Raw genomic sequence first — 461,373 nt, 5'->3', positions numbered from 1 at the left:
TTGGATGATTTCGAAAAAAAAACGCGTTCAGGCAACTTACATAGCATCGAGACACTGTCTAAAAATAAAGGCTCTGATGCAAAGCTTGGTCATAACTTTCGTTTTATGTACTCAGGTGACGCTAGTCGCGAATTAGACGCCTATGTTCCGTTTGCAAAATCCTTACAACGCTGGGTTGAGTCATTTGGTCGACTTAATATTGATTACTCAGGTGCTGAACTAACACTCGATTTATTGGATAGAGAGGGTAAATATCAGAACGGTTTTTGCCATGGCCCCATCCCTTCATTTATCAATAAAGGCGACTGGCAAGCCGCTAAAGTTAACTTTACAAGTAACGCTAAACCGGATCAGGTTGGAAGTGGTTATAATGGTATTAATACACTTTTTCATGAAGGTGGGCATGCAGCTCACTTCGCCAACGTAAAACAAAATGCGCCTTGCTTCTCTCAAGAGTTTGCTCCTACTTCAATGGCCTATGCCGAAACTCAGTCTATGTTTTGCGATAGTTTATTAAACGATGCTGATTGGTTGAAACTTTACGCTAAAAACAACGATGGCCAACCAATACCAGATCAGCTAATTAAATCACTTGTTGAATCTAAACAACCTTTTCAATCTTATGAAGAGAGAAGCATCTTAGTTGTGCCCTATTTTGAACAAGCTGTTTACAGTGCAGACGAAACTTTATTAACATCTACATATTTAACACAACTAGCAAGAGCAACTGAGAAGTCAATTTTAGGTCTAGAGACTAGCCCAAGACCATTGCTTGCTATCCCTCACCTCTTATCTCAAGAAGCAGCCTGTTCTTATCAAGGGTATTTACTGGCTCATATGGCTGTGTATCAAACACGTGCTTTCTTCTTAAAAGCTTTTGGCTATTTAACTGATAACCCTAAAATTGGACCGCTACTATCTGAACATTATTGGAAACCTGGCAATAGCATTAATCATAACGCGACACTGCAAAGTCTTACGAAAGAAGGTTTCTCTGCAAAATATTTAGCTGATCAATGTAACAAGACAAGTGAGCAAGCTTGGCAAAGTGAAAAAGCAAAAATCGAGGCGCTCAAAACACGAAGTCAAAGCAAGGCTACAAGTTTAAATGCGACTATTACCTTGGTAGATGGCGATCATGTGATCTCAACCAATCAAGTAAGTGATGATGAAATGTATCATCAGTTTGAGCATTATATTAATAATCGTTACTTTACTTCTTAGTAGAAAAAATCGTTTTCTTTGAGCGTTTGATTGAGCACGGCCTAAATAAGGCCGTGCTCAAAATTTAAATGCTTGGTTTGTGAAAGCCTGTATAACTCGATACAGCATCTAAATTTAATGTCTCTTCTCTTTCCTGTAGCTCTACGAGAGCATATTCCACTTCGTACCATTCCCCCTCATAAAGATAATTAAAACTTGCGGAGCCTGTCTGCCAATCCTCAGAGATTGCAATTTTTAAGGTAAGGTTTTTACTCTCCATAGGCTGTCCACCAAATTGAATGGTGGAAAGATCAAAACCATCCAACACAATCAGAACATGATTTGCACTGTCATTAGATAAATATGACCATTCGCCATTAAGATGTGAAATTACATTCACGGGAGGGTTAGTAGCTTGGTAGACATTGCCAACACCATTAACAGTCTTATCTGGGCCATTAACGACCAAATTCAACCTGAGAGTAGCACTGCCTAAATGAGTTTGACCTGAGATTTTTTGTGTAATGCAATATGATACATGAAACATTCCCTGTTGATTTTCAGCTTGTATACTCATGTGTTCATCCTTATACGTCAAATTGACTTAATTGATTACAAACATGACTACGCATCCTTGTTAAGGCTGTAATCTATTTTGAGCATAGTAAGCTTTTGTGAAAAAGCTAATTACATTGAATTACATCTGTTATTCAGGGTGAATTTAGTTCAGTTTAATCTCGAACTTATGATATTCAATATCAAACTTATAAAAAGACTGTCCTATTACTTTAAAGCCAAGATTTAAATAAAAGTTTTGATTATCTTTTCTTGCATCACACCAAAAATAATCTACACCTGAAGAGGCTAAATCTTGAATAATATGAGAAAGTAACTTCCTGCCAATCCCTTTTCTTTGATAAGAGGTAATCGTAGCGAATTTTCTCAACCTAACACGACAAATGCCGTTTATTGTCTTGAAATATAGGGAAGCAACACTCACTAATTGATTATCTATAAATACGCCATAATGCTTTGCGTCTTTATCTTCTTCTATTTGGCAAAATATTTCAGGCCGATGTGGCCATAGTACTTGTTGCCTAATGGGTAAGCACTCTTGCCATGTGATAGCTTGTATGATCATGAATTCTAGATTTAATACCTGTTATTAAATATGCCTATTTTTGCCTTTTATAACAGATATAAAGGGTCAAACGAACATGAATTTAATTTAGGTACAATTTTCTACATTGAATGAATTATCAAACATTTTTTTTAGATTAAATTACAAATAAATGCTTTTGTAACGCTAAGGTAATCAAACAGTTAATTGGTTACTTTATGATTATGACACTGTTCAGATGCTTTATTAAAAGTAGTCAGAAATCTGGGATATTTAGCTAAAAACGTATGGCTAAAATAGACACCTACAGGCATCGATCTGGCAATAGTTTTCTCCAATTTTGCAAAATTATTACTTCCTTTTAATGCAGCTTCCGCGACAAATTGATTTTCCATGAAAGCGTCCACCCTGCCTGTTAAAATCATATTAACCATATTATCCAATGCCATAGTTTCTGCTGTGACCTTATATTGATTTTTTTGAGCCAATGGACAATATTTGAGCCTCTGGTTCCGACAATTTTTGCATTCTGTCTGAAATATTTAGAGTTTGTGTTCGTTCCAGATCCTTTCAGTGTGTACCAAACCCAGTTTTGAGGTGCAATATCAACAGATCTAGTGGCATATTGATCTCTTGATGCGTTCCATGAAGCAGAGAAAAAGCCATCACTAATACCCATCTGAGTATGCTGTTGCGCTCTACTCCAAGGGACAACTTCTATAGTTAAATCAATATTTAACCATTCAAAGCTACACTTTAAGTGATTAACACTAATACCGGTTAATTCACCATGTACGTCATAGTAATGATATGGCGGCCATAGTTTGGTTGAGAGTTTTACACTATTAGGAAGTGCATAAACGGATTGACTGGAAATAAAAATAACACAGCATAGAATTAACCTATACATAGCTGTTTACCTTTTGAACTGAAGCTAAGGAGGTTGCAAATAAAGCGACTCCTTTCGGATCTTTGAATAAAACCTTGACGGCATTTCAGAAAAAGAACCTCCCTATATTATCCCTTTTCAAAAGATACCGACACTGACTTACTATTAATCAAGCGCAAAGTGACGCTTTGTTTGGCACTTTTTCAAGATACCTTAAAGAGAGAAGTGAGAAGAGGCGACATAATCGTAACCTCCCTTAGTATAGGTCAGAAGAATTGTAGATTAACAACTTATTTAGTTATTAATATCAAATTAAAAAATTTCTCTATAAGCAAATAAGCCTTGGCTACCGCCTGTATGAATAAAAAGAACATTTTCACCTTTCTTTATTCTTCCGTTTTGGCAGTAATCAATTAATCCTGCCATTCCTTTACCGGTATATACAGGGTCTAAAAGAATGCCTTCTAATTGAGCACATAAATTAATAGCATCCACAACTTCTTGAGTATGTATGCCATAACCTTTGCCTACATAGCTGCCATCTGTGATAACGTCATCTGCAATGTCAGCCCCGCCTTTACCAACTAACTTAAGTGACTCAGTTAATAAAGAGATAACAAGCTCTTTCTTAGTTTGAGTATCTTGGCTAACACAAATACCATAGACAGGTAAGTTAAACTCAGTGGCCTTAAAGCCAGCAAGTAATCCTGCTTGAGTGCCTGCACTTCCAGTCGCTAAGACCAGTTTATCGAAGTGAATATCGCTTGATTTTGATTGCGCCATAATTTCATTAGCACATTGCACATAACCCATACTACCTACCGCACTAGAACCGCCAAGAGGGATAACAAACGCTTTACGACCTTCATTAGCTAATTTAGCTTTAAGTTTATAGGCATAGTCTAAACAGTCCACTCCCTCATCGACTCTATGAATATTTGCGCCGAATAATTTATCTAACAAGACATTACCATTACCGTAATAATCTTGCTTTACAGTTCCCTCAACATCTTCAAGTACTAGTTCACAATTAAAGCCATATTTTGCCGCTGCTGCCGCTGTTTGGCGTGCATGGTTCGATTGAATACCGCCTAATGTAATTAGCGTATCAACGTCCTTTCCCCTTGCTTCACCTAATAAATACTCAAGTTTACGTGTTTTATTTCCACCACCAGCAAGGCCTGTACAATCATCACGTTTAATGTATAAGTTGATACCAAGATGCTCAGAAAGCCTTTGCATATGCTCTATAGGCGTTGGCTGGTGGCACAATGACACACGTGGTAATTGATCAAATGAACTCATTAGTCACTCCATATTGAAAGATATAAATCACGCTTTAATAGTTGAAATTCTGATCATTAATCAACCGTTATATTGGGTAGGCACGTTGAGGCTTCCAGTCTCAATAAACACTTACTAATTCGGATTTTGAGATTAAATCGAAGCTGTCTTCAGCTTTACTTTCAGATTGAATTTGAATGTAGAAACTCTCAAGTAATAATAAGCATATACACGTTAAGAATATGCTTATCTTTATTTGGAATATAGACTAAATCAATTGTTCTGCTTGCGCAATAAAGTAATTATCGATTACTTGGTACTTTCACCAATTTGGTATGCTTTGGGTTAAAGCGCTTATAACCAACGTCTTCAAACTCAACAAAAATCATTTCGTGTCCATCACTTTCCTGTCGAATGACGACACCTTGACCAAATTGATCATGACGGACTTTCTCTCCAGGCTTTAACTTCCCACTAAAATGATTTTCTGCCTGATCAACCGTTTGGTTTAGTGTAAGACCAGCCATATTGAAATACTTGATAACCTGAGCGGCATCTTTTACTTCTAAAGGGGCAGACTGTTCTTCAAACTGTCTTGATAATACTTTCTGGGTAAGTATTGGCTGTGACTCAAATATGAAGCGTGAAAGATCAGACACCTTTTTTGTATTCACTGCTCGCTCTGCTAAATCAAGGCGTTTACTTTCTTTTTTATCCGGCTTGTTAAGTAGCACAAGTCTCTGCTTTGCTCGGGTAATACCTACATAAAAAAGTCTTCTTTCAGCTTCTATAAGACGTGTATCAACTTTATTCGCCTCATAGTAAGGAAACTGCCCCTCTTTAAGGCCTGCCATGATAACTAAATCAAACTCTAAACCTTTCGCTTTATGTAAGCTCATTAGGTGCAGTCCATCTGAGCTATTAATTTGATCTTTCTGTTGATCTTGAACTGCGAGATTTTTTAATTCATCGAGTAAAGATTTTGCATCAAGCTGAACTCCAGCTATATAAGCAATAAATGATTCGCAAGTAGCAACTTTTTCATTGTATTGAATATCTTTACTACTGGTATTCTCAAAATAACGATATATCCCTAATTTATCTAATGTATTGATAATGCCTTTATCTGGTTGTTTCTGATAAAGAGTCAGACTTCTTAACCAATCAGCACGCTCAAGTAATTTTTTTGCCCGCCAGCCACCCGCTTCATCCGCCATACTTTCAAGCATTTGAGGAATAAGGTGAGGAGATGCTATTGCCCTTTGATTGACAACTTTTCTCTGATTAGGTGGGATACCTAAACTAGGCACTGTCATCAAATAGCTAATATCGTCCCTATTATAGAAAATACTCGCGTCATCAAAACCACCAGCCATAACGGCAATGTAAGCCATTAACATTCGAATTTGACGGTTTTCGAATAAAGGGGAATCACCATGCAATTGATAAGGAACTTTTCTATGCATTAATGCCAATTGAATGGGTACCATATCGCTGTATAAACGAACTAATACGGCAGCGTTAGATAGTGTTCCAACGCTATTACCCCATTGTTTTAACTCGGATAATAATGCTTTACCCGTTTTATCATATTGAGCGAATGCAAACTCAGTGTCTTGCCCTTTACCTATGACACAATGCTCTTGTTTAGCGGCTGATTCGTTCGTGTCTTTCTTACTGTTATAGGCAAGTAAGTTTGTTGCCATAAGTCCAATTTGATGCCCAAAACGGAAGCTTGTACTTAATTCGAATCGACTAATAGGTTTGAAGTCTTCATCTATTTGGTTCTGCATTATGTCTGGTTTCGCACCACGCCATTCATAAATACATTGCTCAACATCTCCTACCATCATCCAGTAACTCGATTCTTGATAGAGTTTTTTTAACAGAGCATATTGGCTGTCATTTATGTCTTGAAACTCATCAATCAATAAATGGCTATATTTAGGCACTAACCCTTGGTACAAGGCTGTCTGCTCTTCGTTCGCATCCTGAATGAAACTTAAAGGGTCGCTGATGAGGTCAGAGAAGAAACGTATTTTTTTACGCTGACGTAAGACTTCAAATTGTTTATACAAAGCAGGAAAGAAAGCCCTCTCCTTAGACCATTTAGCGTCATGGAATACGGCGTTAGCTGATTGAGTTGATGACTTCACTTGATCAAGAAATAAGATAGCGTCTTCAAGCCAGTCTTTTTCATCATGTAATTCAATACTGACATTCATGCGAACGAGTTGCTGCATAGCTTCACGCAGCAATTTGACTAAAGAGAAATCATCCGCAACAAGTTGAGCGCGCTCAATTAGCTGCCTTTGTTCCATTCTACGCGCTAACTTCATTCCAAAGCTATGGAACGTCATCACATCAGGACTTAACGCACTTTGCCTCTCAGCGCTTAGGGAGAGTCTTTGACTGAACTCTTCTTGAGCGCTTTTGTTAAACATGAAGACTGCAATTTTATCTGGCTGCACGCCCTGTTCAATAAGGTAGTTAATTCTGGAAATTAGTGTCGTTGTTTTACCTGCGCCAGCAACGGCAATAATTTTTGAATGGGTGTCTATATTAGATTCAACAACAGCTTGCTGCTCTATCGTTAGCGGGTTTAGCATCATCAATATAATCTATTTACATGATCTAAGTACTTACTTATAAGTACCTAGATCTATTAAACCAAAAGTGTTTTGTTTAACTATTTTTATTTATCTTCAAACAGATTACCAATCTCTCGATAAGCGAGATGTTCTTTACCGGCAATTTTACCTATCGCTTCACCGCAAATCACAAGACGCCTTTGCAATCTCGCAAAAAAAACGCCGTTAGTCCGAGCTATAAGCGGTAGACTTGATTGATTAACATCATCAGCCATTAAATCCACTACCTCTCCAATTTTCTCACCTATTTCAACTTGATCACCAATATTCTTGTCATAACAAACTATGCCTGCACAAGGGGCTTTGATTAAGTCCATCGCATCTAGTGGGTAGTAGTTAAGTTCACTGGTATCGACCCTTGCGACAGCTTGATCAATAACGTCTCGTTGGCAAAGGTAATCAAAAATAGCTTCGGCATCACCTAGTGCTTGTTCTTGGCTAATGTCATTTTCGCCTCTTAGTTCCAATGTTAGAGACCTCGCTCCCCATGGAACTAGATGGGCATAATGATTTTTTAGATGTCGCCAAACAGAGACATTGGTCTCATCAAATGAGTGTGCACCCGTCTCTAACTCTGACAAAGCAACCTTAGCCCCCATTCTTGCGAGCAATGGCGCAAAATGGACTTCAAACTCTTGAGCGACATAAGCATGCATTGAGGCTTCACCAGAACAATGTAGATCAAGAACCTCATCAGCATCCATGGACATGGCCAACAAGGTTTTCTTTAAGCCCTGCAATTCAGTGGTTTCAGGCAGAAGCTTAAGCTCTTCGGCCATAACTTGACGAATAAGTTTAGCATTGTCCTCTTGGTTAGATGTTACCTGACCTTTGATCTTTTTTTCGACCTTATCACCAAGCTGAGGCCAGTTACGGTTAAAGTTGCCACCGCCATCTGAGAATGCAAATCGTCCTGGTATATAACCATGAAAATTCTGAGCTAAGCCAATTGGGTTAGCCACAGGAACGATCGTAATCTCCCCTTGAATTAAGCCAGCTTCATCCGCTTTTGTTAACAACTGAATCAATTTATTAAGTACAAGAAAGCCTGGCCATTCATCGGCATGTAAACCAGCCTGAAGATAAATTTTTGGTCTTGCCCCAACTTCACCAAAATGATGCGCTTTAATCATACGCGCTGTGCCAGGCGTTGCAGAGGGCAATATATGGGAAAGGATTTGATGAGACATAAAATAACCTTAATTCAACAAGATAAATCGAGCCCAATATAATACGATAAAATAATGCTAAAGGATTGAACTAAAATAGAATTTTTATATCGAACATTAGGTAATTCTAATTCACGTCATTGACCCATTATAGATAGGATCATTTATGTTAAAAAAATCATTATTAGTCTCTGGTGTCCTAGCATCATTGATTAGTACCGCAGGCGCTCAAAACTGGCAAGACACCTTAGAGGAAGCAAAGGGTCAAACTGTTTATTGGAACGCATGGGGAGGCTCAGATAACATTAATGCTTATATTGATTGGATTAAATCAAGTGTTAAAGATGAATACCAAGTTAACTTGAAACACGTAAAACTGGCTGATACCGCCGATGCTGTATCTCGAGTACTTGCCGAAAAAGCGGCTGGCAATAATGCAAATGGGTCCATTGACCTTATTTGGATTAATGGTGAAAACTTCAGAACCCTAAAGAACAATAATTTACTTTTTGGTCCTTTTAGCCAGGGGCTGCCTAATTATCAATATATAGATGAATCCAGCAAAAAAAGTTTAACTCAAGATTTTGGTACGAATGTTGATGGTATGGAATCTCCTTGGGGAGCAGCGCAAGTCATCTTTATGTATGACACCGCCACAGTATCACAGCCACCAAAATCAATGGCTCAACTATTAAATTATGCCGAAAATAATCCTGGCCGTATTTCTTATCCTGAGCCGCCTCAGTTTTTAGGTACTACTTTCTTAAAACAAGCTCTGATTGAGACAACTCACTACCCTTCAGCGCTTTCTAAGCCAGTTTCACAAGTGGACTTTGATCAAGTGACTCAGCCTTTATGGTCATTCTTAGATAAGCTACACCCTAATACTTGGCGCTCTGGTACATCATTCCCTTCAAGTTCTGAGCAAATGATGCGCTTACTAGACGACCAAGAAATAGACCTTGCCCTCAGTTTTGATGTTTCAGCGGCATCAGTTCAAATCGATCAAGGTAATCTGAGTGATACGGTTCGGTCCTATGTGTTTGATAGAGGTACGATAGGTAATACACACTTTGTTGCTATTCCCTATAACTCAGCATCAACAGCTGGAGCTCAAGTCGTTGCTAACTTCTTATTATCGCCTAAAGCTCAAATTAAAAAGCAGGACCCAACAACTTGGGGCGATTTAAGTGTGTTAAGTTATAGCAAACTGGCCCAAGCAGATCAGACTGCATTTAATAACTTACCTAGAGGTATTGCGACGTTAACTTTGGCCGAACTCGGTGAAAGCTTACCTGAACCGCACGTATCTTGGGTTGAAGCACTCGAAAAAGAATGGCGTAAGCGTTACGCAAAATAGATCACGGATCTTCTATTGCTTCAGCACTCTCAATTAGGTGCTGAAGCTCATCAAACACCTCATTTAGATATCATCAAGATTGGCATTTAACCTAAACAGGTTTATGCTTTTCGCTTTTAGACTCAGAAGGCTAAGTCATTGATAACGCTATCCATCTCGAAATTTGCAGTCAAACTGAATGGCTTAGCGACCGCATCACGCCTGATAACCCTTTTATTTGTTCTACCCATCATTCTTGGTTTAATTGGCACATTATTACCCGCTTTTGATTATCTACCAGCCTTATCTCATTACCAATTCAGCCTCAAACCTTGGTTTAATTTATTTGAATCTCCCGAGCTTTGGGGAAGCATCAAACTCACCTTGTTAAGCGGTCTACTTGCTAGCCTTATATCATTTATTATTGCCTTCTCAACTATCTCCGTATTTTATGAAAGCCGTTGGTTGATCAGCATTCGAAACACCTTGGCACCTATTTTGGCTATCCCACATGCTGCAATAGCAATTGGCTTAGTGTTTATCTTAAGTCCTAGCGGTTGGATTGTTCGACTTTTTAGCCCTTGGTTAACGGATTATGAAAGGCCTCCTATCTGGGTCAGTGTACAAGACCCTTATGGGCTATCACTTGTATTAGCACTCGTTGTTAAAGAAACCCCCTATTTGCTGTTTGTTATCTTAGCGAGCTTAGAACAAATTAAGACCTGTGAACTGATCAAAGTTGGCACAAGCATGGGTTATTCCCGCTTAACCGTTTGGCGAAAAGTCATTTTACCTATTTTGTACCCACTTATCAGGCTACCGCTTTTAGTCATACTGGCCTTTAGTTTAACAGTGGTTGATCTATCATTAGTCATTGGACCGAACACGCCTTCCACTTTTGCCGTTACCTTATTTCACTGGTTTAACGATACTGATTTAGATATGCGCTTTACTGCATCGGCGGGTGCAGTTTTGTTAATGCTGATCATTTTATTTTCTGCTGTTTGCTGGGAAGGCTTGTATCAAATGATTGTATTATTTGATCGTAAGCGTTGGAGTAATGGAAAACGAACAACTTTATTAGCCGCTATTTTTCACGGTGCGGCTTTGACCTATTTGGTCTGTATGTTGTTAGCTGTACTGTCTCTTGTTGTTTTACCTGTTTGGGCATTTACTCACAGATGGCGATTCCCTGATATTTTGCCAACTAGCTGGTCTTTCAAAAAAATTGAGCAGCTTAGCCCCTTACTATTTGAGTTAGCCTGTGTCAGTTTGATAATCGCATTTGCAAGCACCTTGATTGCACTATTTATTAGTATTTTAATGCTTGAACAAAAACGTAATCGTCCTAAAAGCACTAAATGGTTCGACCGCTTTATCTATCTACCAATCATTTTGCCTCAAGTTGGTTTTTTATTTGGCATTCAAGTATTTCTAATTTGGAGTAATAACAGCGGCTCTTTAGTTGCAGTGATTGGTTTACACCTACTCTATGTATTGCCCTATGTTTACCTCACTTTATCTGGCCCATATTTAGCCTTCAATCAATCGTTTTATAGCCAAGCTGTTTGTTTAACCAAAAAGCCTTGGCACTCATTTGTCCAAGTTAAACTTGCCATGCTTAAACCCGCTTTATTTAGTGCTTTTGCATTAGGTATAGCTGTGAGCTTTGCTCAGTACTTACCAACGTTAACTGCAGGTGAAGGTCGCATTAATACACTCACAACAGAAGCTGTCGCATTGGCTGCATCTGGTGAAAGAAAAAAGGTTGGTAATATGGCGATGCTACAAGCATTATTTCCCTTGTTAATTTTTATGTTAGCTCAATGGTTGCCCCGAGTATGGACACAATATCGCCTGAGATTAGCCAATTTCTTTCATGTTTAAACCTATTAATAATTTATTGAGACGCATGTGTTAAGAGTAAAAGATTGTCATTTAAGTATTGCCGGAACCCCTCTAATCTCTAAACTTTCCTTTGAGATAGATAATGGCCAAGTATTAACTTTGATGGGACCAAGTGGCTGTGGTAAGTCTAGCCTGCTTAATTACTTATCTGGTACGTTAGAAGCTGGCTTTGAAGCAAAAGGCTGTATCGAACTTAATCAAAAAAGAATTGATACACTTTGCACTCAGAATCGAAATGTCGGTATTCTTTATCAAACACCTTTACTGTTCCCACATATGACTAATCTTGAAAATCTTTTATTTGCGATAGATGCAAAGCAACAAGGATTGACTGCGACAGAAAAAAAGAAACTTGCTATGTCTAAACTAGCTGAGCTTGGACTTGAAACTAAAGCGAATAATTTACCAAAGTCCTTATCTGGCGGTCAGCAAGCTCGTATTGCGCTATTGAGGACATTACTATCAAGTCCTGACTACCTGTTGCTAGATGAACCTTTCAGTAAACTTGACCCAGAGTTAAGGCAAAGTGTTAGGCGTTTTACGTTAGAACAAATTAAAAAAGCTAACATTCCTACTTTACTAGTGACCCATGATGAAGATGATTTTGACGCTATGGGTGGTGAGTTAATACAAATGCGAAATATTAGTAATCTTTCTTAAATTATGGAACAGTTAAAGTATATCAGTGCTTACCCAAGCCATTTACAAGCTCAAATCCAAACATTGATAGAGCAAGACAAACTTAAGCATTACTTACTATCCCGTTTCCCTGAGCCTCATAAAATTACCAATGATAAAGCCCTAAGAGATTATGTTGGTAATATTAAGAACCAGTATATGAAAAAGTCTGCCAATTTAAGCAAAATACAATATGACAATAAAATACACCTAGTTAATAATGCTTTAGGTATGCACTCTTACGTTTCACGCATCCAAGGAAGTAAATTAAAAAGTAAAAACGAATTACGCATAAGCACCTTGTTTAAATCAGCCCCTATTAAATTATTAAACATGATTTGTGTGCATGAGTTAGCCCACCTCAAAGAGAAGGATCACAACAAAGCCTTTTATCAATTATGTCAATACATGCTGAGTGATTACCATCAACTTGAATTTGATGCACGGGTATACCTTACTCAAGTTGAATTTTTTGGAGAAATATACTGATATGCAGCCCTAAAGCTGCATATTCTAGTGTGTGATATAGTCTTACTATTAAGACAAGAACAATCAATGATTTGTGAAAAATGATCTATTTGGAGTGCCAGTCCAACAGCGTGACAGAAATGGATGATCCTTAGTCAGAAAATAACCATAGCTTCCTTTTGGAAACTCATCCGAGTAAGTAATCGCACCATTACATTCATCTAGATCACCTGCGCCTTTTACATACTGCCAATCTTGATTAAATGTGCCATCATAGCTCCCATCAGGATTGTTACTGCCGCCAGGTCTTTGGCCTTCTTTTAATCGATATGAGGACGTTAGCATTTTTACCCCATCACCTAAATTTCCTGTGAGTGCATAAACAGGGTAACCATCTGCTGCCCAACCAATCTGTGGCGAGTGTTCCGTTGCTTTCCAGCCAAGGTTTTGCAATAAACCTACAGGTAGACCGTGGTAATGATAAGCACCTGTAGGTTGTACGTGAGCATTATTTTCATCCAGTCCTAGCGGCAAAGCGCCACCTAGAGCATCATAATTCCATCCCCCACGTTTACCTTGCCAATATTCTGCTGTCTGAGCTTCAAAAGGTACCCCATTCATCGCAACCCCCCAATACCACTTTGCTGAAGAGGTGATTTTTCCAGTCTTACGTGGTTTTGTTGTCATCGTAAATCGATAATCCCTTGCTTGAATTCGGTTTGGATTATTTTTATTTGGAAAAGCACCTACCTTATGTTCAGGAATACCATTTGAAACAATCACTCTTGTGTTCTGATCTATCGTTACTTGCATCAGGTTTGATTGGCTTAATGATGAGTTAGCTTGAATGAGTACTATTTCGCTCACACTTGTTTCTGTGTGGCTTCTTGAAGGTGGCCCACCAGATACCATACGCCCGCCTTTTTTACCTTTACCATGGCGATCTTTAAGGTTATGTGTGCTTCCGCCAGTACTATTACATGCTGTAATAAGAAAACTCATACCGGTAATTGATGCGATCAAAATAGTTTTGTTTATCATTTGCTATTCCTTAAATGACGTTGGAACAATAGTGACAGGACCACTACCCGCCTCACCAAAATCTAACACGAGCGTAAAAATTTGAACCAGGCCTTGTTTATTGAATACCTGAATACCTTGGTTATGACTAAAAGACACTTTAGATTGAGCTTTAATAACCAATGGAAAATCTATCAGGGTCTGAGTCTTGCCAACATTTGTCTTTATACTATCTAGAACCAATGACTTATGACCACGATTTCTCAAGGTCAAACTAATATTAGCTTTGTTATGGGTGAATTCTGCCTCATCCAACTCGATTACAAGATCCGATGTATGTGATCCTGTATGAGCGAGACAAAAGCTGCTAAAAACGAACAAGGTTAGGGCTAAAGTTTTGCGCATTAGACATCTCTTTATTAATTGTTACAGATAATAAGCTTTTGCTTAGAATTTGATTCGTTTTAACATGTAAATTTATTGTCATCGATTCTTAAAATTTGTTCTGGAAATTAATATCAAAATACAGAGATATGCACTTTTACCCAGATTAAAACGGTTAATACAGACGTTAACTTGTGATTACTCACCCCTACTTAACCGTTAAGCCTATCTAATTGGTGTTGTCTTTATTCAAAGCCTTTATACTCCTTCCTTACACTCTGACATTAGCAAACTAAGATAATTTATGATTACTCAAACACAAACAATTGATTTAAATACAGCAACAGGTGTGATGCGCTGCACTCAATATAAGCCTGCTGAAGAAGGTCAGTATTCAAGTATTATTTTTTATTCTGAAATTTTCCAAATTACAGCCCCTATAGAAAGAACCGCTCGTATTATGGCAGGCCATGGTTTTGTTGTTCTTGTGCCAGAAGTTTTCCATGAGTTAAATCCTATAGGTACTGTTCTTGCTTATGACGACGCAGGCAAAGATAAAGGAAACGAAGATAAGTTTACAAAGCCACTTGAAGCTCACGACTCTGATACTCAAGCCATGGTTGAATATCTAACAGAACAAAGTTACTCAAATGGCCGAGTTGGCAGTATGGGCGTATGTATTGGAGGGCATTTAGCCTACCGTGCAGCACTAAATGAATCTATTTCAGCTAGTTTTTGCTTATATGCCACTGACATACATTCAAACACTCTTCCTTGTGAAGAAGGAAATGATTCTCTAGCAAGAACCAAGGATATGGATGCAAGTTTTTGTATGGTATGGGGAAGACAAGATCCACACGTTAGTCCAGAAGGTAGGCAGAAAATTTATCAAAACCTAATGACAACAGAACGTGATTTTACTTGGCATGAATTTAATGCTCAACATGCATTTATGCGTGATGAAGGCGATAGATATGATGCTCAAGTTGCACTGGAATGCTATAAGTTATCCACGAGCTTTTTTCATAACTCGCTCTAATTACTTGTAGAGGAGCAGTGTTAATACTGCTCCTATATTTAAGATTTAATGCCTTTAGCGGTAACTCGGTATTAAAGTGCAAGAACCAATATCAGAAGAAACCCAAACCTCACCATCTTGTATAGTGACATTTAATTGCATAGATCGTTGGCATAGTTTTTCAAGTTCCACCACTTCAGCCTCAGCAAACCTTAGTACTTTAAGGTTTGTAAAACGTGACAGTTTTCCTTGATTCTGTTGCCACCAAATATCAGACTTATCATTATAATTAACTATGATAACGTCTTTACCACGACCACATGCTTTTCTTAGGCGCTTTTCATCCGGCTGACCTAAATCTATCCAGAGAGTAATATCGTCTGACAATGTTTTTTGCCATAAATCAGGCTCTTCATCTGTACTAATGCCCTTGCAAAAAGACAGTTGTTCATCCCCTGTCTTTTCATCAGCCAGCAAAGCAAAGGTGATCAATCTAACCATCATTCTTTCTTCAGTTTCAGATGGATGCAGGGCAAGTGTAAGGTCATAACCCTGATAGTGAGATCTATCCATATCTGAGACTTGAATACTTGCTTTGAAAACCGTCGATTTGATCGCCATTTTTACTACTTTTATAAAATAATGTTAATTAAATTAAGCATTTGAACATGATTAATCACTTGTGCGTGGCATTGTACCTTAACCGATTAAATTTAATAGCCTAATCCGCTTGTAAAAGAGCTAAGCTGAGGCTGATTTAATGAGGTTAAGTTCATGCATTCCTTAAGTATTGGGCCTATTTATTCAGCTAATAAAGATAATTTAGTTATTTCGATATAGCTTGTTGACATAGATTAATTATTCAAGCCTAATACTCATGCTTAGTTAATTATTAAGCGACAACATTTCATTCACTTAACACGCACAGTTTGGAGGTAAATATGAATTATCAAAAATTTAATACAGTTTGCTCCAATCTTGTTAATCAACAGTCAACTAAAGCTGCGTACTAAGTAATCAATATTTAGCCGCAGATCCTATGCGGTGATTAAATACTATTAAAGCATATGGTCTCGGTTTTTATTTAAATCTGGAGATAGTTATGACTTTTATTGCCCTATTAAACGCGATTAAAAACTACTTTGAACGTATTCACGCCCAAAGAGCACTCAAGCATCTTGATTCTCACTCTTTAAGAGATATTGGTTTTTATAACGATGAAGGCCACATTCGCCCTTTATCTGGTGACCTAAATAGTCTTTCCAATAAAGTAAAGATTAGCCATAGAGTCATTGCTGAAGACGAGCGAATACCGCAGAGAAGTGATGGTTAAGCTGTAACTGCTTAGATATATTGAGTTTGTTTCAAGTATTTAAGCAGTTAAAACATTCTCAGCCTTGCTGAGCCTGAATGTAAAAACTTTCTTTACATTCTTATAAGCCGAATAAAGTTTCCCTTTATTCGGCTTTAATCATTATATTAAATGGAAAATTACTGATCAGATAAGATTAAGCTAATTTCTTCAAGATGAGCTTTGATCTTTTCCAGACACAATTTAGTTTCTGTGTCTTTCATATCATTTCCTTCTAATAGTACGTAACGATCTTGATCTAAGTTCTCAAAGCGAGAAAAGTAAAAAGAGTCGCGCCAGTATTTACAAGGAACAGCTTTGATATTCAGGTATTTTTCACACGCTAGCTCATCTTTCAAATAAGCAAATACACCTAACGCCTTATGCTTATAAGCTTTAATTGAGACACCTTCAGGCCAACTGCCAAGTCGAATATCTAAATCACACTTAATGTCTGAATTTTCTTTCTTAACATACACTTTTTTGACTTCAAAAGACCCACGCCATTTTGAGAACATTTCACCGTTGAATATTTCATTTTCGATATATTCAAAGTTTGATTCAACTCTATCAGCAGTTGCTTTGATCTTGTCTGTCATGATTTATGCACCTTTATGTGAAACCTATTAAAACGCATTAGGCTTATTACCTGAATTCTGTTTTAAGGAATTTACCTAAAAAATTAGGCGCTTACTTTACAATATTGCAGAGAGTAAGTTTGATGAGTTGTTTTTATATATTGATAAGTTTTACTGACGATTTAGCAGTTTCAAATAAGGTAATATGCGCCCTCTAAAAGCGAGAAGGTATAAAATGCAAAGCGCAATCTGGTCAGAAAAAAATTATTTAACTTACCTGTCTGGTAGTATTTTTTCGACTCAAGGAATTTGGATACAACGAATGACGCTTGGCTGGATGCTGTGGCAACAAACCCACTCTGAAAGCTTACTAGGCATTCTCGCATTTTTATTGTTTGTTCCATCTATTATCTTTGGCCCATTATTTGGCGTGCTGGTAGACCGTGTGGATAGGCGCAAAGCCGCACTGACAACAAGTCTAATATTGGCATTTATTTCTTTATGCTTAGCTTTATTGACACAAAAAAATCTTATCAATGACGTTAATTTGCTCTTTTTTGCACTCATTATTGGCATTAGTAATAGCGCATATCAAGCGATTAGACTTTCTTTTGTACCTGAGCTTGTTAGCAAAGAGAACATGCCAAAAGCAGTCGCAATCAATGCAATCATTTATAATACATCTCGATTTATTGGTCCTATGATTGCAGGCTATCTCATCAAATATCAAGGTGAAGCAGTGTCCTTATTTCTAGTTGCTGCTTTCTATCTTCCGTTAATTTTTGTTTTGAACAAATTACGACTTAAAGAGTATCAAGCTAAAAACAAAACTTTTACTTTTATTTCAGATATAAAAGCAGGTTTTAGCTACACATTAAAGTCAGCCATTATCTCAAAATTATTACTGCTTATTTGTATCTCTGCAATTCTCGGTCGTGGGCTATTAGAAATTTTACCTGCTGCCGCTGAAATGCTATATCAAGGCGGTGTGGAGGCGCTTGCTTGGTTAAATTCTGCAGCTGGTATTGGAGCTATTGTGGCAGGATTCGTTCTATCAAAATTTTCGTCAAAACAACTTTTGACAGCACTAAAAATTGCAATCGTTTCATCAGGATTTTTGATTTGTGGTTTTAACTTTATGACAGGGCTTGAGCTAGGATTAGTTTTAATTGCGTTATTGAGCTTTAGTGCCACAGTATGTGGTGTAAGTACCCAGTCACTGATTCAAATTTCAGTTGATAGTCAGTTTAGGGGAAGAGTAATGAGCTTATGGGGAGCCATAAATTTGGGCGGCGCTGCGATTGGTGGCTTAATTTTTGGTATCGCAACTGAATTCATAGGCTATGAAATAGCCTTTATTCTATTGGGGCTTATCTGTGTTTTTATCTCGTATTTCACCAGTCGAAAAATTTCACTTTAAACATATGAGCAAACAAGGGATACCCTACAATTAATAAATGTAATAATATTATAGAAATTCATACATTTAGGTTATATGCATGAGTATTTATGATATTGAAATAACCCAAAGCAATGGCAATACTTACCCATTATCAAACCTCAAAGGTAAAGTTCTGCTTATTGTTAATACTGCGAGTCAATGTCGTTTTACCCCCCAGTATCGAGCCCTAGAAGAATTACATAAAGAATATAGCCGTCAGGGCCTTATGATTTTAGCCTTCCCTTGCAATCAATTTGCCAAACAAGAACCTGAAAGAGCGGATAAAATTGAAAGCTTTTGCCAGCTCAATTACGGCGTAACTTTTGAACTACATAAGAAAATCAAAGTAAATGGCCCTGATTCTACCCCTCTTTATCAATACTTAAAGCAACAGGCGAAAGGGTTATTTGGCTCTCAATCTATCAAATGGAATTTCACTAAATTTCTTGTGAATCAAGATGGTACTAAGATACATCGTTTTGCACCAAGCGTTGATCCTATCGATCTCGAAGATATGATAAAAAGCTACTTATCTCAGAGTAAGACGTGAAAAACGTTAACAAAGATAACTATCTGATATAAAAAAACTCGCCGTAGCGAGTTTTTTTTATTTGTAATGACCTTACTTTGTGATGATAGGTGTATTACACACGACATCAGCATTTTGACCACGATGACGAAGCAGGTGATCAAGTAATGTAATGGCTAACATAGCTTCGGCAATTGGCGTTGCACGTATGCCGACACAAGGGTCATGACGACCTTTAGTGATGACATCGGCTACATTACCCTCTCTATCAATTGTTTTACCAGGTACAGTAATACTAGAGGTTGGTTTTAAAGCCATATGAACAACAATATCTTGGCCAGATGAGATACCACCTAGTACGCCACCAGCATGATTAGTGCTGAAGCCTGTCGGCGTCAATTCATCTCTATGCTGACTCCCTTTTTGCTCAATAACCTCAAAACCATCACCGATTTCAACACCTTTAACGGCATTAATACCCATCATAGCTTTGGCAATGTCAGCATCAAGACGATCAAAAACGGGTTCGCCTAATCCTGGCATCACATTGCGAGCAACAACAGTAATTTTTGCACCAATTGAATCGCCTTCACGCCTTAATTCTGTCATATACTTTTCAAGCTGAGGGATAGCGTCTGGATCAGGGCTGAAGAATGGGTTCTGATAAACTTGGCTTAGATCTTTTACTTCCAGTTTGATTGGACCTAATTGAGATAAAAAACCATTTACTTCAATATTGAATCGAGTTTTAAGGTATTTTTTAGCAATCGCACCAGCTGCAACTCGCATTGCAGTTTCACGAGCGGATGAACGGCCACCGCCGCGATAATCTCTAAAACCATATTTCTGATCATAAGTATAATCAGCATGCGCAGGTCTAAACGTATTTTGAATATTGCCGTAATCTTTTGATCTTTGATCGGTATTTTCAATCAAGAGACCAATAGATGTGCCCGTTGTTTTACCTTCAAATACACCTGAAAGAATTTTAACCTGATCTGGCTCTCGTCTTTGAGTTGTATACTTTGAGGTACCTGGCTTACGAAGGTCTAAATCCTTCTGTAGGTCAGCTTCAGATATTTCTATTCCTGGCGGGCAACCGTCAACAATTGCGCCTAACGCAATGCCATGGCTTTCACCAAAGGTAGTGACTTTAAACAGAGTTCCAAATGTATTACCGGACATAGACTCGCTTAGCTCTTTTTATATAATTAAAGTGAATGTGTGATGAGATCATTTTTTGAGATAACAAAAACACCATTACCTCCCTGCTCCAACTCTACCCACATAAAGGGGAATTCAGGGAATGCTTCTTGTAACGCTATTTCGCTATTACCAACTTCATAGACAACAATGCCGCCATCATGCAGATGATCTACCACTTGTGTTAAAAACTTACGTGTAAAATCTAAACCATCAAAACCTGATGTAAGCGCTAATTCAGGCTCTTGATGAAATTCTTGAGGAGCCGTTTGATAATCGTCCGCATCCACATAGGGTGGATTACAAATAATCAAATCATATTTGCGATCAACTAAACCATCAAACATATCAGAATGAACAGCTTCGACTGACTCTTCAACTTGATGTTTAAAAATATTTTCTTTAGCTACAGTCAATGCAGGCAAACTAATATCACTGATATCAACTTTAGCATCTTCAAAAATTAATGCTGCCGTAATACCTAAACAACCACTTCCAGTACACATATCTAAGATGTTTACTGGGTATTGCTCTAACCAAGGCTGAAATTCATCTTTTAGCAATGCCATGATTGGAGACCTAGGTATTAAGGTATCTTTAGTAACTTTAAAGGGTAGGCCCATAAACCAAGCTTCACCTAATAAATACGGTAAAGGCGTACGCTTAGTAATGCGTTCATTTAGTAGCTTTAATATGCGTTTTTTCTCATCAGTTGTCAGCTTACAATCCATCAAATCTTTATCAAAATCTAACGGTAACTTTAAAGCACCTAATACTAAATTTACCGCTTCGTCCCATGAGTTATCAGTACCGTGCCCATAAAACAGCTCGGCTTGATTAAAACGGCTAAAACTCCATCGAATAAAGTCTTTAATACTTGATAAGTCACGTAGAGCGGATTGTCTGTTACTCATTAATTCTGGCTTCACAATGTCAAAAAGAAAACATTATACCTTGTTATTATCTGACCTTTATCACTTTTCTTCATTAAATCTAACTTTGCTTTCATCTAGAAGAAAAAATGTATTAAAAGCTACAAATGATTGAGAACAAAGAGGTTATTTAGCCTGATTCTTGACCGTTTTTAGCTGAAGCTGAATGAGATCTTTAAGCTGAACAGTCAGTTGTTGCACTTCACTATCCTGATTTGACGAAGTTAATTGTTCAATTCTAATGGCCTGTTTTTCGAGTTGCTCGGTTTGTAGGTCTAACTGCATTTTTAACCTTGTTCTATCTTCTTCAATCAAATTCAGTTTTAACTCTACTTTAGCTTGATCCAACTCTTTTTGAGACAAATTAAGAGACATTTCTTTTATCAGAGATTTGTCATGTTCAGACTTAGTTTGCACAACTTTAAGTGTTGTTAGTGTTTCTTGATACCTTAACTCAAGTCGCTCAATCCTCTGACTAGCATGATCATCTTTCTGTGAAAGCATGCTAATCTCTTCCTCTTGTTGCTCAATTACATTTGCTTGGGTTTGAGTAAGCTCAGAAAGAGACAAGTATTGCCCATGTGTTGCATCTCTTTTTAGAGTTTGCTCATTTTCTTCTTGATGTAGTTTTTCTTCTAATAAAGACTCTAAATCTCTACTGATATCCCTTTCAAATTTCTTAAAACTAGGCATAAAGACAGAGGATAAATCTTTAAAACTGGCTTCTTGACGCTCTTTATAAAGCTCTTCCCAATCGGTAATGGCTTTTAGAAATGTCGTATTGGAGCATTTACGACCATCTTTTTGCAGAAAATAATCTGTTAATCTTGGGATATTTGGAAAGTAGTTTTGTTCTAGTAATGACCAACAGGCCAAAATAATTTCTTCACGCGAAATGTTTGCTTTACGAGCCATGAGAATTGGGTCCGTTTTAAATAAATAGTGTAATTATTATAAACTATTTACTTTATAGGGCACAAAGAGGTTAAGTCCTCAACTCAATTGTCTCAAGTACCTTGATGGCTTCTTGGTAGCCATATTCAATCATCTCTTGGCCTCGCCAGAACTCATAAAATGAACACGCATCTTTAGAAAGGCTGATAACAGCATCAGGCGGATAACCTGCTACCTTATATTGTGTTAATGAGGCTTGCATGGTTTCAAACATGGTATTAATAATTTGTAATCGCCCCCAATTTTCTGGTAAATCAGACTCTAGACTATCTTTCGAGTTTGTATTAGGCGCCTTATCCGCTAAAAGGTCTTCAAAACTCTCCAGAATATTTGCTTTGAACATATCTTTTAAACTTGCCACCCAATCATCTGAATGATCCTCTGTTAATCTGACTTCTCTCTCGCTTGGCATAGACTGGGAGCCATTAAGATCTACTGCAATGATATAGTCTGCATTAGCTGCTATGGTTGGAATAATTGGCAGCGGATTTAATAAGCCACCGTCAACATAAACCTTATCACCTAAGCGTACAGGTAATATGAGTGAGGGAATGGCAGAGGATGCCCTAAGCGCATTGATTAATGAGCCAGTTTGAAACCATGACTCTTTTTGGTTAATTAAATCAGTGGCAATTGAGGTAAAGCTGACACTAAGGTCTTCAATTTTAGGGTCACCAATAATGTCAGCTATTTTAGAAAAAAGCTTATCCCCCTTAACGGCACCAGCATTAGCGATACTAATGTCGACAAGTCTTATCGTATCTAATCTAGAAAGCTCAGACACCCATTGTCGAAACGCATGAAATTTACCTGAGGCATAAGCACCACCAACGATAGCACCAATGGAACAGCCAGCTATTGATACTATTTTAAACCCTTGCTCTTCTAGAGCATCAATAACACCTATGTGAGCTAGACCTCTAGCAGCACCAGAACCCAGTACCAAAGAAACTGTTTTATTATTTGTTATTCGAGGCATGATTCAAAATTACTGTTACTTGATTTTCACCATAAATAGGTTTGGCTTGATTCCCTAAATTTACAAAGCGTATCTGCCCCATTAAATCTGAACTCAAGCTAGCTTTTAGTTCAATTAGTTTCTCTTCGCCTTGAGTAAATGAATCTACAGGCGAAAGCGAAGCATCAGTCGTTATTACAACGACAAAGTCTTGAGAATTGCCTTGACCATTAAGAAACTGATTTATCTTGTCTGTATCATCGAAGCTAACTTGAAGTGCCACATTGGCTTTTGAAATATCCAGCTTAGTTGTAATGTCATCAAGACGCAACATAACATCACCAGCACCACGTCGATTCAAATACAATACTTGGTAGTCATTATCTTTTTCTGACTCATCAGCGACAACAAGTAAATATTGGTTCGCATCAGCGCCATATAGTCGATAATCATTAAAGAAATTATTTGCCCAGGCATTACTACTGCCACAAGTACGACTGTTGCACTCGTACAAAATTTCGCTATCTTCTGTCAGTTGTTTCTTATAAAAATTATAGATGGGTAACAAGCTTTCATTACGGCCGAATTTAAATAAAGAAGACGTTAGCTCTCCCTGGACTTGTTTCGCTTTAATTGGGATCCAGGTACGGGCTGATTTTTTAAGGTTTGCTAATGGCAGGGCATAATCAACTTGAGTAGCCTGATCATATTTAATCAAGTTAGCACCTTTAAACTGATCAAGCTCTTGAATTGAATAAGCGTAGGACGAAAGCAGACTCAATCCCAGAAGACACAAGGCTTTAATGCCTTTATTATGTATAGCTTGGCTAGAATTAGAATTCATTAAAATATTATTAATAACTCTCTCCTTATTACCTAAGTGACGACATGCAGTTATAACAAGCATTTAATGACTTGTTATAAAAGCATAAACCCTTTTCGCAACATTTTGATAACTTTCATCTTCTAAATGGAAGTGATGGCCACCATCACACCAATCTAATTCAGCAGATTTGAAATTTTCAGATAGTTCAACCGCTTGATCATGACAGGTGTTAAATATTCCTTGATTTGCCAATAGCATGAGTGTTGGACAAGAAACCCCTCTGATAAAAGCAGCAACGCCTTCTTTATCCATTCGATATGGTGAAGGAAAAGTAAGTTTAGGATCATGGCGCCAACGGTAACGTCCATCCTCATCCTGAAAGCTACCACGCATTACTAAGAATTTCGCGGCATTATGACCAAGCTTAGTAAACCCATTCATCCTTGCTTGAATCATGGACTCCTGATTGTCATATCCTCTTGAAGTCAATTTTTCCATGCCCATTTTATTAATAGCATGTTGTAATTGAGATACTCGCTGTGAAGCATCAGACGTTAAAGGCCCTAAATTATCTAGCATCACCAAACCATGCACTTTGTCAGGGGCAACTGCTGCTACTAACATAGCGATAGACGCTCCCATACTGTGCCCCACTAGCCAAACCTTTGCGTTTAAGCTTTTGATAAACTGCACAGTATCAAGCACATAATCCCATAAATGGTAGAAAGCACCATCAGCTCTATGGTCCGATTTACCATGACCAGCACAATCTAGGCTGTACCAATGGCAATCAGGTATCATTTGAGCACAACGTTCAAAACTAGCTGCATTATCTAGCCAGCCATGTAGTGCGACAATTTTATGATGGCTGCTTGCTAATGCTTCTTTTGGTCTAGTCTCTATGTATGATAATTTAGTATGTTTTAATTCAATTTGTGTTTCACGATCCATCATATACAACTTAAATACTATTTTTATCTTTACAAAGGTTAATTGTGAGCATTCTCTACCCAACGTAATTGGCAGCAAGCAGTAGCAAGAACTTCTCCTTCAACTGCTGCAAGCGTCGCTGTTTGCATCATAAAATCCTGAGGTAGAGGCATATCCGCTAATAAATCGACCATTTGGCTTGCAAATGGTTCATGAGTAATCAAAAGGACCGAATCTACTTGCAGGTTAGATAACCAAAGAGCAACATCAATAGGTTTACCGCTTGGGGTAATCTTGTCATCTGTCGTGCTAATACCATTATAATTAATAGCATCTAAAAAATGATGAGCTGTTTGTTGAGCCCGGATATAGGGACTCACAAATACTTGATCTATATTTTCATTTTTTTGTTTAAATTTTAATGCCGTAGAGAGTACTTCCTGAACGCCCATAGACGTTAAGTTCCTTGCTGCATCATTACCCAAAGTAGGTGCTTCAGCATTACCATGACGTAATATATATAAGCGTTTAATCCCCATATCCAATATCCTTATTTAGTGTTTGGCCATGGTTGAAATGGATATGGCTTTTCTTCAGTTTGAAAACAAACAAAAGACAACGTTTGACTGATAAAGTTTGATAACGAAGCAACAAATCCGGACAAACTTGTCGGCTCAAACTGTGACCCAAAACGAATAATAGTTAGAATAATGAGCGCTATGCCGAAAACAGACAAAGAAATATTTAATACAGCCCAATAAATCGCCATAAATACCAAACGAACCCAAAATCCTTGATCTGCATAACCTGGTTTAGCCATTATTTTTTCTCCTCATATGTTGCAAACTCTACATCCCACTTAAGCTCACCTGTCATCATGGTTTGAACCAGAGTGTCTAACTGACACCCATCAAACACAAGCTTAGACAATCCTAATGCTAATGGCATATAGAGTTGATTTTTTTCTGCTTCTAAAATTACCATACGCAAGGTATTAACCCCTTCGGCAACTTGTCCTAATTCTGCTACAGCTTGCTCTAATGTTTTTCCTGAACCTAAAGCATAACCAACTTGATAGTTTCGACTCAAAGGTGAAGAACAAGTTGCAATTAAATCACCCATACCCGCTAAACCTAAAAAGGTCATCGGGTTTGCACCAAAGTGAACAGCAAAGCGGCTCATTTCAGCAAGGCTACGAGTCATTATCATAGCCATTGTGTTTTCACCCACATTAAGGGCTTTTGCTAGACCACAAACAATGGCGTAAATATTCTTTAATGCCCCAGCAAGCTCAACACCTTTAATATCAGAGTTTTCGTAAACTCGAAATGTAGGCGACTTGAGCAATTCTACAGCATGACTTCTTACCGCATCATCTGGGCTTGCGATAACAGAACCTGTTAATTGGCCTGCCGCAATTTCTTTAGCTAAATTAGGCCCACTCAAAACACCGATTTTATCAGTCACGCTTTGACGAAATAAAATATCGCTCATTAATTCAAAGCGGTTTGGATTAAACCCTTTAGTAGTGCTAATTAGCATTTTATCTGGTGTTAATAAGGGAGTAATTCGCTCTACAACCTGCTCAAAAGATTTAGAAGGAATCGAGACAAAAATAGCATCACTTTCAGCAATTGCAGCTTCCAAGTCTGTTGTAGCAAGTAATTCTTCGCTAAGTTGTGCTTTTGGTAAATAACGGCTATTGAACCCCGTTAAATTTATTTCCTCGACTTGCTCTTCATTGCGCATCCATTGACTAACAATATGTCCGTTATTAGCCATGATATTTGCCAAGGCGGTACCAAAACTACCACCACCTAGTACACAGACGGTTTCTTTAGCCATCTTGTTTTAAACCTCCGATTTACCTCAAGGTCGAGATAAATTAAATTGTATTAGTTTTAAGACGAACAACTCACGCAAATATTTTTTTGTTCTGCATTTGCCGGTATAGCAAGATGAGTTAATAACTCATGCTCATCAAAGGGTTGTACTAACACCTGAATAAGGTCATCAAAAAGTTTCAAATCACCAGATTCTGCGGCTGTTATTGCATTGTGAGCTAAATAGTTTCGTAAAATATATTTAGGATTGATTTCTAACATTTCAACCCGTGCAACCTGCCATGATTTATCATCTCTAACACGACGTGCACAATATTCATTTAGCCAAAGACTGATCCCGTCTTTATCATTAAACCCTGCTGTCACTAACAGCCTATCATTTTGATCCGTCATTTGGCTTAAATTACGCCAAAAACAAGTATAGTCTACTTGATCCTTTTCTAATAATAACAATAAATTAGCAAATAATGCTTGATCATTTTCTTGTGCTGAACTTAACCCCAACTTTAATCTAATGTTAGCTTGAAAGTGCTCCATCAATTTGGATTCAAACTGGCTAAGCACCTTGATTAATTGTGCTTTGGTTAAATGATTTGAAAAGTAATAAAATAAACAATTCAGGTTCCATAGTGCCACACTAGGTTGACGCTCAAAAGCATAACGGGCTTCATAATCTGAGTGATTAGCAACCCAATTTGGTTGATAGGATTTCATAAAACCATAGGGGCCATAATCAATGGTTTCACCCAATATAGACATATTATCAGTATTCATAACGCCATGCTGAAAGCCTATAGCTTGCCATTGAGCAATCATCTTAGCAGTGGCATCCACGATAGATTCAAGCATAAAGATGATATTCTTCCTTCTATCAAGAGACTGCTTGTAATAGTGCTCAATAACATAATCTATCAAGCAATCTAGTTCGCTAACTTTTTTTTGATAAAAGAAATATTCAAAATGCCCAAATCGAATATGAGTTCGAGCACTTCTTAACAACATAGCGGCCGGTTCAGCATGTTCACGATATACCTGCTGATCACTTGTGAATAATGCTAGCGCTCGAATGCTTGGGATACCTAAATGATGTAACGCTTCACTGGCTAAGTACTCATGGATACTTGAACCTAATACAGCCCTACCATCACCACGCCTTGAATAAGGCGTTTGATCTACACCTTTCATGTGCAAGTCGATCATCATACCATCTTGGTTAGTCACTTCTCCTAGCAACAAGCCCCTACCATCACCTAACTGCGGAGTGAAGCCACCAAACTGGTGCCCTGCGTATATCATACTTAAAGCATGTGGAATTGCCTTAACACCAAGGAGTGAGTTTAATGTGTTTTCATCCTTGAAGTTGATAGCTAGCCGAGCAGCTAAGGTGTCATTTGTATAAGATAGTGTTTGCTGGGTTAAAGGTTGAATTTAACCTTGAGAGGAAAATGTAGAGTCAAACTTAGAGAAATGATGAGAAAGTTTCATAAATCACCCAAACTGGAAAGAGAATGGTTTGAAGTGAAAACAGGCAATCTAGATAGCTAAATTGCCTGTATATAATACTTAGTTGTTACTTACATATTCGCAGCGAATTTTTTCACCCACTACTTTTTCAATTTCAGGCACCATGAAAGCATCATCTTCACTGGCAAAACTGACAGATTTACCAGATTCTCCACCACGACCCGTTCTACCAATACGGTGAACATAATCTTCAGGGTCTTCTGGTAAAGAGTAGTTTACAACCAGTTCAATACCATCAACATGAATACCACGCCCTGCCACATCGGTTGCAACCAAGACTTGAATACGGCCATTTTTAAAATTAGCTAACGTCTTAACTCGCTTATCTTGAGAGACTTCTCCAGACAGCATAGCGCAATTAACACCCGCGTCTTTTAAACGCTCATATAAATCACGTGTTTCATCGCGTCGATTAGCAAAGATTATCGTTCTTTGGTTGTCTTTTTCTTTAATCAAGCTCTCTAATACAGGCCATTTTTGATCAGCTTCGACACTATAAATAACTTGCTCGATGTTTTTATTCGTCGTTTCTTCAGGTACAACAGAAACTTCTTTCGGGAAATAAGTCCATTGACGCGCTAAGTTTTGAATATCTTTTGGGAAGGTCGCACTAAACAACATAGTTTGACGTTTTTCTTTATGCGGAGTCATTCGAATGATGCTTTTAACATCAGGAATAAAGCCCATAGACAACATGCGATCTGCTTCGTCAAGCACTAAGGCTTCTACTTTGTTAAGTAGCACTTTTTTGTTACGTGCAAAATCCATTAAACGTCCTGGTGTTGCAACAACGATATCAACACGCTCGGTTTCTAATGTTTGCTTTTGTTTCTCATAGCTCAAACCACCGACCAAAGAAACGACATTAATATCAGAGTTTGCCGTTAATTTAACCGCATCATCAGCAATTTGAAGCGCTAACTCACGAGTGGGTGCAATAATTAAGCCTCTTGCCAAACGACTGTCACGCTCTTCTTCTATTGGGTAGTCAATAAAATCACTGATCATGGCAATCAAAAAGGCAGCTGTTTTACCTGTACCAGTTTGAGCTTGACCAATTAAGTCATAACCTTGCAGTGTTTCAGGCAAGGTTGCAGCTTGTATTTCACTACAATATTCAAATGACATTTCTGAAATAGACTTAAGCACTCGATCTGGAAGATTTAAATCATGAAAACGAACTTTACCTTCAACCTCTGCCACTTGAAAATCATCTATGGACCAAACAGCACCTGATTCAGGTTTATTTTGAGAAGCATCTTCTTGGCGCTTTGGTTTGCGATATGATTTTCTTGGTTTTTTGGATCTAGGTTTTTGTGGTGCGCTCTGATTATCCATATTGGGATCTTTGATCTTCTGTTGAATGTCTTATGGAGTCAAAGACATTAAGCCTTTGAATAAATTGTTATCACTAATTTGATGTGGGTGGAGTTTACAGAAATGCCACCCATTTTTACAGTCATTTAATTAGTTACTCACCTAGCAGTTAACTAGATTCTAGCTTTAAGCTATAGGGCGGCAAGCTGTCAATTAGGTTCCTTCCATAGCGTTTTGTAATAAGACGCTTATCAAGAATACATATTTTACCTGTATCGCTTTCGCTTCTTAATAAACGCCCCGTCGCCTGTACTAATTTAAGTGAAGCATCTGGAATAGATATCTCCATAAAAGGGTTGCCGCCTCGCTTTTGTATCCATTCAGCTAAAGTTGCATCAACCGGATCATCCGGAACTGAAAAAGGTATTTTAGCGATGACAACATGGGTTAAGTATTTACCTGGTAGGTCAACACCTTCTGCAAAACTTGCTAAACCTAATAACAAGCTTCCTTTGTCTTTATCTATTCGCTCTTTATGGGCTTCAAGAATAATACGTTTGGACTGCTCTCCTTGCACCAACATAATATCCTTCAACTCTTGTTTGAGTGCATCAGCAACGGCTTCCATTTGTTTTCTTGAAGAAAATAGAACCAAGCTTGCTGAAGTTTCATCAACCTCATTATCAAGGTATTTAATGATCTCTTTGGTATGTTCATCTGCTTTATTAGGCTCATGCTCTAATTTTGGCACCTGTAAAATAGCTTTATTCTGAAAATCAAAAGGACTTAACACCCTTAAATATTCAGATTCTTTTGGCACACCACTACGCATATTAAATCGATGAAACTGATTTAACGCGGTCAAAGTAGCAGAGGTAACAACAGCCGCAAAACATTTATCCCACAACTGCATTCTTAAGGTGTGCGCAGCAAGAATAGGCGAACCACCTAACTCTATGTCCTGTTCCATACCTTGACCTGTCAAAGTAAGCCACCTTGCATTTGGTGGAAAATTTTGATCATCTGCTGTTGAAAATAAAAGCCATAACGCTTTAGCTTGCTCTAACCTACCAAGAATTACACCTAATATAGGCAGCCAAACCTCAGCCGTTTCCGGTTTCATGCCCATGCCTTCATTTTGCTTAACCTTCTTACATTCATCATGAATCGACTCAATCGCTGAAAATAGTTTTTGATATGAAGTTTGAAGACTGTAGGCGAGCTGCCTTAATTCATCCGGAATAATACCAAATTCAAATCTATGCTGATCATTATCATCAACATTTTGAAGGTTATTAATGAATGGTGCTAAGCCTTGTTGGGCATACTGAATAAAGTTGACAATAGTCTGTACCATTTGAGGAATTTTAAACAGTAATTGTCCTGTAACACTAACGTCATCAGAAAGCTCTTGTTTAAGATTTATCAGGTTTTTCTCTAATTGTCTCAACCAAAGAATACTTTGCTGTAACCTGAGCTCATGCCTAAAGTGGTTAATTGCCTTTTCCGGAAGGTGGTGCCCTTCATCGAAGACATAAATACTATCAGCAGGGGCTGTTAATATTGCTCCACCACCTAAAGATAAATCTGCTAACACTAGATCGTGGTTTGCAACAATGATATCTGCAACTTCTATTTCAGCTCTAGCTTTATAAAATGGGCACGCAGTAAAGTTAGCACAATTACGATTGGTACATTGTTGATGGTCCGTTTTTAGCCGCCCCCAGTCATGCTCTCTAACAATACCTGTCCAGTTGTCTTTATCACCATCCCAGGTGCCAGCCTTAAGCGCATCATCCATTTCTTTGTATAGCGCTGTGTTAATGTCACCTGGCTGTAAATGTTGCTCAAACAAGCCTGCAAACATATCATCAGTTGCTTGGGAGTCATCATCTAAATGGCTCTCCAAATGATTTAAACACAAGTAGCGACCTCTGCCCTTGGCCAAGGTGTATTTAAACTGATAATCAGTATGTTTTATCAGTTCAGGCAACTCTTTATGAAGTATTTGTTCTTGTAATGCGACTGTCGCAGTAGAAATAACCAGTGTTTTTTCTCTTGCTCTAGCAATGGGGATGGCGGCCAAACAATATGACAATGTTTTACCCGTACCTGTACCTGCCTCTATTACAGCAACATGTTTTTCACCGAGACGATTGCCCTCACTATCTGGCTTAACATTGCCAAGTGTTCGCGCTATTGATGCAATCATCTGCCTTTGGCCAGCACGAGGGTTATGCCCTTTTGCCTTAAGGTTTGCTCGGTAAGCGGTTTGAATTTTTAACTTTAAATCATCAGAAAGCATTTATTTAATTGAGTATCCCTTTAAAAGCTGTATATAATAACAGTTACTGTACAAACAACCAGATGCCTTATGATTAAACTTACAAAAAGACAATCCGATGTTATGGATACAATCCGCGACTTTATAGCAGAAACTGGCTTTCCACCAACACGAGCCGAAATTGCTAAACAGCTAGGTTTTAAATCACCGAATGCTGCTGAAGAACATTTAAAAGCACTTTGTAAAAAAGGCGCTATTGAGATTTTACCCGGCGCTTCTCGTGGCCTACGTATCATTGAAGAAGCCAGTAACGATGCTAACCCAGAACTGGGCTTACCTATTATCGGTAAAGTCGCTGCTGGTTTTCCGATACTGGCTCAAGAAAACGTTGATTCACACGTACAAGTACCGCCAAGCATGTTCTCTCCACAAGCAGACTACCTTTTGTCTGTAAATGGAATGAGTATGAAAAATGTTGGCATTATGGAAGGCGACTTATTAGCTGTCCATAAAACATCCACCGTACGTAACGGCCAAATTGTTGTAGCTCGTATCGGCGACGAAGTGACTGTAAAGCGCTTTGAAAAGAAAGGAAATACAATTCGCCTTATCGCAGAAAATGAAGATTTCAACGACATCCTCGTCGACCTAGAAAGTGAAGAATTTGCGATAGAGGGACTCTCTGTTGGTGTAATTCGACAAACAATCTAAGTAACACGCATAAAAAAAGCTAAGCCTAGGCTTAGCTTTTTTTATGCGTTCATCATTAGTGAATCACTTTAGCCTGAGATGCTATGTCGTCATCATCATGAGATTCATGCACTTCTGATTCAGGGAAATCCTCTGAATACACAAAATCAATACCAGCATGAAACATTCTTTTAGCTAGCTCAAAATACCTATCTTGAAGATACGCTTTTGTGGTATCTGAAATTTTTAAAACCGCTAACGGTTCTGATTCAACACCCTCATCACTTGCTGGACGTAAAACAATTTCGCCATTTTCTAGTTCTACTATCTCTAGATACGACTCATTCATATTATTAGTACTCTGAGGATTCTTCTCTAAACCTTAAAATCAATTCAGTTAGAGAGTTTAAATATGTCAAGTAAGTTGATCTATCATCAACTGAAGCGACAATTAAATTATCATGTTTAGCGTTATAGAAGTTAGGCTGACACTTCAAACTCACTTCATATGTATTTTGCATATGAGAAAACCAGGAGTTTGTATTTGCATTCAATTCCATAAGCTCATTAATAACTGGAATGCTGATGTTTTGTGATTTTGCATTTTGATGCATTTCAAGCAAGCCAATTTCCGAGCTAAGATGATACGCTTGTTTTACTTCTTGCAAAAGCCCTAAAACAGCACTTTGCAAATGAAACAGGGCAGCATTTTCAAATGCTGGCCCCATCCATTTTTGCTCATTGTTTGGCATAACCAAAAAACGACGTGCTATATCCAGCCTCTGATTTGTCATGCTAGCGGCCGAACTCATTTATTTCTTTACCTTTTTCTTAGCTTCTTCAATTACCCACTTAGAGTCGACATAAAAAGCTTTCCAGCCTGTTGGCTTGCCATCATCTTCTGACATGACATATTGCTCTTTTGTCTTACGACTATAGCGAATTATCGCAGGACGCCCTTCGGTATCAGCAATTGGCGCATCTTTGAAGAAATGATACTTAGGATCAATTTGATCCATGTATGGTATCAACTCAGCAACTAGCGGTGCACGCGTTTCACGCTTTCTAGGGAATTGGCTTGCTGCTAAAAATAGTCCAGTTGCACCATCACGTAAAACATAATGATCCTCAACTTTCAGGCACGCCAAATCAGGCATAGGAACTGGATCCATTTTAGGTGGCGCAGCTTCACCACTTTTCAGTAGTTTACGCGTATTTTTACACTCTTCATTTGTGCAACCAAAATACTTACCAAAACGTCCCGTTTTTAGCTGCATTTCTGAGGTACATTTATCACACTCAAGAACAGGACCATCGTATCCTTTAATCTTGAACGAGCCAGCTTCAACTTCAAAACCGGAACACGTTGGATTATTACCGCAAACATGCAATTTACGTTGTTCATCAACAAGGTAACTATCCATTGCAGAACCACAAATTTTACAGCGTCGCTTGTTAATTAGCGCTTTAGATTCTGCTTCATCATCATAAATAGCGACAACTTCTTCGCCACTAACCAAGTTAATAGTTGCCTTACAACGCTCTTTTGGCGGCAAAGCATAACCTGAACAAGACAAGAAGACACCGGTACTTGCTGTGCGTATTTGCATCGGTCTTGAACAAGTAGGACATTCAATATCTGTTGGCGTTGGCGCATTTTGAGCCATACCAGTTTCAGGGTGTTCCGCAATATTGAGTGTCTTACTAAAGTCACGATAAAAGGCATTCAGTGTTTCTATCCAATCATCACGACCTTCGGCAATATCATCAAGCCTTTCTTCCATTTGAGCGGTAAAGTCATACCCCATCAAAGTTTGAAAACTGTTGACCAATCGATCCGTCACTATGTCGCCCATTTTCTCAGCATAGAAACGTCGCCCTTCTGTGCGCACATAGCCACGATCTTGAATCGTTGAGATAATAGATGCATAAGTTGAAGGTCGACCAATACCCCGCTTCTCAAGCTCTTTAACTAAACTTGCTTCACTATATCTAGCAGGCGGCTTAGTAAAGTGTTGTTCAGGAACAAGTTGATCTAGTTGAAGCACTTCACCCTGATCAATATCAGGCAATATGTTGTCATCACCTTTTTTACCGAGTGGCGTCATGACACGAGTATAACCATCAAAACGAAGGATTCTGCCTTTCGCTTTTAATTCATACTCATCAACAACCAGTATAACTGTAGTTGAGGTATAACGAGCAGCTGTCATTTGGCACGCCATAAACTGGTTACGAATTAATTCATAAAGCCTATGAGCGTCTTTTTCCATGCCTTTAAGGAATTCTGGTAACAAAGTTACATCAGACGGACGAATGGCCTCATGGGCTTCTTGAGCGCCTTCTTTGCTAGAATAACGAATTGCATTTTCAGGCAAATATTCGTTACCATAATTCTTTTCAACATATTCTCTTAAATTTGCAACCGCTTCTTGGCTCAAATTAGTCGAGTCAGTTCGCATATACGTAATGTAACCAGCCTCATAAAGACGCTGCGCTAACATCATGGTCTTTTTAACACCGAAGCTTAAGCGAGTACTTGCAGCTTGTTGCAAGGTTGATGTTATAAATGGCGCACTTGGCTTACTACTTGTCGGTTTGTCTTCACGTTTTGCCACTTTATAGGTAGCATTTTGAAGACGACTTAAATGTTGATTTGACTCTTCTTCGTTAGTTGGGCGGTATTCTTTATCTTGATACTTAGCAACTTCGAATTTAATTTTCTCTTGCTTAGGTGTCGCAAGCAAAGCGTCCATTTCCCAGAACTCATCTGGATTAAACGCTCTTATCCCTTGTTCACGCTCAACGATTAGCCTTACAGCAACCGATTGAACACGACCTGCAGATAAACCTCGAGCTACTTTAGCCCACAATAAAGGTGATACCATGAAACCAACAACACGGTCTAAGAATCGTCTTGCTTGCTGGGCATTAACTCTATCGATATCTAATTCAGCTGGAACATCAAACGCTTCAGTAATTGCTTTTTCAGTAATCTCGTTAAAGACAACACGCTTATAACGAGTATCATCACCACCGATAGCTTCACGTAAGTGCCACGCAATAGCCTCCCCCTCTCTATCCAAATCGGTCGCGAGATAGATGGTGTCAGCATTTTTTGCCAAGCGCTTGAGTTCATCAACAACTTTTTCTTTGCCTGGCAATACTTCGTACTGGGCCTGCCAATTGTTTTCTGGATCAACGCCCATGCGATTTATAAGTTGCTGACGAGCTTTACGGCTCTTATATACAACTTTTTCTTCAGGAGACATTTTTCGCGTCAAGGCTGCCTGCTTAGCACGCTCTTGAGGCGTTGATGTTGATGTTGTGCCAGTAGGCAGGTCACGTATATGTCCAACACTGGACTTTACAACATAGCCACTACCTAAATATTTATTAATTGTCTTCGCCTTGGCTGGCGATTCCACTATTACCAGTGATTTTCCCATTTTCTAATATAGGCCTTATGTAAAGTACATCTCCGATTCTGCAAATCTGTGCAGTTAACATCGTCGGGGTCGTGATATTAAGCAAACCCCTTTTATATAACAAGCTATCACTGTATTGTTTGCGAGATAATTTTCTAAATCATTTGAAAATATCTATATTTAAGATACTGAATTCATCGTCAGAGGACAATACGTAGTGACATTGCAAATTGTTACCATTTTATTTTTATTCATCATAGTCGTTCTTTCTGTAATCGTCGGAAGTAGAGCGCACCAAAAAGAAAAAGAAGAAACCGAGCGCAGATTCACCCAATTAAAACTTATGAATCGAGCCGATAGAACTTATAGCCATATTAGCAGCATTGCTCAAATTAACACCGATCCAATTGTTACTGATGTTTTATATGATTTTTATATCGACACTTTACGCGATCTTATTAATTACACTGACGACATTGACTCTATTGAACAAAGAATAGCCAAAGCAGAAGAAGAGCGTGAAAATGATTTAATCGTATACAACACCAATCCGACTCTTTTAAGTTTCCAAGAAAAAGCCAACCATAAAGAGCGATTAACAAAGCTCGCTAAATTACTTTTATTTATGCGACGTAAAGGCCGTATTAGCCATTCACATTACCAAGCTTGTTATGATTATCTACGCTGGCTAAACCTTGATATCCAGGTGAATAGACAGCTAGTACAAGCAAATACCAACTTCGATACTGGTGATACACGTGTAGCAAGAACCCTTTATGGCGTAATTCTTTCTCATGTTAGAGCAGATCCTTTGCAAAGACCTGAGAAAAAGATTCTTGAAAATTATGTAGATGAAAAAATCAAAGAAATATATGAACCTGAATTAAAAGCAATTGAAGATGCCGAAACTCCCGAAGAAGCAGCAGCTTTAGTAGAAGAGCTTTCAAAACCTGTTGATATTTCAGGCTTCAGCGAAGAATAACTTATGCAAATTCAATTGCTTCAAGCTCGCTTAGAAGTGATTGAATTTTTTCAACGTCATCCTCATCCCCATTTTCATCCCAATGCAGCGAAACACAATCCATAGTGATAATAATTGCTTTAAAACTTTCAAAGTGAGTTTTTAATGTTTCTTGACTCGATTCAGATAAATTAAATGCCTTATTTGCATACCAACCATCAAGTATATTTTCATACTTCCACACTTCATAAGGATAAATACAAACCTCATCAGTCATGCTTTTAAGCTTATTAATCCTAAATTTGTGATAAGCAGCGGATTTCACTTTAGTCGTTGACTTATCCCATTTATCAGGTAACTCTATATGTGTAAGTTGTACACCTAATTGACTTTTTCGTGCTAAAAGACGAATTTTCATTCTATCTTGATCACGCTTACTTGGCATCACCCATAAAATGGAGCCCAGCATTGAGGCAATAATGGCAACCACTATTAAAATAGTCATAAATTTTACTCATGTTTGAACTAATATAAGAATACACAAACCGTTTCGGAGGTTTATATGCCATACCAAAGAATATTACTAGCGGCCGACCTTACTGAAGAAAATCTTCCCGTCGTTGAAAAAGCTGTACGTTTGTGCACAACCTATAACGCAAAACTGGTTATTCTTCACGTTATTGAATCTCTCAACTATGCCTATGGCGGCGATGTACCCATTGATATCACAGACATACAACATCAACTTCAAACCAGCGCACAAGAAAAGCTCGATGCACTTTGCGAACAGATCACCTGCTCTATCGATCAAGCAATCATTTCGCAAGGCGGAATAGAAAGTGAGATTCACCGAGTAGCCGAAGAACATGAAACCAACTTAATCGTTGTAGGTAGCCATGGCCGACATGGCTTAGCTCTTCTTCTAGGGTCAACTGCCAACGGTGTATTACATGGCGCTCCCTGTGACGTACTTGCTGTCAGGGTTAAAAGCTAGTCAAAATAAAGGCCAGCTAATGCTGGCCTTTATTTCTGAAACATCTTAACGACGAGTCCAGCTAGTACCTTCACGTGTATCTAACAAGGTAATCCCCTGCTCAGCCAGTGAATCTCTTATTTCATCACTTCTAGCAAAGTTTTTATCTTTTCTTGCTTGAATACGTTCTGCAATAAAAGCTTCAATCTCTTCCTCTGAAATACCGTCATTAACAACACTGTTTTTCAAAAAGTATTCTGGATCTTGCCCAAGCAAACCAAGCAATTCAGCTAAAACACTTAACTCTTTAGCAAGGCTTGGTGCATTATCAGCTCCAGAAGCTTTCGCCTTATTAAGCTCTCTCACCAAATCAAACAATACAGAGATTGCAACTGGTGTATTGAAATCATCATTCATAGCATCTTGATAACGCTCAGTATAACCAGAAGAAACATACTCAGTTGCGAAGTCTTGCCCCTGCAAACTGGTATACATTCTTTCAAGGCCGACTTTAGCTTCAAGTAGACTTTGTTCTGAATAATCAATAGGACTACGATACTGACTAGAAACCATTAAGAAACGTATCACTTCAGGGTTGTACTTTTCTAATACGTCACGCACAGTAAAGAAGTTACCTAAAGACTTAGACATTTTTTCATTATTGACGCGAACTGCGCCACAATGCATCCAATAGTTCACATAGTCAGTTCCATTGGCACATTCTGATTGCGCAATCTCATTTTCATGATGTGGAAACTTAAGGTCAGGCCCGCCGCCATGAATATCAAAATGTGGCCCAAGGCAACTCGTGGACATCGCAGAACACTCAATGTGCCAACCAGGCCGACCAATCCCCCAAGGAGATTGCCAATGCACTTCACCTTCTTTAGCTGATTTCCACAACACAAAATCCGCTGGATTTTCTTTAGCACTTTCTACATCAATTCGTGCACCAGCAAGCATCTCATCTAGTTTACGGTTGTTCAACTTACCGTAATCAGCATGCTTCTCTGTACGAAAATAAACATCACCCGTACTGCCTTGGTATGCAAAACCTTTCTCAACCAAAACAGCAATCATATCGATAATTTCTTGCATAAACTCTGTAGCTTTAGGCTCTCTATCAGGTAACTTATTACCTAATTTAAGCTCATCTTGAGTTTGTGCCTCAATCATTCTGAGGGTTAATGACTCTGGTGTTTCATTATTTTCAGCGGCACGCTTAATTATTTTATCGTCTACATCAGTAATATTTCTAACATAGTTAAGCTCAAAGCCACTAAATCTTAAGTGACGGGAAATAATGTCGAAAGAAATCATTGCTCTAGCATGGCCAATATGACAGAAATCATAAACGGTATTACCACACACATACATGCCAACTTTCCCTGGCACCAATGGAACAAACTCTTCTTTCTTTCCGGTTAAAGTATTATGTATCTTTAACATTAGTTATTTTCCCTTAGCTTCTATTTTTGCCCATGAATCACGCAATGTTACAGTGCGGTTAAATACCAGTGTATCTCGCTCTGAATCACGACAGAAATAACCCTCACGCTCAAACTGATACCCTTGACTCTTCTCAGATTTTTCAAGAGAAGGCTCGACTTTAGCGTTTGTTAACACAGTCAAAGAGTCAGGATTAATAAAGTCTAAGAAGGTTTTTTCTTCGTGGTTTGCATCTGGCGCAGCCTCATTAAATAGCCTGTCATAAAGGCGAACTTCAGCGGTTACAGCATGCTTAGCACTTACCCAATGAATCACCCCTTTTGGCTTATAACCTTCAGGGTTTACACCAAGTGTGTTTTCATCATAGCGGCACAATAATTCAACAACTTCTCCGGCTTCATTTTTAATCGCTTCATCACAGGTAATTACATAACCACCACGAAGGCGAACAGCTGATTCTAGAGTTAAGCGCTTCCACTTTTTAGGGGGTATTTCAGCAAAATCAGCAGCATCTATATAAAGTGTTTTAGAAAAAGGTACTTCACGCTTACCCGCATCTTCATTTTTAGGGTGGTTAGCCACACTAAAAATTTCTTCTTTATCTTCTGGGTAGTTTGTTAAGGTAACTTTAATCGGATTCAGAACGGCCATTGCACGATTGGCATTCGCATCCAAGTCTTCTCGAATAGCATGCTCCAACATACTGACATCAACAACTGAATCTGACTTAGTGACACCGATTCTTTCACAGAAATTACGAATTGAAATGGGTGTGTAGCCACGACGACGCAATCCAGAAATGGTTGACATACGCGGATCATCCCAACCCTCTACATGTCCATCATCCACAAGCTGCTTAAGCTTGCGCTTACTTGTGACTGTATAATTAACATTAAGACGTGCAAATTCAATTTGCTGTGGGTGCGCAGTCTTCAGCGTATCTAAAACCCAATCATACAAAGGCCTGTGATCTTGAAATTCAAGTGTACAAACAGAATGAGTAATATCTTCAAGCGCATCAGATAAACAGTGAGTAAAGTCATACATTGGATAAACACACCATTTATTACCTGTTTGGTGGTGTTCTACATGTCTCACACGATAAATGATAGGGTCGCGCATATTGATGTTTGGACTAGCCATATCAATTTTTGCACGCAATACCATTTCGCCATCTTTATATTTACCCTCTTTCATTTCCATGAAAAGGGCTAAATTTTCTTCCACACTTCTATCTCTGTATGGACTATTTTTACCTGGCTCTTTTAATGTGCCACGGTAAAGACGCATATCTTCAGCATTTAACTGACAAACATAGGCCTTATCTAACTTAATTAGCTCAACTGCAAAATCGAATAACGCATCAAAATAGTCAGATGAAAACTTAACTTCGTCTTGCCAGTTAAAACCCAACCATGTGACATCATTTTTGATTGCGTTAATATACTCAACACTTTCTTTCTCAGGATTAGTGTCATCAAACCTTAAATTACATTGCCCCTGATAACGCTGTGCCAAGCCAAAGTTTAAACATATAGATTTGGCGTGACCTATGTGAAGGTAGCCGTTTGGCTCTGGTGGAAAACGGGTAACAACCTTACCGCCATGCTTTCCAGTTTCGTTATCTTTATCAATGATTTGGGTAATGAAATTACCAGGTTTAGACGTATCAGACATGTTAACCTTGGGTCCTGATTTATAGTTTCTAAAAAGTGAAATAAATTTGTGCGGTCAGTATATCCGATTTAACTCTTAGGTGAATTAAAAAAGTCACCTAAGAGTAAGATATCGAGTTTAATGAGCAATTAAACAAACAACTTGCTCAAATAAAACACAACAACCCCCACAACAATGGTGAGTAATTGATTTTGTTTTATCAATCCAACGACAAATGCTGCTAACGCTCCAAGTAACCAAGGGTTATCTAATCCTAGATTCAACCTTCCATCTGGCATAAATATCATAGGCACAATAATAGCCGACAACACTGAGATTGGAACAAAACCTAAAGCACCTTCAATCCAACTTGGCATTACTACTTTATTTGCTTTGGCAAACAAACAAAACCTGATACCAAAGGTAACAACAAACATACCTAGGATGATTAATACTAAATAGCTCGTAGTCATTTAACGCCCTCCTCTATACCGGTTCTTGGAATTTGTTTAGAACTGACAAAACCCATCCCCACACCGACAAGTGCCGCAAACAACAACCCTAGGTTGTTAGGTAACCCGCTTAGCAACAAAGAGGTAATAGAAGCGCTAACTAATGCCACCCAATAAGGTGCAATAGATTTAAATTGGTTCGTTTTTAAATAGGGGGTAATTATGCCAATAAAGGTAGCCACCATTGCAAACTCAAGCCCCCATTCACTCATGCCTGGAATAAGTTCTCCAGCGACACCCCCAACGATTGTTGCAATTTGCCACATAAGATAAAAAGATAAAAAAGACCCTAAAAATGCATAATGGCCATTTTCAGTTGTCACTGTGCCATTCCCATACATAGGCCTTATAGCTGCATAACTCTCATCCACCAACCCAAAGCCAATCAACAAACGCCATTTTAAAGGCAAATGTTTTATAAACTTAACTAAGTCTGCAGCATATAAAATGTGACGTAAATTAACGATAAAAGTGGTTGAAATTATCACCCATAATGGCGCGTCCATAAGAATTAACCCTAGGGCAACAAACTGAGCTGAACCTGCAAACACAATACTAGACATAGCGATTGCAAACCATGGACTCAAGCCATTACTCATTGCTAATGAACCAAACAATATACCAAAGGGAATGCCGCCAACTATCATTGGAATACTAGCAAGCATGCCTTTTCTCATTACATTTTGAACTTCCACTTTACCCTCTCTCTGGAAACTTAAGTTCCATATAAACATCACTTCTTTTTACTGTATAACCATTGGCTGGTGTTACAATTTCAAACCCCAACCTTTCATAAAGCGTCATTGCTGGCACTAATTTACTTGCAGTTTCTAAGGAGACATAACGTGCTCCTTTTAATCTACTTTGCTCAATACATTTGAGCATTAGCTTCAAACCTATTCCTTGACCTTGAAATGCATCATCAACAGCCAGCTTTATGACCTTGTACGAGCAAGGGGTATCAGGTAATAACGCACAGACACCTACACACTGGTCACCCAACAAAGCAATCCAGATATAGCCCCCTTTTGCCAGCACTTCGGACTGAGGGTTATTTAAAATAAGTCGGTCCTCTTCTTCAATTTGATCTGCAAAATAGGTTTCAAGCCAGCGCATGTTTAATTGTCTAAACTCATTTTTATAACTTGCATCCCAAACTTGTATTTCTATTGCTTGTTGTTTACTTTTCACATACTTGTTTACGCTAGACTGCAAGCCATTATTTAGTAATGTATTTTCATATACCCCAAAAGAATGCAGTAATTTAGCGTCGATCTGATGAGCTTCACTCTCCATCACATACTTAATTGCCTCTAGTATTGGCTCGACTTTAAGCATTTCATTCACACCTTTTGCAGATAAAGAGATAAACAGGCGCCTGTTATCATCTTCATCAAGGGATTTAATAACCCACTCTTCTTTCACTAATTTATTTATTTGCTTGCTAATCGCAGGGTGACTTAAACCAAGGCGACTAGCTAACTCAACAACCGTCAATGACGGTTCCTGACTGAGCTGCCTTAAAATAGGAAAGTGCGTTGGTGAAAAGCCAATTTCATGGGTTTTATAAATAGCCTCTACCTCAGCAAATAAATAATCGCTTAATCGCTTTAATCGACTACCAAACGCCATAACACCAAAATGATCCATAAAACCTCGTAAGTAGATACGTAACTGGTTACATAATATATTTTTATAACTTTGAATTGCAACACTTCATGACGATTAACTCACAATTCAATAGGTTTTTTATGTATGAGTCGTTATAATCGCGCGCTAAATTTCATTAATGACACAGAGGTTTACATGGCCAACAAAGCAGTTGTTGTCTATTCAGGCGGCATGGACTCGTTTACCGTACTACATAATGCAATTGCTAGTGGTGATGAGGTGTACGCTCTATCTTTCAATTATGGTCAAAAGCATAGTAAAGAGCTGACAATAGCAGCTAAGGTTTGCCAAGATTTAGGAATTGAACACAAAATCGTCGATATCACAGCGATTAATAGTTTGATGGCAGGGTCGTCATTAACCACTGACAGTGATGAAGCCATCCCTGAAGGTGATTATGAAACAGACAATATGAAGTCAACTGTGGTACCGAATAGAAATATGGTACTTATTTCAATGGCGATTGCCTATGCAGTATCTCTTGAAGCTGACAAAGTTTATTATGGCGCTCACTCTGGTGACCACGACATATACCCAGATTGTCGCCCTGAGTTTGTAGAGGCAATGAACGCGGTATCACTCATTGCTAACTACCAAGCTGTTGAAATTGTTGCTCCTTTTTTGAAAAGTTCTAAAGGCGATATATTAGCAGCAGGCATTGAAATGGGACTAAACTACGCAGACACTTGGACTTGCTATAATGGCAGAGAAAAGGCCTGTGGTAAGTGTGGTTCCTGCATTGAAAGGCTTGAGTCCTTTGCTCTTCACGGACTAACTGACCCTATTAGTTACGAATAAATTATAATTTAGTTTCGAATATACGTTTAACCCGATTTTAGTTCGTCAGCTTCTGTTCCACAGATACCCTGACACAGCACTAAAGTTACTAACCAAAGCCTCGACTGTTTTCGAGACGCTATTAGGTGTAACCATGTATACAATTAAAGAAGCCTTTTACTCTTTGCAAGGAGAAGGTGCTCACGCAGGACGTCCATCCATTTTTTGTCGCTTTAGTGGCTGTAATTTATGGAATGGAAAAGAAACCCACAGACTAGATTCACTTTGCCGATTTTGCGATACAGATTTTATTGGTACAGATGGGCAAAACGGCGGTAAGTTCAGACAAGCTGAATCACTAGCCAAACATCTTGATGCGCTATGGCCTGCAGAGCAAAACGATAAGTACCTTGTATTTACTGGCGGTGAACCTGCTCTTCAGCTGGATGAAGTTCTCATCAGCGAAATGAAAACGTTAGGTTATACGATTGCTATAGAAACAAATGGCACAAAAAAACTGCCAGCAGGTATTGATTGGATATGCGTAAGCCCAAAAACAGTTGACCCACTTGTTATTAACCAAGGGCATGAGTTAAAGCTCGTTTACCCTCAATCACACCTTGACCCTAGAGATTATATTCACTTGGCGTTTGAAACCTTTTATCTTCAGCCAATGGATCAAAGCCACCTAGCAAACAATCATATTGCGCCAGAAAGTAACCTAAAACAAACCTTGAAATATTGTTTAGCGAACCCTAAATGGCGACTAAGCTTACAAACACACAAAATTTTAGAGATTGATTAGCTAAATTTAATCATTATTGCTTGAAATTAATGTTAAAAGACCTATAAAGGTTTTAGCGATATTAATATGCCTACTATTAAATGAATAAGGAAAGACCATGATCGTACTTCATACTAACTTTGGTGATATCACACTAGAACTTAATCACGAAAAAGCACCTATTACAGCAAAGAACTTCGAACAATACGTAACTGATGGCTTTTACGATGGCGTTATTTTTCACCGTGTAATCAATAACTTCATGGTTCAAGGTGGTGGTTTTGAGCCAGGCATGAAGTCTAAAGAAACGAACGCATCAATTGATAACGAAGCTGACAACGGCCTAACTAACGAAATTGGCTCAGTTGCTATGGCTCGCACAATGGACCCTCACTCTGCTTCAGCACAGTTCTTCATCAATGTTGCTGACAATGCTTTCTTGAATCACACAGGCAAAAACGCACAAGGCTGGGGCTATGCTGTTTTCGGTAAAGTCAGTGCAGGCATGGACGTTGTTAATAAAATTAAAGAAGTTCAAACAACAAGCAAAGCAGGCCACCAAGATGTACCTGCTGAAGATGTTATCATTGAATCTGCTGAAATCGTTTAACACCTTAGCTTGATGATTCATTATTTCATATCTGATTTACATCTCAGTGATAAACGTCCGGATTTAATCCAGGCGTTTATCAAGCTTTCCAATATTCTTAAAAACGAATCTAATCAAGGCGTAAAAAACCAATTACATATCGTTGGTGATTTTTATGAAGCTTGGATTGGGGACGATTATCAACCCTCTTGGAACACCTCAATCGAACAAAATTTATTAGCGCTTTCAAATTCAGGCTGTAATATTCTTGTTTATCACGGCAATAGAGATTTCTTGCTTGGTCAAGCTTGGGCTGACAGAGTTGGAGCTACATTGATTAAAGAAGATCACCACCTTGAATATAATGGACGAAATATTTTTGTCTCACATGGCGATCAAGCTTGTTTAGATGATGTTGAATATCAAAATTTTAGAAATATGGTTAGGCAAGAACAATGGCAACAACATGTACTAAGTATGCCATTGGAGCAAAGAATAGCCCTAGCATCTCAACTTCGTGAAGATAGTAAACTATCAAATAGCGAAAAAATGTTAGACATCATGGATGTTAATTTTGAAGAGATTGAAAGGCTAATGACAGCTAACCAATCAAACCTAATGATTCATGGTCACACTCATAGACCTGATTTACACGCTCAAAATACAGGCAGTCGCTTAGTATTGGGTGATTGGGATAAAACGGCGTGGCTCGCTGTGCTTAGCAATTCAAACTTAACTCAGCATGAAATAAATCTTGATGTATTCAACTCTGATCCAGAAAACATAACTCAGTTACTAGACCAAGCTATAGAAGCTCATAGATTGAAGCTTTAATGGCTATAACCATGCTAAACCCATCTACAATAGGGTTTAGCGTGTCATAAATTGCATTATAAATGTAATAGTCCTTTTACCCAGTCAGTTTCTTTACAGTTACGTGACCTAGAAAACTCTAAATTCCTTTCATAAAGTGAAGCAACAGCTCTAAAAAAGGCATTATTTACCAGCATGGGGGACAACTCAACACCGTACTCAGTCCACCAATGATGTTGCGCCTTATTTGTTAAAGTTTGATACAAATAATCTAGCTCAATTGATCCTTGATAGATCTCATCGAGATTTACCGCAGGATCACTTTGAGAAATTTGAAGAGCCAGCCAGTAAGTCACATCCGCTAATTGGTCTTTCATAAAACTCTCTCCAACTATGGTCTCTAAACTCAGTGTAGCAGCCATTTAATCCCATATAGAAGTTTTTTATGAATTGATTTTTAAGACTTAATTAACTTGGTGGACCACTATGCATTCTAAACTCGGTATCAGGCTCAGTAATTAAAGTATGCTCTAATTCTCTAAAAAACTGCACTCGCGAACTGATATCTTCACCTGAATATTCTTCTGCAAGAGCAAGGTAGTCTTCAAAGTGTCTAGCCTCTGACTTTAGTAGGGACAGATAAAACTTACTTAGCTCTTCATCAAGATGAGGCGCTAATACAGCGAAGCGTTCACAAGATCTCGCTTCAACAAATGCACCAATAATTAGAATATCTACTAACCTTGCAGGTTCATGAGTTCTAATATGTTTCCTTAGCCCTTCAGCATAACGTGACGCACTTAAATGAACATAATCAACGCCTCTCCCCTTCATTAGTTTATGCACTTGCTCAAAATGCAACAACTCTTCACGGGCTAGACGAGACATTTTATGCAGCAAATTATCACGATCAACATAGCGATACATAAGGTTCATTGCCGTTGATGCAGCCTTTTTTTCACAGTGCGCATGATCAACCAGCATTAAGGTTTGGTTTTCAATTGCCCATTCTACCCACGCTTGAGGCGACTCACAGGGTAAAAATTGCGATAATTCTGGATATGCGGATAACATTTCCCTACCTTTTCTTACTAAAAAACGAGATTATACTCTATTACACTAACTAAACGCAGCAACGTCTTGATTTGGATGCAGTTTTAAGATGAACAACATTATTGAACCGGCACAGTTAAAAGTAGGCCTTCGTGTCGGTATCGAACTTGATCCCTACGTATTAAACCATCCTATTGGAAATGGGCAAGCGACGTGGATTGCAGACCAAGGCGGTCGTCCGTTCGTGCTAAGGTTCTTTCAACCCAATCGCGGACAACTTGAGCACTTTTTATTAAATTCTCGTAAATATGCAGGTATCAAGCACCCTTCAATTACACCGAATTACCCACCTTTTAATTCTTCATTATGGGTTTATTCTATTTCATCTGTTTGTGGTGGTGAAAAACTTTTTAGTTACCTTGGAAAATACCCAGATGGAGCCCCATTAAACGTTGTTGTCAGTTTGTTTGATCTGATAGCAAAAGGCCTAGACAAAGTTCACGAAAACGACCTCTGTCACGGTCATTTAGACCTAAGTTCAGTCCAGGTGGTTAATGGACTTGGTGTCATGATTGGTTTTGGCAGTTACAACTGGATGACCAATATTAGCGAAACTGAAATGGATTTAAGATTTGCGCCACCAGAGTATTTAAAAGCAAAACATGACTTTACGCCTAATGCCGATAAGTATGCTTTTATGCGGTTAATTTTATGCGCCTTGCTGGGTGAATCTAAAATCAACAGTCAACTAAAAGCGAACAGTTTACCTGATGAAATTGATCAACTTTCTTATGACACTTGGAAAAAAATAAAAAAATGGTCTAGACCTGCTCAACGGCACAGACCTAAATCACTCGTTGAAGTTGTCCGTATATTACGGGCCGACATGTACACAAACACTAAGACCAAAGCAGTTAAGCCTAAAAACTTAGCGACTAACCCAAAACGTAAAGCGATAATGACGACAGCAGTCGTTGGTGTCATAGCTGGTGTTTCACTAAGTGGTTGGAACCCATTCAAAGAGACAGAGATTCCAATCAAGAAAGTTGAACCAACACAAGTTGTAGATACACCTGCTCAACCAAGCTTTGAAGATTTACCTGCAATATTAGAAGAGCCATTAATAGTAGAAGGTAAAGCACCACAGGTCATTAAATTGTCACCGGCAATTTTTACCATGGGAGATAGCCAAGGCATTGGGGATGATAATGAAAAACCTACTCACCAAGTTGATATTCCAACTGGTTTTTATCTAAGTCGATATGAAGTAACTTTCGATCAGTTTGATAAGTTTGCCAATGAAACCAATAGAGAACTGCCACCAGACAACGGGTGGGGCCGCGGAAATAGACCCGTGATTAACGTTAGCTGGTATGACGCCAAAGCTTATGCGGCATGGCTGACTGAGCAAACAGGCCAAGAATATCGACTACCTACGGAAGTTGAGTGGGAATATTCAGTGAGAGCAAGCTCAGACACTTCATATTGGTATGGTAACGAAATGCAGACTGGTTATAGCGTATGTGATGATTGTGGCAGCCAATGGGACGGTCGATCGACCGCACCTGTAGGAAGTCAGATCAGTAACCCATTTGGTTTGTTCGATATGCATGGCAATGTAGCTGAATGGATAGAAGACTGCTACCACGACTCTTATGATGGTGCTCCAAATAATAATAGAGCCTGGTTGAGCAGTGATTGCCCTAGTAAAGTTATTCGTGGCGGATCATGGTATGACATACCAAGAGTGGGTAGAAGTTCCACACGATATCGTGCAGATCCAAACCTGAAAGCGAGTAATTGGGGCTTCAGAGTAGTGAGAATCATTCGCAATGATATATAGGAATGTCGTTTTAAATAAGCATTGGAAATACCACTCATTCTGAATTGTTATGGCTATTCAGCAGTTTTCTATGTCGTATTGCTATACTATAACGCCAGAAAATAGGTAAATCGAAGTTGTTGATTTTATATATCCATACGTCAGACGCTTAATCTGAGTAGCAACTTATTTAACATCAACTTTATTCATTTGTGTCCGTAATATCACAAATGTCGAAAACTAAGGGGATTTATTTTGTTAGAAGCATATCGTAAACATGTTGAAGAACGTGCATTAGAAGGTATTCCACCACTTGCACTAGATGTAGAGCAAACTGCTGCATTAGTTGAATTATTGAAAAATCCACCTAAGGGTGAAGAAGATTTTATTGTAGATCTTCTCACGAATCGTATTCCTGCTGGTGTTGACCAAGCAGCTTATGTAAAAGCTGGCTTTTTATCTGCAATCACAACGGGCGAAGTAAGCTCTCCTCTTGTATCAGCTGAACTTGCAACTGAATTACTTGGCACCATGCTTGGTGGTTACAACATTCAACCACTTATTGCTTGCCTAGAAAATGATGCGTTAGCACCAATTGCGGTTAAAGCACTATCTCATACTTTGCTAATGTTTGATGCGTTCCATGATGTAGAAGAAAAGTCTAAAGCGGGTAATGCTTTTGCGACTCAAATTCTTGAGTCATGGGCTGCTGGCGAATGGTTTACATCAAAACCAGCACCTGCTGAAAAAGTAACCGTTAAAGTATTTAAAGTTACTGGCGAAACAAATACCGATGATCTTTCACCAGCGCCAGATGCTTGGTCTCGCCCTGACATCCCATTACATGCAAACGCAATGTTGAAAATGGAACGTGAAGGTATCAACCCAGATGATGATGGCACTTTAGGTCCTATTAAACAAATCAACGAGCTAAAAGAAGACAACATTCCATTAGCTTATGTTGGTGATGTTGTAGGTACGGGTTCAAGCCGTAAATCTGCAACAAACTCTGTTCTATGGCACATGGGTGATGATATTCCTTTCATCCCTAACAAACGTGCTGGCGGTTTGTGTATTGGTAGTAAAATTGCCCCTATCTTTTTCAACACTATGGAAGATGCAGGCGCATTACCAATCGAAGCAAATGTTGAAGATCTAAACATGGGTGACGTTATTGACGTATATCCTTATGAAGGTGTTATTAAACAAGCTGGAACAGATGTTGTAATCACAGAGTTTGAATTAAAAACAAATGTGATTCTTGACGAAGTTCGTGCTGGTGGCCGTATCCCTCTAATCATTGGTCGTGGTTTAACAGCAAAAGCTCGTACCTCTTTAGGCCTAGGTGAAACTGATTTATTCAAAACACCTGTCGCTAAAGAAGATTCAGGTAAAGGCTTCACACTTGCACAAAAAATGGTTGGTAAAGCATGTGGTGTTGAAGGTATTCGCGCTGGTGTTTACTGTGAACCAAAAATGACAACTGTTGGCTCCCAAGATACAACAGGCCCAATGACACGTGACGAACTGAAAGATCTTGCTTGCCTAGGTTTCTCTTCTGATCTTGTTATGCAGTCTTTCTGTCACACAGCGGCCTATCCAAAACCTGTTGATGTTAAAACTCACCACACTCTTCCTGATTTCATCATGACACGTGGTGGTGTTTCTCTTCGTCCAGGCGACGGTATTATCCACTCTTGGTTAAACCGTATGTTGCTACCTGATACAGTGGGGACGGGTGGTGACTCTCATACTCGTTTCCCTCTTGGTATTTCTTTCCCTGCTGGTTCTGGTCTAGTGGCTTTCGCAGCAGCGACAGGTGTTATGCCGTTGGATATGCCTGAATCTGTATTGGTTCGCTTTAAAGGTGAAATGCAACCAGGTATCACACTACGTGACCTAGTTCATGCCATCCCTTATCAAGCGATCCAAGAAGGTCATCTGACTGTTGAGAAGAAAGGTAAGAAAAACGTTTTCTCTGGTCGTATCCTTGAAATTGAAGGCCTTGAAGATTTAACTGCTGAACAAGCATTTGAATTATCTGATGCTTCTGCTGAACGTTCAGCGGCAGGCTGTAGCATTAACCTTTCTGAAGAGTCTGTTGCCAACTACCTTAAATCAAACATTGTTATGTTACGTTGGATGATTTCTGAAGGTTACGGTGATCCACGAACTCTTGAACGCCGTGCTAATGCGATGGAAGAATGGCTAGCGAACCCTCAATTGATGCGTGCTGATGCTGATGCTGAATACCACACTATCATTGAAATTGATCTAAATGATATTAAAGAGCCAATTGTTTGTGCTCCTAACGATCCTGATGACGCACGTTTACTTTCATCTTGTGTTGGTCAGAAAATTGATGAAGTTTTCATTGGTTCTTGTATGACAAACATCGGCCATTTCCGCGCTGCTGGTAAATTACTTGAAGCTGCCGGAACAGTCGTACCGACACGCTTATGGGTTTCGCCACCAACTAAAATGGATGCCGAGCAACTAACCGCAGAAGGTTATTACAGTATCTTTGGTAAAGCGGGTGCACGCATGGAGATGCCAGGCTGTTCTCTATGTATGGGTAATCAAGCACGTGTTGCAGATAAAGCAACGGTTGTATCTACATCAACACGTAACTTCCCTAACCGCTTAGGTACAGGTGCAGATGTATTCTTAGCATCAGCTGAACTTGCCTCTGTTGCATCTTTACTTGGCAAGCTACCTACTCCTGAAGAATATTTAACTTATGCTGAGAAAATTAACAGCATGTCTTCAGAGATCTATACTTACCTGAACTTTGATCAAATGGGTGAATACGTTAAGAAAGCCTCTTCTGTTATCGCAACAGATGCAGCGCAATAATTAACAAAGATCTGTAAAAAAGGCCTCAATAGAGGCCTTTTTTTGTCTTTAACTTTCTTATGTTTAAAAAATTCATTTGCATAAAAAAAGCCCCTAATAAGGGGCTTTCGTTTTCTTTATTGAATCTTATTGAAGTACTTCCCTCTCAACAAGTTCGTTAAATTCTGCTTGGTATTCACGTTCAAATGATGACTCGTGATCTTTGGCATTACTTTTATGCACTTTGCCGACACTATGTCTGGCTTTATATTTAATAAGTTGTTTTTCTAACTTGGCAACCAACATATCTAATGCTGGGCTAATTTGTTTATCAGTTTTAACGGTAGCAAATAGGTCATGGCCAGGAATATGAACACTGGCTTCAACAATTAACTTGTTGGTTTCATGTTTTTCGGAATTTAGTATGACTTTAATTGTCGTAATTTGATGATTAATCTTACTTAAACTATCCATTTTATCTTTGACTAGAGATTGGACTTCTTGGCCTGATGTTACATGGTGACCACTGATATTAAGTGTATACATATAATCTATTTCCTTTTTCTATTTAACTAAAACTTGGTTTGCTTACCATTTGCTCCTAATCAATGCTGTTACTAATAACGTATGGTTTATAGGAGAGAAATTCAACCCATTTTTTAAATTCTTTGTGTTCTTTTTGTTTCACTTTGATGAAAAAGTTATTTTATTTTGCTTTAACAAACATATTTTGAACTTGTTTACTTCGTCATAGTCATATTGTTTATGTAAAAAAAATGTAAAATTGCATCCAGCATTTACGCTATATCTCATTGATTACTTTCAGGAACCTACATGAAAAAAAGCAAACTCCTTATCCTCCTTCTCTTTGTCATCATGGTGTCTGTTTTTGTCATTTTTGATGTACAGCAGTATTTAAATCTTGATGCTTTAAAATCTCAACAGGATTATTTTTCATCACTTAAACAAGAACATGCCATTCTCATTTCAGGTGGTTTCTTCTTATCTTATGTACTGATAACAGCATTGTCTTTACCAGGTGCAGCCATATTAACCCTTGCAGCAGGTGCCATCTTTGGCCTATATCAAGGTTTGCTTATTGCTTCTTTTGCCAGCTCAATCGGCGCAACATTGGCGTTTCTTGCTTCTAGGTACCTATTTAAAGATGCTGTGCAATCTAAATTCGCAAATCAGCTAAGAGCGTTTAATAAAGGAATTGAAAAAGATGGTGCTTTTTATCTGTTTACACTGAGGCTGGTTCCGGCATTCCCATTTTTTGTTATTAACCTATTAATGGGTTTGACTACGATAAAAACGAAGACTTTCTATCTTGTCAGTCAGATTGGCATGCTTGCTGGTACTGCCGTTTTTGTAAATGCAGGTACTCAACTTGCTAAAATTGACAGTTTATCTGGCATTTTATCCTTTGACTTATTCTTGTCATTTGCGCTATTAGGTATTTTACCCATCGCAGCTAAGAAAATAGTTGAAGCAATTAAAGCTCGTAAAGCTTTCTCTCACTTCAAAAAACCTAAAAAGTACGACTATAACCTTGTCGCTATAGGCGCTGGCGCAGGTGGTCTTGTTAGTACTTATATTGGTGCTGCAGTTAAAGCCAAAGTCGCATTGATTGAAAAGCATAAAATGGGTGGTGATTGCTTAAACACAGGCTGTGTACCTAGCAAAGCTTTAATACGCTCTGCCCACGCCGCGCAAGAAGTTAAAGATGCCAATCTCCTCGGTGTAAATAGTGAGAATATCAGCGTTGATTTTAAACAGGTATTTGAAGGAATAGATCAGGTTATTAAACAAGTTGAACCACATGACTCCGTAGAACGTTACGAAGGACTTGGTGTTGAATGCATTGCCGCTACTGCAAAAATCATATCGCCCTATGAGGTTGAAATTGATGGCAAGGTAATCACAACTAAAAATATCGTTATTGCAACAGGAGCAAGACCTTTCATTCCTAATATAAAAGGATTAGAGCTTGTAAATTACCACACTAGTGACACCATATGGTCCATACGTGAGAACCCAGGTCGCTTAGTGATTTTAGGTGGCGGTCCGATTGGTAGTGAGCTGACACAATCATTTAATCGATTAGGAGCTGAGGTAACTCAAATTGAACGAGGCCCTAGAATCTTACCAAGAGAAGATGACGACGCGGCACTATGGGTTACCAATAAGTTTAAAGCTGAAGGCGTTAATTTATTGACATCACATGATGCAAGTGAAGTCATTCTTGAAGGCGAAGAAAAAGTTCTACTTTGTAAACATAACGATGAAATAGTCAGAGTTCCCTTTGATAACTTATTAATTGCAGTTGGTAGATCACCAAATACAAAAGGGTTAGGGCTTAAAGAATTAGGCATAGAAACAACTGCCAACGGTGCACTTGTTGTTGATGACTTTTTAAGAACTAATATTCCAAATGTTTATGGCGTAGGGGATGTGATCGGTTCATATCAATTTACTCATACAGCGGCCCACCAAGCTTGGTTTGCTGCTGTAAATGCTTTGTTTGGCAGCTTCAAAAAGTTTGTTGTTGATTATCGTGTTATTCCTTGGGCTACTTTTACAGATCCAGAGGTCGCAAGAGTAGGTTTAAGTGAAGATGAAGCCAAAGCTCAAGATATCCCTTATGAAGTGGTTAAGTTCGATCTAGAAGAGTTAGATAGAGCAATTGCAGACCGTCATACCGATGGTTTTGTTAAAGTGCTCACTGTACCTGGTAAAGATAAGATCCTTGGGGTAACTATTGTTGGTAAGCAAGCAGGTGACCTGATAGCAGAATATGTACAAGCAATGAAATACGGCTTAGGACTCAATAAAGTACTTGGAACAATACATATTTACCCAACTATGGCTGAAGCTAACAAATATGCCGCCGGCGAATGGAAACGTGCGCACATTCCGGCAAAAACAATGCAAATTTTAAAACGATACCACACTTGGCGTCGAGGCTAACAAATACAGATATAAAAAAACCAGCCGAGGCTGGTTTTTTTATATCTAACAACTAGAAATTACATCTCAACATTGTGATAAATATTTTGTACGTCATCTAAGTCATTTAGCATATCAACAAAACGCTCAAAGTTTTCCATTGCATCTTCTGCTATTGGAGAAACTGTTTGAGGTAAAAATTGAATTTCATCAACATCAAATTCGATTTCACCAAAAGTCTCAAGTAATGCTGTTTTAGCTTTAAAGTAATCTGTATTTGGAGCAAAAACTGTCACTTTCCCGTCTTCGTTTTCAATATCAGCAACATCAACATCTGCCATCATAAGCGCATCAAGTACAGCTTCTTCATCATCACATGCAAATGATAAAATAGCGCTATGGTCAAACATATGACTCGCACTACCCTGAGTACCAATTTTGCATTTAACCTTATTAAAACAGGTTCTAACATCACCAAAAGTACGATTTGGGTTGTCTGTTAGGCAGTCAATTATAACCATGCAACCACCAGGGCCAAAACCTTCATAGCGTGCGGTATCAAAATCTTCTCCGCCACCGCCTTTTGCTTTATCTATGGCTTTATCAATAACATGTGTTGGTACTTGATCTTTTTTAGCGCGCTCGATTAGACCACGTAGGGACAGGTTGCCATTTGGGTCAATGCCGCCAGATTTCGCACATACATAAATTTCACGTCCGTATTTACTATAAACTTTTGCCTTGGCATCAGATGTTTTTGCCATGGACTCTTTACGGTTTTGGTAGGCTCTACCCATTATTCTGCCCTATTCATATATATAGAAAGGCGTTTATTTTACAGATAAGCCCTTGTCTATGAAACCTATTTAAGATTTCATTCACAATTTTCGTTAATGGTCGTCAAGATTAGTGGCTTTTATTTCATGCTCTTGCTTGGTATTTGATATATCTCTCATTGAATTAACAATGCATTGAGACTTTAAATTTGTTTCTTTTGCTATATCACTCAATTCATTCAATTTAAGTTTTACATCTTGTGCTATTTCAGCCTGATCCAACGCCAGTTCATTCGTTAATTTACTGGCCAAATCAAAATCAGTTAGATAATCATTAATTTCGGGGATCTGCCCTTCTTTTGGTACCAGAAGAACATGACTAATTATATCGTTTACTTTATCGGTCCTGATGTCTGTTTCAATCAATAATTTATCGATAGATGCTGCAATTGCCTTGGTTAAGGTATCTGCTTTAATGGATAATAAGTCTAACTCTTTTAACAGGGTTTGAGCGGCAGGAACATTGACGTGGAAGTTATCTATATTCTTTTGTGTATCCACAATAATAGTATTGATTCTAACCATCAAACTATCAATAACTTGGTTAGTTTGAGCTATAGACGTTGCATTCACCTTTAGCCTTGAAACTTCATCCTCTAGTCGGCTCAGTTCACATTTAATAACCGCATCAAAAATCGAGAGACTAGAGTTTAAAGGCAAATTTTGTTCAACTTGGCTCGAAGCTAGCCCATTATTAATGTGACTTTGTGACTTTGTACATAACTCTTCTCTAGTATCAATTTCTCTAAAGCCAAAAACAGGGATAATTTGTTTTTCAAATAAGCTAAAAATTAAGTTTGATACAATGAAGAAGCCTAATATTGCCATTAAGATACTACTAAGCAGCGGAGAACCAGTCAGTCCTAGATATATATTATCAAGAATTTGACTTTCACTTCCTAGATATGAGGATCCAAGCTTTGACTCTCTTATCTGTAGAAAAATCAAAGCACAAAACAGGGATATGCTTATCACAAGAGTATAGCGATAAAGCGTTTTATTGAAAGTTTTACGCATGGCTAAGTCCATTTTTCCAAAGATAACAATCCTTTTAATCATTTGATTAAAAGCCGAATGACTCTCTAGAAATATAGAACATAATGGAACGATATCTAGCTCGAATAATGAAAGAAATCTTCAAATAATGTAATTTTATTTTTTCTCAGCATTTACTAGATTTGCGTATATACCATCCATTTGCACCAAAGCCTTATGATCACCTATCTCAACCACCCTGCCTTTTTCCAAAACCAATATCTGATCTGAGTTTTGAATAGTGCTCAACCTATGAGCAATTGCGATAAGTGTTTTCTCTTTGAAGACCTGTTCAATTGCCTTTTGTATCATTTGCTCTGTGACTAAATCGATAGAGCTTGTCGCCTCGTCTAATAGCACAAGATAACTTTGGGTTGCCATTGCCCTTGCAAACGCAATCAATTGCCCCTGACCAGCTGAAAGATTGCCACCGTTATCAGTAATTTGAAATTGATAATCGCCGGGTAAAGATTGAATAAAGCTATCAGCAAATACATATTCTGCCGCTTGCTTAACTTTTGTTTGATCAATATGTTGTCGCGCTAATGAAATGTTAAATTCAATACTTTCATTAAATAAATATACTTCTTGCTGCATCAAGGAGTAAAAGTTCATCAGTTGATTTTTATCTATATCTTTAAGCTCTACACCATTTAGCTTAATACTGCCTTCATAGCCAACATAGACTTTGGTTAACAAACGTATAATCGTAGACTTACCAGAACCAGTGCTCCCAACTAGCGCAATTTTTTCGCCTTGGTTTAACTCAAAAGAAACGCCATTAAGTACATAGGGCATATCTTGCTTATATCTGAAGTACACTTGATTAAAAATTAAACTTTCAAACTGATTAGCATTGAACTTGTGCTTGTCATAAGTCTTGCTATTGCCAGCAATCTCCGTTTCTTGCAGATATAAGCCTTCAATATTATTTAAAGCGGCAATAGCCCTTTGGATTGAAGCAATTTGAGAGGTAAAGTCACGAATAGGAACAAATATTTTATCTAAGGTTTGGATAAAGCCAATCAACACTCCAACAGACAAAGTGGTTAACAAGATTTCATTCGCACCATACCAAATAATTAGCCCCATACTTATGGTTGTAATACCTTCAATAATCGAAAAAAGACTTGCATCAATCAGATTAGATTTTGACTGGTGTTTAAAAAACACCTTAGTGAAGTCTTGATATTTATTCTGGCTCTCATGTTCAGCATTATAAAGCTGAACGGTTTTAATGCCCTGTAAACTCTCTTGTAAATAACCCGTACTTTTAGACAAGATACGTCTGGAACCAAGTTGCGACTTCTGCAGACTGCGCCTTAATCGACTCGTAATCCAATACATTGGTGGCGCAATAACTAACGTCAGTAATGTTAGCTTCCAACTGATAGTGGCCAAGAAAATAAAAAGCGCGATAGTAACCAAAACATCTTTCACCATTGCCAACACCCCAGAGGCTAATGATTCTGTAATGGCCTCTAAATCACTGGTAATGCGGGTCAACACACTGCCCATTGGCGTTTTATCGTAAAAAGATTTAGGAAAGTGTAATACACGATTAAAGAGGTCTTTCCGTATATCAGTAATCGTTTGTAAAGCCGCTTTCTGAACAAAGTAGTTATAGAAAGAACTCGATAAATAATTACAGATAAGAACAAGCACAATAAGACGAATCCAATAACTCATTCCTTCCCAATGCTTCACGACTAATTGCTGATCAATGATTTGAATAATCAACCAAGGGAATGCAATATTGCAAAACACCGATATTGGAACAGGTAAAAGCCCTAATATATAATCTTTACGATAAGCTTTAATAAAAGGTAGAAAGTGTGTAAAAGCTCCTAACCAGCTAAATTTAGACAAGTGCAGCTCCAACATTCTCTTGAGTTTGTAGTGATTGCCATGTATTTCGATAAAAGTCAGATTCTTGCATCAGACTAGCATGACTACCAATCGCGACGATCTCGCCCTCATCCATGACTAAAATTTTATCTACTCTTTCTAAAACCGCTTGCCTGTGAGATACAATCAAGCAACTTAAATTATTTTCTTTGCTTAATAATTGGTTTAGTAAGAATCTCTCTGTCTCGTTATCAACCGCAGACAGTACATTATCTAAAATTAACAACTCACTTTGAGTATAAATCCCTCGCGCTAAACTGATGCGCTGCTTTTGCCCGCCAGAAAGTAAAATCCCCTTTTCACCAACCATGGTATTCAAACCATCACTGAAATTTTGCACTTCTTGCTCCATGGCACTTTGCTTAAGCACCTGTGCTATGGGATGTTTAACTTTCTGATCTTCAGCACCAAATTCAATATTATGTTTCAAGGTATCTGAAAATAGAAAAGGGTCTTGAGTCACAGTTCTTACAATGCGCCTCAGCGCCTTTTTAGTGAGTCGAGTAATATCGGTATCATCAATATAAATGGCACCTTTATCGACTTCATTAAAGTGATTAAGGCAGTTTACCAAGGTCGTTTTTCCACTTCCTACTCTTCCAAGCAATGCAACCTTCTCACCTTTTAAAATTTCAAAATTAATATTCTTAAGCACTTGTTTGGACAAACTTTGATCTTGCTGTTTAGACGGTATGGATAAATCTGGATAGGTGAAGTTTAAATTTTCAACTATAACAGCACGATTAAACTCAGTAGAACCTCGTAATCCTTCATCTTCTTTTGTTTCTTCTGACAAAATTCTAGACATGCTCTTAAGACTTACTAAACCCATTTGTATTGTTGCAATCAATCTACCAAGCGACATCATTGGCATTGCAAATAATGCAGCATAAGTTAAAAAAGCAGTTATCTGTCCCAAGGTTAACTCAGATCGAATAAGCATTAACCCACCTAGAGACAAAATTAATATTTTTACACCCGCATCTGTGTATTCAAGCAAAGGAATAAAAAAGCTTCTAATACGTAGCTGCCTAATAGAAAGATCCAATACTGCCTTATTATCTTTATCAAAATTATCCACAACCCAAGGCTGGATTTGATGGGACTTAATCACTTCAACACCATTCAGATAGTTCACGGTCTGAGTAGAGAGTGACTGTAAATGGTGCATTCTTTCTTTCAATAAACGGCGCATCTTGTTAATGGCATGATTAACTATAAAAAATGACAAAATGATTGGAGCTAAACAATATAGCGTAAGACTAGGTGAGATCTGCCACATTTTTAGAGGCGTCATAGATAAGGTAAACATGATGTTAAAAATATTCATCATGCCGACACCTGCCATGGCACGAATACCATTAATGTCGTTATTTACGATTGAAATAAGACCACCAACAGGGTTTTTCTGATAAAAGCCCTGCTGTAGTTGCGTTAGTTTAGTAAAAGCATCATTTTTAATCTCTTTTTCGACTAGTCGTCCCGGATTAAAAAATAGCATTCTGGAAACAGTTCTACTTAGCATCATAAGCAAAGCGAAGCCGATAACATAATAAACATTTGAGACTAACAAGTCGTACTTATCGATAGTCATTTTTGTCAGAATATCGATACTGTTACCAATATAAATCGGAATGTTAACTGCAAGCCAATTCGTCGTAAATAAGAAGGCAATGCCCAATAAATATGAGTATTTATGTACTAATAAATAACGCGTAAAAAGCTTAATCTCGTTCAAAGGGTTTTCCTAATGAGTTTTAGACAAAACTGAAAAGTAGCTATAACAATGAATAATAACCAATCATGCGTATTTTTGTTCTTGGAAAGTAAAACTAAACTTTATACTAATGATTAATTTTATTATGGTTCACAACCTATAAGTCAACTCCAGCCCTAAAGAAGAAAACGCCGTAATCAGAAATACCGCTAATTGCTGGTAAAAAAACAAAATCTAAATGCAGATTTGTTTCGGTATAAATACTTAGCGAAGGAAAAGGAAGCAATGCTTTAATTCTTTTTTCATTAATTAGTTGAGAATCACTGCTTATGTCAGCATAACTTCGGCTGACGGCAGCCAAGTTCAACCCAAAATCAATATTTTTAACGCCTAATTTAGTGATTTTTTCACGATAAAATAGCCCACAACTCACTTGAACATTATCATGATCAAAAGAATCTTTCATATACCAAGCTTCGCAGTTATAGCCATTAAAAGAGTTTAATAAATATTCAGAATCATAATGACTAGAATATGCAAAGCCGACCCCCTCGTGATTTTCGTTAAAATCATATTCAGCAGCTCCTCTCACACTAAAGTGCTTAGACCAGCCACCAAATTTTAATTGATAATTACCTTTATTTTCTTTAATAGCATCTACATTTTTTTCTGATGCGAAAGTGTGAATACTTAATAAGCTAAATCCTACAAAAATTAAAATGTTTTTTTTATAGATTGCTCTATCAATTTGATGAAGCAAGTTGCAAAAAATTGTCATAATTAAATACCTCCTTTTATAAAATACAACAAAAAAGCCAACTAGAATCAACTAATTGGCTTTAGTTTTAGAACGAATTAATTAACGCTCTAGAATAATGCGAAGCATTCTTCTTAAAGGCTCTGCAGCTCCCCAAAGTAGCTGGTCACCAACAGAGAAAGCACTGATATACTCAGGCCCCATATTTAGTTTGCGAATTCGACCCACTGGAATATCAAGAGTGCCTGTCGCCGCTGTTGGTGTTAACTGTGCCATTGTTAGCTCTTTATCATTAGGTACTACTTTCACCCAATCATTGTGCTCAGCTAGCATACCTTCGATATCAGAAACCGGAATATCTTGGTTTAGCTTGATAGTAAATGCTTGACTATGAGAGCGCATCGCACCAATTCGTACACACAAACCGTCGACTGGAATTGGTGCACCGAAGTTACCTAAGATTTTGTTTGTCTCAGCTTGTGCTTTCCACTCTTCACGGCTTTGACCATTTTCAAGCTGACTATCAATCCAAGGGATCAAACTGCCCGCCAGAGGAACACCAAACTGATCTGTCGGCATTTCTTTAGAACGCATTGTTTGAGTAACTTGGCGGTCAATTTCCAAAATAGCGCTGGCAGGATCTTGCAACTGATCCGCTACGCTGTGTTTAAGTTGACCCATTTGATTGATCAATTCACGCATATGACGCGCACCACCACCAGAAGCAGCTTGATAAGTCATGGATGTCATCCATTCAATATGACCTTTTTCAAACAAACCACCAAGGGCAAGCATCATTAAACTTACAGTACAGTTACCACCAACAAAGGTATTAACACCATCTTTTAGACCGTTTTGAATAACGTCTTTATTGACAGGATCAAGTACGATAATGGCATCGTCCTTCATTCGCAAAGAAGAAGCTGCATCAATCCAGTAACCTTTCCAACCAGCTTCGCGCAAAGGCCCGAAAACAGCTTTAGTGTAATCACCACCTTGGCATGAAATAATAACATCCATTTTTTTAAGGTCTTCAATGCTCATAGCATCCTGTAATAATGGAATATCTTTTCCAATATCAGGGCCAGCTTGACCTTTTTGAGATGTGGTGAAGAAAACGGGATCAATCAGATCAAAATCTCTTTCTTCTTGCATTCTTTGCATCAACACAGAACCAACCATTCCGCGCCAACCAACTAAACCTACTGTAAGTTTTGACATTTTCATTACCTTTTTGTGATGGGCCCACTCATACCAAGAGCAGTATTAACCCGTTTATGCCTATAGTGGGTATTGCTTAACAATACCCAAATGGTCTTTTTACCATTATTAAAAACAACTGTTTTTAAATCCCTAGGCGGATAGTGCCGCAAGTACTGCGTCACCCATTGCTTGTGTACCAACTGTGGTGCAACCTTCAGAGGCGATATCACCCGTACGAAGACCTTGGTCTAGTACATTGCTTACTGCTGCTTCAATCGCATCTGCAGCTGGTTTTTCATTTAGTGAATAACGTAACATCATAGCAACTGATAAAATTGTCGCCAATGGATTCGCAACACCTTGGCCTGCAATATCTGGTGCAGAGCCATGACAAGGCTCATACATGCCTTGACCTTTAGAATTTAATGACGCTGATGGAAGCATACCAATAGAGCCAGTTAGCATTGCAGCGGCATCAGATAGGATATCACCAAACATGTTGCCAGTGACCATTACATCAAACTGTTTTGGTGCCTTAACAAGCTGCATTGCAGCATTATCTACTAGCATATGGCTTAATTCGACATCCGGGTACTCTTTGGCCACGTCTTCCATGATTTCTTTCCAAAGCACAGTTACTTCCAGTACGTTGGACTTATCAATAGAACATACACGCTTACCACGTTGACGCGCTGCTTCAAAAGCAGAATGTGCAATACGGCGAATCTCAGATTCTGAGTATACGTAAGTGTTGTAACCTTCACGCTCACCATTTTCTAAAGTGCGAATACCACGAGGTTGACCGAAGTAAATACCACCCGTTAATTCACGTACAATTAAAATATCTAAACCTGCAACAATTTCAGGCTTCAAGCTAGATGCTTCAGCTAATTGTGGATATAAGATAGCAGGACGATAGTTAGCAAATAATTCAAGGTTAGAGCGTAGTCCTAACAGTCCTTTTTCTGGACGAACAGCCATATCTAGACCATCCCACTTAGGCCCACCCACAGCACCAAGCAAGATAGCATCAGCAGCTTTTGCCTTATCCAAAGTGACTTCAGGCAGTGGCGATCCTGTTTCATCATAAGCAGACCCACCCACCAAAGCAGATTCGTGAGTCAGGTTTAATGAAAACGCATCATTTACGTAATCAAGGACACGTACAGCTTGTGCAACAATTTCTGGACCTATGCCATCACCTGGCAAAATTAGAACATTTTTAGACATAATCATTCCCTAAAAGCGCTCATTGAGCGCTTGAATAAATTAAATTAACCTTTGCTTCCAAACAACCAAGGAGCTGATTGCTGACGCTCTGCTTCGTAAGATTTAATCGCATCTTGGTCTTGTAGTGTTAAACCAATATCATCTAAACCATTTAACAAACAGTGCTTTCTAAAATCATCAACATCGAAGCTAAAGCTAACACCTGAAGGTGTCGTAACAGTTTGAGCATCTAGGTCTACAGACAATGAATAACCTTCTTGTGATGCTACTTCTTGAAATAATTGCTCTACATTTTCTTCGCTTAGCTGAATGGGCAACAGACCATTTTTAAAGCAGTTATTGAAGAAAATATCTGCAAAACTTGGTGCAATAACAACTCTAAAACCGTAATCATCTAAGGCCCAAGGTGCATGTTCACGAGAGGAACCACAACCAAAGTTACGGCGGGCTAATAAAACACTTGAGCCTGTATATTTGGCTTGATTTAGCACAAAGTCTTCACGCAATGGACGCCCTGTACATTCTTGATCAGGCTGCCCTTCATCTTCATAACGTAATTCATCAAACAAGTTTTTACCAAAACCCGTTCTTTTGATAGATTTTAGGAACTGTTTTGGAATAATCATATCCGTATCAACGTTCGCTAAATCTAATGGGGCAACTATGCCTTGGTGTTGTGTAAAAGCGCGCATAATTGTCTCCTAGTGTTTTACTAATTCATTAACGTCAACAAAGTGGCCTGCAATTGCTGCGGCAGCGGCCATAGCAGGACTCACCAAGTGCGTACGTCCACCAAAGCCTTGACGACCTTCAAAGTTACGGTTTGATGTTGAAGCACAATGCTCACCGTTACCTAATTTATCAGCATTCATAGCAAGACACATTGAGCAACCTGGCTCACGCCATTCAAGACCCGCTTGCGTAAAGATTTCATCCAAACCTTCAGCTTCTGCTTGCGCTTTAACCAAACCAGAACCAGGTACAACAATTGCCTGTTTCAAGCTTTCTGCTACTTGGCGACCTTTAACAACTTTTGCTGCAATACGAAGGTCTTCGATACGAGAGTTAGTACAAGAACCGATGAAAACACGGTCCAAGGTAATATCAGCCAATACAGACTTACCTTCTAGACCCATGTATTTCCATGCTCGTGCATAACCTTCTTTTAACACTGGATCTGTTTGATCTTCAGAGCGAGGAATGGCTTGATCAATTGCGATAACCATTTCTGGTGATGTACCCCAAGTAACTTGAGGTTTGATATCTTCAGCCTTAAGAACAACAACATTATCAAAATGTGCACCTTCATCAGATACAAGATCTTTCCATGCTTCAACGGCTTGATCCCACTGCTCGCCTTTTGGCGCATATGGACGACCTTCAACATAATCGATTGTTGTTTGGTCTACTGCAATTAAACCAACTCGTGCACCGGCTTCAATTGCCATATTACAGACGGTCATACGGCCTTCCATAGAAAGACTTTGGATACCCGTACCACCAAATTCGATCGCATAACCTGTACCACCAGCCGTACCAATCTCACCAATAATAGCAAGTACAACATCTTTAGCAGATACATAAGGTGATAGTTCGCCATCCACTCGAACTAACATGTTTTTATTCTTTTTCTGAACTAAGCATTGAGTTGCTAAAACATGTTCAACTTCAGAAGTACCAATACCATGGGCTAATGCACCAAAGGCACCATGGGTCGAAGTATGTGAATCACCACATACCACAGTCATTCCAGGTAGTGTCGCACCTTGTTCTGGCCCAACAACGTGCACAATACCTTGACGTTCATCCATCATGTTAAATTCGGTAATACCAAATTCGTCACAGTTTTCATCTAATGTTACTACCTGAATTTTTGATACAGGGTCAGCAATACCATTAACCCCTTCACGACGCTCATTCTTAGTAGTTGGAACATTATGATCAGGAGTAGCTAAGTTACCACTGATACGCCAAGGCTGGCGGTTTGCCATACGTAAACCTTCGAAAGCCTGTGGTGATGTCACTTCGTGTAGAAGCTGTAAGTCGATATAAATTAACGCACTACCATCATCTCTTTGCTTAACAAGATGTTGGTCCCATAACTTGTCATATAAGGTTTTCGCTGACATTGAATTCTCTCCTGCATAACTGATTGCGTAATCCTACTGCTTATGTCTAAATTACTCAAATTCATATTTTTCATGTTTTGGATTATTTTTTGGAATAGATGAACAAATGATTAATTTATGTACAAATCAGACCTGAATTGACCTATTCACTTAGCACTTTGACTCTCTAAACTGGGGAAAACAGATAAATGGAAATCTCAGAATTACTGACTTTTATCAAGGTTGCAGAAACCGCTTCGTTTTCAGATGCAGCAGAACAACTTTTTGTCACTCAACCAGCAGTCAGTAAACGTATTGCTGCACTAGAAGCTAGTTTAGAGTTGAAACTTTTTGATCGTATTGGTCGTCAGATCCAATTGACTGAGGCTGGCCATCAACTGTTACCAAAAGCAAAAAAAATAATGGCTGATATTCGTGATATTAAACGCAGCTTAACGACTCAAGACGAAGTGATAACCGGCGAATTAAAAATGGCGACAAGTCATCATATTGGCTTACATAGATTACCTAAAACACTTAAGCAATATCAGAATGATTATCCAAATGTATTGATAGAAATTGATTTTACTCAATCTGAAGATGCCTACCAACAAGTATTAAAAGGTGATACAGAAATTGCGGTAATTACCTTATCTAATGATGAAAACCCCATGATAGAGTCCATCCCAATTTGGTCAGACCCTCTTATGTTAGTTGTCGGGCAAGACCATGAACTAGCTAATGCAAACACTAATCAGAACCAAGAAGTTAATATAGAGGCCTTAGCAAGCCTGCCTTGTGTACTACCAGATCAAAATACCTTTACTAGGCAAATGGTTGATAAGGTATTGGGGAGCCAGGGTTTAAAACCTAACGTTCGAATGAGTACTAACAACTTTGACACGCTGACTATGTTGGTTTCCATTGGCTGGGGGTGGTCATTACTTCCCTCTACACTGGTAAACAAACACCATAAGGTACTCGCAGCTAACGACCTTATTTTAGAAAGGCGCCTTGGGGTCATATATCACAAACAAAGAACCTTAAGTCGAAGTGCCGCTGCCATGATGACGCTACTGGAAAAAGAGATTCCTCATAGCCTTGGGAGCTAACGGACTCTTTGGCTAATAATCAAGACAATCAGGGCAACGAGACTCACAATTGATGCAGCGGCAAAAGTCCACTCTCCGCCAAACCAATCCCATAAATAACCAGAACTTACCATACCAACCCCACCACCTAAACCAATAGCAAAGCCGCTGTACATTGCTTGCCCTTGAGCCGCATATTGCTCTGGGAATAAGCGATTAATCTGAGCGATAGATACCATATGAAAAGTCGCAAACGTGATGCAATGTAGTAACTGAGTAAAGAGAGCGATAAGCACGTTATCTGCATACCAAGCAATCAAATACCAACGCACTATGCCTGAAATAAAACAAAATCCAATTAGGTAAACAACATTCAGTTTTGCAAAAAAATTGCCAAGAAAAATAAAAACGAAGATTTCAACCAAAACACCAAACGCAATTAATAAACCAACCTGATCCCCACTAAATCCTGCATTCGTCAAATGGACTGCAAAAAATACATTAAATGGTGCGTGTGCCATAAAAGATAGAAAAGCGAGAATTAAAAAGAAAATAACTTCTTTGTTTTTAATCAAATTAACAAAGTCACCCTTGTTCTTCTTGATATTAGTATTAATAGGCTGTTCATAAATATAGAAGCTAGTCAGAACAGCAATCAGAAGAAATACCGTTAAACTAGGCAAAATAACAACCGGTCCAAATGATTCGATTAGATAACCCGCAAAGGTAACTGCGACGATAAAACCGATTGAGCCACCAACACGTATCCTTGTATATGGCACGTTTAAATTTCGAATACTACGTAAAGTTAAAGTATCACTAAGGGGCGTTAGCGCTGAAAAGAATACGGCATATAACAGCATTATCCACCAGAAAGCCTGATAAGTTGCCGCAAAATTCATGCAGATCGCCATTACACAAGCACCAATAACCGCAATTTGAAGCGCCCTTTTTGGTAAACCTAACTTGTTTGTTAACCAGCCCCAGAAATGTGGCGCAACAATTGTAGAAAGTGTCACAAGAGAAAGTAACTGACCTGTCTGGGTGCCATTAAAACCAATCGACTTAAAGTACACAGACATATAAGGCATGAACACACCTATCATGGCACAAAAGAAGAAGTAGAAATTAAATAAGGGCCATGCGATATGACGTGAACGGGCTGAGAACATAATGTTATCCAAACAAGGCAATCATCTTATACTTTAAGTTAGGTGCAATTGATGACTGTGACAGGCGATTAATTACGTATTTTAACCCAACAATGACAACACAACTAATTTAATCTTAGTAATAATTTAATTTTATGTTGTTTTTATAAGCTAACGGAGAATTTGCGTTAAAGTTTATAATGCGTCTTAATCTGTTAACAAACACCGTTTTAACTATCAATATATTGCTTACATCATGATTTAGGGATTAAAGAAATGAATGAATTGAATACGCAATGGTGGCGTGGTTGTGTCATATACCAAGTTTATCCAAGAAGCTTTTTTGACTCTAACAATGATGGCATTGGTGACCTACCTGGCGTCACTGAAAAACTGGATTATATTGCAAGCTTAGGTGTGGATGCGATTTGGTTATCGCCCTTTTTCACCTCGCCCATGAAAGATTTTGGCTATGATGTTAGTGATTATTGTGATGTAGACCCAATGTTTGGCACATTAACTGATTTTGATAATTTGATATCTAAAGCCCACTCTCTCGGACTTAAAATCATCATAGATCAGGTATTAAATCACAGTTCTGATGCCCACCCTTGGTTTACAGCGTCTCGTAAAGATAAAACCAACGACAAACATGATTGGTATGTATGGCAAGACCCTAAGCCTGATGGCAGTGTACCCAATAATTGGCTTTCAGTCTTTGGTGGACCCGCCTGGCATTGGGATAGCCGTCGAAGCCAATACTATTTACACAATTTTCTAGATAGTCAGCCTGACTTAAACTTTCATAACCCTGATGTGGTTGATGCGCTTCTTAATACCGTTGAATTTTGGCTAAAGCGCGGTGTCGATGGATTTAGATTAGATACAGCCAATTTTTATTATCACGACATCGAATTAAAAGATAACCCTGCTCGAGAAATCATAGAAGAAGGTGGCATTGGGGTACGACCAGATAACCCTTATGCGTATCAGCTTCACCTATATGATAAATCCCAACCGATAAACATTAACTTCTTAAAAAGGTTACGCCGATTATTAGACCAATATCCAGGCACAACCACTGTGGGTGAAGTTGGCTGTGATTTCTCATTAAAAACTATGGCCGAATATACCCAAGGTCAAGACAAGCTGCACATGTGTTATTCATTTGATTTACTTACAAAAGATAATTCGATGAATCATATACGCCATACCATAGAAACTATTGAGCAAGCTCTAGGAGATGGCTGGCCTTGCTGGTCAATCGGTAATCATGATGTAGAGCGTGTTGCTAGTCGTTGGGGGACAGGTAAACAGGACCCAAATCAAGCCAAGGTGTTTATGCTAATGCTCTTATGTTTACGTGGTAGCATTTGTTTGTATCAGGGTGAAGAGCTCGGTTTAACAGAGGCCTCTCTCGAATTTGAGCAATTAGTTGATCCATTTGGAATCGCTTTTTGGCCTGAGTTTAAAGGCAGAGATGGCTGTCGTACACCTATCCCTTGGAGCAACCAACACAATGGTGGCTTTTCCTCAAGCACACCTTGGTTACCTGTTTCAGAAAAACATTTAAAGCAGAGTGTTGCGGCTCAAAATGATGACGCAAACTCAACACTTAAGGCCTATCAAGACTTTATACACTTTAGAAAAAAAAGGCCTGAACTAATTTCAGGCAGCATTAAATTTATTCATAGTGATGATGAATGTTTGATCTTTATAAGAATCCTAGAAAACCGAGAAACCTTAATCGCATTAAATACATCTGATAGCACTTTTCAATTCGCACTTAATTTTGATATTGAGCTATGCACCCTTCCTGCAAGCCTTCCCGGTGGTCTGTACAAACGCTCAGTTAATGCTCATGGGGGTATTATCAGTTTATTTGCAAACACATGTATTATTGCTGACGTAATCAATGATCACGCTCAATCAAATAGACATAATAGACAAAGAGAGAGTATTAAAATTCACTGCAAGAGTGAGCAAAAGGTTGAGGAAGAAGTGATTGAGGAAGCGGCATTAGCCAAGGTAGGAGGATAGATACGAAGCTAAACAACTTCGTATCTATCTAATAAATTGCCTTTAATGAAGTTTCATTTTCGGCTTAACAACCTTACCAATTTTTTGTGCAGCCATGATTATCATGGCTTTCGTCCACCCATGAATAGCAATCAGGTGTAAACGGTATAAAGACACATATACCAAACGTGCAATACGACCTTCTACAAACATAGATCCGGCAGTCAAATTCCCCATTAGGCTACCAACCGTACTATAACGACTTAAATTCACTAATGAGCCATGGTCTTTATAAAGGTAATCTTGCAACGGCTCCCCTCTAAAACTGGCTTGAATATTTTTAAATACCAAACTAGCCATTTGGTGAGCAGACTGAGCTCTTGGTGGAACAAAGCTTCCATCTGGTTGTACACACGCACAGCAATCGCCAATCACATAAACATTATCAAATGACTGGGATTGTAAACTCGGTCTCACCAAAACCTGATTGTTCCGGTTAGTTTCAAACCCTTCAAGTTGTGCAACAAAATCGGGCGCTTTCACACCTGCTGCCCAAATCATCATATCTGCATTAATAAGTGTTTCATCTGCGGTGATAAAGCCTTCTTTTTCAGCACGAATAATACGTTTTGATTCAGACACTCTTACACCAAGTCGTGAAAGCTCTGATCTAGCACTATTAGCAATACGATCAGGTAACGCTGGCAAAATACGTTGGCCAGCTTCAATTAACTCAACCTCTAATCGCTTAGCCGACACATCAGGCATTCCATAAGCTTTTAGTAGGTCTGCAACGTGATAAAGCTCTGCTGATAACTCAACCCCTGTCGCGCCACCACCAACAATGGATAGTTTTAAATTTTCTTCATCCGTTCCTTGTTGAATACGCAAAAATTGATTCAACAGTGCTTGCTGAAAGCGTTCAGCTTGCTTATGAGAATCTAGAAAATAACAGTTTTCGGCAACACCTAGGGTCCCAAAATCATTACTAACGCTACCTATTGCTAGCACAACGATGTCATAACTCAGCTCTCTTTCTGGTAATAACTCGTGTCCTTCATCATCATTTAAAGCATCAAGTTTGATGACTTTCCTAGATGCATCCATACCATTCATACAACCCAGTTGAAATTGATAATGATGTTTCGCAGAATGGGCACGATAGCTAATTCCGTCAGTGTTAATATCTAAAGACCCTGTTGCAACTTCATGCAATAAGGGTTTCCAAATATGGGTACGACTTCTATCTATCAGAATGATTTCAGCTTGCCGCGTTTTCCCAAACTTGTGACCAAGTCGGGTAACAAGCTCTAGTCCACCAGCGCCCCCACCTACTACAATTATGCGTTTCATAACTAATCCTCAATAAAATTCAGCAAATAACTTTTAATTAAAATAAATCTAGGGTTAAAAGCTATTTGCTGAAAATTCTTGTTTTGGGTGATATTAGTTCTTCGACTAACTCACCCTCTTTTATTTATTTAACCTTATTGGCCAATAACTTATCAAGTGAATTAGCGAATGCCATTCTATCTTGCTGGTTAAATGCAGCGGGTCCACCAGATTGTATACCTGAACTTCTCATTGATTCCATAAAGTCACGCATTGCTAGTCTTTGTTTGATATTTTCCTTGGTGTAGATCTCACCTCTTGGATTAATTGCCGTTGCATTTTTATCGATAATTTCTGCTGCTAAAGGAATATCAGCCGTTATTGCTAAGTCACCAGCTTCAATGTTTTGAACAATATAATCGTCGGCAACATCAAACCCTTGGCTTACTTGACGGCTAGATATAAACGCAGAAGGCGGTGTATTGATTTTTTGATTAGCTACCAGGATGCAGGCTATTTTGGTGCGTTCTGATGCTTTAAATAGAATGTTTTTTATCACATTGGGACAGGCGTCCGCATCTACCCATATTTTCATAATTAAACCTTATAAATGATTGGGACATTATTAAGGATATAGGCCCGCTAAACAATGTAACAATCAGTAAATTTTCTTTTTTCTCACAATTTATTTACCGCCTTTCCAGCACCTAAAATAAAAAAGGCCCTTTAACCTAAGTTAAAGGGCCTTCAGTAACACTAAAAGCAGTTTTTATAAGAACATTAATTTAGCAACAAATACCAAAGTTAAAATGTACATACAAACCGACACTTCTTTTGACTTACCCGTTGCAAGCTTTAAAACCGTATACGTTATGAAACCAAGGGCAATACCATTTGCAATAGAGAAGGTAAAAGGCATCATGAAAGCCGTAATAGCAGCTGGCGCTGAATCCGTAAAGTCACGCCAATTAACATGCTGTAAACTGCTAATCATGACAAAGGCAACATATATAAGTGCACCCGCTGTTGCGTAAGCAGGAATCATAGCAGCAAGTGGTGATAAGAAGATTGCCAGGACAAACAGCGCGCCAATAACAATCGCAGAAAGACCAGTACGGCCACCCGCAGCGACACCAGCAGCACTTTCAAGATAACTCGTCACAGGAGGACAACCAACACAAGCACCAGCAACACTTGCAACACTGTCTGCTTTTAGCGCTTTACTTAACCCTTCTATTTTATTTGTTTCTGGATTAATCAAATTAGCTCTATCTGCAACCCCCATTAAAGTACCTGCAGTATCGAACATATTGACGAAAAGAAAGGCTAATATCACACTCACCATGGAGATATTTAAAGCCCCCATAATATCCATCGCCATAAAGGTTGGCGCGATGCTAGGCGGTGTTGCGAAAATACCTTTGTACTCAACAATACCTAAACCAAGGCCAACTAATGTCACACTAATAATACCAATTAGTACGGCACCAAACACTTTGCGCTCACTTAATACAGCAATAATCAGGAAGCATACACCCGCTAATAAAGCACTTGGTTGAGTAAAGTCACCCATCGAAATCAGGGTAGCAGGATTATCAACAACAATTCCAGCACCTTTAAGCCCAATCAGCCCAAGAAAAAGCCCAACACCTGCAGTCATAGCATAACGTAAACTTTGAGGAATACTTTCTATGATCCACTCCCTGACTCGATAAAAGCTCATCGCGACAAAGATAACACCTGAAAGAAATACTGCTCCTAAAGCAACTTCCCAGCTATAGCCCATTTCACCAACAACAGTGAAAGCAAAAAAGGCATTAAGCCCCATACCGGGTGCTAAACCAACAGGCCAATTTGCAAACAACCCCATTAATAAACAACCAATAGCAGCCCCAATACAAGTTGCAACAAACACGGCACCGTGATCCATGCCAGATGCGGCCATAATGCTAGGATTGACAAATATAATGTAAGCCATGGTTGCAAAAGTGGTGATACCACCAATCATTTCATTTTTAACATTAGAGCCATGTTGTTTAAGTTTAAAGAAACGCTCCAAAAAATTTGAAGGTATTGAATTAGGTTCGGAATTGCTGCTGATCATAACGAACAGTCCTCTTTAATGAACATATTTGGAATTGGATTCTGCCTCTGTCGTGCTTGATATCCAATTAAGCCAATCTGGTAGCTAGGTTAATCATTTTATTTTTATTAAGGTGCGTAGCAGCCTCATATATGCTTCAAACTCAAGGTACAAAAGGATTCAGACAAGGAGTTTGGTTCTTCACTTCTCAATTACTATTAGAAATAGTTCGTTATCAAGTTAGGCTTTTAATATTCATAAGAAGCACAATTAATAACTAAATTTCATTATTCATAATATTGAAACAATGAGATCAGGATACATTGTCAAACTTATACATCATAGCCCCATCAGCAAAATAAATTTCACAATAAGGTTTTATGCGATTAATTTTCATCAAGTGATATGTATTTACTCGTTTTTTGCACATTCAATTGGCTCAATTAATATTTATAAACGTTGCTTTAACATCCGTTCAATGATGTCTCTTGTATTAAGATCAGCATTTGAAATTTTTAATTTAAGCTAATTAAATCAGCATGTTAAAATCAATTTCATAGAAAGTAATTTATTCTGAATCACCAGTTTTCAAATTTATTAGCATAAAAAATTAGTACTTAAAAATGGACTAACTTCATTGAACATATGTTCACAACAAGCCGTTTTTGTAATATGAATCAAATTTCAGAATGAGCAAAATCTGAGCTATTTGAATGTAATGGTCTAACAAGAAGTGAAAGGAAAGCCTAGGCAGACTCTCCTTTAATTTGGTCGTTTTTACGATGTAAAATATTGCTTTATATGATCAATCAAGTAGGTTATGTCTTGGTGGCTAATTCCATTATGAGTAACGAAACGCATTGGTTGCCCTTTACTCACAATGATTCCATTTTGTTTTAAATACGAAACAAGCTCATCCTGATCAACATCATCCCTTACTTTAGCGAACACTATGTTAGTTTCAACAAAATCAGGATTAAGTTTGAAAACCTCTAAATGATTAAGGGATTCTGCTAAATAACGTGCATTAGCATGGTCTTCCTTAAGCCTAGGGATATTATTTTGTAAAGCGTACAAGCCTGCAGATGCAAGGAACCCAGCCTGACGCATCCCTCCTCCAAGAACTTTACGCCAGCGTCTTGCTTTATTAATCAGCTGTTGATTACCTAATAATAGAGAGCCAACAGGTGCACCTAGGCCTTTAGATAAACAAATAGAAACTGAATCAAAGCATTGGGTTATCTCTTTAATATCTATGTCTAACGCTATGCTTGCGTTATAAACTCTTGCTCCATCTAGATGTAGATTTAACGTGTTTTCATCAGCAAAGCGACGTGCTTCTTGTAAGTAACTAAGTGGAATGACCTTGCCATTAATTGTATTTTCTAAGCTCAACAAACGAGTTTTAGCAAAGTGTGAATCATCTGGCTTAATAGCGGCTTTCAATTTCTTAAAGCAAAGCGTTCCATCCGATTCGTTCTCAATGGGTTGAGGTTGAATTGAACCTAAAACAGCAGCACCACCACCTTCAAACATATAATTATGGGCCTGTTGTCCGCAAAGGTACTCATCGCCTCTTTCACAGTGAGCCATTAGCGCCAACAAGTTAGCTTGTGTACCAGAACTACAGAAAAGAGCGGTTTCAAAACCATGTCGATCTGCAGCCCATGATTCTAATGCATTAACACTAGGATCATCCCCATAAACATCATCACCAACTTGGGCGCTAACCATAGCATCAAGCATAGCTTGGGTCGGTTTGGTTACTGTATCTGAGCGTAAATCAATCATTTAAAGTCCCTGTATTTTACATTGTGAGCTAGATTCACATACCTTTAAGATATTGTCTTCAATATAAAAGATCCCTTTAATGAATACTAGGGAACATACGAACAAGTCCTCCCGCCTCAGCGTGTGGATAAAAGCCCCTAGATTTATGACGAGGGACGCAGCTTATATAGTTGTTCTATTGATAAGGACCTCAACTTAAAGATAGGGCTTTTAGGCCACGCCCTTCGGATCTTTCAGAAAAAATGCCACTCTGTGTTGTTTCTTCTTGAAAGGTACCTACATTACTTCAAAGCGACGCCTTGATTGACATTATTTCTGATTAGACTGAGAAGAGGTGACTTATTCGCATGTTCCCTAGATGATAAATCTGGCGCAAAAAAAATGCTTATAGCGACTCACTATAAGCATTTTGATTTATTTCAATTTATTATCGAGCACAAAGCAAATTTTCAATTTCAGTTAAACTTGCAGGGTCATCAATTGTTGAAGGTATACTAAATTCTTCACCATCCGCAATCTGGCGGATCAGCTTTCTTAATATTTTACCGCTGCGTGTTTTCGGTAGCCTTTGCACAACTTTCGCTTCTTTAAAACTTGCCACGGCACCAATTTCACTTCTAACATTCGAAACTAATTCAGCTTCAAGTTGATTCTCGTTTTTCTCAACACCATCTTTAAGCAAAACCAACCCAAGTGGCTTTTGCCCTTTAATGTCACACTTAATGCCAATTACCGCACATTCAGCAACATCAGGGTGTGAGGCTATCACTTCTTCCATTTCACCCGTGCTTAACCTGTGTCCAGCCACATTAATAATGTCATCAGTACGCCCCATGATAAACACGTAACCGTCTTCATCGATATAACCACCATCACCGCTGGTATAAAAACCATCAAAGGTTTTTAGATAGCCATCCACAAACCTGTCATGATTCCCCCAAATAGTTGCTAAGCAACTCGGTGGTAATGGCAGTTTTAGGGCCACATTGCCCTGCACATTTGGCCCAACTTCATTACCCTCATCATCAAGAATCTTCACATTAAAGCCCGGCACGGGCAGTGTTGCAGAGCCCGCTTTTGCTGACTTTAATTCCACTCCCATGAGGTTGCCACAAATTGCCCAGCCCGTTTCTGTTTGCCACCAATGATCAATAACAGGCATATTTAATAAGTCTTTAACCCAATGATAAGTCGCCGGATCTAACCTTTCGCCTGCCATAAAAATAGCTTTTAGGCTCGAAAGGTCATACGGTTTCAGGCATAACGAGTTCGGGTCTGCTTTTTTAATGGCTCTAAAGGCTGTTGGAGCGGTAAATAACGCCTTAACACCATACTCTTCGCAGACGCGCCAAAATGCACCCGCATCAGGTGTACCAATTGGCTTGCCTTCATATAAAACACTGGTTAACCCCTGAATTAATGGGGCATACACAATATATGAATGACCAACCACCCAGCCAACATCAGAGGCAGCCCAAAACACATCGCCAGGGTTCATATCGTAAATGGCTTTCATTGAGTATTTCATTGCAACAGCGTGAGAGCCATTGTCTCGAACAACGCCTTTTGGACGCCCTGTTGTACCTGAGGTATATAAAATATATAGAGGATCAGTTGATAACACAGGAATACAGTCTGCTTCTTGTGCTGTTTCCAATGCTAGTCGCCAGTCAATGTCCCTGCCTTCTACAAGGCTTGCTACTGATTCAGGGCGTTGCCAAATAATCGCATGTTTAATTTTATGGCTAGACAACTCAACCGCTTTATCAAGTAATGTCTTATAGTCTATAACACGGCTCACTTCGATACCGCAACTCGCTGAGACAATGACATCAGGTGTGGCATCTTCAATACGAATAGCCAATTCATGTGGAGCAAAGCCCCCAAATACGACAGAATGAACCGCACCCAATCTAGCGCAAGCCAACATAGCAATACTGGCTTGCGGAATCATTGGCATATAGATAAGCACTCTGTCTCCTTTTTTAACACCTTGCTTTCTTAATACACCAGCAAATAATGCAACTTGATCTCGAAGTTCCTGATAGCTGATGGATTCCTTAGTGTCAGTTACAGGAGAGTCATAATGAATAGCGATTTGCTCACCACGACCTTGTTCAACATGATAATCAAGTGCCATATGACAGGTATTCATCACACCATCTACAAACCACCTGTCAATGCCATTTTCATCTTTAGCTAAGATAGTGTTTGGTTGCTTGAACCAATCTAATTGCTCTGCTTTTTCTTTCCAAAAAGTGTCAGGCGTTTGAATTGATGCTTGATATTCGCTGTCATAACTCATAATACTTGTTCCCTTATTATCTTTTTTGAACATGTCATGAATTGATTGCCCGACTGGGTAATCTCTATAGCTTCATCATGGTTGTGAAGCCTGAGTTCGACAACTCGACCATAGTCTAACGGCCTATTTAAAGTACAGTTTTTATGTTTTTGACATTTGTTTTTTATTTATATTTTTCAAGTAGATAGCAATAAAACAACAGCATTCCTATTGAAATTTAGGATAAGATAAAGATGAGGCGTAAAATGATAGTTTTCATAAAAAGTAGAACAAATATCAATAAAAACGTTTTATTAATAGGTTTTTTGAACAGTAGTTTTATATCTCTTTATATTGCATAAAGAGCATTAAGTGATACTAAATTAAAAGAGCTTAACCTTTAATATAACTGTAAAATGATCGAATCAAAATCAAATTGATACCCATCTAACTCAGAGTTAATGGCCTTGGAATATTGCCTGAAATTAATTTTCCTCAAGTTAGTTTTTGTCCATTTTTCAGCTGTTAAATTATCTATATAGAGCTGCACATTCTCATGAGTCACAACTCCCATAGGCGTTAATAGTTCAACCCCGTGATTAATAAAGTCTTTACCAGACAAATAATCATAAATAAGCACAAGTGACCAAGCCCCTTCTATATAATGCCCCCCTGCTGTTGCACTTACTTGACCATTGCGAATAGCCTCTAACATAGACTTCTTAAATCCGATGCCTCCAGTGAAATAATCATTACCAGCGGTTAAACCTAATGGTTTTTCACCCATGAGAATACCATCAACTAATCTAGCACTGCCTGCCCAAACAACGTTCGTATCTTGATACCGTTTCATCAATGCTTGAAACTTAATACTTGCTTCAGCCTCATCCCAGCTTTCTATATGCACTACTTGATGTAGTTTGACATTTTTTTGCTGTTCCAGTGTTTCTTTAAAAGCGTCAAGTCGCATGATGGCAGCCCCAGAAGAAATAGGCCCATTGATACCAACAATATTAATTTCTTGCTCTGGGTATTTGTCTCTGGCGTCATTAATTAAGACGTTGGTGATTCTTTGGTTGGTTCCCTTTTCGTCAGGGTACATTTGCCCTAACCAATAAGGATACTTTTCTCTTGGTAGCCCCATTTCGAGGCTTTTATCTGCTGTCATTGCACTATTGACTAAAAATGAATATATTTTGGCATCGTTTGCCAGTTTGATAAATTGAGAAGCAGAATTCTTATAGTTGTTGAAGATCACTACATCAACTTTATTCTCCCCTTTTAAAACAGACAAAAACTGCTGCTTCATTAAAATTCTATTTCCCTTGGCAGAAAAGGTTTGCAGCTCAATGCCTAAATCAAGCGCAGCTTCATTCATTAAGTTAATAAAATTCGTCCAAAATGGCGCATCTCTTGGGTAGAACATAGCGATTTTGTATGGTGGTATTACCACCTTGGCTTGAACAAGATGGTCTGATGCTTTTAATGAGTTTTGGTTAATTAAAATAAAGAAGGTTAGAAGTGAGTAAATCAGATACTTAAACTTAAGGCGCATAAATTAACCCGATTAATATTTATTAGAATAAACAATAACCCTTTGTTAATTCACGGACAAACAATTCAGACCAAAGTGTTTATCCTTCACCCAATGCTTTGGTCGACTCTTATAAAACAACCTATTTAGCTTAGAGCTTTCTATGTGAAACTTCAAAGTTGCGTATTTGTCTTAACAAACACGCAACTTGATAGGTAACTGTAATAGCAGCAAGTTGTATTAAAAAACAACTCACTTACACAGTTATAATGTCACCGCTTGACCTGTTTCTAATGATTGCTGAGCTGCGTCAGCCAGCATTTGAGCTCTTTTACCGTCTTCAAAGCTCGGTGATACAGCTTGTTTTGCTAATACATTTTCAATAAAGGAAGTTAGCTGAAGGTTATAAGCCGCTTCATATCTATCGATAAAGAAATTATACAATGGGTCTTTCTCATTGGTTTTATCAGCAGAATAGCGTGTTACGGAAGTCGGCGTTTGATTGTTGGAAATCACCATACCATCAGAACCAAAAGCTTCTACCCTTTGATCATAACCATAGCTTGCTCTACGGGAACCATTAATATGAATCAGCTTGCCAGATTCACTTTTCATCACCAACATAACACTGTCAACATCACCAATTTCCGTGATTTTTTCGTCAACTAACGCACTACCAAAAGCTTGTAGTTCGACAATTTCCTCACCGAGTACAAAACGCGCCATATCAAAGTCATGAATAATCATATCCCTAAAAATGCCACCCGAAGATTTTAAATACTCAACTGGCGCCATACCAGGATCACGGCTGGTAATGATTAACTGCTCTAGTTTACCTATACTGCCATCTTTAGCCGCTTTAGCCACAGCACTGTGACTCGGGTCATAACGTCTATTAAAACCAATTTGAATGGGTACATGACAATCTTTAATCGCCTCAAGACACTGATTTACTTTATTCGTATCAAGATCAATAGGCTTTTCACATAAAATTGCTTTACCCGCTTTAGCCGATTTAATGATGAGATCCACATGAGTGTCCGTACTGGTGGCGATTAATACGGCATCTACCTCAGGATCAGCCAAAGCAATATCCACATTATCAGCAACAATAGCACCCGTTTGATCTGCGACTTCTTGTGCTGCTGGTGTATAAACGTCAAAAACATATTTTATGTTTGATTGAGCAAATGCATGAATATTTTCAGCATGCATTTTGCCGATTCTACCGGCACCGAATAAGGCAAAAGTAAGCATTCTAGTCTTCCTTAAAGTATTATTTTTATTTTCACTGCTGAATCGTTACAGCTTTAATTTTAAATATCTTGAGCAATAATCCACTCATGATCTGGGTCGTTATTAAAAATCCAGTTTCGGCTAGGCCCTGCCATCACATTCAGGTAATAAGACTGATAGCCATGGGGAACCCCTACAGGATGATAACCTTCAGGCACCATAACAACATCGCCATCTTCAACCGACATAGTTTCGTCTAGACTTCTGTCATCGTTATAAACTCGCTGAAATACAAACCCTTGTGGTGGATCAATTTTATGATAATAGGTTTCCTCTAATTGAGTCTCAGCTGGCGCGGCATCAGTGTCATGTTTATGAGGTGGATAACTAGACCAATTGCCACTTGGCGTAATCACTTCACATACTAATAAACTGTCTGCTGCCTCGTTTGAAAATAAGATATTACAAACGTGGCGAGTATTTGTATTAATCCCTCGCGTTTCATATTGGCATTGCTCTGGCGTTATAAGCTTTGCTTGATAACCACCTTTACCTGGTGCTCGACATATGGCAATTTCAACATCAGTCAATGCAGTGACTGTCACAAAATCATTTGCAGGTGAATAAATTGAATAAGGTGCTTTTTTCTCAAAAACACTCATTCGATCACCAATATTTTGCCAGTTTTCAGTACGTGTACTAGCGTCTACTTTGCCAGATAATATAACGACACAGATCTCATCGCTTAATGATTCTATGTTAATCGACTCACTTTTTGCAAGCGCTTGCACCTCAAAACCCACATACTGCCAGTTCGCACTTTGTGGTGTCACTTTTTGAATCAAGCCGTTGTTATCGTTTTTTTTGTTTTTACTCAATAAATAAGACATACATACCTTTAAAAAGGAAAGGCGAATGTTTTAAAGCCTTCCCTTTTTCCTTAATCAGACATTATTTCATTGTTGGCATAGAAAATTCTGGCCCTGCTCTTAAGCCTGTTGGCCAGCGTGCCGTGATGGTTTTCATGCGAGTATAAAAACGTACGCCATCAGGCCCATGCATATGTAAAGGGCCGAACAATGAACGTTTCCAGCCACCAAAACTATGAAATGCCATTGGTACTGGAATTGGCACATTAACACCAACCATGCCGACCTGAACTTTCTCAGTAAATTGTCTCGCTGTATCACCGTCACGAGTAAAAATAGCGGTACCATTACCATATTCATGTTGATTGATCAGAGCCAATGCCTCTTCATAACTTTCAACTCGAACGACGCATAGCACAGGGCCAAAAATTTCTTCTTGGTAAATACGCATATTTGACGTTACCTGATCAAACAGACTTGGACCTACGAAATAGCCTTTTTCATGCTTATCACAAATAAAGTCTCTTCCATCAACCACTAATTTAGCGCCCTGCTCTACACCAGAATCGATATAAGCACGAACTTTTTGAGCATGCTCATTAGAGATCAAAGGCCCCATATGAGGTTCTTGCTCTAGTCCGTATTGCTTAAACAGACCAGGGCCGACTGTCATAGTTGCAATGCTGTCTTTCAAAGTGCTAATTAGATTGTCCGCTACCTCATCACCGACACATACAGCAACCGAGATTGCCATGCAACGCTCACCAGCAGAACCATATGCTGCACCCATTAATGAGTTAACAACCTGTGACGGGTCAGCATCTGGCATCACTAACATATGATTTTTAGCACCTCCTAATGCTTGCACTCTTTTGCCATGAGCACTTGCTGTCGCATAAATGTATTCTGCAATAGGTGTCGATCCAACAAAACTAACGGCTTCAATACGCTCGTCAGTCAGTAACACATCAACTGACTCTTTATCACCATTTACCACATTGAAAACCCCATCAGGTAAACCTGCTTCTTTAAGTAGCTCTGCTAAACGCATGATGGTACTTGGGTCTTTTTCTGATGGTTTCATGACAAAGGTATTGCCACAAGCAATCGCTACAGGGAACATCCACATAGGCACCATAGCAGGGAAGTTAAATGGACTAATACCTGCACATACACCTAATGGCTGCATTAAACTGTAACTATCAACGCCACGACCAACATTAAGGCTATGCTCACCTTTTTGTAGATGAGGAATACCGCACGCAAATTCGACTACTTCTAAACCCCGGGTTAATTCACCAAGTGCATCTGAATAAACCTTGCCATGTTCAGAGGAAATTAGCTCAGCCAATTCATGGCTATGCGCTTCAACTAACGCTTTAAATTTGAAGAGAATACGGGCACGATTTAACGGCGTAACTTGAGACCAAGTCTCGAATGCTTTTTCAGCAGACGCTATTGCGTCTTGCGTTTCTTTCACACTGCTTAGAGATACCTGACTGCTAATCTCACCCGTTGCAGGATTAAATACATTTGCTTTCCTATCAGACTCAATCGCTATCATTTGGTTATCAATAAAATTACCAATAATGGTATTTAACTTAGACGACATTCATTTCTCCATGGCGAGACGTTCTCGCGATACAGGTTCACAATTAGGTTATTAGGCAATTAAACCAGACGTTTTAAGCGTTGCTTCGAGGTACTCATACCCTTTTTTGGCATAAGTTAACGGGTGCGCTATAGCAGGGTCTTGTTCTGCTTCTAGTACTATCCAGCCCTCATAATCAACCGCTTTTAAGGTTTCAAAGATGGGTAAGTAATCAATTGAACCATCACCAGGGACGGTATACACGCCTTCGAGTACCGCATTTAAAAATGCACTATCACGGTTTAAATTATCTTTAAGTACATTGGGTCTAATATCTTTGCAGTGCACATGCACTATGCGTTTTGCGTGTTTTTGAGCCATCTCAAGCGCATCACCACCAGCAAATGTGATATGTCCAGTATCAAGCAATAAACCAACATTTTCACCGGTATTCTGCATCAGGTAATCCACCTCTTGAGCCGTTTCAATGACGGTTCCCATATGATGGTGATAAGCAAGCTTTACGCCTTGTTCTGCTAGGTAATCAGCAACTTGTGTAATTTTGCCAACATAGCTTTCCCATTGCGCCATGGTCATCTTTGGCCTTTGGGACAAAGGCGCTGTTTGATCTCCATGTATACAATGTGTCACTTCAGCAAAAACCATGACATTAGAACCAAGCGCTTTTAATAGATTTAGATGGTCCTGAAGTGCTTCAATTTCATCGTCAACAGACCTTTCCATCAGTTTTGCACTATACCAACCTGACACTAATTCAATCTTATGTTCTTCCAATATTGGGCCAAGCACATCCGCCTGACGCGGAAACTTATTTCCAAGTTCAATCCCCGCAAAACCCGCTAATTTAGCCTCGCTTAAACAGACAGATAACGGCGTATCAGCACCTAAGGAAGGAAGGTCATCATTGGTCCAAGTTAATGGATTTATGCCTATTTTTATTTTATTCATTATTAAATCACTCATAAAATTGCCAGAATTAGTAAGGCTGTTTGCTTTTAGCTTCTTGATACTGCGCTTGTGCTTGATTCACACTCTCTTTGCTAGAGACTTCTGCAACAGCAACATCCCACCACGCTCCACCTTCTTGAGTTGTCGGCATCGGGTCTGTATCAATCGAAATCACATAGGTTTTATCCGATGCTTTTGCTCTTTCTAAAGCCGCCTCTAATTCAGCTAAACTTTGTACTTGTTCACCATTTGCACCTAACGCTTTAGCATGTTCAGCAAAGGCTGTTTTTGGCGCTCCAGCTTCAACAGTGTGGCAATCTTGTAAAAGGTTATTAAATGAATCGCTACCACAAGCATTTTGCAAACGGTTAATACAGGCATAACCCCTGTTATCGAGTACCACTATCGTGAGTTTTAAACCCAACATGACTGAAGTCGCAATTTCTGAGTTCAACATCAGATAACTGCCATCTCCTACCATCACAATGACATCACGTTCTGGCGTTGCCATCTTTACACCAACACCACCTGCTAGCTCATAACCCATACAGGAAAAGCCATATTCAACGTGATAACCCAGATCAGATTCAGTACGCCAGAGCTTATGTAGTTCACCCGGCAAACCACCTGCGGCTTGTACTATGGTTGAGTTTTTTGTTGCCTGACGATTCACTACACCGATTACATTCGCATCTGTTGGCAAGTAACTTTTATCTTGATAGGTATCAGGTACTTTCACTGCTTGGTTGACAGCATCGAGCCAGTCATTATTGAGAGATTTAGCTCTTTCATCCCAGTGTGTATCAAATTGACATTCACCTAGCTCAGACATTAACTCTGTTAAGACTTCTCTCGCATCACCTGTTAACGCTAATCCACCGTGTTTATTGGCATCAAAACTCGCTGTATTAATATTAATAAGCCTTAAGCCCTCGCGATTAAATAAGGTTCTTGAAGCCGAGGTAAAATCCTGCAAACGAGTACCAATAGCAATGACAAGGTCAGCCTCACTTGCTGCAATATTCGCTGCGCTTGAGCCTGTGACACCAACACCGCCAAGATTCAGTTTATGCTGCCAGTTAAGTACCCCTTTACCCGCTTGTGTTTCACATGCTGGTACCTGATAAGTATCAATAAACTGCTCAACCTCTTTTACAGCTAAGCTGTAATGCACCCCGCCACCCAGTACTAACAAAGGCTTTTTAGCCGCTTTAATTGCTTGTACCGCATTTTTAACTTTCACCTTGTCAGGCCGTGTTCGCGTTAAACCATGCACTTTTTTCTCAAAGAAGCTGATAGGATAATCAAAAGCCATGGTTTGTACGTCTTGCGGTAAAGCTAAAGTTGCAGGCCCGCAATTAGCAGGATCAAGCATGGTTGCAATCGCATTAGGTAAACTTGTAATTAGCTGCTCGGGTCGGTTAATACGATCAAAATAACGAGATACGGGTCTAAAACAATCATTCACGGATACGCTAGGCTCACCAAAATGCTCAACCTGTTGTAATACAGGATCTGGTGTACGAGTAGCAAAAACATCACCCGGTAAAAACAACACAGGTAATCGGTTAGCCATCGCAAGGCCTGCTGCCGTCACCATGTTGGTTGCACCAGGTCCAATGGATGAGGTACAAGCCATAATACGTTGACGTCTATTTTGCTTGGCATAAGCACAAGCAGCTAACGCCATACCTTGCTCGTTATGGGCACGATAAGTGGTAAATTCATCTTTTACATCCGCAAGTGCTTCACCAAGACCCGCCACATTACCGTGTCCAAATATTCCCCAGACACCACCGAATAGAGGCACTTCCTTACCATCAACTAGGTTAAATTGCGCTTGTAAATGCTTTACTAAAGCTTGCGCCATGGTTAGTCGAATTGTTTTCATTAGCTTGGCTCTCCTTGATGTCTCTGCTGCCATAATTGACTCATGGTTAAATAATTAGACTTCACTTCTTGTACATATTGAGTGTCATCTAAATTGCCTGACAACCAAGCTTTTGTTGGCTCAGAGAAAATCGTTCTCCCGATAGCAAAACCCTTGCAAATATCTTGACCAGCAGCAGCATTAAAGCCTGCTTGCAATTCATTTACAGGAGCGTCCAACCCAAGAAGAACAACGCCTCGACAATAAGGTGATCTTTGCTTAATGACTTTGCTGATATTCTTCCAAGCAGATTCACTTGGTGAAGGCAGCTTCCACCAATCTGGGAATATGCCTAAGTTATAAAACCTTTCAATCGATCTTGATAAGGTTTCATCATTCACTAATGAACCTGCTGGCGGAATAATTTCTAATAAGAGTTCATGGCCTGTTTCACAACACGCCAGGTAAAGATCCATCACCTTTTGCTCTTGCTCATTACGCAAGTTAACTTCGTCATCAGGGTGAAAAAACACCAGACATTTGACAATATGATTAGCAGGCCAAGTGGCAATTTCTTGTGCCACATTGTTACCTTGATCAAACCTTAAAGGGCGACTGCTAGGAAGTTCAACAGGCCTTGCGATCCAATAATCCTTCCCAGTAATGTCATTTAATACATCTTGTGCGAAGGTTCCATCAGCAAGAATGCCGGTACCGCCAACGTTACTACCAAGCTCTTTAGCACCTTGATATGCAGCCTCAAGAATGAGTCGTTTAGCGTGAGGGATTTTATCTAAAGAAGCACCTAGCTCACGACACATGTCGACAAATTGACGTCTATGGTCAAAGGCTAAAATACATAAGTTTTGCCATTCTTTTGGGCTTCTTTGGGTTGTCACCCTGTGAAGATAGTTAAGTACTGGATTAAGATCAGGCCTTGGAATATCACTGCGATTCGCTAAATAGTGGTCTAACTCTTCTAAACTCGGCATTGCAGGTGCGCAGCCGTGTCTTGAAACCACAATGGCACCAGAGGCATTTGCATAATCACAGGATTTCTCAGTGGATTCACCTTTTATCCAACCCCTTAGGTAACCACTTAAAAAAGCATCACCTGCACCGAGTACATTTAGTACATCCACTTTTACCCCGTAACAAGTAATACCTTCATCCAAGGTTTGCGGAATTTCACCTTTAAACACCGAACAACCCAGCGCACCACGCTTTACGACAAATTCAGCATCACATACTTTTCGAATACGCTTCAAACACTCAATGGTATCTTCACTACCACCTGCAATATGAAACTCCTCTTCTGTGCCGACAACTAGGTCACATAGAGGCATTATTGATAAAAGGTGTTCAGTGACAGATTCATTAGAAACGAAACGATTCTCTCCTTCACCTCTTCCTGTTAATCCCCAAAGTACAGGTCGATAATCAATATCGACAACCACCTTAGTGTTATTTGCACGGGCATATTCAATCGCTTTTATCGCAGTTTTATTTGTTGATTGAGTTGAAAAGTGTGTCCCTGTAATCAGCAAAGTTTTAGCACTGGCAATATAAGCTTCATCAAAGTCTGTTTCGCTAATCGCCATATCAGCACAGTTTTCACGGTAAAAAATAAGGGGGAAGGTGTCCTTATCTTTAATCCCTAATAACACTAAACCTGTTAGCCTTTCTCCATCAGTGACAACATGAGATACATCCACGCCAGCGCGAGCCAACTCATTTCTAACAAAACGCCCCATATGTTCATCACCAACACGGGTTAGCATGGCGGACTTCAGCCCCATACGGGCAGTACCAAAAGCAATATTTGCGGAAGAACCACCTAAGTATTTCTTAAAACTATTGGCATCTTCTAAGGCTGAACCTATTTGTTCTGAATACAAATCAACGGCTGCTCGTCCTAAACAAATAATATCTAAAGTTTTATCTTTCATTTGTGTTCTCCATCATATTGCTCCACTTCCACCCAAGCATTATTTGCATGAGACTCAACAACCTTGTCGAGTATGATATTGACTTGTGTTGCCGCTCTAAAATCAGGCCATAATGATTTGTTGTTGACTATACCTTCGTATAAATCACGAACTTCAACAGCTTTAATGTCGTTGAAACCTAAACCATGACCAGCAGATACACAGAAAGCCTTATAATCAGGATGCTCTGGTCCAACTAAAATACGCTTAAACCCCTGGATTTGAGGATCATCGCCCGCAATAAAGAGGGATAATTCCGATAAGGTCTCTTGGTCAAAGATTAAACTACCTTTAGTCCCTGTTATCTCAAATGACAGGCCATTTTTACGTCCCCAAGCAATTCGGGATGCTTCTAAGGTACCTTGTGCGCCATTAGCAAAACGTACCATCATATGAGCTTGGTCATCATTCTCTACCTGGCCTGTTTGCTGACTGTCGCCTGCTAATGGTCTTGATTTGTGTACTACTTTTAAATCGGCACATAATGAAGTAATTGGCGCCACAAGATGAATCGCTAAATTCACTAAATGTGACGCTAAGTCATTAAGCGCTCCACTTCCTGCATATTCTTGCTGTAAACGCCAACTAAATGGCAAACTGTCATCGGCTAGATAGTCCTCGTTAAACACACCGCGAAAATGAACAATTTCTCCAATATCCCCCCTTGCTATTAACGCTTTAGCAAACTGCAATGTCGGATTTTTAATGTAATTGAAACCAACTAAGGTTTTAACACCAGCTTGCTCGGCCGCTTGTGTCATTTCTTTTGCATCAGCAGCGTTTAGCGCTAATGGTTTTTCACTGTATACATGTTTCCCTGCTGCAATTGCCGCTAACGCCATTTCTTTATGTAGAAAATTAGGTGCGCAAATATCCACTAGATCAACATTAGGGTCTTGCACTAACGCTTTCCAATCCCCTGTTGAGCGATTGAATCCAAATTCACTTGCTTTACGCTTAGCTAAATCTTCATCAACTTCCGCTAGCATTTCACAGGCTAACTGGTCTTGCGAAATGCCAAACGCCGCCATCGCATTGCGATACGCAATCGCATGGGCTTTCCCCATATACCCTGTGCCAATTAATCCCACTCTTAAACTTTTCATCATTCTATTTTCCACTTAAGCACTGGCATCTAAACGGCTAAATTCTTCTAATTCAGCGGTTAATTCATCTAGTTCCTGGCCACCAGCCATCATTTCAAGCACATCTTCACGGCTAACCTCAGATTTAAGAAAGGAACCTAAACTCTGACCACGGTTTAACAAGGTGAACCTGTCGGCAATCGGATAAGCGTGATGTACATTATGGGTAATTAAAATAACGGCTAAACCACGGGCTTTAGCTTTTGCAACCACCTTAAGAACATTGGCAGATTGTTTAACACCAAGCGCTGCAGTTGGTTCATCAAGAATAAGTACCTTAGCGCCAAAGTGAATTGCCCTAGCTATGGCTAGACATTGACGCTCACCGCCAGACATAGTGCCTATTGCCTGTGACGGGTCACGGACATTTATCCCCATATCAGCCATACCCTGCTGTGCTATTTTGTCTGCTTTTTCAATATCAAATCGTTTGAAAATCCCTTTACCTTTAGTCAGTTCACGACCCATAAAAAAATTACGAGTAACACTCATTAACGGCACTAGCGCCAAATCTTGGTAAACGGTTGCTATTCCTGAATCTAAAGCATCAACAGGTGATTTAAATACAACAGGGTTACCCTCAAAATGATATTCACCTTCACTAGGGGCATGCACACCAGCTAAAGTTTTGATTAGGGTTGATTTACCTGCCCCGTTATCACCAAGAAGACAATGCACTTCACCTAATTTGACCTTCATATCGATATTTTGCAGGGCAATAACAGAGCCGAAATAACGACTCACTTTTTTCAATTCAATAATAAATTCGCTCATATTCACTCACCTTAGAGACACAAATGTTAGATATAGTTAAGGGTTAAAATGACTAATCAAAATCAATGTCGTGCCTCGGTAACACGCTTACGAATGTAGTTATTGAAAAGCACTGCGGCTAACAACATCACACCTAAGAAAACCCTAAACCAATCTGAATCTATCCCTGTAAAGAAGATCCCCATTTGCACAACACCAAATATAAGCGCGCCTAAACAAGCCCCTATCACAGTGCCATAGCCACCGGTTAATAGCGCTCCGCCAATAACAACAGCGATAATGGCTTCAAACTCTTTTAATACGCCTCGATCAGCTGCTGCTGAACCAAACTCAAATACCTGGCAAGCGGCATACACGGTTGCAGTAAAAGCGGTAAACATGAAGAGTGAAATTTTAACTTTGTCGACAGGAACACCTACATTTCGTGCGGCTTTATCATCACCACCTACTGCATAAATCCAGTTACCATAAGATGTACGTAATAATATCCAGCTACTAACAGCGGCTAATAACAAACACCAAATAACCACCATTGGAATACCTTCTACGATCGGCGATCCATCTTTATAGGAATCAATAATCCCCATATTTGCCAACCAGACAAAAAAACCATTGCCAAATGTGCCCCCAAATAACGGCGCTAACCAATCATTTTCAGAAAACTTCTTCACCCCACCCACTATGGTTCTATTGGTAAAGAGAATAGATAAAGCAATAGTCAAGCCACGTAAGATAAAGAGGAAAGCTAAGGTAACGATAAATGAGGGCAAGCCAGTTTTTACCACCACGTAGCCATTAAGGTAACCAATAAACATGGCCCCTATAAAAGCAAAAATAATTGCTGCCCATATTGGCCATCCCCAATAAACCGCTGGTATGGTCATCATCATGCCAGCAAAACCAATCATTGATCCGATAGATAGATCGAACTCTCCGGCAATCATTAATAAACAAGCACCAATTGCAATAACACCAAGCTGAGCTGAAACAGTAACCCAGTTTACGACGCCATCAGCAGCGAACATGCCAGAATCGCCTGCTGTTAAAATGAAGAATACAAACACCAATATGGCACCTGACAAAGAGCCAAATTCAGGTCTATGTAATAGTTTCTTCCATGCAGGAACACTTCTTATACGCTCATCTTTCTTTTGCGCTGCGACATCAACCGCTTGCACTGAATCACTCATACTCTGTCACCTTTCACTTTTATATTTATTTTTGCTACTAAATCACTCTTACCCAGCATCAAAACTTTATTTTTAAATACTGAATAAGAATCCACGATCAATTCCAAGAATGAAACCATATTAGAATATTTATTTCATTTTTGAAACGTTTTTTTAATTTCCAATTCGATATTATTATTATTAAAATCACATAAAATATTAAAAAATTAACATTATTCTTTTTAAAACAACAAGATAATGACATTAAATCATAATGGAATGAAAAAACTACAACTATTGCCAATATGAAATTTATATTCTATTATAATTTTGCTCTTGTATATATATCGTACAAAACGTCTTCCACCCGATTAGGTGGAATAGTCAAAATAAAAATAAATTTGTGTGAACGGAGATTAGTAATGAAAACCTTTTTGAAGAAAAGCACCGCCTTATTAGTAGCTGGTGCTGCAACATTTGGCGCTATGTCTCTTTCCACTTCAGCTTATGCTGAAGGTGAAAGATTTGTATTTGTATCCCATGCACCTGACTCAGACTCTTGGTGGAACGTTATTAAAAACGCCGTCAAACAAGCTAGTGATGACTATGATGTACAAGTAGATTATAGAAACCCGCCAACAGGCGATTTAGCCGACATGGCAAGAATCATAGAACAAGCTATCGCAACAAACCCTGATGGCTTGATAGTTTCTATTGCTGATTTCGATACGTTAGAAGGTCCATTAGCAAAAGCCAAAAAACGTGGTATTCCTGTTATCACAATGAATTCGGGAACTCAGGAGCAATCTGCAGCACTAGGCGCTGAGCTTCACATTGGGCAACCTGAGTTTGCAGCGGGCTTAGGCGCAGGCCAAAGAGCAAAAGCAGCAGGAGTGAAAAATTTCTTATGCGTTAACCACTATATTATGAACCCAGCATCTGTTGAACGTTGCATGGGCTTTGCTAAAGGTCTAGGTGTTGAGTTAGGCAGCCAAATGATCGACTCTCAAACTGATCCGACCAATGTTGAAACCAAGGTATCTGCTTACCTACGTAAAAATCCTAATACACAGGCCATTCTCACATTAGGGCCAACATCAGCTCACCCTACCTTGAGAGCACTTGAAAAAAACAAGATGCATGATCAAGTGTATTTTGCGACTTTTGATTTAAGCGGTGAGATTTCTAGCGCAATAAAAGATGGCCGTATTGATTTCGCCATTGATCAACAGCCTTATTTACAAGGCTATTTACCAATTACATTTTTAACCCTAAATGCACGTTATGGGTTAATGCCAAGTAACGATGTCAATTCTGGTCCGGGGTTTATTACTAAAGCCAATATTGATTTAGTTGAAAAACTTGCTGGTGAATATAGATAAGAAAGTTTCTGCCCTTGTCGTTAAGCTTCAAGGGCACTCTTAATTTTGTTATCAATCTTCACAGGTATTCAATAATAAAATTGTTTATAATGCCCCGTTAACACCTTGTCCAGGAGGCTTTTTTGCAAGCACCAACCTCTTTAGAAGATTTACAGCAAGCCATTAGTAAAGAATACGAGTCATTAAGTAAACGCTTACAGCAAGTGGCACGTTTTTTACTTGAGCACCCCAACACAGTTGCATTGGAAACTGTTGCAAGTTTAGCGGAGCAATGTGATGTACCGCCTTCGACTTTAGTTCGTTTTGCTGCCGCATTTAATTATAACGGCTTCACCGAAATGCAGAACTTGTTCAGACAGTCACTTGTTGAACAAACGTCTAGCTATAGTGAACGAGTCCAATTAAGCCAAAGCACCACATCAAGTAGTACGGTTAATCCCAGTATTATTCTAAGTGAATTCAGTAGTAGCAACGCCTTTTCAATGAAGCATATGAGCCATCATTTTTCTGAAAATATGCTCAATGATGCGATAAGTTTATTAGAATCTGCCAACAATATTTATTTAATAGGATTAAGACGCTCTTTCCCTATTTCAACCTATTTTGCTTACAGCTTGAGACATCTCAATAAACCGACTCACTTAATTGATGGCACAGGTGGTATGCTGATGGAACAAGCGAGCAATATACGTAAAGGCGACGTCATCATTGCTACAACCTTCAGCCCATATGCAAAAGAGACTGTGAATGTCACTGATTTTGCTTATAAAACTGGTGCTAAGGTAATTGCTCTAACTGACAGTAAATTAAGCCCTCTTTCGGCAATCTCTGATTTATGCTTTGATATTAAAGAAGGTGAAGTGATGGGGTTTAGGTCGCTAACCTCATCGATGACATTAGCTCAAACATTATTAGTGGGTCTAGCTTATCGATTAAATAGTGACGGCATGCTATCAGATACAAATACAACACCTTGGAATAAGTAGTTAGTTATCCATATTATGATAATTAACTATGGTGTTACGGCCTAGTTTCTTAGCAAGATACAAAGCCTTATCCGCTTTAATGAAGAAGGGATTAGCTTCGGCTTCATTTTTAGCTAAAGTATGGTAAAAACCGACACTAATACTCACCCTACCTAGGTACGAAGATTCATGCTTTATATCTAGCTGTGATAACTGTTCTTTCAATTCTGCCAAAATAGCCTCAAGCATTTCGATAGGCAAGCTATAAGCAAGTAATACAAGCTCATCACCACCATACCGACAAGCTATTATATTGCCGTGTTTACCTTCAATATCCATTAATAATGAGGATAATTTAACTAATAACTCATCCCCTTTTTTATGCCCATAATGGTCGTTATATTGTTTAAAGTAATCACAATCTATCATGCATACACAAAAATTCTCCCCCGCCTTAACCGTCTTATACCAGAGCCTTTCAGAAAGTTTATCCATGTGCCGTCTATTTGCTAAACCAGTAAGATAATCTTGCCTGGCAACAAACTTTAAACTTTCATTTTTTTCTCTAAGCTGCTCTTGCTGATACTGAACCCTTTCTAATAAGCGATTAAAGGCACTAACAATCAAGTTCACTTCTAAAGTATTAAATTTAGGAAACTTGTACTGATAATTGCTGGTTTCATTAATTCTATTTAATTCAGATGATATGTACTCCATTGGTTTCACGATTTCTCTTGAAATTAGACGAAAATATAATAATGGAATCGCCAAACCCGCTGTGACACCAAGAATTAAAGTGAGCGAAATGAAGTTTTGTTGATTCTGTTGTGAGTCTGCTTTAAATGAAATTGAGATCAGATTATTGCCGTTAATGTCAGGCAAGCTAAAGGATAGGTAACCATTATCATTAATGTATGAATAGTTCTGGTTGATATCATCAAACATATTGTTTGACAGCACACTGTAACGCTCATTTTTCGACCACTCAACACCTATACCAAGTTGAGTTTCAGATCGCCATTGTTCTATCAAGGTCCGATCCATTTTTTTCAGGAAAATTAAATATCCTGACTGCTTATTATTAATAGGATTAGTAATTTTTGAAATTCCATATAAATGTGGCATCTCATTAGAAATGAAAATTCCGCTACTTGAAATTGTATTTTCAACCGCATTATTTAGATGGTTTATAATAGCATTAAGTTGAATAGGCTCAATGGTGGAAGCACTATGCTGATCACAATGCTCTTCTTCAAAAATAAGATCGCATTCGAATTTAGTTTTTCTTTGCTGTGTAATTAACTTTACACCTGACATGCCAGCTGCATGAAAAGTCCCAAACAAATAGTTTTTATTTATATATTGAATTCCGTCTTCAAGTCCTTCCATATAATTGTAAGTATCTTCCCAAGCGCCATAGTCATATGACCAGACCTCTATATTCTTGAGACTTGAATTAATTGCTTGAACAACACGTTTGAAATCCTTTTTATCAGACTCCACTTGCATAGCATGTATTTGAGGAAGTTCTATCCAATACCGTATTGCTGCTTCTCCGCAAACAACCAGTAATAGAATAATTAGAAAAATAAACCTAAGCCTGTATTTTACAGACTTAGTGTGAATTCCTTCCAAAGCATCACTCCTCTAGTGAGACAATGCTTTAGTATAGTTAGTATATCTAACAGGGATGTGTAATTATCTGTATACAAATTGAGTAGATTTTGACAATTACATTTAGGTTTAAACTAAAACTTAAATCTCATTCCCATACTTAATACTGAGTAACTTCCAAAATCAGCATCAATATCCTTATAACTAATATTGAGGTCGGCAGAATCGCTTACATGGCCTTGTAACCCTAACCCAACAACACGACTCTCACCATCCAAATCTTTAACAGCCTCTGTTCCTGGGTTAAATAGTTGCCCTTCTTTAGATGTTAAATCCCAATAAGCCCTACCATAATAAGGAATCAAAGAGATTGATTCCCAAGCAAATCGATAACCAAGAAGTATTGCTTGATGACTTATTGAGTATCTATCTGAAGCACCACCCAAAGAGAAATTTTCAGCAAACATGGCATCAAACTGAACAACAAGGTGGCTTTTAAATTCATAACCAGAGGAAACATCTAGTCCAAATGCATCAGTATCAACCCTTTCATTGGCAAAGTTGCTTGCAACATCCAGGTTCGAGTAAACAAAACCTGGCGCAAGAAAAAAACCGTAAGTATTTTCATTGAGTGATGAGTTAGTTTCACCTAACTCATCAGCATAAATTGAAGTGGAAGCTAAACAAATACTGACGCTAAGTATAGAAACTTTTGATTTAATCATTTTTTCGTAAAATTCCCTTTACCATCTTTAAACTAGCATCTTATCAAGTAAAGGCTTTTTAAACAGTTAATTAATACGACATAAAAAAACCGCCACTTTCATTAAAGTGACGGTTTTTTTAATCATGAATAACGTAGCGAATTAGTTCCAGAAGAAAGAAAAAAGACGCTTGAAAATATTAAACAATATTTCTAACGGGGATTCATGTCTTGGTTTTTCACCATGATCACCACGTTTTTTATATTCAATTTCTATGATCACTGGATCATGATCCGAAGAAGAATAGGCATTGGTTGATTTAGCAAGGTCTGCAGTATATTGGCTTGAATACTCAAACAAATTGGATTCCGCAGAATTGATATGCCAATCGTCCGTTGCAACAACTTTACGAAGAAGCGACTTATTTGCTAAAGCATGATCAAGACTACCAAGTTCACCACTATAGGTATAAGAATGAGCTTTTGGACCTTGGAAATGTTCAACTAGATTTGTAAAACCATATGACTGAGCCACTTCTACTGCAGCGCCACCGTCAATTGCTTCACCATTTAAGCTAGCTTGTTCCGCAGTCAGAATTTTACGCTCTGCAGTGCTTGCATCATAATCAGTTAAAACGCGAATTGGATCTTCTTGACCATAGGCATTCAAGTCACCCATAACCAATACATCACCTTTAACGTTATTAGCTAAGTAGTCACCTAAAGTTACTGCTGCTGAAACTCTAAATGCGTTACAGTTACCTTGAGCATCATTTTCATTCGCCGTATCTTCAATACAAGCTGAACCTTTAGATTTCAGGTGATTTACGACTATGCTTAACTTACGTTTAGTTTCTTTATGTTTGAATTTTTGCAGCAAAGAAACTCGCATGTATTTATCAAATTGCTCACCTTCAGCATCTGTACCATGCTGCTCTGGCATATCAATTTTAACTGCGTCACCCACTAGAGAAACCGCATCCGCACGATAGATCAAACCGACAGCAATAGCATCAGTACCAACATTATCACCTGCAGATACATAAGAATACGGCGATGCACTTGCAGCTTGAGTCGTATTGATTTGATCAACTAATGCAGCAATGGCACTAGTATCACTAAAACCGTTATTTTCAATCTCCATCAAGCCAACAATATCAGCATCAATCATGCTTATTGCATTAGCAATTTTTGCGATTTGGATTTGATATTCACCATCTACTTCAGCACCGCGATTATCTCCAAAAGCATTCGCTGCACCACCAAACGGCGAGTTAAAAAGGTTTAAGACATTAAAACTAGCAACTCGAAGGTTTCCGTCATCAGATAATATTGGGCCATAAGAAGTACGATCAGATTCAAGATCGCGAGAGAAATCAGATTTAGCAAGTACCACATCTTCGCCGGCTATTAAACGGTACTGGCTGTAACTGTATGCAATAACACCTTCTAAATTACTAACACTATCACCTACACGGATATAGCCATCTTCAGGGTTAAAGTCTGGGAAGTAAGGAACTACACCATCAGCGGGTTTAACGTCTGTATCAATATACAAAGTACGTTGGGCATTTTCTTGTGCAAGTGTAACTTCTTCTTCAGTGCCAGCAACATGTAAATGAGTCGACTTATAAATTGGCTCTGCATAACTCATCACCATATTGTTACGGTACGAGCCGTAATCAAAACTAAAATTACGAGAAACAATCAAATCAGAGTTTGTGGTGGTCACCAACATACCTTCATATGGCTCTAATTGATTATGCAGTAGACTATCTGAGTTCAGATCAAGTTGCGTTGCTTGAATTTGATTATTTGAACTTAAAATTTCGTAAGCACCTGAATCCATCGAAATTTGCGTCGAAGAATAGTATTCAGTTACTTCACCTTGCACACAAACTTCATCACCCACCTGAAGACCAGTTGGAGTGGTATTTGTAAATACAAAAAGGCCATCAGATGAGGAAGCATCACCATCGCCAACAGAATCCTGAATAAAGAAGCCAGAATACAAGCTGGTAACGATATCGGTTACAACGCCGGATGTATAAACTGTTCCGCCAGAGAATGTCCCCTCAATGATTAAAGGACTAGCATCACCATTACCTTGAATAGCATAAGTTGGAGTTAATGCTGCCCCTGAACATGAAAATGGCTCAGGCTCAACAACATCACCGTTTGGAGCAACCCCCATGCCATCATAGTTATCTTTAGCTGATATATTCCATGCAGCGGCATTCCACACACCGTCTGCAATCACTGAGTTATCAATACGCTCATAGGTGGAATCTTTAGCAAAATCCGTATCACCATATTGACCAAAAAAATCTACCGTTTGACCATCACTAACTCTAACAATCGCAACTGGATCATCACCATTAAAGTTAACAGATGATGAAGTTTGATCAGCAACCGCTAATAGAGCATCACTTGCAGATGAGCTGGCAATAACGAATACACCACCAGCAACTAAATTAACGTTGCTAAAACTAATATCATTTGGTGAATTGGCATCACCATTAGAGTATTTAACTAATTTATAATCAGAAAGGCTGATTCCCTCTGTTCCAGCATTATAAATTTCAACGGCTTTATTATAACTACTACCTTCAACATATTGGCTAATAATCAGTTCTGCTGATGCAGTAGAGGCAACAACACTTGCAATCGATGTCGCAAGAATCGTTTTAACAGGTAAGCTTTTCACTCTTGATCTCCATTCATTTTGAGCCAGAAATGAATGCTAATTCCTTTAGCAAATGAGATTAAATAAATCCTTTTATATCCCAACTTCAAGCTATTATTTTTTTTATACATAAAGAATGAGCATAAAAAAAGACAGTTTTAAACTGTCAATTCCATACACTTTCTGCAATATGACACAATCTTGACCGTTCGAACAGCCTTGAGCAGAAAATATTCATTATTTATCACAATCTATAAAACTAAAGCGAATATCAGATATAAACACGCACAGATAACAGAATAATTAGATTTTCGTGTATTTAAAAGAAAATCGACACGATATAAATCTAAATATATTTTTTCTTTTTGTTACCATTTAATACTTACAACACAGATAGTTACTTAGTAAGGACATACTAATTTAGCTATATTTCGTTATTATTAAGAGATAATCATTTATCTTAAAATCAATTAGATTCATCATTCATACACTTATATATTAGATAAGTTTTATGAAATCATCGATAAAAAACAATGGTTGAATTTAAAAATTCAAAACTCAAAACTCAAAACTAGAGATTAATTCAAGCTTTAGAGAAAGACCATCGCTGCAATCTAAATTAATGATTAAAGAAGGTTTAAAACAGAAAGATTAAGGAACCTGCGAAGGTGTTACTTTATTGTAAATATAAGGAGTTAACACATCAGCTTAAACGAATTAAGCTGATTCAAGTAATATATTGAAAGGATGGATTGAGTTACTTAACATTTCTTGACTACTTGTCAATAAAAGGGACAAACAAGCCTAATCAAGAAGCTGTTTGGCATAGCACTCAGTATCTAAGTCATTAATCTCAACTGTCACAGACACCTTACTCAAAGGCAATTGCAGAACAGAGTCTAAGATAGATTTTGAAAGCAATTTTCTTTGCAACATATTTCTACCAGCGAGCAACTTCACTTCAATATGTATAAAGTCAGCATTACCTGTTTGCCCTGCTGACTGATAATAATCATATCCGATAGCGCGCGTCTTTATATCCTTTAGCTCAAATAAAGCAGACTTTAAACTCCCCTCTGTCACCTTATCCATAAGACTCTCAACATCTATCTGGCTTTGTAATTTGCTTGCATACTCAATAATACAATGTGGCATGTGGTACCCCTCTACAATGACAATAGGCTATTATTTACAATCGAGTTTAATTTGCTGTACTAGCTCACCCTGAGAAAAGACACATAATTCACCTGTTTGCATTTCGTGCCAAGTTTCATCATTTGTTAGTGGCTGTGTTGCAATAACAGTGACAACATCCTTATCTGTAGTGACCTCTTTAAAATCAATACTTACATCATCATCCGACAAACTTGCCTGCTTAAAAGGAGCTCTGCGAGTTATCCAATGCAACTTAGTCGTACAGTAACAAATTAGCTTATCACCATCAGATAGCATCATGTTAAACACACCCATAGACCTTAGTTCATCAGCCAGTGAGTGCAATTCGTTTGATAAGGCTTCTTCACTCGGTTCTGATTCAGGGAAAGCCTCTTGTAATCGAGCAAGAATCCAACAAAAGGCTTTTTCGGAATCAGTACTGCCCAGCACCTGATGATGTCCAGCACAAAGTGAGTCCGAATTTTCTAATTGGCCATTATGAGCATAACTCCATGTTTTCCCCCACATTTGGCGATAAAAAGGATGAGTATTTGGTAGACAAACTTCACCAACATTGGCTTGGCGTATGTGACTAATGACGACATCACACTTTAACGATGTTTTACTAATCACCTCTGCCATATCTGAATCAGCGCTTGGCCTTGGGTCATGTATACACCAGACCTGACCTTCTCTGTACATGGCAACACCCCAACCATCCTTGTGAGGTCCAGTTTTACCACCACGGGCTCTTAAGCCTGCAAAGCTGAAGCAAATATCGGTTGGTACATTGGCACTCATGCCAAGCAGTTCACACATAATCTTTTATACACTCTCTTCTAAATCTGTTTTATTTGCTTTACTACGTCTTCGCAGCCACCAGATACCTCCGCCAATAAGGAGAAATACGGTAATATTAATTAAGGCATAGACTAAAATTTCACCACTTGAAAAACTAACATCCGCACTATTCTCTTTTTCAACTTTATCGCCAGAAATTAAAGCATCCGCTGAATTCGCTACATCATCAATGCTCGCTTTCATATCTTTCATGAGATCTGTGGCGTCGATTTCGATTTTTAGTTTTTCTTCTAAACTTTCCTCAACTTGACTTTCAATTCCAGAGAACCCTTCTCTACTCTCCGCTATAAAATCGGTAACTGCGGTTCCTGGTGCAACATCAGTCAGTAAATTTGAAGACACAGGTTTGTTATAGGCAAAATTTAATGGGTTAGTTGTGTAATCGAACCTTACACCTGTTTGAGTAACGCCTTTAAGCTTAACTCTTGCAGTGAAATTAACTTTTTTACTTGGTACTAATTTCTGCCAAAAACCCGCTCCTATTAAAGGTAACTCTTCTTCCACACGAGTAGCATTATCATATTCTACTTCTAAGAATGCCTGGCTACGAAACAGATCTAAACGTAAATTTGATGGTTTAACACTGAATGACATTAAACCATAATCTTCCTGTTTAACCGATAGGCTTATTGCTGGAGTCACCGTGAAGTATTGGCTTAATTTCCTTGCGAAGGATTGGCCGTCAAGAAAACTCCTTAACTCATAGTCACCCTCAAGCATTAAAGAATCAAATTTATTTTTGAATTGATAACTTGATTGTGAAAGCTCTTTATTATCAAGTACCTCTAAGATTTCACCTCTATGCCTAATCAGCGATTGTTCAGCTTTTAACACTTCTAGCAAAATCGGATCTTGAATAAGCTCACCATTCTCATATAAGCCAATACTTGAAAATAGTGGCTCATTCACGAACAGCACGCTGGCAATATTACTTGCCTCAACTTTTAAATTAGTGACAATTCGAATACTCGATTTTTCAAGGTCAACGTCTTCAACCTGCCAAGTACCTAACATAGGCTCCTCAACTGTCACTAAGGTATAACGTAATCCATTTGCAACCGTGACCTTCTGATCACTTTTTAATGTTAAAACATCACCTTTTGGTGCAATAACTTTAGGTTTTTTTCCTAGTTTATGAAAAACCAATAAAGTGAACTCATCAATACTGTCATCAATAAAAAACGTATTGCCTTCAAAAGGAAGTTCATCTGCTTTATTTGCACTGGTAAAAATACGGTTAAAAGTACTTAAAAGGTCTTCTGGGACAGCCACTTCAGTGTGACTTGCATCTGTTTTAACCGATAAGGTTTTTAGTAACTCTGAGTCGGTATAACCCGTCATAGAAACGGTATGTAGATGAATTCCTTTTTCAATCAATTCATCCAATATTGGGGTAAGTATATTTTGACGAGATAACGCATTCACACTTTGATCAAGACTAATATCGACCATACCATCTGTGACCAGTATCCAATGCTGTTCACTGTCTGTCGCAACACCTTCTGCAGCAGGTGTATCTAACATCAACCTAAGTACAGACTCGAGATCTGTTTGTAGGTCTTCTGTAACATAACCTCCTAAGTTGTTTTTCAGACTGGTTTTAAGTTCTTCAGTAATAGGTGTTTCAGGTAACAATACTCTTGGCTCTTCACCAAATAACCAAACACCGAGGCTAGACTCTTCTTCCGGTGCTAAATCAGCTATCAGCCTAAGAGATTCGGATGTTAACCTATCTGGGTCACTTATCACCATACTGCCAGATGCATCAACAATGACACGAAATTGAGTGCTTGCATAAGTACTTATGCTTGTACCTAGCAGGCATATCGCCATGATAACGCGTAACAACATAGATCTATCCTTAAAAAATAACCTGTATTTGCTTACTAAATTGTTTTACTAAATCGAGAACAAATTACCAAAGCAAATAGACAAATTATCCTAAGTCTAGATGCTCCGGCATACCATGAACCCAGCGTATAACATGTGTTTCCCAGTCTTCTTCGGCAACCTTGTTTTCACTTACCGCATAATCACGAACAGTTAACCCCTGTCGTAACATTTTTGAGTTATCACCGATCAATAATGGATGCCAATCTGGCAAGCTACCTGTTTCATGGTGAACGCGATAACTACAGGTATCTGGTAACCAAGCAAACTCATCAAGTTGCTTTGGTGTTAGATCAATACAAGATTCAACATGCTTAAATCTTTGTGGATAAACTTTGCATTGGCATGTTTTTATGTGCAGTTGATGGCAAGCTAGATCTGTATAAAAAATCTCATCTGTTTCATCATCTTGCAGTTTTTGTAGGCAGCATTTCCCACAGCCATCACAAATGCTCTCCCACTCTTGCTCGTCCATTTGCTCTAAGGTTTTACTTTCCCAATAAGGCTGGTAACGCTTAGCAATCATTAATAAGCAGCCTGAGTTGGTGTCATATAAAGATCCAATAATGACTCATCTTTTGCAGGAGGTAACTGTAGATAAAAACCTTTATCACGAATCGCGGTTAAAACGGATAGTGCATCAGTTCTAGCCAGTTTTTTGTTTTCATCAAGCAACAGCACCATTGCAGGCGTACCACGACCAAACCTTTCCATAAGCGCTTCAGGCACAACGGATAGCCCATCTTCTTTCGCAACATAGATATACATCTCATCCTGCTTAGTGGAACGATAGACTTGTACGATTTTTCTTTCTAATGTCATAAGAAGCTACATTTCATTTTGATTTATAATTCTTGCCAAAAGCTTAAGCTTTAGCAAAACGCTGTAAAATTGGGTCTATTATCTCGTCTTTACGCCAACCTGTCATAGTAGGAGGCGTTAATATAAGCGCTTCCTTCAAAAACAAATGTCGCACGATTGGATCTAGTTGCTTTTTCTTCAATGCAGCTTCCGGGGCTATTCCTAATCCCTTCGCTTTTTCGAGTACAAAAGCTTTGATTGATTTGGATAACTCTCCTGCTTGTGAAGGCAACGGCATATCTAAAGCATGTTGATATTCATCTTGGCTTAGTTCATTAACCATGGCGACAGATTTTAAAATATGCTCACCATACAGCCTATGCTGACGACCTGTCATTTCCTCTGTTCTTGATAAGGCATTATGAGTGTCAGGAAAAAATTTCGCGATTGCCCATAAAGTTCTATCTTTGATTACTTGCCCTTTAGGCACATCTTCATTACGGGCGGTTTTATCACGCCAAATGAATAAAACACGTAATAAAGTTAAGCTTTTTTGGTTTAAACGCCAAGCAGACTTTACATTAGACCAATTTTGTTCGGGATCGCTATTAAGTCGGTATTGGTGTGTTATTGCTTGTGTATCTTCAAGTACCCAAGCCAACATATTCTTTTCATTTAAAGTGTTTATTTGATTGTTATATACATCTATCAAATATACGACATCTAACGCAGCATACCGCTTTTGAGCCTCTGTTAAAGGTCTCTTCAGCCAGTCTGAACGTGTTTCATCTTTTGCTATCTCAATATTCTTATAAGCAAGAATCAATTTCACATAGCTTAACGACCACTGCCCACTAACATAGGCTTCACCAACTTGAGTATCATAGAATGGTGTTGGTACAACCCCTAATAAGCGATCAAACACTTCTAAATCTTCAGAGCAGGCATGGAACACTTTAACGACATCATTGTTAGTCATTAACGCCTTAAGGTCAGTCCAATTAGTGATCGATAAAGGATCAATCAGAACAGCACTTTCCCCATCACTAATTTGAATTAGCCCTGTAATCGGATAAAAAGTTGTACGACGAATGAATTCAGTATCTACGGCAATAACAGGTAAACTTGCGAAATGTGCACACCAAGTGGCCAACTCATCATCACTTTCTACCCAAACTATCGGTACGTCTTTTTCATTTGAGCTCATGTTATAACTTTTTCCGACCATCAAGCGCCAAGGCAAGTGTGTTGCCATCGACATATTCTAATTCACCACCCATAGGAACTCCGTGGGCAATACGTGTAACTTCAATCTCTTTCGGCTTTAATAGTTCAGCAATATAATGACTTGTTGCTTCACCTTCTAATGTCGAATTGGTTGCAATAATCACTTCTTTAACTTCATTTTGGGTGACTAGGTTTTCCAACCTATCCAAGCCAAGCTCATCAGGCCCAATACCATCAATTGGTGATAAGTGACCTAACAATACAAAGTATCGCCCATTAAAGCGACCCGAAGCCTCCATAGCAGCTACATCGGCAGGGGTTTCGACAATGCAAAGTGTCTGGGCATCCCTATCCGTCGCGCTACAAATTTGACATTCGAGCTCTTCTGTCAAATTACGGCAACTTGTACATCGACCTACTTTATCTAAAGCAGCTCTTAATGTTTCAGCTAATCGATCTGCACCTTGATGATCCCTTTCAAGGAGATACAATGCCATTTTTTGTGCTGATTTAGGGCCAACACCAGGCAAACATCTTAGCGATTCAATTAATTCAGCAATTAATGGGCTAAATACCAATTTTATAACCTTTTATTTAATGATGGATAAACTAGAACGGCATTTTGAAGCCAGGAGGTAAAGGCATACCCTCTGTCGCGGCATCCATTTTTGATTTCTGAGTAGTCTCAATATTGCGCACAGCATCATTTACCGCTGCAGCAATTAAGTCTTCTAGAATTTCTTTGTCATCTTCAAATAAACTATCATCAATTTGCACACGTTTTACATCATGACGCCCTGTCATTGTAATTTTAACTAGACCTGCACCAGATTGACCTTCAACTTCCATATTCGCAATTTCATCTTGTACTTTTTGTACATTTTCTTGCATCTTTTGCGCTTGGCGCATGATATTGCCCATACCACCTTTAAACATTTTCTTCTCCGTTAAGCTTTGATTTTTACACTGTCATAAATTAATTGCCCACCCATGGTGCTTGAAAGCGCCATAACGATAGGATGAGCATTAAGATGGTCTATTGCTTCTTGCATCGCTTGAGCGCGTTTGCTTGCAGCAAATTCTTCCGCTGTCACTCCTGAGACATCTGCCACTGTGTCAATAATAAGCGGCACAGTTTCATTAAAGTAGTGACTAACAGCATCTTGAATCTGTTCATATCTAACTTGATTTAGCATGTGACCATATTCTAATGGCACCTCAAGTTTAACCCCCTGCTCTCCTGCCTCTAACATGCAAGAGTTCATTAAAATATTCTGAACTAAACCTGTTAAGGGTAAACGGGGTGCTATTAACCACCAAACTTGCATAGTCAAATCTGAAAAATGCGCTAAAGTTTCAACTTCCATTCCCAGTGCTGGCTGAACAATAATTTCAGCTTTACTAAACACCACATCTTCTTGGTTGGTCGCTACAGGCCTTTCTTCAATGATGATTTCTGATGCTTCAACAGGACTAGGTAGGGTTACTGCTTCTGATTGCATTACAGCAACTAACTCAGCCGAACGATCAAAAGTGGCCTCGCTAATATCCTCAATAACATCTTCGTCTTCATCATTATCTTCTTCTAAGACACTGTCATTAAAAGAAGATTCAGTTTTAGACTCGATTTGAGCTTGTTGTGCTATTTCATCAACAGAAATTTGACTTTCTTGCGCTTCTGCCTCATTAACTAAGCGACTGATATCAGCCATTTTTGCTGACGCTTCAGCCGTTTTTAATGATTTTGATTTTTCATCAGGCTCAAAAGGTGGCGTTTGTTCAGATTCATTTGAATTAGTCTGTTGAGATGTTTCTTGTTGATCTCTTGCTTGAAGACTCGTCTCTTCAAGGGTAGTAGCATGCTCTTTACTAACTGCATTATTATTAGCAACTGCTTCTGAGTTGCCAATATTGGATGCCAACTCAACGGCATCGGACACTTCATGTTTTACATCATTACTAAGCGAAGCATTTTGTAATTTTGTATCTAGTGTTTGATTATCCTTGCCCGCAATATCATGAGAACTTGGGTCTGACGTTGTTTGAACCGCATTTTTTTCAGATTGAGCCTTTTCTGCTGCTTGAGCTGAAATTGAATCACCAGGTAAGGCTTGCGCGTGCTCTTCTAAGTCTTGAACGACCTGATTTGATTCTGATTGCAAGTCTTGTTTAACGTTTGAAGGCTCTTGCTTTAACGCTGCAGGCGCTTGTTTGGTCTCTGATGACCCTAAATTTAACGCTGAGAGCTCTTGTCTATTTTGTGAAGTTTCCTGAACCACAACAGGTCTAGAAGATAACGCAACACTTGCAGCAGGTCTAAAAGCAATCAACCTTAAAAGCAACATTTCAAAGCCAGCTTTTGGCGAATGAGCTAATGGTAGATCTCGCTTACCTATCAATAAAGTTTGATAAAAAAGTTGAATTGTTTCACTAGAAACTTCTTGAGCAATCGCTTTAACGTTTGCTAGATCACCTAATTGATCTTCTAATGCATTTGGTACTTGTTGTTCTATCGCTATACGGTGCAGCAAATCTAATAATGACGCACATATAGCAATAAAATCAGGTTGATATTCAGCCAATTCATTCACTAGAACCAGTAATTTTGCTGCATCATTTTTAACAATGGTTTCTAGCAGGTTAACCACTTGCGCTTGGTTAACCAAACCTAGCATAGCAGTAACATCTGATTCACTAATATGGCCATTACCAAAAGCGATTGCCTGATCAGTTAAACTTAAAGCATCACGCATACTGCCGTTAGCAGCTTGGCCAATTTGCCATAGTCCAGCCTCATCGTAACCAAGCTGTTCAGTCGTTAAGATCTTCTCTAAATAATTAACGACACGTCCAGGTGACATATTTTTTAAATTAAACTGCAAACACCTAGATAAAATAGTAACCGGTAGTTTTTGTGGATCTGTTGTCGCTAATAAAAACTTAACATGGGCAGGAGGTTCTTCAAGCGTTTTCAATAAAGCATTAAATGAATGAGTAGACAACATGTGTACTTCATCGATTAGGTATACCTTAAAACGTCCCCTAGTCGGTGTATATTGCACGTTTTCTAATAGTTCTCGAGTATCTTCTACTTTTGTACGAGATGCTGCATCGACTTCTATTAAGTCAACAAAACGACCTTCAGCAATTTCAACACAACTTCCACATGTACCACACGGTTCCGGTGAAATCCCGTTGGTTTCACAATTTAGACATTTAGCAAAAATTCGTGCAATTGTTGTTTTACCAACACCACGTGTGCCAGTAAAGAGATAGGCGTGATGAAGCCTCTGTTGCTTAAGTGCATTGACCAGAGCTTGAAGTACATGATCTTGACCAGCAAGTTCAATAAAATTTTGTGGACGCCATTTTCGTGCTAATACTTGATAACTCATGATCCATGCTAGCTATTTTACGCGGATCTTCATTGTACGGCAGACAGACAGATGGGCCAACACTTTAGCCAACTTAATTGTTTAAACTTATTAATATTCAATTATTTGCATAAGAAACGATCAATATCAATAACATCTAAAAGCTGACGGCTTGCTGTCAATTACTCTATTCAATAATTAAATACCTTAGGTGACACGAGATTAATTAAAAATAAACGCTTCAAAAATGCCTTTATCGATAAGACTCATAACTACCTAAGTATTTATCATAAATGATTTTCAACTCACCATTATCCTGCATTTTTTTGAGCTCATTGTCATAACGACGTCGAATGCTTTTTATGTATGGATAGTCAGACACTTTTACGAAGGTATTAAAATATTCTTTCTCTTTAAGTGGTTTCTCTAGAAAGGCAATCTCATCGAGATAACCACCTTGCCTTGCTTGAAAAAGCGTATCAATACGACTATTAGCATATGTATCAAAACGACCGCGCAAAAGCTTATTCATATTCAGCTCATTTTTAACGACTAAATCCAGTATAAATACACCAGAATCAGCGGCCTCCCAAAATTCTTTCGTATAAGAAAACCCCTGTGTTGCGCCGACCCTTAACCCTTCTAAATCATTTAACGTTTCAAAACTAAACTTACCTAAATTTTCCTTAAGTAAGAAAAAATTCCAACTCAAAGTGACATGAGACTGTTTTGGGTAATATAAATACTTTGCCCTCTCCTTTTTATATGAATAAGTTAAAATCATATCGACATCCGGATCATGCCATAAATGTTTTAGCCTCGTAGATGAATTTACAATCTCTATCTCGTAAGTGACTTCCAACCTTTTCATTATCGTTTCTATTACTTCAACATCAATACCCACCAATTCACGGTTTTCATCGTAATACCTAAGCGGGGCACCCTCAATTCCGACAATTTTGAAATTATGGGCCGACCCCATAACCGGCAACCATAACAAAAGAATCAGCCAACGCTTTAACGAGCTCATACTTACCTCATTTATTTTTATTCTTTTAAAAGTTTAGCCGCTCTGAGTTTCTTATAAATATCAGGTGAAATTTTGACGATACTGACTAGGGCTCACACCTGCGTGACGCTTAAATAACGCTCTAAAAAAGCGAACATCTTGATATCCAACGGCACCACTTATCTTTTCAACATTCCAGACAGTCTCTATCAAATACTCCTTCGCTAGCTCAACCCTCATATATTGCACATAAATGAGAGGCGGCATACCTACAGCACTCACAAATTTTCGTTTTATTTGCCTTTCACTTAAGCAGGCCATCTTAGCAAGAAGTTCCAATTTAAAGGGCTCTGATAAGTGTTTTTGCAACCAGTCTTGCAATACATGAACTTTTTCATCTAAATGTCTTCTTACTTTATCAGGAGTACGATACTGCTGTTGGCTCTTTCGAGTAAAATCAAGCATTAGCAGTTTTGCGCACTTAACTTTAATAGCCTTACCAAAGTGGTCTCCGATTAAATGTAAAATCAGATCTTGGTAAGCATTTGCCCCTCCACTGGTTGATAACCTACCTTGCTGGCAAATTACTTCATTACTTTCAAGCAATACACTTGGGTATTTTCTACTAAAAAAATCATCATACTGCCAATGGGTCGTGGCAGACTTACCATCTAAAAGGCCTGTTTCAGCCAATAGAAAAGCTCCAGTACATAAACTAATTAGTCTGCTACCATCTTCATAATGTCGTTTTAACCAAGCTAGCAACGCCTCATCAAAGACTAAAGTTTCTGAGTTAACCCTCCCAATTGGCGCTATGATGAGATAATCACTTTGCCCTACCTCACCATAGGTTTTCGTCACTTTGAAATCGAAACTATCGGTAGCATGAGAGCAATATTCAGTACCCACAAGCTGCAACTCAATCTGACTCTCTTTAGCAACTAAACTATTAGCTAGCTTAAACATTTCATATGGCCCTAAAACACTCGAAATAGGAGACCCTTTACTGACTAAAATGGTGCATTTCATACGTTATGTCCAAACTGTCCTAATCACCAACCAAGGTTAGCATTAATGCCACTTACTCAACACAAGCAGGCAGCATAAAATAATTCAAAACACTATAAGGAATAATTTAGGATGCCAGATAACAAACAAGTACTGACGACATTTTATGAAGCTTTTCAAAAACTAGACTTTCAGACTATGGCGTCTTGCTATCATAAAGATGCTGAATTTAGAGATGAGGTATTTGACCTTAAAGGGGAAGAAATTAATGCCATGTGGCATATGCTTTGTAAAAAGGCGACGAGCTTCAATCTTACCTTTAGTTTTGAAGAGTCTAACTCGCACCTAACCGTTACTTGGCAAGCTAACTACTTATTTAGTCAAACTGGTAGACCTGTAGAAAACAAAATCACAGCAAACTTTGAATTTAAAGATGGCAAAATAATTAAACACAGAGATAGCTTTGATTTTTGGCGTTGGAGTCGTCAAGCACTGGGTTTACCTGGCTACCTCATGGGGTGGTCTCCTTTTCTACGCACTAAGGTACGTAAGATGGCAAATCAAAACTTAACAAAATTCATCAAAGCAAATCAGAACTAACAGCCTAGTAACAAGATAGCCTGATTAAATATAAAGTAATATTTAATCAGGCCATGTTAAATCAATCATTTAGATATAACAGTTCAGTTACATCAACGCCCTATCATTATCTCCTTGCTCATAAATCATAAGGCTTACACGAGATAGAACTTTAATATCTTCCATTGAAATATTTAGTGACATTTCACCGTTTGAAATTCGGCTCACTATCCCTTGCATATATGGAATATCACCTTTTGCTTTAGGCACACGATTTGAGATAAAACCAAACCATTTATCATTCATATTTTTAAGAACTTTTTTTATAACCTCTTGATTTACAATAGTAAAAGGCTTATCTAGATTACCTCCATCACGCAAGATATCATAAATTATGTGGCCTTTTTTCTTTGCCTGCATCATGTTCTCAGTATTTAACTGCAGTTCAGCAATATGACCATTACTCATTTCTAAAAAGAATTTGATATCCTTATAACCAGCTGCGGTTGCACCAATATCATATTTTTTATCATTACTAGTGCCGTATCTGTCCTTCATCGTATTCTGTTTTGATATGATCTTTTGAAATTCGTTTGTATTAAAAATATAATTTTTTGCCTGAATCATATCTTCCATTTCTTTGAAGATAATGGTCATTCGAGCCGCATCCTTAAGGTCACCTATATCATAATGACGCTTACGGTTAGTCACCTTATCTAATGCTCCATGAAAATCTTTTAATCCACCATATGCACCAGGTGGTTGCTTCAATATAGCATTGCCCTCTGGGAAGATACTTTGAATTTCTCGAGAGTATTTAATTAACTCAGTTTGAGCAGTTGCTATATCATGAAACATTAAAAATAACTGCTTACGCTTCAATTGTGCATTTGCAATTTGATGCCTAGCTGCATTATCCAATTTAGCACCACTAGCCATACTCGCTTTTGTTTTTGCATCTAGATAGTTAGATAAAGACCCTTTTTTGGTCATAATATCCAATATCACCTGATCTTGCTTTTTGTTGTCTTCATTAAGGTAGTTAAAGTTTTTTATCTTAAGTTCTAAAGCATCTAATTTAGGCCTTAACTCTTCATTTTTAACAAGCCTAAACCCTTGAGTTAATTTGCCCTGTTGATTTATTTTTGCAAACACAGCAGCTCGACGTTTTTTAATTAATGCTTTTTCAGCAGCTAATGCTTCTTCAGCTTTTATAGCATTCATATCATCTAATTGAACAACGAATTCGCCTAGTATTTTGAGCATTTCATCATCCATTCCCGCACTTGGGTTCATATCACTCATAATCTGATTCCTCTTAACGTCAATTAGCAATAACTAATTTTTAACACCTAAGTTATGCAAAATCATCAAATCCATTAAATAACAAGACAAACTCCACAGGAAAAACACATTAATACGTCTTAAAACAAAAGAAGGCGACCAATAGGTCGCCTTCTTTAATAACACATCAAGATTTACATATTAGGATAGTTAGGGCCACCAGCACCTTCTGGAGTTACCCAAGTTATATTCTGAGCAGGATCCTTAATATCACACGTTTTACAATGCAGGCAGTTTTGTGAATTTATTTGAAAGGTCTTTTCCCCTTCTTGCTCAAGGATTTCATACACGCCTGCTGGGCAATAACGTTGTGCGGGCTCAGCAAACCTAGGTAAATTTTGCTCTAAAGGAACACTTTCATCTTTTAACTTCAAATGGCACGGCTGATCTTCTTCATGGTTCGTACTGGACAAGAACACAGAGGACAACTTATCAAAACTAAGTTTCCCATCTGGCTTAGGATAACTTATCTCAGAATGCTTGCTCGCATCTTCAAGTGTCGCAAAGTCAGGCACTTCATCTTTGAAAGTAAAAGGTAACTTACCAGCAAAAATATTCTGATCAAACCAGTTATAGGTCCCACCTAAGAAAGTACCAAGTGTATGTAAAACTGGCACAAAATTCTTAGTTTGGTTTAATTCCTCATACACCCAAGAAGCATTAAATTTCTCTACGTAAGTATCTAACTTTCTTGGAGCATCAACCATGCCTAATGCATCAAATATAGCCTCAGCCGCTAACATACCTGATTTCATGGCGGTATGAGTCCCTTTAATTTTACCTGGATTCAAAGTACCCGCATCACAACCTATTAGCATACCACCAGGAAACACCATTTCTGGTAACGATTGCAAACCGCCTTTGGCAATAGCACGAGCACCATAGGATACGCGTTTACCATTTTGCAAATGCTTAGCAATCACTGGGTGATGCTTATAGCGCTGAAACTCATCATAAGGACTAATATAAGGGTTACTATAATTTAGATCGACAATAAGACCGACCGCAATTTGATTATTCTCTAAATGATATAAAAAGCCTCCGCCGCCAGCATCGCCATCTAAAGGCCAACCCGCAGTATGGATAACAGTACCAGGCTTACTCTCTTCTGCAGGTACATCCCAAAGTTCTTTAATACCTAGCCCATAATGTTGAGGGGAGACATCTTTATCCAGATTAAAATGAGCAACTAGCTCTTTTCCTAAATGACCACGACAACCTTCTGAGAAAACAGTGTACTTAGCCTTAAGAATCATACCAGGCATGAAACCGTCTTTTTCACCGCCATCTTCAGCAACTCCCATGTCTCCAGTTAAGATACCTTCAACTTGGCCATGCTCATCTAACACTAATTCTGCAGCACTAAATCCTGGGAAGATCTCCACGCCCATTTCTTCAGCTTGCTCAGCTAACCAACGACACAAATTACCTAAGCTAATGGCATAGTTACCATCATTATGTAACGTCTTTGGTATCATCCAATTAGCAAATTTAATGCCTTTTGATTCGTTTTTAAGCCAATGCAATTCATCAACATTAACTTCTGCATGTAAAGGTGCACCTTTATCTTTCCAATCAGGAAACAGTTCATTTAACGCTTTAGGATCAATTACAGCACCCGAAAAGATATGAGCACCAATCTCAGAACCCTTCTCAACTAAACAAACGCTGACTTCTTTGTCGGCTTGCTTCGCCAATTGCATGATGCGACATGCAGTAGACAACCCCGCAGGACCACCACCAACAATAACAACATCAAACTCCATCTCATCACGTTCTACCATTTTCCCTCCAACAACAGGTGAAAACCTTTTTATTATTTTATTGTATTAATACGACTCATTTTTTTTGAACACCCCTAGCTGCTGCCCAACTAGGAGGTTTTATTAGCGCTCGAAGCTTTGTGCAGACAAGGCTGAAACACTTTCCAAACCTGAAATAATTGTTTGGTGCTGAGCATTTGCTCTAGGCAAAATTTGCTGAACATAAAAGGCAACAGATTGCTGCCAAGATGCTTTTTGCTCTTCTGATAGGTTCGAGTCAGGCAATTTAGCTAACGCTTTAATTTGCAGACAGGCACCAACAACATAACCTGTTTGCATCATCAACGCATATGCAGAACCTGTTCCCAGTACCGCATCTTCTTTCATTTGAGCTAAGCAAGTTTGTTTCGAAAGAGTTAATTCAGCCAAAGCAATTAGCACTTTGTCCGTTCCTTTAATACCCAAACTTTTAGCAACTTGTACTTCAGCTGTTAGATCTTCTATCCAGTTACTAAAACCTAAGCCCTTGTCAGAGTACATTTTTCTGCCAATTAAATCGAGAGCTTGGATACCATTAGTCCCTTCATAAATTGGCAAAATACGCGCATCTCTAGCGTGTTGAGCGACTCCAGTCTCTTCAATAAATCCAACTCCACCATGCACTTGAATTGCTAAAGAAGTAATCTCTTGCGCTTGCTCTGTAATCCAACCCTTAACGATTGGAGTGTACATGTTTACTCTTTCTTTATGGCTACGTTGTTCTGGCCCTTCTGTAGAGTTTGCTAAATCAATTTCTACAGCCGCACTTAGCACCAAAGATCTCATCGAATCGATCTGAGATTTCATTGTCATAAGCATACGCAAAACATCAGGATGCTCTATGATAGGTGCACGTTTACTGCGATCTGCACTCATACCCTGAACACGATCTTTAGCATAATCTAATGCTTGTTGATACGCTCTTTCAGCAATAGCTAGACCTTGAAGGCCAACACCTTGCCTAGCATTATTCATCATGGTGAACATAGCCATAATACCTTGGTGTTCTTGTCCTACAAGGTAACCAATAGCACCTTCATTTTCACCAAAACCCATAACACAAGTAGGTGAAGCATGTATGCCTAGTTTTTTCTCAACAGAAACCACAGTGACATCATTACGCTCACCTAGAGAACCATCATCATTAACAAGGAATTTAGGAACTAAAAATAGCGAGATACCTTTTACGCCAGCTGGTGCATCAGGCAAACGGGCAAGCACCAAGTGAATGACATTATCTGTCATTTGATGATCACCCCAAGTAATAAATATTTTTTGGCCGCTAATTAAGAAGTGGTCATCTTTTGGCATTGCACGAGCAGCAATGGCAGCAAGATCAGATCCTGCATTAGGTTCAGTTAAGTTCATGGTTCCAGTCCATTCACCACTGACCATATTAGGTAGGTATTTATCTTTTAACGATTGAGAACCATGAGTTTCAATTGCTTCAATTGAACCTTGACTCAATAATGGACATAGTGAAAAGGCTAGGTTAGCCGACATCACCCCTTCATTTACAGCTGCAGCAAGAGAGAAAGGTAAACCTTGCCCACCAAACTCCTCAGAGCCAGCTAAAGATGACCATCCACCTTCAACATATTCACGAAACGCTTCTTTAAAACCTGCTGCTTCTTGAACATTGCCTTCTACAACAGTCGATCCCACTTGATCACCTTCATGATTTAAAGGCGCAATACACTGCTCTGCAAGTTTGCCTGCTTCAGTTAGGATAGCTTCAACTAAGTCCGTATCGACTTCTTCTTCCCTGTGGGCATTAAGTCGAGCTAAGCCTGCAATATCATTTAGGCTAAATAAAATGTCATTTAAAGGGTAGCGGTACTCGCTCATTATTATTGTCTCCGAGTCTATAAACCGTTAGTTAACTGTTTTTGATGCTTTATAGAATGGTCAAAAAAACACAAGCCCTCAATAACATTACTTCCCTATATTAATGACAAAATAATTCACAATAGAAAACAAACACTCAAATAATTTAAGACAACCTTTTGATATTATTAGCTAATTTTAGCATATTCAGCTTTATCAAGCTTCATAAACTCTTCGCTTTTTCTATACTCACCAGGCGTCATTCCTGTCCACTTTTTAAACGATCTAAAAAATGCAGAGGGCTCATCAAATCCCATAAGACTAGCAATATCATTAATACTTAACTGTGGCGCATTCATATAAGTAATCGCAGCTTCCTTACGACACTCATCTTTAATCTTTTGATAAGAGGTATTTTCTTCAGTAAGACGCCTACGCATGGTTGAAACACTCATATTCAACACACTTGCAACCTCTTCTGCGCTTGGCATTTCACGTGAGAAGTCTTTACCCAGCATTGCCATAACCTGAGACTTTAAGCTGTTATCATTATCAACCATCACCAAGAGTTGATAAGGTGCAGTTTTTAAGAAACTTCTTAAACTATCATCTGTTTGTACTATCGGCATTTCAAGATAACTAGCAGGGAAAATAATTGCATTCGCATGCTGATCAAACTTAACTTCAGATTGAAAAAGTGTTTTATAGTATTCAACATCCTGTGGTCTTGGTGTTGTGAAATAGGCAGCCTTCAATGATAATCTTCTACCAATCAACCAACTAATAAAGTGATGCCACATAGATAGCGTGGTTCGAATAGTCTCACTGGACTGTGTTTGCACTAAACTATCAATTTCAGTTTCTGATGATGCTACCTGACCCAAGGTTACTTTGGCATAACGGCCTTTTTTAACCAGAGTTGGTTTGACAGTTGCTCCCCGGCAAATTTCGTAAAAATCGCCGATGCGGTATAAAGCATGAGCTAAACTTCTTGCATGGATAATGCAGTAACACATCATCCTAAAAGTACCGTTTGGAATCTTGCCACCGGCAAGCATACCAAAAGACTCATCTTGCATTAGCCACATCATACTCTGATATAACATGCCATATTTATAAGCCGGAAAGGTTTCCATTTGTGAAATATCATTCACACTCACCCCTAAGGATTCCAATAAATTATCTGTTTCAACACCTTGATCTTGGGCGGCTTGTAAAAGATAACGTACACTGGCTATTGGAACACTCGCCTTTTCATTCATAAAACACACTCTTTATTATTTCTATCTTCCATTTATTGGGTGCTATTTTACATAAAAAAAGGGCTACCGTGGCAGCCCTTTCAAAAAACTATTGAGCAGTTATTCCAGCTCAGTAAACGCATCCATCAAATCATTAACTGAAAGCTCATTACTTTCTTCATTTGATTTCTCCTGAACAAGAGGCTCTTGCTCAGTTTTCTTAGGAACAAAGGTGAACCTGCGTGGACGAGGAGCTTGCACAGCCTCTTCAGCCTCAGGTGCCAATCCTAAACGAACAAGCTTCTTTTGAGCCTGATCTTTACGTAATTTGTTCTTTTTACTATGAAACTTACTAACACCTTTAGATTTAAGCGCTTTTTTCTGCTCTTTCATCTGTTCTTTGGAGCCAGTTTTTCCCAGTTTTCCGCGCATAGTACGCGATTTTTTTGTACGAGCCATGATGTCCTCACTTATTACCAGCGGGATTGTAACAGCCTTCTAAGATTAGGTCACCAATCGAACATAGAAAGCTCAACGATTAACAGTCTCCATTAAATGCTCTATGCCCTTTTTTACGACTTTTACCAACATCCGATAACAAGCCTTTCACCGTACCTGCATCATTTTGACTAATCGCTATTTCGATTTTTTTCATCTGACCAATGAGCCTATCAATACCTTTTTCATATTGAGATTGACGTAAGGCGAGTTCATCGCCTTCAAGCCCTTTTTCTCTAAACAAAAAAGGCTCTTCTGCACGAGATTTATTTAATAAATCCAACATAACATCAAGTCTAGATGAAGCTGCTGTTAATTTTCCAGTCTTCACTTCAAAAGAGAAAGATTTAAGCTCTGTCTTTAAATCATCCATGTAACCATATAAGTCTGTTTCTTCACAGCTACCTTGAGCGAAAGCAGTAGTAGAAATCAGACAAAGACAAGTGGCGGCAAACTGCTTAATTCTCACGTTAGATATTCCTGTAGATTTAAAGATAATTATTGCTAGAAGATAGCGCAATGAATTCACAAAGTTAATCAGAGCGCCATAAAAATCTAGATTGATTCTAAGTATTTACATAAAATTGAGCACTATGCTCATTAATGGATAACACATGATACTAGCAAGAAGCCTAAAACTCATACCCTTTGTTGGTATCATTATGTTCAGTTTTGGTTACACAACACCGGCATTAGCAGTTTGCGCTGACATTGACGCCATCACTGAAACAGATAAAACCGCCTTAGCCTATTTTAGACGTGCAGAAATATTCGAAAAAGGGAAAGTACTCAAACTCCATCTTCCAAGCAAACGCAAAGAAACAGCCAGCTACATTAAAGACCAAGACAAGTATTATACTTTCTTTGGATTAGTTGAATTAGATTGCACCGTTAGAATAATGAAAAGAACTCACGCCAGAAATTAAAAAGGCAATAAGCCATGGACTTATTGCCTTTAAATCAGCCTCAACTTATGCGGCGTTAGACCTCATAAATTGATCTATTTCTTATTTCTTAGCGTCTTTATCTTGCTTAGCTTCATTTTCGTCGTCGCCCTCTTCATCCTCGTCATCACCGAGTTTAGATAGCACTTCTAATTTATCGATTACCATGGCATTAATTGTTCCCTCAGGGTACACACCATCTTCATCTGGCAACCCTGGTTCAACACTGGTAAGTATATGCAAGGCCTCATCAGCTGTTGCTATGGCATAGACAGAGAATCTCCCTTGCTCTACCGCTTCACGCACCTCATCATTTAACATCAAATTATTAACATTAGACTTAGGCACTAACACTCCTTGCGTACCAGTCAAACCTCGTGCATTACAAACATTAAAGAAACCTTCTATCTTCTCATTGACACCACCAATAGCCTGCACTTCACCGTACTGATTCAAGGAACCTGTAATAGCAAGGTCTTGACGCAATGGCAGCTGCACCATAGCAGATAACAAACAACACAATTCAGCAGTAGAAGCACTGTCTCCATCGACATACCCATAACTCTGTTCCATTGCGATCGAAGCAGAAATATCTAATGGATATTTTTGAGCATATTTACTACCAAGGTAACCCGATAAGATCAGCACACCTTTTGAATGAATATTCTGTCCTAGGTTTGATTCTCTTTCGATATCAACAATACCTTTACCGCCTGGGTATACAGTCGTCGATATTCTAGCTGGAGCACCAAAACTACTATCGCCAATTTGCATCACAGTTAGTGCATTAATTTTACCGATTGCTGTCCCTTCACTATCCAATAAAACAGTGCCTTCTAGGATTTCCTCGATAATTTTCTCACTAACACGCCCTGTTCTATGCATTTTAGCTTTCAGAGCACGTTTAATATGATCTGCGGTTGTGACTTCATCTCTTGCCATTTCACGGACAAAATCTGCTTCACCTAGCAACTCAAACACATCACCTATTTTTGCGACCATTTCCTTTTGATGCTCTGCAAGACGACTAGAGTACTCAATCAAACTAGCCACGCCATCTCGACTTACATCCGCATAACCCTCTTTTGCAATTCTGTCTTTTAATAGACGAGCAAACGCATATTCTGTATCTGCATTACGTTTTAGGCTGTCATCAAAATCAACCAACACTCTGAACATATCTTGAAAATCAGGATCAAGATCTTGCAGTAAGTAATAAATCTCTCGAGAACCAATCAATATTACTTTAACCTGCAACGGTATTTCTTCTGGCACTAAAGTAGTGGTATTCATGAGCCCCATATCAGCATATGGCTGCTCAATTTTTAGTGTCTTAGACTTCAATGCACGCTTTAACGCTTCCCACAAATAATGGTCGGCCATTAACTTATCCGCATCAAGAATTAAATAACCACCATTTGCAGCATGCAGACTACCTGATCGAATCAACCTATAACTGGTAATCAACAAGCCCTGCTCACTACTGTATTCAACCTGGCCAAACAGGTTACGGTAAGTTGGATGAGCTTCATATACGACGGGTGTACCACCATCTAGGGTATGTGTTACAACGATATTTGGTAGATACAACTCTTCATACACTTGTCGGCGACTAACTTCATCACGGTTTTCAGAAGCCTTATCATCTATCATTTGATCAATGAGCGTTTTATCTAAATCTTCACGCATTGCCTTAAGATAACTTGTTACATCTGGATTTTCTGCATAACCTTCAAACAATGGCTGAATAAGCGTTTCAACCGCTTCCTCTACCGTCGCCAAGTTAAGCTGCCTAATGCTTTCGTAAGTTGTTCTTTTCCATTGCGGCAAGCCTAATAGTTCGTCATTTAGTAGCTTTTCAAGTTCAGATACACCGTCTTGGAAAGCATCACGCTCTTCATCACTTAAAGAAGCAAACTCAGTGTCTTCAATCGCCTTGCCATCGCGCATCGGAGCAAAGCTAACTGAACTTGCATCCCTAAACATGGCCACACTCATTCGCATGGCAGCTCTTTCTACCTTAGTTAGTGCAGCCTCATACAGCTCATTAAACTCTCTATCTATGGCACTTTTTTGTTGCTGGTAGTTTGGATGTTCAAATGCGGCTGGGAAAGTTGCCATCAAACCATCAATAAATTCGCGTAATTCTTGCTCGAAAACTTTTGCTTTGCCCGGCTCAAAACTCAAAGCTTTTGCCGATCTGTTATCCGAGAAATTATTTACATAGGTCCATTCATGAGGAGCGGGCTGTCTTTTAGCCTCACTCTTTAGGTAATTCGAAACATAGGACGAACGACCGGTTCCAGACTCACCCATTGCATAAACGTTGTAACCAGGTCTACGCATAGCCACACCGAACTGTATTGCTTCAATGGCTCGCTCTTGACCCAAAATACCACTTAACGCATCCAACTCCTTTAAACTAGAAAAAGATAAATGATCATCTGGCACTTTAGCGCTCAGAGACGAAAGAGGTAGTGGACTGACTATTTTGGACATGAAACACCTTCCTAATAACAACAAACATATCGCTCGCCAGCACATTCATGCGCCGACGTTATACCTAAAGATTATCATTCTTTTTTAAAACAGCGAGCGAAAAGTCCATTTAAATTTGTATTTTTTGTTTTTAAATCAATCAATTCGGAAAAATAAGCTAGAAATAATGAATTGAATGAGGCTAACTTTTTAATCAATCATCACAATTATTTCTGATTAATCATGAGTTGGTTTTCTGGCTTAACTTTGGTGAATTTTTGGTGAAAGTTCTCCGCGGTTTGCTCAAGAACTGCTTCATAACGCAGCCCTTTCACATCAGCAACAAGCTGAGCTACCTGAGCAACATATTTAGGCTCATTTTTCTTACCGCGATGCGGGACAGGCGCTAAATAAGGGGAATCAGTTTCAACCAATAAAGACGTAAGTGGTAACTTCTTAATCACATCTCTCAGCTCATCTGCTGTTTTAAAGGTTGCTATACCTGAAATAGAAATCAAATAGTTCTCATCCAATGCAGCCGCAGCCATTTCATATGACTCAGTAAAACAGTGTAAAACACCACCTACATCAATGTTTCCATGCTCACGTATTAGACGCATTGTTTCAGCTCTGGCATCACGCGTATGGATAACCACAGGCAAACTAGTTTCTTTAGCAGCCTCAAGGTGTAAAGCAAAACTTACTATTTGCTTATCATGCAGGTCTTTTGATTTTTCATAGTAAAAATCTAATCCCGTCTCACCAACGGCAGCAACTTTCTCGTGAGCTAAAAGTTTAATCAAGTCATCCGTTTGTGTAATTAACCCTTCTGCATGGAGGGGATGAACACCAACACTTGCATAAACACCAGTTCGTTCAGTGTAAGACAGTATCTGCTCAACCTCGCTAAGGTCGACACATATGCTCATAATTTGCTTAACGCCAGCTTCACAAGCAGAATCTAACGCAAGATTTAAATCATTACTGTAAGGCGATAAATCGAGTTTATCTAAGTGACAATGGGTATCGATTAACATAATTAAGAAAGCCAATAAATAAGCTCAGATTTAAGCTGAATCTGAAGGTTTAAATTTGTTTTGTGTGTTTTATTATTTAGATCTTGTAAGCGTGCAAAGCAATCCATCAACTTATGGATACCCAGACGACTTAACAATACATCCATACAGACCTGTATATGCGCCTGATTTGGCACTTGTGCACCAGTAGAATAATAAATTGATTGATGAAATATCGCAGAAAAAGCGGTTAAAAAGTCGGCACTATTTTTCGCATCCAATTTACTTAACACAAGGTCCGCACTCATCTCACCCTTAAGGTATTGTGCCAAATTATTAGGAATATCTTTATAAAGTAAACTTTTTCCTGATTTTGCCAATTGAAATAAAGTAAAGGGCTGCTGAGTTACCCATCGAATATCTGTTACATCATCTTCTAGCTCAAGCTGTTCAAGCCAGTGATCACTCTGTTCACTACTTGGCTCAGGAAGATTAATAAGCAGACAACGAGATCTTACTGTTGGAAGTAATTGGCTTGAAGCATCCGCGGTCAAAATAAAGAAAGTGCCGGATGGTGGCTCTTCCAAGGCTTTCAACACTGCATTAGCCGCATTGATATTCATGCTAGATGCCTGAGCTAGAATAACAACTTTGGCATGACTAACCTGCGGACTTGTTGCAACCTTAGCAATAATTTGACGTATCTGATCCACCTTAATCACCCCTTCCCTTCCATCAAGAAAATGGTAATCAGGGTGTGTAGCGGATTGATTCAATCGACAGGAGTGACATTCACCACACGCCTTAGCAAGATGCTTCTGGTCACACAGAAGGTCGTAGGCTAGCTGAGTTGCTAAAAGATGCTGTCCGCCACCATCTTTGCCCATTAACAATAAAGCATGGGACAAAGCTTGCTTAGACTTTAACTCACCAATTTCTTGCTGGCTTGGCTGCAGCCAAGCAGGCAAGCTTGTCGCAGCTAAATCATTCAAAATGAAGCCTTCAGATGCTCTAGCTGATCTTTAACATCTCGATTTACCCGCTCAATAGATTGAGCGGCATTGATTAATGCATAATGATCATTCGTTTTAACTCTTTGTAAAAATGCATCTCTTACCATTTGATGAAATGCCACCGGCTCATCATCCAAACGATCGGATTGAGCCCGCTTAGCGACACGACTAAGCCCAACGTCAACAGGCACATCGAATAATAAGGTTCTGTCTGGCTTACAGCCTTGCAAAACCCATGCTGCCAATTGATCAATTTGAGCTAGATCCCCCCCTCTCGCAGCACCTTGATATACATAAGACGAATCAACAAAGCGGTCAGAAATAACCCATTTACCCGCTTCAATCGCCGGCTTAATCTTTTCATTAATATGCTGACTGCGAGCGGCAAACATGAGTAACAGCTCAGTTTCATCATGCATTTTCTCTTCTCGATGAGAAAGAATTAAACTGCGAATTTCTTCAGCTAAAGGTGTTCCACCAGGCTCACGCGTAACAATATATTCGATATTATTTTCTTCTAACCAGGCTTTAATAAAGGCCATACAAGTAGATTTCCCACTACCCTCCCCGCCTTCAAGGGTTATAAATTTACCTTTTCTCATCTCACCTTCTTGTAATATCTATATGCATTAGCCTGCCTCTAGTTACTCTGATTGGGCTTAGACTGATAATCTTTACGTCGCTGAAAACGTTGATACTTGGCAACTGCAGCATTATGCTTCTTTAACGTATTTGAAAAGGTGTGCGTTCCATCACCTTTGGCCACAAAATATAACGCTTTAGTTGACTCAGGATTAAGCGCGGCTTTAATCGCTTCTTCCCCTACATTGGCAATAGGAGTAGGCGGTAAGCCATATATTCTATAAGTATTGTAAGGAGTATTTTGTTTTAAGTGCTTACGACGAATATTACCGTCATAACTATCTCCTAAACCGTATATGACCGTAGGGTCAGTTTGCAATCGCATCTTTCGATTTAGCCTATTAACAAAAACACCCGCTATAAGCGCCCTTTCTTCTTTCGCCCCGGTCTCTTTCTCAACGATTGAAGCCATTATCAGAGATTCTTGCTCATTTTTATAGGGTAACTTTTTATCATGTTTCACCCAATACTTATCAAGCACTTGCCCTAGCTTTTTGTTGGCCTGCATCAAAATTGAAGCATCCGTATCACCTTCAGAATAGGTATAGGTATTAGCAAAGAACTGCCCTTCTGCATGTTTAACATTTAAGGAAAGCTTACTAGCAATATCAAGATTAGTTTGGCCTATCAGTGTCATCTTAATATTGCCTTTCTTCGCCATTGCCTTGATGTAATCCTGAGTCGTTTTACCTTCAATCAAAGTCACTTGATACTGAATAGCTTTACCTGAATCAAAAAGCGCCAAAGCTGTTAACAATGTCATACCAGGCTCTACTTGATATTTTCCAACTTTCGGCACCCATTGTGGGTTGAGTTTAAATGCAACCCTAACAAGAAGAGGATTCACTACCCAACCTTTATCAGCCAATTGTTGGCCTATTTTTTGACCTGTCGCTCCCGTTGCAACAACAAAACTTTCTGCACTTTCCAGTTTCATTGGTGTAGTAAGATTCGTATAGACAATAGCCGCTAAAATTGCAGTTAAACTAACAACCAATAATGAGGAACGCCAAAACCAGGTAAACATCTAACAAGTTATCCTTTTGGAATTTAATTTTGCTTCAATAGCGATTGAAGCTGTTTTATATTTTTACTTCTTTTAAATGTAACAGTACCTGCCTGTGTCCTGATTGAAATCACAGGAACCACAGTCATCAGACTATTACAGATAAAAACCTCATCTGCCGTTAACAGGTCATTTAAACTATATTGACCAACATTTATTTGATATTTCGACAGTGAAAAAATCCTAGCTCGCATCGTACCCTGCACACCACTTTTATTAAGAAGCGGTGTATATAGCACATCATTTTTAAACCAAAACAAATTACTTTGAATGCACTCAACGAGATGTTTATTATCATCCAACAAAACAGCTTCAAATATTGCATCATCATGTAAATTAAGTTGCGCTAACTCTTGTTTTGCAAGAACATTTTCTAATCGGTTTAAATGCTTAAGACCGGACAATGAAGAGTTCATAGAAGATTTGATATCAGAAATGGCGATTTTCACACCCTGTTTAGCTAAATGTCTATAGTCAGGTGCAGGCAAGATACCAATTGCAAGCGTAATGTTAGGTTGATCTGGCGGCATATAACCGCGCCCACCCGAACCTCGACTTATTATAAATTTAACACAAACTTTATCGTAGGAAGATGCTTGCTTTTCAGCAAAGCAAAAGGCTTTTTGCAGCTCATCATAAGTAAAAGGTAGTGCAAGACGCTGACAACCTCTTAATAGACGCTCTTGATGGAATTGAGGCGTTAGAATTTTTCCATTATCAAGCAATAATGTTTCGAATAATCCATCACCATAGGAGAAGCCCCTATCAGATACAGAGATAGAGTCAGATTCGATATAATTGATAAACCAAGTCATAGCTTCCCACTTAGAGCAAAATCACTTACTGCTTTAGAAGATAAATTTAATGAGCTAGGTATTACATAGAAATGTGCATGAATATGCAAACAAAGAATGGCGTCCCATAGGGGGTTCGAACCCCTGTTACCGCCGTGAAAGGGCGGTGTCCTAGACCTCTAGACGAATGGGACGTACGTTTATTCTTTCGAATAATGGAGCGGGAAACGAGGCTCGAACTCGCGACCCCAACCTTGGCAAGGTTGTGCTCTACCACTGAGCTATTCCCGCAAAACATTGCAATAAGTAACACACTTATAAAGTGGCGTCCCATAGGGGGTTCGAACCCCTGTTACCGCCGTGAAAGGGCGGTGTCCTAGACCTCTAGACGAATGGGACAGCAATCGGCATTAAACATTATGTGTATACCATCAACTTAAATACCGTAAAAGTTAATGGCGTCCCATAGGGGGTTCGAACCCCTGTTACCGCCGTGAAAGGGCGGTGTCCTAGACCTCTAGACGAATGGGACACATAATTTTCTCGGGCATTATACCCTATTTCATTTCTTTGTCACTTAAATGGAGCGGGAAACGAGGCTCGAACTCGCGACCCCAACCTTGGCAAGGTTGTGCTCTACCACTGAGCTATTCCCGCATTTTAAATCATTCAATAAGCAAGCTTATTAAATGGCGTCCCATAGGGGGTTCGAACCCCTGTTACCGCCGTGAAAGGGCGGTGTCCTAGACCTCTAGACGAATGGGACACAACAATTATCTTTATACACCGTTAAATGGAGCGGGAAACGAGGCTCGAACTCGCGACCCCAACCTTGGCAAGGTTGTGCTCTACCACTGAGCTATTCCCGCATTTTAAATCATTCAATAAGCAAGCTTATTAAATGGCGTCCCATAGGGGGTTCGAACCCCTGTTACCGCCGTGAAAGGGCGGTGTCCTAGACCTCTAGACGAATGGGACACATAGTGCACTGGACATCTCTGCCCTACTGAAACTCTCATTCAGTTGCTTATGGAGCGGGAAACGAGGCTCGAACTCGCGACCCCAACCTTGGCAAGGTTGTGCTCTACCACTGAGCTATTCCCGCATTTCATAAACTATTCTTACTAACTCGAAAGCTAAGTAAATTGGCGTCCCATAGGGGGTTCGAACCCCTGTTACCGCCGTGAAAGGGCGGTGTCCTAGACCTCTAGACGAATGGGACAATTCTTTCTGCTCTACCCTATTATCAAATAAGATACGAACTAACTCTTTTTCTGAATGCAAAGCTCGGTTTGCATTCATATATACTTGGCGTCCCATAGGGGGTTCGAACCCCTGTTACCGCCGTGAAAGGGCGGTGTCCTAGACCTCTAGACGAATGGGACAACATTGTTGATTTTACAACAATCAAACTTTGCTAGCTAATGGAGCGGGAAACGAGGCTCGAACTCGCGACCCCAACCTTGGCAAGGTTGTGCTCTACCACTGAGCTATTCCCGCAATCAACTTGCTTTACCGAAAACACTTAAGCTGCCATTAAATGGCGTCCCATAGGGGGTTCGAACCCCTGTTACCGCCGTGAAAGGGCGGTGTCCTAGACCTCTAGACGAATGGGACATGCTGTTTGTGTTGCCGTGTCAGCGGGGGCGTATATTACTGTTACCAGCCTGAAAATCAACAGTTTTTTAAATTTTCTGTTAAAGTATTTTCTGAAAAGGCTAATTTAATCAAATAGATCGATCAAAATGGAGTCCTAGATGACACTCAAACCCCTTATGCTTATTGCGTTCGCAGGATTTCTTACAGCTTGCGCAAATACAACCCATAAAGTTGCAATTGAACCTACTCTCACTTTGCAAACCGCCCTACTTTCTAACTCGCACCAAATTCGAGTTACAACGGATAGCTTAATTGCTGAAAAAATAGGCAGCATAGACACTGCAATTAATGAGCACGCAGACATTCTGATAAGTAACAAGCTAGAAGATGGTGTAAAAATCAAAGTCATTCAAGGTTTAGAATCACTTGGATTCAATTTGAATAAAGGAAAAGAGCCCGCTTCTCATTTAGCCACCTCTATAACGCAACTAACTTACACAACAGAGACCAAAGGGCTTAAAACAGTTGCCACAATCAACTTTACTTTAAAAGCCGACCTTAAAACGGCTAAGAAAAACTATAAAGCTAGCTATAGCTCAGAAGTTGTTGATGAGTTCGCCACCTTACCCAGCCAAATAGAAATTGAAAAAAGGCTAAATGAAGTTGCTGGCAAAACGGTCACCCGTCTTTTAAACGATTCGAACATACGTTTATTATTACAAGAGTAGCTTTACCCCATAACAGATCGCTTTATTATAAAGAAACACCACTAGATTTAGGTCAAACGTATCGATAGAGACCTATATAACAAGGAATCGATGTGCAAATTAGAAAATCAAATAAACTTGCCAATATTTGTTACGAAATTCGTGGCCCAGTTCTTAAAGAAGCCATGCGAATGGAAGATGAAGGGCATAGAATATTAAAGCTAAATATCGGCAATCCAGCCCCCTTTGGCTTTGAAGCACCAGACGAGATACTTGTAGACGTCATTCACAATCTACCCACTGCCCAAGGTTACTGTGAGTCAAAAGGCCTATATTCTGCTCGCAAAGCTGTCATGCAGAAGTATCAAGCCTTGGGCATAAGATCCGTTGATGTCAATGACATTTGGATGGGCAATGGTGTCAGCGAACTTATTGTGATGTGTATGCAGGCACTTTTAAATGATGGTGATGAAATATTAATCCCAGCCCCTGATTACCCTCTCTGGACCGCTGCAGCGACCTTATCAGGCGGCTATGTTAAACATTATCGCTGTGACCCTGACAATGAGTGGCAGCCTGATATAAATGACATTAAATCTAAAATATCGAATAAAACCAAAGCACTAGTGATTATCAATCCAAACAACCCCACAGGGGCGGTATATGACAAAAGCACTTTAGAGTCACTTATTCAGATAGCTAAAGAGCATAATCTAATCATATTTTCTGATGAGATTTACGATGGCATCCTTTATGACGAAGCACAACACATACCCACTGCGACACTCACTAAAGATGATGTACTTTGTATAACCTTTGGAGGCTTATCCAAAGTTTATCGCACTGCTGGGTTTCGATCTGGCTGGATGGTGCTTACTGGGCCTAAGAGCCATGCCAAGGACTATATAGAAGGTTTAGATATGCTGGCGTCAATGCGCCTTTGTGCCAACGTACCAGCCCAACACGCAGTTCAAACTGCACTTGGCGGCTATCAAAGCATTAATGAGCTAACACGACCAGGCGGCCGCCTGTATGAGCAACGTAAAATAGCCTGGGAAGTACTCGACAGCATAAAAGGTGTAACTTGCTTTAAACCCAAAGGAGCGCTCTATCTTTTCCCACGATTGGATCCAAATTATTATGACATTAAAAATGATGTGGATTTAGTTATGGACTTTCTTCAACAAGAAAAAGTACTACTAGTACACGGCACAGGGTTTAACTGGCCCACACCCGATCATGTCAGGATAGTTTTTTTACCTCATATAGAGGAATTGCTCCCTGCTATGGAACGATTCGCTAATTTTTTAGATCGCATACGAAAATAACAGAGCTCTAATAAAAAAGGCCGCACTCAACATCAACATTGAACGCGGCCTTTTGCAATACCAATAAGCTAGATAACTTTCCCTTGTTCATATAATGAACGATATATATAAGCCGTTATCAATAGTATCTGCTCTTTACTGAGATCAACAAACTTCACACCAAAGGTATACATGACAACAGATTTTGACGGTGTATCATCATGCCCAGGTGTCTCCATAACATTCTCTTCTCTGTAACAAAGCTCACAATCTACTTTAAAGATTTCATCATAACCTTCTACATTTAAATGCAGAGCAACTCGACAAGTATCACCAATAACACCTAAATCATGCTTGGAAGTAAATCGTCCACCCCCAACACTTAAATTAATCAGCTTGGCAGCTACTTTTTTATCTAAAACACCGCCTTCCACAATTGGCTCAACGGATGTAATCAAATTAGTATCAAGCCTAGCGGCACTTCTTACTGTTGAAGCCTCAACAATTTCTGGGTAAACAAGGTGCAGATATGCAACTGGTTCACGGCATGCTTTTTCTATTTTACTGGTAAAGGCGCACACCTTTGTTCCCATCATAAAACGCGCTTTGACAATTGAGGTCTCCCTTAACCAAATACTCTTACCATCAATCCTTGGAGCACTCACAATCAAAGTTTTATTCGGCAAGCAGCCAACAACTTTAACATTGTATCGCTCTTTGGTTGCAATTAGCTCAATCTGAAGATTCAAACCAAACGGCACACCAATATCATCCATGCTTACTTTTAAAACTTCAGCCATGAAATCCTCTTAAACAAAACATTCACAAAGTCGTTAATGTAAATGTGTCAAAAACTTAACAAAAATATCAAAAGTTTAATCTGTTCACTCTAAACTTTTTGCATCATGCGTCGTTCCAAAATAAAGGCCGTAAGTAAGATTTTCTTTTCTTTACTTAAACCCGTAAATTTAAAACCATAGACATATAAAAAGTCTGCACCCATTTTACTAATGAAAGCATTATCCTGCATCGAGGACTCAACTTGCTCTCGCATTTGAACTTCTTGGGTACGTATTTCACATTTAATTTTCAGTACCTGATTAAAACCAGCCACATTTAGATTTAAAGCCAGATTAAGCACATTACCTTCATGCCCAAAATCATTTTTAGAAATCAGCTTCCCCCCACCTAAACTTAAGTCTACCAAGAAGCCAGAGTCAATAAAGCCGATTGATTCAGGGTCATTTACTGGCTCAACAGCCGAAATCAAACGAGTTTCAACGCGCACTGATTGACGAACAACCGATGTCTCTACAAATTCAGGGTAACTTAAATGCAGGTGAGGCACTGGCTCAAGATAACTTTTTGCAATTTTTGCTGAAAAAGCACAAACAGCCGTATCAAGCATCAATCTTGCCATCACCAACTGATTATCTCGGACCAAGATATTCTTACCACCAACCATAGGGCAGCTAACAATTAACGAACGGCGTGGTATATAACCAATAATTTTAACAGTATATCTTGCAGCAGACGGTACAAACTCGAGCTGCAAATTTGCACCCAGTGAGATTTCTAACTCATCCAAACTCACCTGTTCAACGTCTGCCATTTCCACCTCTTATTATCATAATTATTTAGATCCACCTGTTATTTATTTGTCGTAAAGTTGACGGCTTTTAGATCATTATATGCAACAGCCACTTTACAAGTAGAAAACTCATCTCTTTCTACATAGTGTTTTCTCAATAAATCAAACTCTTTAGCAGGATCACCACTCAATAACTTACGTCGCGTCTTAGCATCGTCTGCCGCTGGGTTATAAATTGCATGACAGGTTTTAGCTAAAACAAGGTGGCGACCTAAATCAGCATTGGGCTCAATAAAACCAATAGAACCTTTCGTAAGTGCTGACGAATCATATTTAGCATCAACACCAAAGTGCTTGCAAAAAGCCTGATAAACCATCAGTGTTCCTTTCTCACGTCCCTGTAAACTATAGCCAGCAATATGCGGTGTACCAACATCAACCAAGCCTAAGAGCTCAAGATTGATGTTAGGTTCATTTTCCCACACATCTAAAACCAAGTTCAGTTTACCTGACAAGGCATGGTACTTTTCGATCAAAGCGTCTTCGTTTATCACACCACCTCTACCAGCAGATATAATACTAGTATTAGCTTTTAACTTATCCAACAATAACTTAGATAGCATATTTTGAGTTGGATAAGGGCCAGTCTTGGTCAGAGGCGCATGTAAACATATGATATCGCAGGACATAATATCCTCGATATCTACAAAATTAATAGCTTTATCTTGCCAGTCCACTGTTTGGCACTGAAAAGGATCATATACGGCAAGATCACAGCCTAGGTTTGAGAGCCTGCTATACACGCGCTGACCGACATTACCAAACCCTATCACCCCAATCTTTGCATCTAACCATGCAACCCCCTTCTGCAGGTATAAATAGCTCAAGCTACTTATTACATAATCTGCTACCGCATCAGCATTACAACCAGGTGCACTTGCAAAACCTATGTTTGATACATCCAGATAAGCCTGATCAATATGATCAACCCCAATGGTTGCAGTACCAACAAACTTAACAGGTGTTCCTTTGAGTAAGCTTTCATTTACCTGAGTAACAGATCTCACTAAAAGCGCATCAGCTTCGATCAATTGAGATTGTGTCAAATTGCGACCATTGACATAGCTAATATCTGCAATGTCAGCAAATAGATCTGCCACTTTGGGCATATTTTCATCAACAACTATTTTCAATTTCGTTCTCTATCTATTTTTATATTGAAATATATGACCAAAAAACTAAATACAACTAAAAAAACTACGAGGCTGTTTCTAAATATTGAAACAAGTCAGACAAATTTTTAAAGCGCTTCCCTCTGTATTCTAATAAGGATCGAATAAAACTAATGGCTCTTATAGGAAGCTCATCTTTTGAATCCTCATCTAAAAAGCATCTAACTTGTTTTTTTACCGCCAGTTCAAATGGTGTTGCGTCATAATCGGGTAAAGCAAGATTATCAACACTGACACGAAATTTTAATCCAGCTGCAAAATGCAATAACAGCTCGATAGATTGTGGCTTAACCTCAACCTCTTCAAAGCTCTTTTGCTGTAAAAGGTCACGCCCATCTGTTTCATACCAATAGCCGTAATCTTCACATAAACGACGTGCTTCACCAGCGATCACCCAATGACTAATTTCATGCAATGCACTTGAAACATAATCATCACGGAAAAGCACCTTTGCCGGTGAGTTCAGGGTGGCAGGCAAATAAAGAGGCTCATCAAAGCCACCCTCAAGTACAGTATTAAACTCATTACTAAAAGTATCATTAAAGAGACTCTGTACTGAGGCAGAACTTATGGACTTAACCTCTTGGAATTCGGACTGTAACAAAAACATAATCTCTAATTAGTAAGCCTGACAGAAATATATAGATACTATCTAGGCAATAAAAATACACTAGGCATTAAAAGCGTATTTGTAATGATTAATGGGGTACGGAATTTTAGCCTGAATTCAGCTAAAGGTTAAAGTAAACAAATGAATATGCGTTCAATAATAGAGATTTATCAAACACCAAACTAAAACACCCGCATTAAGCGGGTGTTTTAGAGAGAGACTAAATGAGTCAGGTTAGCTCACCTAGCTCTACTTTTAGCTAGCAGACTAGCTAACTTAACAATTAGCCACGGTAGTAGCGAGCTGTTACGAAAGGCATAGCGGTTTTTTCTAGCGCTACTTTCTTGCCACGCACTAAAGCAAAAACATTCTCTAAATCAGCATCAGTCGACACGTATGCCATCAAGATAGGAACAGATAAACTAGGTGCAAAACCACCACTTGTGACCACACCAACTACCTTATCATTCGCATCAACTACTTCAACACCCTCTCGTACAGGCGCTTTACCTTGGGCAATAAAACCAAGACGTTTACGGCTAACTTCTACTTTGTTAGTCGCTTGTGGAAGTTGTGGCAAAATAACACTATCACCAGCAAAACCACCTTCACGCTCACCGGCTTCACGACGTACTTTTTGCACTGCCCATGTTAATGCCGCTTCTGATGGTGTCGTGGTTGTATCTATGTCATGTCCATACAGACACAATCCAGCTTCTAAACGCAAAGAGTCACGAGCACCCAAACCAATCCACTCAACTTCTTCTTGAGCTAATAAAGCATTGGCAAATTCTTCTGCAACATCGTCAGCAACAGAAACTTCATAACCGTCTTCGCCTGTATAACCAGAGCAGCTCACCCACAATTCATTGCCATTCCAATCAAACTTCAAGCTCTGCATGAAAATCATATCTGCAACTTCAGGAACCAAACGCGCCATAGCAGCACGAGCCTTAGGCCCTTGAATTGCTAACAAAGAACGATCGTCAATAATCTGAACTTTATCTTCACCTAGCGCATTTTGCATATGTGCAATGTCTTGCTCTTTACAAGCCGCATTTACTACTACAAAAACTTTCTCGCCCCAGTTAGCAAACATAAGGTCATCTTGAATGCCGCCTTTATCATTAGTGAATAGACCGTATCTTTGAGTACCTTCAGCTAAGCCTTCAACATCTACAGGCATTAAAGCCTCTAGACCTGCTTTAACACCTTCACCGGACAAAATAACCTGCCCCATGTGCGATACATCAAACAAACCGGCATTCTCACGCACCCATAAGTGCTCTTTTTTAACACCTAATGGATACTGAACTGGCATTTCATAGCCTGCAAACTCCACCATACGGGCGTCTGCTGCTAAATGAAGGTTATACAATGCTGTTTTATTCATCTCTACCTCTGGGTTGTTTGTTTCCAATAAGAAACAAGGTAACCCGATAAATACCCTTTTATCAAGTAAAACTTTCTAATCGTAAACACACACCACTTTCAATAAAGCCTCTATATATCAGTAGTTATCTTAGCCTGAAACAAGCATTTCTTGCTGAAATAAACTTTTTTTAAAAAAATGTTTCCTATTAGAAACTTTTTTCGTATGATGATTGGCATAGGACGTTAAGCAGACATTCATTGACGCTCATAGAAACATGATGATTTTTCATCGAATTAGACTGCCTAGATGGTATGATGTGGCCCGCCAAATCATGCAATTTTGAGCACAGTTGATAATTAAGAGGAAATTAAACATGGCCAACACCGAAGCTTTTTTCAGCCAATCATTGGCTGAACGCGATTCAGAACTTCTGGCAACATTGAAAGAAGAATTCGTTCGTCAGGAAACCGGTATCGAGCTTATCGCATCAGAGAACATTGTTTCTAAAGCGGTAATGGAAGCACAAGGTTCTGTTCTTACTAATAAGTATGCAGAAGGCTACCCTAACCGTCGCTACTACGGTGGTTGTGAAGTCGTTGATGTAACAGAGCAATTAGCTATTGACCGTGCAAAACAATTGTTCGGTTGTGAATTTGTAAACGTACAGCCTCACTCAGGCGCTCAAGCAAACGGCGCTGTAATGTTAGCCCTACTACAACCGGGCGACACTATCCTAGGTATGTCTCTATCTGCCGGTGGTCACTTGACACACGGTGCGCCACCAGCGCAATCAGGAAAGTGGTTCAATGCTGTACAGTATGGTGTTTCTGAAGAAACTTTAGACATTGATTACGACGCTGTTGAAGCAATCGCAGTTGAAAGTCAGCCTAAACTTATCATTGCAGGTGGTTCTGCTATTCCACGTGAAATTGATTTCAAACGTTTCCGTGAAATTGCTGATAAAGTTGGTGCTTACCTAATGGTCGATATGGCTCACATTGCGGGTCTTGTTGCAACTGGTGTTCACCCATCTCCTCTACCACATGCACATATCGTTACTACGACGACACACAAAACACTTCGTGGTCCTCGTGGCGGCATGATTCTTACTAACGATCTAGATATCGGTAAGAAAATCAACTCTGCTGTATTCCCAGGTTACCAAGGTGGCCCACTAATGCACGTTATCGCTGCTAAAGCGGTTGCATTTGGTGAAGCTCTACAACCTGAGTTTACCGACTATATTAAACAAGTTGTTGCAAACGCTAAAACACTAGCTGCAGTTATGATCGAACGTGGTTGTGACGTAGTTACTGGCGGTACTGATACTCACCTTATGCTTGTTGACCTTCGCCCTAAAGGCCTAAAAGGTAACGTAGCAGATAAAGCACTAGAACGTGCAGGTATCACTTGTAACAAAAACGGTATTCCTTTCGACACTGAGAAGCCAATGGTGACTTCTGGTGTTCGTCTAGGTACACCAGCTGCAACCACTCGTGGTTTTGGCACTGAAGAATTCACTAAGATTGGTCACCTAATCAGTGATGTATTTGACGGTTTAGTTGAAAAACCTGAAGGAAATCCTGAAGTGGAAGCACGCGTACGTGCTGAAGTAATGGATCTATGCCAGCGCTTCCCACTTTATCGTTAACCAATAATTTTTGGTCATCAGCTTGGGGTACAAAATACCCCAAGCTCTAATATAAAGAGGCAATATTATGAGTAACACTCCAGCTAATTTAAAATACGCTGAATCACACGAATGGGTTCTTGATAATGGTGACGGTACAGTTACTGTTGGTATCACAGAACACGCTCAAGACCTTTTAGGTGATGTCGTTTATGTAGAGCTACCTGAAGTTGGCGCACAAGTTACTGCGACTGAACAGTTTTCTCTAATCGAATCTGTTAAAGCAGCCTCTGACATCTACGCACCAATATCTGGTGAAGTTGTTGAAGTAAACGAAGACCTTGACGACACACCAGAGCTAATCAATGACGAGCCTTTTGGCGGCGCTTGGATTGCAAAAATCAAACTATCTGATGCATCTGAACTAGCTAACTTGCTAGATGCAGCTGGATACGAAGCAGCTATCGCTTAGTCCAAACTGACGTCCTACTAATTTCGTAAGATCTCTCAGTTGTACACTCCCTGCTCTATTGAGCAGGGCGCCCACTCTTTTAATTTACAAAGGTATCAGTGCCATGACATCGTGCATCCGCGATTTATTAGGTAATGACGAGTTTATTGCGCGCCATATTGGCCCAGACAGAGTCGAACAAGAGAACATGCTGAACACCATCGGCATGGACAGCTTGGAACACCTAATCGAAAAAACCATCCCTCAAGCTATTCGTTTATCGAATCTTGATATGAGCCAACAGCCTGTTTCTGAAGCCAATGCCCTCAATGAACTAAAAGCTATCGCATCTAAAAACAAGATCGCGCGTTCTTTTATTGGCATGGGATATCACGATACATTTGTACCTGCTCCAATTCTTAGAAACCTACTAGAAAATCCAGGTTGGTACACAGCTTATACTCCTTATCAGCCTGAGATCTCTCAGGGCCGTTTGGAAGCATTACTTAACTTCCAACAAATGATTATCGATTTAACTGGCATGGAAATCTCTAACGCGTCTTTGTTAGATGAAGCAACTGCAGCTGCAGAAGCCATGACCTTGATGCTTAGATCTAATCGTAAGAAGTCTAACCTTCTGTTTGTAGCTGACAATCTTTTGCCACAAACCATTGACGTAATCAAAACACGTGCTGATTTATTAGAAATCGACTTCGTCGTTGATGCGCCAGAAAATGTATCAAACCACGACATCTTTGGTGCTATTTTCCAATACCCAGGTAAAGATGGTGAAGTATCAGACATCTCTACACTGATTAAAGCTTGTCACGATCAAAAAGCACTAGTAAGTGTTGCTGTTGACCTATTGTCTCTAGTACTACTTAAATCACCTGGTGAACTAGGTGCTGATATCGTAATTGGTTGCGCACAACGTTTCGGTGTGCCTATGGGCTTTGGTGGTCCTCACGCCGCTTACCTTGCAACTAAAGATAAATTTAAACGCTCTATGCCTGGTCGCGTTATCGGTGTCTCTATTGATAGCCACGGCAACAAAGCTTTGCGTATGGCAATGCAAACTCGCGAACAACACATTCGCCGTGAGAAAGCGACATCTAACATCTGTACTGCTCAGGCACTACTAGCCATGATGGCAAGCTTCTACGCTGTTTATCACGGCCCAGTTGGATTACGTCAAATCGCAACACGCGTTGCTAGTTTGACACACTCTTTTGCTCAAACACTAAATCAAAATGGTTTTACAACAAACAACTCACATTTTGATACTTTAGTCGTTGAAACTGGCAGCAAAACTGACGCTATTTTCCTTGCAGCTCAAAACAAGCTTATCAACTTATGGCGTGCAACCGATAGCAGCTTGTCACTATCGATTAACGAAACGACGTCTTTATCTGACCTAGTTGAGCTAGCCGAATGTTTCGGTATCGAATTAAGTGAAGATGCACTAGCAGATTCAAGCACTGAGATTGGTATCGACGAAAGCATGTTACGTACTGATGCTATCTTGTCTCACCCTGTGTTTAACAGCCATCACAGTGAAACTGAGTTGATGCGTTATATGCACCAACTTGAAGTAAAAGACATTGCACTTAACCAAAGCATGATCCCACTGGGTTCTTGTACTATGAAGTTGAATGCAACATCTGAAATGCTGCCTGTCACTTGGGCTGAGTTTGGTCGCATTCACCCATTCGCACCTCAAACTCAAGTAACTGGTTATAACCAACTACTTGACGAATTGATTGCGATGCTTTCAAAAGCGACAGGTTATGACACTGTATCACTTCAACCTAACTCAGGTGCACAAGGTGAGTACGCAGGTCTAATCGCAATTGAGAAGTATCACAAATCTCTAGGCGAAGGTCACAGAAATATCTGTTTGATCCCAAGCTCAGCACACGGAACTAACCCTGCATCAGCTGCACTTGCTGGTATGAAGGTAGTTATCGTGAAATGTGATGAAGAAGGTAACATCGATCTAGTAGATCTTGCTGCAAAAGCAGAACTGCATAAAGATAACTTAAGCTGCATCATGGCAACTTACCCTTCTACTCATGGTGTATTCGAAGAACATATCCGTGAAGTATGTGACACAGTTCACAAGTTCGGCGGTCAAGTTTACATCGATGGTGCTAACTTGAATGCAGTATTGGGTATTGCTCCTCCAGGTCAATTTGGTGGTGATGTTTCTCACTTAAACTTGCATAAAACTTTCTGTATCCCTCACGGTGGTGGTGGTCCAGGTATGGGTCCTATTGGTGTTAAGTCTCACCTTGCACCTTTCCTACCAGGTCACTCTGTTAGCCCTGTTGAAGGCGCTAACTCTAATACTGAGCAACAAAATGGCGCGGTATCTGCAGCACCTTACGGTAGTGCAAGCATCTTGGTTATTACTTGGATGTACATCAAAATGATGGGGGATCGTGGTCTTAAAGATGCGACATTTAATGCAATTTTAAATGCTAACTACATTGCTAAGCGTTTAGAAAATCATTACCCAATTTTGTTTACTGGTGTTAACGATACTGTTGCTCACGAATGTATTATCGACATTCGTCCTCTTAAAGAAGAGTCAGGCATCAGCGAAGAAGATATTGCTAAGCGTTTGATGGACTTTGGTTTCCATGCACCAACAATGTCTTTCCCTGTTGCAGGGACCTTGATGATCGAGCCTACTGAATCAGAGAACCAAGAAGAAATCGACCGCTTCTGTGACTCTATGATCCAGATACGCAATGAAATGAAGAAGGTTCAAGCAGGTGAATGGCCACTTGATGATAACCCTCTAGTTAATGCACCTCATACAGCGGATGCACTACTAGGTGAAGACTGGCAGCATGCTTACACACGTAAAGAAGCTGCTTATCCTCTACCTTGGATCAAAGATCGTAAATACTGGCCTCCTGTAGGTCGTGTAGACAATGTTTACGGCGATCGAAACTTGATCTGTGAGTGCCCGCCACTAGAAAGCTATGAAGACTAACAAGTCTTTTGCTAGACGAGCTTGCTAACCCTTTGCAAGCTCGCACCAAAAAAGCGAGCCACAAGCTCGCTTTTTTTTTATTCAAATTATGAGCAACCCTCCTCCCTCACTCTGCTTATAAAGGCGTACTCAGGCCTTAACTCTAAAAGTATTAACTTCAATTAAGCAAATAACCTCAAAGCTAATTTTTACACACTAAGCTTTTTGTAGAACTTGAATATTTAAACTTTAAAAGCGTTCACTTTATGCTCATTTAGCCCTAATATTTATCGTTAAAGCCAATTAAAATCCACTTTGATGTATTAATTCGCTAAAAATGAACACAGAACATATAAGAAATTAACAGGCGAAATAATGCTAAGAAGCCCTCTCAATCTGCTATTGATACTTTTAATATCATGCGCAACGGTCCATTCTCACTTACACGCTAAAACGTTGAATGTTGTCGGTATGGAAAACTACCCACCCTTTAGCTTTGAACAAGATGGTAAGATGATAGGAATTGATAATGAAGTTATGGCTGAAATAGGCAGAAGAATTGGGCTAGATATTGAGATTGATTATCTGCCTTGGAAAAGGTTATTAGCGCACCTAAAATATGGAAGTACTGACGCGGCATTCGCCCTTTTCTTTACTCAAGAAAGAAACGAATTTGCCCTTTACGCTGATATTGAGCCTATTCATGATGGCGCATTTTATCTTTATGTCAAAAAAGGATCGGAATTTTATTTTAAACAGGTTTCAGATCTATATAACAAAAAGATAGGTTTGCAGCTCGCATTCTCTGTATCAGAAGCCTTTGATAGAGCGGTAGAAGAAAAGAAAGTTGATATATTGAGCGCTTTTAGCAATGTTAATAATATTGAGTTACTCCTTGCTGATCGTATTGAGGCATTCATTGGGCATGAACTCGTTACTGGGTATAACTTACGCAATATGAATGTGTTAAACAAAGTGACTAGACTTTCTCTTCCTGTTAGCGAGAAAAAAGCATTTTTAGTTCTTTCGCGAGAATCAAAAACCTTTGCGGATAAGGCATCACTTTTAAACAAGATCAATCAAGCCTTAATTGAAATGAAGGCTGATGGCACCCATCAGAAAATCGTTGACCAGTATTTAAAATAAACACTCTGGAATGATGTCCTAAATTGCCTGATAACTTATATTTATGTAATGATAAAAATTTAATACCTTACTAATAGATTTTTTCGCTATAAATCAAATTGATAATCAAAAAATTACCTAAGCAATTTTAAAGCAACTAAAAACATACGTTTTAATTACCCAAATCTGACAAAAAAGATAGAACTCTTCATTTTAATTTTAAAAAACGTACCTTTTCCTAATACAGTTATTTCATAAAGTGTACCTAAATTACATAAATATTTGCATCAATCTGAGTCAACCCTCACCTTATGAAATTTAATTACGTTATTTTAGTTAAATTCACCTGTCTGAATCTTGTTCAATCTCTTTCATAGGCGTAGACTGCGCGCCAATTACACACAAATATTTTAAGGAATTAATTTTTCATGGTTGCAGTGATAGGTATATTAGCCATTATCGCGTTCTTGATGGTGGTATTAGAGGAAGTAATTCATATAAATAAGGCAAAATCGACCTTATTTATAGGTACTTTATGCTGGATATTGGCCTATGTATTCCCCATTCATGGTGTACCAGCAAGCGAAATCAGTGAACAACTTAATGAAAATCTATTAGAAATTGCTACCTTATGGCTATTTTTAATGTCCGCCATGACATTTGTCGCCTACTTAAATAGCAAAGGTTTCATATCGAGCGTAGTGCAAAGATTGCTTCCAAGCGAGCTGCATGAAAGAACGTTAATGCTATTGTTAGGTTGTTTTGCTTTTATCTTTTCCTCATTCGCAGACAACGTGACAGCTACTTTAGTTTCATTGGCTGTTATTACCAGCTTAAAGATAGAAGCTCGAAAGCGCCTTAAGTACGCAACACTTATCATTTTTGCAGTAAATAGTGGTGGTGTGTCACTTATCACTGGTGACGTAACGACACTCATGATCTTTTTAGCAGGTAAAGTCAGCATCCCTAACCTACTACTCTTAGTCGGTCCGTCACTATGTGGCGTAATAGTGCTTGCCGCTATGATGTCTGTACGTATGAGAGGTCGTGTAAGCTTTTCAGCCGAAACTAAACCAATTGAAAAGACAGATATCATTATTTCGATTATTTTCTTAGCAACGATTTTCTCTACCTTGTTACTAAATGCCTTCTTCCAGGTACCGCCAGTATTGACCTTTATGTTTGGTTTAAGCTGTATGTTCTTAGTGGCACAGTATCTACTACGTAAAACAGATAGGAGTATTCTTAACTATATACGTGAAATTGAGTTTGATACCTTACTTTTCTTCGTAGGTATTCTGTTGATTGTCGGTATTTTAAAAGAGATTAAGCTACTAGATTATTTAACTAGTCTGTACGACTTTATGCCTGTTGAGTATGCAAACTTCTTACTAGGTATCTCGTCTGCCTTAATCGATAACGTACCTTTAACTGCTGCCGTGTTAAAAGCGAATGTTGATATGAACATGGCATCTTGGTTATCCATGACTTACGCAACGGGTGTGGGTGGCTCTATGCTAGTTATTGGTTCCGCAGCCGGCATCATTGCCATGAGCAAAGTAAAAGAGCTTAACTTTATTAGCTATTTGTCTATGTTTGGGTATTTACTGATAGCTTACTCTGTAGGCTACTGGTTAAGCTACTTTTTAGCAGTAAGAATGCTTTAATAAAACCAAATAAAAGCGGTTTATATTAAGCCGCATTTATTTACCTCATTCGTTAACTTTCTCCTTAATAAACACTGGTACCTACTTAATCGTGTGTATGACAATAATAAACAGGAATACAGAAAAAGACAGTTAAAGCGTATCTCTTAGGGTCAAAAATATCTTTTTACCTTGGTTAGGATTACTATTAATCATGTGTTGCAGAGGATTTTCAGCTTCTAGCCCTCTATCGCTATAAAGATATTTTTTAAGTTTATGCTCATCTAAAATAACACTTTCCATACACCAGTTGCTAAATGCTCTCTCTTTAATATCCCCCGAATAGAACGCTTTAACCAATGTGTGCCGCTCATCTTGGCTTATTCGCTTAAAGAGAGATTCAACTGCTAACTTATCACCTTCTAAAATTTGCATTATTTCACAATCGTAATACACCAACATACCAGTCACACCAATTGCTCTATTATTCTTTTTTGCACTTGTCATAATGTCTAATAAATCATCTTCGGTTAGTTTTTTGTGGGCTACACTCGTATATAAAAGTTCGTACATAAACATTTCCTTTTCCCAACATACAGATAGTTAACACCACTTAGTGGAAAGACGATACTCCCTCTAAAAAGCGAATGCATTGCGTAATACGATTAAAAAATAATATTGGCTAAAAATCATGCTTATTAAATTAGGTTTAGCTAAATTAAATTTATGCTCATTTATTCTTTAAAATTTGGTTAAAAAATAACAAAAAGTGAGCTCCCTTTAACTTTTATCTTTTTATTTTCACAATTGTGTGAAGATTTTTAGATAATTTAGGTAATTAGCCTATAAATGGAAACAATGAATTTTCAAATACCCTGTTAATGAAGAATAAAATTAGCGATATGATAATTTTAGTTTTTTTGAACCATCTTAAGTAAAGCATGTCTTCTGTGATCTGCTTTAATAGTTAAAGAAATACATAAGCAAGAATATATCTTGCGGAGAATGAAATGAAAAACACAGAACATCATTATGGCTGGTTTGCAATTGGCGCACACTGGATAGCAGCTATCATGATTATTGGACTATTTGGGCTAGGTTTCTGGATGGTTGATTTAAGCTACTATGACCCTTGGTATAAAACAGGTCCTGACTTACATAGAAGTATCGGTATTATTTTATTTGGTTTAATGACGATTCGATTAATATGGAAATTAGTACAAGTTCAGCCAAAACCATTAGAGCATTACACCAAAATTGAACGTACGCTAGGTCACCTAGTACATCAACTGTTATACCTTCTTACCTTTGGCATCATGATAAGTGGCTATCTTATTTCCACTGCAGATGGCCGAGGAATTGACGTTTTTGAACTCTTTCAGGTACCTGGCTTAGGAGAGCTTTTTGCCGATCAAGAAGATATATCTGGCCTAATACATGAGTATGCGGGTTACACACTGGTTGGGGCTGTTGCATTGCACGTCCTCGGCGCTTTTAAACATCATTTTATTGATAAAGACATTACCCTCAAACGTATGTTGGGTTATCGCAAACAAAAATAATTCTAGAGGATTACAATGAAAAAATTACTACTTGTTTCTGCACTAGCTGGTGCAATGTTAGCTCCAATTGCTAACGCTGCTGATTATGTGATTGACACTAAAGGTGCTCACGCTTTTATTAACTTTAAAATCAAACACCTTGGTTATAGCTGGTTAACGGGTCGTTTTGATGACTTTAAAGGTGATTTCACTTATGACGAAAGCAACCTAAGTGCATCAAAAGTAAGTGTTGTTGTTGATACGACAAGCTTTAACTCAAACCACGCTGAACGTGATAAGCATATTCGTAGCGACGACTTTTTAGATACAAGTAAGTTTGGTACAGCTACATTTGAAAGTACGTCTTTCAAAGATTTAGGTAACAACGAAATCGAAGTGAAAGGCTCGTTGACTCTTCACGGTGTAACGAAAGAGATCACAATCGACGCTGAAAAAATTGGTGAAGGTAAAGATCCATGGGGTGGTTACCGTGCAGGCTTTAGTGGCACAACGCGTGTTGGCTTAAAAGAGTTCGGTATGCAAGAAATTCTAGGGCCACAATCTACTCATGTAGAACTAGAACTTCACATTGAAGGTATTCGCCAGTAACACCTTGGATTGAATACTCTTTATAGTAAAAAAACGAGCTACGGCTCGTTTTTTTTCGCTTTGGATATACCAATTCAGATGGCAATATTATCGATGAAAACCGTGTTCTTCTTCGATACATTTCAGTAGTACAGAAATTTCTTCAATATTTTCACCCGCCAAAGACCATACCATTTCAACTCTACGTTCTAACGCGACAGACTCATGGAGCACGCTAAGAGCAATCAAAGTGCCTGTTTCAAGCTCGTTACTTACCGTTTGTCTAGGCAGTACAGCAAAACCAGCACCGGATTTAAGTAAAGACAACATCAATTCATAGCTCGAAAGCTGCAAGTAGGTTTGTAAACTGTCAAACTCCTCTTCACCCTCCTCGTCACTATTACTCAAGATAAGCTCTCTTTGCGTTTCTAATTGCTTCAAACTTAAAGTTTCATTGCCTTGTTTAGAGAGCCATTCCTGAGAGGCAACATACACCTCCTCGTAAAATCCGATGCGTTTAAAATTCACTTTCCTATGAAGATCATCAAGTTCACTGATAACCCCCAATTGAATCTCTTGCGATTGAATACCTTCTAGCACATCATCTCTACTCAAGGTTTGCAGCTCTATGTCTAGATCAGGAAAACTAATCATGAAACGAGCCATTGCTGTATTTAACGCTTTAGCTGGCACCCATTGATCCACAGCCATCACAAGTTGGGTTAGCTTACCTTGTTCAATATTTCTTGCAGCGAGACTAAGCTCATTATGAGCACTCAAGACCTTTTGCGCAAAAGGCAGTAAATCATAGGCATTTTGATTGGCGGTAGATTTATTCCCAGTTCGTGTAAAAAGAGAAAAACCTAAGTCAGACTCTAATTCTTGTAACCATTGGCTAACGAGTGGCTGCCCTTTTTTTAATTGCCTAGCTGCGGATGAAATAGAACCAAGTTCAAGGGTAGTAACAAAAGCTTCGAGATGTTTCACATCCATCAATAATTTTCTCAGTCGGTTTAGACACTATCGATTAACTGTTTTTATCCAGTCTTCTTTTAGCAAGGAGAATAACCTTACTGTTTGATACTCACCTTTCCAATATCCATATTCTCTTAAAATTCCTTCTTGTTGAAAGCCGAGTTTCGTTAACAAAGAGATTGAGGCTTGATTAGCCCTGTGAGTCGTTGCCGTAATGCGATTCAATTTAATAGGAAAGTTTTGTTCATAACAGTTTTTTAGCATGAGAGTAACGGCCTCACAAGCATAGCCATTACCCCAATAATCTGGATCTAATTCATAACCAATTTCGAGTGAATCAAACCTTGTGTTAATAGTGTGAACACCACAGGAGCCAATTAACCTACAAGGATCTTCGAGCAGGGTTATCGCCCACCGAAAACCATTCAGTCCTTTATCCTTGTATAAAGACAAATTCCACTCTAACCAGATCACAGCCTGCTCCTTTGATGTAAAAGAATCACAATCATAAAGAGCCGTTACAGTGTCATTGGAAAAAATATCATAAATCTGCTCAATATCAGACTGCCTAATTTTACGTAACAAAAGTCGAGGGCTTGTCATGATACCGTCTTCTGTCATATGAAATTACCTAATTCTGAAATAGAAAGTTATAGCGTCTACTCATAGAATAGCTAAGAAACTCATCGCTATTTTTAGTCTTGTACATAGGACATGGCTTTAGTAAAAACCTCTCTGTTTTCTTAGCACAGACTAAGTATTCTGCTTGCTTCTCAGGATTGATTTAATTAGAAAAGTCTAAAAAAGCATTATTCTTTAGCGCCACAAAGTCAATCGCACAACCTTTGACCTCACTGTCAAATAAGCTTGTACGGCCTCTTGCTTTGGCTTTTCTTGTTTCAACAAACTGCCCATAACAACTCGCACTACAATAAAAAATACTTCCTTTTAATTGCTTAACTCTTTGAACTTTGCCATTAGCCTTTAAAACTTGTTCATCTGATAAAGTACCTGACATGACATAACAGCTCTTACCCTTTGACTCTATTTGCTGATAATCAGTTACCGCTAATTTAACTGGCATCCCTTGTATTTCTTTACCCTTTGAGTTTTTCCTGTGCACCCATTTATCTCTTGCGAATCTTTGCTCTTTACCCTTTAGGCAATCAAGAATGGCATAGTCGCCTTGATTCTCAATATTATAAAAATACTGCCCACTCACATCTGTAGCACCACGACATTCATCTAACTTAGCTTCAATGTCATTCGCCTTATCAAACCAGCCTAGCGCAAGAATAGGAAAGCCGTCCGCAGCATAACCAACAGGTTGTTTTTTAACATCTATTGCCTTTGCACCTAGCTCCTTAATTAAACACTTTGGTGCTATATGGTAGTGGTAATCATCACCTCGACCCGCATGCCCACCACACTCATCCAATTCACCCGCATCCGCGGCACTGACAGGCTTGCCTGAAGATTGTTTAGGCCCCTGTGTGCTTGGATCAAAGATAGGCACACCATTCACAGCAACACCTACCGCACCGGGTTCTGTTTGAGTCACTCTAGATGCTTGTTTTGGATTAAGCGGTAAACGGATTTCCATATTGTGCTTACTGGGGAATTGCTGGTTATTCCCTGTAATGCCAATCATAAGAGTATGACTCTCATCCGGGAGGCTATTTGATTTAAAAGAAAAGTCAGATCCAGAACAAGTTAAATCAGTCACTTCATCTGTATAGCAAGCCTCATCACATTTACAATCCGCAATCTTTTCATCAATTGTATGTGCCACAACTGACATCGACATGCTTATCAGCCAAGCATTGAAAGCGATTATTAAAGCATTGTATTTACTACTCATTGCATTATCCCTTAGTTCATATGACTCACATTATTAGTATAAAGATACTTAACAACCAATCCATCAGACTTAGCTAAATCCACTGCTTCTCCATGATTAACACACCTTAATAAATGCCACGTAATTCCCTTCATTTGAATAGAAAACACCCTCCATATATGAATATATGTTCAATTTAGCTAATAAATGGCATCAAACACAGAAAATCACTGGCATAAAAGCCTAAAGAAAACTAAGTTTTATTTTGCAATGAGTGGAATACCAAGAGGGTTATTTTAAAGAGTTTGTAACTTGATTTACCTCCAACAGTGAGTCAATATTTATTCAAACCTTATGTGCTAACTCGTTAGAACATAAGGTTAAATAATAATCTCAGATACCATTTTTAGCTTTTTCTGTTAAGCTGCAATTACGTCATTTTGTTGAGTAAGTGTCTTTCTTATCTAACGGTTATCTTGTCAAGAAAATAAAGACCACATAGGCATTTTTTATCTAAGATTTTGAGTGAACTCTCTTTAATGAAAAATGTCCTATCAGCAATAAAATTTTCATCAGTTTGGATAGTTTTCTTATGTCTTTAAAGTCTATTAGAGTAAAAAGCTCAATCCCTGTTTTTATCCTCGCCATGACCTTTATACTCGCCTTGTTTATGTTTGACCGATTAATTGTCATGGAAGAAACAGCATTAGAAGAACAGTCAGGTCGTTTTCAAAGTGCGATATCAAGTGTGCTAAAAGCTGATAGTAATCTTTATCAAGCTAAAGTCGCAGAGCTTAATTTACTGAGCCAAATTGGTGATGTACCGACTCAACATAAAATTCATACTAACAAGGTAGAAGAAGCCACCGCTAGAATCGAAGAATACTTGGAACACATGTCGGTAAACCCTCAGATTCAAAAAGATTTTGGTGACTTAAACACACAACTAAAAGCTTGGCACCAAGCGACAAACAAACTAATCGAGTCAGGTAAATACGATCCTAACTACCAAGCACTTGAAACTAAGGCCGAGAAATTATTTGACCATATACGTACTCGCTTAAAAATGGCAGGTGATCAAGCGATTACGACTGCTCAAGCATCGCGTGAGAAGGTACTTTCTGATGTGCTTGAATTTGGTAATTTCACTTTTGCTATTCTTGCCGTAGCAAGCTTAATCGTTATCTTCATCAGCTACACCATGCCAAAACGTTTGACTCAAGATATTAACAGCCTAACTCAGCGTATTCGTGAAATTGCTGAAGGTGATGGTGATTTGACCGCACGCATTGAACCTAACAGTAATGATGAAATTGGCGACCTCGCCCATGAGTTCAATAACTTTGTCGATAAATTGCAAAAATTAATTGCCACGGTGCAAACCCAATCCGTTGCTCTAGGAAGTGTTACAGGTCATCTAATTGAAAGCGCTAAGCAGACTGAATCGATTACTCAAGCATTAGGCCACGCATCAGATTCAACCGTTAATGCGGGTCATGAAATGAACAACTCTAATTTAGAAATGGCAAGCATGGCTGAAGAGACATCTTCTGAAGCTCGACACTCCGATGAAATAACACATCAAGGTATCAATGCTGTGAAAGCGTCTCATACCGCCATAAACGAATTAGTAACAGATATTGATGGCGCTTTAAATCAATCTCAATTATTGGAGCAGAGCTCTGAAAATATTGCTAATGTTCTCGAAGTCATCAGAACCATAGCAGAGCAAACAAATTTACTGGCTTTGAACGCGGCGATAGAAGCAGCACGCGCTGGCGAACAAGGTAGAGGCTTTGCAGTTGTGGCTGACGAAGTGCGAACACTAGCAACGCGTACTCAAGACAGCACTAACGACATTCAAGATATGATTGAGCAGCTTAAATCAAATGTTGGTCACGCTTCTTCTGCCATCATTCGCAGTAAAGAAAGAGCGGACGAAACCGTTAGTCATATAGACCAGGTAAATACAATTTTTACCGAGCTACAAGAATCTTTTGCTAAAGTTCAAAAGATGTCATCACAGACCGCCAAAGCAACTCAAGAGCAATCGAATGTGTCTAATATGATCAGCCAGAGCATGTCCTCTCTTAACGAGCAAACTAATGCCGCCAAGAATGTTGTCGATGCAAGCCGTAAGCAAGCGGATGAAGTGGACCACTTATATCAAGCCCTCGACCAAGTTGTGGGTCGATTTAAAGTTTAACCACCAAATTTGAAGTCAAAAAAAACAGCCCTAGTGGCTGTTTTTTTCGTTTAAAATCTCAAAGTCATTCATACACTTCAGGTTTAACACTACTTTGGCCTTTCTCATCATGGTTAACAGAGCTAGTCGGATAGCCAAAAAGTACTTTTATCTTAGCTTTAGTACCCTTTACCTTAAATGCAGTTCTCATCATATATAACCATTGATGAAAGCTTATAGTAATAGGGTTAAACGTATCAATTTGGCCAACGATACCATAACGACAAGGTTTATCATCTTGCTCCTCTGCATAGGTACCAAACATCCTGTCCCAAATGACCAACACACCTGCAAAGTTTTTGTCTAAATAACCAGGGTTAACGGCATGGTGAACTCTATGAATCGAAGGAGTATTGAATACTTTTTCTAGTACTCCTAATTTACCAATAATCTTGGTATGTACGAAAAACTGAAAAGCTAAATTAAGCGCGACGACTGTGAAGACAATTTTAGGGTCAAAACCAATTAAGATCATTGGCATCCAAAACAGCCACATACCTGTAATTGGATACATAATACTTTGTCTGAATGCGGTAGAAAAGTTCATCTCTGTGGAGCTATGGTGAACCACATGAGCAGACCAAAGCCAATGAATATGGTGAGAAGCACGGTGGAACCAATAATACAGAAAGTCTTGTAATAAAAAGGCTGAAAATAAACTAACTAAACCGATTTCTATATCGAATAATCGATACTCATATAACCAATAAAAAATGGGCATTAAAAATAGTAAAGCAATCGCATCAGCACCTTGATGCATTAATGCCAGTGCCGTATTTGCCAGACTATCTTTAATTACATAATTCTGGCGATGCTTCAAAAACTCATAGGCAATAAAGATTAAAAATATCGGGCTTAAAGCAATTAATATAATTTCAACATCCATGGTTTAGACCTATTCTCGTTATTTTATGAAATGCTAATTAGATTTCATAATACACAACCCGCAAGACATAACCAATAAACATAACAAAAACTAAAACATACCGTTTTTTTATATCAGATATTCATCAATCGAAATCTAATTCTTAATTTACTTCTGACTAAAAATCACTCCGCCACCTAATAGAATAAAAGCACTGCCTATAACCCTGTCTAACCAAGATTTAAGTTTAGTGATCACTTCTTGAGACGCAGTCGATCGTTTCACACTTTTCTGCACACGAAGTGCGATAAAAGCATAGAACAAATGAACACTCAAAACACAGGTAGCAATAGACACAAACATCAGAGTAAATTGAGGAACTATCGCGTCATTATGGTTTAAAAACTGAGGCAAAAAAGCAGATAAAAAAAGAACCGTTTTTGGATTACTGATTGAAACTAAACAACCTTGTCTAAAGAGATTAATTTTTGAAGCTTTCCCCTCTTCTAATATCTTATCTTGATTATCATTACCGACTTGAAGATTTTTCTTTTTAAAATGGCTAAGCCCTAAATAAATCAAATAGCCACCACCAAACACTTTTAGAAATAAAAAGAATAAAGGCAAAGTTTCAAGCAGAGCGCCAACACCTAAGGCCACTAAGACTACTATGACCAATTGACAGAAAAGATTTGCACCAATAGATATGAGTCCAGATTGATAACCTTGCTTAAGTACATTTTTTAGTACAAGCAATACATTTGGCCCTGGTGACAAAGTAATCACCAAATAACTCATAAAAAAGATGACCCAAGTTTGAAAGTCCATTTCCTACCTCTTAAAATTCAATTATCTTGCCTCTAAAAGGCAAATACCTTTGCTATATAAGTTTGTTGATCAACCTTAGATAAAAGCATTTAACCTTGTTTTACAATACTTTTTGACGTAAAAGGTAATCAAATTTTTCAGGATATAAGAGTAATGAAATTTAATTTCCATAAATCATTTTGGGAAGCCGAGTGTAATACCTTAGATGATTTGAACCAATTACTGGTCAAAATCAAAACTGAAGGTTATCAAGGCTCAGAATTGTTTTTACCTTTCTTCCCACTTGATGCCCAAGAAACCTTGGCCTTGCATGAATCTCAAGGTTTAGACATTATCACTGGCATAGGCACTCAAGGCGATAACGCAGAAGATCATATTCGTTCTATGGATGAACAAATTCAACATGCTGTTCAATTCAAACCAAAACTAATCAATAGCCATACAGGCAGAGATATTTTTAGTTTTAATGATAACCTCAAGATTTTTGAGCACGCCCTATCATTAGAACAAAAGTATGGTGTTGCCATTACCCATGAAACACACAGGTTTAGACCCACTTTTAGCACATTGGGAACAGAGCAACTAATCGACGCCCTACCCGAGTTAAAACTCAATTTGGATATCAGCCATTGGATGGTCGTGCACGAATCAGATTTGTCAGATCAAAAAGAGCGCTTAGAAAAACTTTTTGCCCATGTGCATCATATACATGCCAGAGTAGGTTATGAGGAAGGACCTCAAGTCACTGACCCTGCAAACCCACAATGGGCAGACCAAGTTAATAATCACTGTGATTTATGGCTTCACGTTATTGCCAAAGCAGCATTGAGGTCAAAAGATAATTTCACGATTACGCCAGAGTTTGGCCCCTACCCATACGCTCACACAGATACAAGCGGCCAACATTTAACTGATATTTGGCAGGCTAACCTGTTTATGAAAAACAAACTTAACGCGTTATTAAATTAAGCTTATCTCATCAGGGCTATTGTTATAAAAACCTAATAGCCCCTCTTCAAACTACAATTAGTTACCCTAACAAGCTAATTATCACATTTTAAAATAAGCTAAACTGATCTTTAAGACCTCATTAACTAGGTATTTAACCTTTCAATATGTCTTTTAAAACAGGTTACTAAGTACTTTCATCCGTTGCTGTTTAATAATTGCCCTCTTAAGCTGGCATAAAGCGACCTATACATTAATGCTTCGATCTAGTTACACCATTAGAATAATAATTTTAAGAAGGATCTTATGAGTAAATTTAATTGGCTGATTTTTGCCAAACCTGCCAGTTTCGGTATTTTTGTTTTCATTATTTCAACCTCTGTCTGTCTCTTCTTTTCATCCAATATCAAGCAAGCTATTGTTGAAACAAACCGAAGCACGCTATTGGCTAAGAGCGAAAAAATTTCAGTCGATTTACAAGAAATTATCAATAGAAGCGTTTTTGATCTGTATACACTGCAATCATTTTATAACACTCACCAAGATGTGAGCCGCTCTGAGTTCAATCAGTTTACTCAGTTCATGCTACAAGGTGTTGATTACATACGTGCCTTTGAGTGGATCCCAAAAGTCATCTCACCCAATAGAGAAGCTTTTGTTAATAAACAAAAATCAGAGCTTAAAGGGTTTTCTATCACAAGGTTTAGCCAGACGGGTGTATTAGTAAAGAGCCCTAATAAAGTGACTTACTACCCTGTGACGTTTATGCAGCCCTATAAAGGTAATGAAAGTGCCTTAGGCTTTGATCTTAGCTCAAACCCAGCCCGTAAAGCGACTTTAGACTACGCCAGAGATACTGGAGAAATCACTACAACAGATCAAATTAGTTTAGTGCAAGATCAAAGCTCTTCGAAAGATTTTTTAATGGTTGCTCCTATATATCACATGGGTGATCAGCCTTCTTCAACACAATTAAGAAGAGAACAACTCAAAGGTTTTGTACTCGGTGTATTTCAAGTAGAAAACTTACTTCGCTCGGTAAACAAACAAGCTATTGATGAGGGATTAGAACTTAGTTTAAAAGACCTCAATACAAAAAAGAGCTCAATGCTATATGGTAAAAGGGTTAAACCTGAATTTTCATTTAATATTCAAGTGCCCCAAAGAACTTGGCAACTCGGCTTTACCATGAACCCAGTACTCAGTCATAAAGTCCTTAACCCACCTATCTATTCATGGGCAGTGCTGATTAGTTTAATCATCAGTGCATTATTAGGGCTCTCTGCATACGCCCTTTCACGTATTTTATTTGATAGCTTACAGCTGAAAATATTGAATACCGAGATACAGGATTACAACCAAAATCTTGAAGCAAAAGTACATGAAAGGACACGCTCATTAGCCGTTAACAATGCTGAGCTAAATAAAAATGTAAACCAGTTGACCCAAAACCGTGAAGCACTTAGTGAATTAATGACCGCATTAAAACAGCAAAAGGACCAAGCTGAGTCTAAAACGATAGAATTGGAGAAATCTAATGAAGAGCTAGATGAGTTTACCTATGTGGTATCTCATGATTTAAAGGCTCCTTTACGCGGTATTGATCAACTTGCAAGTTGGATCGAAGAAGATATAGACGCCAATAAAATGGAAGATGTTCCAAAGCATTTAACCGCTATAAGACAACGTATTTATCGTTTAGAAAAACTTCTGATAGACTTACTAGAATATTCGAAAGTTGGCCGACATGAAGAGAAGCTCACTCAGGTGAATAGCCAAGAGTTGATTGAAAATGTATTCATGCTTAATGCACCGTCCAATGCTTGCAAACTCAGTTTTAACTCACCTTTTCCTAAAGAGCTTGCTGTTACTGCCCAGTTCGAACTCATTATTCGTAATTTAATAGGAAATGCTATCAAGCACAGCAACAGAGAAAACCTTCATCTTGAGTTTAACTGTGCTGAGCAAACCGATGTATTCACATTCTCAATCAAAGACAATGGCCCTGGAATAGAAACAAAGCATTTTGATCAGATTTTTAAAATGTTTAAAACACTTGAACCCAGAGATAAAGTAGAAGGAAGTGGAATGGGGTTAGCCTTAATAAAAAAAGTGGTGAATACCTATGGTGGCAGAGTCTATGTAACCTCTGAACTTGGACAAGGGTCCACCTTTTATTTCGATTGGCCTAAAAGCCTTAAAGAGACAGAAGAAATCTAATCTTCCTATTTTAATCTCTAGGGAACCTGCGAATAAGTCCTTCCGCCTCAGCGTGTGGATAAAAGTGCCTAGATTTATGGCAAGAGCCGCAACTATTAATAAGGAACTTAACGTAAAGATAGTGCTTTTAGACCACGCCCTTCGGGTCTTTCAGAAAAAGTAACTCTCTGCGTTGCCCCTTCTTGAAAGGTACCTACATTACATCAAAGTGACGCCTTGATTAATACTTTTTCTGAAAAAACTGAGAAGAGGTTAATTAATCGCAGGTTCTCTAGCTTTTCAAGTCACACTTAATATGATGATATAGGTATTTATAAACACTACTTTGAATCAGTAATTAGGCGAATGTATGGATAAAAAAAGGTTAAATACGGAAAGGTTAACCGTGGCAGATCACAGTGCGCTCATTCAATTCTGGCGTGATATTTTTCCAAATGATCCTCCACATAATGAGCCAAGTAAGATGCTCAGTGCAAAACTTAAAGTAGATGATTTAGTTTTTATTACAAAAGAGGAAGACAAAATAGTTGGTGCTTGCATGGCTGGCTATGATGGCCACCGAGGTTGGTTATATGCGGTCGCTGTTTCCCCTTCACACCGTAGACAAGGCATTGGACAACGCATAGTAAATAGCACAATAGATGAGTTAAAAAGCCTAGGCTGTATTAAGTTAAACTTACAAATTAGAGCGGATAATACTGAAGTGGCGAGTTTTTATCAGAGCTTGGGATTTCATATCGAAGACAGAATGAGTATGGGTACTTTCATTTGATAAAAACTCACCTAAGGCGCAATCATATTAGCCCTTAGGTGAGTGACAACACTTAGTTAAATTCTGGTACAACCTTCTCAATGAAAAGTTTTAATGACGCTTTTTTCTCTTCATGGGATAAGCTGTTATCAGACCAAAAGCTATATTCATCTATACCTAGCGCTTCATAGTGTTTCAGCCTGTTAATCACAGTATTAGGCGTCCCGATCATAAGGTTTTCTTTTAGTGTCTCACGATTAAAATCAGGCATAGTATCTAATTCTTCTTCGCTTATAGGTGCGCAGAAGCCATCTACTGGTGCTAGCTGGTTTCTAAATAAGCTTGAGAAGTGTGAGTACCAATTCCTAATGCCATTAACACCAACCAACCAATCGTCTTCACTTTCATGAAGGTAAGTATGTCTTAAACACATGATTTTAGGTCGTGCTATTTCTGGATTATTGGCACATGCCGTATCAAACTTATCAACCAGACTATCGACTTCGTCATCTGATTTGAATAAAGGCGTTACCATAACATTACAGTTATTCTTAACCGCAAAGTTATGAGAGTCTGGATCACGTGCTGCCACCCACATTGGTGGTTGCTTTTGCAAAGGCTTAGGCACAGATGTTGAGGTCGGGAAGCGCCAACATTCGCCTTCATGAGCATAGTCACCTTGCCATAGCTTTTGTACAGCAGGCACTATCTCTCTGAGATATTTACCGCCATCTGATGCGGCTTCACCGTCAAGCATACGATCAAACTCATATTGATAAGCACCGCGAGCGATACCAAACTCCAAGCGTCCATCACACATAATATCGACTAAAGCAGATTCACTCGCTAATTTGATGGGATGCCAAAACGGAGCGACAAAAGTACCAACGCCAAGACGAATAGAAGACGTTAATGGGGCTAAATAAGATAAGAAGCTTAATGGATTAGGTCCAATAGTAAATTCCATTGAGTGGTGCTCACCTACCCAAACGGTTTCAAATCCACCAGCTTCGGCGATTTGAACTAACTCAACCATTTCATCTAATAGTTGTTTGTGTGTTTTGCTGGTATCAAAACGTTCCATTTGCATAAAAAGAGAAAATTTCATTGATTCAATTGAACCTCTTATTTTTATTTTACATAGTAATCTGCAAAACTATTTACTGGCATCAGGCTTTCAGTGAGTAGGCCATATTGACAATCGTTAAGCAGAGATCAAATTATCGAACTGGAAATATTATGGTATACCATAATATTGAATGTCAATTTGATCTAGCGCAATTTTTATTATTTCTTTGCATTTGTGCTTATTCTCTATTGAAAGATAACTTAAGACTAGTTTAAAAATATGAAGGCAAAAGTAAGCAAGCATTAAACCCAGCTTATCTATGCATATCAAACATTTTGAGGAAAGTTCGCCCTAGCACTTAACACTAGCTATCGCCGTGTAAGCCTTAGACAGTAAGGAAAGTATTTCAATTCAGCAGCAACTGAATTCTATTTAAGCAGCATCATACCTAAATCAAAATTAGCAGATCTTAGATCAAGCTCATATCTTAAAATCGCCAACAGATGTCGTTTTTATCGTTCTGACACCAACTTTTAATATCCCTATAAAAAACAATGAACTCGATTCAAATTATTTGCTTTAGCAGCAAACAAGGGTTTGATTTATTAAATAATATCATGGTATACCATAATACCAGCAGCATCATACTTATACTGGTTTGTCACTTACACCTTAATCGTCTCCATTTTGGGGAAGGCTAAATAGTTAAGCTGGCATACATCAATTAATAAAATAATAAAGGGAGCATGCGATATGCAGCCCAATGAATTGTTAGCCAATAAAGGAATGTTCAAAGGTGTTCATCCAGGCATGGGAGTCGCTTCCATAGCCATGGTATTAGCTTTTGTCATTTTCACAATTAGTAATGTAGAGTTTGCCAACGGCATATACTCAGATATCAAATCTTGGATTCAAACCACCCTAGGTTGGTATTATGTCACCGTTGTTAGTCTCGTTTTGTTCTTTGCCGTCTGGGTTGCATTCAGTCGTTTTGGTACGTTGAGATTAGGTAAAGATGATGAAAAGCCTGAGTTTGGTTTTTTCACATGGTTTGCCATGTTATTTAGCTGTGCCATAGGTACAGGTATTCTATTCTGGAGTATTGCTGAACCTATTTTCCATTATCAGGGCAACCCTTTTATGGATATGGGTAATATTGCAGCAGGATCAGCAGAAGCTGCTCAGATGGCAATGCGTGTTACCTTGTTCCATTGGGGTTTACATGGGTGGGCAATCTATATCGTTGTTGGTTTAACATTGGCCTACTTCACTTACCGTCGTGGTCTTCCTCTAACCGTTCGTTCTGCTCTTTACCCATTATTAGGTGATCGAATTTATGGTCCTATTGGTCATGCCGTCGATCTACTTGCTATTTTTAGCACCTTATTCGGCACAGCGACAACACTTGGTCTAGGTGTGTCGCAAATGAATGCCGGACTTAATTACCTATTTGGCCTAGAAATATCCACTAGCGTTCAAGTCGTGCTAATTGTTGTCATTTCAATTATCGGAACCTTGTCTGCCATCTCAGGGGTAGAAAAAGGAATCAAACTTTTAAGCGAATGGAACATCCGCATAAGTTTAATTCTCATCTTATTCTTCCTATTGGCTGGCCCTACCGTGTTTCTACTTGGCATGTTTACCACAAGTGTTGGTGATTATGTTTGGAACATGATTCCAATGGGCTTTTGGACAGACCCAGAGCCTGGCGCTCAATGGCAAGGCTGGTGGACAATCTTCTACTGGGGTTGGTGGTTATCTTGGGGTCCTTTAGTCGGTATGTTTATTGCTCGTATTTCACGCGGTAGAACAATACGTCAATTCCTACTAACCGCTTTGACTATTCCGCCTTTAGGTGGCTTCCTTTGGATCGTTATCTTTGGTGGTACAGCCCTTCATATGGAACTATATGGTGTAGGAGGCATAGTGGATGCTGTTAATTCAGATATGACTCTTGCCCTTTACAGTACGATTGAAGCAATTGGTGTAGAAGCGTTAACTTGGCCAATGGCGGCATTAGCCACCTTGATGATCATTTCTTGGTTTGTGACCTCTGCAGATTCTGGCACACTGGTTATTTGTACCATTTTATCGCTAGGTGATAAAAACCCACCACAGAAATTCAGAATGATTTGGGGTCTAGGTTTAGGCGGTGTCTCTGCCGTTCTCCTGATTGCAGGCGGCCTTCAAGCCTTACAGACTATGGCAATCGCAGCAGCGCTTCCTTTCTCTATTATCCTTTTGCTCATGTGCGCATCATTAGTCAAAGGCTTTAGAGATGAAGCCGAAGGCATTGAATATACATCACACCCAAATACTCAAGAAGGTAATGATAGAGATCAGAAAACCCAATCTGCTCTTAGCTAACCTTAAAGTACAATAAAAAATCCCCTCACTGTTTCAGTGAGGGGATTTTTTTGCTTCTTCACTTGTTGATTCATTTAAATAAAGTCTTGAGTAAGCGTGGCTTAGCCATATATGGCAAGCATAAAAAAGCAGGATATCTGAATCCTGCTTTTTACTTGGAATTGCCTAAATTTAAGTTGATTTTGTTTGCTGTGTAAGACGAATAGAGGCATCTAAAGCATTGGCAAGCTCAGCGCCTTTAATCACAAAGTGACGACTAAAGTAGACCTTGTGCTCAGCATGTTCATGAAAATTATGAGGAGTCAAAACGGCGGTTAATACTGGCACTAAAGTCTCTAACTGAACCTGCATGAGACCAGTACACACTGCTTGAGCAACAAAGTCATGACGATAAATACCACCATCCACAACCAAACCAGAAGCAGCTATCGCATGGTATTCACCAGTTTGAGCTAATAACTTAGCCTGTAAAGGAATTTCATATGCTCCAGGAACAGGGTAAACATCAATTTGTTCCGCCTCATAGCCCCGACTGATTAATTCATCTTTAAAGCCTTGCAAACAATTTAATACAATATCTTCATGCCATGAAGCATAGATAAAAGCGACCTTCTTCTCTTTTACTTTAAAATCTGAATTGTTTATTTTTATCGTCATGTCAAATCTTACCTTTCATTAACCTATAACCAAGACGTTAAGCTGAATCACTCAACACCTTTCATAATAATAATTTTCGCTTTAGCAGCCGTTTTACGATACTGACATGCCTTTTGATATGCATCAGAGTGATAGCAAGCTAACGCTGTTTCATAGCTTTCAAACTCAATCACAACAGCCCGACTTGGGTTAACCTCGAAGCCTTCAAGTGCAGTAAAAGTATCCCCTCTTGCCAAAATATTAGCCTTGTAAGCTGTCAAAGCCGAAGGCGCTAATGCCAAATATTTTTTATATTCCTCAAGGTCTTCAACCTCAACAAATGCAATCCAATATGCTTTCATATTTCACCTATATAATATGGTATACCATATTATATCAAAGCAAATTCATCTTATAACTAGCAAATGTCAAATTTAAGGCAAAAAAAAGCGCCTTTTAAAAAGGCGCTCTTTTGGCTGCTACTCACTCATATGAATCATTGCATGAAATGTACAATACCTTCATCAGAACACCCCATATACATACCAAAAGTGCCCTGCTCTTTTTCAGCGATATAGCGCTGCAAGATGTCTTTGATAGCCGGATAAAAAATATTATCCCAAGGAATTTGCTCCGCTGACAATAATTCCGCGGCAAGAGTTTCAGGTCCTGGCTCGTCAGTAAACGCCTCAAGCTTAGCCCTAAACATAATATAAACCTCATTAATTTGAGGCACACTAAAGATAGAATAAGGGGCAATTATTTCAATTTGAGCACCCGTTTCTTCCCATACTTCTCTCTGTGCAGCTTGTTCGACAGTTTCACCGCATTCCATAAAACCTGCCGGTAAAGTCCAAGTGCCTGTTCTGGGTTTTATAGCACGCTGACACATGAGGTATTTATTCTCATGCTCAACAATACAGCCTGCGATCACCTTAGGATTATGGTAAAAAATCTTTTCACAATCAGCACAGGTATAACGACTATGAGTATCGTGATTTGTTTTTCGCAATACCAAATTGGCACTGCCGCACTCGGAACAAAATTTCATACGTAAGGCCCAATATTCGCTAGCAAAGTTGCACTAACAAGATTGCTAATCAAGCTTATTTAGGAAATTGCACCTGATGTGGCGAATGGATATTAGCTTGGGCGAAAACACCTTCATTGCCCTGTTGTTCAGCCAATACACCTAACGCCACTTCAGCAGCTCGTTTAATATGATTTAAACAAGCTTCATGGGCAATCACAGGGTCACGCGTTTTGATAGCATCAACAATATTAGACATTTCAGTGCTACTGGATTTGTAACGATTATTTTGAGAAACAGAGGTTGCTCGTAAAAAACTAATTCTCGCTTGTAACTGCCTTAGGAAGTTACAAGCAGTATGATTACCACAACCACTAAAAAGAACTTCATAGAAGTCAGTAACGGCTTCTAAAATAGGTACCATATCGCCTTTTTCAAGGCGAGAATGTAGTTTCTTAAGTGCATACTCAAGATCTAACACCTGCTCATCACTTGCGCGTATCGTGAAAAGTTCCACTATCATGCATTCAAGTGAACAACGTAGTTCATAGATTTCTCTTGCATCTTCCATACTAATAACGGCTACTCGCGGGCCTTTACCAGCAACATCTTCAACAAGGCCTTCCGACTCTAAGTGACGTAATGCTTCTCGAACCGAAGTACGACTTACACCTAATAGTTCACAAAGATCTCGTTCAACCAGACGATCCCCAGGTAGGAACTGAAAATTTAATATGGCATTACGCAAAGCTAAAAGAACCTTTTCTCGTAAGGTCATTTCCGTGCGTTCAATTTTTACAGAATCTCCAAGAGGCTGTCTTTGCATAATCACTCTTCCAAATAACGCTTATATTATCACACTATCAAAACGGCAACAGACTGATCAAGAAGGAAAAAGACTTACTTTTCACTCGCTTCTTGATCCATTTCCGCAAAAACAGATTGCGCAACACGAAAGCTATCGATTGCAGCAGGCACACCACAATAAATGGCGGTTTGCATCAAAATTTCACGGATCTCAATTTTACTCAAACCATTATTAATGGCGCCTCTTACATGTATTTTTAACTCATGTGGTCGATTCAAAGCGGTAATCATAGCCAAATTAATCATACTGCGTGACTTTAATGATAAGCCATCACGCTGCCAAACTGTGCCCCAGCAGTATTCAGTCACAAGCTTTTGCAGATCAGCAGTAAACTCATCTGCTTTTGCTAAGCTTTGATTTACATACTCTTCACCTAGCACTTGTTTACGAGTCGCTAAACCTTTCTCAAACAATTCTGTCATTTCAATGTCTTTCATTTTTTATTTCTCCACACCTAAGGCATTATGCGTTAAACCAAAGCAGCTAGATGCCACCCACCATGAGATATTTAATTTCAACATAATCTTCAATACCGTATTTAGATCCTTCACGGCCAATACCTGATTGCTTAATGCCACCAAACGGCGCTACCGTTGTTGAGATTATGCCTTCGTTAATACCTACCATGCCGTATTCCAAGCCTTCACCCATACGCCAAGAACGACCAAGGTCACGGGTATAAATATATGCAGCTAAACCAAATTCGCTATCATTGGCCATTTGCAAGGCTTCGTCTTCGGTACTAAAACGAAAAATGGGTGCAAGAGGCCCAAACGTTTCTTCTTTTGCTACCTTCATCTCTGGCGTCACACCAGAAATAACCGTTGGCTCATAAAAAGTACCACCTAATTTATGACGGTTGCCGCCCGTGTTTAGAATGCCGCCTTTTGAAATAGCATCAGCAACATGGTCTTCAATCTTATTAATGGCAGCGTCATTAATCAGTGGTCCTTGAGAAACACCCGTTTCTAGACCATTACCCACTTGCAGAGATTCAACCGCTTGCGTTAATTTTTCGACAAAAAGGTCATGTACGCCATCTTGTACTAGGAAGCGATTGGTACAAACACAGGTTTGCCCCGCATTTCTAAATTTTGATGCCATGGCACCTTCAATTGCTGAATCAATATCAGCATCATCAAAAATAATAAATGGCGCATTACCACCTAACTCTAATGACACCTTTTTCACTGTATTAGCGCATTGCCCCATAAGCAATTTGCCAATGTGGGTGGAACCCGTGAAGCTCAGCTTTTTGACTTTATCATTACCCGTAAGCTCGCCACCTATAGCAACTGCATCACCCGTAACAACATTAAAAATACCAGCAGGAATACCCGCTTCTTCCGCCAATACAGCAAGCGCTAATGCAGAGAAAGGCGTATCTGGTGCTGGTTTAACAATAAAGGGACAACCTGCCGCCATCGCTGGCGCGCATTTTCGCGTGATCATAGCACTAGGAAAGTTCCAAGGCGTTATCGCCCCCACAACGCCAATGGGTTGTTTCAACACCATGAGCCTTGCACCTGGTTTATGAGATGGAATGATATCCCCATATACACGCTTGCCTTCTTCTGCAAACCATTCAATAAAGCTGGCAGCATAGAGAATTTCACCTTTAGCTTCTACTAGAGGTTTCCCCTGCTCTAAGGTAAGAATATTGGCAAGATCATCTGCATGAGCAATCATCAACTCATACCAGCGACGCAGGATACTGGATCTCTCTTGTGCCGTTTTAGCCGCCCACTCTTTTTGCGCGTGATAAGCAAAATCAATGGCCTTTTGCGTATCCTCAGCACCTAGGTTTGGGACAGTTCCTAATAATTCACCCGTAGCAGGGTTGAAAATAGATTGTATAGCCCCGGTTTCGCTCTCAACCCATTCCCCAGCGATATAGGCTTTCTGCCTGAAAAGTTGACTATTCATTGTTATATTTCTCATTTAGTCTGAATTGGGTTTGTATTAATTAGAGCCTTGCCATGCAGCCATTTTACCTTGGCAGTAAACCATAGGTGTTTGCTCATCATCGATCTTAATTGACTCAACTTCACCAACCAAAATAGCGTGATCACCGCCTTCGTATTCACGCCACAATTGACATTCGATAACTGTAACAGCCCCTTCTATCACAGGGTTTTCTAACGACGAACAATTTATATTTAAGCCACTAATAGCAGCCTCTTTCGCTTCACCTTTTTTAGCAAAAGCAAAAGCAACATCAGTCTGTTCAGCACTTAAAATGTTAATTGCAAAGCGCTTGGCTTTACTCAAGATAGGATAGGTATCTGATGAATAGTTCGGGCATACAAGCACCAAAGCAGGGTCCATCGAAAGCGCACTAAACGCACTTGCAGTTAAACCGGTTACCTTACCTTCACTATCATAAGCGGTAACCACCGTGACACCGGATGCAAATGTTCCAAGGGCCTTTTTATATAAATCTTCATTCAACATGATTAAATTCCTAGCGCATTACAAATGGGTCAGACATAGGGTCGCTGGATAGGTTTATCCAAACGGTTTTACGTTCCGTATAAGCCAATACAGAATCAATGCCACTTTCTCGGCCATAACCACTGTGCTTATAACCACCGATAGAAGCCATAGCAGATACAACGCGATACGTATTTACCCAGATAATGCCTGAATGCACATCTCTAGCAACACGATGAGCTCTAGCAATATCACGAGTCCAAACACCCGCTGCCAAGCCATAATTAGAATCATTAGCCATAGCTAACGCTTCTTCTTCTGTATCAAATGGAATCACAGCTGCAACAGGTCCGAACACCTCTTCTTGCATCAAGTAATCGCTATTCGCTGCACATTCAAAAATAGTCGGTTGGTAATACCAACCTTTCTCTAGGTCAGCTCGCTCGCCTCCTAGCCTTAATTTTGCACCTTGCTTTTTGGCCTGCTCGACAAAAGATTCAACTACCGCCAGTTGTTGAGCGGTTGCCATAGGCCCCATTTCACTTTCATCTAAAGCAGGGTCACCAATCTTAATCTTGCTTGCCTTTTCAACAAGGGCATCTAAGAATTTGTTATAAACACTACGCTGTATCAGTAGGCGAGAACCCGCAACGCAACTTTGACCTGATGCGGCAAAAATGCCTGCAACAATGCCATTTAATGCGCTATCTAAATCTGCATCTTCAAAAACTATTTGAGGAGATTTACCGCCCAACTCCAAAGATAACTTGGCAAAGTTTTCAGCTGAGCTTCTGATCACATGTTTTGCTGTCGCAGCACCACCCGTGAAAGCGACTTTACGCACTAAAGGATGGCTACTTAATGCAGCGCCTGTACTTGGACCAAACCCAGTAACAACACTTACAACACCCTTAGGAATACCCGCTAATTCAGCCAGTTTAACCAATTCGATCAAGGTCGCAGAGGCATGTTCAGACGGCTTTAGTACTATGGTATTACCCGCAGCTAATGCTGGAGCCAACTTAATTGCAGTCAAATATAAAGGGCTATTCCAAGGAATAATTGCAGCCACAACGCCCAAAGGCTCACGAATGGTATAAGCCATCATATCGGTTTTATCTAAAGGTAAAGTTTCGCCTTCTACCTTGTCAGCTAAGCCAGCTGTGTAATAAAAAAACTCAGGAAGGTAGTTAACCTGTGCTCGTGTTTCACGGATTAACTTACCATTATCTCGACTTTCTAATTGCGCTAAAGTCTCGATATTTTGAGCAACAAGATCACCAAGCTTTCTGAGTAATTTCCCACGTGCTGTCGCATTAATGCTGCGCCACTCTGAGCTTTTAAAAACACGATCAGCCGCCTCAACAGCACGATTCACATCACTTTCATCAGCATCAGGGAATTGTGCCCATGGGCTAGCAGTTGCTGGATCTAAACTTTCAAACACCTTCCCTGAATTCGCACCCGTCCATTCACCCGCAATACTCATATTAAATTCTTGCAATGACATTATATGAACTCCTCTGTATTTGGTTGGGCTAAGTAGACAAAGTCAAAAAACTTAAGCAGTTTCTCATTGACTAGCTTAGGAGACTCCATAGGCATCATATGCCTTTGGTCGGCTAACACTACAATTTGAGCACGCTCGATCAAATTACCCATATCATGTGCCATTTGCGGCGTCGAACCTGGATCTAACTCTCCAGTCATCACCAAGGTTGGCACCTTAATATTACTAATCTGATCGGCTAGATAATTGTCTTCACTGGCAAATAAACGATAGGTTGTGAGATAACCTAAATGATCATTATTCAGTACAGTATTTCGCACTTCATTAATTTGAGCAGAACTAGAAGCGGCATATTCTTCACTAAACCAACGCTTAATTGCCGCATCAACATTGGCTGATGGGCCTTTAATTGCAACTTCCTTAGTACGTGCCTGAATCCCTGTTCTTTGCTCTTCCGTGCGATTAAACACGCTATTAAGAATAACCAAACTTTCTAAATATTGTGGGAAGTGTAAAGCGAAAGCACGTGCGACTAACCCACCCATAGAAAACCCCACAATGGAGGTTTTCTCTATGTTAAGTTGATCCAATAGCTCCTTTAACTGCAAAGCATAATCTTTTAGACAAGCGGTATCTGAAGGTTGCTTGCTCTGACCATGCCCTAGCATGTCATAACAAATCACCTGGTAATTGGCAGACAAAGTTACACTTTGTCCACCCCACATATCTTGATTTAACCCTACGCCATGAATCAGAACGATGTTTTCACCACTTCCCTTTATGCTATAAGCCGTTCCCTGGGGAGTTGTTAGGTGAATTTTCTCAACGCTGTTTTCGTCAGTCATACTAACGACTCCATTTACTTAGATTGATTCTGCGCTTCTTCTGCGGCTAAATCCTGTATATCTTGATAGCGGTTACCGATTCTTGGGTGTACACGGCCACCATCAGATGCACCAAGACAAACAACAATCTCATCAGCTGCAGGCGCATCTTCAATAGACATTTCCAACGTAATATAGTGAGATCTAAAGCCTTCATCATCTTTATGCATCATTGGAATCTGGATAGATGTACCCGCACCACCACGCTTATTAGTAAAACCAAGGTAGCTCTTAGCATTCACAGCATTGCGGTAGTGATTACCAAATCTTAGTGTGTGAACAACCGCAGAAGCGTGTTCAATTTCACCATCAACACCCACAACAGCCGCTTTACCGTATGCTTCAATATTGGCAGCGCCGCCCATGTATTTAGAAACGTAATCAACAATTAAAGCACCTAAGTCAGAGCAGCTTTCTTTAACTTCTGGTGTTAGGTCTTCAACAAAACCACGACCATGCCAAGGGTTTTTAATGATGGCAGCAACACCAACCATGGTGACAGGCTTATCAGCAGCTTTCCCGCCTTCAATACGCGTTTCTTCAATTGTGGTCACGATTTTACGAATTTCAAAGCTCATCTCTGTTCCTTTTTGGTATTTTCAAATTGATCAGGGTGAATTTTAGATCTCCAAACCTTGGAGGTTATTCAAAATATCACCTTGATATATTATGGTATACCATAATATAGTACACAAAAATAATGATTGTAAAGAGTCAATACTGGATTGTTTATCTCGCAGAAAAGGCAATAGAAGAAAATGAAGTCAGAATTAGCTTTAGCAAAAACCAAAACTCAGCGCTTTGTTATCTTGCTGCAACCTAGATTTGTTATGAAGGAATTACTTGAAGCGATTGAATGGTTCAAGTGCGCTAATGAAATAGTTAATCATACGCTTTTTGAATGGCACCTATGCTCTGAAGAAGGTTCTGTTTTATTAGCGGATAACGGTATGGTGTTAAGTGCACTGCGCCAACCTAACAATGTTGCCAATGCCGATAATGTTCTCGTGTTTAGCGGTTCACTCTCTGATCAATCAGCACAAATTCTGAACCGCCAATGGTTGGCCAAACAGGCATTCAAGCAAACAAAAATCTATCAGTTCCAACCTGTTTCAACGGATTTAAACGATGAGTTCAAACATGATCATTTAGCTGAACTCATGGCAGAAATAGTTATGCCTTTACTCAATGTCAGTCAGAATAAAACGCTTCTGGCCAATCTCAAACAATCCAATGGATTATCTTTAAGAATCACAGACAGTAGAGTTCATAGGGCATTGAGCCTGATGAGGGACAATATTGAAATGCCACTTGATAGCAAAACCATTGCGAACCAATCTTTTCTCTCACTACGACAACTCGAAAGACTATTTAAGCAATACTTCAATGAAAGCCCTAATCGACATTACACCAAATTGAGATTAAAAAAGGCTAAGCACCTATTGTTGAGAACAGACCTAAAAGTGGGCGATGTTTCCCAAGCCTGCGGTTTCTCAACTGTGCCCTATTTTTGTAAGGCCTACCGAGATTGCTTTGGTTTAACTCCCCTACAAAGCAAAGAAGTTTTACAAAAAAGTATTCAAGCCTCTTAAGAAAGCGAAAATAAAACTTGTTTAAAGTAGAAAATGATATAAAAAAAGGGCCATCAAAGATGACCCTTTTATTCGATATTAACGCTGTATTAAATCCGTAGATTACATTTGGCCAGCGACTTTTAGTGTGTCTTCAACAACTAAAGATTGCCACCAAGCTTGTGTCTGCTTAGGTTCTTTAATCATGACAGCCTCTCCAAAAATGGGCGTGATTAGCTTTACCTTATTTTCTTGTGCAAGGCTCAAAATACTCTCTAATGGCTCGTACCAATCATGTAAAGACAAATCAAAAGTACCATTGTGTACTGGCATCATAGCTTTAGCATTCAAATCAAGGTGAGCTTGCATACTCTCACTCGGATGCATATGTATGTCTTTCCAGAGTTTATTATAAGCACCCGTTTCAACCATGCTTAAATCAAATGGTCCTAAACGCTCGCCAATTTCTTTAAAGCCAGAAAAGTAACCAGTGTCACCCGTATAGAAAACATTGGCTTGTTCGCCTTTAATCGCCCAACCAGCCCATAATGTCTTGTCTCTATCAAACAAGCCGCGACCAGAAAAGTGCTGAGCTGGTGTTGCCGTTAGCGTTAAAGAGCCAATTTTTATATCTTGCCACCAGTCCAATTCAGTAATTTGTTGCGGATCTACCCCCCATTTAACTAAGGTTTTTCCCACCTTTAAAGGCGTGACAAAATGATCAACCTTGTCCGCAAGCGTTAAAATAGCGGCCTTATCTAGGTGGTCATAATGATCATGGCTTAAAATTACAGCCGAAATCTGTGGCAATTCGTCCATACTAATTGGCGGTTGATGAAAACGCTTAGGACCCACAAAGCTAAAAGGGGATGCTCTTTCGCTGAACATAGGATCTGCCAAAACATAACTACCATCTATCTTCATCAATAAGGTGGAATGACCCAATCGATAAATCACGGCTTCTTTAGTCTGTTCCAGTTCTGATGCTTGAATCATCTTTAAGGGTACTGGCATTGCAGGTTCTGGGGCATCTCGTTTAGCAGTAAGATACGCCATTGAAATACCGATTATATCGCCTAAACCAGATTCATACTGAATTTCTGAATTCACAAACTTACCTTCAACCTGAGTTGATGCAACTGAATGAGCCGACATAAAAAACACTCCTAATAAACCAAGGGTAGTACCAAGTTTCAATTTCATAATATTCTACCAAGTAAACTATACTGAGCAGTGTAATTATGCTTATTTCAAAAGTAAACCATCAAGTGTAAAATGCATTCAATTTGAATATTTAATGCATATTCTCCAATCTATCTTGCAATCTAATTAAGTCAGTAGGATGAAATGACAGACACTAAACTCACTCGATCTCAAATTAAGCATCAAGCCATATTGGATGCTGCCAAAAGCGCTTTCCAAGAATTTGGTGTTCAAGCCACCAGCATGGATAAGCTCGCTGAATTAGCACAAGTCTCAAAACGTACTATTTATAATCACTTTGAAAGTAAAGAAGTGCTGGTTATGCAATTAGTAGCAGACTTATGGAATAAAGCCCTAGTACAAAATAATATTGCCTTTAACAAAGACAGCTCAATCGAAGAGCAGTTAACTCAATTGATCACAACGGAAGTCAAACTTATGGCTGATGCGGAATACATCGCATTATCTCGAGTGGCATTCGGGCACTTTTTTTATCACCCAGAAGATTTACAAAAGAAGGTTGCTGAGTTTTCAGCTCAAGAAACCAGTTTGAAACGTTGGTTAAAAGCGGCAAAAGAGGAAGGTTATTTAGCCTTAGATGACATAGATTTTGCTGTTACTCAACTTCATAACCTACTCAAGGGCAGCTGCTTCTGGCCACAAGTCATGGGCATGAAAGGCAGCCTAACTGAAGCTGAGCAAGCGCATATTATTAACGAAACCGTCGCTATCTTCTTAAGTCGATATCATCAGGATCCGCAGTAAGAGAATTACCTTACCGCTAATCCATGCTGAGGCAGTAATTGTCTCAGCACGTACCATCTATGATAAGACGCGGCTTGATAAAAGCGATACAAGGGATACTTAATGGCTTCATGGGCGCCTTGGCATTCCTTAATAGCATCAAAATCACTATTCCAATCTCTGTATTCAGGTATCGTCTCTGACGTATTGAAAAGCCCTGCCTGTGCCGCCTCTTGCCATGCTTTAATACGTTCCTGTTTTTCAGCTCTAACAGCAATAATACCTAAAATCTGGTTTTCAATATCAGACCATTGACTAGTGGCGTCCGCATCAGAGTAATCAGGGTTTGATTCAGCTATTTGCCCAAACAAGGCATGCATCTTCTGGCAGTATTCAAGGAAAGTTTGCTTGTTGTCACGCCAGCCTGATTGTTTAGCGCCCTCCTCTTCGTAGGCTTCATAATCAAAGCGCCATTCAAGGTAAGGAGCATCAGGGTATGTCAGCACGGCGCCATGGCCTAAAGCCCCTGATAAGTCCTCAGCCACACTAGATTTGATATTACGAATGAGTTGATTACCGTATTTTGCAAAGAAGTTTTGCTGCTTTAACTGAGTAACTTTTTTAACCTCGTCACCGCTATTACGAAAGCGAAAACTATGACTTTCTACCCTATTGCGTCTTGAGCTAACACCCGAAAAACCATAGTGAGAGAATGTGTCCGCATAAACATGCGCCATAATGCCAATTAAAGGTAAGTAATAGTCTTTATCGGATTGAGGTAGGTAATGATCCAACATCTGCTTAGCTATCTCACTGTCCTTTTGGCAAATCAGTTTTTCGGTAAAACTTTCGCCTTGATTACCCGGTAAAAAGTGAAAAGGCACCCAAACATCTCTTTGATCCTTAGTGTCAATATTAGCGATATCAGCAACATGATGAGCGGTTGCCTCTACACTCAAACTAGAGCCATCAGGGAACTCGATATCATGAGGACACGCATTATCGTCGACAAATTGGGCAGCAGTCGCCACCCTCTTTGCTACCTCTTGTGTTAAGCCAGCACAGCGCGCCATGGCATAAGTTGCATAATAATGAAAATCAATTTGCATCAGTTACTTCCTTATACTGAGATTTATCTTATCAGCTCATTTATGACTGTTCGTAAATAATTAAAACTGAATAATCTTAGGCTTAACCCCTTGGTAATCAGGCATCACATCACCCAAATTAGCGCCTATATAGGTTGGATCTGCAGGAATAAGCTTATTGTTTTTAAAGATGGCAGTAGAAACATGACCAGGATAGTTTAAAGCAACAACCTGCTGACTGAGTAAATGCTTTGCAAGCCATGCAAATAATATCGATCTATCCTCACAGTCAGACGCTTTATAGTGCAAAGATTCTTCCACTAACAAATAGTTTTCAGCGCCAAACTGCTGCTGATCGATAGCATATGGGAAGGCTTGGTGAATAAGATGTAGTAATTGAGTTAACTGAGTATCTTCACTCCCTTCTAAAAAAATGCCCATTTGCTCAGAAAGCCCTTGTGATGCAACGTCACCGACAGGGGCTTCAAAGTAATAACGTAAATCAATTTGAGGATAGGTTTTAAAGTACTTCACTCTTTCAAGGTCATAAGGTAGTGCTAGTTTTAGAGCTTTACCGTCAAGTGTTGTTTCTAACTCTCTGAAATGAATATCTTTTCCCGTTTTCAGGGTTTTATTAAAGCGCATATCAAACGACTGGCTACCCTCACTGAAGTCTCCATCATAGGTTCTTACTTCTTTAGTGGCGTTACCGGCGATTTGATAGAAGGCTTCACCGTCTATTTTGTAACGAGAAACACCGTAAAGTTTTTGTTCGGTAGGCACCATCAAAACTAAAGAATCAGAACCCAATGCGACCCTTGCACCATAACCTAAATTATTGAGAAGGAACCAACTTAACGCGATTTGCTGGTTATCATTACTTACTTGTTGCGACACATAAGACTCTACCAACAACCAAAATGCCCAGTCCGACAAAGCGAGATCTTGTTTATATTGATTCAGTTCTGCAATGACAGTGTCGTAATTAATTTCAGCACTCTGCTGCCAATAGTTTTTTAGCCCAGATTGAGTTCGGCCTTCTAATTCAACCAATACTAACTTATCTAATGAAATGGCTTGGCCAAAAAAAGTAAATGCGATTTTATTATCTAAGGGTTTATCAGGAGTTTGACTATCTACAACAGGATCATCAATGACGGGCTCCTCAGGCACATCCACTGCAGGAGTATCATCAATGACTGGTGGAACATAGGTAATGACGGGCTCTGTCGGCACAATAGAGCTATCTTCACTTACAGGTGCGCTCGGAAGTTTAGGGGTTTTATCTCTCACTAAAACAGGCATGCTTTTGTAAGCTTGCCATTCTTTTTTAAGTTGCTTAATGAAGACTTTATGTTCATTCGAATAGGTATTAAAAGCCTCTTGTTGTGATTTAACATAAGCTTCGTATTCAGATTGAAAGTCTGTTGCAAAAATGCCAGAAGAGGTGCCCAATGTAAGCGCACACATGGTTAAGGTTCCAGCTATTTTGTTCATAATGATTCCCTATTCTATCCCGAACGATCAAGATTCATTTATAACACCTTGTCACCCAGCTTTCATGTAAAAATTTCGTTAAGAAACTGCGAATTAGCCTTCCCACCTCACAGTGTGGGTTAAAGCCCTAAATTGATGGCTAGGGTTGCAACTTAATAGCCACCCTGAGTTTTTCTGACAATTGGTGACTTAATCGCAGACTCCCTAGATCTAGTCTAAGTTTACTCATTAGAATAAATTTTACTAATAAGTCTATTTAAACTTTAATTAGTTCATTACCACATCAGAAAAAGGACGAATTGGTGTTCACTAAAAATTAAACTAAGATCCAATATGAAAATAGCATTACTTATCACTAGTCTAATTATTAGCGCCTTTATTCAAGCAGCTCCCCAAGAGAATAGTTGGGCAGTAAAAACCTACCAAAAAAACGAATACGCTTTCAAATTATTGCAACTCGCGCTGGACAGCACGATAACGAGCCATGGCCCTTATCAGCTTAAAGGTGACGATTCTCAATTAAGTTTCACCAGATCAAGTCACATGCTAGAACAAGGCGAAGCGTTTCAAATTGCCTACTTTGGTGCCAGCCAAGGTGAAGGTAAAAACCTTATTCCCATTAAAGAACCACTTTATCGAGGCTTATTAGGCTATCGTTTACTGGTTACTAACCAGTCGAATAAGCCTAAGCTGGCAGAAATTAACAGTCTTACAGAGCTACAAAAGTATAAAGCAGGATTTAATAATCAATGGTCAGATTTCCCAATATTTAAAACAAATCGTTTGCCTGTCGAATCCGCAATTAGCATTAAGAACTTATACAAGATGCTCAATTATGGGCGCTTTGATTATTTACCAAGAAGCATACGAGAAGTAGATGCAGAATTAGAGCGCTTCAACACCCAAAATGAGTCATTCGAAGTGGTACCAAGTATTGCTCTTTTTTACCCTCACCCTGTGTACTTTCATGTCAGTCCTCAATACTCTGAACTTGCTGATCGCATTGAAATAGGATTAAAAAATATTAAATTAAATGGTAGTTTTGAAACCTTGTTTCTCAAATACCACAAGCAGTATTTAGATAAATACAACCCGATACAACGTAATGTCATTTATCTAAAGCGTTACCATTACAGTGAACTTCCGGATGTCAGCTGGTGGTTCAAGCCAAGCTAGATAGCAATTAAAAGCTAAATAATAACTAAAGCCAAACAAGCCCTTTATATGGAGAAGTTTCAAGCTCTGCTAATCTTGTCTCTAGGCTCCCTAGGTGAATCTCTAATTTATGCTCATCAGGATCTAAAAAATAAAAAGAGTCCCCTTCACTGGTATTTTCTTGCCATTGGTGTACACCATGCTTTTTCAGCTTTATGACCAAGCTATTGTAATCACTGTCATTTAAACTAAAGGCTAAGTGTGTATAGTCATTTGCATTCTCTCGTTTCCCTATGCTCAAACATAACCATATCCCAGGGATTGAAAGATAAGCCCCTTTCTCCCATTTAACATGACCTTTAAAACCCAAGACCTTTTGATAAAACGCTATTGATTTCTCAAGCTCAGACACAGTAAGGGTTATATGATTTAATCCTGTCAGCATACTCATTCACCACGAAATGTTTGACTTCTCACCTTATATCAAAAAAGAGGCAAAAAAATCCCCATCATATGACAGGGATTTTGCTAAGTGCTTAGCACGAGTACAGCCAGAATAGGGTTAAAGAAAAGGAATCTAACTCACACTTATTCAGTAATTTTAAACACACTGATGTTATTGAGTAAGGTCATAGATAAATCTTTAACATTTTTACCCTGATCAGATGAGAACTCTGAATGATTAAAGGTATCGCTCGATGTCTGTGTTAACGATCTTGCGCTATCACTGATTTTTTGTGCAGCTAACCTTTGCTCTTCAGTGGCACTCGACACTTGCGTCATGCTCTTTTCAACCGCCACAATAGACTCTCTAATCTGAGTTAATAAAATGCCAGCCTTAGTGGCTTTATGAACACTTAACTCAACCTGCTTAGCACCACTTTCCATGCCTTCAACGGCTGATTGGCTATTCGCTTGCAACCTCTCAACAACATCTCGAATTTTCTGCGTAGAATCCTGCGTTTTCTGAGCTAAGTTTCGCACTTCATCTGCCACAACAGCAAAACCACGGCCTTGTTCACCAGCACGGGCAGCCTCTATTGCAGCATTCAAAGCCAATAAATTAGTTTGCTCAGCAATCGCATTAATCACATCGACAACTTCGCCAATGCTGTTACTACTTTCCTCCACATCCTTAATACGGTTGGAAGCCGCACTGAATGACTGTGACAAGGTCGCTACGGTTTCTTCCACTTCATTTACAGCATCATTACCTGAGATACTAATTTCGCTAGCAGCAGAGGTTTCATCGGAGACAGCACGTGTACTATTTGCTACCTCTTCAATCGATACCACAACTTGATCAATCGCAGTGGCTACATGAGTACTTTCTTCCTCACTCTTCTTCGCATGGTGTTGCAGTTCATGACTAACATTATCAATCGACTCAGCTGAATCAACGAGATTCTTACTAGAGTCAGATACCTGCCTTATTACATTCACTAAACCATCACGCATAGCCGCAATGTCTCGTTTTAATAAGTGCATTTCATTTTTAGTCTTAGTATCTTTTTTAAACTTAAATTGATAAGTAAGGTTCCCCTCACCCAAGAGTTTTAACCCATGGGTGATCTCAGTTAACGGCAATAATGAGCGTCTAATCAGTTGCCAGAGCACTAACATTAAAAAGATAGCGCCAGCGGCACACATTAATTCAATTTTTAGAATTTGCGCATCAATCTCGGCTTGGTATTCATCTTCATAAGTTTTTAACAAAGCAACCCAGTTCCAACCCGCTACCGCATGATATAAGACCTTAGATTCTCGTGCGACGGCATCAATCCCCTTAGTGGGCACAGAGTAATTAAACGTCCCTTTGTTACCGACAAAAGCTTGCTTAAAGGTATCGACAAAATCTGGCTGGATGTCATACACATTACCTCCGGTAAGGGTTCTGTGTATCACCATATCACCTTCATTTTTACCCGCTGCCATCACATAAACATAACCCGATTTACCAAAGGTAAGTTGTTTTACGTAATCTGAAAGGCTTGTCATTATATTTTGCAAATTAGTGCTAGTTTCGATCACAGCAACTACTGCACCATCGACAATAATGGGTTTAAAGTTCTGATAGAGATTAAAGCCTGCGACTTGGTTTTTCCCTTGATAACCTATGTTTGAAATAAGGTCACTAAAGGCTGGATGCTCTGAATCAATTACATGCTCTAGAATTGGCTCACCTTTTTCATTAAGCATACTAGAGGCGATTGGCGTAAATTTGTTGCTTTGCTTTACATATAAGCTAATAAAATGATCAGACTTTTGAGTAAAGCCAGTTAGCTGTGAACTATCTTGATTAACGAGCGTATCGCCTAACCACACTTCAGGCACTGAACGCCCATTTGTCATTAAAAATGACTGATCATCTACCCTTAGCCCCTTGAACTCTGCATAAGACATACGAGACATGAGTTGATTATTTGCCACCATGGCTTCAAATCTTGCTTCAAGGTTTTGGGACACCAATTCAACCTGCTTATTTTGATTTTCACTGGCGACACTATTTACCTCTGCAGTAAAAAACCGAGAAATAAAGTAGATTAGCAATGTCATGAAAAACACAACAGCAACTAATGTACCTGCACTGAGTTGTTGAGGAAGGGGTTGTCTACGAATAAAGCCAAGCATATCTCTCTCCTATAACTTCCATGGATGCAATGACTTAACCTAAATTAAAGCCATTCATGCTTATAAAAATCCTGCTCATTAAAAACGTCACACAAACAACATAGTGCAAGTATGCGTATTAATATATGTCAAGAATTTGAATTTTCTTGATAGTGAGAATTTAGGAGAAATATATGACGTATTGATTAATATCGAGTATTAAAGTGAACTTGCTTTGAAATGATTTTAACTATCAGATTTTATTCATGTTATTCAATACAAGACACCTTCTTATACTTGCTAAGTCGGTGTCTTATATGAGTTATTTATTAAAAATGTAAAGTAAGACGCTGTAATCTGCCAAGGTAGCTAACAATAAGAGCTTAGCCTCAACACAAAGATCAAAACATTTGATTAAAGGTCTTCGACCCAATCATCTTCAGCGTCTAGCTCTTCATCACCCCAGTCGTCGTCTTCCCAGCCATCATCACCCCAAGCATCGTCATCGACAGGTGGATTGCCATCATAGACGGCATTCTGGCGATTTTGTAAATACACATCTCTAACAAATTCGTATTCGTCACCAATGATGAGAGATTCTAACGACAGCAATGAGGCTCTTGTCTCAACCAAATCTAAACCCGATACCGCCAAAGCTTCATCCCAATGCAAATTGAAAAAAGCTTTTGCACCTGGCGTATAAAACCCGACTGGCACATCTGTAGAGTCTCTCAAGGTAGACGGGCCAAATAATGGCAAAACCAAATAAGGGCCAGAACTAATACCCCAATAACCCAAGGTTTCACCAAAGTCTTCTTTCTGTTTTTTAAGGCCCATTTCAGAGGCCACATCGAAAATACCAAACCAACCAGCAGTAGAGTTGATAATGAAGCGCCAGCTTGATGAAGCGGTCGCATCTATCTTACCCTGCAATAAGTTGTTGAAAATGTTGCCTACTTCCCCAAGGTTGGAGAAAAAGTTACTTACCCCTTTTTGTACTGGTGTCGGCGTTACATTCTTATAGCCAATTGCCACTGGCTTTAAGATCGCCTTATCTAATCCAGAGTTAAACGCATACATGGAACGGTTAAACCTTTCCCATGGATCAGGATCAACATAAGTCTCCTGCTCTGATTCAATCACAGTCTGCTCTGCCTCAAGTCCAGCCGTATCTTCATTAACGACTTTAGCCGAGCAGCCCACCAATCCAGCAAAGATAAAACCTGCAATCAAAGGTTTTAGTGCGTACTTCCTTTTCATAAAGGGGGTTCCTATACAATCATTTTCAAGACAGTCATTATTTTTGAACATTCAATTTCATTGCCTAGACAATTTTTTTAACTAACTGCCACTGCTTTTGTAAACGCTTTTCAGAAACAGGTTCCAATGTACCCACGTTTTGAGCGAATAAAGACACTCGATACTCTTCCATTAACCAGCGATATTTTAATAGCTCTGGGTCGTACACATTCTTAGCATCATGACCTTGCTTCTGTTTGGCATAACTTTGCCAAAGTAGTTCACAATGAGTCACCAAAGCATTTTCTTTATTTAAGTGATTTTGGAATCTATCTAAGCGCACTTCTATCCCTTTAAAGTATCGAGGTAGTTGTCCAAACCAAAATAACGGGGTATCACCGATAAAACCAGGGTAAATCAAATTTCCTAACTGTTGCTTCAAATCCCCATACACTCGTGTCCAAGGTAATGGGATATTGCCTTTCATTTGTTTAGCGACTTTCTGGTATGAAGACAATACTTGATGCAGCTGTAGTGCCATCTCATTAGCGAGCGTTACCAATTGAGGCTTATTCTTAAGCAAAGTTTGGTCAAACTCTTCACGGGTTCTAGGTAAGGTTTGTCCATCCAAAAACACCTTATCCAAGACCGCATTTAAAAGATCATCTAATAAGAGCTCTTTCTTGCCAATCGGTGCGAATATTAATAGAGACTCCCTTAACTTAGGTAAGTTCTTTTGTAGGTACTTCATATCCTTACTTAGGGAGATTCTTAACAAAGCAATCACCCCTTTACGGTGCGTTTCTAATGCTGTGGCTTTATCATCAAACATCTTAACCGAGACGGTTTCACCATTACTGACCAACGCAGGAAAGGCCGTAACCTTAATCCCAGCTTGGCTTAGGGTTTGTTGTTCAGGAACATCTTGATCAGGCCAGTTGGTGAGGCCTTTCTCTTCATGCGCCTTAGTACCAAACTTGGCAAAGCTTGCATCCACTTGCGCGGCAAACTTAGTTTGCAACTCATCCAGCGCCTTTCCTGTTCCTATCACCTTACCTTGATCCGATATAACTTCGATATTCAGGTTTAGGTAGGCTTCTAGCTTATCCCCTTGCCATTCAGTTAAAGGAATATCTATTAAGGTTTCACGCTTAATCTGTAAGCTTAACTGCTCTAATAGATCGCCTTTACTTGAAGACAAGTTAGGGTAAATGCGATCAACAAATTGAGGGATAGGCACAAAGCGACGTCTTAAGGCTTTAGGTAAAGCACGTAAGTAAGCTTCGCATTTTTCTTTGATATAACCCGGTACCGCCCAGCTTAACTCGTCAGCAGATAGCTGTCGAAGAAGACCAACAGGGACTTTTAACGTCGCCCCATCCACTGCTTTACCCGGTTCAAATTGATATTCAATCGGTAAACTCACCCCGTTTAAACCAAAACTGATCGGGAAAGCCGTGTTATCAATATCAACTTCTTGTTTAATCAAATCTTGGCGCGTCAAGGTTAACGCATCTTGATTGGACTTAAGCCAAAACTCTAAACTTTTCTGATTGCAAATTTCAGTTGGGATTTGTTTTTGATAAAAAGCAAACACAACCTCGTCATCAACTAAAATGTCCCGTGTTCTCAACTTAGCTTCGTCTTCTTCTATGGCTTTGATTAAATCTTGATTCTTCTGGAAGAAAGCATGACGCGTACGCAACTCCCCTTCAACCAAAGCAGAGCGAATAAAGACTTCACGTGCTTCATCTGGGTTAACGCGAGAATAATCGACACGGCGTTTTGCCACGAGAATCAGGCCATACAAAGACACCTGTTCATAAGCCATGACTCGGCCCTGTTTCTTCTCCCAATGGGGATCAAAATATTGGCGTTTCACAAAAGGCTTGGCGTATTCTTCAACCCACAATGGCTCCATCTTGGCACTTACTCGACCATAGAGTTTGGTGGTTTCCACCATTTCCGCAGACATTACCCATTGAGGCGGTTTCTTAAATAATACAGAGCCAGGGAAGATATGCATTTTACGAGAACGGCAGGCAACAAATTCTTTGGTTTCATCCAGTTTGTTAGCAATCTGAGTAAACAAGCCCGCTAATAACGCCCTATGCACTCTTTCATAATCAACACTTGGCTTAGTTGATACTTGTTCTTCAGCATCATCATTCGATCTATTTTTAGCGCTAACATGGTTTGCCTTATGCTTTTGCGCCTGAATAGCTTGTTTTTTATTCTCGTTTTCTTGTGGTTTAGATTGAGACTCTTTAAAGCCTAATTGCTTACAAGCAATTAGGATTTGGCGATGAATGTCACGCCACTCGCGCATACGCATATAATTCAAAAATTGTTTACGACAAAACTGACGTAAATGATTTTGCGATAAAGCTTGGCGCTGTTCCTCAAATCGATGCCATAAATTTAACAGCACAACAAAGTCTGAATCTGCATCCTTATCAACAGCATGAGCTTGATCAGATTGTGTCTTTTTCTCTTGCGGCCTTTCCCTTGGATCTTGAATTGTCAGAGCACTAACAATAATGGCGATTTCATTTAATACACCAAGCTTATCGGCTGCGATAATCATACGACCAAGTTTTGGGTCGATTGGCAGTTTCGCTAATTGACGCCCTATCGGCGTCAGCCTTTCCTTATTGATAGCACCCAGTTCATTCAGGGCTCGATAACCATCATTGATTAGACGTTTATCTGGCATTTCGACAAAGGAGAACTTCTCGACCGCACCTAACCTTAAGTTCGCCATTTGCAAGATAACGGAGGCAAGGTTGGTTCTAAAAATTTCGGGGTCAGTAAATTCTGCACGTGCTTGGTAGTCAGCTTCGTCATAAAGACGAATACAAATACCATCTGCCACACGACCACAACGACCTGCTCTTTGATTCGCACTAGCTTGACTGATCTTTTCAATGGGAAGTTGCTGTACTTTGGAACGCACACTATAGCGACTAATGCGGGCAACACCTGGGTCGATAACATAACGAATGCCAGGTACAGTCAATGAGGTTTCAGCCACATTGGTCGATAACACAATTCGACGACCACTATGGGATTTAAAAATCTTTTGCTGTTCGCTAGATGACAATCGTGCATAAAGTGGCACAACCTCTGTGTGTCTTAGCTCTTCACGTCTTAAAAGTTCTGCTGTTTCACGAATTTCTCTCTCGCCCGGTAAGAACACCAAGATATCTGAGGCGCCACGAAAGCTAGACTGTTTTTCTTCGTGAATAATCGTATGAACCGCATCGACAATCCCCTGCTCCATACTTTGGTCTGCATCAATTTCTTCAGAATCAGACTTAAGCAATAAGGGTTGATAACGAATTTCTACTGGGAAGGTACGGCCAGATACTTCAAAAACGGGTGCGTCGTTAAAATGCTTCGAAAAGCGAGCCACATCTATGGTTGCCGAAGTCACGATAACTTTTAGGTCTGGGCGAGAAGGTAAGATACGTTTTAGATAACCCAATAAGAAATCTATGTTTAAGCTTCTTTCATGGGCTTCATCGATAATAATCGCTTGATACTTTTGCAGAAATTTATCTTGCTGAATTTCTGCCAGCAAAATACCGTCTGTCATCAATTTAACTAAGGTTTTATCACTAGACTCGTCATTAAATCGGACTTGAAAGCCAACCTCTTCACCTAGCTCAACACCGAGTTCATCACTGATTCTGTCTGCTACACTGCGTGCAGCTAGTCGCCTTGGCTGAGTGTGGCCAATCATACCCGCAACACCCAAACCAGCCTGTAAGCACATTTTAGGTAGTTGAGTGGTTTTACCAGACCCGGTTTCACCCGCAACTATCACCACTTGATTCGCTTTAATCGAAGCAATAATGTCTTCCGCTTTTGCCGCAACAGGTAAACTCTGGTCGTATTTAATCTCAGGGACTAATTCGCTACGTTCACGCACCTTTTCCTGGGACGCTAAAATCATAGCTTTCACTTCTTCGACCAAGTTAGCATCCAAGCTATTACTTTTTTGCTGGCGCTCAATCAACTGAACTTTACGTTCGATATGATATCTGTCCTTGCTCATCACATCTTGCATTTCAAAAACGGACAATGTTACTTCCTAATAGGGTCTGACGTGGAATATGTTTGCAAATAAAGGAGTTAGATGTAAAAACTGCTCATTAATTAAGCAATTGTACAAACATAAGCCACAAAAATATTTGGTTCTATCTTTATGGCGTGAAATTCTACCATCATTTAGTTTGAACAGGTTATAGTGTGACCCCAAGCATATATAACAATTCTCATTTATTACCTAAATCAAGGAATTTCCATGTCTAATCAGATATTTGAAGATAACTCATTAACCATTGGTAATACGCCGCTTGTTCGTCTTAACCGCATTGGTAAAGGCAACATTTGGGCGAAATTAGAATCTCGCAACCCAGCGTTTTCTGTTAAGTGTCGTATTGGCGCTAACATGATTTGGGATGCTGAGAAGAAAGGCCTATTAGGGCCAGGTAAATCCTTGGTAGAACCATCAAGTGGTAACACAGGTATTGCACTTTGTTTTGTCGCGGCAGCTCGTGGTTATCCGATCACTATTACTATGCCTGCAAGCATGAGTCTTGAGCGTCGCCAAGTCATGAAAGCAATGGGCGCAACGATTGTACTAACTGAACCAGCTAAAGGCATGAAAGGCGCGATCGAAAAAGCGGCTGAAATTGCTGAAGATGAAAACACCATCTTACTACAACAATTTGATAACCCAGCTAACCCTGAGATTCACGAGAAAACAACAGGGCCTGAAATCTGGAATGACACCAATGGCGAAATCGATTTCTTCGTAGCAGGTGTAGGTACAGGTGGTACAATTTCTGGTGTTAGCCGTTACATTAAAAACACTAAAGGTAAGGCGATTACCAGTGTTGCGGTAGAGCCAACAGCCTCTCCTGTTATTACTCAAGCCATTGCGGGTGAAGACTTAACACCATCACCACATAAGATCCAAGGTATTGGTGCGGGTTTCATCCCTAAAAACTTAGATTTGTCTATGGTTGATCAGGTATCACAAATCAGCAACGAAGAATCTATCGAGATGGCAAAACGCCTAATGCGTGAAGAGGGTATCCTATGTGGTATTTCTTGTGGTGCCGCTGTGGCAGCCGCAGAGAAGATTGCAAACCTTGAAGAAAACGCGGATAAGAAAATCGTTGTGATTCTACCTGACTCAGGCGAGCGTTACTTATCGACCGCTTTGTTTGAAGGTGAATTCAGCGAAAATGAACTTGTTCAGTAACAGCGAACGAATAAGTTAAATTCCTCTTAAGGCATTTTCTTAAGAGTGAAAGATAAAGCCGCTTTTCCATTCGGATAGCGGCTTTATTTTTGAGATTATTTTTTATTATGGCTTAATCATCTAACAGCTTATGCATGATATAGGCATCCACCAGCCCAAGTTCCTTGTGTTTATAAGCTTTAGGAATCGTCCCAATAATATCGAAGCCCAGTGCTTGCCATAGCTTAATGGCAATCTTATTGGTAGAAACGACAGAGTTAAATTGCATCGCAGTAAAGCCAAGCTCTTTCGCAACCATCTGTGAGTGTTCGCACATTTTGCGTGCAATTCCCTTCCCTCTTGCCGTTTCACTCACCATATAACCGCAGTTACTAATATGGCTGCTCGGCCCCATAGCATTAGCTTTGATATAGTATGATCCTAAAATAACGCCATCTTCTTCGAAAACATAGGTTTTAAGGGGAGATTTTAACCAAAGCTGTAAAGCTTCCTCATAACCCATTTGGCTATCAAAAGCATAAGTTTGCTCTGCGAGGATGATGGTTTCAAAGGTAGGCCAAAACAGCTTAAAATCATTTTCCGTCATTTCTCTTATCATCTAAAACCTTCCAGCACTAAGCTTATTAAAGTGTTTCCCTAACATTTTTTTTACATAACAGGTTTTACCCTATCTCACATATTAATGATTCTCATTAAATGACTCGAAGTCATACGCAGAGGTGTTATGAAAAAAATGATTCCCCTAATAATAAGCCTTGCTTTTATTAGTACAAGTACTCAAGTTAGCGCAGCAAGAGACATACAAAATGGTGCTCAAAAATATCAGACAAACTGCCTAGTCTGCCACGGAGTCAAAGGCTTAGGCGATGGCCCTGCCGCTAGCACGTTAGCAAAAAAACCATCAAACCTTGTCAAAAAGTTAAATAGCATTTTTATACCTAAAATGATGCTGTCTAAAATAGTACTAAAAGGCAAGGTCGACCAAGGTATGCCAGCTTGGGAAGGCATACTGAGCAAACAAGATACCTATGATATTTTTGCTTATTTAGAGTCCATTCAATAGGCATTAAGCCGGTTTATTGTTATCGAACCAATCTTCCAAATAGCGAATGCATTTTACTAACTTGGTGGGGACAAAGTGTCTCGCAGGATAAAGCGCATACAGGGTTAGCCTAGGTTTATTTGCCTCGGCTAATACTTCTACCACCTCACCAGAATCTATCATTTTTTGACAAACAAAATCAGGAATGAAACCTAGCCCTAATCCCTTTTTAATGGCGTCCATCATAAACAAGGTGCTATTAACCTTAAGCTTCCCCTTTACCGCGACACCATCTTCAATAGGCCAAACATCCTTCCCCTGAAAGTAACTATAAACAAAACAATTATGCTCACTAAGATCCTTAGGCAAGTTAATGGCTTTATGCCTTGCAAGATACTCCGGAGAGGCGCATACCTTATAAGTAAAACGAGTCAGCGGCTTCCCTACATAGTTAGAATCGATCGCACGACTTGACGCTCTTAAGCCTAAATCAAAGCCTTGTTCGACAAGGTCAACACTCTCATCCCCTAGATGGATATCTAGCTCAATGTCTGGGTTTTCAAGCATAAAGTCAGCAAACAACACGGAGAGATCGGTAATGCCCAAGGCCATAGGCGCGTTAATTTTGAGTTTACCTCTCACGTTATGCTGCAAATCACTGACAAAGTTATCAGCATCATCTAGCTTCTCTAGGATTTCGATTGCTCTTTGTAGGTAACCTTCTCCCACATGGGTAAGCTGAAGGTTTCTGGTAGACCTATGTAGCAAGCGTGCGCCTAGATCATCCTCAAGACGCCCTATTTCCTTACTTATCATGGATTTAGATGTATTTGTTTGCTCAGCTACCTTGGTAAAACTGCCTAAATTAGCCAGCTTTACAAATAACTTTATCGCCCTGAGTTTATCCATATTCAGCTTTATCTCACATGGTTTCTTTAGGGTTTTCTTTTAGAGAGACAGACAACATTTCGAATTAGTTTCGCCAATTTTTTTCATTTTTGTCTCCAATTTGTGAACAGTATATGCATATTATTGATATATATGTAAACAAACTATCGACTTAGACTCTCCCTATCGCATACAGATTGGTTCTCATACCAAGCGAGAAAAGATGACATTAAACATGCAAACGAATTAATCAAATCACCTTTGGAGAAATTTATGTCTAATACGCAAAATACGTTAAATCAAACCGCTAACACAAAAACTGACTACACACTTTATTATTCTCAAGGTGCCTGCTCAGTAGCGACACAAGTCGTGCTAAACGAATTAGGCCAAGACTACCAACTTATCAATGTCAGTAGCCTAGATAATTTCACTGAGATTAACCCTGTGGGTGCTGTGCCAGCCCTAGTAGAAAATGACATTGTTCTAACAGAAGGTGCGGCCATCATACTTCACCTTTTGGATAAACATGCCAACAGCCTATTAGCAGCAGAAGGCCCTGCCAGACAACAAGGTGTACAGGATATTCTCTTTGCTAACGCCACTATGCACCCAGCCTATGGCCGACTCTTTTTCATTAACCAATACATTCAAGATGACAACGCTAAGCAGGATGCCTTGAATAATGCGGCGAGTTTAATCAATAAACTATGGCAAGTGGTTGAAGCCAAGTTAGAAAAAGGATCAGGCGACTTTTTAGGAGGTAAGCAGGTTTCTGCAGCAGACATCATGCTAAGCGTGTATTCAGCTTGGGGGCCTTTCTTCCCTGTCGACATCATCATAGGGCCAAAAACACAAGCTATGTTAGCAAACGTCCAGCAAATGCCGAATTATCAAAAAGTGGTTGAGAAAGAAGCCGCTTTGGCGAATCAAGCCTAATAAGGAGACAGCTATGAGTCATTCTGTCGAAACAGATTTTGACCATGTCGTTAGCATTATCAACCAATATTGCGAAGGCCTGTATCTAGGCGACGCTAAGATGTTGGAAAACATATTCCATCAAGATGCCTGGCTAAAACTGCCAGGCAAGCGTCGCTCCCTTAGTACTTGGTTGGAAGATGTAAGACAAAGGCAAACACCTAAAGATTTGGGCCAAGCTTATGACTTTAAAATACTGTCAGTTGATCTGGTACAAGATCAAGCCATGGTCAAACTTGAATGTCCACTTTTTGATTTTCATTACATAGACTTTCTAGGTTTATTAAAAGAAGAAGGCCAATGGCGAATCGTCAATAAGATGTATACGGACATTGCCTCTAATTTAAAAGTGAATGAGTCCCTGTCAAAATCGAATGAGTCAGTGCATGGGAGCGGCTCATGAAAAACACACTAGAGAATCGCTTAAGAATTGAAATGGTGCACGACATGGTTTGTTCATGGTGCCCGATTGGTTTTCGTCATATCCAAGCGGCCATAAAAGCATTAAATATCGAGGTTGAATTCAGGTTTTCACCTTTCGAGCTTAACCCCAGTATGCCAGATGAAGGTCAATTGATTAGCGACTACTTTAAACAGCAATTTCGTTGGAGTGATAACAAGTTAAAACAGTATCAAACCAGCTTAGTTGCGACCGCTAAAAATGCGGGAGTATGTATCGACTTTAGTAAACGTCGTTACTATTTCAATACCCATAAAGCTCATCAATTAATGCATTGGGTACACGGCTTTAATAAGCAAATCCAGTTTAATGAATACCTTATAAAGGCTTACTTTGAACTGGGTTTAGATATCAGCCAAACAGACGTTCTATTGCAAATAATCATGGATATTGGATTAGATCCAAACTCAGCGCGACTTGCGCTTGAGGATCCACAAATAGAGCAAGCCCTGATGCAAAAAGTCGAGCGTTATATGGCATTTAACATCACAAGCATCCCTACCTTTATTTTGGATGGAAGTTACTTGCTACAAGGCTCTAGCTCTGTCTCAGAGCTTACTCATCAGCTTGGTCTCTATCTTAAGAATAAAGCAGCTTAAAGATAAAGCAGCTTAAGAATAAAACAGCTTAGCTTTAAAACTTAAAGGCTAAAAGCCAGAAGCAGAACCTAAAACAAATTTATACACTATTTTAAGGAGGCAAAATGCCTTATATCAACGTAAAAATTACAGACGAAAACGTCACCAGAGAACAGAAACAAGCCATTATTAAAGGTTGTACTCAGATCATGGTCGATGTGCTGGATAAAGATCCACAAGTCACTTTTGTTGTGATAGATGAAGTCAAACTTGATGACTGGGGCATCGGCTTTGATCAAGTCTCAAAGCTTAGAGAAAACACCTTAAAGTAGCCCTTACTTAAAGTAGCTCTAAAGTAAAGCTTAATGCCTCTAACATTAGCAAGGGATATAAATTTATCTCTTGCTAATGTGTACTAATTTAATAGCTTGCTCATATTAATGCCGGTAATTGTATAACCTGCAGCTTGGTATAAATCAGCTGCTCTTTTGTTTTGATAGGCAACTCTCAATTTAATTTGGCCAATTTCCAATGGTTTTAAAGCATCTTCTAATGCTTTCAAAGCAAGCTTTCCTAATCCTTTTGAGCGCTGCTCCGGCAATATATAAAAGTCCGAAATAAAGCAGCTATTATCCTCAGGGTTAATCATCCGCCATAAATAACCCACTAGCTGATTGCTCTCGCCCAATTCAATACAGAGTAACTCTTCATTTTTTTCTGTAATCCCCTCTGGGAAAGAAGCCTCAATGGCTGCCTTCGCCATCTTGATCGCAACAAGATTAGAGTGACCATAGTTGTCCATAATCTCTTGCGCATAATCCTGCACAAAATAGCCTTGATAAGCACTAAATTCACTCGCTATCATTGGCCTTAATCTAATCTCCACTTTCACTCCTTTTGCTCTCATTCTTTACTCTTTATTTTTTTAATTCGGACTTTTATAACCAGACTGTCTGTATTCGCTCGGCTTAACTCAGTGTCTCAAAGTAACTGATCACATAGTCTTTAAAGGCCTTCAACTTTTTGCTTTGATAAGCATCTTGTAGATAAATCAAATTAAAAGCCACACTCGCAGCTTGCCAATCATCAAACAAGTGAAGCAGTTTACCTTCTTTAATTTCATCCAAACAATACATAGCAGGTACTCGCACTATGCCAAGGCCTGCTTTTGCGTTATTGACCATTGCATGGCCATTTTTACAGCTAAAAGGCCCTTTTACCTGTATATCTTCGGCTAATGCTGATCCGTCAGTCGCTAATTCATAGCTAGAAACAAAACGCCAATTTTTGATGGAGCCAGTAATACAAGCATGCTCTTTAAGGTCTTTAGGGTGTAGCGGCCTCCCATGAGTCTTAAAATATTCTGGGCTTGCTAAGGTCACAATCTCGATATCCATCAGCTTTCTCGCAATCAAGGCGGAATCTTCAAGGCTTCCCATACGAAAAACAAAATCAAACTCACCAGAGATAAGATCAACCCTGCGGCTATCAAAATCTAATTTGATATCAATATTTGGATACAAACGAGAAAAGCCGTTAATCAGGTCCATTATCAGGGTTTCACCAATGTAGCCGCCAACACAGTTAATATTAAGCGGCCCTGATAACTCGCTTGCACTTTCTAGGGCCTGATTAACTGCCACATCGATTTTATTTAAGCTTTGCTGGCATTGCTGATAAAAAGCCTCCCCTTGCTGGGTTAACCTCTGGGCTCGCGTGGTTCTTATTATCAAACTCACGCCAAGCTGGGCCTCTAGCTGATTTAGCTGTCGAGATAAATAAGATCGCGAGCAACTCATGAGCTCAGCCGCTTTTGTGAAACTCCCCTCTCTTGCAATCACCACAAACGCCTGAATATCTGGCAGGCTGATCTCTTTATTCACTTAGCTATTCCTCATCCTGTTTATTAAAGCTATCACCTTAAACGCTAATTATGCCGGTTTTGAGCCTTTAATTGCGCACTATAAGTTCACAATAATTTAACTAGGAGCTTATTTTTAAACAATAACGAGAAGAATACTATAGCCACATCAGCAAATAAGGCACGCCTTAAAGCTTATTCAGTCACAGAAACCTAATTTTAAAAGCGAGATATAAGATGGAAAACACACTAAAAAAACTAGTTGTCATTACAGGGGCAAGTTCTGGTATCGGCGCAGCCATTGCCAAACAGCTAAGTGAACAAGGCCACCCGCTGCTTTTACTCGCCCGTCGTGTCGATAAATTAAGAGATCTAAACCTTGCAAACACCCTATGTGAGCCACTTGATGTAACAGATTACGAAGGTTTTCAAAAAGCCGTTGCCAAAGCTGAAGCGCTTTATGGCCCAACAGACTGCTTAGTGAATAACGCGGGTGTCATGTTATTAGGCCAAGTGGAAGATCAAGCACCAAACGAGTGGCAGCGCATGTTTGATATCAATGTGGTTGGCTTGCTAAACGGTATGCAAACCGTATTAGCGCCAATGAAAGCCCGTAATACAGGCACCATTATCAACATTAGCTCAATCGCTGGCCGTAAAACCTTCCCAAGCCATGCGGCTTATTGTGGTACTAAATTCGCGGTTCATGCTATTTCAGAAAATGTGCGTGAAGAAGTGGCTGACTCAAATGTTAGAGTAATTACCATAGCACCTGGCGCCGTTGAAACTGAGCTTTTATCTCACACAAGTTCGGAAGACATTAAGGCAGGCTATGAAAGTTGGAAAGAGGATATGGGCGGTGTTCTAAGCCCAGAAGATATCGCCAACTCTGTTAGCTTTGCCTACGCTCAACCACAAAATGTGTGTATTCGCGAGATTGTGATTGCGGCTACTAAACAACAGCCATAAAGCGATAAAGCGATAAAGCGATAAATTTAACAGAATGAAAAAACAAAAGCCGTTATAAAAATTTATAACGGCTTTCTTAACGATAAAGCTTTTTAGTAGATCAAGTTAGGCCTGTTTTTTCTCCCAAGCAAACTCTTGAAACGGTGCATCCGTTGGTGTTTCAGCCAGATGATTCACATAATTACTCATCACTTTTTGCGACAAGATCAGAATGATTTCAAGTAGGTTCTTTTGCTCAAACCCAGCAGAATAAAATGCATCTACGCTTTCAGTATTCACAACACCACGGTCTCTCACAACAGATAATGTCATGTTACGAAGCGCTTCTAGTTTTGCACTAGGTAGCGGTGTTTCATCACGTAATGCATCAATAACATCAGCACCTACCTTCATAGAGTGAGCAATCATAGTATGTGCAGGCACACAGTAGTGACACTCATGTTCAACATTAATGGTTTGCCAAACAACGGTTAACTCATCCGCATCAAAACTGGTTTGCTGAGCCAGACCATGCAGAGTTTGATATCCCAAAAGCAACTCTGGAGAACTTGCCATAACAGCGTGCAAGTTAGGCACCATGCCGAAACTTTTTACTGAGTTTTCCAATAGTGGTTTTGAACCTTCTGGTGCACTTTCTAATGTATGTAATTTAAAGTCTGACATCATGTTACCTATCTATTAATTAAGAGAATTTAAAAGGGGTTTAGCGCTTGTCGCTTTATTAAAACCACTTGAACACTTGTTCAATAGATAAACCATAACTAGATTTGAACATTTGTTCAAGCTACAATTGAACAAATGTTCAAATTATTTTTTATATAGATATTAATGCCATGAAATATGACCGTGCCCTCGCTATCGAAAAAGCAACTCAATTATTTTGGAAGTTAGGCTTTCAAGCCACCAAGATGCGCGACTTACAAGAAGAGTTGGATATGAGGCCGGGCAGCATATATGCCGCCTTTGGTAACAAAGAAGCTTTATTCAAAATCTGTTTGTTAAATTATGCAGAGCAAAGTCGGCTAGCGTTAGATAAGTACGCTGGACTTAACTCAAATCCAATTAAAGCTATCTACGATTTCATCAAAAACATGGCGGTAAAAGCAGAGGAAGGGAAAATCAATAACTGCTTTTTGGTTAAAAGCATTTCAGAGCTTGATGGTAATAACGCACATTTAAGGCAATATGCTCAAGATGGCCTTAAAGAAGTTGAATCAGGGTTTGAAGCTTTGTTTTTAGAGGCTCAAGAAAAAGGGTTGATTAAACAAGCATCCAATCCAGCTCGTCTTGCCAAATGGATGCAAATTCAAGTCATGGGACTACGCAGCTATAGCAACAGCCAAGATAATGCTAGCGATGTGGGCATCATGTTAGACGAGATATTTAATAGCTTAAAGCAAGCCCACCAGCCTGCTCTAAGCGAATAAATCATCCAACGTATTTATTGAACTATTTATTGAGTTGTTTACTGAACGTAAGCCTTAGTACCCCACAATGGCACAGTCGACAAGCTGTGCTTAAAGCTACCTTCTGTCTCTTTTGTGGTGTAAGACAAATACAGCAAGGTCTGATTCTCAGCATCATAAATACGGCGTACCTTCATGGTTTTAAAGAAGATGCTTTTAGATTGCTTAAAGACTACCTCACCCGATTTAGATTGATCTAAACTGGCTATCATTTCTGGCGTGATTTCACCGGTTTGACGACAAGAGATAGAAGAATCACTTGGATCAGATAAACTTAAATTCGCTTCGATCGAAGCTACATGGCAGGTAACCCCTGGGATTTTGTCATCCTTCATAGATGACACCTTAATATCTTTTAAGGTAAACAAACCTAAGGAAATATCCCCTACTTCATTATCGGAGCACCCTACCAAGGCTGCGGACATCCCGATCGCTAATAATAACTTTTTCATTGTATGGCCTTTGTATTTAAAGGAATGGTGCGATTTATTCAGCTTTATTTTATAAGAGCGTTTTAAGCTTCTAATGCAAACCCAGTTTCAAGGGCTTTTACCCAATCATCTCGGTTTCTTAATTTTGCCAATTGTACCGCACTGGTAGTGTCATAAGAGACTTTTTCGTGGGATAGCTTATAAATGTTTTTGTTCTTACCTAACTCTAATAAGGTGTAACTCGCTTCAGGAGAGCCAGTTTCCATTGCATGAGGCACAGGTAACTCATCAGAATAAGCCTGCAACCCCACACTGCCAGGGTTAATAATACGCTGGCTCATGGTATTGGTATTTTTTAGATAGGCGCCTTCATGTTCAGACGTATCATTTGCATCTTGGCCTTTTAAAAGAAAATCCCTTGGGGTATGCGTATGGCCACAAAGAATAATTTTACTCTTATTACCTGCTAACAAGGCTGCGACTTCATCATTCTCTCGCAAAACAGGTTTGCCTGAACTGACATCTTCCAGCAAGTAGATAAGGTCATTATCAGGCGTGCCATGGCACAAATAGAGATAATCGGTTAGCTGGCGATCAAAAGGTAAAGCACGCATCCAATCCATCGCCTCTTGCGTTAAATCCTCATGAATAAACGCCATGGTCGGGTTGGACTCAAGTTCGGCCTCATCCGCCTCATAAATTTGTCTGTCTTGATTACCGCGAATGGTCACCACACTGAATTCATCTTCTAACGCACGCAGTCTTTCATAAGTGGCTTGGGGTGCAATCGGGCCATATAAGATGTCACCAAGGTTCACTACCATATCCACCGACTTACGTTTAAAGTGAGCGATAACGGCTTCTAAGGCAAAGATATTAGAATGTATATCCGAAAGTATGGCTATTTTCACAGGAAGGCTCTCAATCAATTAGATCTCAAAAAATGAGTAATAGACATTGATTCTACAAGGAAAAATGACGAACTCAAACTCGGGAGCCTGCGATTAAGTCTCCTCTTCTCAGTCTTATCTTTAAATGTATAGGGAATCAGCGCCAATCAAGGCGTCTCTTTGCGTTTATTAATAGAAGTTCGTTTAGGTACCTTTCGGGACGGGACAGCACAAGATGTCACTTTTTCTGCAAGACCCGAAGGGCGTGGTCTAAAAGCGCTATATTTACGTTGAGAGCCTTATCAATAGAATCACTATTAAGTTGCGTCCCTCGCCATAATTCTAGTCGCTTTTATCCACACGCTGAGGCGGGAGGACCTATTCGCATGTTCCCATAGCATTCTTTAGCTGGCTTTTCATTCTGTGAAAATCAGGCATAAAAAAGCAGCACAATTCAATTATGCTGCTTTTTCATTAAAACTGGCGGGCTTGAGTAAAGCTGATTAAGCCTTTTTCACAAACTTAGCGGTCACCATCATGTCACCCGCGCCATCTACCTTGCAATCTAGCTCATGATCTTTTTTATCTAACACACGCTTAATCACAGCTTTGGTGCCGATTTTCATAATCATAGAGCTACCTTTCACTTTCAAGTCTTTGGCAAGTGTTACCTTGTCGCCGTCTTGCAAAGCCGTACCATTTGCATCTTTAACGGTAAATGCGTCTTCTTCTGCTTCTGCTGTCGGGTTCCACTCATATGCACATTCAGGGCAAATCAATAATTCTTGATCTTGATAAACATATTCAGATTGGCATTTAGGGCAAGGAGGAAGTGACATAGTATAAAATCTTCTTTTCAAAAATGGGTTAACAACAATTCTGGCGAGCATGATAATGGCTCACGCCAATCTAAGCGAGCCTTAATCTTGGTTTTTTCTGAGTAAGATGACAAAAATCGGCTATCACGCATTCACCTTAAAACTATTATTAAACACGGCTTAAACACTGCCTTCGGATTCGATGACCAAAATCCGCGCTTCCCCTACAAGATGCGCCACATGCTCAGTCCCTATCGAGGCAAAAAAGATATCACCAACCTCCAATAACACAGATTGCTCCACACCCTCTTCTTTATAAAACATAGTAACTTGTCCATCTAACACCACAAACACCTCTTCCCCATCATTGATATGCCACTTATAAGGCTGATCCGTCCAATGCAAACGTGTGGTAATACCATTCATGTTAGCTATGTCTTTTGCTCCCCAAGCACGCTCTGCCTTGAAGGATTTAGCACGAGTGATTTCCATATATTCCTCTTATTGATTCAATTTAGTTAGCAAAAAATCACACTGACTCTCAGCAATAGAATCATCACATATTTGTTTTTGGTCGGAGAGTCTTTATTAGGTCAGCAAGCGGGTTAAAAAGGACTTAATGGGACGAGGTTAAATGGCGGTGGGTCTCTTGATAAGACCTTTCTCAGTTTTAACGTGAAGGACTAAGTAGGTGTGATTGCTCATAACAGCATAAGCACAGACATCTATTGCAAAGGTAGCATTAAGAGACAATATCTTATCTTCGATCCAGCCTCTCCTGCGCTCATAACTTTTAACTTTGACCAGTTATCTCATCGCTTCCACAAAGAAAGGCGCGTCGGACACAACGAGTCACGCAATGATAGTAAGAAGTATCTTGAAGACTTATTAGGGATTTACGTGGTTTAGGCATATTAGATTCCACATCCTTGAGTGAATCCAATAAAGCTAGATCTTGGTTAAATGAAGATTTAATTAGAGTGGGTGTCTTATTAGAGTTTTTAAAGACGACGCAGAGGTGATACCTTCTATCGAACTTGCCCGTATGGTGCATGCTATTCGAGTCTATCAAGAAAAGCTCACTCAAATCGCCAAACAAACTAAAAGCCCAGTTTGGGTTGAAGATCAGATTGAAACCATCAAAGCCTTTACTAACCGTACGCTAGTGGATTGAGCTTTAACTAATCAGATAAAAGGTTCATAAACCCCATTTACCGTAATTGGTAAATGTTTTTTGCTTTTAAAAGGCTTACTTAGCTTAATTAGTAAAGATAAGTTGTTGTTATAAATGATAAATAACAATATGTGGTTATTGAATTATCGATAAATTGGAGTAATATCTGATTAATTATGCACATAATGGATTGTGGTATTTCTGAAAGAAAACCATTCTTGCTCAGCCAAGGAAGGAGCTTTTAAATTTCATTTTCTAGAAATATTAATAATCGAAATAAATAATTTTCTATAATTTTATGCTACATAATGAAATCTACTGATGAAATTAAAAAACAATCTTTTGGTTCTAAAAGTTAAAATTACTCTTACCTAATATTTAAATGGAATAAACATGTCAATTGATTTAATGCAACAGAAGCGCCCAATTTTATTTCAAGGTAAATCACTACCTTTGACAGAGTTAAGTGCTGATTCATTTGAAGATTTTATTCATATGGTTTTAATTGAATTAGGTAAAAACCAAGGTTATGAAATAGTAAGTGGACCACTAAATAGTGGTGATCATGGATTTGATTTAGTTGGTAAAAGAACTATTGATAATAAAATTATGTGTATTCAGTGCAAACGTTATAATAGTGTGCCTGTTGGCTTACCTGTACTAAGTGAAGAGTTAGCTAAAGTTGCAATAAACTCTTACTTTGAGAATTCAAATATTAAAGAGCACTATATTTTGACAACAGGCTCACTTACGAAAGAGCTAAATTCACAACTACGAAGCGAGAATAAAACTAAAATAATAGAAAGCTCTTTGAAAACATTAAATAATAAATCGTTAAAAAGTATAGTGAAAAAATGTAAAAAACTTAATTTCAATGCTGATTATATAGTAAGAAGTTATATTGAAGGGCTTGATAAAATCGTGGTGTGGTCTGGGCGCGATATTGATAACAATCTTGGTACTATTTGGTCAAATATTGATGATTCTTTAGAAAAACATTTTAAAATTGAAAGAGTATTAAAAGAATATCCAAGACCAGATTTCAATTTATTTAATTATATAGAAAACATATCAAGTGAAAGTACTTATTTACATGAACTAATTGCAACCTCTACAGCTCTTCCTCCAAATATCAGTAATAAAGAAACGTATGATTATTCTAAAGATCCCCTCCCCCCCTTTAACTCAAATGAGAAAAAATCATTTCTAGTTAATGAATTATTAACACTTGTTTCATTTAAAAAAACAATGATATTGATCGGAAGTGGCGGCGCAGGTAAAACAACAACATTAAAAAACTTTCAAAGCATTATTTTAAATGAATTTAAAAACCATGAAAACAATATAATTCCTATATATATTAAACTTTCAGCTTATAGAAACAACTTAGATGGCTTGATAAATGAAACGTTAGGTTTGAATTTTGGGGATTGGAAGTCTTTACCTTATAAATTTTTTTTATTGCTAGATGGTTTAGATGAAATAAAGACTGATTATATTGATACGTTTACTGATCAATTTAATAGGTTTAATTATTTAAATAATGTTAAGTATATAATATCACTTAGAAAATCTGGACTCCAACTGCCAGCAATTATTAAAAATATTAGCTCTTGCTATTCTTTAAATAATTTAAACATTCGACAAATCATTAACTTCTCAGAAGAAAATTTAAAAAAAGAAGATTCGAGAAATTTTTTAGAAATTTTCCTTGAAAAAATAAATTCATTAGGGGCAGAAACTTTCACCTTACCTTTTGGCCTGATGGTAGCAATAAATTTTTACAAGAATAATGGGGATTTGCCAGATAACTTATATGACATGGTTATAGATATAGTAGATAGAAAAATCCATAGGAATAAAAAAAGAAAATCTTCTATTAATCATGTGCCTATTAGTACGGTAAAAGCTTTATTTGAATCGTTTGCTTTTGAGGTGCGAGTAGTTGAAGGAAAAGCTGCGCTATATAGAGAAGAAGCAGAGTACGTTGTTGTATCAGCTCTTAATAGATTAAAAGAAAATAAGGTTTTTGGCGCTTCTGATTTAACTGAAAATCAAGCATTTTTGATTTCAGAGCATTTTGAAATGCAGAGAGCAGAAAGTAATGGTCTCTACGTTATGGATCATGATTTAGTTGCCGATTGTCTTTCTGCCAAGTTGTTAGCTAAACATTGGAAAGCTCATATTAATAAAGCAGGTAGTAAAGCTGGCTGGGATGCGTGGGCCTTTGCATCTAGCTTTATTCAAGACGAGCAAAAAGATGCGTTTATTCAAAGTTTAATACTGCAAGATATTGTTCTTACAGCTAGATGTTATAACGAAATGAATGATGTGGAAGAGAGCCAAATTGAAAAAGCCTTGGAGTTAGAATCTAAAGGGGCCTCTTTGAGGACTTTCTCAAGAGTTATGGAAGCAGCATCAATTTTAAAAAGTAAAATGAGTATTGAATTACTAAAGAGCTATTTAGGCGATGTAAATCATCATAAAAGTTATATAGCACAGAGATTCTTGGCCAAGTCTGGAGATATAAAATTCCTTAAATCAATTCTCAAAGATAATGAGAAAATGAAAGCAGGAGGACTAAACCCATCTGGTGGTACTTATGATATGTGGTTTGAAGCCCCAGCTAAAATAATAACAAATATTTCTAGAGAAGAAGTCGACCGTTACTTATTAGGTGAAGTGCCTTATATTCCAATTGCATTAGAGACAATAGAGTTTTACGGGAATAAAAATGATTATGATAGAATTAAAGCTGTTTTTGATAAAACAACTAATTCAGCCGAATTTTATATAGCAAGTAGATGTTTATTGCTTTTTTATAGAAATAAAGCTATTGATGCGCTTATTAAAAAAATAGAAAATGGTATTGATGATGAAACTTGGTTGTATGCGATGAATGTTCTCACTGCTCACAACTATTCTTTTAATATAACTCCAGTTCTAGAGGTTTTCCTATCTACAACTAATAAAAATGACAATTATGTAGCATTTGATCATATCACAAAAGCTTTATGTGTAAATTCATTGCCATTATCAGCAGAAAAATCGTTGTTAAATATGTTAAAAAAACTAGATTTAAAAGATCAAAGTCAATTATCATATCCTCAATTTTATAATATTTGGAGAATTGCTACTGCTCATAAATTCATTTCATTCTCTGATTTGGCATTTGAATATTTTAACTCTTGCAACATTGAAAAGTTGATTGTTGGAATAACATATGGAAGTGAAAATTTCATTGAAGGAAAAGAAAGAAAAGTATTTATAGAAAAGTGTATTTTAAAACTCAATGAAAGTATAGAATTAGAAAAATTGAATTTTAATATCATAAGCTTACTTTTTAAAGTGTTAATAGATTTCGATAAAAAAGAAGTCGTTGTTAATTTAGCAGAAAACTTTTTCAAAAAACAAACTCCATTATATTTTGATTGTGTTTTTTATGAAGGTGATGATTTAGACAAAAAATTAAAGTTCGATTATGAACATGCTTTTCCTTCAATAATTAATAGTTTGGTAAAGGTTATAGATAAATTTGAAAATGAAATATTGATTGAATTAGTTGGTATCAGATTATCATTTTGCACAGAAAATCTAATTGAATCGTATTTTGAGATAATAAAATTATTACCTAGAGAACCTTTAGAAGATAAAATTGCTAAAATACCTGATCTATTAGTTAAGATAAATTATTATAATTTTTTATTGAAATTAGAAAAAAAAGAAACGACAAGACTATTAATTAAAAATAATTTCAAACCTCTCATCTCACATCACATATGTTACCCTACTATTATAGAGTTCATTAGACATTATTTTGATGATGAAATTAAAAAAACAATTATTGATAGTATTTTAATATTTGAGTGGAATTTAGAAAACATTCTAATTCAATGCTTTGAATCAGTTATTCAAGAGTTAGCATTTAAATGTAACAAAGACGATATTGATAGCTTTTTAAATCCAGCACTTAGCTCTTCTACCAATACTGCTTCTACATATTTAATAGAATTATGGATAAACCTAATTGATTTGTAGATTTTTTATATCGGAATAACTTATGTCGAAAAATGTCACTTTAATTGTTAGAAGAATGCTTAATTGAACTATTTATTAACTTGAAAGCGCCAATCCATTAGTAAGTGATCCAGTGTTTAACACGCATTAATGGGACTACTTAACGAGACAGCCATTCTAAAAGAGATCAAACACAACATCACCTGAACACCACTCACTTCGTATTTTTTAACATTTTATGATTGAAAAATAGGACAGCTTCTAAAAATTAAAGGTTAACTTTAAAAAGTTCTATAAAGATTTTCATATTTGAGACGACAGAAGCTCTCGCGTTAACGATATTAAAGTTTAATTAAAATAGAGCTGAATTTAGTAAGCTAAACCTAAGGAAGAAGCCGTTTACAAGCCGCTAATCCCGATCGTCGTTGCAACTGCGTATGTTCACAATACTCAGCTAAATAAGCTTCTGAGCCAACTGCCGCTTTAAAGTGTTTCTCAAAGCTGGTTGTGACTTCTATCCATTGCTCAGATGTGAGGTTAATTAGCTGGAGTATAGGAGCAAGCGAGATATCTAAAAACTCTTTTTTATCTGGCCTTATTCAAGCCCTTACCCCAAGGGTTTTATTTATAAAACTGCATTTGACGTTCTTTATGGCGAGCAAGGTATTCCTTTGGGGTTATGCCTATGCTTTTTTTAAACTCATTATTAAAGTGTGCTTGATCGTGAAAGCCCGATATTAATGCGATATCGGCAAAAGATGAGGTATCTAACTGTTTTAATGCCGTTCGAGTGTGATGTAAGCGAATAAGGCGTGAATACTTTTTCGGCGACAGGCCAACTTGATCCCGAAATAAGCGTTCTAACTGCCGCTCACTCATATTTATCTGGCTTGCAATAATAGGGATAGGCGCTTGCCCCCGACTCCTTTCAATTAAAGCGATGGCCCTTGGTAGGATAGGATGCCTGATATCGAGTCCAGGAGCAGAGCCTAGCAACTTGGCTTCTAAATAGCTGACTTTATCATCTATTCTTGGGTAAGAGCCAAGGTGTTCATGTAGCTCATGCATGTTCAGAAGACTGAGTTGAGACGTATTAATCATCTCTATAATGGGTCTATTAAAAATGCGGCTCGCACCACCTGGACGAAACAAAATCCCAAACAAATGAAGCTTTCCGGTTAACACTAACTGGCGTGACACAGGATGAATCTCTTCCATGATAATTGGATTTGAGTCTCCTTGGTTGTCAAATTGCAACGCATCTTCCCAATTAAAAATAGTGCTTAAAGCGCCATAGGAATGCATAAATTCTTGTCGAGTTTGAACCAGTTTATGGTCCGTACGTATTTGCCAGAACCATTTAATATAAGGCTGCAAAGCGGGAGACGGCATTCTGCGTTCAAATCCGACCCAAGCTAAATGTTGAGTATCCGTTTTATCCATCTCTTTTATCCACCGCCTTTAGACATGTCGAAAAAATACAATACCTATCCAAGTTTGATATTTATCTTAAGCAAGTCATGAGGAGCTGTATATTTTAGCCCGTTTAACCAACTAGTTTCGAAAAACACGGCACTTAAATGTATCAGTACTCATTCCAGAAATTCATTTTAATTTTCTTATCTTCTAATCAAAGTTCAGATAATAAGTGAGGCACTTATGGCTATAAATTACAGAACCATCAACAAGCAAGCGATACAAAAAATTATTTCTGTTAGTCAACACACTCGGTCTATTTCTCCTCACCTCAAAGCCTTAGTGGAGTTAAGGGTATCTCAAATTAATGGTTGTGCTTTTTGCGTCAACTTACATACCACTCAAGCAAGAGAGCATGGGGTAGGAAGCCAATTATTAGATTGCCTTACCGTCTGGCATGAATGCCAACTCTTTAGCAAACAAGATATGGCAGCGCTTAGTTGGGCGGAAAGTGTGACCCAGATTGCAAGCGAGAAGCATATTGAAGACAAGCTAGAAACGTTATTAACGCATTTTAATGAAACTGAAGCCGTTGATTTAACTATTATTATTGCTTTAATGAATAGCTTAAACCGGATCGCCATCAGCTTTGGAGATAAGCCATTACCTAGGACTTAATCTTTTAGTTTAACTTGGGAAATGAGCTTCCTCTTAATCACCGCTTATTCAGTTTATACCTAGTTGCCAAGATCAAAAAATAAAGTAGCGGATCTAGGAAGAAGCTCAAAGTAAATGTTATAAAAACCAATTACTCATTAAAGCCCATTAAGAAACATATCTAATTCATAGTTAAACTCATTCGGTCGCTCCCAAAACATCATATGTTTTCCCATATATACCGCGGTTGCTGATGGCGTATTAGCTTTAATCCATTGATCAGCCACCTCTTTCATTTCCTCTCTCACAATATATAAAAGGGGTATTTTTCCCTCTAGAGCGATTAGATCATCACGATAATCTAGGTAAAAACCAGTAGCATTTGTGATGGAAGCAACACTACTTGATGTCTGATTTGCTATACCTTTAAGCCAATTAACATTGGCTGCATCCGGAGATTCAAGCATCCATTCAATAAAAGAATTGATAACTTCTTCACGATTTTCAATGATTCCCTCAGTAAAAAACCGTGAATAGCCATCCGCATCATCGTTTAAATACCAGACCCACTCATCATAGGTTGCACCTGCAATATCAGGCCCTGTATCTATCATAATCATGGCTTTGATTTTGTCTGAACCAAACTGATTTAGATAAGCAAGTTGTTCAGTCACCCCATATGACCAGCCAGCTAAAATCACATTATCTAATTCCAATACTTCAATAAAACGTGCAAGGTCTCGCGCATGCTGTTGGTAGGTATGCCCTTCTAACGTTTTAGTCGATCTGCCTTGCCCTCGAGGATCGTAAGTCAAAACTTGATACTGGGTTGAGCCATCAAAATGCTTAAGCTGATAGCTAAAGACTTCGGTAGACATCATCCAGCCTGGGATAAAAATAATACTAATATCACCTTGCCCAGCTTCTTCATAATATAAACTTACGTTTTCATCTAGCTGGACTTCTTTAGCCCAAAGATTACCAAACCAACTACTAATACATAATAATATTAAAAAGCGTACCCACATCTTATCTCTCCTCTTTTTACACCTGATTCATCTGAACGCAGTTTAAAAATCATGAAAGAGTGAGTCTTGTAAATTTCCGACATAGAAAAGAAAATCAATCTTAGGGTTTAATGGAAAAGCAAAAGATAAATAGACTCTTTTCAAGAGCCTGTTGCTTAGTAACATTGAGCAATAAAGCCTGTTACCTTCCACAACATGCAGGCCAACAACGAGTACAAATAGTCCATACTAGCTATTTAATCAGACACCTAGTTTCAATATAGAAGCGCACCACTCACTTCGTTTTTTGAACCTTTTATGATTAAGAAACAAGCTTCATCGTACAAAAATATATTTCATAAATTGAGAACCAAAACAGGTTAGCTAACGTATTAATAGAACAAGATTAAATCAGATGAAGGCTATTAATATGTTCTCACTCTTTAAACGTGACCCGCTGAAAAAACTAAATAAAGACTATGACAACAAACTAGAAGAAGCCTTTTTAGCTCAAAGGAATGGGGATATAAGGGCTTATGCAGACTTGACGAATGAAGCTGAAATGATAAAAAAAGAAATTGAAGTGATAGAAACTTCAACACCAAAATAATAGATGGTTTTACTAAAACTAGACATACTTTAAACACTTCTAAAACTTTTAACAACAACCAACTGCCAAGGTTAAAAAGCAGCTGGTTATTGTTAGACTCGGTAGTTCAACCAAGCTTAAGCATCAACGTAAAGTACTTCCCCTGTAATAAAGCTATCTACGGATCGCTCAAAAGCTTTGCCTACTAGGCTGCTAGGAACTGGCTCGAAACCAGGCATCATTTCGCCATATACATCCCATGCTTCTGTTAATACGGTTGGGTTAACCACATTGATACGGATATTATTAGCAAGTTCATAAGCAACACATTTAACAAAGGTATCTATCGCGCCACTGGTTGTGGCATCTGCGATGGCATAGGGAATAGGCCTTACATTAAGAATGCCGCTTATTAGGGTAAAGGAGCCCCCTTCTGCAATATAATTTTGCCCTATTCTAACGAGGTTAATTTGCCCCATCATTTTACTCATCACAGTTGTCATCCATTGTGACTCTGTCATTTCAGTAAACTCAGCATATTCACAATGCCCTACTGTATTAACAACCGCATCAAAGTGCCCTACTTTTTGGTAGAGTGCCTTGATTGATTCTTCGCTGGTGATATCCACTTGGTAATCAACATCCACACCAGAGCGACTTGCAGTCACGACATCATGCTTACCAAGACCCATCATGGCAGCTTGACCCATTTTCCCATTTGCACCAATTAAAATAACGCGTTTCATTTGTTGACCTCATTCATTTCTAAAGTTGCGACTCATGTCAGTTCGATGGAGGTCATCTTAAGAAAAGCCTTAAACAATTTGAAACAGAAGTCATTTGTTTCTATTACAAATATTTTTGGTAATGTATATTAAGCCTACTTAATAAAGGGTGGGAATAATGAGTAAACTGGATCGCTTAGACATAAAGCAGCTACGTATCTTTCAGGCTCTTATGCGAGAGAAGAATGCGTCAAAAGTGGCGGATCAAATAGGCCTGACGCAGCAAGCCGTCAGCGAACAGTTAAAGAAGCTTAGAGACGTATTCGAAGATAGACTTTTTATCCGCAAAGCCAACGGTTTTATTGCAACACCCTTTGCAGAGAGTTTGTCGATAAAGGTGGACTCCATCTTAACTGAGTTTCAGGGTTTAGTTAGCCAAACCCATTTTGACCCTAAGACGTGTCACGATACTTTTGTCATCGCCGCGACAGACTATGCTCAACAAATCGTGCTACCAGAGTTAATTTCTCAATTAAGGACTTTGGCCCCTCATTTAAAATTAATTATCCGCGACTTTGAAATAGATAAACTCAATGAATTGATGGAAAAAGGTAAGGTTAACCTTGCCATCGCCTTTCCCGATTTTATACCTGAAACATACCCGCTCATCACCTTATATGAAGAGCAGCATGTGTGCGTTACTTCTCCTAACTCAAGCATTCTTGAGCAAGAAGTAAGTCTGGAAAGCATTGCGGCTTTCCCAAACATTATTGCCTCTCCTTCTCGACCGAATTTTAAAGGCTCTATCGATGATTGGTTTAAAGGCTTTGGATTAACCCGTAACGTGATGATCTCTGCACCGTGTTTTTCAGTCGTTCCCATGTATTTGAAGAGTTGTGATTCAATTGCATTTTTACCGGCTAAAGCGATAGAAGACTTAGACCTAGTGACTATCCCTTTAAATAAGTCACCAGACAGCTTTGATGTAATTGCCGCTTGGCACCCGAGATACAATGATGATGCCTTATTAAACTGGATAACATCCTTGTTAAAACAGCAATATTTAGCAGGCTTATAATCAGAAAACACCTTGGCACACTATCATGATAAGGGTCATAGTGAAGATATAGCCTGCTTCTACCAAGATGGCATATTTGCTTTTTTGACAGAACAAACCACTAGCTGCTTGCAAGCAAATAAAGGCGAACATGATGAGTAAAATAGTCAATAAGGCATTAGATACTGCCGTTATACCAACTAACCATGCCAGCATAAAGGTTCCGCTGGCTTGAAGCACCATACTTAAAGGCGCTGGCTTGGTGTCTTCATTCATTTCGACACCCACTCCAAGCGCCCATTTTTTGCCAAAAAGCTTGGGGCTATACCAGAGCCAGCCCAATAAGAAGGATAGGAAAAAGCCAATAACCACAGCTAACCAGTTTACCCCTTGAGTTAACTCACCCATGATATTCTCCTAAATGTTATGCGACTTAGATTGTGTCATGTAAAAGCACGCGGTTTCATTTTTATGACAAAGCACGAGGTAAATTTGCCAAGCAGCCCAACCAACCTTCATTGTGTTTATCGCAGTACTCTTGCTCTTGAAACTCAGTATGAATCAGTTCTAGTTTAGATTTGTTATCAGTAAGGGCAGTAAACAGCACAGTTACCCTTGTGGTATGAGGGCTTGATTCCCATTGCCAACTGAATACCAGTTTTTCTGGTTTAGCAATTTCCTTATATTCACCTCCTACGATAAATTGCTCCCCTTCTTGGTTTTGCATCACAAACCGATAAGCACCACCGACTTTAAAGTCCACACTCGCTTCTGGTACCGTCATGTTACCCGGCGCAAACCATTGGCTGATTACCTCTGGTGTTGTCCATGCATTAAACAAGGTTTCAACTGAGGCATTAAATTCCTGCGTAATATTTAAGCTATACATCGTTTACTCCTCTGGGGGTTCAATTAAGTTGGCAAGTTTGTCCATGCGGTTATGCCAAAAATTTCGATAAATACTGATCCAATCCAATGCCCCTGTTAGTTGCTCAGGCACTAAAGACAAATAATGCGTTCGCCCTTCTACTCGCCTTTGAACTATCTTGGCCTTCTCTAGCATTTTGATGTGTTTAGAGACAGCTTGAAGAGAAACATCAAACTCTGCGGCTATGTCTGACACTGGCATTTCGCCTGATGTCAGCATATGCACTATCTTGCGTCGACTGACATCGGCAAGTGCCATAAAAACTAAATCTAACGGGTCACTTTTCAAATTTGGCAAAGGGTTAATCTCATTGAATTTTTTTGTTGCTGTGTTTTGCATTTGATTGATTGCTCAAGAATAGAAGCAAGCGTTAGAAGAAGTATAAGCTTAAATATTTTATATTCAACCAAAAGGTTGAATATAAAATCTATCAATTAGAAATGTGTATAAACATCATTAAGTTAGCTTGAAAAATAATGCTTAGATAAGGCTGGATGAAATAAAAAAAGAAAGATAAAGGCGTAGGTTAGCGCTTAAGTTAACCTACGCCTTTAATGAAATGAGTTTAGATAAGCTTCTTTCCTAGATCGCTAACTTGCGCCAGCCATTGCGCTTTCTGAGAATCATCAGACATGATAACAGAACCAAATAAACTCGTTCTCACCGGCGATACGCCACAAAACTCCAGTGTATATTTGCTTAATTGTCCTAAAACAGGCGCGGCTTGATCCTCTACAAACTCCTCTGGCATATCCATGGTTAATAGAATACGGGCCGTTTTACCCTTCATGAGTTGCACAGGATTTGGGTCATCCCCTTCAAATTTAAAGGTCACACCTGGGATAAATGCTCTATCGATAAGGCCTTTCATTTTCGCAGGAAGTCCACCCCACCAAGTGGAAGACACAATGACAATATGGTCAGCCCACATAAGTGACTCTTGAAACTCAACTATACAAGGCTCTAATTGTTGAATTTCATCATACCCTTGCTCTAGACTTGGATTAAACACCATATCCGCTAAGTTGAAACGACGTACCTGAGCAGTTTCCCTTGCTTCAATTTCATAGGTATCGGCAAGCGAGTGACTTAAACTTTTTTGCTTTTGTGAGGATTTTGGATTGCCATTTAAAATCAGAACATTTGACATAGTTAGCGTCTCTTATTGAATGAAAAATAAGAGTGTAAAGTCTTCCCCTAGGGGGAGAGTCAAGGGTTACAAGTGAGTATTTGAAAATCTAAAAAAGAGCTCGATGCCTGAATGCTTTTTTAAATCTTATTCAAATTGCTATTAAGAAGCACTATGTGAGTTTAGCCGCAACTGCCTTGAGGTTAGGTCTTAGTGTTTCATCAAGTTTAAAAGAGCGCGCCTCGCCTGTTAATGGACAAGTGAAATCTAACGTCACTGCACACAGTTGAAGATTTAGATCATCAGCATATTGTTGGCTTTTATCGCCATGAAGCCTATCAGCGACAACAGGCAAGCCAATGCCAGCGGCATGTAATCTTATCTGATGTTTTCTACCTGAATCGATTTTTACATCAATAAGAGAGAGATTTGCATTTCTATCATGTTCTAGACAATTAAAGGTACTTTTAGCACTTTTTCCATCAATTTCTTGCGTAATAACTTCTGGTTGATCATGCTCACCGTGATTGCCATGAACAATAATTTGATAATGCTTTTCTAACGCGTGCTGCTCAAACATGCCTGATAATGCGCGAGCTGCCGCTTTTGTATGGGCGATAATAATTAAACCTGTCGCCGCCCTATCAAGCCTGTGTACGATAAAGACAGGTCTTTCTGGCGTTAAGTGAGTTTGAGCCCAGCGACTAATGGTGGTGTGATCACTCCACTTTGAACCTTGAGATAACATGCCGTAGGGCTTGTACCAAACACTATAGCTTTCTAAATCAGCCACCAGCTTAGCTTCAGGAACAATTTGATCTAACACTTTAGGGTTATAATAAAAGTGTAATTCTTCGCCGGCTTTTAATGGTTTTTTCACTCGCCTTAATCGCTGAACCTGTTTACCACGCCCTATCCATAAAGCCCCTTTAGCAATAGCGCTTTTAATTTCAGCAGCAGATAAATCGCAACTATCACTGAGGAAAGAAAGAATGCTCGATTCTGAATTATCGACTTTAATATGACGTTCGAAAGAGTCCAAGGTTTGAAAGATCCTGATTTATAAAGGTGAGACGTATACGCGGGCGCAATCTTAACATCAAATTATTAACGCTAACTAGCCATGTGTAACTAACAGCGTTAAACAGTTGAAGCCCTATTTAAGCGGCTTCAACCCAGCAATTTAGCTTTTAACGCGTACTAAAACCTTTGCCATTAATGAAGTCTTTCATATAAGGGCGAGACTCTTTAGTCAATGTGGCACTGATTTGTTCAGACCATGACATCTCTTTATTCCCACCTGTGCGATTTCGATAATACTCTCGAATATGCCTATCGTACTCATCCAAAATCGGTTTATCTAATGTTGTCTGATAAGTATCTTGATGAACAACAAGAGATAGCGGCAATCTAGGTTTTTTCTCAGGATCTTGATCTGGGTAACCTAAACACAAACCAAACAAGGGAATGACATTATCTGGCATAGTTAACAACTCAGAAACAGCCGCTGGTTTATTTCGAATACCACCAATATAAACACCACCTAGCCCAAGAGATTCAGCTGCTAAAAGGGCATTTTGAGCCATCAAAGCCGCATCAATAGAGCCAATCAAGGTTTGCTCGGTAAACCCTAATTGCGCCTCTGGTTGAATTTGTTTATGACGATTAAAATCCGCACAAAAAACAAAAAATTCAGCGGCTGATGCTACATAAGATTGCCCCCCAGCGAGCGCAGCCAATGTTTCACGTTTGTCTTGCTGTGTCACCCTTACAATGCTGACACACTGGATAAAACTTGAGGTAGAAGCAGCTATAGCACAATCTAATATGGCTTTAAGCTGATCTTCTTCAATCTTTTGCTCAGTGAATTTTCGTATAGAACGATGCGCAAGTATGGTGTCAATCGTGTGGTTCATAATTGTCCTTAAAAAGTATGCATTAAAAGCATGAGCGAATTCTTATTTAACAAGAGTCAAAATAGATAAGTCTGGTCATTTATCGCTTTATCAAGGCATTAATTTTTTCAATCAGCAAACAAAATTTTATGAAGTAGCCAAACATGCCCTCTCAGCTTAATTGGGATAAATAAATTCGATCCCCGTGTAATGCTGTGTAATTTTCCTAAAAGTATCTTCAATCTACTTTTGTTTAGCACCGTAACAACTAAGAAAACAGTTAGGGCAAACAAAAACTAAAGATAAGGAATTCATCATGTGTACTGACTTTTCAATCAAGGCTAATAACGGGGATATTATCATTGGACGCTCAATGGAATTAGGTATTGAGCTTGATTCAGAGTTATTTTTTCGCTCTCCTCATTATGAATATGATCAATGCTTAAGCAAAAATGAGCTGACGGTATTGAAAGCTCAAGAAGGTTTAAAACTAAAAAGCCTTAATGAAATTCCAGCGCCTGAAAACATGCATACTTGGCAAGGTAAATACGGTTTTATGGCAATGAATGCTTTTCATTGTGACATAGTGGCAGCAAACGGTATGAATACCGAAGGTCTTACTACTGGTACCATGGTACTTGCCCTTAGCCAATACCAAGCGGCACCAAAATTTGATGGTAAACCAGATGGCAGAAATGCCATTTATTACCCTTTTCTTTCCACTTGGATTCTCTCTAACTGCCAAGACTGTCAAGATGTCATTGATGGCTTAACGGTTGATGAGCTCACCCTAGCGCCCGGCTCGACTCTCACTCTGGCTTCTCAAAACGCTGTAAAAGACAAACTAATCGTCATTGACCCTTTTGACGAGATAAACCCCGCTTTTAAGTTCCATTTTCCTGTGCAAGATGCCAAAGGAAATAGCATTGTGCTTGAATTTGTTGATGGGAAATTACACATTTCTGATATGAAACCAATTGGTGTTTTAACGAATGACCCTGTCATCGCATGGCAACAAGCAAATGTGCTTAATAACTACGCCTTTATTAACCCTGTTAATTTAGGCCTTCAAGGCAACAATTTCTCTAATCAGTTAATAGGTCAAGGATCAGGGTTTAATGGATTACCGGGGAGTTCAACACCCATTGACCGCTTTGTACGAGCTTCGATGATGACAAACTATGCTTACTCTGTTGCTGATGGCATTGAAGCGACAAATCTCGCTTTTCATATACTCAACACGGTTGATATTCCAAAAGGTACTAGCCGTGAATCTCTAGAACCTGAAACAGGAAAAGGTGAGCCGATTAGTGATTACCCTCAATGGATTACCGCATGCGATTTGACCAATCGAATTTTTAACATTCGTATGTATCAATCACCCAGTGTCTATAGCATCGATTTAAACGAATTAGCCAAGAACGAAGGACTATACGCCCTTGATAAAACCCATTACCCACTTCCAGTGGATAAAAAAGTAATTCCTATTACTGATTTGGTTAAAGCATCAATACAATAGCCGTTACAAGCAACAAACTAAGACCAAATCGATCCAGATCGATTTGGTCTTTTTATCCCTTTCTAATGCAATTACAGCCCTAAACTAACTCAAAAATCACTATTTTCAGTTAATTTCGTTACTTCAATTTCTGCTAAAAAACCACCCTATTTTCAAATAAATTCATGTTTTATTAGCCGTTTTGCTTATTTAAAAGGGTTAATTGCTACCTAAAACTCAATCAAATTGTAGATTGTCCTACAATTAACACTGTGATATTGTGCGCCAAATCACTTCGACTCAAACAAAAAGACTAGGGGTGACACTGCTTTTTCTTAAACGTTTCTAACAATAAAAAAGGTATTTAAATGAGAGTTCGTACTGATTGGATAACCTTCAGCACAACTTTGGTTGTGTTGCTGGGTATGTGTATCCCCCTAATTTTTATGCAAGAAGAGGCCAGTAGTTTTATTAACGCTGCCTTCTCACTTATGACATCACACTTTGGTGTTCTGTATCTTTGGGGCGGTATTGGCGCGGTTGGCTTGCTACTTTGGTTAGCAATGAGTCGTTTCGGCCAAGTAAAATTAGGCAGATCTGACGAAGCCCAAGAGTTTACTAACTTTAGCTGGGCTGGCATGTTGTTTTGCGCAGGTATTGGTTCTGGCATTCTCTATTGGGGAGCGATCGAATGGGCCTACTATCTTCAATCTCCTCCTCTTGGAATAAAAGCGGGAACCAGTGAAGCGGCTGAATGGGCTGCTACTTATGGCATGTTCCATTGGGGGATCACCGCATGGGCTTTTTATGGTGTTCCTGCCATCCCTCTTGCCTATCTTTATCATGTACGTAAGCAACCTGAGTTAAAACTAAGTGCCGCTTGTGAAGGCGTTATTGGTAAACATGCCCATGGTCCTTTAGGTAAAGTCATAGACATTCTCTTTATGTTTGGCCTACTTGGTGGTGTTGGTACGAGTTTAGGCTTAGGTACACCTATGGTTGCTGCTGGCTTGAGTGAAATTTTCGGGATTGAAAATAGTTTTAGTTTAAGTGTTTTTGTCATGTTGCTTTGTACTGCTATTTTCGCAGTCAGTGCTTATTCAGGCCTTAAAAAGGGCATCAAGGTACTTAGTGATATTAATGTTTGGTTAGCTATTGCCCTACTGGCTTTCATTTTAATCGTTGGTCCAACTCTTTTCATTATTAAAACCACAACTAACGGCTTGGGTTTGATGTTTCAGAACTTCATACAGATGAATTTCTGGACAGATCCTATCTCAAATTCTGGTTTCCCTGAAAGTTGGACAATCTTTTACTGGGCTTGGTGGATAGCTTATGGTCCATTTATGGGCTTATTTGTCGCTAAAATCTCTCGTGGACGCACCATCAGACAAGTCATTGTCGGCATGCTCGTTTTTGGAAGTTTAGGATGCTGGGCTTATTTTGGCGTACTTGGTAACTATGCCATGTTCCTTGAATTGAATGACTTACTTTCTGTTACCAGCCTGCTTAACAATGAAGGGGCTCCGACAGCTATCATAGCAATTATAAAGTCATTACCTCTTTCAACCTTAGTTCTACCTCTATTCTGTGTATTAGCCTTGATCTTTTTGGCGACTCAATTTGATTCAGCGGCATACATAATGGCAGCGGTTGCCAGTGTTGAGCTTAAAGAAGAGCAACACCCTGCTCGCTGGCACCGTATGTTTTGGGCATTTGCACTTGCGGCTTTACCTTTAAGCCTCATGTTTGCTGGTGGATTAAAAGCATTGCAGACCGCAGCAATTACCCTTGCATTACCTCAATTGTTTATCACGGCGATCATGGCAGTGTCATTGTTACGCTGGCTTCATCAAGATGAGAAAGCAAGCTTAAAGCTCGCGGCCAAGACTCAAGAGAATGAAAGTAATTTTAATCACCTTGGAGATATAGACCCTGTAATCTCAAAATAAAGCCGCTATTTTCATTTACCTTAACTCAACAAGTAGCACTCACATTCACTTGTTGAGTTATCGCTTTTACATAGTAGAAAACATTCATGAAAGATATTGTCATTGAACGCGCAGAAGTATTTACGCTAGGCCCAGATGTTACTCGTTTCAGATTGACTGGAGATATGGGTGAAGTTTATGAAACCCTCACTCTAGTCAGATTACACTCCTCATGTGGATTAGAAGGCATAGCGGGTGTAACGACTTATTCAGAGCATTGTTTTGATGAAGCCTTAGGTTTGGCGATTAAGCCCCTTTTACCTGAAGTTCTCGGTAAGAATGTCAATCAACCTGAGATAATATTCAAACATTTAATGAGCCGCTATAACAGCATGGCGCCCAAGCCACAGTCTGCAATTGATATCGCCTTGTGGGATCTCAAGGCTAAGGCTGAAGGCAAACCACTTTATCAAGTACTTGGCGGTAACCGTGATTCAATTCGCTCTTATGCGAGCACGCCTTTCTTTGATACTAATGCTGAATATATAAACTTTGTAAATGAGTTAATAACGTTAGGCTTTAATACGGTTAAATTTCATACTTGGTGTGAACTTGATAAAGACCTTTCACTTCTTGATGAGATTGAAAAGGCCTTTGGAAACCAGATCGATTTTATGATCGACCTTGAAGAAAGATACGACTTAGAAGATGCTAAAATCATTGCCAAAAGATTAGAGAGTATGAACTGTATTTGGCTAGAAGCACCGCTTTTAGACACAGATATAAAAGGCTATTCAAGATTACGCGAAAATACGAGTGTCCCCATTTTACCTGCAGGTAATACCTTACTAACCCCTGGTTTAATGCAACAAGCAATAGAACAAAACGCGTGGGATGCGCTAAGGACAGACGTCACTTATGCCGGTGGCTTTAGTGGCTGTCGCCCTATTGCTGAACTCGCTAACGTTAATCAGCTTCCCCTTGAATTACAATCTTGGGGTTATACACTCACTCAAGCTGCAAATTTGCACATGATGCTTTCAATTCAAAATTCAGTCTATTTTGAGCAAGCCATGCCCTATGCCAGTCACGAAGCCCTATGCAATACACCAATACGAACAGAAGCTGGCATAGTTAAAGCATCAGAAAAACCAGGTTTAGGCGTAGAAATGAATTGGGACAAAATGAAAACACAAACACTTTGGCATTATGAGATTGGAGCTTAATCCATGCAAATAACAGATATCGAAGTGATAGAGTTACGAGTTCCACACCATAGGGAGCTTGACCTAGATCCAACTAACAATGGCTGCCTTATCAAAGTACATACTGATATTGGGATATCTGGCATTTCAGAGGTCGACAGCTTGCCCTCTGTTATTAAAGCGATTATTGATGCGCCACCGAGAATAAAAACACTGATGGGCCTTAAGTCGATTCTTATTGGCGAAGATCCAAGAAACATTCAGCATTTATGGCAAAAAATGTATCACCACACTAGCTATTGTGGCCGTCGTGGTATCGTCATGCACGCAATTAGCGGCGTAGATATCGCCCTTTGGGATTTACTTGGCAAGATAGAGAATAAGTCAGTGGCAGAGCTATTGGGCCAGCCTAAGCGATCAAAACTAGCGGCTTATACTACTGTTTACCCCCTTGGTAGAAACTTAGATGAATTACATAAAGGGCTGGATCTTGCGCTTAAATACCCTGTAAAAGCGCTCAAATTAGCTATCGACCCTTTTTGGCGTGATGAGCCTGAGTTAGCGATAAAGCTACTCAAAGGCGCTAGATCCTATGTGGGTGATGAAATTGAACTCATGCTGGATGCAACCGCATCCTTTAGCCATCATTCTCAATTTGATCCACTCGTTAACGCACTTAAAACAACAGGCATTACTTGGTTAGAAGCACCTTTCCCCTTAGACCAAATTAATCAATACAAAGCCGTTCAAAGGCTTGGCATTCCTGTTGGTGCGGGAGATACAGGCCTAACAGCACCAGAAGAGTGGCGACCTTATTTTTCAAAGGGGAAAATTGATATAGCCCAGCCCGATATTAGTTGGGTCGGAGGTTTTACAGGGTTATTAGAGGTGGCTAAGCTGGCAAAACAATATGATTGTCGTCTTATTCCTCACGGTTGGAATACTGACCTCACCCTCGCTGCTAATCTGCATTTTCTGTCAGTGCAGGATGCGAGTGAATATGCAGAGTTTTCGACTTCAAGCTCACCCTTGCGTTGGTTACTTGCTAAGAATGGCCCCAAAATTGATCAAGATGGCATGATCAAAGTACCTAATGGTGTCGGTCTAGGGATAGATCTCGATAACGACATTATTGAGACTTACCGAATCAATTAAACATTAGACGCCGATATTGAAAAAAGTCAGCATAGAAGATGAGTTAACATCAAAAGTCTAACTCTTCTTCAAACCCTGTAATGTTTTTTACGGCTTCTTCTTCCGCTCTATTTCCGTCTCCATTGCAAATGGCGTCGACTAAATCCTGATGGCTAACACCCACTTTTTTTGGATCAAAAACCCGGTTTGCAGCGGTAATATAAACAAGAAATTGATTTTCAATGAGACGGTATTGATGGGCGAGGCGCTTATGATTGGAAAGCTCTACGATTGTCTTATGTAGCTTCAAATCAGCATAGGTAATGGCTTTGAGATCATCCCCTTCACACAGTTTAAGAAGGTTTTGATAAACTGACGTTAGTTTTTCTATCCCATCTTTATCAATGCTTTCAGCGGCTAACTTTGCAGCCATTCCTTCAAAGGTGGATCTTAGGGTATAGAGTTCCCAAATATCTTGTGACTCTAACTTAGTCACAGACCAGCCTGCATAGGGAACTTGAGTGACAAGCCCTTCATTCCCCAAGCTATGTAAAGCCGTACGTATTGTCCCCCGAGAAAGATCGTATTCTTTCGCCAGAGTCGTTTCTACTAAGCGAGTACCAGGTGTTAAGTCACCATTAATAATATCTTGTCGCAATAGATCAGCAGCCTGATCATCTAAACTACGCTTATTGATTACTAACGATTTTTTCATGTAAAAGCGTATCCATTTGTACAATTGACCGACAATTATACATAAGATTTGCGCCAATCAAAGCAACTAAAGTAGGGTCACTCTATTTTTAAAATGAGTTTGATCGTTATTCTTTATAATAAAGAAGTCACCTAACTCAACATCATACTCATTGGAAATAAATGAAATACCAGCCTTAATTTTCTACTCTTTTTAATCGTCTATAAGCTGCTGGAGCAATCGAAAAGTGTTTTTTAAATACCCTTCCAAATGCCGCTTCAGATTGATATCCCACGCTTTCAGCAACATCAATCATGCTAGTATTGGCTTCCAATAAACGCTGTTGAGCTAGCTGCATACGCCACTGTGTAATATAGGCATTTGGGCTAACACCAAGGTAGTTAATAAAACGGTTTAGTAACGCTGTTCTAGACAGCCCTGCAATACTCGATAGTTCGACTAATGCCCATGAATGTTGTGGTGTTTGATGAATGGCTTGCAGCACTTTTCTAATAGCTGGATCTGAAAAGCCTGCAAGCGCAGTCCCTGCATGACTGTTCGATTCGAGGTAATTCCGTATCAATTGGGTATATATGATCTCAGACATTTTCAAAGCAATCAGATCACTTCCCATATTATCCTGCCCTGCTTCAGCACCAATCACCTTAAGGGTACTTTCCATCCAGTTACCGGCTGCTTCACCATAGTTTTTAACATGGATATATGATGGTAAAGCATCGATCAAAGGATGTTTGGCATCTTTGTCGAAAGCAAAGTGACCACATATTAATTGTGTTTCGTGATTTGTACCTTGCTCACCGTAAACGAGTGCCCCTTTTCCAGTAAATCCAGAATCAGCAATTACTTTATCTAACTGTACTGCTTGGTTTTCAGTTGATGGATCACAAAACAAGGTATGAGAAGCCCCTCTTGTGATCAAAATTAAATCACCTTGATCGAGTAACACAGGGTCCTCATCGTGATTAATTCTTACCAGACAGCGCCCTCTGTGAGCAAAATGGAAACGCGACACATCATCGAATGAAGGGACTTTTACACTCCACGGCGAAGTAAAAGAGGTGCGAAAATATAACGTTCCACTTAGTTTCAACTGAGATAAGATATCGCTCAAAATGTCCATGCAAGTCTCCTTAGTAACTAGCTTTACGATAACAGCATAGAACCTAAAAAACTTATTAATGTACTAATGATCAATTTTTAAGCTTTTTTGATCATTAATAATTTTCATAATTCCACTTAAATTAAGTTATTGGTTTTTCTCTATAAACCATAAATTAAATAATATTTGAGGAATTGAAGATGAAAATTAAATATATACCTTTCTTTTTTGCGATGATTTTTGCTTTAAATACGAGTCAAGCAATGGCTAACGACCCTGCAGATTTAAATGATTTAGAAATTGCTCACGTTGCATACATCGCTGACAATATTGATATTCGTTATGCACATCTTGCACTGGCGATATCAACGAACCCAGAGATTCATGCTTTTGCAAAAACCATGATTCGAGACCATACCGCAGTCAATGAACAAGCATTAGCCTTGCTCAAAAAACTAAAAGCACAGCCTCAAGACAATTTTTTAAGTAGAGCATTAAACAAAAATGCCGAAAAACTCATTAATGAGATGAGCCAACTTCGTGGCATTGAATTTGATAAACGCTATGCAGCAAATGAGCTGGCCTACCATAAAGCAGTTAATGACTTAGTCGAGAATGCTTTTATACCTAATATTGAAAATGCAGAGGTGAAAGCATTATTTGAAGCAGGTTTACAAATTTTTAAAGCACATGAGGGGCATGCAGAACATATGGTTGGAGCACTTTGATGTTAAGTCGTTTAGCAAGACAAGTCACCATGCTATCAATATATGTATGGATTATGTTCGCTTCACTTACCACTTCTATCTCACATGCAGGAACAGTCCATCAGGTTGAAATTTATCAGTTCAAGTTTGTACCTGATGTAGTTGATATAGAAGTTGGTGATTCAATTGTTTGGACAAATAAAGATATCGTTCCTCACACTGCAACAGCGTTAGATAAGAGCTGGGATACAGGAGAAATTTTAACAGGAGAAAGTAAATCAGTTTCTTTTCATACTGAAGCAGACCTAGCCTACTATTGCTTCTATCATCCAACAATGAAAGCCAGCATTCGACTCCTTACCAATTAAGTTTGGTAAGGAGTTTCAATTAAAAGCTTAAGTTATCTATCTCTCATTACGTTTATAATTTTGTATACGACCACGTTTTTTCTTAGCCTCATAATTAGCCGCTGCGGTCTCTCGCATTTCTTCGACTAATTCGACTGTAAGAGGTATAGGCTCTTTTGGCAGTACACCATCAGCAAAGCCACGTTCTCTGGGCTTTAGCTCATATTGATAAGCACTTGCTTTTGGCATTCGCTTAAATTTATAGAGGTAAAAGTTTTCTACTTTTTCGCTGGCCCATTCTGTCTTTTTTAAGAATTTATGACAGGATTCAATGCTCGGGTTGTGGTAAAAACAATCTAAACGCAAAGCCGCATCTAAAACATCCCAGCCATAAAAGTCCACCAGCTCGGTTATCATGGTTTTCAATTTGAGGCCATGTAATGGGTTGTTTTGTTGTTCTTCAATCATGTGTGTTCCAGTTACCAAAAAAGTTATTAAGACAATTGAGCCTTTCTTAAGTAAAACCTGACTTAAATAGAGGCATTCATCTTATGTATTTGGCTATTGTAACAAGTATCTTTTCCTTAATCTGACATTAACTCAATTATTTATAAATATCTGAAAAACAGCTATTTTATAAGGCTTTTATGCTTATCAGTCACCATCTTAATTTTGTCAGTATTCACCCAACTTTTTGTCAATTATCAACTTTCTAATTCACCCCTAATTCACCCTTGAGCCATCAAACTCTGGTTTAAAACTAACCTAAAGGTGAAAAATGAAAAACTATCTTATCCCCCTAGTCTGTCTTCCCCTTACTAGCTTCGCTTATGCAGGCCCAGGTGATGACCCGTTTGAACAGCAAGGCTTCAGTGGCTCTGTTAGCCTTTTTGCCGGATTTAGCAGTGGCAAAAGCAATCTTGATACCGAAACTAAAACCAAGACAGGCAGCTTAAATACCGAAGGCAGCTCTGAGTCTGATGCGTTAATTTTGCCATTAGGCGAAGTGAGCTACACCTTTGGAACACAAAAAGTATTCTTAGGTATGGGCGAGTCTGATGCGGTTGATGCAGCATTAGAGCTTGGTTACGGCTTTCAACTGGCTGACCAGTCTGCATTGATGTTTTCTTATTTATTACCCGTTCTTGATGGTGAAGCTTGGGCAGACCCTTACCTAGTAAATACAGCAAGAACTGAAACGGATGTCACAACCAATGGTTATCGTCTGCAATACCTAAACATGCTTAACATTGGCATAGATGCAGACCTTGTCTACTACGAGACAGATGTTGATAACGAACTCTCTGGCTCTACTTACTCAACAAGCGCTCAATCACTATTAAAGCGTGATGGTGATGGTATTTATGCCAGCCTTTCAACTGGCCTACCTATTAGCCAAACCACTTTTCTTATGCCATCTATCCATCTTGATCAGTTTTCGGCAGATGGTGATGCCATGTCTTACACAGCATATGGATTTGGCTTAATGTTATTAAACAAGTTTGGCGAACATGCTGTGTCTTTAGGGTATGACTACTCTAGTGCTGAGTATGACAAAACTAACCCTATTTTTAATCAAACCCAAGAAGATACCAGTTCTAGCATTAGCCTTGGCTATAGCAAAGAAAACCTAATGGGTAACCAGAATTTAGAACTAAAAGTGATGGTTAGCTATGATGAAGTCGATTCGAATATCGATTTCTATAATGAAAGTGGTTATATGATTGGCGTTGGCACAAGCTACGCATTTTAATCCGGTTACTTATCAAACAGGTTACTGAGATTGAAATTAGTAGAGGGTGACCTTCCCCACACCCTCTTACTATTTTTATATTGATAAAGAGTCTAAGGAAGATAAAGTGTTGCTAAAACGCCCTTCTCTTGAAAGTGAATACCAAGTTTCCAATCAAGTTTTTTACAAATTCGCTGGGTAAGCTCTAAACCCAAGCCAAAACCATCTACCGATGGCTCATCAACTTTATCCGTATCATAGTTTTCAATGAGGATACGATTATCTTTAAAGCTAATTTTTATCCAGCCATTGTGAGTATATTGGAAGGCATTTCTAATCAAGTTATTGAGCACTATCATCAAGGGAGATAAAGGCACAAGCTGGCTATCTACTTCGTCAAACTCGGTAATTACCTGTACATCTTCGCCTTGAATCAAATATTTCTGCTCATCAATAAGCTGAGTAAGCAAGTGAGGGAAATCGACCCATGATTCTGTTGGCTTACACTCACTTTGCCTTGCTAACCAAAGCAAGGTTTCTGTAATTAGCTGCATGTTCGCACTCGCCCTTTCTAAACGCATTAAGGGTCTTTTAGCAGGGTCACTGACTTCAATTTTTTCAAAAATTTCTAAGTTGGCTTTAATGATAGCAATTGGCGTTCTTAACTCATGGCTAGCGTGAGCCAAAAAACGTTTCTCTTGATCTATCAATCTAGCGTTATTTTTAAGTGAGCTCACCAAGCAATCTGCCACACGATTGAATTCATTAAACTTAAAATTAGGTATGTCTTTTTCGACAAAGTTATTGGATGTCTCTTCCGCCCATGACACAAGATGAGAGGTTTTTTTACCAATAATATTGCTGTAGTACCAAAGGGCTAAAATCGTCAGAATTAAATAGGAGAAAACAACGCTTAATACAAAGCTTATCTGACTCACTTGCAGTGCATCAAAATCATCCCCAACTAATGCGAAATCATAAATAGCCACCACATAAAGCTGCCGCCCATCATGCAGCTTGTTCGTGTAAACCACATAAATTGGTTCGTAGTCTTCACTTTCTAATAAAAGCTCGTTAACGAATACCGCCTCAAATTCGCCGTCGTCAAGCTTAAAACCGTCAAAAACCTCAATACCTTCCACCCATATATCAGGTAACTCATCAAAGTAAAAACTAATAACATAACTATTTTTGAAAGGTGTACTTGTGTCTTTCTCATACTCTCTGGCGTATCCGTTATATTCTGAGATAAGCCTCAACTTGGCTGATTTCTCAAGGCCGGAACCGAACGATTCATCCATAAACCAAGCGAAAGCGATAACACTGATAAAAATAATACTGAGGAAAAAATAGCTAATTCTATTTTTTAAAGGAGAGCTTTTGCTGAATTTCATTTACCACCTTTAATACGAAAGCCATGGCCAGCCACAGTTTCTATAATTTTTACCGCATGGCCCTTATCAATTTTTTGTCTTAGTTGATAAAACTGCACTTTAAGGTTGTTACTCTCTGGTGTTTCATCTGGCCATAGGGTCTCTTCAATTTCTTTACGGCTGACTATCTCTGGCCTCTTCCTTAATAAAAGCTCAAGCAGCTTTAAATTGATTCGCGTAAGGTTAATCACCTCACCTGCACGCGTAACCTGACTTGCTTCTAAGTCATATTCTAAATCTTCAACAAAGAGTTTTCGTGACTGGCTACTTTTACGTTTCGCTAAGGCTTTAATCCGCATGGCAAGTTCTTTCATTGCAAAAGGCTTAACCAAATAATCATCTGTACCCGCTTCAAACCCCGCTTCTTTATCATCTAGGGTATCTTTGGCAGTTAACATGAGAATAGGTGTATCTTTACCTTCACTACGTAAATTATGACAAACGGTTAAGCCATTAATTCGAGGCAAATTAATATCTAAAAGGATCACATCATAATTTTTTTGTTTGGCAAGGTTTAAACCCGTTTCGCCATTATAGGCATGGTCACAATGGATTTTTTCAAAACTAAGATAATCGGCGACGGATAAAGCAAGGTCTTTGTCATCTTCTACCAAAAGAACATCTATCATAAAGTTTAAACTAGCCTCCTAGACTGGCCTTTGATGGTGCACTCTTCCTTTAATTTAAGGCAAAGAATGCAATGTTTTCTATTTAACCTAGCCTTGGATACCATGCCATCCATCCTAGATCTCACTCAGGACTGCTCCAAACATTAGCATCTTATAATATTAAAAGCAGAGCAAAAACCATAATACTGGGCTATCTAGGTAATAAAACTGGGAGCTACACGCAAACCAAAAAAATTCTGAAAATGCCATAAAACCGACTGAAACCAGCATAAACAGGCAAAATATCACCGTCTCTTTTGCGCTTATCAAACGTTTTAACATACACACCTCAATGCAATTTCCTTATTTATAACTGGCACCAAGTGAATTGACGGTGAATTGAACGCAAAAAAACAGATGAAACTTTCAATATAAAGAGCAAGATATTTACTTTAAAGCCTGTATAATTCGCGGCTGATTTTCTTATTAGTAAGCCTGTTTCTGTATTTCAACAAATCCATGGCTTTAACCGCTTATGCAGCTGGAACATTCCCTTGATATCTACCGCTAACATCACTATGCAATTTGGCCCTGAGCCTCTCTTTGAAAACATTTCTGCCAAATTTGGCAATGGCAATCGCTATGGATTAATTGGCGCCAATGGCTGCGGTAAATCTACCTTTATGAAGATATTAAGCGGTGAATTAACACCAACGTCTGGCAACGTGTCTATTACACCTGGCCAAAAGCTTGGTACCTTAAGCCAAGATCAGTTTGCATTTGAGCAATACAGCGTAATTGATACCGTTATTATGGGTGATGCCAAACTTTGGCAAATTAAGCAAGAAAGAGATCGAATTTATTCACTACCTGAAATGAGTGAAGAAGACGGCATGAAGGTCGGTGAATTAGAAAGCGAATTTGCTGAACTAGATGGTTACACGGCAGAAAGCCGCGCGGGTGAAATCTTAATTGAAGCAGGTATCGAAGAAGAGTTTCACTTCGGTTTAATGCAACAAGTTGCCCCAGGTAGAAAACTAAGGGTTTTGCTTGCGCAAGCCCTCTTCTCTAATCCAGATATTTTATTATTAGATGAGCCGACCAACAACTTAGACATCCACACTATTAACTGGTTAGGCAAAGAACTTAATAAACGTAAGTGCACCATGATTATCATTTCTCATGATAGACACTTCTTGAATACTGTCTGTACCCATATGGCAGATATAGATTATGGTGAGCTGCGCATCTATCCTGGTAATTACGAATACTACCTTGAAGCCTCCGCATTAATACAAGAACAACTGTTAGCAGGTAATGCGAAGAAAAGTGCTGAAATAGAAGAATTACAAGGCTTTGTGAATCGTTTTGGTGCCAATGCATCTAAAGCAAAGCAAGCAAGCTCCCGAGCTAAAAAATTAGATAAAATAAAGCTTGATGATGTTAAGTCTTCTAGCCGTATGACACCTTCACTGAGTTTTGAAGAAGGTAAGAAAATGCATCGACAAGCCTTAATTCTTGAAGAGTTAGGCCATGGTTTTGATGGAGAAGCCTTGTTTAAAGGTGGAGAACTTATTCTTGAAGCAGGCGCAAAGCTTGCTGTCATAGGTGAAAATGGTGTTGGTAAATCAACCCTACTTCGCTGCTTAGTCAATGAGCTTGAGCACAATGAAGGTGTTATCAAGTGGTCTGAAAACGCGTCAATTGGATATTGCCCGCAAGATAGCACGGTGGATTTTGATAACGACTTAAATTTGTTCGACTGGATGTCACAATGGCGCACCATCAAGCACAACGACCTTATGGTTCGTGGTTTGTTAGGCCGCCTATTGTTTACTGATGACGATATAAACAAGAAAGCACGTAACTGCTCAGGTGGTGAAAAGAACCGCCTTTTGTTTGGTAAGTTAATGATGATGGATATCAATGTCATGATCATGGATGAACCAACAAACCACATGGATATTGAAGCAATTGATGCTTTGAACAATGCTCTTAAAGAGTACCAAGGTACACTTATTTTCGTTAGCCATGATAGAGAGTTTGTCTCTTCTCTTGCGACACGTATTATCGATGTACAAGATCAGAAACTCATTAATTTCCATGGTACCTTTGATGAGTACATGGCTAATAAAGAGTTAGAACAAAGCAATAAAAAAGTGGCATAAAGCTCAGCATTTAAAGCTTTCATAATAAAATACCGCTAAAACATCTGTGTTTAGCGGTATTTTTTATACGTTGCGAGCTTAATGCTTATTTATGAAAATATCTTTTCTAGACTTTCATCATTCATAACAACAAGCTTAGATGCCACCTTATCAGAGAAAAAACCGACTGGACGGCTAAAATATGCATCATTACTGATACTCCAAGTCATAAGACCACCAAATGCACTGTTATCAATACCATAAGCGTTTTGCTTAATTTCTTGTACATTTTGAACTAGAGTCTTAGCGGTTTCATTCGCAGGATAGCCTGGATTCCAACAGTTCGAGTCCACATTGGCTGAGGCTTCATCACATGGTACTCCAATCACTATCCGACTTTGTGGGTGAATATTCCCTCGCTTATCAAGAGCATCATAGGCAGCCCTAACAATATTAGCAGATGCTTCTGAAACTAAGTCCCCTGTCGCTGGGTCGGTATAAACATAATCCATACCTGAGTTATAAGCTTGCACATTTATCGCATCAAAAATAACCCCTTGATGCCCCAACACTGGCTCCCATGAAGGACCACCGTTAGCAGTATTCAAACTCGGCTGCTCATTTGTTCCAGCTAAAATAGGCGCACAAGTTAAATAGCCAGACACGTTATCCAGTGATTCACGCAATAACCTTGATAAGGTTAGAATATCATTGATGGGTAAACTTGCTTGTTCAATATCAAGATCGATACCGTCTAATCCAAGCTCAGAAATACTTGCCATTAAATTACTGACTGTCTTTTTGACGATATGAGGTGCAATATCTAGCTGGCCAATTTCTCCGCCAATCGATAAGAGGTTAATTGTTCCTGTATTTTGCATTTGCTTAAGCCTTACCACTTCATTCATAAAGTCTTGATAAGGTGGTGTTGCGGGTATGGTTCCGTCTGCATTAGCAAAGCAAAAAATAACGACATTGTAGGCTTTCATCTGCTCTGTCGTAATATCACTTACTGCCCCTATTGCAGCACAATCGATATAACCTACCATGGCTGTTTTTGGCCATACTTTACTTGGCATTTTTGTCTCCTTGATTAAGCTCGTCCATCAGATGATGCAAGTAAACTATAGTGCTAAATTAGAAATAGCTATCGAAGAATTCCTTACTGGTGATTACATTCTCAACATAAGGAAGAGCGTAGGCCTTCCTTATGTTGCTAGTTAAACCTTTAGTAAACTGGTGTTGTTTAAAAGCGTTTTATTTATCAATATTGGATTAGAAAAATGGGGAATAGGGATAATAGAGCAAGTTGATTTATTCGTTATCTAAAAACCATTCAACACGATATTTGAGCTAAATTTCATTAATACAGATTTCAACCAGCTGTATACGCTCATCAATTTGCTTTCGTTCTGCAATAAGTGCCGCTTTAACCTCAACCAAAAAGTGTTTAATACGCTGCCAGTCGACACCCTTTTCACTATAAACGATCACATCTTTCAAACTCGCTAAAGTCACGCCTAAACGCTTAGACTCCGCAATCAGCTTTAAAATTTCAATGTCGGTTTTATTGTAAGTACGATATCGACCTGAACGAAGAGGTGTTCTAATCAAACCTTTTTCTTCGTATAAACGAATCGCTTTGACACTTAATCCGGTTAGCTTTGATGCTTCACCTATATACATTGAGTTCTGACCTTTATGCATTAAGCTTGATCATAAGCCGCTAAAATATGAACACCTGCAACAGATTTTTCAAAGTAGTCATTTTTAACGAGTAAATACGCTGGGTCGCTAAAAAAGCCATCTTTATTTTCAGCTGAGGGGAAGTTTAACGTGAAAACTCGGTTAATCTCCTCATTTTGTTCTGCCCTCAAAACATCTGACACTTTAAAATCATAACAAAAGCGACCGCCATACTGGCTTAATATTGGCGCCATTGCATCTCGGTAGGACTGATATACTTTGTCATTAGTAACATTTAGAGCAACTAATATTTCGTGTGACATCTAACTTCTCCAATTCCATTTTTTAATAAAAGCTAATTTTCGACTTCAAGTTCAATATGCGTACAAGCCTTCTTACACTGAATATAGGCCTGTCCTTCTTTATTTTTAGGAACTAAAAAAAGAGGTTGTTTACACACTTCACAAGCAACACTCTTGCCGGCTAATACTTTTTTAATAAGATTTTTTTGTTTATGAAAAGAGTCACTGGTTTCTTTGCTCACTAAGGAAAAATCTAATTTACTCATAAGACTATTTTCTTCAAATCGATTAAAAATGACTAGCGTGTATCTTGTCTATCAAATGAAAAGCCACACAAACTAGTTTGACTAATGTAATGGGGACGATAATAGAAGTATCAATGTCTTAGGAAAGATTCAACTTATATAAAATCTACGATTTGAAGGAAAGTGCTATGACTAGACGTCCTAGCCACAAATAACAACGCTGTGTTTTTCAGTTGTCATGATATTTTCATAAGGAGTAGGTATGGATAAAAATTAATGCGTCAAGCTAATAGGTTGATCTTTATTGCCAGCATAAAAGACAATAATCTCAGCAGCTTCTTTACCTTCGTTCTTGCCATAATGCCACTTATTCACTAACTCAACGATTGAGTCCCCTGCTTTCATATAGAACTTATCCTTGCCCTCAGTGATGACAGTAAGCTCTCCTTTAAGTAAAACACCCGCATTAATAACGGGATGTTTGTGCAAAGGTAATTGCATGCCTGCTGGAATAATAATACGTAAAATTGTCACTTCTGGTTGTCCTTCTCCGTAGGCTGGAAGAGTATCTTGGTTCCAGCTTTTTGTTGTTTTAGCTAGCACTTCAACTTTTAATTCGCCAATATCTTGAGCAACCAAGGTATTGAAAGTCAGCAGCGCGAGCACCATGCCAAACCCTATTTTTTGCAGATGGCTATAACCCATTTTTACTTGATTCCGTATAAAACATTCTGTCAGCACTAAATACGCTTTGCCTGTATCGCATATCCCTTATAACTTAAAAGGATAGTATTATTATCTAAAAAAGTAATCCAAGTCCCAAACTTATCCCATCTTTCATTTCGCACTCCGCAATGCAGGGTCACAGTTGGAATATGTTTTTCAGCGAGTTTGATGATTTCGCCACTGGTTATGTCTTCAATTTTCCAAGCGTCTCTGTCTATATAGCGAACCAAATAGCTTACATCTGTACAGTTATCTTCGCCGTTGTCTGCATAACTTGAGTTAAAGCTTAAAATGCGACCAATACCGGGGTCATAGTCAGATTGAGAGATGCCACAATCATAAACACAATATTTTGTACCTGATACTTGCCATAAACCATGAACCTTTTCACTCGGATCAAATGTGAGCTGATTAGCATAAACAGACCCAAATGACATACTCAAAATCAACAGCAGGAATTTTACACAAGTCGTTGTTATATAAATTATCTTCCTGATAAGTGTCATTCGAATATTCATACACCCTCACATTTTGAACTTTCATCAACTTAAGTAACTATATGTAACAAAAAACAAGTTTAATGTAATTTTTTGATTTTCGCCATAATCTCTTAAAAATTCACAAGATCTGTCATTTTTGATGCTGGAAGGTGCAAATGGTATGGAATTTAAATTCAATATTTGGAAGTGAATAAGTCGAGTTTGCTATCAAACTCGGCTTAAAAATGGAATATAAGACCGCAACTGATAATTAGGCGTCTAAGAATGAAGAGTAAGTTCTTATTGCAGTTAAACTATGGAAAATAACTGTCTCAAAGCTATCTCCTCCGCCTTTTCATTATAATGAGCTGATAATGGATTCATAAAGCCATGTCCGTACTGACTCATCTCTATCTCAAGATTGGTTCTACCCTGTAAATACTCTCCCATTGCGGCCACATCAAAGCTTCCTTCATAGTTAGGCAGGATAAGCTGACAAGGGTATTTAGGGCTTAGATCATGGTAATAACGAATTTGTGACGGGTAAAAGCAATGGATGCTCTTAAGGTTTAATCCCTTGTTGCTGGCAATACGCCAAGCGGCACTTGCACCGGCACTAAAGCCAATTAAAGTATCAGGTAAATGTGTTTTGGCTAGGGTTAAAGCGCTTTGATAATAGCCATCATGGCTTGAGGTTTCACAAAATGCAGCATAAGCAGCGGTTTCATCTGCAAGATTGAGGTACTCACCTTGGTATGGGTCTAACACTTGAACTTGATGCCCTAGCTCTTCAAGTTTGGTTTTTAGTGAATCTGTCCAAGGCGTTAATCCAAAAATATCCGTTAAAATTAAGTATTTCATCTTGCCTCCTGCTATCGCTTATTACTAACAAAAAAGCTAGATAACCAAGGGTTACCGAGCTTAAGAAAGTTCTACTCAATAAACCTAATCTGACTCTTCTTCATTCACCTTAACAGGTCGTTTAAAGAAAGCCATCACATCGCCAAGTTGGTTATTGTTTTTATCCAAGTTGTGGGAGCTATGATCCATCGCATGCGCGTTATCAGAAATTTCTTTAGACGCGCCTTTTATCCCTGTGAACGAGTTAAACAAGTTTTCTATGGCTAAGTTTTGCTGCTGAGTTGCCCCTAATATTGTACCGTTCATATCAGAAATTTCGGCACATGCTTGCATAATGTCATTAATGGAGGTTGCAACCGTATTAATCTTATCAACTCCGCGACTCACTTGATCACGGCTGAGGGTCATGGTATTTACCGCCTCCAAAGAACGGCCCTGTAAGGAAGAAATCGTTGTGTTGATTTCATCAATTGAAGACTGGGTCTTTTGCGCTAATTGTCTTACTTCATCAGCGACTACCGCAAAACCACGCCCTGCTTCACCCGCTCTAGCGGCTTCGATTGCAGCATTTAAAGCTAATAGGTTTGTTTGGTCTGCAATAGACATAATCACTTCTGAAATTTTCGTGATGTTTTCTGTATCAAGCCTCAAGGCCTCAATAACATCGGCAGCTTTAGCAATCGAAGTGGCCATACTATTGGACTCTTCAACACTTTCTAACACTATGCTCTGGCTATGAGTAGCAACTTCATAGGACTCTTTTGCCCTATTAGCAGCATGAGAGATGTTATCCTCCACTTCAACCACACTATTACGAATCTGTTCTACGGAAACGACTACAGTAGAGATTTCATTATCCTGCTGTTTTACACCAGATAATGTTGTCTGTACTTGGCCTGTTAGTTCGATAGACGTTTGCTTAGATTGATCAACACTAATACAAAGACTTTCAACCAAATTGATCAAGCCATTTTGCATGGCAACAAAGGCTTGAGCCGCGTGCCCTAATTCATCCGCTTTAAAGATAGAAAGATCAAGTTGCTGGCTTAAATCCCCTTTTTCGACTTGTTCCATTTGCTTGTTTAACACATTCAATGGTTGAGTCACTTTACGGATGATGCTTCTCGCTAGCACCAAGACCAAAATAAGCACCACGCCAGAAATAATTAAAATCACATTAGTGGCATCATCTAAGTTCTGCGTTTCTTGTTGCTGAATCTCAAAGGCATCGTCAGCAATATAAAGCTGCATATCACTTAATAAATCTACTATTTCATTAAATGGTGCAAGCATAGGCCCTAACATGGACTCTCTCGCTTCCATAACCATTCCGTCATCCATTAGACGGATATAGTTTTCTTGCTGCTTTTTATAATTGGTTAATAACTCTCTATATTCTTCTACATATTCATGCACATAAGGGTCCTTAGCTAACCCCATCATATCCTTTAGAGCATTATCAACTGCAGTTTCATTTTCAGCGATAGTTTGCAGGATTTTCATATGCTCGGCCTTCTCTTCAGTCAAGCCATAATCCAGTGCAAAGCGTCTGTAAGTTACTGTGTAATAACGCAAATCAGAAACCGTTGAAAGCAAGGTAATGTTTCTTTCAACGACATTGGTAAATTGATTTTTCACCTGATTAATTGCTCCTGAGGTATAAGCACCTAAGGCAACAATAGACAAAAATAAAACCAAAAAGGTAATTTGCAATGAGCGTGAAATAGAAATTGAATTAAACATAATCGACCTTAGTTATCCATAGACTATTGATCTTATATAAACTAATAATTTTAGCTAATAAATATTAGCTATTCTGTCAGTTAAGAGTATTAAAAAGCCATTTAGTTGCCAGTAACATGTCAATTTACTAATTTTTTGTCATTTTCCTTTATCACTAAAGCCTCAATTAAGAGCCCTCACAACATCAGTAAAACGCATAACTTAAAAAAGATAACATTACAAAATCGTAATAACAGGTAATACCTAAGCCTATTCATGTCCCGTATTTTCCAAAAGCCAGCATTTATTTGATCGGTTAATTTTTAGCTAAAAATAATATCGAGAAAATGGCGTCAACACTGGAATTGCTATCACGCTCTCTCCAAATTCTAATAACAATAAATGGCGAATGCCTTTGGAAATTTTATGAATCGAATACCTTCCCTCATTAAACCTATCGCAATGAGCAGTTTACTGCTAACTACCGGACTTATACCGAACCTCGCCTACGCAGGTGACTGGGTGGTAGGAAGTGGTATATATGACATTACGGGGCCAGCAGCTGATCGTGGCATGGTAGGTTATGGTGATACGGGGCAAACCACTCAAGGAATTTTTACTCGACTTTGGTCACGTGCATTTACGATTGGTAATGCTTCAGGTGATGATTTTGTTATCTTTGTAAGTGCCGATCTACAAAGCATTACTCAAAGTATTCATCAAGGGGTCATGGCAAAAATTGCGGCTGACGATAGTCTCTCGCCCTATCTAAACGAGCAAAATATCATGCTGACAGCCACTCATACCCATGTAGGGCCTGGGGGCTATGATCATAACATCATGCTTAACCTGAGCGCCTTAGGATACGACGAAGACAATTACGCAGCGACTGTTGAGGGAATTTATCAGTCCATAGTCAAAGCCTTTAATACTAGAACACAAGGTAATATCGAGTTTGCGCAAGGCAAGCTGACAGATGCTAGCATTAACCGTAACCCTAGCATTTATGATGCTAACCCAGATGCAAAAAATTATGACTCTAATGTAAATGACACCATGACTGTCCTCAAGCTAGTACAGGATGACGGCACAGAAATAGGCATGATAGATTGGTTTGCTGTCCATAATGTATCAGCTCCTCAAACATACCGTTATATCAGTGGCGATAACAAAGGTATGGCAAGCCAGTTATTTGAGAGCCTGAAGGGCTCCCAACCTCCTTTTCATACTGGCCTTGTTGCGGCATTTGCGAATAGTGAAGAAGGCGATGTGTCTCCTAATGTCTGTGGGGCACAAGATGGTTGTATGCAAACCACTAAAGAAAACGTCTTATTATCCGCGACTAAGCAATTCGATAAGGCTTTAAGTCTTTATGAAAATACGACTGACTCTCTTTCTGGCACCCTAGATTACCGCTTTCAATATGTAAAAATGCCGGGTTATCAAGTGTCATCACAATATACAGGTGAAGGCGATAAAACAGTATGTGAAGGAACTGTTGGCTGGTCATTTGTCGCAGGTGCAGCTTGGGATGGCCCAACCAATATGGATGGTGTGTTAGAAGGTATGACACAAGATAACGAAGGTAGCTATTGGAACGAAAATGACACCTTGTTTGGTAATATCATGGCTGGTTATCCTTTATTAGGCTTATTGGATGCTTTTTCAAATATAAGTGCTGGGCGTGATGTAAATCATGAATGCCAGTACCCTAAACCAACTTTTGTGAATGCAGACTTAAATGAGTCCTTCCATTTATATTCCGACACACTCCCTTTCCAGATATTTCAATTGGGTAAGCTGGCTTTAGTTGGCATTCCAGGTGAAATGACAACCATGTCTGCCCGCAGACTAAGAGCAGACCTTGAAGAAATACTTGCCGCGAAAGGTGTTGAACATGTTGTTATGGCAGGTTTGGCAAATGCTTATACTGGCTATATCACCACAAATGAAGAATTTGATAAACAATACTATGAAGGTGGTCACACCATTTATGGCCCCGACACCTTAGCTGCCTACCGACAGATTTATTCTGGTTTAGCCACAGCTATGGTTAACGATAGCCCAGTGACTGCTGGCCCAACACCCGTGAATCGAGAAAACGAACAAGTCATTTATGCGCTTGGAGTCGTATATGACGATAAACGACTGTGGGAGTCCTTTGGGGAAACGGAAAAAGACGCTAACTCAAGTTATAAACAAGGTGATACCGTCACTGTAAAATTTAGATCGGGACACCCACAAAATAACTTCAAAACGATGGATGCTTTTTTCAAAGTTCAAAAAGAAGTCAATGGTAGCTGGGAAACAGTACTTACCGAGAATGACAAAGATACCCTATTCGTTTGGATAAGAGATACAGATGCTGATTGTCTTGCTTGCTCTTATGCTCAATTAGACTGGAATATAGCGAGTAATATGGAAAAAGGTAAATACCGTATTCGCCATGAAGGCCACTGGAAAAGCGGTTGGACAGGCTCAATTAACAGCTATTCAGGCAAAAGCCGTACTTTTGAAATTCAATAGAGGTTAATAAATCATCGGATAAATACAGCTTGGACAAGGTGTCCAGGCTGTATCTGATTCTACTCTTGTTTTGAATGCGCCCTTTTCAAGTAGCATTTAAAGAATATGAAAGTTGACTAAGGCAATAAGTGAGCTAATAAATGGCGCTTTATCTCATTGCTTGTAAAGCTTTTATTGACACTTATCTGATAAATACTCTGGTAATCTTTTGCAGTTAAATTAAATGCCTCCATTACCTTCTGCACCTCTTTGGTCATTGTGGTATTAGACACTGTACGATTATCCGTATTGATAGTCACCGCAAGCTTATCTAGATAGAAATCGCGAACCGGATGATCTTCTAGACTCTTTACGGCTTTAGTTTGAATATTACTACTAGGGCAAGTTTCTAAGGCAATATCACCCTGTTTAACACTTTTATAAGCAACTTCATGATCTTTTATATCTATGCCATGGCCAATACGTTCTGCGCCTAATAAATGTATGGCATCTTCAACGTTTTGGCCAACACCCTGCTCACCCGCATGAATTGTAATATGATAACCAAGCGATTTAGCATAATCGGCATGCTCAACAAATTCATGACAAAAACCTTCTAGTTCAGCACCGGCTAAATCAAAGGCCTCTATGCCATTATTTAAATAAGTTGCCCCTGCATCTAAAACCGCTTTGATATTATCTTTAGGGAAGGTTCTGAGTATGGATAGAATATAATTACCTTTGATATTGTAATCTGACTCAGCACGCTTCATACCAGCAACAACACTGCCCATTATGTCATCAAAGCTCAAACCCGCTTCTTGGTGTAGCTGAGGGCCAAATCGCACTTCCATATAAGTAACATTTTCTTTCGCAGCATCTTCAAATAGCTCATACGAGATACGCTCTAACGCATCACTTGTTTGCATAACAGAAAGTGGCAACTCAAAACGTTTAAGATATTCAGGCAAATTAGGGCAAGTTTCTGGCGCTATCATGAGCTGATTGATTTGCTCGATATCTTGGCTAGGTAAGCTAATGCCTTGCTTGCTAGCAAGATCAATTATAGTGCTGGGACGAACGCTTCCGTCTAGATGACAGTGAAGATCAATTTTTGGCAGGTCTAAATAATTCATATGAGTCTCTATCTTTAATACAAACGCACAAGCCCTTGAGTAATAAGCAAGGTATTGGCCATAAAGTTACAGACTTCATAATCAAGAATTTAAGGCTCTTGGTAGAAACTCCCAAACCATATCATTGGGATTATACGAAGCAATTTCGCGGCTAAATTAACATGTTGAACCAAAGCTGGCAATCATAAATAAAACTTATGGTTGGCTCTCTTGTTCTTCTACTTCTACTTCTATTTCTACTTCTTCTTCGGCTTCTGTTAATTCTGAAGATGTGTCTGCAGTACCTTTTGCTTCATCTACTAAAGGTGGGTCGAAAGAAGTGTCATCTAACAGTATCAAAGGTTTTTCTTCGGCTTGAGTTTGAGCATCTGTTTTAATTTCATCTTCTGGAATAAATTTATTTATCCCCGACTGTACTAATCCTTCATCACAACTGCCTTGGTATTCAAGCCAATGAACTGTATTGCCTACCAATACGATACTGCCAGAAACTAAAAATGTCGTAACAGGGATGAGGCCTATAACGGCAACACAACTCGTATTTCCACCACAATCCAATCCACCTAAAGAAATAGCATCTAAGGTCAACTCTTTTGTATACATCTCGCAGTTCTTTGCATAAGTTTGGCTATGCTCAACTTTAGGTACAAAAGCACATGCAACTAAGTTTAATGCCACTACAGCAACAAGAGTGACCTTAATAACAGACCTCAAACTTTCCCCTTCACTTTTAATAAATGAGTAATCAAGGTTAAATTAAGCGTTTTTCTTTTTCAAAACAATCGGTTAAATGCTTAATTAGTAATTTTATCCGCGTCTGATTCCTTAAGTCTGGATGCGTTAATAACCAAAGTTTGCTTGAAACTTGAGGTTGAAGCTCAAACAACTTAATTAGACCCTGTCGCTCCTGATCATTAGGTAAAATCGCTAATCCATGCCCTGCTTCTGCCAAATAAGACATGCTATTTAAGTCATTTGCACGCACAAAAATTTGCTCTGCAAAGCTTTTATCCAACAATGGAAATGGCGCTACTTTTTTTAAAAACTCACTCGCACCTATAACCGAATGATTTTTCATTTCTTGCATTGTTCTAGGAGAAACTTTATTTCCCCCTTTACTATCAAGATAGTTAACGCCACAAAAAACACTCCAGGGAATATTCGCAACCACCTTACCAACTAGATTTTCTGGCGGGTACGCATTGGCTCTAATCGCAACATCGGCTTCTCGCCTATTCAAGTCAAAGTCATGGTTCCCAACTAATACCTCGACTTCAATATCAGGGTAAGCCTGCTTAAAACTCGCTAAGTAACCGGGTAAATAATGATACGCAATATTATTTGGTGCGGTAATACTTACCTTCCCTTTAGGTTGAAAGTCCTTACCCGCTATATGGCGCTCTATATCATCAAATGCGCTTTCAATTGTTTTCGCTAATACAAGGACTTCTTGCCCTAAATCCGTTAATTGGTAGCTTTGTTGAAAGCGATCAAACAAACGGCCGCCCATTTCTTTCTCTAATGCATTTAAGCGTCTAAACACAGTCGAGTGATTCACAGATAAGCGTCTTGCTGCTGCGGATAAAGATCCAGTATTGGCAATCGCTAAAAATACCTTAAATGCATTCCAATCCATTAATACTGCTCCATCTTTTTTTTGACTTGAGTAAAAGACTTACTAGCATCTTTAAGCTAAGACACATGCCTTAAATCTGCCTAGAGTTAGCCCATTTAAGAGTATTCGTTTTCGCTACTCAAAGTCTCTGTGCAAATACGCAAATTGGTTTTGCATATTTTGCTAGTTTTCATGCAATGGTGCATTAAACATAATATCACTCAAGAATAATACCCAAGAATAAAACTCATTACTTAGAGAGAAGAATATGACTCAACATGCAACCGAAGCGACCATGCAAAGCTCAGACGTAGGTGATACTGAAATCACCTTGATAAGCCATGTCTTATGCCCTTTCGTACAACGCTCAGTCATTTTATTAAAAGAGCAAGGTACCTCTTACCAAAGATTGGATATCGATCTTGCCAACAAACCTGACTGGTTTACCAAAGCATCACCTTTAGGTAAGGTGCCAGTACTAATGATTGAAGGTAAAGAAAGTCTTTTCGAATCTCAGGTGATTTGTGAATATCTAGATGAAATTAACATATCCAGCATGCACCCAGACAATGCTTATGAAAAAGCACATCACAGATCTTGGATAGAGTTTGGTTCAGGTATTTTAGGCGATATTGTTGGTGTGTATAACGCTACAAACAAGGCAGGGCTTGAGCAAAGCTTACGGAGTATTCAAACCAAGTTGTCCCAGATTGAAAAGCAATTAAGCCAAGGCCAATTCTTTTCAGGTGAGAAATTTCAGGTAATAGATGCGGTTTACAGCCCTATCTTTAGGTACTTCAATACCTTAGAGAAGTATGTTGATTGCAGCTTTTTTGAAGCGCTTCCAAAAATAAATGCATGGCGACATGCCTTATCACAAAGAACGTCCGTGCAAACCGCTGTAGCTATTGATTATCCAGAAAGATTAGAAACCTTCTTTAAAGCTAGACAAGGCTACCTTGCCAGCTTGATTCCTTAAACGAGTGATTGAACTCTGCCTACTTCACCAGTCTCCAAACGCACCTTGATACCATGAGGGTGACTAGGAGATTTGGTAAGTAAGTTTTGCACCTTTCCTTGCGTTAGTTGTCCACTTCCCTGATCTTGCTTTTGAACGATATTTACTTGTGCGCCAATTTGGATATCTCGTCTTGCTGGGGTTGCCATAATTTGCTCCGTTAAATAAGCAAGAAGCCTATATAAATGCACTTTGTAATACAAGAATTCATATTTAAACCTAATTCTCAGGTATTTACTGGCGTTAGAATAACGTCTATTAAATGACTATAAAAAAATTTGGAGCAAGAAGAATGACTCAATTGAAAATTGAAATCGTGTCAGATGTGATGTGCCCATGGTGTGTTGTGGGTTATAAAAACTTAGAGAAAGCACTTTCAGAATTATCACCAAACTTAAGCGCTGACATTAGCTGGCAAGCTTTTGAACTTAATCCTGATATGCCAATTGAAGGTCAAAACCTATCAGAGCACCTGATGCAAAAGTACGGTCAAGCTAAGGAACAAAGTGAAGAAAATAGAGCACACCTTACTAAACTGGGTAAAGACGCTGGTTTTGATTTTAACTTTGATGAAAACAGCATAATGATTAATAGCTTCGACTGCCACAGACTCTTAACTTGGGCAAAAGGGTTTAATAAGCAAACAGAGCTTAAATTATCACTCTTTAAAGCGCATTTTAGTGACAAAGTTTATCTCAATGATGAAGCTGAATTACTTCGTATTGTCGAGTCTGTAGGTTTACCTCTAAACGAAGCCAAGCAAATTATTGCTAATAACGACTTCTCTGAGAATGTTAGAAGTGAGCAACAAAGATATAGAGAATTAGGCGTTTCTTCTGTTCCTACTTTTATCATTAATGACAAATATGCCATTAGCGGCGGTCAAGCGGCTGCAACCTTTAAACAAGCACTAGAGCAGATTAGTGCTGAAGCTGAAAATGCTTAGCGACTTATTTACCTATGGATGTAGAGATGTTAGAAATTTTTTTCTGCATCCATAAACCTGTATTATTTAAGGCAATACCTTCTCTATAAAGTCAAAGATCAACAGAAATAAAGGAAAAAACTCTTTGCACTTGCTCTAATTGAACTTCACCACTTGATAATGTTTTAAAGCGAAACGTCATAGTTTTAGACTTCTCTTGTAAAAATGAGCGCTGTGCTGTATTCCGCTTTCTAAACTCAACACTGTTTTTTGAGAATGTAATCAACCCCTCCTCTAATAGAAAGTCGTTAGTTTCCTCTCCATAACATTCATTTTTTATCTGATAAGTATTGCCTTGAATATGGATTTGATCAGGACAACTAAGCTCAGTGTTACCAAGACCGATTTGAAACCATATTTGTGCAGGCAAAGAAGCGCTAAATAAAAGTCCAAAGTATAGGAGTTTTTTATATGAACTATTTATCACTGTAAGCCTCTGGTTTGACCAAAGTAAGACCGGTAAATGGCTTGATAACGCCCATCCTTTTTCATCGTTTTCAACTCCCGATTATAGCCTCGTATTACGCCTTCTAAATTTTTATAGTCTGATGCTTTCACAAACGTATTATAATAAGGCTTTTGCTTTAATGGCTTTTCAAGGTAAACAATATCATCAGCATAACCCTCTAACTTTGCCTTATATAAAGTCTCTACTGTATTACTAGCATACGTATCAAAGCGGCCATGTATAAGTTTTTTAAGATTAAGGTTATTATTCACCACGGTATCCAAGGTAAACACGCCGTCTTCAGCGGCCTGCCAAAATCCTGGTGTATAAGCAAAACCACTTGTTGCTCCCACTCTTAGACCCGCTAAATCAGTGTATGAGTTGTAATGTATCTTTCCGATACTCTCTTTACGGATAAAAAAGTTCCAGTTCAAATTGATATGAGGCTCTTCAGCATAAGTTAATAAACTAAAACGTTGGGGCTTTTTGGAGAGGGTAAATACCATATCAACATCAGAGTCCTGCCACATCTGAGTTAACCTTGTTGAAGAACTAATGAGTTCTACTTGATACTCAAGTTTCAATTCTTTCATTATTTCATCAAGGATTTCGATATCAAAGCCCGTTAGCTTATTGTCCTCATCATAAAAACGATAAGGTGCTCCAGGGATACCAATAATTTTAAGCGTATCTGCCAACAAAGCTTCTGTTGACAGAGCAAACATGAGAAACAGCAATATTCCCTTTCTATGCATCTTGCTTACCTTTCATAATTCAAAAACAACATTAGTTTAACGTGCTTTTATGACGAATTAAGTCATGGTACTTGCTAACCAACCTAAGTGAACAAAGTACCTATTAACTCTATTAAATAAGTGAACTATTAACCAGTTTGAATAAAGGAAATACAGAAAATTTACCTTGATGTTTTTCATCTAGTTTTCAAAATCATGAAAATTAACGTCTAACAAGTAAACCTTTTGAGGCAGTTAAGGCTTGATAAGCTAGATATAAGAGATTGAGAGACTGCTAAATACACTCTCTCGCCACAGGGAGAAGATAGGGAGAACTGAACTTAAGCTATTTAACTAGCTTGATTAACTCTTTAAAGACAGCACCTTCAGCTTTTTGCTGTAGTTCAAATAATGCCATTTCAGATCCAGTCAATTTTGCGCCTGCAGTTTGCATTGCATTAATGCCAAGCTGTTTATTTTCTAACGTTCTTGAGCTTACTGCGTCTGTCGCTAGATGCACTTTTAAGTCCATAGCAAGTAAATCACGAACCGTTTGATAAACACAAATGTGACATTCAATCCCTGCTACTATCCAATCAGTTTTATCATTAGCTAAAATTGCATGCTTAATTTCATCAGAGCCTAATGCGCTAAAACTTGATTTAGCGTAAGCAGTGCCAGTTAAATGCTTTGCAATGTTAGGATGGGTAGTACCAAGTTTTTCAGGTATTTGTTCAACCCAAATAATAGGTAGATTAAGTAGCTTAGCTCCCTGAATAAGAACTGCGGTTTGTTTAAAAAGGGTTTCTTTATCATGCATTTGCTCTGCAAGATTACCTTGAATATCGACAATAATTAGGCCTGTATTTTCTCTATTAATCATAACTACTCGCTTAAGTTAGACTGACACATCATTGTCACATCACATATGGGGAAAAGTCGAAAAGAGTTGAGTCGACCTCACTTTGATAAGAATGACAACCCATCCACTTTAATGCGGTCACATTTTATCTATTCAAAGACATATTACAATACAAGGCGTTCTCGCCTAGTGTTAAAAATAAATAAGAAAACTATCGATAAAACTCTCGCTCAAAGTAATCATCAATAATTTGTTGATACTCTCCATTTTGCTTTAGGCGCGCCAAGGTTTTATCAAATTTATCTCTTATTTGTGTTAATTTGCGCTCCTTAGAAAAAGCGATATAACTAGGTAAATTCTGAACACTTATAGGCAACTCTTTTACGTCATTCTCCCTATCGAGTTTTTTTAAGATATGATAACCACCATATTTTGTACTTGCGACCATATCAACTCGTCTCTTTAGCAAGAGCCCAAAATTTTGTGTTCCTTCATTTGCCTCTTCAACTCGTTTAAAAGTATTGGCCTTGATAGCATTATCCAGCTTTAATCCATAACTAATCTTACGCACCACCCCTAAACTAAAGCTCTCTAGTTCTCTTAGGTCGCCGTCAAATGATATTTTTGAGTCTTTACGAACAAATAAAGACACAGCTTGCTGCATCAGAACTTGGTTTGAAAAGTCGGCAAATCGCTCACGCTCAGGATTCTTAAAGGCGGTAAAAACAGCATCGCGACTTCCTTCTTTGATATAGCGCATAGCTCTTGCCCAAGGTAGTACTTCAATCGTTATTGGCTGATTCATTTCTTTAAACGTTCGCCTAATAACATCAACAGCTAGACCTTTTAACTTGCCATCTTGGGTATATTCATAAGGAGGGTATTCTAAAGTGACAAGGCGTAATGTTTTAGCCTGAACAAGAGATGTCATAACAAGCGTAGCGGCAAGAACAATGAAAAGACGGTAATGCAAAATATCCCCTCCCTTAAATATTGAATAACGTACAGGCTAGCAATAATCATAAAGATAACATGAACTTAAGTAAGGTGCGAACAGATAGGTATTTCAATTTTTCTTATCACGAGCCCCTAACAGTCACTTGCACGAATAAAAGATTTCACAGAAAAAGCCTCCTATAACATTTAAATTGTTATAGAAGGCTTTTGTGAACATTTCATTAGAGACGCTATTCTATGCTATTCAGGGACAAGTAAGTCCCCAACACCTTCAGCTACAGCACCTGCTAACTTACCAGGAATACCTTTAATCTGATTTCCCATAAAGTTCTTAATAGTCGTGCCATTTTTCAAGTTCTCACGATTAATTTTTTTAACCGCTGCTTCAAATGCTTCTTGGTCTGTGCCTGGGATAAAGTTGGTTTCCCCTCTCGCCGCATTTAAAGCCTGCATTGCCCCAGGTTTTTTGCTGGTAATCTGAATGCCTTCAGCGATAAATGCCTTAGCTTCTGATTGTAAATCACGATAAGCACTGTAAGTTGATTTCTGGCAGTACTCATTAAAATTACCGACCTTCTTGCGTCTTACCCAAGCTTTCGCTTTTTTAATCGAATACCCCATTTTCATGGCTCTTGTGGGTTTAGCTTTTTTCGCTTCAATTAAATTAATAAAATTATAGGGCGAACCGAAAGACGGCATACAAACAACATAAGAAGCAAGAACTGGCATATCAGTAATTGCCTTTCTAAACCACAATCTAAACTCTTTGTCTGTGAGTTTTTTATTTTTCATTTTATTGCAGTCAAGTACGTATAATCTGAATTTCTCACGCATTTTCTCTTTGTCGATAATGCCTTTAAAAAATAAAAACAACTCAACGACCGCTGTAACTACAGCTGAAATAGCAGCAGAGCCACCTGCAGTAGCAATAGCAGCAGCACCTTTTACAGTACTAAATAATGCTCTACCACCAGATTCAATGGCTACGCTTGCAATTTCTGAACGAATTCTTTCAATAACGTCACTGGCAACTGGGTATTTAGCTAGATCAGATAAACGTTCAGTTTTAATTCTAATAAAAACTTTATCTAGAGCTTTTATTACTTCTGTAGTTGCTGATTTAAGATCCCCTATCCCTGGTGCAATTTCGCCTATTACTTTTTTAACAGCTTCGGGAATCAAGTTGAAGATTTCTTTACATACTCTATCGAGAAAAGCGCCACATGCTTCACCGATTTTTAGAACATCTATATAAGCAACGATTTTTTCTTTGATTTTGGAAATAATTGCAGTAACTAAGTCAACACCTTGTGTTATATAACCATCTTTTCCGGTTGCAAGGTTGCTGATGCCATCGTACAAGTCGTTAACTTTACCACCAAAATCACATGCTAATGGTAGTAACTCCTCCTGCACTTTTTCTCTTGGCGTTCGCTCATCACACACCAGCTTGCTACTTGAAAACACTTCTAACAAAGCGCCATACAAGGGTGTTAATGTCATGCTTGTTCCAGTGGTCGGCATAATTGGGCTCCCCAGAATTATGAATTTATCAGTGGCTAAAAAATAAGATTTTTTATAACCAAAAACCTTATTTTGATTAATTATTTTCGAAGCATATATCAATAATGTGCAGTTACCATGAATCAGTTTTATCTAATTTATGCTGCTAAAGAGACAAACCTGTCATCAATATATGTAATAGCACTGAATTTATCCAACCTAGTTTCATTTAAACAATTTTCTATCATTCTTTACCCATTTCACTTCTCGTTATTTCTCAAATTGAGACCTCTATTAAATTAATGACATTTTAAGAGTCATATTGAAAAACGAGATTTACACTTAATACGCAGTTTTTTTAACCTAAGTCGAGCTGAAATAAATAGACTGATGAAAACCATAATGGCAGTAGAACCAGAGCCAATCACACTTGCTGGAGCACCTTTTAACCCTCCACCTCCTCGTGTGCCTTTAAGTGTATCAATCTCATAAATACTATCTGGGATATTCGTTAACTCATAAGGAGATCCTGCTTCTGTCTCACTATACTCATCATTTAAAAAGGCATTTAAAGGGTCTGTATCACCACTATTAGCCTCAAATAAAATGTTTCTAAAAACACTTTTATCGATATCCAAACTGCCATAATCAATTGCTAGCTGAATAGAGTTATCAACTAGTCGAGCGCTGATGTCTGATGTGCTACCTTCTGAGGTAAGTTCTGCATAACCAAAAGTACCTTCGTCCGTGACGGTAAGTCCTGTGCCTGTCACCCCTCCATCAAGTGGATCGTCATACCAAGCTTGGGTATTATCAAAAGCATTTTCACTTAAAAATGAATCAGTTAGGTTATCTCCAGCACCACTTACTGCAAACATATAACCCGTTACAGAATCATTATTAGAAGCAGCAAAGTTATCCCGAGACGAAACCCTTACTCTGTAAGTTTCATTGAAACCTTCTAGCGTAGAAACGCCTGAATTAATAGAAGAATCACCCACCAAGTCGATAGAGAAATAAGCATGCTCATTTTCTTTATCAAGGGCCACACTTGCCGTTGAAATATCTAAAAACTCATAATAAGTTTCAGCGGCTGGCAGACCGCCTAATTCGCTATTCATAGTTGAAGTAGGTCGCTCGTAGAGCTCTTTTCTATATTTATCTGCACCTAAATCTATATTCCATAAACTCGCATCTTCGTTTGCATTATCGTCTGTTCTAGCATCAGTATAAGTTCGCACGTTAAGTTGATCTTGCCAGTCATCTAAAAAATCACTAGCAAAAACAGGTGTCGAGATAGTTACACTCACTAGGCCAAATACAAATGAGCTTGATATCATTTGCTTATATTTAGTCTCTGATAGCACACTATAAATTGTCATTATGCTTCTCCTAAAAACGTCACGTTATAGGATTAGGCAAATAACAAGCCAAGGTAGTTGTTTATTAGCTATAATTAACTAAGGTATTTTGTTTGCTAGCAAAAACTTCCAAGATAAACTGCTTAAAACGCCTTAATCTAGCAACCTCACGGTAATCCGGATGAGACAATAGCCAAATTTCATAATTAAGTTGCGGTTTAGCACTAGGAATACGTATTAATTCATCACATTTATCAGCTAAAAAACATGGAAACATCCCCATTCCCATCCCTGCTTTAACGGCTTCAAGATGAAGTAACCCTTGGTTAAATGTATGAATACAAGGAACATCAGGATAAGGTGATTTTAATACCCAATCAGGCTGCTTTTCAGAGGTCCAACCTAGCCAACGCGCAGTAATAGCTTCACCTTGCAAAGTATGTTCTGCTAAATAAGCAGGCGTTGCATATAAACAGGTTGCTACATCTGATAACTTACGTCCAATTAAGTTTTCTGGAGGTACAGCACCTCTTTCAATAAAACGGATAGCAATATCGGCCTCATAACGAGATAGGTCAAAACGATTGCTAGAAACTGTGATGTTTAAGTTAATTTGGGGAAACTCTCGACTAAAGGTTACAAGCTCAGGCATAAGGAGTTTATTGGCAATTACATCAGGCGTGGTTAAATGCAGATTTCCAACCAATTTGGCATCTTTGCCCATTAGAACTTGTTCTGCACCTCTCATCGCCTCTTCCGCTTCTTTGGCGTAGTGAGATAAGGCTAAACCATCTTCTGTCATCTGATAGCCAGAAACATTACGATTAAAAAGCTTACTACCTAGACTTTTTTCTAACTGATCAATACGACGAGAAATCGTTGAATGGCTCATCCCAAATTCTTCTGCCACCGCCCTCGCACTACCAGAACGACTTAAAGCTAAAAAAAATTTAACATCATCCCAATTTATGGTTTCTTTATGCACCAAACAAGCCCTTATTCTGCAATATTGTTGCAGAAAGTCTCCATGCAATTTTAACTTCGGTCAAGCTAATTCAATTCTCCTGCTTCAGCAAAACATAAGTTGATTCATTTCTCTGCCAAACTAACCATCAAATTTTGCTAAGTCTCCTTAACTTTAAACAAAAAGAGCACCTTACAAAATAAGGTGCTCTTCAGGTTTGATTTCACATGTAAGGGCTTTTTTGCGATAAAAAGCTAGATCTCAATGCGAATAGGTTAAGCTATTTTGGTGTATATGTTGCGCTGATATTATAGCTAGAGGAACGACTGCTATAACCTCTCACCATGATATAAGGCTCATTACCATTTGCAGGTACAGTCACAGTACAACTTTCAGTACTACCGCTTGCATATGGGCGACACTCCCAATTGCTAGTCGAAGCTTCACTACCCAGTGCTACATAAAGGTCAGCATCATTTGTCCCTGTCATTTCAACAATGACATCTGTACCCGCTTTAGCAGGAACAGAACCTAGCTGAACTTCTTCATTTCGGCTCACAGAACCAGAGAAGTTAAGTACTTCAACCTTTGGATTTTCAGGTGTTGGATTATCCCCCAAGCTACCTTTTGCAAGTTCTCCCATGTAAGACAAGGCTAATTTGGCAAAAGGTACAGAAGTCGTTGCGTTAGCATCGCTGTTAGCTAAGGTATCATTCGTTGTGTGGATATTTGGATTGATATCACTCATGCTACTTTCAAACGGCATTGAAGCAGCAAAACCTTGTTGGTACCAAGACGCGTGGTCAGAACAACCATAGCCACAACTTGAATAACCCACATTGATATTTTGATAGGTGCTAATTAAATCAACCAAGAAATCATTTTGAGCGCTGTTGGTATAGTCAGTAAAGATAGTGATATCTTCAAATGAGCCATGGAAGTTAGTCATATCTAACTGCATAACACCAATGACATTCACTCCATTCGCTTTATAGTCTTTTGCAATTGCATCAGAACCAAGCAACCCCACTTCTTCAGCGGCATACCCCATCAATTTGACGGTTTTTTGTGGGTGATAATCTTTTTCTACCACAACCGTAAGTGCTTCAGTTAATACTGCAACGCCTGATGCGTCATCATCAGCACCTGGCGCGAATGTCCCTTCACGAGTTGAGTTACCTACTGTTGAGTCAATGTGAGCGCCAAGAACAACAACCTCGTCAGGGGTGTCTGTGCCCGTAATAGTCAAAATAATAGAAGGTTGATCCCAACTAGCATGCTCGAAATATTCAACTGAGATATCACTACGGCCTTGTGCAATAGATACCCAATTATCATGAATCCATTGAGCAGAGGATAAACCAGATGAAGTCGTGTAATAGCGGTTAGCATATGAAGTCGATAAATGCTCTATCGTCATAGCAATATTAGATGCATTTACGGCATCTACCATTGGTGTCACGTTATCTGCATTATTAATGCTATAGCTTGTCGCAATTAAAGTATCAGCTTGGGACGCTTGTACTTCTGCTAGAGCTAGCTCAGCCGCTTCTAAACTTTCATGGCTAGTATAACCACCACATCTATGATTATTGACATGTAACATTTCTGAAAAAGTGGCGACATCAGAGCTCGCCATTTTATAAATGTTAACGCCTTTATTGCTTGAAATGCTCTGAATACTTGGTGCGGAGCCCATTATCATCATTTGCTTAACTGAGTTTTCATTGCTTCCATCAGTCACAATCCATGACTGCTTTTCTTCAGCATAAAGGTTACATGCCAGTAAAGTACATATCGCAGCTGTTATTTTATTAAGTGTCATTTGATACTACCTATCCATCTGGTTTGAATATTTAAATCTGAGTTCTTAGTTACTTTTTGAGTAAAAAATATTTAGATTTATTCGCTTGGTTGCTTATTCTGTCGACCCATATTGGCTTTACTTTTAAAATAAAATAAGACCTTATTAATCTATTAGGATCACCATAAAAAGCTGACGATTACTCTAAAAGACAGTTTTTTGAATTACTACTGAATGAGACTCACTATCAAACAAGCTCAAAAAATAGGCTGTTTTGAGGGTAAAAAGCTCATATTTTGGCTTTCACTTTGTATGACAAAAAGTATGTTTTATGAAAAAAATTATTTCTAAAAGTGACTATCTGAAAGAAAACAAACCAATTTTCTAGCAAATTAGCGCTAATTTAAGTCAGTTTCACCTCTTTAATAACCTTAATTTTTTTCATCATGCGCCTCTTCCAACAACATAAAGTTTCGGCTCACACTACCTGCTTACTTCCTAACCATAAAACGTGATAATGCTGCTTGTTTTATAAGCTATATTGAGATAGTTACATTTTCTTACACTTAAACCTTAAATAACCATCAAACCATTGATATGTAAGGATTTAGTAAAAATTTAGTAACTTAATTATGATTATAAGCCAATAATTGACTGATCGGTCAGATTGTTTTAATTCAGTATTATCGCTATCCTTTAACCCCTCATCAGCCATAACTTTCAATGACTTAAATCAAGCTTTGACATTCATTTGAATTTTTATGGTCAGCCTTTCTATTCTTCGGAGTACATCATGACCCTAAAACTCAGACTAATTTTAGCCTTTGTCCTTGCTGTAATTATCACCACAATGACAATGGGATTTCTTAGCTTCTATCAAGCACGGACGGTTTTATTAGAACGCGTTATGGAGTCAGAGTTACCGGCTCAGATCGCTCAAATAAAAAGTGAGATAGATAGCGAGATCGAGTTGCTTACTGCAACAGCGGAAACTTTAGCCAACAATCAATTTATTCTTAATTGGGTGGAACGTGGCTTTCCTAAGGATGAAGAACAAAATCTAGTCAATTTACTTAAAGATATTAAGCAGCAGTTTAGTCTTGAAGTGGCTTCATGGGCAGATAGAGAAACAGGAAATTATTGGGACCAAAATGGCTTTCTCAGAACGTTAAAGCCAGGTAAAGATGATTGGTTTTTTGGATTTACCACATCAGGTAAAGAAGCAAATATGAATGTGAGTACCAGCGAAGATGGGAATAGCGTGATCTTATTTGCAAACTATCAAAACCTAAATGGTCGAGGCTTAGCTGGCTTTGGTATGAAGCTTGACCATATGACAGATTATTTAGAGAACTTTAAAATTGGTGACACAGGTTTTGTTTATTTAGTTGATGAGAACGGTAAGGTAAAAGTCCATAAAGACAGCCAACTACTAGAAAGTGCAGATTTAACCAGTTTATATGATAGCGCTATCAGCAGTACCTTATTGAGTAAAAATGAGCTTAATATCCTTGATAATGGTCATAGTGTCATTGCCAGTAACTATTTACCTTCCATGGGCTGGTACTTAATTGCCGAAATCCCTAATGATTCAATCTATGGACCAGTAACAAGTATGGGACAAATCTTACTTATCCTCGGCATAGCTTTAAGTATCATTAGTGCTCTCGCCGCATCTTTAATTGCCGCTAAATTAGTTTTCCAACTAGGTGCTGTTGCAGATAATTTAAAAGAAATTGGTGAAGGAGATGGTGATCTCAGCCACAGATTGAATACAGATGGCTCTTTAGAGATAGCCAATATAGGTAAGGGCTTTAATAACTTTGTACAAATGATTCAACACCTTGTTAAACAAGTGATGCAGGACAGTGATAAGTTAAATCAGGCGTCACAAGGCATCTCAGCAACATCTGATAGAGTTCGTAAAGACGCTAAGTTACAAAGCGATCGTACCTTACAAGTCGTCTCAGCGATTACTGAAATGGAAGCAACTGTACGAGAAGTGTCTAATAATGCGTCTCAAGCCGCGGAGGCAGCTAGTCAGGTTAATACCGAAGTAAACGAAGGGTTAAAACTTGCGTCAGAAGCTAAGAACATCATAGAGAACTTAGCAGATGAAAGTGATCAAATTAACCTGACGGTTTCAGAGCTTGCTAAAAAGACAGATCAGATTGGTAGCATTTTAGAAGTAATACGCAACATATCAGAGCAAACGAATTTACTTGCTTTAAATGCAGCGATTGAATCTGCACGTGCCGGCGAGCAAGGCCGTGGATTTGCGGTTGTTGCTGATGAGGTACGTGCGCTTGCACAAAGAACTGCGCAATCAACAGATGAAATTCAAGACATGATCAATCAATTACAATCTGAGGCAAGTAAAGCTTTGAAAGCCTCTCAAAATGGCCGCTCTAAAGCGATAGAGGGTGCTGAATCTGTACAACAATCAACCGCGTCACTTAATAAGATAGCGGAACAAATTGTGTCCATGAATGAAACGAACCATCAAGTGGCGGTTGCAACTGAACAGCAACTCATTGCCGTCAATGAAATCAGCCGCAATGCCACAGAAATTCAAAGTTCAGTCGACGCTAGCCTTGATATGGCGAATGGTCTTTCAGATAGCAGCCAAGACCTAACTGAATTATCTAATGCGTTAAACCAACTTGTAATGCGTTTTAAAGTATAAATAAAACTCAATCTATTACACTTAAGGTCTCAAGTTTTAGGGCCTTAAGTGTTGATCAATAGATGGCAATAAATACTCGCCCCATAACCCAGAGCAATCACAGGCATCCATTTTAAGTGAGTATAAAAGGTATATTGACCTCTAGCCTGCCCCATTAAAGCGACCCCTGCTGCTGAACCAATAGACAATAAACTTCCTCCAACTCCTGCTGTCAAAGTCACAAGCTGCCATTGGCTATATGACATATCTGGCGCCATGGTTAAAACAGCAAACATGACAGGAATGTTATCGACAATAGCTGACAAAATTCCCACTAGTATATTCGCCTGTGTTGCTCCCAACTCCCCATATAAAAAGGTTGAGGTAAGACTTAAATAGCCGATTAACCCTAAACCACCGACAGCCAGAATAATGCCGTAAAAGAAGAACAGAGTGTCCCACTCTGATTGGGCAATCTTATCAAATACATCAAAGTTATATGGATCATCTTCTGAGCCCGGTGGATTTTCTGTTTGCTGAGTCCATTGGTTTGATTTACGCATTAGGTAAAAACTGTATAGTTTTAAATAGCCAAGACCAAGCATCATGCCAAATACAGGCGGTATATGAAGGTAGCTATGTAAACAAATGGCCGTCAATATGGTGAGAAGGAATAGTAATACCGTTGTACTCCCACCAAACTTCATCACCCTCTCACTGGTGACAGAAGACATTGGGCAACCTTTAGCAATTGCAAATTGCATAATAAAGGCAGGCACTAGGTAATTAACAAGCGATGGTATAAAGAGGTCAAAAAAACCTGTAAAGGCAATCACACCTTTTTGCCAAACCATAAGCGTTGTTATGTCACCAAATGGACTAAAGGCCCCACCAGCATTGGCTGCAACGACGATATTAACGCATGCCACCCCAATGAATTTGCTATGACCTTCTCCAACAGCCATCACCACAGCACACATAATTAAAGCCGTGGTTAAGTTATCGGCAACAGGGGATATAAAAAAAGAAAGTATGCCAGTTACCCAAAATAAAGATCGATAAGAATAGCCTTTATTTATAAGCCAGTTGCGAAGTTGGGCAAATACTCCTCTTTCTAACATGGCATTTATATAAGTCATTGCGACTAATAAAAAGAAAAACAGCTCTGTGTATTCTAAGAAATTATGGCGAATTGCATGTTCAATATGTTCTGATTTATCAGCTACTTTGTACACATAAGCCAATAGAATCCAAATTAAGCCCGCTGCAATTAAAACCGGTTTTGACTTTCTCAACCCTAATTGCTCCTCAAAAATGACGAACACATAGGCACAAATAAATATCCCAAGAGCGGTATAACCTACCCAGGATTGAGTTAAGTCTAATGTTTCATGAGTTTGGGCAAAAATTGGCCAAGAAAAAAAGAGCATTAAAACTAAAGATAGGTACTTCATCAACATCCCCCTAGCAATCGATTCAACTAAGGCTAGCACAATGATGGCAAGTTAATGTTTTAATTTACTAATTTTGTTTCTAAATCAATAAAAGCCTCATAAATTACTTTGATAACAGCCAATCATCAGATGATATTCTGTAAAGGCAATGACGCCTTAGTCTATGCCCTTCTTCTAACATTCCATGATCAAAATCTTGATTCATATTTTGCATACCAATCTTTTGCATCACTCTTTGAGAGGGCTCATTTAATAAGCTGGTAAAGGAATATACCTCATCAAGCTTTAGCTCTCTAAAAGCGTAATCTAATGCTAACTTCGCAGCTTCTGGTGCATACCCTTTTCCCCAATGACTTGCAGCTAAACGCCAACCTATTTCAACCATAGGAGCATGAGGAATACCTGTTCCTGTCTCCACTTTATTTAATCCAACAAAGCCGATAAAGGTATTACTCTCGATTAATTCAAGCGCCCAAAAGCCATAGCCATTTTCGCTAATATTTATCTTTAAACGTTCTGCCAGCTTATCACTTTGTTTTCTGTCTAATGGGTTTGGAAAGAATTCCATGACTTTAGCGTCACCATTGAGTTTGGCAAAAGCGGCTAGATCACTTTCTTGCCATTGCCTTAGCTTGAGTCTTTTAGACTCTAAATACGGTTTATCTTCTAACACTTTCTTCATCCTTAAATATATTTTCAACTGCTTTTATTCAAACAAGTACTTAATTAAGCCAAGCTTGTATATCAACAACAACACTATGGGCTTCTGACACGCCGCTTGCTCGTTTAAAACCATGATCTAAATTTGGATAGGCTTTATATAAGATATTGCTCTTGGTTGCCATTAAAAATTGGGCTTGTTGCAAGGCAAGTTTTGGGGAAACATTTAAATCATCTTCAGTTTGAATAATAAATATAGGATTATCTATTTGCCTAATCGCCTCAGTTTGATCTATCTCAAGCATTTCACGCCACCAGCGATAGCCATGGCCACTCATAGTTAGATCAAATTTAGGGGTATTTAAAAGGTGTTGTGTAAAGCCTAAAAAACCCTGTTTCTGAGATTCATAGTTTTCATCCGTCGTGGTTTGCTCAATATTGTAAATGACATCATCTAGAAACCATCTTCCGCCACCATTAATTGCAATAGTATGAGTCACTTTCTCAAATTGAGCTGATAACATATTCGCCACCAAGGCCCCTTCACTTCCACCTAAAACAACTAATTTCTTATACTGTTTAGAGGCCATAACATGCTTTAAAACCTGTTTAATATCCTTCACTCTTTGCGATGGAGAGTCATTGTTTATGTAGTCTTGTGGGCAGTCGTTACGCTCGCTACTAGTATTCCAACTAAGGTTTTTATCAATGCCATATTTTTCTATAGTTAATACATCTTTATCATTCAAGCTAGCAGAGAAAACCTCATTAATAATGTTATTGTGATAAACACTATTACAGTCAGACCCTTGAATGAGTAAGAGTAAGTTTTCAGCAGAGCTTGGTTGTTTTTTCAGATAAAAAATGATGCTAGATTCGTCATCACGATCAAGTGTATAGGAGGTACTTTCAAGCTTACCTGCAAAGGTTAATTGGCTTAAAAACAAACTTTTAATTAAGCATAGAAATATCAGTCTTTTTTGCATTGGATGTCCTTTCCTAATTCAATAAATTGAGGCTGTGTCTTTCGCTATATAAAGACAGAAAAATTAAGAATTAATTCAATACAAATTACTCAAATTTAAATATAATCATTTAGACGTCAGTTTTTACAATTTAAAACCGACTCACTATCAATAACTGATTTACACAAGGAAAGTGAATGTCAGACACAATTAAATCCCCCTATCACGCTTATTCTAGATTCGCCTTTATCGCATCATAATAAAGGCTAGTCCTATTTTTGAGATCAACTAACGGCACCAGTATCAAACAAAGTTTGTATTTCGTTTTGCTCTAAACCTAATGTTTGTTGCAAAACTTTTTCGCTGTCTTGCCCTAAATCAGGTGGTGCGCTTTTATAGCAAAGCGGCGTGAGCGATAAATTAATCGGAGACACAATGCTTGCAAACATATCTCCTTTTTTATCTGGAAGCTGTCTTACCATCTTTCGGTGTTTTAACTGAGGATGATCAAAAACCTTATCAAGCGTGTTCACCGCACCACAAGGCACAGCGACTTGCTCTAAAGACTCAATCCAAAAAGGTGTTGCTTCTTCAGCTAATCTAGCGGCAATAATAGGAATTAACTTATCCCTATTCATTACTCTCTGTTCGTTTGTTATAAACCTATTACCCTCTAGTAAGGCTCCAAGCTTAGCTTGGGTACAAAACTTAGCAAACTGCTCATCATTCCCTATGGCTAAAATCACATTGCCATCCTGTGTTGCAAAAGTTTGATATGGAACAATATTAGGATGGCCATTTCCCTGTCGTTTAGGGTTTTCACCAGTGGCAAGATAGTTCATGCCTTGATTCGCTAATGTCGCCATTTGTACATCTAATAAAGCAATATCTAAATGCTGCCCTAGTTGCGTATGATGGCGTGCCATTAAGGCTGCGAGTATTCCATTTGAGGCATAGAGGCCAGTCATAACATCAACAAGGGCAACACCCACTTTCACAGGTTCACCTTCTGGCTCTCCTGTCAGGCTCATTAACCCACCCTCACCTTGTATCATGGCGTCGTAACCGGCTTTATGGGCACTAGGACCACTTTGACCGAATCCAGTGATAGAGCAATAGACAAGTTTAGGGTTTAACTGACGCACACTATCGTAATCCAAACCATATTTAGCCAGTCCACCGACTTTATAGTTTTCGATCAATACATCAGAACATGCTATCAGAGACTTAATAACGGCTTGCCCTTGCTTGGTACGAATATCAATGGCTATTGACTCTTTATTGCGATTAGCACAATGGAAGTATGCCGCTTGCGGCGGCTGTTTAGCACTTGCCTCTTTAATAAATGGAGGTCCCCAAAAGCGAGTATCATCGCCTTTTTTAGGTCGCTCAACTTTGATAACATGCGCTCCCATATCAGCAAGCAATTGCGACGCCCAAGGGCCAGCTAATACTCGGCTTAAATCCAATACTCGAATATTTTCTAATGCTGTTTTCATTAGCAAAATGCCTGTAAGCCTGTGATCGCACGCCCTAGAATTAATGCATGCACATCATGTGTACCTTCATAAGTATTCACCGCTTCTAAATTCATCACATGACGAATAACACCAAACTCATCGCTGATGCCATTGCCGCCGTGCATATCACGGGAAACACGTGCTATCTCTAATGCTTTACCACAATTATTTCGCTTCATGAGAGAGATCAGTTCAACAGGACATTGCTTCTGGTCCATCAAACGACCCATTTGCAGACAACCTTGCAAACCCAGACTGATGTCAGTTTGCATATCTGCTAGCTTTTTCTGTATTAATTGGTTGGCAGCAAGTGGCCTGTTAAATTGTTTACGATCAAGGGTATAAGTGCGCGATGCTTCAAAGCAAAACTCAGCCGCGCCCATCGCTCCCCAAGCAATACCATATCTCGCTTTATTTAAACAGCCAAATGGCCCCGCCAACCCTTTAATGTCAGGGAACATATTCTCTTCTGGTACAAACACATCATCCATGACAATTTCACCCGTAATAGAAGCACGCAGAGAAAACTTACCTTCTATCTTTGGCGCGGATAAACCAGACATACCTTTATCAAGAATAAAGCCTCGAATCACGCCCTCAAGTTTGGCCCAGACCACAAAGACATCTGCTATCGGTGAGTTAGTGATCCACATTTTATTACCCGTTAAACGATAGCCACCTTCAGTAGGTACCGCTCGCGAGTTCATAGAAGCAGGGTCACTGCCGGAATCTGGTTCAGTTAAACCAAAGCAGCCCACCCATTCTCCGCTTGCTAATTTAGGTAAGTACTTTTGTCGCTGGGCTTCGCTACCATAAGTATAAATAGGATGCATGACCAAAGAAGATTGCACACTCATAGCACTACGATAACCGCTATCCACTCGTTCAACTTCTCTTGCTATCAGACCATAACTCACATAATTAATACCGCTACCACCGTACTCTTCTGGTAAAGTCGCGCCTAATAAACCTAGCTCACCTAGCTCATTCATTATTTCACGATCAAAACGCTCATTACGGTTTGCTTCTAACACTCTTGGTAAAAGCTTTTCTTGGCAATAATCATGAGCACTATCACGAATCATTCTCTCTTCTTCTGTCAGTTGTGCATCCAGCATCATAGGGTCTTGCCAGTTAAAAGGGGTTAGTGACTTGCTCATAATTAATTCCTGAATTAGACATGTTATCTTAATTTATCTTGAGTCTACCGATTCATATAAAATAAATATAATATATAGTTTTTATACTTTTCATAACTTTATTATATTAAATGAGTTTTCTATAGAGCCTTATTTATGAATTTAAAACGCCTTGATTACTTCTGTCAGCTTGCTCAATTAGGTAACTTTACCCGTACGGCTAGAAAAATAGGCATAGCACAGCCTGCTTTAACCATTGCTATGCAAAAGCTTGAACAAGAAGTTGGTTTAAAACTCATAAATCGGGCTGAAAAAAATGCACTTCTTACTGCTGATGGCAAGGTTTTTTATCAGTATGCCAGTTCACTGTTAGAGCAATCTCAACAAATGAGTTTAGCCCTAGAAGAGCTTAAAGGTGGCATGAAAGGTGAGGTATCACTTGGCGTATCCGCCATGATGGGCTCTTACTTCTTCCCAGAGTTACTGACTCAATTTAAAAAGATGTTTCCAGATATAAAGATACACTTGATTGATCAAGGTACTGCCGCGCTTGAAACCATGCTAATCAATGGAGAGCTAGATATAGCTCTGGTACGCTGTGATCATGAGAATGAGCAATTACGTTACACAGCAAAAATGGAAGAAGAAGTGGTCGCCGCAATGGCGATAAGTCATGAGCTTGCCCTAAATTCGCACACGAATCTAGCTGAGTTTTGTCGTTACCCTCTTGTCTTATTCCACGAAGGCTACTTTCTCAGGGAATCTGTCAGCCACTTCTCTAAGCAAAATCAAATTACATTAGATATTCGTATGGAGACGAATTTAATCGAATTACAAAAAAGCTTAGTTAAAAATGAGATAGGAATTACAACTTGCTTAGCGAGAACGCTGGTTGCTGAAGATAAAATTAAAGCGATCCCTTTCCTTCCTAAAATGAGTTTCGAGCTTGGGTTAGCTTGGAAGAAAAGTCACTACTTATCTAAAGCGAGTCAAACCTTTATTCAGTTTTTTGAAGATGCCATAAAAGAAAAGTAGCAACTAGAGAGAATCAATAGATAATAAAAGAGCGGCCTTAGTTTAAAGGCCGCTCTTCAGAAAGAGAGTCGTAATTTTATTTTGCGTCGGCACGGCCAACAAACTTACGCTCTTCAACATTAATCTTAATTCTATCACCTGTCGAAATATGCTCAGGCACTTGTATGATAAGACCCGTCGTTAACTCAGCAGGTTTAGTCCTTGCTGTTGCAGAACCACCTTTAATTGAAGGATCTGTTTGTTCAATGGTTAATTCAACATTGATAGGTAACTCAAGCCCCACAGGCGCATCATTTACCATGATAACTTGAAGACCAGCCGTTTCTTCTGTAATAAACAGCAACTCATCAGCTATAGCATCTTTATCTAGACTATATGAAGAGTAATCTTCGTTATCCATAAAGACATATTCATTACCATCAGAATAAGAAAAAACAGAAGCACGTCTTACTAAGTCGGCTAAGTTGATCATATCTGAATCTTTAAAAGACTCATCGATTTTATGATTGTTAACCACATTATACATACGCATACGATATATGCTTCCGCCGGCACGTCCTTGAGGTACTGAACGTTCGATATCCCTTACGATATATACTTCACCATTATATTCAACAGCTGTATTTTTTTTGATCTCACTGGCTTTAGGCATAATAATTTTCTCTAAAATCAAGTATTTAAAATAAATATATTTTACTATTAGTATTCTAAAAGAAGCGTGGGCTATAAGCTACTCACTTAGGTAAATTCCACTAAGACTACATATAATCGACACGTTCCCCGAAACGCTATCAGCACCTTACCCTATAAAGAGACGGCTTAACTAAGCAGTTTTTTCTTTTTAAGTTTTAGGCAGTAAACAAAAATGACGCAGATTCCTGACCAGAAAATAGAAATTGCGAAAAGCTCTTTTAATCCCACAATATCAAACCAGTTATGAGTAAGAACCCAATAACTGGTAGAAAAAAAATCAAATAGAAATAGACCAAGTGCCCAGTAAATGGCATCTTGTTTTAGATAAGAAAGAGAACAAGCTAACCCCATACAAATCATCATGTTTGAGAGTAAATTAACAAACAATCCTGTTTGTTGAAAATAATAGCCCTCAGTTGCGTACGCAGGGAATAAACCAAATTGAGTCGCTATGATGATAACCGCAAAAAAAGCAATAAAAACAATACAAAACCCAATTGAAATCAAAACACCCACTGGTTTGCTGACGCCTTCAGCCTCATTATGGTGAGCACTCTGATTCGACAAAACATCTCCTATACACTATCAAACATAAATAACTTGCTTAAGAGCTCAATAAAGCTCAAAAGTGGAGTGTTTTAACATGATTTTTTACTTATATTCAAGGTTTGTAGACTGAATCTCGCTGAATGGTTCAGCATCACTCAGCGCTAATAGTTAAACTTCTTTCAAAGTTATCTTGATCTCCTGTACTGTCGTTCACTGTAAGTGTCACTTTATAATCCCCAGCAACAACATAGGTATGAACAGGGTTAACTAGGTTTGAATTTGTCCCATCGCCACTTTCCTGATAAGCGTTAAGACTTCTTAGTGAAAGAGTTTTTTTCATTAGAATGCCACTTTTTTTGCGGCGCTTGATAGGTTTTAATCGAATGAACCAATGTTTCGGCATCAGAGCAATGAATCAGCATGTCGGCATAATGAGGCTTAACAAAGCCGGAAGCACTCATCTTATTAATCATGTCTTTCAAAAGATCATAAAAACCATTCACATTATAAAAGGCACAAGGTTTAGTGTGATGGCCTAATTGAGCCCATGTCCAAGCCTCAAAAATTTCTTCTAAGGTACCTGCGCCACCGGGAAGCGCAACAAACGCATCGGCCATATCTGCCATCATGGCTTTTCTTTCATGCATATCAGCAACAACTCTTAATTCAGTAAGACCTTTATGAGCTATTTCTCGTTGTTTCAGATGCTCTGGTATGACACCGAAGACTTTACCTCCATGGGCTAAAACTGAATCAGCAATAGCCCCCATTAGGCCAACTTTCTCTCCCCCATAAACCAAATCTATACCTTGCTCTGCAAAGTAGCGTCCTAGCGCTTGTGCCGCTTTAACATATTCGGGATTATTACCATTACTTGAACCACAAAAAACCGCTATTTTCATTATTAATCCTTTTAAGTGTCACTAATTAAGCACTAAAGATATTATTCCAGATTTTGATTCAGACCTAACTCTTTTTGTTTTGCTTTAGTCAACTTCAAAGAGACTAATCGATAAGACTCTGACAAGTAATAACTTAAATCGTCATCATTATCTGCTGTGCTATTGACAATTTGAATCCATTTCATACCACGGTTCGCAAAATAAGGTGCTGGTTGGTAATCTGGATGCTGACCTAAAAAATCAAAATTAACATCAGACGTTTTAAAAGTAATGGCCATATTCCCTTCTTTAAGCCAGCCAACGGCGAAGACTTTTCCTCCGACCTTCCATACATCAGCATTTCCCCATTGCACAACATGGCTTGTTCCTGAAAATTTTTGGCAAAATTGGTTAAACATCTCGTTTGTCATCATGAGTCCTTGTCATTTATCTCCTTTATCAGAATACCAATAAAAATAGAAACATATATAGCAATACGAATTAAACCTGAGGATATTGACTGTTAAACTGAATCAAGGGATAATTAAAGGACTTGAGTTACAGCTTAAGTCCTTTCGTATAACCCCACTAATATGGTTTGGGGGTCTCTACCAGGAACCGATAATTCCTGATTACGAAGAGTTTTGCGTTATGCGCTTTTCTCTTTGTAACTAAACAGTCTCAGTTTACTAAGTAGATAAGTGCTTAATAAATTAGTTTATTAAGGATTCTGTCATGAAAAATTTCATTGAAAATCTACCTAAAGTTGAACTTCACCTACACATCGAGGGCACATTAGAACCTGACCTCATGTTTCAACTAGCGAAGCGTAACCAGATAGATATCCCATTTAATAATGTTGAAGAAGTAAAAGACGCCTATCAATTTCATAATCTACAGTCTTTTTTAGATATTTATTATCAAGGAGCTAATGTACTCATCCAAGAAGAAGATTTTTTTGACCTCACTTGGGCATACCTACTCCGCTGTAAAGAAGATAATGTTATTCATACTGAAATTTTCTTTGATCCTCAAACACACACTCAAAGAGGAGTTAATTTTGATATCGTGGTTAATGGTATACATAGAGCATTAGAAAAAGGCAAAACTCATCTAGGGATAAGCAGTAAACTCATTATGTGCTTCTTACGTCATCTTGATGAAGCCTCTGCCTTTGAAACACTCTACTCTGCACTCATTCATAAAGACAAAATTATCGGTGTTGGTTTGGATTCATCTGAGCTTGGTAACCCACCAGAGAAGTTTGAACGAGTATTTAATCAAGCGATTGCAGAAGGTTTCCTGACAGTTGCCCATGCAGGTGAAGAAGGCCCAGCAAATTGGATAACCAATGCTTTGGATTTACTTAAGATCACCCGCATAGATCACGGTGTTCGCTGTACTGATGATGAGGAGCTGGTGAAAACCTTAGCCAAAGCACGAATCCCTCTTACCGTCTGCCCATTATCAAATACAAAACTCAAAGTGTTTGAAAAAATGCAAGACCACAACATCATAGAACTTATGCGTAAAGGTTTATGTGTCACCATAAACTCTGATGATCCAGCCTACTTCGGAGGTTATATGACAGATAACTTTCTTGCGGTGGTCAATGCACATCCAATGAGTAAAGAAGAGGCCACGCAATTTACCCTGAATGCTATTGAAGCCAGCTTTATCAGTGAAGATGAAAAAGCGAGTTTGTCTAAAAAAACAAGAGACTATTTAAGGCTTTTTGAACTTGATAATCACTAGTTAATAAATGAATAAGGCCGAATATTTTAATGTTTGGCCTTATGATTAACGTTTTGTTTATCAACTTCTAACCTATCCACCTCTAACCATTGAACTAATTCTGGTAAAAACGCATTAGCAAAAGAGTCTTCTTCATACCACATCATTTTCAACCACTGGGTTAACCCAAAAGTTTGAGTATTAAAAATAGACGAAACTAGCATGCCATGACTTGCGTTTGGAATAAGCTTCAAGGTTAACCATTCATTATCAATCCCTTCTAAGTACCCAAATTCATACTTTGCATCAACATTTAAATCATCCTCCCCCCACATGAATAAGCTAGGTATAGAGACTTTGCTGTACTCCTTTGACGCATCAGCGTTCATGTTTTTTAAGACAAATTGATATCGGTCGTAAGACATAGCCTGCTTGTCATCGCCTTTAAAGTATTCATCGCTTTCAACATATTTATCATAGCTAGGCTGAGTCTTTAAAAAGCTAAAATCTTGTTCATAATTAGCTAATTCCAATTCAATTTCTGTAGATGTCTTATTCGCAAGTGTGTGTTTAGCTTTTGAATAATACCGACCTTGCTGTTTCCAGTTAGTAGCAAAACCTATCCCTATCATAAATCCAATATCATTAGACTGTGCAGCAATTGCAGGTAGAACCCATCCAGCCTGGCTAAAACCCAACAGCCCTGTAGTTTCCTTGGTATAACCATATTTACTTTGGATAAATTGAATTGCGGCATTCACTTCTGATTGCCTGTCCAGCATAGATTGATCCAGCCAATTACCAGAAGAATTACCGACGCCAGCTTTATCCCAACTAAATATTGCATAACCTAGTTGCCTTAAAGGATGCCAAATCAGTTCATAATAACCCTCAGCATCATATGCTAGAGGGCCATCACCATGGACAAACAAAATTACTGCTTTTGCTTTATCATGATTTAATTGAGGTAGATAGACACCAGCCAATGTGCCTTCTTGATTCTCAAATACAAGCCTTTCTTTAGCATTTAAATTTAATGAAAAAATAAAGAGAAAGTTGATAATCAAAAAATGACGTACCATTTTTTATCCTTAGGCTAAAACGGCTGTTTCAGAATAATGGTAAACATTGTTTTCAATCAGCTGCTCATTAAAACAAAAGTTAAACTGGCCAATTTTCTTAAAGCCTAGATAAGTATAAAAATGGTTAGATTCATTCTCTACCCAGGTATAGAGCCAAAAAAAGTGTCCAAAGTTTTGCTTTACAGCCTCAATTAAACTTCGACCAATTCCTAAACCTTCGAATTTCGCATCCACATAGAGCTTTTCGATTTCAAATCCATACTGACTATTATCATCAAAATGTGAAGCAAGGTTAATCAGAATATATCCTTTAAGGACGCCCTCTTGCTCACAAACTAATATTCTATATGGGCTTTCAATTACCTCGTCATCCATACAATGCAAATCAGCTCTGATCAGAGAGTCAAAATATGCAGGAGTGAATAGACGAAGAACATATTCAGAATAATTAGCTTTAATCCCTTCTGTCGCATAAGTATCAAGCCAGACCCTAAGAGATAGGACAGCTAAATTACTAGCATCCTCTTTTCTAGCGTATCTAATCATATATTTATCAATCAACAGACTCATATCTGTTAATAGCTACCATCTTATTAGCAATAACTGGGGCTTGGTTATAATCAGTTTTAAACTCTTCTACTACTTTAAAGCCATAGTTTTTATATAACGATTTAGCTACCAGATTTGTTTTAGCCACATAAAGAGAGATAGGCTCTTTAACGATAGATAAAAGATACTCCAGCAGATTTTTTCCAATACCTTTACCTCTTGCGTCAGGGCTTACAAATAAGGCCCTTATTTCATTACCATATACGGCCCCGTAGGCAACAGTTTCTGCTTCTTCATATACATAAATATCTGACTCAGTTAACTCGGCTAACCTTGTCGCATCACTTTCAAGAGGTAGCAATTCAAACTCTTGTTTCTCAAATCGTAATTCATCTAATTTTGATTTGGCGTATATTTCTAAAATCTTAGAATAGTCATCTTTTATAAAGGGTCGTATCGACATTTAACTTATCCCTCACTCGCTTAAATTACTTTGTATTAGCGTTCAGAAATTTCTCAATTAAAACTTCATCAATGTACTCACCACGTATTTTTGCGTGCTTTTTAGCAAGCCCTATTTGCTCAAAGCCTTGTTTTAAATAAGTCGCAAGTGCCCTTTCATTGTCTTGCCTGACATAGGCAAATAACTTTTCATAACCCATTGTTTTCGCTATTTCGAAGCTTGCTAGAAATAAACTTGATGCAATGCCTTTTCGCATAAAACCTGAATCAACAAAACTACCAATGACTCCTACATGATCAAAGGCATGGGTGTAGGTTGCAAAGGGTTCTATCACTTGAAAACCCACTACTTGCTGAGTTTCTGGATGAATGGCTAAATTAAAAATACCATTTACAGGGAAGCTTTCGATAAATGCCACCTCCTCTTCCAAGGAAAAAGGGATGTCTAAGATGGTATATTTAGCCTCTTCAATAATAGGATTAAGTATATTAATCACCCCTTGAGCATCGTCAGGAGTTGCAGGTCTAATGATCCAATTCACTTTTGTTTCTTCTCCAGTATTTCTATTCATTAAATGCTTTCATCTTTAACTCTATAGCTTCACAACAGTAATTTTGATATTGCTAACACTCGCTCAGCGATCACTTGTCCCAAAACATAATGCTCTTCCACATCTAGATGAATACCATCAAACTGACTTAATGAAACATGGTCAGAAGCTAATAACGTATCTACTTTGAGCGCTTTAATTTGTTTCAAGTATTCAGTTTCTGACCCCTTCCCTTTTTGAAAGCCTGAAAATTTAACCGCCATCTGCCCCAAAGGTTGTTTTATTTCTGGGGGGATAATGACCAAGAGTTGAACAGGCTTCGCCATAGGTTCTGGCTTTATACTCTGTACTGTACGAATGAGATTAGCTAGACCAGCAGCACTCTCTTTAGCGTTGGCATCTATGACATCCTGAAAATCATTAATTCCTAGCATAATGATCATTAGATCAATCGGTGAATGAGACTCTATAACCATTTTTACTGTCTCTAGCCCATTTCTTTGTGGTCGAGTGACATCATTAAAAATAGTTGTTCTGCCATTTAGGCATTCTTCTATTACTCGACACTCATCCCCTAATTTTTGCTGTAAGACGCCAGTCCACCTCTTAGCAAAGACTAAACGATCTCTGGAGTTCGGAATAATGCCCCATGAAAGTGAGTCTCCATATACTAATATATTCATATCCCATCCAGTTTGGTTAATAGCCTGCCAAGCTACGTCAAAGGTTTCACCAACTTCGTTGAGAAGTCACCATAACCCATAGATAAATAAAAATTTATTGCAGAATGATTAAACTGCATCACTTCTAACAGCACTTCAGACGCGCCATTCTCGTGAGCATGCCCCTCCACTGCACGCATCAACTTTTTACCTAAACCTTGTCGCCTTGCAGAAGAAGCAACAACAATAGTCGTTAAATGGCAGGTTCTCTTATCCGTCAAAAAAGAGGGCTTAGGGCCTGTTGGAATCGACACAGAGGCCATTCCAACTATTTCATCGCGCCTTTCAATGAGTAGAATATCGCTTTCTTCTCTTGCCATATGAGCGAGCCAAAGGTCAGCATCACGCGCTATCTCACCCAGTGCAGAAAAGGTGTTTGGCATAGCGTCATGGTGCTCGGCATTTATTTCATTTGATAAAAAGCAAATGACTTTTATATCATCTTTATTGGCTTTTTTAATCATTTGCATCCCTGCTTGTAAATTAATAACTTAGATTAACATTCCTTGTTACCTTTATGCATTCCCCGAATTTAGGCCTTCATTGAGAAAGCGAATCGAATCTAACGAGTATTAAACCACTTATCGAATTCAATAAAGATAATTTTAGATGTCTTTTCAATATCATGACTAACAAATCATTCAAATGAGTGTTTTTCACCCACCTTATTTTTCGAACAGCTTAATTCAAAGTTTTATCGGCTTTAGTTAACTTAAAAATAACAATAATTGATTGTTTGCTAACAAACTTAGTGAAGACTATTTCACGTATAAGCCTTACTATTCAAACCAATTCACCAATCATTATTAATTCTAGGTATTGAGGTTTAAAAGTATGAAGGACATAGAGGACTTATTTGATCAAGGTTCGCAGTGGATGCCACTCATCACAGAAGGGGCAACTAATTTAGTCATTGGCCTTGTCATCTTCTTTATAGGTAAGTTTGTTGCTGCAAAATTAGCTAAATGGTGCGAGCACCTCATGCTAAAATCTTCCGTTGATAAAGCGGTGGTTGGCTTTTCTACCAGTATTATTTATGCACTACTTTTTGCGGCCGTTATTTTAATGGCGTTAGATCAAGTTGGTGTAGAAACGACCTCCTTTATCGCAATTTTAGGTGCGGCAGGCTTAGCCATTGGTTTGGCACTTCAAGGCTCCTTATCTAACTTTGCCTCTGGTGTACTTATTATCTTGTTACGACCATTTAAAAGCGGCGATTATATTGAAGGTGGTGGTGAGTCAGGCTCAGTGGATAAAATCGAGCTATTCCATACCTACCTTAAAACACCCGATAATCGGGTTGTTATCATTCCAAATGCTTCCATGATGAATGGTTCTATTATCAACTACTCTCGTGAAAAGACACGTCGTCTAGACCTTGTTGTAGGGATCAGCTATGACGCAGATATTCGTCAAGCAAAACAGATTATGGAAGAAATTGTTGCTGCTGATGAGCGTATTTTAAAAGACCCTGAGTGCGTTATTGCTGTCGCTGAGCTTGCTGATAACTCAGTAAACTTTAACCTAAGACCTTGGGTTAAATCAGAAGATTATTGGAATGTAAGAGCAGATCTGCTTGAAACCGTTAAATACGCTTTTGATAAAAATAGCATTGGCATTCCTTACCCACAAATGGATGTTCATTTACACAAAGAAGGCTCTTAAGACTTCTCTTTAAATAAGCTAGATACAGGCGACTTAAGCTGCCTGTATCTGGTTTTAATCTAGCTGTATTTAATTGATATAAGGTAAAGGACTTCTAACACCAGCCCTGTTGCCAAACCTGACTATCTCTTAAGTCTTGCCAATTAATGTCAAACAAACGTTTTGTCATAATCGCTTCAAGCTGGCATTTAATCACATTGCCCTCTTCGTCAAACTCAACATCTGATACAAGAAAGTGTTTTTCTTTATTTTGAGGCTGAATCGCAGTCCATTTAGTATGACGTAACTTCTTAGCATTCACTTTATTCATTTCGTTCCAACTCAATTTTTTTCTAAGCCAATTTCGTTCAAGGCCTATTTGATAGAACCTAATCACCTTTTTCGATCATGCTTTTGATTTTAGTCGCCTTCTCGAAATGATCTAGTTTGTGTGTTTGAATCCACCAAGTAGCCGCTTCCATTAGCAAATCAGGATCATCATTTTTATTCTTGAAAAAGGCATAAAACGATAAGCCAACATTGTCGCCTTTACTCTCTATTTTCTGATTACATACTTGGATAATTTTATCCCTAAATGTCTCTCGCATTTCAGCTATTCCTTTTGACTTACTTTAATAGAAACTGTTATTTACAGACTTCATGATTCCCGTTAAGCATTTCTAGCGCCTTAACAAAATCATTATGCAGGTGCACTGGCTGCATTTTAGTAAGAGAAGTACTATCACACTTTTGAATACGGCTAAATGCTTGAAGCGCTTCTGCAAAACTAGAGACCACGAATTCAGCTTCATAACCTTTTTTATGTTTTGACACTTTATCTATAAAAGAGTCTTCAAAGTGTAAAAACTTAATCTCAAAATGTTTATCTTTACGATGGGCTTTACAGTCCATTCGACCGACAAATTCATCTTGGTACAAAAGAGGTAAACTAAAATAACCATATTGACGCTTTGCTTCTGGCACATAGCATTCGATTTGATATTGAAAACCAAAAATACTTTTCAGTCTCTCTCTTTGTATAAGGCTATTATCGAAAGGCGATAATATTTGAAATCGTTTTAGTGATCTTGGAAGCTTGCTTTCTAAAGCCCTCTTTTCGATCACATAAATCTCACCATCAACTAATTGAATTTGTTCTAAAAGCCCTTGATCTAGTCGGGCGGATAACAAAGCTTTCATTGCTTTACGCAAACCAGTATTGCGTCTTAAATAAGTAAGTCCTTTAAGAGACACAAAACCATGACACCTTAATTGCTGTGATAATAAATGTTCAGCAAACTCTTCAAGACTAGGAAAACTCGTATTAACATAATCAGGTAGGACTCTTTCAGTTAAGTCGTAAGTTTTTTGGAAACCTTCACGGCTACTCACCATCAAATCGCCTTGCATATAAAGCTGCTCTAAAGCCTTTTTTGCCGGCTTCCAATCCCACCAGCCTGCTTGTTTCTTAGTTTGTGTCTCAATATCACGAGAACGTAGCGGCCCATCAGTGCGAACACGCGCTAAGAGTTCTGCCATGTAAACTGTATCAGGATCTTTATACCAGTGAGTCTGGCCTGATTTAATTGCTTCTTTATAAGGTAATGAATAACGAAAATCAGACATAGGTAAGAAGGCAGCAGCATGGGACCAATACTCAAAAATGTCACCATTAACCATCAGTTCATTTGTCATTTCTGCTTTGAACTTGGGCACCCGAGAATGCAAAACGTGGTGATGTGCTCTTTCCACCACAGAAATAGTGTCAATTTGCACGTAACCAAGATGATTGATGGCATTACAAGCGCCCAACTTACCGCTTCCAAATGGTTGGGCTTGTAATAAACCTTGAGCAGATAAAGCTAAACGACGAAGTCGCGTTATATCTTTGGAAGATTTAATTTCAATCATCTTAATTACTCATAAAAATACAGATGAGTAAAAAATACTGTTTATATAAACAGTAGTCAAGATAATCAAATTAGATTAAGGAACCTACGATGAAGTCACCTCTTCTCAGTCTTTTCGGAAAAAGCGTCAAGCAAGGCGTCACTTTGCCGCTTTTTTCTGATAAGAGCTGTAGGCACCTTTCGAAAAGGGACAACACGGGGTGACCCTTTTTCTGAAATGCCGCTTAGGTATTCTTCAAAGACCCGAAGGGCGTGGTCTAAAAGCCCTATCTTTAAGTTGAGGGCCTTATCAATAGAATAACTATTAAGTTACGCCCCTCGCCATAAACCTAGGCGCTTTTATCCACACGCTGAGGCGGGAGGACTTATTCGCAGGTTCCTTAAACATTGAATGCTTGGTGATAACTTACTTCACCCATTGGTAAAGGTGATGAGGTTAACGCCTTAACAAGAAAGTATTGTGCAGGTACACCCGTTAAAGTCAGCTCACTTTCTGGTTTGAAGCCAAAACGAGCGTAATATTCTGGTTCTCCTAATAAAACAACGCCTTGTGCACCCTGAGAGACTAACTCATTTAAACCTTTTAAGATTAACTGACTACCAACCCCTTTACCTTGATACTCAGGCTTAACTGATACGGGTCCTAATCCAAACCATGAACTAGCTTCACCTGCAATTTTGACAGGTGAGAATGCAATATGCCCTACTATGCCGGTTTCATTTTCAGCGACTAATGAAAGTCTTAAAGCGCCGTTCTCTCTCAATCCATCAACAATAAGGTGCTCTCTTGGCTTAGCCCCAGGTTCGTGATGAGGGTGATTCTCAAACGCTTGATAAGTAATCGCTTCAATCGCCTTATGATCAGCTGTATTTTCAAAACGTATTTTCATTGTTTAAGCTTTTCTTTAAAGTATTATCAAAAAGTTAAGGAACCTGATTATTTAAATGCCCTTCACGCACACGTAAACCGAATTAGTCGCTACGCCACCTTGGAACGGATTATCAAATTTCACAACATGTGATTCAACCTTATCAAACACCGTTTTTAACAAGGTTTCAAAACTTTCTTCAGGCAGGTTTTGTGACCACATGGCAAACACACCTTGTGGTTTAAGTTGCTCAGCCATCAATGCTAGTTTCTCAGTACAATAAAATGAGGCATTACTTGCGGCAAGGAACTCAGTTGGCGAATGGTCGATATCTAACAAGATAGCATCAAACTTTTTACCTGGTGCTTCAGGGTCAAAGCCATTGTCAGGATCAATGGCTAAATCAAAGAAGCTGCCATGAATATAACGATTGCGTGGATCTGCATTTAATATTTTACCAAGAGGGACTAATTCATCTTTGTGCCAACCAATCACAGTATCAAGAAAATCAACAACGAGCTGTTCCTTAATACGTGAATCTTTAAGCGCTGTGACGGCGGTATAACCCAGCCCTAAACCACCCACAACGACACTTAAGTCATCCCCTTGAACAGCTGCTAGTCCAAGTTCTGATAACGCCTCTTCGGCGTCCACAAACATACTCGACATTAAAAACTCTTCACCAAGCTTCACCTCATAAATATCCCGATCTCCAAGTGCAGGAATACGTCGCCTGCGCAATGAGATTTCACCTATAGGTGATGCTTGGCTATCAATTTCTTTAAAAAGTAGAGACATATTTGCTGTTTTCCTGATGGTTTATCTAAAAAATATTATTGGCACTCAGATTAAAGCGCCACTTGGTCATCATACAGGCTATAAGCAGAGTAATCTTTAATTAGAAGCTTGATCCTAATTAGAAGCCAAACATAAAGGAATGCACTCGATACTGATATTTTAGCGAAATATTGTTTTCTAAGTATTGATACTCAGAGTTTGAAGGCGATGTTGCGATAAGATCACCATTAAACATAATATGATGACGTTTATAACTGGCTTCTAAATAGATACCTGCGGATAAACTGACGCCAGAATAGTTCACCTTTTCTGTCTGCCCAAAATTAGTATGATCAGAATTAGTGACAACAAAACTGCCTTCATGATCCTGGTAACCTATCCCCATGCCTACCCCCGCTCTATATTGCCAAGTATCGGGTGTTTCACGAGCAAACTGGTAATAGAGGATAGGAGTTAAGTAGATGGATAGTCCTTCTATTTCGGTGCCTAAATTATTTAAATTTGAGGACGCTGAACCCTCTGTTTGTACTTGTTTGTCGAGTTTTGATGAGACAAAGTTCGCGGAAAAAGTATAAGACCAATTCTTATCGTCCCAGATATATTCAGGCTTTGTACGAATAGAAACACTGGGTACAAATTCAATACCATCCGTTGTGAATTTAGCCGCTTCCTGAGAGCTATCTTTATCAGTGATAGTAATGCTTCTATCACCGAATGAAGGCCCTAAAAGCACATCGAACCTTGTGGCAGACTGATATTCTTCTGCAGAGAAGCTCTCATCTGCGTGACTATTCAAACATGGTATTAACACTAAAATTAAGAGAATACGGGGCATAATACATCCATATAAAAACCTAAAAATGAGGCTTTCAAAATATAAAGCATAAGTTGTGATACGCGCATTATATAAGAAAATCTTAATAAGATTCTTTTCATTCAACCTATTAATTATAATTAAAGCAACTAAAACACTTTAACTCGCTTACTTATTTAGCTCGCTGATATAGGTATCATCTTTGAACAGAATCACACACAAAAATAAACAAGCGCTTAACCCACAAAAAACGGCAGATATTAAAATCGGTGCACTATGACTTAAAGTGAGTGATAAAGAGCCGATAATAGCGACAATAACAGACGCTATACTCGTCATTGAGCTCAAACTTCCAAGCAACAACCCTGAACGTTCCTGTCCTAAACATTCAACAACATAAGCGGGAAAAGTACCGCTTAACAGAGCAATAGGAATGCCAGTTAGCATAAATGCATACAGCGACAAATTGACAGGTAAGAACACCATTAACCCATACAAAGAGGCAAGCAGGCTCGCAAACACAATGTAAATAGCTTCTTTACTCATCATTTGGGTAAGTGTTTTCACTAAATATAGGCTTGTTAGTATCATAAATGCACTCATAACAGCAGCATTAAAACCTATGTCTTTAGGCCCTAATTCATGCACACTCGTTAGCCAAACGGGAATAAAATGATAGGCACCTGTGGTACCTACTGCCATGACCAGCTGTACAACTAAAAGGCTTAAATAACGTTTATTGGAGAGAATTTTTGATAATGCTAATTTAGGTTTTTTCTGAGCTGAATTGAGAGTATTTTGTTTCGTCTCTTGTACCCAAAACAACACAATAAGCCAACAAAAAATATAAATCAGCATAGCTAATACAAAGGCAAACTCTACAGCAAGCTCACCTAAGCTACCACCTATGATAGGCCCTGCAAGTAAGCCAGAATATACGGCAGCATTTATTTTAGAGAGCATGATAGATTTATCCGCGTCGCCGGCTAAATCTGTCGCAATAGCCCTAGCCACCGACACATTACCTTCGCACAAACCGACACAAAAGCGCGTGGCTAAAAATAAAAGATAATTGCCATAATAAAGCGCTAAGGCACTGGCAGCATAACCAATAACCGTAAAAATGAGTGACAAACTTAATAAACGCTTTCGGCCTATACGATCAGACCAAGCTCCCAGAACACTGCTACCGATAATCATGCCTAAGGGGTATGCAGCAATGACCGCCCCAAGCAATAACTCAGCTTGAATACCTAAAAAGCTATTCAATACATTAGGCGTATCCGCTAAAAACAAGGGTGCAAGAATGGGATAAGGAAATGAAACACCCGCACAGCCTAAAAATACAACAAGGATGACAGGGTAAAGTTGAAATTGATTATTTATCATAGATCCTTCTATTCCATAAATTATTTATATAATGTGATTTAAAACGGTATTTACCTATTTAAACACTTTGCACTAATTCGATTTCTTCTCCATCCGGTCCTTGAATAAAAGCAACACGTCTTACAATTAACTGTTCATCAAAGCCTCTAATATCAAAAGGCCCCCTTAGAATGGGATCGCCTTTAGATTCAAGAAACGCCATAGCAGTGTTCAAGCATGTGACGTTCAGGGCAAAATGTACCAAAGTACCTTGGTTACGCGTCTGATACATTTCAAAAGGGAATAACTCAATATAGGTACCAGCACCTATCGCTAATTTTATATTTCCTTTATGACGTCCAAGAGATTCATTCACCTCAAGGCCTAACACCTGAGTATAAAACCTAATCGATCGTTCTAAATCGGTGCAACTAATCGCAACATGACTTAAAGAAGTTTGGCCCAGTGAAATACTCATAAGTTAGCTGCTACGATATTTGATGTTGAAGCTTTCTCGCTGATCGTTAACACCATCACAGTTTTTCTAACATCGTTATTTCCAACCCTATCGATTTCTGACTTAACAGAGACAAATCCATACTTTTCATACAGTGTGATATTATGGTCTTCACAACGCAAATATAGCGATTGAACTTTTAAGTGTTTTGCTTTTGCAATGGCCTCAAGAATCAATTTGCTAGAAACCCCATTACCTCTCTGCTCACCCGGTACATACACGCCATCTAACCAATGATGCCAATTAGGGTATTGTTCTAATTCGCGATATTTAAGCTCAGCAACACCGACTAACGCTTGATCAATATGTGCCAGAATAGTCATAGGGAAAGCGTCTTTATTAACACCTAGTAAAACCTTCTCAGTTAACGTCGTTTTAACTGTTTCTGGCATGCTATGCCCCCATTCTGTTAAATACCATTTAGCAATAAGGGGGGCATCTTGTTGATGATCCGCAAGCAATGAAATATCCATATTCTCTCCATTAATTCCATTTTGTATCATTAAAAAGTCTAACTGAATTTTTTTACAACCAGCGCCTTACCCTTTTACAATAATCCACATATTCTTGGCCAAAAGTTTCTGTCATCATCTTCTCTTCAAACGCGATATACCACTTATTGGTGATAATAAAGAATAAAAATACCCATAAAAACGAGCTAATGGCAGCACCACTTACTAGTGCAACACCAATCAAGGCGATTACAAAGCCAAGATACATAGGGTTTCGACTAAAACGATAAAGCCCTTCAGTCACCAGCTTATCTGGCTTATCAAATGTCATGATGTTGGTATCTAGTTTCTTAAATAGGTTTTTTCCTTTTATCGCCATCAAATAACCAATCAGGATCCAAGGTATGCCTAGCAAATTGTAGGGGAAAACCAAATTATGACGCGAACCTAATAACCAGCAGCTCGCTAATATCAAAAGAATAAAAAGTAAAAATAATATAGGTGGCAGTAGTTTTTTCATTTCCGTTCTCCAATAAAGTGTTCAGTTACTTTACTGGGAAACATTTGGTTTCACCTTTACCTATGTTAAGTCCATCTCTTTTCTAATCCGAGATAAGCTCACATCTGTAATACCAAGGTACATAGCCACATGCCTTAAGGGGATCAAATGGCTTTCATCTTCAAATTCCTTTAAAAATATTTGATAACGCTCTCTTGCCGACAGAAGTAAAAAACTGGCTTCTCTCTTCTCCTTCTTTAACACAAGGCGTTCAAAAAGCTGTAGAAGAAAAGCCATTATATTTGGGTGTACTTGTGCAAGCTTTACGAGAGAAGCATAATCTATTGCCGCAACCCGACATTGGGTTATAGCTTGGGTATAAAAAGGACTTGAGCTGTTTTCTACTAAGGTACTAATACTGGCGAACGCTCCACCAGTCCTTACTAAAGATTTATTCCGTTCTTTTCCTTCTTGATCAATATAAAAATATCGTCCAATCCCCTCAATCACAAAATAAATTTTGTTCGGTTTATCATTGAAAGAAAATATAAAATCTTTTGGCTGGTAAACCTCAAAAGTCATTTCCGCTAACAACTTATCCCAGTCATCTTGCGTCAAGCTTACTCTTTCGGAGAAAACCCTAACTAATTGATTCACCAATTCAACTTTCATTTCACTCTCAGCCTTTCCATGGATGCTCTTAAAAATATGATACCAAGATTACGACTCTATTCTTACCTTAAACAGCATTAAACACAGCTTGTAAGACGAAAAAGCCGATAAAATACTCATAATAAAAATCATCAATTTTGGATTAAATATTTGACAAGAGACCATCGGTCTTTTAACCTACAAATAAGAGACCATCAGACACTTATATGATTTAAGTCAGGAAAAATAATTTATGGATTGGCAAAGAGCGAGAACAGACGATAAAAAAAGTGAAAGGAAAGAAGCCATCTATCAGGCTGCTTTCACACTTTTTAAAGAAAAAGGCTACGAAGGCGTAAGTTTTAACGGCATTGCAGCTCAAGCAGGTTTTACCAAGTCCAATATGTACCGTTATTTCACTTCTAAAGAAGAAGTGTTTTTGAATGTTTTCGGCGACTTATTTGAAAGTTGGTTTAACGACTGCATCGCACAGTTAAAGGCTTTTAACCTTGAAGAAGACAACCTCAAATTTGCACAAGCCTGGGTTAAGACCTTATTAAAACACCCAGAGTTTTTAGATCTGACTCCCCTTATGTTTATTGCGTTAGAAGCGAATTCTTCCTACGAAGAATTGATTGAGTTCAAACGCATGTCCAAAGGGCTTCTATATCAACTTGCTCTTGAAATCAGCAGAATTTACCCCGCTCTTGAAGGTGAAAATGCGTTTCAATTTCTCACGTTAAGTTATGCCGCTACAGCTAACTATTGGGCTGGTAGCAAGCAAAACGATGCGCTTAATCAGGTCTATGCCTTAGAAGAGTTTCAAATGTTAAAGCCTGATTTCGAGCGCAATCTCATACGCTCTATTGTCATCATTATTAATGGCATAAAAGCGGAGCAAACCTAATTAAAGCACGCAGCTTTAACGAAAAATGTCCTTATTAAAGATCTAACTCACTTATAGAAAGGTAAATAACCATGGCACATCATGCAGAACACACAATTAAAGTTAACCTACCCGCTAAGCAAGTTTGGAACATACTTGACGACTATGCCAGCGTTGAGAAGTTTGCAACCACTATTACCTCATCCCCTATCATCAATGATATTCATCGAGGATTAGGTGCCAAGCGTCGCTGCACCTTTAAAGATGGCTCTAGTCTAGTAGAAGAGATCATCGAATATCAGGAAGGCCAAGGCTATACCATGCTTCTGTCTGATCACTCACTTCCCCTTAAAAGCATGCAAGCTAACATGAGCGTTAAGGCTATCAATGCTAAATCCTGTGAGATTTTTATGTCGGCAGATTTCGTTGTAAAAGGTGGGCCGCTTGGCTTACTAATGGGAAGCCTTTTGATGCGCCCTATGATGAAAGGTGTATTTAAGAAAGTAATGACAGGCTTAGCTTATCATGCCGAAACAGGTGAGTTAATTGGAGAAAAACTACCAAATAATGAACAGATTAATATGCTCATTTTAAAGCATTAAAAGAGTATAAATATAATCAAGGAAGCTCTAGGGCAAAGTATACAAGAGAGATAGTGCACTAAAGGGCTTAGTGCACTGGATCATTTAGCGTCTTTATCTATGCGAAAATAAAGAACGCAAGTAGAGATGTTCAGGAATTTTATCAGCAATCGTGGCATGTAACTCAGGCAATCTAGACCAATGCACCCCTTGGCGGTAGTGATGGGCAGTATGATATCCCAAGTTACCTGTTAAAAAGTTAAATACTTTATTCAAATTATTATAAGAGGCTTCAAACTCATTCTCTGTACTAAGACCAGAATGATGATCGTACGTTACATAAGCAGTGAAAAGCAAGCTAGTTATCATTGGAAGTGCAAATAAGAAAAAGCCAGCAACAGGGTTAAACCAAACGAGAAGCGCAACAATCAAAAAAGTAGGTGCTAAGTAGGTTAAAAATGGCTTTAGCTGTTTTGGAAAGCGTTTACCCACCGAATAACCTCTAGGGTAAGCTGTGATAGCAACTTCTAATGTATAGCCAATCACGCCCATTTTTGAGCCATCTTTACGCTGCCAACGGCTTTCATCCTTTTCTTGATCTAGAAAATTAACATGGTGCCCTAATACATGGTGCAAACGCCACAAGTTAGTCGTTACCCCAGTATGCAAGGCATAAAAGAACTCTAGTCCACGATTTAACGCGTCAGAGCGAAAGGTAAACAAATGCTGATGATGATGGTTCCAAGCACAAATAACGCCTTTAGGAATAATCATTAATAAGTAGTAGCCGATAAGCAAAGTCGTATTTTCAAGAGTGAAGTATAAAACAAAATCTAAGAGGGTAAGCATGAGGATAATGGTAACGGGCCAGCGATCTTCTTTGTGTTTAAAAATGCCGGTATTTTTTGTTGCTTTAGAATTATTTTTCATTGGGTTCCAATCTAACGATTAATCATGGTTACAGCTATCCTTGCTAAACATTAATGATGAACAAGCCAGACAAAGAAATGCAACTAAGCACTCTTGTTTGTTCTCCTACAACGACTTGAGTTTAATTATTTAATCTAACTTCTAAGGTAACAATCCCCTTAAACCAATAAGTTAAAAAAACAGAAATTACTTTAGCGCGGGCTACTATAACTGCAAATGCGACAAACGTGTTAATTTTTTGATTTTTTAAACGACTTCATTGATCTAAGCAGTCGAAAAACAATGAAGGTAAAGTTTATGATTGCTTCTCGGCAAAATGAATACTCATCTTGAAATAGGAGACGCCTGATTTATTAAATTCTTCTCCACGTTTTTCCATACCTAGCCTCTCATAAAAACCAGCAGCCGTTTTACGGGCATCACACCAGAAGTGCCTTATCCCCTCTTCTTGCAGCTGTCGCATAATATGCTTGATCAAATGTGAACCAATTCCTAACCCTTGAAATGCCTCTAATGTGGCAAACTTTCTAAGCCTTGCCACGTCTTTATCTTTGTAGGTAGAAGCGACACAAACCAAACACCCAGACTTGTATACACCATAATGTTGAGCCAACTCATCCCCATCAATATGGCAAAAACTAATCGGTTTATCTGGCCATAAAACCTTATGCCTTATCGCTTGTGTGTCTTGCCAGTTGATGGATCGTATTTCCACTTACGCGCCTCGCAAAAAATGACAGGGTAACTATGATGAAGTTTTTATAATTCAGGTAAAACGACTACCCCCTTACCCAAACTTGCCTAATGCCATCCGAAATAAAACCCACACTACGACAATTTTTTTGGCTAATACTATCAGGAATAACATCCGTCAAAATCAGCTCAGTCTCAAGGGCTATTGCGTCTTCAATTCGAGTATTTAACAGTGCTAATTGACACCCTTGTCCCCTAACGTCCTCTTGTGTGAATGCATTAGCGAGAATAGCCACATCATTTTTTACATAAGATGTTGCCCACGCGCATGGATTACCATAAAAGTAGGCAATGAAAACACGAAATGATTCCGTACAGTAGTAAGATTTTTTTTCTTTCCAGATTTGATCACTACAGGTCAGTCCAGACGTTTTTAGCAATGCTAAAAAGTCATCTGCCCTATCTACTTGCCAACGCTCAACAGTCACATTATTTAGTTGCATACGATTAAGCTTTGCTTGAGATCGATTTAAGCTCAAAAAATCATGTTGATTACTTGGTTGATATCCATGCTCATTAAGCCAGAGTTTCAACTCATCACTCTCTAGTCCCGCTTCGATACTAATTTCAGGAAGAGACTCAGGGTCATATAGACTATAGACACTAGTTAGGTAGTCGAGATCACAAGATCGGTGAATTAAAATTTGATTATCATATTTACGGGTTTTATCTATATAAGCGATCAGTCCAAGTGACTCAATAATAGATAGTTCACTTGGTAACATAGTCGACAAGCTACGTTTATTATTTAATCGAAAATAGCGGCTATACGCATCTCTCGCTCTTTTATTCTGCATTGTTCCCTCAATGTTAAACCTAAAGTTGATCTTACTGATGAAAGTTAAATTCATGTGACTTTCATCAAGTCTTACACACGCTTATCCAGCGTTTTATAAAAATACATATTATTCGGCCACCCCATAATATTTATTTTTCTATAAATTACAAATACTTATGAAAATATTACACAAAACTGAAACGATATTTAGATTAAGCCGATTATTCCCAATTTAAGGTATTTTGACAGTGTTAAATCATGCGATTATCCACACAAATGGAAATAGTGAGTTTATTTTCACCCCATTAATCCCTGTTTGAATTGCAATTACCATGTTACCTATCGAGTCAGCGCTTGCATGCTTCCTTCAAGAAGCTCAGCAAACAGGTTTAAAATATTCAATCCAGTTTAAGGCATAACTATGAGCATTTTTAAAGTAGGTAATCAGAGAATTGATAATTTAATACCAGGAACTTGTGACAAACGAGCATTCCCGACAAGTGAATTAACCTATAAAGCGGATAGTCATTTAGCAGGTACCGATCCATTTATTATGCTTGATCATATCGGCCCTTCAACCATGCCAAACAATTGGGGACTATCAGGAGATCAAGGTATACACCCTCATCGTGGTTTTGAGACGATTACCTTTATGTTTAAAGGTAACCTTCATCATCTAGACACTGTCTTCGAAGAGCGCCCTTTCTTAACAAACGGGGCAGTTCAACAAATGAATGCTGGCAAAGGTATTCGACATGGCGGAGATTTTTGGGCCGATAAGGAAACGAACGAATTCCATGAAGTACAGCTATGGGTTAACACTCCTGCCCATGAAAAAATGAGTGAGCCATATGTTCGTAATTATTCGGCCAAGCAAATTTCTAATATAAAACACGATAATTTAAAATTGAGAGTGATTTCAGGTTCCTATCAAGATCAAACAGGACCTGTTAGAACATTTGCTGATATCCGTGTTTTACATGGCAGTATGCTCGAATCAAGCCAGCAAGAGAGCAGCGCTATTAAATTAGAGCAAAAGCATAGTAGCCAGTTGCTTTTTGTCATGACAGGTAAGCTGACAGTTAATAATGTTCCAACTATGGCCGGAGAAACCTTAGTCATAAAAGATTTATTAGAGATTGATTTAAATGGGTCACAGAACTGCCAATTCTTGTTAATTAGTGGCGTACCTTGGCATGAAGATTTTGCTTCAGGCGGCCCGTTTGTTATGAATACAAAAGAACAAATACGCCAAGCCTTCGACGATGCAAAATCAGGGGTATTTTAGTATCTATTAATTAATATAGGTAATCTGTTGAGCACTTAAGCCTTGATATCGAGATATTACTCATGACCTTTTATCTCGATTTAGGCTCTATTTTTAAAGCAATTTATTTAACGGTACATAAAAATTAAAGGCCGAAACAACATATGCTAAATTTTGCTTTTCAACCACATCCAATCGTCACTTACTTGCTTAGCATAAGACAAACTAGAGACCTTAATATCATTAATACAATTAGGTAGAATACGAGCAACACTCTCCTCAAAAGCCAAAGAACGCCTGTCGCCACGGCAATGAGCTAAAGCCAAAGCTTTACCACAGGCAACGGCATAATCAATAAAACCACCTTTCAATGCTGCTTTTTTACCTAAGGCAATATCTTCAGGGTCGATACCTACTTTTGCATGATGCCTAGAACGAATTAACCAATGCTCATTTCGCCATTCTGCCTCATCCAATACTAAATCCGGAAAACGTTGCATTTTACGCTGACACACTATGGTTAAATGGGCGGGATTTAAACGGTTGTTTGGACTCAAACCAGGGGAAAAATAGATAGGAGCAGCCTCTCTCTGCTTTTTAACTTCAACAAGGTGGCATAAGGCTAAATCCTCTAACCCTTTATAGTCTTTTGGGCCAATTAAAAAGTAATAACGTGACATATTCACCGAGCCTGTGCCTGCATTTTTACGGGCAACAATGTCCCAGATATGATCATCCATGTAGGGCCCAAAAGTAGCTGACAACTCTTGATAAAGATTATCTTCTAAAGGTTGGAACTTCTCCTCTATATCCTTAAAAGATAAAGACCTGTCTTCAAACTTAATCGCTTTGGCTAATGTGCTTCTTTGGTAAAACTGCTCACCGCCTCTTGCCCTTTTTTGTGCTTTTTTAAAAAGCTTATTTAAGATAGAGAAATCTTCCAGTGCATTTCTATCCATGGCCATTTGTAGATGTTTCTCGCCTTTGAAGGCTAGCTCACAAATAGATAAATAGCCTTTTAAAAAAGACTCTATCCCTTGTTCTACTTGTGACTGAGTCACTACTTCGTCCGTTGCTTCAGCTTCTAGCCGACAGTGCTCAGTAGATAAAGCCAAGCTGCAGCAGAACCTTAATAAATCCCATTCAGGACGGCCAACACAGGCATCATCGAAATCATTTGGCGAGAAGATAACACTCTCCCCATGGGAACCTTCTTCCGTTAAAAAACCGAAGTTTGAAGTATGACAATCTCCCATCACACAGGTTAAAGGCAGGCTCTTCAAAGCCTCAGGGACAACTAAGGAGCCAGAAGCAATATCAGCATAAAAAAGTTGAGCAGATCCGCGATAAAATACAAAAGGTGATAGCGCCATTTTTTGATATTTGGCTTCTTCTTTTGTGATCTTAACCCCATCAATACGTGTTAACTCTTGGATCAGCAACTCAGCTCTTAATGTCATATTGTCTCTCCCTATTTTCCTACACTAATCAAATTGAAATAAGCTTAAAACTAACGAAATAATGCTTACTTCTCCATCCCTATTTCTTCTTCTAAAAAGCTTAAAAAAGCATCTAATTTAGGTGAAAGTGCACGCTTCTGATGATAAAACGCAAAACGATCAATATCTGGTTGTTCAAAATCAGCTAATAATTGCATTAATGCACCATCCTTCAACGCTTCCTCAACGTAGACAGAATAGGTGTTTAGAATTCCCAATCCTTGTAATGCACCTTCAATAGAAACCGGAATATGATTACTGATGTAACGGCTTTGAGCCTCAAAGGCAAACTCTCCCTTTTCCGGGTTAGAGAATTTCCATTGATTAAATAAACGATCACCACCTTTATGGAGAATAACACTGTGTGCCTTTAACTCTTCAGGATGAGTTGGCGTACCATTAGCTTCAAGATACTCAGGGCTTGCTACTAAAATGGGTAATAAGGGCTTAATTGGCAAGCAATATAGACCTAGATCTGCACCTGGTTTTTTAGATCGAATAGCCACATCGTAACCATCCCGTTTTAAATCTCGCCAGTGGTTTGATAAATCGAGTTCAACCTCAAGTTCAGGGTAAAGCTTCATAAACTTGGGCATAAGCGGTGCAAGTAAATGCTGCCCTAAAGAGACAGGAGTCGTTACCATGAGCTTACCTTTAGGTGTTCCTTGCGCTTGTTTTGTTTCGTTTTCTAACTCATCCAACTCATTCAAAATAAATTCAGCTTTATCATAGTAACGCTGGCCAGTATCCGTTAAAGACATGGTACGAGTACTTCTGACCACTAGCTGGGTCTGTAGCTCTTTCTCCAGTAGTTGTATGGCTTTACTGACCGTAGGACTTTTTATCTGTAAACGTTCTGCAGCCTTCGCAAAAGAACCAGCTTTAACCAAGGTAACAAAAATTCGCATTCGCTGAAACTTATCTCCATGTCGTGACATATCGTCTTATTAGTTCCTTTAAACTAAGAGTGAATTAGATATTAAGTGTATTACACTATTTTAAGTTATCAAATAGACTTGCCAACATTATTTATAGCAAGGATTAGCCAGTGAATATCTATTTGTACCTTAATCGTTTTATGACAGCCCTAGCAGACTATGGTCTGATGTTCTTAATCCCCTTATTTGTCTTTCAAACTACACAAAGCGCCCAATTAGCTGGTCTCGCATTTACGATTGAGTATTTGGTTAAGGTATTTTTTAGTCCTGTGGCGGGTCTACTAATCGATAGATACCCGTTAATCAAGCTGATGAGCCTAGTTAATATCACTAGAGCTTTTGTGAGCATTCTTGTCGCAACTGGGTTATTCATTCTTGATGGGCAAAATAACCAAATAATTTTTGCTCTCGTAGTAACCCTATCTGTGTTTAATGGCTTTGGTTTCGCCATCAATTTTATGGCACAAGAGACCTTACTAACCCAATTAATAGAGTCGAAATACTTTTCTAAGGTACAAGCTAAGGTTCAGAGTTTAGAGCAAACAGCTTTGGTAACGGCACCCATCATCTTTGCAGCTGCGTTAAGCATTGCTGAATTTCATTGGGTTTTAGCAAGTTTCATATTCATTTTTATTATTGCAAACATGGCGTTATTAAAAGGCGCTAAACAAGATGTATTTGATGAACCTTCAGATCGCTTGCTCTCATTAAAACAACGACTTGCTGCAAACTTTAGCGTCGGGCAGAGTTATCTGTTTAATTCCAAGCCACTACAGCGAATTGTCTTGTCAACTTTCTTATTAAATCTTATTTATGGCACCTTGTTAGCCATTGGTGCGCCTGCAGTAATTGGATACTTTGAAAAAGATGCAGGTAGCTTTGCGAGCTTACAAACGGCAGGTGCCCTTGCCTCCATCATTGTACTCATCATGATAGTCAGGCTATCGGATCGTACGACACCAACACAACTTGGCATCATTGCCTTTGTGTGTGTGAGCCTAGGAGGTTTTATCTCAGGCTTTGCCAACAGCTTTGAAATTTTTGTTATTGGAGCCATGCTCATACTCGGGTTTGATGGCATGTTCAACGTTTACATACGTACCAGAAGAATGGAGATCATTGCTCGAAAAGACTATAACAAGGTTATGGGGCTTTTAATGATAGTGAACAATGTCAGTAAACCCTTATCAGGCTTCATCGTTTTTAGCTTAGGTCATTGGTTTTCCGTACTTGAAATACTTATTTTTGCTACGGCGTTTGCCAGCATTCTGACCTTTAGCCTCAAGCTATTCCACACCTCAGAGGAAGAAAGCACCTTACTCGAAAACACAGAATAGCTTAAAAAAAGCGACGAGAGAGTTTATGAACTGACTAGGGAACCTGCGAATAAGTCCTCCTGCCTCAGCGTGTGGATAAAAGCGCCTAGGTTTATGGCGAGGGGCGTAACTTAATAGTTATTCTATTGATAAGGCCCTCAACTTAAAGATAGGGCTTTTAGACCACGCCCTTCGGGTCTTTGAAGAATACCTAAACGGCATTTCAGAAAAAGCGTCACCCCGTGTTGTCCCTTTTCGAAAGGTGCCTATAGCTCTTATCAGAAAAAAGCGGCAAAGTGACGCCTTGCTTGACGCTTTTTCCGAAAAGACTGAGAAGAGGTGACTTAATCGCAGGTTCCCTAGCTTGTGAGACCTTGCATCCAAAACTCTCTTAACTGATTAGCAGAGACACTTGCACCTAACTGAGATGGATCAGTTTTTGTGCTAGCACTTGCTTCAACTGATGAAGAGAAAATACGGCTAGCAAGCCTTCGTCCGACGTTTTGAGCAGCAGTCGTTTTATCTATACGACTTTGATAAAATTGATTTAAAGCCTCTTCCAAATTATTAGTCTTGCCCGCTTGCTCACTATCTTGTGCGTTATGCTCATTGAGAAGATTCACTAAATGCCAAGCATCTTCTAAAGCCTGACAGGCACCTTGGCCCGAAGTCGGTAAGGGTGCATGCGCCGCATCTCCGATAATGAGCACATTACCTTTATGCCAATAAGATAAAGGTGCTATATCATGAACAAGAATACGGTTAAGTGACGCAGGCTCATAATGCCTCAATATTGTTTTAACCGAATCAGGCCAATCTTGAAATCGTTCATGCATCTCTTCATACCATTCAGACAAGGGCCTTTCTCTATCAAGCTGAGTAGACCAAGCCGCGGCCCAATAACAGCGCCCTCCTTTTACAGAGACGATGCCAAAGCGCTCAGCATCACCTCGATAATCTTGTATCGCCTCTTCTAATGCATGAGTCTCTAACTGAGCTGTACCAATAATATTCACAAAACCTTGGTAATTAGGTGCTACAGAGTCGTTGAATAGATGTTGTCTCACCACAGACCTCATACGTCCATCGGCACCGACGACTAAGTCAACATCTCTTGCTATTGTTTCAATATCTTGCGCTTTGATTGCAGATGAAAACCTTATGCTTCCACCTAATGCCACCAACTTATTCTCTAAGATAGCCATTAAGTCACGACGAAAAATACTGACCGAACTAAACCCGCAAAGCGTATTAACTTCTTTTATATCAAGCTCTGCTTTTAGTTGCCCTTCTTTATCGTATTGCTGCATCAATGCTGGCAATCCGCCCTTTTCCAATACCGCTTTATCAAGGCCCAGCTTTTGCGTTACAAACATGGCATTTGGCCATAAGGTAATACCGGCACCCATGGTTTTAATGCCCGTATTGGCTTCATAAACACTCACTTGATACCCTTTTTTAATCGCCAAAATAGCTAGGGCTAAACCCGCTATACCAGCACCAACAATGGCTATGTGCTTTACTGCTTTTTCTTTCATATTGATCACCACGCCTTTATCTCAAAACTAAATTCGAAATAGAGTGTGACAAACTCATTAATTAGGATAAATTAGCAATTATTAAAAAGTTAATCCCATTTAATGAGTTAATTTATGATTGAGAAAATTGAAACCCAATGGCTACTTAGCTTTAAAAGTGTCTACGAACAATTAAGTTTTAAATTAGCAGCGGAGCAACTTCAGCTACCGAGTTCGAATGTGAGTCGTCACGTATCTCTATTAGAAAAGTCGCTAAATTCGCGTTTATTGGAGAGAACGACCCGAAAAATGCAGGCAACAGCTGCAGGCACAAAACTCTACCACTCACTAATACCCTTAATGCAAGCGATGGATGATGCATTAGAGGAAGTCTCGTTACATGGAGAATCAGTGTCTGGTCACCTTAAAATGATCACGCCAGACCTTCCTTTCATGGGAGAAGTCATTGCGGATTTTTGTCTACAGCACCCCCAGATTCAGTTAAGTTGTGATACTCAATTAAACCCAAATGAAGGCTTATTAGATGGGTTTGATTTGATACTAAGCTTTGGCCGTGGGCCGCTAGAAGATTCTGGTTGGGTAGCAAAAGAAATACTACGTTGGACCAGCTGCGTCGTAGCATCACCCTCTCTGCTCAAAAAGCATGCCGCACCAAGTACATTGAATGCACTTAGCAAATCCCCCTGTATTACAAGTTTATCTGTGTTACAGGGCACACCTTGGCGTTTTAAAAACCAAGAAAAACTACAAGTTGAGTCCAGCTATAAAGTGAATAGCGGTAACCTTGCCAAGGCAGCAGCGTTAAAAGGTTTGGGGTTTGCCATATTGCCACTACATGCTTGCCAAGCAGAAATAGCCGAAGGGAATTTAATCGAAATTAAACTTAATGAAGAACCAGAAGACTTGGTATTACACGCTTTTTACTCAGGGCGAAAATACCCTCTTCAGAAAGTTAAAGCCTTTTTGACGCATCTAATATCTAGCCTAGAAAAGAGCCCTTAATAAACTCTAGCTAGTTTCGGCAGATACCAATTAGATATCCTGATAAATCCACATTAGCCCTTTTGTTAGGCCAATTGGAAAGGTTGAGTAATGGTCCGTACCTTGAACCACCTCACCTTTTAATTGCAAACCATGATATCCACGAGATTCTAAACGTTTCATAAAGCGTTTATGTCCATTCACCATATCATTACGCATACCATTTTTAAGTGTTTCTAATGCCCCTGTGGCCATAAACACCTTAGCATTCATTTTTGCATGCTTATCAGCGTACTTTTCTTCTAACGCAAATATCAGATCCTGTTTAAACCATAAGGATGGGCTGCTCAGTACATATGCAGAAAATAGTGCGGGTTTAGTGACTAACACCCAAGCAGCAAATGAGCCACCCAAAGAATGCCCTGCTAGAATTCGCTTATTAACATCCGTGCGATATTGACCATCAATAAGAGGAAAGATTTCTTTCTGAATAAAACCTAAATAAGCAGGCGCTCCACCTGTCTTATAGTTTACCCAGCTTTTATCTACTTCGGGCGTGAGATCACGCACTCGGCTAAATTGACCATTTTCTCCTTTAGCAAAAGAGATCCCTACCAAGATCGCCTTATCCATACTAGGAAAATGCGTTACGCCAGAAGCAACCTTAAAGGTATGTGGTCCATCATTTAAATATAAAACAGGATAGCGTTTGGACTGGCTATTCTCGTCAAAATAGCCTCTTGGTAGCTTTAAATAGAGTTCGTAATCACGCCCTAACAGCTGAGATTCGATTGCTAGGGTATGGCTATTCGTTATTTTGAAGGGATTATTTAATTCGGGCTCAGTAAGCTCAATAGAGCCAGCTTGAAGGCTCAGCGAGACGCTAAGAAAGATAAATGAGAATAGAGTTTTCATCATAGTGCTTTGTTTACCATTCCTTTGTAAAGTCTTAACGTTCCATTTATATATTGCTTAAAACATCTTAAGAGCTCTAGGGAACCAGCGATTAATCTTTCTTCTCAATGCTGATAGCAATATTTTTACTCGATCCTGCAAACCACTTTTGTACATAAATAGAGCCAACAATGGGCGCCTGCCCTTCCTCAGGTACTTCTTTATAACGGACACTATTTTTGGTTTCTTTTTCGAATTCAAAATTAACTACAGTGCTAGACATACGGTTTCCTTATTTAATTTTTCTGTTTGAGCTTTATGCCCTATTCATATCACTATATTATTCAGCAAAACTGGAGCAAGGCAAATCACTATCTCATAAGATAACTATTTGACTCATATAAGAAAAGTAAGAATAACAACAAACCTATTATTTGTTTAAAATGTACTAATCAGCTTAAACAAATTTAAAGATGGATTACTCAATGTCAATGTCTAAACAGCCGTCAAAACTCAGCTTGCCACAGGTTAACCCTGGGGTTACGACAGTTTTGGAATATCTCATCATTAAATTTCCCTTTATTGATGCAGCTGTTTGGCGACAACGTATGCTTGATGGCAAAGTACATTGGCATGATGGCTCATCAATCACAGCTGAGACGGCTTTTCTGCCCCAGCAAAGGGTTTACTATTACAGAGAAGTCGAAAACGAACCTAAAATCCCTTTCGAAGAAACAATTCTGTTTCAAGATCAGGATATTTTAGTGGCTTATAAACCCCACTTTTTACCTGTAACGCCAGGAGGGATTTATGTGAATGAGTGTTTGCAAAATCGTTTGAGACGCCGCACAGGTATTGAGTCATTACAAGCACTGCATAGATTAGACAGAGTCACCGCAGGTTTAGTCATTTTTTCGGTTAATCCTGAAACAAGCCAACATTATCATGACTTGTTCGAGACAAGGAAAATAAACAAAACCTATCAAGCCATAGCCAAGATAGACGCAAATGAAAGTCTTATCGATCAAGAATGGCAGGTAAAAAACCGAATAGTGAAAGGCAAACCTAGCTTTCGCATGCAAATTTTAGAAGGTAGCGAAAACAGCATACAAGCTAATAGTCATTCTATTATTCGTTGTACTCAACAAGCTGATAGCCTGGCTTTATTCGAATTAAAGCCCGTAACAGGTAAAACCCATCAATTACGTCTTCATATGCAGTCATTAGGCTGGCCTATTCTAAATGATAAATACTACCCGGAATTAGAACCTCAATCTGCCGATAACTATCAAGCCCCATTACAGCTTCTCGCGAAAGAGCTTGAGTTTATCGACCCAATATCGAGTCAGCCAAGACACTTTATTTATAAAGGAAACCTAACGTTAAGTTTCAAATAACGCTTTAGCTTTGACCTACAATATTATAAAAAACTGGCTCAACAGTTTCATACATATCCATCAACTTAGCAGGGATAGGTTCTCCAGGCCTTGCTGGCCCTAAGATCTCAAACAGCTCACTAATATGGGCATCCAAAGCCTCTTGGTTTTCCCACTGTTCATATAAAACAAAGTCCGTTGGAATATCTCGATTCTGATTAAATATGTAAGAAGCACATCCCTTTTTGGTCGTTTTCTCGGTTAATAAACGAATCATTTCAAGAAATTCTTCCAAGTTTTGTTCTTTTACTTTTGCATGAAGCATGACAGTAAGCATTTATGCATAACTCCCTTTATTGGTTTGCTTTTTATGAGTGGCTGTATCGAGCCAGACTCTAATTTACATACTGGTTAACAAAGCGATTTAACTCGCATACGGTTTTGATTATATGCACGGTTTGATTACTAGATTTTGCCTTAAGAGCATCTAAGAAATCATTATTCCAAAACGTTGGACACAATCGTAATGTTTTATAGCTTTGTATTGAGCCCTTTATGACTGAGCTCCCCTCAGGCCAGCCTTCAGGTTTCACTACGACACCTTTCAGCATCCGCTTGGTCACAAACCAATAACTTGATAAGTAAGGGATATCGATATAAACCAAGGTATCTGCTGCATCTAAACGCTGTTTAAATGCGCCCATTGGACCAAAACCATCTATTATCCAAGTTTCAGATGAGAGTATCTCATCATGAGTTTTATCAAAGATTCCACGCTCTATCATGTCACCGTTTTTTTGATAGAGGATTGAATCTAGTTGATACAAAGGGATGCTCGTCGCTAAGGCTAGAGACTTGCTTAAACGTGACTTACCACTTCCGGGCTTTCCAAATACGGCTATTTTTTTCATGTTAATTCCTACAAAAGAGATTAATCCCATGAGGTAGAAACAAAAAAACCCACCTCATGAGGTGGGTTTGATAAGTTATATGCATCAAGTATCCACCATTCCTAAGGAATGGTAATAATTCGTACCTGCTGCATATCAAGATTCGTTTTCATCACCTCATATTTATATATTAGAAATTCCTTGTCAACAACTCTCTAAAGAGACTCAATAATGCCCTTTAATTCGCTCGACTAAAAAATCTACCGCAACTTTAATTTTAGGTACCTTATAACGCTGTTTTTGATATAGGAGATAAATCGCCAAACCCGGTTTCTGGGTAATGCTCACTTGAGGTTGAATATCTAGCTCAACCAGTTCCCCTCTTTCTACGTAAGGTTTTAAGATCCAACGAGGCATCATAACGATACCTTTCCCTTGTACCGCTTTATCAAGTAACCATTCATCCGCATTACTGATTATCACAGCAGGTGCAGACACCTCACGCCATTGCCCTTCAATTTCACATAACCAAGGATGAGGACCAGATGGCATGCGGTAGTAGATCCCCTTATGTTGAGGAAGCTCTAATGCAGATTTTGGCGTTCCCATTTGCGCTAAGTAGTCAGGTGATGCAACGGGGTAAAAGGTGTTATCAATCAAAGGTAAAGCCACGACTCGCTCATTAGGTGCATGACCGCCACGTATTGCTATATCCACTTCATCGTAACTTAAGCTTGCTAACTCATCACTTAAACTTACGTCTAAAATTAAATCAGGATACATCTCACTTAATTCATCTAATAAAGGCAGCAGAATACGCTCACCCACACCCGGCATAGCGCTAATCGTAAGCTTACCGCTTGGCACAGTCTGATAACTTTTCACTACCTCATTACTTTTCTCTAATTGATTAAGCACTTCGCTGACTTGTAGATAATACTCACGGCCCACCTCAGTTGGCTGAACCACGCGCGTTGTGCGCTTTAACAATGTTGCCCCTAGGCTTTCTTCTAGATCTGAAATACGACGAGACAAGGAAGAAGACGGCACAGAAAAAAACGCTGCGGCTTTACTAAAATTGCCTAACTCAACAATTTTAACAAAGTATTTTAATGCCCTGAGTTGATCCATTTGTTTTACACCTAAGTTATTTGTCCATCAATTAATGTCTTTTAGACAATAAAGAAAGCTATTTTAGACCATATATCTATCAAAAATTATAACTTAGCATACCTCTATTGCTTCAACATTGCTTTGTTTTAGAAAAGTGATGAATACAAAAATGATTCTTTAGGATAAAAATTATGACTAGCTATAAAGCGATAAATCTTAACAAACACCATGTTACAGGCCCGATTACCCCAGATTTTTTCCAAGCAGTGCAACTAGAAAAGCCAGTTGTAAAAGAAGGCGAATTGCTGGTTAAGCAAGACCACATGTCACTGGACCCAGCCATGTTTGGTTGGATGAACGCTGACACAGGAAGCTATATTCCTCCAGTTGAACTTGGCACAGTTATGCGCAGTTTTGGTATAGGTGAAGTGATTGAATCTAACCACCCAGATTTTAATCAAGGTGATCGAGTAACAGGCATGATGGGATGGCAAGAGCTCTACTTAAGCAATGGAGAAGGACTAGATAAGGTTGATGCCCCTCTTCCTGATGCAGATGTGCTATCTCTCTTCGCCCTTCCAGGCTTAACAGCGACACAAGGGCTATTTAATGTGGGTCAACCTAAAGCGGGAGAAACACTTGTGGTAACAGGTGCAGCAGGCTCTGTTGGCTCAATTGTTGGTCAACTTGCTAAGGCAGATGGATTAAATGTCATTGGCATTGTGGGAAGCGATGAGAAAGCAGACTGGATAGTTAATGAACTTGGCTTTGATGGTGCGATTAACTACAAATCTGATGATCTTGATGCACAACTAGCAACATTAGCGCCTAAAGGCATTGATCTATTCTTTGAAAATACAGGTGGTCCAATCCAACACCATATTTACAACAGAATGAATGAACATGGTCGTATTATTGTCTGTGGTTTGATTGCAGATTATGAAGCGGGTGAACCACAAGCCGCTCCAAGCTGGTCAAATATCATCAAGAAGCGATTAAGAGTCGAAGGTTTTGTCATGACAGATCACTTCCAAAATGCGCCAGCTCTGTTAGAAAAGTTCGCCCCTTATGTGGTGCAAGGCAAAATTAAGCACAGATCACATGTATTAGAAGGGTTAGAGTCAGCAATGACAGGACTAAACCTTTTCACAACAGGTGAAAACAAAGGCAAATTGATTGTCCGCTTATAATTGAGAATTAAAAACTCAGAGAATATTTATTCAAATATTATCTGAGTTTTTTACCAAGGTGTTTAGTTGAATATCATCAAGTTTTTCTAACTCAAGAAACGCTAGAAAAGGATCACCTTTTAAACCAAGAATTTGAGCAAAAGCAGGTTCAGTTTTTATGCCTGAGACCTTAAGGGTTTTCACTTTTTGCTTTAACCTTTCTCCTCCTACTCTTAAGCAACGATCCATCATGACTAAATGTCGATAAGCAAATTGATCTTCAGTCATAAGCCTTGAGCTGAAAATTTCGATCTCAATATCATCAACAAAAAAAGATGTCACGACCTCTTCATTATTCGACTCCTTCTCCCATTGCTTATAACGAGAATAGTTTCCAAATGTATCATTTAGCGTATTTTTTAAGATGTTTAAGCCATTATGCTGACAAATAATGTCTAAATCAGAACTCTCAATATCAAGGTCTACACAAACAGAGCTGACTAAAATAGGGTCAAAAGCAGAAAGTGATTCAAGGACTTTATGCTTCTTTAACAGCCTAAAAGCCTGATGCTGACTTTGAGTCCCATTTTCGAGATAAGCGATATCTTTCCAATTATTAATCTGCATACGTTTTAATGCTCATTACCTTATGATTTGGCTCACTCTCAGTATCTACTTCACGCCAACCTATATCCTGATAAAGCTTAGGGACATTAGTGTATGCATATAAGTCTGCTTGCTTAAACAAAGAGGCTTGCGCCACACCTTCTTGAATAAGGGCTTTAGCCAAACCTTTACCGCGTTGTTCAGGTTCAACAAATACCGCATTAATCCAGATAACCTCACCTTCAAGATTTGGCTCTTTGAATCGAGAAAATGCCAAGCCACCTACTAGCTCATTATCCAATGTTGCAACAATAACGGCTGGTAAATTTGCATTCTCGTTATAGTCATTACTAAGTTTAAAATCAGACCACTCAGACTGAAATAAACGCTCTACTTCATCTAAATAAGGAGAATTCTTATCAGTCACTCTGATTTCAATTTGCTCTCTTTGTTTCATGTCGCTTCCATTGCTTTTACTTAAGCTGTAGAACTAGGTTAGTTATTTAACTCATGCTACAGCAGCCTTTTAAGAAATCACCTTATGCAGCATAAAAAAACCACTTTGAGTAAAGTGGTTTTAATTAATGGGTAGGTAGAAAAATATGTCTCGTTAAGTCGCTGACGTTGACCCACTCGCTAATAACGCTTTGGCTCTTGCTTCTTCTTTTCTGCCTGCCAGTCTGTTTAGATGCAATCCAGAAAGTGTCAACGCGATACCTGTAATCGAGCCAATTAATGCCAACGATCCAAACCAAATCAAGCCAACTAAGGTTAAAGTGTCTTTTTTAATCTCTTTATAATGGGTCACGTTATCAACATAAGAGGCCATACGATAAATCTGGTTCGATAGAGCAAGTGTATTGGTTTCGCTCTCAACAACACGAATATCAAAACGTAATTGGTTATTCTCTTTTTTCAGATCATTGATATAACGTTTTTGTTCAGCAAATTCATTATTAATCGAATTAAGCTGTTGGTTTAAACGGCCCAGAGCAGTATTTTTTTCTTTTTCAAGCCTCGCCTTATGTGCCAATAAGCTAGAATCACTGGCAGAAATCGCTTTAATGTATCTGTCATTAATATAATCAATGTTTTCTTGTTTTTGGCTAATCATATCCTGCTTAAGGTTTAGCAAGTCAGCATAATAACTGTCCAAGAATTCAACAGATTTCACATCCAGTGTTTTCTCTTCACCTGTGATGGTTTTATCATTGATATTGGCAAGTTGTTCTTCGGTGTAACGTATTTTCTCATCGTATTCTCGCTTCACCTGGTTAGAAGTAAAGAAGCTACTTTCTTCTACCGCAACTTCCTTCTCGGCCCTTAAAGACTCTATTTTAGCTAACAGACGGCTCCTTTCTTGTTGCGCGAGATTAACTGAGTCTTGAGATCGGGTTAGAACCGTTTGAAAGCGTTCTTCTTTTTTCTCTGATAACTCTTTTAGCAAGTCGGATTTTTCGACTTTAAGCTGAATCAACTCTTCTCGTGATGAATCAAGTTGCACCCTAAGACCTGACGCTTCTTTTGAAAGATTTTTGTTTGCTTGAGCGGCAGACGCAAACTTCTCATCGAAATTTTTAGCAATCACATCCCTACTCACATTAATACTCTGTGTTTTGGACTGATAATCTTCTAATGCTAAGAGAATGTTTTCTTCATTAGTCTGAATCTTATTTTCAATCTCACCAATGGATATTTCGTTTAAATTGATTTGATTATTAATTGACGAGAACGCCCGTTCAAAGCCATTTAGTAAGGTTTCAAAGGTAATAATACAAAGAAAACTTATGATGATAAGGTAATAATACAAAGAAAACTTATGATGATAAGGTAATAATACAAAGAAAACTTATGATGATAAGGTACATCAAAAAAGATTTCTTAGCATTCCACAAACCGATCACAAATGGGATCTTGGTCAACTCAACAAGGGAGATCATGACAAATGGTGCCGATAACGTAAGCTTGCTGACCATATTATCGCCATCGACGAGAAGAGAAACCGAAATGCAAAGTCCAATAAAAACAACAATTAGCTCAACTATCCAAGCGATCTTACGAAGAAAGCGGCTATGTTTATAAAGGGTTTTAATATCGTTATCGAGGGAGGCGTTAAGATTACTCATGCCGTTAATGACTACCTTGTAAATTAAGAGCGATTAATAAAAATTTGAGCGCATGAATAATAATTGGCTTGTCATGTCAGAATGGCTAAACACTGATAAGAAAAGTAAGAATCCAACGTTATCAAAGATAAGCTAGGCTAGACTCCAGCCTGATTTTGATAACATTAAGGCGCACGACATTATGTGAGCCTTCATGATATGGGTCAAGATATGAACCTGTAATAAATTTTAATAATTTTTTAACAATTCTAAGTATTATGGAGCTTTCAAGATAGACTTTGTAAATGACACAAAAAGTATCCCTCAAAAATTTAAGAATACAGTCAATGAGTAAAGCTTAAAGGGTCAGTAACTTCATTACATAATCACATTTTAAAACTACTGATAATACCATTCAACTTGTTAGTTAATTCGGTAACCGTGTTACTAGATTGAAGACTTTTTTCGGAGTTCTTCACCGTTTGCTCTGCCGACGCACTAATTCCGTGCACTTTTTGAGCTATCTCACGTGACGAGGCTGATTGTTCCTCAGTTGCATTCGCAATCATAGTATTTAGATCATTAATTAAGCTCACTTGTTGAGCAATATTATCTAATGCTTCGGTCGCATGAGTGGTTTGTTCCATACTTGCTGATGCTTGTTGAGCACTTATATTCATGGCTTGAACAGTTTCTTCTGTTGAACTCTGCAACGCTGCAATCATTTCTTCAATATCACTTGTTGAACCTTGAGTTCGAGCCGCTAAAGACCTCACTTCATCTGCAACAACCGCAAAACCTCTTCCTTGTTCACCGGCACGAGCAGCTTCAATTGCAGCATTTAAAGCTAATAAATTAGTCTGTTCTGCTATACTACGGATAACGTTCAACACATCCCCAATGGCTTCGCTCTGCTTCTCAACAGCACTAATACAGCTTTTAGTTTCTTCAACTCTTTCAGACATCGCATTGATCATAGTGACCGTTTTCTTAATAATGGTACGACTATCATCCGCAATTTTGTCGGCGGCTATTGTAGCGATTGAAGCATCACTGGTATTTCTAGCTACATCACTCACTTTAGTCGTCATTTCTTCGATAGCCGCAGCAATGCTGTCAATCGCTAGTCCTTGTTGTTGCATTTCTGCTTGGGTGCTACTAACAGCCTCTTGTGATAAGAAGGTTTGTTCGACTAACTCTTCAGAAGCTTCGTTTACTCGCCCTAAAGCCGTTTTTAGTTTTGCTTTTAATACATGTATCACCAATTGTAATTGGCCAATTTCATCTAACCTATTAGCGTAAAGTTCACGAGCCAATTCACTATCAATAATAGATTCACTATCTTTTGATAGTTTTCTAAGACTTGCTGACATAAAAGTAATACTGCCCAAAACTAGCAGCATTAAACTGGCGTATGCCGTTACAATAGGAGTGGTAGATTCAGGTATGTACGTCACCAATGTCCCCATAATAAATGAAATAACAAGGCCTGAAGTAATATTTAATTTGGTATGAAAGCCACGTTTCCTCCACCATCGGATAAGAGAAAGGTCTTTCTTGTTACTCAACATTTTGGGGTATAATTTTTTAGCACGCTCAACAAATTCAGACTCAGGCTTACTTCGAATAGACTGTATACCTGCAAGTTTTCCATTTTTGTAAATGGGCATAAAATAAACATCGGCCCAATAATGATCACCATTTTTACAACGGTTTTTTAATATCCCTATGTACTCTTTGCCATCATTTAATGCTGTATATAGATTATTGAATATAGAGAAAGGTACTCCTCCTGCACCTAAATTTCGCTGAAGTTGACCATCTAGGCTTTCCTGAGTGTAATCGGTAAACTGACATAATTGATCATTACAATAAGTAATAATACCTTCAAGGTCAGAGACAGAGATAAGAGCACTACCCGCTTCTAACTCTCGTTCGACACCTGTTAATGGCGCTTGATCCAGCTCTTTCATCAACACTTCTCCATTCACTATCCATCGCGATAACCAAACCGTTACCTCATCGAATATAAACTGCATTAGTATTGAGAGTATATCTGTGTTTGTTTTAGCGTTTTTACCTAGTGAAATATTCTTGAGAGCTAAGATTCTCTGTTATTTTAAAGAGCATCAACATCACTGATACTTATAACTGAATGAAATTTCACACATTTTAAAGTAGGCTCAATTTTATACGTTCTAGACCATTATTAACTCACTTAACATTAAGCCGAAGTGGGTGATGCATTATTAACGGCAATATCTAATTTCTTATATTTTTCTGAAATATAATTAAAAAAGCCCATTAAGGCTGAGTCATCAGAAATATCTTTTCATGTAGATAAGAATCTCAACTAATACGCTATTTCCAGTAAAAGTAAATGAATACGCTACCTACTTAAGCCCATTTTATCGAATCAGGCAATCTGTATCCTAGCCCATAAACATGGCGGATTAACTGACCTTCATGCATGGTTTCATGCTCTAGCAAGTTAACTAAAAGCTCATCTCTGGCTTGAGTCCAATTCTCAACAATTTTTACAGATTGCTCGAACAGCATCTTAGAAGAGTTTAATGCATCAATAATCTCTTCTAGATTATCATCACACTCTAAGGAACAAACAAAACCATCCCAATCGCCTTTAATTAATGAACGAGAATAGCTTTCCCTAGCACCGACAATACACCACATATGCTCACCAACCGACTTGCTTTTAGCAATGTCTAACTGCTTTGTAAGCAATTTAGGCTCTATACTTTCAACTATATCTAAAATTGACTTAAAACGTGATTCAATATTCTTTATAACGATATTTCTCATCATCTATCATTCCTTGGATTTAATTAAGACATCTGCTGTACCTAACTCACTTCGTTACTAAACCTATCATTTCCCCATAACGAGAGTCGGAATATTTAGAAATAGGAAGTAAGGTAATAAATTGAAGAGCAGACAAATGATGCTTACTCTTTAATAGTGTTCTCTTGTTGATAGTCTAAATAACATACCGCTTGTAACTTGTTTCCGTCTGGATCACGCACATAAGCCGCATAATAATTTGGACCATAGTCCTCTCTAATTCCAGGAGCACCTTCATCAGAGCCACCATTAGCAATCGCTTCCTTATAAAAAATATTAACCACTTCTTTGGAAACGGCTTGAAAGGCCACATGAGTACCATTCCCCCAAGTAGCTGGTTGTCCATCATAAGGTTGATACAAATACACATGCGGCATGGCACCTTTAACCGCATACAGAGGCGGCTTACCTTTAGGCTTTGGGATACGGCTAAAACCTAAGGGCCTTAGAGCTGCATCATAAAATATAATGGCTCTCTCATAATCATTCGTACCCAATGTAATGTGGCTGATGATTGATTCCAAAATACTATCCTTTTGTTTTTTTAGCTTGCTAGCATAGCACTACCTTTACACTTGATTCATTTATCTAAATCACCTATCCAATCAAGCTGTGAGCAATTCATCTCTTATTACTCATTAATATGCACTTCAAAAAACACAAATAACAACGATTATCATTTGCACCTTTGATATAAAAATGGGAATATAATGTTATAACATAACATCACGAGGTAAAGATGAAACCGAATATCCACCCTAAGTATCAGAAAGTTGTTTTCCACGACACGGTGGCAGACACCTATTTTGTCATTGGCTCTACGATTAAAACTGAGCGAACCATTGAATATCAAGGCAATACTTACCCTTATATAACGATTGATGTGTCCAGCGTCTCACACCCTTTTTACACAGGTGAGCAACGTGCTACACAGAAAGATGGTCGAATTTCTAGGTTCAAGAATCGTTTTGGTAATATCAGGGGTAGATCATGAAAGTATTAAGTTCTCTAAAGAGCGCAAAGAGACGCCATCCAGACTGCCAAGTCGTAAAACGTCGTGGCCGTACATTTGTAATATGTAAATCAAATCCTAGATTTAAAGCAGTACAAGGAACAAGTAAAAAGAAGCGCTAATCACGTTGTGGTTAAAATCAAAAGGATAAGTGCCTCAATATCAAGGTACTTATCCTGCAATTTAGAGACAGAAATAAGCTTAATTAACAGCAATATCTCTAACAATATTATTTGGTGAGTTTCCCCACCATAATATACTGAGGCCCTGCTTCACCGCCTAAATATTGTCCCCCTGTATCTTCAAAGCCCCCTTTTAGATAGCACATCTTTGCACCAGGGTTCTTACAATTTACAGTGAGATATATGAGATCAAAACCTGAATAGCTTTGTTTTAAATAAGGAAATAACGCTTTTACAGCGCCAGTACCTATCCCCTTCCCTTGCTGATTCACATCGATAACAAAAGCTCTTAGACCCAATGCATTTTGTTGGCAAAAGGTGTAACTATCAGAATAAGCTGTATCTATTTTAAAAAAGCCAACAAGCACACCATCATGTTTAATGACATGTAAATGGATGGAGTCACTGCCATCTTCAAGAAACTCTTCTGCCGTGCCTGCAAATTTCACTTGCTCATCCGCAAGCGTCACCTGTTTTATATCTTCAAGGTGAGATTCATTTAGCCTTTCTATTGTTATCATTCCGTTTCCTTACTATTTAATAGTGTATAGAGGCTTATAATTAACGGTAACTGTTTCAAATTTCTTTTGGCCGCATTGATTTAATCACTCTCTATTAAGCCCTTCTTAAATATAATTTAGAGGTAATAAATGCTGCGACCAAAGTTTCGACTAAAGCGAGTGGCAACACAACAAGCAGATAACTCCAGCTTGAAAGGTTCATATTTGCTAAACCAACCCAAAATAGTAAAAAGAAAAAACACCAAGACATGAAACCACTGATTAAAATTGACTTAATATTATTTCCAAAGACTTTAGCGCACAGCCAAAAGAGAAAAACGTATAAAGCAGTTAGTAAGGTATCCCATACGCCCCAGATTGCAAAAATACCCCAATTCATATCAGCAACGTTTAGCACAACCGATAGGTAATCATGCATCTCTGGTCTAACAAGTACAAAGTATCTAAATACTTCTGATGCATTTACCCACAAACTAACTAAGATTGTGATGACAATAAAGTCCTTAGTATTGAAATGCTTTTCCATCTAATATTAACCCTAATCACATTTTTTAGTTTATATGAGAACTTACTAAATTAAATAAATTCATTCGTCCCAATATATTTAACCTCATACTTAGCATCTAAGTAGAATCCCCTTTGCAGGATCAAACTATTTACCCATTGGCTCTAGCGCCTCACCCTCATGACACACCATTTCAATATTGTGTCCATCAGGGCCAATCACAAACGCAGCATAATATTGACCACTATAATTAGACCGAATACCTGGTGCGCCATTATCTTGAGCGCCCGCCTCTAGTGCTAAGCGATGAAAGTCGTCAACTTGATTTTGGTTCACAGCGACAAAGGCCAAGTGTAAGTGCGAAGGTACCTCTTCTACTAGGCGAATACATAATGAAGACTTTCCGTCTGTACTAATTTCAATACCCAGCGGCCCTTCAGAAACATACTCTAAGCCAATAGGCTCTAATACCTTAAGATAAAAGCTTTTGCTTGCTTCATAATTACTCGTACTGATTACAACATGATTAAACATATTGCCTCCCATAAAGAAGATTTAAAAAAGTACTAATGCTTCTATCATTCGAATATCACTTAGTTAGATATAGGGGATAAGATTTTAGACTGGTTCAACTCTTTGAGTGTAATGATCAAAAGCAGTGACCTTAGTGTAGCCTTCAGAAATATATAACGATTTCGCCTCAATATTATCAACGGCTGTAGCAAGTTTTACGGTAAAGGCGTCGGTGTCTATGGCAAATTGTTTTACATGTTGAAGCAGTGATTTGGCTACACCTTGCTTGCGTGCAGATTCACTCACAAATAAGTCATTTAAGTACCACATACGCTTCATAGCAACAGATGAGAAAGACGGGTAAAGTTGAACAAAACCAAGAGGTTTATCAGCACCTGAATAAGCAATAAAAATAACAGAGTCTGAGTTATTTAGCCTTTCAGATATAAAGGCCTTAGATTCAATTAAGTTTTCTTTTTGTCCGTAAAATCGTCTATAAGCATCAAACAAGCTAGCAACATCATCTAACTCACTCGATTTACATTCTATTATCTTCATTGAAACCTCCTTTTTCAAAAAATAAAGCCCTATACATTTGGAAAAATTGCTTTGCTATAAATCACCGAATAAAACTAGAGTTTAAATTTACCATTAACTCATTTTTTTGATTATTTAAAACTCGGGGTTAAACCCACGCTTTATAAATGCTTCTCTCGGTTTATGAACAGCAATCGCTCTATCAGATAATTTTCTGGCTTCGTAGGTAAAGCCTAAAATCTCTAAGCTAATCATTCCCGTTGTTCCATTTACGATGAAATTTAAAACCTTTCCACGTCTAACTAAACCCGTGGAAGTTAAATCCATACTGTCCCAGTCTATTGTTTCGCCTGTTACCCCCTCATAGGGTGCGTCATAGCCACCTTCAGTTTTATCCATTTCTTGTATATCTAGATATAAAGCAACACAGAAGAAAACAACAGATGTCAGACCAATGAATGAAAATATTTTTACTAGATATGTCACTTACACTCTCTCAAATTATCGATTAAGTTCGCAAATATTAAGTCTACAGAACCCCAAACACAGTCATCTCCAATAACGCTCATAAGCTTTTTATGATGCACTGCCTCTTTTCTTGGAAACAATAAAGTAGCTAGAAGCGTCTTTGTATATTTCTTCAGAATCAACCGTTTGAAAACCAACAGATTCTATTAAGTCGTCAATATCTGTGTGCTTTAGTCTTCTTATTGGAATAGGTATTATGCCAAATCTACATAGAACTCTTACAAGTTGAATCTGCAAATTGACCACAAACGACATCTTCTGACGTAAACAAGGTGTTACAGAAATAAATAGCCCATCAGGTTTTAATAATTCACTAACTCTATTCATCACATCCTTAGGATTAGGAACCGTATGCAGCATATTAAAAGCTAAAATTACATCAAATGACTGTTTTTCAAACCTTTGATCAAAAATGTCCATCTTCTCAAAATCTACATTTTCTATACGGCTTTCTAGGGCTTTGTTTTTTGCTATATCGATCATATTTGATGATATATCAATCGCTTTAATTTCTTTTACCTGACTAGCAAACATACAGGCAGCAGTGCCTGTACCACACCCATAATCTAAAACAAGGTCGTTATCCTTTAGGTAATTTTTAGCGTTTTCCCTAGATTTACTATGAATATATTCAAACCGCTCTTCTGTTTTGTCATAGTTTTTAGAAGCATTGTCCCAAAACGTTTCAGATTTATTCATTTTTAATACCTTCATGGTTAAATAGAAAACTCCCTATTAATGGATAAATTCCATGGCTAGATATGCTATTGAGCATAAACAACTAAATACTTTTCCCTAATTTGTTAGCTTGCTATAAGTCTATTCACTAAATGCTTCATTATTACGTCGTTAGGGATAGACATGACTTAAAACTTGAGCAAGCTTACCTAGCAAATATCTGAGGCTTATTTATATTGAAAACTTAGTAAGTTTATTATCTTAGTTTTAAATACGACTTAAAGTTCAATCATCATCTTGCATAGGTATGGTGTGCTTACCTGAATCAAGCCCAGCTAGCCTCTCAGCGATGCTTGCTTTATCTTCATCCGATATAGAAATAGACTCGTCAGCTGGATCAAAAAAATGTTTATCCGTTGAAGCATCAAACTTTATTTTTCCAAGTATGTCGCCATTCGTATTAATGCAATCTAATTCTTGCTGGATTGGCCAAAAAAGCACCATCTAAAACCTCTTTTAAAACGTGTCTTAAAGTAAAAATAATCCCAGATAATATTCGACTCTAAGACACAATACAATTTATCAAGATTGTCGTTATTATTAGTTATGACTATTTATATATGTTTGTTCTAACGCTTTTTTAAAATTAACAACGGCACCTTATTTAACAGAAATCACACTTAAGAAGAGCAACTAAGATGAGACACACCGCCTAACGCAAAGAATTGCGGTGGTTTTAATCGATAATATTTATTTTCTATTTCCTGTGACTGTTCTGCATAAGGTTGCGTCATCACTTTTTGCAATTCATGAATGAGACTGTAATCACCTTTAGCAGCTTGCTGATAAGCAGGTACAACTAACCACTCTCTCAAAATGTATTTGGGGTTAACTAACTTCATTTGAGTAGAAATCGCTTCAAGAGAGTTTGAAGACGCAGAGTTAGCATCAAGAGCGTTATCGAGTAATCCTTTCCATTTAGCTAACCATTCAGTCCAACGCTCGTCCATCTCTAAGCTTTCTTTATCTTGCGTAGCACCAGTGTAAAAGCTCTTCTTAAGTGAGCTAATATCATCAGGAATAGATGAAAGCTCACGAAAGAAAATAGTGTAATCAACCGGTGTTTGCATCATAAGAATCTGCACTTCGTTAAGCACTTCTCTAAACTCTTTTTTAAGCTTTGCTTTAGACTCATCTTTAACGTCTTCTTCCAGCTCAATCGATAGAGGTCCAAGACCCAGCTTACTCGCCCACATCCTCTCCATCTGCATTTGTATTTCTGCTAGAAAGTTCGTTTCAATGTCATTAAGCGCTTGCAAAGAGTCAGGGTGTGATTCAAGCAAAGGTCTTAATGCTGAGCAAAAAGAGCCAAAGTTTTTTTGAGCTGCATTAGTTTGATTCATAAAGGAGAAATGTTGGCCTCCCCCAGTCCAAGGTTGATAATAAGGGTGGAACACATCACAAAAACCAAAGGGGCCATAATCCAGGGTAAAGCCACCAGCAGCACAATTATCACTGTTAAAATTGCCCTGACAAAAGCCAACACGAATCCAATTTGCTATTAAAGACATTAAACGCGCCCGAAACTCACGAGCAAGTGTGACAACTTTTTCAGGGGTTGAGAGTTGCTTATCAATAACATCCATGTATTCACGATCAATCAAATGTAATACGATTTTTTCAAGCTCTTGCAATGCCTGTGGATGCTCGTCTGCACGAGCACGACGAGCAAAAAGCTCAAGCTGCCCTACTCGTAAAAATGAAGGCGCGACTCGTGTCGAAATCGCAACCGCTTCAGAGACAAGTCTATCTGGATCTTCTGAACGTGAACCTTCTGAATACCAAGGCCTATCAACCGTTTCTGATTTAGAGACATAAAAGCTTAAAGAACGAGATGTGGGGACACCCAAAGCATGCATATTTTCTTGCGCTAAAAACTCACGAACGCTAGAACGTAAAACCGCACGTCCATCTGCTCCACGACAATAGGGTGTCGGGCCACCACCCTTTAACTGCATTTCCCAACGTTTGCCATTAATCACAGCTTCAAGCACAGATACAGCCCTACCATCACCATATCCGTTACCCGTACGAAACGGACACTGCTGAGTGTATTCTGTGCCATAAATAGAAAGTGCGTAACCCGTCGCCCAACCAAACTTTTTCATCGGTTCAGGCACTTGAGACATATCACCAGAGAACATCCCCATAAAAGCAGGGTCTTGAGCTAGAGTGTCAGCAAAACCAAGTTCTGAGAAAAACTGCTTACTGTGCCCTATATATTCTGGGTCTTGAATGGGTGTCGGTTTAACCGGGACATAATGCCCTGAAAAGACTTGGCGCGGATAATGGTCATCCCCTGTTTCAGTTGCTTCTGGGTCACAATTAAGTGAATCCATCAGTGAATAATCTGCTAACTTGGCAAGGTCCCCAAGTGTTGAAATAGATGTAGAAGAATCAAGTGTCGAATCAGCCACTGTATTAGCTGAAGAGTGCGTCTGAGGCTGTCGGTTTGTCATAGTGTTGATACCAAGGCTCGTATACTAGCGTTTCAAGATAATAAATTTTTATAGTGAGTATCTTACCTTGTTATTGGTATAGAAGGCTCTATAGAGCCTTAGATTAAGTCAACTTTTCTCAATCAGTCTTATCAGAATGGATACCAACTAAACTTGGCAATACTACTCAAACTTCTATCCAGTAATACTGCACTAATGCATCCAGCCCTTTTACTTCTTTTTCTGTTTCAAGCACACAATTATTGGACTGAATAGCTTTAACAGATCCAAAGTTTGTCTTATTTACAGTCAATAAAGCGTTATCAATTCCTTGAGTTTTTGCTTTCTCTAAAGTGAACGCTAAAATGCGTTTCGCATAGCCTTTCTTACGCTCCGACGGTTTGATGCCATAACCAATATGGCCGCCCATTTCCAATAAAGCTTCAGTCAGCCCATGTCTTAAATTTGAACAGCCTACTACTAATTCATTATCATCAATTAACCAAAACGTACTATGAGCCACATAGCCGCTTGGCATCTGCTCTCCTCTAGCATATGCAGCTAGTCTGTCTATCATGGATACAAAATCGATATAGTCTTCAGCTAAAATGAATGGAATTAAAATTTCATCCTGCTCAGAACACTCTCTCACCATTTGAATATACGACTCTTTATACTTGATGCTCGGAGTAACTAGTTTCATTATCAATCCCTTTGATATGCATTTAACACTTAAAAAACTTACACAAACAAGCTATCAAACTTGACTCTTCAATCACACACAACCTTCAATGTATTTTATTGCTGGATCAGTCCCTAATCTAAAAGATGTAACGATATCATCAAGGGTTTCAAAGATGATTCCATTTCCATTAGATAAACTCACCTCAATATATTCACCTCTTTCAAAGTCATAAGGATGAGCACTAATCTTTGGATTTTTATAAGCGGACAATATGTCGTTTTTAGATGACCCGACAGTAACACCTCTTTGTGTAAGCACTAAATTTGATCGAACCTCAATTCTTACAACAACATCTGCTTCAATCATAAATTGAGGAAGGTCATCATTTTTTAACGGGATTAGGTAGTAACAGTCAATGTCTTCAGTTTCAAATTCTAATTGATATTCAATTTTATTAGATTCATAGTCTTTAAGAATATGAATAACCTCAGCTACCGGCATTTCAATATTTACCCCGCTAAAAGAATTATCAGATAAAGACATAGCATGAGAAATATTACTGATTAAAAACATTGATATTAGAAACTTACGCATAGTTTTCCTTGTAACATTACGGGTACAGGCACTTTATCAAAACAGCCACTTTAAAAGAGATCAAACCTAATATTAACTAATATAAGATCCACGTTCTAAATTGAAGAGCTTAAGGAACCTACGAATAAGTCCTCCCGCCTCAGCGTGTGGATAAAAGCCGCTAGATTTATGGCGAGGAGCGCAACTTAATAGTGATTCTATTGATAAGGTTCTCAACATAAAGATAGGGCTTTTAGACCACGCCCTTCGGGTCTTTCAGAAAAAGTAACACCCTGCGTTGTCCCTTCTCGAAAGATACCTACATTACTTCAAAGTGACGCCTTGATTGACACTTTTTCTGACAATACTGAGAAGAGGTGACTTAATCGCAGGTTCCTTAATATTGTGGAAAAAAAACACTCTATTTAGCTAATAAAGTCAGCGTCTAATTTTAGATAAAACCACGTACTCGCCATGGTGTAAAAGTTGATTAAGCGGCTGCTTAATAAATTCTCCCACCATCTTATTCGTATCTGATTTGGAGATTAACTCAGCATTAACCGTCGAAAGAAAAGAGCCCATGTCTTGGCTAGCAAGGGTAAACTTAAGAGGCTCCCCCACTGCTTTTAAATAAAAAGGAAGCAGACGTCGCATATTATTCTTGCTTGATTGAGGCGGCTCTAGGCTAGTAAAACAAAACATGCACTCTTGCAGTGTTAATTTCGCCATAGATTCAAACAACAAACGTATGTCGTTTTCACTCAGATACATGAGTACACCTTCAGCAATGAAAAGTGTATTTAATTCAGGATCAAAACCAGAGTATTGGTTCAGTTCCGTTTGCAAATTCTGATGACTAAAATCCACTTCAAGAAAATGAAAGTTCTCTGAGTCCACAGTATTTACTAATGCAGTTTGCTTATATTGACTGGTGGTTGGGTGATCTATTTCGATAAAGTTAATCTGTTTATATTTGCTGTGTAATTGCCACAATAAACAGTCAAAGCCAGCGCCTAGATTCACAATCTGAGTGTAGCCATCGGCTATTGCCTGTTCAGTAATTTGTTCAATTTTGGACTTTCTTAAAGCGTAATGAAGTCGAATTCCCGGTAATAAAGCCCATTCTTGAACATCTGCGACCCTATGGTACAAAGCACTATGACACTGAGTTAGACGCTTAGTGCCTTCTGGTGACATAGATAAGATTTTTTGGGCGTTTAAACGCGTTTCCTCACTTACTAAATACTTGTGGTTGGAGTACAACCCCACATAAAGCAAACCTTGTAAGACAGTAAATGCAGTTGAACTAACGGATTTTTCACTCATTACTTTTACATACCTAAAGCAAACATATTATTTTTTGGAATGGTCATGATCCAATTGCTCAGTCAATTCCATTCCCAGATGACGATATAACTTTCTAAAACCAACAGGCATACGCTCAGCCATATCAGAGACCCTGCAATAAAAAGGCGCTCTCATCCCATGATACTGTATTTTCGGGCCAACTTGCTGGAGAGAAAACCCAAGCAGGCTCAGCTTTTTAGCAAGCTTAGGCTCCATCATGACAAAAATATGATCGATATTATTCATTCGACAAATATTACCTGCCGATAAATACAAACCAACGGCAATTAACGGAAAGGTACGCATTTCTTTTTCTGTGAAACGATTAACATCGATCCCTGTATCAGTGGCTAGACCTTGGTACTTATCGTGTTTTCTTCGACGAAATCTAGGGTTGACTGCCAATCTAGAGACTTCACCTAATTGATCACGCGGAAAGTCGCTAGGCTTAATATCACACTGTGCTAATAATTCTTTGCAATGAACCTCAATCGGCAGTAAATCCGATTCATCTTTTGAATGTACAATACGCACAGTGCCTGCACAGTCTTGGCTGGAGGTATGCTGAATAAGACAATGATAAGCGTGATGATCCATCTCATCTCTTTCTGTCTTATCAGATTCCAAAGGAAGGAAGTTCATTTCTTCACAGTACACTAAATGGCGAAGCTGCTGGCTCACCGCTAACTCGTCACTATCTTGGACAGCAACAGGGGCTAAGTATTGATTAAAATGCTGCGACAGTTGATCCGATTTATAAGCCACAACAGCTTTTTTAACGGACTCAACTAAAGGCTTCATGAAGGAGGAACGAGCTACTTTTTTTACCAATTTAATAGTCATCGGTACCTACTATCTATTCTTATAATTTTAATTAGACAATCATAATAAAAGAATATATCACACCAGCTGAATAAGACTCACTTCGATTTAATTAATATTTAATGTTTAAAGAACTGAAGTGCCTATTAAGTTCAGAGCCTAATTTAGAGTGTTACATCTGAACGTTAAGCAAAGCTTTAACAAGAGATGCCTACAACTTACTTCCATATCACCCTCTAAAGATTATCCAAATTCTTTAAATAGTGCTCGGCTTGTTCTAACACTTCCGCCTTATCTTGGTCTGATTTCTTTCGCCAATTTGCATAAACCATGTTGGTACGCGGGTTTCGAGCAAATGCCTCTTGATGGCGGGCCATAAAATGCCAATACATTGCGTTTAATGGACAAGCGTCCTCGCCTACTGTTTTACTCACCTTGTAATGGCAGTCGCCGCAATAATCGCTCATTTTATTAATGTAATTCCCACTGGCTGCATAGGCTTTAGAGCCAACAATACCACCATCAGCAAATTGGCTCATGCCTCGGGTGTTAGGCATCTCAACCCATTCAATAGCATCAATATATATCCCTAAATACCAGCTATCGACTTGATCAGGTGTAATGCCAGCAATCAAACAAAAATTACCAGTAACCATCAAGCGCTGAATATGATGAGCATAAGCGAAGGTTAGCGACTGATTGATCGCATGATGCATACAGGACATGCGTGTATCACCTGTCCAAAACCATTTAGACAAAGAACGATTCGCAATGAGATGATTATGTTCTGCATAGTCAGGCATATTGGCCCAATAAATACCTCGCACAAACTCTCGCCACCCTAGAATTTGTCTGACAAACCCTTCAATTTGAGCAAGGCTAATTAAGTTATGATTTTGTTGAAAATAAACGATGGCCGTATCAATCACCTGTTTAGGGCTTATTAACTTGCTATTTAGCGCAAAAGAGAGTCTCGAATGGTATAAGCTCCAACCCTTATCTTCGCCTAAAAAACTTAATTTACCTGTCATTGCGTCCTGAAATTTACCGAAGTTCGGTAAACAGTACTGACAAAAAAAGTGAAGAAGCTCGACGGTTTGTAACCGTGTTACAGGCCATAATAAAGACTCTTCAGCTTTTCCTATCGTCGGTATTTTATGGCGATTAATACGCTTTAAAATATCACTCACGTCATTGGCAAAGACCAGAGGTTCTGGAATATCGGCTAAATCCGCTTTTTTAAGTTTATTGCGGTTATCTTGATCAAAATTCCATTGTTGACCAAGGGGCTCCCCTGCTTCCATTAACACATCAAATTTGGTTCTAAGTTTCCGATAAAAGCTTTCTAATCTATGACTTTTTCCCGACGAAAAGTAATTCGATAATGCTTTATCTTCTAGGTAGAAATGCTCACTTTCATGGGGAGTTACTGTTACTTTCTGCTTAAGTGACTGCTGGTGAAGTGGCAGCTTCTGCTGATGCGAAAGCGTTTTTGAAAAATCGGCTAACTGCTGCCGTAAACGGTACTCATCAGGTAATTGATATTCAAACTGTGCAATTTCATGTTTGGATATCAGCTCAGATAATAAACTGGGTAAATCAGGATAATGAGCTGTTTCATCAAGGGTTAAATACTCGACTTGATGCCCAGCTTGGCTCAGCGCTTTAGCAAATGCCTCCATGGCAGCAAAAAAGGCGCAGATTTTTTGTACATGATGTGTCGTGTATGTGGCCTCTTGATATAACTCCGCAATTACATACAAAGTATCATCATCTTTATCACTAAACCAAGAATGACTGGCATTGAGTTGATCGCCTAAGATCAAACGCAAACACTTGTAGTTATGACTCATTTTTCACCTCAGGCATGATTGCTTTCATGCATCATTCCCTTCAATTAAAGAGTGTCTTTCATTTCGACAACGCTTAGAACAATACTTGACCTGCTCCCAATCCTTTTGCCACTTTTTTCTCCAGCTAAATAGGCGTTTACAGGACTGGCAAACTTTTTGAGGTAAATGCGCTTTACGGTGCTTCATATAGATAAGATTTGCTGTCGATATTTATACAAACCAATACGTATTGTTTCGCTGATTAGTTCACTCATAAATCCACTAGATTTGTTTTGAAAAACTAGAAAGAGGTGCTGCTTCCCTGCTTTTAAGCTCCCCTTTCTCAGTATTGAGCCTTGACCTCAAGTAAGGCTGAGGAATTAGGCTGCCTTCTTTTATAAAAAGGAGATGGTAAATGCGAGTTCTATTACTTGGAGCAACAGGAACGATTGGAAGCGCAGTATTCGATGAACTTATACAACATGGTTATTCAGTATTAGCTCTGGCCCGTTCAGATACTTCCGCACAGAAAATCATCGATAAAGGTGCGGATGTCATTATGGGTAACCTCAAGTCACCTCAGCAATGGTCAGAGTCAATTCAGTCTGTCGATGCAATCATTCATCTAGCTGCCACCTTTTGTGATGATATGGCAGAGATTGATCGCCGCGTTATCGACGAACTGATTGAACAAAGCCAAAAACTTAACCACGCCGTCCGATTTATCTACACAGGTGGCGTTTGGCTGTATGGGAAAACAGGCGATACACCAGCGACCGAGCAGAGTACGCTCAATCCAATTTCCAGTTTTGAGTGGATGGTCCCTCAAGGTCAGCACCTTTTCAACGCACCCTACTTTAATACAAGCATCATCCATCCAGGCATCGCTTATGAGCAAGATGGCGGAGTGCTTTCTGGCTTCATCCCTGTTGAAGAGCGTATCGAAGTATGGGGGTCGCTCGATACACGCTGGCCAGTGGTGCACACCAAAGACCTTGCCAAGGCCTATCGACTGGTTTTAGAGCAAGGAAAATCAGACAGTGCTTACAACGTTTGCAGTGAACAAGGCGTAATGGTAGGAGACATTGCCATGGCTCGCGCCAAGAAATTCAATCTCATTAAATCTCCCCGTGTTTTAGCCAAAAAAGACGTACTATCAGAACAAGGAGACTGGGCGCTTGGCCCTATGCTCGATCAATGTATGAGTGCAGAGAAAATCATGAACGAGCTAGGCTGGCACCCTGATTACACCAGCATTGTTAGCATAGCCAGTAAATAATGTTTGCTGCTTTGGTACAATTAATGCCTTTTCCGCGTCTAGACTATATAGCTAAGGCGCGATTATGTTTGTGCTTAGAATAGCTTCAATGACAAAAGGAAAACCATAAGGATTGCCTATTTAAAACCTAAAGCCCATTCGATTGGACTTTAGGTTTACTTAGCAGTTAATTGTTATAAGAAGACTTTACCTATAGCTTCCCCAGATGGACCTTTTACAGGCAGCAAATTAGAGTGGGTGTCTTATTAGTGTTTTCTTGGGCTTAAAATAATAATCTGACTCAGGCCAAATACTTGCTTCAAGCTCAAAGCAAAGTTGGCTATCTTCGTGCGCCCAATTCAGAACGAACGAATCATTAAGATCAATACCTTTGAATAATTCTATTTGAGTCCAGTCCATGCTTATTTACACATCAAATTAGAGTGGGTGTCCTATTAGTGTTATGGTTAAATAACAGTCAAATTAGAGTGGGTGTCCAATTAGTGTGCTTTCATCATATATGAATAGCGTATAACGCCTTATATAAACCGTGCGAAGCATCGGGCGGCCGCAGGGTGCGAATTTAATATTCTTGTTATGTGTTTGATTCATGAGTATTCCAATTCAGTGATGGGCACACATTAGAGGCATGAATTTTTGCCTCTTCTAAGGAGTTATAAGCTCCACCCTGAAAAGAATCTGCTAATCGGTATTCACCTATTCGAACACCGTAGAATTCACCATATTGATCTTCGCTAAGAACTGGCTCATCTTCATAATCACCTGAGCCAGCCTTAAAGTTTGATTTAACAATATGAACTTCGCGCTTTATTAAATCATCATAAAGCCAAGTCCCACTGAGAACCTTTACTTCTATTATTTCAACCATGGTTCAGCCCACTGACACATAACGCCGCGCTCTGCGGATATTTTTGAGCGCCAGCGAGAAAATATTCCGTAGCAGCGCCTTGTTATGTGGTTTCATCTGGGTAACTTCATTAAGAAATCATCCACTTTTTCAAAGAGAATTTCATTTGGATCATCACCAGATATTTTGCTATCAATTAAAGCTGTGATAATTTCATCATCCAAGTTTATAATTAATTTACCGTGCTCTCTCATAGCCCCTTGGCATGCAACTAAAGCATTATCTGACGGCCCTTCCCTAGAAATTAAAAAGCAAACCTTACGCTTAGCTTTTTCGAATAGGTATTTTTCGGTTGAATAGACTTGAGACTGACCAATCTTGTCTTGGTAATTCTTAAATTCAAACAACACATACCTAGAATCCAAATTTGATGAAATAAACTTCCATACAGTGGATTTATCTACAACTCGACAAATCAAATCATAACGATGAAGATCATCTGTTGTTCTTTCCTGCTGATGCCAGCCTTTTAGATCTCCATCAAAAAGATATTGTAGAATCTCACTCATGGTATCTTCATAGTCATAACAACCATCTCGCCCATGAGGTATTAATTTCAGTTTATCTTTAAACTGAGAACCCAATATTTCGTTTTTTGAGGGTTCATTCCCTTTCGATGAAAAGTTGATTTTATCAGGATGCAAAATACTGGATAAGTCATCGTGCAACTTTCTCTCTGACAAGTCCACTTCACATAATTTTACGAGCCGTCCCAATAACTCCAAATCAATACTAGCAAGTGATAGCAAGCTATCTAAATTGACTATCTGAATATCATACTCGTCTTCGACTCTTTTCTGTATTTCTGGCTTGATATCTGCTGCAACAATCAGTACTGCTTTTCCAACACTCATAGAGCGAGCAGAATTAACGAGCCTTTCAGCTGAAGCTTTTAATGCAGATGTGGGGTATGTGGTATTACGAGTGTATTTTACTTCAAATACAACTTTGTTCTGATCATCGGGCTCTTTTGCAATGATATCAACGCCCATATCAATCATGGGATCTTGATTATCTACATTCCACTGATTTGCACTTAAAATGTCTTTACACAAATCTTCCAGCGCATAGCCAATTCTAGAACTAAAGCCACTTTTAATTTTCAATATATATCCCTTTCGAAAGACTAACTCTTATACTGCTCGACCACATAACAGCTTAATAATGCGCACGCTCGATTTGTCCGACTTATCCACCGCACTTCAAACGTCACATCTTATTAATTTAAAAAAAGGGAGGCCACTTATACACTGAAAACCTTCCTGGCTAAACGCGCATGCGCGTTATTTCGATTCCTATTTTTGCATGTAGGACGCGGTTATTTTCGTGCCCTTCTCATAACTTATTGATTCTACATATTTTAAAAATGGGCACAATGATAAAGCGTGCCAACTATCACTAGACTCAAGAATTGAGATGGGGTTCTCAATAAAACGCCATTTAAAGTAGACACAACAACTACTAATTAACTCATCAAGACTAACTATTAAGCCAGTCTTGATGACACTAAATAAAGTTTAACGAATAGCAATACGCTGGATGACAGGAAATGAACCTAGACTATCTGTTTGAGGAAAAGTGTGGCAAATATCATCACGGATAGAGAAATATACTTTCTTATTAGCTGCTTTCGCAGCCAAAAGCACGCTCAATGCACCTTGAGTGTCGTATGAAGGTAACATTGCATACGTATCTGTTTGATCACAATTAGCAGGGTTTTCCACCCCACCAATTGGTATGAACCCAATACTGTGATCTGGATATCCAGCAAACACATAATCAATATCTGCACTAGTAAAGACAGCTTCTGCATGTAGAGCTGGCGATACAACTAAAGCTAAAGCAAGTATTTTAAGGCTTTTCACTATCTATTCCTTTTATAGTTTAGGGTGTTCTAATGCGGTCAGGCCACACTAGTGAAACCATACTAATTCAGTTTAAAACCCAATATAAAGCATTAATATCAATTAATTAGTTTTTGGTTCGAACCAACCTCACACCTCCCGCCTACTCAAAAACATCTCTGCGCTAGCCTCTTCCGCACTATCATCCTCAAGCGCTATCACCTGCGCTTTGGCAAATACATTAGGCAAGGTGTTGTTCATGAAAAATAACCCTGACTGTATCTTCCCTTGATAAAACGCTTCATCGTTTGAATTCTCTTGGTATATTAAAGCCCGCTTGGCCACCATCATGCTATCGAGCAGCAACCAACCTAGGGTCACTTCGGCCATCATTTCTAAAAAGCGTGTGGATACGGCAAAAATACGCTCCATTTTTTGCTGTCGTATCCAGCTACCCATGAGTTTGTGGGTATCCACTAGGCAGTTTAATGCGTCTTCTAATCGCTTGGCTTGTGGTGCAAAAGCTGAGAAAGTGGCTTCATCGCTTTTAGCTGTGGTTAAGAAGCTCATGATTTCCTCTTGGTACAAGGCCAAAAGCTTTGAGTGCCTGCCCATGGCGAGCTTGTCCCGAAAGAGATCGGCAGATTGCACAAAGTTGGTCCCTTCCCAAAGTGACATCACCTTGATATCACGGGCATATTGCTCCACGGGGTTATCTGAGATGTAACCATGGCCGCCATAAACTTGGATCGCGGTTTCGGCCACGTGAAAAGCTTGGTCTGAGGTGTAGGCTTTGACGATGGGCGTGAGTAGATTCACCAGAGATTGATGGCGGTAGGCTTGAGCCTCAACTTTCTCCTTATCTTCTGCTGTGGGGCTTTGTTCAAACTGCTCTGGGTTTGCCTGCCTGATGTTGAGGTTCATCAATTGGGATTGATGCATGCAAAGCTTTAAGATCAGAGCACGACAGCCTTCTACCTTGCTCTTCATCTCCAACAACATGCGCTTCACATCTATATGTTCGATAATGGCAACCCGTTGCGCTCTTGGGTTAAAGGCTTCTTTAAAGCTAGTACCTTGAATGCGATTACCCGCGTATTCTGCGGCATTTAGATAAGCGCTAGATGCCATGCCCAACGCATAAATGCCAGTGGCGATACGGGCCAAGTTCATCATAGTCATGAGCTGTTTTAGGCCGACATTTTCCCTTTCGCCCAAGAGATAACCGTAACAAGGCGCTGCTTGCCCAAAGCTAATTTGCGCTGTGGCACAGCCATGTAACCCCATCTTTTGCTCTAACCTGACACAACGAACACCATTATCGATAGGAGAGCCTAGTTGAGAGTCTAAATGAGAGCCTGTTTGCTCTTCTTTTTGGTGAGCGACAGAAGCATTCATGTCGCCAAGCTGATACCTTGGCACCACAAAACAGGATAAACCCACTGTGCCTTTTTTCGCCCCTTCCACTCTGGCAAGTACGATATAAGCGATGTTGTCGTTTAAATCATGCATGCCTGCAGAGATGAAGATCTTCTCCCCTTCAATGCGATACATGCCATTGTCTTGTTTGACGGCTTTGGTGCGAATATTACCCACATCTGAGCCAGCATCAGGTTCTGTCATACAAAGGCAAGCCGCAAAATCATTCTTTGCTAAAGGCTCGCAGAATCGTGATTTGAGCTGATCGTCGCCAAACTTGTCGATTAAATACAAGGCGGGGCTGGCAAAACCTGAATAAATCATAAAGGCGGGATTCGCCCCCATGAAGATCTCGTTAATACTTTGGGAGATAAGATAAGGCGCACCTAGACCATCGTATTCTAATGGGGAGCCTAATCGACCCCAACCAGCCTCTTTGTAGCTTTGCCAAAGTTGCTCAAAGCCAGGTGGCAAGATAACCTTGCCAGCACTTTCCCTCTGCTCACCAGTTTCATAAGAAAGCCTCGCCCCTTGGCGGTCGCTAACTTGATATAAAGGCCCCATTTCTTGATAGGCAAAGTCTTTGGCGTGCGTGATTAAATATTGGCAAAAAGCTTGGTCAAACTCAGGGTATATTTGGCTATCTAGCACTGTGTCTTGGGCGCGAAACTGCTCCCAAAGTAAAAACATCTGGTCTCTTAAATCTACTCGAAAGGCATTCGTTTCTTTTGCTGAATTATTAGATTTTGTGTCCATTGTTACGTCCTTTTTCTTATTCTTTTGAGATGTTTTTTTGTCCATTTGGTGATTAACAGACCATTAATTAACAAGTGATTAAAAGTCCCATTTAAAAACCGCACGTAAGGTGTTTTCATTCGGGTTCAAGCCATATTCGCAGTCACTGCAACCTTGGTAGGTTTCAAACTGAAAACGACTGGTGAGATTGGCATTCCAGGATTTGAGCAATTCCAAACGATGCAATTGGCTATTATCATCCAAGTTGAGTTGCACGCTTTGTCGGTATTGCCAAAGCCCATCAGATAAGGGGCTGGAATACATAAAATAGAGGTAGTTTTGGCGAAGTTGGGCGTAGTTCAAGCTGTCTAACGCAGAACCCATGTAGGCATAATCCGCGCTCGAACCTAAACCAGAATTGATATTAGTAAAGGCCGTATCACTATTGGATGAGATGTAATCCCACTCCCCTTCACTAAATCCGTGCTCGCTATGAAGGTATTCAAGCCGAAAGTTAGCGCCCGACTCTGTGGTATAAGCCGCGCCCAACAACACCTGTTGCCAAGCACTTTGTGCGCTTTCATCAAAGCTTGTTCCGCTGTAGTCTGCCAGCAAGCTACTAGCCGTTTGGTTTCTTTGGCGCTGTAAACTCCACTGGGCACGCAGGGTCATGGCATCGGTTAATAATCGGCTCACACTCAAGGCATAATTAAGGGATTGGCCCGGTAATTTATGCAAGATAAGCTCAGCATCGGCGCCACCTTGATAACCCAGTCTCAACACATATTGCTGATTGGCTCTGTAACTAACCTTAGTAAGATCATCATTTTCAAGCTCGGCCACTAAGGCCTGATAAAACCAATCTCCCTGATTGCGGCTCAAGCTTGCCATCACCCAACCTTCTTGCTGCAACAGGTCATCTTGATCCGAATAAGGCTGATCTCGATAAGGCCTTAACAAGTTAGTGAGATTCCAATTAAAACCATTGCTCCATTCTGTTTTAATACGACCTGCTTGTGCTTGCCATTGATAGTCTTTTGAATACCAATTGAGATACGCCTCAAGCGCTTTTAGCTCATCGCTATCTCTTCTTTCGTCGCTTGAACCAAACAGATCTTGCACCTCATATTGCGCTAAGATACGTGTGCGGGCACTCAATCCCGCAAGGCTATCTTCTAAGTTCAACTTAGCCCCATAATCCAAGACGTTTAGCTGCTTATCTTCATTAAATTGAGCCAAGTTAGGGTTAAATGCATGATCTTGGTTGATATCATTCAACTGAAGGTAGGTCATGGCTGAAACACTATGGGTAAGCACATAGCTCTCAGAAGGCTTAACCTCTTCCTCTTTAGCTAGAGGTTGAATTGAGATTTCACTCCCACTAGCAAAAGGATCAATAGGCACATCAGAGCTTGCAAATGGATCAGCAGGTGCCTCCGCATACGCTAAACCAGACAAAGTCAAGCAAGACACGACCACACCAAGGTCCATTAAGGACAAATTCACACCAGCACGTTTACCTTGAACCAGCTTATTCATAGGTTCACTATCGCTTCTTTACTAAAGCGGGCATCAGGTAAGTCAGTGGCACGATAGTTATCAAACAGCATCCAAGTGTAGCTGCCTTCAATGAGAGGGTCCGTTAGCAGCATCTTGTGTATTTTAAGCTCGCCATTAAAGTCTTTAAATGCCTTGTAATCAGCGGTTTTTAGCAGCTTGCCTGAGCGTGCATAATACTCACTTCGAATCGGCTTATAAGGGGCATTTTCTTCTAACCAGAAGACCACTTTTTGATAGCTGACTGACTTATTTTTAGCGGTTAAAATCAGCTTAATTTGCCCTTTGGGTTTATCACTTTCTTCACTAGAAAGCGCGGCATCATAATCAAGTGCTAAGTTAGAACCTGTCACATCCCCATTACTGGTTTCACCCAATAAACGCTGCGCAGGTGAGATACGAATGACCTTGCGAGTCCCCGGAATATAAAGCCACATATCATTATCTTGCTTGAGCAAGACACGGCCTTTTTGTCTTGCGGGAGACTCAAAAGTCACCAGAGATTTTACCGCTTTCACGTCCACACTTAGCTGGTTTGTGCGCGCTTCACGACCTGCTTTATAGCTCACATTGGTAATATCAAAGCTAAAGCCAGCATTATCAAGGCCACGAAAGGCATCGATCTTCTCTACTAATATGTCTGCTGTGATAGATGATTGCGCTTGGCTCACGCCACTTACAAAACAAGCTAGAAAGGCGATGCCGCTTGAGATCAGAAAACGCCTTTTTAAGACTGCTCTTAGAAAATCATTAAAAAACATACTGCTATCCTTTAGTGAAATTTACGCTGAACGCATGGCTTGGTTAATCAACAAGCGAGAGGCTTTAAAAGCGGGATAAATGCTCGCAAGCACAGCCACCAGCACACCGGTTAAGGCGGTTTGCCACACCACAGTCCATTCCACGAATATTCGGATTGGATAGCTTTGGCTACTACCTGGGGGTGTCGGCATGATGAACTCTGCCAAGGTGATGCTATTGGCCATAAAGATACCAAGCAGCACCCCTAACGCACTGCCGAAAAGCCCTAAGTAACTTGCTTCGGTGAGAAAAAGCATCATGACTTCGTGACGCGTAGCCCCTAATGCACGGATAGAGCCGATCTCAGGTGTACGCTCCATCACGGCCATCATCATGGTATTGGCGATACTCAAAGCGGCGATAAAGAGCACAATGATTTTTAGAAAGCCGAAGACGCCATCAAATAGATTCACCACTTCATGGTAATAATCAGCAAGCTGAGACCAAGAGCGCATTTCAAGGGTGAGCCCTTCTTGTTCGAACAATTGGCTTAACTTATCCATCACGATTTGGGTTTGTGCCGTGTCTTTTAACAGCACGACTAAGCGGCTTACCCCTTGGGTAAATTGCAGGTCTTGAGCGTGGCTTAAGTTAATACGCAATAATCGATTATCTACTTCACGGGTGCCGGTATTGATCGCACCGACAATTTGCACATCCACCGCATTCACCGCGCCATCAGCCGTTGAGGCTAATAAGGTAAGGTAATCACCAATATTGGCATTTAAGGCGTTATAAAGGCCTTGCCCTACTAGTGCACCGGCTTGATCTTCTGGGAACAAGTCCTCCCCTTCAATCAAGGTGATGGCCGAGCTTAAAAGTGCTTCTTTATCTGGGTCTATACCATTACCCACCACAGCTACCGACTGATTGCCGTTAGTGATCAGTCCAGAAAAATCCAATCTTGGGGTTAATAATTCAACCTCAGCCAGCCCTGACACCAAATCAGAAACTTGCTGCACTTGCTCTTGGGTTAACAAATACTTCTCTGGCTCAATATGGCCATATTGATTAAAGCCTGCTTGATAGATCTGGAGATGCCCAAGCTGTGAGCGAATCATGTTTTCGCGCATACCTTCGTACATGGAAGCCACAAAGCCACCAAAGAGAATCAAGCTCACGACACCAATCTGAATAGATAACAAGGTAATTAGGCTACGACGACGGTTTCTCAGTACATTTAACAGTGCAATTTTATAGCGAAAAAAGTTAATCGATAACATGCCTTAAACCTCCTCTAGCCTTTTAGTTGCAAGAGCTGACCACTTAGATTTTGACACTGTGGCTGAAGCTGAATCAGAGCCTTCACTCGCCGTATTTGATAGCGCCTGCCAGAGTGATTTCGCACTTTCTAGCTGAGCATTTTTATAAAAAGATAAGGCCAAATAATAATTGATAAATTCAATAAATATTTTATCTTGTTTTTTTAATAATGGTTTTTTAGCCGATTTAGCATTCTGTTCTTGCCTTTCCCTTTGCTCATTTCCCTTCCCATGTAAAAGAACATTTTTGAGTAGCGAAAGGTCTTCAACTGCAAAGCTCGCCCGGTTTAAAAAAGCCGGCATATTGGCATAACTAAGCCCTCGTAAAAGCCTGACACCTAGGTGGTTTGGGGCTTTTTTTACGGCTCTATCCATATAGCGCATACCTTTGCGAGATAAGAGGTTCATTTGCCCAAGATCCGCTTGATAAAAGATGGATTGATAGCTTAATGCGCTGCCCATGGCCGCCATCAATTCATAATCTTGTTTGCCTTGTTCTGCACTTAACTCACTGGCACGCCTTAATCCCTCTGTAATGGATTCAAGCTTGGCTAAGGTCTGGTTTTTATCCGAGGAAAAGAGGGTCAACCTCAATAAGAGCTGCTGTTTTACCTCTTTTTGCGTCAAACCTGTGTTTGAGCTCTCCTTTTCATTCAGCACCTTTAATAAGGTTTCTTGCTCAGCTTGGTCTGCCCCTATGGCGCTAGGTAATTGGTAATCCGAAAGCAAATAGATTTGCTTAACTTTATTTTGAGCTTCATTTGCCACCTTGCTTGATGCTGCATTCGTTTCAAGGCTCGCCTCGTCAGAGCAGGCTGAAAGCAAGCCTGCCGCTATCACCAAGAAAACAAAGAATGGTGCTTTTATTGCGTTAGGAGATTGTTTAAAAAAAAGCCTCATGCCGCGACCCTCTGTTTATCTTGCAAGATACAGCCATCCCTAAGCTCAATCACACGAGATGCTTGCTCCAACACATAGTCATGGTGAGTGGCAAAAATAAAGGTGATACCTTGGCGATTGAGCTGCTTCATCAGGGCCATAATGCTTTTGGCATTCTCTGAATCTAGGTTCGCTGTTGGCTCATCTGCGAGGATAATATCTGGCTCTGTGACCAAGGCTCTGGCGATTGCTACCCTTTGCATTTGCCCGCCGGACAATTGATTGGGCTTGTGATTAACAAAGTCCGCCAACCCCACTCTTTCCAAGGCAGCTAGGGCTTTTGCTTTATTCTCTTTATGGCTAGAAGCCCCCGCCGCTTTACCTCCTGTTCTTAATGACAGTGGATATTGCACATTCTCAAGAGCCGTCAGCACAGGCAAGAGATTGAAAGACTGGAAGATAAAGCCAATGTGATCGCGGCGCACATGAGACTTTTGTCTGTCACTCATAGGACCAAGTGCTTTACCAGCAATGGCGATTTCACCTTCATCCGCTTCATCCATCGCGCCGATAAGGTTTAGCAAGGTGCTTTTACCGCTACCACTGGCGCCTTTCAGCACCAAGAATTCCCCCTTATCTACGGCTAAATCAATTTGATTCAGGGCGCAGACTCGAGTTTGGCCTAGGGTAAAAAAGCGCGACACTTTGGCTAAGTTAACCAACCTCATGCTGCGCCTCGCTCGCCATCATGAATCGAGATAAAGTCTGCTTCCATCTTGCTGAAATGTTCAAGATCACTGGCTTTTTTCTCAGGGATAGCCTTATAAAGTTCTAAATAAGTTTGGATTTTATTAGCCTCAACGGCATCATCTTTAAACAGGTAAGCTTGTGCCATGGATAGGTAAAACTGAGACTTCACCTCATCAGGAATATACTGCCCCTGTTTATCTAGCAGGCTGGCAAACCATTTCTCATCTTCAAATACTTGATCGAACAAGGGGTTGATATCACCAATGTTGGCAAAGGTAGCCATACGAATAAGACGAACCGATAAGTCATTAGGCGCTGCAATCACAGCTTGGCTAATGTTCTTGAGCGAATCATTTAGCTTATAAAGCTTGTAGAGCCCCATGGATAAATCCAACATAGCACCAGATTCTTTCGCTCTATTCGCGTTGTACCAAGCTTTTGCTAGGGGATCATTTGGTGCTATCTCGACAGCTTGCCCTAAGTAGTCAGCAGCCAGCTCTATGTCGTTATGTAAGGTGTATTGGCTACCTATCTCGATCAGTAGATCCAAATCTTCAGGCTCTGTTTTAAGCGATTGCTTTAGGGCAGCCATATTCATTTGAGCATCCTTGTTATAAGCCTGCTTAGGAAACTCAATTGGCGCAGCACCCGTGAACCAGGCCACCACATTGCCAATAATGAAACTCGTTAATACAAAACTCAGGACTTTTTTCATTCTCTTTCCCTCTGACGCATACAAATAAGCTGACCCAGACAAGAAGAACCAAGCGTTTAAGCTAGGCCTCTTAACTTAGGTCATGCCGGTGCGAACACTTCCTATTCTGGGTTAAACAAAGTTATCTGACGCTTCAAGTAGCTGAGCATCCATATCACGCAGCGTAGTGAACTCATCAAAAATCAAGGCTTCTGGATCACTCACATCTGTATAAATTTGCTCACAAATGAGAATCACCTCCACCACATTTAATGAATCCACCCCTAGCTCACCAAGGGGCGTATCAGCATCGATAGCATCCTTGTTTAGCATTTCGGCAACTTGTGCTTGTAGGTCTGTTAGTTGGCTTTTATCTGACATTTTGTTTCCTTTTTATTGTTGTTTAATTAACTAAAATCATTACCAGTTACATTGCTCAATTAAGCTTTCATTGAAGACTTCATTGAGATTTAGAGAACGTTTTATAACGCGCTCTCAATAGAGATCCTTCTATAAAGAGCAGCCTAAATGGCGAGACAAATGATCTAGCGTGAGGCTTTTCATGCAAAAAGCATCCACTTGCGACCGTTTATTTTGCTGTTTAATCAGTTTGGCCGTGAGAGGCGGTGCAGCGACTTTAAGCAAGCTGTGTGTCACCGGTTTATAGCCATGTAACATCAACCTTTGCATGGCATCGTAGAGATTCACCAAGCTGTCATCCTGCGGGTCGAAATAAACTTTAGAGGCCGTTTTAAGCCACTGGTTATCATTTGGAATCAATGCAAGTACGGATTGCTCTACCGCCCTAGCCGCAAACCCGTGTGTTAAAGCGACAAACTGCACCTCTTTTCCTAAACCTTCCGCGAGTAGTCTTTCTTGCTGCCACTGGTTAGGTAAACGCACGGTAAGATCTAACCAAAGTTCAAAACTAGGCGTTGTCACTTGACCCTGATGAAAGCTCAGCATTTGAGTTTGATACTCTTGCCTTAACTTAAGCTGTGTTTGGCGCTGCTGCTTAAATGCCTGACTTAACCCAGATTTAAACAGCGGTCCGTATAAGGATTTAAGCGACTTAATGTCTAATAAGGCATTCTTGTCCCAGGCTTGATTCAACTCAGCCAGCTGACTAGCAACACCAAGACCAGTACCGACACCACAACTAAGAGCAGCTACTTGGCTTTGTGTAGATTCCGCCTGACCTTGCAAGCGATATAAGCCTGTTTTACTTTGATAGGCTTCTGATGAATCCGCCATCAGATTATCCAATAAGCAGAGTTGCCCTAACTGGGTGACAGGTTCACTTAATAACCTTGAAACCAAAGGTAACGCCATAAATGCATTGAACTTACCCTCTTTTAACAGGCCAATTGCTTCATCTTCTTTGACACTGGCTTGCTTATTTTCCCGTTGCGCGCATTCTGGCTTAGCCGCTTGAGAGCCAAGCTGATTAAGACAAAGCTTTTCTTGCAGACTTAGGGTTTTATGAGCAAGGCATTTTGCTTTAATACCTGTCTGTCCAGAGGCAATCTGCCAAATTTGGCTCTCGCCATTGGCAAATTGCCTTACCCCCTTAACCAAGGTTAAAGGTGGCACCAGATAAGATTGAGTAAAGAGCTGGCCTATGGCATCTGCGTCTAATTCGGCACCTGTTATGAAGTCATTCATGCTAGGACTTAGTGCAAACTCAGCCTCATTCGATTTATAAAAAAGGCGGTAGCTTGAAAAACCTGAACAAGCAATAAAACACTCAGGTAGATTGCTTTTATCCGATGACTCTTCGATTGGCAGTATCAGACGATAATCCCCCAATACCTTTTGATTGAAATCCAGTTTCCAAGCTTTAAAAGCCGCTTTTAGTAAAGTTTGCAAAGGCGTATCTGCTGCCAACTCTAACTCTTGAGTCAGACTTTGACGGTTAGTTAAATAACCATCAAAAAGAAAGCTATTATGATCACATATCATGCCTGTGCTCCTTGCTCTGCTTCGCTTTTTCCAGCCTCGCTTTTCACTGGGCCACTCTTCACAAATGCGGCTTTATCCTGCTTTTCTGCTGAAATCAGGCTGACTTTCGCTTGATCATCTAGCCCGCTTTCATCTGACTGATCGTCTGCCTGATCATTTGAAACGGCCATCTCAAAAATGCTGGCAATCCAATTAGGTAACACCTGACACGCAGCGGGTAAAATACGAATATGATTTAGCTTTGGCACCTTGATAAGGGACTTAGTTAAATCTGGCCCTAAGTGCCAATGAAACACCGTATCAAGCAAGCTAGGATGAATAACCTCATCTTCTTCACCAACTAACATAAGTGTTGGCACCTTGATGCGATTAAAGGCATTGGGATAATCATTGATGTCACAAGACAGCATGAGGTTATAGCTGTAATCCAACACTCGCCCTTCTAGCTTGGCCATACGCTCGCTCGCCGGAAAACTCAAAATCGGCTTATGACGAAAACCTGGAATCAACTTGGCTAACCAAAAAGCCTTCATATTGAGTATTGGCGCATACTGCAAAGCGGCTTCTGGCACGGGACCATGGACTTTAGCTTGGCGAAAGTAAGTCAATTTATATTGCAAAGCCGAAGACGGCTGAGGGTATCGCACCGTCTCTAATGGCCCATTGATCGCAGGAGAAACGAAGGCCACAGCCTTAATCTCATCACAGCTGTACTTATCGATATAGCGTAAACAGACCACAGCACCCGCTGAGTGCCCACCTATCACAATGGCAGCCTTTTCATCTTGGCTTTTGATATGGGCAATCATGTCAGCCAGATCATCTTCTAACTGACCCACATAATGAAGATCCCCCGGCTTACCTTGAGATTCCCCATGACCACGCCAATTAAGCAGACAAGTTTGGTAACCTTTACCAGACAGAGCCTTAGCAATATTGGCGTAACGCCTTGAGTTATAGGTACTACCATGAAGGAAGATGAAGCACACTCTGCTACTCTCATCACTGCTGTTTGCGGCGATACCTTGAGCTAACGCCCCTTCGGGAGAAAACTCATCATAGGCGAGGCGCACACCATCCCTGGCTAAAAAGCTCCTTTTTTCCATTAGCATGTGCCTGCCTTTTCAGTCTCTGTCGCTTCCTCTTGACCAAGCTGCATAAGCTCTTCTGCGCCAGCTGTTTGCGACTCTCTTTGCATTTGTGCAAGCAATCTTTCTGCCGCGACTTTACGGGTTGGCACTTCGGCATCCTGAATAGGGTCACTCATGATGCTTTCATCGGTTTGACGACAGAATTGCAAGAAATAAGGCACGGTGAAAGGCATGTGAATGTATTCTTGCTCTTGTGCCCACAACGCCTTAGCTTGCTTTGTCAGCAGCGCCATCTCATCCTGAGTTAACTCATCTTTAGTGCAGGCAATATAAACATCACCTGACTCAAACGACATCTCATCAATACTTGCGACAAGCTCGCCTTCTTGAAATTCGAGCTCACTTTGCTCGATAAGTTTTTGCGTTAAAGCGGCATTAATATCTTGAATTAAGTCTGGCAAATCAGCCTTAGTGAAACTGTCTTTCGTCAGGATTTGCGGTAGGTTCAAACACTCTTGCACCAAGTTACGGCTAGCAAACTTTTTAAGATTCAAACGACTTCCTGTGACTTGCAGATAAATACTGGCCCACAGTTTGGTATGTAGATCGATACGACGGCCATCCTTACCCTTGTCGCCCATTTCGAAAACAAAATAGCGATAAATTTCGGCACCAGATTCAAAAAAGCCAATCGAGTTACGGTCAAAATAACGACCTTCGTAGTTTAGAGTTTCAGCTGTTTCTAGAATTTGTCGATTGAGCTTTTTCTCTAACGCCAAATAACCACGACGTAGATGACTCTTGGACTGCCACCTTTCAAGGTCGACAAAATTATCCGCCATGTAGTCCCAAGCGGTTTCTAAGAAATAGGTCGCCGTGATGTAAGCCAAGATGGGAGAACACAACTCACCACAATCCAGCACGGGTGTCACATTATTTACATGGCTATAAATACGCTGGTAGAACTCATGGGCTTGCTGGTTAAGTACCGGCAAGTTTTGCGCTAATTTGGTAATGGCTTCGCTTTCATCTTCAGTGGCAAAGTCCTCACAAATGGTTTTGCAAATACCATCATTGAAAAGCGAAATCATATCGCCGCCAAAGCTAAACAAAGGGTCTAGGAACATGGCAGCAAAACCTGTTGTTGCCCACCTATGTTCGCTCATGTACTTCTCACCTCGGTAAGCAAGTTGCCCCCAAGCTTCAAAGTCTTCCATTTGTGCACCTTCAAGAAGGTCAGCAAGGCCTTTATGGCTTTTCAAGAAAGCCATAAACTCATCCCTTTTTACAGGGCGTTTTTTCATCCTTTCTTTGTCACAATCCACACCAATACTGGTAAAACCGCCGCTTAACGGAATGACCCAAATCCAATATCCTTCTCCTGTAAAGTGGATCGTCGATAGGAAACGTCCATTCACTTTACGTCGCCATTCTTTTGGCCCTAGTGCATCGATATCTTTGATATTGCTAAAACGCGCCCAAGTAGAAGCGTTTTGCGGCACATCACATCTATGATGCAGCTTGTATTTTTTGGCGATAAGCCCCGCTTTACCACTGGCATCCACCAACCAGCGTCCGCTAACGGTTTGCCCCATAGGATCAATGCTTTCCCCAAGTGCTGGACAATCAAATTGCACTAGGTGTGGCGCCGCATGGATACTTTCATCTATTTCCAAATCTTTAACGCGCGCACCAAGCAAAATATCAATGCCCATTTCGCGGTTCATGGCAACCAAGTCTTCTTCTAGCCTTGCTCTATCGAGCTGAAAAGCTGGATGTGGCGGAATATTTGAGGTGCCGTGCTCACTCATTTCGTGCAGTTCTAAGTCATGATTTTCTGAATCAAACAAGAACCTCAAGCCATTTTTTGGCAGATGATTACGATACAAGTAATTTGCTAAACCAAGACGGTGCATGAAGTAGTGGCCTGTCATTTCAACCGTTGCCTCCCCAACTTTCGCCTTGTATTCAGTGGCGGCATCCAACTGCACAATGGAGAGCTCTGGTCGGCTCATTTTCAACTGCCTTGCTAAGGTTAACCCCGCCCATCCCGCACCAATAATCACCACATCATAACTAGGCTTAACTTTGGTGGTTAGGTTGGCTTGCGTAAAAGCAGGGCCTGCTTTTACTTGCTCAGTCACGCTAGACATTCCGTTCATCTATCTACTCCTAAGTGTCACATTGTTAATTATTCGGTGATCGTTTCTGACCAGCGAAAATAATGATTATTGATACCCCGATATTGGGTTTGCGGGTATTTCAGCGTGTGTTTTACCTGCTGGTAGTAACTTGCCTGACATTCGTTTTTGACATGCAAAGCCGCTTGATAAGCACTTTGATCTGATTTGATACAGCACTCACTGAGTGATGACTGAGTTAAGGCTTGATCAGCCTTAAGGCCACGACTTATCAGCATGCAACCTAAACGACCGCCACCTCCCAATGTCATCAATAGCAAAGGGCCTTTTGCCAATGCTGCTTGGTATCCCTGCAATTCAAAAAGAGGCTTGAGACTTAAAAAATGTTGCTGCCCCTGCTCTGCACTCGCAAGCCATTCACTGGTAGCAAAAGGGCCAGATAGTCGCTCTTGCAAGGCAAGCTCTAACTTCTTTCCCCATTGGGAGCTAATGGCAAAGGAAACAGGCTGAGTCGCCTCTGGTAGTTGCTTGATGTAGTCTTCGAACATCAGCAAAAGTTTTTGTGTGCCCGACATACCAAGGGGCTGAGAAAGTATGTCGCACTGCATTATGATGATGTCTTTTGGTTCAGCATGTTTTTTACGCAATACACACAAGCCAACGCAATTAAGCACAGTTAAGCCATCTTGTTCGACGTCATTGCCCACACCTAAAGAGTTTAAACAGGCTTGCTGCAAGCCTTGATCTAGCTCTAGCGCAATCACCAAGCAATCTTGGCTTTGCGATTGGCTCGCCTCAAACACAGCCGCATGAAAGCTGGTACAAGCGGCGCTGACAAATCGCAACTGACAGCCTTTTTGCATCAAATCCCGGGCAAACTCGCGAATTTTGGCATTTAACAAAGGCTTCACCTCTCCTGCGCTAATCAAGAGCACTTGCTCAGGCAAAGTCGTTAGCTGATTTAACTGAGCTTCAAGCAGACTTAAACCATGACTCACCGAGAGCACCTGCCTTGCCCAAAGGGACTCAATCACCATGCTAGCCACAGCAAGGTTTTCTGTAGGCGCAGAGCTAAAAGAAGCATCAAATTGCATCATCACACTCCTCTTTGGCAGCAATACCAAACTCAGCCAATGATTCAATAAGTTGAGCAAAGCAGGCCTCTTCATGAGAAACATCAAACTGGCTTTGGCTATAAAAACTGAGATGCATTTGATTTTCACCTTGCTCTAGCTGATATCTAAGCAGATGGTCATCAATCACCAATAGCCTTGAGACGTCACCTTTTGATACACCCTCTTTTAGGCGTAATACTTCAGGTTGAATGTCTTGCATCAAGAGCACATTAGGCTCTAATAAAACAGCGGGTAAACGCATACCACCAGGCATTGAAAGGCGAATAAGAAAGTTTACTTCGCCTTCAAAACACGCATTTGCCTGCTTCACAAAGCGCTCTAAAATTTGATAATGTTCGGCAAAATTCAGATAAATCGGTGCCTTACTGGAAGGCAATAAAGCAAAGACTTCAAAGTCGTTTTCACTTTCTAGCGGCATATATCTCGCAAGAGCAGCAGACAACTTACCCTCAAAAGGCACACGTTTAAGCTCGCCTTTAAAATGCAGCTTATTCATAGCTAGCCTCCTCATTCAGAATCAAGTGAGTGCCTTGATTCACTCGCACCTCTGCCATGGCAAAATAACCATTCAGTGCAAGCGAGGCAGCCATGTATTTTTGCTCTTCTAGGGGTGGGTTTTCCAAACTATGGCAAAGTATGGATAACCAAGGATCTGAACCAAAACAATGGCCCCAGTTATGGTGTAGATCCGGCAAGCGCCATTGTTTAGCCAATAGTTTGTTAAACATCTCTTGAATGTGTTCAGGAAAAAACGGCAACGCCAGACAAACATTGTCTCTGCCTGTCACGGTTCGTCTTACAACTGTGGCAAATTCAGCCATAGAGTTATGGGTCAGCGCACATTGAGTAATGAGTTCGTTACTGACTTCACCTGTAACCTCAAGCAAAACCGTAGTGATACCAAAACCAGACTCATGCCAGTTCTCGTTATAGCGCCAAAAAGTCAGATCATAGAGATTGGCATCTAAAATACTGACCAAAAGGAAGCGCTTCTTCTCTGCCTTGGCATAGGTTAGATAATGGCGTAACGAATAACCCCAAGAGGCACATTCATAGGCATTGATATAGGTATCTGGATTATTTGGGCCGAGTGCCGTGAGCTTTTCAGCCACATCAGACCAAGCAATATCCCCTGTGGTAAACGGCATTTCTACCATGGTCGAGCACAGAAAATGCCTGTCTATCTGGCTTCTTTCCTCTTCTGAAAGCTTGGCGAGCACCTGCTCTGTCTGGGTATGAATTAATCCAGACAACCATTCAAAACTTGCCTCTATACTTGGCCTTTGCTGATAAAGGCAAGACTTAAGCGGCTGAAAACCTATCCCTCTTACGGTTAAAGCACTCATCGTCTCGCCCTCTTCTGCTTAGCGTAGATCTCAAAAAAGCAGCGGTACGAGCTTCCTTCCATTTTAGTGAAACCCAGTAAATCCCTTTGATCAGCAAAGCTTTTTACTTTATTGCTTGCCACCAAGCTTGCTAATAACTCATTACTAGCAAACTTCAGCCCTAACACCTGATCTACGCTGTGAATGGAGAAATCTGGCTGCGCTAAAAAGTGATCTGCAAAGCCTAAAATAAAGTCGATATTGGCTTTAAGCTCGGCATCCATATCTAATCGATTTTCTTTATCCAGCCACAAAAGATGGTGCATTAAGGCTTTAACAAACCGAGGACGCACTAAGGTTAAAAAACGGTTTACACTGGCCATGCCACCTTTTTTCAGGATCTGATCTGGGCTGACTTTTACTTCACCCACCACATTGCCTAATTGCAAAGCGCCATCAAGGTAAGCACTGCCGACCTTGTCTTGCTTGAGTTCTCTCGACTGCTCAGGAGTGAGCATCAAAGTAATGGGGTAAGGCTTACCTGATTGTTTAACCACCAGCATGACAAAGCCTAAATTATGAGCTTCTATCCCCCATTTTTTATTGACTTTTAGATGATGCATACCAGTTTCATCTGGACTCACTGACAACTCTGTAGACCAATTAGCGAGACTTGGACCACCTGCATCTGTCATTAAAAAATGTCCAAAGATATCTTTCTCAAGCCAAGCATCTACCTGAGCTTGCTGCGCTTCTGTGGCAGTCAGGTTGAGCATGATAGAGCCAAACAGCCCGATAATTTGATGAAAATGCGGGCCAAAGCCGGTCTCTTTTATGGCCTTTGTTAACTCATCAATAACAAAGGTTTGCTCAAACTGAGGCAAAGGCTGCTTTACCTTGGCAACACTTAAGGGCAAACGCTGACTGAAATCATCTTCAATCAGAATTTCCGAATCTAGCAGTGACAAACAAGCTTGGTTAATCATGCGATCTAGGCTTTCAGGCAAGGCTTTGTAGCCAGCCAAAGGCGCAGTAATAAAGCCACCAAAAAGTTGTGATAAATCATTCATAATGATGGCCTATTCGATAATGTAAGTTTTAGCTTGGGGAAGCTTGAGAAATGGCGTGACCGTATAGCTAGCGTTATAGGCTCCACAGTGATCGTAAACACAGATGTCGCCAGCTTGCGGCAATAAATGCTCATCCGTTTGTTTACCGATTACATCGTCTTTAGAGCAAGAGCTCCCGACATAAGTACAAGCACCCTTTTCCGTCTCATCAGAAGTAGCATCAGTACTTGAGTCAGCATTAGGCATGCGCCATAACAAAGGTGTTTTCAGTTTACGAAAGGTGTTTTCCGTTTGAGCCAATAAGAAGTTTTGATTAATACCACCATCACAAATGGCAAAGTGGTTACCCTCAATTTGCTTGGTGTATCGAACCCGAGTAGCAAAATAACCTGCACTGGCCATTAGGCCCCTGCCTGTTTCGTGGGCAAGGATTATATGAGCTGGAAACTCGCCTAATAGCTGGCGATAAGATTCAAAGTCAAACCCTTGCTCTTGCCACTGCTCGGAAAAACCACCGCCTAAATTGACAAAACTTAGCGCTTGATCATAAAGGTGTTCCATTTCTGTAAGGATAGCGATAGCAGCCACGGCCGTGGCATTAGCCGCCTTAGTAAAACTGTAAGAGCCGTTAAATAGATGGAATCCAGCTAAGGGGATATCAAACTCTCGACATAAGCGAATCGCCTTTGTCACTGTGTCCCAATCCATACCAAATTGATCAGCACGGATATTGGGTAAATCTTGATTAAAACGCTTTAGCACAGAAGAATTAATCCGCAAAAGGACAGGTTTTAAAGGGCGTTTACCGACAAATTCGCGCAAAGCTTCAAGCTGAACCAAGTTATCAAGAATAATGGTCGAACGTGATGCTACAGCAGCTCTTAGAAACTTCTTATCAGCAGAAGGATTATTAATAAACTTCTCACTATCTCCACCAGCCACAAGGTTAAGTTCGCCAATGGAGGCAACTTCGATACCACCATCAAGGTGGTGACTGGCTCGCATCAATAAATCCGCGTTGTTATTCGCCTTCATTGAGAAGATTAACTTGGTACCTAGCGCCTTGGATAAGGCCTGATAGTTTTGTGCTACTTGGGACACGCTATAGAGATAACATGGGGTCTCAATCTGCCCTGCATTCTCTTGCAATAAGGCCTTAATCTTATCCATTTGACTCACCTTTCATTCTCCAACTGCTTGATATTGGCCTGTTTGGGACGCAAAGAACCAAAGCGATGTGTTTTCACATCACATACAACAGGCTTATTGTTATTTTTAAAGCGTAAAAATGCTTGAAAGTTAACCAGTGGATAAGCTGGCCATTAGGTGCTGCTTATCCACTTTACTATTTTGAGTTAAGGCTAATTCATCAATAAAAATCAGCTGTCTGGGTCGGTAGTTATCTTCAATTTGAGTGGTTAACCAGTCTCTAAATGCTTTTTCCTGTTCCACACCAGGATTGATAAGCTGGACATTCAGGCAGGCAATTTCATCTCCCCACCTGTCTTTATGTGGCACGATGGCGCAAAGGAAAACATTTGGGTGCAGCTCAATTTGAGACTCAAGTTCTGCTGGGTACAGACAAAATCCAGCTTGCTTGATTAGGTCTTTAGAACGACCTTTGAAGAAAAAGTATCCATCCTCGTCTTGGCTAAATAAATCCCCTGTGGCTAGCCAGTTATCATCTCGATAATCACCCGCTAAAATACAGGCTCCGGCATTCGCCATACCAAAATAACCCTGCATCAAGCTTGCGCCACGAATAAAGAGCTCACCAATTTCACCTTGCTCGACTTCATTAAAAACAGACTCTTTTTCTCCTTTTACCGGGTTAAAAATCTTAGCCTCTAAACCCGGAATAGGCACTCCCACAGAACCTAATTTACGCAAGCTGTCTTCTGGCGGTAAATACAAAGCACGCTTGCATTCAGTAAGGCCATACATGGCGAAGATTTGCAGCTGAGGCAATAACTCACTGAGCAAGCGAATATTATCTTCGGCCAAATGACCGCCCGTATTGGTCAGTTTTTTGAAATGAGGCAAAGGCTTTTTAAAGGTTTGAATCATTTTCGCGAGTGCACTCGCCATCGCAGGGACCACAGGTACTAAACTGGCTTGGCTCAACTCCAAGGCCTTAAGTACCTTGATAGGATGGAAGTCACCTTCGAATAAGGTTAATTGGCAGTCGTAAGCCAAACTAAATAGCAGTTGATATAAACCATAATCAAAAGATAAGGGTGATAAACACAGAATATGTTCTTCAGGGTGTAAAGAAAGATAATTACCAATCGAAAACATGGCATTTAAGACATTCGCATGGCTAAGCATGATGCCTTTGGGTTTACCGGTACTGCCTGAGGTATAAATAATTAAGGCTAAATCCGAACCAGAAACTCTTCTCTCAGTTTTAATATTAAAGGTCGGTTTTACTTGTTGATTTAAAAACACCTTGTCTTGATTCTTATTCAAAGTGTCTAATCGAATAAGCGAATCACCATGCAAACACACACTAGCATGACAGTCTTGCGCTATGGCAAGTCTCGCCTGTTCAGACATGGTATGTCTAACAGGCACTACAACGGCGCCTTTACTCCACAGGTAAAGCATATTCGCTAATGTTTGAGGAGTCGGTTCATCCGTCACTAGAACTGCATCGCCAAACTTTAAATTCGCTTGGCTATCAAGTCGACTTTTCAGCTGGTCACAATAGGACTCTAAGTCGGTGAAATCAAACCGCTTGGCACTGGGATAGAAGCTAATCTGCCCCTGCCAATTTCCTTCTGATACCTTATGAAAAAGATCTGCTAATGTGAACAGCATATTTCTTACTCCCTTAAGACTCACTTAGTTTTGGCCGCAGAAATCCATCAGCGTTAATTAAGATAAACGCATTCTTTAAAAATCAGCTAAAGGCAAACTAAAGAGAAAAACTTCAGATAAACATTCGAAAGAAAAATAATTAGAAGAGAACCGACTAGTTAAAAATCTTTAATACGAAAATCACTAAATGAAAAACAATAACTTCCTCAACAACCTTTCTTAAAAACAACTTAACTTTATTAGTCATTTTTTTAATTTCGATTAAATTAAAATCCACAAATTGTTTTGTCAACTGAATTTTTATTTCAGAAAAATTAAAATCAAACCAATCAACCACATCTTAAAGACAAAAAAACAATAGAAATTATGAAAAAACTGAACACATATTTAAAAACATAAAACAGATATAAAAGGCGTAAACTTAATATTGTTAATATTTTATAAACTTCATTTAAAACAAGTTATTTTTTATGAATTCAACAGGTTAGATATTACCCTTAACGTAAACTCAAGAGTTTCAAAGAAAGTATGAATAGCGATGATAATTGATTATTTGAAACTTAACTCATCGACAAATCGCACAACAAAATCTCAAAAGATACAACTTTGATGCACACAACAAGCACCAAAACTCAATTGAAAATATTTTTCATAAAAAATGTCGTTTTAGCCTTCGTATCAGTTTTTACCTTAAATAGACCAGTTTATTCACTATAACCTAGGTTATATTTTGTACAGATATTAATACAAGATAACCTCAATATTGAATAGAGATTGATGTACAACAAGAATAAATAAGACTATCGGTATCAGATTTTGAGATTGAATCGTTATTCAATGAAATGATGTAGTACTCATAATTTATATTTTTTATTTTCGTTTATATAATAATACTTTCGTTTATTCATGCTATTACTATATTTGATAACCCTAATACAAAAACCGACCAGTTTGTTTAAAGTTATCAGCTTTTAGTTATATTAAAGACCAAGTGAGATTATTTAAATTAGACCAAAGGACTAGGCACCCTATTTTTAACTTTCCTTTTACCTTCCTTAAACCTAATTCATGTTTTAGGCTTAATATCATTTAAATAATACGAATATATTTAGTGAGTTTATTAACATAAGAGGAGGGATTATCATTATCATTCAGGCGAATGATCTTGGTGTGCTATTAAAATAGCGCTTAAATTCACGGCTAAACTGGGTTGGGCTAGCATATCCCACCAAGGTAGCAGCTTCGCTAGCTCGCTTTCCCTCGAGATTTATTAAGTCCTTCGCCTTACTAAGACGAATCTTTTTTAAGTATTGCAATGGGGTTTCACTGGTTACTTCACGAAAAGCTCGGTGAAAACCAGACAAACTCATATGGACTTGCTGGGCAAGGTCTTCAACCCTAATTTCATCGGCATAGGCAAGATGAAGGTGGTTAAGTACTTTCGCTATGCGGGCATAGTGTCCGTCATGCTGAGCTAAATCAAATAAGATGTGACCATGTCGACCTAATAGTGTGCGATAGACAATTTCTTTTACTATGCCTTCGCCAAGCACTTTCGCATCGCGATCACAAAGCAACACTTTGAGTAGGCGCGCTAAAGCATCATCTAATTCCTCATTGAGACTTTCAGATTGAAGCCCTAAATTCAGCTTTTTCTCTCTATGATCTTTATTAGCCAGATATGGCGCGGCCAAGTCTGAGCTTTGCCTCTGAGAAAAGGCACCTTCTGTAAGCTGATTAACTAAGGTATGTAATAGCTGAGCATCTACATCAATGGACAAGCCTAAAATTGGCTTATCGTCTTGCGTATAAGCTTCACACTCCAATGGCATAGGCACCCCAACTACCACATAGTCCCCTGCGCCATATGTCACACTTTTCCCACCTAGATAGATTTTTTTATGCCCTTGCCCCATAGCAACGATTCCGGATTGATACAGAAATGGTTGTCGCGAATTCCCTACTGGACTGCGATAAAAATACACACCTTCAACTAATGTTTTAGCAACACCGTCAAGTTGATTGAGGTTTTTTCTATCAGCATACGACTGCATTAATAAGGCAAGTTTAGACATAAAAGACTCAGATAAAGGTTTTACAAACAATAAAAATCAGATTAAACACGTTTATCAAAAATAATTGTTAATACATAAATAGGCAAGTTTTAGCTATTAAACACTCTATTTACATTAATTTTGCAATGATATTATGCAATCATCAAATAAAACAAAGATACTCACTTTTAAGGGGAAAGAGAGTCTCCTTGTTCGTTATCAGAAGACTCAAAGAGGTAAAAGATGGAATTTTCATATGTAAACCACACCCAAATACATTTTGGTAAAGGTCAAATCGCTAGCATTAAAAACAGCATTAACACCAAAGACAAAGTGTTATTCATTTATGGCGGCGGCTCGATCAAAAAAAATGGCGTTTACCAAGAAGTCGTTGACGCCTTGGCAGACCATGCATGGGTTGAGTTTTCAGGCGTTGAGCCTAACCCAACAATGGAAACCTTAGATAAGGCGGTCGCTCTGGCTAAACAAGAAGGCGTTAATTTTATTTTGGCAGTAGGCGGTGGTTCTGTTATCGATGGCTCTAAATATGTAGCAGCAGCTAGCCTTTATGATGGCGCTGGTTGGGATATTCTCGAAGGCAAGCACTCCCCTCAATCAGCTCTACCTATTGGCGCCATTTTAACATTGCCTGCAACGGGGTCAGAATCTAACCCTGCTGCAGTCATTACAAGAGCAGCCACCCAAGAAAAGCTCTCTTTTTATAACCCAATTGTAAGACCGACTTTTGCTGTTTTAGATGCCCATGTGATGAAAACATTGCCTGAACGCCAGTTAGCAAACGGTCTAGTTGATGCTTGGGTTCATGTTTGTGAGCAATACATTACTTACCCGACAGGTGCCATGGTACAAGATGGTTATGCTGAAACATTGCTGAAGAACCTACTTGTCTTAGCTAAGGACTATGACAATAGAGATAATGATGCATGGCGTGAAAATCTAATGTGGACAGCTAATCAGGCGCTAAACGGCTTAATCAGCGTGGGTGTACCACAAGATTGGGCAACCCATATGATAGGCCATGAATTTACAGCACGTTATGGTGTCGATCATGCTCGCTCGCTAACGCTTGTGCAGCCTTCATTGCTTCGCCATCAAATCGAAGCGAAACGAGGCAAGTTAGAACAGATGGGGAAGAATGTGTTTGGATTTGCAGAATCAGATAAACTTGCTGAGCAAACAATCGATGCGATTGAACATTTTTATCAGAGTTTGAACCTAGAGACACGCTTTAGCCCAGAGGGAGAAGATAGAAGTACCAGCATCAATAATCTCATGGCCCAAATTGAAGCCCACGGCCTAACAGCTATTGGTGAAAACCAAGCGCTTGGTCTAAAAGAAATACGTGAAATACTTGAAGATGTGATTGTTTAACACACTTTGTACCATCCTATTTGTCGCTTCTCTAATAGAAGATTCAAATGGGATGGTTTCTATCATCTCCTTTCCCTCTTAGAAAGACATCAATTCACACTTGTTAGCCTTAAGCTTTAGTCTGACTAGGAGAAAAACCCATCACTCGCTTAAACGCTCTAGAGAATGCCGCTTCCGAGCTATAACCTAAGCCTTCTGCCAAGCTAATTAGTGGTTCATGATTCTTCTTAAGCTTATGGTGAGCAATACTCATCCGCCATTCAGTGACATAGTTTTTGACCGTGTTACCCATTGTTTGGGTAAAATGTGCCGAAAACCCTGAACGTGACATACCACATTCTCTAGCCAGAGAATCGACTGTCCAGTTCTTCTCAGGCTCATGATGAATCGCTCTTAATGCTATGCCTAAATGCTTATCTTTGATTGCCCCTAACCAACCTTGATTCGCTTCTGGTGACTCTTCTAACCAATGGCGAATTAATTGAATCACTAAAATATCTGCCAAATGGGTAATGATGGTTTCTCCACCCGGTTTTAAAAGACGTGCTTCATGAGTAATCAGTTCAAGGCTTGCTTTGAGCCAATTTGCCTTACCTTGCTCTAAACTTTGCAATAAAATCATCTTAGGGAGCGACTTCACTAACTGCATCCCTGTAAATTCATCAAAACCCACTACCCCGCAGATTAACTCGGTTTTCTCACCTTCTCCAAAAATGTCTAAGGTTTCATAACGTTCACTCACCCGCTTAACACCTGTATCAAAAAAAGGTGTCGGTTCCAGGTCTGGATCACTAGATAAGGTATGCCCTAAACCATGCGGTATGAGTAAAAGCGCTCCTTGCTGTAATTTTTGAGGAGCCTCACCTTTTAGGCTTAACCAGCAAGAACCTTGATTAATGATATGAAACATCATTTTCCCAGGCAAGACAGGCATAGCGAGAGACCAGCCCCCTGCAAGATGAGAACGACAATACAAACTTCCATCTAGCCTCAGCTGATGCAGGACTTCTCCAAGAGGATCATTTGCAGTTGGATAAACAAGGTTATCTAGCGTCATTTTGTTCCCTTTTTCTACTCAAAAACCATCTATAAAAGTGATTTACTTAGTTTAGACGAATTATCAAATAACATGGACAGTAAGGAATTAATCATCCATCAAAAATCGAGAATACTGGGTACCCATGAAAGGAGCAATCCCAAGGTAGCTTTCTTATTAATTCCCAAGCTAAGTTTTAGAGGTAGATGGCAATGAAAAATCGTACATTAATAATTGGTAAACAAGGTAAAACAGGTCACCGTGTTGAAGAACGTTTGATCGCAGCAGGTTATGAAACTCGTGCAGTATCACGCAGTACAACACCTTCTTTTGATTGGCTAAAACCCGAAACTTGGTTAGATGCTATGCAAGGCTGCACCACTGCCTATGTTTGTTTTCAGCCAGACTTAGCGGTACCTGGTGCACAAGAAGCCATTACGGAATTTGTTCGTCAGGCAAAAATGGCAGGTATTCATCACATCGTATTGCTATCGGGCCGTGGCGAAGAGGGTGCCCAAAAAGCTGAGAAAATCTTGATTGATAGCGGCCTTTATTGGAATGTCGTTCGTGCGAGCTGGTTCTCTCAAAACTTTAGCGAAGGCTTTTTAATCGATGGCGTTTTATCAGGACAAATTGCCCTCCCTTCTGGCGATATTCCAGAGCCTTTTATCGATGTGGATGACATCGCTGATGTCGCCTTTGCTTGTTTGACTGAAAAACGCTTAATTAATCAAGTGTTTGAAGTCACAGGCCCTGAAGCAATCACCTTGAATGATTGCGCCAGAATTATCGCCAAGGTCACTCAAAGGGACATTATGTTTGTTCCTATTACGGCCGAGCAGTTTATTTCTGCACTTAGCGAACAAGGTCTACCGGATGATGTTCTTTGGCTAATGAACGAATTATTTACTGTGGTAATGGATGGCAGAAACAGCGAGCCTCAAGATGGTGTTAAAAAAGCGCTTGGGCGACCTGCAACGTCTTTCTACGATTACGCTACTAAGGCCTTCGCTTCTGGTGTCTGGTCACTACCTACGCCAGAAGTAGAAAACGGTTAATGCCTGTTTTACACAGCGAATTTTTCATAGGGATAGCTGCCATCAGCACAGGCATGATGGCAGGCATTTACTTCGCTTTCTCCGTTTTCATTATGGATTCATTTAAAACATTACCCAGCCCTACGGCTGTTGCCAGCATGCAAAGCATTAATAAAGTCATACTCACATCTGGCTTTATGCCTTTGTTTTTTGGCTCTAGCTTATTGTCTCTAACGTTAATATTTATAGTAGACAACCCTCTAGAAGCACCTTGGGTAAAAGGGGCTGGGGCTATCTATGTCGTTGGTATGTTCCTTTGCACTCTGTTTTTTAACGTGCCTTTGAACAATCGTCTTGAAAATGCCAAAGGCGAAAAGGAAGCACAGCTAATCTGGTTCATGTACAAGGTGCAATGGACTCGCTGGAATCATCTAAGAAGTTTCAGCTCTTTTTTAGCCTGCATAGGCTATATTGTGGCACTTGTTTAAGAGATCCTCTCAAACGGGTTTAGCTTGATATAAACCCGTTTTGGCTCAACTCTCTTATGCTATCTTACTTTCTTGAGTCTTTACTCTTTTACTCTAAGCAGCCTCTAGTCTAAAAAGCGTTGAACCGCTTTACTGGCATTATCTTGAATTTTTCATCAATGAGATCTTTAAATAAGAACCCTTGCTCGCCAATTGGACCTGTTAGCCCTTTTTTACTCGCATAGAAAACACCGGTTTGATACACCTCATTTTGTAACTCTTCGACAAAACGTTTTGCCTGTGCTCCTACTCTTTAATACACCTTTTATGAAAATTCAGCCCTCTTGTAAGAAAAAATAAGCCATATAAAACAATTATTAAGAAATTTGATAAACTTTATTTAACCGCAATACAATACATATAAACCGCAATATGGTTTAATGATTCAATTTACAGCAAGTGTCTTTCAACATTTTTAACTATGGGAAAACAATAATGAAAAACCATATTAAAATTTCAGCGATTACTCTTTCATCGGTTACTAGCGTATTTTGGCTAAATTCAAGTTATGCCACAGAACTCAAGGTCAATTGTTTTTGGCCAGCGCAACATATAGTTTGCCAAGAAGTATTACCCACTTGGCTGAAGCAGGTCGAAAAAGCGTCCCAAGGAAGGGTAAAAGGTAAGGTTTTGGCAAGCTCAGCTGCCAGCCCAGAGGAGCAGGTTCAAGCGGTTGAAGCAGGTATCATAGATGTCGCGGTGCAATTTAATGGTTTTATACCTGAGCAAACGACAGGCGCACTCGTTGCTATGACGCCTTTTGTTGCATCCAATGATGCCAGAGCCATGTCATCTGCTTTATGGCAAACCAACCGAAAGTTTTTTCCAGACGAGTTAAACCAAATTCACCTTTTATCGCAATGGGTGATTTCACCTGCTGAATTATATAGCCAAACAGAACACCCCATAAATTCAATGTCAGAACTAAGGTCTCGCACCCTTTGGTCTTTACCCGGTGTACTAGAAACCCTAATGAACCAAGTAGGTGCTAAAGTCATTGCTATTCCGCCAGTAAGAGCGAGTGAAGTAATCAGCACAGGCGTGGTTAATGGCCACATAGGCTTAGACCCAGGCGATGTCAGCGCGTTTAAACTCTTTCCTTATACAAAATCTATGACGCGCTTTAAACACAATGTGTATGCAAGTGGCTTCTCTTTAGTGATGAATAAAGCCGTTTGGCAAGGATTATCTCCTGAAGATAGAACAGCACTCTCTTCAGTAAGCGGTGAAAGCTTTGCTCAACTAGCCTCTGGTTATTGGCAAGACACGACGCAAGCAGCCTTTAATAAGTTTGAAGCAAAAGGAGTGACTATTATCGATGCCGACCCAAGCTTTGAAGCGGCGTTGAAACAAGCATCCTTACCTATGACACAAGCTTGGATTGAGAAAGCAAACAGCAGGGGAATCGATGGACAAGCAGCTTATGATTTTTATACTCAGCAAGTACTTAAGCTATCTCAATAAGCAAAAACTTAAGATGATAAATCTATGTCGATTTGATTAAAAAGGTAATTTTTTGGCTTTGGGCCCTGCCGTTTAGGCTAGGTCCAACTCAATTTAGATTTGTATCGATTAAGCCAAGATGAAACCTTATTAAAACGGAACTGGATTGAGATTTAGTTCTGCCTGATAAATACTCACTATGTTATGATGCCAAATCATAAAATGATTAAAAATTAATAAGATAAAAGAAAAATTATGGAAAAAGAAAGCAGCTCTCGCCAAGGCGTTCAAGTAATTGCACGAGCAGCAGCCATTTTACGTGTGCTAGAAAATCAGCCTGATGGCCTTAGTTTAGGCGCCATTGCAAAAGCGCTCGGTTTAGCACGTTCAACGGTGCAGCGTATCGTCTATGCATTAGATGAAGAACGCTTTGTCATTGCTGCCTCACCTACAGGAAGAGTAAGGCTCGGTCCAGGTTTAGTATCGCTTGGATCAGCGGCTAAAGCGGATATTGATAGGGTCATTTTGCCCTATATGAAACAGCTTTCGGATGAAATTGAAGAAACCGTTGATCTATCCGTCCATGATGGCTCATCCATGATTTTCATCGATCAAATTATCACTGAAAAGCAAAGGCTAATGGCCGTTTCGGCTGTCGGTCAGCCCTTCCCTATCCATAGCTGTGCCAATGGCAAAGCCGTTCTAGCGGCCATGAGTGATGATGAGATTAATAAGTTACTTACCTACCCTCTTGAACGTTCTACCAACAAAACCTTAGTTGAAGAAAATGAACTTCAAGAAGATATTAATAAGATTCGTAAAACGGGCGTAGCCTTTGATTTAGAAGAACACCATCAAGGCTTATGCGCTGTGGGAGCTTGTATTTCTGGACCATACGGGCAAAACCTAGCTTTATCTATTCCTGTGCCTTCTGTTCGTTTTTATGGAAATGAAGACAAGTTAGCTAAAATCTTATTAAAGTACTGTAATATTATAGAAGTGGCGTTAGGTAAGGTTTCTTAACTTTTCTGACTTACTGATTGTTTCATTCCTACATATAAAAATGCCTTTCTTATCTCTAAGAAAGGCATTTTTATTCCTTGCTTGCACCTAATTATTCTTTGTTAGACATCTCTTTAAGCTCGTCATTCGACTCTTCTTTAGAAAGAGTTTTCGAGTAATAAAGGGAGACTAGGTAAAAAACGACACCAAAAGCGATCACGCCTAACATCCATAGCTCAGTACCTGCATCAAGACTCATGATTAAGCTCCTAGTTTCTCAATAATTTTAGACACTAAAATCGACGCCAAGACGATGCCCATAATAGTAACAAACGAAATAAGTAGTAGTTCTGTCGCAAAATTCATTACTTTTCTCCTATCCAATTAAGCTTGTGCTGTTAGAGGTTGTTTTGCGTCTTTCGACTCTCTGAATAAACCGGGTTTTGCATGAGTCACTAAGGCATTACCTATCAAGGTGGTTAACAAAGAAACAATCGCAACGATATGAGCATTTTCAAATGCAGCTAAACCTATGCTGTGCTTAATATCACTAAAGGACCATAGCAGGTTCACTATCCATGCAGATAAGACAACCATAAGGGCTACACCTGAATGGCGCTTCCAATACAGGCCTGTCACTATGATAAAGAAGAAGGGTACTAACCAAGCAAATAACCAAGTAATTGCCAAAATAACATTTGGTTGGAAGAAAAAGGTCATACTAGCTGCAATGATACCAATTAGAATGATCACATTACGGATCACACTTTGCTCCATTTTAGCGGATAACCCACCTTTAACATTCGCTCCAACGATGTCTTTAGCAAAGATGGTTGCTGGCGCAAGCGCTGACATGGCAAAGGTTGAAAGCAAAGCACCTAAAAAGCCCGCTTGAAGTAAAACCACCAACCATGAAGGTAAAAGCTCAACTATCATGGTTGCCCCTGCTAACTTTGGACCTAAAGCAGCAAATTCAGGAATAGTAGCCGCTGCTAGCCCCACCAGCACAGGAAATACCCCAAACATGCCGTTTATGGGTGCAGCTATCCATAATGAACGCTTGATGACCTTTTCATCTTTTGCAGACATTGCAGATTGCATGCCTTGCTGGTTAACAGATTGAGAAAACACCACTGAGAAAATCGCCGCCAATGCAAAGCCAACTAACAGATCTGGCGTCCCTAAAATGGATAATTTAAACGCTTGATCATTCTCAACATAATGCGCTGTCACCCCCTCCCAACCGCCGGGAATAACAAAGGCAAGATAAATACCTGCAATGATAATAGAGGTATACATGACAATGGCATTGATCAAGTTGACCCACATAGTCTGCTTGATTCCACCCATACAAACATATGCAGTGCCTATAGCGGCCCCCAGAACAGATGACCAACCTAATGACCAATCTGACATAGCAGAAATACCTATGCCCAGTGTTTGAGTTTCAAGCGTCACAAGCCCAAATACAACCATGGCACCAACACAGGCGGTATAGGTTCTTAACCGCTTGTTATAAAGCTTGCCAATCAATTCAGGAATGGTTGATGTGCCTATTCGGCGAATCCAACGCCCTGTTCCTAAGCAAATAACACAAATTAATATGGTATGTGCAAAGCAGAACCAAAGCGCAACTGCACCCAACACAAAGGACATTTCCATTAACCCGTATACGTGGGCAGAGCCAAGATAGGTAATCGCGATAGTGACAGAAAACATAGCAATACCTGCATCACGCCCCCCTAAAGCCATATCAGTAATTGAGTGAGTTTGCTTTTCTTTCCATCTTAGATACCAGCCTATTCCACCAATCACAAAGATGTTATAGATAAGTACCATGAGTAATATACTGCTCATACTAAACCTCGATAATATTATTTTTATTTTATCTGTAGGGAAGTGAGGTTTTAGTTTCCTCTTCTCAGTCTGATAAAACAAATCATCACACACTGAGACGGGAATACTGCGTTCGCCACTTCCTTGGTTATTTATTCATTAAGAATAGGTGATCAAATGCCGAAGGATTAACCGGCGGTACAACCTCCATCAACATAAAGTGTTTGACCATTCATAAAGTCAGATGCGGGGGCAGAAAGGAAAAGAACCGTTCCTATCATGTCATGGGTTTCAGCCACACGCCCCATAGGAAGGCGAGATAAAAATGGGGCGATTCGAATAGGATCTTCACAAATTTCTTGAGTAAGAGGAGACTTAACTAACGTCGGTGCGATCGCATTCACGTTAATATTAAAACCAGCCTCACTACCTTTAAACGCCCATTCGGTTGCAAGCTGTTTAGTGAGATTATCCACTGCAGCCTTTGATGCCGCATAGGCAGTATAACCATCAGGATGGCCACTAAAGCCTCTTACTGAAGAAGTGTTAACTATCTTGCCATGCCCTTGTTGCATAAAGTATCGTCCAAATACTTGGCATGGAATCAATGTGCCTGTGACATTCACCTGCATGACTTGATTAAATTTATCGGCGGGCATTTCCTCTGCTGCTGCCCTAAAAGCCATGCCGGCATTGTTAATCAAGATATCTATTTTCCCAAAATCTTGATCGATTTTTTCCACTAAGCTTTGCAATCCAACAGAGTCGGTTACGTCTGATGCAATGGCAATACAATCTCCTCCCACTCGTTTGACACTAGCCACGGTTTCTTCAAGAGTAGACATGTTTCTTGCCGTCACCACGACTTTTGCACCATGTAGCGCAAAAGCTTGAGCGTATGCCGCTCCTAGGGTGCCATTGCCCCCTGTGATGACAACCACCTTTTCTTTTAGATTGAATATATTAAGAGCAAAAGTATTACTCCAGGTTTCTGTCATAGACATAATTGACTCACTTTTTATTTTTCTTAGTCTGATATTTAGGTTTTGGAGGAACTTAATGTGTCGATACCGTCACCAAAGCCGTTGTCGTTTTATTGGTATGATTCAACACACTACGACCTTCATTCGGGTATATGGCAATCGAGTCCCCTTCTACTAAGACAAGGGATTCACCACCAGCACTGGTTACTGTCAGCTCGCCTTTTACGATGAAATAGGTTTTTTCAAACTCGGCTCCGAAGCTGTCTTTTTCATACTGCATCTCAGCACCGCCTTTAGGTAAAAAGTAAGACAGACCTTGCCAAAACTGAGTAATCCCAGTTTCTTCTTTGCCTTGAAGTTTAAGCGCAGTCATATCAAAGTGGGCTGGAGGGTTATAAGGCTGAACCTTATCGAGTGATACTTTTTTCATTCTTTATCACCTCATTGATCGCGAATTAAATGAGATGAGCCCAATATTTTATTAAGCTCACCTTTAGGGTTCTTTCTTAATTTGGTAATAACCTAGTGATCACCGTATGGGTAAACTCGGGTTGGTACATCATTTAAATCGTCTTCATCAATTTCAGCGACTAGGCGTACCATAGAGCCATCCCCTTCTACCCAACGTATTGGGAAACCCATGATCTTAAAGCGTTTGCCTACTACTTTTTCCAAATCGCCACCGACATTTTCCCAACCGGTAATACCATTACCAAGCATGAGCTTATGACAAGGCTCCCAAGTTCCCCCTGTGCCTGCTTTTTCTTCAATTTCACCGTACAACTCATAATAGGCAGACTCTCCATGGAGTTTGATAAAGTGGTCTTTTTCGAACCAGGCGTAAGCACCTTCACCAAACTTTTCGATAAACTCATCAACAATAGGTTTGCCACTTTTACCCATGAGATTCATAGGAATGCCATTACGCCCCATAGAAGTATGTAGAGGATGGTCTAGAGCTTGTTGGTCCATACCCACAGTTTTCACCTTGTGTTTCACGAACCAATGCCCTGCTTCTACACCACAACCTGTGGCATAGTGGAAGTAGTCTTTTGAGTCATCCCAATTTAGGTGCATACCCGTTCTTAGAATCACTATCATGCCTTCTAGCTCTTCGTTCTTCATACCAGCTCTTCGGACGGCATCATCAAGATCTTCGGCGGTTATTAATCCCCAAACATGGGTTTTAATATCCAGGCAAACAGCATCGCCATAATACTCATCCAGCTCCATTTCGTGAGTATATCGAGCACGCCTTCCATCGAATTCTTTATCCATAACATGGCGTGGCGAATCAGCATGGGTACCACAATGCATCACAATTTTGAGTGATTGTGTTAGCACGCCAGATTTGGCGATACCATGCACAGTATCTATGTCTGGTTTTTTAAAATAAGGCCAAACTGGCATGTTAGGGCCAAATGGATGGCTTAAATCAACAAGTACTTTCTTACCCATAATTTCTCTCCTGCATAGTGAAATTAGATGATTAACCACCTTAATTTGGTGGATGATTAATTGTTTTTAGTGAAACCTTAAGTGCGAGCCAGCAACATCTCGGGGGTGTTTTGTAAGCTCAAAATCTGTCGTGTTTCATCTGGGGTCGCGATTGCTTTATCTAGCTCTGCCACCATTCGCTTGGTGCGCTCAACAAACTCAGTGTTTGATTTCGCTAACTGGCCTTTTCGATAAAAGATGTTGTCTTCCATGCCCACACGAACATTTCCACCAAGGGCCAGAGCGGCATACATAATGGGAAGATGACCACGGCCAATCCCCAGTGCAGACCAAGTAAAATTGTCACCAAGGTTGTCTTTGCAAACACTCAGTAGAAACATGAGATTTTTCACTTCCGCCGTCATGCCACCTGGTGCACCTAGTACAAACTGAATATGTGGAGGGGTTTGAATCAGCCCTTTTTTGATGTAATAAAGCAGGTTGTAAATCATGCCCACATCAAAAATTTCAATCTCAGGTTTCACATGACAATCAGCCATTGCGACTGCAAGTTTCTCTAGAAATTTAGGGCTATTTTCGAAGATGGTTGAGTGAGCCCAGTTCATAGTGCCAGCATCAAAAGAGGCTATTTCTGGACGTAACTCTTGAAAAGGTCGCATGCGGGTTTCATCATCCAACCCAAGACCGCCAGATGTGGTGAGATTAATCACTATGTCTGAACGAGAGCGAACTAGCTCGACAGTTTCAGCGAACTTATCAAAATCCATGGATGCGTTATGCTCATCGTCTCGAACATGAATATGCGCAATTGAGGCTCCTGCTTCACCACAAAGTACTATCTCATCCGCTTCTTCCTGCGGTGTTAATGGCACATAAGGTGAATCGGTTTTTTTGGGCCAAGCCCCGGTACATGCAACGGTTAAAATAACTTTATCTTCAAGTGACATGGTGAACCTCGATCTTGAAATAGGTTGAGTTAAGGGTGGCCTTTCTGAACCACCAGAATAGAAATATAAGGCTTAGCTTTTCTGGGTTTGATTCACCTTTAATAGGTAGTCAACGAGGTCTGATCTCACTTGTTTAGCATCTTGTTCTGACCATGACATGAAGCCACGACCTGTTTTCATCCCCAGCTCGCCACTTGCTACTTTTTCTTGTAAAAGTGGTGACGGAGTCTCGTCACGGTTGATACCCTTCAAAATGACATTGTGAATATCTAAAGTAAGATCCAAGCCAACCAAATCACTATTTTCAATAGGGCCTAGTACAGGCAGACGTAAACCAAATGAGTTTTTAACAACCACATCGACGGTTTCAGCGTCACAAACACCGTCATTGATTAAAGCGATAGCTTCGCGCCATAAGGCATGCTGAAGGCGGTTACCTACAAAACCCGCAACATCTTTTTTGACATGTACTGGCTTCTTACCGACCTGCTCTAACAGGGCAATTGTTTGATCAACAACCCAATCACTGGTTGTTTCTGACTGAACAACTTCAACAAGCGGAATGAGATAAGCAGGGTTCCACCAATGGGTTCCAACAAGACGGCCTTTATGGTCCAAGTCTTGGCCTATTTCTTTAATGGGAATAACAGAGGTATTGCTTGCCAGAATGGCATTCTCTTTAACTAAAGGAAGTAACTCTCGGAAAATGGCGCGTTTGACCTCAAGCTGCTCTGGCGCGGCTTCGAATACAATATCAGCTTCATCAACCGTCTCCGCAAGACTGTTTGAAACGATAAGATTCTCAAGACAATCATGAGGTTCTTTTACCAAGTCTAAATTCTGACGCAGACGATCAACTAGGCTTTTCAACGAAGATTCAACAGGGTCATAAACCCTAACCAGCTTACCTTGGCTAGCAAAAACCTGTGCAATGCCAGCGCCCATAAGACCTGCGCCGATAACGGCGATTGTGTTTATATTTTGCATTATCTATTGCTCTTATTTTTATTTTGGTGCTTAAAAAGAAACGTAATTAACAAATGGATAAACGACTCTTTTTAGCTAGTCTTGCAACAAATACTGTACCGCAAAACGATACATGTCAACCGCGATACGGTTGCATTTTATATTTCATTCACACTAATAACCCAGTATTGAGGCGATAGAAAAAACGAAAAACCTTTTTAAGGTATTGATAAATAAAAATAAAAAAACACTTTTAAAGTTTAATAAGAGAAAGTAAAAAGACATTTGTTTTTTGAAAATAAAAGAATAGAAAGTGACTGCTAAGACACTCTTGGCGAAAAATATGTGTTTAAGCTGGAGAAACTTGCCTAAATAGCTTGTTCGAATTTGACACCAGAAGTCTTAAAAAATATAAAATCTGAGAGGCTCTTTTCTTAAAGAGTGTGACTTTTAGTTGGTATTTCTTGTACTAAATTAATTAGAAGGTGATTTAGATTTAAAGCTTTTAATAGGGTGGATAGGAGCTTTTCATAAACAAACTCCTATCTGTTTTTACACGTCGAATTTATCTCGCCTCAGTTTAATAATCCCTTTCAACTTTGCAGACCCTTACTTTAAATGCGTCATACCATAGTGTACGCCCTAATTTCTGAGCTTCTAGGTGATCGACATTGGCTTTCCAGTTTTTAATAGAGGCTAGGTTGTCCCAATAAGACACGGTAATACCCACCTCTTCACGGGCTGACTCGATACCTAAAAAACCTGCTTGAATTGAGGCTAACTCAACCATTTTTTTAGCCATTGCGTTATAACCTTTGTCACCTTGCCTGCGGCATGAAGTAAAAATCACTGCAAAATATGGAGGAGTTGGAGTTTTGGCGATAAGCTCGCTCATATTGGGATTTGTTGTTTCATTTATCATAAAAGTGTCTCGCATAAGAGATTAAAAAAAGCGCTTTAAACGGCTAACATTGGAGTTCAGATCGCAATTTAAGTTGGAATACAGCCTTAAACAAGCGACAATTCTTACACCTTAGTTAACTTAAACTCATATCATGATTTTATCTCGTATCTCACTCGCTTCATTGCGTACCTTTGCTTGTGTTGCCTACCATGGCTCACATAGCCTTGCTGCTGAGCAACTTTGTATAAGCCCAAGCGCAGTCAGTCATCAGATGAAATTATTAGAACAGCAACTAGAGGTCAGCCTGTTTATTCGTCGATCAAGAGGCGTTGAACTTACCCATGCAGGACAAGAGTTAGCTGAATATGCATCCCAAGCCATGCACCAATTAGAGCAAGGCCTGCAATCTGCTGTTAATACGTCAAAACAGACTCTGAGTATTGCGGCCATACCTGCGGTGGTTCAGCAGTGGTTAGTTCCAAGGCTGAATCGATTTTATAAAAAGCATCCAGATATTGAACTATCACTTTTAGATCAAGATGCATTGGTCGATTTTAATCAACAAGCCATAGACCTTCATATTCACTTTGGGAGCGGAGAATTTATTGGTTTAAGGAGTGAGTTTCTGATGGCTGAATGGGCAACCCCTGTGTGTTCCCCTATGCTGATTGAACAATCACCTGATCTATTAATGAATGTACAAGACTTACTAATATCACCTAAAACAAGAAGGCTTACATATTTAGGCTTTAACGAAGATAAACCAGGCGGTTTAACTTGGACAGGATGGTTCAATCAAGCAGGCCTTACTTTAAATACTCAGCAAGCAAGTACCTCGTTTAATCATCTTGCACCTTTATTTAATGCGGCAATTGCGGGACAAGGCATTGCTCTTGGATGGCAACAACTGATTGATAATGAAATCAGAAGTAAGCAACTTGTTGCCTTGAGTGAGATTCGTGTTCCGTTGAAGTATAGTTATTATGCTGTTGCACCAGATCATCATTTTAAACGGCCTATAGTTCAAAGCTTTATAGATTGGATAAAGTCAGAAGCGAGTAATTAAGTCCTCTTTAACGCTAGATTTCTCATTGATATTAATCACTCAGCATACAACTCATCAAACCAATAAACACAAAAGGAATGAATGAAGAGCCGTTTCTCTGCATTTATTCCTTTTATGAAATTAAACCTTTAAGGCCATGCGTACATTTGCTGGGTATTTTTCTGCATCATGAATTTCGACATATGTTTAACCGCAGTATCACGCATATAGCAGGCGACTGGGTTCGATAGGTTTGTTACTTGGCCTATTTGCCAAGCGGCCTTTACTAGGCTGTCTACTTTCTTTCGTCGCCCTTGTTCAAACCGCTTGAATGCAGTTTCAACATCCTGATACTGACTGATAGCAGATGATAATGTTTTAGCTAATAGGTAGGCATCTTCAATGGCTTGAGCGCCTCCTTGCCCTAAATTAGGTGTACTTGCATGAGCCGCATCCCCTACTAATACGACATTTCTGTCTGACCAGTTTGATAAGGGCGCTAGGTCATATATATGATCTTGAATAATCTGGTTTGGTTGGGTGCTTTCCAGCAAAGCTTGCACTGGGGAAGGATAATGGGAAAAGTGTTTGACCAGAGTTTGTGAGTCAACATTCTGATCTAAAGGGGCCTTTTGATACTGCGTTGCATACCAGTAGACTTGCTCAGGCGCAATTTTGACAAAACCAAACCGAGAGCCTTGCCCCCAAATCTCGGTAAGCTGAGAGCGCCACCTTGCATCAATCTCAATATTGGCAATACCTCGCCAACACACTTGACCAGAATATCTCAGATTGCTTTGAGCAGAAGCACTAGGAAATAAACTGTTTCTAACCTTGGATCTAAGTCCATCAGCACCAATTACAAAGTCAGCACTGGCTTTACTGCTATTGAGAAAGTCGACTTTCACCTTATTGGTTTCAACGTTAAGTTTTTCACACTTATGGTCAAGTTTTATCTGCTTATTACTAAGCTTATTTAGCAGGATTTTTTGCAGCTCTCCCCTATGGATTGCATGGGTTTGAAAGCTTTTTCCGTGGTAAGCATAATCCGTCGACGAAGAGGAAAGCGTTTCTCCGTTTACATTCATAATCACCATAGATTGAATCGGCTGAGCAAAAGGCTTTAATTGCTCAACCAAGTTATATTGAGCTAAAACAGCCATGGCATTGGGTGGGATTAATATTCCGGCGCCTTTGACACTAAGTTCTGGGGCCGCTTCAAATATTTGAGTCTCAATGCCTTTACCTTGAGACTCAAGCGCTATGGCTGTTGTTAGCCCACCAATACCTGCGCCAATTATGATTCCTTTCATTTTTTACCTCTTACAAATTGATTTTAATCTTTTTGCATTAGGCAGTAATAAGAGCATAAGCTAGCTAATAAAGGCAAAGTTTTATAGTAAAAAGTCAGACTGTCAGCAAGAGATTAATATATTTATTCCAAGGTATTTCTTATGCCTAGTCTGTTAATTGAGCAATAGCCTCAATCTCAATTAAAAGGTCGGGACTAGCCAGCGAAGTCACGCCAACACCCGTTAATGCAGGACGAGCTTTAGCAATAAATTTACTTAAAACAGGCCCTAATGCCTCCATATGGTCCGATACCTCGCCCTTAACATAAATGCGTACTTGAAGTAGGTCATCAATAGATGAGCCAGACTCCTCAAGCACTGTTGTTAAATTTTCCATTGCTGCCTCGGCTTGACCTGCCATACTAGTATTTGTCACTGCAAAATCTTTTGACCAATCCACTTGACCAGAAACAAAAACAAGCCCTAATTTAGTAGCAACCGCAGCATGAGATAAACCGTTTTGAGAGCCATCATACAGGCTTATGGGATTAATTTTTAAAATAGCCATTTCTGTTAAACCTATCTTTAATATTTAAAAATAAAGCATAAATTTAATGGCAGTCAGCAACAATCAAGCTCAAGAGGTAACGGATACAAGCCTAGGTTGTTAACTCACAGGCTAGCCCTCAAATTCTGGGTTATCTAATAAGCTAGCCTCTAATAAAAAGCGAATCAGTTCATCATTTTTAACCTTGGCATGATAGGCTGCGACGACTTGATAACCTGGGGGCGTTTTTTCCAATTCAATCACTCTTAAGCCAGTGATAGGCAAAAGTCTTGATGGTATAAAGCCCACCATATCAGAGGCTTTAATATACTCTTGCGCCATATAAAATGTTGGGGCAGATACACTCACATGTCGAGTCATACCTTGTTGTGAGAACCAAGCCTCTGCTGACCCTGTTAAACTGGCTGTTCCTGGGTTTACCACTACAAAATCCCGTTGCACTAAGTCCTTCACTGTCGTTGGAGGTTGCGGATTTCCCTCCCTGTTTACAGTATCTTTGCTAATTTTGTCTAAATCAGCTTCAACGCAGACATATCTTTCAATAAACAAAGGGGTCGAGATCAAACCATCAGGTACGTAACCTGAGGTCGTCAAGGCTAAGTCGATGTCTCCTTGACTCATTTTTTTAGTAAGCGCTGCCACTTCAATATTACAAACAATCACCTTTACCAAAGGTGCGACTTGCCTTAGCTTATTAATTAATTTAGGTAAAATAACGGCTTGAGCATAATCCGTTGCCGAAATAACGACTTGTCGTTCCATTTTACTAATGTCATTACTAGCTGGTAATGGAAAAGCATTTAGCTGACTAATTAAGCTTTCAACATAAGACTGAATACTTCTAGCATAAGGTGTCGGCACAATACCGTGCCCTTCTCTTATAAATAAGTTGTCACCTAGAATATTTCTTAGCCTTTTAAGCTTTGCACTAACTGCTTGCTGGGATAGGTTTAAAGACTCTGCCGCTAACGAGATGTTATGAAATTGAAGTAAGGCAGCAAGTGTTTTCAGATGATGAAGCTCTAGTTTTTCAATCATATATGGCCTATAAGCAAAAGCAGTCTAACTCGTTAAAAATGTACAGACTAAAACTTTACTAGGAAAAGTCAAAGTTAACCGACTATAACGCCACTAGACTGACGATTAACGACCTCCTCTATCCTTGTTAACAAATAAGAAGAGGCTGTCATACTCACATCTAAGGGTTTCAGTCATTAATTTGTGCCTGTTGCCCAAAGTGCTTTCCTGATATTTGTCACTACGATCGTTTTAACCTCTTAAAACAGGCAATAAGATTATTAAAAAAGATGAGATTAGCGCTTGGCTTTATCAATGGAGATAGTGAGTGAGCCGATCTCAACATAGAATCCATACATTAAATAGCAACTAATGACTAAAAATTGAAATCAGCCTAGCTTATCAAGTAAGAAAATAAGCTTTTGAACAAAGTGCGCTATATAATTACTTGATAGCATTACCCTAGCTCTTTAGCATTTTTTTGGAGATATGATGTCGGCAAAACTCTTTATTCGTTCTTTTAGCTTTGCTACATACACACATCTTCACGACTATAGTCAGCTGGTTATTCCCATTAGAGGAGCCGCTGATAACTTTACAGAAATGGGTAGCGGACGTATTGGTCCCGGCCAATGTATTGTGTTTCCAAAAGGATGTGAACACAGATTCGTACCAGATGAAAACTCGAGCTTTTTAGTGGCAGATATGGATGAACTTCCACCAAGTTTATCCTGCCTTTCTCATCCAGTTATCAGCATTCCACCCGCACTCCAATTATTTTGTGGTTATGTTGAAAAACAACTGGAATACCCTATCAGCAACCATTTATATGAATCCATGGGTTCAATGTTCATGTCGATATTAGAAGAGCAAACCTTCATACCAAGACTAGACCCCAGAATCGCGAGAGTTTTAGAGTACTTTGAAAAAGATATTAGTGTGACACCAAGTTTGGCAACATTAGCCCAAGTTGCCTGTTTAAGTGTGAGCCAGCTAAAGAATCTCTTCAAAAAAGAAACGGGCCAAACCACCAGCCAATATCTGTTATCAATCCGCATGACGAAAGCAAGAGGCCTGCTTGCTCATACAGATACCCCCGTGAATATCGTGGCGAATAGTGTGGGTTATCAAGACCTATCTGCTTTTAGTCACCGCTTTTCAGTTTATTTTGGGCACTCTCCCAGCAATTCACGCCATCAATAATATTAGTTTGGTCTTTTCAAATAAGTTAATCGGCTTTTCACAACATTTAAATTTTTCCAATATGGATATACTGCAACACGTCATTTAAGAGGAATAACTGATGGATTCACGTAAAGATATTGATCGTTTAGCAATAACGATCGTTGCGCTAGTCAGCTTAATTTGGGGCTTACAACAAGTCTTTGTAAAAGCGGTTGCGTCCGATATGTCGCCAGTATTACAAATTGCATTAAGGTCAGGTATTGCAGCCGTACTCTTAACCTTAGTCATGCTTTGGCGTAAAGAGTCGTTAATCAATCGCAACACCTTCAAACCAGGAATTATCGCAGGCTTACTTTTCTCTCTCGAATTCTTTTTTGTAGGTGAAGGTCTAAGGCATACAACGGCGTCTCACATGGTTGTCTTCATGTATACAGCCCCCATTTTTGTCGCCTTTTGTCTGCATTTCACTGTTAAATCAGAACAACTAAAACCACTGCAATGGTTAGGCATTATTGTTGCTTTTGTTGGGATATCACTGACATTCCTTTTAAGAGAAGCAGAATCAGGTACAGCAAGTGCGCCAAATATGCTTTGGGGTGATTTATTAGCTATCTTTGGTGCTATCTCTTGGGCTGCAACAACCGTACTTGTGCGTAAATCAAGTTTAGCCTCAGCGCCAGCAACACAAACCCTCTGGTATCAGTTAATTGTTTCGTTTGTCGTCATTTTTATTGTGGCGATAGTAACAGGGCAAACCCAATATTCACTGACACCATCCGTTATGGGTAACCTTGTTTTCCAAGGAATCATTGTTACCTTTGCAAGTTATCTCATTTGGTTCTGGTTACTAAGGCAATACTCAGCTTCACAACTTGGTGTGTTTACCTTTATGACACCCATGTTTGGTATTGGGTTTGGAGTATGGATTTTAGATGAGCCACTTGAAATGAGTTTTATCTATGGCGCTATTTTAGTCATGCTGGGCATAGTTTTAGTTAATGGACATAAACGAATTGCATCAGGTATTAAACTTGTATTGCGCAAACCAGTATCTTAAAAAACACTTTGGTTAGAGGTATTTTAATTAGTAGCATTCAGATAAATGGTTTAAAGCATATAAAAAGCAGTTTTTTGCTTTAAGCCATTTTGCTATCAATAATAGTTTCACTGGTTAAGTAAACATCAGAAACTTGGTTACGACCATTTTCCTTCGCCGTATATAGAGCTTTATCACTTCGTCTAATGATCTGTTCCCATGACACATCACCACCACTAACCTGAGCACAACCCACACTAACAGTAACAACACCATAATCGCTTTTATCATGCTTAATCTGAAGTGATGCCACTTCTTTGACCATTTTTCTTGCCTGTGTATAGGCCCTTTCTAAATCCGACTCGGGCAGAACACAAATAAACTCTTCACCACCAAAGCGATAAATTTGATCTGATTTGACTAGTTGAGCGTTTAAGCAATTAACCACTTGAATGAGCGTATTGTCACCCTCTTGGTGGCCATAGTAGTCATTAAATTTTTTAAAAAAATCTACATCGAATAAAAGTACAGCGTAATTTTGCCCCTCTTCTTTGAATCGAGTATGCATTAGGTTTAGGTGTCGCTCTAACCCTCTGCGATTGCCAATGTTTAACATCATATCCAACATGGCAAGCTCTTCTAAATGTCGATTGGCAACCTCTAATTTAAGTGTTCTTTCTTTTACCGTTTTTTCCAAGTCATAATTAAGTTTTTTGATTTTTTCTTCGTTCTCAGTTAACTCTGTAATATCCACGTGCGTGCCGACAAAACGTATGGCATTACCTTCTTCATCCCTAACAACAACTCCACGGGTAAGTATATGAACCAAATGCCCTTTTTTATGACGCATCCTAATCTTATACTTGAAAGTATTCTCATCAGAGCTCTTCACCGACTCAATTTCATCTTGTAAATGCTTATGCTCCTTATTGTCTAATAAATTAAAATAGGTACTTGAATCTTGTGTTAACTCATCAGAATCGTAACCCAGCATCTTCTTCCAACGAGGAGAGTAATACACTTTATTGGTATCTAGGTGCCAATCCCAAAGTCCATCATTGGCACCTTTCATCGCCAACTCGAATCTCTCTTCACTCATTTCTAGACGTTTTTGCCTATCTAATATTACCTTTGCCATTTGTGAAAAGGTTTGTGAAAGCTCATTTAACTCTCCCGTACCAGCATTGTCACTTTCTGCCTGATAATTCCCCTCTTTCAACCTGTTTGCCTGGCCTACTAGGCGACCAATAGGATCAGTTATGGCTTTTGCTATCCATATCGCTGCCAACATAAACACACACAAAGAGATGACAAAAACAAACGCATAGAGATTTTTAAGTTCATAAGATACTTGGTTAATATTTTTTTCTGACACCATCAAGGCAATGGAGTATTGGCTTGAAGCAATAGGGCTGTAGAAGAGATAGTTAGTTTCTCCTGTTTCCTTCAAAGTAAACTCTGTCACTCCTGATAATCTTTGCATCATGGCAGTATGAGACTCATGAAGCTCTACTTCTGGTTCTTGATAGATATTGCTAGACACTGAAATAGGTAACCCTTTTGCATCTTTTACCACCTCTCCCTTTCCATTTTGCTTTAATCGTACAAGCTTTTTCTCATCCCAGTGGTACCAATATGTCCCGCTAGAACTAATTAGCATGACTTTTGGTGTCCAGTTAAATTGTGAAAAAGTAGAACGAGTTAAATCAGTAATCATGGTGGAGATGCGATTCCACTCTATCGAGGCACCAACCATGCCTTTGAGTTGGTTACCATCAAACACTGTAGTTGCAATGATTAATTGGCTCACGCCAGTTGAGTACGAAATGATGGGATCAGAAAGGTGGGTAACGGCTTTTTCCGATAAGTTATTACCCACTGTTTCTTGCCAATATTTTCTTGAAGTCAAAACTTTTGGTTTAGATTTTGGGTCATTATCATCAAAAGTACATTTATAGTTTTGTGCCAAATTACCACACACAGTATTGTATAAATGACCTTTTTTATCACTTACTAAAAGTTTTTCATAACGGCCATTTTGGCGTAATAGCTCTTTCTTCAACACTGGTTGAAATTGGACAGGGTCTAAAGACTTTACTTGATCTATTTGAGCATAAATTTCTATTTCACGAATACTGCTATAAAACTCATCGGAAAGCTTTGATGACATTAATTGAAGATAATTTTGGATTGTATGCTTGGTATCTTTCTCTGCATCATTGGTTACATGCCAAAGTACAAAAAAAATCAAAATTGAGACAGGAACTAGGGTTGTTACAATCAAAGAAAGCGATATTTTATATCTTAAGTTCATATGCTTGTTTTCCCCTAAAGGCTAACAGCAACCCTTGCTTAATATGAGTCCATTCGAATTAATAATAAAATTGCTATAGCGAATCAATACTATTAAAACACCCGTTCATTGCTCTGGATAATTTTTTACAATATCTAATTATATTATGAATATTTTCCCATTTAAAAATGTTGTAGTAACGACATTTTTTGTAACCGACTGTTTTTTTTAATCGGTAACAACTAACGGGAGTTGATACAAAGCCATCAACTCTTCTCTCAATTAGAGTTAAGTTCTTTACTCAATAATAGATTAATTAAGCCTCAAGCCATCATTAACTCGCAATGACCAGAGGATAATCTTGCTCTGGATGCGGCATGACAGTAACTTTAATGCCATACAAGCTCTCAATTTGTTGAGGTGTCAGTACGGTTTTCACATCCCCTTGCGCTAAACATAAGCCTTCTGAGAGTAAGATAATGCGATCAGCATACTGAGCAGCCAAATTGAGATCATGCAGAATTGCCAATACCCCCACACCTTGCTTTGTGAGATTACGTGCTAACGCCAAAGTTTGATGCTGATGTGCTAAATCAAGGGCAGAGGTGGGTTCGTCTAATAATAGATAGCGCTCTCCTAAGTCACTTTTTTGCCAAATTTGTGTTAGTACTCTAGCCAGCTGCACCCTTTGCTTCTCGCCACCTGACAAAGAAGGGTAAAGCGCACCCGCTAAATGAGATACATCCGCTTGCAGCATAGCATCACTCACAATCTGGCGATCAATGACTCTGCCAGTACTATGAGGCAAGCGGCCAAGATTGACGACTTCACTCACGCTGAAAGGAAACGCTAGAGCCGAAGATTGTGGTAATACACCTAATAGTTTTGCAACTTCCGATGCCTTCCAACATTTTAAATTGTGCCCTTCCAATACTATCTCGCCGTCATAATGCCTGTGTTCTCCACTTAGCACTTTAAAAAGAGTGGATTTACCGGCGCCATTTGGCCCTAGAATCGCAACGACTTCATTACTGTCTAATTTAAAATTAATATCAGATAGCAGTTTCTTAGCACCTATTTTTAAACTTAGATTTTTAACTTCAAGGCTCATAAGGCATTACTCCTTGCACGATAAACCACCATACCAATAAAGAAGGGTCCACCAATCAAAGTGGTAATCAGACCTATCGGTAGCTCAGCAGGCGCAATAATCGTACGAGAAACAATATCGGCAATCAGTAAAAATAAGCCTCCAAGTAATGCACTTAAAACCAGAAGATACCTATGATCTGGCCCCAAAGTTAAGCGCACCAAGTGCGGCACAATTAACCCTACAAAACCAATTAATCCAGAAACAGAGACACAGGCACCTACTGCTATGGCCGTCAGAAAAATCAGACGTCGTTTAACTTTTTCCACATCTATACCTAAGTGCCTAGCTTCCGATTCCCCCAACAAAAGTGCATTCAGCTCTTTAGCGTAAAGTGGAATTAATACTAGTGGAATGATAATAAAAGATCCTGCTGTCATCACACTTTGCCAAGTAGCACCCCCAACACTTCCCATGGACCAAAAAGTCAGGGTTCTGAGTTGGCTATCATCAGCCAGATAAGTTAAAAAACCTACTCCAGCAACAGTGACTATACCTATCGCTATGCCTGCTAAAAGCATGCTAGTAACTGAAGTACCGTATTTAGTCGTGGCGATTTTTGCCACTAGGCTAGTGGTTAATAGTGCCCCTAAAAATGACGCTACCATTAAACTGTATTGTCCGAGTATCTCACTGATAAAACTTAAGGCACTTCCTCCAAATACAATCATGGATACTGCTGCTAATGAGGCACCGCCTGTCACTCCTACAAGGCCAGGGTCCGCTAATGGATTACGAAATAGCCCCTGCATTGCGGCACCACATACTGCGAGCGCCGCACCGACCATGATAGCAAGCAAGGTACGAGGTAAACGAATAGCCGTTACGATAGTATCTACCGTTGCGCTCACATTCGATTCATGAAGCCCCATTTTTGCAGTCATGACGCTCAAAGAATCCAACATGCTGATTTGCATTGGCCCAATGCCAACTGAAGCTAGAAATGACACAGCAAGGGCAATAAGGAGTAGCACTGTTGCTAAACGTACACGTCGTTCCCTGATACTCAAAGAAAGCTCATTTATAGGAGAAGACAAGGCAGTTGCCATTATTTATCTCCTCTATCTGGGTAAAACTCATGGCCAAGCTCACGAATGGCATCAGCAATACGTGGCCCAAAGCCCAATAGTTTCATACCATCCATAGTGACAATACGTTGATTTTTACCTGCTGGTGTAAGACTAAATCCAGCGCTATTAAGTTGCTCAATCGTCACGCCATGATCCCCACCCCTATCCATCATTAAAATTATGTCAGGTTGAGCAGCGATAATAGCTTCGACAGGCATAGGTTTATAACCACTAAAACCTTGAGCGGCATTAACACCTCCAGCTAAGTAAATAATCTCTGCAGCGTGTGTATCAGCACCTGACACCACAGGACTACCAGATTGCATACTCAGTACAAATAGCACTTTTACTTTGTCTTGGATATTGACTAAGTTTTGTCTTACTGCAATAACATCAAGCTCTATTTTTTGCCAAAGCTGCTTACCTTCAATTTCTTTACCTAACAATTTAGAAACCGCTAAGATTTTTTCACGTACAGCATTAAGGCTCGCCTTATCACTGTACTTAAATACCTTTACACCCGCGCCTTCTATCTGATTTAGGATTTTTTCAGGCCCTGAGTCTTGTGTTGCAATCAGCACTTGCGGCTCTAGCGATAAAACCCCTTCAGCAGAGATATTTCTTCTGTAACCTATCTGAGGGAGAAAACGAGCAGTAATGGGAAAACCCGATGTAGTATCCACTCCAACAAGTTTATGTTCTTGACCCAAAGCGTAAACGATTTCAGTTAAAGAACCATCTGCAGAAACTATACGTTTTACCTCTTCAGCAAACGCTGTATGGCATGCTAGCAATATAGTTAAAGCGAATGAAATGGATTTCATCATGCGACCGCTTCCGTTTTAATCAAACCTTCTGCAAAAGCACGCCATTGGGCGTTTTCTGGGTTACCCTCTTCTCTTTGTCCAAAGAATTGAGCAATGGTTTCACCTGCTTTGTTATACAACTCAAGGGAAGTAATATCACCATCCGAGCTTGGTTTACGAATCAACCAAGCGGATTCAATATTGGCAGTTAAAAGGTGAAGATTAAATTCTGGATCTAGGATGTTTAACCAAGGCCCCAATGTTTTCACTTTATTAATTTGGCCAGTATGTATTTGGATATTGCCACGGTTACCGACAAAACACATGATGGACAGATCAGTAGCTGCAATATCATTTAAAAGTGGCTCTATCAAATCGGGATCGAATTGCTGTGCCAGGGGCGCACCCACTAATTTGAATGACTGTACACGGGATACCTGATGCTTCTTTAATAAACCAAAGAATTGATGCACATTACGCATTTCACCCCACTCCTTAATGAGTGCAGCTTTGTTCACATCCTTATCTGCAGCATACTCAATCACATCTGGATCTCGCTTCAAGGCCAATGCTGGACTATCCACTTTGCAATGCTTGTCGACTAGCGCTTCAAATGCAGCAAAATTACTGTCTGCTTGTAGGTAAATTTTCTGAATCGCCACCCCTTCTACATCAAAAAACTGCAAGCTATAACGGGGGCCTGAATCTAAATCTTCGACTACAGCAAAACCTGAGTCCCAACGGCTAATTATGATACGTAAATCAATTTTTCTATCTGGCGTAATGACTAATCCCATTGGGCCATTAATGCTGACATTATCGTAAATACCTTTACGCTCATGCACCGCACTGTCATTACGAGTCAAAGTCATGATGTAACCAAGACTTGGAAAATCACGAATAATATCGGCAAACTTATTTGATAATCGCACACTACGCAAACCACATTGGGCCTCTAATAACTTAGCCTCTGCAACATTAAGCTGTTCTGCTGCATCACGACGACGAAGTTTTGGCTGATCCTGCATAAGTGTTTTGTACTTTGCACTTAAAGGAAGGCTATTTTTGTTGGCTGCCGATTCAAATATGGTATTAAGTAACTGCATATCTAGGTCTCTTTGAGGTTTTTATCTTTAAAGTGTCTGTTTTTTGGTATCAGAAGAATGGGCTAACCACTGATTAGCCCACTCATTAGTTTGAAAATTAGAAGTTGCCCGTGATCGCTAAACGTAGCTCTCTACCTGCATGGATGGCTTTATTGCTATCATCCAAAACAACGCGATCATTGATATTGATGATGTTGGCACTTAGCTCAAAGTTGTCTGTTACTTGCTTCACTAAGCCCAAGTCTAGGGTGCTGTAGCCGGCTATTTCATTGGTATTGGCTGAATCTGTGTACTGAGAACTTACCCCCTGAAGTGCCACATATACATTGGCATCTAGGCTGCCTACTTCTTGATTGTAGGTAACATTGGCAACATGCTTAGGACGATCAGAAATTTGCTTACCATCGTTATCTCCACCATCCTTATTCACCGCATCTGTGTAGGTATAGTTAAAGGACAATTGAGAAATGGCGTTTAGATCCCAGCTAATTTCACCTTCGAGTCCTCGAATTTCTGCCTTGTTAACATTGCTATATACATTGTCAGAAATAGCAGCACTGCTATTAACGTCTTGAGTGGTAATCAGGTTTTCAACATCGGAATTAAAGACAGTAATAGAAGCAAAAATTTCATCACCACCATAACTCACGCTAAATTCAGTGGTTTTGCTGTCTTCAGGTTTTAGATCATCATTACCACGGTAGGTTCGTGTTGGACCTGCGTTAATCACATAGTCAGATGAGCCTTCTCGAACAGCTGGCGCAATACGGCCTTCTGAGTAACCAAGTTTAATACCCCACTCATCACTTAGTGTATTACCCCAGTAGAGTTTAGGACTAAAGGCAGACCCGTATTTGTTATGATCTTCAAAGGAGAAACCTAAAGTCAGCGAGTTATCCTGATTAAGCTTGATAATGTCTTGGCCATATAAAGAACTTGATTTAAAAGTATCAGAGAAGTTTAAATTATCGCGCTCTGCTGACTCTTCGCGATAACTAATACCCACATTGATATACTGGCTTTCACTGATAGAACCATCAAGATCAAAACCTAAATTCTTATCTTCGATCACCCAATCTGTGCCATCGTCATCCACATTATCACGACCCGCAGAAGCTGAAACCGCTGTGTTAAAGTCACTAAAAGTGTTCGTATAATCAAGGGACAAGAGTGTCTTTTCTTGCTCTAGATTATCACCTACCGCTTTTGCTTCTTCTTCCCCATAAATGACACCTAGCTCAAGCCTTTCTTCTTCATCTAGGTTAATGCCCAATTTCATTTGAGTATTGGTTAGATCACGCTCAGAGCGCTGAGACGTACCATCACTATTTAGAATTTCATCTTCGGTTTGTTGATCAAGGTTGAGGCTGAAATCAAAGGTGTCATTAATTTTGCCTAACGTTGCAAGGTTAATACCTGAGTATGCTCCACCGTCACCCGTCACATCACCACCAGACACAGTGATGCTGTTACGCCACTCATCCCCTGCTTTCTTAGTGATAATATTAATAACGCCTGATAATGCATCAGCACCGTATAGGCTAGATGCTGCACCACGAATCACTTCAATACGCTCAATATTTTCGATGCTCACCCAGTTAGAACGATTAGCAGGGCTTGAGGAAATATTACGCTCAGCATTTGGTACTCGTTTACCGTCGATCAAGATCAAACCGTATTCACCAGCCATACCACGAATTCGAATTTCATTTTGAGCATTACCAGTGCCTGCCCCTACAAACACACCAGGCAATTTGCCCAAGGCTTCAGCAACAGTAGTCGCACCACTTAATTTGATTTGTTCAGAGGTCACCACACTCACCGAACCAGAAAACTCTTCTGCTGCGATTGGCGCTTTAGCGGTTACAAAAATGGTGTCTTCAGCTTCAACTGCACTGATGTTTGTAGTATTTGCAAGCACGACTGCGCCGGCAATTAATTTAGCCTTGTTTCTCATTTGGGATACAACCTGTTATTGGTTAAGTTTCAGCGCTCATCGCGCTTTCGCTAACACCTTGCTTTAAATCATTTTTTTAAAAAATTGATTTAAATTGCACTAACTGGCTGCCGGAAAAAGGTGGCTATCTTAGGCAAGATAAAGGGGTTCTGTTATTTAGTTTGCAGTTCCACTGCGGGTTTACTTCGTTAGTATCAACTTTCCATTGCGAGTGATACGTAGCCTATAATGCTGTTCGTTGTGAACTATGGTTAATTCGCTTTTTCCCTGCATTAACTTTTCTGTCGATACTAAAGAAGTATCGTTAATTGTCGGTTTAATTGAGGACATGTTTAACTGCCAATTACTAATTGATAATGATAACGGTTCGCATTTAAACATTTTAGTTTATTAAATGCAAACTTTTTGTAAAGAAAATGAACTTAATTCAGAAACAAGAAGTTAACAACAAATCGTCCTCTTCCCTTTCCACACTATGAATCTGTGACTTTTCACTAATATTTTGACGCACCTAAATAAATAGCGCCGAATCCAAGCTGCTATCTTGCAACACAGAAACAACATCAGCCAAAACTTAAGAAATATCATATTAGTCTTATTAATCAATATGATAGATACGTATTAGTTGGTTTAACCCCTATATCAAAAGGATAACAGCATGACAATTCACTATCGCGCAGGCGAAATGACGCAAGCACAACTAACAGAAAAACCGTTAGAACAACCTACTGCTGAAGCTCTTACAGGCGAGATAACAACCCGTAGCCACGCTTTTTACAACACGGAAGATGAATCAATTAAATCAGGTACATGGGAATGTGAAGAAGGTGAGTCACGCTGGGAATTTACCACACGCGGTGAGGTAATTTATGTTCTTTCTGGCAGCATGACAGTGGTAGAAGATGGCGGCGAGCCTGTAACTCTAACAGCAGGTTCAAGTGCTGTATTCCCAGTTGGCTGGTGTGGTAACTGGACTGTTCACGAAACCCTACGTAAGGTTTTTGTGATATATAGTGCTTAACTAGCACTGAGTATTTGCGTCACCTAAAGTAACTTCAAACTAGCATCTGGTGACGCAATCGACTTAAAGTGAGCAGCGACCTTCTTCATGCTCTTCTCAACCCTCTATTGTATTTTCGAACACCTCTAGATCAACATATCGAACGACTGTCGTAATTGTTCAATCATTTTAATCCAGAAAGCATTAAGATTAAGTCTACTTATATAGCTTTAAATCGCGCTTTTTAGATCATCAGGATTACAAACATGACGGACTTTATTTCACTTACCAGCCTTGGTTGGCAAGCATTCTTTCAGCAACAGCTTAGCCTTGATGAATGGGAGAACGCTGATGCAGCTCGTGTAATAGAGCAACATAAATCCACCCTTAAAGTCGCCACAGAAGAAGGTCATTTTACCTTAAATTTAAACCATAAAATGCCGGAAATGACAGTTGGGGACTGGTTACTCCTTCGTAAAGAAGAGAATAAAAATTTAGATAACAGCCCAGAAAGACACTTCTTGAGATTACTTGATCGTAAAACCAGTTTTTCTCGTAAAGCAGCGGGTAGCAAGCTCCACAAACAACTTATTTCCGCCAATGTAGATACGGCTTTTATTCTTTGTTCAATGAACGAAGACTTTAACCTCAACCGTATAGAGCGTTTTTTATCACTTGTACACGAGTCATCAGCAGATGTAGTCGTCATTTTAAGCAAAAGTAATCAGGCAAGCTCACCTCAAGATTATATTCAAGCAGTACAGAGCCTTGACCCTTTAATCATTGTTGAGGCCATAAATTGCTTAGACCATAATTGTATTGAACAGCTATCACCTTGGATAAAACAAGGTAATACCATTGCAGTATTAGGCTCTTCAGGCGTCGGAAAATCCACGTTAACCAACACGTTACTGGGTAAGCACAGGCAGGAAACACACGGCATTAGAGAGCAAGATAGTAAAGGTCGACATACCACTACGAGTCGCTCCTTAATGGTTATGAAAAATGGCGGTTTGATTCTTGATACTCCAGGTATGCGAGAGATACAGCTAACAGATAGTAAAGAAGGTATTAGTACGACTTTTGCAGATATTGAAGCTATTGCAAGCAAATGCCGATTTTCTGACTGCCAACATCAAGGCGAACCTGACTGTGCGATAGAAAAAGCCATATCTAACGGAGCACTGGACCTTAGGCGTTTGGCAAACTATCAAAAACTTCTAAAAGAAGATGCGTTTAACTCAGCCAATTTAGCTGAACGTCGGGCAAACGATAAAGCACTAGGCAAGTACTACAAAACGACCCAATCAGAGGCAAGTATTTTGAAGGGTCGTTAAATATTAGCTAACACTTAAACTAAGAGTTTAAAACTAAAGCCCCAGAATCCTGTAAAGGTGGCATCACCTCCATACTAATGCTCTCTACTTCTATCAGTCCCATCAAGTTAGCCATAGATGGTTTATCTGCCATCAAGCCATTTGAGTTATGGGCATCTTCAGCTGTTTGCCAAAAATAGACTTCTACCCAGCGCCCTTTACTGTCTTTACTTAGGTTCTGAAACAAAAAACCGGGTAAGGTTTTAAGATCTGGTAACAAACCTTCGACGGCATGAATCATATCTTGATCTGATACATTTGGTTTTGCTTGCCAGATAAGAATTTCAGTCACGTACATTGTCATTTCCTCTTGAATCAATAAAAAGCCATGTTAATTAATTTCAATTAATAGATAATCAACAAAAATAGAACTTCACTATTCTTGTTTTGGAATGAATATGAATCGATTTGAACAAGCATCTTTGTTCTTATTAGTTGTCGAGCAAGGCTCTCTTGCCGGTGCTGCGCGCTTAAAAAATATCAGCCCATCAGTTGTCAGTAAAAGACTGGCCGAGCTTGAGAGCGCATTAGGCGTACAGCTATTAAGGCGTACTACTCGGCGTATGACATTAACTGAAGCGGGTGAGAGTTTTTATAAACAGATGCGTCATCTGGATGGTCAATGGCAAAGCCTGCTTGATGAAACCGCTAGCCTAGGACAAGAAGCCAAAGGCATATTGCGCCTAGCAGCACCCCAGCCAGTGTTGACGAGAGTATTGTTAGATGTGGTAACGGCATTTAGACAAGCTCATCCGCAGATAGAAGTCGTATTACAGACGGCGGAATACACACAACTCCCTCTTGCTGAAGCTGATATTTCACTCTGTCGTATGTTAGAAAAGTTAGATACAGCAACGACTGTCGGTGTACCAATTTGTCATTATCGAAACGCCCTCTTTGCATCCCCTATTTATCTAGCGAATACTCAAATACAAGAACTTAATACATTAGACGATCTTAAATGTCAGGAATGCTTACCCTATGGATTAACGTCTCCTAACACTTGGTCATTTATAAATAATGAAGGTGCTGAAAAAAGCCTCATGGTTAATTCTAAGCTCTTAACAAATAATACTGAGGTGATTATACAAGCCGCAATTGCTGCTCAAGGCGTTGCTTACATTCCAGGGATGATTATTACTCAAGAATTGGCTGAGAATAAACTGCAGCCAATCCTGACACATTTAGCAAGTCGTGATTTTCAATTATGGGCCTACTATCAAAAACTAGATTACGTGCCACTTAAAGTGCGTTTATTTCTAGACTTTATTAAAGACTATTTTGCAGATAGACAGTAGCTAATAACCCATATAAAAACTGGTATAGCCGACGATAAAGGCGGGTATCGCACTGTAAATAGTGGCTTTAACCGCAGCTTCTGGCGCTAAGGCTAAAGCAGGAAATAGCGCATCACCATCATTACTAATGGCATTCGCTAATTGTGCGGATAAAGGTACAACACCATTAATATAAAGACTTGTCATGACAATTTGAGGGCCACACCCTGGAATGAACCCAATCAAAATAGCCAACAATATCGTCACCCCACCTAAACTTGTAAAGGCAGATTGTAAATCTATGCCGGTCACATAAACCAATAATTCATAGGCTAAGAATCCGACGATTACCCACACTGAAACAAAGCTAGTTTCAGCCACCACTGTTTCTTTTAGATAGCGTATCTCGGCTTTTTCAGCAAAGCGTGCAGACCATGAATCTAATGGCTGAGACACCCAAACTAAGATGCATAAAAGCGCACCCACAAAAGCAAACCATTTTGTTGGTTCAAGGTAAGCCCACTCACCAAAGAGTTGGTTTGAGTCCCATTGAAAAGCCTCCATAACGCCAAACACAGTAGCGGGTGCTAACAATAGGATGAAGATAAACACTATTAAAGGCGGAAGTCTTGGCAACACATAAGCATCATTTTTAGGCTCTGGATTAGTTGTTTTTAAGTAGTTATGGCCGTGATACCAGTTAACTAAATAGCCTGTTAGTATGCCTGCGATTAAGCTGACGCCATATACTAATAAGGCAATATCAGGCTTTTTAGAGAGTAATAAAAATGCCGCATCACCCATGGTCGATATCAAGACAGCAACCAAAGCACCAAAACTCATCTTACCGCTGACAAACTGAGTCACAACTATGATTGCGCCACCACATCCAGGTAAAGCCCCTAAGAAGGCCGCGACTGGCACTTGTAAAGGACCACCTTGATTCAACACTTGTGTCAAATCGGCTTTAAAGCACTGGTCAAGAAAGTAAAAACCTCCCAAAGTTAAGGCAATAAAGATACTGACACCTAAATACGCATCGGCAAGTGCAGATACTATGATATCGAACAGCCCATGATCAATTTGGTAAAGTGAGACAAGTACACAAAGAATAATGCTAAAAAGCAGTAGGCTTTTAGTCACGGCAGCAGAAAAGCTTGGCAAAATAACGGCCAGTTTTGCTGGGCTAAGCTTCTTAAGCTCCCTAATGGTCATAGTGTTTTCTCTTTTTTATTCGCCTGCTCGGCATATTGATGGCTGTGAAGGATAGATTTAACTTGATCTAGGTGATGGACTTTTTCTGACAAGTTACGATAAGACAAATCAAAGATCTGATAATCGTACTCCATGGTTAAAGTACAAATATCGGTATAAGTTGCCGCCAGAAAAGCATCAGATTCATACAACATTTTGACTAACTGATAAGGCGCCAGCTTCATAGCACTAAAACGTGTCGTGACCGATTTAATACGAGGTTTGCCACCTAATCGCTTAATAGATTTCAGCATACCTTCATGATGAGCATTGGTTTCAACCAAAGCCAATTGTAAATTTGTCACCAACATGGGAGTCAAAACAGTTGAGTCATTGAGCAAGTGATAATACAGATGGCTACTGAGGCACTCGTTCTCGGCAGCAGCTAATAACAGAGGCAAAAGCTGCTGAGAATGATCTTCCAAAGGTACAAAAGGTTTAAGCTGCAACATAAGAACAACCCCAATCAAGTTATTAAATGATTATCATTCTTATTTAATGTTTTGTAAAGGCTCTTTCCCATCTCATTTATATGACAAGTTTTTAAGGTTATAGGTTATCCAACTGATTGATATAAATACCCTTATCAGCTTTTTAGTAATATTTCACAATAATTTATATGGTATTTTCTAAAAAGTAACCTAGCATTCACTTAACGTTTACCTAACTTATGTTTAAGTGCTCTGCTTCATTTAATCAGTATGTTCAAATCAGCCACAATTATCATTTTCTAGAGTCTATTTATGCAGTTCTTAAACAGTGTTGCGACAAAAAGTAAGCTTATTCTCGGTTTCGGATTAATTATTGCGATAGCGGTAATTAGTACCTCTCTTGTTTACATTCAATTAGAAAAAACAAAACGTAATCAGGACTTATTATTAGATGTCAGAGCACCGACGGTTGAAGCAGGTTTAATGTTAACCAATGGTATCAATCAGAGTTTGTCTGGTTTAAGAGGCTACTTGATCCTTGGAGATGACCCTAAAAAAGCTAACATTTTTAAAAATGAGAGACATCATGGCTGGCAGGATATAGACAAGGCACTCACTGCATTAAATCAGTTTTCAGTTAACTGGACAGTGCCAGAAAATATAGAAAAACTGAAAGACATGAACGCTCTTATTAAAGAGTTTCGTACAGCCCAACAGCAAATTGAAGATATTGCTCATACTAAAGACAATATTCCTTCTTATGATATTTTATTAAACAAAGCGGCACCAAAAGCCGCAGATACGATAACTTCCCTGACTAATTTGATTGAATTAGAAATGGAACAAGCGTCAACCCCCCAGCGCAAAGCCCTACTTAAAACCCTTGCGGATAGTCGTGCGTCTTTTGCCCTAGGTTTAGCCAATATTAGGGCTTACCTCTTATCTGGTGATGAAAAGTTTAAAACTAACTTTCTTAACTTATGGCAGAAGAACGAAGCACAATTTGAGATTTTAGAGACAAAATCTAGCCTTTTATTAGGCAATCAAACTAAAGAATGGAATGCTTACCAAACCAATAGGGCAAGCTTCCTACCTTATGTCGACCAAATGTTTACCTCCCGTGCCAGCCAAGATTGGAATAAAGCAAATGCTTGGTTAGGTAGTAAAGCAGCTCCGAAAGCTCAAAAAATTCAAATTATTTTGGATGAGATGCGAGCCTCACAAATCACTCTATCCAAAAATGATCAAGCCGCATTAGCCGATAATGTTGACTTCCTCTATAGCATTCTGTTTCTCGGATTATTTTTGATCATCAGCTTTGGTGGTTTACTATCTTGGTTAATTAGCACTTCTATCACCAAGCCTCTTGGTGGTGAGCCTCATGATATGGCAGACCTTGCAAACCGTATTGCCAATGGTGATTTATCAACTCGCTTTGATAAGGATTTAAAAGCAGGTGGTCTGTATTTATCTATGATCACAATGAGCAGTAACTTAAAACAGCTCGTCATTGATATTCAGTCTGTATTAGAGAGTTTAGCCACATCTTCTAACCAAACCTTAGGTGTAGCGAGTGATACTAGCGCTAACATCAAGTCCCAAAACGAAAAGCTAGAATTAGTCGCTACCGCTATAGAAGAAATGACAGCAACAGTGAACGATATAGCTGAAAACGGAAGCGATTGCGCGAGAATAACAGAAGAGTCTCAACAGATTACTTTAGATGGCCAACAGAACGTCAGGAACACAGTCGCAACCATAGAAGAGCTATCTCATGATATTAACCATGCCTCTGACGTAATCACGACAGTTCAGCAAGAAAGTCAGTCGATAAGCTCGGTGTCTGAAGTGATTGCTACCATAGCGGAACAAACCAATCTACTTGCTTTAAATGCTGCAATAGAAGCTGCCCGCGCAGGAGAGCAAGGTCGGGGCTTTGCGGTAGTTGCCGATGAAGTCAGGTCGTTAGCGTCAAAAACACAAGAATCAACCACCAGCATTAATGAAATAATTACGGCGCTTCAAACCCGATCAAACGAAGCCGTAGGCATGATGCAAAAGAGCCAAACGAAAGTAGAAGAGACAATTAAACAGGCCAATATCTCTGGAGAGTCTTTAAATCAAATCACTCTTTCGGGTAGGCAAGTTCAAGAGATGATAGTACAAATTTCTACCGCCTCAGAAGAACAAGCAAAAGTCACCCAAGATGTCATGAATAACGTGGTCGAGATAAGTGCCGTCGCACAGCAAACTACTGATGATGCCGTATCTACAGTGCAAGCGGGTAATGAAATGCAAAATCAGACGGAAAGATTAAGAGAGCTTATTTCAACCTTTAAAGTTTAATAGCAGCCAACCTCCCCTCCCCTAAACAAGAAAGTACAGGAGCAAGCTAGTTTACTCCTGTACTTTCAACAATGAATTACGCCTCTTGCGTAATAAATTAGAACAAAAAGTATATTTAACATGCTTTTAGCGATTTTTCTGCGCTTTTAGAAACAAACTCCCCAAATTTTCATTACCTAAAGAGAAGCGTCTTGCTTATTCCCCTTTTCTATAGCTTAGATATGCTAAATTTCGCTCTCTTAGCCGTTTTGCTTGCCCTCAGTACTTTACTGGATTCACCGAGGCATTTAGCGAAAGTGGCTCTTTTAATGAAAGAAATTGCAAAAGGAAATGATGCCTTACTCGAATCAGGCCTTGCCTTGTATACCCCAACTGTCATGGCCGTAACCGTCTTTGTGGGATTAGCGATCTTTTACTTTTGGATAAAAATGCCTAAAAAAGTACTTTAAAAAAGTTCAATAAAAAGATACTAAGAAGTGCAACTTAGTGTCTTACAAGTGTACTCACGACAAGCTTTTAAAGTGCTCTAATAAATGGTGTTCACCATAAACAGGTGCCACCATATCTTGACCAGACACAGTTAAAAAGAACTCAGCTGGACCACCCACTCTTTCTGGCAATTGTTTCGCCACTGCTAAAGCTAATTTTCTTACCCAATCTGGTAAGTGCATGAGTTTTTCTGGTTTATCCATGGCTTTAAAGGCAAGTTGCGCCAACTCCTTTATGCTGAAAACATCTGGCCCACCAATGGCTAGTTCATGTCTATTTTGCCTAGGTTTCCATGTTTGTTTAGCTTTAACCTGCGAACCATTGATAACACTCTCTATTGGGTGAGCCCCTAGCTCTGCAGCTTCTAGACAAAAACGTGCAAGGTCTTCTCCATGGATAGGATTCACCTTTACATCACCCCAACCAAATAAATAGGCACGCCCTGCTTTTGCCATGGCATAAAAAGCTTCTATATCAGAAAAGAAACCATTAGGGCGTATCACACAGGGCTCCAACATTTGAGATGATAATAACCGCTGGGCGAACTGTTCTTTGGCATACAACATACGCGCAGATTGATAATTAGGCGCATTGAAAGCAGAAATATAGATAAACTTCTTTACACCCGACCTTTCTGCTTCTTCAAGCAAGTTGATATTGGCCTGATAATCCACATCCATGTAGTTAAGGCCATCTTTTTGTCGAGTAATACCAACACAAGAAATAACGATATCGATACCGTCACAACAGCCAGCAAGACTCATTGGGTCAGTAACTTGAGCCAATTTAATTTGCTCTTCACCAAGCCCCATAGCCCCTAACTTTTTAAGTGAACGACCTAAAGCAACAAAGCCTTTATCTTGTTTAAGTAACGCTTGCACTAGATAGCGTCCTAAATAGCCTGTTGCCCCCGCAAGGAGTATTTTTGCTTGCATCATTTGCCTCCAATCCTTTTGTTTATTCGGCCTGAGTTATCAATCGCAGCATGCTCTAACTCTTTTCATGTTCTGGTCGATAAGGCTCTTCTCTTAAGATATGGCTAATCAATAACTTTAAAAAAAAGATAGGTAAGAACCACTCTAGCCCTACTGCCGTCTCAAACACATATAGACTTAAAATGAGGCCGACTGAGTATAGAACGAGAGCGACAGGTCGTTGCAGATAAAGCGGAGTGAGCAGGATGGCTGCAGAAGCAAGCAACATGAAAGCCCCAACATAAGCAATCCACCAAACATTCAATTCAAGAAAGAAATAACTAAACACGGCTAACTGAATAAAGTGAATGCTAATAAAACCCATATGTTGTACAAAGCCCTCACCTTCACGGTGATACCAACGTTTAGCACTTGAAGTCGCATTTGTAATAACGCCACCGACCATATCGACAGTCAATAAAATGGCAACAAAATACTGCGCCCAACTCCAATCAAGCCCGGCTTGATAAACAAAGTAAGCTAAAACACCAGCAGCAATAAAGGGAATGTAAGTCTGCACATCTTTTTCTGCACGCGTTGCCCCAGGGCCAATTAACTTATCTAATTTACCCTTGAGACCCACTCGCGCTTCTGGAATTTGCCAATCAATTTTCATAACACACCTTTATCAATTTTCTGATTATTCATTAACTAAAAGTCCAATTAGACTTTTATTTGGAACACTTGGTCTTTTTAAAATAACCCAATCACACGAGATTTGTAAATCTTTTTAGACCATATGGACTATAATTTTAATAAAAACTGCGATAACGAAATAATGAATAGACAAAAAAACAAAATTAAAGGGTAAATCTGGTGTTTTGGAAGTGATTCTGTTTAACTTTGCAGCCTTTTTTAAAAGGTTATGTATAAATACTCAGCTATTTGCTTTAGATTAATTTACCTTAAAAGCTCGCTAAACCAGTAAGGAAAGCCAATGCCAAAAATTGTTGACCATGATAAGAAACGTGAAGAAATTGCTTTAAAAGCAGCAAACGTTTTTCTTGAGCATGGCTATAAAGAACTTGGCATGAGACAGCTTTGCAGCCACCTATCCATGAGTAAAAGTGCGGTTTATCACTACTTCAAAAGTAAAGATGAGATTTTCGTTGCTTCCACTGAAGCCATGTTTAGTTCAGACAGCATGATATTGAATGGCTACCCTAACGTAGAGCAAGCGAGTCAAAATGAGAAGGTCGAAAACTTCATACAAATCATGAATATTTTGGCACCTCGACACTTTCAAGAAACCAAACTAGTAATGGAATACATAGATGTCATTGGTTTAGAAAACATCCCACAAGATAGCTGTATGAGAACAGCTAATGAAAAGTACCAAAGTCTATTAGCCAATTATGTTAGTGCTGAGCGAACAGAACAGATTTACGCGATTCTCTTGGGACTACTGAGTCAGCAATTGCTTTTAGGCCGCCCTTTAAGCAAAGACTATATTTCTGATTTAATACTTAGGCATCTTAGTTAACAAAAATAGTTAACTAAAATAGTTAACTAAAACAAGTTAGCTGAAAAGACCACTTAATTTACTCTTCTTAAACGTGATCCACTCGCTAAATAAACCCCAAGTGTCACCACTAATATTCCAATCCAATCGATATAAGTTGGCCATTCATTTAAAACTGGAATCGCAATTAAAGCAGCAAAAACAGGAACTAAAGCACCAAAAGAAGCGCCTTTAGAAGCCCCCAATAAAGAGATTGCTTTACCAAAAAGATATAAGGCTAATATTGTTGCAATAACACCTTGGAAAATAGCTTGTATCAAAAGAGTTCCTACAGATATATCAAGAATACTAAGACCGTTTAGATAAAAATAAAAAGGTAAATAAAGTAAAAATGAGCAAACGGATACGATTGCAACAGCGTGTAATGCCTCCAGCTGAGAATGGCGTAAAACAATAGTATACGACGCCCACATCAAAGAAGCCGTCAGCATCAAAGCATGGCCCAATAAATAGCTGGTTTCTGTCAGCAATGAGCTCACACCCGCGATAATAAACAAACCAATTAAGATCATGCTATAACCCGTTTTACGCTGTTTATTAAACGTCTCCTTAAAGAAGAACGCAGAAAGCAAAGCCACGAAAAGAGGCATAACACCGGGTATTAGTACCCCTGCATGAGATGCAGGAGCAAAGGCAAGACCAGAAGCAGCGACCAAGGTGTATGAAGCTCCTGCGCCTAAAACTAAAATAATATACTGAATTACACCCAATTTTTTAAAGCCAAAACCATGCTTAATAATCACAGGGAATAACAAAACACCTGCCACGCCAAAACGTAAAAATGTAATGTCTAATACAGACAAATTAGTTGTAACGCCTAAACGCGTCACCGCCATCCAACTCGCCCAAATGCAAATCGTCCCCAGCGCACACAAAATACCCACAAGAGTTTTTACCTTAACATTGCTTTGGCTTAGAAATGTTTGATCCATATTTTTAGCTCCTTAAATTTCATTTATGGAAAGACTAAGGGGCAAATTGACATTATTAAAATGATGTTTATTATTTGATATATGAAAAAAAATAATATCAATATCATGATGCTCAGAACACTCGTCTCGTTACGTGAAACAAAAAGCATCAGCCGAACGGCAGAACAGCTAAATGTGACTCAATCAGCAATTAGCCACACGGTGCGCGCACTAGAAACAGCAATAAATACACCTGTTATTGTGCGAGAGCCTAGAGGGGTTACCCTCACAGCAGCAGGTATGAATGCGTGTGAATCAGCTGATATTGCCCTTAACGCCATAGACAATATTCTCAGTTTATCTGACTCCAGCGTATCTGGAGTTGTAAAATTAGCCAGTATAGTGAGTGCCTCAAGAGTGATAGTGCCCGAAGTAATCACTCATCTAAGCCGTGAATATCCTAAGGTCGAAGTAGCGTTATTAATTGGAACAGATGCAGAAGTAAAAGAATGGGTTGAGCTAGGGATTGCAGATGTTGGTTTAGCTTATGATTTCGAGGCAGAAGAAACAAACATACTTTTTGAAGATCAATTTTATCTTGTTTGTGCTTACAACCAGCCACAACAAACAAAAGTTACACTTGCAGACTTAGATAATAAAGCCTTTATCATGTCTTCAGCAGGGTGTGAACCAGCAATTCAAACCCTTTTCAAACAAGCCAATTTAACACTCGATGTTAAAACTAAGGTATTTGATATGAGTGCATTATTCGCTATTGTGAGCTCAGACTATGGCATTTCATTAGTACCAGGTTTGGCGTTTCCCAGTAATTGGCGACAACTTGTTATGAGAAAACCTCTAACGCCACAGCTTAATTTAAATTTATGCTTAATTAGCACCAATCAAAAAAGCAATAAACGGCTAACAGACCTCTTACACAGCTCGGTTAAACTGGTAGCAGATTCATTGAGAGCACAGTAGCAGCCACTTAAAGCCTCCCAAGAGCTGCTACTTCAGTCGCTCTCTTTATCACCAAGCTACATCTTTGGCATGGTTTCAAACTTAGGCAAAGCTGGGTCCATGTGATCCCATGAAGCACCACTACTAGCGTACACCACCATACTAGGTTTGAAGTTTTCTAAGTCATGTAGGCTACCTGCTCGAATAAATTCGAATTGAGGAAAGCCGCTATTCTCAGCATAAATATGTGAACCACATTGAGGACAAAACCCTCTTTTTATCATATTGCCGCTAGCCGCTTGCTTCTCATGAAATGCCATTTCGCCCTTAAAAGTTAAACTACCTCTTGGGATAGCTAAACTTGAAATATGGCCAGCACCACTGATTTTCTGACAATCCGCACATTGACAATGACCAGACATAACAGCCTCTTCCGTGCAGGTATAGCTGATATTGCCGCAAAGACAATCTCCCGATAACTGTGTCATACATTACTCCTCAAATAGTTACTTACGAAATTGAAGTGATATTAGATTATATTAGTAACTTCAATTTCGCAAGTAAATGAATTAGTATTTCTGGAGCACTAGAGAAGTTTAAGAGATTTAATATGAGTTCTGACAGCCAGTTTTTACGCTCGCCCTGCCCCATTGTTAGTGGGCTAGATATCTATGGCGATAAATGGACATTAGTCATTATTCGCGACCTAGTCTGCGGTAAAGAGACCTATAGTGAACTTGCTGACTCTCCCGAGAAAATACCAACAAACAGACTCGCTGAACGGCTAAAAATGCTACAAGCAGAGGGTATGGTCGAAAAAGAACAATATCAATCTAAACCAAAAAGGTATAAATATCGCCTCACCCAAAAAGGGAAAGACACCCTACCTATTCTTCAAGCAATATCTAAATGGAGTAACAAATATATCGAAGATACTTGGATTCCACCCGAGTGGTTTATGAAGCCAAATACCTGACTTATTTAGAATTTCTTGATCTCTCGACTCACATACCAGCAGCAGTTAAGAGATGCACCTCTAGTTTAGAGTATGTATCTTAATTAAAGCTATTACAGACAAAACAAAGAAAAGAATTAACACGATGAAAAAAGTGACCCTCTATACACTTAATAAATGCCCTCACTGCGATACAGCCAAGGCTTACTTGGACAAACAAGGTATTGCCTATCGTTTATGCAATGTACAAACACCAAGTGGTCGCAAAGAGTTTGCTAAGCTAGGGCTTCGTGGTGTACCCGTGCTAAAAATTGGCGATCAAATATTAAAAGGGTTTTCGGTGAAAGTATTTAATCAACTCTATTAAATGAGAAGAGTTTATTTTTAGACATAATAAGCCTGCTTTATTCGCTAAATGGAGTAACACATATATCGAAGATACTTTGATTCCACCCGTGTGCTTTATGAAGCCAAATAGCTAATTTATTAATCTAGTTTTAGAGTTCTTCGACCTCTCGACTCAATACATTCAGCCTATGAACTCTAATCTTATTGTCCTTTGTATAGGCAATAAAACGTACAAAGTTAACCTCATCTCCTTCGCTTTGATAGATGCCTTCCGTCCAAAGCGTATTATCAGCCTGTGCCCCAATTGAATAGCTTTCACCTGTATCTAAGAAGTAAATTGAGAGACCACAGCCAGCCAAGGCAACAAATGCGTTATTCCAAGAAATTAAACCTGAATCAGGATTACCATAAATCGATGCGACAACAATATCTGGCAGAACACTTTGCGATAATTTATTAAGCAAATAGGCATCTTCATGGATGGCATAAAGCCTAAAGGCTTCATTTTCGAACAGTATTCTATCACTCATAAAATCACTCGCTTTAACCAAGCTACTAAATTGCTCTATGAATTTAGATTAGTCTTATAGTATGAAAACAAACAGAAACGGTTAACAGTAATATTGAGATTGAAAAGCCATCAGGGCTGTCTTCAGGCGCCTACATGGCAGCCTAAAGACGAATGGAAGTGTTAAATATAATATTTGTAGCTTAAGCCTTAAGCGCCATATCTGCCATTTTCATCACGCTTTCAAATGATTGAGCGCCACCGATAAAGCAACCGTTGTGGCAGAACATAGCATCCGCAATACCTGTCACATCTTGTAGTTCTTTACCCGCTAAACCTGCCCAAGGGCTGGGTAGAGACTTTCTATCTTCGAAAGAGCCAAGCTCGACAGGGACAGTCTGAATACGCCATTCTCCCGTATCTGAAGGGTAAACCACATACAAGGCTTCTTTAGATAATCTATGTACCGTTGTTTTCCAAGGTGTATATTGCTCAAGCACGATCAGTCTTGGATCTTCTGCCTTTTCAATGGCTTTAGCGACAATATCTTTAGCGCTAATACCGCCCGTAGCAGCAGCAATAAAACGTGTTAGGACACGAGAAGCGAAACTTACTGCTTCTTCAAAGCAAGCATCGTAATCATTCTCTTCTTGCCATGTCGGGTTAAACATAGAAATGGTTTGGCTAAGGCTAATACCTTTAGATACGCCTTCAACATGGCCGCAATCAACCGCATCGATTACAGAAACAAGGCCAGTATCAACAGAATGAGCCACTTCTTTGTTACCACCACAAATCTCAACACCGTATTTTTTCCAGATCAAACCGAAAGAAGAATAAGGAATGCCATTTTCACGCTCACCCGCACCACCGCGTTGATGGTGATCAAAGCGACCTGCATCGGCATCATAAATACCGCCCACATCCAATACGATATCAGCTTGCTTGATAACCTCTAAGTCACGAGTACGGACCAGATTAAAACTAGAGAAAATCGTTTTCAGAGCCGCGACGCTAAAAACATCATCAGCATGAAAGTTACCATTGTGGGTTGCTATCGTAATATCAGTCATTGGAGTTGTATCTTGCCTGTTGCATAAGAGAGTAATACTAGGGGTTAATCTGTTTAGAAGGAGTGTTAAAGGCATATTTTAAGCGATAAGCCTGAACCCATTTTCTAACTTAGATACCCCTAAAAAAGATACGGGGATTCTATAGCAAGATGGCCGACAAAAATAGCAGATTAAAAACACTTAAGACATTAATTGAGAAGAGCTTCAGTTTTCTCATGCGGGCTTTCAAAAACCTTAAGTGAAAGACACAGGGTTGCCTATTTATCAGTTTAGCGATACAGCGATGACCTTCAAAACTTCTGCTAGCGTTTCATCTGGTGTAGCGCCCTCTGTATAGACAATATGTGTAGCAAGCTCATAATTAGATTTGTGTTCAATAAAGTGTCGATTTAGCTCAGCATCTTCATCGATTTCATCGCCGTTTAAGTGCTTTATACATAACGCTTTATCAGGAGAAGGTAATAAGAGAATGACATATTGAAAAGGCTTAAGCGCTGCTTTTGCTCGTTGTAAATAAGCATCGTCTTCATAAACAGAATGACCAGCCCCAAAATCAATGACGCAATTGTTATGCTCTTCTAACAAGCGCTCTACTGCATGAATCTCAAACTGTTTCCAATAGCGATAGACACTCAACCCGCCTTCTGTTTGATCGAGCTCCCTAGCATAGGCTTGGTCATAGCCTATCTCTTTATAATAATCCCAACGATACTCATCCATCGACTTTTGAGGCAGCTTGAGATGTGAAGCTAAGAGTTTACCTATCGTGCTTTTACCGACTCCCATTGGCCCAATTAATACAATGTCTAATTTATTCAAAATCTCTTCTCCTTGATTAATGAATAGATAGTAACTCGAACAATCAAAATTTGAAGTCAAACTCTCGTTTTGATCGCTCTAAATCAACGTAACCACCTTGCGCTATGGCAATATTTTGATAAGAAATCGATAAAGATACGCACCTTAGGTGGCACATGTTCACGATGAGGATACACGGCATAAATACCGCTCGGTTCAAGTTCATAATCCGTTAATAATGGCTGCAACAAGCCTTTCTCAAAATCTTCTTGCAAACAAAATGTGGAAAGCGCGGAGATACCTTGCCCACTTTTTGATAAAGCGATAACCGCTGCAACCGAGTTACTTTTTAACTGGCTGTGCATCTGAACACTCTGTTTCTGGCCTTTCTTTTCAAACTCCCACGTAAGAGGTGAGCTAAAAAGAGACAAACTAATCCAGTCATGTTTTTGTAGGTCTTGCGGTGTTTTTGGCGTGCCTTTTTGGGCTAAATACTCAGGGCTGGCAAAGACACTTACCGGTGCTTCACAAATCATCTTAGCCACCAGATTAGATTCTTGTAACCAACCAATTCGAATCGCAAGATCAACGCCCTCTTCCACCATATTGATAATGCGATCTTCCAATAACAAATCAATTTTTAATAATGGGTACAAAGAACGAACTTCTTTAATCACAGACGTTAAGTGCTCGGTACCAAAACTAACAGGGCAAGAGATTCGTAATGTGCCTGTCGGTTGGTTTTGATACTCTCGCAGTTCGCTTAAAGCAATTTTTGTCCGATTAACAATTTCGGCACTATGACGATAAAAAATCTCACCAGCTTCAGTCAGGCTCAAACTGCGTGTTGTCCGATTAAGCAAACGCACACCCACTTCTTTTTCTAGCTGGACAATTTGTTTACTCACAGCAGACTTTGCTACTCCTAACTGCCGTGCGGCCTCAGAGAAACTCTTGGTTTCAACAACGCGAGTAAACACACCAATACGCTTTAGCTCATCCATTTGACTTCATCCACTTAACTTCATCCACATAGGCTCAATCACTTTCGTTATCTCTCACATCACTGTACACCAAAAGAGAACAAAGAAACCACTTTTACCTATCTAGTACAAATATAAGAAACAGATAAGCTAACGTCATCAACTGATCCGATTAACGAAATGAACGGCGAGATCGTTCATAGGAGTAACTATGAGTCACCTTAATACCTTATTTCACTCTGTAGATCTTGGGGCAAATTTAACCCTTAAAAACCGCATAATCATGGCTCCGCTAACGCGTTCCATGGCAGACGATAACCTAGTACCGACCGAAGCAATGGCCGCTTATTATGGCCGTCGTGCAGATGCAGGTTTAATCATTAGTGAAGCCACACTGGTATCACAAGATGGCCAAGGCTATCCCAATACCCCTGGGCTATATACTCAAGCTCAGATTGATGGCTGGAAGACAGTCACCCAACGAGTACATCAAAACGGTGGAAAGATTTTTGCTCAGATTTGGCATACAGGTCGTGTCTCTCATTCGATTTATCATAATGGTGTTTTGCCGATGGCCCCCTCAGCAGTGCCTATCGTTGGTCATGGACATGTTCCCCGTACCGAAAACTTAGAATATGAAACACCACGAGTTATTACGAAAGACGAAATAAAGCGAGTTCAAAACCAGTTCGCGATAGCGGCTAAAAACGCGATAGAAGCAGGGTTTGATGGTGTTGAAATTCACGGTGCCAATAGCTACCTCATTGACGAATTTCTACATTGGGATACCAACCGCCGCGAAGACGAATATGGTGGTACAGTCGAAAACATGACACGTTTCTTAATTGAAGTTATCGATCAAGTAAAAGCAGCAATTCCAGAAGGAAAAGTTGGCTTGCGCCTTTCTCCTCAGGCTTATATCAACTTAGAGCACGATGATCGTGACAAGCAGGTGTTTGATTATCTACTTCCGCTACTCAATCAATACGATTTAGCGTACGTTCATACTGGCATGTTTTCCGATGAGCCCTACGAGCATTTAGGCGGAACCGTGACTCAGTACATTCGTCAACATTATCGAGGCACACTCATCGCTTCTGGTGGATACAGTGTAGAAAGTGGTGCAGCAGCCATTGAAAGTGGTGATGCTGATCTAATTGCAATTGGACGACCTTTTATTGCTAATCCAGACTTTGTAGAAAAGGTAAAACAGGAAAAAGCATTGGTCGAATACAATAATGACATGCTGCACGAACTTTACTAAAGCATTCAGCCCAATTGAAAGCTTCATTTAGAAAAATGCCTTTAGAAAAATAGTTTAGAAAAACGATTAAAGGCACCCAACTAACATTTAGCCGTTTTAGCTTGGGTGTTTTTATGAGTTAGCTTTAATTCATAGGGATTGAAAGCACCCTCTAATTAGCCAAGATCGCATTAGAAAAACATAATATAAGCAGACTTAGCCCGTATCTATGTTAAGCTCGCCGCAATTAATCATTTGATCAGATTTCAAACACACTTGAGATAAGCCTTCTATCGCTCTAAAGCAATAGAATCTTGCGCTTAAATCTAAGTGATTCCTCAATCATCATGAAGGTACGTTATGAATAAACCATTTTCCCAAGCCTCTGAAAACAATAAAGAACCTATTCGCCAGATACTAGCACCCTATGTAAAACAAGGTGGAATACTCTTAGAAATAGGCAGTGGAACAGGACAACATGGTGAACACATAACACAGCATTATCCTGACCTAGCTTGGCAAACAAGTGACCAGACAGACTACCTTGAAGGCATCAAACTCTGGGTAGCAGATGCACAACGTGATAATTTTAAAGCACCGCTTGAACTTGAAATCAGCACGGCGAAGTGGACTAATGAGAAAGTAGACTTCCTTTATTCTGCTAACACAGCCCACATTATGTCTTGGGACGAAGTTGAAAAATTCTTTGAGTTTGTCCCTAGTGCACTCAAAGAAGGTGGCTATTTCTTCCTTTACGGCCCTTTTAACTACCAAGGCCAATTTACCAGCGAGAGTAATGCTCGTTTCAATGATTGGCTAAAAGAGCAAGCACCTCATCGTGCCATTCGTGATTTCGAGACAGTCAACAAACTGGCTTGCGAGCAAGAATTAGAACTGATTGCAGACAACCCAATGCCAGCAAATAACCGTTTATTGGTTTGGCGAGTGAGTGCTAAGTAGTATTTGATCTCAGTATAAAACATATTAAAGTGGCCATTTTAAATGATGGCCGTCTTATTAAAAATACGATTTTTAGGTGTTAACACCTGCTCTATCCCAGCATTTTTCTCAACACGCTAGAGATAAAAGCATTAGAACTCAAAGCTCTGGGCTAAAGCTTCAATTGCTTTACAGTGAAATCGACTACCTCTTGCAGTGCTTCTAAGCTACTACCATTTCGGGCTGACACAGCTAGGCCAAATTGTAACGTTAACAAATAGTTTGCTATGCCATCTGGTGATAGTTCACCACTAAAGTTACCTGCTTGTTTTTCACCCTCAAAGAATAAGCTTAATGAGCGTACTGTTTCCTCATTGATGCCAGCGATTTGAGTGATTGAATCTTCTGGTAAGCAATCACCCGCCATTTCAGACGTTGAAAGACACACTAAGCAGCCTTTTGGTAAAGCGGGGCTCGTTTGCATACGAATAACAGACATAAGATATTCTCTTACTCTTTCCTCTAAAGGCATGTTTTCTTTAAACAATTCAGCCGCATGAACAATGCCGTGTTTATCGACATAAAGATCAATCACCTGCTTGAACAAGGCTTCTTTATTACCAAATGCAGCATAAAGGCTGGACTTATTAATCCCCATTGCAGTCGTTAGGTCAGTTAACGATGTTCCCGGATATCCATTTTGCCAAAAAATCCTCATCGCTTCTTTCAAAGCTTTTTCTTTATCAAAGCTACGATTACGGCCTGCTGTCATTTTTATTCTCACACTTAAATTATTAATGCTTGCAATTATGAACCGATCGGTATAGATTTTCAACATCTGGACCGATCGGTCCCGAATCGATTTCACATTTTAAACACTAATAGGAAAAGCAGACATGAATGATTTAACAGGTAAAGTCGCAGTAGTAACAGGTGGGAATAGCGGTATTGGATACGAAACAGCCAAGCATTTTAAAGCTGCTGGCGCGAAGGTAGTGATAACAGGCCGCTCAGTAGACAAGGTCGCGAGTGCCGCTCATGAGTTGGGTGTGACAGGCATAGTTGCCGATGTAATCGACCTATCACAAATTGATAAGCTAGTCGCACAGGTTGGCGAAGAACTAGGCAAAGTTGATGTTTTATTCGTCAATGCAGGGATATTTAGCCCAGCGCCTATCGGCCAGAACACAGAAGAAATGTTTGATATGCAGATGGGAATCAACTTTAAAGGTGCCGTCTTTACAACAGAGAAATTCCTGCCTCTTTTGAATGAAGGAGCTTCCATTATTAACCTTTCATCTATCAATGCTTATACCGCTATGCCAAATACCGCTATTTATGCAGCCTCTAAAGCCGCATTAAATTCTTACACAAGAACCGCAGCAAGCGAGCTAGCAGCAAGAAATATTCGCATTAACTCAGTTAACCCTGGGCCAGTATTCACGCCGATCTTCGGTAAAGTAGGCATGCCAGAAGATCAGTTAAATCAGTTTGCCGAAGCCATGCAAGATAGAATCCCTTTAAAACGTTTTGGCCAGCCTGAAGACATTGCAAAGCTCGTCACCTTCCTAGCCTCTGATGATGCGTCATTCATTACAGGTAGTGAGTACAATATTGATGGCGGTATCAACCTAAACCCAATTTTGTCTTAAGTGATTACCTCTACCCTGCCTTAATCGCGGGGTAGAGGCATTACTTTTAAAGCTCAACGTAAAGACTGAGAACAAGATGACAAATTCCATATTGAGGCTTGATGCCAGCCTGCGCGAAACAGACTCTTATAGCCGTAAACTAGCGGATGATTTAATCAACGAACTGACCAAACAAGAGACAAGCAGAGTCATTAATAGAGACCTAGCCAATGGCATTCCTTTAATCAACAGCAACTGGATCAAGGCTAACGTCACCCCTTTTAACGACAGAACTCAAGCACAGCATGACCAACTTGCTTTGTCTGATCAATTGATAGAAGAGCTAAAAAGCGCAGATCAGCTTGTCGTTGCCCTGCCTATCTATAACTTTGGCGTTCCTGCTACGTTTAAAGCTTGGATAGATTTAGTCTCACGTTCTAAAGTGACTTTCACGTATACAGATACGGGACCAAAAGGCTTATTAACCACTAAAAAGCTCTATATTATTGTTACCTCAGGAGGCACCCAACTTGGCTCTGAGTTAGATTTTATCTCTGACTATCTTCGACATATTTTTGGATTTATTGGCTTAAGCGATATCACTTTTATTGATAGCACTCGCCTTGGAAAAGATACCGCAGGAACATTATTAAATGCACATACACAAATAAAAGAGGCTATTACAGATCAGAATCGACCTATGATCTAGCACTTTTTATTACACGAGGAAGTTTGTAGAAAGCAGTTAAGGAATCAATATGGCTCAACCTATTTGATTCCTTGAGAGCAAACAACTTCCCTAAGAATTTCGTTTAACAGGCTTATCTCCAAAGCTAATCGCCAATCGGTTTAAGCTATTCATCAATGAAATAACAACCGTAAGGTCAACGACTTCTGTTTCGTTAAAATGTAGGAGAAGCGTTTCTAGTTTTCCCTCTATATTGGTTTCGGTAGAAATGTTAGTCACACTTTCTGCCCACGCCAACGCCGCCGACTCTTTAACAGAAAAAAGTTGGCTCTCTTTCCAGACAGGCAAACAATCAAGCAACTGCTGAGGTACACCTCAAGCCCTTGCCTCTTGAAAATGTAAATCGACACAATAAGCACAGCCATTGATTTGAGAAACACGAATTTCCACCAAAGCCTTTAATGACGTATCGATAGAAGACACATGTTTTTTTACTGACAGGAGTAAATCAAGCGCCCTTTTGTTTATCTCAATGTAGTTAATGCTCATGTTGAAAATCCTTCTTAAGAAGCTTGTTAAGGGTTAAAAGAAATGACTGTTTCTCTATTAAATAACACTTTAAAGAACAGTAAAAACATGACAGACAAAGAAAGTACTAACGAATAATTAAAATTGATCTTTTTCTACACGATAAACTAGGACTGCCATCATAAAGCAGTCAGCTTCACGATGGCATTTTTGTTAAATTACGGTTAAAAGAAGCTTTCGTACAACCCAATTAATGAAAGTAATTCGTTAAGTTAGTTTAGTATCTGCATATCTAATTCAGTTCATAGTTGAACTGACATTCTCTGTATTAAAGTATCGAATTGAAGGTGGCGCATTAAAGGTGGCACCTAACTCATTCATAACGCCAGTTTCAGTACGCCAATTCAAATAAGCATGGTAATCATCGACTGTTTGCCATTCTTCATAAAAAACAACCTGATTTGTATCTTCTTCACTATGAATAGAAATATTGATAAAACCTTTATACTGCTTGGTTTCTGGTAAAAGTTGAGTTAAGAGTGTTAGTAGGTTTGATTTACTTTCTGGTTTTACATCGGCTTCTAATATAACAATAATGCTCATTCTGTGCTCCTTTAGGCTAAGACATATTAACGAAGAACATCATGTTATCGTTTACCAAAAATGCCTCTACTCCAACTCAGCCAAAAGTATTCAATTCCAGTCAAATTGTTTTCTTTTTAATCTCTTTTGGGGTTCTTCCATAGACACTTTTATATGCTTTAATAAAGTGAGAAACGTTGCTATAACCTACTTCCAGCGCACTATTTGTCACATTCATACCGTTTTCTAACAGGGTATTAGCAGCTGTTATTTTTTGCCCTATTAACCACTGTTTAGGAGACATACCGTATTTTCGTTTAAAGTCACGATTAAACGTAGATAAACTTCGGCCGCTTAAATCCGCAAAGTCAGTTACAGTCAGGTTATTTTTATAATTTTCAAGCATAAGGGATGCAATATTACGCTTACGTTTACATTGCTCTGAAGCATATAGGGTTGCAACAATATTCTGATGGTCATCGATATTGATTAAATGTAAAAACTCCAACAACTTGAGATTCAAAATTTCTCGATTATTTTCGACATCCAAATACATGGCATTTAAGCCATTAAAATAATGCTTGATACTATTACTCACGTTTATCATGCAAACAGAAGGAACTGGAACTGTTCCACTTCCCTCTTGGGATGCCTTACGTGTCGAGTTCAAAAATACATCGATTGTTTCATGACCAATAAAAATCAAATAAAGCTCTAGCGTATTATTTTCTGCAACAAAGTCAGAAATTAAATACGTATCTCTGGGCATAAATAGAACCTCACCAGCCTGTGTGGTTATGGCATTGCCCTCTTTTGTTTTCACCTCAACTTGACCTGAAATTATGTACATGAAGCAGTGGGAAGTAGCGATTTTCTCTTGATTTAATAAACTATGGCTGAGCTTTTTGAATAAAATGCATGATTGATTATCATAAAATATTTTTTTCACACCTGGATAAGTATAAAGCGCTTTAGGCAATGTCTGGTATTTCATTATCTTCCATTAAATTAAAAGGCAAATTTATGCGTTATTTAAACAAATTTTCTAATAACAAAGCGCGAAAAACTAACAAATTAATCACTTTCAAATGATAACAGGCTTTGAGATAAAGAAGAGGAAATTGCGATTAAAATGCACTTTATCTATTTAAAGAATAACTGTGTAGACAATCATGTAAACTTTATGAAGTTTTCACCTTTAAGTGAATCTAGTAGCCAAGCTTAATATCCACACTGTCTTGCAGCTTGTTTTCAGTTCTGTATAAATGAATGTTGTCAGCCACAATTTTGGCAGCGGTTTCTTTATTCGTCGGTGCTGAGATATGTGGTAACACTGTAATATTAGGGTGAGACCAAATTTCAGACTCAACTGGTAAAGGCTCCTGCTCGAACACATCTAATACAGCATGCTCAATTTGCCCTGAGTCCAAACAGGCTAGCAAGTCATCTGTGTTAACCACGGCGCCACGAGAGAAGTTTATTAACTTAGCCCCTTTAGGAAGCCAAGCTAGCGTCTCGTTATTCAACATATGATGCGTATTAGGCGTTAACGGAAGCAGGTTAATTAGGATATCGGTTTGCTCCATCATCGCCTTTAAACCATCCCGTCCATGATAATGGCTAATCCCATCAAGCACTTTAGGAGAACGAGTCCAGCAGCTCAGGGAATAATTGAGCTGTTGCAACAAATTCAAAGAAGCTAACCCAAGCTTTCCCGCACCTAACATTGAGATGCGTAAATCTTTTGAATCCCTATGCTGCAACTTTCGCCATTGTTTTTGCCCTTGTTGCAGGGCATAACTCGGCATATTACGCTGCAAATACAGTGTCCACGCCAATACAGACTCTGCCATGCTTTGAGCCAAAGTCGGGTCGATGAGCCTGACGAGTTGGAAACTTGTCTTATCTAAACATGCCTTGTTAAAAACATCACTTTTCAGTGCTTGCACCAAGCCCTCAACCCCAGCCCATAAGCTTTGCACCCAAACAAGGTTGGGGTAACGCAATAAGTCTTCTGGGTTAGGATTAGACACAATGGCGATATCGACCAAGGCCTCTTCTCCCTCTGTAATTTGATCAGGGAGCAACACCGTATGGTTTTGCAACTGAGGATTAAGATGCTCAACCCATAAAAGCTGAGCCTCATCCTTTAAGCGGCTAAGAAAAACAATATGCTTCATGCGTTAAATACCTCCTTCATGTCAGCAAAGCTTTTAAATTCAATCGGGTTACCAAAGGAATCGAAAAAGAAAAAGGTAAATTGTTCGCCGGGTTGCCCTTCAAAACGATGAGTGGGAGGCAGCACAAAATCTATCTTAGCGGCGCTTAGTCGATCGGCGAGTGTTCGCCATAGGTCCAAAGGCAGTACCAAACCAAAATGCGGCATAGGGACAGCAATGTTATCCACCTTACCTGTGTTCTTAGTGTGTAACGGCTCTCCCAAATGGAGAGAAAGTTGATGCCCGAAAAAGTTAAAGTCGACCCAAGTTTCTGTACTTCTCCCCTCTTCTGCACCTAGCAATTCACCGTAAAAAGCACGAGCTTGGTTTAAGTCAGTCACATTGATGGCTAAATGGAAAATGTTCGATTGCATATCGCTTGTCTCTCTGTTTGTTCTTATGACTGAGAGGTTAGCAATCATCATTCAAAACAAATACTATATATTTATATGAATGACCATAAGGAATTGTTTTGGATATCCGATTTTTATCAAGCTTACTAGAAGTGGTTAACACAGGTTCTATCGCTGCCGCAGCAAGAAATCAAATGCTTACCTCTGCGGCTGTGAGTCAGCGAATTAAAGCACTAGAGCAAAGTTTAGGTTGTCCGTTGTTGAACCGTTCTGGGCATTCAGCCAAACCAACAGAAGCCTGCTTAAGACTATTACCTAGATTGAAGCACCTAGTCGCAGAAACCCAAGCACTGCAAAATGATTTAGACCAAACAGGCTTATCTGGCGATTTAAAAGTCGGTGCAGTTTCCACCGCCTTAACAGGCATCATGCCGACGGTGATTCAACAACTTACGACTCACCTACCAGATCTCAACCTACAAATTTCACCTGGAACCTCGGCCAATCTATATCAGCAACTGCTCGATAAAAATCTTGATGTCATCATTATCGTCAAGCCACCTTTTGTTTGCCCCAAGTACCTACAAACAAGCACTTTATACACAGAGCAACTGGGCTTTATTAGCAGTGATACAAACACTTTGAGTATCAAAGAGTCCTTACTGAACCTGCCTTATATTCAATACGATAGATCCGCTTGGGGAGGCGCGATAGCCGATTCTTACTTGCTAGATTGCGATATAGCAGCCAACACCTTATGTGAGTTGGATGCCCTTGAGAGCATCGCTCTGATGGTAAAACGTAATATGGGAGTTTCATTAGTGCCCATCTGGCAAGGGCTAGAGGAAGTCGCAACAAACATTAAAATCCAGCCTATTTCAGGCAAAGAATACCAACGCCATATTCAACTGATTACCCATCGCCAAGTGGGCAAAGAGCGATTGATTGAAGCCTTTTCAGATACGGTTATGAAAGCTAGTTTAGACTTGATTGAAGATTGAAATGTTTAGCATAAGATGAGGCTCTTTTGACATAACATTAAGTCTTTAGCGTGTTGTAAAGTGATCTAATCAGATAAAGCCAAAGCGAAGCTAGGTCTTGCTCGATAACTTTATTCAGGACGGGTCAGATAGAAGATGTAAAAAAGAAATAGCCATGATAAAGAAATTAAATTTATCATGGCTGTACAGTTAGCGTACTAAAACGTTTAATGCTTACCCTTTAATTTTGTCCGCTTACTTTCCTTTTAGTTGGTTAAGCGCACCCGCCCAATCTTCTACATGATAGGTCTTAACAATTTTGCCATTTTCAATAGTATGAATATCAATTGTCAAAATTTCGAAGTTTTGCCCTTTTCCATCAACACCAAAGAAAGGTCCTGTTGGTGTACCAGTTGCACGACTACGCACAACAACACGGTCATCTTCTACAATCATTTCTACAACTTTCCAATTCAAATCAGGGATTAACTTTGCAAAAAAGCCCATCTGTCCAAGAAAAGCACCTTTAGTTTTATCTTTACCTGAGTAATTTCCAATGCTTTTCCAATTGTCGCTGACATTATCCCTGAATTTTTTAGCTGCGGTCGCCGAAGCAGGGTTACTGAGTAGATCGTAAAATGATTGTACAATCTCTTCGTTAGATTCCGGTGCGCTGTTATAGGCTTTAGAAACAGCGAAGCTGTCTTCCATCCAATTCCAGCTTTGTACTTTGTCATTTTCTACATGTACACGCACAGCCCAAGTAAACTTGCCTGTGTCGATACCCGTATTATTTGCTATTGCACTCATAGAGCCCATGAATACAGCTTGATCAGCGTTAGAGAAGCTATAGTCTGTACTCCAACTTGTTACTTTTAATCCTTTTCCGAAAGCAGGCATAAAGCTACCCATTACCTTTTCTTTGCCTTCCCAGTTACCAATCCAAGGTATTCTACGGTCGCCTTCGTTATGCCAAACAAAACTATCGCTCATAAGTGTGTTTAGGGCTTTTCCATCACCACTACCGGCAGCATTTAAAAACGACTGCGCAATTTCTAATGTTCTATCAGATTGCGCATCAGCATGTGCTGTACTCATGATATTAGTTGCGATGAATCCTGTTACTAATATTGTACGTATAAATTTCATAATGTGATTCCTGCGGTGAACTAAAAAATTTTGATTACAAGATGTAAGCGCCAAAAACATTCTAAATACATTAATATTATTTGATAATACGCATTAAATTGATTTCATAATTCGATTAAATGGGACAATATATTGTGACCATCCATAATTTGAGATAGGGAAAGCAATGCTAAATCAGCTTAGACAAATCGCCATTTTTGCTAAAACAGTCGAACATGGATCGTTTCGTAAAGCTGCATTAGCACTCCAGTTATCGCCATCTGTCGTCAGTCATCATATTGCTAATTTAGAAGAGGAACTTGGGGTCGCTTTGCTGTATCGATCAACGCGAAAGTTATCCTTAACTTCGGATGGTGAGAGATTACTGATTTCGGCACGCGCAATGATCAATGGCGCAGAAGACTTTTTAAAAGTTGCAACAGATCAAAAAAAGCAATTAATTGGAGAATTAAACATAACGCTTCCAGCTGTTTTGGAGCGTTCTGAGTGGGTAAATCATATTAGTTCTTTTTCCAAGTTGCATAAAGGTGTTAACTTGCAACTCAACTTCTCGGATACTCAAAGTAACCTCATTCAAGACGGTATTGACGTCGCGATAAGAATGGGAACCTTGAAAGATAGCGGTTTAAAAGCAAGAAAATTCTACGATATAGAAAGAATGGTCGTAGCCTCTGCAGACTACTTAAAACATAAACCAAACCAATTTAAATTAGAAGATCTAGAAAATTGGGATTGGATCGAATTATCCCCCATTGGATTGAATAATATTTTCTCTTTTCCAGTAGGTTCAAATATTTCATTTAGACCAAAATCAAGAATCAGAGTAAATAACGCCCATGCAATACATCACATTGTTGTGAATGGAAATGGTGTTGCAGCCTTACCAAAATTTCTTGTAGAAAAAGAGTTAGAAAATGGCACTTTAATTAGACTTTTACCTAATTTAAAAATCAAATCTATTGGCGTCTATGCCGTATGGCCGCCTAATGCGCCTAAGAACGGATTAACTGCACGTTTAATTGAGCATTTAAAGAAAAACATATGGTGAATAACTATTTTTATGCACTTACTCGTTAATTTTTACCAATTTTATCTAGGCACGACTTTAAAGTGTATTTAAGCCCTAAAGTGTTTTTTTAAATAAGACAGGCATTTTAAAAGAGATCAGATATAACATCAGCTAAAAATAGGTTCTTAAAATATTTCTGACACTTTATAGATAAAAATGAAAAGTTCTCTTAATTTGGCGACCCATTTTAAGCAATTAATTGGATAATTTCATATTTAAGGCAGCAAGATATTTCGAGTTAACGATAGGAAGAATTTCGACTAGATAAATAAACTAAGATCTAAGAGAGTAGCCGTTTACAAGCACTTAAACCTGACCGCCTTTGCAATTCAGTATGCTCACAAAAATCAGCTAATAACCTTTCTGAGCCCACTGCGGCTTTAAAATACTTTTCAAACCCAGTGGTGACTTCCAGCCATTGCTCTGAGGTAAGGTGAATACGTTGCAAAATAGGCGCTAAAGAGACATCAAGACTCCCTCTTTTATCTTCTCGAATGATACGACCCGTAAGGTCAATGAGTTCAAGATAATCCTCAAGTTTAAAAGGTAGTCCTTCAGGCTGATTTTCTCTTTCATAGCCGATAAAAGGAAAGAGTGTTTTAGGCTGAGTTTGATTGGCTTTGGCAACGTCGATACGAGTTTTGATACTAGTATGCTTTGAGGATTCAGGTGTCTTTTCCATCTTAGCTCGAACTGGGTTCAAATCAACGTAGGCCATACAGGCAACAAGCGCCGCCTCATCTAACAGAGCCTGAGACTTAAAGCGCCCTTCCCAGAAATGTCCGGTACATTTATCCTCATTGTTAGCCATACGTGCAATAGGTTCATTAAGCTCTTTCATGAACCAGCTAATGTCCATTAAACGCTTGCGGTACTTCTCACAGCTCTCGTACACCGAAGCAAGCTCGTACTCTGCCAATGTTTTGTTTTCTAAATACTTTTCAGTGAATTGAGTACCTTTATGTAGGCTATGCCAGCGCTCAAGCACTTCTCTGATAGACCAGTTATTCGCTTTATCTGCATCAACATGAAGTACCAAATGGGTATGGTTGCTCATGACAGCATAGGCGCAAATATCGATAGCAAAAACATTGACTAAGGCTAGCATTTTATCTTCAATCCAGCCTCGCCTGTGGTCATAGCTTTTCCCAGTGGACTCATCTTCTCCGCAGAGAAAAGCACGCCTGACGCATCGGGATACACAATGATAATAGGGAGTGTCTTGAAGACTAATTAGAGATTTACGTGGTTTCGGCATTTTAAATTCCTCATCCTTGAGTGAATCCAATAAAACTAGATGGTAATTAGAAGAAGGTCAAATTGTTATGCCTGTCCTGTTAGTACTTCAAGAAATGAAAAAAGGATAGCTTTTAATCTAAACTGGCTTTTAAACTAGACAGCCATTTTTAAAATAACAGAGCGCAGTTCAAGTAAATTACTTTAATGGATTAAAGGTATCCGCTGGGATGGCGGATATGCGTTTATACGAATACAAGGATGTATATGATATTGAATAAACTTAAGTCGAATCCGGCGTTTGCTCGGCACCTTGCTGCTACCACACTAACCTCCTTCGCTGACTTCTTTATGTTAATTATGATGCCTTGGATGGCGTTAAGTGTTGATGGCGGTGGGAAGAGTGCTGTTGCGATTGTCTTAGCTATCGAGAGCTTCCCCCGTGGTATTGCCATCTTATATGGCGGTCGCCTAACAGATAAGTTAGGGGCAAAACGTCTGCTTATTGGGGCTCGTATGGCCTTGGTGGTTTTGTTTTCATGCTTTGCGCTTTTGCTTGCAAATGACTGGGTAAATATCTACCTGCTGTGTGTATTTGCGCTGGGATTTAGCTTATTCAGCGCTGCCATTGCTCCTGCCACTGAATGCATTATTCCTTCCATCGTTGAAAAGGACAGCTTGAGTACGGCCAACAGTATGATAATGAGTACGATCCAATTTTGTCAGATCATTTCACCCGTTGTCGCTGCGTCCTCAATGGCCTTTTTGGAGACAAGCAAACAGGGAGACAATGTCGTCTACCTCTATCCGATGCTTGTTGCAGCCTTCATGCAAGTACTGGCAATTGGCCTGATTCGAACTTTGCCAATTTCCAATCAAAACTCAACCCCAACAAGCAGCTTGCTAGAAAGCGTGAAAACAGTATGGGCTAATGTTGAAGTACGTAATATCACCCTATTATTATTCTTCGTCTGCTTGTTCGCTGTCGGCCCTTCAAGTGTGGCCTATCCACTTATTGTGGTTGAACGTTTTGCTGCCAACGTTGAGCATTACGGGCAAATGTTTTCAGTACAAGCTATGGGCGCTATTTTGGGTTACCTGTTAATTGCTCGACTAAAGTTCAAATGGCAAATCGTTAATAAAGTCTGTTTATTTCAATTGATCATCGCCGCATCACTTTTTGCACTAGCACTCTTTTACCAGAAGTACTTCATTCTCATTGCCGTTGCGCTAATTGGTTTTGCCGATGCCTGTATTCGAGTGACTGTCATCACTCATTTGCAAACCAACACAGAGAGCCACATCCTTGGCATGACGATGTCCATGGTCATGTTATCCGTTGTGGGTGCAATACCGATTTCACGGGCACTTTCTGCAATCGTCGTTGAATATTATTCGGTGGATACACTGCTAATGGGCAGTGGCATTTTAACGGCAATAACCATAGTGAGTTTCTATTTTTCGAGCCAACGAAGTGCCCTACCGCAAGCACAATAATCTAGTGATTTATTAGGCTTTTTTAAATAAGACAGGCATTTTAAAAACTAAAACATACTTAAAAGGATTTTTATGTTTACTCATTCTAAAACAATGATTGCAATAGCGATGTTTTCAACACTTCAAGGTTGTGCAACTCTCACGACAGAATCTACTCAAGATGTGCTTTTTACAAGTAAGCCCGAAGGTGCTTCCCTTTATAATTACAATGGAAAAAAACTTCTTTGTACCATGCCTTGTACTCTCACATTAAATAGAAGCCCGGGAGCGTTCTTCATTGCACGTTTAGAGGGTTATAAAGTACAAGCGTTAAAATTAAAGTTTTCTAAAAATACAAAAAGTGATGGTAATGTAGCTCTTTTAACTGCTTATTCCGTAGGTAATTTGGTTGATGGCTTGAGTGGGGCTAAATATCAATTTCAAAGTACTAAAGAAGTAATCATGGAAAAAGAAGAAATGGAGAAACCTTTAACCAACTAGCAATAACCTATTATCAATAAAGTTTTTGAGCCAGATAAATATACTGAGTACTTAATTTAAAAAATGAATTGAAAATAAGTATTTTGGTAAATTTTATTTTTTAAATAAACTTTAAATAAGACAGGCACTTTAAAAGAAACAATTTAAGGTGGCTGTCCTTATAAAACGTTCTTTATATTAAATAAGATAGATATTTTAAAATTGCCCATTAAAAGAAAGCACATTTTAGATTCCTCATCCTTGAGTGAATCTCATAAAGCTAGATAGTGATTAGAAGAAGCTCAAATTGTTATGCCTGTCCTATTAACATTTCCTCTATATAGCATCTATTGCTTTTAAGCAACTTATAATTTCATGTGAGTCAATATTATTTTTAATATAGGCTTCAACCAATATATCAAAACCAATTGATTTGGTAATGTTAATGTGACAAAAAAATTCATTTAAATAATCATGAGCCTCCAAACCTTGAATGTTATCAATTGCTAACTCTACTTCTTCTACTGTTTTCGAAAAAATTGCAGCTTTACCTTCAGCACTTATCTCATCAAAATATGGAATTAACAGATTTTCAGGATTGCTGTCTCCAGGCAAGTATCCATATGACTTCGTATTAAACCCAGTTTGATTACGTTTTTTACAGTCGCCATCAAAAAGTGCATAGAACTTAAATTGTTCAATTTTATTTGGTAGCTCTTTTAAGATTTTTTCGATATCACCGTTTGACCCTGATATATGATAGTAAAAATTATCTATTACATGATTATTAGAAAATGCGACTAAATATTTTGAGAAAGACAGCGCTGCTTCATCTTCACAAAATATGATGCCTTTTTTTCTTGCGGTAAGCCCTAAGGACTTTAGTGAGTCAAAATTAGTATTTGCATTGAATGCCTTTAAACTTGGCCCTACTTTTCTAATCGTAGTTACATGCCTTCTATTTATTTTATCTAAAATAGAATCTGAATGAGTACAAATAATACTTTGTATAGAGTGCTTATAAGCTAAAAATGCAATAACGTCTGTTAGTTTTCTTTGAATTAAAGGTGGCAGGTAACTTTCAGGCTCTTCCAGTAAGAGGAGCTTACATTGGCTCGATATTAGACGATTTATTAGCCAATCAAAATAAAAAAGTGAAAATTCTCCAAGGCCCATTGTTCGAGAGTCATATTCTAAACCATACCTGTTAATTACTTTAAAGAATGGCATAGTTGATAGTAAGCTTTCTGTGAAATTTTCCTCAATATCAGTGCATTCAACATTTTTATACGCATGGCTTGTTACGTAATTTAAAGTTATAAGCCTTTCTGAGTTATACTTATAGCTACCATGTGCAGAAACAATCTCATCTATATCACTAAGATGCTGATAGAAGTTTTGTAATGTTGGAACTAATGTACAAGGATCGAATATTGCCACATCTAACTCATGATCAGTATCATGCTGAATAGATAATAATTTATCATTGTTTTTTATATTTACAGTTAAATTTTTATGAGAAGTATGCTGTAAAGTAAACGGTTGTCTTCCACCAACATTATCATCAACATTTACTAAGTTATTAAATAACATTTTAATTAAAGAGCTTTTACCTACACCATTAGCTCCACTTAATGCATGTATTCCATTTCCAAAGTCAACACTAAGATTGTTTAAAACATTGCAATTATTAAACTTTATACATTCTAACTGAATTGGGAATTTTCGTTTGTTTGCAGTACGCCAGTAATCACTGATTGTTGCGAGTCTAAAAGAGCTCATAACTAGTCCCCCAACTAATGTGCTTTATAATATTTAATAATTCTTTTTCATAATCATTAAACTCACCAGACGAAAGGTAATACATACTATCTCTGAGACTATTAGAAGTGTCAGAGTTTATTTCAAAAGACATGGGGGTAGTCGAAAAAATAGACCATAGAATTATGTCTCTTAATTTTACACTGCTTATATCTGCAACTCGTGAACTAGCCCTATCATTAAAGATTGCAAGAAGTGATGTAACAGTTTTAGAAGTCATCTTTGCTGGTACTATTATCTCCTTATTAGAAGACTTTATAGATTCAAAATATATTAAATATGATTTCAATATATCTTTTGGAATACTTTTTTCAGACATAGCCGTGCAAATGAAAAATAACCAAGAATATAAAGTAGATTTATTTAACTTCGCTCTTCCAAGCTCTTGATCAATAGGATCAATCATTACATGCAATGCATTTTTTACAATCTGAATGCTTTCACAGCTAAAACCTTTAGAATCTCTATAACGTTGGGTTACTAGAGTTGCTGTTATCTTTTTCTCTAAGGTTTGGTGCTCAATTGAGAGCAAGAGCTTCGCAAGAATGTCATCATAAGCCATTCTCGAGTTGTTGAAACCAATCGTACTATTTGAGTAACCAAGCGATTCCATTAGATCAGATAAATCTTTAACTTGCTGTCTAGCTTCACCAAAATATGCATTTCTTTGTTCAGCAGAAGTAAGATTAGTAGGCTGATTTAGCCTGTAAAAAAGCTCACCCGGTTCACCTGCGTTATAATCTGATATTGTAATGATTCGTATAGTAAAATCGTCAACTTTTGCTTGAGTATCTATATCTAGCTGATCATAACTTAAGCCATCAATACCCTTGAATTGAGGGTTGTTAGGCTCAAAGTTTGCGTTGAATTTAAATTTACCATCAACGAAATCTCTTATTGCGGCAAGTCGCTGTTGACCATCGAGAACCTCTTGTTTACTTGAATTAGGAACTTGAATCACATGTATAGGTGGAATATGCCAACCTCTCAAAATTGAATCGATGAGGCGTTGCTTTTTTTGTAATCCCCATACCTCACCTCTCTGGAAATTTGGTTGCAAATCAAGTCTATTCTTCTCTATTTTTTTTACTAATGTAGAAATATCAGGATCTGAAGGTGTTAAGTGCATTTAATTATCTCGGATAAAGAGTTCAATTAATTTCAAAGCAAAATTTTATTAATTTAATAAAAAATTACCCTACCATTTACAAATTAGTATGCCTGTCTTATTAGTACTGTTATCCTAATAAACTAACTCTTTCTCTAAATCAGTTGCATTAGAACTCTTTAACATCGCAACAGATTCTCTATACTCAGCCGCCTCTGCTTTCATTGTCCAGTGAATATCTTCTACACCTTCATTAATCACTTTTTGTTTAATTTCACTAAGAGGTAATCTAAAGAATTCTTTTCTTGGGTTTATCTTATTAACTGACTTCTCATGAAAGGCTTTATGTAAGGACTTCTCTAGAGCAGGCGCATCATTACTATAAATCATGGCGTGTACATCAAAGCTAAAAGGCACAGAAGCATCTCCTAACTCTTTCACCCTATCCATTGGCTCTAGACGCCTTGTCATACCAACTTTAAAGACTTCTTCACCAAAGCTACCAATATTACTAATAACATACACATGACCACGTTTTGTCTGCTGAGCCATTGAGACAGCCCTTTGGCCTTTTTCTTCAGCTTCATGTAATTTGGCTTCAAGCTCAGCTAGTTGGGATTCAAATTGTTGTTTCTGCTCATCTGATGCAGCTGATAACTCTTTACGTGCTTTTTCAAGTGCTTTCTGAAGCAGGCGTTCTTCTTTTTCCGCTTCTTTTATTGCTTTCTCCATTTCTTTACGTGCTTTTTCTTCTTCTCTAATTTGATCTCGAATGGCTTTTTGTTCAGCCAATTCAAGCTGACGTAATTCATGAGTAGCAACAGCCCATTTCAACTCTTCTAACCTTGTATCTAGATACTCTTGAAGAATTCGCGCATTCCTAAAAGGAGCCCCGTTGTGATTAACAAGCGCATAAGCATCAATGATTTCTTGTTTGATTTTTCCAAAGTTATCACGCTTCACTTTTGCCAATGATGAATCTACTTTTCCATTAAATGCATCTACTGCAAAGTGAATCGCATAAGCTCTTCTGTTTGCTTCAGCATAATCACAATCTGCGGCTCGGTTTTCTTTCACCATATTTTTTACTCGCTGTCGAAGTAGCTTTAACTGGGCACCAGCCTCCTTATGGCCATACTCTTCAGCTAGATCATCTAATACTGAGTGGTTAGGGATTATGTAATCATCTTTATATCCCTCAATTGTGTTCTTCATTGCTTTTATAGCTGCCGCATAACTATCCGCTTTGTCTTTTGCTTCTAAGGCTGAGCCTGCAATCTCCTCAGCCCTGTTATTTGCATACTCTATTGTGTGCTCAGCTTCTGATATTAAAGTCTCAGACTTGGTTCTTGCATCTTTTAACACATTAGAGGATTTACCCTTCGCTTCCTTCAGCTCATACATTGCTTCTTCATGAATCTTTTCTGCATCGTCAATAATTTTTCTAGCTTCAACTTCTGCGTTAATGATTGGCTCAAGTTTTTTTATTAGCTCACTCTTAGCATTCTCTAAATTAGAAATTTCAATAATTGAAAGCTCAAATTTTACAACTTCTTTTTTATATTTATGCCGATAATATAAAAACAAAACAATCGGCAATACGAATATTAAAAGAACAATTAAAGATGCAATATTTGAAGAGTCAGATTCCATTAAAAGATCTTAAATCAATAGGTTAAATTTCAAAATCGCTCAATATTACTGAATAAACAAAGCACCACAAACACATATTTCAAGCAGCGATTACACAGCCATAAAACTGAACCTCGATCAGTTAAATCAATAAAATATATTTACGATAAACATTATTAAAACTGCAATTTAGATTAACTAAAAACTAATATAGAAATACTTAAATTAGATTTTTATTTAATATAAATGTTTCTAATGATAGAGCTAGTTTTCAATTAAAAACCTGATAAAAGTCTCAAAAAGTGAACCCGCGTAAAATATTTGGTAACAGCTATTTATTTATGCAACTAAAAAATAGTCTCAGGCTAATTAAAAATAAAGAAGGCCATTTTTGGTTATTAGAAGCAATATCGCCCCTTTCACAGAAGAAAATAGGCAAAATGCTTAAAGTTTGAATGGTGCTTGTTAAACAAATATTACAAAGGCATATCTGTAAATTGGGTGATCTTGGGGTGTTAGCGGTTTGTTTTGTTGCTTTGATGGAATGGAGCACGTTGCTTTTGCAGTGACTAAAACAAAAAATGCGCATCTTATCTCTCATTAAAAGTAAGCGTTAAGACACGCATTTTTCTAGGCTTTTCTTTTAGCCTTTAGATTGTGTATTTCTTAATTTGATCTCGCATTTCCATGACTGACTCTTTCGCTGAGTGAGTCAATATCTTTAGATGCCTTATTTAGTTAACTCGCGAACGCATTTAAACACTTAACGAGTTACAGTGCGTCTCTATTTTATGGCTATATTAGGTTCTGCTAGGTCTGATAATCCATAAGCCAACTAACCCGCCAACGGTTGCCATCAGGTGGTTCAATTCTGCACCAAGATAAGGTGCGTGGTATCCCCAAATTGGCCACGCTAGCCACCAACCTGTGTAGTAGAAAGCCACCATGAAAAGACAGGTTGCCCAGTATTCGAATCTTATTTTGGTGCCTTGTATTGCTGCTCGTATTAATAGGAGGTTAACGGCAAGTGCGAGTAACGCTTCGCGAAATGCATGGTAGTTTGAATGGGTGGGTCCGATTTCTAATTCTGTCGCTTGAAACTCGGGGGTCCAGGTAAATTCTAAGGTATACCAGAAGCTGATTAGCCCAGTAATAATGCCCAAGGCGAGCATAATGCGGCCGGTTTTGTCTTTCATAGTTAATCCCATCTTTTCATTTGCTCACTTAATATGTGTAAATTCGATGAGAATTTTATGGGGCCTTGCGGAACGCCGCATTAACAATTGTTAATGCTTTCGGCTCTTTTGCGAATACGGCTAAGGGATACTGGTGTAATACCAAGATAGGAGGCGATATAGTGATGGGGCACAATTTCGAACAGTTGCGGATTTTGTTCTAACAATAGTTTGCAGCGGTCTTCTGGATTTTTCATAATTCGATTGAGAAACAAGTTCTGATAGTCCGTCATGCAGGCGATTGAGATACTCAACATCTCATCTTTAAACTGTGGGGACTGTTCTAATGCTTGGGTAACAACGGCTTTGCTCACTGCCATTACTTGGGTGGGAAGTATGCTTTCGATACCAAAGGTGCTGGGGGTTTCATTATAAAAACTTTCGAGAGATGCAACCACGTCTCCGGGTATAAAGAATTTGACGGTGATATCGTCACCAGAGTCGTTATACCACATTCTAAGACAACCCGATTTTACAAGATAAGCATGTCGACTTACTTCTCCTTGATGTAACAAGGTTTGTTTTTTGGCTAGGTTTCTTGTTAAAGCATGTTGAATAAATTGTGCTTCGATAAAGGCAGAGGTTTTCATAGGATTTTAACCATGTTTTCGTGTCAGTTAACCTGCGGGGGTTGGCATTAAGATGCTAAGACCACACCCTGCTCATCTTCTTTAATCTAGCCTAATTTTAATCCGTTGCGCTTGCTAAGCCTCTGTTAACAAACTAAGAGGCCATATGCTTGCATGATGTTAGCTACCCTGCTTCGTCTTGTTAGATGTTCATTTCACTGCGTAAGTCGTTAACTTCTACCCGTAAAAAGTCACCTAGTACCATGGCATCAAGCTGCATTTGGGGTAAATCGTTGTGGTTAAGTATATTAATACGGCGGCCATTTTTGGTCAGTAGATTGAGCTCAAAACACTCATAGCTAGGCGCTTGTCCTCTTTCTATCATCTTGTTAAGTATTTGCAGAGACACTATGTGTTTTAGCTTCACATCCCTGTCTTTATTATTTTCAAAAAGGCCGGTCTTTTTATCGAACCTTGCGCGCTTCATAAAGGGTCTGATAAGTGCAATACCAAACATGCCTATGGCACTGCCAAAAATACCGATAAAAACGGTAAGATCAAGCTGATGAGAGTTCCAATAGATAACACCTGCTAAGCCTAATAAGAAAACCCCTACCACGATATAGATGATGCAGAAGCTCATTGCGCCCATGGTTGGCCTTAGAAACACGACATCTCCTTTTGCCATAACTGTATGGGAAAGAAATTTTGGTCCGTCTTTGATCAGGTTGCGCTTTAAATCGATGTAAAAGTGCTTATCGTCATCCATTTTGTTTCCTAGGTTATTGTTACTACTTGTTTTTCATCGCCATCACATTTGTATTATTTATACTTATCTTACCGATTTACAGGAATAAAAAAACCCGCCGAAGCGGGTTTTTTTATGATCTCATTCTATTAAGAAAAAACGATAAATTACGCTTTTTCTGCAGAATTTGAATCAGTATCTTTGTTGTCATAACGCTTGATTTCACCTGAAGCTACGCGAGCAATAAATGATTTCAATTCTTTCTTAACAACTGGCATTAGGAAGTACAAGCCAAGGATGTTGAAGATAGACATAGCAAAGATCGCTGCGTCAGAGAAGTCGATAACCGCACCAAACTGGATGGTCGCACCAACAACTACGAAGAAGCAGAAGATAATTTTGAAAGTTAACTCAATTTTAGAACCTTCGCCAAACAAGTAAGTCCAAGCTTTTAGACCGTAGTAAGACCAAGAGATCATTGTTGAGAAAGCAAACATGATTACTGCCACAGCTAGGAAGTATTTGAAAATACCTGCTGTTGCTGTGAAAGACGCTGCAGTCAAGGTAACGCCAGTTAGACCTTCACCGTTGAATGGCATTGTGTTTAAACCAGCAATCGTGATAACCAAAGCAGTCATAGTACAGATAATTACTGTATCGATGAATGGTTCTAGTAGCGATACTAGACCTTCAGTTACTGGCTCTTTTGTTTTAACCGCTGAGTGAGCGATCGCAGCAGAACCAACACCTGCTTCGTTAGAGAAGGTTGCACGTTTCAAACCTTGGATCAATGCACCAATGAAACCACCAGCAACACCAGCACCTGTGAAGGCACCTTCGAAGATAGCGCTTATAGCCGCACCGATTTGACCGAAGTTAGCAACGATTACGATAATAGACATGCCTACATAAAGTAGTGCCATCCAAGGTACAACTTTTTCAGTTACTGACGCAATTGAAGGCATACCACCAACGATTACAGAGAAAACTAAAGCAGCTAGTACTAGACCTGTGATTACACCGTATTCACTTGGTACGTCGAAAGCGTAAGTTAACATTGCGTGGGCTTGGTTAGCCTGGAACATGTTACCGCCACCGAAAGAACCTAGGATACACATTAGTGCGAAACCTACTGCAAGGAATTTACCTAGGCTAGGTAAACCACGTTCTTCTAGACCGCGGCTTAGGTAGTACATTGGACCACCAGAAACGACGCCAGAAGGCAAAACAGTACGGTATTTAACACCAAGGGTACACTCACAGAACTTAGATGCCATACCTAGAAGACCACAAAGGATCATCCAGAAAGTTGCACCAGGTCCACCGATCGCTAGGGCAGCACCTACACCTGCAATGTTACCTAGACCTACGGTACCAGATAGTGCAGTTGTTAGAGCTTGAAAGTGAGACACTTCGCCTTCTTCTTTGGCGTTAGGGTTAGTGAACTTACCTCTTACAATATCGATTGAAAGGCCAGCACGTCTAAACTGTATGAAACCGAAGTAAACAGTGAAGATAGTCGCTGCAATTAACAACCAGCCTACGATAAGAGGAAAATTAGCTTCGCCAACAGGTACACTGTAGAAGATTAAGCCAACGAACCAACCCGTGTAATCGTTGAAGAAACCATCAACCGAGCGGCTTATTGAACCTACAAACTCCCCAAATGCGCTAGTCTCAGCCGCAAGAATGTTTGTACTAAATATCAGCATAAAGAGTGCAAATAATTGCTGTGTCTTTTTCATTTTGGTAATCCCATTTTATTTAGCTCTGCAGGCTTATTATTTTAATAACAGGATGACTAAGGCTTAGTGAATAATGTAGTAGCAGCTAGGGGCTGAAGATCTTACTCCGTGACCCTATTACTAGGGCTAGAAATTGTTGGTTTTAGAAAACAACAAGGTCTATTGGAAAAAATCAATTTAGGAAAGATGAGAAAGTAGAATCAGTTTTTAAACAGAAGATCTGTATAAAACTTAACCACCTTTATTTATGATGTTCAAAATTATTCGTTCTAAATAATATTTAAATCATTTTAAAAAGAAACTAAAATTTCACTATAATAATATAAAAAATATCATTTCGTTGAACATATTATTAGATATTACCCAAACACCTAAAGATATAACCCTGAACTATAAAGCCTCTCTTCCTTAATTCGTTTACATTATTATCTATAACTACTTAAGTATTTTCACCCTGACCTGAGAGTCTTTATTTCTTTTAGTTTTCAATCGAAATAAAACCATAAGATTATGATTTTTAACGACATTTTATTTATTGTAATTTTCAACAATGCTTATTGTCTTTTTCTTTTATAACTAATGGATAATGTTTTGAAGTTTAACTTTTACAGTTGTATAAACTGCAAAGAAGCTATGAAAAAGTGATTTTCAATCATTTTTCACCTAAAAACTTATCGTTCATATATAAAAGAACCCAAACCTATCTCAGCCAGAGTCATTTAGCAAATAAAATTGTTAAGTTCGTGAAAAAGTATCACTTCATAACAAAAATACTACTAATAAAAAGGCAGGTAAGGTTCAAACTTCGATATAAAATATGCTACGAGTATCTGGTTAAAACCCTCCTCTTCTTAAATTTAAACGGGTTAAAGCAACGCATAATTTTGACGCTGAATCACCACTACTTTGCTTCCACTTTGTATTTTTTGAAATAGCTATAATAACTACCGTCGAATTTCATCTCATCCAAAATCACGTTAATCCTATCTACATACTGTTTGGTCACTTTTTTCTTAGAAAAAATAATGTAGGTAGGCCACTCAAGCACTATCTGATTTTCTTTATTCTGGGCGGATTTAACGATATCGACTTGATGCTCTAATCCCTTTTCCTTGATGTAGTGCATTACGGGTAGATAGTCTCCTACAAAAATATCCACTCGCTTGTTTAGTAACAGCTCTATACTTTGCATGGTCGTTTCTGACTCAACGATGAAGCTAAAGCGGTTTTCATCTAACGCATTTCGAAACATACCTGTGCCATATAAATAGCCCGTTCTTATCGCGATAGGGATTTGTTTGGCATTATCAAAGTTAGGATTAATTTGAATATCTGAGTATTTACGCTTAAACAATACATAGTGTTGAACAATAAGTGGGCTATCCACATAATAGCCCCACTCTTGCCTTGCTTGATTTTTACCCGCGTTAAACAGCATGTCACTGTTACCAAACTCTATTGAGTTAACCGCTCGACGCCATGGGTAAAACGTAAAATCTATCCCTTCCGCTTGGCTTCTTTTAATGGCATCACTGATAATCTCAATGGCTATTCCCTTAGCTTGGCCTGCTTCCATGTATTGATATGGCGGATAGTGCAGTGTCGAAGCCTGAAAAGGCGCACTTGTAAGTGGGCCTGCTATTACAGCAGCCCCTAGCAAGATTAGTGCTTTAACATTTTTGATTAAAAGTAATCGCAAGACTCACTCCTAGTCGACCTTAAAGATTTCGACTGATTGGTTGAGCGAATCAACGCTATGAGAGAGATCGCCAGCAACTTTACTATTACTTTCTGAGTTATCGAATGTAATTTTAGCTAAGTCGTTTATATGTGTGACTGTGCTGCTTATTTCTTCTACAACTTTCGTTTGCTGATCTGCTGCTGTCGCTATTTGTGTATTCATATCATAAATAACAGTGACTGAATCTCGAATGGCAGTCAGAGCATCATTTGCATCAGACGATTTAGACAAAGTAAGTTGTGCGTTTTCACAGCTTGCTTGCATTAGACTCACAGAATTGTTTACTGCACTTTGAAGCCTAGCGATAAGATCTTGTATTTGACTTGTGCTCTCTTGCGTTCGGCTTGCTAAGCTTCTTACCTCATCAGCGACTACTGCAAAACCTCGACCTTGCTCACCCGCTCGTGCCGCTTCAATAGCAGCATTAAGTGCTAATAAATTAGTTTGTTCAGCAATATCTCCTATTACATTCAAAATATTACCAATACCCGCGGCTTCATCTTCAAGCTTTTTAACAACTCGTTCTGATTCTTCTATTCCTTCAACCAAGGTCGCGATGCTGTCATTGACTTCAGTGACCGTTTGAATACCTTGATCAGAGTATTTATGGGCAGAGTTAGTGGCATTGGATGCTTCTAACGCGCTTTTGGCGACAGCTTTTACAGTACCTGTCATTTCAAACATTGCATTAGAGGTGCTTTCTAATTGCTGCATTTGGCTTTCTGAACTTTGCATTACATTAGAGGCTGAATTCAGAATTTTCTTCGAGGCGGCGTCTAAAACCTGGCTTGTCGAATTTATATTTGAAACGGTATTACTGAGGTTATCAGCCATGATCAATACCGCTGAGTACACACCAGTTTCAGTCCCATTAGCCGTTTCTAAATTGGTTAAATCACCATTCGCAATACGATTTACGATGCTTTCGATCTCTTTTGGCTCGCCACCAATTGGGAGGTACATGAGACGATTAATCAATGTATACGCAACACCTAGGGACACTAAGCTTAAGATAATCGACATGATGATATTCGTCATTAGATTAGTATTTGAGGCCGCACTGATATTCTCCCACTCATCCCATGCCCAAGTTGTCCAACCCAGCATGGCCATATTGGATGTGACAACCAAATGCTCTTTGCCATCAAATGAATAGGTATGCTCACTGTTTTGTGAGTTTTTAAAGGCTAAATAGTCTGGAATGACTGTTTTAAGGTTTTTACCTAATAGTTCGGTGTCTTTTGCAGCAAAAATATAACCGTCACTATTGGTCACAAAGATCTGATTATTCTCGGTTAACCCCGCAATAAAGTTTGTAAGATTATCAATAGACAAATTTGCACTCACCACACCAACAACTTTACCGTTACGTATAATCGGTACAGCTGCTGCCATAACAGCATTGCCTTCGGTACTCACATAAGGTTTAGTGAGAATTTTTTGATCACCTGCAAACGCTCTGTTAAACCATTCACGTTTTTTTTCTTTGGCATTAAAGTTAGGTACTAAACCATTACTGGAGGTGGAATAGGTCAACCCATTGGGTGTCGCCACATAAGCATTAATGACATCAAGGTTATTAGAAATCGATTTAAGGGTTTTAACCACTTTATCAATATCAAATGATTGTTTGCCATCTCCCAAATCGAGTTCATAAGATATTACTTTTAAAACATCATAGGTGCGGTTCATCCGCTGCTCTATTGCACTGGTAACCAAGAATGAGCTGGTTTGAAGTTTATCGGTATAGCCATCGACTGATGCGTGTTTAAAGCTAAAAAAACTAGTCAGTGTAATGAAGCTAATCACAGCAACAAATAAACCACCTATGCCATACAAAATTTTCGATTTTGCTGTCAAGTTAAACTCCTCTGGATACAAATTTAAATATGAATCATCAATAAATGAAACAGACTTCCACTTTACAGCAAACATGTAAATGAATTGTATATGATTTGTTTGCTTCTGTGTTCTTTTGAAATCCTATTCAGTTTCACTTGAAACCAAAATGTTTTAAATTTAATAAAGAGTATTTTGATTTATGGCAAATTCAACTCAAGAGTTTTAACCCAACTCATTAGAAAGTAGTTTGAGAATTAGTATAGGAAGGCTTATCTAATCGAGATATTTCTTGAGGATAAGTTCGATTTCACTTTGGGTTCTGAGTTTTGCCATTTGCTTATCAACCCAATCGGCCAGTACTTTCGAACGCAACTCGTCAGCCGGTGAGAACGCAATGTAAACCCCTTCTTTAGCTAAACAGCCTTTAGACTCTAACCCGAATTGTTTTGCCTTTTTCCCAAAAACAAATCTGTCTTCTAAGATGGTATTTATTCGTTTCTTTTGCAGCATGAGCAACTCTCTTTCTAACAGTTTTTCTCCTGCTATGTTGATGATATTACGAGGATGTTTAAGCATGTAATGGTCAAACTCTTCCCCATAGGAATATCCATTAATCACTGAAATCACGCGCTTAGAAAGCGAATTAAAACCTGTAAATTCCCAGTCTTCATCTGATTTACTGTAAAAGCACATTTGAGAAAATAAGATAGGACGAGAATGGAAGATAAAGTTTGGCGCATCGCTGATATAAGCGCCCAATAAACCTTGTGATTTACCCACTCTCACCTCTTTAACGGCTCTCGACCAGTTAAGCAGTTGGAAATTAAACTTGGTGGGACTGTCTGCAAAAATCTTTACGCCGACTTCGACCAATATGCCCGGTTTATCCGTATCTGGCAGACAAGTGTATGGGCACCATTCGTCTGCTAGAAGCGTCATCTCTTGTGCTGTTACTGTCTGAGCAATAAACAAAAACACGATTGGATAAAGGTGCTGATAAGGGGTCATGGATCTGGACTTACTCTAGAATCACCAATTTTTGATGCTTAATTATAGTAAAGCATTCATAAATTAAAGAAGTAATAGACGCTAAAGGGAAGTTGAGAGGAAACTAAAAGAGAGTTGAAAAGAGAATAGAGAATGAAACGGATAGGAGTTTGCCTGTTTAACTCTGCCCTAAAGCATGTGTCAAAAAGATGTTTTAATCAGGTTAGGCAGTGCAGTTTTACTTAGAGAGAAGATTAGGACGATACGCTAACGACGCATTATTCACTACGTATAACCTTGCTTTCGCATCGTCTCTTTCTTTTAATACTGGTTTCCTGAGTTTCTCAGAGTCCGCTAGAAAACAGGACTGGCTTTTGGGTTGAATCCATAAGGGTTAGCATCATCGCTGTCGAGTAATAAGAAAATAAACAAAGCAATCGCGCCACAAACAGGCACCAGCCCAATGAGCAGCCACCAAGCAGAATGATTAGTATCGTGTAGGCGTCTCACTAAGATACTTAGACTTGGTACTAACATGAATAATGAAAACAGAATTGAAATGCCCATGAAGCCAATTGCGGCTTCGATCACCATAAGAGAAAGGTGAAACAGCATGGCGATTAAAGTAAACATCCAATATTCTTTACGTCTTGCACGGCCAGAGAAGTCCGCATATTTTTTTAGAGCTAGAGTAAAATATTCCATTTTTTGCATCCTTTGTGGGCCAAACAACAAACGTCTCCCCTAATCTAAGGGCTTTAGAAGCATGTTATAGGCTAAATATTACATCCATGTTTATGCTAATTTCACCGTACAGCAAAACTAACGATGCAATAATATAAAGGAGTTTTAAAACTTATGATAGTTAGCTTGATCTCCTACTTTAAGCGGAGGGAGTGGAATTGATATATCCAAAATAGCGAAACCTTTGCGCACCTCTAGCAGAGTATTCCACCTTTTGGGTTATAGCCGTACTCATTGTCTTGATGGCTGTCTTGCACCAGGAAATAGAGAAGAATTAATTGCCCTACTACAGGTATTAATATCAATAACAACCACCAAGCCGTTCGGCTAGTATCATGCAAACGCCTTACTAAAACACTCACACTTGGTACTATCATGGCGAGGCTATAAAGCGCAGTAAAACCACCCGCCGTCGAGACCGCATCCAAAACAATCACAATAAGAAAAAAAATGAAGTAGTACAAATTAAAGTACCAGTACTCTCTGCGTCTGGCACGCCCTGTAAAATCAGCATAATTAGTTAACGCATTAATAAAATATTCCATATGGTCACCCTTATTTCGATACCGTTTTGAAATAATTTTTCTAATCACTAACTTTATTTTAGCAGCTGAAATTTAACTGCATGTTTATTGTGGTTATTTTTGTCTAAAGCATGTTACTCAATGTCCTTTTTTGTAATAAACAAAGCGCCTTAAGGCTAAAAGCCATCTCACTTTGCCCTATCTTTTTTGCTGTAGACGACCGTTTTTCACTAAACTGAGATCAAGAACTAATCGATTCTTGGTCCAGCCATGCACCTTATCATGGGCTTCTACATAAAGTGTTTCGCCAGTGTTTAACTTAGCGGCTGGAATTTGAATCCCATTTAATGATCGAGTAAAAGGCTGTTCATTAACATGGGGATGATAAAGCACTCTATCTCCTAAAACTTTGCCTTGGCTATCAACTAAGCGCCAATTATCGGCGTAATGATCCCAACCGGTATCATCATGTTTTAACGTCACACTTAGGGACCAAGTATTATTACCTTGATGCTTCAGGTCTGCTGCCAGAATATTTACATCATTCGCGTAAAGAGATGATGCAAGGCATAAGCTAATCAGACCAAGGCTGAGCTTTTTGAGACTAAGTATTTTTTGATTAAGCTTTTTTTGAATAATTTTTTTATTATTAAGTGAAGAGCCAATGGATGCGTTCACTCTTTGGTCGTGTTTCATGCTTGCTCCTTGCTTAGTTTTATAAGGTGACTCTTTCTTTAGAAAGTAAAGATTACTGGGGGAAGCTTTCAAACTCTTCGACTTTATCTAGCCCCTCTTGCCATTGGGCTTTACTACGACAAAAGATATGTCCATTTGGTTCCATTGCGATTTGAGTATCTAGCGAGCCAGCTGGCACCACTAGTAATGCATCATCAAACTGCAGGTTTGGTAGGCCAGAACCACAGTCTTGGCAGAAACTGCGTACATGCCGAGTATCTTTTAGCGTAAAAGTTTTCACCTTATCCTGCCCTTGAAGCCATGTTAGTTTGGCTGTCGCACTAAACAGATTCGCCCCATGCGCGCTGCCAGTATCTTTTTTACAGTGCCCACAATGACACAAAAAGAAGTTTTCAAACTTGCCTTCTACCTGATAGCTCACTTGCTGGCATAAGCAGCTTCCTTGGTGTATCTCGTTTTCCATTTTTGTCTCCTTCCATTTGTGTTTTAAAGCTACTTAACGCGAATAAAGCGGGATTATGGCGCATTAATTTTTCTCAGTCGATTTAGAGTCTTTTATCTTTAATTTAGCTAAATTTTTAAAGCTTTAATTTCATCAAAGTTCATCAAATCAAGAAAACTTGTAGATAACTTACTGGGTATAAAGTTACGTTAATAAGACGTGAAGAGATTAATACTGAGAAGGTGTAATGCCGTACCATTTACGAAAGGCGCGATTGAAATGACTCTGATCGTAAAACCCAACATTGGCAGCCACTTGAGCCAGATTTTGATTCGGTAAACGTAATAATAAGCAGGCTCTTTCTAAACGTAGTTGAATAAGCCAGTTATGGGGTGTGAGTCCCATGCTACTTTCAAAACGACGTAGGAATTGATACCGGCTGAGATCACATAAGGAAGCTAGCTTTTCTAAGCTAACCTTATTCGCAAGATTTGCTTCGGCATATTCTCTTACCAGTATAAGCTGAGTGATAGGCAACCCACCCTCAACCGCCTGTGGTGTGACAACCTTTAATGATTGAAATAAGGGGTCGAACAACTTAAGCCAAGCTTCTTGTACGGGTAACGCACTTAAGCCTTGTGGGTTTTGAATCCCTTGATAAAGCTGAATCAATCTATTTGCTAGTGTGGTGTTTTCTAACATGGCACCAGCAAAAAAAGGAGCGATATCATCGCTAACTAAGCCACGTTCTTTACCACTAATTTCACTCATGTATTCAGTTAATAGTGATGATGACATGCGAAAGGTGCACATACGATATTCATTGTCATCATAGCCTGAACCATCATGAATTTCTCCGGGTGGCATAATGGAAATACGGCCGGGACCTAATAAAACACTCTTTCCTTGAAAACGTTGCTTTTGCACACCTTGAGTTACCATCCCTATGTGGTAATCAAGGTGATAATGAGGCTTGAATTCAAACTCTGAAAAAGTGCCATCACTTAAAACTAGATCAGGGGTATCAGCAACACGGTGATATTGTATTTGATCTCTCATCTTACCCTCCCCTTGTCCATTTACTTTTTAACTTACCTTTGGATTCACTTTGTGCTTTTGCACTTATTTTATGACCATACCAGAAACTGATCTCTACCTAATAGCTAAACTCAGCTCTTTGCTTGCTTCTATAAATGCATCCACTTCTTCTTGGGCTGTTGCAAAAGCCGTGACCAACCTCACTATGCCTTTGCCCCATCTATCATGATAGAAACGAAAGCCTTGTTCTTGTAAGCCTTGAATAACCACTTCTGGCATGCGACAAAATATGATATTCGCTTGGGTTTGATCCATTAATTCCACACCCTGAATATCACTTAAGCCTTGAGCTAATCGTGCTGCCATGGCATTGGCGTGTTTGGCATTATTAAGCCATAGATCATCTTTTAGATAGGCATCCATTTGTGCTGACAAGAGACGCATTTTAGACGTTAAATGACCGCCACGTTTACGACGAAATGCCAGTTCTTTGCTCAAGCTTGTATCAAAGACAATGATGGCTTCTGCTGCCAGCACACCATTTTTGGTCGCGCCAAAAGAGAGAATATCCACGCCGGCTTGCCATGTCATTTGAGCGGGAGTACAACCTAAAGCCACCAGTGCATTTGCAAATCTCGCCCCATCCATATGGTATTTAAGTCCATGATCACGACATATCACTCCAATTTCTTGTACTTCTGCAAGAGAATACAGACTACCGCTTTCTGTTGCTTGGGTGATACTCACACAAGACGGCTGGACACTATGTACATCGCCTACTTTATTTTGAGCCGCTATACGAAGAGCCGCAGCTGATATTTTGGCATTATCACCCGCTACTTCAACCAACTTAGCGCCTGATGTATAAAACTCTGGTGCACCGCATTCATCATTATTGATATGACTCTCTTTATGGCATAAAACAGCGCCCCAAGGCGGGGTAAGTGTCGCTAAACTTAAACCGTTAGCCGCAGACCCTGTTGGCACTAAAAATACGTTAAGGTCACACTCAAATATATCGCGCAACCTAGCTTCCATACTTTGAGTATATTCATCGGCACCATAAGGTTGCGCAGCTCCAACGCTTGCAGCAACCAAGGCTTCTAATACTTGTGTTGAAGCACCTGCAATATTGTCACTGGTAAAACCACCTTTTAATCCGGGTAGGTGTTCTAAATTTGGTTGATTGCTTGTTGTCATACTCAATACCTTAAAGAAGTTATCAATACGTTTACTTATGATCCTTTAAGTATGCCTATAAGATTTTGCACATGATTGTAAAATATTGCAGTGATTGAATTTTTTGCTCATCCATCCGCTCACTCTGCATCAATCCGGCGTATCGTCGGTCAAGGGCTTTATTTTCGTTAAAACGCAGGTATTAACCGACATGGCTGAGGGTCATAGTGGTCACTCATTCGATCACTATGAGACTCATCATGAAAAAAATAATAAAAGCAGGCCTCTTCATTCTCGCATCAAGCACTAGTGTCGCGAGCCTTTGCGTTAATGCAGCTGAGATACGTATTGCTGTCGATGGTTCTTACGCGCCCTTTGCTCAGGTAAATGATAAAGGAGAGCTATATGGGTTTGACGTAGACATTGCTAAAGCTTTATGCAAAGTAATGAAAGCGGATTGTAAGATCCAAGCACAAACATGGGATGGCATGATTCCGGGCTTAAAAGTGGGTAAGTTTGATGCGGTCATTTCTTCCATGTCGATTACCCCAGAGCGCGCTAAAGTAGTGGATTTTAGCGAGCGTTATTACTCAAATGTGCTGGCGTTTATTGGCCCTAAAGATAAGCATATCGAAGTAACTGACGAAGACATTAAAGGCTTAACCATCGGGGCGTATCGATCGACTATTTCTAGCCAATACCTTGAAGATCATTATGCGGATAAGGTTAATATCAAGCTATACGATACCCAAGATCTGGCTTATTTAGACTTAAAAGCTGATCGCATTGATTTACTTTTATCCGATAAATTTCCTGCTTATAACTGGTTAAGCCAATCAGCTTCCAATTCTAGCAAGCTTGTAGCAAATCAAGACTACGAGTTTAAAGGAGAAGATATCGATATTAATGATCAAATCGCCATTGCATTAAAGAAAGGCTCGCCTCTTCGCCAAGCATTTAATCAAGCCATACAGGATATCCGTAACGATGGCACTTACCAGATCATCAATAGTAAATATTTTCCATTCAGCATTTATTAATGCTTTAGATAAAAAATCATAGCGAGTGAAAGCTTAAAATATATGAGAGACATTATGCAAAAATACCAAGCTGTTTCGACCCTAAATGTGCCACTTGATTTTAACTCTTCCCATTTGCGTGGCCCTGCTGATGCACCGGATGTGATTCATAAAGCCGTATTTAGCGGCTCTGCCAACACAACTGCAGAGATGGGCACGAACATAAACAAAGACTCTCGTTTACACCATGCTGGTGATGTTAGCTGGAGTCATGAATCTGAAGCCTTTGATGCAATCGAAGCCAAAAGTGCGGAGCTAATCGCCTCGAATCATAAGATTCTGACCTTAGGTGGTGACCATTCCATTAGTTACCCTTTGGTGAAATCCCTTGCAAATAAACATGACAATCTCACCATACTTCACTTTGACGCCCACCCAGATTTATATGATGAGCTGCAAGGAAATAAACATTCACACGCTTGCCCTTTTGCTCGCATTATGGAATCAGGCTCGGCAAACCGATTAATTCAGGTAGGGATACGCACACTCAATGCGCATCAAGCTCAGCAAGCAGAAAAGTTTGGGGTTGAAGTACATGAAATGAAACATTGGTATCCGGGTAAGGACCTTAAGATCACAGGCCCTTTGTATGTTTCGATAGATTTAGATGCATTGGATCCAGCTTATGCGCCAGGTGTGTCACATCATGAACCAGGCGGCTTAAGTGTTCGTGAGGTTCTGAGTATTCTGCAATCTATTGAGGTGCCGATTGTAGGCGCAGATATTGTTGAATATAACCCTAAACGAGACATTAACGGCATGACTGCCATGGTTTGTGCCAAATTCTACAAAGAGCTAGCTGGACTCATGCTAAGAGATTGCCAATAAGCGCTAAATTGAACGCTTAAAAAATTCTCGTAAAATAATGCTAGATTCGGTGCGCTCAACCCCATTGAGTTCACCGATTCTTTCTACTAGTTGATCATGTTTATCTGGCGACGTTGTTTGCGCTTTTAACATTAAATCAAACTGGCCACTCACTGTTTCGCATGACAATACTTCTGGCATCAACTCTAACGCACGAATCACATTATTAAAGTGTGACGCTTTTACACTTAATGCCACGCGGCTTTGTATGGCGATCTTTGGTAATAAGTCTGCATTGAGTTTAACCGCATAACCTTCAATCAAACCCGCTTGTTCCATGCGTTTTATACGTTCTTGCACTGTCGATCTTGCAAGGTGGACTTGGCGTGCAATATCAGCCGTTGGTAAGCGTGCATTAAGTTGTAACAAGGCTAGAATTTGTTTGTCTTTTGCATCTGGCGTCATTCGGGTGAGCTTCTTAATATGAAGTGAATAAGAGTTGAAACTATATCAAAGTCATCGAAATAGATCTTTGCTTTCACTTGTTTACGCTCACTTTAATACGAAGCTCTTAACCCTGTGCCCTTAAATAAGAGCGCAGGGTTAAGGTAGCGTTTTTAATCTTGGTATAGTTTTTAATGTTATTCGTTTTATAAGGCTTTTAGCTTGATATAGATTTCCATCTCAACAAAACCATCCACTCTGGCATCATTTAAGTAATGTTCCATAATAGGAAAGTGATCAGGCTCATAACCACTTTGCGGTAACCAGTCGGAATAAAAACGTAAATGCGCCTGAACCGCATCAGCACCAGAACCTTTGTAATAATGCACCGCATATTTTCCAGCAGGAATACTTGCCATAAAGTATGGCGCACTTACTGTCGTACTTTGCGCCTCTTCCGGCATAATAATCGCCGCTTCATAACGACATTTATTTAAGGGCGTTAACACAGGGTTATCATAGCAAAAAGCAAATCGTTGCTGTGCTGTCTCATCAACACCTCGTGTTTGTGCGAAGTCGATAAGCTGCCCCCAGGTTTGGTAAATGGCAGACTCCTCATACCCCCCTACACTCGACAATTTCCATACTTTTTGTTCTGATAAGTTTTTTACTTTCACATCCATTTTATTACCCATTTTTAATTGGTTTTCACCTAGCTCAACACCGTTTGGTGCAGAAGTCATATCACTTGTTGTGATGTGAGTAGGATATAAATCTGAGGGTGAAAATACTTTTCCATACTTGCTTTGTATTTTTCCTATCTTGCTCTCTTTGACATGCACTTTAGCTGGGTTTCTTAATTGAGAAGGGCTAAAACCAAAATAGAGTTTTATCGCTTTGGCAAAATTAGCACTAGAGGAAAAACCACATTCGAGTGCAATCTGTGTAATAGATAGGTCTTGATGGCAAACCAGCTTGTTAGCAGCCTTTTCCATTCGCCTGCGACCAATGTAGTCATTTAAGGTTTCATCCATCACCCCTTTAAAGATGCGATGAAAGTGAAATTCAGAAAAGTGGCTTGCTTTAGCCACTTCACTCAAAGATAAATTGGTATTTAGGTTGGTCTCTATAAATTGAAGCGCTTGCTGGATTCTAGCGAGATAGACTGAGTTCATACTTAACAACTTGGCTTCTTAATCGTAAAAAGATAACTATGAGAGTAGTAAATAGAATAGCGACAGGAAAAATAAGCGGATAGATTATCAAGTTTTAAAAACGACCTCTTTTCCAATCTTGCGCTTTACACCACGACACTCATTAAACGGGCCTTGGTGCAAACATAATAATCCCCATGCCAATAAGTGCAATACTCGCCCCTATCATGTCCCAATGGGTTGGTTTAATGCCGTCCACCAGCCATAACCATAAGATGGCAACAAAAATATAAACACCACCATAAGCCGCATACACACGACCGGACGCCTCTGGATGTAAGGATAATAACCAAGCAAACAAGGCTAAACAAAAGGCTGCTGGTATCAAGAGTAGAATACTCTTATCTTGTTTGAGCCAAAGATAAGGTAAGTAGCAACCTAGAATTTCGGCCAAAGCAGTGACTAAAAACAGGCCAATGGTTTTCAATTCAAACATATTAGACCACTACTCATTTTCAGCTCTGACATAAATCTCCAGCTCGCCGTTTCCTTGCATTGAAATATTGAAACTGATTGGACGACAGCAGACTTGGCAATCTTCTATGTATTCTTGGTCGGTATCTTCGGGGTCAATAAGAACCTCGATCACTTCCCCACAATAGGGACAAGAAACACTTTTTTCTTCGAGTTGATGCATGGTTAACCTGCTTAGCAAGATAAATGAATAAGAGGCACTTATTCTAACTCAAGGTCTTTTAAGCTGCTTGCGAATTAGTTCGATTTCTTCTCGAACACAACAACCATATTCATGGTCATTAATAAATCCCATGGACTGTAAAAAGGCAAACATGGTGGTGGGGCCAACAAACTTCCAGCCTTTCTTTTTAAGCGCTTTAGAGAGTGCGATAGATTCAACTGAAGTAGTTTGAGTTTGGGGTTCTACAACGTCTTTTGCTTCATAACGCCAAAAGAAGGCCGCTAATGAGCTTTCTTCTTGTTGCATCTCGATGGCTCTTTGTGCGTTATTAATAACCGCTTCTATTTTTCGACGATTACGTATGATGCCATCGTTTTGCAGTAATTTCTCTACATAATCACCTTGATAAAGAGCGACTTTATGAAAATCAAATTGATCAAACGCCGCACGAAAAGCCTCTCGTTTATTTAAGATGGTGCGCCAGCTCAAGCCAGATTGAAAACTCTCTAGGCACACCTTCTCAAATAGTCTTTGATCATCAATAACAGGGAATCCCCATTCTTTGTCATGATAGGCAAGAAACTCAGGAGCAGTGCCTGCCCAAGCGCATCGTGCTTTACCATCTGGGCCAATAAATGGGGCTGTCATTCAATTTCCTTTTACTTAAAAAGCATTTTTTCAATTTTGGGCTGGCATTAAGAATGCGAGCCTATCATCCAATTGATTTGGACTAATCTCGAAAATTTCAGCCGTAACGACCTTCTCGATCACAAAGGGGTCTTGTTTAACTTTATCAACTAAAGCGTCGTAGCTCAGGTTAAAAGCCATAATGCTACCACCAGCTTTTGGATTATCATCAGAAGGCTTAATACTCCCAACCATGATAAACACACCTTCTTCAACGCCTTGTTTGATCCAGTCCTTATGGCCTTGCATAAATTCAGGTGCCGACGCCTTATTTTCGGCAAAGGTTAGATAAACATTGAACATATTATTATCTCCTCATTTCCTTTAGTTTGCTCTAAAGCTCGCTTGCATAGTAGCTCATAATTTCTGCCTCAGTCATTGAGGCAGTCTCTTGGGCAAAACAATAATAATCAGGCTTTTTATCGATATAAAACTGCATAGCCATGGCTAGGCCTTCTAAGTTTTCGAATATACCGACTGGCATGTTGTAAGCTTCTGCTTTTTTGAAATAAAAATAAAGATGCGTACCGCATGATTGGCAAAACCCTCGCTTCGCCCACTCTGAAGAGTCGTACTCTTTAATATGTTCTCGCCCTTCAAATTGGACTTTGGTGCCGCACTGAACCGCGAGAAAAGGTCCGCCCCCCCAACCTCGACAAGATTGACAGTGACATGCGCTAACATCTGGCTTTACCTCTTCGGCAGTAATTTTGACTTGTCCGCATAAGCAACTTGCATTTGGCATTGGTTATTTCCTTATTTATCGTAATTTAGTCAGTCTTTTTATGATTTAGACTCAAGTGGTGAGAATTCCATTATCCAGTTGGTTTCCCATGTTGTGCCATCGTCGGTAGAGAATGCTTGTTCCCATCTTGGTTTATTTGCAGAGGATATCCATTTAAACCTCACTTTAATATTTTGCCCGTGCAGTACATCATTGGCATAAAACAAACCGATCCCTTGTGTAAAACGCCCTGTAACTGGCGTATCAAGCGCATCAGGAAAACGTGCATCTAACCACCAGATCGACCATGTTTGTGTCATTTCATTAAAGGAACGCAACGCTAAAGCACGATAACTTTCTTCTGGAAAATTGAGTAAGTTATCTTCTAAATTACCAAAGCCACCCAAGGTTTTAATGGTTGAGGAAGTACCGTCAAACTCATACCAATCCTGACAATTTTCTAAACGCTTTTTGAGCCGCCTATGCTTTACCTGCCAATGACCTATCATAAAATCAAAGTCTTTCGGTGCTTTAAGATCTGTTTCCAGCTCCAAACTTTGTTCTGAGCTCCCGCTTTCAAAAGGGTTTAACGTCTGCGCTAACATACTGGCTCCTTCTCTGACTGTTGCTTCTCTGACTGTTGTTTTTCTGGTAGTTGCTTTTCCGATAGTTGCTTCACTTGATTTGATATTGCTGGTGCTAGCTTGATCTCTGATGACAAAATCTCAAGCAGAAAGGGTTTTACCTTTTGAGTAAAAACATAAGGATTATCTTGGTATGCCTCATGACCTGCCGTGGAAATTGAAGCGGTTTGAGAGCCTTTGATAAGTGAGTTTAACTTTGCCATTTCCATCTCTGAAAATAAGTGGTCTTCTTCTCCTCTTACCAATAAACAAGGGGCTTTTATTTGCTTAACCGCTTTATCTGGGTAATAGCTGGTTTTACCTGATGTCCATAACTTAACGGCTTGCTCCACTAGGTGATCAAAATCCGGTTCTGGATTGATTCTGTCATAATAAGCAGTCGGTACGGGAAATTTAGCTCGCCATTTTGGCCCTGTCATGTTGGCTAAAAAAGGAAAACTAAAATCGTTTTTATGAATCTGTTGATGAGCAGCAATAGCAACAAGTGCTTTTACTTGAACTGCTTTTTCTGAGGTTTTATAGGAAGCGATACGATAAGCGGTAATCCCACCATCACTAAAGCCTACGATAGCAAAATGTGAAATATTCAGGTGATCAAGTAGAGCTTCTACATCTTCTTGATAGATTTTATAGCTCAGCGCTTCACTACCAAGACTGGATTTTCCATGACCTCTAAAATCTAACCCTACCAATTTATAGTCGTCGACCAAAGTACCTAAAATGGCATTAAAGTCAGTTAAATTGCCCATGCCACCATGAAGTAAGATAAGTGGAAAACCAACTGGGTTTCCTGTTACCTCATAATAAATATTGGCATCTCCCCTTGTTAAGTAGTTGCCTGCATTATGGGTAAATAGTGCCATCTCTATCTGCTCCTTGATTAAATGTTTTAACTCGAAGCAGACAGTATAATGACACCCTACTGACACCATATGTCAGTAGTAAATTAAATAATTAAAAATTTATAGCCCTTTAATATTATCCCGATTTGAATCCAACCAAGACATGAGTTTTTCAAGATGTTGGCTTAGGTCGTCTAATTCCCCGTCCTCGAAAGCAGAGTATATGTTTTGTATATCTGGACTAAAGGCTGCAATGGTACTAGAGCAGGATTTTAAACCTTTTTCACTGATTTTTAGATGTTTTTTCCGTTTATCCTTGGTATCAGGTGTGGCTATTAGCAACCCCTTATCGATCAACTGACTTGCTATTTTTGTTATGCCTGGCTGATTCATCTCCATCACTTCAGCCAACTCTGTCACTAACCAACTTCGCTTTGGATCATGGGTAAAATGAATAAGAAGCCCAAATTGAGATGAGGTTAATGCGAGCTTTGCAAAAAGCTTATTTTGTCTTGTTGTCATCAGCTGTTGCAGTATGCCAAACAAAATTGTTAACCGTACTTCTGTGCCTTCTCTATTACTCACTTTCATTATCCTCTTACCTGTAAAGCCCCTTACCTAACGCTAACAATGGGTATTTTACTTTGTATATTTTTTAAACTTTTTTAATTTTTTTAACGTTATTGCTTGACTTAGATTCCAAGGAATATAACATACATTCCATGGAATACATATTTAAAGCGAATTTTTAAAACATCTTTAAGAGTCTTTTTCTAAGGGGAATAACATGAACAGACGTAAATTTATCAGTGTACTTGGCTTAGGTACTGGCGCAGTTGCATTAACAACAGGCTTAACAAGTTGTGGCAATTTAGAATCCTCTATCTCTGCATCAAATAGCGGCCAAGATACAAGTTACGGCTGGAATGGCCCAACCTCAGATATGAAAGACATTCGTTTACAGGTATTGGCTTATGCTGTGTTAAGCCCAAATCCGCATAACATCCAACCTTGGATTATTAAACTAACAGGAGAAAAAGAGTTTGAACTTTATGTTGATCCAGAACGTTTATTGCCAGAAACAGACCCTTACTACAGACAGATTCATATTGGACAAGGGACTTTCTTAGAAACTGCTGCTATAGCAGCAACAGGCCTAAAGCATGAAGCAAAAATAACGCTTTTCCCACAGGGTATGTATAGCAATACAGAACTTGCGAATAAGCCTGTTGCGAGAGTGCGCTTAGAGGCAAATGACAAGGTTAAAACTAACCCTCTTTTTACCCATATCTTAAGCAGGCACTCTAATAAACGTGAATATAATAATGCGCCTTTGACACAGGTTCAGGCGTCTGAACTAGAGCAGTTCCATGCAAGTTATAATCAAAGCCCTTTCACATTAGTAAGCTCCCCTGCGGCTAAAAAGCAACTTGAACATGTTTTAACAAAAGCGATGCAAATTGAAGTAAAAGATAAAGCCAGAGATATGGAAACAATCAAGATGTTCCGTTTCAATGATGATGAAGTCATGAAATACCGTGATGGCTTTGGCACAGCTCAAGCAGGCCTCTCTGGTATTAAACGAATCTTGGTAGAAAACTTTTTTCTTTCTAGAGAAAGTGCGGAAAAAGACTCAACTGATTTTGGTCAACAAGCCGTTACCATGACACAGAAATCGGCAGCATCGACAGGTACCTTTGCTTGGATTAGCTCTAAGTTTAATACCCGTGAAGATCAAGTTAATGTGGGCCGTGAGTATTGCCGTATTAACCTTAAAACCATTGAGATGGGACTAGCACAACACCCTATGAGCCAAGTACTACAAGAGTATGAAGCAATGCTGCCACTACAGGGAGAGTTCAAGCGCTTTTTTAATATAAAACAAACAGACACAGTACAAATGTTATTTAGACTAGGAACAGCGGATGTAACGCCTCATGGACCAAGACGCGCATTAACAGACATGATTAAGGCGTAACTAGAGATACAAGAACGGCAAAAGATAGCTTATGTGCCAAGGGGGTAAAAAAAGCCTTCCTTGGCTCAATGCACTTACCTAACGTCCATTTTAAAAACCTAGGGAACCTGCGATTAAGTCACCTCTTCTCAGTCTTTTCAGAAAAAGTATCAATCAAGGCGTCACTTTAATGTAATGTAGGTACCTTTCGAGAAGGGACAACACAGGGTGATGCTTTTTCTGAAAGGCCCGAAGGGCGTGGTCTAAAAGCCCTATTTTTATGTTGAAGAGCTTATCAATAGAATGACTATTAAGTTGCGCTCCTCGCCATAAATCTAACGGCTTTTATCCACACGCTGAGGCGGGAGGACTTATTCGCAGGTTCCCTAGCTCCACACTCAGGGTGGCGAGTGTTTTCCCCTTTCAATCAGACTTACATCTGGTTGAAATCTTTCAAAATTGTTTCATAAGTGCCATTCGCTTGAATTTGCACAAACCCTTTGTTGAAGGCATCTCGAATTTCGATGGCATTAGGAATGCTTTTAGAAATCATAATATGCAGGTCATTATCTTCGATCGGCGGCTGTATCATTTCAATTTTATCCGCTTGCATGCCCATATCCGCTGCGACTTGTTTGGCAACCGCATAACTTTCAACATACAGATCAATCTCACCTTGATCTAAGGCTTTTAAACCTAAGCTTACTTGCTCGTAGCCTTTTAGATGTTTAAACGGATAAGCATCGAAACTTTTCGCGACAACTGTGCCATCAAGCTTGCCCAACTTATACTGATCAAGCATGTCGAATGAGCTATAAAAGTTTAGCTCGTGTCCAGTTTTTTTAAATACACCGGTTAGAACAGAGTAAATGGGCAAGGAGTAATGATAATGCTGCGCCCTTTCTTCGGAGAAATAAGCGCCAACAACAACGTCTTTCTCACCTTCTTTTACCTGCTCAAGCGCATCTGTCCAACTGGTAAATTCGATTGTGCTGTCATAACCCGCCGCTTTAAATGAAGCGTCAACTATGGCGGTGACAAAGCCCCCTTTCTCAAGAGATTCTGCATAAAAAGGTGCCCAATTAGTGGTTGTCATAGAGACATTTTGTGCCTGTGCACTACTGGGTAATGAGAAGAAAAAAAGGGCTGATGTTAATGTAATGAGAGGTGTTTTAGCGGCTATTTTCTGCAAACCTTGTGATAGCGGTTTGATTTTAAACATATTAATAAGCATAGTTTTAAACCTTTTTATTGGGGAGGTGAATAAGGTTAACGAGTTTGAGTGAGGTGTTTAGTTAATTTTGAACACTCTAATAAAGGAATGCCTCATAATTTCCCCTTTTGATAATGGATTTAGACTTAGCCTCTTTAAAGTCAATTAGGGTACATCATTTAACTGGAGAGAGATTCATATCGATAAAGCCGAAAACCTTCATCTATATAAGAGTCGATTTTGTTAAACCCAAGTTTATGCAGTATTTTATTTGAAGCGACATTCTCATCGACTGCCACGGCAATGATCTTATCTAAATCCAGAACTTCCCTTGCATACTTTAATGCGCTAGTGACAGCTTCTGTTGCTAACCCCTGCCCCCAATATTGAGGTAGTAATCGATAACCTATATCTGGGGCATTCAGCCCTTTATCAAACTTAACCCCACAAAAACCGATGACTTTTTGATCTTCTTTATGGATAAGCGCATATCGCCCGTATCCATACCTTTGATACTCAACCATCCAAATATCCCTGATAACCATGGCTGCATCATCAAGGCTTTTCACCATACCAGCATAACCTGTGTAACGAGTAACTTTTTCACAGCTAGCAAAGTCTAAAACCGCTTCTTTATCTGCCAGTGTAAACTCTCGCATTTGAAGTCTAGGGGTATCAATTAAAATCACGCACAACATCCTCTTAAGCTTTTGAAAAGATTCTATATTGCATTGGTAAAAGAGTGTATGAAGTTAGATCATTGAATAAATGAGTACTATCAGTAAAAGCGTAAAAGACTAACAAATATCTCGGATACGACAAATTTTGTCTTCTTCGAAAAAGAATTCACAACGACTATTAAATACGACTGTTTCTCCTTTTTTTAGATCCGCATTATTCATAAAAAGATCAGCGGCTAAGGTAGCTTTGTACTCAACATTAATACAAATCATGTCGCCTATCTCTTCCAGTTCAAGAATGGTTTGGCTTCTCTCGCTATAAACAAGCGCCGCTTTACTCACTAGCTCACTAAAAGCCTCTATCCCCTTAGTTTTGGATTCTATGTGGCCTTTGCGGATATTTTCAATTTCTATCCCTGTCGACAAAGTTTGCACCATGCCATCCAAGTCAAAACAATTATAAGCTTGTAAGTAGCGAACTATCAGATCTCTTTTCATTTCATTCTGCATCTAAACTTCCTTCCCTAGCCTTAAACTAATAACGCCTAAGACTAGCTCAGAAATAAACTGAATGAAAACTTGTAACTAATCCGCTAAATAATGCTGACCTAGTTTTGCACTTTCTAACCAAGCCATAAATTCGCTAACACCTTGCTCACCTTCTTTCGGCGCCCAAGCAGCAAAGTCTGATTCAGTAGCAGGCGTAAATGGGCCGGGTTTTAACTCTAGAATAATGACGTCTTCTGTTTCTGGGTAAATACTGTGCCAGGTGTTTTCAGGAAACTCTGTTCCCATGATAGGCTGATTAGGACTCAAACTTAGCTTTTCAATAACGTTACCCGCTTGATCGAAAATAACTAATGCCAGTCTTCCTTTTAACACAAGTAGCATTTCCCACTTATTCGTTTGAGAATGAAAATGAGGTCTAACATAGGTGCCTTTCTTCAAACCTATGCACATACGCTGTACAGGATCTGAGTGTTCTGTATGAAAACAATGATGTGAACGTTTACGATCGCTTTGCTCGGCTTTTTCAATTAATTCTTGGAATAGCACATCATCCAGCTTTTTCATTTTTCTTCCTGCTTTACTGTTTCAATCGTTTTTTGTGAAGGGTAATCGCTCTTACGGCTGCCATCTTAATCATTAGACCAAAAAAATCCCAGCACTTGGCTGGGATTTTTTAGCAATGCTATGTATTCACATACCAGTATTACAAGCGAACACTTTCAATCACGCGTTCTACAATCTCTTCGACTTTTGTCTCCAAGATTTCAGAGTCAGCATGGCTCTCGTCATTCGTTAACAAGGTTACCCCTGTTGCACGAACGAGATCAGCTTCTGCTTGGCTTACATCGGCTTTCGCGATTGCAACAATACCTTGACGAAGCAAAGCACGCTCAAGCGTTTTAGCTTGACCAAAACCTTCCGCTGATAAAGCAATCACGGCTGGTTTTTGACCTAAGCGAGCGGCTCTATCTTCTGCGGTTACATCTGAGTCTTCATCTATGTCAGCAACTTTCTCTTCTACCATGCCGGCACCAACGGTGACGTTAGATAGACGATCAATAACAATCAAGGCACCGGTTAGACGGCTATCTTGATATTGGTCGAAAGCAACGGGTGCATCAAACTGAATAACACAATCACCGATGCCATTAAGCTCTAGTGATTCGATTTCACTGTGCTCAAGAGTATTTACATCTACTCTATGGTTAAAGTGGTGCACTTTACCCGGTACCGTTTGTGTACCTAGTTTAAAGTCATACAACTTGCCAGGCACTAGTGGGTGATCGGCCATCCATACAATAGACGCTCTTAAGGTGCTTGCCATTAGAGGCTCACAACCTACATGCGCAAGCATGTCACCACGACTGATATCGATTTCATCTTCTAGTGTGATAGTCACGGCTTCGCCAGCGCGTGCTTCATCTAGATTGCCGTCATAAGTAACAATCGCATCGACTTTACTGGTTTTGCCTGATGGCAAAGCAATAACGTCATCACCTGGTTTCACAGAACCCGCTGCAATTGTGCCGGCAAAACCACGAAAATCTAGGTTAGGACGGTTTACATATTGCACAGGCAAACGGAAGTGATTGCTCTTAACATCACGATCAATCTGAACACTCTCAAGAATGTTCATCAAAGCGCCACCTGTATACCAAGGTGTGCTGCTTGATTCATTTACAACGTTATCACCACGAAGTGCAGATAAAGGTACAAAACGAATATCTTCGCTGGCACGGTTACCTAATTGCTCAGTAAAGGCTAGGTATTCCGATTTAATTTCGTTGAATCTGTCTTCTGAGAAGTCAACCAAGTCCATCTTGTTAACGGCAACCACTAGGTGTTTAATCCCTAGCAAAGCCGCAATGTAACTGTGACGACGAGTCTGAGTTTGTACACCGTAACGCGCATCAATCAAGATAATCGCTAGATCACAGGTAGACGCACCTGTTGCCATATTACGTGTGTATTGTTCGTGCCCTGGTGTGTCAGCAATGATGAACTTACGCTTCTCTGTTGAGAAATAGCGGTAAGCAACATCAATGGTAATACCCTGTTCACGTTCAGCTTGTAGGCCATCTACCAAAAGCGCTAAATCAACTTCTTCACCTTGAGTGCCTGACTTTTTACTGTCACGTTTTACGGCTTCTAGGTGATCTTCAAAAATAAGTTTTGAGTCATGCAATAGACGCCCGATAAGGGTACTTTTACCATCATCAACGTTACCGCAAGTTAACAAACGCAGCATGTCTTTTTCTTCGTGCTGCTTTAAGTAACCAAGAATGTCTTGGCTGATCAATTCTGACTGGTGCGACATTATCTAACTCCTAGAAATAACCTTGTTTTTTCTTCTCTTCCATTGACCCTGAAGAGTCATGGTCGATTACTCGCCCTTGGCGCTCTGAACTTTTTGTCAGTAGCATTTCCTGAATAATTTCAGGCAAGGTCGCCGCTTCAGAATCCACAGCACCGGTCAATGGGTAGCAACCCAAGGTACGGAAACGTACAGATTTCATTTCAGGTACTTCACCCTCTTTTAATGGCATACGCTCATCATCAACCATGATCATAGTGCCATCACGCTCTACCACTGGACGTGGTTTTGCGAAGTAAAGAGGAACAATTGGAATACTTTCTAGGTAGATATATTGCCAGATGTCCAACTCGGTCCAGTTAGATAGAGGGAAAACTCGAATACTTTCGCCTTTATTCACTTTACCGTTATAGATGTTCCATAATTCAGGACGTTGGTTTTTTGGATCCCAACGGTGCTGTTTATCACGGAACGAATAAACACGTTCTTTTGCTCGTGATTTCTCTTCATCACGACGCGCACCACCAAATGCAGCATCAAAGCCGTATTTGTCTAATGCTTGCTTCAAACCTTGGGTTTTCATCACGTCGGTATGTTTTGCACTACCATGTGTAAATGGACCTACACCCTGATCAATACCTTCTTGGTTTTGATGAACCAAAAGCTCAAGACCTAATTTCGCCACCATTTCATCACGAAAGCTGATCATTTCTTTAAACTTCCAACCTGTATCCACGTGCATTAGTGGGAAAGGTGGTTTACCTGGGTAAAAGGCTTTCATGGCCAAATGCAACATAACAGCAGAGTCTTTACCTACTGAATACAGCATTACAGGATTATCAAATTCAGCAGCCACTTCACGAATGATATGGATACTTTCAGCTTCAAGCTGCTTTAAATGAGTGAGTCTCGCCTCGTTCATAATTTCCTATCTCAGTTGTGTCCGACTTTTAAACCCTTCAAATCTTTAACAATTCAAAGTCGTTAAAAGTGAATGGATTCGGCATTTGATGGATACTATACAGGCAAGCTATTTTCAAAAAAAGTTATAAGCAGGTGTTTTTATAGAACATTTATACATATATATATTTAAAATGAACTACATAAGCTGAGCCTATGAAGTTCACTTTAAAGACAAACAATTCCAATAAGAAACTTTTTACGTTTAATTTGGCAGGTTACGCATGACTAAGCCGTATTCAATATCAGCAGGCTCACTCTCACACGGGATACTCACCACATGACCAGAGCCAGGCGCAACACTCACGCTTTCGCCTTTTTTATTCAACATGGTATTAATGAATATAGTTCTTGAGCCTTTTGGTGTGATCAGTTCGACACTGTCGCCCACTTTAAAGCGGTTTTTAACATCCAAGGTTAACATGCCGTTGTGCCAGCCTTTCATCTCAGCCACAAATTGCTGCTTAGTGGATTGAGAATTGCCATGTTGATAGTTCTGATACTTATCATGCACATGGCGACGGTAAAACCCTTCGGTATACCCTCTATTCGCTAAGCCTTCTAATCTATCCATAAGACTCATATCAAACGCACGACCATGGGTTGCATCATCAATCGCTTGGCGATAAAGCTGAGCTGTGCGTGCTGCATAAAAATGAGATTTGGTACGTCCTTCAATTTTTAATGAATGCACACCCATTTCAATCAATTTTTCCACATGCTGAATGGCTCTAAGATCACGTGAGTTCATGATGTAGGTGCCATGCTCATCTTCAAACGCAGGCATGTACTCACCTTCGCGACCCTGCTCACGTAATAACACCACATCATCGTAGGGCTTACCTTCGCCTAAAGTGGTTTTGAAATCATCATTTTCACCCAATGCGAGTTGGTCAAAACCTGATGGATCGAACATTTGTGCTTCTTTCTTAGCTTGTTCGTATAAATGACTACCGTCAGCAGGCACGATATCACCGGACAGTTCTTCTTTGGCATCTTTAACATCATACTGCCAACGGCACGAATTGGTGCATGAGCCTTGGTTTGGATCACGTCGATTAAAGTAACCAGACAATAGACAACGACCAGAATAGGCGATACACAAAGAACCATGAACAAAGGTTTCAATTTCCATATCAGGTACTTTTACACGTATCTCTGCAATCTCATCCAAAGACAATTCACGGGATAAAATGACACGTTTAAGGCCATAGTCATGCCAAAACTTAACCGTCGCCCAGTTTACGGCATTGGCTTGAACAGAAAGGTGTAACTCTTGATCAGGCCATTTTTCTTTAATCAGCATCATCATGCCAGGGTCAGACATAATTAGCGCATCAGGGCCCATTTCGATAACCGGTTCTATATCGCGTAAATAGGTTTTAATTTTGGCATTATGAGGGGCGATATTACTGGCGACATACAGTTTTTTACCTTGGGCATGGGCTTCTTCTATACCCGTTGCGAGGTTCGCCATGTCAAAGTCGTTATTTCTCACCCTTAGGCTATATCTAGGCTGGCCTGCGTATACGGCATCAGCGCCATAGGCAAAAGCGTAACGCATATTTTTTAGGGTACCCGCTGGAGAAAGTAGTTCTGTCATAAGTCATTCACGTCGATTTTAAAAATGGGCGCATTTTAATCGAGTGACTAAAGGGGAAAAGCAAAAACAAAAAAAAGGCCGACTTAGTCGACCTTTTTATGATTTGAATCAAATTTTTTAAATTATTAATTCCATATTATGAGATAAATTGAGCTTATAAGCTTTGACCTATTATGGCTCTGCACTCAATTGTTGCTCCAACATAATTTGATTAACTTGGGTATCGATTCGGTTAAGTTTGCCATTCACTTGGATTCTAAAGGCATCAATTGCATTAATTGCTTCTTGATGGTCATCCAGTTGAGCTTTCAAGTTTGCTGGCATATCCGGTTTAGCACTGCGTAAACCTTCTACTTTTTCATCAATTTTACTAATACTTGCTTCAATCTTCGCTAAAGTATCTGCCAAAGATTTAACCTGATTAGACACACTTTGATTGTTAGTTTGCATTGTTTTAATGGTATTCAGCAAATTATCAATTTGCCCATTTTGTTGTTCCACTTTTACAATCAAGCTTGCTGTTTCATCACCCATTTTAGATAAAGTTTGCCCTGTAACATCTTGCTCTTCACGCATGGCGTCAATTTCAAAGGCACGGGTTTGGCTATCCTGTTCGACCTGATTCAAATTACCTAACAATTTATGGTAATTTGCTTCAATGTCATTTACTGCTTCACCTTGAACAGCAACAAGCTTACCTTGCGTTGCAAGGGATTCACGTAAATTAGATTGCTTTTTATCTATATTGGTAACATTTGTTGTATTGGCTTTAATTGCCTTACGGTTGGTGTCATAAGACACGCCCCATAGTTTGCGGATCTCACTGTTGTGATTCTTTAACGTCTCTGCAACCGTCAAGTCTTGTTCATTGGCAGACACATCTGCCGCTAACAGTTGATGATCTAAGTTAGTTAGTTGAGTATTAGTAGCAGCGAGCTCGGATTTTAATCTTTGGTTGTCTTGCCAGACCCAAAAACCCGCAGCGCAAGCAGCACCAACAAATAAAAATAGCAGCAGGTATACCCCAATTAAACTAGGCTTTTTATATTGCACTTGGGGTTGTGCTTTTGCCTCATTTAAGGGTTTAGCTTTAGTCGAAGCGGGAGCCAGTCGTCTCTTCGTTGTGGATTGATTAGTACGACGGTCACTGACTTCATCTTGGTCCAAGGTAAGGCTTGGAATTTCTACATCATCATCTTGTCTTGGCATTGAATTCTTACTGAGCCCTTGTTTTGAATGAAAAAAAGGATAACCACACAAATTGAAGGAATATTATCTTCAATTCTTCGGTGCTATTATATATGCACCATTAACTGCTTGATAACAAGCATTTTTCAATATGAAATCGCAGGAGAAAAGAAATGGCGTTTGAATTACCAGCTCTACCATACGCAAAAGATGCTCTAGAGCCTCACATGTCAGCGGAAACATTGGACTTCCACCACGGCAAACACCATAACACTTATGTTGTTAAATTAAATGGTCTTGTTCCTGGTTCTGAGTTTGAAGGCAAAAGCCTAGAAGACATCATTGCATCAGCTCCAGCTGGTCCTGTATTCAACAATGCAGCACAAATCTGGAACCACACTTTCTTCTGGAACAGCCTAAGCCCACAAGGTGGCGGTCAACCAGCAGGCGCACTAGCTGACGCAATCAATGCTAAATGGGGTTCTTTCGAAGAGTTCCAAGCAGCATTCAACGACAAAGCAGTTAACAACTTCGGTTCTAGCTGGACTTGGTTGGTAAAAACAGCTGAAGGCGAATTAGACATTGTTAACACTAGCAATGCTGGCACTCCTTCTACTGACGGTTACACAGCACTATTGACTGTTGACCTTTGGGAACACGCTTACTACATCGACTACCGTAACGTTCGTCCTGATTACCTAAAAGGTTTCTGGGCGCTAGCTAACTGGGATTTTGCTGCTGCTAACTTTGCTGCATAAAATCAGTTAGTTTTGTTTTAAGTCTTGGCTTAAGGGTTTGTGGAAACACTTAAGTCAATTTAAGACAAATAAAAACGCGATTCAAACCCAGTCTGAATCGCGTTTTTTTATGCTCAAATGTTAGTCACAACTTTTATGATGCGTCTTTCGCTGCTTTTGCTGCTAATTTAGTTTGAATAAAAACGGAATGAGGCACATATAAGAGTTCACAGATACGCCTGATACGATAATCTTCGTACTCGTCCAGCACGCCATCAGCGTAGGCAACACGCCACAGAGCACCTACAAGGGCTTCTTTTTCATCCTTACCGGCATGTTCATTAATGGCATTGGTAAATTGAAACATATCATTTGCAGATTCAACGGATTGTTTCATGTCAAGGTAGAGCTGCTCAACTTGCTCTAGTCCTGTTTCTTTCTCAATTAATTTTAAAACCTGCTGCTTTTCAGTCTCTTCTATTTTTTCATCTGCCAACATCACTTCAATTAGCAGTGCAGCAACGGCTTGTTGATAGGAAACGGGCTCTATCGTTTCCTCTGGATCTTGAAATTGTTCAATAATTTTTTTAAATGCAGCTAACATGCTTTCTCCATTTACTTATTTTCTAAGACTTGATTTAAATAGGCTAAATTCAAATCAATCAATTTATTTGGAAATTGTCGATAATCAGGATAAGGGCAGAGAATCAGGTTTTGATCGACTTTTAAAAGGCCTTTGTCATCTACTTGAGTGAAGTCTCTAATCTCTTTCAATGCAGACTGCATTTGACCACCGCAAACATAATAAATTTTATCCTGATCAAAATATTCTGGCATTTGAAATAAAATGCACTCACTTTCTTGTACCAATCTAGTGTCTCGGTATTCCCGCCAATCCATTTTAGCTGCCGTCAGCTTCGCCATAATTGTGAGAATTTTGCGCCAATGATTTCCATCCTGAGCAATAATGTCGGTCACAGAAGGTTGATTTAAATGACCATTCGGTGTGACTAAATACTCTCCTTTAGGTGGCGTTGGTAGAATAAACACCGTTTTTGCAAGCCCATAGGCACACCCTAAACTAAACACTGTTTTTCCTTTCTCCTTTAAACATCATACTGCAAAAAAACCATGATTTAAGATATGGCTATAATAGCATTTTGATTTACACAAAAGTTCCTTGATTGATACAAGTTAACAACTAGAGTGAAACTTGACAGTGAAGTCGTTTCATAAAACAATATAGCAATAAATTATAAGCTTATATTGGATTAGAATATGCAATTTATTAATTCAGGTGTTATCGGTGGCGTTTTAATTGGTTTGGCAGCACTGCTTTACTTACTTTTATATGGCCGTGTATTAGGTGTTAGTGGCTTAATCAATCAGACTGTTTTTAAACAAACAGCTAATAAAAGCAAAGAACAAGGCTCTAATAAATTTTATCTCGGCATGATTTTAATTGGCACCTTAATAGGAGGCAGTAGTTACGGGGTATTTTTTGAGCCTCAATTTGTTATGCCAAGTGATCGCTCCCCTCTTCTTCTCATTATTGCGGGCCTTATTGTCGGCTTTGGCACCCGAATGGGTAATGGCTGTACTAGTGGCCATGGGGTATGTGGCACTTCAAGAGGATCTTTACGCTCTATCATGGCAACCGTAACCTTTATGATCAGCGCCATAATAACGGTTTATGTGTCTAGCCGACTTTTTCAATTAGGGGCCTAACATGAGTAACAATATTAATAGCAATATGGTTTCTAATAAGGACAAGTCATCTCTTATATTCCACCTTTTTATGCACTTGATAATAGGCATTTTATTTGGTGCTGGCCTTGCAATATCCGAGATGGCAAACCCAAATGCGGTATTAAGCTTTCTCGATGTTAGCGCTATTTTTACTCAAGATAGCCCTTTTAGTAAAAATGCGAGTTGGAATCCAGATCTTATTTTTGTCATGGTGTCGGCAATTTTGGTTGGTGTTTTGGCCTATGCCATTAAGAATAAGATGACAAAACCTAAATTTACATCGATTTGGCGACTGCCAAGCAAGCTCACTCTAGATAAGCCTTTAATATTTGGTGCTATCTTCTTTGGTATTGGTTGGGGCCTTGCTGGCTACTGTCCAGGTCCCGCTTTAACGGCTTTGGTGAACAATCCAATGGAAGGTGTGTATTTTCTTTCTTCCATGTTAGTGGGCAGTTTTGCCTTCCAAACAGTATCAACAATGAGAAAAACCTAGCAGCAATCCTTTATTTTTCTTACCATCCCTATTCTACTAGTTTGATTTAAATTACTGATAAATTAATTTGAATCATTGGGACTTTCGCATTTTTGATTGATGGAACTTAACAAATGAAACTCGACTCGATTCATATCTACCCAGTTAAATCTATAGCCGGCATCTCGCTAGAGACTAGCCAAGTGAAACAAAGCGGCTTATTCGATGATCGACGTTATATGTTAGTCCTAGCCAATGGCAACTTTGTGACTGCTAGAAAGTACCCTATATTGACTCAAATTCACGCTCATTATGATGCCCAAGGGTTACTTTCCCTTAGTTATCAAGACAAAAAAGTTACGCTAGAGCAAAGCACTTATAGTGCGGATTATAAGTCAGTCAAAATTTGGGGAACACAGGTTTCAGCTCAAATCTGTGGCCAACAGTATAATGACTGGTTTAGCCAAGTTATTGGTAAAGAGGTTGAACTAGTGTATTTCGGTGAGCAATCTGAAAGAGTGACAGGCAAGCGCCCAGACAAACCTGTTGCCTTTGCTGATGGTTATCCTTTCTTAATTACCTCAAAAGCCTCTTTAGAAGCATTACAAGCAGTTTGCCCAGAAAAAGTGAGCATCACTCAGTTTAGAGCTAATCTGATTATTGATGATTGTGACGCCTTTGCCGAAGACACTTGGGCAAGATTTAAAATTGGGGATGTCATTTTTGAAACGGTGAAGCCTTGTGTCCGTTGTACGCTCACAACAGTAGACCCAGAAACAGGTGAGTTTAATAGCCAAGGCGAGCCCTTTAAGAGCCTTAAAAACTTTCGTTTTTTAAAGAAGGAAGGCAAAGACAAAGGCCCAACTTTTGGTATGAATATCGTAGCGATTAATGAAGGGAATATTAAAGCAGGTGATACTTTAGAGGTATTAGAATACCGAGAAGCAGAAGTTTATAACACGCTTTAAGGAAGGTAATAGCTTAAGTGTTACTTATACTTTTTAAGTAACACTTAAGTTAATCCTAATGAAAACAAAAACTTAAAATATTAAGTTAAGATAGTTCCATTTCTCTAGTTTCTTCAGGCTGACTAAACATAGTTTGCAATGTTTGCATCAGTACCATCACCCTCTGATCCGCAATCGTATAATAGATTGTTTGAGAATCCCTTCTTGTTGCAACCAAATTATCTTTACGAAGTACGGCTAAATGCTGAGACAAAGCAGACTGACTTAAGCTAACACTTTTATTCAATGCTCCAACAGACAATTCACCTGACTGTAAAGTACATAAAATCATCAGCCTATGTTCGTTACTGATAGCTTTAAGTAGGCTTGCAGCCTGACCTGTATGCGCTAAGAGTTCAGGAAAAAATATATTACTCGCTAGCATAACCACTCTCTAACCCGTTACTTTTTGTAACCACCATGTTACACGCGGCTAAAGTGCTTGGCTAGGTACTTTTACACTGTCCTTACACTCAAGAATATAAACCCACATAGAAAATTTTATTCAACAAGATCAACTAGATGGGTTTAATTTTAGTGTAAAGTTTTTCTTAGGTTAAAACCTCGATATCGAAGTCCGTCCAGATTGGTGCATGGTCAGAAGGCTTCTCCATACCTCTTAAATCATAGTTAACATCCGCATCTTTTAAGCTAGTTAAAAGCGTTTTTGTTGCCATAATTACGTCGATTCTCAAGCCACGTTTTGGCTCATCATCGAACCCTTTAGAGCGATAATCAAACCAAGAGTATCTGTCTGTTTTACCAGGGTTCAAATGACGGTAAGTATCCGTTAAACCCCAATCTTCAAGTTTTGCATACCATTCGCGCTCAATGGGTTGGAAACTACATTTACCGGTTTTCAACCAACGTTTTGCATTTTGTGGCCCGATACCTATATCTAAATCTGTTGGCGAGATATTAATGTCACCCATGACAATCACTTCCTCATCACCAATGTGGTTTTCTAGGTAGTCCATGAGGTCAGCATAGAACTTTTGTTTTGCAGGAAATTTAGTCTCGTGCTCTATGTTTTCCCCTTGAGGAAAGTAACCATTAATGACTTTCAGCATGCCCTTATCTGTTTTATAAGTGGCGATAATCATGCGTCTTTGTGCATCCTCTTCGTCATTTGGGAAGCCGTATTCAACTTTTACCGCTTCTTCTTTAGAGAAGATTGCCACTCCATAGTGAGACTTTTGACCATAATAATAGGCGTGATAACCAATGCTTTGCGGAATTTCATGTGGGAAAACTTCATCGTGAACTTTGATTTCTTGAAGGCCAATAATATCGGGAGATTGGCTCTTTACCAGCTCTTCAATTTGATGGGGGCGCGCTCTTAAGCCGTTGATGTTAAAAGAAACAATTTTCATAAAAAATCCTAGTATTGGGTTGTGTTCATGATACCCAGCTTAGCAGGCGAGTAACAGCAAAGACCATAGCTTAAAATAAAATTATCAGCTTTATTAAGATGCTTGGAATTAAATCATCTTTCCTCAGTCTGACTATTCAGGCTGGAGGGAAAAGTATCAAACTAGGCCGCATTTTGTGCTTGATAATAAAAACCATTGAAGGAACTTAAGGCAATCCCTATCACTTTAATAGTTCGATTCTTTTGGCATAGATTAGAGTCCACTGTTAGAATCATTTTAAAATTAAATTTCTGCAATTTCATGGAGTTAACATTATGTCTTATCAGTATGACTTGTTTGTCATAGGTGCAGGGTCAGGTGGTGTCAGAGCGAGCCGTATCGCAGCAGGTAAAGGCTATAAAGTCGCCGTTGCTGAAGCCAGTGCTCTAGGTGGCACGTGCGTTAATATAGGTTGTGTCCCAAAAAAGCTATTTGTATATGGCGCTGAATATGGTCATGGCTTTAGTGAAGCCGAAGGCTTTGGTTGGTCAAAGCAAGAAGCGACATTTGATTGGCCAACATTAAGAGATAATAAAACCAAAGAAATAGAAAGACTGAATGGCATTTACCAAAACATGCTAACCAAAGCAGGTGTTGAGATTATCAATGGTTATGCAAAATTCATTGATGCCCATACAGTCGAAGTCGATGGCCAAACTTACACCGCAGAGAAAATCCTGGTGGCTGTGGGTGCTAAACCTTATATTCCTGCCATTGATGGTGCTGAACTTGCTGTTAGTTCTAACGAGATGTTTTACCTAGATAAACTCCCTAAGAAAGCGCTAGTCGTTGGCGGTGGTTATATCGCAGTAGAATTTGCAGGCATTCTAAATGGCTTTGGTGTTGATACCAGCTTGGCTTATCGCGGTGATCAAGTCCTAAGAGGCTTTGACCAAGATGTACGTGACTTTGCTAGTAATGAGTATGTTAAATCTGGTGTTGATCTAAGATTAAATACAGATATTCAAAGTATGCGTTTGGCTGATGCTAGCCAAGCTGACGGTGCTCGTATCGTTACCTTTAAAGACGGTCGTGAAGAAAGCTTTGATTTAATTCTTTACGCTACAGGTCGTGTACCTTACATCGACGGCTTAAATTTAGACGCTGCGGGTATTGAGCTAGATAAAGGCGCAATCAAGGTTAATAAAAACTTTGAAACATCGACTGCAAATGTATTCGCTTTGGGTGATGTGATAAACCGCGTTCAGCTTACTCCTGTTGCCATTGGTGAAGCCATGGCGCTTATCCAATATTGGTTTGAAGGGGCAAGCAAAGATTATGACTATGACAATATCCCTACTGCTGTATTCAGCCAGCCACCTATTGGTACCGTTGGTTTAAGTGAACAGGAAGCTGAGGCCCGTGGTATGGACTTTAGAGTTTACCAAGGTGACTTTAGAGCCATGAAGCATACTTTAAGTGGCTCCGATGCACGCTGCTTAACCAAGCTTTTAGTAGACAACAGTAATGATAAGGTCATTGGTTGTCATATGGTTGGTGACTATGCAGGTGAAATTATTCAAGGTTTAGGCATTGCGATTAAAGCAGGCGCTACCAAAGCTGACTTCGATGCAACCGTTGGAGTACACCCTTCGACTGCTGAAGAGTTTGTTACCTTTTCTGAAGGTTCTCTAAAAAAACGCTAGTCAAACAATTTAATCAGAGCAGGCACTTTATTCCTGCTCTGATTATTTCCTCTGGATTCAAGCTTTTATCTAAGCTAATCTTGTTCCTCATTATTCAGCTTAAGACCCCTTCGACACTCTTTAAGCTTAACGGACTAGACCCTGTCAACTATCGGCAATCGAGACTTTCTCGTATCAACATAAAGGATGAATATAAACGCTTTCCCTATGCTTTGATGTTTGTATTTTTATACAAGTATGACCATAAGCTCACAAACTAAAACATCAGACTCACTGTTTAAACTCGAACGCATAAAGCGCTTTCCTACCATTGTTTGGCTCATTCTATTCGGTACTTTTTTAGCCCGTACTAGCTACTTTATGGCTTGGCCTTTTCTTATTGTTGTTCTGTTCGATGATTATCATGCAAGCGAAGCTCAAATAGGTTTGATCTTTGCTGTGTCTGCTGCGGTAGCCTCTGTATTTGGTCTTTATGTCGGTTACTTATCTGACAAATTAGGTCGTAAGCTCATCATGTTGATTGGCTGTATTTTTGCGGGTTTGATTTATTATGGCATAGGTGGTGCAAATGAACTCTGGCAATTGGCTGCTTTAATGATATTTGCAGGCCTCATGCGACCTACAATTGAAGCGCCAGGCAAAGCTGTAATCAGTGATAATCTCGATTCTGAGAAAGACAGGGAATTAGCCTTAAATATGCGCTATTTCATTCTCAATGCTGGCGGTGCAATTGGCCCACTTCTCGGCATCAGCTTAGCCCTATCACAGCCTCAAACTCTGTTTTATGTAACGGGTGTGACCTACTTTGTTTACGCACTTATGCTGGGGCTAGGCTTTCATTTTAGTAAGGTAACCCTGCCCCCAAGCCACGAATCTGTCATACGCTTTCGTAAAGTGTTTATGGTGATTGCCAATGACAGGCTTTTTATGGGCCTCTTGATTGCAAACATACTACTGATGTTTGTCTATTCCCATATTGAGTCGTCTATTCCTCAAGTGTTAGCCAGAAGTGGCTTAGAAGATGCTGTTAAATGGATTGGCATTCTTGTGGTCGTTAATACCTGTACTGTGATTTTGCTTCAGTTTCCCCTATTGGCCTTATTGGAAAAGAAAAATGTCTTTTTCAGAACCCGTTTAGGAGTGGGGTTAATGGGGGTGGCACAGGTAATCTTTATTTTTACGCCCGAAGACTACGCCTATGGTTGGGTACTTGGCACACTATTTTTAAGTATTGGAGAAGTAATTGCGTTTCCAACTTTGAGTGTACAGATTGACCGCCTTGCCCCTGCACACCTAAAAGGCAGCTATTTTGGTGCGGCTTCTTTGTATTCGATTGGCTTTGCAGCGGGCCCTTTAGTAGGAGGGTGGTTATTGAGCCAACAAGCTAAAGTCAGCCTATTTGTGATTTGCCTCTTGTGTGTATTAGCCATTATTGTCATCTATTATCAGGCACAAAAAATGGCGCATACTAGACCTTCTTAGAAGCATGTTCCTCTTAGAAGCAATCATCACTTAGCGCTTTTTACGGATTAGCACGTGTTCAAAAATGCCTATGAGCTGAATAAGAAAGCTCATAGGCTCACCTATCATTGAGGTCTGGCTAAGCCAATATAACTTGCGAACCTCGGGATCTTGTTTTTTGTTAATCCATGATATTTAAAACGAATTAGGCTACCAATAGCAGGTGGAGCAAGACGCTCCTTATCACTTAAGCCCGACCCAATTTTAAAACGTATTACTGGGCTATCATGGTTTTCTCGCCAAACAACTTCTAATGCGCCTGTTTGACCTTGGTATTTACCATTACCAGGTACGTAGGCTTTCACTCTCGCTTGGGACTCTTGATAAGGCTTAAGTTTAAGTACATTGTCACTACGACCAGACGCAAACCTAGCCTGCTTTCTATGTAAAATCAGCCCTTCTGCCCCTCGTTTTGTGTAGTCCTTTAACATGTCGCTTAAGGCATCATTACCTTTTAATGAGATTTGTTTTATTGGCTTAATAAAGTTGACATTCAACTCATTGAGCAACGTTGTATATGCTTTGGCTCTTGCTTCAAAAGGCAGTTGATAATCCGGCATATCAAACACGTTATAAGTAATTTTTTTCCATGCCTCTTGGTTAATTTTTTTACTCAGTACAGTAGAAGCAGCAAATTCAAAGTCTTGGCGTTTTGACCATAACTCACCATCTAGCCAAACATCAGGTAAAGCCTCAAGAAACCAAGTTGGCGCATGAATTGGGTTGCCATTTTTAGTAACTAATTTACCCTCTCGCCAGATTGCCCTCACACCATCAAACTTTTCACTGACAAGGTAATCGTCTACTTGAATGTCAGATTGATAAACACTGACTAATTGTACTGGCAAGTCTGCTCTTAAACCTGAAGAAAATAAGATTAAGCATAAGATTGCACTGACAGTTTTGGCTCTAGTTATGAGTTTAAAAAGGGGGAAGGGTAAATCAATGAGATATCTAAGCAACATAAGGACTCCTTGTCATCGGCTTAAAAAATTAGCTACAGTATGTCTGCCTTCCTGGCGGACGAAGAAAGTGTACACGAGTTTTATCATTCGATTAGTAAAAAAGTCGAGTTAAACGCTTAGTATCAAGAAGAGAGGCTTTTTTACACATTCACGATAAGGATATAACAGTGAGCAAGTTAGCAAGGATTAAGTATCTTATTAATTTATTTGGCTTTATCCCCCTTCTCCCCATCATTATTTTTCAGGCCTTTAAGGTAAAGTCTAAGACACTTAGATTGCCAGTTGCAGAAGGAAGTAAGCAATTTATCTCACCTGATGCCAACTTAAATTTGTTGCATATAGGTGAAAGTACTGTAGCAGGTGTGGGTGTCTCCCAGTTGGATCACGGCTTAACTAAGGCCATTGTAAATAGGATGAAGCAGACGAATAAAAATCCTATTAACTGGCACATATTGGCAGAAAATGGTGCGACCCTATCTCAACTGAATCAACAAGAAAGCCAGATCCATCATCCGGATGTTTTATTAATTACTATAGGGGTGAATGATACGACTAAGTTTACCTCGGCTAAATGCTGGGCTGCTCAGATCAAACAGTGTGTCGAGCAATTCTCTGGACATAACAGTCAGGTATTCTTTACTCAGGTCCCTGATATGACTCTGTTCCCTGCTCTACCCTTTCCTTTAAACCGTTTTTTAGGTCTCAGATCCCAGCTATTAGACCAGCTTCTTAGGGATATGTGTGAAAAATCAAACTGGCACTTTATCGAAGCTAGCTTGCCCATAAAGCCAGAGTGGATGGCAATCGACGGCTACCACCCCAATCAAGCTGGCTACCAAATTTGGGCAGAACAAATTAGTCACAATATTTTAGAAGTACTCAAAATAAAGCCAAAACTCTAAATTAATTTGGTTACTAAGATAGCCAAGTTTCTAGAAGGTCCGCTTCTTTATTACGTCGAGTTGGATAATTATCACCAAAGTTACGCAAGTTTTTGCATGCTGCTTGCCAATCCCCTGACGTTACTTGACGCCAAAAATTAGGGGTTTTTAATCTAAGACTGCCATATTGAAACGACACAGAAGCAATAACCGTTTGACACTGTGTCGATAGCGTATTGAAGTCGGCATAAGTATCAGCAGCTTGCCACTCTTTAATTAAATTAAACTGTGCATTTTTATGACTGAACTCATTAATGCAGTCCACCTCTTCAGTCGTAACCGTAAGCGGATATTCTGCCAGTACATCACAGGCATTTTGTTTAATTTTATCAGCATAAGGCAGTAGCTTTTTGCATAGGTCACCAGTGAAAGCCTGCTTTAGTTCTGCTTGTGTACGCTGGCCAATATCAAAGCCAGACCCTATGGTGACACCTGATTTACTTGTTTTTGGATCAGGTACATAGCCCTTATTACTTGAACCTTCAAGCTTCGAAATAAAGGTAAAATCGATTTTTGATTGAGAGTAATCAGCATCAGACATGATAGTTTCCTTGGCATTAAATGGAAACTAACGTTAACTTGGCAAGAGTATTGGATAATATGAAAAATCGATTAAAAATTACGCTAAAAAATCTACAAATTGAAGAGATATAAAAGGGTATAACTTTGCTATACCCTTTACGCTAAACCCCCTAGCTTTTAAACGTATTTTCCTCGACCAAACCTTCTAGTTTCTCAATAATGTACTTACCTATCGGAAATGCAGAGGTTGCTGCTGGAGATGGTGCATTGCAGACATGCAAGGAACGCTTAGATTGTGCAAACAAGAAGTCATGCACCAAACTACCGTCTTGCATCACAGCTTGAGCCCTGATACCTGCAGGGTAAGCTTCCAGATCTTTTAGATTAACCTGATCACAATACTTTTGAACTTCTTTTAAGTAACCTTGCTTAAACCATGAGTTACGTGTTTCTTTTAACCCTGTTTTCCAATGCTGAGCTAACAAGCGCCAAAAACCTTTAAATAGAACCATTTGCCAAACATCTTTCAAACTAAAGTTAAGCTTGCCATAACCTTCTCTTTTCCACCCTTGTACCGCATTTGGTCCTACAGTGACTGAGCCATCGATCATACGAGTCAGGTGTACACCTAAAAAGGGAAGCTCGGGATCTGGCACTGGATAAATGAGATGTTTTACGACCTGATCATGCTTTTTATTAAGGCGGTAGTATTCCCCCCTAAAAGGGATGATTTGAAAATCTGTCTTAATGCCCAACATTTTTGTGGTTCGGTCGGCCATTAGCCCAGTACAAGCCACTAAAAATTGACTACTAATCCAGCGATTTTCTGATGTTGATTTAGCTCTAGATTGGTCCAGTTGGATATGCACAGCATTCTCTGTTTCTTTAAGCCCTATCACTTCACTAGAGGTTATCAAGATACCGCCTAACTCAGAAAAGAGTTTTGCCAACTTTTCACATATTTTTTGATAATTTACTATCCCAGTATCGTTAACCAAAATAGCGGCAAGCCCTTTGATATTAGGCTCTTCCACCTTCAATTCTGATTCATCTAACCATTGAATAGGAATCTCATTTTCTTCACAGCGTTGTTTTAACGCTTCTAATCGTGAGAGTTCTAACGCATTAGTGGCAACTAAGAGTTTGCCACACACATCAAAATCAATATCATGTTCGGCGCAAAAGGCTTTAGTCGCAGCAGCGCCCTGCTTACAAAATTGTGCTTTTAAACTACCCGGCTGGTAATACACACCCGCATGAATCACGCCACTATTGTGGCCTGTTTGGTGCAAACCAAACTCAGCTTCTTTTTCAATTAATGCGATTTTTTTCTCAGGATAAGTTTGTTGCAACTGCCAAGCCGTAGATAGTCCGACAATGCCTCCTCCTAGAATACAAATATCATAGGTTGGCGTTTCAATTTGACTCATATTATTTACTCTATGCTTGAGTTTAAATCTTTAGGTTTGTCTTAATAAGGCACATCAAATTAGACTCGTTCTTTTATATAGTCTAAAAATGCCCTAACTTTTGGGGTAACTCCTTTTCGACTTGGTACCAATGAATGTAATGCGACTGTCGGTCCATGCCAATTAGGCAAAACTCTAACTAACTTGCCTTCTTTAACATAGGCATCAGCCATATAGTCAGGTAATTGACCTATCCCAAAACCATCTAACAAGACATGCCTTATGACACTAAAGTCATCCGATTCAAAGCTTGGTTTGAAATGATATTCACGTGCTTGGCCCTGCTTTTCAAAGGTCCATAAAGCAGGATTGTTTAAACTATTCATATGCAATAACTGAAACTCGGATAAATTAGCTATCTTGGGCTCCGGCTTATCTACCAAATAATCAGGTGCTGCATAATAGTTCACATGACGGCAACATAAGTCGCTGGCAACCAAACTTGAGTCGGCTAAATCTCCTATCCGAATGAGAATATCAAAGTTTTCCTCTATGGCATCAACACGACGATTAATCAAACGAAGATCCACACTGACTTCAGGGTAGGCTCGCATAAACCCCGTCATTAGAGGCGCAATTAAATTTTGGCCGACCGACACTGAGGCGCTGACTCTTAACTTTCCTCGCGGGGTTTGGGTTAACGTTTCTAGAGAATATTGAGCGGAATCTAACTCTTCTTTAATCCTTAGACAATGTTGATAATAAATTTGGCCTACTTCTGTCAGAGTGTGTTTACGCGTTGTTCTTTGTAGAAGCGTTACTCCAAGACTTTCTTCTAAGCGAGTCACAGTACGACTTATGTTCGATTTAGGCTTATTCAGGGACTCGCCCGCGGCGGTAAAGCCACCTCTGGCGACAACCTCAGCAAAAACTAACATATCATTAATATTCATTGACTCACCACGATCAAATTCACCTTATAAATCTGCTGCCATAAGCTCAAAAATAGAGTGTAATACCTTGTTAATAATAACAAATTAAACTTTTTCTGTACTCTAATGCCCTTTAATTTTAATTAAACCTGCTAAGCTGATAAATGATTCCTATCCTTTATCATTTACTGAGGAAGCTTATGTTATTTAACAAGTTGTGTTTTGCCTTGTTGCTAAGCATCTTTATTCCTCATCTAACGGCTGCCTCACTCACCCTTTATAGTGAAGAGTTCCCCCCTTTTAATTACACAGAAAGGGGCAAATTTGTTGGCGCTTCTACTGAGGTTGTAGAGGCTATTATGCAAATCACTCAACAAGATTATGAAATAAAAAGCTTCCCTTGGGCCCGTTCTATGCATATAAGTCAGCATAAAAAGAATGGGTTCATTTTTTCAATTAGTCGACGTAAAGACAGAGAGAAACTATTCAAATGGGTTGGCGTTTTAGTCCCTGCAAACCAATCAGTGTTTGCACTAAAAAGTCGTACCGATATCAGAATCAACCAATTAAATGACATGAAGCCTTTTATCATAGGAACCACATTTAAAGATGCTAGAGAGACCTTCTTATTAACGAAAGGCTTTGATTCTCTTAACTTTAAACGCCTCAGTGGTGAAAATACTTACCATCAGCACTATGAACAATTAAAACTAGGTCGAATTGAGCTTTGGCCAATGCCAAATGCCGTGATGAATCACGTCGTCACCTCGTATGGAGACAAACCCGATAATTGGATACAAAATGTGTTTAAGTTAGATGAGATTTCTCAAGAAGGTTATTATCTAGCTGCAAGCCTAACAACATCAGATAACTTAATTAATAAGCTCAGGCAGGCTCTGATTGATTTCAAACAATCAGAGGCCTATTCACAAATCATTTTAAAGTGGGGTTTATAAGGCTTTTAGAACCCTGGATTTTCAATTAAAAAAGCTAACTCATCTGGAGTGGACTCACGACCTAATATCTCATTTCGATGAGGGTAACGACCAAACATTTTGATGATATCCAAATGCTTCTGTTCATAGGATTTCATATTTTCATTGTTTGATAATTGAAAATAAGGCTGCCCTTCTTCATGAACTAAAGCAGATTCACTGTGCATAAAGGGCATCATCATAAAATCAAACTCAGCGGCATCATAGGTTTTATAATCCCCACGTCTAATCGCTTCTTGCGCTAATACTAAGGCTAAGCTGTCAAAGGCAAATGATTTGGCGGTGCCACGAAATATATTTCTTGAAAATTGATCCAACAGTATAATTTCTGCCAATGCAGATTTTGGCTCATTGCGCCAATGGCTTAATTCACCAATACTGGCTTGGTAATGCAGTGCTGAAAAACGCTCACTAATGTCTTCATCTAAATCATCATCTTTGGCAAACCATTGTTTCGCTGACAATTCTTTGAACCAAAAATCCAATACCGACTGGTAACTCATGTCCTTGTCCTCTCTTTTCTATATCGCACTTTTTTAAAATAAAACAGATCTAATTAAGGCAAGTCTAATTAAGACGACCTCAATAATACTATCTAACTAAAACAAGTTTGTACCTATTATTCCAAAAGCCAAGATGCGAAACTATAATTTCACAAATGAGATTATAGATACTTACTATTCAGCCTCTTTTCAGTTAGCATGCCCGAATTATTCTCATCAACATTCAGCGTCAGTAAGAGGAGGAAGTCCATTATGAAACATTCAGTCTTGTACTTACGCGGAATTAGTCAGATATTTTTGCTAAGTAATCCCGTCATAGGTCTAGTGATGGTGATTACATTAGCGCTTTTATCTTCAAATTTGTTATTCGGTTGCTTATTAGGTGCGCTCGTTGGGGTTATCACAGCAAGCTTGGTAGAATTGGATAAGAATAAAATTGATTTAGGTTTATTTGGCTATAACCCTGCTTTGTTAGGAATGGCAATTTTAACCTTCTATGAAATTAGTCTGACGGTTTGTATCGTCATCGTACTTGCCAGCATTTTCACCACACTTATCACAAGTAAAATAAGCACTCTTTTAGGGCCGAAAATCCCCCCTTATACTAGCCCTTATCTTCTTACTGTATGGTTAGTTCTCTTATGTAGCCCTTATCTGAACCTTATCCCTGTTAGTACGATAACGCATGTGCAAGCGATTACTATTGAACCCTTTACCCCCATAAAAGGCTTAGGACAAGTTCTCTTTCTTGATAGTGTTTTCGCCAGCCTGTTATGCTTGATTGCGTTAACTATTCATTCTTTTAGAATGGCTATCTGGGCTGTTTTCGCTTCAGTTTTAAGCCTAGTTTTTGCTTTGGGTCTCGGTTTCGACCCAGTTGCTATAGAACAAGGTATGTATAGTTATAATGCGGTTTTAGTTTGTATTGTATTAGTGGAAAAATGCAAATCTAAGCTTGTGATTATTACGATAGGCACTTGCTTGAGTGTATTAATCACTCATGCCTTTAGCTTCTTAAACTTACCAGCATTAACTGCGCCATTTGTACTCTCAGTATGGATTATTTACTGGCTAAAAATGCTTTATAGACCGATTTTTCCTCAGTTCACTCTTTAAAGCTAAAGCATCGGATAAATAAACGCCTAGAGAAGTAAAGCTTACTAAGATTACTTCCCTAGGAACCTGCAACTAAACTTTTATAGAAGTTTAAAAATTAGCACTGGATTGTACTGTTTGACCAAGATTACCTGAGGTAACTTGATTGTTAGTACCACCTTGCCATTCAACGCCAGCATTTGTATTAATGTCTTCATGTTTAACACATTTCCACTCTATTTGAGTATTGCCAGGTACAGGCACAATACCTTGCCAGTTAGGATAGTTAGCCGCATCCAATTTGATACCTTGACTAGACTGCCAGCTACCCAACGCATCAATATTCCCTACAACATAAACACTCTGCCCTACATAAGTGTTTGCGTTGTTACAACTAAAGCTAACATAGGCATGATCGCCTTGGTTAACGTCAGCTTTGAAATTAGTGACGAACTGACTATAACGAGATTGGCCTGTGCCGCCATTAGTCACATCACCAATGCGTAGCACAGTCATCCCCTCATAACTTGCATAACGGAAAGCATTTTCAATATTATTCCAGCCTGTTTGTGTGGCAACACCACCAGCAAGGGCATTCTCACCTTTAATCACCACACCTTTATCTGCTGCGCCTTCTGCTACCCAAAAGACTAAATCTTTAGCCAAGCTATATTGAGGCGCATAGTTTTGGTTATCCATTTCTAATGCGGTGAAATGTAATATCACAGACCTAGGGTTTGCTTTATAACTTTCTACCAAGGATAAGATGGTTTCATAACCATGCGCTGTATTACGACTTGTTAGATCGATATCAGAAGGGATCAAGCCAGCAGCCATTTCTGCTGATCGGCGGGTATTATCTGTAATTCCCATTTTCCAGTGAATACCAGGAATTTTAAACCCTAGTTCAACCCCACTAAGCGCACCATCTAAACTGTTAATGGCCATATCCATCATACGCTTACCATGTGCCACAAGACTCTCGTGGTACCAGCGAATAAAGTCTTTACCATATTGCGTGTTGAACTGATCTCCTTGGTTAATAAAGAAGTCTGCATTAGACGGTGGTGTCACTTGATTTAGGTTGGTCAAAGATAATGACCAAGCCTGATTTATACCTGATAGGTTTTGGTATTTCGCCATAGTCCAGTTTTGAAAGTCTGTTACCGCTCTCGCACCATAGGCTTGGAAAGCGCCTCTAGTAGGATAACCCGTTCCCGTATCATGGCTATTGTAAGAAGGGTATCTCAGCTCACCAGCAGGCCCCATAGACACATTTACTTCGTCTATCATGCTAGCTTTGCTCGCATATTGGCTTTCAAAGGCCTCTAATAGCTGTTGATACTGAGGCAATACAAGATCATCTGCCCAAAGCGAAACCGTTTCTTGGGAGTAGTTCCCCTGTTCACTCAGATACTTAAGGTCATTTTGATTAACTGAGTTATAGGCAGTCCAGATCCAATTGGGTAATGGGATATTACAATCGTCTCCAACATTGCCACCACATTGGTGCATACTGATTATTGGCACCCAATGTAACGAGGCATTTTCTAACTTTTCAACCACCTTGTCATAATAGGTCCAATCGAAGTTTTGATCGCCAGCAGCTTCTACCTTTCCCCACCAAACATCCACAGACACTGCATCTATGCCCATGTTTTTAGCCGTATAAAGCTGGTTTTGGAAAGTATTCCAAGCAGCCTCATTAGTTATTTCTAACGGAGCCATCACGTTTACTGTCTTCGCTTGATTTGCCTCTAGCAACAAAGGATAAAAACAGGCACTGGTGAGCGTGGTTAATAGCGCAATGTGTTTTTTCATTTTCATTCCCTATAAAATTTTATTGTTATGGGCTCTGCTTGGCATATCGCCCTCTTAAGGTGCGAAACAGTATAGTTTTGATATTTTCCTTAGCTCAAGCCATAAGGACACTCAATTTTCCCTTAATCCTTTATCGCAGAAGCCAATTTTAAGATTCTATTCAAGCAAGGAAAAATAATAAAACACAAAGCAAACAAACTATTGTTTTTATTAAATTTATTGATAGATACTTTTTAAAACGTACAACTATCGGCAACTTAAAATTAACTTAACAATTAAATTTAAAGCATAAAAAAGCCAGTATAAAGACACTTCATACTGGCTTTTACAGTGAACCTAATCTCAATTAGTTGAAATTACGCCTTTGTTGCTTGTCTTTTTTCTCTTAACAGGCGTTGGCGTTCTTTATCATCCTGCTTCTCTTGGCGATGTTTCATCACAGCATCGGAAACTTCTGCACCGATATGCTCTTCGCCACGTTCTTTAGCGAGTTGTACTTGACGCTCTCGTTCGATAAAGCGCTGACGTTGTGCATCTGTGTATTTATCAAAACAGTGATGGCAACTCACACCTTGCTGGAAACGCTCATCTTCTTGTTCTTCTTTGGTAATTGGCATACGGCAAGCGTGGCACTGATCATATTCACCTTTTTCAAGGTCGTGATTAACCGATACACGGTTATCAAAGACAAAGCAGTCACCTTCCCAAAGTGTCTCTTCTTTTGGCACTTCTTCAAGGTACTTAAGAATACCGCCTTCTAAGTGATAAACTTCTTCAAAGCCCTGTTCTTTCATATAGGCAGTCGACTTCTCACAACGAATGCCACCGGTACAAAACATAGCCACTTTCTTTTGTTTGCCTGGGTCCATGTTTTCTTCAACATAAGCAGGAAACTCGCGGAAAGTATCCGTTTTAGGGTTTACCGCATTTTTAAAGGTGCCAATTTGGACTTCGTAGTCATTACGGGTATCAACCAAAACCACATCTGGGTCAGAAATTAAAGCATTCCAATCTTGAGGCTTAACATAGGTGCCCACCACTTCTTTTGGATCTATGCCTTCAACACCCATGGTAACAATTTCTTTTTTCAATTTTACCTTAGTACGATAAAACGGCATTGCCTCATCATAAGATTCTTTAGAAACAATATTTTCAAGACCTGGTTGTCGATCTAACCAAGCCAACATGGCATCAATACCTACTCGGCTTCCTGCGACAGTACCGTTAATCCCTTCTTCAGCTAATAACAAGGTACCACGCACCTCATTGTCTGTAAGACAAGCTAATAAAGGCTCTTTTAACTCAACATAGTTTTTTAAGGTAACAAACTTGTATAAAGCACAGACAACAACCTGATCTGTATTTTCTGTTGGGGTATTAGTACGGGTAGATTGAGACATGTATCACTCCAATGCGGTCTGGAACGTAAAACCAGAGCAGTTAAAATTAAGGCGCGCATTATAGTGATATTCATCAAAGAATTCGAGTTTTTAAATGAACTTTCTAAAAACTCGAACCTTCTTTTTGAGGTGTTTTAACTTTTATTTATGTCACTTATTTTACTGATATTAGTTACGGGTTTCACAACACTTAGCATCAGCTGCCAAATGGGGTACAAAATTACAAGGTCCATGGCGTGAGTCTAGTTGCTCTTTCAATATGCCATGCCAAGCCAAATCACAGGCACCTGTTGAGCCTGGCATAGCAACCACTAAAGTATTATTTGCAAGCCCTGCCAAGGCACGCGACTGTACAGTAGATGTACCTATATCAGCATAAGATAAGTGTCTAAACAATTCGCCAAAACCATCAATCGTTTTATCAAGTAAAGGGATAATCGCCTCTGGGGTAGAATCACGACTAGTAAATCCCGTTCCACCCGTGATCAATACAACATTAACGTCAGCAGCACTGATCCAAGCAGATAAATAGGCGCGAATCTCATAGATATCATCCTTACAGATGATCTTATCTTCATAGTGATGGCCTGCTGCCTGAAGCGCCTCTACAAGATGTTTTCCAGAGGTATCTGTTTGTCTAGTACGAGTATCAGATACGGTTAGAACCGCAATGCGTAGAGGAACAAATTCTGTACTGACATGGTTTCCCATGGTGTCTCCAAAGCCTTAAATAAGGCAATTAATTATCCAATAAAATTGATAGCGTTTTTCTATCTGAAAGAAACTACTAATAGCGACTGTAAGCGGCTAATACTAGTCTCATTGAGATAGATTGATTTATCTAAAAAAGTTAGTGACTTATACCTTCAACCCCTGCCATGTCAGGTAGTTTATGCGCAATGCCTTTATGGCAATCGATACAGGTTTTCTCACCACTGGCCAACGCACCAGAATGCTGAAACGCTGCTCGCTTGCTCTGTCGGGTAAAGTCCATTGAGTCAAACTCATGACAATTACGACACTCTAGTGAGTTGTTTGCTTTTAATCTTGCCCATTCATGTTCGGCCAATTCTCGCCTTTTCCCTTCAAATTTTTCGCGGGTATTAATCGTGCCAAAAATTTTGCCCCAGACTTCTTTCGAGGCCTGCATTTTACGGGCTATTTTGTCGCTCCAAGCATGGGGAACATGACAATCAGAACAAATCGCTCTCACGCCAGAACGGTTGCTATAGTGAATGGTACTTTGCAACTCCATATAAACGTTATCTTCCATTTCATGACAACTAATACAAAAAGCCTCGGTATTAGTTAACTCCATGGCGGTGTTAAACCCACCCCAAAAAATCACCCCAGAAACAAAGCCTGTAATCACTAAAAAGCCAAGAGAAAGATGTACTGCTGGACGAGACAATATCTGCCAACCCAACTTTATTAATGCCAAAATATTTTTCATACTCGACCTACTTATTAGCTGCTGGTTTCATCAAGTCATTTACGTCAACAAACTCATTATCTATTAGAGGTTTTGACTCTGTTTGAGTCACATGACACTGAGTACAGAAATAACGTCGTGGAGACATACCAGCTTGATACTCACCTTCTCGATTCAAATAATGGCTTACTCCAACTGGGGTCGCCTGAACTTCGCTGGCCTTATCTCTCGCATGGCAATCCATACATTGGTTCACATTCTTATCAATTTGATATTTGCTAATAATGTGGGGCACAGTTGGCGGCTGCTGAGGGTAATCGCGCATACGTTTTAAATCTTTATTTTCAACATTGGCAATCGCTGGCGGTGCGACTTCCTCTGTTAATAAGATATTGTCACGCATAGTTGCGACTTGGACGTCTTGTGCTTGAGCACTGGACACCCCAGATACGATCAAACTAAAACTAATCAAACCTAAACCAAGTAAACTTGTTAGCCATTTTTGGGTGAAAATTTTAAACATCATCATTCTCCTTCATTTAGGCTTTAACAATTTTGACAGCACATTTTTTAAAGTCTGTTTGTTTAGAAATTGGATCCGTTGCATCCAAACACACCTTATTAATTAGCTGAGTCGCATCAAAGAAAGGCACAAACACTAAGCCCACAGGCGGTTTATTTCGGCCTCGTGTCTCTACTCGCGTTTTAATCTCTCCACGGCGAGAGACCACACGTATTTCATCACCTCGGCGTAAACCTCTTTGTTTGGCATCTTTAGGATGCATATAACAAAGTGCGTCAGGGAAAGATTTATACAGTTCTGGCACCCTTTGAGTCATAGAACCTGTGTGCCAGTGCTCTAATACTCGACCTGTACTTAGCCACATATCAAACTCTGCATCTGGACTTTCAGCAGGAGGCTCATACGGCAAAGCGAAAATGACAGCACGATTATCTGGCTTGCCATAAAATTGATAACCAGTTCCTGCTTTTACATAAGGATCAGAACCTTCTTTAAAGCGCCATTGGGTTTCTTTGCCATTAACAACTGGCCAACGTAATCCTCGCTCTTTGTGGTATCTATCGTAATCAGCCAGATCATGCCCATGGCCTCGCCCAAAAATGGCATACTCCTCAAATAAGCCTTTTTGCAGATAAAAACCAAAGTCATTAGATTCTTGGTTCTCATAGTCCTGACTAATCTGTGACAGAGGAAACTGATCGACTTGACCGTTTTTAAAGAGCACATCAAACAATGTTTTGCCTTTATAAGCGGGATTCTTAGCCAAGACATCAGCAGGCCAAACCTCTTCTGTGGTAAAACGTTTAGAAAATTCCACCAGCTGCCATAGGTCAGAACGGGCTTCACCTGGTGCGTTAACTAACTGATACCAAGCTTGAGTTCGACGTTCAGCGTTGCCGTAAACCCCTTCTTTTTCTACCCACATAGCAGTCGGTAGGATTAGGTCAGATGCTTCAGCAGTGATCGTTGGATAAGGGTCAGAACAGACAATAAAGTTATCTGGGTTACGATAACCAGGTAGCATCTCTTCGTTAATATTAGGACCTGCCTGCATATTGTTATTTACCTGCAGCCAGTAAACATTAATCTTGCCGTCTTTTAGATCTCGACTTTGTTTAACCGCATGAGAACCTGGCTTGGCATTCAGTATTCCTTTTGGCAGCTTCCATACTTTTTCTGAATAAGCCCTGTGCTCTGGATTCGCCACCACCATGTCTGCAGGTAATCTATGGGAGAAAGTACCCACTTCACGTGCGGTACCACACGCTGAAGGTTGGCCTGTTAATGAGAAAGGTCCGTTTCCTGGCTCTGAAATTTTGCCGGTTAAAAGGTGAATGTTATAAAGCAGGTTATTTGTCCAAACGCCACGTGTATGTTGATTTGCTCCCATAGTCCACAAAGACATCACCTTGGTCTTTGGATCAGCATATAGCTTGGCAATTTTCTCTATGTTCGCTGCAGGTACACCAGACATTTTTTCAGCGTACTCAAAGGTATAAGGCTTCACAAACTCAGCAAAAGCAGCGAAATCGATTGGTGTAGAAGCACCTGCTTTTTTCGCATTTTTAGCCTTTTTCTCTAGTTCATGAGTTGGCCTTAAGCCGTAACCTATATCGGTTACCCCTTCTCTGAAGTTCACATGTTTTTCAATAAACGACTGGTTTACATTGCCACTCTCAATGATGTAATTGGCGATCGCATTCAACAACACCATATCGGTTTGCGGTGTAAAAACGGCTGGAATATCTGCTAGATCAAATGATCTGTGTTTATAGGTTGATAAGACAGCAACCTGAACATGAGGATGACTTAAACGACGGTCAGCAATACGCGTCCATAAAATAGGGTGCATTTCTGCCATATTAGAACCCCAAAGCACAAAAGCATCTGAGTTCTCAAAGTCGTCATAGCATCCCATTGGTTCATCAATACCAAAAGTACGCATGAAGCCACCCACAGCCGATGCCATACAATGCCTAGCATTTGGATCAATATTATTAGACAGGAAGCCTGCTTTCATAAGTTTTACAGCGGCATAACCTTCATGTACTGTCCATTGGCCAGAACCAAACATACCTATGCCAGTGGGGCCTTTAGCTTTTAAGGTCGCTTTCCACTTCTCTGCCATGATGTCGAAAGCTTCATCCCAAGATACTGGCGTGAACTCACCTTCTTTATGATAAACACCATCTCTTTTGCGTAATAAAGGCTGAGTCAATCTGTCTTTCCCGTATAAAATTTTGGATAAAAAATATCCTTTTACACAAGAAAGCCCTTTGTTTACTTCGGCTTTAACATCCCCATGTGTTGCAACAACCTTACCGTTTTTAGTAGCAACACTAATACCGCACCCTGTGCCACAAAAACGACACGGCGCTTTAGACCATGTCAACTCATTCGCTGCACTTGAGGTAATAAGGTTACTCGCACTTGTTGGTAAACTAATACCAGCGACAGAAGCTGCAATCGTTGCGGCTTGGGCTTTAATGACATCTCGGCGGGTTAATTTCATTGATACTCTCCGGCTCTTACGGGTTCACAAAGGGGTGAACCTCAATTAATTCTTTAAATACATAGGCCTAAAAAATGTTTGTGCTTTAATGCTGACTGGCATGTTTTTGCACATCATTCTCACAAAACTGAACATGTTCTTTTGAGGTCAATAGCTGAGCAGCATTTTCTTCCTTTAACTCATCTTCAAGCTCATCACTTGGCATCACCTGGTGATAAACCATTGAGACATCCACGACCCCTTCTAACGCTGTTATTGCTTCAATTCGATCCAAAATCACACCTTGGTGGGGGGCTTCGGTCACAACAACAAACTTTCCATTGCCATCACTGCCATGAAGCTCTATCTCTGCCATTGCAGTTAATGCCTGCTCTATCAACTGCTGCCTTTCAGGGCGGCAGTAAACAATAAAGCTACTGATATGACTGGTTATTTCTTTCATAACATATGTCCTAAACGGTTAGGGGTTGCTAAAGCAGACATGCTAAATGAGTTAGATGGGCAAATTGCGACACAGGCTCCACAACCAGTGCAATCTTCTAAGGCTATTTCTGGAACAGGGATTGATGATGACCAGATCATAGAAATAGACTCGTTATCACATACTTCTTGGCAACTTTGACAAGCCACCTTATGTTTACTTAAACAAGACTCATCAATATTTAAATCAAAATAAAACGCATTTAATCCGTTTGATTTAACCAAGGCGGGTGAGCTTTTTGGATGTTCATTTTGATTAATGCCTTGTTCAAACTGGGTATCACATGCATTTACACAGGCTTCACAAAAAGTACATTCGCCTTTACTAAAATCAATCTCGGGATAACCACCATCAGCAACTTTAATAATTTTCTCTTCACACGAATCAATGCATTGATGACAGCGTGTACATTGCTCAAGAAAATCATCATCAGCTAAAGCCCAAGGCGGCCTCAAAGGGAGGTGAAACTGCTTTTGTACCTGATCTGGTTGAGAAAAAGGTCTTAAAAAAAGTGCTCTTCTAGAATGATTCATCGTCATATTAAATGCCCAACTAACTACCCGGAGGACCATTGAGTATTTGTAAAAACCAGACAACAAAACCGTATGCTGCGATACCGCCAATTGTCAGTAAAGGTATGAGGATAAAAGTAAGAAATAGCGAGGTATTAATCTCTGCCATTTTGGTACGTGGGGCTGAAGTGTTTTGCTTATGAGTCATTAGAACCCTCCTATAGCGGGATAACTCTATAGGAGGGAAAATACGCCTTTAAAAAGCGCTTATCTATGTAAATACGAGCAGTGCCTGACCTGCATCAGAGATAAGCATTTTTTATTCAACATTAATTTCAAAGTCGATATTTAGTGATATAAGTCAGTGTGTTTTCTAAACCATGACAGAAGTGAGCTTAAGTTGAACTTAAGCTGAACTATCATCTATTTTTTGAGATTAACGTGTTGGATCTATCACACCAGAGACTGAATTATTAATGCGAAACCAACCTGCGATACTATGCCTTTGGCGATTCGCGGGGATGACTTGATGAGGAAAGTCTTCACTTAAGAATACCGCTAAACGGCCCTTTTGAGGTAAATAACGACCAACTTCTTTTTCATGGTCATGTTCATCAAATAATACAAACTCACCCGCATCTTCAGCTTGCCAGTTATCGTTGAGATAAAGCACGGTAGAGAGCACTCGATTGCTTTTGCCTTTAAATGCATCAAGGTGCTTTTCATAATAACCACCCGCTTGATAACGAGCATAGTGGGATTCATAGTCAAACAAACCCAACATAAATTGGCGGTTTAATACCTGCTTAAGCACATCCATGGCGTGTATAAAATCTCGACCTGCAGGATGAGAGTCTTCTAACCAGCAAATATAGTCACGTCTTGCGTCCTGCTTTTGTATATAGTCTTGCTTACGGCCTACACCTGCAAGTTTCATGTCACTCACTTCAAGTGATTCAGCTTCAGCTTGCAACCTGCTTACCAAGCTCTGATCAAGCAAGCTATCCTGAATGCTATAGCCTTGTATGCGAATATCTTCAATCAATTGGGTCAAGCCATCCGTTTGAAAGAAGCGCGTGATATCAGCATCAAATTGCATAAATATTCCAAAAATACATTAGGTTAGAATTCAGTGAAGGCGCATAATACGCGAAACCACCTTACTTGTAGAGAGACAGACCTTGATTTCAATCTGGGCTAACATCAAGTAATGACTATCAATAAAAAAGAATATATCTAAGTTTAAGATCGCAGCGATGTCAGACCCTATAAAACCCTATACATTAAGGGATTATCAGCAAGATGCAGTCAATGCTACCTTGTCCCATTTCAGGCAAACTCAAGATCCTGCCGTTATCGTATTACCGACAGGCGCGGGTAAAAGCTTAGTCATTGCTGAGCTTGCTAATATCGCCCGAGGTCGAGTACTTTGCCTGACCCATGTGAAAGAGTTGGTCGAACAAAACCATGCCAAATTTTGCCTTACTGGACGCCCTGCTGGCATTTACTCTGCGGGATTAAAACAAAAATCCTTAGATCATCAAGTCACGTTTGCCAGTGTGCAATCTGTCTTACCTAACCTTACTGACTTTAAAGACCCGATTAGTTTATTAGTCATTGATGAGTGCCATAGGGTTGCCATGGATGAAGACAGCCAATATCAAAAAATACTGACTCATTTAAGCCAAGTTAACCCAAATATTAAAACCTTAGGCCTAACAGCAACCCCCTTTCGACTTGGCTTTGGTTGGATTTATCAAAATCACTACCATGGCTTTAATCGCAGCCAAAAAGAGACCGTCTTTAAAAAGTGTATTTACGAGTTGCCACTACGTTATATGATCAAACATGGCTTTCTCACTCCACCAACGGTCCACGACGCCACTATCGCAAATTACGATTTTAGTGCACTTGAAACCAATGCTTTTGGCAATGCCAGTGAAAAAGATCTCAATCATTTAATTGGCCAGTACCCGCGAGTAACTCAAGCCATTTTAGAGCAAGTGATTGAGCTGGCAAAAGAGAGAACTGGCGTGATGATCTTTGCCGCTACCGTTAAACATGCGAATGAGATAATGGGTTATCTGGCAGCTGAATCAGCCGCGTTAATTACGGGAGCCACCAGCCATGGTGACAGAGATCAGATCATCCAAGATTTTAAGCAAAAGCGGTATCGTTTCTTGGTTAATGTATCTGTATTAACCACTGGGTTTGATGCCCCTCATGTGGACATGATAGCGGTGTTAAGACCCACTCAATCCATTAGTCTTTATCAACAAATTGTGGGCCGTGGCCTACGTTTAGATGAAGGTAAAGAGAGCTGCTTAATTCTGGATTATGCGGGTAATGGCTATGATCTATTTACCCCAGAAGTTGGCGAAAAAAAACCAAATAAAAACAGTGAAGCTGTGATGGTAGAATGCCCTCAATGTGGCTTTCAAAATACGTTTTGGGGTAAAACAGACGAAGAAGGTCAACTTATTGAACATTATGGCCGTCGTTGCCATGGACTAGCTGAAACTCCAGATGGTGAAGAAGCTTGCGACTACCGCTTTAAATTTAAAAGCTGCCCACATTGTGACGGTGAAAATGACATTGCCGCGAGAGTTTGTCAGACCTGCCACAAGGATATTATTGACCCTGATGAGCTACTTAAAAAAGCATTAAATCTAAAAGATGCGAAAGTCATCCGCTGTGCAGGTATTAAAGTTGAATTAAATGAAAAAGAAAATACCGTATTTGTGCGCTACTTCGATGAAGATGGCAATGAACTGACTGAAAACTTTAAGCTCAATAATGCAGCCAGAAGAAAAGCCTTTCAACAAGAGTTTGTCAAACGTATCGCCTCTGGCATCACTCAAGTTACGATTAGTCAGGCCAAGGAAATTACGCCTTTTTTACCTTATTTGCCTCACCCTGATTTTGTCATCGCTCGAAAATCTCAACATTATTGGAAAGTGACTCAAAAGCTCTTTGATTATCAAGGGGCTTATCGTAAAGCAAACCAGTTATCCCATAATGAGAAGGCTTAGCGTTAGTGCCTATCTAACGCAGCTATTTAACTCAACCTTTAAAACGCTCTTCGGCCGTTTGATACATATGTTCAAATGGTCTGTTAAGCTGTAATAAACGGGTGAGCCAAGCATTTTTAGTCTCTGCTTGACTTGCCAGCATATCCAATAAAACCTGTTGAAAGTTTGCCACCATATTCTCGGCAAAAATACGTGATGAGCTCTCATCAACGCCAACCTCATCAAACCTTTGCATCACAGCTTGTGTCAGCACCTGCAATTGGGTTTGAAAAAAACCTTTTTGTAATAAGCTTTGCCCTAAAACGAGCAAGGTGAACTCGCGGTACTCAAGATAGAAATCAAATAAGTTTTGCGAATAATGATATAAAAAGTCACAAGGATGAGGCTTAGGCGAGGTGCTTAACTCATTGGCAGATTGATGTAACGAGGCATCCATCTCATCAAAGAAAATTTCTTTAATTAAGGTCATTTTATCAGGAAAGTGAGCAAAGAACGTTCCCACAGCAACCTCTGCCTGAGCACTGATCGCACGGGTATTAGTCGCTTCTATTCCTTGTTTTAAAAATGATGCCTTCGCGACTTGCTTAAGCTTTGATCGCGTATTCGCTTTTTGCTGCTGGCGAGAATTGAGCATTTTTGTCTTCGCTGACATAACACAACCTAAAAGAGAAAATAATGCCCATTATTTTAAAGTATTTGCTGATAAAAGCCATAATTCGCTGGCATGACAAAAAAGCTTTTTAGCAGATAAAGATGGAAAGCGTCGTTTTTTACGTCTCTAAAAAGTGATATCGCTAATTTCGACTATTTTTGGACGATTATCCGTGTAAATCATGCCATAGCCTTCTCTAATAAATTCGGCAATTTGCTCTTGTCGACGGTCAATATGTTTAGAAATGATCGCCACCGCCTTCTCGGTATTCCTTTCTAACAAGGCATCAATGTAGTCCAAATGATCTGTATGATTATCCGTTGGACGATTGGCAAGATTAACCCAACGGATAAAGTAGATACGCTGATTAATTTGGCGCAAGGTCGAAAGTAATTCTTGATTACCTGATAACGCGACCATACTTTCATGAATCTGTTGATCCATTGCAATGAGCTTCTCTTTGCGAACATCATCTGAAATATTAGAATATTCAAGCGCAATTTTTTTCACGGCTAATAATTCTTCATCCGTTGCGCGTTTCACTGATAAGTAAGCGGCTTGTTCTTCAATAATTTTTCTAAATTCAAATAAGTTAAACACTTCTTTTTCGTTTAACATGTGGCAAAAGAAACCTTTGTTCCTTTCCCATCTTAGTAATTTTTCTGACACCAACTTTTGCATGGCTTCACGCAAAGGCGTTCGACTCACCCCCAGTTGCTTAGCCAATTGCACTTCATTGATACGTTCTCCAGGCTTAAAATCATAAGAGATCGCCATATTACGAATCACATTGTAAACATCTGATTTTGAAGTCAATTGACTAGCTTCCATTTTATTCTCATTCAATTCTTAGGGGTAAAGCATTGGCTATTAAGCTGCATTATGACACCTATATTTTTAAACATACAGAAGATACTAAACCCCATCTTTGTTAGATAAGTTTTGCTAATTCTTCACTGCGTTTTTTTGTTGCTTGTACGACATCATTCATTAAGTTATCAAGCGCACTATCCTGTATTAAGACCTTCAAACCCGCCTCTGTTGTTCCTTTAGGGCTGGTGACATCTTTACGCAACTGAGCAGGCTCTTTATCTTGTGATTCTAACAAGTATGCCGCACCTAAAACCGTGCTGATAGCGAGTTCTTTTGCAAGTTCAGCAGGGAGTTCAGTATTTTCAGCCGCTTTAACAAAGCTTTCAACAAATTGAAATAAGTACGCAGGACCACTTCCACTCACGCCTGTCACATCATCGATAAGCGCTTCACTTTCTACCCAAGAGAAGAAGCCTAAAGGCGAGAATAAAGACTGACAAAAAGCTTTGCTTGATGAATTCATAACAGAACTTGTATAGCCTACAGATACACCTTTTTGAATAAGACAAGGCGTGTTCGGCATAATACGAATGACATTGGCTAATCTGGGTAGCAATTTATGCAATGCACCACAAGTGATACCTGCGGCAACTGAAATCAATTGGGTTTTATTATCAATCCAAGCATCGTAGCTGGAAAGTGTTGCCGCTATTTGCTGAGGTTTAAGCGCGACCATGACATAGTCATAAGTCATTTCTGGCAATTCATCAGAACCCGTAAATAAGTTTACACCATGGTTTTTTTGCAAGTCTTCAAGCAAAGACGCGTTAAAGTCCACAATATAAATCTGTTTGCCTTCAATCCCACTTTTAATCCAACCGTTAACAATCGCGGAACCCATTTTACCGCACCCTATCACTAAAATTTTCACATCGTCTTGTGCTATGTTTTGATTATTTTGCATGTCAGCTCCGAAAAATTAAAAAGCGAAGTGGTCTCTCGACCACTCCGAAAGGGTGCAAATTACATATCTTTATACTGAGCAAATGATTTCTTGTTTTGCTCATTTACATAATCGGAGGAAATAATCGGCGCGTATTTCACAACATCATTTTCACCTAACCCCATGTCTTTGGGGTCGATAACGGTATCGGGAGTTGGATCAAAGAAAATAGCAATTGAGTGACGCTCATTACCTGATTTATTAATAACCCTATGAAGGTTGGAGCTAAACCTATCATTAGACCAACGGTGTAAAAGGTCACCTACATTACACACTAGAGTCCCTGGAATTGGGACTGCGGTTACCCATTCGTTATCTTTGTTTAAAACTTCTAAACCGCCATTCATATCCTGTAACAAAAGCGTTAATACGCCATAATCTGTATGTGGCGCAGAGCCATACCTTTCTTCTTTTTCATCTTGAGCTGTCGACACTGGATAATAAACAAGCTGTCCTCTTGCCATCGGCGTTTGATAACGTTTTAGGAAGAAATCATCTTCTAAACCCAACGCAAGACTAATGGCTGATAAGATTTTATGACCGACATTACAGGCATGATCATAATATGGCAGTAATGTTTCTTTTAATTCAGGGGATTCCTTATCCGGCCAGATATTATCAGCAATGAGCGGTAATTCTTTTCGCTTTTTATTAAGCGCTTCTGTCCAGCTTTCAGGCCCCCAGAAAAAGATCTCTTTCAGATCATGGGTTTTAGCCCCTTTAAGTGTTGCCATACCTGGCCCTAACCAACCACGTTGACTGGTATTGACGGGGGCTTCATTTTTAAGGGCTGCTGGTTTATCGAAAAATTCACGCATTCCTTTTGAGGCAGTATCAATAATGTCTTGTGGAATACCGTGATTAGAGACATAGAAAAAACCTTTTTGTGTCACTGCATCTAATATTTGAGCGGCAACGTCTTCGATACCTTCACCTGATAAAAAGTCAGATATATCTATTACGGGAATATCATTTTTCGAAATACTTTTAACCACACCATATTCCGTATTCTTAATGGTTTCTTCTTGGTTAATGACACTTTCTGACGCTTTATGTAAATCCACTTCATTCGTTTTCATGAATTGCTCCAGTAATCTAATTCAATCAATTTATTATTTTTTATTTTGTCTTTTAGCTTTTTTAGAGCGCAGACAGCCATCCCAGCTAATTTAAGCTGAGTCCTTGATCAGCCAGTTGGCTGATCAATCTAGGCGTGAGTTCGTTTTACTATTAGGGTTAGCTATCTAGGTTTAATTTCTTCTTAGCCATCAGTTTTGGCGCCAAAATCAGGCTGGATAAAATAGCGACAACACAGATCACACGAATCGAAAGTTCGAGCGATGAGTTGAGCGCGAGATAAGCTCCGACAAATGGCAGAATAATACGCAGAGACAGATGCAAGTGAGCACCTAGGTATCCAGCTATTGCTCCTGCGACCATAGTGAGTCCACCAATAATGGCGATCAAGTGACCAATAATGTTCTGCCACTCTCCTTCCATTCGCATTTCGGGTACAAATAAATAACTTAAGCCGACGAAATACCCAGCTATTGCCATTCTTGAAGCCTGTAACCCTGTCTCTAATGGGTTACACCTCGCGATTGACGCTGCTGCATAAGAGGCAATAGATACTGGCGGTGTCGCATCTGCCAAAATTGCAAAATAAAAGACAAACATGTGTGCAGCTAAAATAGGTACTCCAAAGTCATTAATCAGCATAGGTGTACCTACTGCTGCAGTAATGACATAAGCTGCGGTCGTTGGCACACCCATCCCCATAATCAAGACAACAAACATCAAAATAAATGCTGCCATCCAAAGATTGCCGCCAGAAACATCTGCAATAATGCTACCGATAGAAACAACCAGCCCTGTTTTGGTTAACACAGCGACAATAATGCCAGCACCCGCGCAGGCAATAGCGATAGGTGCAGTATTAGCACCTGCTTTATACAAGGTATTAAACAAAGCCTTTACTGAAAAACGTGTATTTTTTCTGAAAAAGGTTATGACTAAGGTAGAAACAATTGAGTAAAGCGCAGCGGTATGAGGCGAGTAATGCATCATGAGCAAGACAACCAACACAACGATTGGCACTAAAAGGTGAATGTCTTTTAGAATATCTTTAAGTTTTGGTAACTCTTCAGCGCTCATGCCTTTTAAGTTGTTTTTCTTCGCCTCTAAATGCACAGAGATAAATACCAAAGAAAAAAAACAAAAAGAGCCTAAAACAGCAGCAACAATAATGTCTGAATAAGGCGTATTCGTCATTTCAGACATTATAAAGGCACCTGCTCCCATTATTGGTGGTGCACTTTGTCCACCCACACTGGCCGCTGTCTCAATACCAGAAGCCACTTGAGGGCGATACCCTATCCGCTTCATCATGGGAATAGTGAATGAACCAGTTGTAAACACATTAGACGAGGCCGAGCCACTCATGGTGCCAAAAAATGCAGAAGTAACAACCGATACTTTCGCAGGCCCTCCTGAATAACGCCCCGCTAGCATCTCTCCGCCATTGGTAAAGAGACGGCCAACACCACTGCTTTCCATAAAAGCACCAAAAGCGATGAAGATAGCAACCATGGTGGCAGCAATACCTGTAATTGAGCCAAATATCCCCTGGCCTGTGGCTAGGTATAAAGTCTCAATAATTTCGCCATAGCCAAGAGGCCTATAGTGGAATACGCCTGGCATATAATCTGTGACAAACAAATAGACAATACAGACAGTTACTAGACCTGCTAATACAGGTGAAACCGCTCGGCGTATACCTTCAAGTATCACTAAGGTTGCGATGGTGCCCATTACCATTTCAATCGGTAGTGTGTCATCAACGCCTTCAAGACGGAAATTGATTCGATCCGCTTCCATCCAAGAATAAGCAAAGGGTAGAAGGGCAACCAAAAATACTAAAATGTTTGACCAAGTGGGACAAAAATTATCTGTGTTGGTCCCTCTTTTTCCGGGGAAAAGTAAAAAGATGAGAGATACCATCAAAAATAAATGAATGGATCTTTGCGTTCTTGGCTCAAGGTAGCCAATAAAAGCGCTATATAGGTGAAAAGCCGCACCGATAAACGCCCAAATAAATACAAACTGCATCAATAAGCGTTGTTTCAATGGAGATGATGCATCTAATGAAATCATTGTATTGCCTCTTATTATTCAGAAAACATCTCCCTAGGCAGCCAAAACTACCTAGGAAGAATTACTTACAACTTACATATAACCTTGTTCTGAATAATATTTAGCAGCGCCTGGATGAATTGGCGCTGGTGCGCTTTGCATTGCGGTTTTACAATCAAATACGGACATGCTGTTATGGATGGTCGAAAGTGCATTCTGATCTTCACAAATCGATTTAGTGATCTTATAAACAGTATCGTCTGAGACCTTGCTACTTACCATCAAGGTAGTAGACATTTTAATTGTGCTAGCATCTTGAGCAACATTTGAGTAAGTATTAGCAGGGATACGAGCATCTAGGAAGCCGTAGTTAGAATAGAGCTTAGACAGCTGCTCTACCCCAAAGTTAACAAAGCCAACTGGTCTTGATTGGTTCATTTCAATTACAACAGAGCCAGGTAGTCCTAAGTTACCGAATACATAATCAACCTGTCCGTCTTTAAACTGTGAGCTTAGTTCTGAGAAGCTACCATGGTTAATTTTAAAACCTTGTTTTTTACGCAGTGTGTCATAGTCAGTATTATTAGCTTCTAGAATCCAACGAAATGCTTGCTCGCCTGATGAACCGCGCTGAATCACGCCAATTTTAACGTCCTTGCCAGTTAACACTTCTTCGATAGTGGTGTATTTCGCATCTTCAGCACGAATGAAGTGAGTATATACATCAGAAAAGCTCATGCCGATGGTACGAAGGTCATCATGTTTTTTGCCATCAAAAAGCACTGTGCCTGTATGAGCTTGGAAGGTGAAGGTATCAAGCCCCCAACCTAGCTGACTACGACCACGGTTTACCTTAGTTGGATTGGCAGTACCACCACCAGGTACAACCTTGATATTAAAGTCTGGGTTATCCTTTTTAATAATGTTCGCCAATCCGGACGACATGCTGTACCAACCGCCACCTAACTGCCCAGATGTCCATTCAATTGTCTCCGCTAAAGCAACACCTGAAAAGCACAAGCAACTAGATACAGAAATGACTTTCATTAAATTTTTCATAGGTTCTCTCTTTTTTTATTGTATTAATATGATCTACGTCAATTGGTATACACAACTGTATACAGTTGTGTATACTCATGCAAGCCAATTTTTTTGGTACATAAAATCTAGTCATTATTTGCATAAAAAGAGAGATAATGATTTTTTAGCACGGGCCAAGACATTAGATAGATCTAATGTTTTATAAGTAGATTGAAGAAGTTAGGTCAGTAAACACCGCAGAGTGATTAACTAAAACATTGTTATTATTCGTTTTTATTGCGTGATAGGTTTTATGAAAAAAACATGAGGAATTAACTGCCACTCAACTTTTTCACCCCTTTATAAGTAGAAATACTAGGTGCTTTTAGTTAGCTCTATGAGTCATCATTTCAATTTAAAAAAACTAAAAAATAGTATGAAAAATCTTAAAAATATAAATGCTAAGAAGGATTAAAGAAGGTGTGAAAAGGGTGAAGCGCTAAGTTTGATAAGCCAGCTTTTAGTTAACAGTGATTGCTTAGGTGCTTTTTTAGGTACTTTTTTTGATGTTATTGTTAAGGGATTATCAATAACTACTAGGTGACCTGCGATCAAGTCACCTATTTGCCGTTTGCTCTTTTCAGAGTCGTGGAAAAACGTATCAATCAAGGTGTCATGTTGCGCCCTTCGCCATAAACCTAGGCGCTACTATCGACACACTGAGGCGGGAAGACTTATTTACAGCGTCCCTAGCTTATGATTCGTTCAGTGTTTCTAAACTTAGCACCAACTCAGACATAAACCCTTCTATACGATAAGCGTTTTTACCAAAATCATGATTACCAATCCTTGAGGAAGAGCGCATATCTACACGCGTTTGACCATCGACTGACCTAACCCTTACCACGACATCATCCATAAACCAAAAAACAGGTGTCGTAGCCGTTGCTTCTATAACACCTGCAGTGGGATACAAAGATACCACCTGCCAACCTTGTTGCCTTACAAGATCAACGACTTTACGAAAAACTAAGCTAGAGGATTTGTCGGTAATAACAGGTTGAACTTCAGGATAAGAAGCCTTTTGGATTTTAGCGAACGTTTTTGGATAGCTAATATCATTATCCCCTGCGTGCCTAAAGCTACTCATGGTGATAAAGGCAGGAGGAGTTTGAGTATCTGTTGTTATATCGTTGATTAAAGGCAAATCCATTTTAGGGACATAAAAGGAAAGCCAAGCAGTTGAATATAGCCCTGAGAAAAGAATGCAAGCTGCGATAAAACAGCGTTTTTCATTATTGCAAATTTCGCGGCATTTCCAATAAGCAAAAATAGAAAAAAAGAAAAGGAAGATAGCAGCTAGAACAGTTTTCTTAATCAGTATAAAACCAACGACAGGTTCTAATAGTCCAACCCGAACGCCAGCGATTGAAACAAAGGCCATAGACCCGGCCAAAACAATTAATCCGTATAATGTAATAGGAATGAAACGTTGCATATAAAACTCAATTATTCTTCTTTAAAAACACAATAGCGTGGAGAGAGGAGAGAAAATAGAGGTGGGAAAGCGATTCAAGATTGATTCCTTTTTATTTGCATAATTATCTTTTACTGGTCGTTTTACTTACAGAATTGTGCCACAAACTTAGCAATTACTTTATATTAATATGTGTTTTACTAATATCACTCATAATAGGTAGTCATCTAGATAAAGTCTTAGCCATTGCTGGGGAAAGCTAACATAAGCTTGTATTTTAGGCACGCTTTGCTCTTCTCTTAACCTTGCGATGAAGGCAAATCCTGCGATACGTAGATGCAACAATTTGTAGGTCCCCATATTATCACATCGTTCAACATCACATAATAAGGCATCATCATAAGGTTTATCCCAAACATGGACAAACTCAGGCCTAATCCCGACTTTTAATGAGTTATATGGCTTATCTTTTAGCTGAGTAATTACGTTATTTTCTAATGCTAAATGGCAATTACCAATAGAGACCCCCATTGAATTTAACTTTGCAGGAAAGATGTTCATCCCAGGGCTACCTATAAAGTGACCGACAAAAGTATGAGCAGGGTCTTCAAACAGGGCTTTAGGTGTACCAAACTGCACTATTTTACCTTCATACATGACAGCAATTTTATCAGCAAAAGTAGATGCCTCTAACTGATCATGGGTCACATAAATCATAGTGATATTAAATTTGCCATGAATTTGCTTTAATTTTCGACGTAATTTCCACTTTAAAGCAGGGTCAATCACGGTTAATGGTTCATCAAATAAAATCGCCGAAACATCATCACGAACTAATCCCCTCCCCATCGAAACCTTTTGTTTTTCATCTGCAGTGAGTTTTTTGGCTCTTTTATTTAAAACACCATGTAACTCTAGTAATTCAGCAATTTCATTAACCTTAGATCTCACTTTAGATTCGTGTAACCCAGCATTACGAAGAGGAAAAGCTAAATTATCAAAAACAGACATGGTGTCATAGACCACTGGAAACTGAAAAACTTGAGCGATGTTTCTCGATTCTGGCGGAACCTGATTGACAGATTCTTGATTAAAAAGCACCTCACCTTGTGAAGGCTGTAACAAACCAGAAATGATATTAAGCAAAGTGGATTTACCACAGCCAGATGGCCCTAATAAAGCGTAGGCACCACCATGCTCCCAAACATGATCCATGGAATGAATAACAAAATCTTCAATGTTAGAGTCTTTAAATTGAGAAGACTGATAACTGTGAGCAATATTTTTTAATTCAATTTCTGCCATTCGATCTTTGTTCCTTTACAAAGCCCTTTTGAAACATAGGTTTATTTAAAACGCACTAACTGAATTGATCTCTATTTAATTAAGTATTGTCGCTAACCCGCATTAACACGAGCAATTCTGCGAGCTTCACCGACAAACTCGCTCAGCAAAACTACCTAACCCTCTAAAAATTAGCAATAAATCAATCATAAATTCGAATAAGAGTAACAAAAAGCGAACAAATGCACGTGTAAAGAAGTCTTAAAAAGTGTTCATTTTTTGTATAATTGTTCAATTTTGAACAGTTGACACTG

General features: G+C 39.3%; 455 protein-coding genes, 13 tRNA genes, 1 pseudogene and 2 riboswitches (1 of these 471 only partly in view). Of the genes and pseudogenes, 118 read left to right on the top strand and 351 right to left on the bottom strand.

The window, feature by feature from the left end:
• Nucleotides 1–1,224: the 3' portion of a M3 family metallopeptidase gene (locus Q0A08_RS03560; protein ID WP_438464914.1), read on the top strand. The gene continues 627 nt to the left of window position 1, outside the view; only the last 1,224 of its 1,851 coding nucleotides appear in the window; its start codon lies beyond the left edge, outside the window; the stop codon is at nt 1,222–1,224.
• Between the two features lie 64 nt (nt 1,225–1,288).
• Here the strand turns inward: Q0A08_RS03560 and Q0A08_RS03555 are convergent, their stop codons facing one another.
• From Q0A08_RS03555 to Q0A08_RS03530, 6 genes are all read right to left on the bottom strand, one after another.
• Nucleotides 1,289–1,780, bottom strand: coding sequence for a DUF1842 domain-containing protein (locus tag Q0A08_RS03555; RefSeq protein ID WP_438464913.1), 492 nt, complete (start codon nt 1,778–1,780; stop codon nt 1,289–1,291).
• A 144-nt stretch (nt 1,781–1,924) separates the two neighbouring features.
• Nucleotides 1,925–2,344, bottom strand: a complete 420-nt coding sequence (locus tag Q0A08_RS03550) for a GNAT family N-acetyltransferase (RefSeq protein WP_438464911.1) — start codon at nt 2,342–2,344, stop codon at nt 1,925–1,927.
• Between the two features lie 182 nt (nt 2,345–2,526).
• Nucleotides 2,527–2,772: a hypothetical protein gene (locus Q0A08_RS03545; RefSeq protein ID WP_438464910.1), complete on the bottom strand. Its 246-nt coding sequence runs from the start codon at nt 2,770–2,772 to the stop codon at nt 2,527–2,529.
• Between the two features lie 752 nt (nt 2,773–3,524).
• Complete coding sequence (locus Q0A08_RS03540) at nt 3,525–4,517, bottom strand: D-cysteine desulfhydrase (protein WP_438464908.1); 993 nt, start codon at nt 4,515–4,517, stop codon at nt 3,525–3,527.
• A gap of 281 nt (nt 4,518–4,798) precedes the next feature.
• Nucleotides 4,799–7,108: an ATP-dependent helicase gene (locus Q0A08_RS03535; protein ID WP_438464906.1), complete on the bottom strand. Its 2,310-nt coding sequence runs from the start codon at nt 7,106–7,108 to the stop codon at nt 4,799–4,801.
• Between the two features lie 83 nt (nt 7,109–7,191).
• Complete coding sequence (locus tag Q0A08_RS03530) at nt 7,192–8,337, bottom strand: succinylglutamate desuccinylase/aspartoacylase family protein (protein WP_438464904.1); 1,146 nt, start codon at nt 8,335–8,337, stop codon at nt 7,192–7,194.
• 145 nt (nt 8,338–8,482) lie between these two features.
• Between Q0A08_RS03530 and Q0A08_RS03525 the strand changes: the two genes are divergently transcribed.
• From Q0A08_RS03525 to Q0A08_RS03510, 4 genes are all read left to right on the top strand, one after another.
• On the top strand, nt 8,483–9,676 hold the full coding sequence (locus Q0A08_RS03525) for an ABC transporter substrate-binding protein (RefSeq protein ID WP_438464903.1): 1,194 nt from the start codon (nt 8,483–8,485) through the stop codon (nt 9,674–9,676).
• A gap of 138 nt (nt 9,677–9,814) precedes the next feature.
• Nucleotides 9,815–11,542 (top strand): ABC transporter permease, encoded by a 1,728-nt coding sequence (locus tag Q0A08_RS03520; RefSeq protein ID WP_438464901.1) that lies wholly within the window; start codon nt 9,815–9,817, stop codon nt 11,540–11,542.
• 27 nt (nt 11,543–11,569) lie between these two features.
• Entirely contained in the window at nt 11,570–12,223 is a 654-nt protein-coding gene (locus Q0A08_RS03515; protein ID WP_438464899.1) for an ATP-binding cassette domain-containing protein, read from the top strand.
• Nucleotides 12,224–12,226: 3 nt separating this feature from the next.
• Entirely contained in the window at nt 12,227–12,730 is a 504-nt protein-coding gene (locus tag Q0A08_RS03510) for a M48 metallopeptidase family protein (RefSeq protein ID WP_438464898.1), read from the top strand.
• 63 nt (nt 12,731–12,793) lie between these two features.
• Here the strand turns inward: Q0A08_RS03510 and Q0A08_RS03505 are convergent, their stop codons facing one another.
• Both Q0A08_RS03505 and Q0A08_RS03500 read right to left on the bottom strand, forming a co-directional pair.
• Nucleotides 12,794–13,750, bottom strand: a complete 957-nt coding sequence (locus tag Q0A08_RS03505; protein ID WP_438464897.1) for a YHYH protein — start codon at nt 13,748–13,750, stop codon at nt 12,794–12,796.
• A 3-nt stretch (nt 13,751–13,753) separates the two neighbouring features.
• Nucleotides 13,754–14,134 (bottom strand): hypothetical protein, encoded by a 381-nt coding sequence (locus Q0A08_RS03500; RefSeq protein WP_438464896.1) that lies wholly within the window; start codon nt 14,132–14,134, stop codon nt 13,754–13,756.
• A 283-nt stretch (nt 14,135–14,417) separates the two neighbouring features.
• Here Q0A08_RS03500 and Q0A08_RS03495 point away from each other — a divergent pair, with 283 nt between their 5' ends.
• Nucleotides 14,418–15,152: a dienelactone hydrolase family protein gene (locus Q0A08_RS03495; RefSeq protein ID WP_438464895.1), complete on the top strand. Its 735-nt coding sequence runs from the start codon at nt 14,418–14,420 to the stop codon at nt 15,150–15,152.
• 54 nt (nt 15,153–15,206) lie between these two features.
• Here the strand turns inward: Q0A08_RS03495 and Q0A08_RS03490 are convergent, their stop codons facing one another.
• Nucleotides 15,207–15,752, bottom strand: a complete 546-nt coding sequence (locus Q0A08_RS03490) for a YaeQ family protein (protein ID WP_438464893.1) — start codon at nt 15,750–15,752, stop codon at nt 15,207–15,209.
• Nucleotides 15,753–16,233: 481 nt separating this feature from the next.
• On the opposite strand from Q0A08_RS03490, the gene Q0A08_RS03485 reads away from it, so the two are divergent.
• Nucleotides 16,234–16,464: a hypothetical protein gene (locus Q0A08_RS03485; protein ID WP_438464892.1), complete on the top strand. Its 231-nt coding sequence runs from the start codon at nt 16,234–16,236 to the stop codon at nt 16,462–16,464.
• 158 nt (nt 16,465–16,622) lie between these two features.
• Here the strand turns inward: Q0A08_RS03485 and Q0A08_RS03480 are convergent, their stop codons facing one another.
• Nucleotides 16,623–17,081 carry a hypothetical protein gene (locus tag Q0A08_RS03480; RefSeq protein WP_438464891.1) on the bottom strand — a complete coding sequence of 153 codons (459 nt, stop codon included), beginning with the start codon at nt 17,079–17,081 and terminating at the stop codon, nt 16,623–16,625.
• A gap of 214 nt (nt 17,082–17,295) precedes the next feature.
• Here Q0A08_RS03480 and Q0A08_RS03475 point away from each other — a divergent pair, with 214 nt between their 5' ends.
• Entirely contained in the window at nt 17,296–18,480 is a 1,185-nt protein-coding gene (locus Q0A08_RS03475; protein ID WP_438464889.1) for an MFS transporter, read from the top strand.
• Between the two features lie 79 nt (nt 18,481–18,559).
• On the top strand, nt 18,560–19,051 hold the full coding sequence (locus Q0A08_RS03470) for a glutathione peroxidase (protein WP_438464888.1): 492 nt from the start codon (nt 18,560–18,562) through the stop codon (nt 19,049–19,051).
• Nucleotides 19,052–19,123: 72 nt separating this feature from the next.
• Here Q0A08_RS03470 and aroC read toward each other — a convergent pair whose 3' ends face one another.
• The 12 genes from aroC to dinG all read right to left on the bottom strand — a co-directional run bounded on the left by aroC (nt 19,124) and on the right by dinG (nt 31,823).
• A complete protein-coding gene (gene aroC / locus Q0A08_RS03465) occupies nt 19,124–20,215 on the bottom strand; it encodes a chorismate synthase (RefSeq protein ID WP_438464886.1) in 1,092 nt (363 codons plus the stop codon).
• A 26-nt stretch (nt 20,216–20,241) separates the two neighbouring features.
• On the bottom strand, nt 20,242–21,147 hold the full coding sequence (gene prmB, locus Q0A08_RS03460; RefSeq protein WP_438464884.1) for a 50S ribosomal protein L3 N(5)-glutamine methyltransferase: 906 nt from the start codon (nt 21,145–21,147) through the stop codon (nt 20,242–20,244).
• A 144-nt stretch (nt 21,148–21,291) separates the two neighbouring features.
• Complete coding sequence (locus tag Q0A08_RS03455; protein WP_438464883.1) at nt 21,292–22,080, bottom strand: hypothetical protein; 789 nt, start codon at nt 22,078–22,080, stop codon at nt 21,292–21,294.
• A gap of 70 nt (nt 22,081–22,150) precedes the next feature.
• Entirely contained in the window at nt 22,151–23,098 is a 948-nt protein-coding gene (locus Q0A08_RS03450; RefSeq protein WP_438464881.1) for a patatin-like phospholipase family protein, read from the bottom strand.
• Complete coding sequence (locus tag Q0A08_RS03445) at nt 23,079–23,921, bottom strand: DUF4892 domain-containing protein (protein ID WP_438464879.1); 843 nt, start codon at nt 23,919–23,921, stop codon at nt 23,079–23,081. Before Q0A08_RS03445 ends, Q0A08_RS03450 begins: the two co-directional genes overlap by 20 nt.
• Nucleotides 23,922–23,984: 63 nt before the next feature.
• Nucleotides 23,985–24,854: an alpha/beta fold hydrolase gene (locus Q0A08_RS03440; RefSeq protein WP_438464877.1), complete on the bottom strand. Its 870-nt coding sequence runs from the start codon at nt 24,852–24,854 to the stop codon at nt 23,985–23,987.
• A gap of 38 nt (nt 24,855–24,892) precedes the next feature.
• Nucleotides 24,893–25,372: a phosphohistidine phosphatase SixA gene (gene sixA, locus Q0A08_RS03435; RefSeq protein ID WP_438464875.1), complete on the bottom strand. Its 480-nt coding sequence runs from the start codon at nt 25,370–25,372 to the stop codon at nt 24,893–24,895.
• Nucleotides 25,373–25,383: 11 nt separating this feature from the next.
• Nucleotides 25,384–25,653: a DUF4389 domain-containing protein gene (locus tag Q0A08_RS03430; RefSeq protein ID WP_438464873.1), complete on the bottom strand. Its 270-nt coding sequence runs from the start codon at nt 25,651–25,653 to the stop codon at nt 25,384–25,386.
• Entirely contained in the window at nt 25,653–26,678 is a 1,026-nt protein-coding gene (locus Q0A08_RS03425; RefSeq protein ID WP_438464871.1) for an NAD(P)H-dependent glycerol-3-phosphate dehydrogenase, read from the bottom strand. Before Q0A08_RS03425 ends, Q0A08_RS03430 begins: the two co-directional genes overlap by 1 nt.
• A 56-nt stretch (nt 26,679–26,734) precedes the next feature.
• Nucleotides 26,735–28,105: a protein adenylyltransferase SelO gene (locus tag Q0A08_RS03420; protein ID WP_438467596.1), complete on the bottom strand. Its 1,371-nt coding sequence runs from the start codon at nt 28,103–28,105 to the stop codon at nt 26,735–26,737.
• A gap of 135 nt (nt 28,106–28,240) precedes the next feature.
• The gene (locus Q0A08_RS03415) at nt 28,241–29,539 is read right to left on the bottom strand and encodes a DEAD/DEAH box helicase (protein WP_438464870.1); all 1,299 of its coding nucleotides are present in this window, start codon (nt 29,537–29,539) and stop codon (nt 28,241–28,243) included.
• 148 nt (nt 29,540–29,687) lie between these two features.
• Nucleotides 29,688–31,823, bottom strand: a complete 2,136-nt coding sequence (dinG, locus tag Q0A08_RS03410) for an ATP-dependent DNA helicase DinG (RefSeq protein ID WP_438464868.1) — start codon at nt 31,821–31,823, stop codon at nt 29,688–29,690.
• A gap of 69 nt (nt 31,824–31,892) precedes the next feature.
• Between dinG and lexA the strand changes: the two genes are divergently transcribed.
• Nucleotides 31,893–32,513 (top strand): transcriptional repressor LexA, encoded by a 621-nt coding sequence (lexA, locus tag Q0A08_RS03405; protein ID WP_438464866.1) that lies wholly within the window; start codon nt 31,893–31,895, stop codon nt 32,511–32,513.
• A gap of 55 nt (nt 32,514–32,568) precedes the next feature.
• On the opposite strand, the gene Q0A08_RS03400 is transcribed toward lexA, so the two are convergent.
• From Q0A08_RS03400 to topA, 3 genes are read right to left on the bottom strand one after another with little or no spacing between them, the layout of a single operon-like run.
• The gene (locus Q0A08_RS03400; RefSeq protein ID WP_438464864.1) at nt 32,569–32,841 is read right to left on the bottom strand and encodes a hypothetical protein; all 273 of its coding nucleotides are present in this window, start codon (nt 32,839–32,841) and stop codon (nt 32,569–32,571) included.
• A gap of 4 nt (nt 32,842–32,845) precedes the next feature.
• Complete coding sequence (locus tag Q0A08_RS03395) at nt 32,846–33,304, bottom strand: DUF6586 family protein (protein ID WP_438464863.1); 459 nt, start codon at nt 33,302–33,304, stop codon at nt 32,846–32,848.
• The gene (gene topA / locus Q0A08_RS03390; RefSeq protein WP_438464861.1) at nt 33,305–35,941 is read right to left on the bottom strand and encodes a type I DNA topoisomerase; all 2,637 of its coding nucleotides are present in this window, start codon (nt 35,939–35,941) and stop codon (nt 33,305–33,307) included.
• Nucleotides 35,942–36,137: 196 nt separating this feature from the next.
• On the opposite strand from topA, the gene Q0A08_RS03385 reads away from it, so the two are divergent.
• Nucleotides 36,138–36,902: a DNA topoisomerase I gene (locus tag Q0A08_RS03385; RefSeq protein ID WP_438464859.1), complete on the top strand. Its 765-nt coding sequence runs from the start codon at nt 36,138–36,140 to the stop codon at nt 36,900–36,902.
• 1 nt (nt 36,903) lies between these two features.
• On the opposite strand, the gene Q0A08_RS03380 is transcribed toward Q0A08_RS03385, so the two are convergent.
• Nucleotides 36,904–37,386 carry a hypothetical protein gene (locus Q0A08_RS03380; RefSeq protein ID WP_438464858.1) on the bottom strand — a complete coding sequence of 161 codons (483 nt, stop codon included), beginning with the start codon at nt 37,384–37,386 and terminating at the stop codon, nt 36,904–36,906.
• 57 nt (nt 37,387–37,443) lie between these two features.
• Between Q0A08_RS03380 and Q0A08_RS03375 the strand changes: the two genes are divergently transcribed.
• The gene (locus Q0A08_RS03375; RefSeq protein WP_438464857.1) at nt 37,444–37,875 is read left to right on the top strand and encodes a universal stress protein; all 432 of its coding nucleotides are present in this window, start codon (nt 37,444–37,446) and stop codon (nt 37,873–37,875) included.
• Between the two features lie 45 nt (nt 37,876–37,920).
• Here the strand turns inward: Q0A08_RS03375 and cysS are convergent, their stop codons facing one another.
• From cysS to Q0A08_RS03350, 5 genes are all read right to left on the bottom strand, one after another.
• On the bottom strand, nt 37,921–39,303 hold the full coding sequence (gene cysS / locus Q0A08_RS03370; protein WP_438464856.1) for a cysteine--tRNA ligase: 1,383 nt from the start codon (nt 39,301–39,303) through the stop codon (nt 37,921–37,923).
• Between the two features lie 3 nt (nt 39,304–39,306).
• The gene (locus tag Q0A08_RS03365) at nt 39,307–40,980 is read right to left on the bottom strand and encodes a glutamine--tRNA ligase/YqeY domain fusion protein (RefSeq protein ID WP_438464854.1); all 1,674 of its coding nucleotides are present in this window, start codon (nt 40,978–40,980) and stop codon (nt 39,307–39,309) included.
• 128 nt (nt 40,981–41,108) lie between these two features.
• Complete coding sequence (locus tag Q0A08_RS03360) at nt 41,109–41,432, bottom strand: AzlD domain-containing protein (RefSeq protein WP_438464853.1); 324 nt, start codon at nt 41,430–41,432, stop codon at nt 41,109–41,111.
• On the bottom strand, nt 41,429–42,166 hold the full coding sequence (locus Q0A08_RS03355) for an AzlC family ABC transporter permease (protein ID WP_438464852.1): 738 nt from the start codon (nt 42,164–42,166) through the stop codon (nt 41,429–41,431). The genes Q0A08_RS03360 and Q0A08_RS03355 overlap by 4 nt, the downstream gene beginning before the upstream one ends.
• A gap of 1 nt (nt 42,167) precedes the next feature.
• On the bottom strand, nt 42,168–43,121 hold the full coding sequence (locus tag Q0A08_RS03350; protein ID WP_438464851.1) for a bifunctional helix-turn-helix transcriptional regulator/GNAT family N-acetyltransferase: 954 nt from the start codon (nt 43,119–43,121) through the stop codon (nt 42,168–42,170).
• Between the two features lie 105 nt (nt 43,122–43,226).
• Between Q0A08_RS03350 and queC the strand changes: the two genes are divergently transcribed.
• From queC to Q0A08_RS03330, 4 genes are all read left to right on the top strand, one after another.
• Entirely contained in the window at nt 43,227–43,940 is a 714-nt protein-coding gene (queC, locus tag Q0A08_RS03345; protein WP_438464850.1) for a 7-cyano-7-deazaguanine synthase QueC, read from the top strand.
• Between the two features lie 133 nt (nt 43,941–44,073).
• Nucleotides 44,074–44,724 carry a 7-carboxy-7-deazaguanine synthase gene (gene queE, locus Q0A08_RS03340; protein WP_438464849.1) on the top strand — a complete coding sequence of 217 codons (651 nt, stop codon included), beginning with the start codon at nt 44,074–44,076 and terminating at the stop codon, nt 44,722–44,724.
• Between the two features lie 97 nt (nt 44,725–44,821).
• Nucleotides 44,822–45,313, top strand: a complete 492-nt coding sequence (locus Q0A08_RS03335; RefSeq protein WP_438464848.1) for a peptidylprolyl isomerase — start codon at nt 44,822–44,824, stop codon at nt 45,311–45,313.
• A gap of 12 nt (nt 45,314–45,325) precedes the next feature.
• Complete coding sequence (locus Q0A08_RS03330; RefSeq protein ID WP_438464847.1) at nt 45,326–46,126, top strand: UDP-2,3-diacylglucosamine diphosphatase; 801 nt, start codon at nt 45,326–45,328, stop codon at nt 46,124–46,126.
• A 56-nt stretch (nt 46,127–46,182) separates the two neighbouring features.
• Here Q0A08_RS03330 and Q0A08_RS03325 read toward each other — a convergent pair whose 3' ends face one another.
• Both Q0A08_RS03325 and Q0A08_RS03320 read right to left on the bottom strand, forming a co-directional pair.
• On the bottom strand, nt 46,183–46,482 hold the full coding sequence (locus Q0A08_RS03325) for a hypothetical protein (protein WP_438464845.1): 300 nt from the start codon (nt 46,480–46,482) through the stop codon (nt 46,183–46,185).
• A 91-nt stretch (nt 46,483–46,573) separates the two neighbouring features.
• Nucleotides 46,574–47,179 carry a tRNA-(ms[2]io[6]A)-hydroxylase gene (locus Q0A08_RS03320; protein ID WP_438464843.1) on the bottom strand — a complete coding sequence of 202 codons (606 nt, stop codon included), beginning with the start codon at nt 47,177–47,179 and terminating at the stop codon, nt 46,574–46,576.
• Nucleotides 47,180–47,267: 88 nt separating this feature from the next.
• Between Q0A08_RS03320 and Q0A08_RS03315 the strand changes: the two genes are divergently transcribed.
• Both Q0A08_RS03315 and acnB read left to right on the top strand, forming a co-directional pair.
• Entirely contained in the window at nt 47,268–49,001 is a 1,734-nt protein-coding gene (locus Q0A08_RS03315) for a formylglycine-generating enzyme family protein (RefSeq protein ID WP_438464842.1), read from the top strand.
• Nucleotides 49,002–49,235: 234 nt separating this feature from the next.
• On the top strand, nt 49,236–51,836 hold the full coding sequence (acnB, locus tag Q0A08_RS03310) for a bifunctional aconitate hydratase 2/2-methylisocitrate dehydratase (protein ID WP_438464841.1): 2,601 nt from the start codon (nt 49,236–49,238) through the stop codon (nt 51,834–51,836).
• Between the two features lie 126 nt (nt 51,837–51,962).
• Here acnB and hpf read toward each other — a convergent pair whose 3' ends face one another.
• Entirely contained in the window at nt 51,963–52,361 is a 399-nt protein-coding gene (gene hpf, locus Q0A08_RS03305; protein WP_438464839.1) for a ribosome hibernation-promoting factor, HPF/YfiA family, read from the bottom strand.
• A gap of 288 nt (nt 52,362–52,649) precedes the next feature.
• Here hpf and Q0A08_RS03300 point away from each other — a divergent pair, with 288 nt between their 5' ends.
• On the top strand, nt 52,650–54,785 hold the full coding sequence (locus Q0A08_RS03300) for an FAD-dependent oxidoreductase (RefSeq protein ID WP_438464838.1): 2,136 nt from the start codon (nt 52,650–52,652) through the stop codon (nt 54,783–54,785).
• A gap of 59 nt (nt 54,786–54,844) precedes the next feature.
• On the opposite strand, the gene Q0A08_RS03295 is transcribed toward Q0A08_RS03300, so the two are convergent.
• The 9 genes from Q0A08_RS03295 to leuC all read right to left on the bottom strand — a co-directional run bounded on the left by Q0A08_RS03295 (nt 54,845) and on the right by leuC (nt 65,579).
• Nucleotides 54,845–55,561 carry a YebC/PmpR family DNA-binding transcriptional regulator gene (locus tag Q0A08_RS03295; protein ID WP_438464837.1) on the bottom strand — a complete coding sequence of 239 codons (717 nt, stop codon included), beginning with the start codon at nt 55,559–55,561 and terminating at the stop codon, nt 54,845–54,847.
• Between the two features lie 93 nt (nt 55,562–55,654).
• On the bottom strand, nt 55,655–56,617 hold the full coding sequence (locus Q0A08_RS03290; RefSeq protein ID WP_438464836.1) for a hypothetical protein: 963 nt from the start codon (nt 56,615–56,617) through the stop codon (nt 55,655–55,657).
• A 135-nt stretch (nt 56,618–56,752) separates the two neighbouring features.
• Nucleotides 56,753–58,504 (bottom strand): ABC transporter ATP-binding protein, encoded by a 1,752-nt coding sequence (locus Q0A08_RS03285; protein ID WP_438464835.1) that lies wholly within the window; start codon nt 58,502–58,504, stop codon nt 56,753–56,755.
• Nucleotides 58,497–60,281, bottom strand: coding sequence for an ABC transporter ATP-binding protein (locus Q0A08_RS03280; RefSeq protein ID WP_438464834.1), 1,785 nt, complete (start codon nt 60,279–60,281; stop codon nt 58,497–58,499). The genes Q0A08_RS03285 and Q0A08_RS03280 overlap by 8 nt, the downstream gene beginning before the upstream one ends.
• A 136-nt stretch (nt 60,282–60,417) precedes the next feature.
• Complete coding sequence (locus Q0A08_RS03275) at nt 60,418–61,038, bottom strand: hypothetical protein (protein WP_438464833.1); 621 nt, start codon at nt 61,036–61,038, stop codon at nt 60,418–60,420.
• An 81-nt stretch (nt 61,039–61,119) separates the two neighbouring features.
• Nucleotides 61,120–62,238, bottom strand: a complete 1,119-nt coding sequence (asd, locus tag Q0A08_RS03270; protein WP_438464832.1) for an aspartate-semialdehyde dehydrogenase — start codon at nt 62,236–62,238, stop codon at nt 61,120–61,122.
• Nucleotides 62,239–62,370: 132 nt separating this feature from the next.
• Nucleotides 62,371–63,450 carry a 3-isopropylmalate dehydrogenase gene (gene leuB, locus Q0A08_RS03265; RefSeq protein ID WP_438464831.1) on the bottom strand — a complete coding sequence of 360 codons (1,080 nt, stop codon included), beginning with the start codon at nt 63,448–63,450 and terminating at the stop codon, nt 62,371–62,373.
• Between the two features lie 44 nt (nt 63,451–63,494).
• Nucleotides 63,495–64,142: a 3-isopropylmalate dehydratase small subunit gene (gene leuD, locus Q0A08_RS03260; protein ID WP_438464830.1), complete on the bottom strand. Its 648-nt coding sequence runs from the start codon at nt 64,140–64,142 to the stop codon at nt 63,495–63,497.
• 9 nt (nt 64,143–64,151) lie between these two features.
• On the bottom strand, nt 64,152–65,579 hold the full coding sequence (leuC, locus tag Q0A08_RS03255) for a 3-isopropylmalate dehydratase large subunit (RefSeq protein WP_438464828.1): 1,428 nt from the start codon (nt 65,577–65,579) through the stop codon (nt 64,152–64,154).
• Nucleotides 65,580–65,767: 188 nt separating this feature from the next.
• On the opposite strand from leuC, the gene Q0A08_RS03250 reads away from it, so the two are divergent.
• The gene (locus Q0A08_RS03250; RefSeq protein WP_438464827.1) at nt 65,768–66,670 is read left to right on the top strand and encodes a LysR family transcriptional regulator; all 903 of its coding nucleotides are present in this window, start codon (nt 65,768–65,770) and stop codon (nt 66,668–66,670) included.
• Here Q0A08_RS03250 and Q0A08_RS03245 read toward each other — a convergent pair.
• Nucleotides 66,667–67,821 (bottom strand): MFS transporter, encoded by a 1,155-nt coding sequence (locus Q0A08_RS03245; protein WP_438464826.1) that lies wholly within the window; start codon nt 67,819–67,821, stop codon nt 66,667–66,669. The two genes, Q0A08_RS03250 and Q0A08_RS03245, sit on opposite strands and share 4 nt — an antisense overlap.
• A gap of 255 nt (nt 67,822–68,076) precedes the next feature.
• Between Q0A08_RS03245 and Q0A08_RS03240 the strand changes: the two genes are divergently transcribed.
• Nucleotides 68,077–69,840 carry an alpha-amylase family glycosyl hydrolase gene (locus Q0A08_RS03240; protein WP_438464825.1) on the top strand — a complete coding sequence of 588 codons (1,764 nt, stop codon included), beginning with the start codon at nt 68,077–68,079 and terminating at the stop codon, nt 69,838–69,840.
• A 42-nt stretch (nt 69,841–69,882) separates the two neighbouring features.
• Here Q0A08_RS03240 and Q0A08_RS03235 read toward each other — a convergent pair whose 3' ends face one another.
• From Q0A08_RS03235 to Q0A08_RS03165, 15 genes are all read right to left on the bottom strand, one after another.
• Entirely contained in the window at nt 69,883–71,172 is a 1,290-nt protein-coding gene (locus tag Q0A08_RS03235; protein WP_438464823.1) for an NAD(P)/FAD-dependent oxidoreductase, read from the bottom strand.
• A 124-nt stretch (nt 71,173–71,296) separates the two neighbouring features.
• Nucleotides 71,297–71,746: a YaiI/YqxD family protein gene (locus Q0A08_RS03230; protein WP_438464822.1), complete on the bottom strand. Its 450-nt coding sequence runs from the start codon at nt 71,744–71,746 to the stop codon at nt 71,297–71,299.
• 174 nt (nt 71,747–71,920) lie between these two features.
• A complete protein-coding gene (locus tag Q0A08_RS03225; protein WP_438464821.1) occupies nt 71,921–73,255 on the bottom strand; it encodes an NCS2 family permease in 1,335 nt (444 codons plus the stop codon).
• A gap of 756 nt (nt 73,256–74,011) precedes the next feature.
• On the bottom strand, nt 74,012–75,025 hold the full coding sequence (gene ltaE, locus Q0A08_RS03220) for a low-specificity L-threonine aldolase (RefSeq protein ID WP_438464820.1): 1,014 nt from the start codon (nt 75,023–75,025) through the stop codon (nt 74,012–74,014).
• A gap of 427 nt (nt 75,026–75,452) precedes the next feature.
• Complete coding sequence (locus Q0A08_RS03215) at nt 75,453–77,363, bottom strand: propionyl-CoA synthetase (RefSeq protein WP_438464819.1); 1,911 nt, start codon at nt 77,361–77,363, stop codon at nt 75,453–75,455.
• A 346-nt stretch (nt 77,364–77,709) separates the two neighbouring features.
• Nucleotides 77,710–78,864 (bottom strand): ABC transporter substrate-binding protein, encoded by a 1,155-nt coding sequence (locus Q0A08_RS03210; RefSeq protein ID WP_438464817.1) that lies wholly within the window; start codon nt 78,862–78,864, stop codon nt 77,710–77,712.
• A 243-nt stretch (nt 78,865–79,107) separates the two neighbouring features.
• Entirely contained in the window at nt 79,108–80,100 is a 993-nt protein-coding gene (gene iolG / locus Q0A08_RS03205; RefSeq protein WP_438464815.1) for an inositol 2-dehydrogenase, read from the bottom strand.
• Nucleotides 80,101–80,159: 59 nt separating this feature from the next.
• Nucleotides 80,160–80,969: a 5-deoxy-glucuronate isomerase gene (iolB, locus tag Q0A08_RS03200; RefSeq protein WP_438464814.1), complete on the bottom strand. Its 810-nt coding sequence runs from the start codon at nt 80,967–80,969 to the stop codon at nt 80,160–80,162.
• A gap of 61 nt (nt 80,970–81,030) precedes the next feature.
• Complete coding sequence (locus Q0A08_RS03195) at nt 81,031–82,560, bottom strand: CoA-acylating methylmalonate-semialdehyde dehydrogenase (protein WP_438464813.1); 1,530 nt, start codon at nt 82,558–82,560, stop codon at nt 81,031–81,033.
• A gap of 51 nt (nt 82,561–82,611) precedes the next feature.
• Nucleotides 82,612–83,523, bottom strand: a complete 912-nt coding sequence (iolE, locus tag Q0A08_RS03190; protein WP_438464811.1) for a myo-inosose-2 dehydratase — start codon at nt 83,521–83,523, stop codon at nt 82,612–82,614.
• Nucleotides 83,524–83,536: 13 nt separating this feature from the next.
• The gene (iolD, locus tag Q0A08_RS03185; protein WP_438464810.1) at nt 83,537–85,399 is read right to left on the bottom strand and encodes a 3D-(3,5/4)-trihydroxycyclohexane-1,2-dione acylhydrolase (decyclizing); all 1,863 of its coding nucleotides are present in this window, start codon (nt 85,397–85,399) and stop codon (nt 83,537–83,539) included.
• Entirely contained in the window at nt 85,399–87,327 is a 1,929-nt protein-coding gene (locus Q0A08_RS03180; protein ID WP_438464808.1) for a bifunctional 5-dehydro-2-deoxygluconokinase/5-dehydro-2-deoxyphosphogluconate aldolase, read from the bottom strand. The genes iolD and Q0A08_RS03180 overlap by 1 nt, the downstream gene beginning before the upstream one ends.
• Nucleotides 87,324–88,475, bottom strand: coding sequence for a Gfo/Idh/MocA family protein (locus Q0A08_RS03175; RefSeq protein ID WP_438464807.1), 1,152 nt, complete (start codon nt 88,473–88,475; stop codon nt 87,324–87,326). The genes Q0A08_RS03180 and Q0A08_RS03175 overlap by 4 nt, the downstream gene beginning before the upstream one ends.
• Before the next feature lie 12 nt (nt 88,476–88,487).
• A complete protein-coding gene (locus Q0A08_RS03170) occupies nt 88,488–89,285 on the bottom strand; it encodes an ATP-binding cassette domain-containing protein (protein ID WP_438464805.1) in 798 nt (265 codons plus the stop codon).
• A 62-nt stretch (nt 89,286–89,347) separates the two neighbouring features.
• Nucleotides 89,348–90,475, bottom strand: a complete 1,128-nt coding sequence (locus tag Q0A08_RS03165) for an ABC transporter permease (protein ID WP_438464803.1) — start codon at nt 90,473–90,475, stop codon at nt 89,348–89,350.
• Between the two features lie 401 nt (nt 90,476–90,876).
• On the opposite strand from Q0A08_RS03165, the gene Q0A08_RS03160 reads away from it, so the two are divergent.
• Complete coding sequence (locus Q0A08_RS03160) at nt 90,877–91,836, top strand: sugar ABC transporter substrate-binding protein (protein WP_438464801.1); 960 nt, start codon at nt 90,877–90,879, stop codon at nt 91,834–91,836.
• 122 nt (nt 91,837–91,958) lie between these two features.
• A complete protein-coding gene (locus tag Q0A08_RS03155) occupies nt 91,959–92,822 on the top strand; it encodes a MurR/RpiR family transcriptional regulator (protein ID WP_438464799.1) in 864 nt (287 codons plus the stop codon).
• Here the strand turns inward: Q0A08_RS03155 and Q0A08_RS03150 are convergent, their stop codons facing one another.
• The 14 genes from Q0A08_RS03150 to Q0A08_RS03085 all read right to left on the bottom strand — a co-directional run bounded on the left by Q0A08_RS03150 (nt 92,823) and on the right by Q0A08_RS03085 (nt 109,150).
• The gene (locus tag Q0A08_RS03150; RefSeq protein WP_438464797.1) at nt 92,823–94,436 is read right to left on the bottom strand and encodes a sensor domain-containing diguanylate cyclase; all 1,614 of its coding nucleotides are present in this window, start codon (nt 94,434–94,436) and stop codon (nt 92,823–92,825) included.
• Between the two features lie 113 nt (nt 94,437–94,549).
• The gene (locus tag Q0A08_RS03145; protein WP_438464795.1) at nt 94,550–95,140 is read right to left on the bottom strand and encodes a hypothetical protein; all 591 of its coding nucleotides are present in this window, start codon (nt 95,138–95,140) and stop codon (nt 94,550–94,552) included.
• 141 nt (nt 95,141–95,281) lie between these two features.
• Entirely contained in the window at nt 95,282–97,825 is a 2,544-nt protein-coding gene (locus Q0A08_RS03140) for an ExeM/NucH family extracellular endonuclease (protein WP_438464793.1), read from the bottom strand.
• Nucleotides 97,826–98,608: 783 nt separating this feature from the next.
• Nucleotides 98,609–98,959 carry a 5-carboxymethyl-2-hydroxymuconate Delta-isomerase gene (locus Q0A08_RS03135; protein WP_438464791.1) on the bottom strand — a complete coding sequence of 117 codons (351 nt, stop codon included), beginning with the start codon at nt 98,957–98,959 and terminating at the stop codon, nt 98,609–98,611.
• 30 nt (nt 98,960–98,989) lie between these two features.
• Nucleotides 98,990–99,778 (bottom strand): class II glutamine amidotransferase, encoded by a 789-nt coding sequence (locus tag Q0A08_RS03130; RefSeq protein WP_438464789.1) that lies wholly within the window; start codon nt 99,776–99,778, stop codon nt 98,990–98,992.
• 6 nt (nt 99,779–99,784) lie between these two features.
• Complete coding sequence (locus Q0A08_RS03125) at nt 99,785–101,671, bottom strand: vWA domain-containing protein (RefSeq protein WP_438464787.1); 1,887 nt, start codon at nt 101,669–101,671, stop codon at nt 99,785–99,787.
• A gap of 85 nt (nt 101,672–101,756) precedes the next feature.
• Nucleotides 101,757–102,236, bottom strand: coding sequence for a YcgN family cysteine cluster protein (locus Q0A08_RS03120; RefSeq protein WP_438464785.1), 480 nt, complete (start codon nt 102,234–102,236; stop codon nt 101,757–101,759).
• On the bottom strand, nt 102,236–102,532 hold the full coding sequence (locus tag Q0A08_RS03115; RefSeq protein WP_438464783.1) for a YcgL domain-containing protein: 297 nt from the start codon (nt 102,530–102,532) through the stop codon (nt 102,236–102,238). The genes Q0A08_RS03120 and Q0A08_RS03115 overlap by 1 nt, the downstream gene beginning before the upstream one ends.
• Before the next feature lie 43 nt (nt 102,533–102,575).
• On the bottom strand, nt 102,576–103,772 hold the full coding sequence (gene rnd / locus Q0A08_RS03110; protein ID WP_438464781.1) for a ribonuclease D: 1,197 nt from the start codon (nt 103,770–103,772) through the stop codon (nt 102,576–102,578).
• Nucleotides 103,720–104,316, bottom strand: coding sequence for a recombination mediator RecR (gene recR / locus Q0A08_RS03105; RefSeq protein ID WP_438464779.1), 597 nt, complete (start codon nt 104,314–104,316; stop codon nt 103,720–103,722). The genes rnd and recR overlap by 53 nt, the downstream gene beginning before the upstream one ends.
• 31 nt (nt 104,317–104,347) lie before the next feature.
• The gene (locus tag Q0A08_RS03100) at nt 104,348–104,674 is read right to left on the bottom strand and encodes a YbaB/EbfC family nucleoid-associated protein (protein WP_009834657.1); all 327 of its coding nucleotides are present in this window, start codon (nt 104,672–104,674) and stop codon (nt 104,348–104,350) included.
• An 11-nt stretch (nt 104,675–104,685) separates the two neighbouring features.
• A complete protein-coding gene (gene dnaX, locus Q0A08_RS03095; RefSeq protein WP_438464777.1) occupies nt 104,686–107,133 on the bottom strand; it encodes a DNA polymerase III subunit gamma/tau in 2,448 nt (815 codons plus the stop codon).
• Between the two features lie 232 nt (nt 107,134–107,365).
• Complete coding sequence (locus Q0A08_RS03090; protein WP_438464775.1) at nt 107,366–108,142, bottom strand: substrate-binding periplasmic protein; 777 nt, start codon at nt 108,140–108,142, stop codon at nt 107,366–107,368.
• Between the two features lie 60 nt (nt 108,143–108,202).
• Nucleotides 108,203–109,150, bottom strand: coding sequence for a GlxA family transcriptional regulator (locus Q0A08_RS03085; protein WP_438464774.1), 948 nt, complete (start codon nt 109,148–109,150; stop codon nt 108,203–108,205).
• 111 nt (nt 109,151–109,261) lie between these two features.
• On the opposite strand from Q0A08_RS03085, the gene Q0A08_RS03080 reads away from it, so the two are divergent.
• Nucleotides 109,262–109,729, top strand: coding sequence for a nuclear transport factor 2 family protein (locus Q0A08_RS03080; protein WP_438464772.1), 468 nt, complete (start codon nt 109,262–109,264; stop codon nt 109,727–109,729).
• Nucleotides 109,730–109,816: 87 nt separating this feature from the next.
• On the opposite strand, the gene Q0A08_RS03075 is transcribed toward Q0A08_RS03080, so the two are convergent.
• From Q0A08_RS03075 to Q0A08_RS03050, 6 genes are all read right to left on the bottom strand, one after another.
• Complete coding sequence (locus tag Q0A08_RS03075) at nt 109,817–111,013, bottom strand: hypothetical protein (protein WP_438464771.1); 1,197 nt, start codon at nt 111,011–111,013, stop codon at nt 109,817–109,819.
• 173 nt (nt 111,014–111,186) lie between these two features.
• On the bottom strand, nt 111,187–112,836 hold the full coding sequence (locus tag Q0A08_RS03070; protein WP_438464770.1) for an electron transfer flavoprotein-ubiquinone oxidoreductase: 1,650 nt from the start codon (nt 112,834–112,836) through the stop codon (nt 111,187–111,189).
• Between the two features lie 102 nt (nt 112,837–112,938).
• Entirely contained in the window at nt 112,939–114,702 is a 1,764-nt protein-coding gene (locus Q0A08_RS03065; protein WP_438464769.1) for an acyl-CoA dehydrogenase family protein, read from the bottom strand.
• Nucleotides 114,703–114,869: 167 nt separating this feature from the next.
• On the bottom strand, nt 114,870–115,943 hold the full coding sequence (locus Q0A08_RS03060) for an AraC family transcriptional regulator (RefSeq protein WP_438464767.1): 1,074 nt from the start codon (nt 115,941–115,943) through the stop codon (nt 114,870–114,872).
• Between the two features lie 99 nt (nt 115,944–116,042).
• Complete coding sequence (locus Q0A08_RS03055) at nt 116,043–116,381, bottom strand: hypothetical protein (RefSeq protein ID WP_438464765.1); 339 nt, start codon at nt 116,379–116,381, stop codon at nt 116,043–116,045.
• A 79-nt stretch (nt 116,382–116,460) separates the two neighbouring features.
• Nucleotides 116,461–116,889, bottom strand: coding sequence for a cytochrome b562 (locus Q0A08_RS03050; protein WP_438464764.1), 429 nt, complete (start codon nt 116,887–116,889; stop codon nt 116,461–116,463).
• 145 nt (nt 116,890–117,034) lie between these two features.
• On the opposite strand from Q0A08_RS03050, the gene Q0A08_RS03045 reads away from it, so the two are divergent.
• On the top strand, nt 117,035–117,346 hold the full coding sequence (locus Q0A08_RS03045; protein WP_438464763.1) for a hypothetical protein: 312 nt from the start codon (nt 117,035–117,037) through the stop codon (nt 117,344–117,346).
• Between the two features lie 81 nt (nt 117,347–117,427).
• On the opposite strand, the gene Q0A08_RS03040 is transcribed toward Q0A08_RS03045, so the two are convergent.
• The 19 genes from Q0A08_RS03040 to Q0A08_RS02950 all read right to left on the bottom strand — a co-directional run bounded on the left by Q0A08_RS03040 (nt 117,428) and on the right by Q0A08_RS02950 (nt 125,990).
• On the bottom strand, nt 117,428–119,863 hold the full coding sequence (locus tag Q0A08_RS03040) for a Lon protease family protein (protein WP_438464762.1): 2,436 nt from the start codon (nt 119,861–119,863) through the stop codon (nt 117,428–117,430).
• 206 nt (nt 119,864–120,069) lie between these two features.
• Entirely contained in the window at nt 120,070–120,879 is an 810-nt protein-coding gene (locus Q0A08_RS03035; protein WP_438464761.1) for a TatD family hydrolase, read from the bottom strand.
• Between the two features lie 2 nt (nt 120,880–120,881).
• Nucleotides 120,882–121,850, bottom strand: a complete 969-nt coding sequence (holB, locus tag Q0A08_RS03030) for a DNA polymerase III subunit delta' (RefSeq protein WP_438464759.1) — start codon at nt 121,848–121,850, stop codon at nt 120,882–120,884.
• On the bottom strand, nt 121,847–122,473 hold the full coding sequence (gene tmk / locus Q0A08_RS03025; protein ID WP_438464757.1) for a dTMP kinase: 627 nt from the start codon (nt 122,471–122,473) through the stop codon (nt 121,847–121,849). The genes holB and tmk overlap by 4 nt, the downstream gene beginning before the upstream one ends.
• Nucleotides 122,474–122,511: 38 nt before the next feature.
• Nucleotides 122,512–123,540 carry an endolytic transglycosylase MltG gene (gene mltG, locus Q0A08_RS03020; RefSeq protein WP_438464755.1) on the bottom strand — a complete coding sequence of 343 codons (1,029 nt, stop codon included), beginning with the start codon at nt 123,538–123,540 and terminating at the stop codon, nt 122,512–122,514.
• A gap of 23 nt (nt 123,541–123,563) precedes the next feature.
• Nucleotides 123,564–124,394, bottom strand: coding sequence for an aminodeoxychorismate lyase (pabC, locus tag Q0A08_RS03015; RefSeq protein WP_438464754.1), 831 nt, complete (start codon nt 124,392–124,394; stop codon nt 123,564–123,566).
• 97 nt (nt 124,395–124,491) lie between these two features.
• Nucleotides 124,492–124,567 (bottom strand) — tRNA-Glu (locus Q0A08_RS03010).
• 22 nt (nt 124,568–124,589) lie between these two features.
• Nucleotides 124,590–124,664 (bottom strand) — tRNA-Gly (locus tag Q0A08_RS03005).
• 32 nt (nt 124,665–124,696) lie between these two features.
• Nucleotides 124,697–124,772 (bottom strand) — tRNA-Glu (locus tag Q0A08_RS03000).
• A 57-nt stretch (nt 124,773–124,829) separates the two neighbouring features.
• Nucleotides 124,830–124,905: transfer RNA gene (locus tag Q0A08_RS02995), tRNA-Glu, on the bottom strand.
• 50 nt (nt 124,906–124,955) lie between these two features.
• Nucleotides 124,956–125,030: transfer RNA gene (locus Q0A08_RS02990), tRNA-Gly, on the bottom strand.
• 33 nt (nt 125,031–125,063) lie between these two features.
• Nucleotides 125,064–125,139: transfer RNA gene (locus Q0A08_RS02985), tRNA-Glu, on the bottom strand.
• A 28-nt stretch (nt 125,140–125,167) separates the two neighbouring features.
• Nucleotides 125,168–125,242 (bottom strand) — tRNA-Gly (locus Q0A08_RS02980).
• Nucleotides 125,243–125,275: 33 nt separating this feature from the next.
• Nucleotides 125,276–125,351: transfer RNA gene (locus Q0A08_RS02975), tRNA-Glu, on the bottom strand.
• A gap of 52 nt (nt 125,352–125,403) precedes the next feature.
• A tRNA-Gly gene (locus Q0A08_RS02970) sits at nt 125,404–125,478 on the bottom strand.
• A 41-nt stretch (nt 125,479–125,519) separates the two neighbouring features.
• Nucleotides 125,520–125,595, bottom strand: a tRNA-Glu gene (locus Q0A08_RS02965).
• An 87-nt stretch (nt 125,596–125,682) separates the two neighbouring features.
• Nucleotides 125,683–125,758: transfer RNA gene (locus Q0A08_RS02960), tRNA-Glu, on the bottom strand.
• Nucleotides 125,759–125,798: 40 nt separating this feature from the next.
• Nucleotides 125,799–125,873 (bottom strand) — tRNA-Gly (locus tag Q0A08_RS02955).
• Between the two features lie 41 nt (nt 125,874–125,914).
• A tRNA-Glu gene (locus Q0A08_RS02950) sits at nt 125,915–125,990 on the bottom strand.
• Nucleotides 125,991–126,130: 140 nt separating this feature from the next.
• Between Q0A08_RS02950 and Q0A08_RS02945 the strand changes: the two genes are divergently transcribed.
• A complete protein-coding gene (locus Q0A08_RS02945) occupies nt 126,131–126,700 on the top strand; it encodes a YajG family lipoprotein (RefSeq protein WP_438464752.1) in 570 nt (189 codons plus the stop codon).
• Nucleotides 126,701–126,792: 92 nt separating this feature from the next.
• Entirely contained in the window at nt 126,793–128,007 is a 1,215-nt protein-coding gene (locus Q0A08_RS02940; RefSeq protein WP_438464750.1) for a pyridoxal phosphate-dependent aminotransferase, read from the top strand.
• A 68-nt stretch (nt 128,008–128,075) separates the two neighbouring features.
• Here the strand turns inward: Q0A08_RS02940 and Q0A08_RS02935 are convergent, their stop codons facing one another.
• The 5 genes from Q0A08_RS02935 to gcvT all read right to left on the bottom strand — a co-directional run bounded on the left by Q0A08_RS02935 (nt 128,076) and on the right by gcvT (nt 132,839).
• Nucleotides 128,076–128,786: a flagellar brake protein gene (locus Q0A08_RS02935; protein ID WP_438464748.1), complete on the bottom strand. Its 711-nt coding sequence runs from the start codon at nt 128,784–128,786 to the stop codon at nt 128,076–128,078.
• An 89-nt stretch (nt 128,787–128,875) separates the two neighbouring features.
• Entirely contained in the window at nt 128,876–129,598 is a 723-nt protein-coding gene (locus Q0A08_RS02930; RefSeq protein WP_438464746.1) for a flagellar brake protein, read from the bottom strand.
• A gap of 38 nt (nt 129,599–129,636) precedes the next feature.
• Nucleotides 129,637–130,770: a 4-phosphoerythronate dehydrogenase gene (locus Q0A08_RS02925; protein WP_438464744.1), complete on the bottom strand. Its 1,134-nt coding sequence runs from the start codon at nt 130,768–130,770 to the stop codon at nt 129,637–129,639.
• Nucleotides 130,771–130,834: 64 nt separating this feature from the next.
• Entirely contained in the window at nt 130,835–131,419 is a 585-nt protein-coding gene (locus Q0A08_RS02920) for an elongation factor P hydroxylase (RefSeq protein ID WP_438464742.1), read from the bottom strand.
• Nucleotides 131,420–131,702: 283 nt separating this feature from the next.
• Nucleotides 131,703–132,839, bottom strand: coding sequence for a glycine cleavage system aminomethyltransferase GcvT (gene gcvT, locus Q0A08_RS02915; protein WP_438464740.1), 1,137 nt, complete (start codon nt 132,837–132,839; stop codon nt 131,703–131,705).
• A gap of 328 nt (nt 132,840–133,167) precedes the next feature.
• Between gcvT and glyA the strand changes: the two genes are divergently transcribed.
• The 5 genes from glyA (at nt 133,168) to nhaD (Q0A08_RS02890) (ending at nt 140,647) form a co-directional block, all read left to right on the top strand.
• The gene (gene glyA, locus Q0A08_RS02910) at nt 133,168–134,445 is read left to right on the top strand and encodes a serine hydroxymethyltransferase (protein WP_438464738.1); all 1,278 of its coding nucleotides are present in this window, start codon (nt 133,168–133,170) and stop codon (nt 134,443–134,445) included.
• A gap of 67 nt (nt 134,446–134,512) precedes the next feature.
• The gene (gene gcvH / locus Q0A08_RS02905; RefSeq protein ID WP_438464736.1) at nt 134,513–134,896 is read left to right on the top strand and encodes a glycine cleavage system protein GcvH; all 384 of its coding nucleotides are present in this window, start codon (nt 134,513–134,515) and stop codon (nt 134,894–134,896) included.
• A gap of 103 nt (nt 134,897–134,999) precedes the next feature.
• Nucleotides 135,000–137,876 carry an aminomethyl-transferring glycine dehydrogenase gene (gene gcvP / locus Q0A08_RS02900; RefSeq protein ID WP_438464734.1) on the top strand — a complete coding sequence of 959 codons (2,877 nt, stop codon included), beginning with the start codon at nt 135,000–135,002 and terminating at the stop codon, nt 137,874–137,876.
• A 354-nt stretch (nt 137,877–138,230) separates the two neighbouring features.
• Nucleotides 138,231–139,001, top strand: coding sequence for a substrate-binding periplasmic protein (locus Q0A08_RS02895; protein ID WP_438464732.1), 771 nt, complete (start codon nt 138,231–138,233; stop codon nt 138,999–139,001).
• A 407-nt stretch (nt 139,002–139,408) separates the two neighbouring features.
• Complete coding sequence (gene nhaD / locus Q0A08_RS02890) at nt 139,409–140,647, top strand: sodium:proton antiporter NhaD (RefSeq protein WP_438464730.1); 1,239 nt, start codon at nt 139,409–139,411, stop codon at nt 140,645–140,647.
• 132 nt (nt 140,648–140,779) lie between these two features.
• Here the strand turns inward: nhaD (Q0A08_RS02890) and Q0A08_RS02885 are convergent, their stop codons facing one another.
• Nucleotides 140,780–141,199, bottom strand: coding sequence for a BLUF domain-containing protein (locus tag Q0A08_RS02885; RefSeq protein ID WP_438464728.1), 420 nt, complete (start codon nt 141,197–141,199; stop codon nt 140,780–140,782).
• A gap of 437 nt (nt 141,200–141,636) precedes the next feature.
• On the opposite strand from Q0A08_RS02885, the gene Q0A08_RS02880 reads away from it, so the two are divergent.
• Both Q0A08_RS02880 and Q0A08_RS02875 read left to right on the top strand, forming a co-directional pair.
• Nucleotides 141,637–142,188: a cytochrome b gene (locus Q0A08_RS02880; RefSeq protein ID WP_438464726.1), complete on the top strand. Its 552-nt coding sequence runs from the start codon at nt 141,637–141,639 to the stop codon at nt 142,186–142,188.
• A 15-nt stretch (nt 142,189–142,203) separates the two neighbouring features.
• Complete coding sequence (locus Q0A08_RS02875; protein ID WP_438464724.1) at nt 142,204–142,776, top strand: YceI family protein; 573 nt, start codon at nt 142,204–142,206, stop codon at nt 142,774–142,776.
• A gap of 87 nt (nt 142,777–142,863) precedes the next feature.
• Here the strand turns inward: Q0A08_RS02875 and Q0A08_RS02870 are convergent, their stop codons facing one another.
• From Q0A08_RS02870 to Q0A08_RS02860, 3 genes are all read right to left on the bottom strand, one after another.
• Entirely contained in the window at nt 142,864–143,748 is an 885-nt protein-coding gene (locus Q0A08_RS02870) for a LysR family transcriptional regulator (protein ID WP_438464722.1), read from the bottom strand.
• Between the two features lie 27 nt (nt 143,749–143,775).
• The gene (locus Q0A08_RS02865) at nt 143,776–144,351 is read right to left on the bottom strand and encodes a GNAT family N-acetyltransferase (RefSeq protein WP_438464720.1); all 576 of its coding nucleotides are present in this window, start codon (nt 144,349–144,351) and stop codon (nt 143,776–143,778) included.
• A 163-nt stretch (nt 144,352–144,514) separates the two neighbouring features.
• Nucleotides 144,515–145,591: a YHYH protein gene (locus Q0A08_RS02860; protein ID WP_438464718.1), complete on the bottom strand. Its 1,077-nt coding sequence runs from the start codon at nt 145,589–145,591 to the stop codon at nt 144,515–144,517.
• Between the two features lie 571 nt (nt 145,592–146,162).
• Between Q0A08_RS02860 and Q0A08_RS02855 the strand changes: the two genes are divergently transcribed.
• A complete protein-coding gene (locus tag Q0A08_RS02855; protein WP_438464716.1) occupies nt 146,163–147,776 on the top strand; it encodes a methyl-accepting chemotaxis protein in 1,614 nt (537 codons plus the stop codon).
• Between the two features lie 64 nt (nt 147,777–147,840).
• Here Q0A08_RS02855 and Q0A08_RS02850 read toward each other — a convergent pair whose 3' ends face one another.
• Both Q0A08_RS02850 and Q0A08_RS02845 read right to left on the bottom strand, forming a co-directional pair.
• Nucleotides 147,841–148,701, bottom strand: a complete 861-nt coding sequence (locus tag Q0A08_RS02850) for a sterol desaturase family protein (RefSeq protein WP_438464714.1) — start codon at nt 148,699–148,701, stop codon at nt 147,841–147,843.
• 147 nt (nt 148,702–148,848) lie between these two features.
• On the bottom strand, nt 148,849–149,508 hold the full coding sequence (locus tag Q0A08_RS02845; RefSeq protein ID WP_438464712.1) for a LysE family translocator: 660 nt from the start codon (nt 149,506–149,508) through the stop codon (nt 148,849–148,851).
• 153 nt (nt 149,509–149,661) lie between these two features.
• On the opposite strand from Q0A08_RS02845, the gene Q0A08_RS02840 reads away from it, so the two are divergent.
• The 3 genes from Q0A08_RS02840 to Q0A08_RS02830 all read left to right on the top strand — a co-directional run bounded on the left by Q0A08_RS02840 (nt 149,662) and on the right by Q0A08_RS02830 (nt 153,448).
• On the top strand, nt 149,662–150,477 hold the full coding sequence (locus tag Q0A08_RS02840) for a sugar phosphate isomerase/epimerase family protein (RefSeq protein WP_438464711.1): 816 nt from the start codon (nt 149,662–149,664) through the stop codon (nt 150,475–150,477).
• A gap of 285 nt (nt 150,478–150,762) precedes the next feature.
• Nucleotides 150,763–152,676 carry a CHASE domain-containing protein gene (locus Q0A08_RS02835; protein ID WP_438464709.1) on the top strand — a complete coding sequence of 638 codons (1,914 nt, stop codon included), beginning with the start codon at nt 150,763–150,765 and terminating at the stop codon, nt 152,674–152,676.
• A gap of 349 nt (nt 152,677–153,025) precedes the next feature.
• A complete protein-coding gene (locus Q0A08_RS02830; protein WP_438464707.1) occupies nt 153,026–153,448 on the top strand; it encodes a GNAT family acetyltransferase in 423 nt (140 codons plus the stop codon).
• 52 nt (nt 153,449–153,500) lie between these two features.
• Here Q0A08_RS02830 and Q0A08_RS02825 read toward each other — a convergent pair whose 3' ends face one another.
• Nucleotides 153,501–154,535 carry an LLM class flavin-dependent oxidoreductase gene (locus tag Q0A08_RS02825; RefSeq protein WP_438464705.1) on the bottom strand — a complete coding sequence of 345 codons (1,035 nt, stop codon included), beginning with the start codon at nt 154,533–154,535 and terminating at the stop codon, nt 153,501–153,503.
• 714 nt (nt 154,536–155,249) lie between these two features.
• Here Q0A08_RS02825 and Q0A08_RS02820 point away from each other — a divergent pair.
• Nucleotides 155,250–156,863: a BCCT family transporter gene (locus tag Q0A08_RS02820; protein ID WP_438464703.1), complete on the top strand. Its 1,614-nt coding sequence runs from the start codon at nt 155,250–155,252 to the stop codon at nt 156,861–156,863.
• Nucleotides 156,864–157,034: 171 nt separating this feature from the next.
• On the opposite strand, the gene Q0A08_RS02815 is transcribed toward Q0A08_RS02820, so the two are convergent.
• The 10 genes from Q0A08_RS02815 to Q0A08_RS02770 all read right to left on the bottom strand — a co-directional run bounded on the left by Q0A08_RS02815 (nt 157,035) and on the right by Q0A08_RS02770 (nt 164,802).
• The gene (locus tag Q0A08_RS02815) at nt 157,035–157,520 is read right to left on the bottom strand and encodes a 6,7-dimethyl-8-ribityllumazine synthase (protein WP_438464701.1); all 486 of its coding nucleotides are present in this window, start codon (nt 157,518–157,520) and stop codon (nt 157,035–157,037) included.
• 47 nt (nt 157,521–157,567) lie between these two features.
• Nucleotides 157,568–157,861 carry a DUF1330 domain-containing protein gene (locus Q0A08_RS02810; protein ID WP_438464700.1) on the bottom strand — a complete coding sequence of 98 codons (294 nt, stop codon included), beginning with the start codon at nt 157,859–157,861 and terminating at the stop codon, nt 157,568–157,570.
• Between the two features lie 134 nt (nt 157,862–157,995).
• The gene (locus Q0A08_RS02805; RefSeq protein WP_438464698.1) at nt 157,996–158,550 is read right to left on the bottom strand and encodes an NUDIX domain-containing protein; all 555 of its coding nucleotides are present in this window, start codon (nt 158,548–158,550) and stop codon (nt 157,996–157,998) included.
• Between the two features lie 55 nt (nt 158,551–158,605).
• A complete protein-coding gene (locus tag Q0A08_RS02800) occupies nt 158,606–159,355 on the bottom strand; it encodes a GntR family transcriptional regulator (protein WP_438464696.1) in 750 nt (249 codons plus the stop codon).
• 74 nt (nt 159,356–159,429) lie between these two features.
• On the bottom strand, nt 159,430–159,834 hold the full coding sequence (locus Q0A08_RS02795; RefSeq protein ID WP_438464694.1) for a carboxymuconolactone decarboxylase family protein: 405 nt from the start codon (nt 159,832–159,834) through the stop codon (nt 159,430–159,432).
• Between the two features lie 46 nt (nt 159,835–159,880).
• Nucleotides 159,881–161,323, bottom strand: coding sequence for an NAD-dependent succinate-semialdehyde dehydrogenase (locus Q0A08_RS02790; RefSeq protein WP_438464693.1), 1,443 nt, complete (start codon nt 161,321–161,323; stop codon nt 159,881–159,883).
• 36 nt (nt 161,324–161,359) lie between these two features.
• Nucleotides 161,360–161,851, bottom strand: coding sequence for a flavin reductase family protein (locus Q0A08_RS02785; protein WP_438464691.1), 492 nt, complete (start codon nt 161,849–161,851; stop codon nt 161,360–161,362).
• A 10-nt stretch (nt 161,852–161,861) separates the two neighbouring features.
• The gene (locus Q0A08_RS02780; RefSeq protein WP_438464689.1) at nt 161,862–163,340 is read right to left on the bottom strand and encodes an aldehyde dehydrogenase; all 1,479 of its coding nucleotides are present in this window, start codon (nt 163,338–163,340) and stop codon (nt 161,862–161,864) included.
• A complete protein-coding gene (locus Q0A08_RS02775; RefSeq protein ID WP_438464688.1) occupies nt 163,340–164,185 on the bottom strand; it encodes an alpha/beta fold hydrolase in 846 nt (281 codons plus the stop codon). Before Q0A08_RS02775 ends, Q0A08_RS02780 begins: the two co-directional genes overlap by 1 nt.
• A gap of 14 nt (nt 164,186–164,199) precedes the next feature.
• A complete protein-coding gene (locus Q0A08_RS02770; RefSeq protein WP_438464686.1) occupies nt 164,200–164,802 on the bottom strand; it encodes an amino acid synthesis family protein in 603 nt (200 codons plus the stop codon).
• Between the two features lie 180 nt (nt 164,803–164,982).
• Between Q0A08_RS02770 and Q0A08_RS02765 the strand changes: the two genes are divergently transcribed.
• The gene (locus tag Q0A08_RS02765) at nt 164,983–165,816 is read left to right on the top strand and encodes a helix-turn-helix domain-containing protein (RefSeq protein WP_438464684.1); all 834 of its coding nucleotides are present in this window, start codon (nt 164,983–164,985) and stop codon (nt 165,814–165,816) included.
• A gap of 102 nt (nt 165,817–165,918) precedes the next feature.
• On the opposite strand, the gene Q0A08_RS02760 is transcribed toward Q0A08_RS02765, so the two are convergent.
• The gene (locus tag Q0A08_RS02760; protein WP_438464682.1) at nt 165,919–166,950 is read right to left on the bottom strand and encodes an MBL fold metallo-hydrolase; all 1,032 of its coding nucleotides are present in this window, start codon (nt 166,948–166,950) and stop codon (nt 165,919–165,921) included.
• Nucleotides 166,951–167,142: 192 nt separating this feature from the next.
• Between Q0A08_RS02760 and Q0A08_RS02755 the strand changes: the two genes are divergently transcribed.
• Complete coding sequence (locus Q0A08_RS02755; RefSeq protein WP_438464680.1) at nt 167,143–167,763, top strand: TetR/AcrR family transcriptional regulator; 621 nt, start codon at nt 167,143–167,145, stop codon at nt 167,761–167,763.
• Nucleotides 167,764–167,768: 5 nt separating this feature from the next.
• Here the strand turns inward: Q0A08_RS02755 and Q0A08_RS02750 are convergent, their stop codons facing one another.
• Complete coding sequence (locus Q0A08_RS02750) at nt 167,769–168,851, bottom strand: DUF6765 family protein (RefSeq protein WP_438464678.1); 1,083 nt, start codon at nt 168,849–168,851, stop codon at nt 167,769–167,771.
• Nucleotides 168,852–168,911: 60 nt separating this feature from the next.
• A complete protein-coding gene (locus Q0A08_RS02745; RefSeq protein WP_438464676.1) occupies nt 168,912–170,327 on the bottom strand; it encodes a hypothetical protein in 1,416 nt (471 codons plus the stop codon).
• Nucleotides 170,328–170,660: 333 nt separating this feature from the next.
• Between Q0A08_RS02745 and Q0A08_RS02740 the strand changes: the two genes are divergently transcribed.
• Nucleotides 170,661–171,503, top strand: a complete 843-nt coding sequence (locus Q0A08_RS02740; protein ID WP_438464674.1) for a hypothetical protein — start codon at nt 170,661–170,663, stop codon at nt 171,501–171,503.
• Between the two features lie 25 nt (nt 171,504–171,528).
• Here Q0A08_RS02740 and fos read toward each other — a convergent pair whose 3' ends face one another.
• From fos to hrpA, 4 genes are all read right to left on the bottom strand, one after another.
• A complete protein-coding gene (gene fos / locus Q0A08_RS02735; protein ID WP_438464672.1) occupies nt 171,529–171,927 on the bottom strand; it encodes a fosfomycin resistance glutathione transferase in 399 nt (132 codons plus the stop codon).
• Between the two features lie 143 nt (nt 171,928–172,070).
• Complete coding sequence (locus tag Q0A08_RS02730) at nt 172,071–174,113, bottom strand: methyl-accepting chemotaxis protein (protein WP_438464670.1); 2,043 nt, start codon at nt 174,111–174,113, stop codon at nt 172,071–172,073.
• A gap of 393 nt (nt 174,114–174,506) precedes the next feature.
• Entirely contained in the window at nt 174,507–175,352 is an 846-nt protein-coding gene (locus Q0A08_RS02725; RefSeq protein WP_438464668.1) for an MlaA family lipoprotein, read from the bottom strand.
• Between the two features lie 64 nt (nt 175,353–175,416).
• On the bottom strand, nt 175,417–179,403 hold the full coding sequence (hrpA, locus tag Q0A08_RS02720; RefSeq protein WP_438467594.1) for an ATP-dependent RNA helicase HrpA: 3,987 nt from the start codon (nt 179,401–179,403) through the stop codon (nt 175,417–175,419).
• Nucleotides 179,404–179,640: 237 nt separating this feature from the next.
• Here hrpA and cysK point away from each other — a divergent pair, with 237 nt between their 5' ends.
• A complete protein-coding gene (gene cysK, locus Q0A08_RS02715) occupies nt 179,641–180,606 on the top strand; it encodes a cysteine synthase A (RefSeq protein WP_046018057.1) in 966 nt (321 codons plus the stop codon).
• A gap of 112 nt (nt 180,607–180,718) precedes the next feature.
• On the opposite strand, the gene Q0A08_RS02710 is transcribed toward cysK, so the two are convergent.
• Nucleotides 180,719–181,192, bottom strand: coding sequence for a GNAT family N-acetyltransferase (locus Q0A08_RS02710; protein WP_438464666.1), 474 nt, complete (start codon nt 181,190–181,192; stop codon nt 180,719–180,721).
• Between the two features lie 138 nt (nt 181,193–181,330).
• On the opposite strand from Q0A08_RS02710, the gene Q0A08_RS02705 reads away from it, so the two are divergent.
• Nucleotides 181,331–181,669 (top strand): c-type cytochrome, encoded by a 339-nt coding sequence (locus Q0A08_RS02705; RefSeq protein ID WP_438464664.1) that lies wholly within the window; start codon nt 181,331–181,333, stop codon nt 181,667–181,669.
• Between the two features lie 3 nt (nt 181,670–181,672).
• Here the strand turns inward: Q0A08_RS02705 and Q0A08_RS02700 are convergent, their stop codons facing one another.
• The gene (locus Q0A08_RS02700) at nt 181,673–182,557 is read right to left on the bottom strand and encodes a LysR family transcriptional regulator (RefSeq protein ID WP_438464662.1); all 885 of its coding nucleotides are present in this window, start codon (nt 182,555–182,557) and stop codon (nt 181,673–181,675) included.
• A 252-nt stretch (nt 182,558–182,809) separates the two neighbouring features.
• Here Q0A08_RS02700 and Q0A08_RS02695 point away from each other — a divergent pair, with 252 nt between their 5' ends.
• The 4 genes from Q0A08_RS02695 to Q0A08_RS02680 all read left to right on the top strand — a co-directional run bounded on the left by Q0A08_RS02695 (nt 182,810) and on the right by Q0A08_RS02680 (nt 184,884).
• Entirely contained in the window at nt 182,810–183,475 is a 666-nt protein-coding gene (locus tag Q0A08_RS02695) for a glutathione S-transferase family protein (protein WP_438464661.1), read from the top strand.
• A 13-nt stretch (nt 183,476–183,488) separates the two neighbouring features.
• The gene (locus Q0A08_RS02690) at nt 183,489–183,917 is read left to right on the top strand and encodes a nuclear transport factor 2 family protein (protein WP_438464659.1); all 429 of its coding nucleotides are present in this window, start codon (nt 183,489–183,491) and stop codon (nt 183,915–183,917) included.
• Nucleotides 183,914–184,573, top strand: a complete 660-nt coding sequence (locus Q0A08_RS02685; protein WP_438464658.1) for a DsbA family oxidoreductase — start codon at nt 183,914–183,916, stop codon at nt 184,571–184,573. Before Q0A08_RS02690 ends, Q0A08_RS02685 begins: the two co-directional genes overlap by 4 nt.
• A gap of 104 nt (nt 184,574–184,677) precedes the next feature.
• A complete protein-coding gene (locus tag Q0A08_RS02680) occupies nt 184,678–184,884 on the top strand; it encodes a tautomerase family protein (protein ID WP_438464656.1) in 207 nt (68 codons plus the stop codon).
• An 83-nt stretch (nt 184,885–184,967) separates the two neighbouring features.
• Here Q0A08_RS02680 and Q0A08_RS02675 read toward each other — a convergent pair whose 3' ends face one another.
• Complete coding sequence (locus Q0A08_RS02675) at nt 184,968–185,459, bottom strand: GNAT family N-acetyltransferase (RefSeq protein ID WP_438464654.1); 492 nt, start codon at nt 185,457–185,459, stop codon at nt 184,968–184,970.
• Nucleotides 185,460–185,520: 61 nt separating this feature from the next.
• Complete coding sequence (locus tag Q0A08_RS02670; protein WP_438464653.1) at nt 185,521–186,435, bottom strand: LysR family transcriptional regulator; 915 nt, start codon at nt 186,433–186,435, stop codon at nt 185,521–185,523.
• Between the two features lie 215 nt (nt 186,436–186,650).
• Here Q0A08_RS02670 and Q0A08_RS02665 point away from each other — a divergent pair, with 215 nt between their 5' ends.
• Nucleotides 186,651–187,382, top strand: coding sequence for an SDR family oxidoreductase (locus Q0A08_RS02665; protein ID WP_438464651.1), 732 nt, complete (start codon nt 186,651–186,653; stop codon nt 187,380–187,382).
• Nucleotides 187,383–187,487: 105 nt separating this feature from the next.
• Here Q0A08_RS02665 and Q0A08_RS02660 read toward each other — a convergent pair whose 3' ends face one another.
• The gene (locus Q0A08_RS02660) at nt 187,488–188,045 is read right to left on the bottom strand and encodes a carboxymuconolactone decarboxylase family protein (RefSeq protein WP_438464649.1); all 558 of its coding nucleotides are present in this window, start codon (nt 188,043–188,045) and stop codon (nt 187,488–187,490) included.
• A gap of 170 nt (nt 188,046–188,215) precedes the next feature.
• Between Q0A08_RS02660 and Q0A08_RS02655 the strand changes: the two genes are divergently transcribed.
• Nucleotides 188,216–188,809: a TetR/AcrR family transcriptional regulator gene (locus Q0A08_RS02655; protein ID WP_438464647.1), complete on the top strand. Its 594-nt coding sequence runs from the start codon at nt 188,216–188,218 to the stop codon at nt 188,807–188,809.
• Nucleotides 188,810–188,847: 38 nt separating this feature from the next.
• Here Q0A08_RS02655 and Q0A08_RS02650 read toward each other — a convergent pair whose 3' ends face one another.
• The 5 genes and pseudogenes from Q0A08_RS02650 to Q0A08_RS02630 form a co-directional block, all read right to left on the bottom strand.
• Nucleotides 188,848–189,300, bottom strand: coding sequence for a CreA family protein (locus tag Q0A08_RS02650; protein WP_438464645.1), 453 nt, complete (start codon nt 189,298–189,300; stop codon nt 188,848–188,850).
• A gap of 62 nt (nt 189,301–189,362) precedes the next feature.
• Nucleotides 189,363–190,190: a metallophosphoesterase family protein gene (locus Q0A08_RS02645; RefSeq protein WP_438464644.1), complete on the bottom strand. Its 828-nt coding sequence runs from the start codon at nt 190,188–190,190 to the stop codon at nt 189,363–189,365.
• Between the two features lie 482 nt (nt 190,191–190,672).
• Nucleotides 190,673–191,008 carry a zinc ribbon domain-containing protein YjdM gene (locus tag Q0A08_RS02640; RefSeq protein WP_438464642.1) on the bottom strand — a complete coding sequence of 112 codons (336 nt, stop codon included), beginning with the start codon at nt 191,006–191,008 and terminating at the stop codon, nt 190,673–190,675.
• 159 nt (nt 191,009–191,167) lie between these two features.
• Complete coding sequence (locus Q0A08_RS02635; protein WP_438464641.1) at nt 191,168–191,479, bottom strand: cupin domain-containing protein; 312 nt, start codon at nt 191,477–191,479, stop codon at nt 191,168–191,170.
• A gap of 168 nt (nt 191,480–191,647) precedes the next feature.
• A pseudogene (locus tag Q0A08_RS02630) lies at nt 191,648–191,900 on the bottom strand (transposase); the annotation flags it as partial.
• Nucleotides 191,901–192,005: 105 nt separating this feature from the next.
• Between Q0A08_RS02630 and Q0A08_RS02625 the strand changes: the two are divergent.
• Together Q0A08_RS02625 and Q0A08_RS02620 are read left to right on the top strand one after the other, a co-directional pair.
• Nucleotides 192,006–192,161, top strand: coding sequence for a hypothetical protein (locus Q0A08_RS02625; protein WP_438464639.1), 156 nt, complete (start codon nt 192,006–192,008; stop codon nt 192,159–192,161).
• 393 nt (nt 192,162–192,554) lie between these two features.
• Nucleotides 192,555–196,199, top strand: a complete 3,645-nt coding sequence (locus Q0A08_RS02620) for a restriction endonuclease (RefSeq protein ID WP_438464637.1) — start codon at nt 192,555–192,557, stop codon at nt 196,197–196,199.
• Nucleotides 196,200–196,799: 600 nt separating this feature from the next.
• On the opposite strand, the gene Q0A08_RS02615 is transcribed toward Q0A08_RS02620, so the two are convergent.
• Nucleotides 196,800–197,621: a helix-turn-helix domain-containing protein gene (locus Q0A08_RS02615; RefSeq protein WP_438464635.1), complete on the bottom strand. Its 822-nt coding sequence runs from the start codon at nt 197,619–197,621 to the stop codon at nt 196,800–196,802.
• A gap of 216 nt (nt 197,622–197,837) precedes the next feature.
• Between Q0A08_RS02615 and Q0A08_RS02610 the strand changes: the two genes are divergently transcribed.
• Nucleotides 197,838–198,272, top strand: coding sequence for a carboxymuconolactone decarboxylase family protein (locus Q0A08_RS02610; RefSeq protein WP_438464633.1), 435 nt, complete (start codon nt 197,838–197,840; stop codon nt 198,270–198,272).
• A 137-nt stretch (nt 198,273–198,409) separates the two neighbouring features.
• Here Q0A08_RS02610 and Q0A08_RS02605 read toward each other — a convergent pair whose 3' ends face one another.
• Nucleotides 198,410–199,279 (bottom strand): alpha/beta fold hydrolase, encoded by an 870-nt coding sequence (locus Q0A08_RS02605; protein WP_438464631.1) that lies wholly within the window; start codon nt 199,277–199,279, stop codon nt 198,410–198,412.
• Between the two features lie 394 nt (nt 199,280–199,673).
• Here Q0A08_RS02605 and Q0A08_RS02600 point away from each other — a divergent pair, with 394 nt between their 5' ends.
• Nucleotides 199,674–199,868: a DUF6435 family protein gene (locus tag Q0A08_RS02600; protein ID WP_438464629.1), complete on the top strand. Its 195-nt coding sequence runs from the start codon at nt 199,674–199,676 to the stop codon at nt 199,866–199,868.
• Between the two features lie 116 nt (nt 199,869–199,984).
• Here Q0A08_RS02600 and Q0A08_RS02595 read toward each other — a convergent pair whose 3' ends face one another.
• Nucleotides 199,985–200,593 carry a short chain dehydrogenase gene (locus tag Q0A08_RS02595; protein ID WP_438464628.1) on the bottom strand — a complete coding sequence of 203 codons (609 nt, stop codon included), beginning with the start codon at nt 200,591–200,593 and terminating at the stop codon, nt 199,985–199,987.
• A gap of 157 nt (nt 200,594–200,750) precedes the next feature.
• On the opposite strand from Q0A08_RS02595, the gene Q0A08_RS02590 reads away from it, so the two are divergent.
• A complete protein-coding gene (locus Q0A08_RS02590; RefSeq protein ID WP_438464626.1) occupies nt 200,751–201,650 on the top strand; it encodes a LysR family transcriptional regulator in 900 nt (299 codons plus the stop codon).
• Here the strand turns inward: Q0A08_RS02590 and Q0A08_RS02585 are convergent, their stop codons facing one another.
• From Q0A08_RS02585 to nfsA, 6 genes are all read right to left on the bottom strand, one after another.
• Nucleotides 201,651–202,037, bottom strand: coding sequence for a DUF1761 domain-containing protein (locus Q0A08_RS02585; RefSeq protein WP_438464625.1), 387 nt, complete (start codon nt 202,035–202,037; stop codon nt 201,651–201,653).
• Nucleotides 202,038–202,098: 61 nt separating this feature from the next.
• Complete coding sequence (locus Q0A08_RS02580) at nt 202,099–202,518, bottom strand: SRPBCC family protein (RefSeq protein WP_438464623.1); 420 nt, start codon at nt 202,516–202,518, stop codon at nt 202,099–202,101.
• 3 nt (nt 202,519–202,521) lie between these two features.
• A complete protein-coding gene (locus Q0A08_RS02575; protein ID WP_438464622.1) occupies nt 202,522–202,896 on the bottom strand; it encodes an ArsR/SmtB family transcription factor in 375 nt (124 codons plus the stop codon).
• Between the two features lie 226 nt (nt 202,897–203,122).
• Complete coding sequence (locus tag Q0A08_RS02570; protein ID WP_438464620.1) at nt 203,123–203,707, bottom strand: NAD(P)H-dependent oxidoreductase; 585 nt, start codon at nt 203,705–203,707, stop codon at nt 203,123–203,125.
• A gap of 151 nt (nt 203,708–203,858) precedes the next feature.
• A complete protein-coding gene (locus Q0A08_RS02565) occupies nt 203,859–204,728 on the bottom strand; it encodes an RluA family pseudouridine synthase (protein WP_438464618.1) in 870 nt (289 codons plus the stop codon).
• Between the two features lie 148 nt (nt 204,729–204,876).
• The gene (gene nfsA / locus Q0A08_RS02560) at nt 204,877–205,602 is read right to left on the bottom strand and encodes an oxygen-insensitive NADPH nitroreductase (protein ID WP_438464617.1); all 726 of its coding nucleotides are present in this window, start codon (nt 205,600–205,602) and stop codon (nt 204,877–204,879) included.
• A gap of 295 nt (nt 205,603–205,897) precedes the next feature.
• Between nfsA and Q0A08_RS02555 the strand changes: the two genes are divergently transcribed.
• The 4 genes from Q0A08_RS02555 to Q0A08_RS02540 all read left to right on the top strand — a co-directional run bounded on the left by Q0A08_RS02555 (nt 205,898) and on the right by Q0A08_RS02540 (nt 211,370).
• Nucleotides 205,898–207,100 carry a linear amide C-N hydrolase gene (locus Q0A08_RS02555; RefSeq protein WP_438464616.1) on the top strand — a complete coding sequence of 401 codons (1,203 nt, stop codon included), beginning with the start codon at nt 205,898–205,900 and terminating at the stop codon, nt 207,098–207,100.
• A 347-nt stretch (nt 207,101–207,447) separates the two neighbouring features.
• A complete protein-coding gene (locus tag Q0A08_RS02550; protein WP_438464615.1) occupies nt 207,448–209,031 on the top strand; it encodes a BCCT family transporter in 1,584 nt (527 codons plus the stop codon).
• An 86-nt stretch (nt 209,032–209,117) separates the two neighbouring features.
• Nucleotides 209,118–210,236: a mandelate racemase/muconate lactonizing enzyme family protein gene (locus tag Q0A08_RS02545; RefSeq protein ID WP_438464613.1), complete on the top strand. Its 1,119-nt coding sequence runs from the start codon at nt 209,118–209,120 to the stop codon at nt 210,234–210,236.
• A 3-nt stretch (nt 210,237–210,239) separates the two neighbouring features.
• Entirely contained in the window at nt 210,240–211,370 is a 1,131-nt protein-coding gene (locus Q0A08_RS02540) for a mandelate racemase/muconate lactonizing enzyme family protein (RefSeq protein ID WP_438464611.1), read from the top strand.
• A gap of 49 nt (nt 211,371–211,419) precedes the next feature.
• Here the strand turns inward: Q0A08_RS02540 and Q0A08_RS02535 are convergent, their stop codons facing one another.
• Complete coding sequence (locus Q0A08_RS02535) at nt 211,420–212,064, bottom strand: GntR family transcriptional regulator (protein ID WP_438464610.1); 645 nt, start codon at nt 212,062–212,064, stop codon at nt 211,420–211,422.
• 175 nt (nt 212,065–212,239) lie between these two features.
• Nucleotides 212,240–213,184: a cupin domain-containing protein gene (locus Q0A08_RS02530; RefSeq protein WP_438464608.1), complete on the bottom strand. Its 945-nt coding sequence runs from the start codon at nt 213,182–213,184 to the stop codon at nt 212,240–212,242.
• 179 nt (nt 213,185–213,363) lie between these two features.
• Here Q0A08_RS02530 and Q0A08_RS02525 point away from each other — a divergent pair, with 179 nt between their 5' ends.
• A complete protein-coding gene (locus tag Q0A08_RS02525; protein ID WP_438464606.1) occupies nt 213,364–213,891 on the top strand; it encodes a DUF4142 domain-containing protein in 528 nt (175 codons plus the stop codon).
• A complete protein-coding gene (locus Q0A08_RS02520) occupies nt 213,891–214,238 on the top strand; it encodes a plastocyanin/azurin family copper-binding protein (protein ID WP_438464605.1) in 348 nt (115 codons plus the stop codon). Before Q0A08_RS02525 ends, Q0A08_RS02520 begins: the two co-directional genes overlap by 1 nt.
• Nucleotides 214,239–214,274: 36 nt before the next feature.
• Here the strand turns inward: Q0A08_RS02520 and Q0A08_RS02515 are convergent, their stop codons facing one another.
• Nucleotides 214,275–214,685, bottom strand: a complete 411-nt coding sequence (locus tag Q0A08_RS02515) for a VF530 family DNA-binding protein (RefSeq protein WP_438464604.1) — start codon at nt 214,683–214,685, stop codon at nt 214,275–214,277.
• Between the two features lie 310 nt (nt 214,686–214,995).
• On the opposite strand from Q0A08_RS02515, the gene Q0A08_RS02510 reads away from it, so the two are divergent.
• Nucleotides 214,996–215,970 carry a DUF2860 family protein gene (locus Q0A08_RS02510; RefSeq protein ID WP_438464602.1) on the top strand — a complete coding sequence of 325 codons (975 nt, stop codon included), beginning with the start codon at nt 214,996–214,998 and terminating at the stop codon, nt 215,968–215,970.
• 92 nt (nt 215,971–216,062) lie between these two features.
• On the opposite strand, the gene Q0A08_RS02505 is transcribed toward Q0A08_RS02510, so the two are convergent.
• Nucleotides 216,063–217,343, bottom strand: coding sequence for a sensor histidine kinase (locus Q0A08_RS02505; RefSeq protein WP_438464601.1), 1,281 nt, complete (start codon nt 217,341–217,343; stop codon nt 216,063–216,065).
• Nucleotides 217,340–218,011: a response regulator transcription factor gene (locus Q0A08_RS02500; protein WP_438464599.1), complete on the bottom strand. Its 672-nt coding sequence runs from the start codon at nt 218,009–218,011 to the stop codon at nt 217,340–217,342. Before Q0A08_RS02500 ends, Q0A08_RS02505 begins: the two co-directional genes overlap by 4 nt.
• Nucleotides 218,012–218,544: 533 nt before the next feature.
• Between Q0A08_RS02500 and Q0A08_RS02495 the strand changes: the two genes are divergently transcribed.
• The gene (locus tag Q0A08_RS02495) at nt 218,545–220,158 is read left to right on the top strand and encodes an ABC-F family ATPase (RefSeq protein ID WP_438464597.1); all 1,614 of its coding nucleotides are present in this window, start codon (nt 218,545–218,547) and stop codon (nt 220,156–220,158) included.
• An 89-nt stretch (nt 220,159–220,247) separates the two neighbouring features.
• On the opposite strand, the gene Q0A08_RS02490 is transcribed toward Q0A08_RS02495, so the two are convergent.
• The 8 genes from Q0A08_RS02490 to Q0A08_RS02455 form a co-directional block, all read right to left on the bottom strand.
• Entirely contained in the window at nt 220,248–221,216 is a 969-nt protein-coding gene (locus Q0A08_RS02490; RefSeq protein ID WP_438464596.1) for a glycosyl hydrolase family 18 protein, read from the bottom strand.
• Between the two features lie 274 nt (nt 221,217–221,490).
• Nucleotides 221,491–221,823, bottom strand: a complete 333-nt coding sequence (locus Q0A08_RS02485) for a MerR family transcriptional regulator (RefSeq protein WP_438464594.1) — start codon at nt 221,821–221,823, stop codon at nt 221,491–221,493.
• A 20-nt stretch (nt 221,824–221,843) separates the two neighbouring features.
• The gene (locus Q0A08_RS02480) at nt 221,844–222,146 is read right to left on the bottom strand and encodes a DUF1330 domain-containing protein (protein WP_438464593.1); all 303 of its coding nucleotides are present in this window, start codon (nt 222,144–222,146) and stop codon (nt 221,844–221,846) included.
• Between the two features lie 32 nt (nt 222,147–222,178).
• Entirely contained in the window at nt 222,179–222,391 is a 213-nt protein-coding gene (locus Q0A08_RS02475; protein ID WP_438464591.1) for a hypothetical protein, read from the bottom strand.
• A 252-nt stretch (nt 222,392–222,643) separates the two neighbouring features.
• Nucleotides 222,644–223,075 (bottom strand): cupin domain-containing protein, encoded by a 432-nt coding sequence (locus tag Q0A08_RS02470; protein ID WP_438464590.1) that lies wholly within the window; start codon nt 223,073–223,075, stop codon nt 222,644–222,646.
• 35 nt (nt 223,076–223,110) lie between these two features.
• On the bottom strand, nt 223,111–223,533 hold the full coding sequence (locus tag Q0A08_RS02465) for a hypothetical protein (protein ID WP_438464588.1): 423 nt from the start codon (nt 223,531–223,533) through the stop codon (nt 223,111–223,113).
• 351 nt (nt 223,534–223,884) lie between these two features.
• A complete protein-coding gene (locus Q0A08_RS02460) occupies nt 223,885–224,436 on the bottom strand; it encodes a hypothetical protein (protein WP_438464586.1) in 552 nt (183 codons plus the stop codon).
• Nucleotides 224,437–224,520: 84 nt separating this feature from the next.
• The gene (locus Q0A08_RS02455) at nt 224,521–226,179 is read right to left on the bottom strand and encodes a methyl-accepting chemotaxis protein (RefSeq protein WP_438464584.1); all 1,659 of its coding nucleotides are present in this window, start codon (nt 226,177–226,179) and stop codon (nt 224,521–224,523) included.
• Between the two features lie 405 nt (nt 226,180–226,584).
• Here Q0A08_RS02455 and Q0A08_RS02450 point away from each other — a divergent pair, with 405 nt between their 5' ends.
• Nucleotides 226,585–228,684, top strand: coding sequence for a neutral/alkaline non-lysosomal ceramidase N-terminal domain-containing protein (locus tag Q0A08_RS02450; protein WP_438464582.1), 2,100 nt, complete (start codon nt 226,585–226,587; stop codon nt 228,682–228,684).
• 116 nt (nt 228,685–228,800) lie between these two features.
• Here Q0A08_RS02450 and add read toward each other — a convergent pair whose 3' ends face one another.
• The 3 genes from add to Q0A08_RS02435 form a co-directional block, all read right to left on the bottom strand.
• Nucleotides 228,801–229,799 (bottom strand): adenosine deaminase, encoded by a 999-nt coding sequence (add, locus tag Q0A08_RS02445; RefSeq protein ID WP_438464580.1) that lies wholly within the window; start codon nt 229,797–229,799, stop codon nt 228,801–228,803.
• 58 nt (nt 229,800–229,857) lie between these two features.
• Nucleotides 229,858–229,957: riboswitch (purine riboswitch) on the bottom strand.
• 37 nt (nt 229,958–229,994) lie between these two features.
• A complete protein-coding gene (locus Q0A08_RS02440) occupies nt 229,995–230,513 on the bottom strand; it encodes a hypothetical protein (RefSeq protein ID WP_438464578.1) in 519 nt (172 codons plus the stop codon).
• Nucleotides 230,514–230,550: 37 nt separating this feature from the next.
• Nucleotides 230,551–231,435 (bottom strand): LysR family transcriptional regulator, encoded by an 885-nt coding sequence (locus Q0A08_RS02435; RefSeq protein ID WP_438464577.1) that lies wholly within the window; start codon nt 231,433–231,435, stop codon nt 230,551–230,553.
• Nucleotides 231,436–231,682: 247 nt separating this feature from the next.
• On the opposite strand from Q0A08_RS02435, the gene Q0A08_RS02430 reads away from it, so the two are divergent.
• On the top strand, nt 231,683–232,393 hold the full coding sequence (locus Q0A08_RS02430; protein ID WP_438464575.1) for a glutathione S-transferase family protein: 711 nt from the start codon (nt 231,683–231,685) through the stop codon (nt 232,391–232,393).
• On the opposite strand, the gene Q0A08_RS02425 is transcribed toward Q0A08_RS02430, so the two are convergent.
• Nucleotides 232,390–232,581: a YwbE family protein gene (locus Q0A08_RS02425; protein WP_046018380.1), complete on the bottom strand. Its 192-nt coding sequence runs from the start codon at nt 232,579–232,581 to the stop codon at nt 232,390–232,392. The genes Q0A08_RS02430 and Q0A08_RS02425 overlap by 4 nt on opposite strands.
• A gap of 143 nt (nt 232,582–232,724) precedes the next feature.
• On the opposite strand from Q0A08_RS02425, the gene Q0A08_RS02420 reads away from it, so the two are divergent.
• Nucleotides 232,725–233,378, top strand: a complete 654-nt coding sequence (locus Q0A08_RS02420) for a DsbA family oxidoreductase (protein ID WP_438464573.1) — start codon at nt 232,725–232,727, stop codon at nt 233,376–233,378.
• 91 nt (nt 233,379–233,469) lie between these two features.
• Here Q0A08_RS02420 and Q0A08_RS02415 read toward each other — a convergent pair whose 3' ends face one another.
• The 8 genes from Q0A08_RS02415 to Q0A08_RS02380 form a co-directional block, all read right to left on the bottom strand.
• Nucleotides 233,470–233,844, bottom strand: coding sequence for a hypothetical protein (locus tag Q0A08_RS02415; RefSeq protein ID WP_438464572.1), 375 nt, complete (start codon nt 233,842–233,844; stop codon nt 233,470–233,472).
• Nucleotides 233,841–234,620, bottom strand: a complete 780-nt coding sequence (locus tag Q0A08_RS02410; protein WP_438464570.1) for a substrate-binding periplasmic protein — start codon at nt 234,618–234,620, stop codon at nt 233,841–233,843. The genes Q0A08_RS02415 and Q0A08_RS02410 overlap by 4 nt, the downstream gene beginning before the upstream one ends.
• Before the next feature lie 325 nt (nt 234,621–234,945).
• Nucleotides 234,946–235,482 carry an isochorismatase family protein gene (locus tag Q0A08_RS02405; protein ID WP_438464568.1) on the bottom strand — a complete coding sequence of 179 codons (537 nt, stop codon included), beginning with the start codon at nt 235,480–235,482 and terminating at the stop codon, nt 234,946–234,948.
• Nucleotides 235,483–235,672: 190 nt separating this feature from the next.
• Nucleotides 235,673–236,434 (bottom strand): substrate-binding periplasmic protein, encoded by a 762-nt coding sequence (locus Q0A08_RS02400; RefSeq protein WP_438464567.1) that lies wholly within the window; start codon nt 236,432–236,434, stop codon nt 235,673–235,675.
• 224 nt (nt 236,435–236,658) lie between these two features.
• A complete protein-coding gene (locus Q0A08_RS02395; RefSeq protein ID WP_438464565.1) occupies nt 236,659–238,044 on the bottom strand; it encodes a hypothetical protein in 1,386 nt (461 codons plus the stop codon).
• Nucleotides 238,045–238,238: 194 nt separating this feature from the next.
• Nucleotides 238,239–239,303, bottom strand: coding sequence for a hypothetical protein (locus tag Q0A08_RS02390; protein WP_438464563.1), 1,065 nt, complete (start codon nt 239,301–239,303; stop codon nt 238,239–238,241).
• Nucleotides 239,304–239,367: 64 nt separating this feature from the next.
• Nucleotides 239,368–240,267 (bottom strand): LysR family transcriptional regulator, encoded by a 900-nt coding sequence (locus Q0A08_RS02385; RefSeq protein WP_438464562.1) that lies wholly within the window; start codon nt 240,265–240,267, stop codon nt 239,368–239,370.
• 259 nt (nt 240,268–240,526) lie between these two features.
• Nucleotides 240,527–242,071 (bottom strand): M20/M25/M40 family metallo-hydrolase, encoded by a 1,545-nt coding sequence (locus Q0A08_RS02380; protein WP_438464560.1) that lies wholly within the window; start codon nt 242,069–242,071, stop codon nt 240,527–240,529.
• Nucleotides 242,072–242,843: 772 nt separating this feature from the next.
• Between Q0A08_RS02380 and Q0A08_RS02375 the strand changes: the two genes are divergently transcribed.
• Complete coding sequence (locus tag Q0A08_RS02375; RefSeq protein ID WP_438464558.1) at nt 242,844–244,736, top strand: methyl-accepting chemotaxis protein; 1,893 nt, start codon at nt 242,844–242,846, stop codon at nt 244,734–244,736.
• A 44-nt stretch (nt 244,737–244,780) separates the two neighbouring features.
• On the opposite strand, the gene nhaD (Q0A08_RS02370) is transcribed toward Q0A08_RS02375, so the two are convergent.
• The 5 genes from nhaD (Q0A08_RS02370) to Q0A08_RS02350 form a co-directional block, all read right to left on the bottom strand.
• A complete protein-coding gene (nhaD, locus tag Q0A08_RS02370; protein WP_438467592.1) occupies nt 244,781–246,175 on the bottom strand; it encodes a sodium:proton antiporter NhaD in 1,395 nt (464 codons plus the stop codon).
• A gap of 97 nt (nt 246,176–246,272) precedes the next feature.
• Entirely contained in the window at nt 246,273–246,851 is a 579-nt protein-coding gene (locus Q0A08_RS02365) for a GNAT family N-acetyltransferase (protein ID WP_438464557.1), read from the bottom strand.
• 40 nt (nt 246,852–246,891) lie between these two features.
• Nucleotides 246,892–247,815: an alpha/beta hydrolase family protein gene (locus tag Q0A08_RS02360; protein WP_438464555.1), complete on the bottom strand. Its 924-nt coding sequence runs from the start codon at nt 247,813–247,815 to the stop codon at nt 246,892–246,894.
• Between the two features lie 263 nt (nt 247,816–248,078).
• Nucleotides 248,079–249,293, bottom strand: a complete 1,215-nt coding sequence (locus tag Q0A08_RS02355; RefSeq protein ID WP_438464554.1) for a CaiB/BaiF CoA transferase family protein — start codon at nt 249,291–249,293, stop codon at nt 248,079–248,081.
• The gene (locus tag Q0A08_RS02350) at nt 249,293–250,474 is read right to left on the bottom strand and encodes an acyl-CoA dehydrogenase (RefSeq protein WP_438464553.1); all 1,182 of its coding nucleotides are present in this window, start codon (nt 250,472–250,474) and stop codon (nt 249,293–249,295) included. The genes Q0A08_RS02355 and Q0A08_RS02350 overlap by 1 nt, the downstream gene beginning before the upstream one ends.
• A gap of 135 nt (nt 250,475–250,609) precedes the next feature.
• On the opposite strand from Q0A08_RS02350, the gene Q0A08_RS02345 reads away from it, so the two are divergent.
• On the top strand, nt 250,610–251,488 hold the full coding sequence (locus Q0A08_RS02345; protein ID WP_438464551.1) for a LysR family transcriptional regulator: 879 nt from the start codon (nt 250,610–250,612) through the stop codon (nt 251,486–251,488).
• Nucleotides 251,489–251,564: 76 nt separating this feature from the next.
• On the opposite strand, the gene efpL is transcribed toward Q0A08_RS02345, so the two are convergent.
• The 5 genes from efpL to Q0A08_RS02320 all read right to left on the bottom strand — a co-directional run bounded on the left by efpL (nt 251,565) and on the right by Q0A08_RS02320 (nt 254,042).
• A complete protein-coding gene (gene efpL, locus Q0A08_RS02340) occupies nt 251,565–252,140 on the bottom strand; it encodes an elongation factor P-like protein EfpL (protein ID WP_438464549.1) in 576 nt (191 codons plus the stop codon).
• A gap of 167 nt (nt 252,141–252,307) precedes the next feature.
• The gene (locus Q0A08_RS02335; RefSeq protein ID WP_438464548.1) at nt 252,308–252,748 is read right to left on the bottom strand and encodes a hypothetical protein; all 441 of its coding nucleotides are present in this window, start codon (nt 252,746–252,748) and stop codon (nt 252,308–252,310) included.
• A gap of 133 nt (nt 252,749–252,881) precedes the next feature.
• Complete coding sequence (locus Q0A08_RS02330) at nt 252,882–253,070, bottom strand: PKD domain-containing protein (protein ID WP_438464547.1); 189 nt, start codon at nt 253,068–253,070, stop codon at nt 252,882–252,884.
• Nucleotides 253,039–253,632 carry a TIGR00730 family Rossman fold protein gene (locus Q0A08_RS02325; RefSeq protein ID WP_438464545.1) on the bottom strand — a complete coding sequence of 198 codons (594 nt, stop codon included), beginning with the start codon at nt 253,630–253,632 and terminating at the stop codon, nt 253,039–253,041. The genes Q0A08_RS02330 and Q0A08_RS02325 overlap by 32 nt, the downstream gene beginning before the upstream one ends.
• A 41-nt stretch (nt 253,633–253,673) precedes the next feature.
• Nucleotides 253,674–254,042: an MmcQ/YjbR family DNA-binding protein gene (locus Q0A08_RS02320; protein WP_438464544.1), complete on the bottom strand. Its 369-nt coding sequence runs from the start codon at nt 254,040–254,042 to the stop codon at nt 253,674–253,676.
• A gap of 124 nt (nt 254,043–254,166) precedes the next feature.
• Nucleotides 254,167–254,266, top strand: a riboswitch (purine riboswitch).
• A gap of 80 nt (nt 254,267–254,346) precedes the next feature.
• Between Q0A08_RS02320 and Q0A08_RS02315 the strand changes: the two genes are divergently transcribed.
• Nucleotides 254,347–255,366, top strand: a complete 1,020-nt coding sequence (locus Q0A08_RS02315; RefSeq protein ID WP_438464543.1) for an adenosine deaminase — start codon at nt 254,347–254,349, stop codon at nt 255,364–255,366.
• Between the two features lie 26 nt (nt 255,367–255,392).
• Here the strand turns inward: Q0A08_RS02315 and Q0A08_RS02310 are convergent, their stop codons facing one another.
• From Q0A08_RS02310 to Q0A08_RS02285, 6 genes are read right to left on the bottom strand one after another with little or no spacing between them, the layout of a single operon-like run.
• Complete coding sequence (locus tag Q0A08_RS02310; protein ID WP_438464542.1) at nt 255,393–256,427, bottom strand: alpha/beta hydrolase; 1,035 nt, start codon at nt 256,425–256,427, stop codon at nt 255,393–255,395.
• Nucleotides 256,428–256,436: 9 nt separating this feature from the next.
• On the bottom strand, nt 256,437–256,997 hold the full coding sequence (locus tag Q0A08_RS02305) for a GNAT family N-acetyltransferase (RefSeq protein ID WP_438464540.1): 561 nt from the start codon (nt 256,995–256,997) through the stop codon (nt 256,437–256,439).
• A complete protein-coding gene (locus Q0A08_RS02300; RefSeq protein WP_438464539.1) occupies nt 256,981–257,439 on the bottom strand; it encodes a GNAT family N-acetyltransferase in 459 nt (152 codons plus the stop codon). Before Q0A08_RS02300 ends, Q0A08_RS02305 begins: the two co-directional genes overlap by 17 nt.
• 25 nt (nt 257,440–257,464) lie before the next feature.
• Nucleotides 257,465–258,010, bottom strand: a complete 546-nt coding sequence (locus tag Q0A08_RS02295) for a GNAT family N-acetyltransferase (RefSeq protein WP_438464537.1) — start codon at nt 258,008–258,010, stop codon at nt 257,465–257,467.
• Between the two features lie 29 nt (nt 258,011–258,039).
• Nucleotides 258,040–258,672 (bottom strand): SGNH/GDSL hydrolase family protein, encoded by a 633-nt coding sequence (locus Q0A08_RS02290; protein ID WP_438464536.1) that lies wholly within the window; start codon nt 258,670–258,672, stop codon nt 258,040–258,042.
• Nucleotides 258,673–258,704: 32 nt separating this feature from the next.
• Nucleotides 258,705–259,175, bottom strand: a complete 471-nt coding sequence (locus Q0A08_RS02285; protein ID WP_438464535.1) for a GNAT family N-acetyltransferase — start codon at nt 259,173–259,175, stop codon at nt 258,705–258,707.
• A 370-nt stretch (nt 259,176–259,545) separates the two neighbouring features.
• Here Q0A08_RS02285 and Q0A08_RS02280 point away from each other — a divergent pair, with 370 nt between their 5' ends.
• Nucleotides 259,546–260,376, top strand: coding sequence for a mechanosensitive ion channel family protein (locus Q0A08_RS02280; protein ID WP_438464533.1), 831 nt, complete (start codon nt 259,546–259,548; stop codon nt 260,374–260,376).
• 94 nt (nt 260,377–260,470) lie between these two features.
• Here the strand turns inward: Q0A08_RS02280 and Q0A08_RS02275 are convergent, their stop codons facing one another.
• The 11 genes from Q0A08_RS02275 to Q0A08_RS02225 all read right to left on the bottom strand — a co-directional run bounded on the left by Q0A08_RS02275 (nt 260,471) and on the right by Q0A08_RS02225 (nt 268,254).
• Nucleotides 260,471–260,686: a TIGR02450 family Trp-rich protein gene (locus Q0A08_RS02275; protein ID WP_438464532.1), complete on the bottom strand. Its 216-nt coding sequence runs from the start codon at nt 260,684–260,686 to the stop codon at nt 260,471–260,473.
• Nucleotides 260,687–260,744: 58 nt separating this feature from the next.
• The gene (locus Q0A08_RS02270) at nt 260,745–260,963 is read right to left on the bottom strand and encodes a DUF6500 family protein (protein WP_438464530.1); all 219 of its coding nucleotides are present in this window, start codon (nt 260,961–260,963) and stop codon (nt 260,745–260,747) included.
• 37 nt (nt 260,964–261,000) lie between these two features.
• Nucleotides 261,001–262,266: a winged helix-turn-helix domain-containing protein gene (locus tag Q0A08_RS02265; RefSeq protein WP_438464529.1), complete on the bottom strand. Its 1,266-nt coding sequence runs from the start codon at nt 262,264–262,266 to the stop codon at nt 261,001–261,003.
• Nucleotides 262,267–262,645: 379 nt separating this feature from the next.
• A complete protein-coding gene (locus Q0A08_RS02260) occupies nt 262,646–263,155 on the bottom strand; it encodes a GNAT family N-acetyltransferase (RefSeq protein ID WP_438464527.1) in 510 nt (169 codons plus the stop codon).
• A 51-nt stretch (nt 263,156–263,206) separates the two neighbouring features.
• Nucleotides 263,207–263,932: a spermidine synthase gene (locus Q0A08_RS02255; protein WP_438464526.1), complete on the bottom strand. Its 726-nt coding sequence runs from the start codon at nt 263,930–263,932 to the stop codon at nt 263,207–263,209.
• A 118-nt stretch (nt 263,933–264,050) separates the two neighbouring features.
• Nucleotides 264,051–264,767, bottom strand: coding sequence for a hypothetical protein (locus tag Q0A08_RS02250; protein ID WP_438464525.1), 717 nt, complete (start codon nt 264,765–264,767; stop codon nt 264,051–264,053).
• A 147-nt stretch (nt 264,768–264,914) separates the two neighbouring features.
• Nucleotides 264,915–266,135, bottom strand: a complete 1,221-nt coding sequence (locus tag Q0A08_RS02245) for an MFS transporter (RefSeq protein WP_438464523.1) — start codon at nt 266,133–266,135, stop codon at nt 264,915–264,917.
• 58 nt (nt 266,136–266,193) lie between these two features.
• Nucleotides 266,194–266,592 (bottom strand): VOC family protein, encoded by a 399-nt coding sequence (locus Q0A08_RS02240; protein ID WP_438464522.1) that lies wholly within the window; start codon nt 266,590–266,592, stop codon nt 266,194–266,196.
• Nucleotides 266,589–267,104 carry a GNAT family N-acetyltransferase gene (locus Q0A08_RS02235; RefSeq protein ID WP_438464520.1) on the bottom strand — a complete coding sequence of 172 codons (516 nt, stop codon included), beginning with the start codon at nt 267,102–267,104 and terminating at the stop codon, nt 266,589–266,591. The genes Q0A08_RS02240 and Q0A08_RS02235 overlap by 4 nt, the downstream gene beginning before the upstream one ends.
• A gap of 52 nt (nt 267,105–267,156) precedes the next feature.
• Complete coding sequence (locus tag Q0A08_RS02230) at nt 267,157–267,603, bottom strand: methyltransferase family protein (RefSeq protein WP_438464518.1); 447 nt, start codon at nt 267,601–267,603, stop codon at nt 267,157–267,159.
• Nucleotides 267,604–267,663: 60 nt separating this feature from the next.
• Nucleotides 267,664–268,254 carry a Crp/Fnr family transcriptional regulator gene (locus tag Q0A08_RS02225; RefSeq protein WP_438464517.1) on the bottom strand — a complete coding sequence of 197 codons (591 nt, stop codon included), beginning with the start codon at nt 268,252–268,254 and terminating at the stop codon, nt 267,664–267,666.
• Nucleotides 268,255–268,486: 232 nt separating this feature from the next.
• On the opposite strand from Q0A08_RS02225, the gene Q0A08_RS02220 reads away from it, so the two are divergent.
• Nucleotides 268,487–269,140 carry a TetR family transcriptional regulator gene (locus tag Q0A08_RS02220; protein ID WP_438464515.1) on the top strand — a complete coding sequence of 218 codons (654 nt, stop codon included), beginning with the start codon at nt 268,487–268,489 and terminating at the stop codon, nt 269,138–269,140.
• A gap of 71 nt (nt 269,141–269,211) precedes the next feature.
• Nucleotides 269,212–269,721, top strand: coding sequence for an SRPBCC family protein (locus Q0A08_RS02215; protein ID WP_438464513.1), 510 nt, complete (start codon nt 269,212–269,214; stop codon nt 269,719–269,721).
• Between the two features lie 93 nt (nt 269,722–269,814).
• Here the strand turns inward: Q0A08_RS02215 and Q0A08_RS02210 are convergent, their stop codons facing one another.
• From Q0A08_RS02210 to Q0A08_RS02200, 3 genes are all read right to left on the bottom strand, one after another.
• Nucleotides 269,815–270,630, bottom strand: a complete 816-nt coding sequence (locus Q0A08_RS02210) for a fatty acid desaturase (protein WP_438464512.1) — start codon at nt 270,628–270,630, stop codon at nt 269,815–269,817.
• Between the two features lie 295 nt (nt 270,631–270,925).
• Entirely contained in the window at nt 270,926–271,345 is a 420-nt protein-coding gene (locus tag Q0A08_RS02205) for a GNAT family N-acetyltransferase (RefSeq protein WP_438464511.1), read from the bottom strand.
• A 64-nt stretch (nt 271,346–271,409) separates the two neighbouring features.
• Nucleotides 271,410–272,180 (bottom strand): N-acetyltransferase, encoded by a 771-nt coding sequence (locus Q0A08_RS02200; protein WP_438464510.1) that lies wholly within the window; start codon nt 272,178–272,180, stop codon nt 271,410–271,412.
• Between the two features lie 402 nt (nt 272,181–272,582).
• On the opposite strand from Q0A08_RS02200, the gene Q0A08_RS02195 reads away from it, so the two are divergent.
• Complete coding sequence (locus tag Q0A08_RS02195; protein WP_438464509.1) at nt 272,583–273,449, top strand: pirin family protein; 867 nt, start codon at nt 272,583–272,585, stop codon at nt 273,447–273,449.
• 146 nt (nt 273,450–273,595) lie between these two features.
• On the opposite strand, the gene Q0A08_RS02190 is transcribed toward Q0A08_RS02195, so the two are convergent.
• Together Q0A08_RS02190 and Q0A08_RS02185 are read right to left on the bottom strand one after the other, a co-directional pair.
• Nucleotides 273,596–274,888, bottom strand: coding sequence for a DUF2252 family protein (locus Q0A08_RS02190; RefSeq protein ID WP_438464508.1), 1,293 nt, complete (start codon nt 274,886–274,888; stop codon nt 273,596–273,598).
• Nucleotides 274,889–274,953: 65 nt separating this feature from the next.
• On the bottom strand, nt 274,954–275,865 hold the full coding sequence (locus tag Q0A08_RS02185; protein ID WP_438464507.1) for a LysR substrate-binding domain-containing protein: 912 nt from the start codon (nt 275,863–275,865) through the stop codon (nt 274,954–274,956).
• Between the two features lie 110 nt (nt 275,866–275,975).
• Here Q0A08_RS02185 and Q0A08_RS02180 point away from each other — a divergent pair, with 110 nt between their 5' ends.
• Nucleotides 275,976–277,202, top strand: a complete 1,227-nt coding sequence (locus Q0A08_RS02180; RefSeq protein WP_438464506.1) for an MFS transporter — start codon at nt 275,976–275,978, stop codon at nt 277,200–277,202.
• Between the two features lie 338 nt (nt 277,203–277,540).
• On the opposite strand, the gene Q0A08_RS02175 is transcribed toward Q0A08_RS02180, so the two are convergent.
• The gene (locus Q0A08_RS02175) at nt 277,541–278,719 is read right to left on the bottom strand and encodes an FAD-dependent monooxygenase (RefSeq protein ID WP_438464505.1); all 1,179 of its coding nucleotides are present in this window, start codon (nt 278,717–278,719) and stop codon (nt 277,541–277,543) included.
• Between the two features lie 114 nt (nt 278,720–278,833).
• On the opposite strand from Q0A08_RS02175, the gene Q0A08_RS02170 reads away from it, so the two are divergent.
• Nucleotides 278,834–279,721, top strand: a complete 888-nt coding sequence (locus tag Q0A08_RS02170; RefSeq protein WP_438464504.1) for a LysR family transcriptional regulator — start codon at nt 278,834–278,836, stop codon at nt 279,719–279,721.
• Between the two features lie 30 nt (nt 279,722–279,751).
• On the opposite strand, the gene Q0A08_RS02165 is transcribed toward Q0A08_RS02170, so the two are convergent.
• The gene (locus Q0A08_RS02165) at nt 279,752–280,618 is read right to left on the bottom strand and encodes an alpha/beta hydrolase (protein WP_438464503.1); all 867 of its coding nucleotides are present in this window, start codon (nt 280,616–280,618) and stop codon (nt 279,752–279,754) included.
• A gap of 88 nt (nt 280,619–280,706) precedes the next feature.
• Nucleotides 280,707–280,877, bottom strand: a complete 171-nt coding sequence (locus tag Q0A08_RS02160; protein ID WP_438464502.1) for a hypothetical protein — start codon at nt 280,875–280,877, stop codon at nt 280,707–280,709.
• Between the two features lie 202 nt (nt 280,878–281,079).
• On the opposite strand from Q0A08_RS02160, the gene Q0A08_RS02155 reads away from it, so the two are divergent.
• Nucleotides 281,080–281,991 (top strand): pseudouridine synthase, encoded by a 912-nt coding sequence (locus tag Q0A08_RS02155; RefSeq protein WP_438464501.1) that lies wholly within the window; start codon nt 281,080–281,082, stop codon nt 281,989–281,991.
• A 4-nt stretch (nt 281,992–281,995) separates the two neighbouring features.
• Here Q0A08_RS02155 and Q0A08_RS02150 read toward each other — a convergent pair whose 3' ends face one another.
• The 3 genes from Q0A08_RS02150 to Q0A08_RS02140 all read right to left on the bottom strand — a co-directional run bounded on the left by Q0A08_RS02150 (nt 281,996) and on the right by Q0A08_RS02140 (nt 283,991).
• Nucleotides 281,996–282,307, bottom strand: a complete 312-nt coding sequence (locus tag Q0A08_RS02150; protein WP_438464500.1) for a putative quinol monooxygenase — start codon at nt 282,305–282,307, stop codon at nt 281,996–281,998.
• Nucleotides 282,308–282,365: 58 nt separating this feature from the next.
• A complete protein-coding gene (locus Q0A08_RS02145; RefSeq protein WP_438464499.1) occupies nt 282,366–282,881 on the bottom strand; it encodes an adenylate kinase in 516 nt (171 codons plus the stop codon).
• Between the two features lie 204 nt (nt 282,882–283,085).
• Complete coding sequence (locus tag Q0A08_RS02140) at nt 283,086–283,991, bottom strand: LysR family transcriptional regulator (protein ID WP_438464498.1); 906 nt, start codon at nt 283,989–283,991, stop codon at nt 283,086–283,088.
• 173 nt (nt 283,992–284,164) lie between these two features.
• Between Q0A08_RS02140 and Q0A08_RS02135 the strand changes: the two genes are divergently transcribed.
• Complete coding sequence (locus Q0A08_RS02135; RefSeq protein WP_438464497.1) at nt 284,165–285,163, top strand: NADP-dependent oxidoreductase; 999 nt, start codon at nt 284,165–284,167, stop codon at nt 285,161–285,163.
• A 30-nt stretch (nt 285,164–285,193) separates the two neighbouring features.
• On the opposite strand, the gene Q0A08_RS02130 is transcribed toward Q0A08_RS02135, so the two are convergent.
• From Q0A08_RS02130 to Q0A08_RS02100, 7 genes are all read right to left on the bottom strand, one after another.
• Nucleotides 285,194–285,769, bottom strand: coding sequence for a DUF4269 domain-containing protein (locus Q0A08_RS02130; protein ID WP_438464496.1), 576 nt, complete (start codon nt 285,767–285,769; stop codon nt 285,194–285,196).
• Nucleotides 285,759–286,205, bottom strand: coding sequence for a GNAT family N-acetyltransferase (locus tag Q0A08_RS02125; protein WP_438464495.1), 447 nt, complete (start codon nt 286,203–286,205; stop codon nt 285,759–285,761). The genes Q0A08_RS02130 and Q0A08_RS02125 overlap by 11 nt, the downstream gene beginning before the upstream one ends.
• 153 nt (nt 286,206–286,358) lie before the next feature.
• Nucleotides 286,359–287,558, bottom strand: coding sequence for a hypothetical protein (locus Q0A08_RS02120; RefSeq protein WP_438464494.1), 1,200 nt, complete (start codon nt 287,556–287,558; stop codon nt 286,359–286,361).
• Nucleotides 287,559–287,565: 7 nt separating this feature from the next.
• On the bottom strand, nt 287,566–287,874 hold the full coding sequence (locus Q0A08_RS02115) for a hypothetical protein (protein WP_438464493.1): 309 nt from the start codon (nt 287,872–287,874) through the stop codon (nt 287,566–287,568).
• A 365-nt stretch (nt 287,875–288,239) separates the two neighbouring features.
• Entirely contained in the window at nt 288,240–289,826 is a 1,587-nt protein-coding gene (locus Q0A08_RS02110) for a methyl-accepting chemotaxis protein (protein WP_438464492.1), read from the bottom strand.
• 424 nt (nt 289,827–290,250) lie between these two features.
• Complete coding sequence (locus tag Q0A08_RS02105) at nt 290,251–290,676, bottom strand: hypothetical protein (protein ID WP_438464491.1); 426 nt, start codon at nt 290,674–290,676, stop codon at nt 290,251–290,253.
• Between the two features lie 140 nt (nt 290,677–290,816).
• Nucleotides 290,817–291,236 (bottom strand): VOC family protein, encoded by a 420-nt coding sequence (locus Q0A08_RS02100; RefSeq protein ID WP_438464490.1) that lies wholly within the window; start codon nt 291,234–291,236, stop codon nt 290,817–290,819.
• Nucleotides 291,237–291,451: 215 nt separating this feature from the next.
• Here Q0A08_RS02100 and Q0A08_RS02095 point away from each other — a divergent pair, with 215 nt between their 5' ends.
• Nucleotides 291,452–291,706, top strand: a complete 255-nt coding sequence (locus Q0A08_RS02095; protein ID WP_438464489.1) for a type B 50S ribosomal protein L31 — start codon at nt 291,452–291,454, stop codon at nt 291,704–291,706.
• Nucleotides 291,703–291,846, top strand: coding sequence for a type B 50S ribosomal protein L36 (gene ykgO / locus Q0A08_RS02090; protein ID WP_438464488.1), 144 nt, complete (start codon nt 291,703–291,705; stop codon nt 291,844–291,846). Before Q0A08_RS02095 ends, ykgO begins: the two co-directional genes overlap by 4 nt.
• 107 nt (nt 291,847–291,953) lie before the next feature.
• Here ykgO and Q0A08_RS02085 read toward each other — a convergent pair whose 3' ends face one another.
• The 14 genes from Q0A08_RS02085 to Q0A08_RS02020 form a co-directional block, all read right to left on the bottom strand.
• Complete coding sequence (locus tag Q0A08_RS02085) at nt 291,954–292,427, bottom strand: GNAT family N-acetyltransferase (RefSeq protein ID WP_438464487.1); 474 nt, start codon at nt 292,425–292,427, stop codon at nt 291,954–291,956.
• 94 nt (nt 292,428–292,521) lie between these two features.
• Complete coding sequence (locus tag Q0A08_RS02080) at nt 292,522–292,953, bottom strand: hypothetical protein (protein ID WP_438464486.1); 432 nt, start codon at nt 292,951–292,953, stop codon at nt 292,522–292,524.
• A 126-nt stretch (nt 292,954–293,079) separates the two neighbouring features.
• Nucleotides 293,080–293,466 carry a VOC family protein gene (locus Q0A08_RS02075; RefSeq protein ID WP_438464485.1) on the bottom strand — a complete coding sequence of 129 codons (387 nt, stop codon included), beginning with the start codon at nt 293,464–293,466 and terminating at the stop codon, nt 293,080–293,082.
• An 84-nt stretch (nt 293,467–293,550) separates the two neighbouring features.
• Nucleotides 293,551–294,003: a GNAT family N-acetyltransferase gene (locus Q0A08_RS02070; RefSeq protein WP_438464484.1), complete on the bottom strand. Its 453-nt coding sequence runs from the start codon at nt 294,001–294,003 to the stop codon at nt 293,551–293,553.
• Nucleotides 294,004–294,117: 114 nt separating this feature from the next.
• Entirely contained in the window at nt 294,118–294,468 is a 351-nt protein-coding gene (locus Q0A08_RS02065; protein WP_438464483.1) for a hypothetical protein, read from the bottom strand.
• 90 nt (nt 294,469–294,558) lie between these two features.
• Entirely contained in the window at nt 294,559–295,209 is a 651-nt protein-coding gene (locus tag Q0A08_RS02060; RefSeq protein ID WP_438464482.1) for a class I SAM-dependent methyltransferase, read from the bottom strand.
• A gap of 264 nt (nt 295,210–295,473) precedes the next feature.
• Entirely contained in the window at nt 295,474–295,692 is a 219-nt protein-coding gene (locus Q0A08_RS02055; protein ID WP_438464481.1) for a hypothetical protein, read from the bottom strand.
• 176 nt (nt 295,693–295,868) lie between these two features.
• Nucleotides 295,869–297,707: a protein adenylyltransferase SelO gene (locus Q0A08_RS02050; RefSeq protein WP_438464480.1), complete on the bottom strand. Its 1,839-nt coding sequence runs from the start codon at nt 297,705–297,707 to the stop codon at nt 295,869–295,871.
• Nucleotides 297,708–297,873: 166 nt separating this feature from the next.
• Nucleotides 297,874–298,389 carry a GNAT family N-acetyltransferase gene (locus tag Q0A08_RS02045; protein ID WP_438464479.1) on the bottom strand — a complete coding sequence of 172 codons (516 nt, stop codon included), beginning with the start codon at nt 298,387–298,389 and terminating at the stop codon, nt 297,874–297,876.
• Between the two features lie 72 nt (nt 298,390–298,461).
• Nucleotides 298,462–298,965: a hypothetical protein gene (locus Q0A08_RS02040; protein ID WP_438464478.1), complete on the bottom strand. Its 504-nt coding sequence runs from the start codon at nt 298,963–298,965 to the stop codon at nt 298,462–298,464.
• A 417-nt stretch (nt 298,966–299,382) separates the two neighbouring features.
• Nucleotides 299,383–300,270, bottom strand: a complete 888-nt coding sequence (locus Q0A08_RS02035; protein ID WP_438464477.1) for a class I SAM-dependent methyltransferase — start codon at nt 300,268–300,270, stop codon at nt 299,383–299,385.
• Between the two features lie 27 nt (nt 300,271–300,297).
• Nucleotides 300,298–301,134, bottom strand: coding sequence for a PEP-CTERM/exosortase system-associated acyltransferase (locus tag Q0A08_RS02030; RefSeq protein WP_438464476.1), 837 nt, complete (start codon nt 301,132–301,134; stop codon nt 300,298–300,300).
• Between the two features lie 215 nt (nt 301,135–301,349).
• A complete protein-coding gene (locus Q0A08_RS02025; protein WP_438464475.1) occupies nt 301,350–302,966 on the bottom strand; it encodes a cryptochrome/photolyase family protein in 1,617 nt (538 codons plus the stop codon).
• Nucleotides 302,967–302,990: 24 nt separating this feature from the next.
• Nucleotides 302,991–303,152, bottom strand: a complete 162-nt coding sequence (locus tag Q0A08_RS02020) for a DUF2256 domain-containing protein (protein WP_438464474.1) — start codon at nt 303,150–303,152, stop codon at nt 302,991–302,993.
• A gap of 208 nt (nt 303,153–303,360) precedes the next feature.
• Between Q0A08_RS02020 and Q0A08_RS02015 the strand changes: the two genes are divergently transcribed.
• Nucleotides 303,361–304,224, top strand: coding sequence for an NAD-dependent epimerase/dehydratase family protein (locus Q0A08_RS02015; RefSeq protein ID WP_438464473.1), 864 nt, complete (start codon nt 303,361–303,363; stop codon nt 304,222–304,224).
• Between the two features lie 574 nt (nt 304,225–304,798).
• Here Q0A08_RS02015 and Q0A08_RS02010 read toward each other — a convergent pair.
• From Q0A08_RS02010 to Q0A08_RS01910, 21 genes are all read right to left on the bottom strand, one after another.
• A complete protein-coding gene (locus Q0A08_RS02010; RefSeq protein ID WP_438464472.1) occupies nt 304,799–305,092 on the bottom strand; it encodes a hypothetical protein in 294 nt (97 codons plus the stop codon).
• Nucleotides 305,093–305,184: 92 nt separating this feature from the next.
• Entirely contained in the window at nt 305,185–306,237 is a 1,053-nt protein-coding gene (locus tag Q0A08_RS02005; RefSeq protein ID WP_438464471.1) for a restriction endonuclease, read from the bottom strand.
• 411 nt (nt 306,238–306,648) lie between these two features.
• On the bottom strand, nt 306,649–306,996 hold the full coding sequence (locus Q0A08_RS02000; RefSeq protein WP_046016497.1) for a hypothetical protein: 348 nt from the start codon (nt 306,994–306,996) through the stop codon (nt 306,649–306,651).
• A 129-nt stretch (nt 306,997–307,125) separates the two neighbouring features.
• Nucleotides 307,126–309,150, bottom strand: a complete 2,025-nt coding sequence (locus Q0A08_RS01995) for an acyl-CoA dehydrogenase (protein WP_438464470.1) — start codon at nt 309,148–309,150, stop codon at nt 307,126–307,128.
• 78 nt (nt 309,151–309,228) lie between these two features.
• The gene (locus tag Q0A08_RS01990; protein ID WP_438464469.1) at nt 309,229–310,668 is read right to left on the bottom strand and encodes a hypothetical protein; all 1,440 of its coding nucleotides are present in this window, start codon (nt 310,666–310,668) and stop codon (nt 309,229–309,231) included.
• Entirely contained in the window at nt 310,665–311,447 is a 783-nt protein-coding gene (locus Q0A08_RS01985) for an outer membrane lipoprotein-sorting protein (protein ID WP_438464468.1), read from the bottom strand. The genes Q0A08_RS01990 and Q0A08_RS01985 overlap by 4 nt, the downstream gene beginning before the upstream one ends.
• 21 nt (nt 311,448–311,468) lie before the next feature.
• Nucleotides 311,469–312,710, bottom strand: a complete 1,242-nt coding sequence (locus Q0A08_RS01980; protein WP_046016490.1) for an ABC transporter permease — start codon at nt 312,708–312,710, stop codon at nt 311,469–311,471.
• A 3-nt stretch (nt 312,711–312,713) separates the two neighbouring features.
• Nucleotides 312,714–313,649, bottom strand: coding sequence for a hypothetical protein (locus Q0A08_RS01975; RefSeq protein ID WP_438464467.1), 936 nt, complete (start codon nt 313,647–313,649; stop codon nt 312,714–312,716).
• On the bottom strand, nt 313,646–314,356 hold the full coding sequence (locus Q0A08_RS01970; protein WP_438464466.1) for an ABC transporter ATP-binding protein: 711 nt from the start codon (nt 314,354–314,356) through the stop codon (nt 313,646–313,648). Before Q0A08_RS01970 ends, Q0A08_RS01975 begins: the two co-directional genes overlap by 4 nt.
• On the bottom strand, nt 314,353–315,093 hold the full coding sequence (locus Q0A08_RS01965; RefSeq protein WP_438464465.1) for a hypothetical protein: 741 nt from the start codon (nt 315,091–315,093) through the stop codon (nt 314,353–314,355). The genes Q0A08_RS01970 and Q0A08_RS01965 overlap by 4 nt, the downstream gene beginning before the upstream one ends.
• Before the next feature lie 111 nt (nt 315,094–315,204).
• Nucleotides 315,205–315,453: an acyl carrier protein gene (locus tag Q0A08_RS01960; RefSeq protein WP_046016487.1), complete on the bottom strand. Its 249-nt coding sequence runs from the start codon at nt 315,451–315,453 to the stop codon at nt 315,205–315,207.
• A 129-nt stretch (nt 315,454–315,582) separates the two neighbouring features.
• Entirely contained in the window at nt 315,583–317,034 is a 1,452-nt protein-coding gene (locus Q0A08_RS01955; RefSeq protein ID WP_438464464.1) for a hypothetical protein, read from the bottom strand.
• Complete coding sequence (locus Q0A08_RS01950) at nt 317,031–318,140, bottom strand: alpha/beta hydrolase (protein WP_438464463.1); 1,110 nt, start codon at nt 318,138–318,140, stop codon at nt 317,031–317,033. Before Q0A08_RS01950 ends, Q0A08_RS01955 begins: the two co-directional genes overlap by 4 nt.
• Nucleotides 318,140–320,287, bottom strand: a complete 2,148-nt coding sequence (locus tag Q0A08_RS01945) for an NAD(P)/FAD-dependent oxidoreductase (protein ID WP_438464462.1) — start codon at nt 320,285–320,287, stop codon at nt 318,140–318,142. The genes Q0A08_RS01950 and Q0A08_RS01945 overlap by 1 nt, the downstream gene beginning before the upstream one ends.
• 29 nt (nt 320,288–320,316) lie before the next feature.
• A complete protein-coding gene (locus Q0A08_RS01940; RefSeq protein ID WP_438464461.1) occupies nt 320,317–321,360 on the bottom strand; it encodes a hypothetical protein in 1,044 nt (347 codons plus the stop codon).
• Complete coding sequence (locus tag Q0A08_RS01935; RefSeq protein WP_438464460.1) at nt 321,350–321,898, bottom strand: hypothetical protein; 549 nt, start codon at nt 321,896–321,898, stop codon at nt 321,350–321,352. Before Q0A08_RS01935 ends, Q0A08_RS01940 begins: the two co-directional genes overlap by 11 nt.
• Nucleotides 321,891–322,748 (bottom strand): hypothetical protein, encoded by an 858-nt coding sequence (locus Q0A08_RS01930; RefSeq protein ID WP_438464459.1) that lies wholly within the window; start codon nt 322,746–322,748, stop codon nt 321,891–321,893. Before Q0A08_RS01930 ends, Q0A08_RS01935 begins: the two co-directional genes overlap by 8 nt.
• Nucleotides 322,745–323,797 carry a hypothetical protein gene (locus Q0A08_RS01925; RefSeq protein WP_438464458.1) on the bottom strand — a complete coding sequence of 351 codons (1,053 nt, stop codon included), beginning with the start codon at nt 323,795–323,797 and terminating at the stop codon, nt 322,745–322,747. Before Q0A08_RS01925 ends, Q0A08_RS01930 begins: the two co-directional genes overlap by 4 nt.
• Nucleotides 323,798–323,806: 9 nt before the next feature.
• The gene (locus Q0A08_RS01920; RefSeq protein ID WP_438464457.1) at nt 323,807–324,967 is read right to left on the bottom strand and encodes a PLP-dependent decarboxylase; all 1,161 of its coding nucleotides are present in this window, start codon (nt 324,965–324,967) and stop codon (nt 323,807–323,809) included.
• A gap of 129 nt (nt 324,968–325,096) precedes the next feature.
• Nucleotides 325,097–326,617, bottom strand: a complete 1,521-nt coding sequence (locus tag Q0A08_RS01915; RefSeq protein WP_438464456.1) for an AMP-binding protein — start codon at nt 326,615–326,617, stop codon at nt 325,097–325,099.
• Nucleotides 326,618–327,768: 1,151 nt separating this feature from the next.
• Complete coding sequence (locus Q0A08_RS01910) at nt 327,769–328,692, bottom strand: AraC family transcriptional regulator (protein ID WP_438464455.1); 924 nt, start codon at nt 328,690–328,692, stop codon at nt 327,769–327,771.
• A gap of 222 nt (nt 328,693–328,914) precedes the next feature.
• On the opposite strand from Q0A08_RS01910, the gene Q0A08_RS01905 reads away from it, so the two are divergent.
• Nucleotides 328,915–330,063 (top strand): iron-containing alcohol dehydrogenase, encoded by a 1,149-nt coding sequence (locus Q0A08_RS01905; protein ID WP_438464454.1) that lies wholly within the window; start codon nt 328,915–328,917, stop codon nt 330,061–330,063.
• 109 nt (nt 330,064–330,172) lie between these two features.
• Here Q0A08_RS01905 and Q0A08_RS01900 read toward each other — a convergent pair whose 3' ends face one another.
• The gene (locus tag Q0A08_RS01900) at nt 330,173–331,120 is read right to left on the bottom strand and encodes an AraC family transcriptional regulator (protein WP_438464453.1); all 948 of its coding nucleotides are present in this window, start codon (nt 331,118–331,120) and stop codon (nt 330,173–330,175) included.
• A gap of 191 nt (nt 331,121–331,311) precedes the next feature.
• Between Q0A08_RS01900 and Q0A08_RS01895 the strand changes: the two genes are divergently transcribed.
• The 4 genes from Q0A08_RS01895 to Q0A08_RS01880 all read left to right on the top strand — a co-directional run bounded on the left by Q0A08_RS01895 (nt 331,312) and on the right by Q0A08_RS01880 (nt 335,129).
• Complete coding sequence (locus Q0A08_RS01895; RefSeq protein ID WP_438464452.1) at nt 331,312–332,157, top strand: NmrA family transcriptional regulator; 846 nt, start codon at nt 331,312–331,314, stop codon at nt 332,155–332,157.
• Nucleotides 332,157–332,624: an anthrone oxygenase family protein gene (locus Q0A08_RS01890; protein ID WP_438464451.1), complete on the top strand. Its 468-nt coding sequence runs from the start codon at nt 332,157–332,159 to the stop codon at nt 332,622–332,624. The genes Q0A08_RS01895 and Q0A08_RS01890 overlap by 1 nt, the downstream gene beginning before the upstream one ends.
• A gap of 474 nt (nt 332,625–333,098) precedes the next feature.
• Complete coding sequence (locus Q0A08_RS01885) at nt 333,099–334,127, top strand: TRAP transporter substrate-binding protein (protein ID WP_438464450.1); 1,029 nt, start codon at nt 333,099–333,101, stop codon at nt 334,125–334,127.
• Nucleotides 334,128–334,361: 234 nt separating this feature from the next.
• A complete protein-coding gene (locus Q0A08_RS01880; RefSeq protein WP_438464449.1) occupies nt 334,362–335,129 on the top strand; it encodes an IclR family transcriptional regulator in 768 nt (255 codons plus the stop codon).
• Between the two features lie 91 nt (nt 335,130–335,220).
• On the opposite strand, the gene Q0A08_RS01875 is transcribed toward Q0A08_RS01880, so the two are convergent.
• The 8 genes from Q0A08_RS01875 to Q0A08_RS01840 all read right to left on the bottom strand — a co-directional run bounded on the left by Q0A08_RS01875 (nt 335,221) and on the right by Q0A08_RS01840 (nt 342,100).
• Complete coding sequence (locus Q0A08_RS01875; protein WP_438464448.1) at nt 335,221–335,367, bottom strand: hypothetical protein; 147 nt, start codon at nt 335,365–335,367, stop codon at nt 335,221–335,223.
• Between the two features lie 125 nt (nt 335,368–335,492).
• A complete protein-coding gene (locus Q0A08_RS01870; protein ID WP_438464447.1) occupies nt 335,493–336,965 on the bottom strand; it encodes a sodium:solute symporter family protein in 1,473 nt (490 codons plus the stop codon).
• A gap of 167 nt (nt 336,966–337,132) precedes the next feature.
• Nucleotides 337,133–337,948 (bottom strand): SDR family NAD(P)-dependent oxidoreductase, encoded by an 816-nt coding sequence (locus tag Q0A08_RS01865; protein WP_438464446.1) that lies wholly within the window; start codon nt 337,946–337,948, stop codon nt 337,133–337,135.
• 52 nt (nt 337,949–338,000) lie between these two features.
• Nucleotides 338,001–338,357: a cupin domain-containing protein gene (locus Q0A08_RS01860; RefSeq protein ID WP_438464445.1), complete on the bottom strand. Its 357-nt coding sequence runs from the start codon at nt 338,355–338,357 to the stop codon at nt 338,001–338,003.
• A gap of 92 nt (nt 338,358–338,449) precedes the next feature.
• Nucleotides 338,450–339,385 (bottom strand): cyclase family protein, encoded by a 936-nt coding sequence (locus Q0A08_RS01855; RefSeq protein WP_438464444.1) that lies wholly within the window; start codon nt 339,383–339,385, stop codon nt 338,450–338,452.
• 77 nt (nt 339,386–339,462) lie between these two features.
• Nucleotides 339,463–340,332, bottom strand: coding sequence for a 3-keto-5-aminohexanoate cleavage protein (locus Q0A08_RS01850; RefSeq protein ID WP_438464443.1), 870 nt, complete (start codon nt 340,330–340,332; stop codon nt 339,463–339,465).
• A gap of 72 nt (nt 340,333–340,404) precedes the next feature.
• Complete coding sequence (locus Q0A08_RS01845; protein ID WP_438464442.1) at nt 340,405–341,319, bottom strand: 3-hydroxyacyl-CoA dehydrogenase family protein; 915 nt, start codon at nt 341,317–341,319, stop codon at nt 340,405–340,407.
• Between the two features lie 559 nt (nt 341,320–341,878).
• Entirely contained in the window at nt 341,879–342,100 is a 222-nt protein-coding gene (locus Q0A08_RS01840; protein WP_438464441.1) for an antibiotic biosynthesis monooxygenase family protein, read from the bottom strand.
• A gap of 253 nt (nt 342,101–342,353) precedes the next feature.
• Between Q0A08_RS01840 and Q0A08_RS01835 the strand changes: the two genes are divergently transcribed.
• Entirely contained in the window at nt 342,354–343,268 is a 915-nt protein-coding gene (locus Q0A08_RS01835; protein WP_438464440.1) for a LysR substrate-binding domain-containing protein, read from the top strand.
• A gap of 128 nt (nt 343,269–343,396) precedes the next feature.
• On the opposite strand, the gene Q0A08_RS01830 is transcribed toward Q0A08_RS01835, so the two are convergent.
• From Q0A08_RS01830 to Q0A08_RS01820, 3 genes are all read right to left on the bottom strand, one after another.
• On the bottom strand, nt 343,397–344,560 hold the full coding sequence (locus tag Q0A08_RS01830; RefSeq protein WP_438464439.1) for an FAD-dependent monooxygenase: 1,164 nt from the start codon (nt 344,558–344,560) through the stop codon (nt 343,397–343,399).
• A 145-nt stretch (nt 344,561–344,705) separates the two neighbouring features.
• Nucleotides 344,706–345,107: a RidA family protein gene (locus tag Q0A08_RS01825; RefSeq protein WP_438464438.1), complete on the bottom strand. Its 402-nt coding sequence runs from the start codon at nt 345,105–345,107 to the stop codon at nt 344,706–344,708.
• A gap of 111 nt (nt 345,108–345,218) precedes the next feature.
• Nucleotides 345,219–346,145: a LysR family transcriptional regulator gene (locus Q0A08_RS01820; RefSeq protein WP_438464437.1), complete on the bottom strand. Its 927-nt coding sequence runs from the start codon at nt 346,143–346,145 to the stop codon at nt 345,219–345,221.
• Nucleotides 346,146–346,616: 471 nt separating this feature from the next.
• Here Q0A08_RS01820 and Q0A08_RS01815 point away from each other — a divergent pair, with 471 nt between their 5' ends.
• On the top strand, nt 346,617–347,327 hold the full coding sequence (locus tag Q0A08_RS01815; protein ID WP_438464436.1) for a helix-turn-helix domain-containing protein: 711 nt from the start codon (nt 346,617–346,619) through the stop codon (nt 347,325–347,327).
• 100 nt (nt 347,328–347,427) lie between these two features.
• Nucleotides 347,428–348,366, top strand: a complete 939-nt coding sequence (locus Q0A08_RS01810) for a DMT family transporter (RefSeq protein ID WP_438464435.1) — start codon at nt 347,428–347,430, stop codon at nt 348,364–348,366.
• Between the two features lie 79 nt (nt 348,367–348,445).
• On the opposite strand, the gene Q0A08_RS01805 is transcribed toward Q0A08_RS01810, so the two are convergent.
• The 7 genes from Q0A08_RS01805 to hemP all read right to left on the bottom strand — a co-directional run bounded on the left by Q0A08_RS01805 (nt 348,446) and on the right by hemP (nt 357,057).
• Entirely contained in the window at nt 348,446–350,659 is a 2,214-nt protein-coding gene (locus Q0A08_RS01805) for a diguanylate cyclase (RefSeq protein WP_438464434.1), read from the bottom strand.
• Between the two features lie 313 nt (nt 350,660–350,972).
• A complete protein-coding gene (locus Q0A08_RS01800; protein ID WP_438464433.1) occupies nt 350,973–351,749 on the bottom strand; it encodes a heme ABC transporter ATP-binding protein in 777 nt (258 codons plus the stop codon).
• On the bottom strand, nt 351,746–352,837 hold the full coding sequence (locus Q0A08_RS01795) for a FecCD family ABC transporter permease (protein ID WP_438464432.1): 1,092 nt from the start codon (nt 352,835–352,837) through the stop codon (nt 351,746–351,748). The genes Q0A08_RS01800 and Q0A08_RS01795 overlap by 4 nt, the downstream gene beginning before the upstream one ends.
• On the bottom strand, nt 352,837–353,685 hold the full coding sequence (locus tag Q0A08_RS01790; protein WP_438464431.1) for a heme/hemin ABC transporter substrate-binding protein: 849 nt from the start codon (nt 353,683–353,685) through the stop codon (nt 352,837–352,839). Before Q0A08_RS01790 ends, Q0A08_RS01795 begins: the two co-directional genes overlap by 1 nt.
• Entirely contained in the window at nt 353,682–354,770 is a 1,089-nt protein-coding gene (locus tag Q0A08_RS01785; RefSeq protein WP_438464430.1) for a hemin-degrading factor, read from the bottom strand. The genes Q0A08_RS01790 and Q0A08_RS01785 overlap by 4 nt, the downstream gene beginning before the upstream one ends.
• A gap of 97 nt (nt 354,771–354,867) precedes the next feature.
• On the bottom strand, nt 354,868–356,727 hold the full coding sequence (locus tag Q0A08_RS01780) for a TonB-dependent receptor plug domain-containing protein (protein WP_438464429.1): 1,860 nt from the start codon (nt 356,725–356,727) through the stop codon (nt 354,868–354,870).
• A gap of 180 nt (nt 356,728–356,907) precedes the next feature.
• Nucleotides 356,908–357,057 carry a hemin uptake protein HemP gene (gene hemP, locus Q0A08_RS01775; RefSeq protein ID WP_438464428.1) on the bottom strand — a complete coding sequence of 50 codons (150 nt, stop codon included), beginning with the start codon at nt 357,055–357,057 and terminating at the stop codon, nt 356,908–356,910.
• Nucleotides 357,058–357,385: 328 nt separating this feature from the next.
• On the opposite strand from hemP, the gene Q0A08_RS01770 reads away from it, so the two are divergent.
• Complete coding sequence (locus tag Q0A08_RS01770) at nt 357,386–357,748, top strand: cupin domain-containing protein (protein ID WP_046016453.1); 363 nt, start codon at nt 357,386–357,388, stop codon at nt 357,746–357,748.
• Nucleotides 357,749–357,993: 245 nt separating this feature from the next.
• Nucleotides 357,994–359,064 carry a ribosome small subunit-dependent GTPase A gene (rsgA, locus tag Q0A08_RS01765; protein ID WP_438464427.1) on the top strand — a complete coding sequence of 357 codons (1,071 nt, stop codon included), beginning with the start codon at nt 357,994–357,996 and terminating at the stop codon, nt 359,062–359,064.
• 19 nt (nt 359,065–359,083) lie between these two features.
• On the opposite strand, the gene Q0A08_RS01760 is transcribed toward rsgA, so the two are convergent.
• Nucleotides 359,084–359,401, bottom strand: coding sequence for a hypothetical protein (locus Q0A08_RS01760; RefSeq protein ID WP_438464426.1), 318 nt, complete (start codon nt 359,399–359,401; stop codon nt 359,084–359,086).
• 100 nt (nt 359,402–359,501) lie between these two features.
• Here Q0A08_RS01760 and Q0A08_RS01755 point away from each other — a divergent pair, with 100 nt between their 5' ends.
• Nucleotides 359,502–360,401 carry a LysR family transcriptional regulator gene (locus Q0A08_RS01755; protein ID WP_438464425.1) on the top strand — a complete coding sequence of 300 codons (900 nt, stop codon included), beginning with the start codon at nt 359,502–359,504 and terminating at the stop codon, nt 360,399–360,401.
• Here Q0A08_RS01755 and Q0A08_RS01750 read toward each other — a convergent pair whose 3' ends face one another.
• The gene (locus Q0A08_RS01750) at nt 360,402–361,595 is read right to left on the bottom strand and encodes a putative manganese transporter (RefSeq protein ID WP_438464424.1); all 1,194 of its coding nucleotides are present in this window, start codon (nt 361,593–361,595) and stop codon (nt 360,402–360,404) included.
• Nucleotides 361,592–362,086, bottom strand: coding sequence for a hypothetical protein (locus tag Q0A08_RS01745; protein ID WP_438464423.1), 495 nt, complete (start codon nt 362,084–362,086; stop codon nt 361,592–361,594). The genes Q0A08_RS01750 and Q0A08_RS01745 overlap by 4 nt, the downstream gene beginning before the upstream one ends.
• A gap of 291 nt (nt 362,087–362,377) precedes the next feature.
• On the opposite strand from Q0A08_RS01745, the gene Q0A08_RS01740 reads away from it, so the two are divergent.
• A complete protein-coding gene (locus Q0A08_RS01740) occupies nt 362,378–364,411 on the top strand; it encodes a HAMP domain-containing methyl-accepting chemotaxis protein (protein WP_438464422.1) in 2,034 nt (677 codons plus the stop codon).
• A gap of 308 nt (nt 364,412–364,719) precedes the next feature.
• Nucleotides 364,720–364,860 carry a hypothetical protein gene (locus Q0A08_RS01735; protein ID WP_438464421.1) on the top strand — a complete coding sequence of 47 codons (141 nt, stop codon included), beginning with the start codon at nt 364,720–364,722 and terminating at the stop codon, nt 364,858–364,860.
• Nucleotides 364,861–364,914: 54 nt separating this feature from the next.
• On the opposite strand, the gene Q0A08_RS01730 is transcribed toward Q0A08_RS01735, so the two are convergent.
• Entirely contained in the window at nt 364,915–365,835 is a 921-nt protein-coding gene (locus tag Q0A08_RS01730) for an SDR family oxidoreductase (protein WP_438464420.1), read from the bottom strand.
• Between the two features lie 55 nt (nt 365,836–365,890).
• Complete coding sequence (locus tag Q0A08_RS01725; RefSeq protein WP_438464419.1) at nt 365,891–366,490, bottom strand: hypothetical protein; 600 nt, start codon at nt 366,488–366,490, stop codon at nt 365,891–365,893.
• A gap of 321 nt (nt 366,491–366,811) precedes the next feature.
• Between Q0A08_RS01725 and Q0A08_RS01720 the strand changes: the two genes are divergently transcribed.
• Nucleotides 366,812–367,357, top strand: coding sequence for a TetR/AcrR family transcriptional regulator (locus tag Q0A08_RS01720; RefSeq protein ID WP_438464418.1), 546 nt, complete (start codon nt 366,812–366,814; stop codon nt 367,355–367,357).
• A gap of 53 nt (nt 367,358–367,410) precedes the next feature.
• Here Q0A08_RS01720 and Q0A08_RS01715 read toward each other — a convergent pair whose 3' ends face one another.
• A complete protein-coding gene (locus tag Q0A08_RS01715) occupies nt 367,411–368,328 on the bottom strand; it encodes a DMT family transporter (RefSeq protein WP_438464417.1) in 918 nt (305 codons plus the stop codon).
• An 81-nt stretch (nt 368,329–368,409) separates the two neighbouring features.
• Here Q0A08_RS01715 and Q0A08_RS01710 point away from each other — a divergent pair, with 81 nt between their 5' ends.
• Entirely contained in the window at nt 368,410–369,288 is an 879-nt protein-coding gene (locus Q0A08_RS01710; protein ID WP_438464416.1) for a LysR family transcriptional regulator, read from the top strand.
• 56 nt (nt 369,289–369,344) lie between these two features.
• Here the strand turns inward: Q0A08_RS01710 and Q0A08_RS01705 are convergent, their stop codons facing one another.
• On the bottom strand, nt 369,345–369,755 hold the full coding sequence (locus Q0A08_RS01705) for a GFA family protein (protein WP_438464415.1): 411 nt from the start codon (nt 369,753–369,755) through the stop codon (nt 369,345–369,347).
• 122 nt (nt 369,756–369,877) lie between these two features.
• On the opposite strand from Q0A08_RS01705, the gene Q0A08_RS01700 reads away from it, so the two are divergent.
• Both Q0A08_RS01700 and Q0A08_RS01695 read left to right on the top strand, forming a co-directional pair.
• On the top strand, nt 369,878–370,243 hold the full coding sequence (locus Q0A08_RS01700; RefSeq protein ID WP_438464414.1) for a winged helix-turn-helix transcriptional regulator: 366 nt from the start codon (nt 369,878–369,880) through the stop codon (nt 370,241–370,243).
• 124 nt (nt 370,244–370,367) lie between these two features.
• Nucleotides 370,368–370,589, top strand: a complete 222-nt coding sequence (locus Q0A08_RS01695) for a glutaredoxin family protein (RefSeq protein ID WP_438464413.1) — start codon at nt 370,368–370,370, stop codon at nt 370,587–370,589.
• Between the two features lie 130 nt (nt 370,590–370,719).
• Here Q0A08_RS01695 and Q0A08_RS01690 read toward each other — a convergent pair whose 3' ends face one another.
• From Q0A08_RS01690 to Q0A08_RS01675, 4 genes are all read right to left on the bottom strand, one after another.
• Nucleotides 370,720–371,100 carry a hypothetical protein gene (locus Q0A08_RS01690; protein ID WP_438464412.1) on the bottom strand — a complete coding sequence of 127 codons (381 nt, stop codon included), beginning with the start codon at nt 371,098–371,100 and terminating at the stop codon, nt 370,720–370,722.
• Nucleotides 371,101–371,281: 181 nt separating this feature from the next.
• Entirely contained in the window at nt 371,282–372,151 is an 870-nt protein-coding gene (locus Q0A08_RS01685) for an MYG1 family protein (RefSeq protein WP_438464411.1), read from the bottom strand.
• A 264-nt stretch (nt 372,152–372,415) separates the two neighbouring features.
• A complete protein-coding gene (locus tag Q0A08_RS01680; protein ID WP_438464410.1) occupies nt 372,416–372,970 on the bottom strand; it encodes a shikimate kinase in 555 nt (184 codons plus the stop codon).
• Between the two features lie 83 nt (nt 372,971–373,053).
• Nucleotides 373,054–373,953 (bottom strand): LysR family transcriptional regulator, encoded by a 900-nt coding sequence (locus tag Q0A08_RS01675; RefSeq protein ID WP_438464409.1) that lies wholly within the window; start codon nt 373,951–373,953, stop codon nt 373,054–373,056.
• Between the two features lie 190 nt (nt 373,954–374,143).
• On the opposite strand from Q0A08_RS01675, the gene Q0A08_RS01670 reads away from it, so the two are divergent.
• Nucleotides 374,144–375,196, top strand: coding sequence for an alkene reductase (locus Q0A08_RS01670; protein ID WP_438464408.1), 1,053 nt, complete (start codon nt 374,144–374,146; stop codon nt 375,194–375,196).
• A gap of 339 nt (nt 375,197–375,535) precedes the next feature.
• Nucleotides 375,536–376,135, top strand: a complete 600-nt coding sequence (locus Q0A08_RS01665) for a DUF938 domain-containing protein (protein WP_438464407.1) — start codon at nt 375,536–375,538, stop codon at nt 376,133–376,135.
• A gap of 151 nt (nt 376,136–376,286) precedes the next feature.
• Here the strand turns inward: Q0A08_RS01665 and Q0A08_RS01660 are convergent, their stop codons facing one another.
• Nucleotides 376,287–376,886: a TetR/AcrR family transcriptional regulator gene (locus Q0A08_RS01660; RefSeq protein ID WP_438464406.1), complete on the bottom strand. Its 600-nt coding sequence runs from the start codon at nt 376,884–376,886 to the stop codon at nt 376,287–376,289.
• 124 nt (nt 376,887–377,010) lie between these two features.
• Between Q0A08_RS01660 and Q0A08_RS01655 the strand changes: the two genes are divergently transcribed.
• Together Q0A08_RS01655 and Q0A08_RS01650 are read left to right on the top strand one after the other, a co-directional pair.
• Complete coding sequence (locus Q0A08_RS01655) at nt 377,011–377,766, top strand: SDR family NAD(P)-dependent oxidoreductase (protein WP_438464405.1); 756 nt, start codon at nt 377,011–377,013, stop codon at nt 377,764–377,766.
• Nucleotides 377,767–377,842: 76 nt separating this feature from the next.
• A complete protein-coding gene (locus tag Q0A08_RS01650; RefSeq protein ID WP_438464404.1) occupies nt 377,843–378,454 on the top strand; it encodes an FMN-dependent NADH-azoreductase in 612 nt (203 codons plus the stop codon).
• Between the two features lie 90 nt (nt 378,455–378,544).
• Here the strand turns inward: Q0A08_RS01650 and Q0A08_RS01645 are convergent, their stop codons facing one another.
• The 6 genes from Q0A08_RS01645 to Q0A08_RS01620 form a co-directional block, all read right to left on the bottom strand.
• The gene (locus Q0A08_RS01645) at nt 378,545–378,793 is read right to left on the bottom strand and encodes a carboxymuconolactone decarboxylase family protein (RefSeq protein ID WP_438464403.1); all 249 of its coding nucleotides are present in this window, start codon (nt 378,791–378,793) and stop codon (nt 378,545–378,547) included.
• A 15-nt stretch (nt 378,794–378,808) separates the two neighbouring features.
• Nucleotides 378,809–378,982, bottom strand: a complete 174-nt coding sequence (locus tag Q0A08_RS01640) for a carboxymuconolactone decarboxylase family protein (RefSeq protein ID WP_438464402.1) — start codon at nt 378,980–378,982, stop codon at nt 378,809–378,811.
• Nucleotides 378,983–379,258: 276 nt separating this feature from the next.
• A complete protein-coding gene (locus Q0A08_RS01635) occupies nt 379,259–379,564 on the bottom strand; it encodes a putative quinol monooxygenase (protein ID WP_438464401.1) in 306 nt (101 codons plus the stop codon).
• Between the two features lie 100 nt (nt 379,565–379,664).
• A complete protein-coding gene (locus Q0A08_RS01630) occupies nt 379,665–380,537 on the bottom strand; it encodes an AraC family transcriptional regulator (protein WP_438464400.1) in 873 nt (290 codons plus the stop codon).
• A 214-nt stretch (nt 380,538–380,751) separates the two neighbouring features.
• Nucleotides 380,752–381,723, bottom strand: coding sequence for a 2-hydroxyacid dehydrogenase (locus tag Q0A08_RS01625; protein ID WP_438464399.1), 972 nt, complete (start codon nt 381,721–381,723; stop codon nt 380,752–380,754).
• Nucleotides 381,720–382,136: a VOC family protein gene (locus Q0A08_RS01620; RefSeq protein ID WP_438464398.1), complete on the bottom strand. Its 417-nt coding sequence runs from the start codon at nt 382,134–382,136 to the stop codon at nt 381,720–381,722. The genes Q0A08_RS01625 and Q0A08_RS01620 overlap by 4 nt, the downstream gene beginning before the upstream one ends.
• Before the next feature lie 98 nt (nt 382,137–382,234).
• Here Q0A08_RS01620 and Q0A08_RS01615 point away from each other — a divergent pair, with 98 nt between their 5' ends.
• Nucleotides 382,235–383,116 (top strand): LysR substrate-binding domain-containing protein, encoded by an 882-nt coding sequence (locus Q0A08_RS01615; protein WP_438464397.1) that lies wholly within the window; start codon nt 382,235–382,237, stop codon nt 383,114–383,116.
• A gap of 234 nt (nt 383,117–383,350) precedes the next feature.
• Here the strand turns inward: Q0A08_RS01615 and Q0A08_RS01610 are convergent, their stop codons facing one another.
• Entirely contained in the window at nt 383,351–384,244 is an 894-nt protein-coding gene (locus Q0A08_RS01610) for an ester cyclase (RefSeq protein WP_438464396.1), read from the bottom strand.
• 166 nt (nt 384,245–384,410) lie between these two features.
• Between Q0A08_RS01610 and Q0A08_RS01605 the strand changes: the two genes are divergently transcribed.
• Nucleotides 384,411–385,292 (top strand): LysR family transcriptional regulator, encoded by an 882-nt coding sequence (locus tag Q0A08_RS01605; RefSeq protein WP_438464395.1) that lies wholly within the window; start codon nt 384,411–384,413, stop codon nt 385,290–385,292.
• 301 nt (nt 385,293–385,593) lie between these two features.
• Here Q0A08_RS01605 and Q0A08_RS01600 read toward each other — a convergent pair whose 3' ends face one another.
• Nucleotides 385,594–386,571 carry a transposase gene (locus tag Q0A08_RS01600; protein WP_438464394.1) on the bottom strand — a complete coding sequence of 326 codons (978 nt, stop codon included), beginning with the start codon at nt 386,569–386,571 and terminating at the stop codon, nt 385,594–385,596.
• Nucleotides 386,572–386,816: 245 nt separating this feature from the next.
• On the opposite strand from Q0A08_RS01600, the gene Q0A08_RS01595 reads away from it, so the two are divergent.
• Both Q0A08_RS01595 and Q0A08_RS01590 read left to right on the top strand, forming a co-directional pair.
• The gene (locus Q0A08_RS01595; RefSeq protein WP_438464393.1) at nt 386,817–388,046 is read left to right on the top strand and encodes an MFS transporter; all 1,230 of its coding nucleotides are present in this window, start codon (nt 386,817–386,819) and stop codon (nt 388,044–388,046) included.
• Nucleotides 388,047–388,118: 72 nt separating this feature from the next.
• On the top strand, nt 388,119–388,526 hold the full coding sequence (locus Q0A08_RS01590; protein ID WP_438464392.1) for a hypothetical protein: 408 nt from the start codon (nt 388,119–388,121) through the stop codon (nt 388,524–388,526).
• Between the two features lie 315 nt (nt 388,527–388,841).
• Here the strand turns inward: Q0A08_RS01590 and Q0A08_RS01585 are convergent, their stop codons facing one another.
• From Q0A08_RS01585 to Q0A08_RS01510, 16 genes are all read right to left on the bottom strand, one after another.
• Nucleotides 388,842–390,287, bottom strand: coding sequence for an ATP-dependent nuclease (locus tag Q0A08_RS01585; RefSeq protein ID WP_438464391.1), 1,446 nt, complete (start codon nt 390,285–390,287; stop codon nt 388,842–388,844).
• Nucleotides 390,274–391,455 (bottom strand): DUF262 domain-containing protein, encoded by a 1,182-nt coding sequence (locus tag Q0A08_RS01580; RefSeq protein WP_438464390.1) that lies wholly within the window; start codon nt 391,453–391,455, stop codon nt 390,274–390,276. Before Q0A08_RS01580 ends, Q0A08_RS01585 begins: the two co-directional genes overlap by 14 nt.
• 114 nt (nt 391,456–391,569) lie before the next feature.
• Nucleotides 391,570–393,087: a DUF4041 domain-containing protein gene (locus Q0A08_RS01575; protein ID WP_438464389.1), complete on the bottom strand. Its 1,518-nt coding sequence runs from the start codon at nt 393,085–393,087 to the stop codon at nt 391,570–391,572.
• A gap of 779 nt (nt 393,088–393,866) precedes the next feature.
• On the bottom strand, nt 393,867–394,262 hold the full coding sequence (locus tag Q0A08_RS01570) for a hypothetical protein (protein ID WP_438464388.1): 396 nt from the start codon (nt 394,260–394,262) through the stop codon (nt 393,867–393,869).
• A gap of 80 nt (nt 394,263–394,342) precedes the next feature.
• Nucleotides 394,343–394,891, bottom strand: coding sequence for a Crp/Fnr family transcriptional regulator (locus tag Q0A08_RS01565; RefSeq protein ID WP_438464387.1), 549 nt, complete (start codon nt 394,889–394,891; stop codon nt 394,343–394,345).
• 181 nt (nt 394,892–395,072) lie between these two features.
• On the bottom strand, nt 395,073–395,639 hold the full coding sequence (locus Q0A08_RS01560) for a hypothetical protein (protein WP_438464386.1): 567 nt from the start codon (nt 395,637–395,639) through the stop codon (nt 395,073–395,075).
• Nucleotides 395,640–395,785: 146 nt separating this feature from the next.
• Nucleotides 395,786–397,363 (bottom strand): alanine/glycine:cation symporter family protein, encoded by a 1,578-nt coding sequence (locus Q0A08_RS01555; protein WP_438464385.1) that lies wholly within the window; start codon nt 397,361–397,363, stop codon nt 395,786–395,788.
• A 901-nt stretch (nt 397,364–398,264) separates the two neighbouring features.
• The gene (locus Q0A08_RS01550) at nt 398,265–399,062 is read right to left on the bottom strand and encodes a substrate-binding periplasmic protein (protein ID WP_438464384.1); all 798 of its coding nucleotides are present in this window, start codon (nt 399,060–399,062) and stop codon (nt 398,265–398,267) included.
• A 9-nt stretch (nt 399,063–399,071) separates the two neighbouring features.
• Nucleotides 399,072–400,964 (bottom strand): methyl-accepting chemotaxis protein, encoded by a 1,893-nt coding sequence (locus Q0A08_RS01545; protein WP_438464383.1) that lies wholly within the window; start codon nt 400,962–400,964, stop codon nt 399,072–399,074.
• A gap of 255 nt (nt 400,965–401,219) precedes the next feature.
• Complete coding sequence (locus Q0A08_RS01540) at nt 401,220–401,954, bottom strand: substrate-binding periplasmic protein (RefSeq protein ID WP_438464382.1); 735 nt, start codon at nt 401,952–401,954, stop codon at nt 401,220–401,222.
• A gap of 333 nt (nt 401,955–402,287) precedes the next feature.
• Nucleotides 402,288–402,638, bottom strand: coding sequence for a DUF805 domain-containing protein (locus tag Q0A08_RS01535; RefSeq protein ID WP_438464381.1), 351 nt, complete (start codon nt 402,636–402,638; stop codon nt 402,288–402,290).
• A 233-nt stretch (nt 402,639–402,871) separates the two neighbouring features.
• Nucleotides 402,872–403,222: a DUF805 domain-containing protein gene (locus Q0A08_RS01530; RefSeq protein WP_438464380.1), complete on the bottom strand. Its 351-nt coding sequence runs from the start codon at nt 403,220–403,222 to the stop codon at nt 402,872–402,874.
• Nucleotides 403,223–403,399: 177 nt separating this feature from the next.
• A complete protein-coding gene (locus Q0A08_RS01525) occupies nt 403,400–403,897 on the bottom strand; it encodes a hypothetical protein (RefSeq protein ID WP_438464379.1) in 498 nt (165 codons plus the stop codon).
• A 52-nt stretch (nt 403,898–403,949) separates the two neighbouring features.
• On the bottom strand, nt 403,950–404,360 hold the full coding sequence (locus tag Q0A08_RS01520; protein WP_438464378.1) for a GFA family protein: 411 nt from the start codon (nt 404,358–404,360) through the stop codon (nt 403,950–403,952).
• Nucleotides 404,361–404,567: 207 nt separating this feature from the next.
• Nucleotides 404,568–405,398, bottom strand: coding sequence for an AraC family transcriptional regulator (locus tag Q0A08_RS01515; protein ID WP_438464377.1), 831 nt, complete (start codon nt 405,396–405,398; stop codon nt 404,568–404,570).
• A 93-nt stretch (nt 405,399–405,491) separates the two neighbouring features.
• Nucleotides 405,492–406,577: a threonine aldolase family protein gene (locus tag Q0A08_RS01510; RefSeq protein ID WP_438464376.1), complete on the bottom strand. Its 1,086-nt coding sequence runs from the start codon at nt 406,575–406,577 to the stop codon at nt 405,492–405,494.
• A gap of 239 nt (nt 406,578–406,816) precedes the next feature.
• Between Q0A08_RS01510 and Q0A08_RS01505 the strand changes: the two genes are divergently transcribed.
• Nucleotides 406,817–407,596: a transporter substrate-binding domain-containing protein gene (locus Q0A08_RS01505; protein ID WP_438464375.1), complete on the top strand. Its 780-nt coding sequence runs from the start codon at nt 406,817–406,819 to the stop codon at nt 407,594–407,596.
• A gap of 54 nt (nt 407,597–407,650) precedes the next feature.
• The gene (gene speB / locus Q0A08_RS01500; protein ID WP_438464374.1) at nt 407,651–408,463 is read left to right on the top strand and encodes an agmatinase; all 813 of its coding nucleotides are present in this window, start codon (nt 407,651–407,653) and stop codon (nt 408,461–408,463) included.
• A 3-nt stretch (nt 408,464–408,466) separates the two neighbouring features.
• On the opposite strand, the gene Q0A08_RS01495 is transcribed toward speB, so the two are convergent.
• The 10 genes from Q0A08_RS01495 to Q0A08_RS01450 all read right to left on the bottom strand — a co-directional run bounded on the left by Q0A08_RS01495 (nt 408,467) and on the right by Q0A08_RS01450 (nt 414,219).
• Nucleotides 408,467–408,907 (bottom strand): Lrp/AsnC family transcriptional regulator, encoded by a 441-nt coding sequence (locus tag Q0A08_RS01495; protein ID WP_438464373.1) that lies wholly within the window; start codon nt 408,905–408,907, stop codon nt 408,467–408,469.
• 185 nt (nt 408,908–409,092) lie between these two features.
• On the bottom strand, nt 409,093–410,061 hold the full coding sequence (locus Q0A08_RS01490; protein ID WP_438464372.1) for an AraC family transcriptional regulator: 969 nt from the start codon (nt 410,059–410,061) through the stop codon (nt 409,093–409,095).
• A gap of 142 nt (nt 410,062–410,203) precedes the next feature.
• The gene (locus Q0A08_RS01485; RefSeq protein WP_438464371.1) at nt 410,204–410,536 is read right to left on the bottom strand and encodes a YnfA family protein; all 333 of its coding nucleotides are present in this window, start codon (nt 410,534–410,536) and stop codon (nt 410,204–410,206) included.
• Between the two features lie 9 nt (nt 410,537–410,545).
• Nucleotides 410,546–410,737, bottom strand: coding sequence for a CPXCG motif-containing cysteine-rich protein (locus Q0A08_RS01480; protein WP_438464370.1), 192 nt, complete (start codon nt 410,735–410,737; stop codon nt 410,546–410,548).
• 48 nt (nt 410,738–410,785) lie between these two features.
• On the bottom strand, nt 410,786–411,385 hold the full coding sequence (locus Q0A08_RS01475) for a DNA-3-methyladenine glycosylase I (protein WP_438464369.1): 600 nt from the start codon (nt 411,383–411,385) through the stop codon (nt 410,786–410,788).
• 30 nt (nt 411,386–411,415) lie between these two features.
• The gene (locus Q0A08_RS01470; RefSeq protein ID WP_438464368.1) at nt 411,416–411,727 is read right to left on the bottom strand and encodes a YciI family protein; all 312 of its coding nucleotides are present in this window, start codon (nt 411,725–411,727) and stop codon (nt 411,416–411,418) included.
• A 31-nt stretch (nt 411,728–411,758) separates the two neighbouring features.
• Nucleotides 411,759–412,169, bottom strand: a complete 411-nt coding sequence (locus Q0A08_RS01465) for a GFA family protein (protein WP_438464367.1) — start codon at nt 412,167–412,169, stop codon at nt 411,759–411,761.
• A 38-nt stretch (nt 412,170–412,207) separates the two neighbouring features.
• Nucleotides 412,208–412,753 carry a DUF1579 domain-containing protein gene (locus tag Q0A08_RS01460; RefSeq protein WP_438464366.1) on the bottom strand — a complete coding sequence of 182 codons (546 nt, stop codon included), beginning with the start codon at nt 412,751–412,753 and terminating at the stop codon, nt 412,208–412,210.
• Entirely contained in the window at nt 412,747–413,655 is a 909-nt protein-coding gene (locus tag Q0A08_RS01455; protein ID WP_438464365.1) for an alpha/beta fold hydrolase, read from the bottom strand. The genes Q0A08_RS01460 and Q0A08_RS01455 overlap by 7 nt, the downstream gene beginning before the upstream one ends.
• A 99-nt stretch (nt 413,656–413,754) precedes the next feature.
• Nucleotides 413,755–414,219: a MarR family winged helix-turn-helix transcriptional regulator gene (locus Q0A08_RS01450; RefSeq protein WP_438464364.1), complete on the bottom strand. Its 465-nt coding sequence runs from the start codon at nt 414,217–414,219 to the stop codon at nt 413,755–413,757.
• A 202-nt stretch (nt 414,220–414,421) separates the two neighbouring features.
• Between Q0A08_RS01450 and Q0A08_RS01445 the strand changes: the two genes are divergently transcribed.
• A complete protein-coding gene (locus Q0A08_RS01445; protein WP_438464363.1) occupies nt 414,422–415,612 on the top strand; it encodes an Acg family FMN-binding oxidoreductase in 1,191 nt (396 codons plus the stop codon).
• 412 nt (nt 415,613–416,024) lie between these two features.
• Here Q0A08_RS01445 and Q0A08_RS01440 read toward each other — a convergent pair whose 3' ends face one another.
• The 8 genes from Q0A08_RS01440 to Q0A08_RS01405 all read right to left on the bottom strand — a co-directional run bounded on the left by Q0A08_RS01440 (nt 416,025) and on the right by Q0A08_RS01405 (nt 424,080).
• The gene (locus tag Q0A08_RS01440; protein WP_438464362.1) at nt 416,025–416,825 is read right to left on the bottom strand and encodes a substrate-binding periplasmic protein; all 801 of its coding nucleotides are present in this window, start codon (nt 416,823–416,825) and stop codon (nt 416,025–416,027) included.
• Between the two features lie 158 nt (nt 416,826–416,983).
• Nucleotides 416,984–417,493, bottom strand: coding sequence for a GNAT family N-acetyltransferase (locus Q0A08_RS01435; protein WP_438464361.1), 510 nt, complete (start codon nt 417,491–417,493; stop codon nt 416,984–416,986).
• A gap of 108 nt (nt 417,494–417,601) precedes the next feature.
• A complete protein-coding gene (locus Q0A08_RS01430) occupies nt 417,602–417,994 on the bottom strand; it encodes a nuclear transport factor 2 family protein (RefSeq protein WP_438464360.1) in 393 nt (130 codons plus the stop codon).
• Between the two features lie 75 nt (nt 417,995–418,069).
• The gene (locus Q0A08_RS01425; protein ID WP_438464359.1) at nt 418,070–418,558 is read right to left on the bottom strand and encodes a WbuC family cupin fold metalloprotein; all 489 of its coding nucleotides are present in this window, start codon (nt 418,556–418,558) and stop codon (nt 418,070–418,072) included.
• A 139-nt stretch (nt 418,559–418,697) separates the two neighbouring features.
• Nucleotides 418,698–420,311, bottom strand: a complete 1,614-nt coding sequence (cysN, locus tag Q0A08_RS01420) for a sulfate adenylyltransferase subunit CysN (RefSeq protein WP_438464358.1) — start codon at nt 420,309–420,311, stop codon at nt 418,698–418,700.
• A gap of 10 nt (nt 420,312–420,321) precedes the next feature.
• Complete coding sequence (gene cysD / locus Q0A08_RS01415) at nt 420,322–421,230, bottom strand: sulfate adenylyltransferase subunit CysD (RefSeq protein WP_438464357.1); 909 nt, start codon at nt 421,228–421,230, stop codon at nt 420,322–420,324.
• 243 nt (nt 421,231–421,473) lie between these two features.
• Complete coding sequence (gene trhP / locus Q0A08_RS01410) at nt 421,474–422,871, bottom strand: prephenate-dependent tRNA uridine(34) hydroxylase TrhP (protein ID WP_438464356.1); 1,398 nt, start codon at nt 422,869–422,871, stop codon at nt 421,474–421,476.
• 171 nt (nt 422,872–423,042) lie between these two features.
• On the bottom strand, nt 423,043–424,080 hold the full coding sequence (locus Q0A08_RS01405) for a hypothetical protein (protein WP_438464355.1): 1,038 nt from the start codon (nt 424,078–424,080) through the stop codon (nt 423,043–423,045).
• A 152-nt stretch (nt 424,081–424,232) separates the two neighbouring features.
• On the opposite strand from Q0A08_RS01405, the gene Q0A08_RS01400 reads away from it, so the two are divergent.
• Nucleotides 424,233–424,817 carry a superoxide dismutase gene (locus tag Q0A08_RS01400; RefSeq protein ID WP_046019125.1) on the top strand — a complete coding sequence of 195 codons (585 nt, stop codon included), beginning with the start codon at nt 424,233–424,235 and terminating at the stop codon, nt 424,815–424,817.
• A 133-nt stretch (nt 424,818–424,950) separates the two neighbouring features.
• Here Q0A08_RS01400 and Q0A08_RS01395 read toward each other — a convergent pair whose 3' ends face one another.
• Nucleotides 424,951–425,400, bottom strand: a complete 450-nt coding sequence (locus Q0A08_RS01395; protein WP_438464354.1) for a TerB family tellurite resistance protein — start codon at nt 425,398–425,400, stop codon at nt 424,951–424,953.
• Between the two features lie 11 nt (nt 425,401–425,411).
• Nucleotides 425,412–425,885 carry a DUF6942 family protein gene (locus Q0A08_RS01390; RefSeq protein WP_438464353.1) on the bottom strand — a complete coding sequence of 158 codons (474 nt, stop codon included), beginning with the start codon at nt 425,883–425,885 and terminating at the stop codon, nt 425,412–425,414.
• 189 nt (nt 425,886–426,074) lie between these two features.
• On the opposite strand from Q0A08_RS01390, the gene Q0A08_RS01385 reads away from it, so the two are divergent.
• The 3 genes from Q0A08_RS01385 to Q0A08_RS01375 all read left to right on the top strand — a co-directional run bounded on the left by Q0A08_RS01385 (nt 426,075) and on the right by Q0A08_RS01375 (nt 427,985).
• The gene (locus Q0A08_RS01385) at nt 426,075–426,524 is read left to right on the top strand and encodes a YeeE/YedE family protein (RefSeq protein WP_438464352.1); all 450 of its coding nucleotides are present in this window, start codon (nt 426,075–426,077) and stop codon (nt 426,522–426,524) included.
• Between the two features lies 1 nt (nt 426,525).
• The gene (locus Q0A08_RS01380; RefSeq protein ID WP_438464351.1) at nt 426,526–427,038 is read left to right on the top strand and encodes a DUF6691 family protein; all 513 of its coding nucleotides are present in this window, start codon (nt 426,526–426,528) and stop codon (nt 427,036–427,038) included.
• A 113-nt stretch (nt 427,039–427,151) separates the two neighbouring features.
• Nucleotides 427,152–427,985: an MOSC domain-containing protein gene (locus Q0A08_RS01375; protein ID WP_438464350.1), complete on the top strand. Its 834-nt coding sequence runs from the start codon at nt 427,152–427,154 to the stop codon at nt 427,983–427,985.
• Nucleotides 427,986–428,070: 85 nt separating this feature from the next.
• On the opposite strand, the gene Q0A08_RS01370 is transcribed toward Q0A08_RS01375, so the two are convergent.
• On the bottom strand, nt 428,071–428,409 hold the full coding sequence (locus Q0A08_RS01370; protein ID WP_438464349.1) for an ArsR/SmtB family transcription factor: 339 nt from the start codon (nt 428,407–428,409) through the stop codon (nt 428,071–428,073).
• 166 nt (nt 428,410–428,575) lie between these two features.
• The gene (gene xthA, locus Q0A08_RS01365) at nt 428,576–429,397 is read right to left on the bottom strand and encodes an exodeoxyribonuclease III (protein WP_438464348.1); all 822 of its coding nucleotides are present in this window, start codon (nt 429,395–429,397) and stop codon (nt 428,576–428,578) included.
• A gap of 314 nt (nt 429,398–429,711) precedes the next feature.
• On the opposite strand from xthA, the gene gorA reads away from it, so the two are divergent.
• Both gorA and Q0A08_RS01355 read left to right on the top strand, forming a co-directional pair.
• The gene (gorA, locus tag Q0A08_RS01360; protein WP_438464347.1) at nt 429,712–431,082 is read left to right on the top strand and encodes a glutathione-disulfide reductase; all 1,371 of its coding nucleotides are present in this window, start codon (nt 429,712–429,714) and stop codon (nt 431,080–431,082) included.
• A 237-nt stretch (nt 431,083–431,319) separates the two neighbouring features.
• The gene (locus tag Q0A08_RS01355) at nt 431,320–432,564 is read left to right on the top strand and encodes an MDR family MFS transporter (RefSeq protein WP_438464346.1); all 1,245 of its coding nucleotides are present in this window, start codon (nt 431,320–431,322) and stop codon (nt 432,562–432,564) included.
• A 104-nt stretch (nt 432,565–432,668) separates the two neighbouring features.
• On the opposite strand, the gene Q0A08_RS01350 is transcribed toward Q0A08_RS01355, so the two are convergent.
• Entirely contained in the window at nt 432,669–433,568 is a 900-nt protein-coding gene (locus Q0A08_RS01350; protein WP_438464345.1) for a DNA ligase, read from the bottom strand.
• A gap of 167 nt (nt 433,569–433,735) precedes the next feature.
• On the opposite strand from Q0A08_RS01350, the gene Q0A08_RS01345 reads away from it, so the two are divergent.
• Nucleotides 433,736–434,470 carry an SGNH/GDSL hydrolase family protein gene (locus Q0A08_RS01345; RefSeq protein ID WP_438464344.1) on the top strand — a complete coding sequence of 245 codons (735 nt, stop codon included), beginning with the start codon at nt 433,736–433,738 and terminating at the stop codon, nt 434,468–434,470.
• A gap of 13 nt (nt 434,471–434,483) precedes the next feature.
• Here the strand turns inward: Q0A08_RS01345 and Q0A08_RS01340 are convergent, their stop codons facing one another.
• The 3 genes from Q0A08_RS01340 to Q0A08_RS01330 all read right to left on the bottom strand — a co-directional run bounded on the left by Q0A08_RS01340 (nt 434,484) and on the right by Q0A08_RS01330 (nt 437,393).
• Nucleotides 434,484–435,050, bottom strand: a complete 567-nt coding sequence (locus Q0A08_RS01340) for a pesticin C-terminus-like muramidase (RefSeq protein WP_438464343.1) — start codon at nt 435,048–435,050, stop codon at nt 434,484–434,486.
• A gap of 151 nt (nt 435,051–435,201) precedes the next feature.
• Complete coding sequence (lhgO, locus tag Q0A08_RS01335) at nt 435,202–436,461, bottom strand: L-2-hydroxyglutarate oxidase (RefSeq protein ID WP_438464342.1); 1,260 nt, start codon at nt 436,459–436,461, stop codon at nt 435,202–435,204.
• Nucleotides 436,462–436,520: 59 nt separating this feature from the next.
• Complete coding sequence (locus tag Q0A08_RS01330; protein ID WP_438464341.1) at nt 436,521–437,393, bottom strand: LysR substrate-binding domain-containing protein; 873 nt, start codon at nt 437,391–437,393, stop codon at nt 436,521–436,523.
• Between the two features lie 179 nt (nt 437,394–437,572).
• Between Q0A08_RS01330 and Q0A08_RS01325 the strand changes: the two genes are divergently transcribed.
• Nucleotides 437,573–438,328 (top strand): substrate-binding periplasmic protein, encoded by a 756-nt coding sequence (locus Q0A08_RS01325; protein ID WP_438464340.1) that lies wholly within the window; start codon nt 437,573–437,575, stop codon nt 438,326–438,328.
• 5 nt (nt 438,329–438,333) lie between these two features.
• On the opposite strand, the gene Q0A08_RS01320 is transcribed toward Q0A08_RS01325, so the two are convergent.
• Nucleotides 438,334–438,870 carry a DUF924 family protein gene (locus Q0A08_RS01320; RefSeq protein WP_438464339.1) on the bottom strand — a complete coding sequence of 179 codons (537 nt, stop codon included), beginning with the start codon at nt 438,868–438,870 and terminating at the stop codon, nt 438,334–438,336.
• Between the two features lie 252 nt (nt 438,871–439,122).
• On the opposite strand from Q0A08_RS01320, the gene Q0A08_RS01315 reads away from it, so the two are divergent.
• Nucleotides 439,123–439,986: an urea transporter gene (locus Q0A08_RS01315; protein WP_438464338.1), complete on the top strand. Its 864-nt coding sequence runs from the start codon at nt 439,123–439,125 to the stop codon at nt 439,984–439,986.
• Between the two features lie 90 nt (nt 439,987–440,076).
• Here the strand turns inward: Q0A08_RS01315 and Q0A08_RS01310 are convergent, their stop codons facing one another.
• From Q0A08_RS01310 to Q0A08_RS01265, 10 genes are all read right to left on the bottom strand, one after another.
• Nucleotides 440,077–441,786 carry a family 14 glycosylhydrolase gene (locus tag Q0A08_RS01310; protein ID WP_438464337.1) on the bottom strand — a complete coding sequence of 570 codons (1,710 nt, stop codon included), beginning with the start codon at nt 441,784–441,786 and terminating at the stop codon, nt 440,077–440,079.
• A 356-nt stretch (nt 441,787–442,142) separates the two neighbouring features.
• Entirely contained in the window at nt 442,143–443,186 is a 1,044-nt protein-coding gene (gene trhO / locus Q0A08_RS01305) for an oxygen-dependent tRNA uridine(34) hydroxylase TrhO (RefSeq protein WP_438464336.1), read from the bottom strand.
• A 168-nt stretch (nt 443,187–443,354) separates the two neighbouring features.
• A complete protein-coding gene (gene moaB / locus Q0A08_RS01300; protein WP_438464335.1) occupies nt 443,355–443,897 on the bottom strand; it encodes a molybdenum cofactor biosynthesis protein B in 543 nt (180 codons plus the stop codon).
• A 139-nt stretch (nt 443,898–444,036) separates the two neighbouring features.
• Nucleotides 444,037–444,639, bottom strand: a complete 603-nt coding sequence (locus Q0A08_RS01295; RefSeq protein WP_438464334.1) for a cytochrome c3 family protein — start codon at nt 444,637–444,639, stop codon at nt 444,037–444,039.
• A gap of 7 nt (nt 444,640–444,646) precedes the next feature.
• Entirely contained in the window at nt 444,647–445,141 is a 495-nt protein-coding gene (locus Q0A08_RS01290; RefSeq protein WP_438464333.1) for a nitrate reductase cytochrome c-type subunit, read from the bottom strand.
• Nucleotides 445,142–445,157: 16 nt separating this feature from the next.
• Entirely contained in the window at nt 445,158–447,653 is a 2,496-nt protein-coding gene (napA, locus tag Q0A08_RS01285) for a nitrate reductase catalytic subunit NapA (RefSeq protein WP_438464332.1), read from the bottom strand.
• Nucleotides 447,654–447,738: 85 nt separating this feature from the next.
• A complete protein-coding gene (locus Q0A08_RS01280; RefSeq protein WP_438464331.1) occupies nt 447,739–448,095 on the bottom strand; it encodes a chaperone NapD in 357 nt (118 codons plus the stop codon).
• Nucleotides 448,092–448,673 (bottom strand): ferredoxin-type protein NapF, encoded by a 582-nt coding sequence (locus Q0A08_RS01275; RefSeq protein ID WP_438464330.1) that lies wholly within the window; start codon nt 448,671–448,673, stop codon nt 448,092–448,094. The genes Q0A08_RS01280 and Q0A08_RS01275 overlap by 4 nt, the downstream gene beginning before the upstream one ends.
• A 13-nt stretch (nt 448,674–448,686) precedes the next feature.
• On the bottom strand, nt 448,687–448,854 hold the full coding sequence (locus Q0A08_RS01270; RefSeq protein ID WP_438464329.1) for a periplasmic nitrate reductase, NapE protein: 168 nt from the start codon (nt 448,852–448,854) through the stop codon (nt 448,687–448,689).
• A 228-nt stretch (nt 448,855–449,082) separates the two neighbouring features.
• Nucleotides 449,083–449,745, bottom strand: a complete 663-nt coding sequence (locus Q0A08_RS01265) for a 2OG-Fe(II) oxygenase (RefSeq protein WP_438464328.1) — start codon at nt 449,743–449,745, stop codon at nt 449,083–449,085.
• 157 nt (nt 449,746–449,902) lie between these two features.
• Between Q0A08_RS01265 and Q0A08_RS01260 the strand changes: the two genes are divergently transcribed.
• Nucleotides 449,903–451,678 carry a DEAD/DEAH box helicase gene (locus tag Q0A08_RS01260; protein ID WP_438464327.1) on the top strand — a complete coding sequence of 592 codons (1,776 nt, stop codon included), beginning with the start codon at nt 449,903–449,905 and terminating at the stop codon, nt 451,676–451,678.
• Between the two features lie 31 nt (nt 451,679–451,709).
• On the opposite strand, the gene Q0A08_RS01255 is transcribed toward Q0A08_RS01260, so the two are convergent.
• The 8 genes from Q0A08_RS01255 to Q0A08_RS01220 form a co-directional block, all read right to left on the bottom strand.
• Nucleotides 451,710–452,330 carry a TetR/AcrR family transcriptional regulator gene (locus Q0A08_RS01255; RefSeq protein WP_438464326.1) on the bottom strand — a complete coding sequence of 207 codons (621 nt, stop codon included), beginning with the start codon at nt 452,328–452,330 and terminating at the stop codon, nt 451,710–451,712.
• A 126-nt stretch (nt 452,331–452,456) separates the two neighbouring features.
• Nucleotides 452,457–453,161 carry a GntR family transcriptional regulator gene (locus tag Q0A08_RS01250; RefSeq protein ID WP_438464325.1) on the bottom strand — a complete coding sequence of 235 codons (705 nt, stop codon included), beginning with the start codon at nt 453,159–453,161 and terminating at the stop codon, nt 452,457–452,459.
• Nucleotides 453,162–453,261: 100 nt separating this feature from the next.
• Complete coding sequence (gene proC / locus Q0A08_RS01245) at nt 453,262–454,107, bottom strand: pyrroline-5-carboxylate reductase (RefSeq protein ID WP_438464324.1); 846 nt, start codon at nt 454,105–454,107, stop codon at nt 453,262–453,264.
• 59 nt (nt 454,108–454,166) lie between these two features.
• Complete coding sequence (locus Q0A08_RS01240; protein ID WP_438464323.1) at nt 454,167–455,225, bottom strand: isopenicillin N synthase family dioxygenase; 1,059 nt, start codon at nt 455,223–455,225, stop codon at nt 454,167–454,169.
• 157 nt (nt 455,226–455,382) lie between these two features.
• Entirely contained in the window at nt 455,383–457,299 is a 1,917-nt protein-coding gene (locus Q0A08_RS01235; protein WP_438464322.1) for a TRAP transporter permease, read from the bottom strand.
• Between the two features lie 72 nt (nt 457,300–457,371).
• On the bottom strand, nt 457,372–458,337 hold the full coding sequence (locus Q0A08_RS01230; RefSeq protein WP_438464321.1) for a TAXI family TRAP transporter solute-binding subunit: 966 nt from the start codon (nt 458,335–458,337) through the stop codon (nt 457,372–457,374).
• 715 nt (nt 458,338–459,052) lie between these two features.
• The gene (locus Q0A08_RS01225; protein ID WP_438464320.1) at nt 459,053–459,796 is read right to left on the bottom strand and encodes a DUF1499 domain-containing protein; all 744 of its coding nucleotides are present in this window, start codon (nt 459,794–459,796) and stop codon (nt 459,053–459,055) included.
• A gap of 189 nt (nt 459,797–459,985) precedes the next feature.
• Nucleotides 459,986–461,080 (bottom strand): ABC transporter ATP-binding protein, encoded by a 1,095-nt coding sequence (locus tag Q0A08_RS01220; RefSeq protein ID WP_438464319.1) that lies wholly within the window; start codon nt 461,078–461,080, stop codon nt 459,986–459,988.
• Nucleotides 461,081–461,373 lie beyond the last annotated feature (293 nt).

Origin of the sequence: Marinomonas sp. PE14-40 (assembly GCF_051623805.1) — a bacterium.
GTDB lineage: Bacteria > Pseudomonadota > Gammaproteobacteria > Pseudomonadales > Marinomonadaceae > Marinomonas.
This window is presented reverse-complemented; position numbering and strand designations above follow the sequence as displayed.

Excerpts from the sequence above, each read along its gene's own strand:
- Q0A08_RS02545 (WP_438464613.1), top strand. The coding sequence starts at position 209,118 with ATGAAAGATATTGTCATTGAACGCGCAGAAGTATTTACGCTAGGCCCA.
- Q0A08_RS01630 (WP_438464400.1), bottom strand. The coding sequence starts at position 380,537 with ATGAAATACCAGACATTGCCTAAAGCGCTTTATACTTATCCAGGTGTG.
- Q0A08_RS02945 (WP_438464752.1), top strand. The coding sequence starts at position 126,131 with ATGACACTCAAACCCCTTATGCTTATTGCGTTCGCAGGATTTCTTACA.
- Q0A08_RS02160 (WP_438464502.1), bottom strand. The coding sequence starts at position 280,877 with ATGTCTAGCACTGTAGTTAATTTTGAATTCGAAAAAGAAACCAAAAAT.
- Q0A08_RS02030 (WP_438464476.1), bottom strand. The coding sequence starts at position 301,134 with ATGACTATTAAATTGGTAAAAAAAGTAGCTCGTTCCTCCTTCATGAAG.
- Q0A08_RS02195 (WP_438464509.1), top strand. The coding sequence starts at position 272,583 with ATGAGCATTTTTAAAGTAGGTAATCAGAGAATTGATAATTTAATACCA.
- Q0A08_RS01235 (WP_438464322.1), bottom strand. The coding sequence starts at position 457,299 with ATGATTTCATTAGATGCATCATCTCCATTGAAACAACGCTTATTGATG.
- Q0A08_RS01265 (WP_438464328.1), bottom strand. The coding sequence starts at position 449,745 with ATGCAATTTGATGCTGATATCACGCGCTTCTTTCAAACGGATGGCTTG.
- Q0A08_RS03485 (WP_438464892.1), top strand. The coding sequence starts at position 16,234 with ATGACTTTTATTGCCCTATTAAACGCGATTAAAAACTACTTTGAACGT.
- Q0A08_RS01660 (WP_438464406.1), bottom strand. The coding sequence starts at position 376,886 with ATGACAGCAGGCCGTAATCGTAGCTTTGATAAAGAAAAAGCTTTGAAA.
- Q0A08_RS01820 (WP_438464437.1), bottom strand. The coding sequence starts at position 346,145 with ATGATTGAAAAACTAGAGCTTCATCATCTGAAAACACTTGCTGCCTTA.
- Q0A08_RS02420 (WP_438464573.1), top strand. The coding sequence starts at position 232,725 with ATGACTCAATTGAAAATTGAAATCGTGTCAGATGTGATGTGCCCATGG.
- Q0A08_RS03175 (WP_438464807.1), bottom strand. The coding sequence starts at position 88,475 with ATGATGAAAAGTTTAAGAGTGGGATTAATTGGCACAGGGTATATGGGG.
- Q0A08_RS02375 (WP_438464558.1), top strand. The coding sequence starts at position 242,844 with ATGACCCTAAAACTCAGACTAATTTTAGCCTTTGTCCTTGCTGTAATT.
- Q0A08_RS03455 (WP_438464883.1), bottom strand. The coding sequence starts at position 22,080 with ATGGCTCGTAAAGCAAACATTTCGCGTGAAGAAATTATTTTGGCCTGT.
- moaB (WP_438464335.1), bottom strand. The coding sequence starts at position 443,897 with ATGGGAAACCATGTCAGTACAGAATTTGTTCCTCTACGCATTGCGGTT.
- Q0A08_RS01510 (WP_438464376.1), bottom strand. The coding sequence starts at position 406,577 with ATGACAACAAGCAATCAACCAAATTTAGAACACCTACCCGGATTAAAA.
- glyA (WP_438464738.1), top strand. The coding sequence starts at position 133,168 with ATGGCCAACACCGAAGCTTTTTTCAGCCAATCATTGGCTGAACGCGAT.
- aroC (WP_438464886.1), bottom strand. The coding sequence starts at position 20,215 with ATGTCCGGTAATACATTTGGAACTCTGTTTAAAGTCACTACCTTTGGT.
- Q0A08_RS01380 (WP_438464351.1), top strand. The coding sequence starts at position 426,526 with ATGAGTAACAATATTAATAGCAATATGGTTTCTAATAAGGACAAGTCA.
- Q0A08_RS02815 (WP_438464701.1), bottom strand. The coding sequence starts at position 157,520 with ATGACGATAAAAATAAACAATTCAGATTTTAAAGTAAAAGAGAAGAAG.
- Q0A08_RS03525 (WP_438464903.1), top strand. The coding sequence starts at position 8,483 with ATGTTAAAAAAATCATTATTAGTCTCTGGTGTCCTAGCATCATTGATT.
- Q0A08_RS01900 (WP_438464453.1), bottom strand. The coding sequence starts at position 331,120 with ATGACGCTAGATAACCTTGTTTATCCAACTGCAAATGATCCTCTTGGA.
- Q0A08_RS01255 (WP_438464326.1), bottom strand. The coding sequence starts at position 452,330 with ATGTCAGCGAAGACAAAAATGCTCAATTCTCGCCAGCAGCAAAAAGCG.
- trhP (WP_438464356.1), bottom strand. The coding sequence starts at position 422,871 with ATGACAGAACTACTTTCTCCAGCGGGTACCCTAAAAAATATGCGTTAC.
- Q0A08_RS01955 (WP_438464464.1), bottom strand. The coding sequence starts at position 317,034 with ATGATATGTGATCATAATAGCTTTCTTTTTGATGGTTATTTAACTAAC.
- Q0A08_RS03065 (WP_438464769.1), bottom strand. The coding sequence starts at position 114,702 with ATGAGCGAGTACCGCTACCCTTTAAATGACATTTTATTTAGCCTAAAT.
- gorA (WP_438464347.1), top strand. The coding sequence starts at position 429,712 with ATGTCTTATCAGTATGACTTGTTTGTCATAGGTGCAGGGTCAGGTGGT.
- Q0A08_RS01580 (WP_438464390.1), bottom strand. The coding sequence starts at position 391,455 with ATGCACTTAACACCTTCAGATCCTGATATTTCTACATTAGTAAAAAAA.
- Q0A08_RS01625 (WP_438464399.1), bottom strand. The coding sequence starts at position 381,723 with ATGAAGCATATTGTTTTTCTTAGCCGCTTAAAGGATGAGGCTCAGCTT.
- Q0A08_RS01655 (WP_438464405.1), top strand. The coding sequence starts at position 377,011 with ATGAATGATTTAACAGGTAAAGTCGCAGTAGTAACAGGTGGGAATAGC.
- Q0A08_RS02290 (WP_438464536.1), bottom strand. The coding sequence starts at position 258,672 with ATGAATATATTAGTATATGGAGACTCACTTTCATGGGGCATTATTCCG.
- Q0A08_RS02880 (WP_438464726.1), top strand. The coding sequence starts at position 141,637 with ATGAAAAACACAGAACATCATTATGGCTGGTTTGCAATTGGCGCACAC.
- Q0A08_RS03480 (WP_438464891.1), bottom strand. The coding sequence starts at position 17,081 with ATGACAGACAAGATCAAAGCAACTGCTGATAGAGTTGAATCAAACTTT.
- Q0A08_RS03195 (WP_438464813.1), bottom strand. The coding sequence starts at position 82,560 with ATGTCGTCTAAGTTAAATACCATTATTGGTAATTTTATTGATAACCAA.
- Q0A08_RS01590 (WP_438464392.1), top strand. The coding sequence starts at position 388,119 with ATGTTTACTCATTCTAAAACAATGATTGCAATAGCGATGTTTTCAACA.
- Q0A08_RS03315 (WP_438464842.1), top strand. The coding sequence starts at position 47,268 with ATGAACAACATTATTGAACCGGCACAGTTAAAAGTAGGCCTTCGTGTC.
- cysK (WP_046018057.1), top strand. The coding sequence starts at position 179,641 with ATGTCTAATCAGATATTTGAAGATAACTCATTAACCATTGGTAATACG.
- Q0A08_RS03395 (WP_438464863.1), bottom strand. The coding sequence starts at position 33,304 with ATGAGTTCGGCCGCTAGCATGACAAATCAGAGGCTGGATATAGCACGT.
- Q0A08_RS02325 (WP_438464545.1), bottom strand. The coding sequence starts at position 253,632 with ATGAAAATAGCGGTTTTTTGTGGTTCAAGTAATGGTAATAATCCCGAA.
- Q0A08_RS03215 (WP_438464819.1), bottom strand. The coding sequence starts at position 77,363 with ATGTTCAAAAAAGATAATAAGGGAACAAGTATTATGAGTTATGACAGC.
- Q0A08_RS02665 (WP_438464651.1), top strand. The coding sequence starts at position 186,651 with ATGGAAAACACACTAAAAAAACTAGTTGTCATTACAGGGGCAAGTTCT.
- Q0A08_RS02140 (WP_438464498.1), bottom strand. The coding sequence starts at position 283,991 with ATGGATCAACTCAGGGCATTAAAATACTTTGTTAAAATTGTTGAGTTA.
- Q0A08_RS01705 (WP_438464415.1), bottom strand. The coding sequence starts at position 369,755 with ATGACACAGTTATCGGGAGATTGTCTTTGCGGCAATATCAGCTATACC.
- Q0A08_RS01530 (WP_438464380.1), bottom strand. The coding sequence starts at position 403,222 with ATGGAATATTTTATTAATGCGTTAACTAATTATGCTGATTTTACAGGG.
- Q0A08_RS03080 (WP_438464772.1), top strand. The coding sequence starts at position 109,262 with ATGCCAGATAACAAACAAGTACTGACGACATTTTATGAAGCTTTTCAA.
- Q0A08_RS02190 (WP_438464508.1), bottom strand. The coding sequence starts at position 274,888 with ATGACATTAAGAGCTGAGTTGCTGATCCAAGAGTTAACACGTATTGAT.
- Q0A08_RS03290 (WP_438464836.1), bottom strand. The coding sequence starts at position 56,617 with ATGCGTAAAACTTTCAATAAAACGCTTTATCGCTATACTCTTGTGATA.
- Q0A08_RS03040 (WP_438464762.1), bottom strand. The coding sequence starts at position 119,863 with ATGTCCAAAATAGTCAGTCCACTACCTCTTTCGTCTCTGAGCGCTAAA.
- Q0A08_RS02105 (WP_438464491.1), bottom strand. The coding sequence starts at position 290,676 with ATGATGAGAAATATCGTTATAAAGAATATTGAATCACGTTTTAAGTCA.
- Q0A08_RS03325 (WP_438464845.1), bottom strand. The coding sequence starts at position 46,482 with ATGAAAGACCAATTAGCGGATGTGACTTACTGGCTGGCTCTTCAAATT.
- Q0A08_RS02220 (WP_438464515.1), top strand. The coding sequence starts at position 268,487 with ATGGATTGGCAAAGAGCGAGAACAGACGATAAAAAAAGTGAAAGGAAA.
- Q0A08_RS02510 (WP_438464602.1), top strand. The coding sequence starts at position 214,996 with ATGAAAAACTATCTTATCCCCCTAGTCTGTCTTCCCCTTACTAGCTTC.
- Q0A08_RS02310 (WP_438464542.1), bottom strand. The coding sequence starts at position 256,427 with ATGGTACGTCATTTTTTGATTATCAACTTTCTCTTTATTTTTTCATTA.
- Q0A08_RS01600 (WP_438464394.1), bottom strand. The coding sequence starts at position 386,571 with ATGCCGAAACCACGTAAATCTCTAATTAGTCTTCAAGACACTCCCTAT.
- rsgA (WP_438464427.1), top strand. The coding sequence starts at position 357,994 with ATGACGGACTTTATTTCACTTACCAGCCTTGGTTGGCAAGCATTCTTT.
- Q0A08_RS03495 (WP_438464895.1), top strand. The coding sequence starts at position 14,418 with ATGATTACTCAAACACAAACAATTGATTTAAATACAGCAACAGGTGTG.
- Q0A08_RS02250 (WP_438464525.1), bottom strand. The coding sequence starts at position 264,767 with ATGCCCCGTATTCTCTTAATTTTAGTGTTAATACCATGTTTGAATAGT.
- dnaX (WP_438464777.1), bottom strand. The coding sequence starts at position 107,133 with ATGAGTTATCAAGTATTAGCACGAAAATGGCGTCCACAAAATTTTATT.
- Q0A08_RS01975 (WP_438464467.1), bottom strand. The coding sequence starts at position 313,649 with ATGAGGCTTTTTTTTAAACAATCTCCTAACGCAATAAAAGCACCATTC.
- Q0A08_RS01315 (WP_438464338.1), top strand. The coding sequence starts at position 439,123 with ATGAAACATTCAGTCTTGTACTTACGCGGAATTAGTCAGATATTTTTG.
- iolE (WP_438464811.1), bottom strand. The coding sequence starts at position 83,523 with ATGAGTGATTTAATAATGAATAAAATAAAAATAGGCATAAATCCATTA.
- Q0A08_RS01280 (WP_438464331.1), bottom strand. The coding sequence starts at position 448,095 with ATGAAAGAAATAACCAGTCATATCAGTAGCTTTATTGTTTACTGCCGC.
- Q0A08_RS02580 (WP_438464623.1), bottom strand. The coding sequence starts at position 202,518 with ATGTATAGCTTAAATATTACGCAGGAATTTAATGCCTCAGTTGAAACC.
- Q0A08_RS02260 (WP_438464527.1), bottom strand. The coding sequence starts at position 263,155 with ATGAAAATACGTTTTGAAAATACAGCTGATCATAAGGCGATTGAAGCG.
- Q0A08_RS03295 (WP_438464837.1), bottom strand. The coding sequence starts at position 55,561 with ATGGGTAGAGCCTACCAAAACCGTAAAGAGTCCATGGCAAAAACATCT.
- Q0A08_RS03240 (WP_438464825.1), top strand. The coding sequence starts at position 68,077 with ATGAATGAATTGAATACGCAATGGTGGCGTGGTTGTGTCATATACCAA.
- Q0A08_RS01490 (WP_438464372.1), bottom strand. The coding sequence starts at position 410,061 with ATGAACTCAGTCTATCTCGCTAGAATCCAGCAAGCGCTTCAATTTATA.
- Q0A08_RS02785 (WP_438464691.1), bottom strand. The coding sequence starts at position 161,851 with ATGTTGAATGAAGATTTATATAAAAAGGCCCTTGGAACATTTGCATCC.
- Q0A08_RS01790 (WP_438464431.1), bottom strand. The coding sequence starts at position 353,685 with ATGATGAAATCCATTTCATTCGCTTTAACTATATTGCTAGCATGCCAT.
- Q0A08_RS02825 (WP_438464705.1), bottom strand. The coding sequence starts at position 154,535 with ATGAAATTTTCTCTTTTTATGCAAATGGAACGTTTTGATACCAGCAAA.
- nhaD (WP_438467592.1), bottom strand. The coding sequence starts at position 246,175 with ATGTTGATGAAGTACCTATCTTTAGTTTTAATGCTCTTTTTTTCTTGG.
- Q0A08_RS02345 (WP_438464551.1), top strand. The coding sequence starts at position 250,610 with ATGAATTTAAAACGCCTTGATTACTTCTGTCAGCTTGCTCAATTAGGT.
- Q0A08_RS02765 (WP_438464684.1), top strand. The coding sequence starts at position 164,983 with ATGAAGTCAGAATTAGCTTTAGCAAAAACCAAAACTCAGCGCTTTGTT.
- Q0A08_RS01535 (WP_438464381.1), bottom strand. The coding sequence starts at position 402,638 with ATGGAATATTTTACTCTAGCTCTAAAAAAATATGCGGACTTCTCTGGC.
- Q0A08_RS03035 (WP_438464761.1), bottom strand. The coding sequence starts at position 120,879 with ATGTTAATCGATACCCATTGTCACTTAGATAAACTCGATTTATCGCCT.
- Q0A08_RS01960 (WP_046016487.1), bottom strand. The coding sequence starts at position 315,453 with ATGTCAGATAAAAGCCAACTAACAGACCTACAAGCACAAGTTGCCGAA.
- Q0A08_RS02885 (WP_438464728.1), bottom strand. The coding sequence starts at position 141,199 with ATGTACGAACTTTTATATACGAGTGTAGCCCACAAAAAACTAACCGAA.
- Q0A08_RS03300 (WP_438464838.1), top strand. The coding sequence starts at position 52,650 with ATGAAAAAAAGCAAACTCCTTATCCTCCTTCTCTTTGTCATCATGGTG.
- Q0A08_RS01440 (WP_438464362.1), bottom strand. The coding sequence starts at position 416,825 with ATGCTTATTAATATGTTTAAAATCAAACCGCTATCACAAGGTTTGCAG.
- Q0A08_RS02435 (WP_438464577.1), bottom strand. The coding sequence starts at position 231,435 with ATGGATTGGAATGCATTTAAGGTATTTTTAGCGATTGCCAATACTGGA.
- Q0A08_RS03115 (WP_438464783.1), bottom strand. The coding sequence starts at position 102,532 with ATGACATTAGAAAGAAAAATCGTACAAGTCTATCGTTCCACTAAGCAG.
- Q0A08_RS02185 (WP_438464507.1), bottom strand. The coding sequence starts at position 275,865 with ATGTCACGACATGGAGATAAGTTTCAGCGAATGCGAATTTTTGTTACC.
- Q0A08_RS02150 (WP_438464500.1), bottom strand. The coding sequence starts at position 282,307 with ATGCTTACTGTCATGCTTCATGCAAAAGTAAAAGAACAAAACTTGGAA.
- Q0A08_RS02750 (WP_438464678.1), bottom strand. The coding sequence starts at position 168,851 with ATGCAAATTGATTTTCATTATTATGCAACTTATGCCATGGCGCGCTGT.
- Q0A08_RS02110 (WP_438464492.1), bottom strand. The coding sequence starts at position 289,826 with ATGAAAGAGCTGGATCAAGCGCCATTAACAGGTGTCGAACGAGAGTTA.
- Q0A08_RS02675 (WP_438464654.1), bottom strand. The coding sequence starts at position 185,459 with ATGAGAGCAAAAGGAGTGAAAGTGGAGATTAGATTAAGGCCAATGATA.
- Q0A08_RS02920 (WP_438464742.1), bottom strand. The coding sequence starts at position 131,419 with ATGTTTTTGTTACAGTCCGAATTCCAAGAGGTTAAGTCCATAAGTTCT.
- Q0A08_RS01700 (WP_438464414.1), top strand. The coding sequence starts at position 369,878 with ATGAGTTCTGACAGCCAGTTTTTACGCTCGCCCTGCCCCATTGTTAGT.
- Q0A08_RS02055 (WP_438464481.1), bottom strand. The coding sequence starts at position 295,692 with ATGGTGCTTTTTTGGCCAATCCAGCAAGAATTAGATTGCATTAATACG.
- Q0A08_RS03230 (WP_438464822.1), bottom strand. The coding sequence starts at position 71,746 with ATGAAAATATGGGTAGATGCGGACGCCTGTCCCAATGTGATAAAAAAC.
- Q0A08_RS02475 (WP_438464591.1), bottom strand. The coding sequence starts at position 222,391 with ATGAGTAAATTAGATTTTTCCTTAGTGAGCAAAGAAACCAGTGACTCT.
- Q0A08_RS01690 (WP_438464412.1), bottom strand. The coding sequence starts at position 371,100 with ATGAGTGATAGAATACTGTTCGAAAATGAAGCCTTTAGGCTTTATGCC.
- Q0A08_RS02515 (WP_438464604.1), bottom strand. The coding sequence starts at position 214,685 with ATGATTGAAGAACAACAAAACAACCCATTACATGGCCTCAAATTGAAA.
- Q0A08_RS01585 (WP_438464391.1), bottom strand. The coding sequence starts at position 390,287 with ATGAGCTCTTTTAGACTCGCAACAATCAGTGATTACTGGCGTACTGCA.
- Q0A08_RS01850 (WP_438464443.1), bottom strand. The coding sequence starts at position 340,332 with ATGTCACTTGAAGATAAAGTTATTTTAACCGTTGCATGTACCGGGGCT.
- Q0A08_RS01860 (WP_438464445.1), bottom strand. The coding sequence starts at position 338,357 with ATGAAAAAAGTATCACTCGATAAGGTTCAGCCTTATAACCCTCCAGCC.
- hpf (WP_438464839.1), bottom strand. The coding sequence starts at position 52,361 with ATGTATACACTTAATATCAGTGGTCACCATGTAACATCAGGCCAAGAA.
- Q0A08_RS02225 (WP_438464517.1), bottom strand. The coding sequence starts at position 268,254 with ATGAAAGTTGAATTGGTGAATCAATTAGTTAGGGTTTTCTCCGAAAGA.
- Q0A08_RS03225 (WP_438464821.1), bottom strand. The coding sequence starts at position 73,255 with ATGATCAGCAGCAATTCCGAACCTAATTCAATACCTTCAAATTTTTTG.
- Q0A08_RS01710 (WP_438464416.1), top strand. The coding sequence starts at position 368,410 with ATGAAAAAAAATAATATCAATATCATGATGCTCAGAACACTCGTCTCG.
- Q0A08_RS01395 (WP_438464354.1), bottom strand. The coding sequence starts at position 425,400 with ATGTTAGCTGCATTTAAAAAAATTATTGAACAATTTCAAGATCCAGAG.
- Q0A08_RS01695 (WP_438464413.1), top strand. The coding sequence starts at position 370,368 with ATGAAAAAAGTGACCCTCTATACACTTAATAAATGCCCTCACTGCGAT.
- leuD (WP_438464830.1), bottom strand. The coding sequence starts at position 64,142 with ATGCGCGCTTTTACACAACACCAAGGCATAGTTGCCCCATTAGATTTA.
- Q0A08_RS01870 (WP_438464447.1), bottom strand. The coding sequence starts at position 336,965 with ATGAGCAGTATATTACTCATGGTACTTATCTATAACATCTTTGTGATT.
- Q0A08_RS01340 (WP_438464343.1), bottom strand. The coding sequence starts at position 435,050 with ATGTCTGATGCTGATTACTCTCAATCAAAAATCGATTTTACCTTTATT.
- Q0A08_RS02710 (WP_438464666.1), bottom strand. The coding sequence starts at position 181,192 with ATGACGGAAAATGATTTTAAGCTGTTTTGGCCTACCTTTGAAACCATC.
- Q0A08_RS02035 (WP_438464477.1), bottom strand. The coding sequence starts at position 300,270 with ATGAGTGAAAAATCCGTTAGTTCAACTGCATTTACTGTCTTACAAGGT.
- Q0A08_RS02700 (WP_438464662.1), bottom strand. The coding sequence starts at position 182,557 with ATGGATAAACTCAGGGCGATAAAGTTATTTGTAAAGCTGGCTAATTTA.
- Q0A08_RS01485 (WP_438464371.1), bottom strand. The coding sequence starts at position 410,536 with ATGTTTGAATTGAAAACCATTGGCCTGTTTTTAGTCACTGCTTTGGCC.
- Q0A08_RS01905 (WP_438464454.1), top strand. The coding sequence starts at position 328,915 with ATGGAATTTTCATATGTAAACCACACCCAAATACATTTTGGTAAAGGT.
- Q0A08_RS03505 (WP_438464897.1), bottom strand. The coding sequence starts at position 13,750 with ATGATAAACAAAACTATTTTGATCGCATCAATTACCGGTATGAGTTTT.
- Q0A08_RS01220 (WP_438464319.1), bottom strand. The coding sequence starts at position 461,080 with ATGGCAGAAATTGAATTAAAAAATATTGCTCACAGTTATCAGTCTTCT.
- Q0A08_RS02770 (WP_438464686.1), bottom strand. The coding sequence starts at position 164,802 with ATGAGCTTTGAAATTCGTAAAATCGTGACCACAATTGAAGAAACGCGT.
- Q0A08_RS02095 (WP_438464489.1), top strand. The coding sequence starts at position 291,452 with ATGAAACCGAATATCCACCCTAAGTATCAGAAAGTTGTTTTCCACGAC.
- Q0A08_RS01670 (WP_438464408.1), top strand. The coding sequence starts at position 374,144 with ATGAGTCACCTTAATACCTTATTTCACTCTGTAGATCTTGGGGCAAAT.
- Q0A08_RS01805 (WP_438464434.1), bottom strand. The coding sequence starts at position 350,659 with ATGAACTTAAGATATAAAATATCGCTTTCTTTGATTGTAACAACCCTA.
- Q0A08_RS01785 (WP_438464430.1), bottom strand. The coding sequence starts at position 354,770 with ATGCAGTTACTTAATACCATATTTGAATCGGCAGCCAACAAAAATAGC.
- Q0A08_RS03535 (WP_438464906.1), bottom strand. The coding sequence starts at position 7,108 with ATGATGCTAAACCCGCTAACGATAGAGCAGCAAGCTGTTGTTGAATCT.
- Q0A08_RS01525 (WP_438464379.1), bottom strand. The coding sequence starts at position 403,897 with ATGAAACACGACCAAAGAGTGAACGCATCCATTGGCTCTTCACTTAAT.
- Q0A08_RS01310 (WP_438464337.1), bottom strand. The coding sequence starts at position 441,786 with ATGAAAAAACACATTGCGCTATTAACCACGCTCACCAGTGCCTGTTTT.
- Q0A08_RS01470 (WP_438464368.1), bottom strand. The coding sequence starts at position 411,727 with ATGTTCAATGTTTATCTAACCTTTGCCGAAAATAAGGCGTCGGCACCT.
- Q0A08_RS03145 (WP_438464795.1), bottom strand. The coding sequence starts at position 95,140 with ATGATTAAATCAAAAGTTTCTATACTTAGCGTCAGTATTTGTTTAGCT.
- hemP (WP_438464428.1), bottom strand. The coding sequence starts at position 357,057 with ATGTCCTCAATTAAACCGACAATTAACGATACTTCTTTAGTATCGACA.
- Q0A08_RS02775 (WP_438464688.1), bottom strand. The coding sequence starts at position 164,185 with ATGACTGACGAAAACAGCGTTGAGAAAATTCACCTAACAACTCCCCAG.
- Q0A08_RS02210 (WP_438464512.1), bottom strand. The coding sequence starts at position 270,630 with ATGAAAAATAATTCTAAAGCAACAAAAAATACCGGCATTTTTAAACAC.
- Q0A08_RS02790 (WP_438464693.1), bottom strand. The coding sequence starts at position 161,323 with ATGAATAGTCAACTTTTCAGGCAGAAAGCCTATATCGCTGGGGAATGG.
- tmk (WP_438464757.1), bottom strand. The coding sequence starts at position 122,473 with ATGAGAAAAGGTAAATTTATAACCCTTGAAGGCGGGGAGGGTAGTGGG.
- Q0A08_RS01425 (WP_438464359.1), bottom strand. The coding sequence starts at position 418,558 with ATGAAAAAGCTGGATGATGTGCTATTCCAAGAATTAATTGAAAAAGCC.
- Q0A08_RS01890 (WP_438464451.1), top strand. The coding sequence starts at position 332,157 with ATGCCTGTTTTACACAGCGAATTTTTCATAGGGATAGCTGCCATCAGC.
- Q0A08_RS01725 (WP_438464419.1), bottom strand. The coding sequence starts at position 366,490 with ATGAAAATTGATTGGCAAATTCCAGAAGCGCGAGTGGGTCTCAAGGGT.
- Q0A08_RS03170 (WP_438464805.1), bottom strand. The coding sequence starts at position 89,285 with ATGAGCGAATTTATTATTGAATTGAAAAAAGTGAGTCGTTATTTCGGC.
- Q0A08_RS02575 (WP_438464622.1), bottom strand. The coding sequence starts at position 202,896 with ATGCAAAACACAGCAACAAAAAAATTCAATGAGATTAACCCTTTGCCA.
- Q0A08_RS02600 (WP_438464629.1), top strand. The coding sequence starts at position 199,674 with ATGAAGGCTATTAATATGTTCTCACTCTTTAAACGTGACCCGCTGAAA.
- Q0A08_RS02590 (WP_438464626.1), top strand. The coding sequence starts at position 200,751 with ATGAGTAAACTGGATCGCTTAGACATAAAGCAGCTACGTATCTTTCAG.
- Q0A08_RS02480 (WP_438464593.1), bottom strand. The coding sequence starts at position 222,146 with ATGTCACACGAAATATTAGTTGCTCTAAATGTTACTAATGACAAAGTA.
- prmB (WP_438464884.1), bottom strand. The coding sequence starts at position 21,147 with ATGAGTAACAGACAATCCGCTCTACGTGACTTATCAAGTATTAAAGAC.
- Q0A08_RS03085 (WP_438464774.1), bottom strand. The coding sequence starts at position 109,150 with ATGAAATGCACCATTTTAGTCAGTAAAGGGTCTCCTATTTCGAGTGTT.
- Q0A08_RS03090 (WP_438464775.1), bottom strand. The coding sequence starts at position 108,142 with ATGAGCTCGTTAAAGCGTTGGCTGATTCTTTTGTTATGGTTGCCGGTT.
- nhaD (WP_438464730.1), top strand. The coding sequence starts at position 139,409 with ATGGTTGCAGTGATAGGTATATTAGCCATTATCGCGTTCTTGATGGTG.
- Q0A08_RS01225 (WP_438464320.1), bottom strand. The coding sequence starts at position 459,796 with ATGCAACGTTTCATTCCTATTACATTATACGGATTAATTGTTTTGGCC.
- Q0A08_RS02045 (WP_438464479.1), bottom strand. The coding sequence starts at position 298,389 with ATGAAACTAGTTACTCCGAGCATCAAGTATAAAGAGTCGTATATTCAA.
- Q0A08_RS02550 (WP_438464615.1), top strand. The coding sequence starts at position 207,448 with ATGAGAGTTCGTACTGATTGGATAACCTTCAGCACAACTTTGGTTGTG.
- Q0A08_RS01835 (WP_438464440.1), top strand. The coding sequence starts at position 342,354 with ATGATTTTATCTCGTATCTCACTCGCTTCATTGCGTACCTTTGCTTGT.
- Q0A08_RS02300 (WP_438464539.1), bottom strand. The coding sequence starts at position 257,439 with ATGTCGATACGACCCTTTATAAAAGATGACTATTCTAAGATTTTAGAA.
- Q0A08_RS03160 (WP_438464801.1), top strand. The coding sequence starts at position 90,877 with ATGAAAACCTTTTTGAAGAAAAGCACCGCCTTATTAGTAGCTGGTGCT.
- efpL (WP_438464549.1), bottom strand. The coding sequence starts at position 252,140 with ATGCCTAAAGCCAGTGAGATCAAAAAAAATACAGCTGTTGAATATAAT.
- Q0A08_RS03350 (WP_438464851.1), bottom strand. The coding sequence starts at position 43,121 with ATGGATCATTTTGGTGTTATGGCGTTTGGTAGTCGATTAAAGCGATTA.
- Q0A08_RS03180 (WP_438464808.1), bottom strand. The coding sequence starts at position 87,327 with ATGAAAGATAAAACTTTAGATATTATTTGTTTAGGACGAGCAGCCGTT.
- Q0A08_RS01895 (WP_438464452.1), top strand. The coding sequence starts at position 331,312 with ATGAAAAATCGTACATTAATAATTGGTAAACAAGGTAAAACAGGTCAC.
- add (WP_438464580.1), bottom strand. The coding sequence starts at position 229,799 with ATGAATTATTTAGACCTGCCAAAAATTGATCTTCACTGTCATCTAGAC.
- Q0A08_RS03060 (WP_438464767.1), bottom strand. The coding sequence starts at position 115,943 with ATGAATGAAAAGGCGAGTGTTCCAATAGCCAGTGTACGTTATCTTTTA.
- Q0A08_RS02145 (WP_438464499.1), bottom strand. The coding sequence starts at position 282,881 with ATGAAAAAAATAGCCGTATTTGGAAAGCCCGGAAGTGGTAAGTCACGT.
- Q0A08_RS03165 (WP_438464803.1), bottom strand. The coding sequence starts at position 90,475 with ATGAGTGATTCAGTGCAAGCGGTTGATGTCGCAGCGCAAAAGAAAGAT.
- Q0A08_RS02620 (WP_438464637.1), top strand. The coding sequence starts at position 192,555 with ATGTCAATTGATTTAATGCAACAGAAGCGCCCAATTTTATTTCAAGGT.
- Q0A08_RS03375 (WP_438464857.1), top strand. The coding sequence starts at position 37,444 with ATGCCATACCAAAGAATATTACTAGCGGCCGACCTTACTGAAGAAAAT.
- Q0A08_RS03555 (WP_438464913.1), bottom strand. The coding sequence starts at position 1,780 with ATGAGTATACAAGCTGAAAATCAACAGGGAATGTTTCATGTATCATAT.
- Q0A08_RS01665 (WP_438464407.1), top strand. The coding sequence starts at position 375,536 with ATGAATAAACCATTTTCCCAAGCCTCTGAAAACAATAAAGAACCTATT.
- Q0A08_RS01350 (WP_438464345.1), bottom strand. The coding sequence starts at position 433,568 with ATGTTGCTTAGATATCTCATTGATTTACCCTTCCCCCTTTTTAAACTC.
- Q0A08_RS03415 (WP_438464870.1), bottom strand. The coding sequence starts at position 29,539 with ATGGATAATCAGAGCGCACCACAAAAACCTAGATCCAAAAAACCAAGA.
- Q0A08_RS02585 (WP_438464625.1), bottom strand. The coding sequence starts at position 202,037 with ATGGGTGAGTTAACTCAAGGGGTAAACTGGTTAGCTGTGGTTATTGGC.
- iolB (WP_438464814.1), bottom strand. The coding sequence starts at position 80,969 with ATGTCTTATTTATTGAGTAAAAACAAAAAAAACGATAACAACGGCTTG.
- Q0A08_RS02275 (WP_438464532.1), bottom strand. The coding sequence starts at position 260,686 with ATGAATAAAGTGAATGCTAAGAAGTTACGTCATACTAAATGGACTGCG.
- Q0A08_RS02355 (WP_438464554.1), bottom strand. The coding sequence starts at position 249,293 with ATGAAAACAGCATTAGAAAATATTCGAGTATTGGATTTAAGCCGAGTA.
- Q0A08_RS01250 (WP_438464325.1), bottom strand. The coding sequence starts at position 453,161 with ATGGAAGCTAGTCAATTGACTTCAAAATCAGATGTTTACAATGTGATT.
- Q0A08_RS02845 (WP_438464712.1), bottom strand. The coding sequence starts at position 149,508 with ATGGACTTTCAAACTTGGGTCATCTTTTTTATGAGTTATTTGGTGATT.
- Q0A08_RS02285 (WP_438464535.1), bottom strand. The coding sequence starts at position 259,175 with ATGATTAAAAAAGCCAATAAAGATGATATAAAAGTCATTTGCTTTTTA.
- Q0A08_RS01480 (WP_438464370.1), bottom strand. The coding sequence starts at position 410,737 with ATGCATCAACTCGAAGAAAAAAGTGTTTCTTGTCCCTATTGTGGGGAA.
- Q0A08_RS02680 (WP_438464656.1), top strand. The coding sequence starts at position 184,678 with ATGCCTTATATCAACGTAAAAATTACAGACGAAAACGTCACCAGAGAA.
- Q0A08_RS02410 (WP_438464570.1), bottom strand. The coding sequence starts at position 234,620 with ATGCATAGAAAGGGAATATTGCTGTTTCTCATGTTTGCTCTGTCAACA.
- Q0A08_RS02280 (WP_438464533.1), top strand. The coding sequence starts at position 259,546 with ATGAAGGACATAGAGGACTTATTTGATCAAGGTTCGCAGTGGATGCCA.
- Q0A08_RS03135 (WP_438464791.1), bottom strand. The coding sequence starts at position 98,959 with ATGCCACATTGTATTATTGAGTATGCAAGCAAATTACAAAGCCAGATA.
- Q0A08_RS02605 (WP_438464631.1), bottom strand. The coding sequence starts at position 199,279 with ATGTGGGTACGCTTTTTAATATTATTATGTATTAGTAGTTGGTTTGGT.
- Q0A08_RS02505 (WP_438464601.1), bottom strand. The coding sequence starts at position 217,343 with ATGAAATTCAGCAAAAGCTCTCCTTTAAAAAATAGAATTAGCTATTTT.
- Q0A08_RS03450 (WP_438464881.1), bottom strand. The coding sequence starts at position 23,098 with ATGCCTCGAATAACAAATAATAAAACAGTTTCTTTGGTACTGGGTTCT.
- Q0A08_RS01840 (WP_438464441.1), bottom strand. The coding sequence starts at position 342,100 with ATGGCTAAAAAAATGGTTGAGTTAGCCTCAATTCAAGCAGGTTTTTTA.
- Q0A08_RS02635 (WP_438464641.1), bottom strand. The coding sequence starts at position 191,479 with ATGGAAATCACTCGTGCTAAATCCTTCAAGGCAGAGCGTGCTTGGGGA.
- Q0A08_RS02860 (WP_438464718.1), bottom strand. The coding sequence starts at position 145,591 with ATGAGTAGTAAATACAATGCTTTAATAATCGCTTTCAATGCTTGGCTG.
- Q0A08_RS02660 (WP_438464649.1), bottom strand. The coding sequence starts at position 188,045 with ATGTCAGACTTTAAATTACATACATTAGAAAGTGCACCAGAAGGTTCA.
- Q0A08_RS01845 (WP_438464442.1), bottom strand. The coding sequence starts at position 341,319 with ATGCAAAATATAAACACAATCGCCGTTATCGGCGCAGGTCTTATGGGC.
- Q0A08_RS02930 (WP_438464746.1), bottom strand. The coding sequence starts at position 129,598 with ATGGCAGACGTTGAACAGGTGAGTTTGGATGAGTTAGAAATCTCACTG.
- Q0A08_RS01475 (WP_438464369.1), bottom strand. The coding sequence starts at position 411,385 with ATGACAGCCCCATTTATTGGCCCAGATGGTAAAGCACGATGCGCTTGG.
- Q0A08_RS02615 (WP_438464635.1), bottom strand. The coding sequence starts at position 197,621 with ATGGATAAAACGGATACTCAACATTTAGCTTGGGTCGGATTTGAACGC.
- Q0A08_RS02130 (WP_438464496.1), bottom strand. The coding sequence starts at position 285,769 with ATGCAGATTAATAATTGGAAAGATATCGCTTATCTCGAAAATGGGACT.
- hrpA (WP_438467594.1), bottom strand. The coding sequence starts at position 179,403 with ATGCAAGATGTGATGAGCAAGGACAGATATCATATCGAACGTAAAGTT.
- Q0A08_RS01455 (WP_438464365.1), bottom strand. The coding sequence starts at position 413,655 with ATGGCACTATTTACCCATAATGCAGGCAACTACTTAACAAGGGGAGAT.
- Q0A08_RS01930 (WP_438464459.1), bottom strand. The coding sequence starts at position 322,748 with ATGAGTGCTTTAACCGTAAGAGGGATAGGTTTTCAGCCGCTTAAGTCT.
- Q0A08_RS02255 (WP_438464526.1), bottom strand. The coding sequence starts at position 263,932 with ATGTCTCTACTTTTTAAAGAAATTGATAGCCAAGCATCACCTATAGGT.
- nfsA (WP_438464617.1), bottom strand. The coding sequence starts at position 205,602 with ATGAACCACACGATTGACACCATACTTGCGCATCGTTCTATACGAAAA.
- Q0A08_RS02800 (WP_438464696.1), bottom strand. The coding sequence starts at position 159,355 with ATGCAAAGACAGCCTCTTGGAGATTCTGTAAAAATTGAACGCACGGAA.
- Q0A08_RS01910 (WP_438464455.1), bottom strand. The coding sequence starts at position 328,692 with ATGTCTAAACTTGCCTTATTAATGCAGTCGTATGCTGATAGAAAAAAC.
- Q0A08_RS01595 (WP_438464393.1), top strand. The coding sequence starts at position 386,817 with ATGATATTGAATAAACTTAAGTCGAATCCGGCGTTTGCTCGGCACCTT.
- Q0A08_RS01610 (WP_438464396.1), bottom strand. The coding sequence starts at position 384,244 with ATGAAATTTATACGTACAATATTAGTAACAGGATTCATCGCAACTAAT.
- Q0A08_RS02200 (WP_438464510.1), bottom strand. The coding sequence starts at position 272,180 with ATGCAGAATAAAAGAGCGAGAGATGCGTATAGCCGCTATTTTCGATTA.
- Q0A08_RS01945 (WP_438464462.1), bottom strand. The coding sequence starts at position 320,287 with ATGAACGGAATGTCTAGCGTGACTGAGCAAGTAAAAGCAGGCCCTGCT.
- proC (WP_438464324.1), bottom strand. The coding sequence starts at position 454,107 with ATGCAAAATAATCAAAACATAGCACAAGACGATGTGAAAATTTTAGTG.
- Q0A08_RS03275 (WP_438464833.1), bottom strand. The coding sequence starts at position 61,038 with ATGACAATTTTTTGCAACTTGCTTCATCAAATTGATAGAGCAATCTAT.
- Q0A08_RS01325 (WP_438464340.1), top strand. The coding sequence starts at position 437,573 with ATGTTATTTAACAAGTTGTGTTTTGCCTTGTTGCTAAGCATCTTTATT.
- Q0A08_RS01880 (WP_438464449.1), top strand. The coding sequence starts at position 334,362 with ATGGAAAAAGAAAGCAGCTCTCGCCAAGGCGTTCAAGTAATTGCACGA.
- Q0A08_RS02895 (WP_438464732.1), top strand. The coding sequence starts at position 138,231 with ATGCTAAGAAGCCCTCTCAATCTGCTATTGATACTTTTAATATCATGC.
- Q0A08_RS03475 (WP_438464889.1), top strand. The coding sequence starts at position 17,296 with ATGCAAAGCGCAATCTGGTCAGAAAAAAATTATTTAACTTACCTGTCT.
- queC (WP_438464850.1), top strand. The coding sequence starts at position 43,227 with ATGAGTCGTTATAATCGCGCGCTAAATTTCATTAATGACACAGAGGTT.
- dinG (WP_438464868.1), bottom strand. The coding sequence starts at position 31,823 with ATGCTTTCTGATGATTTAAAGTTAAAAATTCAAACCGCTTACCGAGCA.
- Q0A08_RS02470 (WP_438464590.1), bottom strand. The coding sequence starts at position 223,075 with ATGGGTTATAGCCATCTGCAAAAAATAGGGTTTGGCATGGTGCTCGCG.
- mltG (WP_438464755.1), bottom strand. The coding sequence starts at position 123,540 with ATGTTTACCTGGTTTTGGCGTTCCTCATTATTGGTTGTTAGTTTAACT.
- Q0A08_RS02485 (WP_438464594.1), bottom strand. The coding sequence starts at position 221,823 with ATGTATATAGGTGAAGCATCAAAGCTAACCGGATTAAGTGTCAAAGCG.
- Q0A08_RS01875 (WP_438464448.1), bottom strand. The coding sequence starts at position 335,367 with ATGAGTCTTGATGCAGGTACTGAGCTATGGATGTTAGGCGTGATCGCT.
- Q0A08_RS01540 (WP_438464382.1), bottom strand. The coding sequence starts at position 401,954 with ATGACCCCTTATCAGCACCTTTATCCAATCGTGTTTTTGTTTATTGCT.
- Q0A08_RS01770 (WP_046016453.1), top strand. The coding sequence starts at position 357,386 with ATGACAATTCACTATCGCGCAGGCGAAATGACGCAAGCACAACTAACA.
- Q0A08_RS01925 (WP_438464458.1), bottom strand. The coding sequence starts at position 323,797 with ATGAATGATTTATCACAACTTTTTGGTGGCTTTATTACTGCGCCTTTG.
- Q0A08_RS01800 (WP_438464433.1), bottom strand. The coding sequence starts at position 351,749 with ATGAGCCTTGAAGTTAAAAATCTAAGTTTAAAAATAGGTGCTAAGAAA.
- cysD (WP_438464357.1), bottom strand. The coding sequence starts at position 421,230 with ATGAACGAGGCGAGACTCACTCATTTAAAGCAGCTTGAAGCTGAAAGT.
- Q0A08_RS03235 (WP_438464823.1), bottom strand. The coding sequence starts at position 71,172 with ATGAAACGCATAATTGTAGTAGGTGGGGGCGCTGGTGGACTAGAGCTT.
- speB (WP_438464374.1), top strand. The coding sequence starts at position 407,651 with ATGCAAAAATACCAAGCTGTTTCGACCCTAAATGTGCCACTTGATTTT.
- Q0A08_RS02490 (WP_438464596.1), bottom strand. The coding sequence starts at position 221,216 with ATGCCAAGTAAAGTATGGCCAAAAACAGCCATGGTAGGTTATATCGAT.
- Q0A08_RS02530 (WP_438464608.1), bottom strand. The coding sequence starts at position 213,184 with ATGGACATTTTGAGCGATATCTTATCTCAGTTGAAACTAAGTGGAACG.
- Q0A08_RS01290 (WP_438464333.1), bottom strand. The coding sequence starts at position 445,141 with ATGTTTAAAATTTTCACCCAAAAATGGCTAACAAGTTTACTTGGTTTA.
- Q0A08_RS01460 (WP_438464366.1), bottom strand. The coding sequence starts at position 412,753 with ATGTTAGCGCAGACGTTAAACCCTTTTGAAAGCGGGAGCTCAGAACAA.
- Q0A08_RS01560 (WP_438464386.1), bottom strand. The coding sequence starts at position 395,639 with ATGGATGACGATAAGCACTTTTACATCGATTTAAAGCGCAACCTGATC.
- Q0A08_RS03330 (WP_438464847.1), top strand. The coding sequence starts at position 45,326 with ATGATTCATTATTTCATATCTGATTTACATCTCAGTGATAAACGTCCG.
- Q0A08_RS02025 (WP_438464475.1), bottom strand. The coding sequence starts at position 302,966 with ATGAGTCATAACTACAAGTGTTTGCGTTTGATCTTAGGCGATCAACTC.
- Q0A08_RS02935 (WP_438464748.1), bottom strand. The coding sequence starts at position 128,786 with ATGGCTGAAGTTTTAAAAGTAAGCATGGATGATATTGGTGTGCCGTTT.
- Q0A08_RS02610 (WP_438464633.1), top strand. The coding sequence starts at position 197,838 with ATGGCTATAAATTACAGAACCATCAACAAGCAAGCGATACAAAAAATT.
- Q0A08_RS01730 (WP_438464420.1), bottom strand. The coding sequence starts at position 365,835 with ATGCAAGCAAAAATACTCCTTGCGGGGGCAACAGGCTATTTAGGACGC.
- lhgO (WP_438464342.1), bottom strand. The coding sequence starts at position 436,461 with ATGAGTCAAATTGAAACGCCAACCTATGATATTTGTATTCTAGGAGGA.
- Q0A08_RS02135 (WP_438464497.1), top strand. The coding sequence starts at position 284,165 with ATGACTAGCTATAAAGCGATAAATCTTAACAAACACCATGTTACAGGC.
- Q0A08_RS01635 (WP_438464401.1), bottom strand. The coding sequence starts at position 379,564 with ATGAGCATTATTGTTATATTAGAAGCCGATGTAAAACCAGAAAGTAAA.
- Q0A08_RS02245 (WP_438464523.1), bottom strand. The coding sequence starts at position 266,135 with ATGATAAATAATCAATTTCAACTTTACCCTGTCATCCTTGTTGTATTT.
- Q0A08_RS01400 (WP_046019125.1), top strand. The coding sequence starts at position 424,233 with ATGGCGTTTGAATTACCAGCTCTACCATACGCAAAAGATGCTCTAGAG.
- Q0A08_RS01970 (WP_438464466.1), bottom strand. The coding sequence starts at position 314,356 with ATGAGGTTGGTTAACTTAGCCAAAGTGTCGCGCTTTTTTACCCTAGGC.
- Q0A08_RS01815 (WP_438464436.1), top strand. The coding sequence starts at position 346,617 with ATGTCGGCAAAACTCTTTATTCGTTCTTTTAGCTTTGCTACATACACA.
- Q0A08_RS01270 (WP_438464329.1), bottom strand. The coding sequence starts at position 448,854 with ATGACTCATAAGCAAAACACTTCAGCCCCACGTACCAAAATGGCAGAG.
- Q0A08_RS01990 (WP_438464469.1), bottom strand. The coding sequence starts at position 310,668 with ATGAATAAGCTGGTTCAAGGTAAACGTGCTGGTGTGAATTTGTCCTTA.
- Q0A08_RS01260 (WP_438464327.1), top strand. The coding sequence starts at position 449,903 with ATGTCAGACCCTATAAAACCCTATACATTAAGGGATTATCAGCAAGAT.
- Q0A08_RS02360 (WP_438464555.1), bottom strand. The coding sequence starts at position 247,815 with ATGCAAAAAAGACTGATATTTCTATGCTTAATTAAAAGTTTGTTTTTA.
- Q0A08_RS03490 (WP_438464893.1), bottom strand. The coding sequence starts at position 15,752 with ATGGCGATCAAATCGACGGTTTTCAAAGCAAGTATTCAAGTCTCAGAT.
- Q0A08_RS02315 (WP_438464543.1), top strand. The coding sequence starts at position 254,347 with ATGAAAAATTTCATTGAAAATCTACCTAAAGTTGAACTTCACCTACAC.
- Q0A08_RS01825 (WP_438464438.1), bottom strand. The coding sequence starts at position 345,107 with ATGGCTATTTTAAAAATTAATCCCATAAGCCTGTATGATGGCTCTCAA.
- asd (WP_438464832.1), bottom strand. The coding sequence starts at position 62,238 with ATGTCAAAACTTACAGTAGGTTTAGTTGGTTGGCGCGGAATGGTTGGT.
- Q0A08_RS01520 (WP_438464378.1), bottom strand. The coding sequence starts at position 404,360 with ATGGAAAACGAGATACACCAAGGAAGCTGCTTATGCCAGCAAGTGAGC.
- Q0A08_RS01605 (WP_438464395.1), top strand. The coding sequence starts at position 384,411 with ATGCTAAATCAGCTTAGACAAATCGCCATTTTTGCTAAAACAGTCGAA.
- Q0A08_RS02525 (WP_438464606.1), top strand. The coding sequence starts at position 213,364 with ATGAAAATTAAATATATACCTTTCTTTTTTGCGATGATTTTTGCTTTA.
- Q0A08_RS01650 (WP_438464404.1), top strand. The coding sequence starts at position 377,843 with ATGACAAATTCCATATTGAGGCTTGATGCCAGCCTGCGCGAAACAGAC.
- Q0A08_RS02350 (WP_438464553.1), bottom strand. The coding sequence starts at position 250,474 with ATGAGCAAGTCACTAACCCCTTTTAACTGGCAAGACCCTATGATGCTG.
- Q0A08_RS02535 (WP_438464610.1), bottom strand. The coding sequence starts at position 212,064 with ATGAAAAAATCGTTAGTAATCAATAAGCGTAGTTTAGATGATCAGGCT.
- fos (WP_438464672.1), bottom strand. The coding sequence starts at position 171,927 with ATGCTGACAGGATTAAATCATATAACCCTTACTGTGTCTGAGCTTGAG.
- Q0A08_RS02690 (WP_438464659.1), top strand. The coding sequence starts at position 183,489 with ATGAGTCATTCTGTCGAAACAGATTTTGACCATGTCGTTAGCATTATC.
- Q0A08_RS01995 (WP_438464470.1), bottom strand. The coding sequence starts at position 309,150 with ATGGACACAAAATCTAATAATTCAGCAAAAGAAACGAATGCCTTTCGA.
- Q0A08_RS02125 (WP_438464495.1), bottom strand. The coding sequence starts at position 286,205 with ATGAAACAAAGAGAGCAAATTGAAATCAGAGTGACTGATAAGAATTCT.
- Q0A08_RS03125 (WP_438464787.1), bottom strand. The coding sequence starts at position 101,671 with ATGTTGTTACGCGTTATCATGGCGATATGCCTGCTAGGTACAAGCATA.
- Q0A08_RS03510 (WP_438464898.1), top strand. The coding sequence starts at position 12,227 with ATGGAACAGTTAAAGTATATCAGTGCTTACCCAAGCCATTTACAAGCT.
- Q0A08_RS01885 (WP_438464450.1), top strand. The coding sequence starts at position 333,099 with ATGAAAAACCATATTAAAATTTCAGCGATTACTCTTTCATCGGTTACT.
- Q0A08_RS03100 (WP_009834657.1), bottom strand. The coding sequence starts at position 104,674 with ATGTTTAAAGGTGGTATGGGCAATATCATGCGCCAAGCGCAAAAGATG.
- Q0A08_RS02850 (WP_438464714.1), bottom strand. The coding sequence starts at position 148,701 with ATGGATGTTGAAATTATATTAATTGCTTTAAGCCCGATATTTTTAATC.
- Q0A08_RS02595 (WP_438464628.1), bottom strand. The coding sequence starts at position 200,593 with ATGAAACGCGTTATTTTAATTGGTGCAAATGGGAAAATGGGTCAAGCT.
- Q0A08_RS02725 (WP_438464668.1), bottom strand. The coding sequence starts at position 175,352 with ATGAAAAGGAAGTACGCACTAAAACCTTTGATTGCAGGTTTTATCTTT.
- Q0A08_RS02430 (WP_438464575.1), top strand. The coding sequence starts at position 231,683 with ATGACTCAACATGCAACCGAAGCGACCATGCAAAGCTCAGACGTAGGT.
- Q0A08_RS02745 (WP_438464676.1), bottom strand. The coding sequence starts at position 170,327 with ATGAACAAAATAGCTGGAACCTTAACCATGTGTGCGCTTACATTGGGC.
- Q0A08_RS01685 (WP_438464411.1), bottom strand. The coding sequence starts at position 372,151 with ATGACTGATATTACGATAGCAACCCACAATGGTAACTTTCATGCTGAT.
- Q0A08_RS02570 (WP_438464620.1), bottom strand. The coding sequence starts at position 203,707 with ATGTCAAATGTTCTGATTTTAAATGGCAATCCAAAATCCTCACAAAAG.
- gcvP (WP_438464734.1), top strand. The coding sequence starts at position 135,000 with ATGACATCGTGCATCCGCGATTTATTAGGTAATGACGAGTTTATTGCG.
- Q0A08_RS02085 (WP_438464487.1), bottom strand. The coding sequence starts at position 292,427 with ATGATAACAATAGAAAGGCTAAATGAATCTCACCTTGAAGATATAAAA.
- Q0A08_RS01465 (WP_438464367.1), bottom strand. The coding sequence starts at position 412,169 with ATGCCAAATGCAAGTTGCTTATGCGGACAAGTCAAAATTACTGCCGAA.
- Q0A08_RS02165 (WP_438464503.1), bottom strand. The coding sequence starts at position 280,618 with ATGATGAAAACTCTATTCTCATTTATCTTTCTTAGCGTCTCGCTGAGC.
- Q0A08_RS02760 (WP_438464682.1), bottom strand. The coding sequence starts at position 166,950 with ATGTCGGCTCATTCAGTTGCATCAACTCAGGTTGAAGGTAAGTTTGTG.
- Q0A08_RS02865 (WP_438464720.1), bottom strand. The coding sequence starts at position 144,351 with ATGACAGAAGACGGTATCATGACAAGCCCTCGACTTTTGTTACGTAAA.
- queE (WP_438464849.1), top strand. The coding sequence starts at position 44,074 with ATGTATACAATTAAAGAAGCCTTTTACTCTTTGCAAGGAGAAGGTGCT.
- Q0A08_RS03400 (WP_438464864.1), bottom strand. The coding sequence starts at position 32,841 with ATGAATGAGTCGTATCTAGAGATAGTAGAACTAGAAAATGGCGAAATT.
- Q0A08_RS01555 (WP_438464385.1), bottom strand. The coding sequence starts at position 397,363 with ATGAAAAAGACACAGCAATTATTTGCACTCTTTATGCTGATATTTAGT.
- Q0A08_RS01405 (WP_438464355.1), bottom strand. The coding sequence starts at position 424,080 with ATGCCAAGACAAGATGATGATGTAGAAATTCCAAGCCTTACCTTGGAC.
- Q0A08_RS01735 (WP_438464421.1), top strand. The coding sequence starts at position 364,720 with ATGAAAGAAATTGCAAAAGGAAATGATGCCTTACTCGAATCAGGCCTT.
- Q0A08_RS02080 (WP_438464486.1), bottom strand. The coding sequence starts at position 292,953 with ATGGAAAAGCATTTCAATACTAAGGACTTTATTGTCATCACAATCTTA.
- Q0A08_RS02425 (WP_046018380.1), bottom strand. The coding sequence starts at position 232,581 with ATGGCAACCCCAGCAAGACGAGATATCCAAATTGGCGCACAAGTAAAT.
- Q0A08_RS01830 (WP_438464439.1), bottom strand. The coding sequence starts at position 344,560 with ATGAAAGGAATCATAATTGGCGCAGGTATTGGTGGGCTAACAACAGCC.
- Q0A08_RS01240 (WP_438464323.1), bottom strand. The coding sequence starts at position 455,225 with ATGAAAACGAATGAAGTGGATTTACATAAAGCGTCAGAAAGTGTCATT.
- Q0A08_RS01570 (WP_438464388.1), bottom strand. The coding sequence starts at position 394,262 with ATGAAAGACAAAACCGGCCGCATTATGCTCGCCTTGGGCATTATTACT.
- Q0A08_RS01430 (WP_438464360.1), bottom strand. The coding sequence starts at position 417,994 with ATGCAGAATGAAATGAAAAGAGATCTGATAGTTCGCTACTTACAAGCT.
- Q0A08_RS02875 (WP_438464724.1), top strand. The coding sequence starts at position 142,204 with ATGAAAAAATTACTACTTGTTTCTGCACTAGCTGGTGCAATGTTAGCT.
- Q0A08_RS02295 (WP_438464537.1), bottom strand. The coding sequence starts at position 258,010 with ATGAATAGAAATACTGGAGAAGAAACAAAAGTGAATTGGATCATTAGA.
- Q0A08_RS01515 (WP_438464377.1), bottom strand. The coding sequence starts at position 405,398 with ATGAGAGATCAAATACAATATCACCGTGTTGCTGATACCCCTGATCTA.
- Q0A08_RS02705 (WP_438464664.1), top strand. The coding sequence starts at position 181,331 with ATGAAAAAAATGATTCCCCTAATAATAAGCCTTGCTTTTATTAGTACA.
- Q0A08_RS01935 (WP_438464460.1), bottom strand. The coding sequence starts at position 321,898 with ATGAATAAGCTGCATTTTAAAGGCGAGCTTAAACGTGTGCCTTTTGAG.
- Q0A08_RS03470 (WP_438464888.1), top strand. The coding sequence starts at position 18,560 with ATGAGTATTTATGATATTGAAATAACCCAAAGCAATGGCAATACTTAC.
- Q0A08_RS02465 (WP_438464588.1), bottom strand. The coding sequence starts at position 223,533 with ATGTCATTTGGGTCTGTTTATGCTAATCAGCTCACATTTGATCCGAGT.
- Q0A08_RS03245 (WP_438464826.1), bottom strand. The coding sequence starts at position 67,821 with ATGTTCTCAGCCCGTTCACGTCATATCGCATGGCCCTTATTTAATTTC.
- Q0A08_RS03440 (WP_438464877.1), bottom strand. The coding sequence starts at position 24,854 with ATGGATCGTGAAACACAAATTGAATTAAAACATACTAAATTATCATAC.
- Q0A08_RS01375 (WP_438464350.1), top strand. The coding sequence starts at position 427,152 with ATGAAACTCGACTCGATTCATATCTACCCAGTTAAATCTATAGCCGGC.
- Q0A08_RS01750 (WP_438464424.1), bottom strand. The coding sequence starts at position 361,595 with ATGACCATTAGGGAGCTTAAGAAGCTTAGCCCAGCAAAACTGGCCGTT.
- Q0A08_RS02050 (WP_438464480.1), bottom strand. The coding sequence starts at position 297,707 with ATGACAAACCGACAGCCTCAGACGCACTCTTCAGCTAATACAGTGGCT.
- napA (WP_438464332.1), bottom strand. The coding sequence starts at position 447,653 with ATGAAATTAACCCGCCGAGATGTCATTAAAGCCCAAGCCGCAACGATT.
- Q0A08_RS02835 (WP_438464709.1), top strand. The coding sequence starts at position 150,763 with ATGAGTAAATTTAATTGGCTGATTTTTGCCAAACCTGCCAGTTTCGGT.
- Q0A08_RS02460 (WP_438464586.1), bottom strand. The coding sequence starts at position 224,436 with ATGAAATACTTAATTTTAACGGATATTTTTGGATTAACGCCTTGGACA.
- Q0A08_RS01275 (WP_438464330.1), bottom strand. The coding sequence starts at position 448,673 with ATGACGATGAATCATTCTAGAAGAGCACTTTTTTTAAGACCTTTTTCT.
- Q0A08_RS01230 (WP_438464321.1), bottom strand. The coding sequence starts at position 458,337 with ATGAAAAATTTAATGAAAGTCATTTCTGTATCTAGTTGCTTGTGCTTT.
- Q0A08_RS02305 (WP_438464540.1), bottom strand. The coding sequence starts at position 256,997 with ATGAGTCTGTTGATTGATAAATATATGATTAGATACGCTAGAAAAGAG.
- Q0A08_RS01640 (WP_438464402.1), bottom strand. The coding sequence starts at position 378,982 with ATGAGCATTAACTACATTGAGATAAACAAAAGGGCGCTTGATTTACTC.
- Q0A08_RS03500 (WP_438464896.1), bottom strand. The coding sequence starts at position 14,134 with ATGCGCAAAACTTTAGCCCTAACCTTGTTCGTTTTTAGCAGCTTTTGT.
- leuC (WP_438464828.1), bottom strand. The coding sequence starts at position 65,579 with ATGTCAGCGAAAACCTTATATGACAAGTTATGGGACCAACATCTTGTT.
- Q0A08_RS02795 (WP_438464694.1), bottom strand. The coding sequence starts at position 159,834 with ATGAAAGACATTGAAATGACAGAATTGTTTGAGAAAGGTTTAGCGACT.
- Q0A08_RS01755 (WP_438464425.1), top strand. The coding sequence starts at position 359,502 with ATGAATCGATTTGAACAAGCATCTTTGTTCTTATTAGTTGTCGAGCAA.
- Q0A08_RS02405 (WP_438464568.1), bottom strand. The coding sequence starts at position 235,482 with ATGATTAATAGAGAAAATACAGGCCTAATTATTGTCGATATTCAAGGT.
- Q0A08_RS02685 (WP_438464658.1), top strand. The coding sequence starts at position 183,914 with ATGAAAAACACACTAGAGAATCGCTTAAGAATTGAAATGGTGCACGAC.
- Q0A08_RS02365 (WP_438464557.1), bottom strand. The coding sequence starts at position 246,851 with ATGAAGAAAGTGTTAGAAGATAAACCGTATTTAGAGTCTAAAAGACTC.
- Q0A08_RS01920 (WP_438464457.1), bottom strand. The coding sequence starts at position 324,967 with ATGGATAAGATTAAGGCCTTATTGCAAGAGAATGCAGGGCAGATTGAG.
- Q0A08_RS01620 (WP_438464398.1), bottom strand. The coding sequence starts at position 382,136 with ATGCAATCGAACATTTTCCATTTAGCCATCAATGTGACTGACTTAAAC.
- Q0A08_RS01865 (WP_438464446.1), bottom strand. The coding sequence starts at position 337,948 with ATGTCTATGACAGAAACCTGGAGTAATACTTTTGCTCTTAATATATTC.
- xthA (WP_438464348.1), bottom strand. The coding sequence starts at position 429,397 with ATGAAAATTGTTTCTTTTAACATCAACGGCTTAAGAGCGCGCCCCCAT.
- iolD (WP_438464810.1), bottom strand. The coding sequence starts at position 85,399 with ATGAAAACAATTCGACTAACCATGGCGCAAGCTTTAGTAAAGCATTTA.
- Q0A08_RS01330 (WP_438464341.1), bottom strand. The coding sequence starts at position 437,393 with ATGAATATTAATGATATGTTAGTTTTTGCTGAGGTTGTCGCCAGAGGT.
- Q0A08_RS02015 (WP_438464473.1), top strand. The coding sequence starts at position 303,361 with ATGCGAGTTCTATTACTTGGAGCAACAGGAACGATTGGAAGCGCAGTA.
- Q0A08_RS02155 (WP_438464501.1), top strand. The coding sequence starts at position 281,080 with ATGTCAATGTCTAAACAGCCGTCAAAACTCAGCTTGCCACAGGTTAAC.
- Q0A08_RS02840 (WP_438464711.1), top strand. The coding sequence starts at position 149,662 with ATGAAATTTAATTTCCATAAATCATTTTGGGAAGCCGAGTGTAATACC.
- Q0A08_RS02265 (WP_438464529.1), bottom strand. The coding sequence starts at position 262,266 with ATGATTGAAATTAAATCTTCCAAAGATATAACGCGACTTCGTCGTTTA.
- Q0A08_RS01675 (WP_438464409.1), bottom strand. The coding sequence starts at position 373,953 with ATGGATGAGCTAAAGCGTATTGGTGTGTTTACTCGCGTTGTTGAAACC.
- Q0A08_RS02450 (WP_438464582.1), top strand. The coding sequence starts at position 226,585 with ATGAATCGAATACCTTCCCTCATTAAACCTATCGCAATGAGCAGTTTA.
- Q0A08_RS01980 (WP_046016490.1), bottom strand. The coding sequence starts at position 312,710 with ATGTTATCGATTAACTTTTTTCGCTATAAAATTGCACTGTTAAATGTA.
- Q0A08_RS02830 (WP_438464707.1), top strand. The coding sequence starts at position 153,026 with ATGGATAAAAAAAGGTTAAATACGGAAAGGTTAACCGTGGCAGATCAC.
- Q0A08_RS03550 (WP_438464911.1), bottom strand. The coding sequence starts at position 2,344 with ATGATCATACAAGCTATCACATGGCAAGAGTGCTTACCCATTAGGCAA.
- Q0A08_RS01720 (WP_438464418.1), top strand. The coding sequence starts at position 366,812 with ATGCCAAAAATTGTTGACCATGATAAGAAACGTGAAGAAATTGCTTTA.
- Q0A08_RS01295 (WP_438464334.1), bottom strand. The coding sequence starts at position 444,639 with ATGAAAAATATTTTGGCATTAATAAAGTTGGGTTGGCAGATATTGTCT.
- Q0A08_RS02040 (WP_438464478.1), bottom strand. The coding sequence starts at position 298,965 with ATGCGTAAGTTTCTAATATCAATGTTTTTAATCAGTAATATTTCTCAT.
- Q0A08_RS02330 (WP_438464547.1), bottom strand. The coding sequence starts at position 253,070 with ATGAAAAAAACTCTTTCACTAAGAAGTCTTAACGCTTATCAGGAAAGT.
- Q0A08_RS01915 (WP_438464456.1), bottom strand. The coding sequence starts at position 326,617 with ATGCTGTTCACATTAGCAGATCTTTTTCATAAGGTATCAGAAGGAAAT.
- Q0A08_RS02520 (WP_438464605.1), top strand. The coding sequence starts at position 213,891 with ATGTTAAGTCGTTTAGCAAGACAAGTCACCATGCTATCAATATATGTA.
- Q0A08_RS02235 (WP_438464520.1), bottom strand. The coding sequence starts at position 267,104 with ATGGATATTTCATTGCTTGCGGATCATCAACAAGATGCCCCCCTTATT.
- Q0A08_RS03530 (WP_438464904.1), bottom strand. The coding sequence starts at position 8,337 with ATGTCTCATCAAATCCTTTCCCATATATTGCCCTCTGCAACGCCTGGC.
- Q0A08_RS02230 (WP_438464518.1), bottom strand. The coding sequence starts at position 267,603 with ATGAAAAAACTACTGCCACCTATATTATTTTTACTTTTTATTCTTTTG.
- Q0A08_RS01740 (WP_438464422.1), top strand. The coding sequence starts at position 362,378 with ATGCAGTTCTTAAACAGTGTTGCGACAAAAAGTAAGCTTATTCTCGGT.
- Q0A08_RS01965 (WP_438464465.1), bottom strand. The coding sequence starts at position 315,093 with ATGAAAAAAGTCCTGAGTTTTGTATTAACGAGTTTCATTATTGGCAAT.
- Q0A08_RS03130 (WP_438464789.1), bottom strand. The coding sequence starts at position 99,778 with ATGTGTGAACTGCTTGGCATGAGTGCCAATGTACCAACCGATATTTGC.
- Q0A08_RS03380 (WP_438464858.1), bottom strand. The coding sequence starts at position 37,386 with ATGACTATTTTAATAGTGGTTGCCATTATTGCCTCAATGCTGGGCTCC.
- Q0A08_RS02730 (WP_438464670.1), bottom strand. The coding sequence starts at position 174,113 with ATGCTTGGCTTTATTCGTAGACAACCCCTTCCTCAACAACTCAGTGCA.
- Q0A08_RS01950 (WP_438464463.1), bottom strand. The coding sequence starts at position 318,140 with ATGGAAAAAAGGAGCTTTTTAGCCAGGGATGGTGTGCGCCTCGCCTAT.
- Q0A08_RS02320 (WP_438464544.1), bottom strand. The coding sequence starts at position 254,042 with ATGACAAACGAGATGTTTAACCAATTTTGCCAAAAATTTTCAGGAACA.
- rnd (WP_438464781.1), bottom strand. The coding sequence starts at position 103,772 with ATGTCGATGGCAACACACTTGCCTTGGCGCTTGATGGTCGGAAAAAGT.
- Q0A08_RS03545 (WP_438464910.1), bottom strand. The coding sequence starts at position 2,772 with ATGGCATTGGATAATATGGTTAATATGATTTTAACAGGCAGGGTGGAC.
- Q0A08_RS02805 (WP_438464698.1), bottom strand. The coding sequence starts at position 158,550 with ATGAAATTTTGTTCCGAGTGCGGCAGTGCCAATTTGGTATTGCGAAAA.
- Q0A08_RS02820 (WP_438464703.1), top strand. The coding sequence starts at position 155,250 with ATGCAGCCCAATGAATTGTTAGCCAATAAAGGAATGTTCAAAGGTGTT.
- Q0A08_RS02810 (WP_438464700.1), bottom strand. The coding sequence starts at position 157,861 with ATGAAAGCATATTGGATTGCATTTGTTGAGGTTGAAGACCTTGAGGAA.
- Q0A08_RS03445 (WP_438464879.1), bottom strand. The coding sequence starts at position 23,921 with ATGAATTCTAATTCTAGCCAAGCTATACATAATAAAGGCATTAAAGCC.
- Q0A08_RS01855 (WP_438464444.1), bottom strand. The coding sequence starts at position 339,385 with ATGGGTAAGAAAGTACTTGTTGATTTAAGCCATCCATTTGGCCCTAAC.
- Q0A08_RS02695 (WP_438464661.1), top strand. The coding sequence starts at position 182,810 with ATGTCTAATACGCAAAATACGTTAAATCAAACCGCTAACACAAAAACT.
- ykgO (WP_438464488.1), top strand. The coding sequence starts at position 291,703 with ATGAAAGTATTAAGTTCTCTAAAGAGCGCAAAGAGACGCCATCCAGAC.
- Q0A08_RS01505 (WP_438464375.1), top strand. The coding sequence starts at position 406,817 with ATGAAAAAAATAATAAAAGCAGGCCTCTTCATTCTCGCATCAAGCACT.
- Q0A08_RS03210 (WP_438464817.1), bottom strand. The coding sequence starts at position 78,864 with ATGCGCCTTAAGTTTAAGTATCTGATTTACTCACTTCTAACCTTCTTT.
- Q0A08_RS01385 (WP_438464352.1), top strand. The coding sequence starts at position 426,075 with ATGCAATTTATTAATTCAGGTGTTATCGGTGGCGTTTTAATTGGTTTG.
- Q0A08_RS03320 (WP_438464843.1), bottom strand. The coding sequence starts at position 47,179 with ATGTTATCCGCATATCCAGAATTATCGCAATTTTTACCCTGTGAGTCG.
- Q0A08_RS03360 (WP_438464853.1), bottom strand. The coding sequence starts at position 41,432 with ATGACTACGAGCTATTTAGTATTAATCATCCTAGGTATGTTTGTTGTT.
- cysS (WP_438464856.1), bottom strand. The coding sequence starts at position 39,303 with ATGTTAAAGATACATAATACTTTAACCGGAAAGAAAGAAGAGTTTGTT.
- leuB (WP_438464831.1), bottom strand. The coding sequence starts at position 63,450 with ATGTCTAAAAATGTTCTAATTTTGCCAGGTGATGGCATAGGTCCAGAA.
- sixA (WP_438464875.1), bottom strand. The coding sequence starts at position 25,372 with ATGGGGATTAAACGCTTATATATATTACGTCATGGTAATGCTGAAGCA.
- Q0A08_RS03075 (WP_438464771.1), bottom strand. The coding sequence starts at position 111,013 with ATGAGTGATATGAACCCAAGTGCGGGAATGGATGATGAAATGCTCAAA.
- Q0A08_RS01575 (WP_438464389.1), bottom strand. The coding sequence starts at position 393,087 with ATGGAATCTGACTCTTCAAATATTGCATCTTTAATTGTTCTTTTAATA.
- Q0A08_RS03425 (WP_438464871.1), bottom strand. The coding sequence starts at position 26,678 with ATGGCTAAAGAAACCGTCTGTGTACTAGGTGGTGGTAGTTTTGGTACC.
- Q0A08_RS01780 (WP_438464429.1), bottom strand. The coding sequence starts at position 356,727 with ATGAGAAACAAGGCTAAATTAATTGCCGGCGCAGTCGTGCTTGCAAAT.
- Q0A08_RS02070 (WP_438464484.1), bottom strand. The coding sequence starts at position 294,003 with ATGAAGATAATAGAATGTAAATCGAGTGAGTTAGATGATGTTGCTAGC.
- Q0A08_RS02740 (WP_438464674.1), top strand. The coding sequence starts at position 170,661 with ATGAAAATAGCATTACTTATCACTAGTCTAATTATTAGCGCCTTTATT.
- lexA (WP_438464866.1), top strand. The coding sequence starts at position 31,893 with ATGATTAAACTTACAAAAAGACAATCCGATGTTATGGATACAATCCGC.
- Q0A08_RS02455 (WP_438464584.1), bottom strand. The coding sequence starts at position 226,179 with ATGTTTAATTCAATTTCTATTTCACGCTCATTGCAAATTACCTTTTTG.
- ltaE (WP_438464820.1), bottom strand. The coding sequence starts at position 75,025 with ATGATTGATTTACGCTCAGATACAGTAACCAAACCGACCCAAGCTATG.
- Q0A08_RS03055 (WP_438464765.1), bottom strand. The coding sequence starts at position 116,381 with ATGGCTCGTACAAAAAAATCGCGTACTATGCGCGGAAAACTGGGAAAA.
- Q0A08_RS01940 (WP_438464461.1), bottom strand. The coding sequence starts at position 321,360 with ATGCAATTTGATGCTTCTTTTAGCTCTGCGCCTACAGAAAACCTTGCT.
- Q0A08_RS02075 (WP_438464485.1), bottom strand. The coding sequence starts at position 293,466 with ATGTTTAATCATGTTGTAATCAGTACGAGTAATTATGAAGCAAGCAAA.
- Q0A08_RS02170 (WP_438464504.1), top strand. The coding sequence starts at position 278,834 with ATGATTGAGAAAATTGAAACCCAATGGCTACTTAGCTTTAAAAGTGTC.
- Q0A08_RS01745 (WP_438464423.1), bottom strand. The coding sequence starts at position 362,086 with ATGTTGCAGCTTAAACCTTTTGTACCTTTGGAAGATCATTCTCAGCAG.
- Q0A08_RS02650 (WP_438464645.1), bottom strand. The coding sequence starts at position 189,300 with ATGAAAAAGTTATTATTAGCGATCGGGATGTCCGCAGCCTTGGTAGGG.
- Q0A08_RS02655 (WP_438464647.1), top strand. The coding sequence starts at position 188,216 with ATGAAATATGACCGTGCCCTCGCTATCGAAAAAGCAACTCAATTATTT.
- Q0A08_RS02020 (WP_438464474.1), bottom strand. The coding sequence starts at position 303,152 with ATGAAGCACCGTAAAGCGCATTTACCTCAAAAAGTTTGCCAGTCCTGT.
- cysN (WP_438464358.1), bottom strand. The coding sequence starts at position 420,311 with ATGTCGCACCAGTCAGAATTGATCAGCCAAGACATTCTTGGTTACTTA.
- Q0A08_RS01760 (WP_438464426.1), bottom strand. The coding sequence starts at position 359,401 with ATGTACGTGACTGAAATTCTTATCTGGCAAGCAAAACCAAATGTATCA.
- Q0A08_RS02060 (WP_438464482.1), bottom strand. The coding sequence starts at position 295,209 with ATGAATAAATCTGAAACGTTTTGGGACAATGCTTCTAAAAACTATGAC.
- Q0A08_RS02270 (WP_438464530.1), bottom strand. The coding sequence starts at position 260,963 with ATGCGAGAGACATTTAGGGATAAAATTATCCAAGTATGTAATCAGAAA.
- Q0A08_RS02540 (WP_438464611.1), top strand. The coding sequence starts at position 210,240 with ATGCAAATAACAGATATCGAAGTGATAGAGTTACGAGTTCCACACCAT.
- iolG (WP_438464815.1), bottom strand. The coding sequence starts at position 80,100 with ATGCTTACTTTTGCCTTATTCGGTGCCGGTAGAATCGGCAAAATGCAT.
- Q0A08_RS01565 (WP_438464387.1), bottom strand. The coding sequence starts at position 394,891 with ATGAAAACCTCTGCCTTTATCGAAGCACAATTTATTCAACATGCTTTA.
- Q0A08_RS01810 (WP_438464435.1), top strand. The coding sequence starts at position 347,428 with ATGGATTCACGTAAAGATATTGATCGTTTAGCAATAACGATCGTTGCG.
- Q0A08_RS02640 (WP_438464642.1), bottom strand. The coding sequence starts at position 191,008 with ATGTCACTTCCTCCTTGCCCTAAATGCCAATCTGAATATGTTTATCAA.
- Q0A08_RS01715 (WP_438464417.1), bottom strand. The coding sequence starts at position 368,328 with ATGGATCAAACATTTCTAAGCCAAAGCAATGTTAAGGTAAAAACTCTT.
- Q0A08_RS01355 (WP_438464346.1), top strand. The coding sequence starts at position 431,320 with ATGACCATAAGCTCACAAACTAAAACATCAGACTCACTGTTTAAACTC.
- Q0A08_RS03045 (WP_438464763.1), top strand. The coding sequence starts at position 117,035 with ATGATACTAGCAAGAAGCCTAAAACTCATACCCTTTGTTGGTATCATT.
- Q0A08_RS02870 (WP_438464722.1), bottom strand. The coding sequence starts at position 143,748 with ATGGATGTGAAACATCTCGAAGCTTTTGTTACTACCCTTGAACTTGGT.
- Q0A08_RS02500 (WP_438464599.1), bottom strand. The coding sequence starts at position 218,011 with ATGATAGATGTTCTTTTGGTAGAAGATGACAAAGACCTTGCTTTATCC.
- topA (WP_438464861.1), bottom strand. The coding sequence starts at position 35,941 with ATGGGAAAATCACTGGTAATAGTGGAATCGCCAGCCAAGGCGAAGACA.
- Q0A08_RS01320 (WP_438464339.1), bottom strand. The coding sequence starts at position 438,870 with ATGAGTTACCAGTCGGTATTGGATTTTTGGTTCAAAGAATTGTCAGCG.
- Q0A08_RS01985 (WP_438464468.1), bottom strand. The coding sequence starts at position 311,447 with ATGTTTTTTAATGATTTTCTAAGAGCAGTCTTAAAAAGGCGTTTTCTG.
- Q0A08_RS02555 (WP_438464616.1), top strand. The coding sequence starts at position 205,898 with ATGTGTACTGACTTTTCAATCAAGGCTAATAACGGGGATATTATCATT.
- Q0A08_RS03365 (WP_438464854.1), bottom strand. The coding sequence starts at position 40,980 with ATGTCTGATACGTCTAAACCTGGTAATTTCATTACCCAAATCATTGAT.
- Q0A08_RS03070 (WP_438464770.1), bottom strand. The coding sequence starts at position 112,836 with ATGGTAGAACGTGATGAGATGGAGTTTGATGTTGTTATTGTTGGTGGT.
- Q0A08_RS02010 (WP_438464472.1), bottom strand. The coding sequence starts at position 305,092 with ATGGTTGAAATAATAGAAGTAAAGGTTCTCAGTGGGACTTGGCTTTAT.
- pabC (WP_438464754.1), bottom strand. The coding sequence starts at position 124,394 with ATGACTTGGTTTATCAATTATATCGAATCTGACTCTATCTCTGTATCT.
- Q0A08_RS02175 (WP_438464505.1), bottom strand. The coding sequence starts at position 278,719 with ATGAAAGAAAAAGCAGTAAAGCACATAGCCATTGTTGGTGCTGGTATA.
- Q0A08_RS03120 (WP_438464785.1), bottom strand. The coding sequence starts at position 102,236 with ATGATTGCTAAGCGTTACCAGCCTTATTGGGAAAGTAAAACCTTAGAG.
- Q0A08_RS02115 (WP_438464493.1), bottom strand. The coding sequence starts at position 287,874 with ATGAGTAATCTTAACGCCTCCCTCGATAACGATATTAAAACCCTTTAT.
- Q0A08_RS02855 (WP_438464716.1), top strand. The coding sequence starts at position 146,163 with ATGTCTTTAAAGTCTATTAGAGTAAAAAGCTCAATCCCTGTTTTTATC.
- Q0A08_RS02755 (WP_438464680.1), top strand. The coding sequence starts at position 167,143 with ATGACAGACACTAAACTCACTCGATCTCAAATTAAGCATCAAGCCATA.
- Q0A08_RS03335 (WP_438464848.1), top strand. The coding sequence starts at position 44,822 with ATGATCGTACTTCATACTAACTTTGGTGATATCACACTAGAACTTAAT.
- Q0A08_RS01370 (WP_438464349.1), bottom strand. The coding sequence starts at position 428,409 with ATGCTAGCGAGTAATATATTTTTTCCTGAACTCTTAGCGCATACAGGT.
- gcvH (WP_438464736.1), top strand. The coding sequence starts at position 134,513 with ATGAGTAACACTCCAGCTAATTTAAAATACGCTGAATCACACGAATGG.
- Q0A08_RS02780 (WP_438464689.1), bottom strand. The coding sequence starts at position 163,340 with ATGTCATTGCAAGAATTTAATATGAGTATTGCGGGTGAATGGACGGGT.
- Q0A08_RS02215 (WP_438464513.1), top strand. The coding sequence starts at position 269,212 with ATGGCACATCATGCAGAACACACAATTAAAGTTAACCTACCCGCTAAG.
- Q0A08_RS01445 (WP_438464363.1), top strand. The coding sequence starts at position 414,422 with ATGAACAGACGTAAATTTATCAGTGTACTTGGCTTAGGTACTGGCGCA.
- Q0A08_RS02240 (WP_438464522.1), bottom strand. The coding sequence starts at position 266,592 with ATGAGTATTTCACTGGGCCAAACTTCTTTAAGTCATGTTGCGATTAGT.
- Q0A08_RS02380 (WP_438464560.1), bottom strand. The coding sequence starts at position 242,071 with ATGACACTTAATAAAATAACAGCTGCGATATGTACTTTACTGGCATGT.
- Q0A08_RS01795 (WP_438464432.1), bottom strand. The coding sequence starts at position 352,837 with ATGGCAACTGCCTTGTCTTCTCCTATAAATGAGCTTTCTTTGAGTATC.
- Q0A08_RS03430 (WP_438464873.1), bottom strand. The coding sequence starts at position 25,653 with ATGGCTAAACCAGGTTATGCAGATCAAGGATTTTGGGTTCGTTTGGTA.
- Q0A08_RS03540 (WP_438464908.1), bottom strand. The coding sequence starts at position 4,517 with ATGAGTTCATTTGATCAATTACCACGTGTGTCATTGTGCCACCAGCCA.
- Q0A08_RS02390 (WP_438464563.1), bottom strand. The coding sequence starts at position 239,303 with ATGACAATTTATAGTGTGCTATCAGAGACTAAATATAAGCAAATGATA.
- Q0A08_RS03250 (WP_438464827.1), top strand. The coding sequence starts at position 65,768 with ATGGAAATCTCAGAATTACTGACTTTTATCAAGGTTGCAGAAACCGCT.
- trhO (WP_438464336.1), bottom strand. The coding sequence starts at position 443,186 with ATGTCTCAATCTACCCGTACTAATACCCCAACAGAAAATACAGATCAG.
- Q0A08_RS01495 (WP_438464373.1), bottom strand. The coding sequence starts at position 408,907 with ATGACGCCAGATGCAAAAGACAAACAAATTCTAGCCTTGTTACAACTT.